This window comes from Vibrio sp. ED002 (genome assembly GCF_023277445.1).
Taxonomy (GTDB): domain Bacteria; phylum Pseudomonadota; class Gammaproteobacteria; order Enterobacterales; family Vibrionaceae; genus Vibrio; species Vibrio jasicida.
Map to the genome: position 1 here is coordinate 115,344 of NZ_CP080238.1, position 461,373 is coordinate 576,716.

The window sequence follows — 461,373 nt, forward strand, 5'->3', positions numbered from 1 at the left end:
CACCGCCACAACATTAAGCACAAGTTGGATCTGCACTCGACAGCGGAATTGGCCAAATACGCGTTTGAGACTGGTTTGACAGAGTGATTTCTGGGTAGGAGAAAGCGCTCATCACTGGACGAATGAGCGCTAACAAAGCATGTTATTCAGGTTTGGTGATGCTACCGATCTCTAGCATTGGTGCAACATCGATATCTTCCGCATTCATCATGGTAGAAATGCGCTGAACAGACGAAAGCAGCAAGCTTTGCTCCCATTCTTCCAGTTTTTGGAAGCGGCTGATGAAGTGCTCTTGAAGTGGCGTTGGCGCTTGTTTTAACGCTTCTTGTCCTTTTTCTGTTAGCACTGCATGCACTTTACGCTTGTCTTCCACACTACGGCGGCGTTCAACAAGCTGATTACGCTCTAAACGGTCTAAAATAGTGGTAGCGGTTGCCTGACTCATATTGGTGTGGCTAGACAGTTGCTTAATCGTGACATTGTCTAATTCACTAATGGCACGCATAAGAATCAGCTGTGGAGCCGTCAAACCAGACTCTTTGCTCAACTTTTTAGAATGTAAATCAATGGCGCGGATGATCTGACGAATCGAGACCAAGACTTCTTCGTACTTTTCCAATTTAGTAATCCAGTCATTAAGGGATCATGTAACGACGCGACACTAACTCAAAAGCGTTGCTAATAAAAGGGGTTAGTCAGGGATCGCGACACCATTTTTCAATTATTTGCCTTGGCTCTCCTTATTAAATTTATGGTTTTTTGCGGGTAAAAAAGGATGACCTAGAATTATTATAGTAAGAAATGTTTGTGGTCTAATTATTGCTGTGGTTGTTTTCGCTTTTTTTGGTGGATTTTTCTGATTGAAAAGTAAGTTATTGGATTTTTTATCAGCAAAAGATAGACAAAAACGCCTCAAATGGTAGGATCTTCCACTTTCATGGAAAATAAAATGTATCGTGTTCGAAAGGTTTTTTGGCGCTGCGTCGAAAAACTAGAATGCAAAAGAGAGGAACAATGACAAAAGGTATAGATAAGTACAGTATCGACAGTACCGACTATACGGTTGGTCAAGACAACGTGCAAAAATGGGGTTTTGACGTACATAATCCTGTTTTTGGTATCAGTGCGGGTTTCATTGCACTATTTCTTATTGCTGCATTAGTTCTTGATGCACATACCGCAAAAACAGCGTTAGATGGCATTAAGCTGAAAATCATCAGCTCATTTGACTGGCTGTTCATCCTTTCCGGTAACATCTTCGTTATCTTCTGTTTGGTATTGATTGTTTCACCAATGGGTAAGATTCGCCTTGGTGGTAAAGATGCCGTTGCCGATTACTCTTTCATATCATGGCTTTCTATGCTGTTCGCTGCAGGTATGGGTATCGGCTTGATGTTCTGGAGTGTTGCTGAGCCAGTGGCTTACTTCACCGGTTGGTATGAGACACCGTTGGGTGTTGAAGCGAATACACCAGAGGCGGCTAAGTTAGCACTAGGTGCGACCATGTTCCACTGGGGTCTACACCCTTGGGCAATTTACGGTGTGGTTGCGCTTTCACTCGCCTTCTTTACCTATAACAAAGGTTTGCCGCTATCAATGCGTTCGATCTTCTACCCGTTATTGGGTGATCGCGCTTGGGGTTGGGCTGGCCATATTGTTGATATCCTAGCGGTACTAGCAACTCTATTTGGTCTTGCGACGTCTTTGGGTTTAGGTGCACAACAAGCAGCAAGTGGTATTCACCACGTGTTCGGTGTTGAGCCTGGGCTTGGCTTGCAGATTGTTGTCATTACTGTTGTGACTTTACTCGCTGTTGTATCCGTTATTCGCGGTATTGACGGTGGTGTGAAAGTCATTAGTAACATCAACATGGTTATTGCCTTTTTACTTCTTATCCTTGTTGGTTTAATTGGTTGGGCTGTGAGCCTTGGTTCTATTCCGACGACATTTATGTCGTATGTAGAGAACCTAATTCCGCTGAGTAATCCGTTTGGTCGTACTGATGAAGCATGGTTCCAAGGCTGGACTGTATTCTACTGGGCTTGGTGGATTTCATGGTCACCATTTGTTGGTATGTTCATCGCGCGAGTTTCTCGCGGCCGTACAGTTCGTGAGTTCATCACGGCGGTACTGATTGTCCCTACAGCTGTGACGTTGATTTGGATGTCAGTATTCGGTGGTTTGGCTATCGACCAAGTGATCAACAATGTGGGTGAGCTAGGTGCAAACGGTCTAACTGACGTTTCATTAGCGATGTTCCAAATGTTTGATGTTCTGCCATTTGGTAACATCCTATCTATCATTGCGGTTGTTCTGGTATTGGTATTCTTTATTACCTCTTCAGACTCTGGTTCTTTGGTTATCGACAGCATTACCGCTGGTGGTAAAGTGGATGCGCCAGTTCTACAACGTGTATTCTGGGCATTTATGGAAGGTGCAATTGCGGTTGCACTACTGTGGATCGGTGGCTCAGAAGCGGTTCAAGCACTGCAAGCTGGTGCTATCTCAACTGCGCTTCCATTCACATTCGTATTGCTTGCCATGTGTGTCAGTTTATTGATGGGCATGAGAACAGAACGACAATAATTGATAAGATTTATAAATATCTCTTAGATATTAATGAGTTAAAAAGCCAGCGTAATGCTGGCTTTTTTTGTGCGATTTTTCTGACGCTTGCCAAAAAAATGGCGAATCAAATTCTTTATTTTACAACAGGTTATCGTATTAAATTTGTGAACAATCTTCGTGATTACTTTGTCAGAAATGTGTAAGATTCAGCCTCCTTAACTGTTCTCCCAACTTCTTATAATAATTATGAAATTATCATTAAAACAAAAGCTAATTGGCGCAAGCCTCTCTGCTGTTGTAGTGATGGCAACAGCATTAACTTGGTTGTCGGCTGGTCAATTGTTTGATCAGACGCGTTCAGGTGTCTATTCACGAGCACAAAGCCTAAGCAACGCAGCATCAGAAGGTATTTCTGACTGGGTTGCGATTCGCAAAGACATTGCGACGGCTTTCAACGATTACTCAACTGAGCAAGACGTTGTGCCTTTCCTACAACAAGCACGCAAAGCGGGGGGCTTTGACGATATCTTCCTAGGTACTCCGGAAGGTGGTATGTACCGTTCTCATCCAGAACGCAACCGTGCCGATTACGATCCTCGCACTCGCCCTTGGTACACTGAAGCGAAATCAGCGGGTAAGCAGATCATCACTGAAGCGTATCAAGATGCGATCACTAACGCGCTACTGGTGACCATTGCCGAACCGGTAATGAAGAACGGTAAGTTCATTGGTGTAGTGGGTGCTGACGTTCTGATTGATCAGTTGATCAATGACGTGATCAGCTTGGACGCGGGTGAAAATGCGCATGCAATGTTGATCGACATGAACGACGGTACTTTCCTTGCGCACCCGAACAAGAGCTTGACACTTAAGCCAATTACGGACCTTTCTAACCAATTTTCAAAAGATTCGATTGAGCGTGCAGCCAATACAGGCTCGATTGAGACAACAACGATCAAAGGTCAAGAGAAGCTTTACTACTTCAGCAAAGTGCCAGGTACAAACTGGATGTTCGCGATTGAAATGGATCGTGCAACTGAAGAGGCGAGCCACGCACAATTACTACGCGAAATGCTGATTACAGCTGTTCTCATCACCATCGTAGTGATTGCAGCGGTGTCTTGGTTAGTTGGCTTCTTGTTCCGCGATCTTGGTCGTGTATCGCAGGCGCTTGAAGAGATTGCTTCTGGTGAAGGTGACTTAACACAACGTCTTGAGCCACGTAGCGATGATGAAGTTGGTAAACTTGCCGAAAACTTTAACCGTTTTGTGGGCAACATGCATACTATGGTGACCAAGCTTAGTCACGTTTCTGCATCGTTGTCAGAGCAAGCTCGTACGACCGCTCAGCAGGCTGAGGAGCGTAGCCAACGTATTTCTTACCAGCAAGACGAAATCAACATGGTTGCGACTGCGGTAAATGAAATGGCTGCGGCGACACAAGAGATTGCAGGCAATGCTGACAATACTGCATCAAGCTCAGAAGAAGCGGTGCAAGCGTGTGTTCATGGTTCAGGTCAAGTGACTCAAACTCAAGGCTCTATCCAGAACCTTGCACAAGAAGTCCAAGTGGCGACGAACGTGATTCAAGAGCTTGAGGCGCACGGTAATGCAATCAATACGATTCTTTCCACGATCCAAGGTATTGCAGAGCAAACTAACCTACTAGCACTAAACGCAGCTATCGAAGCGGCGCGCGCGGGTGAGCAAGGTCGTGGTTTTGCGGTGGTTGCTGATGAGGTTCGTGTTCTGAGTCAACGTACTCATGCGTCTACTCAAGAGATTCAAGAAACGATTGAGATGTTGCAAGGTACGACAGCAAAAGCTGTAGGTATTATGGATGACAGCCGTCGTCTTGCTGACACCAGCGTGGATGATGCGAACTCAGCAGCGGTGAGCCTCACTCAGATTCACACTGCAGTAGAACGCATTAGCGACATGGCAACACAAATTGCGTCTGCTGCTGAAGAGCAAGCGTCCGTAACAACAGAAATTACGCGCAACACAGAAGGCATCCGCGATGTCTCCAACGAGTTGTCAGTTGAAGCGCATCAGGCCGCAGAGCAAGCTGCGCACCTATCTGAACTTTCTCATGAGCTAGAACAAGAGATCAATCGCTTTAAACTGTAAGTGATTTGAGCATTAAAAAGGAGCCGATTGGCTCCTTTTTTGTTTATCAGCGGAAAGTATTCTCGATTCGCTATGACCTACAACCAAAGACTACTGATAGGTTGCTCTTCGCTGTAGTGATGGGCAATTTGGGCTTGAAGTAGTTCTGCTGTGGCGATTGCATCCGTTAACGCATGATGAGGTGTATAATCCGGCAGACCATAACGGCGACGAGATTGAGCTAAGCGCAATGACTTCGGCTTATTCCCTTTTAACTTGTTCCAAAGGCCGCCAGAGAGGCGCTGTTGAATGTCCTCTTCAATTTGCAGCGTATCCAATACAGGGAACTCGATGCCTTCCTTAATGCGCGCTCGCAGCGCTTGGTCGAGGAATTCGCGCTCAATACGACGATAGTGAACGACAACAATTTTGCCCGCTAAGCTTTCCAATAATGGTCCGAGGATCTCTCCTAAGTCGGGTGCGTCTATCAGCTCACTGTGTGTAATGCCGTGAATGATGACTGATTCTTCATCGAGCTTTTCTTGCGGTCTTACTTTCCAGTGCTTTGCTTGGCGAAGGAAAATACGATTAAGATTAAACGGCACCAAACCAATGGTGATAATTCCGTTCTTTTGCGGATTCAACCCAGTAGTCTCAAAGTCCAAGGCGACAAACTCTACCTCCGATAATGGTGTTTCTGGCGCAGGCAGTGCGGTGCTGTAGAAAGCGACCAGACGTTCATCCTTCGCGTTTTCTAATTTGCTTTGAAACTTGGTTGGCCATTGGACAAAAGGTTTTTGAAACAGCTTCTTGATCATTCCGTGTCTCACTTAAACTTACTGCTGGCCTGATAACGGAACTTGAGGAAGTTCTGACCATTACTCAAGATTTGGAAAGCATCCTTAAGATTACGTCGCTCAAAATCCGATAAGTTCTCTGGTTCGATGTTGTTATCCGGCTCAATACCGAGTTCAACATCGATGGCTTGGTGACGGATGCGAACCATAGAGATGAACTCCATTGCGTCCTTCAAGTCCTGCGCACGTCCTTTTGGTAAGATGCCCGCGTCAATGATGTCATCCAAACGCTCAAAAGAGTTTTGAGCTCGAGAACCTACCGCCAAAGAGTGAACACGAATCAAATCTACCAATGGTGCAGTACCACGACGTTTTAAGTTGATCGAGTTTTTGTGTTGACCATCTTTTTCCATCACGAAGTCTTTGAAGAATCCAAGTGGAGGCGTTCGATTTAAGGCGTTGCGAGCCAAGCAAGCGAGGAAGCGGTTATTCTTACGCGCGCGACGAACGATAAAGCTGGTCAGTTGTTCTGCCCATTTTAAGCGGCCATAAACGCCATCTAAGTCAAAGAAAATAGACGCATTCAGTAGCGCTTTCGGGTTAGGGTCATCAATCCAGTCTGCAAAGCACTCTTCCCATTGTGAGCGAGTCATACGCCATTCAGGGTTGGTTGCCATAATGTCGCCGGTACAATACTTGTAACCACATACGTTCAAACCGTCACTGACATATTGCGCCAGCGCTTCAAAATACTTGCCGTGCTTGTCTTCTTTGTATGTATCATCAAGGATGATGGCATTGTCTTGGTCTGTGACCAACAATTGCTCATCTCGACCCATTGAGCCCAGTGCTAGGAAGCAATAGGGAATGGGTGGTGGGCCTAATTCTTCTTCTGCCATCTCAAGCAAGCGCTGTTTGAAGCTGCGCCCGATCACTGACATCGCACTGCCAACCATGTGAGAGTTTGCGTCTTCATTTACTAAACGTACAAAGCTGCTTTTCACTTCATCGGCAACGATCGCTAAATCTTCGATGGTTTGTTGCTGGAAAATACTGCTCACCAACAACAGAGAGTTTTGAGATTCATAACGAACGATATCGGTGGCTTCAATAATGCCAATTGGCATCTGGTCTTTCACGACAGGTAAATGATGCACGTTATAGCGCAGCATGGTTAGCATGGCTTCATACACATAGGCGTTGTGATCGAGGGAAATAACTTCTGTCGTCATCACCGTTGAAACGTCATCTTGAGGCGACAAACCTTCGGCCAAAACACGGGTACACAAATCGCGGTCAGTAATAATACCAACGACAGGCGATTGCGGGTCATCTTCATCAAGAACAAATTCAGGGTCGACAATCAACAACGAAGAGACATTGTCTTGCGCCATAAGCTGTGCGGCTTCTTGAATGGTTTGGCCTCGCTCAATGGTCGGCGCATCGCGCGTCAGCAGTGTTTTTACTTTCGATGTCGTCAGATCATTCGCGTCATTATTTTCAGACACGGCTTGGCGTAGTCTTGCACTGTTTTCAACTTCGACAAAGTCGGCAAACGAGTCAAAGTTATCGTAAAGCTCTTGGAAAATGTCTTGCGGAATGCAGTAGAGCAGGGAGTCTTCGATTGCCTTTACTGGAAAGCGAACTTTGTTGTTAGTAAGAAGGCCCATTTGACCGAAAAGATCACCTTCATCGAGGCGGTTGTAGAGCTCACCTTTGCGTCGATAGACTTCAACTACGCCACTTCTTACCATATATAGGTCGTCAATTTGATCTCCTAAATGGATGATAGGGGTGTCCTGACGGTAGTAAGAGATCTCGATGTTCTCTGTCACTTTGATGAGCGTTTCTTCCGGAAGCTCGTTGAATGGGGGATACTTGGCGAGAAAGTTATATATCTCGAGAAGTTCTGCTTCCATTAAGGTGCCTTTTGGTTTGCAAGTGATAGAGTAATCTTAACTTAGTTTTAAAGCAGAATCTTATCGGATCACTGTTTTTCGTGCGCAATGATAAGATTCAGACAAGTCGCACGGCAAATCGCCATCAATTCGGCTACGCTGTCATCAAGATGCCGAATTAAATCAATAAACTGTAGTCGAACTAGAGAGCATAAGTACTTTTGGATGACACTCATGGAAGGAAGTAAAATGGTAAGATTGTTATTAGCTGCACCTCTTGTAGCATTACCTATAATGAGCGTTGCCTCAGAGGCAGAACAAGCTGCAAAATTTGGGTATGAACACATTAACCTCGACCTCGGCGCGGGTACGACCAACGAAGAATGGTTAGATAACTCGAATGCCACCACCGTAGGATTGGGTGGTAACTATCTGCTGACCGATAACTGGTTGTTTAATGTGGATTACTCCGCACAGTTTTTCCACCCAGACGACTTCACTTTGCGCATTGACCGTTTAATGTTTGGTGGTGGATACCGTTATGGTATTAACGAAAAACTGGATGTGTATGGCGTTTATGGGCTCGGAGCCATAAAAGCTAAGGCAACCGATGATAAGAGTGACAATACGATTTCATCAGAAAGCGAGTTTATCCAGGGCGTGACGATTGGTGCTAACTACCTGTTCAGTGAAAAATTAATGGGTACGGCTGAAGTGCATTTAAATCGAAGTGATATCGTTGATGAGAACAACTACAAGATTGCTTTCAATTATCAGTGGCATGATGTGATTGGTACAGGTTTGTACTATCAGTTCCGAGATACGGATTATCAAAATCAGAGCTCTGATCATATTAACGAAGTGGGCATCAGCTTTAAGTTCGTTTATTAGAGCAATGGTTTAATTACATCATCGGCTTGTGACGGTGCTGTTTGAAATGAAACACACAAAAACAAAAAGGTCAGCATGTGCTGACCTTTTCTGATTGTGCTTTCTATTAGCTAAAGCGGAGTTATAGAACTGCCGCAATGCCTTTACATAGAGGACCCATGTTTGACTTCGTCATGCCTGCTACGCTGATACGACCAGAGCCAACAATGTAGATTGCAAACTCTTCCTTCAGGCGGTTTACCTGTTCTTTAGATAGACCAGAGAATGAGAACATACCGTTTTGGCGCTCGATGAAGCTGAAGTCAGCGTCTACACCTTCAGCTTTCAGAGTTGCAACGAATAGCTCACGCATCTCTTGGATACGGTCACGCATTTCTGCTACTTCAGCTTCCCATTCCGCACGCAATTCTGCATCGCCAAGGATATGCGTAACGACAGCACTGCCGTGCGCAGGTGGGTTAGAGTAGATAGAACGGATGATCGCTTTCACTTGCGAGAATGCGGTTGTTGCTACTTCTTCTGATTCAGCAACTAGAGTGAATGCACCTACACGCTCGTTGTATAGGCCGAAGTTCTTAGAGAAAGAGCTCGCTACTAGGATTTCTTTGTTGTACTTCGCGAAAATACGAAGACCTTCGGCATCTTCTTCGACACCTTTCGCAAAACCTTGGTATGCAAAGTCAAATAGAGGCAGTAGTTTCTTGTCTGCCACTAGCTTCGCCAGAGCTTCCCACTCTTCAGCCGTTGGATCGATACCAGTAGGGTTGTGGCAGCAGCCATGCAGAAGCACAACATCGCCTTCCGATGCAGCTTGAAGATCTGTCAGCATCGCATCAAAGTCTTTGTCTTTCGTTTCTGCGTTGTAGTAGCTGTATTGTGCCGTTTCGATACCAGCAGCTGTGAACACGCCGTTGTGGTTTGCCCAAGTTGGGTTGCTGATCCAGATCTTCACTTCGCCAAGCTGACGTTTAATAAACTCGCCGGCAACGCGCAGAGCGCCCGTACCACCAGGTGCTTGAGCTGTTTTAGCTCGCTTGCTCGCAACGATTTCTGCGTCTGCACCAAATAGCAGTTTTTGTACTGCCAGACCATATTCTGCTGTACCTTCGATTGTTAGGTAAGATTTGGTTTTTTCAGTTTCAATCAGTGCTGCTTCGGCTTTCTTTACGGTAGCAAGAACAGGGGTTTCACCTTGTTCGTTCTTGTAAATACCAACGCCTAGGTTGATTTTTTCAGCGCGAGTATCTTTTTTAAACTCTTCAGTAAGTCCAAGAATAGGGTCGGCCGGAGCGGCAACTACTTTTTCAAACATAATCTTCATCCATGTTAATCGAAGGGGTCTGCTGACATTTATACCTTTCAGCAATATTCGTTACAACAGTTAGTGAAAAGAAAACTTAAAAAAGTTTTGATTTGAAACAGAATTCTAACATAAGCAAAGATTTTGCTATGAAAACCCCTCTTAACTGTGGAGTTAAGAGGGGGATAATTCGCTAAGCGGCGAGATCTTGAGCATCTTGATATTGATGTGCGATATGCTGAAACTGTGTTTCTACAGCAAGGAAAGCGTCGACAACTTGCGGGTCAAAATGTTTTCCATTTCCTTTAAGAATGATTGATTTTGCCTTGTCATGACTGAACGCTGGCTTGTATACACGCTTTGAAATAAGTGCATCATAAACATCTGCGAGTGCCATCAATCGGCCAGAGAGGGGAATGCTTTCACCCGAGAGTTGATTTGGATAACCACTTCCATCCCACTTTTCATGGTGTGTCAGCGCGATCTCTTTCGCAACTCGCAAAAATGAGCTACTTCCTAGCTGTTTTTCTGCGATTGACAACGCTTCGGCACCAATTTCAGCATGACCCTTCATGATCTCAAATTCTTCGTCGGTCAATTTACCCGGTTTGAGTAACACATTATCAGGCACGCCGACTTTACCCACATCGTGAAGCGGGGCAGATTTATACAACAGTTCAATGTAATTGGGAGTCAGCAACATGCGATGTTGTTCAAACTGACTTAAGTGTTCTGCCAGCACTTTGACGTATTCCTGCGTTCGCATGATATGCGCACCAGTTTCGTTATCGCGAGACTCTGCCAAGGCGGACAGGCTGACAATGGCAACATCACGCGTCGTTTTCACCTCGTCTTGCGAAACTTGCAAGCTGTCTAGCATTTGGTTGGTGAGGCAGGCCATTGAGCCTAGCTCATCATGTTGGAAGACCGGGAGGCGTTGAGCCACCTTACCTTGAGTGACTTCCAATAATGCTTGTTCTTGGCTAAACAAAATCTTCTGCATCAAGCGAGTCCATAACACCATGATGGCAATAACGTATCCCCCTACAACCAACGCGATATACACCAGTTCCTTGATAAAACTGATCTTGCCTAAACCATTGCTGATTTGTTCGGGGTTTTGCTCTAACCAATAAATGTCTTTTACTGCGACCATGGTTAAGATTGCGGTGAGAGTGATCAGTAACGCAATCATCATCCCGATCATCTGTTTGACCATAGATTGGCGTTGCCCTGAGAGGACAAAATCGAATTGGTTTTGCTGGCGCAAGTCATTAAATTGAGCCAATTTGCTTTGTAGTTGAAGGATAGAGCCTGTCAGGAAGCCAAACAATCCCATGCCAAATAGGACCTTTACATTGCTATCGAAAGTAAAGTCATACTGGAGGTTGTAATAAGCCGCGAAAGGGATGCTAACCGCAGTAAATAAAATCGTATCCAGCTTCGTTTGGCGGTTTTGTGCAATTAACGGGTGTGTTGCGAGAATAAAGTGACGCACTAAATAGATGAAGGTAAACACCACGGCGCAGTGCAAAATGACTTCGTAAACGCTGAGCGTACTGAGCATGGGGCAGACGCGTCCGCCATAGGTGCCAAAAAAGAATGCAGCGGCCAAATAAAGTTGCAATGTTAGCGGTGCGTTGTAGTTAGTATTCGCCATGATTAACCTTTCTAAGATCATCCTCAACATCATTGTCTTCGCTCTTGGTTGCGCTTCTAGAGAGGAATTTGGTTATGTTATCGATGCTGTTGATTGATCTGTCACTTGTAAAATCAAAGACCTGCGATTCTAGCGATAGATTTCATTAAGCGCTATAAGGACAGAGAAAGGGAAACGGGGTGCATCTTTAACTTGAAAGTAAAACCGCAATTAGACGCTGCCTAAAAGGGACTTCATTGATCTGAACAGGCCAGCGGAGAGATGATTGCATGAACATCGATATTTCTAGGTTTTATAAGGTCTGATGATGTATTTACATAATTTATTTAAAGTTGCGTTCTAATTATCTTTCTCTATGTATTTGTTCTTCCTGTGTTGCGTTTACCTCGAAAAATCCGAAAGGTTAAAAGTGCCTTTAGGAGACATTTCTTTCCTCAAAAGCTCTTTGTTGATGACGAAGTTTCGGTAGAAAACAAAAATCGGAGCCAGTGCTCCGATTTTTATGTGCGCAATCTAAGTCGACTTAAGGCATGTACATGTCATTGAGCTTTGACACTTCTTTGTGCTTTCTACGTTTGATGAAGTAGTTAGAAACCACACCGAAGATCAAGACCAGACCACAGAAGCCGTACACTTGCATGATAGTCGGATCGCTTGAGACAAAACCGAAGTCTGAAAACATCACGTAAGCGCCCAATACCATGTAGATGATGACCGCTGATGCTTCAAATCGGAATGACCATGGCGTCACATCGATATTCTCATTCACTGGCATTACGTAGTTTGTATCACGCGGCATGAAGTGACCAATCGCAAACATCAGAGCAGTACACACGACGAATAGAATCGCTAATTGGTGTAGGAAGTGGATTGGTGTACCAAAGACCAACTGCATTGCAGCGTAAGAGCTAACAAACACGACCAAAGCAACTTTAGCGGCAATAGCAGGAACGCGTTTTGAAATGTAGCCCACAAACACGATAGTGAAGATAGGCACACTAAAGAAGCCCGCAACCATTTGTAGGTATTGGAACAAGCCTTCCGGTGCGTACATGATGAAAGGGGCAATACAGACCGAAATGATCGCAATGATAACGCCGAAGATACGACCTTTACCGACCAACTCTTCATCCGATTTGTCTTTGCCAAATAGTGGTTTGTAAACGTTCAACGCAAACAAGGTGGTTGAGCTGTTCAATACGCCGTTAAAGGTACTTAGGATAGCGCCGAACATGACCGCAACGAAGAAACCAACAAGCGGCTTAGGTAATACTTCGTTCACCAAGCGTGTGTACATCGTATCTGGGTTGCCCGCATCTGCGCCAAACATATGGAACGCAATGATGCCCGGAATGATTAGGAAAAGTGGAGAGATAACTTTAATTGCACCCGCCAGAATCACGCCTTTCTGACCTTCTTTGAGGTTTTTCGCGCCAAGTGCACGTTGGATAATAGATTGGTCAGTACCCCAGTAGTACAAGTTCACCAACAATAGACCTGTGAATAGGGTAGAGAACGGCAGTGGATCGGTCTCTTTACCGACGGATTGCAGCTTTTCCGGTGCGGCGGTCAGCAATACGTCTAAACCTTCCGTAAAGTTACCGCCGCCTAATGCCATCAGACCAAATACAGGGATCATCAAACCGCCGGTGATCAAGCCAACGCCGTTGATCGTGTCTGCAATTACCACGGCTTTTAGACCGCCGTAAATCGCGTAGAAGAAACCCAACAAACCAATAGTGGCGGAAATCAGGGCGATAGAGCTGAACTCTGAAATGCCCAGCAAAGCTTGCACATCAAAGATTTCGCCCAGTACCACAGCGCCAGCGTAAAGAGTGGTAGGTAGAATGTTGATGACGTATTGGCACAAGAACAACAGGGTAACGAACTTCTTCACCGACATGTCGTAACGGCTTTCTAAGAAGTCTGGAATAGTGGTGATGCCTTGCTTGAGGTAGCGAGGAACAAGCAGCAGCGCAATGATAACCAGTGTAACGCCAGAGGCCACTTCCCAGCCCATCACACTCATGTTGTGGGTGTAGGATTGTGCACTCATGCCAACAAAGCTGGTGGCACTCAGGTTGGTCAGAATCAAGGAGCTGGCAATCAGACCGCCTGTTAAGCTTCGTCCACCAAGGAAGAAGCCGTCTTGAGAGGTGTTTTTATCGTTTTTAACTTTGCTGTAAGTAAACACCACAACAAAGCCTGTAAACAGCAAGAACGAAAGTAATACTGTAATAGACATTTTGTTTCCTTAACAAGTTAAGCAATTAAGTTTTGCTTGTTAGTTGTAGGGTGTCCCTCTAGCGCGTATAGGAGTGTTTTATCAGGAACAACGCGAAGTTGAAACCCGGTCGCTAGAGGGCACAGGTAGAGGTTTAAATTTTCTTAAGATGAACAATGAGCGCCGATTCTGGATCGAGAATCGGAAGCGTCACCCCAATTTCCTTTAAGTTATCGCCACTTAGTGTCAGGGTTTTGTCTAGCCATTGCGGACGTTGTTTCATCAACTGGAAACTGGTTTTTGGCATTTCAACAATCTTGACTTCGTAACGGGCGTTTTCATCCACACCGCTAACGCGAAGTGGAGATGGCAGCGCATGATTTGGCATTGCCAACTGACACACCGTAATCAGCATTTCTTGTCCGTTCTCAACGCCATAGATGTTCTGGTTTTGATCGGCAGGATCGATGCGGAAAGTACGTCCAGAATGAAGCAAATCGCGATACTGTTTGTGCAGTTGAATGTAATGAGCAAACGCTTGTTTTTCTTCCGCGCTTTCTTTTACTGGATCGAGCTCCACACCCATGTGACCACTTAACGCCGTCACGCCACGCATGTTGATCGCATGGCGACGATTGGTTGAGTGACACTCTGCAGGACCAATGTGAGCGCCCATGACTTCAGGTGGGAAGAAGTAGCTCATACCACGTTGAATCGCTTGACGTTCCAGCGCATCGTTACAATCAGAAGCCCAGAAACGGTGAGTGCGTTTAAGGATTTCAACATCAATACGACCACCACCCGATGAACAAGACTCAATTTCAACCGCAGGGTGTGCTGCTTGAAGCTCGTCTAGCAAGCGGTAAAGCGCTTTCGTTTGACCATGCACAGCAGGTTTACCTTGATGCCCAGGTTGAACCAATTCACGGTTCATGTCCCATTTCAGGTAGCCGATGTTGTAACGAGTCAGTAAGTCATTCAAACGCTCAAACAGGTAGTTGAAGCAATCTTGGTTTTGCAAATCCAACACGTATTGCCAGCGGCCTGAAGGTTGGTGGTAGCCTTGCAGACTTAATACCCAATCTGGGTGCTGGCGATAGAGATTTGAGTCTTGGCTGAGCATCTCTGGCTCTACCCAAAGACCAAACTCCATGCCTTTGTTGTTTACGTGCTCGATGACAGGCTCAAGACCATTCGGGTACTTCGTTTCATCCAAGTACCAGTCACCAAGCGCTGCGCGTTCGCCATCACGACCAATGAACCAACCATCGTCAATGATGAAGCGCTCGACACCCATCTCAGCAGCTTCGGTTGCCATCTGCATGATGTATTCAGGTTTGTGCTCGAAGTAGATGCCTTCCCATGTGTTTAAGTGAACAGGGCGAGGTTTGTTGTTTGGAAATTGAATAATATTGGCACGAACAAATTCGTGGAATCGCTCTGATATTCCATTCAAACCCGAGTTACTGTATGTCGCATAAAGCCATGGTGATTGGTAGGCTTCACCGCTTTGTAGACGCTTTTCACCAGACAGTAGCAGTTCACCAGCTTGAACAAAGCGACGACCGTCACTGCGAACATCGGCACGAAGTTGGTGGTTACCACTCCAACCAAGATGGAAGCCCCAAACTTGCCCCAATTGCTCACTAAAGCCATTAGTGCCCGCGAACAAACCTGGGAAGTTTTCGTGAGAGGTGCGACCGCGACGGTTTTCTTGCATAAAGCCACCATGCTCAAAGCTCAAACGCTGAGTTTGAAACTCATGACACCAACGCCCGTGGAACGTCATCAGCTCGTTTGCATGGTTAGGAAGTGGCAGGGTAGAGGAGAGCTTACCCAAGCAATACTCACCGGCTGTCGTGTTTTTTACTGTGATGCGTTTTTGTACCACGTCACTGTTAAAGTCCAGTTGTAGCTCAATCAATAATTCAAGACCCGCAATGTCATCTTGCAGAGTAAATGTCGCGCTGTTGTCATAGTGCTCTATCGATGTGGTTGTGAACACGGGAGCCCAGTCTTCGCCATTGCGATGCCCTTCAATCCCAGGCGCATTAAAGTGACCGCTGCCCAACTCAGGACAAAGTGATAAGGGTACGTCAACATCAAGGCGAGCCTGCGAGATAGGACGCTCGGTTGAGAGCATTAAATCGGGATCGATCTGAGCGATCTTTGCGCCCCAATGAAGGATTTCAGGAACACGATCCACTTTAATGATCATGCTGTGATTCTTGGATTTTAAGTGAACAATTTTTTGCATTCTGTTTCTCTGTTTTCGCAAACATTTAATCTGCAAATAATCATGCGCTTGTTTGGTTTTATTTCGATTGAATAGCCGTTTAAATGTGACTTTGAACAGGTTTTAGAACGTGGTTTTGTGTGCTAGATCTGCTGTTTTCGGGAACATTTTTTCATGTTTTTTACGACATTGTTCACGAGAACATTCGAATGAATTTGGTAGAGTGAACAGTAAATCAGAATAGGAGAACGCAGTGGCAGTTACGTTTAAAGATGTTGCACGGTTAGCTGGAGTATCGACGCAAACCGTGTCGCGCGTAACCAACGGCGCGGATAACGTCGCAGAAGAAACACGAAAGCGAGTCAACGACGCAATCAAAAAGCTTGGCTATGTGCCGAACAAAGGGGCACAAATGTTGAGCCGAGCGAAGTCGCGGATCATCGGTATTGTTTCTTTGGATATCTCACTGCACGGTGTGGCTCTTATTGCTAATGGTGTTCGCAACCAAGCGCATGAGATGGATTATGCGACGGCGCTGGCAGTGTTAGGTGACAACTCCATTGAAGAGTTCCGTAGTGCAATCCGAGAACTCATTGCCCAGCAAGTTGATGCCATTATCATCAACGCCCCGGTGACCAGAGAGATGGCAGAGAACCTAGTGGAGCAGTTCAGTCAGCTCACGCTGGTTTTTATTGATGTTCCCGAGGGGACGCCCGTCAATTCTCTCAGTTGTGACCATAAAGCTGGGGCAAATTTAGCGATCTCTCATTTGATCGAACATAAGCGCGAATCCTTCTTGTGTATTTCTGGCCCCAAGGCATCTACGGCTTCTCAGATTCGTTACCAAGAATGGCAATCACAGATTCAGCAACATGAATTGGTGCAAGCGGCATACTATGAGGGAGATTGGCAAGCAGCCAGTGGCTACAACGCTATTAAAGACGCCGTGTTAAAAGGTGTGCCTTTTGATGCTGTATTGGTGGCGAATGATCAGATGGCGCTTGGCGTGTTATGCGCGCTTTCGGAGGCGGGTATTAATGTACCTAAAACCGTCTCTGTGGTTGGGTTCGATGGCATTCAAGACAGCCAGTTTTTCTCACCCCCTCTGACAACGATTAAGCAAGATTTCAATGAACTTGGACGTAGGGCGGTCAAGTTAGTACTTAGTCAGATGGAAAAAGGGCAAGGCGTTGTGTCAGAAGTATTGCCAATCAGCTTGGTTGAACGACAAAGCACATCAGCAAAGGCGGACACGCTTTATGACAAGCAAGAAATACTGACGCACTTAGAGAACATACGTCGTCTATTACCTTAGTTGAACTGTTAATGAATTTTGCCGTGGTTACAAAAATGTATGGTCCGCCCCGTTATTGCAACTACAATTTAGTAATAACGGAGTTGGTTTGCGCTAATGTATTCGGAGTCCACGTTGGGAACATTAACTTCCCGCTCCACGATGATATCCGCGCCAGATTATCCTTAAAAGCCCCAAAGCAACTAGGTGCTATTTTTTGTATCAGGTTACTAATCTGGCCGTTCGACCGTTTTTGTCATCACGTTCATTGGCGTTGCAAACTTGGTTATGGCTATACAGCCTTAAAAGCTTGGCGGTGGTACAACACCGCCCAAGCTATTCTTGCTAGCTTATTGGCAAGTGCGACTACCACTACATTAAACGGCTTTGTTGCTCGTAAATTGACTAACCAACCTCCAAACACTTTTCCTGTTGTTTCTATCCTAGATAGCACTGGATCTCGCTCCATGTATAAATAGAGCGCGAAGGTGTTTGTTCCCTCGTTTACTCATGCCTAATAACTTTGATTTGCCACCCGTTGAATACTGCCTTGGAACGAGTCCTAGCCATGCAGCCATCTCGCGACCTCCACCAAAGTTTGAAGGAGAACTGATATTGGCCACACACAACGTTGCTGTTAAATCACCAATACCAGGAATACTCTTCAAAAGTTCAGCATTTTCATTATTTTCAGTAATCGCTTTCAGTTTTCTATCTTGAGTAGATACTTGCTCATTTAGGTATTTATAGTGCTCATGAATCGAGAGCAACTCAGCGACCAGGCTCGGTGGTAACTTTATATCTTGCTCGGCCAACCACTGAAATAGCGCTTTCATCTTGGCATGGCCTTTAGGAAAACTCAGCCCAAACTCAAGTAGTATTGCTCCAATTCGGCTCATACAAGCCGTTCGTTCTTTGATATAACCATCCCTCACTCGATGGATAGCTGCGATTACCTGAGCTTCCTCTGACTTGGCAGAGACAAATCTCATGCTTGGTCGACTCGCTGCTTCTGCTATCGCAGCCGCATCAATAAAGTCGTTCTTATTACCTTTGACGTAAGGTTTTACATATTGAGGCGGGATAAGTCGAACTCGATGCCCATAGGCTTCACACTTTCTCGCAAGCCAGTGAGCACCACCACAGGCTTCAAAAGCGATGATGGTAGGTTCAAGTACAGATAAGAAACGGAGTAGTTGGCTTCGACTAAACTTACGGCGAATAACGTCTTTGCCAGTGTGATTGTTGCCAACCGCATGAAAGCAGTGCTTGCCTAAATCGATACCTAAGATGTGAATGGTAGACATATGGTTCACCTCGTTCTGAGAGCCTACTCTAAGCGTAGGGCTTGAGAGTGAGGCGGACCATATAATTAGCCCCGTCCATGCGGGGCTCTATCAGGAATCGCTAAGTTTACTTCTTCAGATTCATTTCTGATTCTACAGCGTTGGTTTCGATGTCTGGGTTAGAAGACAGTTTGCCTGTTGCCCAGTCATTCATGTGTTTTAGAATAGCTTTTAACGCATGTTTTTCAGTCGGCGCTTCTGATGTTTCAACTTCAATTTTTTGCTTAGGGTGAGAACCCGTTGCGTCTTCAGCCACGTGCAACCAATCTGGGTGCCAGTAATAAGGTTGACCTGATGGTGTGCTCCATGCATGAACACCGTTGGTTTCGCCTTTGTATTGGATGTCGTTTTCGTTGTACTTAGTCATTATTATCGTCTCTCATAGTCATGAGTTGAGGTGTGCATCACCATTACTCTATAAATGTAACAGATGTCATCGAAAATAATGTGACAACTATCTATTAATCTTGTTGATAAATAATCGATTCCGCTGCACAGCTCTCATTCAGGTCAGTTAACGTACTTTTTCTGATAGTAACCCTATTTAAATTAGGTGCTTAGCTCGGTTTACTGACCATTCAAATGCTTGATGATAGCCGCTTTAGCGTGTTCTTCAGTCGCCGTTTCACCAATCGGAACGTCTAAGTCTGCTTTTGGGTGGACTCCGAGTGCATCTTCTGCAATATGTAGCCAATCTGGATGCCAATAATATGGGTTACTTCCTTCTGGATGATCCCGGCTATGAACGCCTTGGTGTACACCTCGGTATGAGAGGTCATCCATCGTAAACATTTTCATCATTTCCTCCCGTGTTGATTTTCATGCCTTTGAAAGTATGGAACATAAATTCTCATTTCGTATAGCGAATTGGTATCACTAAGATTGATTAATTACGTTACGACTTTGATAGTGGTGATATCGGATTGCGGGCGTGAAGTATGCTAAGGTGCCTCGGTAGTGATGAATGAGGGAAACATGAACCGATACCGCCAACTCGCTGAATTGTTCAAAATTCAAATTCAGCAAAATACATGGAGAGCAGGGGAGAAGCTCCCTTCAGTGCGTGTCACCAGCCGTAATCACAATGTTAGTGCAGGGACGGTCTTACAGGCGTATCAACTGCTAGAGGCGCAAGGTTGGGTGAGCGCTAAACCTCAGTCTGGCTATTTTGTTACGGCGGAACTGGAACGTTTAGAACCGAATGACCTAGATAAGAGTCTCTATCGCACTTCGGTAAACGATGAGTTGTATGAGTTCCTTAAACACCAGTCTGCGCCAGAGAGTATTAAGCTTGGATCGGCATTTCCTGATCCGACGTTGTTTCCTCTGGATGCGCTTAACCGCAACCTAGCCAGTTCAGGCCGCAAAATGGGGCCAGAGACACTACTTGATAATCTTCCTCCAGGCAGTGAATCGTTACGCCGTTTAATTGCACAGCGTTATATTCAGCAGGGACTTGTGTTGAGTCATGACGATATTGTCATTACCTCTGGCGCGATGGAAGCGCTAAATTTGAGCCTTCAAGCAGTGACTCGACCTGGTGATACGGTTGTAATTGAAACTCCGACTTTCTATGGGGCTCTTCAAGCGATCGAGCGATTGGGCTTAAACGCGATAACAGTCCGTGTGGATGCTAAGGATGGTCATTCGCTTGAGCAAATAGAGGCTGTGTTTGCCAATCATGATGTGCGTGCTTGTTGGCTAATGACCAATTTCCATAATCCGACCGGAACTTCCCTTAATGACTTGCAAAAGCAAGGAATCGTTGAGTTGGCAAATCGTTACGATGTGTATGTAGTAGAGGATGATGTTTATTCAGAGTTGTATTTTTCAGAGACGAAACCTGCGCCTTTAAAATCGTTTGATACTCAGGAGCGAGTGCTGCATTGCGGTTCATTTTCGAAAAGCTTATGCCCTGGTTATCGGTTAGGTTGGGTAGTAAATAAACGCTTTAACGAGCCGATTCAAAAACTTCAACTCATGTCGACCTTGTCGGGCAGTGCTCCTATTCAACAAGGCGTGGCGCACTATCTGCAAAATGACAGCTATGACAATCATCTTAGAAAGCTGCGCAAAGAATTACAGTTACGCCAAACAAGGTTTGTGGCTTTAATAGATAAATACTTACCTAAATCCGTTGACTATTGTCTTCCTCAAGGCGGGTACTTCATGTGGCTTAAATTACCTCCAAGTTTGAATGGTAAGGCCATTTACCAAGCTCTCATCTCTGATAACGTGACGGTGGCGTATGGCAAGCTTTTCTCTGTTGATGACCAGTATCAAGACTATCTAAGGCTGAACACCTCGCTGCCTGTTGATGAAAACCTAAAACAGGCTATATGCAAATTGGGTGACTTACTTCACTAAAGGAACTGTTTAACGTTTTTTTGGCCTAACTGTACTAAAGCGGTTTACCGGTCATGTGCTTCAATCGATTGTAGAGTAATTGCAATATTGGAGTGACAATGAAAAAACAGTTGGTAAAACATGAAGTAAGATTGGTAGCTGTTGCTATTTTTAGCGCATTTCTGTTGGTATTTGCGCACCTTATTTTGGCGAAGTCTTTCTCGCATATGGCTTGGACAGAGTACACCGCGGCCGTGATCCCTTTCATTATGTTTGGCTTATGTGTGTTGGGCGTTAAGTACGCAGAACATGCAGATAGAGAAGGGGATGGAGAGCAGTAAAATCATGAAAAATTTAGGAAGAGAGAATGAAGAGTGCATGGTTGCTTGCGTTATCTATGATCGCCTTTGGGTGCTCAGCGAAACAAGATGTAGAACCTAAGTCGGTTACCCTAGTCTATGATCACTCAAAATTGACTGCGGAGATACAAGCCGATAATCATTTCGAGGCTCATGTCGATAATGATAAAGAGCGTATCGATTTATCTGGCTTGGTACGGAAACTTCACCCTGACTACCAGTTAGATGTCTTGGTGATTAAGTCTAGTAAGACTCAGCATGCAACAAATCAAATTAGTACGTCATTGTTGATCAAACAAAAAGAGATTGAAAAACCTATTTTGATTGGTGGTGTTTATCAGCATACGGTGGTCAATGACGAGAACAACAACCCGACAGTGACAGAATCAGCCAGTGTGATGAGCGTTAAGTTGAATTTATAGTAGTTGGCAACGGAACCTATCTGTGAGATCCGCGACAAAATAAAAGACCTCCACATGGGAGGTCTTTTTAATTCTGTATCACTCGGTGGTGATTAGAAGTTCGCAGAGCGAGGTGTACGTGGGAACGGGATAACGTCACGTACGTTGCCCATACCAGTCACGTAAGAGACTAAACGCTCAAAGCCTAGACCAAAGCCAGCGTGTGGCACTGTGCCGTATTTACGTAGGTCACGGTACCAGCTCATGTGTTCTGGGTCGATACCCACTTCACGCATGCGCTCGTCTAGGATGTCTAAACGTTCTTCACGCTGAGAACCACCGATGATTTCACCGATGCCCGGTGCTAGTACGTCCATTGCAGCTACCGTCTTACCGTCATCGTTAGCACGCATGTAGAATGCTTTGATGTCTTTCGGGTAGTTCTTCACGATTACTGGCGCTTTGAAGTGCTCTTCCGCAAGGAAACGCTCGTGCTCAGAAGACATGTCGATACCCCATTCAACTGGGAATTCGAATTCACGACCTGAATCAAGAAGGATCTGGATTGCGTCAGTGTAGTCTACTTGTGCAAAGTCAGAAGATACGAATTGCTCTAGACGAGTGATTGCTTCTTTGTCGATGCGTTGAGCAAAGAACTCAAGGTCATCACGACACTCAGCAAGAACCGCTTTGAACACGAATTTCAGCATGTCTTCAGCCAGTTTCGCTACGTCATCCAGTTCTGCGAACGCAACTTCAGGTTCAACCATCCAGAATTCCGCTAGGTGGCGGCTGGTGTTTGAGTTTTCAGCGCGGAAAGTTGGACCGAACGTGTAAACTTTACTTAGTGCACAAGCGTAAGCTTCTGCGTTTAGCTGGCCAGATACGGTTAGGAACGTCTCTTTACCGAAGAAGTCTTCGTTGTAGTCCACTTTACCAGCGTCAGTACGAGGTAGGTTTTCCATGTCTAGCGTAGATACGCGGAACATTTCACCAGCACCTTCTGCATCTGAAGCTGTGATCAACGGCGCAGATACCCAAAAGTAACCTTGCTCATGGTAGAAGCGGTGGATTGCTTGAGATAGGCAGTTACGTACACGTGCTACCGCACCGATTACGTTTGTGCGCGGACGTAGGTGCGCCACTTCACGTAGGTACTCGATAGAGTGACGAGTTTTTGCCATTGGGTAAGTGTCAGCATCTTCAACCCAACCAACTACTTTAACGTCAGTCGCGGCTAGTTCGAAGTCTTGGCCTTTCGCAGGAGAGGCAACAATCTTACCAGTTACTTCAACAGAGCAGCCAGTGGTTAGCTTAAGTACTTCGTCGTCGTAATTATTAAGATTATTAGGGACCACGGCCTGAATCGGGTCGAAACAAGAGCCGTCATAAATGGCAAGGAAAGAGATTCCAGCTTTGGAATCACGACGTGAACGGATCCAGCCACGAACAGTTACTTCACTGTCTACTGCTAGCTGACCTTTCAAAACGTCTGATACAGGCGCGTAAGTCATGTTTGAAATATTCTCCATTGAGGTAAAAATTCAACTCAACACTTACTACATTGCTTGCTTTAAACGGCTTTGTTTAAAAAACGAGCGAAGCGTTGAATTGGATAGAATTTTACAGATTCATCGGGACATATTACCTGTCAATTCGTCAGCTTCAACCTTTATATTCAATTTGGAGGGGAGAAATTTCTTATTTACTTGCCCTTTGTTCCTCAGACAGCGTAAATTGGTTAAGTAATAGCTCTAGACGTTCCGAAAGCTGCTCCAAATCAACGCTGATGTCACGTGTGTGAGATGCAGATTGCGAAGTTTCATTCGCGTGTCTTGTGATGGTGTCGACTTTCAACTGAATGTGTTTGCTCACCTCTGACGTCGTTTGTGTTTGATGTTGAATGTTTTCTGCATGTCTCAAAACTTGATGCATTTCGTCTACTACATCGCGCATGGTTTCGGAGAGCGCTTCGACATCGACGGAACGCTGATGAGCAAACTGGCACACATTATCGACCGAAGTGAGCGACTCTTCACTGCCTTGTTGAAATTGCACGATGATGCTTTCTATATTGCTGGTCGCTTGCGCTGTCCGAGATGCAAGGTTACGGACTTCATCTGCGACAACGGCAAATCCACGGCCTTGGTCACCTGCACGAGCTGCTTCAATTGCGGCATTGAGAGCCAGTAGGTTGGTTTGTTCCGCAATACCTTTGATGACACCCAGGATGGATGATACTTCTGCGGTTTGTTGATTCAATGTTGTGATCTTCTCGCGCACCTTGTCGATATCGGTCACTAGGTTCTTGATGTCTTCACTTACATGGTGCGCTTGACCAGCACTGGCGGTTGCGACATCAACTGTATGGTTGACCAACGTTGTTGCATCAACGGTCGCTTGTTCTACGACACTTTGTTGTTGCAGCATGTCAGTGATATTGGTTTGCACTTCATTGGTTTCTACTTGCTGGTTGTCCGCCGCTTCATCGGTAGATTGAGCAACGTCGGTTAAGCGTCCGGCTGACCCCGCCAGTGAATGCGATGTTTCCTGAACTTTGTCCAAGCTTTGTGAAACCGTATCCATAAAGGAATTGATAGAATCCGATAACTGTCCAACTTCGTCTTTTTGCTTATGCTCTAAACGTATGGATAGATCCTTGCTCGCACTGACATTCGACATAAAACGCGACGTCATTTGTATTGGTCTAACGATGATTCTACGAATCAATCCCATGGTAATTAAAAAGCCCACAAACGCGATAACTGACATGATGCCCATTGCAAACATGGCTTGTTTATTGATAAGAGAATTCACATGGCTCATGTTGTATTCCAAGCGGATTGCACCTAACACTTCGCCTTCTGGGGCAATATGGCAAGACACACAATTCGTACCACGATAGTTTTCGCTTGATTTCATCGGCAGTGCAACCACCAAGCCTTTCCCCCAATCCGCACTGAAAGGCTCAATCACCAACTCACCGTTTAATGCTCTCTGGTCAATGTCATCTATCGGTTTTTGATTCGCATCGCCAGCGCCGTAAAATTTAGAGACTGCATCAGCACGAAGTACGCGCACTTGCTCTATGCCTTCTTGAGCGAGCGCTTTTTGTCGTAGGGTTTCTTTTTGCGACATCGTACCGGTGAGCATCATCATATTTAGGCTATCGAAGTAGTTGCTTGCTTTATCGTGTAGTTGTTCACTCAGCACGTCATTAATAAGTGTCTTTTGTTGAAAGTATTGATAGCCAGTCGATGCAGCTAACACGCAAGTGAAGACAACTATCAATGCCAGTAACAGTTTGAAGGTAATCGTTGAGCGCATATTTTTATAAGTGTAATTGGAACGAATTCCACAATATTAAGGGCTTAGCGTGGTATGAGCGATGGATAGGGCGAATGAATGTGACCCTAGACAACGTAGGGTTATGTAAATGTGATGTAAGTAGGGTGTAATCAATGGATTGGCGCTGCGCCAATTTTTAGACGAAGGGGGGCCTAAATTTCAATTATTCTTTCTTGTTTAACCGGTTGTTAACCCGAGGTCGTGTAATCTCTTTTTGTACTCTTAGAGTCGTCAAAGTAGGGAAGTTTGGGGTATGTATGACCCTACTTCATTTTCCTAACCATTTTTCTGGAATCTCCAGATTTGGCAATCTTCAAGATGTTTGGAGGTTGCCGTTTTTTATCAGTTAATCATTCTGAATCAGTGAATCGTTTTCCTCTTTCTCATGTTATTGATAAAGGTTGTCATTAAAGGGTGAATTCCTTAGTATTGCGTGTCTTTTTAAAGCCTGAGAATCAAGATGAAAACAGAATTATACAAAGAGTTTATGTTCGAAGCAGCACATCACCTGCCGCACGTACCGGAAGGTCACAAGTGTGGTCGTTTGCACGGACACTCTTTCTTAGTTCGTCTTTATGTAGAGGGTGAAGTTGACCCGCATACAGGTTGGGTGATTGATTTTTCAGAAATCAAAGCGGCATTCAAACCAACTTACGATCGTTTGGATCATTACTACTTGAATGATATCGAAGGTCTAGAAAACCCAACAAGTGAAGTACTCGCGAAGTGGATTTGGCAAGAGCTTAAGCCAAGTTTGCCGCTACTGAGTAAAGTTGAGATCAAAGAAACTTGTACCGCAGGTTGTATCTACAAAGGCGAATAATTTCGTTCTGTACACAGACAATAAAGGCAAGCCAATCGGCTTGCCTTTTTCGTTTGTTAGCCTGAGATCAGAGACAAAAGAGGTCAGTACCCAATTCCGTTTCGTAGGGCGAATTGGACTAACTCAGAATGAGTTTCTAATTCCAGCATGTCCATCAACCGGTATTTGTGAGACTCAATCGTTCGTGGACTCAAATTAAGCGCTATCGCGATTTGTTTTGCAGACAAGCCGTTGGCTATGTGCCCGAGGACATCACATTGACGACGACTTAGTCTTAACATTTTGTTGTTCTCATTACTCGTCTTCATGTCTGGCTTGTGTAAGCTGCGATGCAACTTAGAGTGCTGCCAATAAGAAAGCCAAACTTGCGAAAGAAATGTGACTTGATTCAATTGGGCTTCATTCAAACCACAACGATTTTCGCCAAAAATAGTAAATGAAACGCCACCCCAGCGTTGACCAAACTGACTCAGTGGGATGGTGTAATGGCAACATGCGCCTTGTGCTGCCAGCATTCTTAGTAATGCCACATCACTACTTTCAAGCGAAGCTCGGTTGAAAATCTGAGTTTGTTCCGAGTTACCGATAAGACGAAGGTACCTCTCGGCGTCTTCTATGCCGACTTGCTCTGCTGTGACGACTTTATGTGGTGGACGTGCGACAGCAAGCGTTTTCCCTTGGTTGAAAAACAGCATTGAGTTGGGAAACATGGTCATTCGATCGATTTCGAACCAGTTCATGGCTTCCGTCATGAATTCGCGAAGTTTGACTTCGCACTTGTCTGCTTCAGAGGAGGTAAGTGATGTTGCTTGCCTCATCATAAGCGCTTCAAAAGTTTCAGCTTCTATTGTCTTACCTATCTCACTGTCCATTAAAACGACTCGTACGGAATGAATTTTATAAATGCAGTAATTTTACTCTACATTCTGACTATCAGATTTTGCAAAATGTCGGTGCTTTATTTCGAACTTCTTGGAATAACGCACATGCTTCCTATTTGGTGAATGGGTGGGGGAAGATCTATTCTAAACCTAAATATTACACCTTTATAGGCAGATACACAGACTTTAAGTATAGGTTTTTGGCGAGCAGCTGTTTCAAATTTGGCTAATTTTATCGCCATCCGGAGGGGTAACAATGAAAATGATGAAGCTTCGCTACCGTGCAGGGGCGTATGGTAAATGGGTTGAAGTAGTGGTGTCTGCGTTTGTTGCAGAAGAGTTAGCAAAGGAGTACACCGGTTACGGCTGGCAAGCGGAAGTCGTAACGGTATGATTTTGGGAGGAAGGCAGGTGTGCTAATTACCCTGCCTTTACAACATAAATAACATCGATGCCTAATCTATCAGTTCAGAGAATGACGCAAGATCAGCGCTTTTCCACTCTCTTCATAAATTGTCTTTTGGGTGTTATCGAACCCTGCCGATTCAAACAATCTAATTCCAATGTCATTACTACTAGATACTGTCGCACACACAGAGCTGCTTTCAGTGTCAATCGCGTAGCCATAGATCATCAGTTTTTGTAGCGTTGCTTTTCCAATTCCTTGCTGTTGAAAGCGCTTATCGACCATAAGATAGCTTAAACCCAATTCATGGCGTTTGGCAAAGGGAGCGTGTTGGGCGAAGGCTTTGTCTATCACTAAATATCCGACAATAAGATAGTCATGAAAGATGGTATAAAACACTTCTGACTTACTACGTTGCTGGTAAGCCTGTTCAAATGGCTTAAAAAATCCTTTTTGATCTTCTTGCACTTCCAGTTGCATCAAGCTGGCAAAATCTTTCAGCTTGGCAGGTTTAATGGCGATCATGGTCTGAATCTGTTCAGAGGCGGTAAACACAATACCGCCATTATAGTTGTGGACATTAAAAGGACGCAATCTGGTTCCGTGTGGATTTTGCTATTAAATAGAGGTCGCTAGCGACAAAGCGGATAATAAAAGCCTTGATGAATGTGCGCACCAAGTGTGGTTAGTAAATGGGCACATTCTGCGGTCTCCACACCTTCTACGATGACTGCACAGTGGTATGTGTGTCCCATCGCAATAAGCTGACGTAACGTCTCTACTTTTTTGTCGTCTTGCTTCAGGTTGATAACAAACAAACGGTCAATCTTGAGATAACTTGGCGTAATTTGACTGATGAGCTCGACATTGTTGTTACCAGTCCCGAAATCATCAATGCTGATTTTGCACCCGATGGCTTTGAGCTTGTTGATGTTATTGAAGATCTCCTGCGTATAGTACATCGACGCATTTTCTGTGATTTCAATCGTCAGAAGTGAACAGTCCAATTGAGCCAATAAGCGATACAAGCGTGTGAAATTACGCTTTTCCAGTAGAGAAGGGCACACGTTGATACTCAGAGGAGCGAGTAAGGATTTTGATTTGCCATACACGAGCCTGATGACCAATAAGGTATGATTGATTAGAAATCCATTGGCGATTAATGACTCAATAAACTTTTGAGTGTTTTTAACCTTAAAGCGCGATAGGACTTCATAGTGGATATTCTGTCGATTTGATGTGTTGTGGATAGGTTCAAGTTTGAGATTGAACTGACGGATAGCCCAAAGGTAAGTGGCTAATGAGCGAAGTTTGTTATGTCTAAAGGCAAGCATTAGAATAAAGCTCAAAACAAGGATGCTACTAATAGGCCCTTTTACGTAATACACCTCTTTGTAACCGTTTTCGTTGACGTTATACAAGAACGATTGCCCGTTGGTATCGCCAATTTCTAGCGCTGTGCCAGTATTGGTACACACTTTCATGCCAGACAAAAACATGCGAGACATATGGCTCTCAAAGCTATTCGATACATTCACGTTTTTTACTCTGACGAGGACTTGTGCACCGTTAAATATAAACGAATGGGTTGTGTAGCTTTCGTTGTTTAACCAGCTTTCTCTGTCTTTTTTGTTCACTGGGACCACTGCTTCTGGCGTGACTAGACAACGAATGTTGTGCTTGTCGATCATCAATGCTGACTCGACTAATTGAACATTATCAAATAAGCCTTTTAATTGGTCTTCATGCCCAAAACAACTCTGTTGCGCGAGATCTTGTGCGAAGTTCATTGCATCATCAAAATAGTTTTGCTTAACAATCGTCCCGATGCTGTAAAAACAAATGGCAATATACAGCGCGATGGTAAAGCCAATAAAGCACAACAAATTCAGGTATAGCGCTCTACTACGTAAGCAAATAGCAGCGGCCATTCTTACGCTATGAACGGCTTGCTGGTGGATTCTCGCTTGTTGAAGAAGCCCATCTTTTTGTGCGTGTTGGCTATCGTATGGCACAAAATATCCCTTTCGGTGAATGTTTTCGATGAGAGACTTTTGGGTCTCTATATGATTCTTTGTTAGTTGCCTGAACTTTTTCCTTATGGACGCAACAGCGTTCTTAAATCCATTTTCCGGCAACATCAAGTGATGTTGCGCTGACAACTTCTTTTCGATTTTCCTCTGGCTAATAGGCGCGTTTAGGCTCCCAAAAGCGGCAATGGTACTAAGGATTAAGTATTCGATTCTGCTTACGGGAATAGAAGAGTGGATGGAGTTATTGAGCTGTAATGAAAGTTCTTTTTCGGACAAGCAAACGCAGATTTGGTTTCCAAGTTCAAACCTAATCATGTGTTAAAGCGCTCCAGGATTAATTTTTGAATACGTTATCAATATTGAGATAGCAGGTATGTGACCTTCTACGGGCATATCCTAAACTTCTGGATATAGTGACAATTTTAGATTTTTTTATAAAGCTCAATCCAGAGAGATTTTACATGGGGAAAGATCTTTAGGCGAAAAAAAGCCCGAGCGAGTTGCTCGGGCTTCTGATGGGAGAGGTTGGGAGATTAGCAGATAACTTTTACTGCTAGGCCGCCTTGAGATGTCTCACGGTACTTTGCGTTCATGTCTTTACCTGTCTCTAGCATAGTTTCGATAACCTTATCTAGAGAAACTGTCGGTGCAGATGAGCGACGCAGTGCCATACGAGTTGAGTTGATCGCTTTTACTGCCGCGATACCGTTACGCTCGATACACGGAACCTGTACCTGACCTGCAACAGGGTCACACGTTAGGCCTAGGTTGTGCTCCATTGCGATCTCTGCTGCCATACATACTTGCTCTGGGCTACCACCCATAAGCTCAGCAAGACCAGCTGCAGCCATAGAACATGCCACACCAACTTCACCTTGACAGCCAACTTCTGCGCCAGAGATAGACGCGTTGCGTTTGTAAAGACCACCGATCGCGCCAGAAGCGGCGAAGTAACGGATGTAATCTTTTTCAGTCACGGTTTGGATGAACTTGTCGTAGTAAGCCAGTACCGCAGGGATGATGCCACATGCGCCGTTTGTTGGTGCTGTCACAACACGACCACCTGCTGCGTTCTCTTCGTTTACTGCGAAAGCGAACATGTTTACCCAGTCAACAACCGACATTGGATCGTTTGTTGTTTTTTCAGAAGTAAGCAGTTGCTGACGAAGTGCTGCTGCACGACGAGGTACGCGTAGTGGACCAGGCAGAATACCTTCTTCGTTCATACCACGATCCATACATTCGCGCATGGTGCGCCAGATGTTCGCGAAGTAAGTACGAGTCTCTTCATCAGAGTGCAGAGAGTGTTCGTTTTTCATCACAAGTGCACTAATAGAAAGACCACTTTCTTTACACTGGTTAACGAGCTCTTCTGCTGTTGTGTATTCGTAAGGAACCTTGATTGGGTTCTCAATCTCTTTACCGAAGTTTTCTTCATCAACGATGAAGCCGCCACCGATAGAGTAGTACGTCTTTGAGTACACTTTTTCGTCTTCGATCCACGCGTGGATCTGCATGCCGTTTTCATGTAGCTCAAGGTTAGTAGTATGGAAGTTCATACCACCGTCTTTCGGGAACGATACTGTGTGACAGTGCATGCCAACAGGAAGGCGTTCAGTTTCTTCTACTCGAGCGATGAAGCCCGGAATAGAGTCGATATCAACTTTCTCAGGGGAGTTGCCTGCAAGACCCATGATGATGGCGATATCCGTGTGGTGACCTTTCCCTGTCAGTGATAGTGAACCATAAACGTCAACGGTGATTTTAGTGATGTCGCGCAGTTTTCCCATAGCACGAAGGTCATCAATAAACTCTTTACCCGCTTTCATTGGACCTACAGTATGTGAGCTTGAAGGACCAACACCGATCTTATAGATATCAAAAACACTAATCATATCGATTACCTCAGAACAAAGCCTCCCAAGGGGAGTTGGGAGGCTTTTTATTATCGTTATATTCTTGGATTAATCATGCTTTATAAAAGAGCAGTGATTAAAGAGCGCCGTAGATTACAGAACTAATTGCCGCAAGACCACAGATTGCTGTGAAAATCTGTACAGGTGCTGAAGTTTTGTACTTTGCCATTGCTGGCACTTTCTGCATCGCGAATACAGGCATCAAGAATAGGATAGCTGCAATCATTGGTGCACCCATCGTTTCAATCATGCCTAGGATGCTTGGGTTAACGATAGCAACAATCCAAGTCGTCACAACGATGAAGATAAGAGACGCTTTTTCAATCTTGCTCTTAGGAGATTCAGAGCGAGACTTGATTAGACCTACTAGACCTTCGTGAGCACCTAGGAAGTGACCGAAGTAGCTAGAAGTGATTGCTGCGAATGCAACCAATGGGCCCATGTAAGAGATCAGTGGTGATTCGTGAACGTTCGCAAGGTAAGAAAGAACTGAGATGTTTTGCTCTTGCGCAGTTGCTAGTTGCTCTGGAGATAGAGAAAGCACTACAGAGAATACGAAGAACATTACAAAGCCCATCAGCATCATCGCTGCGCCGCCAGTGATAGAGTCAGTCTTCTTAACTGCGTCATCACCGTACACACGACGTTGTTCTTTAGAGAACTGAGAGATGATTGGGCTGTGGTTGAATGAGAATACGATGATTGGAATTGCTAGCCAAACGATTGAAGGCATTTCGCCCCAGTTTGGAGACACTTCCATCATTGATGTATTCCAATCAGGAATTAGGTAGAAAGACAGTGCTAGTAGGACAAATACTAGAGGGTAAACCATTGCTGATGTTGCTTTCAGCATTAGCTCTTTACCGAATACTACACCCGCAGTCATCGCAGCGATTAACGCGCCAGAAAGTAGCCAGCGAGGAATAGATTCCATACCCATTTGGTTAACTAGGAAAGAGTCAACCGTGTTTGTGATACCAACACCGTAGATAAGTACGATAGGGTAGATAGCGAAGAAGTATGCAAAAGTAATAAGGTTTGCGCCTGTCTTACCGAAGTGCTCTTCTACTGTGTCAGTGATATCAGCTTCAGGGTTTTTCGCAGAAAGTACGAAACGAGCGAGAGATTTGTGTGCGAACCAAGTCATTGGTGCCGCGATTAGAGCAAGGATAACTAATGGCCAGAAACCGCCAGCACCTGCTTTAATTGGAAGGAAAAGTACACCTGCACCTACTGCTGTACCAAATAGGGACAAACACCAGGTGAAGTCTTTGTAAGAAAACTTACTAGACGATTGTGCGGTTGAAGCCGCAGTAGTAGTTGTATTCATTTTTGAGTTACTCATTTTGGGAACAGGAAATAAGTCGGGAGCAATTTTGCAAGATTTTGCACTAGGAAAATTAGATCTAAATCATGTATTGCTCGAGCTTATTGAATGATATGTCAAAAACCTGCTTTTTATCACGAAAATGGCGTGCTACACGTGATAATTGCTAATGAGTGAAATTAGAAAAACTTATCTGAAGCGGTTGTTGTATAAATTTTTCTCACCGCAAGCGTTTGCCTTATAAAAATCAAATTAAACTAATGTGAATTGATGTTTGAAAAATAACTTTTTATTAATATAGATGCACATGATGTTTGGTTTTAAAGTCAACTTAATATTGATAAAGCAGTTACTTAGAAATGATGTGTTTTTGCATGGATTCGATGATCTGTGCGGTCATTCCCCAAATAAAATGCTGTTGATATGGGATGGCAAAGACGCGATGACTAGTGTTTCTTAGGTTGAATTTTGAACTGTACAGCTTTTCAGGGTTTAAAATATGATTGGCTGGGACTTCAAAAACTGAGGCAACTTCGTTGGGGTCAATTTGCGTTGTGTAGTCTGGAGAAATGAAGGCCAAAAACGGTGTCACATTAAATTGGCTAATCGTTGGCAGCTTTGGCAGCTGACCAAATACCTTTATATGCTTTTCATGAATACCAATTTCTTCTTCGGCTTCTCGCAGTGCCGTATTCACAAGAGTGTGATCCTCAGTCTCATATTTTCCCCCTGGGAAGCTAATTTGGCCAGGATGGTGTCGTAAATGTTCGGCTCGCTTGGTCAAAATCACTTGCATTCCTTCTTTTCTCTCAACAAAGCCAATTAACACCGCGGCATCACGAAGTGAGGTGTCTTTCAAATGTGCTAATCGGCCCAAAGACTCTTGGTGATAGCCTGTCGGTAAATGGAATTGGAAGTTTTGCAACAATGTCGTTTTATCAATGACCAAATCGGAGTCCTTAAGAAGTCAGCTGACGAATGGATTCGTATTATATTAATTTGAAACTTATAGCGTTATACACCATTCTTTATTTTAAGACGTCACTATAAGGTTAGCTGAATACGATGAAAGGAATCATTTTCACGGAGTTCATGGAGTTAGTGGAAGAGAAGTTTGGTCTTGAGGTTCTCGATCAGGTTTTGGACTTATCTAACGACGAAGGTATTTACACCTCGGTAGGCAGTTATGACCATCGAGACCTTGTTAAGTTGATCGTTAATCTCAGTAAAGTGTCTGATATTCCCCCTGAAACGCTTCAAGAAGTGTTTGGTGAGTGTGTCTTCCAGAATCTACTCAAATCGATTCCGAATCACGCCAGCCTGCAGCAGTGCAGCACGACGTTCCAATTCGTGCGCCATGTAGAGGACTTCATTCACGTGGAAGTGAAGAAACTCTATCCCGATGCAAATCCTCCGCAGTTTGACTTTATCAGTGAGACAGAATCGGAAATGGTGTTTGACTATCGAAGTGCGCGCTGTATGGCTCATGTTTGCTTCGGTTTAATACAAGGGTGCGCTCAGCACTTTAATGAAACGATAAAAATTAAACATCAGAATCAATCGGAAGATGGAAGCCAAGTGCGTTTTTGGCTGGAGGCTCAATAACCAAATATGACGGGAAATTCCTCATTAGAAAGGAAACTCAAGCGAGAAGTCGCGTCGCGTAAAGCCGCTGAATCACTGTTAGAGCAAAAGAGTTTAGAACTGTATGAATCTAACCAACAGTTAAGTGTGGCGCTAAAAAAGCTCGAGATGAAGTCAGAGAAAGACCTGCGCAAATTCGAGTTCGAAGAGCAAATCGATGCCACCTTGATTAGGTTTGGACGTACTTTCCTTTCTAGCACCTTCGATGAAACCATGATTGCCAGTTTCTTGGAACAGCTGACATCAAACTCTGTTGTGTCGGGGGCTTACCTGTATTTAGAAGCTGAGCGTTTAAGCTCATTACGTCGGCATCAATTTGGACACTTGGCGTTAGCGCATGATGCGCCTATCGCCAATAAACCACGTTGGAACGGGAATGCTCTCTATCTCCCAATAACAATAGACGCCAACATTCTTGGTGAGTTGATCTTTTCTGTTGCGCTTGATCAAGTCGAACAGGAGTTTATTTCTAAGCAAATGGTGTTGGTTTCAGACTTGGTTCATGGCGTTATTAGCCGTCACTTGAGCTTAGAACGTGAGGTTGAACTGCGTAAGCGTGCCGAGGCCTCCGAGAAGGCGACCAAAGAGTTCGTTGCCATGATCAACCATGAGCTGAGAACGCCGCTAAATGGTGTGCTCGGCAGTGCCGATCTGCTGAGTAAGACCGCTCTTGGGGATGAGCAACAACAGTATCTGAGTAATCTTACGCATTCTGGGGACCTACTTAGAGTCATCATCAACGACTTGCTCGACTTCAGTAAGATGAACGCTGGGATGATGGAAATCATCGATAAAGTTTTTGCTTGGAAAGCGCTAGAGGATGCATTAACTGGCGTATTTGCGGCTAAAGCTGCCGAGAAGCGCATTCATTTCTCTATTGATAAGAAACTCGGGATACCTGAGTTTTTGGTCGGAGATTTTGAGCGGATTACCCAGATCTTGGTTAACCTAATCGGTAATGCGATTAAGTTTACTCAACTAGGAGGTGTGGTGCTGCGTGTCGAATGGAACAATGGCTTTGCACATTTTGAAATAGAAGACACCGGCATTGGTATTCCGCTAGAAGCACAACAAGCGTTGTTTGATCCTTTTGTTCAAGCAGACCGCTCTACAAAGCGCAGTTTTGAAGGGTCAGGTTTAGGTTTGGCGATTTGTAAGAACCTTGTCGATCTGATGAAAGGACAGATCAGCTATGTCAGCGAGCCACGCAAAGGGACAACGTTCCAAGTCGTGGTACCGCTTAAACGAGGAGAAGCGCCCGCAAATTTAGCCGGGTCGGAGGCAACCGGTCGACAAATTGAGTTGGCAGGAAGAAACATTTTAGTTGTAGATGATATTCGGATGAATCAGGTCATCGTCACTCAAATGCTTAAAAAACTCGATATCACACCCGATCTAAAAAATAACGGCTTGGAGGCATTGGAGGCTGTTAAAAACAAAGACTACGAATTGATATTCATGGATTGTCGAATGCCAGAGATGGATGGGTATGAAGCCACGGTTCACCTAAGAGAGGATGGCTTTAACAATCCCATTATTGCACTCACAGCGGGGACGACGTTAGAAGAAAGGAAAAAGTGCATCGAATCTGGTATGGATGACATCCTCACCAAGCCCTACACCGCGGCAGATATCGAACAAGTGATGTGTAAGTGGCTCAAAGAATAGCGCTAGTAGAATAAAAACAAACGGCTCTGTAAGAACAACAGAGCCGTTTTTGGCTTAGTTTCTTCCACGTTAACTTTTACTTTAGCGCTGGTAGAATTTTCGAAAGCTTGTCTAAGGTTTCTTGATATTCCGAGGCACAATCACTGTCAGCCACCACACCGCCGCCAGCCCATGCATACAGTTTGTTGTTTTCTGCAACGAGAGTTCGAATAGTGATGCTGGTATCCATACGACCATGGCGCGAGATATAACCGATACTGCCACAATATGCGCTGCGGCGATGCGGTTCTAACTCTTCAATGATTTGCATTGCACGTACTTTTGGTGCTCCGGTGATTGAACCGCCTGGGAAGCAAGCTCGAAGCAAATCCGCCGCGGAATATTGCGGATCTAGATTGGCTCGAATGGTACTTACCAAATGGTGAACGGCAGGGAAGCTCTCAATATCAAACAACTTTGGCACATGGACACTACCTGGAGAAGCAACACGTCCAATGTCATTACGCAGCAAGTCCACAATCATCAAGTTTTCTGCCTGATCTTTCTCTGCGGTTTGTAGATCGTGCGCATTGGCTTGGTCTTGAAGGGTATCCGCACCGCGTGGTCGAGTGCCTTTGATTGGTTTGGTCTCGATAACGTTGTCTTTCAGTTCCAAGAATCGTTCTGGAGAAATACTCAACAGCGTAGATTTTGGCATACGAATAAATGCTGAGAAGGGTGCTTGGTTTGCCGCTTCCAGCTTTAAATACGCTTGCCATTCACTGCCCTGATAAGGTGCATTAAAACGCTGCGCCAAGTTGATTTGGTAACAATCACCGCTTAACAGATATTCTTGTACGCTATCAAAGCGTGAAGCGTAAGACGCTTGAGTCATGTTGGATTGCCAATCACCAATCAGCTTGAAGTGTTCAACATCAACTGGAGATTGTGAATTAAGCCATTGCCATGCGGCTTGCGTGTTTTGGCCAACAAGGATCGCGGTCTTCAACTTATGATCGACAACCAAAGCCCATTCATACAGACCAACTGCCATATCTGGTGTTTGTAGATCTTTAGCTGCTAACTCCGGCATAGATTCGACTCTACGGCCTAAATCGTAGCTGAAGTAGCCAAGTGCACCGCCGACAAACGGCAGATCCCACTCTGCGCCCAACTCAAGGTTTGGCAAAAGCTGTTGTTGAAGCTCGTCTAACAGCGAAAACGGGTCATCTTGAGAGGCGTACTCTTGCGTGTCTGTTTTGATTTGCGTATCGCCAGCGACTGTCTCTAGCGTTGCGATTGGGTTGGCCACCAACACATCAAATCGGCTGTCGATATGGGTCTCAGAAGCGGAGCGTAAAAGCATCGCCCAAGGTTGGTGTTCGATACGAGAAAATAGGGAAATGGTGAGGTCGTCGGCGTAATCCAATGCCTTAAAATCAAGCAATTGCGTATCCATGTTGTTCATTTGTTTAAATTGTGACAAAGAGTTCGTTCACTGCATGGCATGTCATGGGCTGCAAGAGTATCATAAACGCCACTATACCCAAATAATCTCTAGATACATGATTCAGCGAGAATGATTTGGTTCGCATACGCGACGACGATTCGCATGTTTTAGTGGGTCTAAATCAAGAATCGTCAACACTGTATGCGAGTCAAAGCAACTCGCCTTTCGGGAGCAAGCCACTGCTTTAAGAGAGCTTTGCGTTTGAACTTTCGTAAGTGTTTTACAACGATTCACTTACTGAGTTCTCTAAGTGGCGCCGCTATGAACTTGTATACGGGGGTTATTTGGGTATAGCGCCAAACTACCTCTATACAAGGGTTTGAGGTGGTTTTACTATATGGAAGGCGACTTCATTTAATCGTGTGTCGATATCAGCCGTTCGACAATTTGTTCACATAAAACGAAGCTCATTTAGAGCAATAAGCTCAACAAACACGAAAGAAGCCAGCCAATAATGGAAGCAAAGCATAACAATAATGAGGCATGCAATGACGGTAATACGCACGCAGGATGTCATCAGCAGTGTTGCTGATGCGCTACAGTATATTTCTTACTACCACCCGCTAGACTTTGTTCAAGCCCTTGAAAAAGCCTACCATCGAGAAGAGAGCCAAGCCGCGAAAGACGCGATTGCGCAAATCTTAATTAACTCCCGTATGTCTGCTGAAGGTCACCGACCGATCTGTCAAGACACCGGCATCGTCACCTGTTTTGTGAACATCGGTATGGGCGTCCAATGGGACTCAACCGACATGACAGTACAGCAAATGGTGGATGAGGGCGTTCGACAGGGGTACACAAATCCGGATAACCCATTGCGTGCTTCGGTTCTGATGGACCCAGCAGGTAAGCGAATCAATACCAAAGACAACACGCCAGCAGTTGTGCACATCAACATGGTGCCAGGCGATAAAGTTGAAATTCAAATCGCGGCGAAAGGCGGCGGCTCTGAAAACAAAACCAAGATGGTGATGCTAAACCCATCTGACGACATTGCAGAATGGGTAGAGAAAACCCTACCAGCAATGGGCGCAGGTTGGTGTCCACCGGGCATGCTTGGCATTGGTATCGGCGGTACCGCTGAAAAAGCTGCGGTATTAGCAAAAGAATCTCTGATGGGGCACGTCGATATTCAAGACTTGATTGATCGTGGCCCTCAAAACGCAGAAGAAGAGCTTCGCCTCGATATCTTCAATCGCGTAAACAAATTGGGTATTGGTGCACAAGGCCTTGGTGGTCTGACTACTGTTGTTGATGTAAAAATCAAAACGGCGCCAACGCACGCGGCTTCAAAACCAGTGTGTTTGATCCCGAACTGTGCAGCAACACGCCACGTTCACTTCACGCTTGATGGCAATGGCCCAGCAGAGCTAACGCCACCGAAGCTAGAAGATTGGCCAGACATTACTTGGGAAGCGGGCGCAAATACACGTCGTGTTAACCTAGATACAGTAACCAAAGAAGAGGTCCAAGAGTGGAAGACTGGTGAAACGGTTCTTCTGTCAGGCAAGATCTTGACCGGTCGTGATGCTGCGCATAAACGTATTCAAGGCATGCTAGAAAGTGGCGAAGGTCTACCTGCTGGTGTTGATTTCAAAGGCAAGTTCATTTACTACGTTGGTCCGGTCGATGCCGTCGGTGATGAGGCAGTAGGTCCTGCAGGCCCAACAACCTCAACGCGTATGGATAAGTTCACCGACATGATGTTAGAAGAAACCGGCATCATGGGGATGATTGGTAAAGCGGAACGTGGCCCTGCGACGGTTGAGTCGATCAAGAACCACAAAGCGGTTTACCTCATGGCCGTTGGCGGCGCAGCATACCTTGTCGCGAAAGCAATCAAGAAAGCTCGCGTGGTAGCATTCGAAGACCTAGGTATGGAAGCGATTTACGAGTTTGAAGTCGAAGATATGCCTGTAACGGTTGCCGTCGATTCTAATGGTACGAACGCTCACCAGATCGGTCCTGACACTTGGAAAGTGAAAATCCAAGAGATGGAAGCGTAAGAGACTTGGTCATCATTCGAACGTCTCAATTGGGAGAATGTGACAAAGTGCTGATTTACCTAGCAAACATTTGACAAAAGTGCAGCGAAAGCTGCACTTTTTGTCTATATAATCAAATATAAACTTATAGGCATAGCAAATCTCACTGTTATGCTGACCATGATTAGGAGACGGCATGCCTCGTTTTATTCAAATTCTACAAATAGTTCTTGCTGTTGTGATCGGTAGCTTTGTTGGCTACGACTTGATTCTTCACGGCATCAGTATCTTCGATGAAAAATACGTCACCATCACTTGTGTGTTGTGGCTGATTCTAGAAGTCTGCCTATTCGTTATCTACAAGTTGATAGAAGACGATTAGATTGCCCTAGTGCAGATAGAATCACTAAGCCTCTGATATTCTCAGAGGCTTTTGTGTTTTTGATGTAGGTAAATTTTGTCGTGAATACTTTGTTCATCTTTGATTAAGGTTGATAAAATTACACTGCGTAGCAAGAATTGATGAGATAAATAAAAAGTATGAAAAGAATAACGCAAGAAGTGAATGACTTTATCAGCCGAGGAATGGATTCTAACGTGCGAATCGCAGTGACTGGCTTGTCTCGTGCGGGTAAAACCGCCTTTATTACTTCTCTGGTTAATCAATTACTGCATACAGCAACACACGACAACTTGCCGCTGCTGACAGCGGCGCGTGATAAGCGCTTGATTGGCGCGAAGCGTGAGCCTCAAGCCAATATGATGGTACCGCGTTTTGCTTACGATGATGCGATGAACCAAGTTCACGCAACGCCGCCTCAATGGCCAGTACCGACTCGTGACGTCAGTGAGATTCGCCTGGCTCTAAAATACAAGCCAAATAAAACCACCAAAAAACTGCTGAGTAAAACGGCGGTACTGAACGTTGACATCATCGACTATCCGGGCGAGTGGTTATTGGACTTACCACTACTTGATATGGATTTTGCGACATGGTCGCAGACGCAATTTGAAGCGTTAAAAGGGCAACGTAGCGAGCTTGCTCAAGCTTGGCTAGAAGAGCTAGACCAAGTCGACCTCAATGCGGACGTCAATGAGAAAAAGCTAGAGAGAGTCTCACAGGCTTACACCGATTATTTGCATGCGTGTAAAGCGTCTGGCTTGCACTGGGTTCAGCCGGGACGATTTGTTTTGCCTGGAGAGCTTGCAGGCGCACCTGTTCTGCAATTTTTCCCCTGTCGATTAGAGGCCGAAGGAAAAACGGTAAAAGGCAGCAATTTAGCGATGCTAGAAGCGCGTTTTCACGAATATCAACAAAAGGTCGTGAAAGCATTCTATAAACACCACTTTGCGACATTTGACCGCCAAATCGTGCTGGTGGATTGCCTGCAACCATTAAATGCGGGTGATGAAGCTTTTTATGATATGCGCCAAGCACTTGAGCAGATCATGCACAGTTTTCGTTATGGTCGGAGTAGCTTCTTACGCCGCTTATTCTCGCCAAAAATCGATAAAGTACTGTTCGCTGCGACGAAGGCTGACCATGTGACCCCAGATCAGCATCCTCAACTTGTCTCTTTGCTGCAACAGATGGTGCATCCTGCATGGCAGACCGCAGCGTACGAGAACATAGAAATGAGCTGTATGAGTATCGCGTCGATTCAAGCGACGACTTCAGGTTTCATTGCTTCGGGAGATAAGACCGTGCCAGCTTTGCAAGGTACAACGCTTGATGGGGAGGCGATAACGATGTTCCCTGGGGAAGTACCAAAGAAACTTCCGAATGCTGTTTATTGGCAAAACAGTGGCTTTGATTTTACGTCTTTCCGACCTATGTCATCAGAAAGTGACGAGCCGATGAAGCATATTCGTCTAGACAAAGCACTTGAATACCTACTGGGAGACAAATTGAAATGAGCGAGCTAAAACAAAAACAAGTCTTCTCTGAAAAGGTCATGCACAGTGAAAAAAAGGATGTCTCGCCAGAGTTTACGGCGCAAAAGACATTCTCGGAAAACGAGACTTTCGTTGCTGTTGAAATAGAAGAGCAATCGGAAGACACCGAGCAAGAATTACAGCTTGAACATGTGATTCGTCCAAAACCTGGGCGTAAATGGCTTACAACAGGGGTATTTGCCACCTTTGCTGGTCTGGTTGGGTGGCAGGCGGTGGATTCGATTGTCACGGCTGTGCAAACTGCAGATTGGCTTGCATTGGGCTGGGCCGGTTTTATCTCCACTATTGCCTCTTTTGGTTTAGGAGCGTTAGGCAAAGAACTATGGAAGCTACGCAAACTTCGCAACCACTTTAGCGTGCAGGAAGAAAGTGAGGCACTTATCGACAGTCAAAGTGTTGGCAAAGGCAAAGTATTTTGTGAAAAAGTGGCTGAGCAAAGTGGTGTACTTGCTGAAAATCCGGGCTTCGATCGTTGGAAGAATAGCGTGAATCCAGCACACAGCGATGCCGAAATCCTAGAAATGTACGACTCAATGGTTGTCAGTCAGCAAGATAAACTCGCGACCAAAATTGTTTCACAGCACGCGACAGAGTCAGCCGCGTTAGTTGCCGTTAGTCCACTAGCTGCGGCTGACATGCTGTTAGTGGCGTGGCGTAATTTCAAAATGATCGATAATCTCTCGAAAGTCTATGGCGTTGAGCTTGGGTACGCATCTCGAATCAAGCTACTTCGTGCGGTTTTTGTGAATATGGCGGCGGCTGGTGCAAGTGAACTGGCGATCGATGCGAGCATGGATTTGATGTCGATGGATCTCGCAGGAAAGGTGTCTGCTCGAGCAGGGCAAGGCTTGGGAGTGGGTATTCTCACCGCACGCTTAGGTTTGAAATCCATGTCATTGCTTCGCCCACTGCCTTGGTACCCTGAGAGACAGGTGAAACTCGGCGCTATTCGTAAAGAAGTGGTGGCGAAAGTTGCATCAATCACGATGAAACCGTAATCAATATCACCTTTGACGGTGAGGATTGCTTGACGCCATTCCAAGCTTGGTAGAAACTACTGTCAACTTTTCCTGACAGTTGTGAATTGGGATATTTTAAGTGCGTCTTGAAGTCTTTTGTGAAGATAGACTCGGTTTAACCCGAGAATTGCTCGATATTTTAGCGTCTAAAAGCATCGACTTACGTGGTATCGAAATTGATATCAGTGGCATCATCTACCTGAACTGCCCAGATATCGATTTTGATACTTTCAGTGAGTTGATGGCCGAAATCCGCCGTATTCCGGGGGTTAAAGACGTACGTAAAATCCAATTTATGCCAATGGAGCGCCACAATACGGAGCTGCTTTCATTGGTGGATAACTTACCTGATCCGGTTTTTGCCATCGATCTGAAAGGCGCGGTAGACATGGCAAACATGTCTGCACTTTCTCTGCTCGGGCAACATAAGCAAGATGTGATTGGCACACAAATTGGTATGCTACTGCCAAGTGTGCGCTTTAATCGTTGGACAGAAGGAGTGAATGCCCGTACCAGAGAAAGTCTTGTCATCGATGGTTTGGATTATATCCTTGAGTTGATGCCGGTTTATATCAAAGATGAAGCTCAAAACTCCACGCTCGCCAGTACACTAATGACCATTCGTTCAAGCCAGCATGGCGTGCAAATCGAAGAGACATTGCCGTTACAAAACCAATTGGGTTTCGAGCATTTTGTCGGTTTATCCAATCGCCACAAAGCATTGATCAATCAAGCAAAGAAACTTTCTGTGCTTGACCAACCGTTGTTAATTGAAGGTGAGACTGGTACTGGTAAGGAAATGCTAGCAAAAGCGTGCCATAGCCGCTCTGGTCGTGCGAACAAACCATTCCTAGTACTTAGCTGTGCTTCTATGCCTGATGATGTAGCAGAGACGGAACTGTTTGGTCATGCCCCAGGTTCATTCAATCATGAACTTGGCCACAAAGGCATATTCGAACAAGCAAACGGTGGTACGGTGTTCCTCGATGAAATCGGTGAAATGAGTTCGCATCTGCAAATTAAACTGTTGCGCTTCTTACAAGATGGTAATTTCCGTCGTGTTGGTGCTGAAGATGAAATGCATGTCGATGTTCGTATTATCGCATCAACAAAACATAACCTTGCCGAGTTAGCCGAGGCCGGGCAGTTCCGCGAAGATTTATACTATCGTCTTAATGTACTCACCTTGAATATTCCTCCTCTGCGCAAGCGTTCAAACGACGTCGCTCCGTTGCTGGATTTATTCGTCACGAAACACGCGCAACAATTGGGCATTGATAAGCCAGAATTTGATGATGAATTGGTTGATGCGTTAGCGAACTATCAATGGCCTGGTAATATGCGTCAGCTAGATAACATGGTGCTTCGTGCGTTGACGGAAATGGAGGGTAGCTTGTTGAAAGCGGATAACTTCAATCTACCGCAACCTCAAGCAATGGGCGGTGGCTCAGCAACGTTGAACTTAGATGGTTCGTTGGACGAAATTATGCGAGATTACGAATCGCAAATCTTAGAGCGTTTGTATCAGTCTTTCCCTTCAAGTCGTAAGCTTGCGAAGCGATTGAATGTTTCGCATACCTCGATTGCGAACAAACTGCGAGATTATGGTATTCGAAAAGCCTAAGGCGATCGCAAAATTGTGGCTTCAGCAAAAGCTGGAGTACCAGCAAGAACTTATCTGGAATCAAATGGAAGTTGTCAATAACAATGGAAGATAAAAGCTCCTCAATCGCCGTTCACAAGTTGGACGGCGACTTGCTTCTACGCACTGCAGATATTGGTGATGCCGATATGATCGCCGCGTATTTTCAAGCGAACAGAGAATATTTAAAACCCTATGAACCTAAACGCGAGGACGCTTTCTATTCGGTTAATGGCTGGCTGCAAAAGCTGATCAAGTTGAAAGAGCTTCACCGTATGGGCTTAGGCTACTATTGTCTGCTTGTTCATGTCGATTCTGGTAAAATGCTCGGAACACTTTCTTTCAGCAACCTGACTCGCTTTCCTTTTCATGCATGTAACGTGGGTTACTCGCTCGCAGAAGAGGCTCAAGGAAACGGCTATATGCGCCGCGCGTTGAAAATGGCATGCGATTATATGTTTGATGTGCAAAAAATGCATCGCATTCAAGCGGGTTACATGCCACACAACACACGCAGCGAAGCGGTGCTACAGCATGTTGGCTTTGAGAAAGAAGGCTATGCAAAGGAATATTTGTTGATCAATGGTGAGTGGCAAGATCACGTGCTGACGTCCTTGACCAACCCGAATTGGAAGGCAGAGGCTTGATAAATGGAAAGACTGGAAAAGCAATTAGCGTTATTGATTGAACTCGATCAACTGAAAAGCGTGCTGCGTAGAACCCGTGTTAAAAGTGCTGAGGGTCGCTTAGAAAATAGTGGTGAACATAGTTGGCATGTTGCTTTAATGGCTGTGTTGATGCAAGAGCACGCGAATGCACCTGTCGATATTGGTCGAGTGATGAAAATGCTGCTTATCCATGATGTGGTAGAGATCGACGCGGGCGACACCTTTGTTTATGATGTTGCAGCCTCGAAAGAGCAAGAAGAAAAAGAATTGAAAGCCGCAGAGCGGTTGTTTGGCATGCTGCCAAGTGACCAAAGTAGCGAATTACTTGCTTTGTGGAATGAGTTTGAAGCCGCACAAACTGACGATGCCAAATATGCTAAAGCGCTGGATCGCCTTATTCCTATGCTACTGAACTATCATAATGATGGTCAAAGCTGGATAGAAAATGGGGTAACGCGAGAACAAGCGTTAACCGTTAACAAAAGAATTAAACTTGGCTCTGTCACGTTATGGGACAAAGCCAAAGAACTGATTGAAGGTGCCACCGAGAAAGGTTGGCTGAAGTCGTAAAAAAGGAGACTGAATGTCTTATTTGCCTTTGGACGAATACCAAAGAAAATGGATTTTTACTCACCAGTCGATGCCTGTGCCAGAAGAAGACCTCGCTTTTATCAAGCCGATGAGTCAGGCACGTGCAGCGCAGTTTTGGAAAGAGAACGTCAGTGCACAAAGTCCTGATATGGACCGCTTGAGCTCGTCTGATTGGCCAATGAAAGAGCAGAACTGGTCACAAGAGGTTGATTGGATGGCTGCATGGGAAGACGACGAAGAAGGGCTTCCTGAAGAAGTGATTACTTTTATCGATTGGCAAGACGACGTCACGGTTTATTTTTGCTACGAGAAGTACAACGTGATTGAAACCAAATGGTCGATTTTTAAAAAGTACTGGAAGAACTTTTTGTTCTACGATGATGGCCCAATGTTACTTGGACGGCGTCGTTCTGAAGCGTTGTGGTTTGACTCGAAAGGTAATGTCAAACTGGGTGAGCGCAGCTAAACACAAATCTAATTATGAAGCCACTAGTACGGTGGCTTTCGTCTTTCTATAAGTTTGATAACGGGCTCAACACTCCACCTGCGCCGCGCTCAATGACGTGTGTGTAGATCTGGGTTGTTTTCACATCTGTGTGTCCGAGTTGTTCTTGAACCGTTCGAATATCAGCGCCTGACTCTAACAAATGAGTCGCAAAACTATGGCGTAAAGTATGGCAAGTAACGGTCTTCTCGATACTTGCATCTTTGGCTGAACGCTTTACTGCTCGTTGGATAGCACTTTCATTGATGTGATGACGCCTTAATTCCCCAGTATCTTTGTCTGGGCTTAATTTTGTTGATGGAAATAGAAAGTGCCAGTTGAAATCTAGCTCCGCATCAGGGTACTTTCTTCTAAGCCCATCTGAAATATACACACCAGCATAGCCCGCAACATGACGATCTTTTTGATAGTAGTCGCGAGCTAAGTTCATTTGTGCTTTTAAGGGGGCGTGGAGCTCCTTTGCGAGTGTGACGGTTCGGTTTTTACCCCCTTTCCCTTGCCAAACACGAATTGCTCCGTAGTCGTAATCGATATCCTGTATTCTTAGCCGTAGACATTCCATGACTCTTAGACCTGACCCATAGAGTAACTGTATATGTAGTTTGTATTTTGGATCGATATGCTGAACGAAGCGCCTTACTTCAGCTTTCGTTAACACTACTGGCAGTTTCTTTTCTGTCAGAGACTTTTGAAAACGCATATCAAGCGAAAGTGGCGTTCTAAAATACTCACGGTACAAGAAAGAGATGGCATTCAGGGCAAGCGCCTGTGTTTTTACGGCAACTTTTTCATCTATCGCTAAATAGCTGAGAAAGCGTTCAACATCGTTTTCAGCTAATTTAGACGGATGAGCGAGCTGGTGGAATACGATGAATCGTTTGATCCAAAAGATGTAACTTTCAATGGTTTTCTTCGCATAGTGACGAGCGATCATATGTTCTTTTATGCTAAGTAAAAACTGACTTTTCATAACTAAATTTACATGGGTATTTACACAGTTCGATAAACTTAGCGTCTCACATCTAATTAGGCTTCACCATGCCGTCTAATTGCGTGGTTGAGCACACAGATTCATACTGATTTTCTATTTGTTTCATAAAGATAAGTGCTAGCATGCAGTTATCTTTTGGAATGAAAGAAGGCGGTAGCGTGCCTGAAAGGCAGCATAGAGCCGTATAGAAAGCGTTATGTTGCTTTCAGTTTAAGTTGACCTGAATATGCCGGACGGGCATAATTTGGAAAGTTGTTTTTCGGCTGCGCTGAAATGCAATAGGAGTGCACAAACGCTGTTTTTATTACCCTGCGGGTAATTTCGTCTGTCTTGCGATAAAGATACAGTTTTTGTGGTTGCACACTCCGATGTTACCAATGCAACTGGTGACAACTAATCGTTGTGATAGAGCTGCAAACTCTGTTGGAGCGCGTGGTGGCCAGCCACGTAAAGCATCAGGATTAATTCTTGAGCCGGCTCGGGATTTTATTGGGCAAATGATATGTTTACCTTTAAATGCCGAACAATGATGGTTTCGATTGATGTAGCTGCAATTATCAGGGCTGTAGCTTTGTTTCAGTTACTAATGTTGTAACCTTTGACGAGGGTGTTTATCACCCTCAGTCATTAACACGTCACCTGTAAACTCCTCCCAAATAAAATCAACATAACAAATTGTTCAAGAGTGATTCGGCACGCGTGGCATTTTTACTATGCGTTAGTTTTAGTGGTTAAGGTGTTATGCGGGAGCTTCGGCATTGCGTGCCTCACACCTTAACAAGGCGTTATGCTCAAAGAGAAAGCGATGAAATTGTTTGAAAAGGTCATTATTAAAAGTGCGCTCGATTCTCTTTCGATTGACTGGGAAACTATTTTTAATAGTGTAGATCTTAATCAGCAGATTTATTTTACCGGTGCTGGGTACTTTTTGACGCTAAAGTCCCGTTCAATACCCATAAACAGACATGTTGTTTCAGAACCTGTATTTATAGGAAAATTAGGCAATGTTGATGTCGGGTTTATCGTAATAATTGAAAACAACGAACTGACACTTGAATGCTATACCTATGGTGAAACGATTACCGCTAAAGATAGCGATAACAAGTTTCGGTGCACTCTTGAAGAATGAGCATAACAAACTGTTTAAGAGTGATTCGCAACGCGTGGCATTTTTACTATGCGTTGCTTTTAGTGTTTAAGGTGGTATGCGGCGGCATCGGTATTGCGTTGCTCACACCTTAACAGGGCGTTAGTTTGCAAGAGGAAAAACGCAGCTATATCGCAAGGTCTAGTGGTAAAAGCTCAAGGTTTAAGTTGTCGTATTGGCTTTCAATTTTAGTGTTAACTAGAGTGGTGAAAATCCAAAATTGGCATCGTTTCAACGTTTGGTTTGTTCTTTGGTACGGTGACTTTGGGGTTAACTGAGTCGAACTTTTTTGCTGAAACTCTGCTCGTTGAGTTTGTTGGTACAAAAGCTGATTTACTCGCTGAGATGGCGTTTTCTCTGGTGTGGTATGTTCATGTGGTTTCGGTGGCTTTGTTGAAAGTCCGCATTGTGAGATTGGTTTTCCAAAAGTGCTTTTTGGTGTTGTCAGTTCGTTTTCTGCGGCGTTGTTTGTTCCACGTGGTTTCATTGAGTAGCCGCTTTGAAACTACGCCTGACTTGAGTGCATCAAAACACATAGAGTTTATTGTTTTCAAAATTTAAAATAACGTAAAATCAACGCTTTGGGTTTGCAAACTAACAAACTGCTCAAGAGGGATTCGCAACGCGTGGCATTTTAACTATGCGTTGAATTTAGTGGTTAAGGTGGTATGCGGCGGCTTCGGTATTGCGTTGCTCACCCCTTAGCAGGGCGTTAGTTTGCAAGAGGAAAAACGCAGCTATATCGCAAGATCTAGTGGTAAAAGCTCAAAGTTGAAATTGTCGTATCGGCGTTCAATTTCAGTGTTAACTAGCGTGGTGAAAATTCAAAATTGGCATCGTTTCAACGGTTGATTTGTTTTTTGGTGCGGCGACTTTTGGGTTACCTGAGTCGAACTTTTTTGCTGAAACTCTGCTCGTTGAGTTTGTTGGAACAAAAGCCGATCTACTCGCTGAAATAGCGTTTTCTCTGGTGTGGTAAGTTCATGTGGTTTCAGTGGCTTTGTTGAAAGTCCGCATTGTGAGATTGGTTTTCCAAAAGCGCTTTTTGGTGTTGTGAGTTCGTTTTCTGCGGCGTTGTTTGTTCCAAGTGGTTTCATTGAGTAGCCGCTTTGAGACTACGCCTGATTTAAGTGCATCAAAGCACATAAAGTTTGTTGTTTGCAAAGTTTAAAATAACGTAAAATCAACGCTTTGGGTTTGCAAACTAACAAACTGCTCAAGAGGGATTCGCAACGCGTGGCATTTTTACTATGCGTTGATTTTAGTGATTAAGGTGGGATGCGGCGGCTTCGGTATTGCGTTGCTCACCCCTTAGCAGGGCGTTATGTGTTCCGAACGGAGATAGGAAATAATGACAAAGAGAACACTGGTTTTACTCTATCCGGGGGCTATTTCCTATGAAGTAATGTACGCGATAGAGTGTTTAGGGGCGTATGGGAAAGTTGATATCACCACCCCGGAGAATCATAATCATACCGATTCCTCAGGTCTAAGAATTTGCCCCACCGTTAACTTTGAGGACGTATGTATTACGGACTATCAAGCTCTTCTGATCCCTGGAGGAAATCCCGATTCAATAATGGGAAGCGACCAAATTGCTAGTTTCATCCAGAAAGCCCATGAATCATCACTAGTTATTGGTGGCATATGTGCGGGAGTATTAGTCTTAGCAAGAGCTGGCATTCTAAAGGGTGTCAAAATTACCCATAATTATACGGAAAAATACGCCCCAGAATCTTCGGTACAGCTCACTCGACCATATTGGGAGGGAGCTATCTATGAAGAGTCTTTAGTTCAAGTCGACAAGCGCATAGTGACAGCGATGCCCAATGGGGACGTTGATTTTGGGCTAACGGTGGCTGAAGCACTAGAGTTGCTAGATCGTAAGCAAAAACAGCTTATTCTGAGCTATCACAAGCAAGGTGCTCATTAAACACATAACAAATTGTTCAAGAGTGATTCGGCACGCGTGGCATTTTTACTATGCGTTAGTCATAGTGGTTAAGGTGGTATGCGGCAGCTTCGGTATTGCGTGCCTCACACCTTAACAAGGCGTTAGTACGGGTTTGGCATCAAAGGTCATAAGTTTTGGTGTTTATTTGTTTCTGTGCTCGTCTTTACACCTTTCAGTTTGTACCTTTCACGTTCTTTCCGGTGGCACTATATGCGGAGTGTTTGCTTTGATTTCACCGTTTACGGTGTCTAACTCTTACCCTATTTCTTTGGTGCTTCTTCTCTTTCGTGGTTTTTACGAAGTCAGAGTTGTCTTTCTTTGGTATTGCCGTCGAAGTGCGAGGATCGAATCCTTTTCTAATTTGAAGCCAGTGAAAGTAGGGCAGTTCAGTGCGTTTTTCTTCTAGCCAACTTTCGTCTTTCAATCGGGGTAAAGTTTTGTAGCTGCCCGTCTCACTTCAGTGTTCAAAGCCTTTCATATTATGCCAGTTTTCAATATCTTGGAGCGCATAAATAGAAGTAGCGCATGTACTAACAAATTGCTTAAGAGTGATTCGTAACGCGTGGCATTTTTACTTTGCGGTGGCTTAGGGTGATTAAGGCGCCGTGCGGTAGCTTTTGTATTGCGTTACTCACACCTTAGCAAGGCGTTATATGGCTAGAGGAAACTTGATGACCAAAGAGTCAAAAACAAAAGTAAAACTTAAAAGTGAGCTAATTAAAAAACTCCCTTTCTTTCCAGATGATAGAGATACATTGAACGAGCTCAATGGACAAACTTTATCAGAGGTATTTCTGCATTATCTTCATTGGCAAACGAGGCAAGTGCCTAGAAGGTGCAGAAAAGTTACTATTAGCCCTGAATTGACATCGGATAAGCGCTATAAAGATTTTAAAATTGAAATATCTGCACTTTTAAAAAAGGTGCGCGAAGGAGATGATTTATCTCCTTTCCTATCTTTAAGGGCGCACAAAAAAGGTTATACACCAGTTAAGCGCATTACTTCTGGAGAAGTGGACTCTTGGGAGGATAAAGATCAAATCTTAAATACAAAGGGATTCCATCACTTCCACTTAAATATGAAGGTCCAGAAGTCAGGTATTTCACAGCGGACCGACGTCGTTTTGTTCGCAAAGGTAGAACGAAATAAATTTCATGCAGTTGCGCTATTTGATCATTCAGTCTTTGACAGCTCAAATGAGCTTGGAAAAATGCCCATTGAAAGAGAGCGTATGTGGAATATTCACACAAAATATGAAAGTTATGGTTTAGAGCCTGGTGCTGTTTTTTATAGTCATCCCATTATGAGTTCTGGTCATCCAATGTACATAGTTCGAATGGCTGATTATTACACTCAGGTTATAGAAGTCATTGACCCTCAATTATCGGAACGATCTTTGGCTAACGATTATTACGGGCAGGGCAAAATGAAATATCCAGAAAAATTTAAGTTTGTATGGCATTTTGATGGTTTAGATTTAACCGTCCATGACACGAAAAATAACGTGAATTTTCTGTTGGTCAAAGGTCCTATTTAAGACCGCCATATAACAAATTGTTCAAGAGGGATTCGCAACGCGTAGCATTTTTACTATGCGTTGATTTTAGTGTTTAAGGTGGTATGCGGTGGCTTCGGTATTGCGTTGCTCACCCCTTAACAAGGCGTTAGTACGGGTTTGACATCAAAGGTCATAAGTTTTGGTGTTTATCTGTTTTGGCGCTCGTATTTACACCTTTCAGTAAGTGCCTTTCACGTTCTATCCGGTGGCACTATATGCGGAGTTTTCGCTTTGATTTCACCGTTTACGGCTTCTAACTCTTAGCCTATTTCTTTGGCGCGTCTTCATTTTCGTGGTGGCTTTTGAGAGAACCTTGATTACTTTTGTTGTGGTTGTTGAAGTACGAGGACCGAATCCTTTTCTAATTTGAAGCAAGTGAGAGTAGGGTTGTTCAGTGCGTTTTTCTTCTAGCCAACTTTCGTCTTTCAATGGGGTAAAGTTTTGTAGCTGCCCGTCTCACTTCAGTGTTCAAAGCCTTTCATATCACCTCAATTTTCAATATCTTGGAGCGCATAAATAGAAGTAGCGCATGTACTAACAAATTGCTTAAGAGTGATTCGTAACGCGTGGCATTTTCACTATGCGGTGGCTTATGGTGATTAAGGCGCTGTGCGGTAGCTTTTGTATTGCGTTACTCACACCTTAGCAAGGCGTTAGCTGTTCTCCCAACCAATAAGCTCTTTATGTCTCACATCAATGTTATGGGTCGCTGTTCTATATATTATCGAGTTTTACTATCTTTAGGGCTTAGTATGAAAATACAATTAATTACAACGTTGCTAGGTATTTTAATTTCTTTTCCAACAGTCGCTTCGACACCAGTATTTGATCACAATAGCAAGATTGGTATGTGTGCGGGTTTATCAAGAATTGCATCGATTGAAGTAGATCAAACTAAAATGGCAGCAGCTCTTGATAGAAGTGAGGGACCGGAGAAAACGATGGGTGCAATGACTTATGGTGGCGGGTACGCTATGGGAAACGTGGATATGTTTCAGTTGCTAAAACCGAACACCAAATCAAAAGCGGAAGTGGCAAAGCTAATATTTCAGCAAACTGGCTGTGATGTCTATTTGTAGGTACCAATATGAATAAATCTATCTTGTCTCTTTTAATTGTTTGTTTAGGTGGTATGTCGATGCCAAGCGGAGCTAACCAAATGCTCTCAACGCCTTTGCTGCTAAAAGCATGTAATGCGCCTAAAGAGTCACGTGATTTTGGTGTTTGCTTAGGCTTTTTCTCTGGAGTTGTGCAAGCAGCAATTCCTGCAACAATAGCCGCTGTCGAAATCAAAGGAGTTTACTCAGAGCAAGCTTATCAGGAAGCTTCAATAGCAGCCGGAAAAGTGTTTGGCTGTGGTGAAAATGACACTATTTTAAATTCTATTGAAAAATACAAGCGGTTTATGAAGAGCAATGTGTCTTTTTCAGATTTACCTGCATCGGTTACAGTCGCAAAGATGCTTTCAAGCACATATCCGTGTAAATAGAACACAGCTAACAAAGCATTTAAGAGTGATTCGCAACGCTTGGCAGTTTCGCTTCGCTCAAGTATAGCCAAGCGTCGCTCACACCTTAATGCGGCGTTATACCGCAATCAGTCGTTGAGCCTTGTCATCGCTTTTCTGTACACATCGCTACGTTCGCGCTTGCCTACGGCTAAAACGGTAACAATAACTATATCGTCTTGCACTTTGTATACTAAGCGATAGCCAGATTGGCGTAATTTGATCTTATACATGTTGTCTGCGCCGGATAATTTGGAAGCCGGAACGTGTGGATTAGCTAAGCGCTCAATCAGTTTCTTCTTAAATTGCTGTTGCAAAGTAGCGCCGAGTTTTTTCCACTCTTTAAGTGCGCTACTTTTAAATTCAAGATTATAAGTCATCGATACTCACCGAAATGCTTGCTTCAGATTCTCGCTCTTTAGCTAAAGCAAGTAGCTCAATATCTTCAAGTTTGTCCATCATCATTTCGTATGCAGCAGCAGGTACACAGTAAAATGCAGGTTCATTTCGGTTTAGTACGGCGACTGGATCACCATAAGCGCTTGAAGCAACCTTCATTGGGTTCGCTTTAAACTCAGTGATACTTGCAGCAACATCAGCTAATATTCTAGCGGTCATTTAAAAGCTCCTTAAAGCGGTCTTTAACATGGTCATTTTAGTTGCAAACAAGCGGTATAACAAGGTGTTTAAGACGGATTCGCAACGCTCGGCGGTTTCAGTTCAAAGTTTTGCATATGTGTTTATGGCACAATGTCGTGAGTTTTGGTGGTAGCGCTGCTCACCACTTAACACGGCGTTATGTTTTACTAGGATTTCAATGGCTTAAATGCCTTTGAGTCGTTCTTTGTCCCTTTGGCTATTCGTTGGGAGTAGACTCAGCAAATCACCATTGTCGCCCAGTTCTTAAATCACTCAGACCGTAAAATATGCCAAGGTTCGCGGGTTGCTTCATTCTAGTTTTCGGGTGGTCTGGTCGCCTTGTTTCTCTGGCTCAAAGTCGCTTTGGGCATATTTCCCAATCAGCCAATAACCTTGGCAGTTGAGTCGGCAAATCGGCATTGCTCTGCGCTTTTGCTGCTAAGAAAGGGCGCTTGTTGAAAGTGTATCGAGTTGCCTCATTATCAGGGAAGTGTACTTACTCGCTTTGTGTTCCGTGCATCTGCCGGTTAAGTGAGTTCGAGCTTGTGACTTGGTTCAGAAAACTAGGTCTACACTTCAGTTCTTTGCCAAGTAAATCAGCGTTTTGTGCTAAAACATAACAAAGCATTTAAGACGGATTCTCAACGCTTGGCGGTTTCAGTCTAGGTCGGCTTCAGTGCTATATGTGGCAAGGTTTAGGCTTGGGTGGTCGCGTTGTTCACCACTTAATGCGGCGTTATGTGCCACATCATTTATCAACATTGGGCTATATGAAGAATCAAATAATTTTAATCGTATTAACACTTGTAACTCTTCTGTCAGCAGCAGTAATGATCGTATTTGTCGATATAGATAACTTGTCGGCTTACGGTAGCATTCTTGCTGCTAGTGGGAGCTTTATTGCCGTCATTTGGTTTACTGGAAGCTTAAGGTATCAGGCACAACAACTGAAAGAGCAAAGAGAACAATTCCAAAAGGAGTTTGATAGGTCTAATGAGGAAAGTAGACGCAATGCTTTGCTGTTAGCTAAAGAAATCCTTATTACCGCTGAAAACCGAGCTTTGGCTGTAAATAGTGAACTGTCTTCAGTTGAGCAAATTTTTCCCAACTATATCAATTTTATTGAATTTAAAGACATTTTTGAGTCTAACGATCCCAAGGTGGTTCAAGAAAGTGTTAATAGTTGGTATAAAAAAGAAACTCCAGCAGTCGAGTTAATGAAAGGCATTAAAAGTGCAGCTCAAGTATATTTTATAGCGATTGATAAATTGGATGTTGATTATACAAAGTCGCCTGAAGATTTTGTCTATATTTATGGGTGTCATCTTTGGAGCCTCCCATTTTTCTCTACGTATCAAAGTAGTGCTATGTCACTTTCTGAATATATGATGCGCCTGCAACCTGGAAGAAGAGCTGTTCATTTTGCTGCATTGGGAGCTATGGCGACTTTAACAACAAGTGAAATCCTAAAAATGGATGAGATTCGAGCGGACATAGCTGAATACGAAGTTAATGGGCGTAAAATTCCACCAATTGCAGAAATACTGCGTGGGTCAGGCACATAACAAACTGTTCAAGAGGGATTCGCAACGCGTGGCATTTTCACTATGCGTTGGTTTTAGTGTTTAGGGTGGTATGCGGCAGCTTCTGTATTGCGTTGCTCACCCCTTAACAGGGCGTTAGGCAAAGGGCAGGAAAGTTCTTTGTTCTAATTTTCTTGCTCCCTTAAACCATCTGTTTTTCTAAGTCGGCAATTCAGCATTGTCGGCTCAAATCCTTGAATCTCTTCAACCGTAAAACATGCCCAAGTTCGTGGGTTGCCTCATTGGGTTTCAGTGTTGGTTGGTGTTGATCTTCACTGGCTTAAAGTGTGGAAAGGGCAAGTTAGTCGAAGCTTTCGTTATTGCTGTCATTTTGCAGCTTTGAGTTTCTCAGGTTCAAAAGCTACTTTGTCGTTGAAAGGCTGTGTTTCGTGAATGTTGAAAGTGAGGCTGTAACATAGTTGCTTTAGTAGTTCTTGAATCACAAAAAGTCAGTGGGTGATTGGTTGCTTATCGCGTTTAAGGTATTCTGTTTTCAAACTAAGTTAGTGAGTAAGCCGAAAATTTGCCTAACAAGCAATTCAAGCTGATTCGCAACGCTCGGCACTTTCGGTTTCAACTTGTTTGGTGATTACGGTGCAGTGTTTTAGTGTGGTGGCAGCGTTGCTCACAACTTAATTGGGCGTTATATGCCAAGGAGGATATATGACAAAGGAAGTCGTCAATAAGTGTTACATGGCATTAGGGATTGCCGCTGGAGATTGCATCTATCGGTACCTCTTCCGTTCTGAGGAGCCATTCGATTTCTACAAGCCAGTATTTATGTTCATAGTAGCTTTTCTTATTCTCAACATGCTAAGTTTTGGCTTGAAGCTATTCAAACGACTAATTTCAAGGTGAGTATTATTTAATTTAAAACAACGATTAGCATCGACTCATTGTGTGATAAATGAGCAGGATGGTTGTGGTTTTGTGTTTGGCTCGGTGTCATTGGTGGGTAAGGCATATAACAAATTGTTCAAGAGGGATTCGCAACGCGTAGCATTTTTACTATGCGTTGATTTTAGTGTTTAGGGTGATATGCGGCGGCTTTGGTATTGCGTTGCTCACCCCTTAACAAGGCGTTAGCTTAATAAGAGGTTAAATTTGAAATTAGTAGATATCTTAAATGATGAAAACCTAAAGCCAGCGCTTGTAATCGGTAATGGAATCAATCGTTATAACAGCACTAAAGCTGATGGGAATAATTCTTGGGACAAAATGCTTTTAGAGCTTTGGGAAAAGCACAGTCTGTCTTCAGAGCAGATGTCTGCTCCTGAGGGAATTTCGCTTACAGAGTTTTATGATGCTCTTGATTTGACCAAGAGGTCTGACGAAATCAACTTACAAAAAGAGTTTTGTGAACTAATGAGTAGCTGGGCTCCTAGAGAGCATCATGTCTCGATCTCCAAATGGGCTCAGATCAAGGGTGTACCAATACTTACAACAAACTTTGAAGAAACATTGTCCTCAAATATCACAAGTGATATTACGCATTTTGATTCAAAGTCTTTTACTGACTTTTATCCTTGGCAAAGCTACTTCTCTGATCATGAAATACATGATCCCGCTAATGAGTTTGCGATCTGGCATATTAATGGGGTACAGAGGTATAGTCGAAGTATACGATTGGGTTTGTCTCACTATATGGGCTCAGTTGAGAGGGCTAGACGATTAATCCATAAAGGGAACGAAGCAAGGTTGTTCTCCGGAAAAAATGTTGATGAGTGGTCTGGTTACCAAAGTTGGTTGCACGTTGTTTTTAATAACGACCTAGTTTTTGTTGGACTCGGCTTAGATACAACAGAAGTGTTTTTACGATGGTTGTTAATCGAACGAGCAAAGTACTTCAATCAATTCCCTCAGCGTAGAAAAAGAGCATATTTTGTCCATGCCAATGAAAAATCATTATCAACAGGGCAAGAGTTGTTCTTAAATAGTGTTGGTGTTCAGGTAGTACATGAGGCGTCTTATGATGAACTTTACAGCACTCCTTGGGCATTAAGCTAACAAAGCATTTAAGAGTGATTCTCAACGCTTGGCATTTTTTATTCTATCGTTGAGTTCAGCGTTTACGGTGGTAAGGTTAAGTTTCGTGGTAGCGTTGCTCACACCTTAATGCGGCGTTATGTTTACTTGTAATTCAAAGACTTAAAGTTCTTAGGCTCTAGTTCTTTGTCCCTCTGGCAATTCGTCCCTAGTAGACTCAGCAAATCCGCATTGTCGGTCTAAGTTCTTGAATCTCTCAGCCCGTAAAACATGCCAATGTTCGCGGGTTGCTTCATTGTCAGGTCGTGGCGGTTGGCTTCTTGTTTAACTGGCTCAAAGTCGTTTCTAAGTTCTAAGCCAATTAGCATTTTAGCTTGGCAGTAGCCTCGTCAATTCACCATTGTTTTGCGCTTTGGTTGGAAAGACAGGGCACTTGTTGGAGCTTAGTCAGGTTGCCTCATTGGGCAGGGAAGTGGCATTACTCGTTTCTGGTTGGTCGCCTTTGGTGGTCAAGTTGGTTTCAGCCTTGTGCTTTGCTTCAGAAAACTAGTTAGAAATAGTAGTTCTTTCTCAATTAAATCATGTGTTTGTGGTAAAACATAACAAACAATTCAACAGTGATTCGCAACGCTTGGCGCTCTCACTTCGGGTTGAGTTAAGTGTTTACGGCGCAGTGTTCAAGTTCAGTGCTTGCGCTGCTCACACGTTAATTGGGCGTTATTTCCGCAACGGATCTCTCAGGCTGTATGTACGTGGTTGTAGCCTAAGAGTGAAAGTGGCGGGGTAATAGGGTGGAAAAGCGGTGAAAAGGGCGAATATTGGTCATTTCCATGCTAGCCTTAAAGCGCTTTAAGCGCACCTTAATATGGCGCAGCAATTAAAGAGTGACGCTAAAGCGATTTAAGGTAGTGAGCTGCCAAATACTTCGGCTTCGATTTTTGCCTGCATACCGAAAATTTCTCGTCATATCAAAAGATTAGGCGTAAACATAGCCGACTTTAGTTGCGGAATAACAAGACGTTCAAGGCGATTCGAAACGCATTGGGGTTTTAGTGCCCAAATAGGCACGGATTTATCAGAGTTTATTTTAGGTTAGGGTGGATCTGCGTCTCTCACACCTTAACTGCGCGTTAGCAGTTCAAAGGATACAATATGATCGAAAGGAAGCGTGGGATTTATAAGGGACGAAATAAGTCGTCTGCATACAAAGATTTAGTCTGGACTGTTGCCACATCGGTAGACACAAGCTTGGATATTTGTGGTCAAACTCAATTGGCGCTACAAACAATCGATAGTAATTTAGCTGAGTTAGGATCAGACAAAACTCAGATTGTTAGTGCTCAGGTCTACATTGCGAATATGGCTGATAAACCCAAGATGGATAGAATTTGGTGTGAGTGGGCTGGTGACAACCCTGATAATTGGTCCCAGCGAGCTTGTTTAGGTGTAACTCTTGAAGGTGATGTACTTATTGAGGTGACAGTTACAGCTGTACGCAATTAGAACACAGCTAACAAAGCGTTTAAGACGGACTCCCAACGCTTGGCACTTTCGTGTTACATCAGGTTTAGTGTTTATGTCACAATGGTTTAGGTAAGGTGGTTAGCGTTACTCGCCACTTAACGCGGCGTTATGTTTTTCGAGGAAATGGTAAGTGAAATATTTGAACAAAGGTTTGCTAGTCCTTAGCTTTCTTTGTCTCTACTTAGTGCTGAAAAGTAGCGAAGAAAGGCTCCTTTTTGAAAGTGCTGGATTCATTTTTCAGCAATTTAAGCTGGGGAATGAGATTGTTTTTAACTTGTCATGTGGGATGCTCATCAGCATTTGGTTCTATTTTTTGGTTGTTTGGCTGCCGGAGAAAAAGAACAAGAAGCGGGTAAAAAGTCACTTTATATCGCAATATACAGAGTTTAAACGTCATTTAATTATGCATATCGTAGGTGCATGTCGAGAACCTTACAAGGGTGACTTGCTCAGCAACTTGATGGAGCCTCAGGCATTTAAAGACTATTTCAAAGAAAAAGTAACAGTAGACCAAGAACGTTGGCACGTTTTTCTAAATAATCTCGATAAAGATCTCTTGGCTGACATTCTCAATGAAATTGAGGCGTTTAAAGAAGCTACGTCTTATTTGCTCGGTAACGTGCAGGTTGATGACGATGAGGTGTTCTCATTTCTGCATAGGATAAACACTATATCTATTACACTAAAAGGCGTCAGTATTGAAGATGATAGTTTGAAGCAACTCTCTCGGTTGCTTTGGGAGATATTGGCTGGCTTTAGTTGGGTGGATGGTTATCGAGATTATGACTATTTCGACAGTATGTTCCATAAAATTTAGAACAAACATAACAAAGCGTTTAAGACGGATTCCCAACGCTTGGCATTTTCGGTTTGATTCGGCTTTTGTGTTTACGGCACAATGGTTTAGGTTAGGTGGTAGCGTTGCTCACCACTTAACGCGGCGTTATGTTTTTTGTGGAAATAATAGCTTTAGCGGAGTCTAGATTGTTGCTATAAGAATGTCGTGTCCAATATAAGGAGAGTGGCATGAGTAGCAATGATTCTTACTTTTTAGCTCTAGAAAATCGCGGTTTGGAGAAAGTTAAAGTTCAATGGTTAAATCACAAACATGGCAGACCAGAGTCAAAAAATTGGTATTTAGTTCGACACTGGATTGAGGAACAAGAGCAGAAGCAACGTAATATCAACTCCAGCGTTAAAGAGGTGTTGACGTTAAAAGGTTTCGAGTATTCGGCAGAGTCCAATAAAATACAGCGCAACATGTTGTGTGTACTTGCTTTAACTTTGATTGTTGATTTAATCACAATACTGCAAGCACAAACATAACAAACTGTTCAAGAGGGATTCGCAACGCGTGGCATTTTCACTATGCGTTGGTTTAAGTAATTAAGGTGGTGTGCGGTGACTTTGGTATTGCGTTGCTCACCCCTTAACAGGGCGTTAGTTTTATGGAGGAAATATTGTGGAAATCTGGAAGTTATTGTTCTTTATACCTGCGTGTTTTGCGCTCAATATGACTCCTGGTCCAAACAATCTATTGTCCATGAACAATGCTCGTTGTTACGGCTTCAAGTCCGCTTTTATTGCTGGACTTGGTCGTATCGCCGCATTCGCTGTAATGATTGCCTTGGCTGCTTCTGGTTTAGCAGTGGTTCTCTATGCTTCTGAGACTCTATTTCTAACGATTAAAATTGTGGGTGCGGCTTATTTGTTGTGGATTGCCTTTAATCTTTGGCGTTCGGAAGCAAGTCCTGTTTCTGAGCTAGAAAACACTCGCAACCGACTAGGCTTAGCCAAACAAGAATTCTTGTTAGCTGCTGGTAATCCAAAGGCGATCTTAATCTTTACTGCTTTTCTACCACAGTTCGTCGATGTTTCAGCTAGTGTAAATGAACAGTTCTTCGCTTTAGGGGCTACGTTCCTAATTTTAGAAATGGGTGCAATATCGATTTATGCGATATTTGGAATATACCTAAGGCAGTGGTTTACGAAGCCGAAAATGGCAAAGCGCTTCAATAGAGGTTGTGCAACTTTTTTGGCTATGTCTGGAGCAAGCTTGTTACTGAGTCGCCAGCAATAAAACTAACAAACTGTTTAAGAGTGATTCGCAACGCGTGGCATTTTTACTATGCGTTGAATTTAGTGTTTAAGGTGGTATGCGGGAGCTTCGGTATTGCGTTGCTCACACCTTAACAGGGCGTTATGTTTACTTGTATTTCAAAGGCTTAAAGGTCTTAGGCTCTAGTTCTTTGTCCCTTTGGCAATTCGTCCCTAGTAGACTCAGCAAATCCGCATTGTCGGTCTAAGTTCTTGAATCTCTTCACCCGTAAAACATGCCAATGTTCGTGGGTTGCTTCATTGTCACGTCGTGGCGGTTGGCTTCTTGTTTAACTGGCTTAAAGTCGCTTTTGGATTCTTAGCCAATCAGCATGTCGGCTTGGCAGTTGCCTCGGCAATTTGCCATTGTCTTGCGCTTTGGTTGGAAAGAAAGGGTGCTTGTTGTTCCTTAATTGGGTTGCCTCATTGGGCAGGGAAGTGGGCTTACTTGTTTTAGTTTGGTCGCCTTTGGTGGTCAAGTTGGTTCTGGTCTTGTGGTTTGGTTCAGAAAACTAGCCAGAAATAGCAGTTCTTTCTCAAGAAAATCATGTGTTTGTGGTAAAACATAACAAACAATTCAACAGTGATTCGCAACGCTTGGCGCTTTCACTTCAGGTTGAGTTTAGTGTTTACGGCGCAGTGCTTTAGCACAGTGACAGCGTTGCTCACACGTTAATTGGGCGTTATGTGCTTTGGGAGAAAATGGAAATGGATATTCCCGACAGATTCAAAAATGTAAGATACGTTTCATCCCGCATTCCGGGTTGCAAAGATGATTCAGACTTAACGTCTGGAGCTAACTGTCAGGTCTTTGCTTATAACTTGCTCAGAGACTTCGGTCTAAATCCACCTAACTACCGTTCTAGTGAACTGTGGGATGACTCAGAGTTTAGTGAGGTGGTCACTGAGTTTAAGCCGCTAGATATCATGATGTACAACGACTCTACTGACTCATACGGAGCACACGTGGGAGTGTACGTCGGTAATGGACTCGTCTACCATCTGTCTTTGTCTAATGGCTTACCCAAGTTTGAGCGCCATTTAGACTTACTTCAACAAAGTAAGTATCGGTTTTTTATTGGTGCCAAGCGTATTAAGCAGTTTGGTGCATAATGCAAGCGCGCACATAACAAACTGTTCAAGAGGGATTCGCAACGCGTGGCATTTTCATCATGCGTTGGTTTTAGTGTTTAAGGCGGTATGCGGCGACTTCGGTATTGCGTTGCTCACCCCTTAACAGGGCGTTAGTACGGGTTTGACATCAAAGGTCATCAGTTTTGGTGTTTATCTGTTTTGGCGCTCGTATTTACACCTTTCAGTTAGTGCCTTTCACGTTCTTTCCGGTGGCACTATATGCGGAGTGTTTGCTTTGATTTCATCTTTTACGGTTTCTAACTCTTAGCCTATTTCTTTGGTACTTCTTCGTTTTTGCTGTACTTCCTAAGTTAATCTTGGCATTCGTTGGGTGCTGTTATCAAAGTACGAGGATCGAATCCTTTTCTAATTTGAATTCAATAAAAGTAGGGGAGTTCAGTACGTTTTTCTTCTAACCAACTCTCGTCTCTCAGCCGAGTTTAAGTTTTGTAGCTGCCCGTCTCACTTCAGTGTTCAAATCCTTTCATATCATTCCAATTTTCAATATCTTGGAGCGCATAAATAGAAGTAGTGCATGTACTAACAAATTGCTTAAGAGTGATTCGTAACGCGTGGCATTTTTACTTTGCGGTGGCTTATGTGATTAAGGCGCCGTGCGGTAGCCTTTGTATTGCGTTACTCACACCTTAGCAAGGCGTTAGTTGGAAAGAGGTATTCATTGGATTCAATAAAAGAGATATTACTTTCATTTGGTGGAGCTACTGTCGTAATTGGCTTGTTGTCGAGTTTTCTTGCAAAGTTAATTTCAACTAGAGTTGCGCAGGAACAGAATGCAGTAATTTTGAGCGAGTTGGAAAACTTGAAACATAAGCTATCTACAGCTCAAACAAGCTATGGTCAACAAATTGAACACATAGTCAGTTACTATGATGTTTATTATAAACACTATCGCCGTTGCCAAGAAGTTGCCGGACAAGATGTAATTTCCCATCCTGAAAATGGGGTCCTCGATACTAAAGAAGCGTATGAAAAGAAGCTTGATAAATTTGCCGAGGAGTGGGAGAAACTTGAGCCAAGAATCCGTCTTGTATTACCAGAAGATGCATTTTTGCTCCATATAGAGTCAATTCATGCATTCAATGATTTTACACGAATATTGAAATCACTACCTTCGAATCACTCTGAGTTGAAAGGACCTTTAATAGAGCAGTTTGTGGTTGTGGATCAAGTTAAAGAAAAATTGGAAAGGTCTCTTAGGCACTATTTAAGAACAGACGTTTTGCAATCCAACTAACAAATTGTTTAAGAGTGATTCGGCACGCGTGGCATTTTTAGTATGCGTTAGTTTTAGTGATTAAGGTGGTATGCGGATGCTACGGCATTGCGTGCCTCACACCTTAACAAGGCGTTAGAAAAATGAGGGCCTATGGAGAAAAGTTATTCGGATTACTTGGTTGAAATAGAAGAATTAACTGAGGGTAATGATCTAATGAGATCACTGTTACTTGATAACTTCTACAAAAATCTTCCAGATGATATTAACAAAAACAATAAGAAGCTGCTAAATCAGCTATATTTTCCTTTAAAACGGAAAGAAATGTGGCAATGTGGGCACGAAAATTGTGAGATTGAATCATGTTATTCCCATGAAATATCAGAGAATTTATTTCTTAAGCACCTCGCTGATCTTGATTCAAACGTAGTAATCATTGAGAAGAATATATCAGGAAATGCGTTCTTTTATTATGAGAAAGAAGTGCATAAGAGAAATGCCAGTAATTTTCCAGGATATTGTTCTGAGCATGATTCAAAATTATTTTCGGATATAGAAAATTGCTCCCCCTCATTGAATGTACATTTTGTAAACAAGCAGTGTTTGCGCTCAATACGTAGAAAGAAATTTGATCTTCTCCTTCAAGTTCGCGGGGCAGAAAAATTTTTAGATGGTATTGAGGATGAGTTGTTAGATTCTCCATTAGTAAAACAGGTTGTACAGCACTTTGAGCGTAAGAAACAAATTCTCTTAGAAAGGGTTTCAGTACTTTCGGAAGTCTACGACAAGGTTTATGCAGGGATTAATAACCAAGATTACTGCATTAAGCATAGTGAGTTAGGTCAACCAAAACTAGGGTACTGTTTTTCCGAAGTATTTGATTGCACGATGGAAGAAGACACTGAAGAATGTATATTATTTTGGTTTAAAATCGATTTTTTTGAGGACTCGAAAGCTTTTGTTTGTTGGCTTGATAATGAGACATCTAAACAAGTCGCCACTCAGATGGCTGTTGATTACAAACGTAAACTCATAGATTTAATGTATGTTAAAAAAGAGAAACTGGTATTTTCGTCAGAATTTTTAAGTCAGATGAATAGGGATGCCAAAGATATCTTTTTGCAAAATGACGAACTATATAACCTTGGCCCAATAGAAAATATGCTTCTAATCCAAGAATTTTTCTAACAAACAATTTAAGAGTGATTCAGCACGCTTGGCATTTTTAGTTTGAGTCAAGTTTAGTGTTTAAGGTGGTCAAATTAGGTGCCGTGGTCGCGTGCTTCACACCTTAATTGGGCGTTATACGAACAAGGAGGTCAATTGAAAGATTTACAACAACAAATATCGTCAATGGAATATTTCAAACGAGTAGAACAAGATTCCGAGTTAGTTTCCCGATATCCATCTGATGAATATTTTGTTATCCGAATGGACGGTATCGGCTTGAGTAAAAAGTATCTGAGTAACGTTACTCGTGACAAAAAATTTGAGGGACTCATGTGGGAATCGTTAGAAGAAACATTTAAGGTCCTTCATCGAAAATGTCCCCATGACTCACAAAACTTCATTTTAGCTGCAAGTATTTGTTCAGATGAAGTTTCGATAGTACTAAGTAAGGTTCCGACATATTACGATAATAGAGTTATCAAGTTATTAACAACGTTTTCGTCAACATTTACTTCTTTTTTCACAGGTAAAGGTATAACAAGAGCTAAGAAAAAGTCACAGCCGATTTGTGGTGCATTTGATGGCAGAGCTCTCATATTGAAGAACCAAAGTGAGGTTGTTGAATACTTAGCAACAAGATACGCTGTGAATGTCAGGAACTCGTATACTAAGTTATTACGATTAGACGGAGTAAGCTCTGAAGAGATATATAGTAAAGAAAACTACAACAACATTAAATATATCCAAGCAAAAATTGATGAACGCGGATTAACTGACAAAGCTAGTGGTATGTATTTAATCCCAAAATTTTTCGTCTCTAACAAACGAGCATTGCAAAACTATAGTTTTAGTTCAGTGGATGAGATGAAGAGTTCGATTACTACAAGCATAGTAGAGCATGAGTCTTGGTTGGAGCAGTTCGTATAACAATCTGTTTAAGAGTGATTCGCAACGCGTGGCATTTTTACTATGCGTTGGTTTTTAGTGATTAAGGTGGTATGCGGAAGCATCGGTATTGCGTTGCTCACACCTTAACAGGGCGTTATACGTCCGAGCGCTTTTGCTTATCAAAGTGAAAGGGAGTTTTGCAACTCCCTTTGGAAGACCTAGAGAATCCCTAGCCGGATTTGAGACTTTTTGGCTTCATCCCATTTTTTTGTGTAATTTTCGCGTAAAGCTATATTAGGTTGGCAGTTGATCGTTTCTAACAAACTTTCTAAAGAAACCACTTTATCTAGCCATCCCTGTTTATGAGCTGCTCTCATAGCGGCAGAATCTGGACTAGAGATTAACCAACAATCACCTTCAAAACTAGCTGCATAGATTAAAAGGTCCCTTTCTCCTGCGTCCAAATTGAAAATCTCCGGAGAAATCATCATTGTAGCAGCGATTTCTTCTTCACTAACTGCGTAAACCTTAGCAAAAGATTCAGTTAACTCTTTCTGATCTATGAGCTCCTCCGTTGAACGTTTTTGATACCCAGTCTGTGTTTCTTCTATCACCTTTTCAACAGTATGCACATTGAAGTTAGAGCTTAAATGATGCCACCTCGCTATACGATGAGCCTCTAAAATTACGTTAGTATCAATGAGTACAATATCACCAGCTTTCATGCACTGAACCTCACTTACAGATCATAAGGAACAGTCAAGTTATATGATACTAACAGCTCATTTAACTCTTCCATTGTCATATCTAAAATCGATAGTATTTTTCTTACAGACAATGTTCCGCTATCAATAGACTTATGTATGTATTGTACGAACTGTTTATTGAATAACTTTGGAGGAAGGTCCTCTCCATCTTTCTGACCGTTCTTTGCCATAAGATCTTTATCTAATCTATCAGCATGAGAGCGAGAAATTTTGTCCAGACTAACTAAACGCCACATCAGAGCGATTGAAGAAACACCATATTTGTTCGCAAGATTGTTGATAACATCTTCTGTAATGTCGCTTTCTTTTAAAGTGATATATTTTTCGATACTTTCACTCGGCATTAATAATGCGCTTGCAAATGCATCTGCTAACTTTTCTGTATATGGCTTTTTCTTTTGGTTTGAGTATGCTTTTTCTACGTGTTTTGGTGGAATAGCATCCCACGTTAAGCAATGAAATGCTTCATGTGCAGTATCAAAATTTCTTCGTCCAGCTATCTCATTTCTATTTATTAATATAACACTTATCGTGTTTAGTTTTATCGCTGCACCCGAGATGCTATTAGGCATATCTACATATAATTTAGATACGTTAAATTTTCTAAAGAATAGCTCTTCAAGGTTGTCAGCAGGGAAATCTCCTAAATTAAACTCTTTTACCAATTGCTCCGCACATTTGGTAACGTCATGAAAGGTGCTGTTCTTAGTAATAGGCAGTTTCGGCAGAATAACACTATGACTTGTAGTTGAGAATTTTTCGTCTAAGTCCTTTAGTAAAGCAACAATTCTACTTGTTTTATCTTCATAATTGCTAAGTTCTTCTTCGGTTGCCTCACATTGACGCCAAGAATAGTTAGCCTCGCCTAGAAGAGAGTATGGATCAGAAAACTGCTCAAGAGATATGTCTAAAACCTTTAGGGCTTGTAATAGCTCAGTTGGTTTCAACTCTCTGGTACCTGTTTCAATTGCAGAAAGTGTCTGCCTGTCTTTGAACCCCATTGCTTTAGATAGCTGCTCTTGGTTTAGTTTTTTTAACTCTCTATATGCAACTAGTCTTTTAATGAAGAAACTCTTATCAATCATATCTTAACCCCTCTCAATTGGAGTTATTGTAATCTTGCAAATTAAAATATGCAAGATTGTCAGTACTAAAACGTATAACAATCAATTTAAGAGGGATTCACAACGCTTGGCACTTTTGCTTCTACTTCAAATTTAGTGTTTACGGTACAATGCGTTAAGTTGTGTGGAGGCGTTGTTCACCCCTTAATTGGGCGTTAGTACGGGGTTGACATCAAAGGTCATAAGTTTTGGTGTTTATTTGTTTCTGTGCTCGTCTGTACACCTTTCAGTTTGTACCTTTCACGTTCTTTCCGGTGGCACTATATGCGGAGTGTTTGCTTTGATTTCACCGTTTACGGTGTCTAACTCTTACCCTATTTCTTTGGCGCTTCTTCTCTTTCGTGGTTTTTACGAAGTCAGAGTTGTCTTTCTTTGGTATTGCCGTCGAAGTGCGAGGATCGAATTCTTTTCTAATTTGAAGCCAGTGAAAGTAGGGCAGTTCAGTGCGTTTTTCTTCTAGCCAACTTTCGTCTTTAAATCGGGGTAAAGTTTTGTAGCTGCCCGTCTCACTTCAGTGTTCAAAGCCTTTCATATTATGCCAGTTTTCAATATCTTGGAGCGCATAAATAGAAGTAGCGCATGTACTAACAAATTGCTTAAGAGTGATTCGTAACGCGTGGCATTTTTACGAGCTATTGTCAAATGTGGTGTATGGAAGATCATGCAGTAGCTTGTTGATGAGTCTCCATTTCTTTCACTCCATTGATGAAGCGAACATCTTTCACAACATCCGCTAGGAGTGCAAAACCTCGTAGACGACGCCACTTCGTCTCTGCACTGCGCATTAACTTGTAGGCCATCATCAACGTAGTCTTTCTGTTTCCACAGTTCTTCGTCTTGTTCGTGCGTAAACGTACTGTGGCGAACATCGATTCTATTGGGTTGGTTGTCCTGATATGAACCCAGTGCTCTGCTGGGTAATCGTAGAACGCCAGCATTTCAGCTTTATCTTTCACCAAGCAGTCGGTTGCCTTTGGATACTTGGCTTCGAAGCGCTTCTGGAAGGTTGAGAAGGCGTGATAAGCATCATCTCTAGTCTCTGCCATCCAGATATCTTGCAGTGCTTCCTTCATTCGTGGTTGTACGCTTTTGGGCACCTTGTTAAGCACATTCGCCGTCTTATGTACCCAGCATCGTTGCTGAGTCGTTTGAGGCCAGCACTTAGCAACCGCTTTCCAGAAGCCAAGCGCGCCATCTCCGATGGCGAGCTTCGGTGCTAACTGTAATCCCTGCGCTCGTAGCTGCTCAATGAGTTCCGTCCAACTTGCTTCTGACTCTCTATGACCATCCAGAACGCCAAGGACTTCTTTGCGTCCAGTGTCATCGACACCAATGATGACGAGTAAGCAGAGCTTATCGTCCATCCTAACGTGACAGTAAACACCGTCAGCCCAAATGTAAACATAGCGGCGCCTACCGAGGTCACGCTTACGCCACTGTTCGTACTCCGCATACCAGCGCTCTTTGAGGCGACAGATGCTGTTGGCTGACAGGCCTTTCGCATCCTTACCAAGCAGAGACTCCAGAGCAGGCAGCATATCGCCCGTAGATATTCCCTTGAGATAGAGTAACGGGAGCAGTGTTGCAACGCTCTTTGTTCGCTTGAGATACGGTGGTATCAAGTTGCTATTAAATTTGACGCCATGCCCTGAGCGATCTCTTACCTTAGGAATTTGCACTTCGACATCACCGACACCGGTTTGCAAGGTTCGCTCAGGTAAGAAACCGTTGCGAACGATAGCTTGCTTGCCGTCAACCATAACATTCTGGTGTTGTGCAAGTAACTGTTGAAGCTCAGCTTCAACAGCTTGTGCAATCAAATCTCTAGCCCCTTGACGTATCAGTTCAGTAAGTGGGTCTTGTGGTGTATTCAGTGAAACAACAGTATTATCAGTCATGCGGTGTACCTTTCTGTTAATCGTTCTGGGGAGAACTGCATCAACAGATTACACCGCAACTTCCTTTCTCTTCCATACACCAGAAATCAGCATAGCTCCATTTTTACTTTGCGGTGGCTTATGTGATTAGGGCGCTGTGCGGTAGCTTTTGTATTGCGTTACTCACACCTTAGCAAGGCGTTAGGCAATTAGGAGGTAATATTGGAGTTTTTTAGAGAAAATTACATTAAGTTTCCCATTGTGTTGTACGTATTGGGGTTTGCTGTTCACAACGCATACTTGTCTCTTTACGGAAGCTATGAATTTGAGTTGATTCAAGCTCGATACATACTCTCTGGCATTGGATTTTTAGGTTTTGTTAGTCTTTGTGTTGTATACATGTCTTTCCATTTGAACCTTTCATATTTGCCCGCCAATTATAAGATTCGCATTGTTCTCCCTTGGCTACTAAGGGTTTTTTCGCTACCTGCAATCATTTATGTGTTTCTATACGGTCAACCTGAATTTTCTGATGTTAGTTCAGCAAAAGAGGAGTTGTGGTTGCGGTTATATTTGTCCTTTGGACAGTTAGTAGTTTTCTCCTCACTTACAAACATCGTTTTCTCACTGACTTTAGGTAACGACATTTATGCTAAAACTGTTAAAGCCTTAAGTTTGTGGTGCGCTGTCCCTTTCCTTATTCTGTGTTTTTACGCTTCAAGCCAAAGCTCTGAGCTTAAATCTTTAATGATGTTTATCTTGTATTTTTTAGCTGGTTTTGTAGGTTTGAGCCTTAGACATGCGGATAGAAACTACGATGTTGAGCCTGACTACCTTAGCCCTGAAGCCAAAGAAGAACATGAGAATTCCTTTCAAATCGTAGTCGGTATTTTAGCCCTATGTTTCGTTTGTTGGTCTGCAATAAGCAAATATTCCGAAAATATTTATCCGTATATACCAACGGCTATTGGGGGCTCTAAAATTGAAGCTGCGACTTTGTATAGTGGTACCGGAGTTACCTCAGTTGAAGTTATACAAGAAACAAGTAAGTGGTTTTTAGTTCGTAATTCAGACACTAAGCAAATAGAGAAAATCAAAGCATCAAGTATTGATAGAGTAGTATATACCGGACAATAATTGCCTAACAAAGCGTTTAAGACGGATTCCCAACGCTCGGCATTTTTGGTTTGCTTCAGCTTTAGTGTTTACGGCACAATGGTTTAGGTTAGGTGGGCTGCGTTGCTCACCACTTAACGCGGCGTTATGTGTCTTGGATCGAATATGTCGGAGCCCTGAGATCATAGTTATGTAAAGAATGCATCAAGTTTGGTATAATTTTGTTGTTTAAAGAACTTATTTTCTATAAAGGATTCTAGTGAAAGATAGATTTAGGACAGATTTGGCACAGAAGTCTGAAAAGCAACTTTTTCAAGAGTACTTCCTGTCTTCAAGTTGCTGGTTTTTTGAAACTAATTTAGGAATGGATAACCACATTGAAATGTACGATAAGTTTAAGCTATTGATTGCTAATGGTTTAGATGTACATCCAATGAATATTGTTCTTGTAGGAAGCGCAAAGGTTGGTTTTAGTGTAGCGCCACACAAAGCATTTAGAGACTTCTCCGAAGGCTCTGATTTAGATATTGTTGTCGTTTCAGAAAGTATTTATAAAAAATCGTGGCGAGCGTACTATGAATTGTCAAAGATGAAAAAAATAGATAACTACCATTCAATTACGTCAGATATTTTTCGTCATTTTGTTTCTTTGAAAGATGTAGATACTGATGTCGAATACTTTAAGGAATGGGAAAAAAAAGTAAGTAACTTTAAAAAGAACCTTCAAGTAGTTTTTGGCTTTGATAATAAAATAAACTATAGAATTTATGAAAGCTGGGAGTGGGTTGATATGTATCACCTAGATGGCCTTTCAAAACTTATCGAAAAAGAGTGTAATTAATATGAAACCTTCAGATTTTCTTGATTTTGAAAAAAAATCGCCTAAATTTTTCGCCGATGGGTTTAAAAAAGGTACTTTGATCATCGATAACTCATTCCAGCGAAGAGGTGTTTGGGTAGAAAAAGATAAAATATCCCTAATTGAAAGTATCCTTCTAGGCTATCCTATTCCAGAGTTATACTTGTGGGAAACTGGTATTAGCGATGATCCTGATAATGTAGGAGACTTGACTTACAGTATTGTTGATGGTCAACAGCGAATCACTGCTATTTGGGATTTCATCAACGACAAATTTGCTTTGAAGCCAAATTGTTTAGAGTTCAGTGACGCTGCTTATGCTGGCAAAAAGTTTTCAGAACTGTTGAGACTAGAAGAACACGACTTTAAAAGTGATTTTTGGCTTTATAAGTTCCACGTTAGAACTATTGCACAAGATTTAGGTATTGATGAAATCAAGAAGATGTTCTTGAGACTTAATAAAACTAACTCATCTTTGAACCCTCAAGAGTTAAGAAATGCAGAGTTTAATGGTAAGTTCATTAAATTAGCAGATGAAATATCTACTCTGCCTTTTTGGAGTGAAAATAATATTTTCACAAAGACTGATTTACGCAGAATGAATGACATCCAAATAATTAGTACAATGCTAATTTTTCTTCGAAATGGAATAAGTGATACTGGGCAAGCTGCCATCAACAAAATGTATGATACTTATAATGATATTTATGACGAAGCTAGTGAAGATTTAGGTACTTTTACCGAAATATTACGGATCTTAGAGGGCTTTTTAAGTTTTCAAAGTGACTTAGGAAAGGTATATAGAACAAAAGTTCATTTTTATACATTATTTATTTTAGCTTATTATATGATTCAAACGAATCAAACTGGTGATTTACAGAGAGTTTCTGAAAAACTGGCAATGTGGTTTTCTGCTTACGACAGAAAAGAGTATACAGAATTACCTAATTTGGAAGAATTTTCTGTATTAAGCCAAGAAGGTAGTGGCAAGAAGTATAACAGGACTAGACGGTTCGAAATATTGAAGGCGTTTATATTTAGCTAACAGTTTAGAAGAGAGCACATAACAATCTGTTTAAGAGTGATTCGCAACACGTGGCATTTTTGCTATGCGTTGCGTTTTGTGTTTCCGGTGGTATGCGGGAGCTTTGGTATTGCGTTGCTCACACCTTAACAGGGCGTTAGGCATCAGAGGTTTTATGTTATTTAAATTTTTACCGGAAGAAAGAGTTGATGTTATAAGAGACTTGAGGATTCGTTTCTCCCCTCTTAGTTCGCTAAATGATCCATTTGAACAAATGCCTCATGTTGATATGAGTACAGCCCAACTAAAGGCGGTAGAAGATATTAAAACTCGTATGAGTGAGTTGTGGCTACGAACTGACGCTGATGAAAAAACTCAAGAAAATAAGAATTTTTTTGACATGGGGACTGACGAATTAATTGAAGAAGTCATGTGGATGTTGTCCAGTGACAACGTTGCAAAAGAGATTAACCGATTGTTTTCAGATACGTTTGGGATACTGTCTCTAACTCGCAGCAACAGAAATTTGTTAATGTGGTCTCATTACGCGTCTTCAATGACCGGTTATGTAATTGAGTTTGACGAAAGTAATGACTTTTTCCATCGTCCTAATATTCTTGGGCAGTCAACTAATCTTCAGTCGATCAAGTATTCAGAAATCCGACAAATTCCAAATATTGTTAAGTGTGGAGGTTTAGACCTTCTTTGTCACAAGCCGATAGATTGGGCATATGAGCAAGAGGAGAGAATGTTTATTTCGAATATGCACTCAGATTTTAAGGTGGGTAACTTGGACACATTTGGAAATGATATCTACTTGTACCCGATACCAAGAGATGCAATTAAAGCGATCTATTTTGGTTGCCGAATGAAAGAAACATTAAAAAGAGAAATTTCTGGCTTCGTAAAAAGCAATAATATTCAATGCAAATTGTATAACAGCAGTATTACGTCTAGTGAGTATAAGATTGCATTTGAGCCGTATGATACAAATGCCTAACAAACAATTTAAGAGTGATTCGGCACGCGTGGCATTTTTATTATGCGTTGGCTTAAGTGGTTAGGGTGGTATGCGGTAGCATTAGCATTGCGTGCCTCACACCTTAATTGGGCGTTATAAGGCTAGGTATAAATGAATATTGATAACGAAGAAAAAGAACGAAGAGCAAAGATAGTTGTTGATGACTGTGGAGGTATTCAATTTGCTCAAGAGGCTTTCTATATACACTCAATTTTGTATTCAGCGGGCCGGTGTGTAGAAGCCTTCGAGCGCTATGAGCAATTGAAACGCGAAGATATTTCACCTACTTACTTAGTGGCAATAGTGCAAGAGGCAGTTGGACACGCCGCTGCTCTATCGAGATACTTCTGGCCAACTGAAAAACACAAGAAATCTATTGTAAACCAATTGGATCTGCGTTCTAAGCGTGGGGAAAAACTTAGAACAGCTTTCTCGCTTGATGAATCGTCTGTTCTTTTCAATCGGGATCTACGAAATGCTTGGGAACACTTCGATGAGCGATTAGACCAATATCTATTAACTCATATGGCAGGTATGTTCTTTCCTGGTGCGGTGATCGCTGATCATACCGAGGCTGATAATCCGATAAATCATGTGTTTAAATTACTAGATGTTGAAAATGAATGTCTGGTCTTAATGAATCAAAAGTACTTCTTTGCACCTATATTTTCTGAGGTCACAAGAGTTTTCGAGCTTGCTATGACATTTGATCAAAATGGTTCGAGGTTGCCTTAGGTTCGCCTTATAACAAACTGTTTAAGAGTGATTTGCAACGCGTGGCATTTTTACTATGCGTTGCGTTTAGTGTTTAAGGTGGTTTGCGGTGGCATTGGTATTGCGTTGCTCACACCTTAACAGGGCGTTAGCACTAAAAGGTATATGTACGAGGATCAACATGAATAAAAAAGGAATCGTCGTTTCTCCTCCATTTGAGCCTATATACACTGGAGGGATCAGATGCGGTGGAGATCCAGACCCACTTGAACTTAGAAAATATCTTCTATATTGGGATGAAATTGACTACCCACTAATACACTGATTCGTGTTTCGTCTTACGACATAGATTATTTGGAAAGCACGGGTTTTCTAAAAAGGACACATGTTAGGTTTGAGGGGGCGATAAGCTCGGGGAGAGGTGAGTTTTTTATTGCTGCCCAAGAAGCCGCTCTTAGAAAAAATCGACAAGAAGAACCTGGCTGTTGGACTATGGCTCAACTATCCAATGTTCCTTATTACACTCAGCAAGCGTTAGGAACTGGCGTTGAATTCGAGCTTTACGATATGTTACCTGTTCCCGATCAGGGCACACCGTTAGCTGAAATTCTTGAGTTTAAATCTAAGCGTAATGACGAACTAACCGCTTTTAGGTGCTATCTAGATGAAATGAATGAAGAAATTATATCTTCTAAAGATATACCAAGAGCAAAAAAACACGCTTAGCTCGGTTAGAAATGTCACTAAAGGATATAGATAAAACTATTAATGAAACAGGTATTAAGCGTGTAACAACCAACCTTAAAAACGTAATACACTCTGATTTTTCTGGTATCGTTGGTGCAGGGTTAGGTGCTGCCGGTATAGCTTCTCTTATTCAAATGTCGCCTTTAATTGCCGGTGTTGCTGGTGCTGGTTTGGTTGTCGGTGTAAAGAGTGTAGTTATGCCTTCGTCACAATGCCCTTCTGACTTTAATTACATAAAGAGCATAAGAAAGAACTTTCGATAATTTTAGTGCTAACAAACTGTTTAAGAGTGATTCGCAACGCGTGGCATTTTTAGTATGCGTTGCGTTTAGTGTTTAAGGTGGTATGCGGAGGCATCGGTATTGCGTTGCTCACACCTTAACAGGGCGTTAGTCGCCAGAAAAAGCTAGCAGTCAAAATCACGTTTCTAAGCTTAAAATTTGGCTGATGATCGTTTGATACGCAGGCGCGTCGGCGATGCTCAAAACTCAGTTTCTGCTGTTTTAAGCCTAAAGTTCTGCAAGTGTCCTAGCGGTTGTTTTGTCCATTGGTCCTGACAGAGCAGGGCAATCGAGAGTCTGTTTTCGGTTGCAGCTCCGCTCGGTGAGTTTGTTGGGTACAAAAGCAGATTTACTCGCTGAAATGACGTTTTCTCTGGTGTTGTAAGTTCCACGTGGTTTCAGTGACTTTGTTGAACGTCCGCACTGTGAGATTGGCTTTCCAAAATCGCATTTTGGTGTTGTCAGTTCGTTTTCTGCGGCGTTGTTTGTTCCAAGTGGTTTCATTGAGTAGCCGCTTTGAGACTACGCCTGACTTAAATGCATCAAAGCACATAAAGTTTGTTGTTCGCAAAGTTTAGTTCGGCTTAAAATTGTCGCTCGGTGCCTCGCGACTAACAAACTGCTCAAGAGGGATTCGCAACGCGTGGCATTTTTACTATGCGTTGAATTTAGTGATTAAGGTGGTTTGCGGCGGCTTCGGTATTGCGTTGCTCACCCCTTAGCAGGGCGTTATACCTATTGAGGCTAATCAGTCACTCACCATATTGAATTAAAGAGATACGAATTGAGACCAAAAACAAAAGATTATGTCAGCAGGCTAAAAAGGCAAAGCTCTGATAAGTTAAAAAAACACTATATTGGAGGGCTTGCTCCAGAAATAAATGCTATCAGACGAAATATACTCTTTATGGCGACCGCACTGTTGTTCATGCTGTTTGTATTTATATCTGAAAACATGAGTTTTAATGACACTGTTGAAATCGTTCTGTTAATCAAGCAGCCAATCAAAGCTTATGGCTTAGTAGTTGGAACAATATTAATTGTGGTCTATATGCTTTTAAGGTTGTGGAGCTATCAAAATGTGCACCTTGTAAACAGAGACGAGTTTTTGGAAAGAGAGATCATCAGTGCGATTGTTGGTGATGAGCTTTCCTTCCTTCTCAAGGACAACGAACCAAAACCAGATTGGCACGAGGGAGTAATAAGAAGCTTTGTCTCATCTGATGTTACAAGAAAAGAGGCTCTAGCTAACGGAGTTTATAACGTTCACTACAGGATTCCTGAGGCTGATTTTAAGAAATTGCGTATAAATAGAGAGCAGTTTGAGTCTGACCTGACATCAATAGGGATAAGCGCTCAATCAAACGGAGAGACGTTTCATTTTAGTCATGAAATACGTCTTGATGCTGAAACCTTGCTTGCATACTTAACCGTTAGAGACAATATAATTAAAGTTAATTGGCATCTTTTCTGGGAGTTCCGTTTCCCTAGCATATATGCCGTTTTTGTTGTGATAAGTGCGGTTATTTGGTTACTAGTTCCTTTTCTTAAAGGTTTATCGGTGACTTAAATTCAATAGGTATAACAAAGCATTTAAGAGTGATTCGCAACGCTTGGCAGTTTCGCTTCGCTCAAGTATAGCCAAGCGTCGCTCACACCTTAATGCGGCGTTAGCTGTTTAAGGAAAAAATGAGAAAATACGATAAGCCGCTATTCTGGCTGTATATAAAAACAAGAGACTCGTTGTTGTCATCTTTTAAGGGCTTTCTGGGAATGCTTTTAGTGTTGTTCGGGGCAGCAGTAGTTTTAGGTAATGAATCCCCCGAGAATGTCTGGATTTCGGTGGGAATCATTTTACTAGTATCTAGTCTTCCAGTCTCAATGGGCCTGATGATGGTAAAGCTCAAATTTAAGAGTTTTGCTGGGTCAATACCTACAGCAGCACTAGCGTATTTTTTACAGCACGATGAAGGTGCAAACTTAGATAAAGCTGTGAGAGGTTTATTTTCGTTATGCCTATCTTTTATGATTTACCTTTGGTTTACGATGGTAACTATCGCAGTACTCGGTATGTTGGGAGCAAAGCTCGTGTTGTAAAACACAGCTAACAAACTGTTTAAGAGGGATTCGCAACGCGTGGCATTTTCACTATGCGTTAGTTTTAGTGTTTAAGGCGGTATGCGGCGGCTCTTGTATTGCGTTGCTCACCCCTTAACAGGGCGTTAGGGGTTTTAGTTCAAATTCGGAGAATTACGTGGTAGAAAAAATTGGGCATATAAAAAACCCGTTAACAGTAATTGCAATATTTGCAGCAATCGCAGAGATTAGTGGGACTACAGTTTTGCCGTTTATTGACCCTAAAAACCAAGAAGTCTATATTTGGTTTTTAATGTTATTTCCAACTTTATTGGTCTGTATCTTCTTTTTGACTCTGAACTTCAATCATAAAGTACTATATGCGCCTTCTGATTATAAAGATGAAAACCACTTTGTTAATTTATTTCCTAAGGCATCTGTTGAGCAACAAGAAGCGAAGTTAAGAGAGGAAGTGGAGGAAGTTCAAGCTGAGTCTGAAATTGACAAACCCAAGGATAAAACATCTAAACTGAACCCCAATTCTAATAAAGTTGTTCAGAACAATTCTCGACGAACTTTAATGGGTGAGGTAACACTAGCTGAAAAGCTTGCTGTTAACAGCTTAAGCCGAAACTTAGGCTTGAGACTCAAGACTGATGTGACATTTAATGGTCAGCCCTTTGATGCTATTGGTGTTTCAAATGATACAATTCATGCAGTTGAGGTTAAGTTGTTTAGGGCAAAAATGGTCGATTTCTCTCGTTTAACAAAAGTTTTAGAAAGAGCTGAAATTGCAGCTAGTCACTCAACTAATAGTTTTGACTCAAAGAATTTTGTATTACATGTAGTTGCTGTTATGGATACACCTCATCTTGAGAGAGGTATGTTTGAACATGGTTTTAAGCAATTTTCAGAACGTTTTAAGGTCAAGGTTAAATTGCATGTCACTAGTTTAGAAGAGCTGCAAAATCAGTATTCGTACACATAAACCCCTAACAAACTGTTTAAGAGTGATTCGCAACGCGTGGCATTTTTACTATGCGTTGCGTTTAATGTTTAAGGTGGTATGCGGGAGCTTCGGTATTGCGTTGCTCACACCTTAACAGGGCGTTAGTACGGGTTTGGCATCAAAGGTCATAAGTTTTGGTGTTTATCTGTTTTGGCGCTCGTATTTACACCTTTCAGTTAGTGCCTTTCACGTTCTTTCCGGTGGCACTATATGCGGAGTGTTTGCTTTGATTTCACCGTTTACGGTTTCTAACTCTTAGCCTATTTCTTTGGTACTTCTTCGTTTTCGCTGTACTTCCTAAGTTAATCTTGGCATTCGTTGGGTGCTGCTATCAAAGTGCGAGGATCGAATCCTTTTCTAATTTGAATCCAATAAAAGTAGGGGAGTTCAGTACGTTTTTCTTCTAACCAACTCTCGTCTCCCAACCGAGTTTAAGTTTTGTAGCTGCCCGTCTCACTTCAGTGTTCAAAGCCTTTCATATCATGCCAGTTTTCAATATCTTGGAGCGCATAAATAGAAGTAGCGCATGTACTAACAAATTGCTTAAGAGTGATTCGTAACGCGTGGCATTTTTACTTTGCGGTGGCTTATGTGATTAAGGCGCTGTGCGGTAGCTTTTGTATTGCGTTACTCACACCTTAGCAAGGCGTTATGTAAAGCGGGTAAAATCGGTATTATTCTATTTATTCGATCTCTCTACCCATCGGTTTTCATCCTCGTCAAAATCAGCTCTTTCTGCCCTGATTCTTTGCCAAATTAGCCGTAAAACATGCCAAAGTTCGTGAGTTTCCTCATTCAGTTTCAGAGTTGGTTCGTGGTTAGTCTTGTTGGTTCAAAGTGTGGAAAGGGCAAGGTTAACGAAAGTCCCCATTTTCTGATGGTTTCTTTCGTTCGGTTTCCCAGATTCAAAAGCATTTTTGGTCGCTGCTCATCACCATTTTTCGCTTGTTGAAGCTTGGTCTGTAACATTGCAGGCTCTGCAAATTCGTGAACACTGTTGGGTTCTTTGGTTTTGACTATTTCTTTGGTCGTACAGGCTTGGTTTTTCGTGGTAACTTTGGCTTATGTGGCTGAATTTACATAACAAAGCATTTAAGACGGATTCTCAACGCTTGGCAATTTCAGTCTAGGTCAGCTTTAGTGCTGAATGTAGCAAGGTTTAAGGTGGGTGGTCGCGTTGTTCACCACTTAATGCGGCGTTATAACCCACCATGAATCGGAGGATATAGTATGGAAAAATTTGAATTCAGAAGTGTCTATTTTTGGCTACATACTTCGTTTTCCGCGGTATCAATTGCGTTTTTTCTAAGTTTGTTGAGTGCGCAGCCTGCTACGACTGATACGTTTTCGATAAAATGTGCCTCTGTGTTGTTTTGTATCAGCGTTATTCTAAATGCGGGTTTATCAATCTTTTTGGCTTTGTTTGGCAACATCAAAGGCTATGTTAATCGTATTTACCACACGCTTTATCCGTGGAATGAACTGAGCAGCTTGCCTGCCATAGCTATATATAGCTTTATCTTGGGCATTATCTTTTTGTTTAGTTACTACTCGTGGTTTTATGCTTTAACAGGTGTAATTGCGATTTTATATGCGGGTAACTACATTCAGTCCCAAGTGAATAAAGCGAATGAAATCGTCTCTGAAAAGATTCAGGATGTCGAATAGAATGGGTTATAACAAAGCGTTTAAGACGGATTCCCAACGCATGGCGTTTTCAGCTTACTTTAAGTTAAGTGTTTATGTCACAATGGTTTAGGTAAGGTGGTAGCGTTGCTCACCACTTAACGCGGCGTTAGTCGCCAGAAAAAGCTTATAGTCAAAATCATGTTTCTAAGCTCAAAACTTGGCTACTGATTGCTTGGTCCATTGTTCGATCTTCGACGGTCAAAGCTCAGTTTCATCGGTCCTAAATCAATGTGTTGTTATTTCCCAAGCTGTTGTTTCGTTCTCTGATGCTGACAGAGCAGGGCAATCGAGAGTCTGTTCTCGTTTGCAGCTCCGCTCGGTGAGTTTGTTGGGTACAAAAGCAGGTTTGCTCGCTGAAATGACTTTTTCTCTGGTTTTGTAAGTTCCACGTGGTTTCAGTGACTTTGTTGAAAGTCCGCACTGGGAGATTTGCTTTCCAAAAGCGCTTTTTGGTGTTGTCAGTCCGTTTTCTGCGGCGTTGTTTGTTCCAAGTGGTTTCATTGAATAGCCGCTTTGAGACTACGCCTGACTTAAATGCATCAAAGCACATAAAGTTTGTTGTTCGCAAAGTTTAGTTTGGCTTAAAATTGTCGCTCGGTGCCTCGCGACTAACAAACTGCTCAAGAGGGATTCGCAACGCGTGGCATTTTTACTATGCGTTGATTTTAGTGATTAAGGTGGTTTGCGGCGGCTTCGGTATTGCGTTGCTCACCCCTTAGCAGGGCGTTATATGCAATCAAATCTACAACGTATGTTATAGTTCGTCGTACTCTTTATTTGAACCAATCCGAGCTGATGTTAAATCCAATTAATACAATTACAGAACCTACGTTTACAAACTCAACCAAAGGGTTACTGACACTTTTTTGCATTGGTCTTTTTCATGTAATTATTGGTGTCGACCTTACAGATGCGAAAATTACGATTCCTTGGCTGCCAACTGTTAACTTTGAAAATGTAGACCGGTTGGTCTATCTGTATTGGGCATTAGTTGCATATACAGCATACAGATTTGTGCTCCACAATTTACCTCTAATGAGAGTTTACTACTTTCAATCATTAGGGCATTTTTTTTCATCGACAAAGTCAGGTAAAAACTTCATTCAGCAGCACATATATTCGCCCGAGCTTAGCTATCAGGTTGTCATATCTGACGAAGATTCATCTATTCCGAGCGTAAAGCTAGAACACTATGATAATCCAGAATCAGAGTGGGAACAGATGGTTAGCTTTGAGTTTTTATACACCAAAGAATACGAACTTTTAAGAATTACTGTGCATGAAAATCCAGCATACACAATCGATGAGGCAGCATTTAATAATAAAGAACAAAAGGACAGTTGGGGATTAAAAGGTTTCTTTGAAGAGGGGGGCGATTCGTATTACCAGTCAAACCGCATCCAAAGCTGGTGGTTAAGAAATAAACTTAGCTTTGGTGTTCTTCGTGTATATTCAAAAGTACTGTTAACTAGCAAAGATGCTTTTGACCTTTTGATGCCATTACTACTTAATTTAATTCTATTTGTTACTTGGTTAGTAGGTCAAAACTTACCACAATAAGCATATAACAAACTGTTTAAGAGTGATTCGCAACGCGTGGCATTTTTACTATGCGTTGCGTTTAGTGTTTAAGATGGTATACGGCGGCATCGGTATTGCGTTGCTCACACCTTAACAGGGCGTTATGTGTAAATTTCCCAAGAGTTTCTGTATAGGTAACAGTCATTTATCTCAGCTTAAGTTGCTTTCGTGCATATACAGTTGTACTTTCAAGTGATCAGAACTGGAGAGCAATCACTTAGCTATGAAAAGGAAAAAACTCAAAACAGTAGATGTCTTGATTGACGAATATTTAACTTGTGCTAAGTCAGTCAACGAGGCTAATTTTCGACTCATTCAATCTAAAAGCGGTTTCAGAAATAGGAAGATTAAGCTAAGTATCGAAAAGGCTCTCATAGAGTATGAAAACTTTATCGTGGTGCTTGAGGAGTTAGAACCGTCCTTTATCGGTGACTTAGAGACCTATTACCATACTGACATTGCTCTTTTGGGGATAAAACAAGTTAATCAAGACGCAGCGGCACGAGCGAGAACCGTTTTTCTTGATAGTCTACAGCGTTTTAACAGTACCATATGCACAAAAGAAGAGAGTATTAACTTCAACCAAACGACTAATTTGGCAAGGCTAAGTATCCTGATTGCTGCTCTTTCATTTGTGATTAGTTTTGGTTACTCAATACTAGTGACTTAAAATTTACACATAACAATCTGTTTAAGAGTGATTCGCAACGCGTGGCATTTTTACTATGCGTTGGTTTTAGTGTTTAAGGTGGTATGCGGCGGCATTGGTATTGCGTTGCTCACACCTTAACAGGGCGTTATAAGTTTTTTTATTAGAGTAAGAGTAATAGATGAGTGATTTAAATTCAGGCGTATCAACTGATACAGATGAAAAACTAGTTTGGACTAAAGCTAAAGCGTTCTGCCTATGTGTTGCTGTAATAGCATTATCAGTAAAGCTCTATAGCATCAATATTGAACTAAAAATGGATGTGCCAACTTTTCTATCAATTGTGCTTGCGCTCTTTTCTGTTGGCTTGTCCGCGATTTTTTACTTCAAAGCAACGGATACGAGTAATAAGTTCTATGACAATAGCTATAAGTATACAAAAGACGTAGCACAGTTGCTTGTGAAGATTGAGTCAGGCTTTGGAGAACGTTTGAAAAAGCTTGATGAAGGATACCTATCTATGAAAGAAGAAATTCAAAAAATTCCTTCATACTCCCTTCATGATAGAGAACACCGTGAGGCAGAAATCGAGAATACAAAACGTGACTTAGTCGCTGAAAAAGAAGAGTTGGAAAAAATCAACAAAGAGCGAGAAGAGATAATTAGTTCATTGTTAGAAAAATCTGAATTACAAGAAGACCAGAAAACTGAAATTCTTAAGAAATTAGCACAAACAGAAAATGAAGCAAAGGATGCTCAAATGCAGGTCATGAAACTCAACAAACGTCTGTTTGCTGAGAGAATGAAACATAAAGAGATTACCTCGCAGAATGAAGAGTTGGTAGAACGAGTCACTGATTTTACGCTTAATGCGCTTCTTGGACAGCTTTCGGCAAGTGAAGTTGTAGCATGGAGCTTCTCTGAAATGAGAGAGGCATTTTCCGATTGTTCTGTTGGCTATCCAGAAGAGTACTTTCATGATTTAAGTCAACTCGGCTATTTCTCAAAAGATTATGGGTTAACAAAGAAAGGTGCATTGTTCATTAGGCGCCTAGCGAAACAAAACTTATAACAATCTGTTCAAGAGTGATTCGCAACGCGTGGCATTTTTACCATGCGTTGCGTTTTGTGTTTAAGGTGGCATGCGGAAGCATTGGCATTGCGTTGCTCACACCTTAACAGGGCGTTATATTTAAGGAATAATTGTGCAACTAAATGAGCTAGAAAAGTCTATTTCAAGAAGTAGATGGTTCGTGTCCATCATTTTCGGGTTAACGATAGGTATTTATGCGTTATGGTTCTGGGTCATTAAAGATCAACCGCTTAGCGGTGATGCGACGTATTGGGGAACCTTTGGAGACTTTGTTGGTGGGATTTTGAACCCACTGATAGCGTTCTCAGCTTTTTACTGGTTGACTATTTCTGTACTCATTCAAAAAACAGAGTTGGAAGAAACTAAAAATGCGCTAGTAGAATCAAGCTATTCTCAACATAAGCAAGCATCATTGAGTGAAATTCAAACCAAAATAAATGTACTTCAATCTAAGCTAGTTGCTACGAATATAGATTTAGAAGCAGAATATGCGTACAGAAATACCATCCTAGACAAAGGTGTTGGTGAAGTTCGAGGCACTCCAGGTTATATATTGAACGTAATGACGAAAGAGGGAAGTCTTGTCGTTTCTCAAGATGCTTTGCCAATTATAAATCAAGAAATTGAAAACCTATTGAACAAGCAGCGTACTCTGCTGAGGGAAATTGAAGAACTGAGTGCAAAAATATAACAAGCTGTTCAAGAGGGATTCGCAACGCGTGGCATCTTTACTATGCGTTGGTTTTGGTGTTTAAGGTGGTATGCGGTGGCATCGGTATTGCGTTGCTCACCCCTTAACAGGGCGTTAGGTGTTCTTTGAGTTATGAGTACCAAATGCCAAAAACACGCCTAAACCAAGAGATGGGTTGTTTTTCTTCATCGTCTAATTTGTGAACCTTCACTAATTCATTATGGCATTTTTCACTGATTGAGAATTTAATCGGTGGTTCTTCTACTTCTATTGCCGCTTTAATATTCTTATACTTTGCTGCTTCTGAAACAGTAAAGTGCTCGTACTGTGAAAGTTCAGACTCTAAGTTAATGTATCTCTGCCTTAATGATGTGTGTAATGAAGTCTTGGATTTAGAGTCCATTACTAACTCGATAATTTGTAGTATAGCTGCGGAAAATGCAGCGACTTTTGCCGCCTCTGGGGTCGTTGCTATTATCGCTGCACCAGCGCTTGTACTAAGGATTAAAGTGAAAGCTGTTACAAACTTCCCAAACTTGCTGTAAAAGTTCTGCATGTGCATATGGTAACGAATACCAAGTTGAGTGTTCCATAGCAAGTCCCAATGCCTTTGGTAGTCTTCTTCTGCTATTTCGTCAGCTTGCATACATATATCCAATTTGTGGTTTACTTTTTGGTTGGACGTAACCCTGGACGCTTTGGGGTAGCACAAGATTGTGTAATCATCTGCTCAGACGACCCCTTCACGTTGTTGTAGCTATCTCTAACTATAATTGACTCGTTTGAAACTTGTTCTCGATTGTGAGTAGTTGTTTTTGGCTTTTGGTTCTGTGAAGTTTTGTTACTCATGGGTATCCCTCGGTATATCAATGACATTAAAGAGGGTAATATACCATTTATAATGAAACTAAACACCTAACAAAGCGTTTAAGACGGATTCCCAACGCTTGGCATTTTCGGTTTGATTCGGCTTTAGTGTTTACGGCACAATAGTTTAGGCAAGGTGGTAGCGTTGCTCACCACTTAACGCGGCGTTATGTGAATTTTTGAATTAATGAGGACGAAATTGGAATTTTTAAAAGAAATTAGTGGCTTACTTGGTGGCGGTGCAACTCTACTCGCTCTTTTTACTTTAGTTTGGCAATCAAAATCGGCTAAAAGCTTACAAATCCTTAAAGAGGATGGTCAAAAACGACTTAAAAAAGTAGAGAACAAATTAGACCAGGAGAGAGTTCAGCGCGAATATCAACATCAAATCTCTAAGTCTACTTATGAAATGATTTTTGAACGAAGAATTTCAGTATATGAGGAGCTTCAAAGTCTAAAAAATAAGCATTATAAATATATCAACGAAAGTCCATTGGCTAAAACGGAAGACGTCATCGAGACGTCCTACACTCATTTCATTGAATGTCGCAGAATTATTGAAAATAATAAATTGCTGATCAGCGAAGACCTTTCAGTGTTATATGAAGAATGGTATGAGTTGGCATTACCATACTTTGTGAAGATGGGAGAGGATGGGTTTGAAGCACACTATTCTTCACACGATGATGCTAGACGGGCGCAAGATGTCTATGATGCTCAATTTTCTTCGCGTAACGCTATAGTTGATAATACTGCGGACAAAATGGATTTAGTTTTTGTACAAGTAGAAAACGACATAAGGAATATACGTAGGGCAATTGTTCATTCATTCCCTGTATAATTCACATAACAAAGCGTTTAAGACGGATTCCCAACGCTTGGCATTTTCGACTTACTTTGGTTTTAGTGTTTATGTCACAATGGTTTAGGTAGGGTGGTAGCGTTGCTCACCACTTAACGCGGCGTTAGGCAAAGGGCAAAAAAGTTCTTAGTTCTAATATTCTTGTTCCCTCTGGCAGTTCGTTTTTCGTAGTCGGCAATTCAGCATTGTCGGCTCAAGTCCTTGAACCTCTCCAACCGTAAAACATGTCAAAATTCGTTGGTTGCCTCATTAGTTTTCAGTGTTGATCGGAGGTGAGTTTCACTGGCTTAAGGTGTGGAAAGGGCTAGTTCAAAGAAGCTTTCGTATTCGCTGTCATTTCGCAGCTTTTGGTTTCTCAGGTTCAAAAGCTACTTTCTCGCTGAAAGGCTGTATTTCGTGAGCGTAAAAAGTGAGGCTGTAACATAGTGGCTTTAGTAGTTATTGAATCACAAAAAGTCAGTGGGTGATTGGTTGCTTATCGTGTTTAAGGTATTCTGTTTTCAAACTAAGTTAGTGAGTACGCAGAAAATTTGCCTAACAAACAATTCAAGTTGATTCGCAACGCTCGGCGCTTTCGGTTTCAGTTAGTTTGGTGATTAAGGTGAAGTGTTTTAGTTGGGTGGCAGCGTTGCTCACAACTTAATTGGGCGTTAGTTTTTGGGAGGAATAAATGAGTTTTGAAGAATCTATTAACTGGATAAAAGATGTTAACTGGGCGATTTCACTATTAGCTGCAATCCCCTTATCGGTGCTGGCTAATCTACTTACTCCAAATATTCAAAATTGGCTTGGTCGACGTTCAGAAAAACGCTCAAAGAAGAGGCTTAAGCAATTAGAAGAACAAAGAGAAACGCTTATTAAGTACAACGAAAATCGAACATTATTCTTAATAGAGTCAACGTCTGTTGTTTTAAAAGTGATAGTGTTAATCGGATTGGGGAATGCTCTAAATTCAATTCCAATATTTTGGGAAGTATCTAACGTGGCAGCTGCGTTAGCATACTTGATGAGTGTTAACATTGCATTGCCACATCTAAATTTGATTAACAGATTAAAAAATTTCGATTTGTATAATGAAAAAATTGAGTCTGAGATGCAGACCCTCAGTGAGACGGCAGGAAAAAACTAACAAACTGTTTAAGAGTGATTCGCAACGCGTGGCATTTTTACTATGCGTCGCATTGAGTGTTTAAGGTGGTATGCGGAAGCATCGGTATTGCGTTGCTCACACCTTAACAGGGCGTTATACCACTCTCACTCCGACCTAACTCAATTTGTTAAAGTCATGAGCCTAATGTGATTTGTGCTTTGAAATAAGTTGCTTAGCATTGAGATGCATATTTCGATCAAATACACTCTTCGACCGTGATACAGACACAGAACTTAACCAACTACATGTATCCATTCGTACCAGCTTTACTGCCTGGAGTGTAATTATCCACAATTAGAGGCTTACTTCTTTACAGATAACCACGACTTGTACTGAGTGGCTCTGCCAGTCCTCGGAACAAGGACAAGCTATGTTAGAGATTCTACTTGCTGTGGTTGCTAACCCATTGGCACTGCAAGTAATCGTAGTCGTAACTGCATTGGTTGCGCTAGTAGGCTCGGTTGCTAAAACCTACTACTGGATCAAAAAAGCACGTAAGGAAGCGTAATTTTTTGATAATGATTACATAAATATAACCCCTTGGGGTCACCGAAATGTTGTTTTCGGTAAATCTAAAAAATAAATATCAAATTAGTAGCGTCTTGACCTCACGTGATAGATGAGTTTGGCGCTCTCCAAAAACTAAATTAGTTTCCAAGGATTCTTATTCATTCCACAAGTGGTATAACAAACTGTTTAAGAGTGATTCGCAACGCGTGGCATTTTTACTATGCGTTGGTTTTAGTGTTTAAGGTGGTATGCGGTGGCTTCGGTATTGCGTTGCTCACACCTTAACAGGGCGTTATACGCTTTTGAGGAAATAATCCAATATGAACAAGGTAGTATTCAGAAATTGCGATGAAAATAGTGAGTATTGGGTTGCTTTAGAGAAGCTGCTTCAAACGGAATGGTCTGACTTTCTATTCGTAGATACCTATACATCAGAATCTAAACTTCCACCGGTAATTGTCGCTCTCAGAGACAATCAAGTTATCGGTGGTCTTGCTTACTCGCGCTTTAAAGAACCTCATGGTGACTCAGAAGTTATTTGGTTTAATGCTGTTTATGTTTCACCAGATTGGCGCGGGCAAGGTATTGCTAGTGAACTGATTAACCGAGGTGTTAGCCAAGTATCAGCAGCAACTCAAAGTAACCTGTATGCTTACACAAATGTACCATCGTTGTACGAGTCATTAGGTTGGTTAGCGGTTGATATTAGAAGTGACCCAAATCATAAGGTTATGACAGTTTCGTTGTAGTGTCAGCACGCGTATAACAAAGCATTTAAGAGTGATTCGCAACGCTTGGCGGTTTCGCTTCGCTCAAGTATAGCCAAGCGGAGCTATGCTGATTTCTGGTGTATGGAAGAGAAAGGAAGTTGCGGTGTAATCTGTTGATGCAGTTCTCCCCAGAACGATTAACAGAAAGGTACACCGCATGACTGATAATACTGTTGTTTCACTGAATACACCACAAGACCCACTTACTGAACTGATACGTCAAGGGGCTAGAGATTTGATTGCACAAGCTGTTGAAGCTGAGCTTCAACAGTTACTTGCACAACACCAGAATGTTATGGTTGACGGCAAGCAAGCTATCGTTCGCAACGGTTTCTTACCTGAGCGAACCTTGCAAACCGGTGTCGGTGATGTCGAAGTGCAAATTCCTAAGGTAAGAGATCGCTCAGGGCATGGCGTCAAATTTAATAGCAACTTGATACCACCGTATCTCAAGCGAACAAAGAGCGTTGCAACACTGCTCCCGTTACTCTATCTCAAGGGAATATCTACGGGCGATATGCTGCCTGCTCTGGAGTCTCTGCTTGGTAAGGATGCGAAAGGCCTGTCAGCCAACAGCATCTGTCGCCTCAAAGAGCGCTGGTATGCGGAGTACGAACAGTGGCGTAAGCGTGACCTCGGTAGGCGCCGCTATGTTTACATTTGGGCTGACGGTGTTTACTGTCACGTTAGGATGGACGATAAGCTCTGCTTACTCGTCATCATTGGTGTCGATGACACTGGACGCAAAGAAGTCCTTGGCGTTCTGGATGGTCATAGAGAGTCAGAAGCAAGTTGGACGGAACTCATTGAGCAGCTACGAGCGCAGGGATTACAGTTAGCACCGAAGCTCGCCATCGGAGATGGCGCGCTTGGCTTCTGGAAAGCGGTTGCTAAGTGCTGGCCTCAAACGACTCAGCAACGATGCTGGGTACATAAGACGGCGAATGTGCTTAACAAGGTGCCCAAAAGCGTACAACCACGAATGAAGGAAGCACTGCAAGATATCTGGATGGCAGAGACTAGAGATGATGCTTATCACGCCTTCTCAACCTTCCAGAAGCGCTTCGAAGCCAAGTATCCAAAGGCAACCGACTGCTTGGTGAAAGATAAAGCTGAAATGCTGGCGTTCTACGATTACCCAGCAGAGCACTGGGTTCATATCAGGACAACCAACCCAATAGAATCGATGTTCGCCACAGTACGTTTACGCACGAACAAGACGAAGAACTGTGGAAACAGAAAGACTACGTTGATGATGGCCTACAAGTTAATGCGCAGTGCAGAGACGAAGTGGCGTCGTCTACGAGGTTTTGCACTCCTAGCGGATGTTGTGAAAGATGTTCGCTTCATCAATGGAGTGAAAGAAATGGAGACTCATCAACAAGCTACTGCATGATCTTCCATACACCACATTTGACAATAGCTCAGCCAAGCGTCGCTCACACCTTAATGCGGCGTTATAAGGCAATATCAAATTTCGTGGAAGTATATGAAGTATAAAGGTATTGAGCTTGAGTCGATCCAGCTGAAAGCAGTTGTCGATTCACTCGATGATATGGTTAATCATGCGCTTATGGATTTCTCTCATTACGAGGGTCATACATCTGTATCTGCCAAAACTTTTACTCACAAAGAATATTTCAACATTATGCTGGTCGATTTTTTGTCCAACTTAGATGGTGGGGTATTTGGAGAGTCAATATCATGCTTACGTGTCCTACGTAATGTGTGTGAATCACCTTGTTTTAATATCAACGGTTCAATAAAGCATTTAAAGCTTCCGGTTGATCAACTAAAAGGTTGGTTGGAAGAAATTGTTACAGTGGATGTATGGTTTCCATCTGTAGATATTGATGCTTGCTTTAAGGTTCGTCGTTTAGATTTTATTAAAATTTGCGGAAATATCTGTAAACATGGGTTAGGCCGGCTAACCAAGACTGCGCGAGATTTACAAAAAATATTTAAAGACAACGGTTTTCACATCGATGATGAGCAATCTCTATTAGCCTTAGGTGATTTCCATGAAAAGTTTCATGATGACATCCTAAGTTATCATTTGAGCCACATAGCCGAAATGCTCAATAACATTCGATGGGGTGTTCAAATGTACTTACTGCCAGAGTATGAGTCGAGTCATCATTGGGTTAACCAAGCAGACGGACGGTATGCTTATAATGTCCCGAAAGAGATCACTAGTCAGTTCTCAATAAATTCATATTGGGGGCTAATGAACTTAGTTCTTAGACAACCAAACGTTAAGCCGTTTAAGACGCATCAGTTTGCAAGGAGTCACTACTAAATTGCCTTATAACAAAGCATTTAAGAGTGATTCGCAACGCTTGGCAGTTTCGCTTCGCTCAAGTATAGCCAAGCGTCGCTCACACCTTAATGCGGCGTTAACTGGCAGGAGAAAATATGAGCAGAAATAGCAAACAAAAAAGAACGCAAAAGCAAGCTAAAGCCAAGAAAGTGGCTAACCAAAAAGCTGAGGCAATACGCAAAAAGAAGAGTGTGATACCTTCGATTTTCTTCGATGAATCAGGAAATACGGGTTCAAATTTATTAGACAAAAATCAACCGGTGTTCACCCTAGCTAGTTGCGATCTTTCTACTAAAGAGGCTGAGCGCCTTTTAGGTTTAGTTGGCTCTCGCGCAGAAAATGAACTTCATTTTAAGAGGTTAAAACGAAACAAAGCTGGGCAAGACGGAATCATCCGTTTATTGAGTGACTCAGCGATTAATACTGAAAGTATTAAAATGAACGTGTTCTCGAAACGCTTCATGGTTACATCGAAAATCGTAGACTTGCTCATTGAGCATATGCTTCATCTAAAAGGTGTTGATCTTTATGTTAATGGGCAAAATATTGCTCTATCAAATATGCTGTTCTACTGCTTCCAAGCTTTCTGCAATGAAGAGTTAGTGGATAACATGTATAAACTGTTTGTCGATATGGTAAAAGAACAGACCGAAGAGTCTATTGAGGCTTTTTATGCCTGTGTTGAATCTGTACAAGCATCATCGTCAAGTGATGGCTTTAAGTCAGACATAGACCAAATCTTAGACACAAAAGCATACATTGATAGTGCACTAGACGGTATTGATAAAACAACTTTAGATCCATCGATCCCTGCTTTGTTTGCACAATGTATCCAATGGGGGAACCAATACCCTAAAGGTTTCCACTTAGTTCACGATGACACTCATAGCATCGAAAAGCAACGTGAGATGTTTGCTCAATTCATGGACTGGACTCAAGAGGAAGTTGAGCTAGGGTATGATCGTCGCAAGTTTGGACTGCCTCTAAAAGGTAAATCAATGAAGTTTGCAGATTCACAGAAACATAAGCAGATTCAAGTTGCTGATATTGTAGCAAGTTCCTTTGCTTATTGGGCTGCGGGTGTTGCTGTTGGGGAATCAAAAGATTACTTCTTCCTAGAATTAAACAAGTTAGACTTGGATCGTTTCATTGGACACAATAAGATTTGGCCAACACCTGATGTAGACCCTAAAGATCTTGGGACCGTACATGACGGAGGTTTAAATGCAGCCAATAATATCCCTTCATTTTTATCCAAAGCAAAAGCAAACCCAAGGGTAGCGGAAACAGCCAGTTAACAAAGCATTTAAGAGTGATTCCCAACGCTTGGCGTTTTTCATTCCATCGTTGGGTTTCGTGTTTAGGGTGGTATGGTTGAGTTTCGTGGCAGCGTTGCTCACACCTTAATGCGGCGTTAAGCTGCTTGGAGATAATATGTTGAGATTTGATCAAGGGAATGCTCGTTTTAACTTCCGAAGCGTTGCCGTAATAATTCATGATGAACATGTGTTGCTTCATCGAAATATTAATGACTCTTTTTGGGCGCTACCGGGTGGGCGAGTGGAGTTTTTTGAAAACTCTGATATGACTCTGAATAGAGAGCTGTTCGAAGAGTTAGGGGCAACCTCAGTTGTAAAGCGTCATATTTGGTATGTTGAGAACTTCTTTGAATACGCAGGAAAAAAGTATCACGAGGTCTCGAATTACTTTTTCGTCGAGCTGGATAAACCCGAGCAGTTTCCAATGGACGAGGTTTTCCGTGGTATCGAGTCTGAAGTCGATCTTGAGTTCAAATGGTACCCACTGAGTAAATTGCCGGAAGTCGTATTGAAACCGGACTTTTTACAAACCGGTCTGCTAGATATACCGTCAGAGACAAAGTACATCAAAGTCAACAACGCAGCTTAACAAATTGTTCAAGAGTGATTCGGCACGCGTGGCATTTTTACTATGCGTTAGTTTTAGTGGTTTAGGTGGTATGCGAAGGATTGGGTATGCGTGCCTCACACCTTAACAAGGCGTTATGCCTATAAGAGGAAATATGGATAGTAAATGGGAGTGCTTTGGGTGCGGGCATAGCAATGAACACTCATCATTGAAATGTGAAAAGTGCGGGTCTTTAGGCAAAGAGCTTGCAAACAAACAGATGGCAAACCACCTGTTAGGGAATGACAAAGTGAAATCGAAGTTTGAATATTGCTGTGATAAATGTGGATCAGAGTCATATGAGGTTGGTGAGTTGAGAGCCAGTGGTGGATTTTGGAGTACATTTTTCAATTACAACAAACACCGTTTTTATTTCTTATCATGCAGTAGCTGCGGTCACACTGAGTTTTACAAACGAGGTCTAGGTACTGGACAAAAAATACTAGATTTTCTAGGTGGTTAGCATAGGCATAACAAACTGTTTAAGAGTGATTCGCAACGCGTGGCATTTTTATTATGCGTTGGTTTTAGTGTTTAAGGTGGTATGCGGGAGCTTCGGTATAGCGTTGCTCACACCTTAACAGGGCGTTAGTACGGGTTTGACATCAAAGGTCATCAGTTTTGGTGTTTACCTGTTTTGGCGTTCGTCTTTACATCTTTCAGTTAGTGCCTTTCACGTTCTTTCCGGTGGCACTATATGTGGAGTGTTTGCTTTGATTTCACCGTTTACGGTTTCTAACTCTTAGCCTATTTCTTTGGCGCTTCTTCTCTTTCGTGGTTCTCACTAAGTCAGAATTGCCCTTCTTTGGTGTTGCCGTCGAAGTGCGAGGATCGAATCCTTTTCTAATTTGAAGCCAGTGAAAGTAGGGCAGCTCAGTATGTTTTTCTTCTAGCTCACTTTTGTCTCTCAATGGCGGTAAAGTTTTGTAGCTGCCCGTCTCACTTCAGTGTTCAAAGCCTTTCATATCATGCCAGTTTTCAATATCTTGGAGCGCACAAATAGAAGTAGCGCATGTACTAACAAATTGCTTAAGAGTGATTCGTAACGCGTGGCATTTTTACTTTGCGGTGGCTTATGGTGATTAAGGCGCTGTGCGGTAGCTTTTGTATTGCGTTACTCACACCTTAGCAAGGCGTTAGTACGGGTTTGACATCAAAGGTCATAAGTTTTGGTGTTTATTTGTTTCTGTGCTCGTCTTTACACCTTTCAGTTTGTACCTTTCACGTTCTTTCCGGTGGCACTATATGCGGAGTGTTTGCTTTGATTTCACCGTTTACGGTGTCTAACTCTTACCCTATTTCTTTGGCGCTTCTTCTCTTTCGTGGTTTTTACGAAGTCAGAGTTGTCTTTCTTTGGTATTGCCGTCGAAGTGCGAGGATCGAATCCTTTTCTAATTTGAAGCCAGTGAAAGTAGGGCAGTTCATTGCGTTTTTCTTCTAGCCAACTTTCGTCTTTCAATCGGGGTAAAGTTTTGTAGCTGCCCATCTCACTTCAGTGTTCAAAGCCTTTCATATTATGCCAGTTTTCAATATCTTGGAGCGTATAAATAGAAGTAGCGCATGTACTAACAAATTGCTTAAGAGTGATTCGTAACGCGTGGCATTTTTACTATGCGGTGACTTATGGTGATTAAGGCGCTGTGCGGTAGCTTTTGTATTGCGTTACTCACACCTTAGCAAGGCGTTATTTCCGCAACGGATCTCTCAGGCTGTATGTACGTGGTTGTAGCCTAAGAGTGAAAGTGGCGGGGTAATAGGGTGGAAAAGCGGTGAAAAGGGCGAATATTGGTCATTTCCATGCTAGCCTTAAAGCGCTTTAAGCGCACCTTAATATGGCGCAGCAATTAAAGAGTGACGCTAAAGCGATTTAAGGTAGTGAGCTGCCAAATACTTCGGCTTCGATTTTTGCCTGCATACCGAAAATTTCTCGTCATATCAAAAGATTAGGCGTAAACATAGCCGACTTTAGTTGCGGAATAACAAGACGTTCAAGGCGATTCGAAACGCATTGGGGTTTTAGTGCCCAAATAGGCACGGATTTATCAGAGTTTATTTTAGGTTAGGGTGGATCTGCGTCTCTCACACCTTAACTGCGCGTTATAAGCTAATTGGAAAATAAAGGAGTATTCGTGAGCGTATTTATATCTCCAAGGCTCAAGGTCGAAAGAGCTTGCAAGCATATTCAGGAGCTTGAAAGTATTACTTTCCCATTATCAAAAGAGTTATACGAAATTAAAGTTGAAGCTGAGTTCGCGTTTCCGCGCCCTGATGCAATAGGAATGAGCTTGGTTTACCGACCTACACAGCCAATAGCAGAAACTCTTGGATTAATTATCGGAGATGTGATCAGTAACTTTAGAGCCGCATTAGATCACCTTGCTTCTGGTATTGTCAGAGAGGTTGATAGTACTAAGCGTCCGTATTTTCCAATGAGTGATTCAAGAGAAGAATTATCTAAGAACCGGTTTCTACCCATATTGGATGCTGCATTGCCAGGTGCGTCTGAGCTTCTTTTAGGTAAACTTCGCCCGGAGGGAGGTGGCGATGAGCTGTATTGGCTTTTTCATTCCATGGATAATGACAGTAAGCACAATATCATTCTTCCTACGGTATCTGCTGTAAATATTGAAAATATAAATTTAACCTCTGGTGGTATGACAATGACAAATTGCGGTGTAGGTGGGGATGCGACTAAGCAACTAAACTTACTTCGCACGGGGGGTGAGCCGATACGGATCCAAAACACATTCGACGTATCTGTCGAACTTAGTTTTCCAAGTGAAAGTATTTTCCCTAACCTCCCTGTGATTCGTACTTTGCAGAAAATAGGTGAAATTGTGACGCTGACGATTAATGAGTTTGAAAAGCTCTATACGACAAATAAAGCTGACAAGGTTAAAGAATTGGCTTAAGTACTCGGTGCAGGGCGCTTATAACAAATTGTTCAAGAGGGATTCGCAACGCGTGGCATTTTCACTATGCGTTGGTATAAGTGATTACGGTGGTATGCGGTCGCTTCGGTATTGCGTTGCTCACCCCTTAACAAGGCGTTATACATTTGGAGCAATATGAAACTTATACAACTAGAAAGTATGCTCTACAAGGCGACCAAATCAATAATAGTAAGGTTGTCGTCTGAGTTTCCGCAGCATCACTTCTATTACGTAGCTTTGGTCACAACTGGAGAGGGGCATCGACCTATATTTTCGGCTTGGTCTGACGAACTGTTGCAAACCGAAGCTTCATCCTCTGAAGACCAAGAAGAAATAAAATGGTCATATGCAGACTCACCGTTGTTTGGTTTCTGCGATGAATACTTCTCAGATGTTGAACTACTTTTGGACAATGTGAGCGCTGAATGTGGTTTTAGTGAAGAGACTACGGCAGTTCTTTTATCTGCGATGGAGTCGACTCTTAAGCGCTTGGATATTGAAGGTTACTTAGATAGCTTAAATTGTCGAAATAAACTTTATATCAACGCAGAAATCATGCCGCCAGACGCGACAAACGTTGAACGAGCATATAGGTTAAATCCGCGTGAGTCCTTAGATAGCTGGCTTCGAGAGGCGGCGGAATAAATGTATAACAAATTGTTCAAGAGTGATTCGGCACGCGTGGCATTTTTACTATGCGTTGGTTTTAGTGGTTAAGGTGTTATGCGGGAGCTTCGGTATTGCGCGCCTCACACCTTAACAAGGCGTTATATGCTTGGAAAAACCTGTAAGGAAGTAGGTGTAAGTTTTTGGATAAAATCACATTTTTCACAAAATTAGAGCGTCAAATCCTATCAGGTAAAAAGACCGCAACGATTCGAGATGAATCAGAAAGCCATTATGTCCCAGGGCAGGTCGTAGAAGCTTTTACTCTCGAAGACGACCGGAAAATCTGTAAGCTAGAAATAATTGGTGTTGAGCGCGTGGAGTTTGAGCAGCTCAACAGAAAGCATGCAAAAGCAGAAAATCTACCATTTGTATTTATGCTCAAATGGATTTTGCGGAAAATATATCCAACAGAAAATAGCTTGTTTTTTATCAGCTTCAAAGTTGTTGGTTAATCATCCTGTTAGTCCCGAAGCCCCTCGAACTACGCATATAACAAGCAATTTAAGAGGGATTCTCAACGCTTGGCACTTTTGCTTCTACTTCAGTTTTAGTGTTTATGGCACAATACTTTAGGTTTGGTTGGAGGCGTTGTTCACCCCTTAATTGGGCGTTATAACGCAATTTGTGTCGTATGTCATATTCGATGGTTTTCATATAAATTATTATGTTAAGGTGAGTTTTTATTTACTCAGAGAAACCTTAATATGAGAAAAGTATTACTAGCGTTAACTTTTGGCTTGTCGATTGCTTCATTTAATTCATCAGCAGCGTTTGGTTTAAGCGATTTAAAGCAAGATAAAATCTGTCATTTTGCCAATGGTGATGAAGCTAATGTTAAGTGTAAAGATGGTGATGTGGCTATGTGGACACCAAACTCATTTGGTAATGAGCAACTACCAATCTTATACATTTCATTATTCTGTGATTTTGAGGCTCCTATTACCCACACTGTCGGGGGTGTTTCTTGCATTTTTACTACCAAACGTAAGGCTCAATGGAGTGACTTTGGTATTACAGTGAAGTAATTAACAAGCGTTATAACAAAGCGTTTAAGACAGATTCCCAACGCATGGCATTTTTCCTTCCATCGTTGGGTTTTGTGTTTAAGGTGGCATGGTTAAGTTTCGTGGTGGCGTTGCTCACTACTTAACGCGGCGTTATATTTTTATTTAACTAAGGAGTATGTAAATGGCCCAAGGTAATAATAAAAAGATACTCAATAAGCGAGTTAGAAAAGGTGACAAAGGTTTCCCTATAGCTACAGTCGCCTTTTATGGACCAGATGATAAAACAGCAACGAAACTTGTTTGTGCAATAATACCTTACGAAGGTGCAGAGCCCGATCCCATGAAAAAATGGTTTTCCTCATCCGATATACGAAAATCTGAAATGGTATTGAAAGAGGTCTTAGAGTATATCGACGAAAATGGCGTCAAAACGGTAGGTATGTTAGAAGTGATCATCGGCTGTCCTCATGAGGAAGGTATTGACTACCCCGAAGGAGAATATTGCTCTAAATGTACATTCTGGAGGGGAAGAGATCGTTTTACTGGTGAACTGTTGCACTAAAAAATATAACAAACTGTTCAAGAGGGATTCGCAACGCGTGGCATTTTCACTATGCGTTGGTTTCAGTGTTTAAGGTGGTTTGCGGCGGCTTCAGTATTGCGTTGCTCACCCCTTAACAGGGCGTTATGTGAACAAAACTGAGATTGATGTCGAGTTTATGAAAATATGATGCTCGACAGTTTCTGAACTGGAACAAATACTATTTCAAATCATAAACTTGGAGCGTCAGCATTGTGAGGTTTGTTCTAGTTGCACTAACACTGAACCATTTCATTTACTTATATTTTGAGCACTTTATCGACGGTGTAATGAGTAACCCTAGCGAAGCAGGCCAAGCTCCTGGGTATGGGATGGTTTACTCATTGTTGGTCTTTCCTGTCCAGCTTTTTCTAGAACTAGTATTAATTGTCGCTTTGTTGTACCAAACTTTAGTCGTTCGTCGATGGAAAGGGAACATATGGTACTGGTCTCCTTTTTTATTAACGTTGCTTCTGATCCTAGATATTGGATACTGAGTTTGCATGTTCACATAACAAATTGTTCAAGAGGGATTCGCAACGCGTGGCATTTTTACTATGCGTTGGTTTTGGTGATTAAGGTGGTATGCGGCGGCTTTGGTATTGCGTTGCTCACCCCTTAACAAGGCGTTATATTTTATTTGAAATCAGCGTCTTAAAACTAGTTTGAAGTTGGTTGTTTGTCGACTGTTCAGGCTGTCATGTTTAGCCCTCTTTAAGCATGAAATATGCTAAATATCATTGTATTATAGTAATAAGCAGTATACGAAATGGTAAACTACTGCTAGTTTTCGTTGATGATTAAATGAACACCATTTACCTCTTATTGAAGCTTTACTAAGGAAAAATTTTGCCAGAACCAATCGCAACATTAGGTGGTGCAGCTGTAGTAGCATACCTTTCAAAGGATGGGGTTTCAAAACTGTTAGGTCCGACTGCTGAGTACCTCGGTGGTGAAATGAAGACTCTCGTTGAGAAAAGCCAAAGAAATATAGTCTCAGTATTTAAAAAGGCTGAAAAAAAATGTGGAACAAAAATTGATCAAGAAGGTACTGTAAACGCTAGGGTGATGAAGCATGTTTACGATGAAGCGAGGTTTAGTGATGATGAACTTCTTGCTGAGTATTTTGGTGGTGTATTAGCATCAGCTAGAACCGAAGATGGTATTGATGATAGAGGCGTTTATTATTCTCAAATTGTAAAGTCGATGTCTAGTTATCAATTAAGGTGCCATTATTTTTTACTACCTGATGTGGTACAACTCAAAGGGTATGCATCTGAATTTAAACTCCAATATTGATAGAGATAAATTAACTATAGTGGCACCAATCAAATGTTATGAAGAAACATTTAAATCAAATTCTAAGCAAAATGAAATGCCTTTCATTGCTCACTCATTATCTGGTTTAGCTAAAGCAGATTTAATCAGTGAAAGTTTTGCTTTGCAAAACCCAGAAGATTTAAAAAGAAAAACATCGAAGTTGATCAGTTTGCTTTTGTTATACAACCAACAATTACAGGTTTGGAGCTCTTTATTTGGGTTCATGGTCAAGGTGAAATTGGTTTGCCTGCATTTATGTATCAAGATTTAGTTGAAGTACCAGATATAGACATGAAAAATGTAGAATTAACTAAATTAAAGAATATTTGATAAGCAGCTAAAACGCGCAGCTAATTTATTATTGTTCGTTTTAGCTAACTAGCTATTTAATTGCGAACTTGTACTTTTTCATCTAAGAGGTGTGTTTTTTCTGGCGATATTTTAATTGGAGCGTCTTAGTTGGGTTAGGAACCCAAGTTAACATCGTAACTCTTTATCAATAAAATCAGTCGATTGTTGTAAAATATAACAAATTGTTTAAGAGTGATTCGGCACGCGTGGCATTTTTACTATGCGTTAGGTTGAGTGGTTAAAGTGGTCTGCGGAAGCTTCGGTATTGCGTGCCTCACACCTTAACAAAGCGTTATGTTTACTTGTATTTCAAAGGCTTAAAGGTCTTAGGCTCTAGTTCTTTGTCCCTTTGGCAATTCGTCCCTAGTAGACTCAGCAAATCCGCATTGTCGGTCTAAGTTCTTGAATCTCTTCACCCGTAAAACATGCCAATGTTCGTGGGTTGCTTCATTGTCACGTCGTGGCGGTTGGCTTCTTGTTTAACTGGCTTAAAGTCGCTTTTGGATTCTTAGCCAATCAGCATGTCGGCTTGGCAGTTGCCTCGGCAATTTGCCATTGTCTTGCGCTTTGGTTGGAAAGAAAGGGTGCTTGTTGTTCCTTAATTGGGTTGCCTCATTGGGCAGGGAAGTGGGCTTACTTGTTTTAGTTTGGTCGCCTTTGGTGGTCAAGTTGGTTCTGGTCTTGTGGTTTGGTTCAGAAAACTAGCCAGAAATAGCAGTTCTTTCTCAAGAAAATCATGTGTTTGTGGTAAAACATAACAAACAATTCAACAGTGATTCGCAACGCTTGGCGCTTTCACTTCAGGTTGAGTTTAGTGTTTACGGCGCAGTGCTTTAGCACAGTGACAGCGTTGCTCACACGTTAATTGGGCGTTATGTTTACTTGTAATTCAAAGGCTTAAAGGTCTTAGGCTTTAGTTCTTTGCCCCTCTGGCAATTCGTCCCTAGTAGACTCAGCAAATCCGCATTGTCGGGCTAAGTTCTTGAATCACTTAGCCCGTAAAACATGCCAATGTTCGCGGGTTGCTTCATTGTCAGGTCGTGGTGGTTGGCTTTTCATTTTACTGGCTCAAAGTCGCTTTTAGGGTTTTAACTAAGCAGCATTTCAGCTTGGCAGTAGCCTCGGCAATTCAGTATTGTTTTACGCTTTGGTTGGAAAGAAAGGGTGCTTGTTGGTGCTTTGTCGGGTTGCCTCATTGGGCAGGGAAGTGGAATTATTGGTTTTGGGGTAGTCGCTTTTGGCGGCCAAGTTGGTTCTTACCTTGTGGTTTGCTTCAGAAAACTGGCTTGAAATAGTGGTTCTTTCTCAATCAAGTCAGTAACTTGTGGTAAAACATAACAAACAATTCAACAGTGATTCGCAACGCTTGGCGCTTTCACTTCAGGTTGAGTTTGGTGTTTACGGTGCAGTGCTTCAGCTCAGTGGCAGCGTTGCTCACACGTTAATTGGGCGTTAGGTTTTAGGAGATAAAATTGAGCAGTTATGCATTGATTCAAGAGCAGTTGATTAAGCTGGGAGTCAAACCTCAACTAGCACATAAGATGGCTAAAGAACTAGTTGAAAAATCGAAACATAACCCCTCCCTTACTGATGAGGAACTGAGTGTTCTATTGGCAGAAATAGCAGATACAATCGAGAGATTAGGCGGTAAAACGCCTATTAAAGACTCCAGGAGCAAACAGTATTTTCATGCAGTCATTCAAGGACTGATTGGTACAGGGATATTTGAGTTATTCATACAATCTAAAGCTTGGCTTAGTACGATAATCAATGCGGTACCGGACGATGAAGTAAAGGAACACATTCGAATAGTATCCTTGGTCGGCGCAGTGCATCGTCAAGGTTTTAGTAAGGATGTATCTGGTGAAACAGCCAAAGTTTCAATTCAAATCGAAAAAAACAGAGGGCAATTAATTAAAGCTGCATTAATGTCTATTGGAATCAATGGATCAGAGGAGCTAGTTAATCAAGTCGATAACTTAGTTTATCTGTATGTTTCGACAGCAAATCGCAAGGTTAGAAATCAAATTGATGACGGTGAAGTAAAAACCTAACAAACTGTTTAAGAGTGATTCGCAACGCGTGGCATTTTTACTATGCGTTGCGTTTAGTGTTTATGGTGGTATGCGGCGACATCGGTATTGCGTTGCTCACACCTTAACAGGGCGTTATATTTCTTGGAGAATTTATGCGGAAGTGGTTACTTATCTTAGTTGGCGTGACAGTATTCACATCAGTAACTCTATTATCCTTGAGCCTTCTAAAGTCTCAACATATATCTGGTGGGGAGTTTTCTGCAATATTTATATCATTTGCAGTGTTATCCCTATTAATCTGCTTACTTCCTGAAGTTCAAAACTTTTCAATTGCCGGTAACTCAGTGACTTTCAAAGAAGTGAAACAAGAAGCACAAAAGGCAATTCAGGAGTTACAGGAAGCTCAGATAGAAACTATGCGTCTGCTCTTCGTAGCAATTGGCCAGACTTCGGGAATCAAAAGCCTAGATGCTATACCTATTGAGTGTGAAAAATTCTGGGGCTTACACGCAAAGGTTGTTGACCTCGGTTTTGAACTCAACTTGTCCGAAGAAATTACCCATTCGTCTGAAGAATTATTGCAAGCCTGTATCTTCCTATTTGATACTTCAAGCGCAAAGGTAAAGTCAGAACTTCAGCGTCAAGACACTCAGTATGTAGAACCCCAAATACTCATGGCTCTATTGTTAGAAGAACCGGATCTCAAGCACAAGGATTTAGTGACTGAAACTTTAGTCCACTACCAAAAACTATGGGTTCTAAGTCGTAGTCAGAGCAGGGAAATATAACAAAGCATTTAAGAGTGATTCGCAACGCTTGGCGCTTTCGCTTCGCTCAAGTATAGCCAAGCGCTGCTCACACCTTAATGCGGCGTTATGCCTTATGGAGAAATTAGTGAATTTTCAGATAAAGTCTTTTTTCGATGACAGTGAAAGTATACGTGATTTAGTTCTTCAGCCTTTGGAGCATATTCGTTCAAATTGGGATTTATACTGGAATGACTCTGAACTTCGATATGTAGAAGAAGAGCACTCATTTGGCTCAGAACTGAATCAGCTCATATTAGAAATTGCTACAATTCAAGCTCCAGAAAACTACCATCAACATGAAGACAAAGTAGCTCATATATATCAAGAAAGTTCAGATATACATATTCAAAAAAATGGTCGTTTTTGGGGTGGCGAAGACTATAGATCTATTTTGGAGCAGGGTGGGTTTGATGACGTTGAAGAAAAAGACTTGGTATTGTCTGCTGCTGGTCGAATTAAAGCTGCACTTGGGAGAGAACAGTATCATATTGATAATATGGAGAAAGGGCATCAAATAGTGCTTTGTATGATCCTTTCAAACATCTTATATCATCGTATGTATTCAGCACAGGCATAACAAGCAATTTAAGAGGGATTCACAACGCTTGGCATTTTTGTTTCTACTTCAAATTTAGTGGTTATGACACAATGCTTTAGGTTGGGTGGAGGCGTTGTTCACCCCTTAATTGGGCGTTATACCAATTCATCAAGAGGTGTATGAATGAATCAAAAAGTCCAAATATTCAACCGATATACAGATTTAACAGCACTGATAGATATTCTCTCTAAAAAACGTATGGTGTTGTTAGACCCAAGCAGTTGGGACGATAAAAATGATGTGTACTTCATGAAGTCGTACCAAGAGAAGAAGAAGATCAATACGTTATTGGCTCTTTGCTTTACTACTAAATACGAGACTTATCACCATTGGAGTGTTTTTGCGCCGAATAATTCGGGTGTTTGCATTAGGTACAAACGAGATGCTCTTCAAAAATGTTTTGCTGCGGTCGAAGGTGTTAAGTTTCAACCCGTAAAATACAAAGAGATTAGTAGCCTACAACAGAGTGACTTGGAACTGTCAGATGTTCCCTTCCTTAAGCGTTACCCTTACAAGGATGAAGAGGAATATAGGGCTATATATGAATCGGATGAGACTCTGTGTATAAAAGAAATACCGTTCGAATTATCCATAATTGATCGTATTATTTTAAGTCCTTGGTTACCCGAGCCATTGGTGGAAACAATCAAGAAAACTATAAAGAACATTGATGGCTGTGGGGGGCTTAAAGTTTATCAGACCACTTTATTATCAAATGCCAATTGGAAAAATACATTAGAAAAATTGGTATAACAAAGCATTTAAGAGTGATTCGCAACGCTTGGCGCTTTCGCTTCGCTCAAGTATAGCCAAGCGCCGCTCACACCTTAATGCGGCGTTAAGCCTCTCTATATTTGGATGACAGTATGAGTAAAATGATTTCTTTAATAAAAGTACTTGGTTCGATGACACCTATTAGTGCCCCTTTAGTTCAGGTGTTATCCGAAATTGAAAGCCATCGTCTTGAAAAGAGGTTGGTAGCTTTGGAAGATCCCATCGCTCAAATTCATGAAGATGTAACGCCATTGAGCCGATTTTTATTTGAGCACCTTGAGAAGAGTGAAACTCAGAGTTTAAGGTTGAGCGATAGTGACTTTAAAAAGTACAGAAAAGCAATAGTGCGATTAAGTAGTCAGGGGTTTGTTAAGGTTCCTAATGTATATCCAAGAACAAACGAACTTCGTGTTGAAGACTCGATGCTTATCTATATGCTAGCTCAATATCGACCGTTGCAACTAGAAAGTTTGGTCCAAGAAATTGATGATTTAGACATTGGGGAGACGATAAGTGTCAGCGACTATTGCAGTAAACTTGGTCTTAACCAGTTATTTGTTATCGCGGTACTCAAGGCTTACGAATTAGCTGGACAAGGTAATTGTAGTGGTGGTCTTCAAGTAAAACACTATAAGTCAAAGGCTTAACAAATTGTTCAAGAGTGATTCGGCACGCGTGGCATTTTTACTATGCGTTGGTTTTAGTGGTTAAGGTGTTATGCGGGAGCTTCGGTATTGCGTGCCTCACACCTTAACAAGGCGTTAGTACGGGTTTGACATCAAAGGTCATCAGTTTTGGTGTTTATCTGTTTTGGCGCTCGTATTTACACCTTTCAGTTAGTGCCTTTCACGTTCTTTCCGGTGGCACTATATGCGGAGTGTTTGCTTTGATTTCATCTTTTACGGTTTCTAACTCTTAGCCTATTTCTTTGGTACTTCTTCGTTTTTGCTGTACTTCCTAAGTTAATCTTGGCATTCGTTGGGTGCTGTTATCAAAGTACGAGGATCGAATCCTTTTCTAATTTGAATTCAATAAAAGTAGGGGAGTTCAGTACGTTTTTCTTCTAACCAACTCTCGTCTCTCAGCCGAGTTTAAGTTTTGTAGCTGCCCGTCTCACTTCAGTGTTCAAATCCTTTCATATCATTCCAATTTTCAATATCTTGGAGCGCATAAATAGAAGTAGTGCATGTACTAACAAATTGCTTAAGAGTGATTCGTAACGCGTGGCATTTTTACTTTGCGGTGGCTTATGTGATTAAGGCGCCGTGCGGTAGCCTTTGTATTGCGTTACTCACACCTTAGCAAGGCGTTAGAGCGCTTAATTGATAATATGTGCTTAGTTGTGTATTTTGTTCGTATTAAAACCTGATATATAACAAGGATAAGACATGAAGATGGTATTCGTTGATGCCGAAAACGTAGGTTTAAAAGAGCTAGAAAAACTCAGAGCATCGGCAATCGATAAAGTCTTTGTTTTCTCTAAGTCTGAAGCGATCAAACAATGCTGCGAAAAGAATCTCTTTTTATATCTGTCAGATTATCCAAATGGTCAAAACCAAGCTGATTTTTACATTGTTGCTTATCTATCTAGAATTCTAACTATGCTAGACAAAAAGCAGTTGGGAACAGTGAGCTTTGAACTATATAGCAACGATGAAAGTTTGATATCTGCCTACGAGTTTCAATGTTCCCAGATGGGGGCGTTTTTCCGAGTTGTTAGAACTAAAGAAGAAACTGTTGTGCCTATTAAGCAACAGAAAAAGCAGCTGTCACAAAGTCCCGAAGAAAAAATCTATCAAGCACTTAAGGTTCCAACAGCTTTAGACCCAAGCTTTCAAGAGACATTGGGGCTCTCGAGACAAGTCTTTACTCGGGCTGTCAACGTATTGTCTACAACTAACAAAATTCAACGGTCCACTGAAAACAAGAAAAAATGGGTTCGGTGCTAACATCGCTCTAACAAACTGTTTAAGAGTGATTCGCAACGCGTGGCATTTTTACTATGCGTTGGTTTTAGTGATTAAGGTGGTATGCGGGAGCATCGGTATTGTGTTGCTCACACCTTAACAGGGCGTTAGGCATATAAGCGGCAATTAACTGAATGGGAGTTCCTTCTCCCAATCTTTTAGAGTTTAACCTTTAGAGCTTTTTGGGTCGTTTCCGTAACTATGTTTATCTCGGATTTTGTTGTTGTCACCTCTATGTATAGATACTTCAGATTGCGCTTTTTTCGCTAGCTCACGAGTTTTCTCAAATACTTCTTTTTGAGTTTTGCCTGTAATGCTTGCTCGACTTGCATCCTGACGCTTGCCACGCCAAGTTCCATCTGAACCTTGATAAACGTTGTAGTCATTCTTTGCCATAAAATTTACCTCAAATGAATAAGTTGTAGGATCACCAGTGTGTGCAACCACACAAATGATACATGGGTATTTGTACAGGTTAATTCAAGTGGTATATTCAAGAATATGCCTAACAAATTGTTCAAGAGGGATTCGCAACGCGTGGCATTTTCACTATGCGTTGGTTTAAGTGATTAAGGTGGTATGCGGCGGCTTAGGTATTGCGTTGCTCACCCCTTAACAAGGCGTTATGTGTTTCAATAAAAAGGCAGAATAAGTGGAATATCTACAGAAATTTTGGGAATGGCTATCTGCTGATGGTGTCGCTGCTTTTATTACTGCAGCGGGTCTAATCTATACGATAAGAAGTTTCAATAAACAGCAAAAACTGGTTGTTTTCATGGATTATACTAAAAGGTATCAAGAGATTTGCTTGAATCTTCCTGAAAACATCAATGACGTAGATTTTTGCTTTAACGACTTAGGCCCTGAAGATAGAGAGAAAACTTTACGTTACATGAGGGCTTATTTTGATCTGTGTAGCGAGGAGTATCATCTTTACCTTCAAAAACATATCGATAAGTCTACTTGGGTTGAATGGGAATCCGGAATCAGGTATTCATTTTCAAAGAAGTCTTTTAGAGACGCTTGGGTAAGACTAGGTCTTGATACTGTGTACTATGCGGATTTTTCAGAATTAGTCCGGCGCACACTTGAAAAACACACATAACAATCTGTTCAAGAGTGATTCGCAACGCGTGGCATTTTTACCATGCGTTGAGTTTAGTGTTTAAGGCGGTATGCAGAGGCCTCAGTATTGCGTTGCTCACACCTTAACAGGGCGTTATGTGCTTTGGGAGAAAATGGAAATGGATATTCCCGACAGATTCAAAAATGTAAGATACGTTTCATCCCGCATTCCGGGTTGCAAAGATGATTCAGACTTAACGTCTGGAGCTAACTGTCAGGTCTTTGCTTATAACTTGCTCAGAGACTTCGGTCTAAATCCACCTAACTACCGTTCTAGTGAACTGTGGGATGACTCAGAGTTTAGTGAGGTGGTCACTGAGTTTAAGCCGCTAGATATCATGATGTACAACGACTCTACTGACTCATACGGAGCACACGTGGGAGTGTACGTCGGTAATGGACTCGTCTACCATCTGTCTTTGTCTAATGGCTTACCCAAGTTTGAGCGCCATTTAGACTTACTTCAACAAAGTAAGTATCGGTTTTTTATTGGTGCCAAGCGTATTAAGCAGTTTGGTGCATAATGCAAGCGCGCACATAACAAACTGTTCAAGAGGGATTCGCAACGCGTGGCATTTTCATCATGCGTTGGTTTTAGTGTTTAAGGCGGTATGCGGCGACTTCGGTATTGCGTTGCTCACCCCTTAACAGGGCGTTAGCATGCTGCGCATTCAAAAATTTATGGGCTTTGATTAATACTATGATAAAAAATCAGAATTGTGTTTATTGCGGTATCGCCGTTAAGAAGTCCGTAAATTCGGATGCCGGACGCTCTGTTGAGCATTTGATACCACAAATTGCTGTTAGCAAAAAAAGAACAAATGCTAAAGGTGACTTTCACGTATGCAGAAAATGCAACACTGAAAAAAGCAAAATTGATGAGTTGTTCGGGTTGATATCTAGGATAAATACACCCGGTGAAGGTGGTTTGGAAGCCATATCAAAACTTGCGAAAATGTACGGTAAACGAAATAAGGCTATCACACGGATGATTGATAGCGCCCGTAACCATCCCGACGGTATGGAACTGAAACTACCTTTCAAAGGTGAGGACATATACAAATATGGCGTTTTCCTTACTAAAGGGGAATATTTTAAAAAGCATTTGTCGCTACTCGATCTAAATGAAAAAGTTGTGTTGGTTACATGGGGAAGCCCTAGTTTGGTCAAGGAGTTGCTTTCAAGGTACCAATCGACTCACGGAAGCAATCCCTATGATGATCTTGCTAAGAATAGCAGTGTGGAAAACATATATGAAGAATGCTTTATTGTCGCAAACTCCGAAGGAGATGGTTTTTCATTCTTATTCAATCGAGAGTATTTACTCTTGACTAAGATTGTTGATAGAAATGAAGATACAGTTCGAGAGAAGCGCATCAATAAGCTTGATTTAATCGCGGGCTTTGCTCAGGGGAAAGCGAGCAAGTACTGTACGTAATAATCATGCTAACAAACTGTTTAAGAGTGATTCGCAACGCTTGGCATTTTTGCTATGCGTTGCGTTTAGTGTTTAAGGTGGTATGCGGAAGCATCGGTATTGCGTTGCTCACACCTTAACAGGGCGTTATGGCGCAGGGCGAAAATGGACAAAATCGTAGAATTAATAAAACGTGACCCAATAAGGACTGAAGCACTAAATTATGTGTCTCAGCTGAATCTACCTCAGTGCTATATAGCAGCGGGCTTCGTTCGAAATTTAGTTTGGGACTCGTTACATGAGTTTGAATCTACGACTCCTTTGAATGACGTTGATGTTATATACTTCGATCCTAATGAATCCAACCCTGATGCTTACTTGGGTTATGAAGCAGCCTTGAAAGGCTGTATGCCAGAACTGAACTGGCAAGTTCGAAATCAAGCTCAAATGCATGAACGTAATAGTGATGAACCTTATCAAAGTTCATTGGATGCCATGAGCTACTGGCCTGAGAAAGAAACAGCCGTTGGCGTTCGTCAAATAGGCGTGAATCAATATGAAGTAGTATCAGCATTTGGGTTTGAATCTTTATTTGGTTACTACGTCACGCATAATCCCAAAAGGTCACTAGCAACTTTTGAAAATCGTGTAAATTCGAAAGGGTGGTTAGTTAGGTGGCCATCTTTGAGAATTGCGCCATAACAAACTGTTCAAGAGGGATTCGCAACGCGTGGCATTTTCACTATGCGTTGGTTTAAGTGATTAAGGTGGTATGCGGCGGCTTTGGTATTGCGTTGCTCACCCCTTAACAGGGCGTTAGTTTTTAGGAGAGATAATGAGCATTGGTCAGCTAAAAGGGTATAGTGTTCCTGCGTTAGGTGGGCTGGTTTCTAGCCTAAGTCACACCTATGTGAAAGGAAGCAATGGAAAGGAATGGGGGTGCTTTGGTACAACGTCGGGCGGTAAGTGTATTGCATCTGGCAATGGTGATTTAGCAGTCGCTGAACGCCTAGCTGGTTTCCGTTCTTGGGCAGGTATCTGCTACGGCATCACAGGCGTATGCCACCAAGCATCTAATAGAATCCTTTCACCAAGCGAACAAACAGTTAACCGGGCTGATGGATATTTTCTATCTGTAGCTACTTTTGGTGAATATGGTGTAGGTGATGTCAGTTGGGCTAACCGTCAAGCTAGCAAGGGGCAACCATTCAGCCGCGCTTTCAATTCAGGAAAATCGATCCTTTTAGATTCTCTAGAAAAACACCGAAAAGATGTTTCAAATGGTTCTATTAATCCAATAGCCTCTCTGGATGCGGTAGGTCACCCTCCACAACGAAGCTCACAGAAGAGATTAATGAGTAGTTTGGGAAGCAAATGGCAATTAGTTGCTGTTGAAACTGCTATTGATTACCTTAAAGGAAATATGGGTTTAATTGAGTATGCTCAGTCAATAAATGATGATGCGACAAACTTCGTTTTTGATGTGGCTAATATCTTTGGTCAATCAAAGACAGAGTCCATAATGGGTATGGAGTTTACGGAGCAAACTAAATTTGAGTTAGTAGAAGCGCGTAAAATGGAAGACCAAAACTAACAAAGCATTTAAGAGTGATTCCCAACGCTTGGCATTTTTGGTGTCATCGTTGGGTTTTGTGTTTACGGTGGTATGGTTTAGTTTCGTGGAAGCGTTGCTCACACCTTAATGCGGCGTTATGTGCCAGTTCCGAAAGCTCAATTTGAAGTGCCTCGAAACTATCCCGTGTTAACTCCTTAGAGCTGAATACTTGCTCTAATATGCACTGAGTTTTCTACTAACTCAATGGGTGGCGGAAGTGACTGGTGAAATGACGGAAATGGCAATTTCTAGCTATCTTGGCTGGTTGTTGCTTCTAATGGGTACATATCCTTTCTTGCTTGTTGGTGTCAGTATGTTTTTCTATGATATTGAACGTAAGCATGCCTTACGGTGGCTAAACGGAATAAGCTTTCTACTAGCAGCGTTTCTTCTATATATGCACATGCAGACAGAAGTTATCTATGGTCAAGAGTTACTGGAAGCTTGGTATCGAGACAACCCAGAAGACAGACCTCAATAAAAAGCACATAACAATAAATTTAAGCAGATTCGCAACGCTTGGCATTTTCGGTTTGAATCAGCTTTAGTGTTTACGGCACAATGGGTTAGATAGGGTGGTAGCGTTGCTCACTACTTAATTTGGCGTTAGGCTTCTAGGAGGAGTACTAGATGATAAGACAGGCGGCTTGGGTATTTCTACGTCTTGTAGTTGTTTTATTTCTATACCTGCCCGTAGCGTATACGTTTTTGATCATTATTCAAACATCTCGTCCTCGATTCCTCGAAATGAACTGGGATGCTTATATTTGGTTTACGGTCTTGCTATTGGTCGTAGGCTATTGCTTGCTTCGTTTTTCACGTACAAAAGAATTTGGGAAGCTGTTTCTAATTAGTGTACTCGGGGTCTCAGTGTTAATGATGTATGAAGGTCAGTCTTATACATTCAGTACCCAGAACATATCAGCGAATGCCTTGTACGTGGCTTTTCTGTTCTTGATTACTGCAATTCACTTTATATTGCCTTCAGTATGGACGAGACCGTTTTTGTTTTTGCTTCCTGTAAGTGCTTTGAGTTGGTTTTTACGAATGTCGATATATCAGCCAGTTTGTTTTTCTTATGAGATATACGTAAGTAAGTCAACGTTGAGTCCAGAGCAGTACGATAAGGTTTTTGAATTAGTGCTACAAAGCTTCCCAACCACGTTTATCGGTGGGTCAATGGCATTTGGGCTATTAATCCCATATTGGTTCGCATTGTATGGTCCTAACCCTGCCTCAACGTACAGAAGCCTAACAATAAATTTAAGAGTGATTCACAACGCTTGGCGCCGTCGCTTTAAGTCAGTTTAGTGTCTATGGCACAATGGTTTAGCTTAGGTGGTAGCGTTGTTCACACCTTAATTTGGCGTTATGCCAACAGGGAAAAGGAGATGCGTATCGTGAAGAGTTTTTATGTCTACGTTCATATTGATCCTCGTAACTATGAGGAGTTTTACTATGGAAAAGGTAAAGGCTCGCGTAAATACGCTCATTTAAATGAGGACTCTGATACTGAGAAATCAAAACGCATAAAAGCAATTCGCAATGAGGGGCTTGAGCCAATTATCAGAGTCATTGCTAGAAACCTTTCAGAGCATGACGCCTTATTGGTTGAAAAAACCTTGTTATGGAAATTGGGTAAGCAGCTTACGAACATCTCATCTGGCCATTACTCTGATAATTTCCGTCCTCACGATGCCCTGCATAAGAAGCTTTCAGGCTTTGATTTTCAGAACGGGCTTTATTATTACAATGTTGGTGAAGGTGGGCATAGGAATTGGGACGACTATGTAAAATACGGTTTCATTTCAGCAGGCCAAGCTCCAAGGTTTAAAGATGCCATGTTAGGCTTTGAAGTTGGGGACGTTTTCGCAGCTTATCTTAAAGGGAATGGCTTTGTTGGTATCGGTCGTATAACTGGCAAAGCTAAACCTGTACGCGATGTTTTGATCAATAATGTTCCATTGCTGCAACATCAACTTACTGAGCCAAACATATCTGAAAATTCTAACGATCCTGACAATTCTGAGTATGTCGCTTCAGTCGACTGGATCGCAACAGTTGAACGCAATGCGGCTAAATGGCTTCCTAAAAGCGGGCTTTTTACCTCGCAGTTAGTAAGGGCGTCTCTTGATGGGCAGCCAGAAACAGTTCAGTTTTTAGCAAAAGAGTTTTCGGTAGACTTCGAGCAGCTGTTGGCATAACAAAGCATTTAAGAGTGATTCGCAACGCTTGGCAGTTTCGCTTCGCTCAAGTATAGCCAAGCTTTGCTCACACCTTAATGCGGCGTTAGGCGCCATGGATGCGATACAAGGAAAGTATATGAATCTAAATCAAGTAACTTTGGCTGTTGATGATATCAATCTGGCAGTAGCTTTTTACAAAGCATTGGGGCTTATTCAAATTGTTAGCGATGAGCATTATGCTCGTTTCTCTTTTCCCGATGGAGACTCTACATTTTCAATTTACTTAGACCCAGAGAAGCGTGGGTTAGAGTGTAGAGGTGTTGTTTACTTTGAACATGCAGAACTCGATCAGCTGGTAGAAAACCTGAAAGGTAAAGGTATCGAGTTCGAACAGGAACCCATCGATCAACCGTTCCTTTGGAAAGAAGCGGTACTAAGCGACCCATCAGGAAACAAAATTAAGTTATATTGGGCTGGTGAAAATCGACTAAACCCACCGTGGAAAATTGAAGAAAGCGCCTAACAAAGCGTTTAAGACAGATTCGCAACGCTCGGCATTTTCGGTTTGATTCAGCTTTAGTGTTTACGGCACAATGGTTTAGGCAGGGTGGTAGCGTTGCTCACTACTTAACGCGGCGTTATGGCGCAACGGGTAGTCGAAATTTCGAGATAATGTATGTTGTTTATGCTTTACAAAAGAGTGCTAAGTTACTTCTTCAAACGAAATGAAGATCGTAATAATTACTACCAGATTCGGTGGGAGAATGAAGATACTGGAGATGAGTATCTGATAACTTCATTATTAAAGAAAGGTGTTGAAGTTCAGGTTAAGAACAGAAGTAAAGGAACTCGAGATCGAAAGTACTTCGCATATCAGCGGCTAACTGCGTTAAAAACTGAAATATATGTCTTAAATTACTACCATTTTTTAACAATTTGCACTCATGGTTTATTTTACGGGTTTGTAAGTGATTTATTTGGTTATAAAAAACTATTGTGTCGTTGGAAACATCGTAAACAATTCGACTTCAATGCAAAGCCGCTGCTTAAAAAAGACCGCCATATGATTTTAAAAGCGATTGTTGAAAAACAGTTAGTAGAGCCTAGGGCTCGTTTTCATCGTCTTAATGTAATGCCATTGTTGGAAGGAGGGATGTGGCTACATCACCCAAATAAAGATCGAGATATAGCATTCATTAAACTGTGTCTGGAATCATGGGCTGATACTGGTGAGTTGACCTTAGAAAAGGATAATTGCTGGTTTAAAGTCGGACCTAAAGCTGTTGAAACAATCGAAAGAATGGAGCGAGAAGAGTTAGTTCATAATGACAACGTTAAGCAAGCGAACCATATTAAGTACCTGACAGTGTGTTTGGTTTTAGTTGGTATCGTCCAAGCAATTGCAACCGCATACCAGGCATACAATACGCCATAACAAAGCGTTTAAGACGGATTCCCAACGCTTGGAATTTTCGGTTTGCTTTGAATTTAGTGTATACGGCACAATGGTTTAGGTAAGGTGGTAGCGTTGCTCACCACTTAACGCGGCGTTAGCTTAATAAGAGGTTAAATTTGAAATTAGTAGATATCTTAAATGATGAAAACCTAAAGCCAGCGCTTGTAATCGGTAATGGAATCAATCGTTATAACAGCACTAAAGCTGATGGGAATAATTCTTGGGACAAAATGCTTTTAGAGCTTTGGGAAAAGCACAGTCTGTCTTCAGAGCAGATGTCTGCTCCTGAGGGAATTTCGCTTACAGAGTTTTATGATGCTCTTGATTTGACCAAGAGGTCTGACGAAATCAACTTACAAAAAGAGTTTTGTGAACTAATGAGTAGCTGGGCTCCTAGAGAGCATCATGTCTCGATCTCCAAATGGGCTCAGATCAAGGGTGTACCAATACTTACAACAAACTTTGAAGAAACATTGTCCTCAAATATCACAAGTGATATTACGCATTTTGATTCAAAGTCTTTTACTGACTTTTATCCTTGGCAAAGCTACTTCTCTGATCATGAAATACATGATCCCGCTAATGAGTTTGCGATCTGGCATATTAATGGGGTACAGAGGTATAGTCGAAGTATACGATTGGGTTTGTCTCACTATATGGGCTCAGTTGAGAGGGCTAGACGATTAATCCATAAAGGAACGAAGCAAGGTTGTTCTCCGGAAAAAATGTTGATGAGTGGTCTGGTTACCAAAGTTGGTTGCACGTTGTTTTTAATAACGACCTAGTTTTTGTTGGACTCGGCTTAGATACAACAGAAGTGTTTTTACGATGGTTGTTAATCGAACGAGCAAAGTACTTCAATCAATTCCCTCAGCGTAGAAAAAGAGCATATTTTGTCCATGCCAATGAAAAATCATTATCAACAGGGCAAGAGTTGTTCTTAAATAGTGTTGGTGTTCAGGTAGTACATGAGGCGTCTTATGATGAACTTTACAGCACTCCTTGGGCATTAAGCTAACAAAGCATTTAAGAGTGATTCTCAACGCTTGGCATTTTTTATTCTATCGTTGAGTTCAGCGTTTACGGTGGTAAGGTTAAGTTTCGTGGTAGCGTTGCTCACACCTTAATGCGGCGTTAAGTTACCGCTTGGACTTGGAGATTTGGAGATAGAATGAAGCGTGAAAAGCTAAATTGTCGATTTCATGAATATTTAATGTCATGCGACCATGTTGAAGATGTGGATGAGTTAGATGAATTATTTGCAAAAAGTGATGGGACGCAAAGTAAGAAGCCAGACTACTTTCTTGCGAATCGCGCTATCATTTTAGAGAAAAAAATTTTGCTAGCTGATCCTTACGATAAAGTTGTGGATTATATTCGTGAGCTTTTAGATTCTGATCTAGAGTTCTTGAAAGTAGCATCAGTCTCTCATTCGATTGAAGAGGTATTCCAAAGACACCCACAAGGCATGAGTCTTAAATCAAAGTTTTTGGATAAAATGTACAAAGGCTTTAGAAATAATGTAATGAAGCCGGCGAATAAGCAGCTAAAAAATTCATCAGAGCATCTAGGGTTAAACGACGCGATGAAAGGAGTTTTGCTACTTAATGAGGACGTTGACACATTTCAGCATGAGCACCTCGTAGAGGAAATTCAAGTGCAACTGACTCGGAAGAGTGAGTCTGAAGCTATTGATTTTGTAATACTAATTTCTGAAACAGAAAGAGAAAAATCTAATGGTGGGTCATCATACAGTGTTATTTACAGTGAAAGTTGCGATAACATCCAGTATTTAAAAGTTAGAATCGAGAACAGCTTAATGTTAGGTTGGGCTGCTTTTTCGGGTAGCTTGGTACAACGGTAACTTAACAAACTGCTCAAGAGGGATTCGCAACGCGTGGCATTTTTACTATGCGTTGAATTTAGTGATTAAGGTGGTATGCGGCGGCTTTGGTATTGCGTTGCTCACCCCTTAGCAGGGCGTTAGTTGCACGAGGAGGTTTCGTGGAAGAATTATCAGGTGGAAGAGAATCAGCAATATATCGAGATGGTGAAGTTGTCTATCGTCCTCTTCAGCCGTGGAGTCCTACAATTCACCTTATTTTGAAACACCTCGAGCGAGAAAATGTAGCTGAATCTCCAAGATTTCTTGGTGTTAACCAAGAACAGGAAGTCCTAAGTTTTGTTGTTGGTAATACTTATAACTACCCTCTAGTCGGTGCAATTGCGACTGTGGATGCACTCACATCAGCAGGTAAGCTATTGCGTAAAATACATGACTCAACTGTGCCACTTTTGGAACAAGTAGATGTCAATGTGCACAAGTGGATGCTAGAGCCAAGAGAGCCTTTTGAAGTTATCTGTCATGGTGACTTTACCCCTTATAATGTTGCTCTATCCGAGAACACAGTTGTAGGTGTATTTGACTTTGATACTGCACACCCTGCGCCAAGAATATGGGATTTAGCATATTCAGCTTATTGTTGGTCGCCTTTCAAAACTGACAGCAATGATAAGTTAGGCACAATCTCTGAGCAGGTAACTAGAGCTAAGTTGTTCTGTGATAGTTACGGTGCAACTACGTTAGAAAGAAATCAACTAGCTGACGCAATGATTGAGCGATTACAGGCTTTAGTTTTGTTCATGCGCAGTGAAGCTGAAAATGGTAATGAAACCTTTGCTGAAAACATAGCGCAAGGTCATCTTCAAGCCTATCTAAATGACATAGAATATATCACTGAAAATAAACAAAAAATTCAGTGCGCATTGTGCAACTAACAAAGCATTTAAGAGTGATTCGCAACGCTTGGCAGTTTCGCTTCGCTCAAGTATAGCCAAGCGCCGCTCACACCTTAATGCGGCGTTAGTTTAAGGTAGTCGTTTTGAAGAAATTGATGTTCTTATTGCTAGGCTTGATTCTTGGTGCTGTTATTAGCTATTTGGCAGTGACCAAGGTTATTGCTTTACGAGGCGGTGCAGGAATGCATGGTTTTGTCGATATAGCAGCAGAAGCTATCAATAATGATGATGCAGTGGATTTGATTACATGCATGAAACTAGCGAAGTTCCAAGATGTGCCTGTTGATCATCTCAAGTTAAATTTAGCCCTGAACAATGAGTTACAAGGTTATGATAACGGGACAAATCGAGCCTTTAATGTCTTAGTTTATGTAAAAGGCTACGGAGTTGGTATTGCTGATAGCGCGCCTGATAAAAAGGTATTATTCAACCAATTATCGTGTGTTGAACGTTTCTCTGGGATCATCGGTAGCAATTAAACTAACAAACTGTTTAAGAGTGACTCCAAACGCGTGCCGGTTTCGCTTCGCTCACAGTATGGCACGCTATGTTTGTCGCACCTTAACAGGGCGTTATACCCTTATGAGGAAATATTGATTGGAACGTAAGATATATAGGGCTCTATTTAACCCTGAAAAACAACATAATTGGCGATGCCCAACTTGTGAACAAGGTTTGTTACGCATTAAAAAGGATACATTTTCGTTCTTCGAGACAGCAGAGTCATTAAGAGATCGTAGAAATCCTGAATGGCAAGCTGAGTGGGTTGAATATGTGTATTCATGTATATTTGAATGTCAAAATGATCAATGCGGTGAACCCGTATCAAGTAGTGGTATTGGTTTCTTAGATTGGGATATCGTTGAAAATGAATATGGTGAAGATAAGCAAGAATACTCACCACATTTTAAAGCGAAGAGTTTTTATCCACCTTTAAAAATCATAAAAATACCTGAAGGTACACCCGAAGATGTTAGTGGCTCATTGGAGCAATCTTTTGAGTTGTATTTTACTAATGCTGGCGCATGTGCAAATCAAGTAAGGTCAGCTGTAGAAGCATTGTTGACTGCTGTAAAGGTCAAACGCTTTAAAATTGGTAAGAGTAAAAAGAGAACTCGATTAAATTTACATCAAAGAATAGAGCTTCTTCCAAAAAAATATGATGCTTACAAAGATATGTTGTTTGCCGTAAAGTGGCTCGGAAATGCAGGTAGTCACGAAGGGACGGAGTTAAGTGCTAATGATGTGCTGGATGCTTATGAAATAATGGAACACTTATTGGAAGAGATATACTCACAGCGAAGTACTCGACTTCAAGCAATTGCGAAAAGGGTAAATCGAAATAAGGGTCCGAAGTAATAATTACCACGGGTATAACAAACAATTTAAGAGTGATTCCCCACGCTTGGCATTTTTGGTTTGGGTTTAGTTTAGTGTTTACGGTGTTCATGTTAAGTGCCGTGGTAGCGTGGCTCACACCTTAATTGGGCGTTATGTTCACAAGCAGGAAATACGGATGGCAATATTAGATTTTAAAGAGATCCCCATGCCACATAAGGGTGGCGGTGAACAAGACAAATTCGAGCTTTTTGCACGGGATTTCTTCCACAACTTAGGCTATAAAATTGAATCAGCTCCCGGAAGAGGTGCCGATGGTGGCAAAGATCTACTTCTGATTGAAACCCGAAAAGGTATAGCAAATGATACCGAAGTGCGTTGGCTAGTTAGTTGTAAGCATAAAGCTCATTCAGGTTCATCTGTGTCTAAAACTGACGAGCCAGAAATACTAGACTCGCTACGTGCTCACGGTTGCGACGGGTTCATCGGTTTTTATTCAACATTACCCTCATCTGGTTTAGTAGCTAAAGTTGAAAGTATTACTGAAATTGAGCATCAGTTTTTCGATTCGTCAAAGATTGAGCAAACACTACTCAAAAATAGTAGTTGCCTCGAATTAGCAAAACGATACTTCCCAATTTCATATAAGTCTTGGGCTGATGAGAATCCGAAACCAGCTCAAATCTTCTCAGACTTTGAACCTTTTAAGTGTCATAGTTGCGGAGAAGAGCTTGGCTATGAAAGTATTGGTAGGGTCGTTTCTTGGAGTAAATATGAAACCGTTAATGACGTAGCAATCAAGAAAATCAGAAATCAGTACGTTTGTTGTGGTGGCGATTGCGACTATAAGCTCTCTCATTCTGCTCGATACTTCACTGATGGTTATGTAGATGCATGGGCAGATCTAAAAGATTATTTCACGCCAACTCTTTACTTGAGAGCTGTAATGGGTTTTTGCAACGAATTGAATGACCCTACTATTGAGTACAGTGACGAAGCATTTGACCAAGAGAAAGAAATCTTGTTAAAGGCATTTCCATATGTCTGCCGTAACTTGACCAAATCTGAAGTCGATCAAATCCGAGATCTAGCAATGTTACCTAAGTTTCTCGGTGGTTTAGGGTAAGTGAACATAACAAGGCATTTAAGAGTGATTCGCAACGCTTGGCATTTTCGCTTCGCTCAAGTATAGCCAAGCGTCGCTCACACCTTAATGCGGCGTTAGTACGGGTTTGACACCAAAGGTCAATAAGTTTTGGTGTTTATCTGTTTTGGCGCTCATCTTTACACCTTTCAGCTTGTACCTTTCACGTTCTTTCCGGTGGCACTATATGCGGAGTGTTTGCTTTGATTTCACCGTTTACGGCTTCTAACTCTTAGCCTATTTCTTTGGCGCGTCTTCATATTCGTGGTGGCTTTTGAGAGAACCTTGATTATTTTTGGTGTGGTTGTTGAAGTACGAGGACCGAATCCTTTTCAAATTTGAAGCAAGTGAAAGCAGGGTTGTTCAGTGCGTTTTTCTTCTAGCCAACTTTCGTCTTTCAATGGGGTAAAGTTTTGTAGCTACCCGTCTCACTTCAGTGTTCAAAGTCTTTCATATCATGCCACTTTTCAATATCTTGGAGCGCATAAATAGAAGTAGCGCATGTACTAACAAATTGCTTAAGAGTGATTCGTAACGCGTGGCATTTTTACTATGCGGTGGCTTATGTGATTAAGGTGCTGTGCGGTAGCTTTTGTATTGCGTTACTCACACCTTAGCAAGGCGTTAGTTTGCAAGAGGAAAAACGCAGCTATATCGCAAGATCTAGTGGTAAAAGCTCAAAGTTGAAATTGTCATCTCGGCGTTCAATTTCAGTGTTAACTAGTGTGGTGAAAATTCAAAATTGGTATCGTTTCAACGGTTGATTTGTTCTTTGGTACAGTGACTTTGGGGTTAACTGAATCGAATTTTTTTGCTGAAACTCTGCTCGTTGAGTTTGTTGGTACAAAAGCCGATTTACTCGCTGAAATGGCGTTTTCTCTGGTGTGGAAAGTTCACGTGGTTTCAGCGGCTTTGTTGAAAGTCCGCACTGTGAGATTGGTTTTCCAAAAGCGTTTTTTGGTGTTGTGAGTTCGGTTTCTGCCACGTTGTTTGTTCCAAGTGGTTTCATTGAGTTGCCGCTTTGAGACTAAGCCTGACTTAAATGCATCAAAGCACATAAAGCTTATTGTTTTCAAAATTTAAAATAACGTAAAATCAACTCCTTGGGTTTGCAAACTAACAAACTGCTCAAGAGGGATTCGCAACGCGTGGCATTTTTACTATGCGTTAAATTTGGTGATTAAGGTGGTATGCGGCGGCTTTGGTATTGCGTTGCTCACCCCTTAGCAGGGCGTTAGCCGTACAAGATAATTTCCAAGACTTAGTTGCACTGATATAATGCGCGTATACTAAATATAATAAGGTTATCAGTGTGTTAGACGAATTTTTCAAACTTTGTATTGTTAAGCCATTTCGCTGGTTGTTTTCTATGCAACCGTTAGAGACTCCGGATCGAGAACCGGAGAAAAAGCTGTTAAAGAGCATGCGAGTAACGAGTAAATGTCGTTTCAATGCTGCAGACAGATTGAAAAGTGTCAGTAGTTATTCTTTTTTAACCACCACGTTTTTATCTCTTGGCTTGATTTTTATACCTCTTTATCAGAGTTCAGGACTACCGCTTCCTTATAGCAATTCTGTACTAAGTATTATTCAGATATTTTTGGCTGTTGCAGTGCTCGTTTACTCTGTAGTAAATGGTACTGCTAAGTATGATTTGCGCGCTGAATCTTTAGATGAGTGTGGGGTTCAGTTAAAAGAACTGATTCGAAAGCTAAGACGGGATATAAATGAGCTGGAAACTGGTGGGATAAGCGTAGATTTAGAAAAATATCATGCTGAGTATCATGTAATTTCAACTGAACCAGAAAATCATCGACGTGCGGATTACCTTTTTACTATTTTAGAATCACGCTCTGATTTCGACTTGACGGGAATTGTAAGGGTTTTTACTTTAATCAAAGCGTATGTACTTTATTCTTTGCCTTACATCATTCCGACATCAATGATTATGTTTGAAATTGCATTTATAACAGATATTTTGGGAGTAACAGAAATATTCACAAGTGTACTCTCTAGAGAAGCTAGTGAGGTCGTGGAGAGTGTAGCGGCTAACAAAGCGTTTAAGAGTGATTCGTAACGCTTGGCATTTTTGCTATGCGTTAACTTTTACATTTAAGGCGCAATGCTGAGACCTCGGTATTGCGTTACTCACACCTTAACGCGGCGTTAGTACGGGTTTGACATCAAAGGTCATAAGTTTTGGTGTTTATCTGTTTTTGCGCTCGTCTTTACACCTTTTAGTTTGTACCTTTCACGTTCTTTCCGGTGGCACTATATGCGGAGGGTTTGCTTTGATTTCACCGTTTACGGTTTCTAACTCTTAACCTATTTCTTTGGTGCTTCTTCTTTTTCGTGGCTTTTACTAAGTCAGCATTGTCTTTCTTTGGTGTTGCTGTTGAAGTGCGAGGGTCGAATCCTTTTCTAATTTGAAGTCAGTAAAAGTAGGGGAGTTCAGTACGTTTTTCTTCTAGCCAACTTTCGTTTCTTAACCGAGTTTAAGTTTTGTAGCTGCCTGTCTCACTTCAGTGCTCAAAGCCTTTCATATTATGCCACTTTTCAATATTTTTGAGCGCATAAATAGAAGTAGCGCATGTACTAACAAATTGCTTAAGAGTGATTCGTAACGCGTGGCATTTTTACTTTGCGGTGGCTTATGTGATTAAGGCTCTGTGCGGTAGCTTTTGTATTGCGTTACTCACACCTTAGCAAGGCGTTATGAGCCACCATTAAAAATGCAGAATAGAGTGGAATAGATGGAACGGAAAAAACAGGTTCAGTGGCTAAAGATTCGAAAGGGAGGCTTTCTCAGGCACTGTCTTACTCATGGATTAGCTTTCTGTGTACCATTTGTATTTGGTACTGCATTTGTTCAAAACGACTTTTACTTAAACTTGTCGCCTTTTATTTCGTACCAGCTTTACTTAGTTACTGTCATTGGCGCGGTGTTTCTCGCAGGCAGTGATTGGATTTTTAAAAGTAGGCAGTATCAAAAACACAGAAAGAATCTATTGCGAAAAAATGTCTCATAACAAATTGTTCAAGAGTGATTCGGCACGCGTGGCATTTTTGCTATGCGTTAGTTTTAGTGGTTAAGGTGGTATGCGGAGGCTTCGGCATTGCGTGCCTCACACCTTAACAAGGCGTTAGTCGCCAGAAAAAGCTAGCAGTCAAAATCATGTTTCTAAGCTCAAAACTTGGCTACTGGTTGTTTGATTCATAGTTCCATCTTCGACGTTCAAAGCTCAGTTTCATCGGTTCTAAGTCAATGTATTGCTATTTTCCAAGCGGTTGTTTCGTTCTTTGGTGGTGATAGGGCGGGGCAATCGAAAATCTGTTTTTGGTTGCAAATCTGCTCGGTGAGTTTGTTGGTTTAAAAGCATATTTACTTGCTGAAAGGACGTTTTCTCTGGTGTTGTAAGTTCCACGTGGTTTCAGTGACTTTGTTGAAAGTCCGCACTGTGAGGTTGGCTTTCCAAAAGCGCTTTTTGGTGTTGTCAGTCCGTTTTCTGCGGCGTTGTTTGTTCCAAGTGGTTTCATTGACTAGCCGCTTTGAGACTACACCTGGCTTAAGTGCATCAAAGCACATAAAGTTTGTTGTTCGCAAAGCTTGGTTCGGCTTAAAATTGTCGCTCGGTACCTCGCGACTAACAAACTGCTCAAGAGGGATTCGCAACGCGTGGCATTTTCACTATGCGTTGATTTTAGTGATTAAGGTGGTTTGCAGCGGCTTTTGTATTGCGTTGCTCACCCCTTAGCAGGGCGTTATGCTCTATGCTGAAAATGGAACTTTATGGAGGCTGAAATGAATATCAAAGAGTCCGATTGGAAAGTCTTTTGCGAAATCAAAAAGGAAGCTATTCAGTTGTATTGCACAAGGCAACTGACGGAAGTTATTGATACTATTACTGACGAGTCAGAGTTAGCAGGGGAAAGATTTCATTTCATGTGCCAGTATTCCAAAGCATCTGAAAAGCAAATGAAGCTTATCTTTGATGGTCACTCTAGAAGTAAGGCATTTATGCAACTGATGCTTATGTATGAAGAAAACTTGGTAACACAAGAACAATTTGAACGCCTTTCGGATGAAATCAAACAAGACATTTCGGAGCTAGTTGGAAGACGAGCATAACAAAGCGTTTAAGACAGATTCCCAACGCTTGGCATTTTTCATTCTATCGTTGGGTTTTGTGTTTACGGTGGTATGGTTAAGTTCAGTGGCGGCGTTGCTCACTACTTAACGCGGCGTTAGCGATATGGAGAAGTTATGATTTATCACTACTGTAGTGTTCCTGTAATGGAAAAAATTTTTTGTACTAAAGAAATTTGGCTATCAGATATCACAAAAATGAATGAAATGTCTAATGAGAATTTAAACGAGACGTTTAAAATTCTTATTGGATGCTTCTCTAAAAATGGGGATTTAAAGAGTCAATGGTCAGAATATGCAGACCAAGCACAAGGTGTATCGATAGGCTTTAATGAGGAAAAAATTAAACAATTCAATTTGTTTAATCGGTTTACTGAAAATGGATTTGAGCCGATCAGTAATAAGGTTCAGTTTATAAAAGTCAACTATAACGAATCAATTTTGCGTGAATATGCAAAGGCAATAGTTGAACATTATATTCAGTCAGATTCAATTATAAAGTGGCAGTTATTGGCTCGCAATTTAATGCATTTATCAATTAGTTATAAAGATAGTTTTTTTATTGAAGAAGATGAAATTAGAGCTGTAATCACTACAGAAGAAAGGCATGATGATAAATACCTTATTGAGAAAAGAAGTACTAATTATGGGAACGCTGACTACCACAGATTGAACACTTCATATCAAAATTTTAGTTCTATCGAAGAAGTAATTATTGGACCTAAGAGTGTTTTGAGTATTACTGACGTTGAACAAAAACTAAAAAAAGCAGGTATAACTGAGGTGAAGGTAAAGCAATCGGTTGCAACTGGAAAATATCGCTAACAAAGCGTTTAAGACGGATTCCCAACGCTTGGTATTTTCGGCTTACTTTGGGTTAAGTGTTTATGTCACAATGCTTTAGGTAGAGTGGTTGGCGTTGCTCACCACTTAACGCGGCGTTATGTTTCAGGAGTAGTATGCGAGAACTGTCAAAATTTATAGAAGATTGTGGTCAAGAACAATTTTTTCCAATGTATAGAGGACAATCAGATATTGATTGGGCTTTAACTCCTTCAATTGGGCGCTTGCACGATGTGATGAATAATAAAGTTATACACTCTAGTTGGGAGAGTTTTGAATATAGTATTCTGACTCAGTTCAAAAGGTTATCGGAGCCATATATAGATACAAAACCTTCAACTAGGCTTGAATGGCTTGTTGAGGCTCAACACTATGGTCTTTCAACACCTCTTTTAGATTGGAGTACTAGTCCCCTAAAAGCTTTGTATTTTGCTGTCGAAAATCCCGCATACGATGAAAAAGATGCTGCCGTATACGTGATACAGCCTGATAGTGTTCGATGGGAGAGTGAGTCAATTGAGGAATTCCGATATTTGGAGTTCTATTTCCCAAAACACACAAACGAGCGGATTATTGCTCAAGATGCATGCTTTACAGTTTTTCCATACCCTCAAACGATCGCCCCTCTCGACGATTTGAAAGATACTAAAAGCTTTAGTGCTAACAGCTTGAGGTCTCTCAGGACAATAAGAGTCCCAGCTGAGCACAAGCGAAAATTGAGGGAGCAGTTAGCTGATATGGGGATTCATAGAATGTCTATATATCCAGGGCTAGAAAGCGTCAGCAAGCATATTATGAACAGTGTGATTTAAAAACATAACAAAGCATTTAAGAGTGATTCCCAACGCTTGGCATTTTTCACTCTGTCGTTGGGTTTTGTGTTTACGGTGGTTACGTTAAGTTTCGTGGTAGCGTTGCTCACACCTTAATGCGGCGTTAGGCGATTAGGAGAATGTAACATTGTCTACGGAAAGTTTTATTCATGTGGAATCTTGTCGAGATGTACTCTTTGTATTTGGTGCTGGAGCATCGATTGCTGAGGGTGCTCCATTGCAACGGGATATCCTTAAGCTAATCTTTGAATCTGAAGATCAGACATTAATTAACTCTGGAGCGGCGTGCGAAGTAAGAGAGTTTGTCTCGCAATTTTGACTTATCGAGTGCTGAATATCCAAGTTTGGAGTCAGTATTTGGGTATCTAGACTATTTCATAGGGAAAAACGAAAGCCTAGGAGGTATGTATAATACTTCGAAGATATCCTCAATTAAGGAATCCTTATTAAAGTTAATTCATCATGTTATCGCCCAACCTACATCATCGATGAATGGGTCATATCGTAAATTTTGGTCTACCATCGCAGAGCATAACAAAAATATTTCTGTAGTTACGATGAACTACGACACACTGCTTGATGAATCTTTCGAATTCTTATATTCCAGAGGGGGTTACATTGATTACTGCTTAGAGTTTATGAATTATCACCACTATGAAAGTATTGATGCGTTTCATTGGTGGGATAACCCGCGTAAACCTGTGACTGTTTGGAAAGAAGAAACCCCATTCTCTATTAAATTAATTAAAGCCCATGGCTCTTTAAACTGGAAGTATTGTAATTGTTGTAATCAGGTGTTGTTGACAGCGTGGGATACGAAAATAGACTTGGAATCCATGGGTTTTAAAGGAGTTATAGGTGCTTGCTGTGGTCAACCAGAAACAATTGAATATGACTTAAAATGTCCTTTAGACCAAAGTGCGTTTCAAACTTTTATTGTCCCTCCTTCTCATATTAAAGACCTTTCGCATCCAGCAATAAATAAGTTATTAGATGAGGCTGAAATTGAAGTTAGAAAAGCAAAGAAAATAGTCTTTGTTGGCAATTCTTTCCCTGAAGCGGATGTTCATATAAAAGCCTTGTTTAAGAAAAACCTGCGTCCAGAAACTGAAATTCATGTCGTAGATCCGTTCATGAACGATGCAATCCGATCCAACTATAAAAGCATATGTCAGTCAGTTAAGTTTTATGAGGTAGGTTTCGATGAGTATGTTTCGGGTGAACTAGTTTCTTTGCTAACGAAAGCAATCGCCTAACAAACTGTTCAAGAGGGATTCGCAACGCTTGGCATTTTCACTATGCGTTGGTTTTAGTGTTTAAGGTGGTATGCCGCGGCATCGGTATTGCGTTGCTCACCCCTTAACAGGGCGTTACGTTTTCGGAGGTGATTTTGTACAACGTCATAGAGATGAAGCAAAAAATATTAGATGCTGTAAAAGTCGCAAATAATGAAGTTCGAGGAGAGTTTGAGTCTGTATTTTCTAATATCTATAAAGAGAATAAAGTTCCAAATGACCTCCCTAAAGAGCTAAAAATATCAATTAATAAGCTAGAGACTCCAAAGGATCTAGATAAGATTCATGCTACAGAGGGTTTTTATATAATTTTTACTGACCTGAATGTTGGTGATAATAACTGTGCTCTGAAACATTTAGATTCAATTTTTGCCATATACCGTGGTGAGTGCGGCAAGGTTAAGAGGCGTATTCAAAGTCATTTGTTTAATAAACATTACAAGTCAGATTATGAAAAAAGAAAGTCAGTTTATCTTGAAAAACCAGAAAATTCAGGAAAGGATTTTCATGAACAATATTGGCCCGCTTGTTTGAAAATTGGAAATGGTGAAAGTGGCCTAAATATTCATGAGGATTACCATGAAAATAATTGGTATGTTCTTGTTCATAATATGCGAGAAAGTTCGCAAGAAGTTCGTGTTCAAGCAGAGCTAGCTTTTGACAATGTTTTTGGAAAACCGATAGCGAGTAGAGAAAAAACATAACAAAGCGTTTAAGACGGATTCCCAACGCTTGGCATTTTCGGTTTGCTTTGAATTTAGTGTTTACGGCACAATGGTTTAGGTAAGGTGGTAGCGTTGCTCACCACTTAACGCGGCGTTAACCCTATATTAGAGATTTATGTAACAGTGGATAGTAGGAAAAATAACGGTAGATTAATGAACGATAGCGTCACTCAAGTGGTTAATGGAACCATAAATACCAATCGATCTTCTGTACTCAAAGAGATACATCGTCACAAAAGCAATGTTGAATATTTTATAAATATAGAAATAAACTGTATTAGTATTGATTTTTTAACATATGATAGTTGGGATATGGCTAATGCCAATCGGATATTCGAATATAAATATGAAGGTACTAACTTAGAGGATGAATTCCTCCTAGGTGTATTTGATCAAGCTAATAGTGTTATGTTGGAAAAAGGTTACGTACTAAGTCAATATTATTTACATGTCGATTTTTCTGCTCTTACTGTTGACATATTAGACATATTCAAACCTAATATATTTCTTGACATGCTAAGGTGTGCTACTGAAATTTTCATCTATACCTATGACAAAAATCGCTTGAATAGCAATGATACATTTCGTGTTCTTCAAGGACAGGTAAATTGTGCTGTTAGTTGTAGTAGCGGTTTTTATCATACGTCTAAAATGAATTTTGACTGTAAATTACCCTTAGGAAAACAAAATGTATCTCGATTCAATGGTGAAATTATGACTAGAAAGCTAATCATTTTTGGCAATGGTTTGGGTATGGCGTTAGACGCGCAGCACTTTTCGTTGAAAGCTGCTCTTAAAGATATTTGGGACAAGCCTGATTTTTTAACATTGGAGCAGCAACAATTAATAGAACGCTGTCTTGGGCGGGCAGGAGCTCCAGAAGGTGAAGATGAACTTGACTTACTTCATCAAGCAGTCACGCATTGCAAATCTCTAAACCGAATCGGTGATGGTGATATTCATTGGCTCACGGAAGATGGACAATCATTTCCTGAAATTACTGCAACATATATACATAAGGTGGCAACGAAGCTTCACAATTTTGATGGCTCCTTACCTCATGCTTTTGAGACTGCTTTAGTTGATTTCATTCAACAAACTAAATCGCATGTCGCAACATTGAATTACGATAAACTTCTATATAATTCGTTTATCGATAATGATCTCGTAGATGGTTATTACGGTAGCCTTATCGACGGAATGCTTAATCGTGGTTTTTCTGCTGATGCTTTAGAGCGAAAGTATGATAATAACTTTGGTTACTACCTACATCTTCATGGTTCGCCTTTATTTATGGATTATGAGGGAAGCATTGTTAAGTTATCTCGAGACAGCCTTAACTTACAACTAAATATTCCAAGTAGACATATAGTATTGACACACGTAAAACATAAGCCGTCAGTGATCGCTGCTTCTCATGCGCTTTCTACATATTGGGACTATTTGCAGTTTGCGTTATCTGAAGCAGAAGAGATTATTCTATTTGGTTATTCAGGATTTGATACACATTTGAATATGCTATTGAAGCCATACCTAAAAGTTACACCTTTGCGGGTTGTGGAGTGGTCAGGAGCTGGTGAGCAGGTTCAACGTGAAACTTATTGGGCTAATTGCTTAGGTCGGTCAGTAGTGGTTGAGCGCATGGATAATATTTCTGACTTTGTCGCTTGGTAGTAAATATAGGGTTAACAAACAATTTAAGAGTGATTCGGCACGCGTGGCATTTTTACTATGCGTCGGTTTTAGTGTTTAAGGTGGTATGCAGAGGCTCAGGTATTGCGTGCCTCACACCTTAATTGGGCGTTAGTTTTATGGAGGAAATATTGTGGAAATCTGGAAGTTATTGTTCTTTATACCTGCGTGTTTTGCGCTCAATATGACTCCTGGTCCAAACAATCTATTGTCCATGAACAATGCTCGCTGTTACGGTTTCAAGTCCGCTTTTATTGCTGGGCTTGGTCGTATTGCTGCATTCGCTGTAATGATTGCCTTGGCTGCTTCTGGCTTAGCAGTCGTGCTCTATGCTTCTGAGACTCTATTTCTAACGATTAAAATTGTGGGCGTGGCTTACTTGTTGTGGATTGCCTTTAATCTTTGGCGTTCGGAAGCAAGTCCTGTTTCTGAACTAGAAAATACTCGCAACCGATTAGGTTTGGCTAAACAAGAATTTTTGCTAGCCGCCGGTAATCCAAAGGCGATCTTAATCTTTACCGCCTTTCTACCACAGTTCGTCGATGTTTCAGCGAGTGTAAATGAACAGTTCTTTGCTTTAGGGGCTACGTTCCTCATTTTAGAAATGGGTGCAATATCGATTTATGCGATATTTGGAATTTACTTAAGGCAATGGTTTACGAAGCCGAAAATGGCAAAGCGCTTCAATAGAGGTTGTGCAACTTTTTTGGCTATGTCTGGAGCAAGCTTGTTACTGAGCCGCCAGCAATAAAACTAACAAACTGTTTAAGAGTGATTCGCAACGCGTGGCATTTTTACTATGCGTTGCTTTTAGTGTTTAAGGTGGTATGCGGAAGCATCGGTATTGCGTTGCTCACACCTTAACAGGGCGTTAAGTTTATTTTTTTGGGAGATAGCGGTGCCTGATACTTTATATATTATTGGAAATGGCTTTGACCTCCATCATGGAATGCAAACGAGCTACGAAAGCTTTAAGTTGTACTTGCAGAGAAAGCATGGACTTGTTTTTGATACTGTTGAAAAATTTTTAAGTATCGATGAAAAGTGGTCAGATTTTGAAGAAGCATTAGGTAACTTGGATGTTGACCTCTTAGAAGATGATGCATCGAATTATTTACCATCATATGGTGATGATGACTGGAGTGAGTCAGGACATCATGACTACCAATATGAACTTACCAAAAATGTAGAAGCATTGTCATCTGAGCTATATGAATGTTTTTGCGAGTGGATAAATACGGTTGATGTACCTAATAACCCAACGCTTCTAAATTTGAAATTACATGCTCGTTTTCTAACGTTTAACTATACACAAACGTTGACGGAATTGTATAACATTCCCAAATCAAATGTGTTACACATACATGGTTCAATTGATGAGCCAGCCAACGAGATTGTCCTTGGGCATGGATGGGCTCCCGAAGATAGAACACAGCTAACAACTTACATAGATGAAAATACAGACACTCGAATTGCTTCTGGCTATCAAGTCGTAGATGAATACTTTAGCCATACTTATAAATCCACAAACAGTGTTCTAAGAAAAAATGAGCGATTTTTCGCTAGTCTATCGGGTTTAAGAAATATTTATATACTTGGACACTCAATGTCATCTGTGGACCTTGAGTATTTCAGAGTAATTGCTAGTCAGGTTAAATTTGATACAAACTGGTATATTAGTTTTTATAAGCTAGAAGACAAAATTAGCTTATCTCAAGCTGCAATGGAGTTGGGGCTTTCCGAGAGCAATGTACACTTTATTAAAATGGAAGAAATCAAATAAACTTAACAAACTGTTTAAGAGTGATTCGCAACGCGTGGCATTTTTACTATGCGTTGGTTTAAGTGATTAAGGTGGCATGCGGGAGCTTTGGCATTGCGTTGCTCACACCTTAACAGGGCGTTAGTTCCCCAGAGGAAGCGCTCAATCCATAGGGAATTTTTGTTTCTGGTGGAGTACACGCATAACTCTGATGATATCACCCTCGACCCAATAAGAGACAATCATCGAAATCTCAGGAATAATGAGCAATCGTCCGCGGATGCCATCTCGTTGTACACCCATTAAAGGTTGTTCAAGCAAGTTTTCTACTTTTGCTTCAATGAGGTTGTCAGTTTTTTCTGCCGCATCAGGGTTGAAGTCATAGAGAAACTCGAAGATCTTTTCACGATCATTAAGTGACTCTTCTTCCCATAAAATCATTGCTTACCTCGATTACGGATTCTGGCTTTGCGCTCTTCCATTCGAGACTTAGCAGTTTGGTGCTCAACGAAAACGGATTTTCCTGAGTCAAACTTCTCAAATGCTAGGTTTACTTGTTCAGTTAGCCATGCATCGTGAGATAATGTTTTTCTTTGTTGTTCCGCGAGTTGCTCAGTAAGTTCACGGCAAGCATCACTTAAAGTTCGACCTTGGCTCTCAGCCATTTGTTGAGCTAGGCGTTTTGTTTCTTCATCAACACGAAATTGAATTCTAGTGTCCATGATGTATTCCTTTGTTGGTGTGTGTACAAATGTTAGCACTAGGCTTTGAGATGGGCAACTAACAAACAATTTAAGAGTGATTCGGCACGCGTGGCATTTTTACTATGCGTTGGTTTTAGTGATTAAGGTGGTATGCGGGAGCATCGTATTGCGTGCCTCACACCTTAATTGGGCGTTAGCTTTATAGGGAGTATTATGACATTTCCAATTGATGAAAAGTTCATCGTTGAGTTCGAGTCGGAGTTAGGATTGCAGCTCCCTGCGAATTATAAAAATGGGTTGTTATGTTCAAATGGTGGTGAAGTTGTTACCAGTTCAGACGTATGGCAACTTTTTCCTGTTTTTGACAAATCAAATAGAAAACGGGTTACTCGGACTGCAAATAATATATTAGTTGAAACTAAATCTGCTAACGAATGGGTTGGTTTCCCATGTACAGCAGTCGCTATTGCCTCTAATGGGGTAGGTGATTTAGCCATTCTAGTTCCTGAGCAAGAGAATGCTTGTCAGTTAAAGGATATTGTTTATAGATGGCACCATGAAACTGGTGATGTGACGATATTATGCCCAACAAGTGAGATTTGGTTTAACTCGTTGGCATAAAGCTAACAATAAATTTAAGAGTGATTCACAACGCTTGGCGCCCTTACTTCAAGTAAGTTTTGTGTTTATGGCACAATGGTTTAGCTAAGGTGATAGCGTTGTTCACACCTTAATTTGGCGTTATGTGCTTTGGTGTTGATGACTTATAGATGTGCATGAAAGTCATTTTAAATTAGTAAAAGGAATTACTATGTCCAAAAAGGAATCGAATAAAAGTACTGCAATAAAGTTGGGTTTGTTCATGGCTGGCTCGGTATTTGGTGCAGTCTTGTATATCTTTTTTGCATTTCCAGCATCTTGATTGTTCGGGTTACTAAATGTTGTCGGTTAGGCTCAAGCTACATGCAGGGATAGAATGTTAGTTGCCATCGTATACATCATTGTCACACTTCTTATGGTTAAAGTGCTTTTAAAGAAGAAAGTCTCTAAAAGTGTACTTTTTTACTTCGCTCTTGAACTCTATTTTGGTGCAGTTGCGGTCGCCTCTTATATCGATTAGCTGTTCTGAGAGTACAGTTGTTCAGGTTAAGCACGCACATAACAAACTGTTCAAGAGGGATTCGCAACGCGTGGCATTTTCACTATGCGTTGGTTTTAGTGTTTAAGGTGGTATGCCGCGACTTCGGCATTGCGTTGCTCACCCCTTAACAGGGCGTTATAAATCAGAGGGACTATGGAGCAATATTTTAAGAAAATCTGCCTTTGGATAAAAAAGTACACTCATCCATTGAAAGTGTTTGGGGGAGTGTTTTTTACATTGGCTTTAATATTTGGATTGATCTGGATCAGTGGTCAGGAAGTTGAGCCTATTGCATTTTTCTTGGGATTACTAAGTTCGTTATTTTTTGCGCTTCCCTCAATCGCCGAATATTTCTATCCTGACCGTAAGCCCGTTCGGGATATGTCATTTGAAGAAATACTCACTTTTATTCCCACAACGGATTATAAAAATGATTGGCATGGAATAAGTCTTGATTGGGCAAGTGAGAGATTCCTAAAAGAAGATCCAAGATTGAGGGTGCGTGCAAAATACACTGAAGATGGTATTCAAAATGACGATTTTAGAGAGACATGGGCAAATTGCCACCCTAATTCCAAAGCTGTAGGGTACTGGTATGAACTCTATTATGACGGAGCATTTATCGATAGGATATTGTTAGTTTCTGTCGATGGAGCAAGGGCAATCATACCTCCTCCATGTATTGATACAGGTAAGATTCAGCGCTATGAATATAGCATTGCAAAAATTCATGATGTAACTGGTACTGTTGATGAGTACATTGAGCGTTCAGGTCTTAAGCTAGCTGATTTATAACAAAGCATTTAAGAGTGATTCGCAACGCTTGGCAGTTTCGCTTCGCTCAAGTATAGCCAAGCGTCGTTCACACCTTAATGCGGCGTTATGTTGAAGGAGGAAAATTTGAATCAAACTAAATATCGGATAGGCTCGCTTTCATCTAGCGAACCTAAGGCTACAAGTTTCATGATAGAGCACAAGCTTTTATCAAGCTCTTGGTATAAAGAGATGCGAGACAAAACTAGTATTATCTGGCTCTTACAAGATTTAGATCTTGCGTGGAGATGTTGTCACGAAAACTTTGCATCATTGAATAAGTATGTAGAAAGTCATAAGAAACAACTCTCTGTATCGACTGAATTACACCTTCTAACAGATGAAGTACAAGATTCATTCGTAAAATTGTCCCAGTTAATCACTAATTGCGTTGTATCGTATACGGCTTGCGTAAATATGTGTGAGCAACATATGAAGAGAGTCCACTCTAAAAATAGTGAATCTTTTAAACAATGGAACACATCACGCCAACAACTTCATGAAGATACGTTTGAATATAGGTTCGGGTATGATCTCAGAAACTATACACAGCACTACGGTCTTCCTTTGTCTGAAGTTGTTCTTTCTATGGACTCCGAATCACTGAAGGGCTTAAATGTTTTTGTAAACAAGTCTAGCCTACTCAAAGGTAGTTTTGAATGGCGTAGTGAAATGCGCGCAGAACTGAAGTCCTTAACGGTAGAGAACATTGATGTTATAGAAGTATCGGTAAAATATCTGAAATGTGTAGATGACGTTTATAAAGGTGTATTAGATAGTCATATAGAAGAGCTATCACGTTGCGATTCATATCTAGACGATCTATTTGAAATATTTAAGATTGAACAACATGAAAACCCTGTTGTTTTTAAAGGTGATATTCCGACTGGTTCACAGGTTCCAAGGGAAAAAGAGTTCATCCCTGTCTACCTTTTAAAACGAATGAAAATGGTTTGGGGGGAAAGGTTAAGTTTCAACATAACAAAGCATTAAAGAGTGATTCCCAACGCATGGCATTTTTCATTCCATCGTTGAGTCTTGTGTTTACGGTGGTATGGTTGAGTTTCTTGGTTGCGTTGCTCACACCTTAATGCGGCGTTAAGCGATAAAGAGGATTTATATGAAACTTATAGTTCCAGAGCTAGAAATTAATGAGGACTCTCCGTTCTCTAGTGATCTTTTTGAAAGAGAGAGATTTGCGGAAAAATTAACCAATCTTATTCGAAATGTTGAAGATAACTTAGTTATATCGCTAGATGCTAATTGGGGAGAAGGAAAAAGTACTTTTATAAGAATGTGGCGTCTCCATCTAAAAAATCAAGGCATAAAAACAGTTTGCTTTGACGCATTTAAAAATGACTATAGCAACGATCCTTTCCTAGATATTGCTGGAGAAGTATTTTCATTTACGGATACAGAGTTTTCGGAAAATGATGAGATAATCAGCTCAAAGGGGCAACTAAAAAGTAAAGCGGTTAATGTAGGTAAAAGACTTGTGGGTTGGACGGCAAAAGTCGCAGTAAAGACTGCAACTTTGGGCGCTATAAAGGACTCTGATATTGAGGAGTTACAAGATGTAGCAAAGGACATCTCAAAAGATAGTGGTGATCTAGTTTCTAATGTTATTTTAGACCGTTTGAATAATCATGAAGTCGATAAAAACTCAATTGAGGTATTCAACAAAAATATCGAAGAACTGGGTACGAAAATTAGAAATGCTCAGGGATTCCCTTTGCTAATTATTGTTGATGAATTAGATCGTTGTCGTCCTAGTTATGCCGTAGAGACCATCGAAAAAATTAAACATTTGTTTTCAGCTAAAAATGTAGTTTTCGTGTTAACAATTAATAAAAAACAGCTTCAAGAGTCAATTCGTAGCGTTTACGGAGAAATAGATGCTGCCACTTACCTGAAAAAATTCATACATTTAGAGGCTAGTTTACCGAGACGTCATGGCTATAATCAAACTAATGATTATCTCCAGTACTCATCTTACTTGTATCGCGCTTTAGACTTTCCTGATTGGTTAACTAAAAATGAAGATGATATATGTCGAATTTTCGCATGCTATGCTGAGTACTATAATCTAACACTGCGTGATATGGAAAGGGCGTATACTAACTTAGCTATATATTATGCATCAGTAAGTGAGAATACCATCAATTACTTGCCTGTAATTTGTTTTCTTTCAATTATAAAGGTTAAGTCAACAATGTCTTTCAAAATGTTGAAAGATGGTAAATATACTTATAATGAGTTTGAAGAGGAATTCTCTATTCAAAACATATCGAAAGATTACTACCGTGATGTTTACCCTGAGTATTTTACTACTTGCTTTAAGTTCTTCCTCTATAATGATGAAGAATACCAAAAAGAAAAACAAAGTACGGACTTGCAATACATGAATTTGGGGGGAGCTTCTATTTCTCGTAAAAAAGTAATTCCATGGTATTGTGACCAAATTGATGCGTTCAACGTAAATATCGCTTAACAAAGCATTTAAGAGTGATTCGCAATGCTTGGCATTTTCGCTTCGCTCAAGTATAGCCAAGCGTCGCTCACACCTTAATGCGGCGTTAGTACGGGTTTGACATCAAAGGTCATAAGTTTTGGTGTTTATCTGTTTTGGCGCTCGTATTTACACCTTTCAGTAAGTGCCTTTCACGTTCTATCCGGTGGCACTATATGCGGAGTTTTCGCTTTGATTTCACCGTTTACGGCTTCTAACTCTTAGCCTATTTCTTTGGCGCGTCTTCATTTTCGTGGTGGCTTTTGAGAGAACCTTGATTACTTTTGTTGTGGTTGTTGAAGTACGAGGACCGAATCCTTTTCTAATTTGAAGCAAGTGAAAGTAGGGTTGTTCAGTGCGTTTTTCTTCTAGCCAACTTTCGTCTTTCAATGGGGTAAAGTTTTGTAGCTGCCCGTCTCACTTCAGTGTTCAAAGCCTTTCATATCACCTCAATTTTCAATATCTTGGAGCGCATAAATAGAAGTAGCGCATGTACTAACAAATTGCTTAAGAGTGATTCGTAACGCGTGGCATTTTCACTATGCGGTGGCTTATGGTGATTAAGGCGCTGTGCGGTAGCTTTTGTATTGCGTTACTCACACCTTAGCAAGGCGTTATATTTTATTTGAAATCAGCGTCTTAAAACTAGTTTGAAGTTGGTTGTTTGTCGACTGTTCAGGCTGTCATGTTTAGCCCTCTTTAAGCATGAAATATGCTAAATATCATTGTATTATAGTAATAAGCAGTATACGAAATGGTAAACTACTGCTAGTTTTCGTTGATGATTAAATGAACACCATTTACCTCTTATTGAAGCTTTACTAAGGAAAAATTTTGCCAGAACCAATCGCAACATTAGGTGGTGCAGCTGTAGTAGCATACCTTTCAAAGGATGGGGTTTCAAAACTGTTATATCTGACTGCTGAGTACCTCGGTGGTGAAATGAAGACTCTCGTTGAGAAAAGCCAAAGAAATATAGTCTCAGTATTTAAAAAGGCTGAAAAAAAATGTGGAACAAAAATTGATCAAGAAGGTACTGTAAACGCTAGGGTGATGAAGCATGTTTACGATGAAGCGAGGTTTAGTGATGATGAACTTCTTGCTGAGTATTTTGGTGGTGTATTAGCATCAGCTAGAACCGAAGATGGTATTGATGATAGAGGCGTTTATTATTCTCAAATTGTAAAGTCGATGTCTAGTTATCAATTAAGGTGCCATTATTTTTTTTACTACCTGATGTGGTACAACTCAAAGGGTATGGACCTGAATTTAAACTCCAATATTGATAGAGATAAATTAACTATAGTGGCACCAATCAAATGTTATGAAGAAACATTTAAATCAAATTCTAAGCAAAATGAAATGCCTTTCATTGCTCACTCATTATCTGGTTTAGCTAAAGCAGATTTAATCGGTGAAAGTTTTGCTTTGCAAAACCCAGAAGATTTAAAAAAGAAAAACATCGAAGTTGATCAGTTTGCTTTTGTTATACAACCAACAATTACAGGTTTGGAGCTCTTTATTTGGGTTCATGGTCAAGGTGAAATTGGTTTGCCTGCATTTATGTATCAAGATTTAGTTGAAGTACCAGATATAGACATGAAAAATGTAGAATTAACTAAATTAAAGAATATTTGATAAGCAGCTAAAACGCGCAGCTAATTTATTATTGTTCGTTTTAGCTAACTAGCTATTTAATTGCGAACTTGTACTTTTTCATCTAAGAGGTGTGTTTTTTCTGGCGATATTTTAATTGAGCGTCTTAGTTGGGTTAGGAACCCAAGTTAACATCGTAACTCTTTATCAATAAAATCAGTCGATTGTTGTAAAATATAACAAATTGTTTAAGAGTGATTCGGCACGCGTGGCATTTTTACTATGCGTTAGGTTGAGTGGTTAAAGTGGTCTGCGGAAGCTTCGGTATTGCGTGCCTCACACCTTAACAAAGCGTTAGGCGACATGAGATAAACGATAGAGTAGTGATAGTATCTTGGCGTGAATCTAGCTTCAGTTAGTTGAAAAGGAGTGGATAAATGAATGGTAAAGCATTTGATAATTGGCAAAAATCGCGAAAGAAAGGATGTTTAAATTGGCTTTTCAGAACCACTTTCGTCACAGCCATTTTGTACATGATTTTTAATGTTCTTTTCCTTTATCCATCTTCTGATGCGGCAAGCATTATGATTTTCTTATCGGATAATGCTCTTAATTACTCAATTTACACGATCGGGATGTTTTTCGCATTTTGGGCTATTTGGCTATACAACGAATCTTCGTATGAGAAAGAAGTTAAACGTAGAAATGTCGCCTAACAAACTGTTCAAGAGGGATTCGCAACGCGTGGCATTTTCACTATGCGTTGGTTTTAGTGTTTAAGGTGGTATGCGGCAGCTTTGGTATTGCGTTGCTCACCCCTTAACAGGGCGTTAGTACGGGTTTGGCATCAAAGGTCATAAGTTTAGGTGTTTATCTGTTTTGGTGCTCGTATTTACACCTTACAGTTTGTACCTTTCACGTTCTTTCCGGTGGCACTATATGCGTAGTGTTCGTTTTAATTTCACCGTTTACGGTTTCCAACTCTTAGCCTATTTCTTTGGTGCTTCTTCTCTTCGTGGCTTTTACTAAGTCAGAATTGTCTTTCTTTGGTGTTGCCGTCGAAGTCCGAGGATCGAATCCTTTCCTAATTTGAAGCAAGTGAAAGTAGGGCAGTTCAGTGCATTTTTCTTCTAGCCAACTCTCGTCTCTTAATCGAGTTTAAGTTTTGTAGCTGCCCGTCTCACTTCAGTGTTCAAAGCCTTTCATATCATGCTACTTTTCAATATCTTGGAGTACATAAATAGAAGTGGTGCATGTACTAACAAATTGCTTAAGAGTGATTCGTAACGCGTGGCATTTTTACTTTACGGTGGCTTATGTGATTAAGGCGCTGTGCGGTAGCTTTTGTATTGCGTTACTCACACCTTAGCAAGGCGTTATACCGCGATCAATCATCTAACCTTTTCATGGCTTTACGGTAAACATCGCTACGTTCGCGTTTTCCGACGGCTAAGACGGTTACAATGATGACATCGTCTTCAACTTTGTAGACGAGACGGTAGCCCGATTGACGCAACTTAATTTTATACATGTTGTCAGCTCCAGAAAGTTTTGAAGCCGGAACATGTGGGTTATCTAAGCGCTCGATTAGCTTTTTCTTAAATTGTTGTTGCAGAGTAGAGCCAAGCTTTTTCCACTCTTTGAGTGCGCTCTTTTTAAAGTCGAGTTTATAGATCATCAATATTTACCGAAATGCTCTCTTCAGATTCACGCTCTTTAGCGATAGCTAGTAGTTCAAGATCTTCGAGTCTATCCATCATCATTTCGTACGCTTCGGCAGGTACGCAATAAAATGCTGGCTCATTTCGGTTTAATACAGCAACAGGTTCTCCGTAAGCACTAGTTGCAACTTTCATAGGGTTAGCTTTCAACTCGGTAATGCTTGCAGCAACATCGGCTAAAATTCTAGTGGTCATATAATCGGTCTCTTAATTGGTCTTTATGTTGGTCATTTTAGCCTCAACCAAGCGGTATAACAAACAATTTAAGAGTGATTCAGCACGCTTGGCATTTTTGGTTTAGATTAAGCTCAGTGTTTACGGTGGTCAAATCAGGTGTCGTGGTCGCGTGCCTCACACCTTAATTGGGCGTTATATGTAACTACTTTAATCTCGATAACTATTATTTAAGAGGTATTATGAAATTCAGTAAAAGAGAGTGGGTTTTATTCATCATTATTATAAGCCTTGTACAAGGCTTTGTTTGGTATTCAGCTTTTGTGAATGCTGGAAATGGAAGTGCACTTAACTTCATCTCTTTTGCCGGTACACTAGTTTCGATTATCTTAGCGGTATTAGCAATTGGCTACACTTATGGAGAGTCGATTACTCAAAAGAACCACAGTGATACTGTCGTAAATCAAATTGCAAAGCTTAATGATGCTATTGATACAATTAACAATCAGACAGAGAGCTTCAATCAAATCAAGGAGATTTCGGAAAATCTTACTCAGTATAATGAGAAGGTTGAATCTAAATTCGACATAACACATCAAGAAGTTAGGTCAATTAGCAGTATTGTCAGAGGACTTACAGGGGCAATAAAGCAACCTGTAGAGCAAACGAAGTTACTTAATGGGCGGGTTGATGAAGCACAACAACGTAATTTTGTTGAGCAAATATTGAGTGTGAGGCTTCCAGTAACAGAAATCGCAATACTTAGTATAATCCTATCTGAAGGCAGCACACGGGAGGAAGCTCTGTCATCGGATATAAAAGAAAGAATGAAACAAGTAAGAGACAATTTTGAATTTGGTGAAAGGTTTTTAGATGTAGAGCAGATCTTACTAGGCTCCACATTTGTAGCAAATAATATGCTATTAGCTCAAGGGCTGATTTCTTACGATGAAGATCAAACTCTATCAGTATCAAGTTTGTTGAAAAAAGAATTTGTTAACGCAGTTATAAGTGACCCCATTGACACTATCTCATTTCATAAAGCAGTGAGAGACGACTTATTAGCTTCGTTTAGAACTAAGTAAACGTTAAATATAACAAAGCATTTAAGAGTGATTCCCAACGCTTGGCATTTTTCATTCCATCGTTGGGTTTCGTGTTTACGGTGGTATGGTTAGGTTTCGTGATAGCGTTGCTCACACCTTAATGCGGCGTTAGTACGGGTTTAGCATCAAAGGTCATCAGTTTTGGTGTTTATCTGTTTTGGCGTTCGTCTTTACACCTTTCAGTTTGTACCTTTCACGTTCTTTCCGGTGGCACTATATGCGGAGTGTTTGCTTTGGTTTCACCGTTTACGGTTTCTAACTCTTAGCCTATTTGTTTGGCGCTTCTTCTTTTTCGTGGTTTTTACTAAGTCAGAATTGCCTTTCTTTGGCGTTGCCGTCGAAGTGCGAGGATCGAATCCTTTTCTAATTTGAAGCCAGTAAAAGTGGGGGGAGTTCAGTGCGCTTTTCTTCTAGCCAACTTTCGTCTCTCAATGACGGTAAAGTTTTGTAGCTGCCCGTCTCACTTCAGTGTTCAAAGCCTTTCATATCATGCTACTTTTCAATATCTTGGAGTCCATAAATAGAAGTAGCGCATGTACTAACAAATTGCTTAAGAGTGATTCGTAACGCGTGGCATTTTTACTTTGCGGTGGCTTATGTGATTAAGGCGCTGTGCGGTAGCTTTTGTATTGCGTTACTCACACCTTAGCAAGGCGTTAGTACGGGTTTGACATCAAAGGTCATAAGTTTTGGTGTTTATTTGTTTCTGTGCTCGTCTTTACACCTTTCAGTTTGTACCTTTCACGTTCTTTCCGGTGGCACTATATGCGGAGTGTTTGCTTTGATTTCACCGTTTACGGTGTCTAACTCTTACCCTATTTCTTTGGCGCTTCTTCTCTTTCGTGGTTTTTACGAAGTCAGAGTTGTCTTTCTTTGGTATTGCCGTCGAAGTGCGAGGATCGAATCCTTTTCTAATTTGAAGCCAGTGAAAGTAGGGCAGTTCATTGCGTTTTTCTTCTAGCCAACTTTCGTCTTTCAATCGGGGTAAAGTTTTGTAGCTGCCCATCTCACTTCAGTGTTCAAAGCCTTTCATATTATGCCAGTTTTCAATATCTTGAGCGTATAAATAGAAGTAGCGCATGTACTAACAAATTGCTTAAGAGTGATTCGTAACGCGTGGCATTTTTACTATGCGGTGACTTATGGTGATTAAGGCGCTGTGCGGTAGCTTTTGTATTGCGTTACTCACACCTTAGCAAGGCGTTATGCCTTTTGGGAGAAAATATGCAGTTTTACAAAGCAGATGAATATCAGGCATCTTGCGAAAACCTGTATCGTAAGTACGAACTTGAGATAGCTGCTTTACTTCCAGATGCATCTATTGAGCATATTGGAGCTTCCTCTATCCCTAATGCTGTATCTAAAGGTGACCTAGACATACTTGTTGGTGTTAACGGCAAGGAACTAGAGAATGCAGTAAAGTTACTTTCTACTCTAGGTTTCAACGAAAAATCCGATACGTTAAGAACTCCGGAGCTTTGCATGCTGGAAAATAGCTCAGGTGAGGATGTCGCTTTTCAAGTTGTAGCCAATGGTTCGGAATTTGAGTTTTTTGTGGGGTTTAGAGACAAACTCCGTAAAAGTCCTGAGTTAGTTCAACGATACAATGAGCTGAAAATGTCTTGTACAGGTTGGTCTCAAGAAGAGTATCGTCGGAAAAAATCAGCTTTTATTGAGCGCGTGTTAGGACAGGCATAACAAACTGTTTAAGAGTGATTCGCAACGCGTGGCATTTTTACTATGCGTTGTTTTTAGTGTTTAAGGTGGTATGCGGAAGCATCGGGATTGCGTTGCTCACACCTTAACAGGGCGTTAGTACGGGTTTGGCATCAAAGGTCATAAGTTTAGGTGTTTATCTGTTTTGGTGCTCGTATTTACACCTTACAGTTTGTACCTTTCACGTTCTTTCCGGTGGCACTATATGCGTAGTGTTCGTTTTAATTTCACCGTTTACGGTTTCCAACTCTTAGCCTATTTCTTTGGTGCTTCTTCTCTTTCGTGGCTTTTACTAAGTCAGAATTGTCTTTCTTTGGTGTTGCCGTCGAAGTCCGAGGATCGAATCCTTTCCTAATTTGAAGCAAGTGAAAGTAGGGCAGTTCAGTGCATTTTTCTTCTAGCCAACTCTCGTCTCTTAATCGAGTTTAAGTTTTGTAGCTGCCCGTCTCACTTCAGTGTTCAAAGCCTTTCATATCATGCTACTTTTCAATATCTTGGAGTACATAAATAGAAGTGGCGCATGTACTAACAAATTGCTTAAGAGTGATTCGTAACGCGTGGCATTTTTACTTTACGGTGGCTTATGTGATTAAGGCGCTGTGCGGTAGCTTTTGTATTGCGTTACTCACACCTTAGCAAGGCGTTAGTTTGCAAGAGGAAAAACGCAGCTATATCGCAAGATCTAGTGGTAAAAGCTCAAAGTTGAAATTGTCATCTCGGCGTTCAATTTCAGTGTTAACTAGTGTGGTGAAAATTCAAAATTGGTATCGTTTCAACGGTTGATTTGTTCTTTGGTACAGTGACTTTGGGGTTAACTGAATCGAATTTTTTTGCTGAAACTCTGCTCGTTGAGTTTGTTGGTACAAAAGCCGATTTACTCGCTGAAATGGCGTTTTCTCTGGTGTGGAAAGTTCACGTGGTTTCAGCGGCTTTGTTGAAAGTCCGCACTGTGAGATTGGTTTTCCAAAAGCGTTTTTTGGTGTTGTGAGTTCGGTTTCTGCCACGTTGTTTGTTCCAAGTGGTTTCATTGAGTTGCCGCTTTGAGACTAAGCCTGACTTAAATGCATCAAAGCACATAAAGCTTATTGTTTTCAAAATTTAAAATAACGTAAAATCAACTCCTTGGGTTTGCAAACTAACAAACTGCTCAAGAGGGATTCGCAACGCGTGGCATTTTTACTATGCGTTAAATTTGGTGATTAAGGTGGTATGCGGCGGCTTTGGTATTGCGTTGCTCACCCCTTAGCAGGGCGTTAGCACTAAAAGGTATATGTACGAGGATCAACATGAATAAAAAAGGAATCGTCGTTTCTCCTCCATTTGAGCCTATATACACTGGAGGGATCAGATGCGGTGGAGATCCAGACCCACTTGAACTTAGAAAATATCTTCTATATTGGGATGAAATTGACTACCCACTAATACACTGATTCGTGTTTCGTCTTACGACATAGATTATTTGGAAAGCACGGGTTTTCTAAAAGGACACATGTTAGGTTTGAGGGGGCGATAAGCTCGGGGAGAGGTGAGTTTTTATTGCTGCCCAAGAAGCCGCTCTTAGAAAAATCGACAAGAAGAACCTGGCTGTTGGACTATGGCTCAACTATCCAATGTTCCTTATTACACTCAGCAAGCGTTAGGAACTGGCGTTGAATTCGAGCTTTACGATATGTTACCTGTTCCCGATCAGGGCACACCGTTAGCTGAAATTCTTGAGTTTAAATCTAAGCGTAATGACGAACTAACCGCTTTTAGGTGCTATCTAGATGAAATGAATGAAGAAATTATATCTTCTAAAGATATACCAAGAGCAAAAAAAAACACGCTTAGCTCGGTTAGAAATGTCACTAAAGGATATAGATAAAACTATTAATGAAACAGGTATTAAGCGTGTAACAACCAACCTTAAAAACGTAATACACTCTGATTTTTCTGGTATCGTTGGTGCAGGGTTAGGTGCTGCCGGTATAGCTTCTCTTATTCAAATGTCGCCTTTAATTGCCGGTGTTGCTGGTGCTGGTTTGGTTGTCGGTGTAAAGAGTGTAGTTATGCCTTCGTCACAATGCCCTTCTGACTTTAATTACATAAAGAGCATAAGAAAGAACTTTCGATAATTTTAGTGCTAACAAACTGTTTAAGAGTGATTCGCAACGCGTGGCATTTTTAGTATGCGTTGCGTTTAGTGTTTAAGGTGGTATGCGGAGGCATCGGTATTGCGTTGCTCACACCTTAACAGGGCGTTATGCGTCAGAGGGAAATTATGAATCCAGGTATTTATTTAGACGATTTTGAAATTACAGAAAATACGGAAGAACTACAGGCAATACTTGGACGTTGCTTGATAGTTGCAACTCGTTTTGATCACTTGTGCGATCATACATCCAAATATCTTGAACTGAAAAACTCGTTTGTAATGGTCGTTGATCGACAGAAATTCGAGGATTATGCGACAGAGTTGATAGGTAAATTCCGAGCCCTATATAAAAATATAGAATCACTTCCAATCGCTGATGACGTAAAAGACATCCTTCATGCTGCGAGAGAGGCGAGAAATGAAATAGCTCATAGTTTAGCTATTGGTTTAACTGGATGCTTGGATACAAAAATTGATGAAAACTACTTTAAATCTCATATAACTCGACTAATTCGAGAGGTTGCTGCTGGTGATTATGCTATTTCTGTAATTTTGTCACTGCTCAGTAAAGAGCCTTTGCTTCAACAGTCAAGCGAGGATTACCAAGACAACGTAGTAAATTGGGTGCTTGGGAAGTGAACGCATAACAATCTGTTTAAGAGTGATTCGCAACGCGTGGCATTTTTACTATGCGTTGCGTTTAGTGTTTAAGGTGGTATGCGGTAGCTTCGGTATTGCGTTGCTCACACCTTAACAGGGCGTTATGTGTTTTTGGTACATCATTGACTTACCGCATAGTAAATAATGCAACAGCATGTATATTCCGTTCTAGTGATTAACAGATGTATCTATATCTAGCTTTACTAATAAGGAATAATAAATGGCTGATGGCAACCAGATTAAATTCGCGCTTTACCATAAAGAATGGGACTACGAGCGTGGAAATCATAAGACACTAAAAAAAGAAGCAAAAGAAGTAACAACAACAGAATATACGCCAGATATGGAAGGACAGATATTTTGTCCCGAGTGTTGTGTCAATCTATTTAAATCACCAAAAAATAAACCATTTGATACGAACGGGCGTAAAGCTTTCTTTGTCCACTCTAGTAAATTTAAACCTGAATGTGGATTGAGGGTTAAAAAGGCTGAAGGTAAGAAATTTGCTACAGAAGAGCTCGCTCGCAAAGCGATTGAAGATGAAAAGCTTGTTGTTGTAAAAGAGTTCATGAAAGTTAAGCCTCAGGCTCCGTCAGGGGCTAAATCTAAGGAGTATCAAGGACAACCTGTTGAAGATATCAACGGTGAATTAACTGAAGTAGCTATTAGTCGTCATAATGGTGAAAACTTCAAATTACCGAGTCGAATTACAACAATTCGAGGTCTATGTCGTAACTTTAGCCAAAACATACATAAATACTTCCACTTCCCTAACAAAGCAAATGCCGTGTTATTACAAGATCTATTAGTAGATATTAGAAGTATCAAAGAAGTAGATGAGTCACCGAAATTGTACTTTGGGAAAGTTAAGTCATCATGGAACTGTGGCTCGACTCCTCAAAACATCAGACAAACAATGTTTGAATACCCAAAAAACTCTGATTGCGTAGACTTTTGTCTTAAAGCGACTGATGAAAGCTCGCAAGAGCACGGTATTGATGACGATTCTAAAGGAAAAGTAGTCTTGATGTATGGCAAGGTTACTGAAAGTGGCATTGGGTTGTGTATCGAAGATATCGGTTGGGGAGAGTTTGCCGTATTACCTGAAAAGTATGAGCACTTGTTAAGCAACACATAACAAACTGTTTAAGAGTGATTCGCAACGCGCGGCATTTTTGCTATGCGTTGCGTTTAGTGTTTAAGGTGGTATGCGGAAGCATCGGTATAGCGTTGCTCACACCTTAACAGGGCGTTATGTTTTAATGTGATTTCAATGGCTTAAATGCCTTTGACTCGTTCTTTGCCCCTTTAGCTACTCGTTGGGAGTAGACTCAGCAAATCACGATTATCTGCCCCAATTCCTGAATTACTTAACCCGTAAAACATGCCAAGGTTCGCGGGTTGCTTCATTTAAGTTATCGGGTGGTTTGGTCGTCTTGTTTCTCTGGCTCAAAGTCGCTTTGGGCGTATTTCCCAATTAGCCAATAACCTTGGCAGTTGCCTCGGCAAATATCCATTGTTCTGCGCTGCTCGTGCTAAGAAAGGGCGCTTGTTGAGCCTTGATCTAGTTGCCTCATTAGCAGGGAAGTGGATTTACTCGTTGTTGGTTTGGCGCATCTGCCGGTCAAGTGGGTTCTAGCTTGTGACTTGGTTCAGAAATCTAGGTCTACATCTCAGTTCTTTGCCAAGTAAATCAACGGATTGTGCTAAAACATAACAAAGCATTTAAGACGGATTCTCAACGCTTGGCAATTTCAGTCTAGGTCGGCTTCAGTGCTAAATGTGGCAAGGTTTGAAGTTGGGTGGTCGCGTTGTTCACCACTTAATGCGGCGTTATACGAATCTGGATATAAATGGAGATTTTATGTCAGCAAAACAAAAGCTAAAGCGAGCACTGAGTGCAATTGATGATGCGCAAAGAGCGTTGAAGCGTGCAAGAAACACTTCACCTGAAAGCTCGGATATTCGTCGTGCACTGAGAGAATTAGATGATGCAGAATCAAATATTAAAAGATCAATTAGAGAATTAGATTAAGGTATTATAAAAAATGACACAGTTGTTAGGTATTAATATATTTCGCACAATTTCAGTTCCTTTCAATGGACAAACGTACACAATTCGTTTTGCTTCATCGAGTGATTATCAAGATAATTTTATGTTTGTCAGTAATGATGATACTGGTAATCAAATGAGAATCGCATTCGATTCAGATACAGCTCATTCATACAAAGCTTCAAATGATGAAACCCTTTCCCGAGTTGTTTTAAAGATTATTGGCGAAGAAATTAAAGCTGGTCGTATATAAATTCGTATAACAAACTGTTTAAGAGTGATTCGTAACGCGTGGCATTTTTACCATGCGTTGCGTTTAGTGTTTAAGGTGGTATGCGGGAGCTTCGGTATTGCGTTGCTCACACCTTAACAGGGCGTTAGGTGCTAAAGGTAATTTAGAAAGGAATACAGTGAAAAGAAATCAAAGATGTTTTGGTCGAAATGCCAATCGCTCTCGATGCGGGAGGCATGGCGAGTGGCGATTCTTTTGTTCGGAGCACAAAAATCAGTGGTTAGGATGGTTAGCTTTTTTGATCTTTACTGTTTTGGCTGGGACTGCCTCAATTGTTGGTTGGTTAGCTCCTCATTTTCCATCGGATGAAAAAACAAGCGCGTTGTATATAAAAGGCGCTCGTTTTGAGCCTGTACATAATTTTTTCATCTCTAATTACCAAGGCTTCCCCAATGACTTGTATGAAACATCGTTTTTATACTTAACAGTTTTGAACGTTAGTGATGCAGACATTTATATTACTTCACTTGAGGTGATTGATGTAAATAAAAGAGGGATATTGTCAAATTCATACTCGAGTGCGGGTCTTAGTGATGACATAAGTAAGAACACGGTAGTAAATATACCTGCAGGTAAGGAGGTTGAAATTGGTTACTCTGGTGGCTTTAAGTTTTCTGGATTAGTGAAAGAATTAGATTTGAAAAGCTTTTCAAAAGAATACTATTTTTCAGATACGTATCCTAAATTCTCTTCAAGAACTAACCTAGTTCAAGAATTTAATAATAGATTAGAAAATGTATTAGGCGGGGAAGCGAAAATTAAGGTTAGGTTGTATGCAGGCAATCGAGTTCTTATTCACGAGCATGTTTTTGATATTACCAATGGTACCGATATCTTTGAAAAAAGTGGGAAATTACAACATTCATTCATGTTAGGAGACTTAATTCACCACCTTAATTCGCCATACTCGAAAGAAGCACTTGATGGGGCGTTAAAGCCGTCAAGTGATAATAGCCCCCCAAACACTTAGGAAGGGGAGTAACGCACCTAACAAGCAATTTAAGAGGGATTCACAACGCTTCGCATTTTTGCTTTTACTTCAAATTTAGTGTTTATGGCACAATGCTTTAGGTTTGGGTGGAGGCGTTGTTCACCCCTTAATTGGGCGTTATGCGCCAGAAAGGTGAGTTGGTAAAATGAATGAATTAGAAAAATCTATTATCCAATTTATTTTTAGCTCTTATCCAGATGACTTCAAAAACACCTGTATTTCTGAGCTAATTGTATCAGAGCGTGAATATACGGGAGCTGGTGTTATCGTATGCTTCGAAAAACGAGGTAATGTCGTAACTAACTCTAAGGCAGTAAACTTTATTGGTCCTCTAGTTGAATCCTCAGCTTTGGAACTGGGTGCAGAGACTGTTTTAAGTGTTAATAATGGTCGCCTTGACTGCCTAGATATTCTAGTTAGAGGCTGTGGCGACATTAAAGCTGTTACAAGTTATCGGTTAATCGATGAAGACGTTAATTTCGTGTGTGATTCAAGCGCATAACAAATTGTTCAAGAGTGATTCGGTACGCGTGGCATTTTTACTATGCGTTGGTTTTAGTGGTTAAGGTGGTATGCGGAAGCTTCGGTATTGCGTGCCTCACACCTTAACAAGGCGTTATGAATCACTTTGGTTAAGAGGTAAAAAGTGGCATACATAGAATATAATTGGGTAAAGAACGAACACCCTATAAGGTTTAGTGAGTATGCTTCTGACATGGGAATTAATCTTCGCACATTATCCTACGATAACGTAAAAGCGGATGTCTGGGATTGGATTGACTCTAAAATCCGAAGCAAGATTATGTCTGAGTTAGATTATGTGTGGGAAGATGAATTTGAAACGAGTTTATCTTCGGTTAATCAGGGAATCTACGTAATTACTATCGCGGAAAATTTAAGTATTGATTATGAAGGGGAACCATCAAAAGTACTTTATATTGGTCGTGGTCAACTGCGTGCGCGAATTGGTAATCACTTAAAGTTTTGGCTCAGAAATTTATCAGATTCTCTGCAAGATATAGCTATACACGTTTGGATGACTGAAGTGAAAGTTCGAGGAAACAGTGATGCCTATAAAGATGTAGAATCAGACTTAATCTCACATTTTTATGAAAAATTTGGTATGTATCCGTTGAGAAATGCCAAGTTTGGTGACTGGCATGAGCGAATCCATGATTATCACAAGGATTGGAATCTACCACTTAGAAACCCAACCAGTATTAAATTGGGATGGTCTATACGTCCCTTGTAAAGTAATCCTTGGTATAAAAATTTGGTGTTGGACGACTGATTCATAACAAACTGTTTAAGAGTGATTCGCAACGCGTGGCATTTTTACTATGCGTTGTGTTTAGTGGTTAAGGTGGTATGCGGAAGCATCAGTAGTGCGTTGCTCACACCTTAACAGGGCATTAGTTCCCCAGAGGAAGCAATCAATCCGTAGGGAATTTTTGTTTCTGGTGGAGTACACGCATAACTCGAATGATATCGCCCTCGACCCAGTAAGAGATAATCATCGAAATCTCAGGAATAATGAGTAATCGTCCGCGGATGCCATCTCGTTGTACACCCATTAAAGGTTGTTCAAGCAAGTTTTCTACTTTTGCTTCAATGAGGTTGTCAGTTTTTTCTGCCGCCTCAGGGTTGAAGTCATAGAGAAACTCGAAGATCTTTTCACGATCATTAAGTGACTCTTCTTCCCATAAAATCATTGCTTACCTCGATTACGGATTCTGGCTTTGCGCTCTTCCATTCGAGACTTAGCCGTTTGGTGTTCAACGAAAACGGATTTTCCTGAGTCAAACTTCTCAAATGCTAGGTTTACTTGTTCAGTTAGCCATGCATCGTGAGATAATGTTTTTCTTTGTTGTTCAGCGAGTTGCTCAGTAAGTTCACGGCAAGCATCACTTAGAGTTCGACCTTGGCTCTCAGCCATTTGTTGAGCTAGGCGTTTTGTTTCTTCATCAACACGAAATTGAATTCTAGTGTCCATGATGTATTCCTTTGTTGGTGTGTGTACAAATGTTAGCACTAGGCTTTGAGATGGGCAACTAACAAACAATTTAAGAGTGATTCGGCACGCGTGGCATTTTTACTATGCGTTGGTTTTAGTGATTAAGGTGGTATGCGGGAGCATCGTATTGCGTGCCTCACACCTTAATTGGGCGTTAGGTTTCTCCGCGGGAAACATCGAATTCGAGGAATTTGGATCATGGATTATGAAACGAAGCTACAACTTGCGCACAAAGAGTTAAGTGACAAAGGTGTTTGGAAGTCGAACTACAATCCTCCACTTGTAAGGTTGTTAAGTAAACTCGGACTATGTTTTCCGCCGCCTTATTATCAGAGTTTTTTTGCAAACGTTATGCTTTGTGTGGCTTTCTTTGCTCCTGTTTGGGGAATCTTCCAATGGTTTCTTGTGTGGGACGAGCTAGGCAAACCAGTTTTAGAAGCGGTTTATATCTCGTTACTTACTGGCGCATTGTTTGGTTTAGTTATGGCAACCTTCTACTACATTAGGCGCAAGCAATTAAATCTAACAGATTGGGGTTCATTGGGAGAATAAGCCCAAAACCTAACAAACTGTTCAAGAGGGATTCGCAACGCGTGGCATTTTTACTATGCGTTGGTTTTAGTGATTAAGGTGGTATGCGGCGGCATCGGTATTGCGTTGCTCACCCCTTAACAGGGCGTTAGGTGCTTGAAGGAAAAGGTAAGTATGGAAATTTCTTTTCAGCAGATAAACATTGATGATTTCGAATTGTGCGTTGCTGCGAGAAAAGATGCATACTTTTGTAGTTTTGGGCATTACGATGGTTTCGACGATTTCATCAATGGTTATCGTGAACGAGTATTAGACCGGTTAGCTACATCAGGATGGTTCTATATCCATATATTTGTAGATGGTCAGTTTGCAGGGCAGTTAGAGTTTCGTAGCTTTTCACCCGAGCCGGAGACTGGCTATGTGCATCTCATTTACTTAAAGCCGAATTTTCGTGGTTCAGGACTCGCTGCAAAATTGCAGGATTATATTGTAAGCACTTTGAGTAAAGCGGGTTGTTTGCGTGCAGTACTCTCAGTAAGCCGAACTAACCATCGAGCTCTCACATTCTATAAGCGCCATGGTTGGGAGTTCGTGCGCAAGAATCCCAAGCACGATGAAACAGACTTTTACCAACTTTGGCTACGCACCTAACAAACTGTTTAAGAGGGATTCGCAACGCGTGGCATTTTCACTATGCGTTGATTTTAGTGATTAAGGTGGTTTGCGGCGGGTTCGGTATTGCGTTGCTCACCCCTTAACAGGGCGTTAGTTTGCAAAAGTAGAAAAGCGTTTTTGGTCAAAGAGAGCTATGCTGATTTCTGGTGTATGGAAGAGAAAGGAAGTTGCGGTGTAATCTGTTGATGCAGTTCTCCCCAGAACGATTAACAGAAAGGTACACCGCATGACTGATAATACTGTTGTTTCACTGAATACACCACAAGACCCACTTACTGAACTGATACGTCAAGGGGCTAGAGATTTGATTGCACAAGCTGTTGAAGCTGAGCTTCAACAGTTACTTGCACAACACCAGAATGTTATGGTTGACGGCAAGCAAGCTATCGTTCGCAACGGTTTCTTACCTGAGCGAACCTTGCAAACCGGTGTCGGTGATGTCGAAGTGCAAATTCCTAAGGTAAGAGATCGCTCAGGGCATGGCGTCAAATTTAATAGCAACTTGATACCACCGTATCTCAAGCGAACAAAGAGCGTTGCAACACTGCTCCCGTTACTCTATCTCAAGGGAATATCTACGGGCGATATGCTGCCTGCTCTGGAGTCTCTGCTTGGTAAGGATGCGAAAGGCCTGTCAGCCAACAGCATCTGTCGCCTCAAAGAGCGCTGGTATGCGGAGTACGAACAGTGGCGTAAGCGTGACCTCGGTAGGCGCCGCTATGTTTACATTTGGGCTGACGGTGTTTACTGTCACGTTAGGATGGACGATAAGCTCTGCTTACTCGTCATCATTGGTGTCGATGACACTGGACGCAAAGAAGTCCTTGGCGTTCTGGATGGTCATAGAGAGTCAGAAGCAAGTTGGACGGAACTCATTGAGCAGCTACGAGCGCAGGGATTACAGTTAGCACCGAAGCTCGCCATCGGAGATGGCGCGCTTAGCTTCTGGAAAGCGGTTGCTAAGTGCTGGCCTCAAACGACTCAGCAACGATGCTGGGTACATAAGACGGCGAATGTGCTTAACAAGGTGCCCAAAAGCGTACAACCACGAATGAAGGAAGCACTGCAAGATATCTGGATGGCAGAGACTAGAGATGATGCTTATCACGCCTTCTCAACCTTCCAGAAGCGCTTCGAAGCCAAGTATCCAAAGGCAACCGACTGCTTGGTGAAAGATAAAGCTGAAATGCTGGCGTTCTACGATTACCCAGCAGAGCACTGGGTTCATATCAGGACAACCAACCCAATAGAATCGATGTTCGCCACAGTACGTTTACGCACGAACAAGACGAAGAACTGTGGAAACAGAAAGACTACGTTGATGATGGCCTACAAGTTAATGCGCAGTGCAGAGACGAAGTGGCGTCGTCTACGAGGTTTTGCACTCCTAGCGGATGTTGTGAAAGATGTTCGCTTCATCAATGGAGTGAAAGAAATGGAGACTCATCAACAAGCTACTGCATGATCTTCCATACACCACATTTGACAATAGCTCGGTCAAAGAGCCTAGTCCTGTTTTTGTGCTCTACACCTGCTCGTTTTTCGAAAGTTGTGCAACCAAATCTCATCACGCGTAGGGTGTTTTTCGGCTCTTTGGGTTCAAAGTTATTCATTTCTCCGCATCAGTAACTTTGGTCGCTTAGTGCATCTCGCGCGGCTTCTTTTTTTTGTGGCTAACTCACTAACGAATGGCTTTGTCGCACTTGGTTGTTAGGTTTGTCGAATGAATCCTTTGTCAGCGAAGGTGCTTCAAACTGTGGTTGTTTATCGCATGTCGCTTCTTAGCCAAGTGCGTTTTGTTGTTTGGGTTTGAGTTCCGTAGTTTTCAGTTTTACATTGGCGCTCAAAGCCAGTAGTTTTGTAACCAATTCAGCACCTTGTCGCTAAACTTTGGCTGAATCATGTAGGCAAACTAACAAAGCGTTTAAGACAGATTCCCAACGCTCGGCATTTTCAGTTTGGGTCAGCTTTAGTGTTTAAGGTGGCAATGTTTTAGGTAGGGTGGTGGCGTTGCTCACACCTTAACAGGGCGTTAGTCGCCAGAAAAAGCTAGCAGTCAAAATCATGTTTCTAAGCTCAAAACTTGGCTACTGGTTGTTTGATTCATAGTTCCATCTTCGACGGTCAAAGCTCAGTTTCATCGGTTCTAAGTCAATGCATTGCTATTTTCCAAGCGGTTGTTTCGTTCTTTGGTGGTGATAGGGCGGGGCAATCGAAAATCTGTTTTTGGTTGCAACTCCGCTCGGTGAGTTTGTTGGTACAAAAGCCAATTTACTCGCTGAAATGACGTTTTCTCTGGTGTTGTAAGTTCCACGTGGTTTCAGTGACTTTGTTGAAAGTCCGCACTGTGAGATTAGCTTTCCAAAGGCGCTATTTGGTGTTGTCCGTCCGTTTTCTGCGGTGTTGTTTGTTCCAAGTGGTTTCATTGAATAGCTGCTTTGCGACTACGCCTGACTTAAATGCATCAAAGCACATAAAATTTGTTGTTTGCAAAATTTAGTTCGGCTTAAAATTGTCGCTCGGTGCCTCGCGACTAACAAACTGCTCAAGAGGGATTCGCAACGCGTGGCATTTTTACTATGCGTTGAATTTAGTGATTAAGGTGGTTTGCGGCGGCTTCGGTATTGCGTTGCTCACCCCTTAGCAGGGCGTTAGTGCGGGTTTGACATCAAAGGTCATAAGTTTTGGTGTTTATCTGTTTGGCGCTCGTTTTTACACCTTTCAGTTAGTGCCTTTCACGTTCTTTCCGGTGGCACTATATGCGGAGTGTTCGCTTTGATTTCACCGTTTACGGCTTCTAACTCTCAGCCTATTTCTTTGGCGCTTCTTCATTTTCGTGTTGGCTTTTGAGAGAGCCTTGATTGCTTGTGGTGTGGCTGTTGAAGTACGAGGATAGAATCCTTTTCTAATTTGAAGTCAGTAAAAGTAGGGGAGTTCAGTACGTTTTTCTTCTAGCCAACTTTTGTCTTTCAATCGGAGTAAAGTTTTGTAGCTGCCCGTCTCACTTCAGTGTTCAAAGCCTTTCATATCATGCCACTTTTCAATATCTTGGAGCGCATAAATAGAAGTAGCGCATGTACTAACAAATTGCTTAAGAGTGATTCGTAACGCGTGGCATTTTTACTTTGCGGTGGCTTATGTGATTAAGGCGCTGTGCGGTAGCTTTTGTATTGCGTTACTCACACCTTAGCAAGGCGTTAGTTTGCAAGAGGAAAAACGCGCCTATATCGCAAGATCTAGTGGTAAAAGCTTAAAGTCGAAATTGTCATATCGGCACTTAATTTCAGTGTTAACTTGCGTGGTGTAAACTTAAAATTGGTATCGTTTCAACGGTTGATTTGTTCTTTGGTGCGGCGATTTTTGGGTTAACTGAGTTGAACTTTTTTGCTGAGACTCTGCTCGTTGAGTTTGTTGGAATAAAAGCCGATCTACTCGCTGAAGTGACGCTTTCTTTGGTGTGGCAAGTTCCACGTGGTTTCAGTGACTTTGTTGAAAGTCCGCATTGTGAGATTAACTTTCCAAAAGCGCTTTTTGGTGTTGTGAGTTCGTTTTCTGCGGCGTTGTTTGTTCCAAGTGGTTTCATCAAGTAGCCGCTTTGAGACTACGCCTGACTTAAGTGCATCAAAACACATAAAGCTTATTGTTTGCAAAGTTTAAAATAACGTAAAATAAACGCGTTGGGTTTGCAAACTAACAAACTGCTCAAGAGGGATTCGCAACGCGTGGCATTTTTACTATGCGTTGAATTTAGTGATTAAGGTGGTTTGCGGCGGCTTTTGTATTGCGTTGCTCACCCCTTAGCAGGGCGTTATGTGACCGAGTACCCCACGTTTAGTAGACACTTTACTAAGTTAGATCTAGGGTCTAATTGAGAGGTGATTTATGGCTAAACATCGTAATCCAGCGTACACCGAAGAGTTCCGCAAAGAAGCAGTGCGCTTGGCCAGTCTTCCTGGCCGAACGGCTGTCTCCGTTGCCAAGGAGCTGGGCATCAGTGCCCAGCAGATCCGGAACTGGAAGCGCCAGTTCACACGTCTATCTGATAAACAGTTTAACACCTTTTCCGGAGAAGTTTCTCCCTTATTGTTGGTTGCGCTAAAAGTTGAGCCTCAGAATACTTTACTTTTACTATCTGAAAGCCCAGAGTCTTTTGACAAATGGTTAAATGAGCTAGATGGTATGGTGTTCACAGACCATACCTGCAATGAGGCGAATCGGTTAGAAAAGCTAAGAGTTGATTTATTAGCAGCAATGAAATCTTACTCTAGAAAACAGCCGGATAAGCTAAAATCAATGGCTGACGCACTTATTGAAAGGTTGGAGGTTATAAACGTGAGCGTGATAGATTAAGCCAATGCTAGCAGCCAGCTAACAAAGCATTTAAGATTGATTCGCAACGCGTGGCATTTTTACTATGCGTTAGTTTTAGTGACTAAGGTGGTATGCGGCGGCTTCGGTATTGCGTTGCTCACCCCTTAACAAGGCGTTATGTAGCCGAGTAAGTTCGAAGATGTAATTGATAATCATGTAACTGTGCTTTCCTTCTCAAGGTCTTATTTTTAATCAGTTTTTAGTAATGTAGATTTGCTTTAAAAGTGTAGGCTAGTTTGTGTTTAAATGCGGAGGTCTCATGGTTAAACATATTTATCAACAATACAATTCTCTTAAAGAAGGTGAAAAAGAGTATCTTACATTAAACCCTCACCATGCTATAGCAATAAAAGAAGCGAAAGATGTTGCTTTTTTCGAAACAGAATCTCGCTTTGGCATTAATGGACACAATGATAAAGCGATGCATTTCGTCATTGTTTTTGGTCTGCGATGCTAGCTCGTGACATTGGATACAAAAATGCTCTCGAATTTACGACAGCACATGAAGACTTTCCGGAAAACCCAGAAAATGAAAAGGTCATGGATTTACACAATAATAAAGTTGGTATTCGGTTAGGGTTATCAATGGCGAGTAATGATAAACTTGCACATTATTGTTACACTTCATTGCTAGCAGGTCGTCTTAAGGTAATAAAGAAAGAGAAGAAAAAATGAAAAAATTGGTTATGATTTTCTTTATTTTACTTCAAGTATCCTGTTCAGATACAAATGATATACAACTAAGATTAAATGACAGTAGTGTCGATTTTTCTGAAGTTGTCGAAGGTGATTGGAATCGAGTCTGTTTTTTAGGTCCGTACTCCAATAATACTGCTGCTCGTTCTTTGCTGGGATTCGACTGGGATGCTGAGAATCTAAGTAGAATATCAGATTTAGATAGTATTACACTTTTATTATTTGCTAATGATGACGAAGTTATTAAATATAGTGAATTATCAAGGGAAATTGATTTTTCACTTTTTAGTAATACATGTATAAAACGTACTGAGGCAAAATTTAGCATTGGTGTGAATGATGTAGTCAATGTAGGAAGGTAAAAATAAAAGTCACCTTGGTTGTAACACATAACAAATTGCTTAAGATTGATTCGCAACGCGTGGCATTTTCACTATGCGTTGGTTTTAGTAGTTAAGGAGGTATGCGGCAACTTCGGTATTGCGTTGCTCACCCCTTAATAGGGCGTTATGTGACTCTTCTGTTCATTTCATTGATTTGATAACTAGAATAAGATAGGTGAAAGAACTAGATGAAGTTAAATTAAATCTAAAGCGATCAAGGTAGATGCTTATAAATTATTTTCTTATAGATCACCGAAGTGCCCTAATATATATGGCTACAAAATATTCTCGGTAGAATGTTTATTCTAAGCCATGCCGGAAATTATCACAAAGATGCTCTTGGGTGTTTGATATCAGGTAAAATTTGGGTGGGGGGATGGCCAAATCTCATTACTATGTAGGTAATAGTAAATCGGTTCTTAAAGAAATTTATGTTGAAATCGTGAGCTATGAAAAATTACCATAAATATATCTGATCAACTGGAGCAGTAATAATGATAAGGAATATGGTAATTCTTATACTGTCCGCTTTTTGTTCAGGGCTGCTGCATGCTAAAACCCCAGAGGTAAGTCTTTTGCATAACTGGATGATAGAAAACTACAAATCTATTGAACCGAACCTTGAAAAAAAGAAGCTTTGGAAACAATTCCTACACTTTTTTCTTTGGTAGAAATTTGGAAATGTAGAGACGGGGCTATTTCTGGAGAAGTTTCGCCTTTATTGATGGTTGCACTAAAAGTTGAGCCTAAGAATACGTTACTTTTATTATCCGAAAGCCCAGAGTCCTTTAACGATTGGCTAAATGAGTTAGAAGGGATGGTGTTTACAGACCTTACTGGTAATGAGGTAGCTCGGTTAGAAAAGTTAAGAATTGATGTATTGGCAACAATGAAATCTTACTCTAAAGAGCAACCGGATAAGTTCAAACCGATGGCTGACGCTCTTATTGAAAAGTTGAAGGCTATAAGAGTGAGCGTAATAGATTAAATCAGTGCTAGCAGCCTGCTAACAAAGCATTTGAGAGTGGCTCGCAGCGCGTAGCATTTTTTCATGCGTTTACTTTTTTCTCAACGTGGTTTGTAGAGGTTGTTGTATTATGGCGATCTCACTTTAACAAATCGTATGGCTACTCAAGGGCGTATATATGTCGTTTTGGATTTTAGTTCCACTTTTATTTATTCACCTTGGTTTGGGGGGATTGATTGCTTTTGGTTTGGTTTTTTTGGTTTGCGCAGAGCGCCGAGTTTCAATTTCTAAGTTTAATAATGATGTTTGTGTGGCTTTGTGGTTTGCATATAGCATATCAATATTCGCTAGTGTTGTTTTAGTTTCTTATTACCACTTAACAAATGGTCAGGCTTCTTATTATTTTTGGCTCGCAATGCCTTGGGCTGTATTGGTTGTTCTGATTACGTATTGGAACGCAACAGCCGTCAAAGTTGAAGAGTAAACGATTCAAAATTTATTTATCTAACCACATACGTACCATCCAATAATCTAAGTGATTCCTGCTTCAATGGTGCCCATGTTACATCATTAACGCTTCACAATGTGTCTTCTGGACTAAATTCAAAATTGCATTGACGATATGATTAACTGTAGGATTGTACTCAGCCTTTGTTCTTTAAGTTTACAAGGAGTGTTAATGAAAAAGGTCGAACAGTTTGAGTCCAGATTAAAGAAAATAGATGTCTTCCTGACGGTTGTTGTAGCGTTATTTGCTGCTTTTGGTGTATTTTCATCTATAGCATCTGGGATCCAGTTTGGTTTAGGGCTGATTATTTCCGCTTTGATGTTATGGGTGACTAAATTTTTTGTATGCGGTATTTCATATACCTTCATACAAATAGCTAAGAATACGAATCCTAACACTATTGATGAAGACGCCTAATTGATAAGGCTCTTACCATTCATTATGGTATAAACGTTTGCCATAGAGAGCCCACTTCTAAGGAACAACTTATGGAACGAGTTTACAATTGACTTGTACTAATGCAGTACAAATTAGGTACTAAATCATGAGTAATCCGGCTTATAGTGAAAGTATCGCTCATAATTTTAGAATTAACCTCTCGCGGTACCAACTAGGATGAAACATGGATATTTTGATTTTTTGTCTAATCGTAGCGGCTTTCTTACCTTATGTAGCCAAAATACCTGTGGCAATTGCTATGCATAAAGCGGGCGGCTATAACAATAATTACCCTCGCGAGCAGCAAGCTGGCTTGAAAGGATTTGGCGCTAGAGCATTAGCGGCACATCAGAACGCTTTTGAATCTTTGATAGTTTTTGCCTCTGCTGTTCTACTTGCAATATCGACAGGTGCAGTAAATGAGAAGATTCAGCTCTTAGCGTTAGCGCATATCGTTTTTAGAATCGCTTACCATGTTCTTTATTTATTGAACTTCGGTGTTTTACGGTCAATTTCTTGGGCAATCGCGATGGGGAGTGCGTTTGGGATTATGGGGCAGTGTATCTCTGGTTGAGGACAGAGGAGAGTTTATTTCCTTGAAGAAAAACGGCCCGCCAGGGGAGTAGGGCCGTTAAAAGTGCAAAGTTGATTAACGTTCAGGAGTCGCTAATAGTCTAACTGCACTATCTACCGCATTGTCGATACCTTGACGACTTTCCAGTTTACCAGAGCTTGCAGGACCGAGTGCACATGCATACAGAGCAAGCTGCTTATCAAAGGGCAGATCTAACTGCTCATAAAGGTTCTGGCGTATTTTCGCGTGGTGTTCCGGTTCTTGGTTAGCAAGGTTGACAAGCGTGTCATAAATAAGCGTTTTCATATAATTCCTTTTCTATTGCACGGGGTGCATATGTATTGTATTCGATTACAATTCGAAATTCAGAAGCCCCAATCACAGAAAAGTGGTCTGATATAAATTCGTGGTGCGAAGTAACCAAGTCGTTGGTGGGAGTTAAATAACTTGTAAATCATAGTGATAGGAATTCACTCTTCGTAGCTTCGTTGCTTGTTTACAACCGGGAAAGTTGTTCATGTGGTCGAAAAGCGTAAAGCTAATCTCGGGGTAGCTTTTTGATTCTGGTCGTACAAATTATATGAAATCAACTTGAAGCGTGTCCTACATTAGATAAAAAGCCCGTCGGTGAATTTGACTCTACCGAGAAGTTTACGCAGTTTAAAAGCAATTCTTATTGGTCTTATCGAACAACCTAAAGTCAATCTCTCTGCAACCGATAAAATAGTGTTGAAGTATTGGGTGGCTTTGATGAAAAGGACTTTAACTTGTTATGGGAAAATTCATTGTCATGTGGGCGGTTCTTGTTAGCTTGCCAGCTATAGCAGAACAACCTATTTCGCTTGCTGAGGCAGCAAAAGAACGAACACAGTACGACATTACTTATGATGGAAGTTATTACCAAATTGGCTACCCGAATGGCGATGTTGCTTCTGATATCGGGGTGTGTACCGATGTTATTATTCGTAGCTATAGAAAACTAGGTGTCGATCTCCAAGTCCTTGTTCATGAAGACATGAGAGATAACTTTTCTGCATATCCATCCAAACGAATCTGGGGCTTAACTCGTACTGATAGAAATATTGATCATCGCAGAGTTCCAAATTTACAAATGTTCTTTCAACGTCATGGGGTAGAAATACCTATCTCGAATGATGGTCATAATTTCAAGTCTGGTGACGTTGTCACGTGGATGCTCCCTGGGAACCTCCCTCATATTGGTATCGTTGCCGATGACTTATCGACAGACAAACGACGACCTTTGATTGTTCACAATATAGGAGGAGGTGTCGTACTGGAGGATATGTTGTTTGATTACCTTATAATCGGTCATTATCGGTTTGAGCCAAAATAGAAGGAACTCATCTTTTGCAAAAACATTGCGTCGTTCTTGGCGGAGGCGGTTGGATGATGGGAGAGATCCCAAGCCAACTCGATCAATACATCTTGTCTTTAACGGGCAAGAAGAACCCGAAAATCTGTTATCTCTCTACCGCAACCGGAGATTCGGAAGAAGTCATCACCCGTTTCCACAATGCTAAGCTGAGCGAACACCTTACACACTTTCCTCTGTTCAAGTTAGAGAAAGGCTGGCGAACCAAGTTGCTAGAGCAAGATGTGATTTACGTTGGCGGTGGCAATACCCGTTCTATGCTGGCTCTATGGAAAGAATGGGGTATCGACGACATTCTCAAAGAGTGTTACAACCGCGGCATCATACTTTGTGGGATGAGTGCAGGCGCCATTTGTTGGTTTGATTATGGGATTACAGACAGCGATCCAGAGGCTTACTCCATCATCAAAGGCATCGGTCTTTTACGAGGTTTAGCATCTGCTCACTTTATTGAGAACGACGAGAAACACGACCTATTCGAGCGCTTTGCTCATAGTCATCTTGATGCGACCTGCTACGGCCTCAGTGATTATGCCGCGCTGCATTTTGTTGATGGTAAGCCAAGCAAAGTCATTTATAGCAGTGAGGACGCACAAATCACAATCCGAAATGGCAATGATGAAATTTCAAAGAGATAGGCCCAGCTTAGGTGCGGTTACTCGATTGTGTAAAAGCGGGAGTAAATGTCTTCTCTTTTGGTTTCGAAGGCACTCAGAGGCGTTACAGTGGCAACAAATTTTGTTGTCTGACAGCTTACGAGTGCTAGGCAACTACCGAGCATCAATAACTATTGGGGAGCGTGTCGCGAAAAGTGCTTTGGACCATAAGCATCAATTTTGGGCTTTGCACGTTGTCGCAACATCAAAACAGTATATAGGGGACTATGATGAGGCGACGAGCGTGTTTATACAAAGCCAAGCGTTTGCCACTGAGCTGTATTTGAGCTTTAGTTATCAGCATTTGGGCAAGTTGTATGTAGAGCAGGGGCGATTGAAAGAGGCAGAATCGCTGTTTAATGCGGCTCTCAACATCAGAAAAAAATACGACAAGCCCCTTCTGAAGGCATCAACGTTAAAGGCGCTGGAAGGATTAAATGCGCTAAGAGAGCACGGAACAAGGAGTGTAGATGAACCGTAAGATTTGGCTTTTTCTAGCCATTGTATTGCTAAGTGGACCTTCCGTGTTACCTATTAGCCTAGAAGTATTCTTTCTCGTTGAGTTAGTTGGTTTTCTAGGAATATGGTCAATCTGTTCCAGCTATTTGCACGCTATCTTTGCTCACCCTTTTACCCGGCGATTTTGGGCATGTTTTTCAAGCCCAGAGCAGCATTTACTTACTCACCTTCAAATAATGGAACTGATACGTTATCCGTCTCTCCTCGTTCATATGTTGCCTTATCGAAGCGTCATCGCGTGGTCCGTCCCTTTATTCGCTGTTGCTCAGTTTCTGACTGGCCTTCGTTTTTAATGTAGAAACTCATCAATAGGCTCTGCTGATACTATTGGGGTGGACAATAAGCGGTGATGATGTCGGGTTAAACGTTTTTACGGCAAACAAAAAGCGCCATATCGTCATGGCGCTTTCTCTTTTCTATCTCTCGATACTTTTCCTAAAACTAGGCGATAGCTGGCGTCAAACTTGGTTTGTTTCGCTCAACCACGCTGATTGAAATCGCTAAGAACAGAATATCTTTTACAAGGAAAAAGTTCGCGATCAAAACACCGTCGGAAACTTTCCATGTATTTGGTGTCGTAACTAGGAAGCTCAGTGTCGCGAGGAAGATAACGCTTGCAGCGATACCGGACCAGTAGGCTACGGTTGGTTTTTTCAATCCAACCAATAGGCCGAGTGCGACGATGATTTCGGTTAAGCCAATGATATTAGACACGGCTTGAACGGAAATGATGCCATATAGCCAAGACATGGCAGGGTGATTTACCACCAAAGGTTCAATGAGTTTGGCTTCGGTTGGAGTGAATTTATAAATACCTAACCAAATAAGAACAAGGGCAACGCCAAATACGCCAAGGTAATAACCAAATTGTGTCGGTTTTTGGGAAACAGATGATGCATGCATAATAACTTCTCCTATAAAAGCATGTTTTTAAATGACCGACGGTTGAAATATAAAATTCTTGAATTTATGGTTATATAAAATAACGAATATCTATATAGCGAATGATTAAGCAATAAAAGGGTTAGCTTAAATGGAATTTCTCCCTGTCGATTTATCTCTTCACTTGGATTTATGCATCGCGTTTCGCAGAGATGCGTATGAGGTGAGTTTTGGACATCAAAATGGGTTTGATACCCAAGAAATTACCTTTTGGTTTGCGTCTATTGCAGAAGATCCTGAAGCGGGGTTCTTTCATGTGAGCAAAGATGGTGAAATTATTGGTCAACTGGAATGCCGGCATCCAATTCTTGATGATGAAGGGTTAAGATTTGGCTACATTAATCTGCTTTATTTACTACCCAAGTTTCGAAATCAAGGGTTAGGCAAGCATTTACAAGACTTCTTGCTAAAACGTTTTGCTGATGGTGGTTGTACGTACGCGAGATTACGCTACATACCCGGTAATGATGCAGGTGAACGTTTTTATTACAAAAATGGCTGGCGTCCGGTGGGGGAACCAAGTGAACGTGGCCAATTAATGCAGATCGATTTATTGGAGGACGTATGATCATAATTCGTGACTTTCAAGAAGAAGATGCCCCGAAACTTTGGGCACTTTTCTTTAACACGGTCCGAAACGTCAATCGCAGAGATTATACCGAGCAACAAGTGAAGGCTTGGGCGCAAGAGGGATTTGACTCCCAACTGTGGTTAAAGAAGATGATATCTATCCAGCCGTTTGTCGCTGTGCTAGATGGTGTCATCGTTGGTTATAGCGATGTGCAGCCTAGTGGATTAGTCGACCACTTTTTTTGCCATCATGAATATCAAGGGCAAGGCGTAGGGCGTGCATTGATGACCCATGTAATCAAGCAAGCAGACGCAAAAGGGCTGGATAGGATCTATTCAGAAGTGAGTATTACCGCTCGTCCTTTCTATGAGCGCATGGGTTTTACTGTCGTGAACGAGCAGCAAATCGAAGTCCGCGGTGCTACGTTAACCAACTATGTAATGGAAAGGCACTTAGACAAAAAGGATGTGTGATCAATAAATAATCCTCGCTCAATTAGTGAGCTTGAACACAGATACCGCATGTTTTCTGCGGTGAATAAGAGTTCATTGATCTAACACCAGAATTTCTCCTCAAAAGCGCGCGCATAATTTCTCTTCGGAGTGGCGAAAAAGGAAGCCAGTTAAAACAGCTCCTTACGTCAGTTATCTCACGGCAAACCATCTCAGGAAGAGAAGTAGTACTATGCGCCCTTATCTCAAATACATCATCCCAACGGTGATCCCTTTGCTCATTTTGTTGATGCCACTGTCAGTGTTTCCATTCGAAGGTATGACCATCATTCAGCAGCGCGTTATCGCGATATTTTTGCTTGCTGCACTCTGTTGGGTATTTGAACCGATCCCAATTTACGCCACCTCTGTGGTGATCATCGTGCTTGAGTTGTTGCTCGTTTCCAACAAGGGCCTGATTTTCTTTCGGCTTGATGAAGGGGAGCCTCATTTTGGTGAGTTACTGCAATACAGTGACATCATGGCGACGTTTGCTAGCCCAATCATCATGCTGTTCTTAGGGGGATTCTTCCTCGCGATGGCGGCCACCAAGTATCGATTGGACGTCAACTTAGCGCGCGTGCTGCTTAAGCCGTTTGGACAAAACCCGAAATACGTCATGCTGGGTTTAATGCTGATTACTGCAATCTTCTCGATGTTCATGTCGAACACAGCAACGACAGCAATGATGTTGTCCATCTTGACGCCGGTTATCGCGGTGTTTGGCCCGAAAGATCCAGGGCGCATTGCGTTTGCGTTGTGTATCCCAGTCGCAGCAAACATCGGCGGTATTGGTACTCCAATAGGTACACCACCGAACGCGATTGCATTGAAATACCTAGTGGGTGATAACCTCATTACCTTCGGTGAATGGATGGTATTTGGCGTCCCGTTTGTCATTGTGATGATGGCACTAGCATGGTTCCTGATCGATTTTCTCTACAAAGCTGAGACGACCAAAATTGACCTCAACATCAAGAGTAAATTCTTGAAAACACCGAAAGCCATCATTGTGTACATCACGTTTGCAGGCACGATTCTGCTCTGGTTGATGGGCTCGGCGCACGGTATGAACTCTTACACGGTGGCTTTGATTCCAGTCGCGGTATTTTCACTGACGGGCATCATCAACAAAGAAGATCTGAAGAAGATTTCTTGGGACGTGCTTTGGTTGGTATCTGGCGGTATTGCGTTGGGTCTTGCACTAGACAAGACAGGTTTGGCGAGGCTGGTGGTTCACAGCATTCCATTTGATGAATTCTCGCCTTATGTAGTGCTGTTCGGTGCGGCGTTCTTATGTTTGCTGATGGCGAACTTTATGTCTCACACGGCGACGGCCAACTTACTGATGCCAATCATGGCGGCGCTTGGTACCTCAATGGCATCGTTAACACCACTCGGTGGTGAAGTGACGTTGATTCTCGTAGTGACCTTTGCAGCTTCGCTTGGTATGTCTCTGCCAATCAGTACGCCACCAAACGCATTGGCTCATGCGACAGGGCATGTGCAAACTAATCAAATGGCGCGTGTTGGTGTCGTGTTAGGTGTAGTAGGTGTATTGCTCAGTTTCTTGATGGTGTGGATCCTTCACACCGTTGGACACATTGGTTAAGTCATGTACGAAAGTAAATTAGATACGCTGGTGGAGCGTTATTTCAATCATATCGAGCGTCGCATTACGGTATCGGCAGGCTCGGTATTGATTGAGCAAGACGGCTACAACGAGCGACTCTACTACGTGCTGTCTGGAGAGCTTGCCGGTTATTTCTCTGAGGATGGCAAAAAGCAGACTCAAGTATTTGCGGCATCTAAGGGCGCGTTTATTGGCGTGCACAGTTTCTTCTCTGGAACGTGGACTGCCTCTTCGACGGTGATTGCTCAAACGGACGTTGAGTTAGCGTGGATTGAGCGCAATACGCCAGCGGTCGAAGCAGGTAAGTATGGTCCTTTAACTGCACAGTTTATGCCGGTGATGGTCAACGAGCTTTCTCGCCGTCAACGCCGAGCGATGCAAGAAGCGCTGGGTAAAGAGAAGGCATTGCAAAAGCTGCATACCGCAGAGCAAATGACAACACTTGGCCAACTTGCAGCAGGCATTGCCCATGAGCTCAACAATGCTATTGGTGTGGTGAGCAGCAAATCAGAGCGTTTGGAGTCGGTGATCATGGGATTGCTCGAAGAGGTCCATCCTGAGGCAAGCCAGTTCTTCGATTTCGGTTTGATGCAAGGGCAGAAAATCTCATCGAGTGAAGCAAGAACGCGAGGGCGCCATTTTGAGAAGTTCTATGGTTTGCCAAAAGATCTGGCCCGAGAATTAGCTCGCGCTGTGCCAACCGATTATCTCAATGAGCATTGGTTAAAGCGTCCAGAAGAAGCGATTCGTTACTGGCAGATGGGCCGAGACTTGCACGACTTACGCATTGCCTCAAAGCACACCGTTGGCATTGTGAAGTCAGTGAAGCAATTAGGTCGTACCGACATAGACAAAGAAGAAGGGCTCAGAGTTAATGACTCGATAAACCAAGCACTTGCATTGCTACAAAGCGATTTAAGACGTGTAAGTGTGCGTTTTAGTCCGGCTGATTTACCTCTGTTCGTAGGCTCGCAAACCGAACTGGTGCAAATCTGGGTCAACATTTTGAAGAACGCTTGTGACGCGCTAAGAGAGACTGAGTCACCAGCGATTGAGATACAAACGCGGGTAAGCAAGAACAAGATTCTAGTGACTATCACCAACAATGGTCCTGAGATTGACGAAGTTACACGTAGAAAGATTTTCCGACCAAACTTCACCACTAAGAAAGGTGGTCTGTCGTTTGGATTGGGGTTAGGGCTGTCGATAGTGAAACGCATCGTGGCGGGTTATAACGGCTCAATCGCGGTGAAAAGTGACAGTGAAAAAACCATATTTAGAATTAAACTACCGGTAGAGGATGAACATGGACAAGCTTAATTTAATTTGCGTTGATGACCAGCGAGAGGTGTTAAGCGCGGTTCTGCAAGACTTACAGTCGTTAGGCCAATGGCTCAACATTGAAGATTGCGAGTCTGCCGATGAAGTACTTGAATTAATGGATGAGTTAGATGCAGACGGAGAGATGATTGCGCTTATTATTTCTGACCATGTGATGCCAGGTAAAACTGGTGTGGAATTGTTAACAGAAATTTCTAAAGACAGTCGTTTTCTACGCACTCGAAAAGTATTGCTAACCGGGCAGGCGACGCACACGGACACCATCAATGCGATTAACTCTGCGGGTATCGACCGTTACTTCGAAAAACCTTGGCAGGCAGAGCAATTGGTGGAGTGTGTGAGAAACTTGGTGACAAAGTACATCTTCGATATGGGCTTAGACTACACCGAATACCACGAGCACTTAGATCAGAATGTCGTGTTTGACCGCTTGAGATAATCGAATGCTCCTGAGCTGAGTAGGATGTTTAGCTCAGGATGCATTCTCGCGATTTTTAACTGGAGTGATTATTGACTCAAGGTGTATCGACTCGCACTTGCGACAGATAAAGGTTTAGAAAACCAGAAGCCTTGCAGGTAATCGACACCCATCTCAGCAAAAAAATCGCGCATTTTAGCATCTTCAATTCCTTCGATGACCACCTCAATGTTCTGCTCAAAACACATGCTGATCAAGAATTTCAAGTACTCTCGAGACGAACGGTTTGTTAGAGTCTTCCATGCCATTAACTTATCTATCTTGATTTGCGTCATCGGTAAATCGAAGAAGCAATTCAAAGAACTGTAGCCTGCACCAAAATCATCGAGTGAGAGCGCAAATCCGAGTTCACTTAATGTGTTGAGGGGGGCGATAGCCGCTTGGTTATTATCCAGAATAAAGGTTTCTGTTAGTTCGAGAACGATCGCTTTGGGTTCGACGCCTGCCTTATCCGCCATTGCTTTTATCTTGCTCGGAAACTCACTATTGAGAAGCTGTAATACCGACACGTTCACGTTCACACGCACTTGGTTCTGATAACGTTCACGATAGCTTTTAATGAACTTGCAAGCTTTTTCAAAGACTTGGTACCCCAGCTCGACTATCAAGCCTTTATTTTCTGCGACAGGAATAAATTCATCAGGATAGATTTCACCAAACTCTTTACTGCGCCAACGTACCAGAGACTCGAAGCTGACCACTTGTAAATCGGATGCTCGGACAATCGGCTGAAATTTCACGCTCAGTGTTTTCTCTTCAAGTGCATTTTTCAAGCCTTGCTCAATAAAGAAGTAACGGTCCACCGCATGTTGCGTTTTTTGGCTGTATACCGCGATGCGATCTTTGTTTTTCTCGCTGGCATATTGACAGGTGCGTGCGGCCTTGCGGACAATTTCTTCAGCTGAGTGCTCAGGATCGATAGAAGGGTAGAGTCCGATACTGATATTACTGCCCAAATATTGGCCTTCTTCGACTACCGCATCATGATAATTCTGTTTGATGGTTTGTGCATAAGTGTGCAAATCTTCGAGTGGTATTTCATCGAGCACCAAAATAGCGAAATCATCATCATGAACACGGTAAACGGTGCAGTTGGGCGAAGGCAAATGGCTGAGTGTCTGCAATAGTTTCTCGACTAAGCCATCGACCAGCTCACTACCATACTGGTTGAGGTAAGATTTGATTTCTTCTATCTGGATATAAAAAATCGATGCTTGGCTACGGTTTGATTTCACGAGTTCATCGATATTGAGAAGCAGATGTGCACGGTTTGCCATACCGGAAGCGTTGTCATGAAAGGCCACTTGATGAATGTAGCTTTCCATTAGTTTTCGCTCAGAGATATCGCGATGGCTGCCGACCATATAGTGGCCGTGCTCGGTTTCTTTGGTCATCGCAACACCTTCAATCCATACGTATTGTCCGTTGGGTTTACGCAATCGATAGGTAGTGGTGACACGCGTGTTGTCGGTGTTGATATGGGCATCGACACGCTTAGACAGACGCTCTCTGTCTAAAGGGTGCACTAAGTCCAACCATCTATCTAGATTGATACGGCCCGCATTGATGCCAAATTGCTCATAGAATCGCTGGTTATAGAAAGCCATAGTGCCGAACTCATCCATGTAAAAGAGTCCTTCACTAAACACATCGAAGATGTGGATGAAGCGTTGCTCTACGATCTGAAGAAACTCACGATCGTGTTCGGAAATGGTTTGATCAACCTTGTTGGTGGTCAAGATGCTTCCTCCGCAATCCTAGCAGCGTTGAAGATAAATAGATAAGTCGAGCTACACGCTGATGACATTTTGGGCGGTTATCCTTTCACACTGCATACGAAACAAGTCGATTCAGGTTGGTTAGCTGTGATGTTAATGAGCTGACTTCGCTTATGTGGAATAGAAATTATATTAGAGTAATGCGACTAATAATCGGCATTTATAAAACTTAGTCAACAGTAAATACCATTTGTACGAAAGAGTTATTGATTCAACACCCAAATTATCAAAAATCAGACAAGAGATGATGATAAATTGGACTAAGTCCATAAATTAAAAGTGGTTTTTAGGGAGGCGAATGTCTCATATATTGACTTAATACTCATTAATTTTAATTGATAGTGAATTCTTATAACGATGAATGGTCAGATCCCTTATAATGCGTTTGCTAAATAATAGATGTTAACAAGTTTCGCGATATGCAGTACAAACCAGAAGACTCAATAAAAATTTCGATTGCAGATATCGGTATCGGTATGTTCGTTACTGCAATCGAACAAAATAAACGTGTGAACTTGGCCAATGCCGGACGCGTTTCTACTTCGCAAGGTATTAAAAAGCTGCAAGCCAGTGGGGTGAAGTTTGTGTGGGTTGATCAGAAACTTTCTGCTCAGGAGTGCGTGTTCAACCCTGTTGAAGAGGAACATGATGTCACGTTAGCGGCATCTGACGTTATTACCACACCGAAAATTCAGCGCGCGTTTCGTTCCCGAGAAGCCCAGCACAAGCGAGCCAAAAAACTGATTGCAGAAGCGAAAGGTTTAGCTCAAAAACTGCTGAACCAAACCTTTGAAGGCAAGATCATTGAAGTCGACGAAATTGAATCGTGGGCGGATGACATGATCGAAAGCGTATTTATTGATTCTGATGCGCTTCAATGTGTGTCTGCGCTGCGCCAAAAAGATTCATATTTGCTTGAGCATTCCGTTAACGTCGCATGTTTGTTGGTATCTTTTGGTAAGCATTTAGGTTTGGATAAAGAAACGCTCAAACAGCTTGCTATCGGCGGGATTATTCATGACGTGGGTAAAATCAAAGTTGATGATGAGGTTTTACATAAGCCAGCACGACTCACACCTGAAGAATTTGAGCATATGAAGTTGCATCAGGTGTTTGCGGGTGAAATTATCGTGGGTGTGAAAGGGCTTGCCGATGTGAGCCGCGATGTATGCTTAATGCATCATGAAAAACTTGATGGTACCGGTTATCCACTAGGTTTATCTGGTGAACAGATCCCAATGCATGGCCGCATGAGCTGTATCGTCGATATTTATGATGCATTGACCGCAGACCGTGTTTACAAAAAGGGCATGAGTTCGGCAGAGGCGTTCAAAATCCTATTGAGTTTGACGCCATTCCACCTTGATCCTGAACTGGTGTATAAATTTATTAACTGCATCGGCGTTTACCCAGTCGGTTCTATTGTTCAGTTAAGTGATGGGCGTGTCGGTATTGTCTGGACATCGAATGAATCTCAAGCTCTGAAACCGATAGTGAAGTGTTTCTACTCTCGCAAATACAAACGCTATATTGATGTGGCAATGGTCGATTTGAAAAACAGCGCCCACACTATCGAAAAAGCAGTGGCGCCTTCGACGTTAGAAGTCGATCCGAAGCCATTCTACGATTAATGTGCAGTCAGTTTGCTTGTTTGTGATGCTTGTCCAATAAGTAATCACTTTACACGATTGCATATTATCAGTATGTTTATTGCATAACTAAACGACTCAACGTGAACGAGAAGATAGATAAATGGAGGCATGTTTGTTGCTCTGGCTTCTCGCTCTGGTTCCTTACTCGGAACGCTTATTGAGGAGTACGATTGGTTTTGGGTTAGTTCAGTTATGAGCAGAATGATGTGGAGCCCTCTACGTGATGTTTCATGGATAGAAACGTTGAGTAAGGCTGTTATCCCACGTGATTCACTCATTTATCCGTACATTGGAAAGGAGCGCCAATGCCACTCGATACTTGGATTTATTACACCCTCGCAATACTTGTCCTGACTGCCTCTCCTGGGCCTAGTTCGCTACTTTGTTTAAGCAAAGGTGTTAGCAGCGGATTTCGCCACGCCTTTATGACGGCACTTGGTAGCTTAGCCGCGATCACCATCATTCTTACTTTGTCTTTTACTGGCCTTGGCGTCGTGATTGCTTCTTCGGAGTTGGTCTTTAACATCATCAAATGGTGTGGTGCGGGGTATCTGGTTTGGCTAGGTATCCAAGCTCTACGATCCAGACAGACGGATTTTTCTCAAGCAAAGTTAGAACAGTCTTCTTCTAGTTATCTCAGCGCGTTTGTAAGTGGCTTTATCGTTGGTGCAAGCAACCCGAAAGCCATTGTATTCTTTACCGCGCTATTTCCTCAATTCATTGACCCTTCTGCATCGCTATTCACTCAATACATGATCTTTGCTAGTACGTTTGTGGTGTTCGAGCTGAGTTGGTTAACCTTCTATGGATTACTCGGTGTGAGGACATCAAACTGGTTATTTGCAAAGGGAAGAGCTAAATTGTTCAACCGTCTTACAGGTGGTGTCTTCATCAGCGCTGGTGTGGCTTTGTCGACCGCGCATCGAAGCTAAATAACAGCGGATTAATCTAAGCTATTAAACCTTAGACTAAATTAGAAAAACCTTATTTCCAAAATGGAAATCGGCGTTTTGGTTTTTTTCATTAGTGGCAAAGACTCTTGGAGCGTAAAATTCAACGTGTCCCCTCAAACGATGATTTGAAATCAACAAATGATTCGAAAGGGCGTATTCGTTGTATTTTCTCCAGGAACATCATAGATGACTCAAAGCCTTTCTGATCTTCAGCAGCGTTTCCTTGCTATCGCGACCGATAGCAACTTGTCTCCAAAACAGAAATCAAACTTTCTTGCTTTGGAAGCCGAAGCCACAATTCCATATATGACCGTCTCTGACGAGGTAAGCCAAGCGATGCAGCAAGGCGTCATATGTGACATGTTTGAAGGTCACGCGCCGTTTAAGCCGCGCTATGTTTTGCCAGACTACGCAAAATTTCTTTCTCAAGGTTCTGAATACTTGGAGTTAGCTCCAGCAGAAGATTTTGATGATGCGATCAACATGTTGACCATCCTTTACCATCACGTGCCTTCGGTAACCAGCATTCCGGTTTACCTAGGTCAACTTGATGATGTGTTGATGCCTTACGTCGGTGATCTTACTGACGAGCAAATTTACAAAAAACTGAAACACTTCTGGATTATGCTGGATCGCACGTTGCCAGACGCGTTTATGCACGTGAACATTGGTCCGACGGACAACATCATTTGCCGCACGATTTTGAAAGTTGACGCCGAGCTAAAACAGATCGCGCCAAACCTAACGTTCATGTACGACGAAGTAGTCACACCAGACGCTTTGTTAAAACAAGCAACACAAAACATTTGTGAGTGCAGCAAGCCACACATCGCGAATTACCCAATGCACGCGAATGCCTACGAAGGTGCTCGCTTTGGTATTGTGAGCTGCTACAACTCTTTGCCATTGGCTGGCGGTTCAAACACGTTAGTGCGTATGAACCTAAAAGAAGCGGCGAATCGTGCAGACAGCCGTGAAGGTTTCTTTAATAACGTGCTGCCAGAATATCACGGCTTGATGGTTGAGCTGATGGACGCACGCGCTTCACATTTGCATGAAAAATCTGAGTTCTTCAAAGGCTTTCTAACGCAAGAAGGCTTGATCGAAGAATCTCGCTTTGCGCCAATGTATGGCATCTACGGTATGGCAGAAGCAGTGAATGTGTTACTAGAAAAAGAGGGCAGTGCAAGCCGTTACGGCCAAGATGCAACGGCAAACGAGCTCGGTCACGCGATCTCGGCAAAATTGTCTGAATTGGTCGAAAGCACACCAGTGAAGTTTGGTCTAGAGGGCAAAGCACTGCTGCACGCACAAGGCGGTATCAGCCTAGATTTGGATGTAACACCGGGCGTTCGTATTCCTTACGGAAACGAACCAGATCCAGTGTCTTACGTGCAAGCAACGGCAGGTCATCACCAATACTACCGTTCTGGCATCAGTGACATTCTGACTATCGACGAAACAGTGAAATCAAACCCAGAAGCGATGTTCAACCTGTGTAAAGGCGCATTGAATGCTGGATACCGTGAGTTCACGGCAAACGTTGCGTCAAACGACTTGGTTCGCGTAACGGGTTACATGGTCAAACTGTCAGATATCGCAAAGTTCGATGCAGAAGGATCACGTACTAATACGACGTTCCTAGGCGCAGAAGCGGCGAAGAACACCGGTATTTTAGAGCGTTCACCACGTGTGGTGAGCCACGAAATGTCACCGACTTACGCTAAGTAATGGGTGACGGATAAGAATAAGATGACTAGACGTTCGGAAAACCTCTTGGCTAAGGTAACTCGTATCCTTCCGTTCTCTTGTGTTGATGGACCGGGAAACCGTCTAGTCATCTTTCTACAGGGTTGTAACTATCAGTGCATCAATTGCCACAATCCACACACTATCAATCACTGCAATCATTGTGGTGATTGTGTGAGTGAGTGTCCCGCTGGCGCACTGAAGTTCGACGAAAGCAACAACGTTGTTTGGCTTAAAGAGGAGTGCACCCACTGCGACCATTGTATAGAGATATGTCAGCACCAATCTAATCCTAAAATTTCTGACTACTCTGTGGAGGCAATGCTCGATTTGATACGCAAACAGCGCTTTTTCATTAGCGGTGTTACTGTATCCGGTGGGGAATCTACCTTACAACTCCCTTTCATTATGGCGCTGTTTAAAGGGATCAAACACGATCCTGAATTGCAGCATCTCACTTGCTTCATCGATAGCAATGGTTCTTTATCCACCGTAGGTTGGGAAAGAGTCTTGCCGTACATGGATGGTGCGATGATTGACCTTAAATCGTGGCAAAGTGAAACGCACCACTGGTTAGTCGGGCGAGATAACCACCGAGTATTCCAAACCATTCAGTATTTAGCGCAAGTAGGCAAGTTGTACGAAGTGCGTTTGCTTCATATTCCGGGTAAAAGCGATTTAGATACGGAAGTTGCAACGGTGGGGCATTATCTGCAATCGTTGCCAGAATCGGTCAACATTCGTTTGAATGCCTTTCAGCATCATGGTGTCACGGGTGAAGCTCTGGAATGGGAAAAATGTTCCCAAGATGAAATGGAACGCTTCCACGCTCAATTAAGTCAATTTGTCAGCAGACCAATGACCATGCCATCGATCTACGTGTAGCGCAGTAAAGGTGAACCAGTTTAGAGTTTATTCACTCTCGGTTTGCGGCATCCACCGAGGGTTTCACAAGCCTTAAGCACTTGTTGTTGTAGCCATCTTAAAGCGGGATCGTTCAGGCTCGCTTTATTCCACACCAAACTATACGCCACTTGTCCGTACTCAAACGGCAAAGGTCTCTCTATCAATCCCTTCGCTTGCAGCGCCATTCGTGCCCAAAGTTTCGAGCAAGTAAACAGATAATCTGAGTGGTGGCACATTACCGCAGCCGATCCAAAATCGGCCACGTGCATGGCGACGCTGCGTTTGGCGTAACGTTGAGTCAAGTTCTGCTCAAAGTAAGGTTGGGACAAATCTTTATCGTGAATACCAATGTGTCTCGCACACAAGTAGTTCTCTACCGACAATTCTTCTTTCGCTAATGGGTTATTGCTGCCCATCAAACAGATCATTTCGTCTTCTAGAATCGTCTGCCAAACCAAGTCTTTGTTGTGCGTTGGTGGTTGGCTGATGTCGTGCGGTAAAATCATAAAGTCCACTTGCCCACGGATCAGAGAATCAAAACTCATTTGTTCTTTTGCATACACATTGAGTTGCGCGCGACTTCCCATCTGTTGTGACAAGTTTTGCAGCATAGGTGCGAAGATCTCGAAGGTACTTTCACGCATTGCCAAAGAAAAGCGACCTTCGTAATACGCCGGATTAAACGAGCCTTGGTAAAGCAAACCGTTCATGCTGGAAAGAATGCCATGAACAGAAGGGCCGATGTTCAACGCAAAGGGTGTCGGGACTAAACGAGTGCCATCGCGGTAGAAAAGGTCGTCTTTAAGAATGTCGCGCAATTGGCTGAGCGTTTTACTCACGCTGGAAGGGGTCACACAGAGCTGTTCCGCCGCTTGAGTCACGCTGTGTGTCGTGAGCAGCATGTGCAATACAGTAAGGTGTTTAAGGCTAATGCGTGAGAGTGTTATGTAATCCATTCGCAAGGCTAGGGTCTGTTTATCTTTCGTGGTTAAATTTTGTTCGAGATAAAAGCGTTTTAATCGCAGCGAGTCGATTGAAGCCTAGTGGCTCTAAGTAAAATTGACTCAACAAAGAATAAAACGCTTTTAGCCGAACCCTTTGGGCAGCGTTTGTAGGTGCTTTCTACTGCGTTATCGGCTTATCAGGTAGAATAGCTACATATCAAAGCCTCTGCCTTGTATAAAACACCTACAAACTGCTGCAAAAATCATCACGAAAGGTCAACAGACCCTAACTCGTGTGATTTGTCTCAGTATATCAAAATATTATTATGAAACATTTTTTTACGATTGTTGAAGCACGCAAAAAGAGGCGTTTCTGTTCGTGTTCGATGTAATAGTTTGGCTCAACTCGGCACTTGATGGAGTGAGTATGGCTTATATCCCTTAGAGGACGAAAGATGCTTTACACAAGCCTGACAAAATAAGGAGTTGCGTACAACTGGAGGAGGTGATTTACTCGCGTTTCCTAAGTAACAGAGGTTTTAAAAACTTAATGGACGACCCCTTTAGTCGACTGAACAATTCACTGTATGGCTTCCAATCACCGGAGGCGTACTCATGTTAGAACTTTTCATGCAACCAGAAGCGTGGGCTATCTTCGCTACTTTGTTTGCTCTTGAAGTAGTCTTAGGCGTTGATAACGTCGTATTCATCTCCGTTCTGTGTGAACGATTACCACAACACCAGCGTAAACTTGCCCGAAACCTAGGTATTGGCCTAGCGGTGATGGCGCGTATTGTTTTGGTGTTCTCGATCTCTTGGATCATGCAGCTTACTCAGCCGTTAATCAGCTTCAGCGACTATGCGTTTACTGGTCGTGATTTGATTATGATTGCGGGTGGTGCATTCCTACTGGCGAAAAGCTTGAAAGAGTTGTGGAGTTGGTTAACGCATACTGAGCACGGTCACTCGACTCATGTTCGTACTGGTCTGGCTGTGGTTCTGCTTCAGATTGTCGCGGTTGATGCTGTGTTCTCGATGGACTCGGTGATTACTGCGGTTGGTCTAACGAGCGAAGTACCAATCATGGTGGCAGCGATCATTTCGTCAGCGATTGTGATGGTGTTAACGGCGGATAAAATCAACAATCTAGTGACGCGTTACCCCGGCTTTAAGACCCTTGCTCTACTGTTCCTAGTTTTGCTAGGTGGTCTGTTGATGGCAGAAGGTTTTGCTATTCACATCAACAAAGGCTACGTGTATTTCGCGATGGCGTTTGGTTTAGTGTTGGAAATGTGTCATATCCAACTTAAGAAAAAACAACGCCCAGTGATTCAACGAATTCGTCCAATTCGACCTCGTTCAATTGCATTGCAAGTGCGATAATCGAACTCAAAACTGGCCGCTCTCCTGAGCGGCTTTTTTACGTCTGGACATAAGGAAAAGCAAGGGTTTGTCGTGTCGATTAAAAATGGAATTTGTTGTTGTAGCACGAATTTCTTATATAGACCGCCCTAACTCTTACAAGTGAACGAAATAGAATGAACAAACTGATCGATGCGTTATCGACGGACGGATACTACATCTGGGATGATTTCCTTTCTCAAGAAGAAGTGGCTGAGCTGCGTGACTGTATTCCAGACAATTGGAAGAAAGCACGTATTGGTCGTAACGACGATGTGACACGTGTTGAATCGATTCGTAGTGATAAGATTCAATGGTTGAAGCGTGACATGGGCTCGGCAGTAACCTCATTTTTAGACAAGATGGAAGCGATTCGCTTAGAAGCAAACCGTTACTTCTATCTCGGTTTGTTTGAGTACGAAGCGCATTTTGCGAAATATGAGAAAGGTGATTTTTACCAAAAACACCTCGACTGCTTTAAAGGCAATGAAAATCGCCGTCTAACCACCGTGTTCTACATGAATGAATCATGGAGCGAAGAAGATGCTGGCGAGTTGGTGGTTTATGATTTGAATGACAACGTGATTGCGACGATCCCACCACGTTCTGGTCGCTTGTTTGTATTCTTATCAGAGCAATTTCCTCACGAAGTGTTACCGACAAATGCAGAGCGTTTTAGCATTGCAGGTTGGTTCCGCATTAATGGTGTGAAAGACAACCAGCTTGATATCGCTCACTAAGCGGTTTCATTGATTTCAAGAAGACAAAGGGACACCCACTTGGTGTCCCTTTGTTGTTTGGTTTGTCTAGAACGCTCGGCGTTACATACCTACTGAGAGCTCATAACACGCTTGCCTGTTTGACCATAACACCTGATAAACGTCGGCACAGAGTTTTCCCGAATCTACTTGTTCACCCATGATGATTGCGATTTCTTGTAATGTCATACGGCCTCGATATGGGCGGTCTTGAGAAAGCGCTTGAAAGACATCGACAACGGCAATGATACGAGAAGGCACATCCAAAGCTTCCGCCGTTTTATGATAAGGGTAACCTGAACCATCTAACCGCTCATGATGGTTGGAAGCCCACTCGGCGATCTTGGCATTCGGGAACACTTTGTGCAGGGCTAGTTCAGTATCAATCGTATGGCGCTTGATGCGTGTGTATTCTTGCTTGTCTAGTGGGCCTTCTTTGTGAAGGATCTCATCAGGGGTTTTGAGTTTGCCAATGTCATGTACCAACCCTGCAATGTAGATCATTTCTTGGTCGTGTTCATCCAATCCCATTTTCTTCGCTAAGTAACGAGACAGTTCCGCCACTTTTTGTGAGTGTTGATAGGTGAAAGAACTTTTTGCGTCGACAATTCTTGCAAGGAAAAGTCCTAAACTGGTGAGATCTTCGATACTTAATTGCTTTTGCAGCCAATCGATGTTTTCGAACTGCATACCAATAGTTTCGATGTGTTCGGATTCCATGGCGAACCAAAACGCGTCTGTCATGATAAGTTTGACCATGGCACGGCACATTTCGGGATGAAACAAGGTACCGGCATTAACCAAGACACATTCCGCGATCAGCTCTTCATGTAAAGTGACAAGATCACTATGGCAGTTAGTGACGTAGTGGGCGCGCATAAAATCTAAACGGTCCGCGAGATAGAGTAATGCGGCGACGTTTTTTTCGAAAGGGGGAATATCAATCTGTTCCAACTCATCCCAGTGCGTGTGATGGTAAAGAATCGGAGTAGCGAATTGTGCCAGCAAGCGACACTGCTTAAGTGTGTGGTAACCACGAATGCAATGGGCTTTGGCGTCTTGAGGGACGAGCTGTTCGAGCAACATCATGTGCTCGCGGGTTTCTGAGACGCCACAGTCGTGAACCATTCCTGCGAAGTAACAGAACTCGGCTTGGTGATTATCCCAACCTAAAGCGAGAGCGCATTGGTATGCGATGTAAGCCACCCGATGGCTGTGGTGAGAATCGTCGACGCCTACGTAATCTAACGCACGCGCCACCCAGATAAGGGCTTGTTTTAGATCGACTTCAAATTCGTGATTACTCGACGAATCATAAGCCTGATTCTTTGTTAAAACCGACATGGTAAATACCGACGTTTTTGTTTTTCCTATGCCCATTTTTCTAGTTTTAAGGGACTGCAGCAGCGAACTGATAGCAAATATGACGAGCATAGGATGTGTTTATAGTTATGGCGGGAATAATACTGGTTGTCGCACGTAAATTTCATCACTAGGGGAAAAGTATCGTTCAGTTCTTTGAACTACGTATTGATTTAGAAAGAATTTTAGGTGTTCGATTGACTTCCTTTGAAAAGCCACCAATTAGTGATGTAAAGTATTCTCATTATCATTGTTGTGTGGAAGGTAAGTTATGAAAAGAGTGGTGGTTTGGGGTGCAAGTAGTGGTCTTGGTTTGGCAATTGCACAGTATTTTGCAGAGAAAGGTGCTGAAGTTGTCAGTGTGGCGAGAAATCCAGACAAAAGCCCAGAATTAAAGGCGATTTGTCAGTCAACGTTTGCATGTGATGCCACTGTTGCGGAAGAGGTTAACGCGGTGGTTGCACAGCTCAATCAAGATGACATTATCATCAGCACCATGGGTAGCTTCCGTGCTGATATCCCAGTGGACTATCTTGGGCATCGACATTTGGTTGACGCCGCGTGTCAGGCTTCTCTAAAGCGTTTTGTTCTAGTGACGTCACTTGGTTGTGGTGATAGCTGGAAATACCTTTCTGACCGTTCTAAAGCGGGTTTTGGTGGTGTTGTGCGTGAGAAGTCATTAGCGGAAGCATGGCTACAAACCAGCGACTTGGATTACACCATCATTCGTCCAGGCGGCTTGAAAGATGGTGAAGTGACGGGCAATGGTGTGTTGGTTGAACCTAAAGAAGTGCATGGTTTGGTATACCGCCAAGAAGTGGCTCGTTTACTTTTTGAGATGCTGGAAAAAGGTCAGGGTAGTGGTGAGATCTTCCACTGTGTCGATCCAGAGCTGACTTACTAGGTTGGCCTTTTAAGCGAATGATTTTGAGGGGCTGGGTTTAGGCGCTGTCCCTGCTTTCGTTTGAATAGAGCACGACTTGGTCGCGGCCTAGATCTTTTGCGGCATACAAAGCTTCGTCTGATTCATCTAACAGGCGGTTTGGGTCTATGATGTCGGCTTGCGTGCGCTCTGAAAGGCTAATACCAATGGAGATGGTTAGATACTTGATGATCGGCTCATCATGATGAATGATTTCCAGTTGTTTAACCCGTCCGCGCAGTTGGTTGCCTCGCGCTAACGCCTCTCTAGTATCGTGAACAGGGGCAAGCACAACAAATTCTTCGCCTCCTAAGCGCAAAGCATAGCCGTGAGTTTGCACGGCGAAAGATTCCAAGGTCTTCGCAACTTTTTGCAAGGCTTTATCACCCTGCAAGTGACCTCTATGATCATTAAACTCCTTAAAGTGATCGATATCGATAAAGAAACACGCGATGAACATTTTGTTCGATTGATAACACAATGAGCGAAATGATGCTTCAAGAGAACGGCGATTATACAGACCGGTTAAGGGGTCGTGCTTCACCATGTCATCGAGTTCTCTGTTTTTGCGGACAACTTTGTCGACAAGATGGCTAAAGGCGCGCGCTAAATCTCCGATTTCATCTTTTCTTTTGGTATTAGGGACTTGAAACAAACTAATGGTTTCAAAATTTTGACGCATAAAAGTAGATAAGTTGTTGATTGGCGAAGAGATGTGATAAGAAAGCAGCAATAAAAGAGGATAAGAAATCGCCATTCCTAACACGATTTCGCGGATAGAATCGACAACAAATTCCTCTCGAATATCCCTTACGAGCTGTATGTCGTAAAGCAATTCAATGTTGCCTTGAATGTCCCCGTTTAATGGTAATGTGATATAGAGAATGTCTTTCTCAAAGCTTATGTGACTTTTTCCGATTACCCGACAAGGGTAGAGATCCAACGTGTGGTCTTCTTCCAACTCTTTACTTAAATAGTACTGCTCACGGGCGTCGTTGAGTCGGGCGAGCAGGTATTGCACTTTTACACTCGATTGTGAGCCTGTTTTTTTCACGGATGTCAGTCTGGCTATGCGTTGATCTAAGTCCTGCTCAAAAGTTGGGGGATAATCGGATCGCCAAATCTCTTGGGCATTTCGATTGTAAGTGACGGAGACTGGGGTTTTCGACACTGAGGAATAGCCGTTGACGTAGAGGTAACGCAAATCCGTATGCATTTCCAATTCATCTTTAAAGCTTGGCAACATTAAGTTTGCATAGTTGCCGCCATGAACCGCATCGCTGATGTGATGAATTAGCGCGCTCGCACTCTGCTCACGAGAGACGATCGTCGTTTTAATGATGGTGTCCATTGAGTTATGAAAGTTGTAGTAACCCAAAGCACCAATCATGAGAATGACGAGAACAAAATGCGAGAGGAAGATCTTTATTCTTATTGATGTTCCCACAATATGAATTACTCATTAAACACATCAATGATGGGCACCGCACAAGTACCATTGACGCAGATGTCTTTGTATCCGTTATGACAGCGATAGCAAGCTTCAATTCTCAGAGAGGGGTGACTATCGGATATGTCGTTTCCCTGCCGATCATAACTCCCGTAAAGCGCTTCACCAGCAAGATGCTCGGTGACAAAAATAATGTTTTCTTCTTCGTATATCGCAACTGCCGTTAAGCCATCGGTATATGGGCCGTGCTTTTTATAAGCTTCTACTTTGTGTTTTGGGACATATATGCTCAGGTTTGTGCCTCTTCCTTGATTCGTCCAGTTGTACATCTTCACTGTTTCTTGCACAAAAGTGGGTGTGTTTGGTGGCAACACTACATCTCTGGCCGGAATAACGCTCTGTTTTACAAGCACAAGTCTGTCGAGGTTTTCTGGAAAGCTCGCTAATGAACTCGCGAAAACTGAGCCAGAAAAGGCCATCAAAGCAAACAGCTTGTATCCCATGGCATGTCCTCAAGCGTTGGTACATAAGTAATAGAATAGTCGATAATCATTGGTTTGGTCGGGTTGGGCTGTGAGAGAAACAAATACAAGATTCTGTGAGCTCTCGATCTCGAAGTGATTGAAAAAACATCTAGAATGACTAAGTCATACGCTCAGCCAAAACACAAAAGGAATTTGTATGCTGAAACATTTTCTCTATCGCGGTTATACCAATGGACTCAAAGTGGCCGCTCACGTTCTTCCTTTGCCAAAGCCAACGCTATTTTCGGGTTCTGGCTCCGTTAATGAACTGTGTGAGGCGGTCAGCGATCTGGGCTTTCAGCGATTGTTGTTGGTGACAGATGAGGGGCTTGTCCTGATCGGAATGGCAGAGCAAGTTGCAGAGCGCGCTAGCTCTAAAGGATTAGAGGTTGTTGTATTCTCAGAGGTGAAGCCTGACCCAACTTATGACCATGTTGAACGTGGCTTAGATGTTTATCTGGAATCCGGATGCGATGCGATTTTAGCGCTGGGTGGTGGCTCGGCAATGGATTGTGCCAAGGTGATTGCCGCTAAAGTGACGAATAAGCGTCCCATCAAAAAACTCGCGGGGTTGTTTCGTGTCTGGAGAACACCAGCACCTTTATTTGTTATCCCAACCACATCGGGTACTGGATCTGAGGTGACCATTGCCGCTGTAGTTTCCGACCCCTTTACTCACCTTAAAACGCCGTTAATGGACCCTAAACTCGTGCCATTGATGGCGGCATTGGATGCAGATCTGTTGTTGGGCTTACCAGCAAAGATTACGGCGGATACGGGGATTGATGCATTGACGCACGCTGTTGAAGCGTATGTATCCCGCAATGCATCACAAGAAACAAAAGCCTACTCCGTTGCAGCCATTAAACTCATCTTTAAGTATTTGCCTAAAGTGGTAGAACAGGGGGAAGACGTAGAAGCAAGGCATAAAATGGCGATGGCATCTTATTATGCTGGGTTAGCGTTCACCAAAGCGAGCTTAGGTTACGTTCATGCCTTTGCCCATAACTTAGGAGCAAAATATGGATTGCCTCATGGAATGGCGAATGGTCTTGCTTTGTTACCGGTTCTTAAGTTTTCGCTGCCAGAGATAGAGCCACAACTGATTGCTTTGAGTGACGCCTTGTTAGGAAGTCGCGCCGATTCTGCCAGTGCACAAGATTTTCTCGATCGTATCGAACAGTTGTATAAAGCGATTGGCATCGAAAAACACACACCAGTGCTTAACAGTTCGGACACAGAAGAGTTAGTGGCGTTGATCTTGAAAGAAGCGCATTGGAACTACCCAGTACCCAAATTCATGAATGAGCAAGAATGTGCTCAGTTACTTTCTGAAATTCGCACTTAAGATATGATTGTAAATTAAAATGTACAGTAGTGGTTTTTTATCCTTACACTTTGCTTGATATTATTCTAAAGATCCTACAGAATCAGCTTCATTACGAACATGGTGTTAGGTTTATGGTGCCGTTGCCCGATCTGATGCTAATAAATCTTATTAAGCTGTAAAGATAAATATACAATGAGTCGATCTAAAGTGTTTGGTAGTACCCTGATTATTGCAGGGACTACAATTGGTGCCGGTATGCTGGCACTTCCTCTTGCCTCTGCGGGTATTGGTTTCACGACTTCCTTGCTGATCATGCTGGGTCTGTGGGCATTAATGGCGTTTACCGCGCTATTGATGTTGGAGCTTCATCAGTATGCCGATAGCAGTGCAACTCTTCATACTCTCGCGAAACAAATTCTTGGTCAGAAGGGCAAGTGGGTTGCAAGCTTTGCCATGCTTTTCTTGTTTTACTCATTGTGTGCTGCTTATATCGCTGGTGGTGGTGCTCAGTTTGGTGACAGACTCACCGAATGGTTTGGTCTAGATATTTCAGGTTCGACTTCAACCATCATTTTTACTCTTATTGTGACCATGGTTGTGACAGTAGGTACTGGCACTGTAGACAAAGTAAACCGCGTGCTGTTTGGTCTTAAAATGGTGACCATGATTGCAGTGTTGTCATTTCTTGCGCCAAATGTGACCGAATCTTACCTATTAAGCATGCCTGTAGAGCAAGGACTGATTGTTGCTGCCATCCCAGTTATTTTTACTTCGTTTGGCTTCCACGGCAGTATTCCGGCGATTGTGAACTACCTAGACGGCGACACATCATCGCTACGTAAAGCGATCATTGTGGGTTCGACCATTCCATTAGTGATTTACATTTTCTGGCAGATCGTCACTTTAGGCGTCGTAAGCCAAGAAACACTGGTTGAAAATGGTGGTTTGAGTGCACTGATTGGACAGCTTTCTCAAACGGTTCATCAGTCCAACCTTGGCAGTGTTGTTGGTGTATTTGCCGACTTAGCTCTTCTGACCTCTTTCTTGGGAGTGAGTTTAGGCCTGTTTGAATTCTTGGGTGACACCATCAAAGGCGATAGCGAAAAACCAAACCGTTTGGTGGCGGCTGTCATAACTTTTACGCCGCCGCTTGGCTTTGCACTGTTTTACCCACAAGGCTTTATTATGGCATTAGGTTACGCTGCAATTGCGTTGGCAATCCTTGCGATTTTCTTACCTCTGGTGATGGTGGTGAAAGTACGTCGATCTGAAGAGTTTACTGGTGAATACCGCGTTGCAGGAGGCCAAGGTGCGTTGGCGGTAACGGGGATTGTAGGAACAGGCATTGTTTTGGCACAAGTATTGATTACTCTGGGAGTGCTACCTGCGCTTGGTTAATAGAAACGGTGAATAAAACGAAAGCCAGTGTGTTACAGCGCACTGGTTTTTTTTGATCTGGATTAAATTACCGTAGAATATTCGGTGAAAATATTGGCGGAAAACTGTTTTTATTTCGTACACTTAGACTGTGGTATGTCGATAATTTAGGTGGAGAAAAGCCGCTCTAATCACATCAAATACGCTGACTTTAATGAGCCTTTTCTTCGGTATTTCTCTACTTGGGTGTGGAGGTGAAGTATGGCGCACCGGAGTTTTTACCCGTTTGCAAAGCCGCTTAATGAGCAAATGCAAACATTGAAAAATAGGATGCAGGTCCATTTGCCATGCATTGATAGGGTGTCGTTTGCCAAATATCACCCTAAGCAAGGTGTGCTAAAATCTTTTGCTGAAAGTGAGTTTGATACTTGGTGTCTAGCGCATCATGAAGCGCCATTGCGCAAGCTTCACAATCTTAGTCTCGCGGCTGATAACGCCGTCCCTCGTGTGGTTAACGATCTCTACGACATCAACCATTGCTCACGTGTTCAGACATTACTTAAACACGGTTATCACTCCTCTGTTGCTGTCCCTTGCTATGATCAGCAAACCTTTACTGGTTTTGTGTTCCTCAACTCCATCCAACCAAATGCCTTTAGTTTAGAAGCGCTGAATGGCCTCAAACCGTATTTCGAAATGGTACAGTTTGCTGTGGAGTCGGAGGACCATGTGGTTAATGCAATCGAAATACTTGCAGAACGGATGCACTGCTTGATGCCAGGCTATTCGCCCGAAGTGTTTTCTCATAGCAAGAGGATGGGACTTTACAGTCAAGTGATCGCCACTCACATTGCCGACCGTCACCAACTCAGTGATGAAGTGGTGGAGCAGATTGGGATGTTTGCGAGGTACCACTCTTTGAGTGAGACCGCTTTACCAGCCGACATTGTTTGCCGTCGCCATCATTTATCTCGCGAGCAAGAATCGCGACTACAAGAGCACATCGAACAATGCATAGAAGCCGCAGATAACATTGTTGCGAGAATTGGTAACCCAGTGCATCCAAGCATTACCTTGTTCCACCAAATCATGACATATCAACACGAGAACTTAAATGGGTCGGGTTATCCGTATGGATTGGAGGACATCGATATTCCTATTGCGGCCAAAATTGTCGCTGTCGCTAATGTGTTCGATGTGATGACTACCCACCATCCATATCGTCAGGCGTGGTCGATCCCATATGCGTTATTAGAGTTAGAAAAGCTTGTGTATCAGGGATTGTTATCAAGAGAATGCGTCAACGCTTTACGTGATCATCAAGATTACTTAAAGCAAATCATCCATAAATACCCAGAGCATTATGCAGGCATGGGATTAATGTGAAAGTAGAGGAGTAAACCGTGAAGGGAATCAAATGTTGACTAGGAGGTCATTATAAACAATACTGTATATGTATACAGTAACTCGTTTGGAGGTGAAGTATGTTGTGGGAAACCCTTGAAAGAGTAAACCGCTTACGCCAACAAGCACTTGCGAATGATGAATTCGTAGAGTCTGCAAAAGAACACGAAGAAGCTTTGCATGACCAAGAGCATTATTACCAACCTAAGAAGCGTTCAGCCAAAGACAGACAAGGTAAGAAGTCGCTGGCCGATATCTATAAAGAAGTAGAATTTGGCGCTGACGCTCGTCACTAATGTCATCAAACGGCTGCGGACCTCATCCACTTTTTCTCACCGCCGCAGCGTAATTCATCTTATGGGCAAGTGCCTATCACTTAGCCGCTTGCCCAATCGTCTCGAAACGTAAATTCCCTCTTTGTTTTGAATCCTGCTTCTTGAAGTCACTTGGTTATTTTCCTTATCGATAAGCAAGGAGCACACTCGATCTGAATTACCGAGCCCTACCATCTTTTAAATTTATAAAATAATCAACTAATGATAATAATAATGGTTTGCATTTGTATCTACCCTGTTATATAAAGCCAAGCTTATTAATCGTTTTGTTGAATAAAATAATGAAACGTAACGGATAGGTGAATGGGTTAATCACGTATTACCGATGCCGATAGTTAAATGGATTAGGTGAAGTAGGGATGTTAGAAGCCAAAGCTCTTCAGTTCAATATTAACGGAAAGTCTCTGTTGAAAGCATTTGATTTGACGTTTGAAACTGGAAAAACGTACGCGCTCGTTGGCCACAATGGTTCAGGAAAATCCACGCTTCTCAAGTTGTTAGCCCAGCAGCAGGCATACAGTGACGGTGATGTTTTGTTGCACGGCGACAATATTAATCATTTTTCCGCAAAAAAATTCGCACAACATATCGCATATCTACCCCAACACTTACCGATGACGGACAGTATTCTTAGCCGTGATTTGGTCAGTTTTGGTCGTTATCCATGGCATGGTTTGTTAGGGCGTTTAAGTGCAAAAGACAAAACCATAGTCGAAGAAGCGATGGAGATGACTGGAACGTTGAAATATGCTGATCGTTTAGTCGACACGCTTTCTGGTGGTGAGCGACAACGTGTGTGGCTGGCCATGCTACTTGCTCAAAAGACGGAATACTTGCTACTTGATGAGCCACTGTCGGCGCTCGATATTAGCCATCAGGTCGATATGCTTTCTTTGATCGCTAAGTTAAGTAGAGAGCTTGGATTAGGGGTCATCATTGTTCTGCATGACATCAATTTAGCCGCTCGCTTCTGTGACCACATCGTAGCCCTACATCAAGGTGATTTGATTGCACAAGGTGATGTTCAACAAGTGTTCACTGAGCCCAAGCTGAAAGAAATATATGGCATTGAAATGCGTATTTCAGATCACCCCGCTGGATATCCAGTAGCAATGCCAAGCTAAGCGGAGTCGACAATGAACTGCATACTTCGTTTTTCTTGGTTAAAGCACGTAGCCTCCCTTACGGCTCTCTTTTTAACCTTCCCAGTTGATGCAACCTCGCAACGAGTTATGTCTGTCGATTGGACCCAAACTGAAACCATGTTGGCACTTGGTGTTGTGCCTGTAGGGGTTGCGCAAGGGCAAGATTACGATGCTTGGGTAAAAGCGCCATTGTTGCCAGTGCAAACCAAAGATGTGGGTTTGAGGACGCAACCTAATATCGAACGTATTTATGAACTCAAGCCGGATCGTATTTTTATTGCGCCTTATTTCTCTGCTATGAAAGAGCGCCTTGCCGATATCGCGCCTGTGACTACCATCGATCTCTATGGTAAAGGCATTACGGATTGGTCGGTACTCACTCAATTTACCCGTACTTTTGGAAAGGAGTTGGGAAAAGAAGCGCAGGCGGAAACTCTAATAGCACAGTCTGAGGTGCAACTTTCCAAACTCAAGCAAACAATAGATGCAGATTCTGCTCCTTTATTGATGATTCAATTTATGGATACCAAGCACGTACGCGTTTTTGGTGAAAACAGTCTTTATTCTCAGGCGATTGCCAAGCTCGGTCTCTCTAATGCATGGAAAGAAGAAACCAACAGTTGGGGATTTAACATGGTTGGGATTGATAAATTGGCAGGAATCTCAGCACAGATCGTCATTGTAGAGCCACTTCCTCATGGAGGGGAGCAGCAACTCGCGAGTGATAAATTCTGGCAATACATTGTCGAGCAATCAGGCCACCCCGTTATGCGAGTCGCTCCCGTTTGGAGCTTTGGTTCGATGCCTTCTGCTGTTCGATTTGCGCACTTAGTGGCTGGAGAAAAAGAAAAGGAGCAACGTGAATGAAAACCGTTCCTTTGACGCTGGTGGTGTTACTTTCGGCACTTACTCTGTTTGTTGGTGTGGTTCATCTGCACAACACAGCGGCATTTCCGGTTGCGCTGAAAAGCCTTTGGCAACCAAATTTTCAATCGATAGATTCGGTTTTACTGCATTTTAGCTGGTGGCCGCGGGTTTTCACGACCATTATTTCGGGCGCAGGATTGGCGGTCGCTGGCGTATTGATGCAACAAGTCTTGCGTAATCCACTGGCTTCACCAACTACACTTGGTGTCGCAAGTGGTGCGAATTTTACCTTAATGTTGGCGACGTTATTCGCCCCTTGGTTGCTGGATTTTTCAGCCAACCTTGTTGCGTTGATTGGCGGTGTTACGTCTATGGCGCTGGTGATGTTGTTATCTTGGCGACGCGCTTTGTCTCCAACCGTTGTTGTGGTTTCCGGTCTGGTAATTAACTTGTATTTTGCTTCGCTAAGTACGGTCATTTTGATGATGAATACCGAGAAGCTTAATGGATTGATGATTTGGGGAGCAGGTTCTTTAGTTCAAAGTGGGTGGGATTACTTTCGCTATTTGGCCCCACGTGTCGCGATTGCCGGCCTGGTCGCATTTCTGTTTGCTAAGCCATTAACTTTATTGGAGTTATCGGAACAGGGAGCAAAAAGCTTAGGTGTATCTCTAGCAAAGCTAAGATTTGTATGCCTGGGTTTAGCGGTTTTGATTACCTCTTGGGTGGTGGCGACGGTTGGTATCATCGGTTTTATCGGTCTAGCTGCTCCGGCAATCACGCGTTTAATTGGTGTTCATCAGATCAAGCACAAGCTTTGGATATCGATGTTGATCGGCGCAATGTTATTGACATTGACCGATTTGGTTATTCAGCAGTTACCCGGTCTAATGGCTAGCTTTATTCCTACGGGAGCTGCAACGGCTGCGCTTGGTGCTCCGCTCCTACTTTGGTTACTGCCGCGGTTGTCGCAAAAGACACAAGGGCATACCCAAACAGTGCTTACTCGACACTCCGAACGAGTCAATAAGCTGAATAAACACGCCATCGCTTTTACCTTTCTGATTATTCTGGCGGGCGTGGTTCTTTTCAGTACGGTTTCTGTACAGAATCAAGGTTGGACGTCGCTTTTCTCGACTAAAGAATGGCTATTTTTAGAATGGCGAACGCCAAGACTCCTAGCCGCGGCGATTGCAGGTGCTATGTTGGCGATAGCAGGAACCATTATTCAACGCTTAAGTGGCAATCCAATGGCCAGCCCTGAAGTTATCGGTATCAGTTCTGGTACGGCAATGGGCTTAATTATAGCCATGTTTACTGGCGTTGGCGCGTCTGTGGTTACTTTGTCGATAGGCAGTTTGATCGGCGCTTTACTTACGATATTCGTAATCGTTTTACTGAATAGAAAATCTGGCTTCCAACCAGAGCGCATTTTGCTGACAGGTATTGCGATTACTGCGCTGATGAATGCGATACAAAGTTTTATTTTGGCTACCGGTGATCCACGTAGTTATCAGGCGTTAGCTTGGCTCTCTGGCTCTACTTATTACGTTTCTTTGGATACCTTACTGCCTTTGGCCGTGTCGGCGTTGACCTTCATCGGCTTGAGCTTTGTGTGTGTAAGATTGTTGGATATTTTGCCAATTGGCGCTTCTTCTTCAAAGGCATTAGGGCTAAATGTAGATCGCTCCCGTGCCATTCTGTTACTCCTTGTCGCTTGTCTGACTGTGAGTGCAACGTTGGTCGTCGGTCCTATCAGCTTCGTCGGTTTACTTGCGCCACATTTGGCACGTCTATTTGGATTTAATAAAGCATCTCAACATATGTTGTGCGCGGCTTTAATTGGCGCTGGCGTAATGCTGTTGGCAGATTGGCTAGGCAGGCAAGTACTTTACCCTCAAGAGGTACCCGCAGGTCTCATGGCCTCAATCATAGGGGGTCTATACCTAATGTGGGGTTTACGTCGTTTGTAAGAGTTTGAATCCACTAGGCAAGACGACGAACCCAAACAAAGACAACTGATAAGAATTCTATGACTGGGTGATCGCTCTCATCACCCACTAAGTAGTGCTCGCAAAACACATTCTGTGCTTTTGCATTTATGGAAAACAGTGGTTATGCCGGAACCAACCTCATCGTATTCGTGCGTTGATATTGCTTATAAAGGTTGGAAAGGTTGCCGACTAAAGGAGAAAATAATGAATCGGCAGTTTATGCTGACACCAGCGTCAATGGCTATTGCAATGGTGTTAGCTACCCCTCAAGTGCTTGCTCAAGAAGATGAAAACCTGGTTGTTATTGGCCTGCAAGAAGACAGTGCCGTTGGTCCCGACTTTAGCTATCTTGGCGCTAAGAGTCGCACTGCAACCAAAATGGATTTAGCGATCAATGAAACGCCTCGCGCGGTTTCTGTAGTGACTCGCGAACAAATGGATGATCGCGCATCCATCAGTGTTTCAGATGCGCTGCAATATACGCCAAGCATTCAAACCAACTACTTTGGTGAAGATAACAAGCAAGACTGGTTTATCATCCGAGGTTTCAAACAGGCAAACAGCGGCTTGTACCAAGATGGCACTCGTCTTTACTCATCAGGTTTTTACAGTTGGCAGATAGACCCATTTGCACTAGAGCGAGTAGAAGTGTTGCGCGGTGCTGCTTCTGTTCTTTATGGCCAAAACCCACCGGGTGGGGTGATCAACCTAGTAAGCAAACGCCCACAATTTGATGGTGATTCTGGACAGGTGTCTCTGGAATATGGCTCTGAAGATCGTAAGCAAATTTCGTTAGACGTGAACTCCGAAGTGAATGAAAAGCTCGCGGTCCGTGTTCAAGGTCTGGCGAGAAAAAATGGCACGCGTGTTGATGGCGTCGAGGCTGAGCGGTTCTTAATTGCTCCGTCACTTACGTACAAATTTACAGATATGTCGGAAATTACCTTGCTGACTAGCTACCAGAAAGATGACTCCGATCCTTATCTGCAATTCTTACCTGTTGAGGGGACATTAAAGCCAAACAAAAATGGAAAGATCAGTGATAGCCTTGCAATAGGAAACACGGATTGGGAAACATTCGAGCGTGAACAGCTTTCTTTAGGCTACGAGTTCTCACACAGGTTTAACGACACTACGTCTTTTGTGCAGTCGACGCGTTACAGCCAAATGGAGGTGAACCTGAGGCAGATGTACTCCTATGTGTATGCAGCAGACGTTCCAGGGCTAGGTCCATTGCTTGACCCGCTTAACGAGCGTAAGAGTATTTTACGTGCAGCGACCACAGAAGAGGGGTCATCAGACGCGTTTAATATTGATAACCGTCTGATACACAATATGAAATGGGGAAGTGTGGAACACAACCTCATGGTGGGAATTGATTACCAAATGGTGAGCATTGATGGCAAAGACTTTGCCAGTGATCCATTGGTTGCGGACGGTGACTCTATCTTAACAACGCCAATTGGTATGCTGCCTGACCCACGTTTTGATGTGTTTAACCCAAGTTATTCAGACAACGTTTGGTTACTTGACTCAACCACACTTCAACCGCTAACGGACGCAGATAAACAACGTACTAAGGTGGATAATGAACAGCTCGGTATCTATCTTCAAGATCACATGTTGATCAACGATAAATGGGCTGTGTTATTGGGGGCGCGTTATGACAATACGAGTAATGAAGTACATAACGTAACCACAGGCTCACGCACCAAAGTGGATAATGAAGAGTGGACGTTAAGCTTAGGTACTGCGTACATCACGGATTCTGGATTTACGCCTTACTTTAGTTACTCACAATACTTCGACCCAATCATTCAACAGGACAGTGCTGGTAAACCCGCTAAACCGGAAAGCGGTGATCAGTTTGAAGTTGGTGTGAAATACCAACCTCGTTCGTTTGATGGTTACTTTAACGTTGCTGCATATCAAGCAACTAAAGAGAACCTCGCTCGTATTTACCTCAACGAGCTGACTCAGATTGGTAAGGTAGAGAACAAAGGGCTCGAATTAGAAGTGGTTGCTAACGTGACGCCGTCACTAACTCTGCTTGGTAACATCGCTTATGTGGATTCGGAAATCAAAGAGGATGTAAATACATCTTGGGTTGGCAATACGCCGTCTCAAGTAGCAAACACGGTATCTTCTGCATGGGCACATTACCGTTTCCTTGAAGGAACTTTTGATGGTTTAGCTTTCGGGCTGGGTGCTCGATATACGGGTGAATCCTACGGTGACAACACTGAAACGTTGAAGGTCCTAGGCTATTTCTTGATGGACGCGACGGTAAGCTATCGTATTGGTGATTACAAACTTCAGGTGGCGGCGAAAAACCTAGCTGATAAAGAGTATGTCGCGACGTGTGACGGCTTCTGTTGGTATGGTGATCGCAGAAATGTGATTGCGAATCTTACCTACGATTGGTAAATCATCGAGAGCGAAACGAAAAGTCCCCCGAGCAGTCGGGGGATTTTTTTAGAAATCAGCTTTACGGACGTAGTGGGGGTTTTTGTATTTCTTCTCTGGTCCAAAACTAGAAACCACCAACTTGTTCCAAAGCGTTTTATCGAACTCTCCTTTAGGAATGGACGGGTATAGTGTTTCTTCTTCTTCCCTTGCAAAGTTCATGTACTGCTTTTTCTTTATTTGGTTGTATTTCTTCGCGATTTGGTTGTGTTTTCTCACCCATTCGAGCTTATATTCACGCAACACGTTTTCGCCTTTTTCGGCGTCCATACGTGATAAGAAAAGGCGTTTGTACGACACTTTTCTGTCGAGCATAGTCCGCATTACCGTCTGGATATACTTACCATGATGAGTGATGGTGATATCTTTCTCGTCAATAGGCGTGATAAACCAGCTCTTCGGTAAAAAGCTCGGCTTCTTAAATTGCTTATTACGTTCCACTAGCACCTGATGAAGAACTAAATCAGATGTGCCGCGAAAGGTCTTTTGCCACTTAGCGATTCGTATCTGTAACGAACCTGGTAAGCGATAGATGTTAGTAAACTTATCTTGGTCCATGGACTTCTGTCATGAAATTAATATGCAATGTGAAAATTCGCAAACACAAACCCACAAACGTCATAAACAGGTATTGTTTGAATAGGTTGAGTCGGTAGTTAGCGCGATTTTACAACGACCTTGCTGATAATAGCGAGGGGTTATGTCAATAATAGGTAAGAAATAAAGAAATTGTTTAGATTATGAATGAAAGTTTGCATCTAAGAAAAAGCCCGTTTCGATAAAACGGGCTTGACGTAAGTGCTCATGTGCGCTCTGAGCTGTTTAAACAGCTTCCTCGAACTGCTTATCGTCCTCTTCTTCAATTTGCTGAATATGGCGGTTTGCTTGTTGAAGTTGGTACATTTGCGCGTAACGACCATTTTGCTTCAATAGTGCTTTATGGGTTCCACTTTCTACCAAATCACCATGGTGTAAGACGATGATCTTATCGGCATCCAAAATGGTCGATAAACGGTGGGCAATCACCACAAGTGTCATGTCTTGGCGAAGTACTTCTAGACTCTTCTGAATCAACGCTTCGGTCCCCGAGTCGATGTTCGCAGTCGCTTCATCCAAAATAAGAATCTTTGGCTTCGCCACTAATACGCGCGCGAGTGCAAGCAATTGTTTTTGGCCTGCCGAAAGATTGGTTTCACCTTGGCCAAGTTGCGTATCCAAGCCATTCGGATAACGACGAATCTGCTCAGCTAATCCGACTTTTTCAAGAGCATCCCAAATCTGAGCGTCTTCCATTGGTCTACCCAGAGATATATTTTCTCGCACGCTTGCTGGGAGAATGTGCGGATCTTGTTGAACCATAGCCACATCTTTACGAAGGACATCTTTACCTAACGACTTTAATGGACGCCCATCAATGAGCAGTTCATCGATCTCTGCTGGGTAGAAACCCATTAGCAGGGACGCTAGGGTACTTTTGCCGCTTCCGGTATGACCGACAAGCGCAATAAAGTCTTGGTGGTTGGCCGTTAAAGAAATGTCCTTCAATACATCTTGTTTTCCGTCGTAACTGAAAGTCAGGTGGTTAAGCTCAATTGATCCAGTTCTTAATGGCTGATGGTCATCACCGTAAGTTTGCTCTTTCGCATCGATCAATTCGAACACACGTTCACTTGATACGAGCGCTTGCTGAAGCAATGCCAATTGTTGAGTCATCTCAATTAAAGGTTCGGTAACGCGAGCAAGATAACTGATGAACGCATAAAGCACACCCACACCAATCAGTTCGATACCGTTGAAACCAAAGATAGCCACCAAAGAGAGTAGGGCGAGGCCCGCTAACAAGTCCATTAACGGGCGCAATAAGTAGCCATTCAAACGAATCACCTTTTTAGAAGCAACCAAGTGCTGCTCGGTTAGGTCATTAAACTGTTTGTTAAAACGCGCTTCTTGTTGCATGAGCTGAACAACACTCATCCCTTGGATTGATTCGCTTAAATTCGCATTGATATCGGTGAGCAAATCGCGCATGTTGCGGTAGTTCTCGGTACTCAGCTGTTTGAATAGGTACATAAAGCCAACGACAATAGGCAGTAGTACCAACACAACCAGTGTTAACTTCCAACTCATGTAAGTCATTACGCCAAGCATGACTAAGATCATGACAACATTTTTCACCACCGTCGCGATAAGCAGTTCATAAAACTGCTGAAGCGATTCCGTATCGTTAGTGATGCGAGAAACCAGCTTCCCTGCAGGTGTGTAATCGAATGCCGATAGCGGTTGTTTGATGACACCAGAGAAAACTTGTTTACGAATGGTTTTTATCGTATCGGTTGCAACAATACTGAATTGTAGCGACTGAAAGTATTGGAAGGTCGCGGAGATGATTTGCAAAGCGATGTAACCAGCCGCGAGCGAAATCAAAATATCGCGCGAGTAGTCGCCTTTGGCAATATGTTCATCGATAAAGTATTGGATCAACCAAGGCCCACCGGCACTGGCTAACGCTGCAATAAACAGCAGAGAAAGCCCTTTAATCATTGGCTTTGGCTGAGACAATGGGTAAGACATTAACCGCTTAAATGTTGTTGATTGCTTCATGATTAGTCCTCCATTGCCTGTTCAAGTTTTTGGTACTGATACATTTCAGCGTACCAGCCTTGACGTTCAAGCAACGCTTTGTGCTGTCCGCGCTCTCCAATGTGACCGTGGTTTAGTACGATGATTTCTTCAGCCGCCTCTAGAGCCGTTAGACGGTGGGCAATGACAATCAGCGACTGGTCACGATAATAAGTTTCTAAGTTCTTAAGTATTTGATGTTCTGTCCGGCCATCTACGGCAGACAGTGCGTCATCCAACACGAGAACCTGAGCATTTAATAACATCGCACGAGCGATCGCGATACGTTGCTTTTGACCGCCAGAAAGGGTAATGCCTTTTTCGCCCACTTCGGTTTGGTAACCTTCAGGAAACTTTTCGATATCGTCATGGATGCACGCCAATTTTGCCGCGCGGTAGACTTCGTCTTTCGACGCATCTGGATTACCTAAAGCGATGTTGTCGAAGATCGATTTAGAGAATAGGAAAGGACTTTGGTTAACGACGGCAAAACGATTTCGCCACTCAGGTAATACGGCATCTTTAATGTTGATGTCACCGAACTGAATCGTGCCATTATCCATATCATGTTGGCGGAGCAAGAGAGTCAGCAGCGTTGATTTGCCACTACCAACCGGTCCCGCAATACCCAACATCTTTCCAGGTTCTAATGTGACGTATAAATCGGTTAGTGCGGCGGGTAAATTCTTAGACCAATAGAATTCATCAATTTTGATGTTCAATGGTAATGGCTGTTTACCTAACGATTTCTCACCACTGATGATTTCAGGTTGTTCATCGAAGATTTCTTGTAGACGATTCCAAGCGGCAGAGCCACGCTCAAGAATATTAAACAAAAATGCAAAGGCCAGCATTGGCCAAATCATTAAGCCGAGATACATGGTAAATGCAGTTAAATCACCCAAAGTGATGTCGCCTTTATCTACCAAGTAAGCGCCAGAAGCCACACTTAGGAAGAATGACATACCAATGGTAATCTGGATGGCAGGATCAAAACGAGCATCCACTCTTGCAACTGCAATGTTCTTTGCGCCTGTATCATCAACGACGTCTTCGAAGCGTTGTTGCTCTTGGTTTTCTAATCCAAAAGCACGCAACATGCGAACGCCATTGAGAGATTCTTGCGTCATATCTGACATTGAAGAGAAGGCTTCTTGGGCAATTTTAAAGCGTTTATGAAGAATACGAACAATGAAGAAGATAATTACCGCCAAGAATGGCATTGGTAACAACGCCATGACAGTGAGCTTCCAACTGACTTGAGTGACCATCACAATCAGTACTGCAATGCCAGTAATCAGTGAGTCAGCTGCCGTTAGTACACCTTCTCCAGCGGTCATCACGATATTACGCACGTCATTAGTGCCTCGGGCCATGAGGTCACCAGTTTTAAAACGCTCAAAGAAACGAGGAGGTTGAGTCGACAAGTGACGATACAGGCGATTACGCAAAATGGTCCCTAATTCCCAACTCGCGCCAAATAGCCATATACGCCAGAGTATTCGACAGGCATATATCGCAAAAAACAACACGATAAGGCCCAATAACCACATGACTAAGGTACGGGTTTCTAGCGTGTTATCGACGACACCGTCAACGATAATACCAACCGCTTTGGGAGGAATTAATTGCAGGGCGGAAATAACAGCAAATAATAGGATTGAACCTACATAATGTTTCCACTTTTGTCGAAAATACCAACGCAATTGCCAGAATATTCGCATTTCGCCTCCTGCTTAAATGATTGAATTTATTATGGAACCATTATTGAGCGAAATGATGAGTTTACAAGCATAATTTTTGAGCGAAATAAAAAACAATACAATGTGTCGATTTTGTCATGGTGCATTGATTTAGAGCTTTATCTATCTCTGTAAGGACCGGATGTAACAAAATATTGTGAAATTTATGTTAATGCTTGGTTTTGCGGGTTTCTGTCGTGTAAAAGAGGGAAGGCTTCAAAAGTAAGTCTCTTGAAGCCCATTTTAAGGCGTTTTAGCAGTCGTCAGTTTTAATTTCGTACTTTATTTGACCACCGGCTGTATGTGGGTAGTATACCTCAACATAGCAAAGGTGAAAGATGTCTACAGGCTTGTTAGCAAAACCGATGAGGAAATAGGGTTCATTTTCGTCTTCAACCCCATACCATCGATTGATCGTTAATTGCGGATCAAATCCTGCTAAATCATGAGCGGGAATCACATTCTTGATATAACCGTAATAACCAATCAAATCGTTCACACCATCATTGTCCAAGTCGATGTTTTTAAGATCACCTGAATCAACTTGCTCTTGAGATTGAATAACGGCTTTAGCGTACACCTGATTATTTGCTGTCATTAAAGCTTCACGTGCCCCATAAAGCACGGCGACTCTCGCATCCTTTTGAATGTCCAGAAACTTGGGAAATGCGACGACACTCAATACGCCAAGAATGACGATGCAAATCACTAATTCTATCAGTGTAAAACCTTTTGTATTACGCACAGCCAACCTCCAAATTTGCATTTTTATCGTCTGCTATTCTGGAGCAAAATTATGGCTGGGAGAGGATTGAAAAAGAATGAAGTTTTTGGATGAATAACATGGTTCTTGTTTATTAAACAAGTTGCTTAAAATTACAGAAGAAATTCATTCATTCTCACACAAAAAGTAAGTCTTCTCTCAACAAGAAGAGGTGAAACACACGTTGGAATAAGGTGTTGAAGATGATGTCCTCAATCGTGCACACCCTCTGATGAATTTGACATTTTTATCACTGATGTACCAGCGAAGTTTGTCATGGTAAATGAAATCGGCTTTTGGCGACGAGAGGTGGATTAGTTAGTGTCAGAAAGAACAAAATCGACAAACGTGCGATTTTTAAGGGAAAGCTGTTTTGAACGGTAAAGCAGGTGGATCGGTTTTGGCTTGGGAGCATGTTGATGGAGAATTTCAATCAATGCGCCAGATTGTATTTCTTGTTCAACTAAGATCTTTGGTTGCAGAAGAACACCAGAGCCTTTTAACGCGGCAAACTTAAGTACATCGCCATTATTAGACGTTAATCGGGTGTTGCTGTTTCCAAAGGTATTAGATGGCATATTCACTACTTGTTGGCTTTCCCCTTGATGATACTGAAAACCCAAACAATGATGCTGCGCTAAGTCATCAAGCGATTGGATAGGGGCATGTTGCTCAAGGTAAGAGGGTGAGGCGCAGTAAGTCATGTGGTATTCACCCAATTTTCTCGCGACTAACGACGAATCGACCAATTCACCGATTCGAATAATCACGTCAGCTTCGCTTCGATATGGGTCAATCAAGTTGTTATCCAACATCAGCTCAACGTTCAAATCGGGAAATTCAGCTAAGAAGTCAGCCACGATGGGGGCGATGACCTTTTTACCATAAGTGACAGGGCAGTTAACTTTTACTGTTCCGGTTGGACGGTTAATCAGCGTCTGGATTAGGTTCTCTGCGTTGGTGATGTCTTCAATAATACGGTGGCACTCTTGATAGTAGAGTCTGCCAGCTTCGGTTAAGGACTGTTTACGCGTGGTGCGATGAATTAGCTGTGTACCTAAGCTTTGCTCAAGAAAGCTCACGTGTTTGCCAACCATGGTCGGTGAAATATCAAAGTGGTGTGCAGCATTACGAAAGCTACCATGTTCGACCACGTAAGCGAAAACTTTCATGCTTGTTAATTTGTCCATTGCACACCCAGAGTTGATAAAGAAATAACTAAAGCAGAGTTTATCAATCAAATGAGGTTAATTACAGTGGGCGTATGATTAAGAATGGAGAAAGAGATCCATCATGAGCGAGACGATTTTTGTTACCGCCGAACTGAAAATGAATGCCGATAAGCCAAGACAACAAGTGGTTGAAGCCATTGAACAATTTTGCCTTGATATGCAAAGCGAAGCGGGGTGCTTGCAAGCGAATGCGACCTACGATTTTAAAGATCCACAACGTGTGATTCTTTGGGAGCGATATGAAAACCGCGCCGCGATTGAAGCGCATTTTGCTATGCCGCATACACAAGCGTTTATTGCGGCTGAAATGGCGGAGTTATTTCAAGCATTCGAAACCCAAGCTCAATAGGAGAGGCGAACATGAAATGGGGTATTTTAGGCACAAGCTTTATCTCAGGTGTCATGGCTGAGGCAATCCAAAGCGATGACAAGAGTGAACTGTACGCGGTTGCTGGGCGTTCGGAACAGAACTTAAAGGCATTCGCTGAGCAATATGGCATCGAGAACACGTTCAACGATTACGATGCATTGATTGCCGATGAGCAAGTCGACATTATTTACATCGCATTGCCAAATCACCTTCATCATGACTTTATCGTCAAAGCGGCAGAGCAAGGAAAAGCGATTCTGTGTGAAAAGTCACTTTCGGTAGATATGGAAAAAACCGAGCTGGCACTTCAAGCCGTAGAAGCGCACAAGGTGTTCTTTGCTGAAGGTTTGATGTATTTGCATCACCCGTTGATCAGTGAGTTGGTTTCGGTGCTTAAATCGGGAGAGGTTGGTGAACTTCGCTCCATCCATACGTCTTATATTGCATCGATTGCACAGTTTGTGAATCCAGACAGTAAAGGTGCTTTGTATAATTTAGGTTGTTACCCAATGTCATTGGTGCATTTGGTGGTGAAAACCATGTTGGGTGAACAAGCCTTTGGAAACCGCTCTATGACGGCGATTGGCCGACGAGGTAACGATGGGAACATCTGCGAGTCGAACTTGATGATGCAATTCGGTGAGCAACAAACGGCGAGCGTACACACTGCCGAAGATCACGGATTGAAACACCAATTCACCATTCTGGGTAGCAAAGGTTGTATTACGTTAGATTCAAACCCATGGCTACCAACGCAAGAAAATCAGTTTAGTGTGGAAATTTACGAGACGTCGAAGCGGGAAGTGTCTGTACTGGCAGCTGGGGACGCTTTCTTCTATCAAGTGCGCAATATTCGCCAAGCGGTTGAAGCCGGGCGTACATCGTTAGAGAACCCATGTGCAACATGGGAAGACTCTCACCGTATTATGCAGCTACTGACTGAGTGGGAATCACTGGCTTCAAAGTAAATGTGTACTTGAACCAATGAACATAAAACGGCGCACTAAATACAATATTTGGTGCGCCGCTTCTATTTTGTGTTCAGTCTGGATTAAACACGGTTATCGCCGGTGCTGAACGCAATGATTTGACTGATCTCAGACAGGCTTCTACCACTTTCTTGCTGCCATTGAACAAACGCTTTGTTGGTGGCATCGAGCGATTTCTTCGTATCTTTGCCACCTTCAATGATCTTGCAATTGCGCAGGTAAGCCTCGACGTCGCTAGACAAGATGAAGGTATCAACGCCCATTTGACGAAGTGTGTAAGGGCCGGTATTTCCACCTAGGCGATTACCGCGTTTCTTCAAATATGCCCATAGGTCGGTGATTTTCTCTTGTGGCCAATCGGCAACCATTTTACCAAACGAGCCGTATTCGATTTTTGCTTCATGGATCATTCGAGCGTTGGCAGGGATCGACATGACTTTAGTGAGGTGGCGAATGATGCGTTTGTCGGTTGCTTTGGTTTCCCATTGCTCGTCTGAAAGCATCAACAACGGCTCAATCTTAAATCCGAAGAACACTTCTTCGAAGTTCGGCCACTTGTTGCGAACCACGCTCCACGAAATCCCACTTTGGAATACCTTCATCGAAAAAGCGGCCAGCCAACGGTCGTCGGGAATCGCCGCCAATTCTTCTTTGCTTAGTGGATGAGATAAAAGCGCTTCAAGTTGATCTTCACCACCTTTACGCTCGGCAGCGCGCTGATAAATCGCGTCAAATTTTTCGATACTCATAAAAGAAGTTAGTCCTAGTTTATGTCGATATTTGCGAAACATACTACGCTTAAGTGGCTGAATCGTAAATTGATGGAGTGTCACAAATGAAGAAGGTCACATTAACGTTTGTCGGGGAAGGTTCGGATCGTATTGCGGAAAAATTCTATGCGTGGATGACGGACGGTGGGTTAGAAGACAGCATGATTGAGAATTTATCTGACCGTGAAATCTCAGTGGTCGGCATCAGTGATATGGATAATGAAACGCGTGATGTGGTGATCAATACGGAAATGAATTAGGGTCTGTTGACCTTTTGAGCTGATTTTTGCAGCAGTTTGTGGGTTCTTTATACAAGGCAGAGGCTTTGAAATGTAGTTGCCCTACCTGATAAGCCGATAACGCAGTAGAAAGGAGCCACAAACGCTGCCCGACGGGTTCGGCTAAAAGCGTTTTACTCTTTGTTGAGAGGATTTTGCTTAGAATAACTAGGCTACAAACCTCTCGCCGCGATTAAAACGCTTTTATCTCGAACAAAATTTAACCGCAAAAGATCAACAGACCCTTATGAGTCGTCTTTCGTCAGCAAGCAGAATCAGATAAAACAAAGCCCTTCACGAGAAGGGCTTTGTTGCGGTTATAAGCATGGGAGCCTAGTTATTTACCAGCGTCAGACCGCTTGGGAGTGCATCACCGAAGATACGCTTCGATTCGCTCTCAGATAGCTCTTTGACTTCTTCAACCAATGATACCCAAGATTCAGGTACCTTGCTTTGCTTCAACTTAGCCAGTACCTGTTCACGGTAGTCGTCTGAGATATCGAATAGGCGGTCGCCCGTCTTACGACAAATCATTACGGCTGCGAAAGCGATCATTGGCTCTTTCTGCCAGTTCTGCTCTAACAGCTTAGGCAACCATTGTTCCGCTTGTTCACGAGGAATGACGTTATGCTGGCTGCCATACAAAGGCGTACGCGATGCCAAGCGACCCATTGCCCACCAGTGTGCTTGTTCGAACTGGTTATGGTTGATGGCTTTGCTCAAGAACCACGTTGCCAATAGAACTTTGTCTTCGACTTCTAGGTGTTCAAGCGATGCCGCTAATCGAACCATGGATTCATAACCCATGTCTTGTGCCGTTTTGGCGGATTGTGGGTTTTTCATCGCGCCAGGGTGTAGGTATTTCGCGATGTCCGCCAAGATGGTCTCTTGTTGCTCTTGGCTTAAACCACCTGCAATACGACGCCAGAATACCCACCAGTCAGTCCAACCTTGATGGTTCTTAAACTGAATGTTTTGTTGGTAGAGACCCCAAACTTGCTCAATGCGCCATGAGTCGGTTGGATCGCCAAAGCCCGGACGCAACGCAAAGCCTGCCAAACGAAGCCAGTTTTTCTCGTGTTGTTCAGAGCGGCGACGACGCTTACGACCTTGTGCAAAGGTATCGAACAGTTGACGTAGGGTAGTGAAATCCCACTCGTCCCGTTTGCCCAGTTTCTTCTCAAGATCTTTGGCTAAGGTTTTGATCTCTTTGCTTTCCGCGCTTTTCTTATTACCGCTGTAAAGGCGAGCGATCAGCTCCTTACATTCGTTCAGTTTAGGGTGAAGCTTAACTTGTTCGCTGTCATCGGTTTGCTTGTTGCGAACTTCGAATTCCAGTTCCCAACGTTTGCTGTCGTCTTCTGCGCTGACACATTCCATCTTAAGTGTGCCGACTTCAGTCAACTGACACGCCAGTTGTACTTCTACGCGCTCTTTCTGGTTGGCTTGCAGTTCGGCGCCTTCACCCTCGAGAGTGGTGACATAAGGTGGAAGAGGAGCAAACAAGTCGGGGTCAACATCAACCATCACACCGTTTTGAATAGCGGTGTTATTGGTTAAGGTGTCGTGGGTAGAAGTTAGCAGGTTAAAGCGAACAGGTTCACCTAGGGTAAGCGAGAAGCGACGACCACTTAAGCGTATCTCGTGTCCTTCTTCTGTACCTTTTGCAAGCAAACAGAGCGCTTTGCCCATCTTGTTCTTCTCTTGAAGATGCAAGAAATAAGAACGCGCTGCGCCACCACCAATTTTAAGTTGTGCGCCACGACGTGCTTTACCAAATGCAACGGCACCTAGCGCAACAGACCAATCTGGATGTGGGTTGTCTAGTACCGTAACGGGTGCGCCGCGCCAATCGGAAAGGAGGGTAGTGACACGCTCGGTCACAAGTTCACTGTTGAACACACCACCGTTGAGTAGTAAACCGACTGGAATGGCATTTTGTTTGTCGTCTTCAATGCCAAGAGCGGCACGAGCAACTTGTTGGTGCTGAGTTAAGAACTCGGCAACGTGCTTGCTTACCGCTGGGTCAGCAACGTATGGAAGACCAAACTCGACAACCGCGCTGCGGCGTTTATCTGGTACTTCGTTGAAATCAGAAAGCGGGAAGAAGCCATCCAAAGCGATTTGGTGCACTTCTTGTTTGCTCAACCCAATACTCTTTGTTCCGCCAAGAAGTTTTGAGCCGCTGCCTAGCATGGTGATTTTTACTTCTTCAGGTGCACTCGCTGAAAGTAGGTTTTCTTTCGCCTTGCGAGTTTGCTGAATCAGCTTAGTCAGGCTTGCTGCAGTGAGCTTCTTACTTTGTTCCCCTTTATCTTGAGAAAGGCGGCTTTCCGCAAGGTGCGCTAATGCTAAGTCGAGGTTATCACCACCAAGCATCAAGTGCTCGCCAACACCAATACGATCAAGGGCTAGCTCATCTTGAGAAGAGAAACTGGCTTCAATCAAGCTCAAGTCGGTAGTACCACCGCCCACATCACACACCAGAATCAGCGGTAACTCTTTGAGCTCATCAGCTGCGGTTTGCTGGTGGCGTGCGTACCAGTCGTAACATACGGCTTGTGGTTCTTCGAGCAGGACGATTTTTTTCAAACCTGCCAACTCAGCGGCTTCAAGCGTGAGCTTACGAGCGGTTTCATCGAACGACGCTGGAACGGTCACAACCACATCTTGGTCTTCTAGCTTATTGCTAGGGTGACGGTAGTTCCATGCTTGACGAATGTGGTTGAGGTAGCTTGCGCTGGCAATAACGGGTGAGACTTTATCTACGTCTTGCGCGCCCGCCCAAGGAAGAATGTCTGAACTACGATCCACTGCTTGGTGCGATAGCCAGCTTTTAGCACTGGATACCTGACGTCCTTCCACCTTCGCGCCTAATTCACGAGCCCATTCACCCACGATCACATTACTAATGTCGCCAGAGACAGGTTCGTTTTCCCAAGGGAGTGTTAGGTCGGAAGGGGAGATTTGACCAACCGCAGGGTGATAGCGGAAAGAGGGCAGCAATGGTTTACGAACCACTTCACCCGGACCAATCAATTGGTCGATGTCGAATAGGGATACTTTGGATTGTTCAAGGTTGTCGGTGATTTCACAATACGCCACCACAGTGTTTGTGGTGCCAAGGTCAATACCAACAAGAAAACGAGGAGATGCCATACAAACCTTCGTGTATTTAAAAACGGCACCCGATTGGATGCCGTTTGATTTCTATTTATTCTTCTTCGTTTGAGTTGCTTTTTGCGTCTTCGCGCACATCGAACTCAACATGCCATTTCTGACCGTTATCAGCGGCAATGGCTTCTAAGTAAAGCGTACCAAGCTCTGTGACGCGAGAGGCTAGGGTTACCGGAACCACTTCACCTTCACGACGACCTTCAGATACAGGCAGCGTTACTTGGATTTCTGGAAGCTCTTCAAGCTCTTCTGGTGCCCAGTAGTCTAGGTGAGTACCTGCTAGGTCATCACGACGAACGGTTGAGCCGAAGAATTGGAAGTTAACCGGCTGACCGATGATCAAACCAAACTCTTGGCTTGGTACGTCAACGCTTGAACCTTCTTCCATACCAAATGGTGCAACACAAAGTGCTTCCATTGGAGGCGCCATGCCCGGAATCGCTGGCATCGCACTTTCGATACCCACGTAGTACGCCGAAGCAATACCACCACGGATACGAACGCCTTGACCACGACGTACAGAGCCGTAGTAAGCCGCACCGCTAGCAACCGCAAGGTCTAGATCTACACCTGTTAGGCGTTTTGCCATTTCAGCATCTGCTTCAATTAGCCATTCGTTGATCGTGTCTTCTAGACGAGTTGCTAGAAGTTTCGATTTCAGAACACCACCGTTGAATAGGATTGCGGTTGGCTTGATGAAGTCAGCCGATTGCGCTACATCCGCACCTGGCATACCAGGCATGTTCGCGAATGGGTTGAAATCTTGAGCTGCTGCTTCTGCGCCATTTCCTGAAGTAGAAAGAGCATTGGCTTGTTTAGACAAGAACGCAGCAATGTGACGAGTAATGCCTGCATCTTGTGCGTAAGGCAGACCCATTTGCGTTAGTGCACCACGGTTACGTTGAACAGGGTGGTCCGTAATCGCAACTTGAGGGAAGAAGCCGTCAACCAGTGTTTGTTGTACTTCTTCTTGAGTCAGTTCTGTTTTCAGCGTTGCGCCAAGCAGTTTGGAACCACGGCTTGGTACTACAATTGGCACTGACTGAAGCTCGCTGTCGTTCAATAACGCTTCTTTAGCATCACGACAAGCGTGCGTCATTGCCTGAACTTGCCATGGCTGTAGCTCTTTGCCTTCTTGCGCTAGCTTCATCTTCAAGCGGTACGCAAGCGCAAGGTCCATGTTGTCACCGCCAAGTAGGATGTGTTCACCTACCGCGATACGGTTCAAAGTTAGGTTACCGTCTTCCTCGGTTACTTCCACCAAAGAAAGGTCGGTTGTACCACCACCGATATCGACCACAAGCACGATGTCGCCAACTTCAACTTCGTCGCGCCATTTGTCGTTGCTGTTATCGATCCAGTTGTAAAGCGCAGCTTGTGGCTCTTCTAACAGTGTTAGGTGCACAAAACCAACATTGCGTGCTGCTTCTGCAGTTAGATCGCGGGCAGCAGGGTCAAAAGAAGCTGGTACCGTGATAGTCACGTCTTGATCGGCAAGGTTGTGATTTGGATTCGTGTGATTCCAAGCGTCTTTTAGGTGCTCTAGGTAAAGCTCTGTCGCGCGAAGAGGGGATACTTTTTCCACTTCTTCTGGGCTACCTGCTGGCAGGAAAGCATCACGACGGTTCACACCTGCGTGGCAAAGCCAAGATTTCGCACTTGCAACAAGGCGAATTGGCGTTTTCGAGCCTAGGTTACGTGCAACTGCACCAACCAGAGCTTTTGGCTCACTCGACCACGGAAGAACGCGTGATTGCGGGTTCATTTCGTGCTCGTGTGGTTGGTAAAGGAAAGAGCCTAATTGGCTACGAGTCTCTACCGTGCCCGGCGCAGTAAGTTGCGGGATAGGCATCACTTCAACGCGAGCGTCTTCGTTGTGTGTATCAACAAAAGACATGACACAGTGTGTTGTACCTAAGTCGATACCAACACTGAATTTAGGCGTCTGTTGAGTTTCAACAGACGCTTCTTGAGAATGGTTTTCTTGGTTCATGTGTTCCATTACAGCTCAACCTCAGCTGGAGCGATCACAGATGCATCGTAGTTCTCAGCCAGTTTAGGCAACGTCATTGATGTTGCTTTCCAACCTTTGTGAACTAGCGTGCCGTTGAATGGCGCGCTGCCTGTTACGTTGCCAGTTAGGCGGATTTCTTGTGGGTTGAAGCCTTCTTCAACAGTAATGCGAGTTTCTTCGTCTTCGTTACGAACGTGTGCTAGCGTCACGTAGTCGCTTAATACTTTTTGACCACCAGTGTGGATTACGCGAGCGGCTGCGCCAACTTCCTCATCAGAGAATGACGTTAGGTCTTCTTTTAGGAAGTCAATTAGACGAGCTTCTTGCTGCATGATAGAAAGCAGCTGCATTGCAGAGTCTGTAGATGCAGTAGCAAGCTTAGATTCAACTTCTACAACACGCTCGACGACTTTCTCTACCTCCACGACTTTCTCTACTTCTACGATCTTCTCGACTGGCTTCTCAACCTCGACGATTTTCTCGACTGGTTTTTCTACCACTTTCTCGATCACTTTAGATTTGCGAGATACCGCGATTAGAAGAAGTAAAACACTCGAAGCCGCAAGGCCTGCGTGCAACATATCGAACGTTTGAGGAATTAGGTTCAAATCAATGTTCATGACATTTTTCTCTTTCTATTGATTTACTGGTGCTCAGTATTGGCTCATGTGTGTTTACTAAAAGGATCGGCTTTGCGACCTGCACCAAGTTTAGACATTAAAATGATGGTGGATGGTAGCATATTCAAGGCTTAAGACTGTAATAATTCGTGAATATACCGCATGATTAGCATGAAAAATCAACGATTAGATAGGGATGCAAACGTTGTTGCTTGATGTTTATCCACATGTGGCGCAGTATTTCCATCATTATCGAAGCTTTGCACGTAATTAACGTGGAACACTAAATGACATACAGCACGGCTCAACAGAGCATTCTCAAACGGTATTCTGCTTCTATTGTCGCTTTCATTGCGGTGCTTATCGTGACAGCGGCTATGGTTGGTGTTGCTTATAAAATCCAGCAGCGCTATACGATGACCATCTTCGATACCTTGGCGGATCGCCAAGCTGAATCTTTAAAATCTGCAGTAGAAAATGACCTTGAGTTTATCGGGGCAGGAGCGAATTTTTTTCACTCTGTCGATGACTCATACTGGTCACAATTTCCCTTGTATGCCAAACAAGTCGTTAATGGTTCCAAAAGCCTAGTTGGTCTGCAATGGATGGAGCGTGTTGACCCACAAGATCTCGATCTCTTCTTGGAAAAAACGCGTAAAACGTTCCCTGATTTTCATATCTTTACCGTGCCAAAAGATGGGCCTAAAACCAATGGCTATATCTTAAAAGATGACGCTCCGGCGTTTATTGCAACCGACATTTACCCAAGAACGCCGCAGAACCTTTCTCTGCTTGGCTTCTATTCTTCGCGTTTGCGTTTTGAACTGATTCTAGATGACATTCTTACTCAGGGTAGAGCCAACATTTCCGATAAAGTGCGCTTGCTTCAAGATGGATACGATCAATCCCTCGATAAAACTGGATTGTTGGTCTATCACCCAGTGTTTAGCTACGACAACCACGAGCTTCTGGGCGTTGTCGTCGGTGTTGTTCGCAGCACTGTCTACTTCGACGAGTTGATCACCAAGACAGCGACAGAGCTCGATATGTCGATTAAGGTGGAAGATTTAGGCTTTGATGCATACGACGACCCATTGCTGTTTCAGAGCGATAATTGGAGTGACCTGAAAGGGAAAACTATTAGCCGCAAGATTCAACTACCCAATAGAGAATGGAAGGTAGAATTCAAGCTAACGGAATCCGTTTCTGCTTGGGAGCGCTCCGTGCTTTACGGGACGGGGATTGCGGGCTTGGTTATTGCACTTTTGATCAGTTATATAGTGAATCTACAGTCACGGGAAAAAGAGCGTTTAGCGGTCATGCTGGATAATAAAACGGTAGAACTAAAACGCATGGCAGAGTTAGACCCGTTGACTCAGTTACTCAATCGCCGCGTATTTAACGACAACTTACTGCATTATATTAATACTGGCGTTGCCTTTAGTTTGGTTGGCTTTGATATCGACCACTTTAAACGCATCAATGATAAGCACGGTCACTTAGCTGGTGATGAAGCTTTGCTCCATGTTACTCGATTGGTCAATGCGAATTTGCTTGAAGGCGATCGCTTCTACCGAGCTGGCGGTGATGAATTCTGCATACTCTCTCGTTTAACCAATAAAGAAGAGTTGGCTGCTCATTTAGAGAAACTGCGTGGTATTGTCGCCAGCTCTCCTTTTGAATACGGGGCAACTCCTATTATCTGTTCTTTGAGCATTGGTGCAGCAGTGCATAAAGATGAAGATCCTGAGAGTTTGTTCCACAAAATGGACGTGCAGCTCTACCAAAGTAAGGAAAATGGCCGAAACTCAGTATCGATCGGTGATTAATTCAGCGAGCAAATTCGAGTTTTGAGATTGGTTACGGTAGAATCTCACGCTTTCAAATTTACGTTAGGAATCAAGACAAACTATGAACCATAACCGTATCGTCTGCTTCGATTTAGAAATGTGCTGCTGGAGTGAAAACGGCGTAGGTCGCACGGGTGAAATCATTGAAGTTGGTTTGGCTGAAATAGATTTGTCGAAAGGTGAAATCGTTAAGCGCGCTCAATACTACGTAAAGCCTGAACATGATGAAGTCTCATTGTTTTGCGCAGAATTAACTGGTATCACACCACGTAAAATTGAAAAGCAGGGCAGACCATTAGAGGAAGTGCTGAAGTCGATGCTGAAGAACTTTGGCGGTCGTAATAAGATCTATGCCTCTTGGGGACGTGATGACCTCATCTTGCTTGAAGAGTGCCAACAAAAAGGCATTGATGCCCCGTTTAGTGAGTTCATTAATCTAGCGACCTTGTATCGCATACAAAACCGCTTGAAAGAAAAACGCATTGGTCACAAAGCCGCACAAGAGGCCAAAGGCATCGAATGGGAAGGTCGCCAGCATTCCGGTTATGTGGATGCATACAACTTGGCGAAACTTGCACTGACCATGCTATAAGCTTCTGTTTTCATAAATCTTTCATCGGATTTCAGTCTTCTCGTCATAAGCCGGCTTTACTTTGGTTGTTAGTAAATAACAACAATGTTGGCTAGCCTCTTGCGGAGATGACGATGTTTGATTCGGCTTAATCCAGACTAGAGACACAAAAAACGCGCTCATGTAGCGCGTTTTTTATTGGTTCTTACTGTTTATGGAGACTGTGCTTCACTGAGACTGCAATTTCGCTCGAATAAAATCGCTGTGGTCTACATAGAGCAGCTCCGCTGTTTTTCGAATGACGGCATCTTCCAATGGGTCAATTTCACCGTCAGCGTACGCTACCTCCCACATACTCTTGATCAGTTCATAGCGGGTTTCTTGTGAAAGCTCACGCAGTTGAGAAGTAAAGTCATAAAGGGAAGTCGACTCACTCGATCGGTTCTGAGCCTGATTCAGTAGGGTGCCGGTCTCTTCTTCTGTTAGAGAAAGCAATTTCATGATCAAAGAGCGTTTGGTCGCTTGCTCCCTTTCATCGATTTGATGGTCCGCACCAGCTACTTCACAAAGCAAACATGCTATCGCCATATTGGGTGACAGTGTGTTGGATTGGCTAAGGTCCGAGCCTTCTATAAGTTGTTTAAATAATGAAGTAAGCGAATTAAACATGTTGAGCACCAAGCTGTTATCTATTTATTTAAGATGGTAATGGTTTGAGCAAATCTCAAGGTCTTGATTGAATTTGATCAAGATCTCATACGATTGAGATGACATTTTTGCTCAATACAGTATTTGACCGCCAAAAAGCAGATTTATTCCTCAACCTTTGTCGGCGGGAAATCGATTGAATCGCCTTCACTCGTTAAGATGCTGATATTATTTGGCTTTCCGTCTTCATCCAACCTCAGCTCGCCAATCGCACTTTGGTTCACGAGTCGATAAAAATTGTGGTTGCTTGGGGCGCGTTTAAAAATCTTCAAACGCTTACGTTTGGTAAACAAGTTCAATGGCGAGCGAGGACTATAAAGCAGGCGATCCATTGCATCACATGCGCTCAGTAGTTGCGCAGGAAATTGGTTCTTAATCCCACTACAAGTGATCTGATAGATGTTTGGACTATTACGGCGAAAACGCAACTTGATGTCATAGGCGAAGGAGTAGTGTACATCGCCAGAGAGAATCACGAAGTTAGTTGGGGTTTTGGTGTGAGTGAAAATACTGATCAAGGTATTCGCACTGCCCGGATGCGCCATCCAGTTTTCTGCGTCAATCAGTAATGGCTGACCCAAGCCCGTCATGATGCGTTGCAGCGTTTCAATAAACTTCACACCAAACATGGGCGCGGCAGAGACAATGATCACTTTGTCTTGGTGCATCAACTCTTGGTGGAATTCAATCAAGGCTTCCCAATCCATCAAGCCTGATGGTTTGTTCATACGAGACTCTGAACGCCAACGACGAGTACGTGTATCCAGTACCACCACTTTTGGTGAGGTGTGAATCGTGTAGTGCCAATCTTCAAAACGATAGAGGTACTTTATGAACTCGTCTTGAGACTCTGAAGTCAGCTCTTCAAAGTAACGGCGCGCATGCTCCACAAACGAGGCGTTGAATTTTTCTGGCGCGTTTCCCCAACCTTGGCATAACCAGTAAGCAATCAGGCTGTTACCGATGATGCGATGTGAGAAGAGGTTCTCATTGGCTGCTTTTTCCCATCCAACCGTTAGGTTCCAATCGTCGGTCACGTCATGATCATCAAAGATCATGTAAGTAGGAACGTGAGCAAGCAAACGTTGGACTTTATTCAAGCCTTCAACAAAAGCATCGATGTGGACTTTCTCATCACGCCAATGCTGCTGCCATTTCGGCTCTAACGCTTTTCCGCCCGTTGTAAATTCTCTTTCCAATAAACGTTCACGATTGACTAGCGTCCATGGTACTGGAGACCAAACGAGCAGGTACATCGCAAACAGTTCGGCAAAACTGATGAGATGGTTTTCGCATTCACGTGAACTGAAAATAGGGATACCACGATGGGGGAAGAACTTGCTCAGTAAGCTTCCGTCGTCCACGTAGTGAGGCAGAATGTTATCTCGGCCATAAAAGCAATCTGGGCTTTGATACAGCTCTTGCGTGTTTTTAATCGGCGCTTGTTCGAACTCTTCGTCAGGTAAGCCCAATAACTCGACCAACTGTTCGATGGCGTCCAGCATTGGACCCGCCACATGATCGGCATAGATTTGATCGCCGCTCATGATCAGCATATCTGGGCGGTCTTCTATCTGCTGGCTAGCGACTTTTACGTCTGCTTGGACGAGTGTGTCCTTACTAAAATGATGTGGGTTACGACAAGAACCGTGCAATACATAATCAGCTTTCTCGCTGATCAAGAATTCTACACCTTGCTCTGTTTGCTTATCTTCGCCATAGATAAGATGGGGCATCAACTCGGTTAACAAACCGGATTGAGTATGGAGCTGATAACGCAGTGCACGGTGGGTAGGAAATTCGCCTTGCAGCGTCAGCATGCAAACCCAAGCACGTTTACCGACTTGTAATAGATGCTCTTTTGAAACAGGCTGAGAATAGTATTGTTCACCCGTGCCAGCATCGCTGATTTCAACCAAGCCTTCGAGAGGTTGCGTGGTCACCAACCAAATATTCACTTCCTTCGCGGTGACCTTTCTTAAAATCGGGCCGGCAACAATCAGGGGAAGAGAGGAAAGTTCATTGGTGTTGAGCGATGTTGGCAAAGTGGTTCCTTAGTATTTTGAATCAGTGTTCTGAATCTTCTTCGAGTATTTCGATAACTTGTGAGCTGCTAAGTTCATGTCCCATCAGAAACAAACCTAACATGGCGTCGGCTTTTGACGCACTGTCGCTATCTTCATCAAGGATTTGTTGTAGGCGAGTACGAATCAAGTCAATTTCATGCTCAACAAAACCACGGCCTTCTTCTTCGCCTTGGCCATCTTCTGGTGCATTATCGAAATGCATAAACAGCATATCACCATCAAGCGTGGTGCTCTCTAAACGCTCTGGTAGCCATTCTTCACCCATTACGATATCGGGATCGCTACCATCAGGCAAATTGTTGATAAGGGAGATGAGTTCAGATGCTTTCACGATAAACTGCGGATTTGGTCATTGGTTTTCTATTGTATCGACCAAACCGGAAAAAACTAAGCCCTTTCATCATCGAAACGTTTTAATTGCTTGCATTGTCATCATTTTGTTGTTGTGAGTAGACCGCCAAATATCGATAACTTTCACTTTAAATAAATTAGGAGATATAACTAATCAATCTTCAAAGGTGAAATCACGAATTCAATTATTGGTCCGATGAGTCGATTGATTTCATCAACAAATCTCAGCACTCTACGTCATTAATCGATAATGAGAATAATTATCGATAATTAATTTAACTGACGTATAAATAGAGTTCTGAAATGAAACGAATAATGACCTTACTTTGCTTAGCGCCTGTATTTGGTGTGAGTGCTGCTGATAACAAGATTGAATCTTTCATGAATGCTTTTCATGAGAATCCTTCAAAAGTAATGAACGAGTTACCTCAGAAAGAAGGCGACTCGTCTCCCATCATTGTTGAAGAATCGGAATCCATTCGAGCATCCGTGCGTGATGTCATTATGGAGAGAGCGACATCAGAATCTCATCACTCATTTTCTGCAAATCTTAATAATGACAACCCCGCACGTTTGGTGGATTTAGGCAATGGCCTGATTCGAAATCTCGATGAGTTACACCGTCAGACACCAAACTTCAAACGACTTGATGTACAACCTTGGTCCGACACCTACTGGCCTCTGTATTCTGGCGCTGCTGCTTGGCGTTATGGCGACAGGGAACTCAGTGCGAGCAATTGGCAAGAGTATTTTGACTTTTCGCACATTCAAAAACCGGTAGTCTCGGTTCAAGGACAGGATCGAGAGGATTTATCTCCGGCAGAAAAATACGATTTGCTGGTGGGGGATACTCAATTTACGCTATCAAAACGTTCGTGGGATTCTGGCAAAGGGTACTACGAATCGAATGGCAGTGTAGAACGCTGGATGGGACTGTGCCATGGCTGGGCTGCGGCTGCGTATATGCTTCCTAGGCCGACGCAATCCGTCACTGTGCCAGATGCCAATGGGGAGCCTTTAAAGTTTTACCCTTCTGATATCAAAGCACTTGGAACTTTATTGTGGGCAGAAGCGCCGTTTGAAACTCGTTTTATTGGTGGGCGATGTAACATAAAGAACCCAGCAAAAGATGAAAATGGGCGAGTGATTGAACCGGTTTGTAATGACACCAACCCAGCCAGTTGGCACTTAGCGGTGTTAAACCAGTTGGGGTTATCTGGCCGTAGCTTGATCATGGATGCTACTTACGATTATCAAGTTTGGAACCAGCCTGTTTTAGGCTACAACTTGCAATATTTTAATCCACAAACGTACCGCTCGGCCTCTGACCCTGCAGATGTCATGATCAGCTTGGAATCTTACGACAAAGATCGTTTCTCTGCATATCGCTCACGTCGCGCAGCTTCCATTGTTGGTGTTCAAATGCAAGTCGAATACATGGTTGAAACGAATCCTACGCATCGCTCGACTGACATGCCCCGTTATGATGGCGTATCACGAGTGACGTATTACTACGACCTTGAAATCGATGCAAATGGACAAGTAATTGGAGGGGAGTGGTATCAAAATCGTCACCCAGATTTTCTTTGGACGCCAACACCAGCAGCGATGGCGAAATCCTATTATGACGGAAATGGCGAATGGGATATGTCTTTACCGATTCCGCAGAGTTGGCAGTACCAAGCACCACGTGCTTCTCGCTACACACAACCAATGACGGCAGTCGTCGAAGCTTTGTTTACCGCTTCGTCAGGTAAGCAGGATGACCAAGATGGATGGAAAAAAATAAAAACCAACACGGAGAGTGGCTCGCAGTGTCTTGATGTGGAGTACCGCGCATCGAGTGAGGGCTCAAGAGTATTTGGTTGGCGTTGTCATAATGGGGATAACCAAGAGTGGAAGTTAACTTCTGTAGGGAAGCTCATGAGTCGAAGCAACTCAGAATTGTGCCTCGATCAGCAAGGTATCGAGATTACTCTTGAGGAGTGTGGGGATGTTCCTACCCAACAATGGCGATGGGAAAACGGGCAGATAAAGAACCGCCTTGATAATTCGTTGAAGTGGAATGACCGCACTTGGCTAGTTGAAGCCGATGTACAAGGCAGTGAGTGGTACTTGGAATAGTTGAGATAAATACAGAGCCCGCTATCGTAGCAGGCTCTCTTTATCATTGCTTAATAGTCGTTACAGCTGCCTTCAAATGTCCAGAACCAGTAGTTCTGATAAGGGTCTGCTCCCCAGTTATCTTGTGTCGCAACAAAGCGGTTGCCCCAATACTTCACTGAAGAACCGGCAGGGTAGTAATTGTAAGGTGACCACTCTTGCAGAGATGCGCACTGGTCTTGTGGTTCTGGGTTTGGCTGTGGCGTTCCGTATGCCTCACTGACGGCAAGGTAGGCGTCAGAAGCGCTCTGCGTATTTGTTACAGTGACATAAATGTCTGAACCTTGAATACCACCAAAACCACACGCTTCTTCATTACCCATATTGGTCGATGAGCAGTCGTAATCTGAAGGTGTTGCTGGGCGATCAATCGCTACATAAAGTTCCACATTACCAAAGCCATTGTAAGTTTGTACCCAAACATCATCGCTAGAGGCTCGACGCAGAACGAACTGTTGCTCGTCTGCCGTGTTTCTTTGGATCGCGACAGGCATGTTGAGCGAAAGCTCGGTCATGCCAGTATCCGGTCCAGGGTTTGGATTAGGTTGACCGCTTTCACAGTTCATCACCTGAACACCCACTTGAGAGAACGCAGACGTGACAGCGGAGCTTTCATATCCCAGCTTTTGCGCTGCCTTACATACGCCTTCTGCACCTTGCTGGAAGGTTGAGTTTGGCGTCCAGTACAACTGGTTCGCCGTTGCGTAAGCCATGAATGCTGTTTTGATGCTCCAGCCTGAGCTTGTCGCTAGGTGGTAAAAGGCTTTGTTGAAAATGCCTGAGCTGTGGTGCACATCGATGCCATTGTAGTATTGGTTTATATGGTCGATCGAGGAACCGTCATGGCTTGGGTTGATGAAGTAACGCATAGCGGGTGAGTACTTCATCACGTGTTCACCCATCTTCCAGTTGAAGCTACCATGCACGTATTGGCTAAGTGCAGCAGCAGCGACGTCAGAAAATGATTCGTTCATTCCGCCAGACATGCCGCGATATTCCAACCCTGAGTTTTGCTCGGTGAAACCGTGGCTGACTTCATGTGCGATAACATCCCAAGTCGCAAGAGGGTACATAGAGCTGTTGCCATCACCAAAGGTCATCTGACGACCATCCCAAAACGCGTTGCCATAGTTTGAGCCGTAGTGAACGCGCATGGTGAGTTTTTGTTGAATAGGACGTGCGCCAAGCCACTCACGGTACATGTCAAATACACGTTGGCCGAAGTAGTGTGCGTCGTTCATTGGCGCGTACGCTCCATTGATTTCTCGGTAGTTATTCACGTTGCAGTTGAAGCGATGAACTTGACCACCCCATTGTTGGTTGTTCATGTTGATCGTTTCGACATTATCACTGTTCATCTGACAGTATTGGTCAACTTGGAATCCACCAAACTTTGTATTTGGGCCAAAGTAATAACGGCCACTTTTTTGGTTGCCGCCTGGGCCTTCTGCTTCAAGAAATGCAAGACCTTCCCATTGGTCCATGAACTCTCCTGATTTTGCATCGACCAGCGTGATAGGACGAGAGGGACGTAGATTGACAATTTTCACCGCATCGACTTTGTAGATAAGGTGCGCGGTATTTTGTTCGTCTAGCCAAACCATTAGTTCCGCACGAGCATCATTCTCTGGAAACTCGTTAGATGCAAAACCTTGCTGAGTGCCCGTTGCGATTTCAATCGCTTGGTTTGCGCTGATCATTGGCAGCGTCGAGTCTAAGTCGTTGTCGATTCCAACCACCACATTACCGTCAATCGATTGAGCAAAGCCTTTTGCGGAAAGATCTGCGACGACAGAGTGACCATATACAGGTACGCCGTAATGCAATTGTTGCTTACGAACTAACGTTTGTTGACCTATTTCTACTCGGTTGATGTTCTGATAACTCAGTTCGGTACTTGCTGGCATATAGGATGATTCACCAGCAATATTGAGTGCTTCAGAGAGGTCAGTTTGAGAGTGTTCCACAATTTGTGCTGCCTGCGAGGCAAACGCGAAAGGGACAAGCGATAATAAAGTGACGTTTCGCATAATTAACCTTTGATTATGATTGTGTATTTTCTTATGTGTATGTATTCATAGCAAAAATGCGATTGCAGATTAAAGATAAAATCCAGAAACGCGTAAGTGCAATTGGTTGAATATTTGAGGTTAATTCAAAACAAATTTATAAATCGCCTAAAATATGGGCGGTTATAACGAGGTTAAGTAGTCCTGTAGGAATTTTTAACCGATAGACGAATAAAGTCAGATATACTCTTTGTGATTGAATACTGTCTCTAATTACAGCGACATAGGAGAGTTATGAAACACCTACTAGGAACATCGCTAGCCTGCTCAGGCTTATTGCTAAACGGAGCCGCATTTGCTGAGTCGAAGCATGCTGAACAAGAGTGGGGCATTGCTGCGATGTACCGGACTGCTGCGATTCCTTTTTATACTGCTGACGATGACTCGACGGTAAGCACGTTTGTGCCAATGATGTTCTTTGAGAATGAGCACCTTTACATTGATGGCCTTGAAGGTGGTGTGTTCTTATATGATGAGGACGACTCAGATTGGCGTGCAAGTGCGATCATGCGCTTGCGCTTTGTTGACATACCTAAATCGGTTCAAAACGCTTTTGAGGGCGATCGTGTCGACTTCGGTGGCCAAATTCGTTACAACTTTGACGAGAACTGGCGCGCCGAATTCGAAGTGATGACGGATGACGAATTCCAATTTCATTCCAACTACCGTATCGCGGCTAACTATGAGTTAGGCGACTGGGAGTTGGAACCTTCTTTTACCATTCGTTATAAAGATGCCGATTTCAACAGTACTTATTACTCGTTTGATGAAGTAACGGGCGAGAAAATTGGTGCAGGTATTGATGCGAACTTAGGCATTAAAGCCCGATACCACGTCATTTCTAATTTGTACCTACTCGGCGAAACGAGCATTACTCGTCTCGACAGTGAAGCGTACAACAGCCAAATTGTTGAAGACCGCTATCAGGGTGAAGTATTCGTTGGCTTTGGTTTTTTCAATGACAAAGGGAAGGCTCGTAAATCAGAGTTGAGCAACCGTCCGTATCTGCGTGTTGCACACGGCTGGGCAACGCCTTCCAATATTGGCGATATTTTCAAATTTAATGCCGAGAAGGACGAGTACAACAACCAGCTCACCTCATTATTCTACGGACACCCATTGACGGATGAAATCTTCGGTTTCCCAATTGATATCTATCTAACACCAGGTTTGGTTCATCATTGGTCATCTGAAGTTCAATCGTCCAGTACTGAGTATGTAATGGCGATTAAGGCTTACTACACCTTTGATTGGCCGACCAAATGGCGTTTCGGTGTCGCAGAGGGTATGTCTTACATCGATAACATCACCTACATCGAAGGTACTGAGATGGAAGAGAAAGGTTACACCGCAAGTAATTTGCTGAACTATCTCGACTTCTCATTTGATGTGAATGTAGGTGATCTGTTTAACCAGAAAGATTGGGAAAACATGTGGGTAGGTTACTCATTACATCACCGTAGTGCTATCTTCGAGAGTGCTTCTCAGTTTGGCCGCATCAAAGGCGGCAGTAACTATAATACGATCTACTTACAGTACGATTTTTAAGCTCAGCTGAAAACAAATACGAATAAGCCTCATCTTGACATGAGGCTTATTTATTTTCTTTTAATTGGTAATTATTATTATTTTTATTCTTCTGTATTCTTATTTGTTATCCATTCAATTTAAAAACCATTCTGATATTTAATTGAATTGACACACCTCTGACCTATTAATATTTCATTCATATAAAACGTTGAAATGAAATATAAGATTGCATTTTGTATTTTTTAATAATTGACTGTGGTCAAGATTATCACCCCTTAAATCTACAAGGATATTAATAGTGGCGGGTGGCCATGCCTTAGTTGCTCAAGGCTTGTGCTATCTAGCTTAATTGATGGTTTTGTAGAAATGTTGCTTTGATTTGCCTTGTGTATTAATTAAAGCGAAATTAGATATTTTCAATGAATGCCTATTTTGAAAATACAATCTCTATGTCTTTTATTTCTAACGAGTGTTCTTTCCCCACTTAAAGCCATTAATTAAGCGCCACGACCAAATTCAAAAACGTAATTTAGGAAAAAACCATGAGTCAAAATGGTAAGTTTAATATTACTCGGCGTGATGCTTTAAAGGGTGGTTCTGCACTTGGTGCTCTAGCGCTAGCAGGAAACGCGCTTTCTCTCCCGTTTGCAACTAAAGCGGTTGCCAAAGAAACACCAGCAAAACCAAACGAAAAAATTGTCTGGTCGGCATGTACCGTAAACTGTGGTTCTCGTTGTCCGCTTCGTATGCACGTGGTCGACGGTGAAATCAAATGGGTAGAAACCGATAACACGGGTGATGATGTTTACAACCACAATCACCAAGTTCGTGCTTGTTTGCGTGGTCGCTCTATGCGTCGCCGTGTTTACTCGCCAGACCGTTTGAAATACCCACTTCTTCGCGTTGGTAAGCGTGGTGAAGGTAAGTTCAAACGCATCACTTGGGATGAAGCCTTTGACCTCATTGGTGATAACCTAAAACGCATCATTAAAGACCACGGTAATGATGCGGTGTACCTAAACTACGGTACAGGTACGCTTGGTGGTACAGTAACTAAGAGTTGGGATCCAAGCGCGACATTGGTTGCTCGTATGATGAACCTTTGTGGTGGTTACCTAAATCACTACGGTGACTACTCTGCAGCAAACATCGAATGTATGTCGGAGTACTTCTACGGTTCGTTCGTTGATAACAACTCGATTGACGATGTTCAAAATGCAGACCTATGTCTGATGTTTGGTAACAACCCAGCGGAAACCCGTATGTCGGGTGGTGGTCAGGTTCACAACTATGTGGATGCGAAAAACATCAGTCACACTCGCACGATTTGTATCGACCCTCGTTACACTGACACTGCTGCAGGCCGTGAAGACCAATGGATTCCTATCAAGCACGGTACAGATGCAGCTTTAATTGCAGCCATCGCCCATGTATTGATTACGGAAGATAAAGTCGATCAAGACTTCCTTGACCGTTACTGTGTGGGTTACGACCGTAAAACGCTTCCTGCATCAGCGCCAGAAAACGGCAGCTACAAAGATTATATTATGGGCACTGGCCCAGATGGCATCGAGAAAACCCCAGAGTGGGCACAGCCAATCACCGGTATTCCTGCTGATGTGATTTTGAAACTTGCACGCGAAGTTGGCGATGCTAAACGCATTTACATTACCCAAGGTTGGGGCTTACAACGCTCAGCAAATGGTGAGCAAGCGTGTAAAGCGGTAATGATGTTGTCATTGCTACGTGGTCAAGTTGGCTTGCAAGGTGGTGGTACTGGTGCTCGTGAAGGTAACCACTCATACCCATTCCAACGCTTCCCGAAAGTGCCAAACCCGATCAGCGCTTCTATCCCAATGTTCCTTTGGACAGACGCGATTTACCGCGGTACGGAAATGACAGATCTGACCGACGGCATTAAAGGCGTTCAGAAGCTACAAAACAACATCAAGTTTATCTGGAACTACGCAGGTAACTGTCTGATTAACCAACACTCAGACATCAACCGCACACACGAAATTCTTCAAGATGAAAAAGCGTGTGAAATGATTGTGGTGATCGACAACCACATGACGTCTTCGGCGAAGTATGCCGATATCGTATTGCCAGACTGCACAACGTCAGAGCAATCGGATTTCTGTATGGATGGTGCAGCTGCATCAATGCCTTACTTCATCTTTGCAAGCCAAGCGATTAAACCTCGTTTCGAATGCAAACCTATCTACGACATTATGTCTGGTGTGGCGAAGCGCATGGGCGTGTTTGATGAGTTTACTGAAGGTCGCACTCAAGAAGAGTGGCTGCAATGGATGTACGCTCAGACCGTTAAACAAAACAACGATCCAAACTTGCCGTCTTACGATGAGATGAGAAAGCAGGGCATCTATAAGAAGCAATTCGACCGTCCACACGTGGCATACGAAGACTTCCGTCGTGACCCAGAAGCGAACCCACTACCATCGCCATCGGGCAAGATTGAAATCTACTCGGAGACGTTAGCGAAGATCAACGAAGAATGGGAATTGGACGAAGATGAATCAATCAAGCCATTACCAGAATACGTTTCGACGTTTAATGGCTGGGATTCTCCTGATCGTAAAGAGTACCCACTTCAGTTAACGGGTTTCCACTACAAAGCTCGTGCGCACTCTACGTACGGTAACGTCGACATCCTAAAAGCAGCGGCACCACAGGAACTTTGGATCAACCCGATTGATGCAGCGTCACGCAACATCGACAACGGTGACTTGGTTAGCGTGCGCAGTAAGTTCGGTGAAATGAACGTTCGCGTAAAAGTAACCCCACGCATCATGCCACACATCGTTGGCTTAGGTGAGGGCGCATGGTACTCACCAAATGGTAAAGGTGTTGACCAAGCGGGTTCAATCAACGTGCTGACGACACAACGTCCAAGCCCGTTGGCAAAATCAAACCCGAGCCATACCAACCTCGTTGAAGTGACGCTAATTAAGAAAATGGGGGCTAAATAATGAGCACAGCGAAGCAGTATGGCTTTTACATTGATTCAAGCAAATGTACTGGCTGCAAGACATGTCAGCTCTCTTGTAAAGATAACAAAGATCTGGGTATCGACCGCAACTTCCGTCGTGTTTACGAATACGTAGGCGGCAACTGGACAGAAGAAAACGGCGCGTTCCGTCAAAACGTGTTCGCGTACTACCTATCGATCTCTTGTAACCACTGTACTAACCCTGCGTGTACCAAGGTTTGTCCATCAGGTGCAATGCACAAGCGTGAAGAAGATGGCTTTGTTGTTGTCGATGAAAGCGTGTGTATCGGCTGTAAATCTTGTCACATGGCCTGCCCATACGGCGCACCTCAATACAGCGAAGAAAAAGGTCACATGACTAAGTGTGATGGTTGTTACGAACGTGTCGCAGAAGGCTTAATGCCAGTGTGTGTTGATAGCTGTCCATTGCGTGCGATTGAGTTTGGTCCAATTGATGAGCTACGCGCGAAATATGGTTCAAACGCGGATGTGGCACCACTGCCAGATTCTCGCATTACGAGCCCGAACTTGATCGTGAAGCTAAATCCAAATGGTCGTCCAACCAATGACCGCACTGGTTTCCTACAGAATCCAAGAGAGGTGAAATAATGTTATACGAAGCACCATTAGTTGCCTTTACGGTTCTTGCTCAAACAGCGGTTGGCGCGCACCTAACGGTTAATGCATTCGAGAAATTCGGTAAGCCACCACGCGTGACAGAGCCTCGTATGAACATCGCTCGTTTCGCAATTTTGGTTGTAATGGGATTGGGTTTCTTGTTTTCAACCACTCACTTGGGTAGCCCTCTTCGTGCCTTCAACGCATTAAACCGTGTTGGTAGTGCGGCGCTATCTAACGAGATCTTAACGGGTGCAAGCTTTCTGTCTCTAGCCGGTTTGTACTGGTTGCTAACGATTCTAAAAATCGGCAGCGAAGGCGTGCGTAAAATTGTGAACTGGTTGTCTATCGCGGTTAGCGTGATTTTCATGTTCGCGATGGCAAATGTTTACCAAATAGAAACGGTACCAGCATGGTACTCACCAATGACCACGGTTGCGTTTTGGTTCACGGTCGTGACTTCGGGTCTGATGTTCGGTTACACGCTTATCAACGTATTGGACGTGACGGCTGAGAAAACCAATCGTCGCCTAATGTGGGCTGGTGCAAGCCTGATTGCGCTGAACCTAGCGTTCTCAGTAATGCAGACGATTTATTTCGCAGGTATCTCAACGGCGATTCACAGTGGCTTGGATCAAATCACAATGCTATCTGGCTATGTTGCTGGTCATGTGTTGTTGCTTGTGGTTGCTGCTGCTCTTTGGGTATTCGCTGAGTTGTTTACCGCAGAAGGTCGTCAGAAGAACTTGCTAGTTATCGTGGCATTCGTTGCCTTGTTCGTTGCAGAGATTCTAGGTCGCAATGTGTTCTACGGCATGCACTTTACATCTGGTTTGTACTAATAACCGTTATTTGTGCTGATAACCATTATTTGTACTGATAACAATTAGCAGAGTGGGGCGAGTGTTCGTCCCATCTCTTTTCCGTTTTACTTAATCGAAGAATAAAAACACCAGTCATCAAAGGTACTTCATGCAAATTTCTCAACTTGAACCACAAGATACCAGCATCGTTCTTAAGCTGTGTGGTGCACTGTTTTACTACCAGCCAAAAGATTACCCGGCGGCAAATCTCGATACGTTGCTGAGCAATACTGATACACCAATTGAAGCGCTTAATGACATGCTGCGCAGCTTTCAAAACGAGAGCGAAGAGGCACTGCAAATGGAGCACGATCGCATGTTTGCTGGTATTGGCGAGATGCCAGCGCCACCTTGGGGTTCGGCTTATCTAGATAAAGAAGCGGTGTTGTTTGGTGAATCAACCATTGAATATCGTTACTTCTTGCAGCGTTGTGGCTTTGCTTTGGAATCTGACCAACGTGAGCCAGAAGACCAGATCGGCTTGATGCTGATGGTGCTAGGTATGTTGATTGAAACTGATCAACAAAAACTGGCGGCTGAAATGTTGCGCGAGCACTTGATGACGTGGTTTGGCTTTTTCAACAAGCGCTTCAAAAAAGCGGTGACTCTTGCGCCTTACTCAAAACTGTCGAATCTTACTGAAGAATTACTTCAATCCCTGAGTGAGCAATACCAAGTCGTTGTGCCTGCAAAGAGAGATTACTCGGATGCGCCAGTCTGAATCGGTTGATCTAAGCAAGCGACGTCTGTTTTCGTTTCGTCGCGCACCAGTGGAACAAGCTCAAGAGCCTCGTGTTAAAGCGAGACCGCCTTATGCGGTGGAAGAGTCGATGTTCACTCGGCTTTGTGATGGATGCGGAAAGTGCGCTTCTGCATGTCCGAGCCAAATCATAGAAATGGTTGATGGCGTTGCCGCGTTAGACATCAGCTACTCGGCATGTGATTTATGCGGCGCGTGTAAGTCGGCGTGCCCTACATTGGCGCTTTCAAACCAAACAGAGTCTACAGGCTTGATAGCAACTATCTCGAACAGCTGCGAAAACTTATACGGTTATTGCGGCAGTTGCGAGGACAGTTGCCCATATGATGCTTTGCAATGGCAAGATGATGTCAAACCTAAAATTGACGCTAACAAATGCAAAGGTTGCGGACAATGCGCACAAAGCTGCTACAACAGCATCATTAGCTTTGACTTAAAACGATAAAAAAGGGATTGGCGCGAACCAATCCCTTTTTTGTATTCAATTCTATTCAATCTTACGCCAAGGTTGCCAATTGGCTTTGCGCGTCTGAAATGCCTTTCGCTGCTGCGTCATCACCCATGTTTAGCGCTTCTGCGTAAACAAACTCCACATCCGTGATACCAACAAAGCCCAATACTGTGCGTAGGTATGGTGTCATGCTGTCGGTTGGTGAGTCTTTATGAAGACCGCCACGTGTGGTGACTACGATTGCTTTCTTACCTTCAATCAGACCTTGAACGCCATTTTCTGTGTATTTGAATGTCACGTCTGCACGAGCAATCAAATCAATCCAGTTTTTTAGCTGAGTTGGAATCGTAAAGTTGTACATTGGTGCTGCGATAACCAAAGTATTTGCTGCTTTGATTTCTTCAATTAAGGTATCAGATAGGTCAACCACCGCTTGTTGCTCTTGTGAAAGATCTTCTGTTGCACGAAGTGCTGTCGCAACGGAAAAGTCTAAAACTGGCAGTGGATTTGCAGCTAAGTCACGAACAGTTAGCTTATCTTGGTCTACATTTTTGATGAAGTCTTCAACCAGTTTGTTTGATTGAGAGTAATCGCCAAGGATGCTTGATTTAAGAGCTAGTACACGAGACATATGAGTTTCCTTTAATAAGTGCTTTCGGCTATGTGATGCATTATAGGCAATGCTCAGCGACTCAAAACCCGATGGATTTGCTTAAGTTGTTCGAAAAAATTGAATGATTGCTTGAAGCTGCTTTCCGTTATCTTGTTCTAGCCCTTATGTGCTACAATCCGCGCAGTTTTATGTAATGAAAAGAATAGGAAACGCTTTGACTTCGTCACAGCCCCCAAAAAAGAATCCCGCTGAAGAGCAAGCGGCACCGTCAAATGGTGCGCAAAATGCCAAAGCGAAGCAGGCTAATGCATCTCAAGCACAAGCTTCTCAGAATGCTGCGCCTCAGGCTCAAGTAAATAACGCGGCGTCACTGCGCAAGGCACTTAACCAGTGCATGATGCGTGACCGCTTCCGCTTGAGTAAACGAATCTCTGGTGCAAGCAAAATCAAAAAAGACGCAGCACGTAACGCTGTGTTTGATGAAATCGCATTAGACATCGCCAAATCCATGATGGTTGTGGAGCAACGTAGTAGCTACAAACCAACGATTGAATACCCTGAGATTCTGCCAGTCAGCCAAAAACGCGACGACATTGCGAAAGCGATCGAAGAAAACCAAGTGGTTATCGTTGCGGGTGAGACCGGTTCAGGTAAAACCACTCAGCTACCAAAAATCTGTGCTGAGCTTGGTCGCGGTAAATTCGGTCTGATTGGTCATACTCAGCCTCGTCGTCTTGCGGCGCGTTCGGTTGCGAACCGTATCGCCGAAGAGATGGAAACCAAGCTTGGTGAGTTTGTTGGTTACAAGGTTCGATTTAACGATCAGATCTCTGAAAATACCCAAATCAAATTGATGACGGACGGTATCTTGCTGGCTGAAATTCAGCATGACCGTTTCTTGAATCAATATGACACCATCATTATCGATGAAGCGCACGAGCGCAGTCTTAACATCGATTTCATCTTGGGTTACTTGAAAGAGTTGCTGCCACGTCGTCCTGATCTGAAAGTGATCATCACGTCGGCAACCATCGACCCTGAGCGTTTTTCAAAACACTTCAACAATGCACCAATCATTGAAGTGTCAGGTCGTACTTACCCGGTAGAGACGCGTTACCGTCCACTAAGTGGTGATGACGATAATGATCGTGACCAACTTGAAGGTATCTTCGAAGCGGTAGACGAACTGTGCGATGAAGGCTTAGGTGACATCCTGATCTTCATGAACGGTGAGCGTGAAATCCGTGATACCGCTGACGCACTGTCTAAACGTAATCTGAAGAGCACGGAAATTGTGCCGCTTTACGCGCGTTTGTCGGCGGGTGAACAGAACAAGATTTTCCAACCTCATGCTGGTCGCCGCATTGTACTGGCAACCAACGTAGCGGAAACGTCGTTGACGGTTCCGGGCATCAAGTACGTTATCGACCCAGGTACGGCGCGTATTAGCCGATACAGTTACCGTACTAAGGTTCAGCGCCTTCCAATCGAGCCAGTTTCTCAGGCGAGTGCGAACCAGCGTAAAGGTCGTTGTGGTCGTGTGGAAGAGGGTATCTGTATCCGTCTGTACTCAGAGGAAGATTTTGAGTCACGCCCGGAGTTTACCGATCCTGAGATCCTGCGTACTAACCTAGCGTCGGTTATCTTGCAGATGACCGCACTTGGTTTGGGCGATATTCAAGCCTTCCCGTTTGTGGAAGCGCCAGACAAACGTAATATCCAAGACGGTGTTCGTTTGCTGGAAGAGCTTGGTGCGATTAACGCAGAAGCGAAACCGTCCGATTCTCAAGGTAATAAGAAACGCCTGACCAGTATTGGCCGTCAACTTGCCCGCCTTCCAATCGATCCACGTTTAGCGCGTATGGTATTGGAAGCTCCAAAACAAGGCGCGCTGAAAGAAGTCATGGTTATCGCAGCGGCATTGTCGATTCAGGACCCGCGTGAGCGTCCAAGTGACAAGCAGCAATCATCAGATGACAAACACAAACGCTTCTTCCATGAAGAATCAGACTTCCTGACGTTGGTGAACTTGTGGGACTACATCCAGAAGCAACAAAAAGCGCTGACGGGCAACCAATTCCGCAAACAGTGTAAGCAAGATTACTTGAACTACTTGCGCGTTCGTGAGTGGCAAGATGTGTACTTCCAAATTCACCAATCCATGCGTGAAATGGAGTTCAAACTCAACGATGAGCCTGCGTCTTACCATGGCGTTCATAGTTCTATTCTTGTGGGTTTGTTGTCGCACATCGGTATGAAAGACCAAGAGAAGAATGTATATCAAGGTGCGCGTAACGCTCGTTTCCATATCTTCCCTGCATCAGGTCTATTCAAGAAACAACCTAAGTGGATCATGTCTGCTGAATTGGTGGAAACCTCTAAACTTTGGGGCCGTATCATCGCCAAGATTCAACCAGAGTGGATTGAACCGTTAGCGAAGCACCTAATTAAGCGCAGCTACAGCGAGCCGCATTGGTCGAAGAAACGCGCAGCAGTCTTGGCACACGAAAAAGTGATGCTTTACGGGGTACCGATTGTTCCTAACCGTTTGGTAAACTACGGAAGTATCGATCCAACGGTGAGCCGTGAGATCTTTATCCGTAGCGCGTTGGTAGAAGGCGAGTGGGACACTAAACACGCATTCTTTAAGCAAAACCGCAAACTTCTGCAAGAGGTGGAAGAGCTTGAGCATAAATCTCGTCGCCGCGATATTTTGGTGGACGATGATGAGTTGTTTGATTTCTACGACCAACGTGTGGGTACGGAAGTCGTTTCTGGTAAGCACTTCGATACATGGTGGAAGAAGGCATCGAAAGACAACAAAGAGCTGCTGAACTTCGAAAAAGAGATGCTGTTCAAAGGCGATGCTAGCCACGTAACCGATTTGGATTACCCGAACTTCTGGCACCAAAACAACCTAAAACTTAAGCTGAGCTACCAGTTTGAACCGGGCGAAGACAGCGATGGTGTGACGGTACACTTACCGCTGCCGATCCTTAACCAAGTTGAGCCAGCGGGCTTTGACTGGCAGATCCCTGGTCTGCGCCATGAGCTTGTGGTGAGCTTGATTAAATCGCTGCCGAAGACGATTCGTAAAAACTTTGTTCCTGCACCAAACTATGCTGATGCTTTCTTAGCTCGCTCGACGCCAATGGAAGCACCTTTATTAGATTCGCTTGAAAAAGAGCTTCGTCGAATGACTGGTGTGGAAGTTCTGCGCGAAGATTGGAATATGGATCAAATTCCTGAGCACTTGAAGGTGACTTTCCGCGCGGTTGACCATAGAAATCGCAAGTTGAAGGAAAATAGCGACCTTCATGCGTTGAAAGAAAGCCTGAAAGACAAAGTTCAAGAAACGCTGTCTAAAGTCGCCGATGATGACATTGAGCAGCAAGGCTTACATACTTGGAGCTTTGGTGAGCTGCCTAAGGTATATCAACAAAAACGCGGTGGTTACGACGTTAAAGCGTACCCGGCGATTGTGGATTCCAAAGACAGTGTAGAAATCAAACTGTACGAAACTGAATACGAACAGGTGACGGCTATGCAAGCGGGTCAGCGTCGTCTGATCTTGTTAAACGTGCCGTCGCCAATCAAATATCTGCACTCCAACTTACCGAACAAATCGAAGTTGGGTCTGTACTTTAACCCTTACGGTAAAGTGTTGGATCTGATTGATGACTGTATCGCGTGTGGTGTCGATAAGCTTATCGAAGAGCAGGGCGGTTTGGTTTGGGAGCCTGAGAAGTTTGATGCGCTGAAAGAACACGTTCGTGCAGAGCTGGGTGACACAGTTGTGGATATTGCACAACAAGTCGAAACCATTCTGACGACGGCTTTCAATATCAACAAAAAGTTGAAAGGCAAAGTGGATTTCACCATGGCATTTGCGTTATCTGACATTAAAGCGCAAGTGGAAGGTTTGATTTTCAAAGGCTTCGCAACAGAGTGTGGTTGGAAGCGTCTTCCGGACATTCTGCGTTACATGCGTGCCATTGAACGTCGTATGGAGAAGCTACCGATCGATCCAAACAAAGACCGTTTACACATGTTGAGAGTCGAGTCAGTGGCGAGTGATTACAAAGAACTACTTAATAAGATTCCGAAAGGCATGGTGATTCCAGAAAACGTGAAAGAAGTGCGTTGGATGATCGAAGAGCTTCGAGTAAGCCTTTTTGCTCAACAATTAGGCACTCCGTATCCGGTTTCTGATAAACGAGTCAAAAATGCGATTGATGCTTGCTAAACGCTAAGTACAATAGCGGCAGTTTTTCTTGTGAGGTTCATCGACTTATCAATGGTTTGTCCAGTTTAGGTCGCTGTTGGTATAGTATTTGCTAAGAATTGTTCACAAGTTATTTTAAGTCACAAGGGAGGCAATGATTCGCCTCCCTTGTGTTTGCAGTACCAACCTCTGCGACGGTGCAGGAGTGGGTAATTATAAAGAGTAAAGGTTGATGATGAAGAAAACTCTATTGGCAGTGGCACTTCTAAGTGCTTCTTCTGCAGCAATGGCAGATTCATGGATTTATGGTGGTGCTTCTGTAGGTCAGTCTGACTTCAAAGGCGAGACTGACACTTCATACTCTGTACACGTAGGTACAGGTATTCTGCCTATCATCGGTATCGAAGCGGGTGTTACTCAGCACGGTGAATTCAAGATCGCAGGTCACGAAACTAAGCTGACTTCTTACTACGCAGCGCTTAAGCCAAGCATCGACTTCGGTCCACTGCACGTTTACGCGAAAGGTGGTATCCACCAGTGGGATAAGAAAGTGTCTGGCGGTAAAGACGACGATGATCTGGATCTAATGTACGGTGTAGGCGCTGAATACTTCATTTTCGGTCCAATGTCTGTTGGCGCAAGCTACATGAACTACACAGCGGGTAAAGACGACATCGGTACGTTCTCTCTAAACGCGACGTTGCACTTCCTATAATCGTCGAACATTTCGAAGATTTATTTGATAAACACCGGCAACGCGCCGGTGTTTTTTTGTCTGTAAATCACACAAATCAATATTGAGCATAAATTATTCATTTCTCGGTCTTAAAACCATCAAACTTTCGCATATAGTATTTAGCTAGCTACATAAGGAACGCGATGCAGTTCGCGTGATGTTCCGTTCAGGAATCGAACAGGAAAGGTATAACTATGAAAACAAAACTCTCGTTATTGGCTTTGGCGCTATGCTCAACATCAGCACTTGCTGACTCTTGGCTATATGCTGGTGGTCAAATTGGTCAATCAGACATAGACAGTGAAAACGACACGACCTACGGCATTCATGTAGGGACGGGGATCTTGCCACTGATCGGCATTGAAGTAGGTTATTTTAATCACGGCCAAGTTGACTTGAATTTAGGCGGTAATCGAGGCGATGTGGACTTCTCGTCATTTTATCTAGCAGCTAAACCAAGTATCGATTTTGGTCCTCTGCACGTTTACGCGAAGGGTGGTATCAACGCATTTAACGTCGAATACAATGGTAACCTTAGCAACTTGGACAAAGACGATGGTGTCTCTTACATGTATGGTGTTGGCGCGGAATACTTCTTGTTAGACAACATTTCTGTCGGTGCCAGTTATCAAGCCTTTGGGGTGGATATTGATGGAGACAGTGATACAGTAAGCAGCATCACGGGTAACTTGACGTTCCACTTCTTATAGAAAGAAATCGAGCAATTAATAGATAATAAAAGAAGCGCGCCGTTCTTTTAGATAAAGTAACGGCGCGCTTTTTCATTAATCCTGAATTGGATTCGGTCTACATTGAATATTCGTAAGAGGGACAAATTTATCGTCCTTCTCGTAGTAAACCCCGCAATCTTCTCCGCGTAACTGTAGGGTATATTGATCGGGCAACTCAGTTTCTGCTCCGTTTAATGGCATGTTGTGCTTTTCCATTAATTGCCCCGACACGATCAATAAGTGTGAGTTCGTCTCAAAGGTATTCGATGCGATCTTCGTCGGTGCTTGTGTTCCTTGAATCGTGTTAATTGCACTTTGGATTTCGCTCACGGTATCTGCGGAGGTTTTAATACTTAACGCATTAACTGCATCACTGTTGCTTGATGTTGAACACCCCATCAGTACAAGGCTAAGTCCAGCTCCAGTGAGTAAGGTCATTGTTTTAGTTAATTTTGACATGAATCGCCTCTTGTCGAAGTGGGTCAATTTCTTGAGTAAGTGGAGTGCCACCTAGTCTCGGCATTGCTTGATATGAGCGAGCCATTACAGGTGCTGGAGGACAAGTTCCCCCCGTTGTCATGTAGTTTAGCGCTGCAGACAGCATACCTTCGGATGGATCACCCAATGGTTTGGTTAAGTCATCTGCCACTACACAACCTTCCACTTTGTCATCTATACCAATGTTAGACGATACAAGATTTTTTGCCGTAGGGGTAAATCCATCTGCAAAGTCACCAAAGCCTTTGTCATTCGAAGATTTAAATTGAATGGTGTAATACACGTTACCGCAGTTCTGCTGAGGTGAGAAGCCGTAAGGTTTGCCTGTTGTCGTTGTGCCAATTTGAATAACGTCAACGTCGATACCACGCAAGCCGTTGATTAGCAGTTCGCTTGAAGACGCAGTGTTATCCGTCGTTAAGACATATACGCGCTTTGCACTAAGCGTCGGTAGAGGGTTGTTAGTGAGCGTTCCTGTTGCCCAGTTGATTTCTTTATCGACGAAATTGTAAACGTTATCTCGTACTTGGCCAGAGTTCATGATCTTGTCGTTATAGATTAACTCGCCAAACGTCGCGTTTGGATGAGAACCCGCCAGCATGTAACCGACTTGCGCTGATTGCCAAATCAAGCCACCGCCGTTGTAGCGCAAGTCCATGACGATTTCGTCCACATTTTGGGCTGAAAGCTGGTTGAATGCATTGATAAGCGGTTGCTGTGCCGTGACTTCAAATGCGTTGTATTGCATGTAGCCGACTTTTGTTCCGTTGTTGTCGATAACTTTTACATTACGTACAGGGCTTGTTGCCACATCAGAAGAGGTGAGTGTAATGATCTTCATACCGCCATTAACCGCTTCAAAGGTAAACGTGTAATTACGTCCTAACTCTGGGTTGAACAATGCTTGGTTAATGAGATCCACTTCTGCTTGGGAAGAGGTATTAACGACATCCACGCTGTTAATTTTTAATAGCTTGTCTCCACGCTCAACGCCATTGAGTGATGCTGGTGAACCATCCTCTGTGTAAGAAACAAGCACCTCTCGAGGCGCGTAACTATTAACGAATTTCCAGTTGAAACCGAAACCGGCAACAAGGCCAGCTTGTTGAGATTTCATCACCTCATCGTATGAACGTGTGAAATGAAAACGATCTTTCTTTTGGCCGCTTGCTGTGGTCGATGATGTGACGAGTGAATCAAAGTAGTTGACGACTGACGGATAATTGTTTGGATTATTGTCTGGGATTTCGTCATACCAAAGGTAGGTATCGTTACTAAATGCTCGAAGGAACATCTTTTCATACAGGTTTGAGCCTGCTTTATCTGGGTAATTTTTTCCGGTATACGGATCGGTGCCCGTTCTTGCTACGCTGCATTTATTGGCTAAGTTGGCTGCTGTCTGCGAGAAATCACCTGCAGACCAAGAAAGACCATTGCTCGTCGCGGAACTTGTGCTGTCACCTCCGCCGCCACCGCAACCTAGCAGTGCAATAGGGAGGGCGGTTAATAACGCTGCTTGTTTATACTTCAACATAACGTGTCCTTACATCTGTGATATATACCCGAGTCAATCTCGCTGAGCCAAGCATCTTGAGGTTACTAGGGTATATGGTTCTATTTGTTTTTATTAATCCTTATATAAGCTACTTGAATGTATAAATTTTGAGTCTGATTGTGCAACAAATATGCAATCAAGTGTGATTGGCATCATATAAAACGTCAGATATAGGGGTGTGCTAAATTAGCTTTAACTAAAAAGCTGTTTTTAAATAATAGCTTACAGTACCTACATTACCCTGAGCAGAAATAAACGAAGAATAAAACGGAGTAAGGAACACTTGGTATTCTTTGTTTCTGAATACCAAGTGGCGTGCTGAAGTTCAACAGTTAAGACATTCGATTGAGCTGTGTTTGGTATTTCTTTTTAAGTGCTTCATTACCTGCTGCGCCTTCAAGTTCAACCATTAAACGAAGCGAAGGTTTTTTGACCCCATACATTTGATTAAAGCGCATAAGACGAATGCGTGCATCTGTGTAGTTGCCGCTTTCTATTTCTAACTTTGCTAACTGGAGAATGGATTTTGGACGGTGAGGGTCATGATCAATAGCGCGCGTGAAATAGTATTTTGCTCTTTCTGTATTGTCGGATTTGAGTGCGCAAAAGCCAGCATTCTCATAACTAGCAGGGATAAGGAAGTAATAAGGCTGTTCAATGGCGCGGTTGAACATTTTATCCGCTTTCTCAAAACTTCCTTGCTTGCATAAGAATGTGCCGTAGTTATTAAGTACGTTACCGTTTTTTGAATGTTGTCGCAGAGAACGTTTGTACATCTCTTCTGCTTTTTTGTCTTCACCAACCGTTTCGTAATAATGAGCCATAGAAAGCTGAGCACGGTAGTAGCTTGGAGCGTGGGTGAGGGCTTGTTGGAAGTTATCATGTGCTCGGATCATGTTGCCACCGTCTAGGTATCCCAAACCAAGTGCGATACGAGACTCAGCCATGGCGACCGGGTCGGCTTTTACAACTGGACTATTACCATCTTCATTCACGGTCACACAACCGAGCAGGCCAAACTGAGTCGCCAGTATAAGAGCGCTGAGTTTTATGATCTTCATTTGTCTTTCCCACATCCCTAATTCTTTCAGCATGATATGAATTACAGTGCAAAAGCCTAATGAGGAAAAAACACAATGCGATCAGGTTTGCAAACTCGTATGAAAAAGCCGCCAGTTGGCGGCTTGGTTCACAATCTCTACGAGTGAATTAATCGTCTTTGGTAAAGGCGGCTTCGCTGAAATGGTCCAGGTCGTAAGGCGTTTGTTGATAAACGCAGTAGTTTAGCCAGTTTGAGAAAAGCAGGTGACCATGGCTACGCCAACTTGCGACAGGGCCGTTATCCGGATTGTTGTTCGGGTAATAATTAACAGGAATAGCGGGCTCCATGCCTTCACCTAAATCACGAATGTACTCATTATGTAACGTATGAGAGTCGTATTCAGGATGACCAGTGACAAAGACGTTACGTTTGTCTTTGGTTGTTGCAAGGTAAACACCCGCAACATCAGACGTGGCGAGAATATCGAGATCGGTATGTTCTTCTAAGAACTCTCGTGAGAAATCTGCATAACGAGAATGTGGCGCCAAGAAAGTATCGTCAAAACCACGCAGAACTGGGTGGTAAGGGTTGTGAATTTTATGATGATAAACCCCAGATAATTTTTCTTTGCGGGTTTTTTTGGGTAAATCGTAAAGCAGTTTTAAACCTGCTTGTGCTGCCCAACACACATACAGTGTGGAGGTCACGTGGTCTTTTGCCCATTCCATGATGGTTTTTAAGTGGTCCCAATAAATGACATCTTCAAATTGGACCAAACCGAGTGGCGCCCCAGTAATGATCATGCCATCGAAATTTTTACCTTTTACCATTTCAAATTGACGGTAGAAGGTATCAAGATGCTCAGTTGGTGTGTTCTTACTTGGACGATTATCGATACGCAGTAGCTCGACATTTACTTGCAGAGGGCTGTTTGAAAGTAGGCGAAGAAACTGAGTTTCGGTCTCAATTTTTTTTGGCATTAAATTGAGGATAAGCACTCGCAATGGACGGATTTCCTGACTTGCCGCTCGACTCTCGCTCATCACAAAGATGTTCTCTGTCCTTAATACATCGCTAGCGGGTAACTGATCTGGAATTCTAATTGGCACGGCTTTCTCTCCCTAAGCTTCACTTTTTAGACGTCTATACATCTAAAGCTAACGCAATTGCTTACGGATGTCGATACGAAATGTGACTTTGCACAAGATTTCTTTTGCCCAATAAAACAAAATGCCCAGTGGTTAACTGGGCGTAATAGCTAAGCAAGTTGGTCATTACCTTCAATTAGACAATGATTACTGACCGAGCCTTCGGTACGAGCTTTAAGATGCGGAACATAATCTGGGTCATTCATAAAATTGAGCGCAGCCTGCCGAGATGGCCATTCGATAATGATTCGAAGGGCTGGTGAGTCTCCCGTTCCTTCCAACCGTTCATGAACATTCGTTCGTGCAATGTAGTTGCCACCGTGTTTCTCAACTAAATCGTTTGAAACGCGTACATAAGCGGGTACCCAGTCTTGGCTGGTAGGGGTTACATCTAGTACAGAATAATAGGTCACGGTTTGCTCCTTGCTTGTGCTCTGACCAATGAATTTTAGTGTAATGAGATAAAGCGATTGTGATAAGCAAGAAGGATTGCAAAACACTTTTTAGATTCTATTGATAATTGGAATCGGATGACGATAACGCTTAACGAAAGCGTATTGAATATCCGATTAAGTGAACGACCAATTGTGATTGCGGCAAGGTTTCTGATTACATCTTATTGCAACGTGTCGGCTAGCATTTGTAGGTTATTATGATATCAAGTTAGTATGATTCTTGAGCTGTGATACTAATAAATACCTTAATCAGCTAACCGACGCGTGCTTTAAGTGCGTTGTTTGGGTCATCATCGTCAGTGGAGGACATCATGTTCGGTATGTTTAAAAAGAAAGAGACGATTCAGAGTATTGCGCATCAGGTACCAACTCTCTTGCTGAAAGAGTTTGGCGATAAGGAAGCTTACTCGCCAGAAGAAATTGACCAAGCGTTAAATCAACTCGGTCATGAAAAGCATGCGGATGCTACGAGGTATCAATACGCTTATGGCATGTTTGCGAACTTAGTCAGTTATGAACGACTGGGTTTAACGGAAGAGCTTGGTAATTATGGTCATTTTCAGCGAGAAGTCGGCAAGATGCTGCTCAACACACCCGAGCCTATCGATATGCACATATACTTTGAACTTGCTCAGCAACCTGAGTTTAATACAAACCAAGTTGATGTCGGCAATGAAGCAAAGGTTGTCGAGAGCAGTGTGGATGGCAGCCACTAGTGTTAGGGCCGAATTTTAACATCCATTTTCTTGCTGATTTCCCCCATGAAACTAGCATTATTGCTCAGTGGTATTTTGATGAGTGGGCGTACACAGTTCCGGGTGTTACGCCTTCACAAGTTCAAGAAAAGGTTTTACTCAAAGCCAACAGTCGACGTGAATTTCCTTTGGCCTTTGTTCTTCATGATGAGTACAACAAGCTTGCTGCTGTGGCGGAGTTAAAAATTCGTGAAAATGTTCATTTTCCAGAGTATGAACATTGGTTAGGTGGCGTGTATGTAGAGTTCTCATCAAGAGGAAAAGGTTATGCAGCAGCACTTGTCACTCACGCTCAAAATCATGTCCTTCAACTTGGTATCGCAAAGCTTTTCTTACAATGTGAAGCACATAACCAAGCCTTATATGTTAGGCATGGTTTTCGTCCTTTACACAAAGCGAATCATAACGGAGTCGAGACGACAATAATGGTTTGGGAATCTGCTGGGACCCTCCGCTAAGTGTCATCCGTCCACGCACCTCAATCACTCTATTTCTTCATCGTTAAGATTGAAATTAATAAGCGCTAGTGTGCATATGTTGACATCGGTCAAAATTATGCCACTTTTTACGATCTACATATGCAATGTGTCTAATACTCATTTCTAGTTGATTAACCAATTTTTGGAACTAGGATCATGGAGGATGCATGAATAAGTGTCTAGCAGCGGGGTTGGTCGTGAGCTTGTTTGGGTGCAGTTTGTCTGAAGAGGTACATATCGAAGGTCGAACCTTGTATTTTAACGGTGAAATCACTGCAGAAAAAGTCGCTCAAGTGATTGATCTTGCCAATGTTCAGCCAAATGGTGTTGTTGCATTAATGATTGACAGTGACTCCGGTGAGTATCGTCCGGCCATGGAGCTTGGACGTTGGTTGTATAACAATCAGATACACCTTATCGTCAATGGTGTTTGTGCGTCGGCTTGTGCAAACTACGTTTTGACCGCTGCACCAAGTACACTTGTCATGAAGGGTTCCGAGATTTTGTGGTTTGGCGGAGCGATGAGCGATGAGTGGTTGCAAGACGGGTTTGATAAGCAAGAACTTGAGCAGTGGCACGAATCGCTCAGTCTATGGCGTCAACAAGAAGACGCATTTTTTGCTTTGGTCGATGTTAACCCTAAAATCACAATGTATGGCCATATAAACAAGCGTGAAAAGTTGCAAAAAGCCGGCTGTGATACTGACGATGCTGCGTGGACGTACCATATCGATGATATGCAAAAGTTGGGGCTGAACAACATTGTTTACGCGGACCCAGAATCTTTACTTGTTGCTCGTAGTGGCTCTAGCTGTGTCATCAATTTAGAAGATAATGACTTTTAGGTTTGATTATTACGTCCACGTAAATGTGATTTGTATCACTTTTTATAGCTAATCAAAGGATTTTGATTATAATGCGCCGCTCAGAGACTCGATATGTCATCGAGTTCAGGTTTTATTGAGCGTTGATTGCCTTATGTTCAAAATGCTTGTTTCTATGCCTCCACTGGTTGCTTTGTCTATCGCTATCGTATGTGAGGTGATTGCTACTTCTTCAATCCCTAAAACTGAACAGTTCACCAAAATGATGCCGAGCACCATTGTCATTATTGGTTACGGGATTGCTTTCTTCCTACTGTCTGTAACAGTGAAAAGCATGCCTGTTGGTATCGTATATGCGATTTGGAGTGGAGCAGGTATTGTTTTGGTTGCTGCTGTAGGTTATTTCCTTTACGGGCAAAAACTCGACCTAGCGGCGATCGTTGGGATCAGCTTTATTCTCACCGGTGTGATGATTGTTAACTTACTTTCTAAAACTGCCGGGCATTAAACGGCAGAATGAAACAGCAAAAAGCCGCAACACGTTATGTGCTGCGGCTTTTTTGTTACTTACTTCTGATTGATTGAGGCGGTTAATTCACATTAATTTGCCATTGCCTCAATGAGCTCTACTTGTCGACGGTGTTTACGATTTCGGTACATCACAGCAGCCAAGGCAGGTAAGCTGAATGCTATAAAGCCTAGGATAAGCGCGTAGGCTCCAGTCTTCTCACTGATGCCAGCAGGCACGTCGAAAGAAACAAAAATAGTTACCATGCAACTAATCAAACCTAAAGTGGCGACTAACATCATCCCTAATTTCCCACCAGGCACTCGGAATGGGCGTTCAATGTCGGCGTGCTTACGACGAGAAACCAAAAAGCTGACGAAAATACAAATGTACATCACCATGTAAAGTTGTGTCATCAGAATATTCAGCAACCACATGCCTTGATTGACGTTTGGCACCAAGATGAACACCAGTGAAAGAACACTGACAATCGCACCTTGCAGCAGTAGCAGAGGAACGGGCGCTTGGTTTTTGTTTTCCTTAGATAACGCCATCGGCATGAAGTGATCTTTTGCCGCCACATGCAAACTTTTTGTCGGCGCGATGATCCAGTTGTTCAAGCTTGCTAGGCTACCGAAGACAATGGCGAGTGCGATAACTGGCAGCATGAAGGACAGGTTCAAGTCATCAAAGAAAGCCTTAAAGGCCAGAATGACACCTTCACTCAAGCTTGAATGATCACTCGATACAACGGAAGAGATAGACAGTGAGCATGCTGTTAAGGACACCAAGATGAGAGCAGTAGAGAAAATCAATGCTTTTGGATAGGTCTTTTGCGGATTGTCGACTTCACTGGCGTATGATGTGGTGATCTCCAAGCCGGTTAATGACAATACCACGGCAGTAAAGCCAGCCCCAATGCCATCTTGTGAAAAATCGGGTAACCAATCTGATGCGTGACGCAGTGAAATATGCGACTCACTAGGGTTTGTGTAGGCCCAATAGCCCCCAAGACCGATGATCAGAAGAATAGGGAAGATAAGTCCTAAAGTACCGAAAACATTGGTGATGATTGATGATAAACGTAACCCAAAGATGTTCACCAAGGTTAGTGCCCAGAAAATCACGTTAATCATCACCAGCATAAAAATGTTGTTTTGTGCTAGTTCAGGGAAGAATGGATATGCCCCTGTGGCGACAATGAACGAAATCAGTGGCGGGTAATAAACAATATTTTCCGCATATTGATACCACACGGTAGCAAACCCGAAGTTTGGCCCAATGGTCTCCTTACCCCATAAATATACGCCACCTTGCTGCGGATAAGTGGTGCTCAATTCTGCGCATACTAAAGCTGTCGGGACGAAAAAGCACAATCCAGCCAACAAGAAGAAAGAAATTGCGTGACTACCAAATAAGGCGGCACCCGGAATGTTCCTTATGCTGTCGACGGACGTAACCGTAATCATGATGACAGAAAAGACACTGAGTTTGACGGCGGATTTGGCGATATTGCTCATTCGATACCTTTAGTGATTGAGCCACGCGTTTGGGTTGTAGAACCCGCGTGCTACAAGTAAGACGAGCGTATTGTAGGTCTGTGAGAATCAGCGGGTATATAGCCAAAAATGGTATGTATTTACTCAAAAATGAACCGAAATCTCAGTGGTTTATTCGTAATCAATATAATCGATTGCGTTGTTTAAAAAACGCAAGATTGAATCAAAAAATGCATATAAGTAAAGGTATTTATAGCGATTTAATTATTACCAGAAACCTAGAAATTTGATGAAAATACACCATTGTTTGACTCTGCCCTTAGGGGAAGGTCTAGATTGAGTGCGACTCGAATGAAACAGAAGTAGGAGAATATGATGGGATGTTGCAATCAAACACCGAAAGGTGGCACGGGAAAACTGTCCTATTTATTAGGGTTAATGGCTTTGTTGTTTGTGGTTATCTTGCTGTTAGCGGCGTTCTTCGGTTAGAAGCGAGCAAACACAAACACGCCCTAAAGCGAGTGTTGCGTTTGATTAGATTACCTAGAAGCGGGTATTGGCCAAACCAATTCCGAAGAAAATAAACAAACCGCCGCTGACGTAATTAAGCCATTTACTGGTTTTAGGAGAGGTCAGTGTCGCCTTTACTTTTGTCGCGAAGAAAATCACAAACAAGAACCAGCTTGCCACAATGCTTGCCTGTAACGCACCTAGCATCATGCTCTGCTCTAGAATATGTTCTGGTTTGACAAATTGCGGAAAGATAGACAAGTAAAAAAGGACGATTTTCGGGTTGAGTAAATTTGTCAGAAGGCCTTTAACGAATGCTTGCTTCAAGGTGTGCTTTTCAATCTTACGGTCGAATTTCAATTTTTTGTCTGCGAGCTTAAAGCCACTTTTGAGGTTATTGATACCAAGCCAAATCAAATACGCTACGCCCATCCATTTTAGAATGTTGAATGCAAGTGCAGACTGAGAGAGCAGCAAGCTCAATCCTTTTGCGGAAACAAACGCATGGATTAAAAAACCAAGCGCAACACCGAGGATATTGGCGATCGCGAAACGGCGGCTTTGCGTGAGTGCAGTAAATAAAATCAGCAAAGCATTGGGACCGGGAATGACAGCAAGGAAGAAAACAATACCGCCAAAAGCGAGCAAGGTGTCGAGATTCATTATTATTCCAATTAAAGCAAAAGATTGGCATCACCTAAGATAGGCGAGACTGTACACTTGCGTGCAGGGAAAAACAAATGGCGCTTATTACGAAAGCCAGTGTTTTTCACAGATTTGAAGAACGATCGTGATTGTGTGCTGGCTGGCGTAAATTTATATGGTTTTATTTTTCCTCTTTCCTTCCTGTTCGGATGCAGCATAATAACCTAGCTCAAACCGCATAATTTTTCGAAGATTATCAAATAGGATTAGATAATATGTTGCTTGAAGATCTTCAAGTCGTGCTCAAAGTTGCAGAGTTTCGTAGCATCACAGGAGCTGCGACGGCGTTAGACATGAGAACGGCAACTGCCAGCGCGGCGGTGAAGAGAGTTGAAGCCTCCTTAGGGGCAGAATTATTTGTTCGAACTACACGTCATTTGCGTTTATCCAGTGCGGGTGAGCGTTACCTTCCTCAGTGTGAAAAAGCGCTAGAAATGTTAGAACACGCGAAACAGAATATGCGTGAAGATCTGGATATTATCGATGGAGAAGTTCGAATCGCGCTCTCTTCCGATTTAGGGCGAAATTTAGTCACACCTTGGCTCGATGAATTTATGGATAGCTATCCAAAGGTCACGTTGAGAAGCAACATCAGCGACAGTAACGTGGACTTTTACCGAGACTCGGTAGACATGGCGCTGCGCTATGGAGCACCAACAGACTCCAACATGTACGGCTTTAAAATTTGCAATGTGCCTAGGCTATTGTGCGCAACCCCTGAATACCTTGTAGAGCACGGCGCACCAAAGACTCCGCGAGACTTAATCGAACACAATGGTTTGCTGTACCAACTGCACGATACATTGCAGGACGTGTGGGGATTTAATGATGGTTATAACGAGCACAAAATTAAACTCAAAGGTAATCGCGCTTCCAATGATGGCGATCTCGTTAGGCGTTGGTGTGTTTCTGGAAAGGGCTTAGCGATAAAGTCTTGTTTGGATATGTCGCAAGATTTGCTTACAGGAAATGTCGTCAATGTCATGAGTGCATATAAACCCACTCCGACAGAACTGTGGTTGATTTGCCCGAGCCGTCAATCAATTACGCCAACAGTGAGATTGCTACGCGATCTGTTCAGAGAAAAAACTAAAGTCATCCTTACAGATTTGGTTGAGAAGGGGATATTGGATGCTTCGGTATTAAAAGTCAGTTAGCCATATGCCGCACGTTGTAAGCATTATGTGTGGTGTTTTTGTTGCGATTCGAGCGAAATCACCTCTTTTTTGTCTAACTTGCTACGGACAACCGCAAGATCAGAAAGTTCTTATTGTGTCCTGTGTCGAACAACCATAAAATCCGCGCGCTTTAGTTTCTATAATAAGCACACTCAATGATAAAAGTTACTTTCATTTATCGTTGTTTTTAAGGATTTTATAGGCGAGTTTCGTCTGATGACACATTCATGAATAAGCAAAATACACCAAAATTCAAGGCAGAATTTCTGGCTCCTCGCTATTGGGGTACATTGATCATCATAGGGATCATGTATCTTCTTAGCCTTCTTCCCTTTCGTGTACAGCTATCGCTAGGAAGCGGAATTGGTCGTATTGCTATGCGACTGATGAAAAAGCGTCAAGTCACGATCAAACGTAATTTAGAGCTGTGTTTTCCCGATATGAGTGCTCAAGAGCGTGAAGCAATTTTAAAAGACAATATCGACAACGCGGGTATTGCACTATTTGAAACCGCAATGGCTTGGTTTTGGTCTGATAATCGTGTCAACAAACACGTGACGATCAAGGGGATGGAACACATCGAAGCTCTAGAAAAACAGGGCAAAGGTGCTTTAATGCTTGCCGTTCATTCTATGAACCTAGAGTTAGGCGCAAGAGCGTTTGGTATTAAAAAATCAGGTATGGGCGTTTACCGTCCAAATAACAATCCCTGTTTTGACTATTTTCAATATCAAGGCCGTTCGCGTTCCAACCGAACGTTGATTGATCGCAAAAATGTGAAAGCTATGCTGAATGCGCTGAATACTGGCGAACGTGTTTGGTATGCGCCGGATCATGACTACGGGACGCGTCGTTCAACGTTTGCGCCTTTGTTTGCGGTTAAGCGTGCTTGTACCACAACGGGTACAAGTTTGTTGGTTGACGCAACAGACTGTGCCATTGTGCCATTTACTATGGTGCGAGGTGACAACGGGCACTACACGTTAACCATTAGTGCTCCGGTTGAAGGATTCCCGAAAAACGATCCAGACCAAGCTGCCGCTTTTGTAAACAAGATTGTAGAGAAATCTATTTTAGCGAGTCCAAGCCAATATATGTGGTTGCACAGACGCTTTAAAACCAGACCGAGCGGCGAGTGCTGTTTGTATAAGCCTCAGTTAGCTCCTGCAATGTAGTTCAATAGCCCAGACGTTCGCTCTGGGCTTTCTTTTATCTGTCGATTCATTTCTGCTTGGTTGTTTGCCACAATAATGACACACAAGAGTGAAGGGGATTCGTTGTATCTTCTCGATCCTGATGGGCACAAATTAGAAATCCACAGTGGTGATTTGTACTCGCGATTAGAGAGCATAAAGCATCAGTCTTATGAAGGTTTAGAGTGGTTGTAGGAGCGTTTAAATGAGATTATTTTTCGCCCTCACGTTTGATAAAGGCAGTAAATCACAGCTCAAGCAGATCCAAGATAGGCTTCAACAGCATGAGATAGAAGGGCGCTATACTTGCGTCGATAATTTTCATATTACGTTGGCTTTTATCGGTGAATCGACAGAAGAAGAAACGCAGCGTCTTATTGATATTTTTCATCAACTTCGCAGTCGTTGTGAGCAGATTACCGTCGATCATCTAGGTTCATTTCGCCAAAGTGGCAGACAACTGGCGTGGTTGGGGATTAAAGATAATTTAGCGGTTACAACATTGCAAAACGAACTCATAGAGGCAATAGAACTGCATGGCTTTGTGACGGAGTCGCGTGACTATGTTCCTCACATCACACTTGCTCGCCATGTCGATCAACAAGCGTCACTTGATGCTGTCGAGATATCACCTTTACTACTTCCCATTTATTCTATCGCTCTAATGGAAAGCAAAACAGTTAATGGAAAACTCGTTTATCACGCGCTAGAAGAGGTGGTTTGCTAGTGCTTTCTATACCTCAGTTCAGCCAATAATCCATAATAGCTGAACTGATTTCTAAATGATTACCATTTTTTAGCTTGGCTTTTTCGACAGGTTTTCAGCCAGTTTCCCAGCGACAAGTTGGAACGCTTCTAGCTCTTCCTCAGACACATTTAACGTCATCTTTTGAAAGATCTCAGCATCGACGGCTTTGATATTCGATAACACTTCATTGCCTTTCTCGGTGGTCAACAAACACTGGCTACGTTTATCTTCTGGATTCGGTCTCTTCTCAATAAAGCCTTCTTCAATCAATGTCTTAATTAAGCGTGTGACTTGTGCTTTATCTCGGTTTAAGAAGTTCACCACATCCATTGCAGTACATGGTGACTGTTTGCTAATGATTTTTATCACCCGCACATGCATAGGCGCGATAGGGAGTTCTAGTTGCTCAATTTGCTCGTGCAGTTGACGCTTTAAGACGTGCACAAGATGGAACAGATTATCCAGCGATTTTGGATTCGACATGTAACACTCCAAACAAAAGTGGTTGACATTGTCAACCAAATAACTATAGTTGACATTATCAACTTAATTGAGGGTAACTTCAAGAGCGAGAATTGAATGACAGAATCCTTGACCATGTCGAATGAACTGACACAACCGGCGAAGACGCCACTGATTCATAAAATTGCTGTTGTATTAGGGATGATGACACTAATGGGAGGGACACTGACAGGCGTAATGACTTACATGAACGTAGGCTATTCCGATTCTTTCTTCAGCGATTGGCTGCACTCATTCTTAATGGCGATTGTCGTCCTTGTGCCAACGGGCATGGTGATGATGACGCTAATGACCAAACTGGTTGGCAAGTTATTTAGCCGAGCCAGTGAAAAGCAGAAAAACCTTGTCGTTGGTGTCTTTATGGCGCTGATTATGGAATCCGTTATGGCGTTTATCACCGCTGCTAACAACATAGGGTTTGAGGACGTATCCGTATTTGGATCTGCTTGGTTAAAAGGACTTTTCGCTGCGTTACCTGTAGCAATGGTGTTGATGACCATTACATCCATGACCATCAAACCAAAGATTGAACGCTTTCTAAAAAGCGAGTGAATATTGATTGGAGAAATGAGATGAGAAAAGATAACCACTACCGCATTACTATTGAAGAAGTAAACGTAGAAGAAGGCCGTGAAGCAAAAAGCTTGAGCTTTGAAGTCCAAGATCGCGAAGACATGCTCAATATCGTAGATAAGATCGGTCAAGGCAGCGGATTAGAACCTGCAGATGCGACACGCGTTGGTGTTGCCCTTCGTCTGCTTGGTCCTGTGATGATGAAAGATCGCAAGCATCCGTTATTCGCTGATTTCATGCCGCACTTCAGAAACTTCATGCAAAATATGAAGAGTACGGTGAAACGTAATCTAGCTTAATGATAAGCTTCTGGGCGCTTTGAGTAGACTCTAGCGCAAATAAATAGGCTGGTATTAAACCAGCCTTTTTTCGTGCGATGACTTGGCGAAAGTTATTTACCCAAGTATCGGCTTTTTAGATGTGCTTTGAAGTGCTTCGCATTTAACACTTCACCTGTTGCTTGCGTCACCAAATCATCGGTCGAGAACAGGCTACCTTTGCTCCAGATGTTGTCTGATAACCAAGTAAAGATTGGCGACAGATCGCCAGAGCGAATCGCGCCATCCACGTCCACGGTTTGCTGCATCGCTGCCATAAACTGTGCTGCGTACATCGCACCTAATGTGTATGACGGGAAGTAACCGAAGGCACCATCTGTCCAGTGGATGTCTTGCATACAACCATTCTTGAAGTTACCTTCAGTCGATAAACCCAAGTACTCTTTCATCTTCTCGTTCCACAGTTCTGGAACGTCTGTATGCTTGATCACGCCGTTCATTAGGTCGCGTTCAATCTCGTAACGTAAGATAACGTGAGCAGGGTATGTCAGTTCATCAGCATCGACACGGATGAAACCTTTTTCTACATGCGTGTAGATTTTTGACAAGTTATCTTGTGCAAACTCAGGGCCTTCAAAGTGATTAGAGGCCAGACGTGCTAAGTGTTCTACGAACGCTTGACTGCGACCCACTTGCATCTCGAAGAACAGCGATTGAGATTCATGAATACCCATTGAACGAGCTTCACCAGCCGTGGTGCCTGCTAGCGATTTAGGTAAACCTTGTTCGTAACGCGCGTGACCTGTTTCATGCACAATACCCATCAAAGATTGCACGAACTCTGTTTCATCGTAGCGGGTGGTAATGCGAACATCTGTTGGCACACCGCCGCAGAACGGGTGAACACTCTCATCAAGGCGGCCATGTTCGAAGTCGAATTGAAGCAGCTTCATGACTTCCAGACCCAAGGCTTTTTGTTTCTCTGCTGGGTAGTGACCGTTTGGAAGCAGAATGTTGCTCGCTTTTTGCTTTTCGATGGCTTCATCAATCATTGATGGCAACCACGTTTTTACGTCTGCAAATAGCACGTCTAAAGATGCTGATGTTGTGCCTGGCTCGTACAATTCCAACATCGCATCGTAAGGTGATGTACCAGTCGCTTCTGCGCGAATTTGTGCTTCTTCTTGCGACAGCTTAACCACTTCAGCCCAGTTCTTTTCGAAGCCAGCCCAGTCGTCATTGCCACGTTGGGTACGCCAAGCGTGCTCACATTTTGAGCCAGCTAGCGATTGTGCTTGAACCAAAGATTCAGGTAGCAGGTTCGCTTGCTGCCAATCGCGTTTCATTTCGCGAAGTACCGACTGGTCTTGTGCTGATAATGACTCTTCTTCTGCTTGAGCAAACAGATCACCTAGATGAGGTTGAGTCAAAAGAGAGTGAATATGAACCTCTAGTTCAGCCATCGCATTAGAGCGAGCTTCCGCACCGCCTGATGGCATTACGGCTGCCTGATCCCATCCTACGATTGCAGATAAATGGCCAAAGTTAGAGACTTTTTTTGAATGTTCGACGAGTTTTTGAAATGCGCTCATGTGACTACTCTTTGTTATGTTCTTTCCTTAAACGCCCCAAATGGGGTCCTTGAACGTGATGTTCGTATCTCTCGACACCGATGCAGAGCAAAATGCAGCATCAAGGTAATGTCGATAGAGAAGTGTGTCTAATTTACTATTTATTAACAAATAATGCAGGTCTATTGTGCACAAATTCAGGTACTTGTATAGATAACCGAGAGAAGGTTAACGATGTGAATTGTTGGCAATGATACGCAATGCATTTTAATGGACCTTGATATCGACACTCTGTGACTTTCAACGACTTAGATCACAAAAGTTGCTTGCGCATTAAACAGTTTGACGGTATTGATGTGTGATACTTAATCACTTATTAAAAAATATGGATATTTTGAATTTTGAGGCATTCCTGATTGCCATCACGATTTTGACGCTGACACCCGGATTGGATACTGCTTTGGTGATCCGCAATACCACTCGAGCAGGGCTTAAAGACGGTTGCACGACAAGTTTGGGGATTTGTTTTGGTTTGTTTGTGCATGCGTTTTTCTCTGCGGTCGGTATTTCTGCCGTTTTGGCACAGTCGGCAGAGCTGTTTCAGATGGTTAAAATGGTGGGCGCTGCTTATCTAATATGGCTGGGGTTGAGCAGTTTACGTGCATTGATGAAATCGAATGAGGGAATCTCGGTTTCTGAGCAAGCACACCAAGATTACAGTGGTAAACGTTCTTTTCGTGAAGGTTTTCTTTCTAACGTGTTAAACCCGAAAACCGCCGTATTCTATCTTGCGTTTCTTCCTCAATTTGTAAATCCAGAAGGATCGCCATTACTACAATCTATGATCATGGCTTCTATTCACTTTATGATCGCGATGGTTTGGCAATGTGGTTTGGCAGGTGCGCTCAATTCTGCGAAAAGTTTATTAAAAAATGCCAGCTTTATGAAATGGATGGAAGGAGCAACGGGTGCTGTATTAGTTGCCCTTGGGATTAAGCTACTTGTAGAAAAACCAGCATAATGCGCGTATTGATTCGACTGATTATTAGTTTTGTTGCTTTCCTATTTGCTGTCGGAGCGTTCGTGGCGTGGAAAACTATTCCCCAATTGCACTTTGTTGAGAAAGGAATGGAGTGGGATTGGCATTGGGAGTATTTCTTACCATTTTCCAATGGAATTCAAACCACACGCACACAAGACACAAAGCAGTTATTGCTTAGGCGAGTTTACTTGCAAGACGCGACCGCTGTTTTTGTAGGGACGACGTTAGACAACAAATTTGAAATCGATGTTGTGAATGAAGACGCTTGCGACCCTGAATCCAGCAAATGGGCGTCTGTTTCGGTTAATGGTCAACCGATGTCTCATGTGCCTATGCTGTGTGAAGCGTCGGGTGAAGGTTATATTTATCGATTTGTCGGTCCGAAGTTGAAATCTCTAGAATTTGGGATTGATGACCATTTCATCCGAGAAGACTTCCGCCTATGGCCGATTTCAGAGATAAAAGCCGACCAGTTCAAGCAACAGCATTCTACTTTTTTCAATAAACAGGGCGATAGTCAGGAACATCAATGGCTTCGTGATTAATTCATTTAGAGTTGACGTTTGATACTAAAAGAGACAAGTCATCCGCTTGTCTCTTTTTTTAGTTGTAGGTCAGTTTATGGGTTGAACCAACAAGCGAGCGGCGCAAAAGCCGAGTCGGTCTAAGACGCTTGAATCAAAATCTGTTACAACGCTGATATCACCAATTTGAAGGTGCTGAACGTGTGCGTTTTTATCCCAATTTAAAGGTGTATCTACGGCCAACTCACGACCTACATCTATCATTCCTATCTGCTGTGATTCGGCGTCAAAGAGCCCGGAAACATGAGAATAGTATGGCTGAAGTGTTGCGCCAGCCGCATACTGCATCAGGGGTAAGCCGTGATTGTGAATCGCCCAACTCCAGTCCCACCATTTCGTTTCTCCCGGAATGTAGCGATGATCCCATTGATAGCGGATGTTTTCTTTGAGCTCACTGGCGCGACCAAGCGTGAAAGTATGCGAGATTGTCGGTCTATCTTTTGGATGAGCATGCCAAGCATTACCACTGTAACGTAAGAACCCATCGAAATTGACTCGATAGCTGATGTCAGCTCGAAAACGAAACGGATAAGAGATTCTAGAATGTGAGAGCTCAATACGAATGGGGAGAATTGAGCGTGCAGGCACAGTGAGGTTTGCCTCTCTGGTCGCAGGGAGAGTACTGGTGCCAGAGGTTAAGTCGGAGAATGCCTGATTCCCTTTGACAATAAACCAAGGTGATGTGGTTCCAATGGTAGGCCATTGAAAAGAGGAGCTGATATGAACAGATTGTGCAAAAGCGGAGTTATCGGTTTTAGACCAAGTTGCGGTTTGCTCTACATCAAACTGAATGTGGATTTGTTTGGCTTGATCGAGAGTGTTGATCGCATAGGCTGTAATTGTGTGTGTTGAATCTTCCGTAGATTCAGTGATGTTGCCATGTGAAAAGTAATGAGGGTTGAGCTGGTAAGCAAAGTCGTTGGCGGTGATTTTAGTTTTTTCTGAGCATCGTTCACCGTTGCATGAGCCCGCGTTGTTTCCTTGTATTTCCCAGCCATCATGTACTTGATTGACAACCATGTCTTCGCCAACAAAATTGCCCCCGTTACCACTTAACCATGCGTAGCCAAGCGTATGCGCCAAATAACTCACTGGTCGAATAAAAAGCTCTTGATTGGAGACGAGTTCATACTCAATTTCAGCCTTACTCCCTTCCGCAATAGATATACCAAGGTGCTTTGGCAGTTCTGTATTTGGGTGAATAGGGTAACACCAAGTTTTATGGCTCGATTGTTCTGGTTTGATCTGGCCATGGTAGCCTGAGCCCATGATCGCCCAGCCGCTTTCGAGGCCCACAATGTCCCAGGTTTGCATGCGCGATAGAATGGCTGTTTTATGCTCTTGTGCTTCTTGGTAGGTAAGCTGACGATAGTCGGATCTACATTGATGATTTTCCAATTCGTCGATAACAAGCTGATCTGAATAGATTTTGGCTTGAGCAAAAGTGGATAAGAAGGAAAGCGCAAGCGTAATCGATAGTGGCGTACTGACGTGCAGCATAAATACAGTGTCCTTTATTTTAATGATTGAGTTCTAGTTAGCTTTTAGGCTCGTATTGCCCAAAAGCGGGCGTACTCTTTCATATAAAACAAGTCAAAAAACACTGAAAATAGTTGAAAAATAATTCTGTTATTTATCAATCTCTTGAGGTGATGAAAGTATTATTCTTATGAGGTTTTGAGTGCTTTAAAAGAAAAGCTTAAAGGTGTGAGGTTAAGTTAGTGTTGAACAATCCGTTATGATTACTCAACGTTAGTTTCATTTGCGCTTGGAGGTTCGAATCACTAGTTCAACCACTTAATGACGTTGTCCCACAGTTTTGGGTCAATGCATTTGGCATCCACGAGTTGTTTGTCCATGAAAGGTTGCTGATAGACGTGGGATTCACTCATGATACCGAGCGTTTTAAACTGACGGAAAAAGCGTAATAGCCGCATCACACGATCGAGCCGCTCATCTTGATGGACACAACGATTGATGACAAAGCCAATCTTAATCTGACGAGACTTAAAGATGTGTTTCTCGATAAGTGTATTGATGAACGGCAATGACGCATGCAAATCGATAGGCGATGGTTGCATGGGAATCACGATGTAGTCCACGTAACGCAAATAGCGCACTAAGTCGCTTTCTGAAAAGTTTGCAGGGGAATCTATCACAACGTAATCAGTGTTGGTGCTGACTTTCAACGTCACTGCGATGTTAGACAGGCTGCGCAGAGAAGGGTTATAGCTTTGATTTGGTAGTGCCTCAATGCTATTCGCCCAACTGTTAGTCGATTGTTGTTTGTCAAAATCGACCAGCTCTACCGTATGTCCGTTATGGATGAGTTTGCTTGCCAAGCTGGCAGAAAAGGTTGATTTACCAACACCACCCTTTAAATTTAAGACAATGATTTTTTTAGCTTTTGAATAAGCAATACTGGTTTGGCGTGGTTTTACTTGCGACAGCAAACGGTTATCCCCAATTTGAAAAACTTAGGCATTATGTCTGAATGGTTAGTTAAATTGGTTGGCATTCTATAAATCGATACTCTGCCGATGCTTATTCTCGTGCTCGTTTGATTAAAAAAGCCCGCGATGGGGAGTCGCGGGCAAAGTGTTAGCGATCTTTATTGTTGTTTTTGTGTGTTATTCTGCCGCGTGGATCGTCATCTCGGCGCTGCTGAACCCAAGAGCACTTAGCTCATCAGAATCAAAGTTGCTCGTGACTTCAATATCTCCAACACGTTGGGTGTTATTTTGAGATACATCATTTGCTGAACGCGCTTGAAGGCCAAGCGGTGTTGCTTTACCGATTTCGATTGTTCCTGCGTATTGTGACTCTGCGTAAAAATCACCAGACACGTAAGAATAGAACGGACGTAAACTTGCTCCAGTTGCATACTGCATGCTACTCAGTCCGGCTTCACGAATGGCCCAACTCCAATCCCACCATTTCACTTCACCTGGGATGTAACGATGATCCCATTGGTAGCGGATATCCGCAGATTTGTCGCTGCCGCGTCCCATCGTAAAGGTATGGCTACGATAAGGGCGGTTGTCTGGATGAGAGTGCCATGCATTACCACTCCAGCGTAAAAAGCCGTTAAAGTTTACGTCGTAGCTGATGTCTGCATTGAATCGGTAAGGGTAGGAGATAGTGGAACGATAAAGCTCGACACGCACAGGCAATTCGGAATTCGCGGGTACCATTGGGCGAGCTTGTAATGTGACTTGCTCGCTGGTGGATGCGCCATTGGAATTTGAGAAGCTTTGATTCGCTTCAAAAGTAATACTCAGTTTGGTATTGCCAACCAGTGGCCACTTAAATTCATTTTCTGTTTTAACCTGTTGAGCGAACCCATAGCTATTGGTTTTCGACCAGTTAGTTGATTCATCTAATTTAAGGTCGACAACGATCTGCTGTGGCGTGTTGCTGTAGTTTCGAGCTGTTGCAGAAATCGTTTTCACCAATTCTCGTTCGGATTCAATGACCTCTCCATGCCAAAAGTCTTTGTCATTCAGTGTGTAAGTAAAGTTATTGACCGTGATTCTGGACTTCTCTCCACAGCGGTAGCCACTACAAGACCCATTGTTATTACCTTGGATGACCCAGCTATCACCAACGCGGTCGACTTTCATGTCTTCACCCACGAACTGACTGTTATTGCCACCAACCCATGCATAGCCGAGGTAATGAGCGAGGTAACTTAAGGGACGAACGAAGTTGCTACGGTCGGTCACTAAATCGTATTGGACGTCGATTTCACCGCCTTCAGGTACGGCGTGTGCCGCGTATTTGGGGATTTCAGATTGCGCTTCATCTGGGTAACAGAAGGTTTTGCCATTCGGTAAATCTTGTTTGATTCTTCCGCTGTAACCCGGGCCCATGATCACCCAATCCCCTTTAAGTCCGGTAATTTGCCATTGACCCATACGTGATAGCAAGGCACTTTTTTGCTCTTCTGCCTCATATCGGTCGAGTGGACGATAACCGCTGCGACATACGTCCTCACCCAGCTGGTCTAGTACGATTTGGTCGGGGTAGATCTTTGCATATGCACCACTTGCGAAGGTAGAAAGGATAGCGGCGGACAATAAGCTAATGTTGATGTTTCGCATGAACGTTCCCTTATAACTGTATTTTTATTTGTGTTATGAGCCGCGATTTAGCGGACAGGCTTACTGTTCCATGCTGATAAGATTGATAGTACTGAAAATAGTTGAAATATTATTACCCATACAATCAGCTGGTTATGTTGTTTCATTTGTCATTTCTTAGTCGATGACATCGATTGCGTTTATATTTTCATGAAATGGAAAATGGATTGCACCAACCATTTTGAAATTAGAATAATTACTCATGATTAAGTGAAATAAACGAAAGGATAACTAAATTTGGATTTATACGTTTTTAACGTAATTGAGTTTATGATTTATATCAGATAAGACTAATTAAAGCGTTGGGGTTAAATAATGAAATCAGTAGAAAGTTCAATTAGAGTATTAGTAAATGGTAATTTCAGAAAAACTGTATTAGGAAAAATGAATTTAAAAGGCCAATAGTTGAGTGCTTTGTATCGAAATATTATCAATGAAGTGTACTTATTAAATTATCTATTACCGCTTAGCGAGAAGCTTTGTTCGTCCAGTCTGTTTATCTCTAATAAGAGAGAACACCTCATTTTGTAATAGAACTTCTATATCAAAATAGATAGGATCATCGTTTAATACTAGATAGGGTGAAAGAAATGAATCGTTCAAAGCAGGGCGGATTTCTTGTACGGAGAGTAGATTCATTTTACCAGAGACAGAAAGACTCGAATCGGAATAGGGTCTTGATTTGCCTTTAAAGCTAAGAATGATTGGGTTCGACATCGATTCATCTTGCAGCGATACAATATGAGTGATGATACGATGATTTACCCGCGTTAAGCCATCAATCCGCACGGTATGCTCATGAGGGAGAATATCAACCACGCTATGGTGATAGCGTCTATCTTCCATATCGTGATAGCAAGGTAGACTCCAAGCGCCAAGAAAGACCAAACATGAAAGGGCAATAGCGATAAACGGTTTCATCGGTTTTCCTCTGCAATGAATTGAGCGATTGTCTCTGAAGCTTGCTCAAACTGCGTTTGGGTATAGAACACATTGATCGATTTTCGTGTTTGTTTGTTTAACCAAGACATCTCAGAGAACTGGTCATTTTCTTCAATGTAAACGACACAAACGCACTGATGTTTCGTCAGCAATTTTCCAAGGCGAACCGATAACTGCGTATTAGGATCGGTGTAGACCTCGAGCATCCCGACAGAATGCTCCTTCAGCGCGTTGTTACGCTGTGGATGATTGTACTTACTGTGAAACTTACTCGCCCCAACCAAGCTCGCAGCAAACAAAATGCCAAGAGACAAGATGTAACACGCTAGGCTTTTGTAGTTCGATTCATGTTTGATAGTGGGAGTGAACGTTGGCGTGTCTTCCCGTATAGCTTCAGTTGTTTTAACGGAGGGAGTGACTGCGATTAAGCATTCGTTGAGCAGTACACCTTTGACTAATCGATACCCAATTTTCGGGACAGTAACAATTGGTGATTCTCTCACTCCCACTTTAACAAAGCCTTGTCTGAGAACACTGATACTTTTTGCTAATGACGTTTCACCGATATATTCGTTTCCCCACGCATATTGTACGATATCCTGTTTCTTAACGACTTCGGGGGATTGGTCGAGCAATAACGTGAGAATCTGTGACTCGCGATACCCAATTTTTATCGTAATATCACCATTAGAAAGCGTGTTTTTTATAGGGTTATATAAAATCATACGGTTATTTTTTTATTATAATGTTCAAGAGGTGAGAAGAATCTTCACATCTCATAGTATATGAATAAAGGTTACCAATTGGTGACTAAAATTTATTATCGCAATAACTGTCTATTGATAGAAGAAAACATAATCATAGTAAAACATCAACTCTATGCCATATTAATATTCTATTTAGTGATGTAGCTTCAGTGATGATGGATATAATTACACACAATTAATATGGTTTAGAGTTTGCTAAATAATGAGTCTTGATGGTTTTTAATAAAATATTGTCGTATATATCATTATATATTTAATTATTTGATAACTTGAAAGCGATTATTAGCCAGTTGGAGAGTAAAATAGATGATGGTAAATAAACCGTAAAGAGGATCGTCGGAGAGGTTAAATATAAAACTTGAGGATAAAAAAGCCCGCTGTGAACAGCGGGCTTAAAGTTTCTAACTCGTTTTTAGGCTTTTACAGCATCAAAATCATCTGTTTGAGAAGATGGCTTGAAGAACAGCTTCGTCTCTTCCAACACCACGTGGCGTAGAGCAATCAAACCAATCAGGTTAGGAATTGCCATCAGGCCGTTTACGATATCAGCCAGTAGCCAAATCATATCAAGGTGAAGGAACGCACCAGATGCCACCAAACCAACGAAAATCAGTTTGTATGGAAGCACAGCTTTGGTACCGAATAGGAACACAACGCAACGCTCACCGTAGTAGTTCCAACCAAGAATGGTGGTAAATGCGAAGAACATAAGACCGATAGACACCAGCATTGGGCCTAATGTTTCGGCGTTCAAACCAACGGCAAATGCGTGTGTTGTCATCGCTGCACCTGCAAGGTCACTTTGCCATGCACCCGTAAGGATCAAAGTAAGACCTGTCATGGTACAAATGATGATGGTATCGAAGAAGGTACCCGTCATTGAAATCAGACCTTGTTTAACACAAGAGTCCGTTTTCGCTGCTGCGGCTGCCATTGGCGCACTACCCAAACCTGATTCGTTTGAGAATACACCACGTGCGATACCAGATTGGATTGCCAGCATAATGCTTGCACCCAAGAAACCACCCGTTGCTGCGGTTGAAGTGAATGCAGACACCAACACTAACTCAACTGCGTTTAGCAATTGGTCTGCGTTCATGATGATCACACTCAAACACGCTAGCACATAAAATAGCGCCATTGCAGGAACCACTTTACCTGCTACGCTTGCAATCGACTTGATACCACCTAATGTAACGAAAGCCACCAGTAGTGTCAGGATGAAAGCTGACAGCCCGCGGTCTACACCGAGAGAAATCTCACTTGCATCAAGAATGGCATTCACTTGTGGGAAGGTGCCGATACCAAAACAGGCAACGCCCAATGCAAATACCGCGAACATGATAGCTAGCGCTTTCGAGCCAACACCATATTGCAGGTAGTACATAGGACCACCAATCATTTGGCCTTTGTCGTCAACACGACGGTATTTCACCGCAAGAAGACACTCAGCGTATTTGGTAGCCATTCCGAATAAAGCGGCAAGCCACATCCAGAATAGGGCACCAGGACCGCCGAGTTTGATTGCGGTTGCAACTCCAACGATGTTACCTGTACCGATTGTTGCAGATAGCGCTGTACATAACGCTGCAAAGCTAGAAACGTCACCCTGTTTATCAGATGACTTATCTTTACTGAATACCATCGCTAACGCAGTTGGTAGGTGCTTAAATTGGATCAAGCCTAAGCTAAAAGTGAAGTAAACACCGGTACCCACGAGCAATAGTAGCAGTGGTGGACCCCAGACAAAGTTATCAATGGTTTGAAGTAAAGATTGTAGGTCGTTCATGATTTCCCCTTAATAAAACAACTAATAAGGAGAAGAGGGAAAGGACGAGATCAAGGATCTCTAATAGAGCCAAGCTATTTAAAGTAGGCGGGAACGCCAAATAGTCAGGTTGTTACTTTCCACTCCTCTGTCCTTTTGCCTGAGAGTTTCACCCTACACAAATGTGTAAGACTTGCTCCTTCGGCGACCGATTTAACGGTTCTCTCCAGAGGTTCCTCCAACTACAGTCCCCGCTACCTAAGTAGCACCTGAAATAGTTAATTCTTCGGCGAGTTACGCTAACTAAATGTTAATATTTAGTTAATAACCACTCTCCTGCAGTCTTCATCGGAACATTTACTCAATAAAATGAGTAAAGGTTAGTTAATGATGCTGGTCATCATTAACGTGTGAACTCTATCATGTTTTTTTACCATTTCAACACCCAATTGCAGATTTATTTTCAACACATTATGCGGGTTGGAATAGCATCAAAGTCATAGTCGGACGATTCTTGAACGAAATGTTTTCCTAGCGAGGGCATTTAAGTGGCCAATGGCCGGCCAAGCCCCTATCAGTTTGTTCAATGTGGTATTGGTGAGGTGATGATAAGTTGTTCAAGATAGGAGATTAATTTGATCAAAACGGGAGCAATCACTTTAAAATCTACGCTATGTTGACCGTATGCCTCGTAGAAATAGGTTACAATGAATTTTTGCGAGACTGTCTATGGAATCAGATAGGTTCTCATTATTGGACAAGGAGGCAGTATGACCAGATTATTAGCCATTGCGGTATTGGTCGCGTTAGCATTCGTGTTATTTCGTTACCGTACCAATGAAAAAGTCCAAAAAGCGACCGTTATTACATTGATCGGTGCATTCTTAATTTATACCGCATCAATCATGATAGCGGAACTCACTCGCTAGCGAATCAAGTAGAGTCCTCGGAGTAAGATACAGTGACTTCTCAAAACAACATTGAAGATCAAGACGAAGTAGTCGTCATTGAGGAGCGCGATAAGCGTACTCATTTTTACATCGGTATTGCCGCTGTGCTAGGCCTCGCTTTTGGTGGTTTAGCCGGTTCTGTTCTAACGGCAAATAAATGGGAATCGACTTATCAAGTATTAGAAGCGAAATACCAAGCACTTGTGAATGACAAGTCTGACTTGGTGTCTCAAGTAAAAACACGTGAAGCAGGTTTAGATAAAGAAATCGACGCTAAAGTCGCTACTCTGCTAGCTGAGAAAGAAGAAACACACAAGGCTGAACTAAATGCGCTGCAAGAACAACTGACAGAAGTTGAAAAAGTGAACCTGTCTCTTGAAGCACAAGTGAAGCAGCAGATGGATAAGCTAAGCTCGACCAAAACGGAGAATGATAAGCTGAACCGTCAGGCTGACATGCAAGCTACGATGTTCGAGCGTTCGCGCGAAGTATTCAAAAAAGAAATGCAGATTTCACAAGATCTGGATGCCCTTGAGAAAGAGCGTAAATCGTTACTCCCTAAGATTGAAACGCTCAAGAAAGAGTGTGATGTTTTCTTAGAAGGTAAGTCGTGGGATGTAAAATCTGATGCTTGTGATAAGCACGACGAAGCAAATTCTCGCTTAAGCCAAATTGACCAGCTGATCGAGGTCCATAAAATGGATCTGAAACAAATTAAAGAGATTACCGAAGATATGGGGTTGTAAGACCGTATCGAGAATCTTGAAATTAAAAAAGGAGCTTAATGAGCTCCTTTTTTAATGCGCAGCTACCAAGGTAGCGATCAGATGCGAGACGCGTCGTAACCCGACGCCAGTAATAATTCACGCTCGTGCTTAATGAGCTTCGCACGATCTTCAATCAATTCATTCAGTGCTTGAGAAGGTTCGCCCGCGAGCGCTTTAAACGAATCAAAGGATTCAGCGGTCTCCACCTTATCAATCATCGCGCTGATCACGTTGCGTGCTTCACAAGGGTTACTCTCCGTTGTGAAGTATTCAACTTGTTTTGCCGCGGTTTTCATCTCTGTGAGCAGTTCAAGTGGGCTGCTTTCTTTTGCTACGGCCATGTAGTTATCAAGCACACGCTTCGCATACAACAATTCTTTCAGTGGAATATCTCGACCACTTACAATTAGCGACTCATTAAGGATCATACTTGAGCTCATTGGCATTCCTTTTTTATCAATAATTCAAACTTCTTGGGCATTGGCTTGAGTCTAATTTATTGAAGTCTGAATGGGAATGCCTAAAAAGCACATTATTAAACGTTTTTCTGATTATTTACGCCTTGTTAGTGAGTAAGTACGCAAATTGCGTGTTGGGTAGAATCTTCAGAAGATAGGTCAGTCAGGAGCTCTGAGTGTTCGATTGTTTTCTGAGTGCATCAAATGTGGGTGTTATCTGTTCTCAATATTCAACACTAATTCATGAAGAAGCGACCCGGCGTCACCCCAAAGCTATGTTTGAATAGATGATTAAAAGCACTCACGCTGGTAAAGCCACACTCCGGTGCCACGGTGGTGACCGGGAGGTTTTGCGCCAACAACGTCAGAGAGAGGAACAACCTTGCTTGTTGACGATACTCGATGAAAGACATGCTAACTTCATTGCGAAACAAACGGCTCAAAGTGCGGCTGCTGACGTTAATTTCCTCTGCCCATTGTTTTAATGAACGATTATCCGCAGGCTCATCCAACAGTGAGTTACAAACCTGCCCAAGTTTGGCATTGTTGGGAAGAGGGATTTGAATGGACGCTTGCGGCGCGACTTTCAACTGATCCAACAAAACCAGAACAATACGCCAATACGGCTCTGTGCTGGCTTGGTCGGCCGGTTGCTCAGAAAGGTGAATGATCATCTCACGCAGCATTGGTGACACGTTGAGAACATCACTCTGGTTTGGCAGCTCAGTATCGATACTTGGTAACAAGTAGACGTTTTTCATTGCCGCATCGCCATACATATACACCTTGTGGCTCTCATGCGCCGGGATCCACACCGCTCTTTGAGGCGGAACCACCCATAGCTGAGATTCTGTCTCGACCGCCATCACACCACTGCTGGCGTAAACCAATTGGTTGTGTTGATGGCAATGCCAATCAATGACGTGCCCATCGGGGTAGTGCTTGGGAGTGACCACCGCTTCTTAGAGATTGATGCTGGCGTCCAGACTGATGGCTTTGATGTTCTGGCTCATTTGAGCAATAACCTGTCTTGATAGAATCTATACGCCAAATGCTAGCCAGATAAACTGAGCTTGTCATTAGTTAGCTTTCCTTTATTTGGTTTGGAGTCGAGATGAACCGTTCCTTTCACGCAGGTGTCCTCAATGTGGGGCATGCGCTCAATCATTACTTCTTGCTCATCTTTCCTTCTATTGTACTAACGCTGCATAAAGAATGGGACATGAGTTACGCAGCGCTGCTCCAAGTGGGGAGCGTAGCCATGTTGGTTTATGGCGTTATGTCCCTGCCAGCTGGTTGGCTGGCGGATCGTTGGAGCCGAAAAGGCATGATGACCGTTTTCTACTTTGGGATGGGCACCTCTGCATTATTTACTGCTCTTGCGCAAACGCCATGGCAAATGGGGCTGGGGCTTTGTGCCATAGCCTTGTTTGCGGCGATTTATCATCCCGTCGGTATTGCACTTATCTTTAGCTCTGCAAACAAAACAGGCAGGGCTATCGCAGTAAATGGACTAGCAGGTAACTTGGGTTTGGCGTTTGCTTCAATGGGAACCGCTTTGTTGTGCCAACGGTTCTCTTGGCAAGCCGCATTTTATGTTCCAGGCCTTGTGTGTTTATTAACTGGTATTGTGTACTGGTATGCATCGAAAGGTGTTACTGATATCGAACATGCGAAAAGTAGACGTGACGACGTAACGATGCCTTTGCGACAACTCAAAGTGCTGTTCGCTTGTGCTGCGGTGGTTGTCTTCTTTGGTGGTTTGGTCTTTCAATCTACGACGACCTCGTTACCTAAAATTATGGATGCACAATTTAGCCAATCATTGAGCCTTTCAAGCACGTTAACCACATCGATTTTTGTTTGTGCTGCGTTTATTCAGCTTGTTGTGGGTGAGTTGCTCGATCGCGTTGATATCAAGAGGCTGCTCGCCTGTATTGCTGGTGGGCAACTGTTATTCCTCCTATTAGCGACGGTTACTCATGAATGGTCATTGGTTCTTGTGTTTGTTGGTTTGATGCTGTGTACATACGCGCAAATACCAGTGAATGATTGGCTTATTGGCCGTTATTCCGATGTGAAATGGCGCTCCAGAATCTACGCCGTTAAGTACACATTAAGCTTTAGTACTGGACCTATCGCGTATTGGCTTATCACAGCGACTTATGCTCATACACAAGAGTTTGTATTGATGTATTTCATCCTCGCTGGTGGGATGGGGATAGCACTGTTGAGCGCAACGTTAATGCCTTCGTCAAGCAAAAGAAAAACGGCTAGCACCACACTAGTGAAACAGTGAAGCAAAAAGGAGCGCATGTTGCGCTCCTTATCTTTATCTAGTTAGTTACTTTAGAAGAGTACCAGTCGTTTTGATAAGCCTTAGAGGCAAACAAAGCGTTGGCCTTAGCGCGTTCAACGATAGCTGGGTCCACTTCGATAGGCTTCATGGTTTGGTTATCGAAGTTGTACTGCATGGTCGATACCTTTTCGCCCGGCGAGAACACAACGAGGTTATCTCGGGTTAAGTAACCAAAGTTCTTGTCGTATTGCATCATGGCACGTTCGTCTTTGCGTGCCAGAGGCTTAGTAAGATCACGGCCAATCATCGGTGTTTTCGCATCCACACCAATCAAAGAAAGCAGCGTAGGTGGCATATCTAGGTTATTAGCAATACGGTCGTCTTTACGTGGCTTAATGTCTTTACCAAGAATCAATGCAGGGATGTGGAAGTGTTTTACAGGCACTAAGTTAGCACCGGATACACGGGCATCGTGGTCTGCAATGATGATGAAGATCGTGTCATCCCAGTAAGACGATTTCTTGGCTTTATCAAAGAAAGTACCAATTGCGTAATCCGAATACTTCACCGCGTTATTGCGTGTCATGTATTCAGAGTCGTAAGGCTCGATTTTTCCTTCTGGATATTCGTATGGGCTGTGGTTACTTGAACTGAATACTAAGCTGAAAAAGGGCTTATCGGTCTTAGACAGGCGTTCAAATTCTTGGTCTGCTTTGGTGTACAGGTCTTCATCGCTCACCCCCCAAGATCCAACAAACTCTGGATTTTTGTAATCTTTCTCTTCAATGATTTGATCAAAACCATTGCCGAAAAAGAAGGTCTTCATGTTGTCAAAGTTTGCTTCGCCACCATAAATAAACTCGGTGTGGTAGCCGTTGGCTTTCAAAAGGTCTGCGATAGTAAAGAAGTTCGTTTGGCTTTTGCTTAGTTTTACAACTGCACGTGATGGTGATGGTGGGAAGCCTGTCGTTACTGCTTCAATACCACGAACAGAGCGAGTTCCTGTTGCGTATAGCTGTGTAAAGTTCCAACCTTCAGCCATAAGCTTGTCTACATTGGGCGTGAGTGGTAATCCTCCTAGTTCTCCGACAAACTGAGCACCTAGGCTTTCTTGTAGCAAGATGACTAAGTTCTTTGGTTTACCTTGATAGGTCGCTTCATTGCTGTTCATTGTAGGAAGAACTGAAGGATCAAAGTTTGATTTCGCGGAAGAGGAGCGCACAAGTTCTAGCATCTTCTGGTTATCCATTTTTCCATAGAACTGCTCTGCGCTTCTCTCTGACTTCATGTTGTTGACAGCAAACAAGAGAGAGTAAGAAGAATTTAGTGTGAGATCGTTCATCAACGGGTCGTTAGAAAACGCTACCATTGCGGGGTTTAGAGGGCGATGACCCAAAGAAGAACGCGCACCCGCGATACCAACCAAAACGACAAGAATGGCAAGGATAGGTCGCCATTTCCAGCTTACTTGCTTCGCGTTGTCGGTTAGTTTCTTGCTCCATTTCCAACCAAGGAAAAGGGTAATTGCCGTGCCTACAGCACCAATGAACAGCTCTAATTTGTAGCCAGTCCAAAGCATGCTGAACACTTCTTTTGGATAAATTAGGTATTCAACAAATAATCGATTTGGGCGTAGGTCGTACTCTTGAATAAAGGGTGCGGTTGCCAATTCCATGTAAACAATGATCCATAAACCTGCGACCATCCAGCAACGTAATACCCATTTCCAGCATTCGCCGACCTTTCCTTGTACAGGTAATAGCGAAGAAAGTAAGCCCGGAAGGATGAATAACCAACAGATGGTGGCAAAGTCTACGCGTAGGCCCTGACCAAGAATATAAATAAGGTCGTTAAAAGATTCGATTCGGTCAGAAAGCCAAATGGCAAGTAAAATCCGCGAAACGGAAAGAAAAGCAAGCGAAAATAGCGCAAATACAGCGATGGGCTGCAAAGGCCCAAACGTGGGCTTCTTCATAAATATTCCCTAATTTACTGATGTAACTGATTTTTATGGTGTGTCTTTTATCAAATAAAACGTGAAGTAAGCGTGAAATATAAGGTTTATTTATAAATTTAATTGTAATGATTGGTACGGCTTTGTAAGAGAGGGTAATGCCAGACGGCGTACGTAGTTCAGTCTGTTGTCGTAAAGTGCGTGATAATTACAAGCTTGATTTCTATGGATTTCTTATTTAGGGTATCTGTATGAACTATTTAGCGATTTCTATCTCAACGAACTGTTGTTGTTGCACTTCTAAAAATGTGCGGCGGCTTTCGTGTAGCTATTAGTTAGCAAAAGATCATACAGACATATTAAAGGCCGCCGATGTTTTCATCCGCGGCCTTTTTGCATTTAAAGGAATAACAATATGAGTCAGTCAAAATTACAATTATTCAATACATTGGGGCGCACCCTTGAGCCGTTCAACACCATTAAATCAGGTAAAGTCGGTTTGTATGCATGTGGTCCAACGGTGTATGACTACGCGCATGCAGGGAACTTGAGAACCTACCTTTTTGTTGATGTGTTAAGGCGCACGCTTGAGCTCAACGGTTACGACGTAAACCACGTTATGAACATCACGGATGTTGGGCACTTGGTGTCAGACGCGGATACCGGTGAAGATAAAATGGAGAAGGGTGCGAGAAAACAGAATAAGTCTGCTTGGGAGATCGCAAAGTATTTTGAAGATGCGTTTTTAGATGATCTTACTAGCCTCAACATCACTCAGCCTTCCATCATTTGTCGCGCTACCGAGCACATACAAGAGCAGATAGAGTTCGTCCGAGAGCTTGAACAAAAGGGCTTTACCTATCAAACCTCCGATGGCGTTTATTTTGATTCGGCGAAGCTTCCGGATTATGGAAAACTTGCCAAACTGGACCGCGAGGGGTTAGAAGCGGGCATTCGCGTCGAAATGGCAGAGAAAAAGAGTCCAACCGATTTCGCACTCTGGAAGTTTAGCGGTGACACACCAAGACAAATGGAATGGGAAAGCTCTTGGGGAGTTGGCTTTCCGGGATGGCACATTGAATGTTCTGCGATGGCAGAGAAATACCTTGGGGAAGTGTTCGATATTCATGTTGGTGGGGAAGACCATATCCCAGTTCACCACACCAACGAAATTGCCCAATGCCAAGCAAAGAATGGCCACGTTCAAGCAAATTACTGGCTGCATGGCTTCTTCCTCCAATTGAATAAAGAGAAGATCTCTAAGTCCGGCACGTCACTTCGTCTTGATGCGTTAATCGAGAAAGGCTATGACCCGCTGGCTTACCGTTACTTGGTGCTGACCAGCCATTATCGCAGTCATTTGAACTTTACGTGGGAGAGCTTGGATGCCGCACAAACAGCTTTAAAGCGCCTGAAAACGAAAATGTCGGCATTACCAGAAGGTGGCAAAGTCGACCAAACATATATTGAGCGTTTTATGTCACTCATCAACAACGACTTAGCCATGCCACAAGCGATGGCATTAATGTGGGAGTTGCTTGGAAGTGCATTAAATGACGCGGATAAAAAAGCAACGGCACGCTACTTTGATCGTGTGTTTGGTTTGGATCTTGATAAGGTAGACGAAGAAGAAATTCCTCGTGAGATCTTGGAATTAGTAGAGTTGCGTTTGCAAATGAAAAAGCAGAAGGAATACCAACAAGCTGACGAAATCCGCCAGAAAGTCACCGAACTCGGCTATAGAATCAACGATGCTGGTGATAGCTCAACGGTAAGTAAACAAGGCTAGTAAGCCAGAAAACAAAAAGGCTCACTGCGATAATGAGCCTTTCTAATTGAAACGATAAACGTTCTCGTCGCTATTGAATCGCTAACTCAGGTTGCGACGCCGTATTCACTTCTGCGGTTTGATTGTACTTCTTAATCACTAGCGTCAATCGAATCAGCATTGCAATTGCTGCGGTGGTTAAGCCGGTTACGATACCAATCCAGAAGCCTTCTTCGCCCATTGCAGGAACGATTTCATCCGTGATACCCAATAACATACCCAGTGGAAGCGCTAAGCCCCAGTAGGCAAGAATCGCCAGAATCATAGGGATTTTAGTATCTTTGTAGCCACGCAGTGCACCGTTTGCAGAGGTCTGTAGCGCGTCACTGAACTGGTACATCGCAGTAAACATCAACAGAGTAGCAGCGGTCGCTGAAACTACAGGATCTGTGGTGTACAAACGAATGATCCACTCTGGGAAAAGCAGGAAGAAGCTGACTGAAATCAGAGACAGTAGCGCAGCAGTAATAATACCCACCAAACTACGGTGAGAGGCCGTTTCAAGCTTTTGTTCACCCAATGCATGGCCAACGCGAATCGTGATACCAAAGGAAAGACTCATTGGAATCATGTACGTCATGCTAGAGATGTTCAGTGCAATTTGTGCCGCGGCAACGTTCTCTGCACCGATACGACCAATCAATAGCGCAATCACCGCGAAGATACTGCCACAAACCGCAATGTTCAAACCAATCGGCATGCCGAGTTTGAACAGCTGTTTGATTTCTTGCCATACTGGTTTTAGCTCAGCGAAGTGCAGAATGTTTTTGTAGTGGTGATGGCTCTTAATATAGCTAAACAGAAGGGCAGACATCAGCCAGTAAACCAAGCTTGTTGCCCAGCCACAACCAACCGCGCCCAATGCAGGCATGCCGAACTTGCCATAAATCAGGATGTAGTTAACAGGGATGTTCACCAACAAGCCGATGACAGAAATCAGCATCGGAGCGCGGGTGTTATTCATCCCTTCACAGAAACCATTCAGCGTATAGAAGAGCGCAATACCCGGAACACCAAACGCTAATGCGACAACATAATCACTGGCAATAGGAATGATCTCAGGAGCAACGCCTAAGCCAACGAGAATGGTTTCACCAAGTAGCAAGTAAACAATCAAGATGGCACTAACAAACGCGGATAGCCACAGCATCTGAATGAAAGAGATACGGATGTTATCTAAACTTTGTGCGCCGCGGTGGTAAGCAACGACAGGCGTTAATGCCATGATGATGCCGCGAAGCAATAGCGAAACGGGTAGCCATAAACTGGTGCCAAGCGCGATCGCAGCAAGGTCGGCTGCACTTACTTGGCCTGCCATTGTGGTATCGATAAAGCCCATCGACTGAGTTGCGAGTTGCATCAAAATGATTGGGATCGACAGGTGTAACAATGCGCCCGATTCTTTAAAAAAACGAGAAAAAGAGGAAGGTGTGTTTTGCATGGATGTAGTTAAACACCAATATCAATGCACCAGTGGAAGCAGGATGGCGTTGTGCATTGTAGGGTGTGCCGCGTAGGCAGGCGCAATATACGGACTTTTGTTCTGCCATTCAATATGTAATTTAGATCACAGAGAAACGATTGCGAAAGGAATTTTGGATAAAAAAGCGCCAGCAGGTTTGGCTGCTGGCGCTTGGTCTTATTTAGGAAGGAATTCGATTGTTAATTACATTGACGCTTTTTTAGCTTCGGCAACCCAAGAATCAAACAGTTGTTGGTTGGCTTTGATCCAGCCATTAACGTGAGACTCGATGTCCGCCGCACTATTTTTACCTTGGCTCATCATCATGTTTTGTGCGCTGACATCATTGATATTCAGCTTAACGATTTCGAACAGTTTTGCGGCAGAAGGGTTTTTTCCAGTGAAATCTTTGTTCGCCACGATTCGCATTGAGTTCATTTCAAACCCATAGTTTTTACCATTCTTAAGTGTGGTATCCACATCTTTACGTTCTCCGGGTAGAGCAGAGAATGGGACTTCTAGCCAAACCACATCTTCGCCTGGAACGAGTACGCCACTTACCCAATAAGGTGTCCACGTGTAGTACAAGATCGGGTCGCCTTTCTTATAACGAGAAATAGTATCCGCAATGATTGCTGCGTAGTTACCTTGGTTGTGTGTGACCGTGTCACGAAGTTGGTAAGCGTTAAGCTGCTCTTCAATTACCATTTCGCAGCCCCAACCAGGGTTACAACCAGTGAGGTCTGCTTTGCCATCGCCATTGGCGTCAAATAGTTTTGCTAGCTCAGGATCTTTAAGTTGACCAATGTTAGTGATGTTGTATTTTTCTGCGGTTTTTTTATCGATTAAGTAGCCTTGAGCCGCACCACTAACGTACTGGCCTTGGCGGTAGAATTTATCATCACCACCTGACATCGTGTATTTGTCTGCGTGCAAAGGGAACCAACCCACAGCTAAGAACGTAGCATCGCCTTTTGCGATCGAAGTGTAGCCAACGTTGTAATCGACTTCCTTAGTTGGTTGAACATCGTAGCCCAACGCTTCAAGCGCGCGGTTAACAATAAGAGTTTGAAACGTTTCTTCCGCAACCGTTGATTGAACTGGTTGAACTGAAACGCCTTTACCCGGTAAGTCATTCGCTAAAGCTTGAGTCGAAAACGCCATCGTTGCTAACGTTCCAGCTGTTAGCGCTTTCTTCCATGAATTAGTCATTTATGTTTCTCCTAAGTTTGAGATCAGGTTGGTTCGATTTGTTGGTCAGTTTTAAAAGGTAAGAAACTGGACCGGTGTGGTACCAACGTAACTTCGTGTTACCCGCGTTAGCGCCTAAAACTTGTGTGATACGGTCGAGTAGAATGGCAAGGATTACGATACCTAAACCGCCCACCGCTGCTAGTCCCATATCCAAACGTCCGATTCCACGTAATACCATTTGTCCCAACCCACCAACTGCGATCATAGAGGCAATAACAACCATAGAAAGGGAGAGCATCAGGGTTTGGTTTACGCCTGCCATAATAGTCGGTAGGGCAAGGGGAAGTTGAATGCGGTACAGCATTTGCTTTTTGCTGGCTCCAAATGAGTGTCCGGCTTCAATCAGCTCTTCTGGGACTTGTTGAATACCAAGAATGGTCAAGCGAACCACGGGAGGCAATGCAAAAATAATGGTGACCACCACGCCTGGTACGTTCCCGATGCCAAACAACATGACGATAGGTACCAAGTAGACAAAAGCAGGGGTGGTTTGCATTGCATCGAGTATGGGCCGTATGAACTTAGCGGCGGTGTTGTTTCTTGCCAGCCAGATACCAAGTGGTAATCCAATGATCAGACAGAAGAATACGGATGTCAGTACTAATGCCAAGGTCGTCATTGCTTGGGACCAAGCACCTATCAGCCCAATGAAGACTAATGAAGCGAATGTCGACATCCCCAAACGCAAATTAGAAAATTGCCATGCTAATAAAAATAGAATGATGAGCATGAATGGGGCAGGTGTAGAGACGAGCGCCGTTTCAAATGAGGAGAGAATGAAATCAATGGGAACGCGAATTGCTTGAAAGACCGGACGTCCATGTTCGACAAGCCAATCTAACCCAGATTCTACCCAAGTATCCAAAGGAAGGACCGCATCTTGAAATGGGTTCATTATATCAAAAGGGGCTTCTTCAACGGTTTCAGAATTCAACCAGTCTATACTTGACGTCGCTTCACTGCCTTGTGACCAAGGGTCACTTTGTTCTGTTGTGGCTGTTGACCACGGGTCGGTTTGTTCCGCTTCTGTCGTTGACCACGGATCGTTAGTGGTTTGTTCTGTTGACATGATGACTAATCCTTATCCAACGTTTGCAGAAGACGTGATTTTGTCACGACACCATAATAGTGGCCTTGCTCGTCGACAACTGGGACGGCATAAGGGACACCAGCGACGACACCAAGAATGTCGTTGATTGCTTGGTCTGGCTGGAGGGTGATTTCGTCGATCAATTGTGCACTGGCTAGTGAGCGATTTTCTTTGTGGGCAACGCGTAACGAATCAAGAGAAACAATGCCAGAATAGTGGCTGGATTTATCAATGACTATGCCGTAATCGCGGTCGTGATCCATCAATATCTGCATTGCAGACCCAGGACCATCATGTTCGGACTTCTTGAAAACAGCGGCTGGCTTTTTTCGAGCGATGTCTTTCACGGTCAGTACGTTTGCAACGTTAACACCTCGGAAAAAGGCTTCCACATAATCATTGGCAGGGTTATGAAGAATCTCATCTGGTGTACCGACTTGAACCACGTCGCCATTCTGCATGATGGCAATACGATCGCCGATTCGCATGGCTTCATCTAAATCGTGAGAGATGAAAACAATCGTACGTTTATCGTCATTTTGCAGTCGAATAAGTTCATCCTGCATTTCGGTTCGGATAAGTGGATCGAGCGCTGAAAAGGCTTCATCCATTAGGAGGATATCAGGGTCACACGCGAGAGCTCGAGCGAGGCCAACTCGTTGCTTCATTCCGCCAGACAACTCATCCGGATAGGATTCTGAGTAGGCATCAAGGCCAACTCGTTGTAAGGCTGACAACGCACTTTCTTGCCTGTCTTTGAGGTTCACACCGGCGAGTTCAAGGCCAAAAGCAGCGTTTTCAATCACCGTCATGTGAGGCATGAGCGCGAAGTTTTGAAAAACCATGGAAATGTTATTGCGGCGAACTTCTCTAAGTTCATCTTCAGAAATGTGGGCAATGTCTTTACCTTTTAGGTAAACGCTGCCTTTGGTTGGCTCAATTAAGCGATTGAGAAGACGAACGAGTGTGGATTTTCCTGAGCCAGATAGGCCCATAATGACAAAAATCTCACCTTCATTGATGGAAAGAGAGACATCGTTAACGCCAACCGTTAAACCTGTTTGTTCAAAAATACGATCTTTATCGATGCCTTTCTCAATCAGTGAGAATGCGCGGTCAGGATCGTCACCAAACACCTTATACAGTCCCTTAACTTCCAGTATGGGATCCATGTAAATCATCCTTAATTTTGAATGTTTTGTAGTAAAACGTTTCGTACTCTAAGTAATGTTTGGGAGAATTTCAATGTTCGATAAAAGGTTTGTGTGGTGGCGTTACACAAATTAGACATAAACAGCTTAGCCAATGATTTGGCTTTAAATGACGTAAAAACAGTGAGTTATGTTTATTTGTAGTGCGTCGCAAAAGTGGGTGAAATGGCCTGTGAAATATTTTTGAATTTATTGTGGTTGGTGAGTGACATTTTGATCCTAACGAAATCTTTCGTAAATAGGCCGTTTTAGAATGTTTTAAGTTAGAGTTCGAATTAATGTGTTGGTGACATGTTCTGCTATTTGAGTCGATTCATACCATCACTGGATTTATTTATTGCCTGATTGAATGCTTGGTGATATTTATCGCTGAAGTTTAGGCAATGCATGGAATAAAGAATGGAAGCCGAGCAATTAGAAGTACTCAATTTCATTAGCCAATACCCTCCCTTTGATGACTTACCAGAGACGCACCTGAAAAATATCGCAATGAACGCTGAAGTGGCTTACTACCGCGCAGGCTCAGATATTTTAAAGAAAGGTGACGATATTCGTGATCTGTATATGGTTCGCAGTGGCGTCGTCGAAATTTTCCGCCGCAAGGGGGAGCTGTATAACCGTATTGATGCTGGTGGTTTGTTTGGACAAATGGGGTTGTTGATGAATAACCGTGTCCGTATGCCAGCGAAAGCAATTGAAGATACATTGGTGTATTGCATCCCAGAGGGCATCTTCAACGAATTGTGTGATGAGTTTGAGAATTTCGCTGATTTCATGGAATTGGAAGACAGTGCAAGACTAAGAACCGTGGTTTCGAACCAGTCTGATGGCAACGATTTTACCACCGCAAAAGCGAGAAAGATTCTTAGCCGAGAGCCAGTAACCTTAGCTGCTACCGCGACCATTCAGGAAGCGGCAATACTGATGGCAGAAGAGGGCGTCACGGCATTGTTGATCGTGCGTCCAGAAGAAGAAATTACCGAAGATGATGACGACCAACTCTTAGGCATCCTGACCGACCGTGATTTGTGTATACGCGTTTTAGCTGAGGGTAGGGAGACCAACATACCCGTAAGTGAGGTGATGAGTTACGACGTCGTATCTCTTGATAACAGTGCGTATGTCTTCGAAGCCATGCTGACCATGCTGCGCTATAACGTGCACCACCTGCCAATCCTCAAAGACAAAAAACCGATTGGTGTACTCAGTATGACGGATATCGTCAGATACGAGTCGCAAAACAGTTTATTGCTTGTGAGTTCGATATTCCAACAGAACACGATCGAAGATCTTAAAGCGGTATCGAAACAAGTGAAAGACTGTTTTGTCCGTATGGTGAGTGAAGATGCGAACGCCCACATGGTCGGCCGAGCGATGTCGGTTATTGGCAGTAGCTTCAAGCAGCGTCTTGCTGAGTTAGCAGAACAAGAGCTTGGTCCAGCACCTATTCCGTATTGTTTGCTCGCAATGGGGTCCATGGCGCGTGATGAGCAATTGATCGTCACGGACCAAGATAACGCATTGATTCTCGATAACAGCTACGAACCGAGTGAGCATGGTCAGTACTTTGAGCAATTTGCTAAGTTTATTTGCGATGGGTTAGCAGAATGTGGTTACACCTACTGTTCTGGCGACATCATGGCAACTAATCCAGAATGGCGCAAAACGCGCTCAGAATGGGAAGCGTGTTTTGCTAACTGGATTGATGACCCAACACCGGAACGTCTGCTCAATAGCAGCATTTTCTTTGATCTATTAGGTGTGCATGGCCGAGTGAAGTGGGCAGAGCAATTAAGCGGATTCATTGTTCGCCGCGCGAAGAAGAACAACCGATTCCTCGCTTGTATGGCCTACAACGCAATTCGTCGAACACCACCTCTGGGTTTCTTTAAAGATTTTGTAATGGAGAAGGACGGCCGTCATCGAAACTCCATTAACTTGAAACGTCGCGGCACTGCACCGATGGCGGACTTGATTCGTGTCCATTCTCTTGCCATTGGCTCTCGCTCACAAAATTCATTCGAGCGTCTGGATGACATCAATAACGCTGGGATCTTGCCGAAAGGGCGAGGGATGGACTTGAAAGATGCCATGGAACTTATTTACATGGTACGTATTCGTCATCAGGCATTGGATATTGAAAATGGCGAAGAGCCGGACAACAACATCGAGCCTGAACATATGTCTGAGTTTGAGCGCCGTAATTTAAAAGCCGCCTTCCAGATTCTAAGTAACGCGCAAAACTTCATTAAGTTCCGCTATCAGAGAAGCAGTAAATGATGTGGTTTTTTAAACAACAGCAAGATGCACGTGATTTATTAGATACCAGCCAGACACCTGATTGGCCCGTTTTCTTTGAGCAACTTGCCGCGCAAGCGAAAGATGATCGATTAAAACGTTATTACTCTGCGCCTATTGTGAATGGAGATACGCCATTAAAAGAGGTACCTTTTGTCTCCGTCGATTTTGAGACCACGGGCTTAAATGCAGAAGAAGACGCCATTCTTACTATTGGTTTAGTTCCGTTTACTCTGGAACGAGTGCAATGCAGTGGCTCGCGTCATTGGGTGGTGAATCCAAATCGAGAATTGAATGAAGAATCGGTTGTGATTCATGGTATTACCGATTCAGAAGTGAAGAGTGCGCCGCAACTTAATCAAATCTTAGAGGTTATATTGGCAGAACTCTCAGGCAAGATTGTGGTGGTGCATTACAAAAATATTGAGCGTCAATTCTTTAACAATGCCTTGTTGAATAGCATAGGTGAGGGGATTCAATTCCCTGTTGTAGATACCTTGGATATTGAATACGCGATTCAGCGTCGTCAATGTGAAGGTTGGTTAAATAAGCTCAAAGGTAAAAAGCCGGGCTCGGTGCGTTTAGGGCACGCTCGTGAAAGATATCATCTGCCAGTATATCAACCTCATCATGCACTTACGGATGCGCTTGCGACAGCGGAACTGCTACAAGCGCAACTGCAATACCATTTTGACGAGGACATGCGATTGTCTACGATTTGGCAATAACCACGCTGCAATTTAGCCATAAAAATAATTAGTCGTCCCGATAACGAAATGCAATGCGATATCGGGGCGTTTAACGTTAAAATTACACAGTAGAGTAACAATTCTAATAGCGGCGCAACGATCGCAATAAGCTTTGCAGCAAGTGGCGCGAAAAAGCCATCCCTTCGATTCCTACAACGATTTTTTTAATTTGGCCACGTATTTTAAGGAGATAAATCGTGAGCACTGACAACAATGGCGGTATACAGCGCCCCGACGGTAAGGTGAACCCGATCGATACTGATTACCAGATTGGTCAGGATAACGTCGCGTTAAAAGTCGGTCCTTTTGGACTTGATATTCACAACCGTGTATTTGCTATTTCAGGCATGTCGATCATCCTGTTCGTAGTGTTAACACTGACATTCAGACAACAAGTAGAACCGTTCTTTGCGGGTTTGCGTGGTTGGCTGGTATCAAATCTTGATTGGTTCTTCCTATCTGCGGGCAACGTGTTTGTCGTGGTGTGCTTGATCCTGATCGTCACGCCACTTGGTCGTGTTCGTATCGGTGGTACAGAAGCAACGCCAGATTATACTTATGCCGGTTGGCTTGCGATGCTATTCGCAGCTGGTATGGGTATCGGTTTGGTGTTCTTTGGTGTATCTGAGCCAATGTCTCACTTTAGTGCGGCACTAGGTGGTGTAAACGTTGAGAACGGCGTTCGTACTGACTGGGCTCCACTGGGTGCTGCGGAAGGGGACACCTCGGCTGCGTCTGCACTTGGTATGGCTGCAACGATTTACCACTGGGCTCTGCATCCATGGTCTATCTATGCACTGTTGGCTCTTGGTTTGGCGATTTTCTCGTTTAACAAAGGCTTGCCTCTAACGATGCGTTCCATTTTCTACCCTCTTTTTGGTGAGCGCGTTTGGGGCTGGACTGGTCACGTGATCGATATTCTTGCCGTAGTTGCAACGGTATTTGGTCTAGCGACTTCTCTTGGTTACGGTGCATCGCAAGCGGCAACAGGTCTTAACTTCCTGTTCGGTATCCCAATGACAGACACCACGCAAGTTGTGTTGATCATTATCATCACGGCACTTGCATTGATCTCTGTGGTTGCGGGCCTAGATAGTGGTGTTAAGCGTCTGTCTGAAATCAATATGGGTTTAGCGGCGCTATTGCTATTATTCGTGATCATTGTTGGTCCAACTATGGCAATTATGACGGGCTTCTTTGACAACATTGGTGCTTACCTAGCGAATATTCCTGCATTGTCGATGCCGTTTGGTCGTGAAGACGTGAACTACTCGCAAGGTTGGACTGCGTTCTACTGGGCATGGTGGATTTCATGGTCACCATTCGTAGGTATGTTTATTGCGCGCGTATCTCGTGGTCGTTCTGTTCGTGAGTTTATCGTGTGTGTAATTTTGATCCCATCTACAGTGTGTGTGTTATGGATGACCGCATTCGGCGGAACGGCGATCAGCCAATACGTGAACGATGGCTACCAAGCAGTATTTGATGCAGAACTGCCTCTTAAACTGTTCGCTATGTTAGACGTGATGCCACTTTCTCAGATCACTTCTATCGTGGGTATCATTCTAGTAGTCGTATTCTTCATTACGTCAGCTGACTCTGGCTCTTTGGTTATCGATACGATTGCCGCGGGCGGTAAAGTGGACGCGCCAACACCACAACGTGTGTTCTGGTGCACATTCGAAGGCTTGGTAGCAATTGCACTGATGCTTGGTGGCGGTCTAGCAGCGGCACAGGCGATGGCGGTAACAACGGGCTTGCCATTCACAATCGTACTTCTTGTGGCGACAGTGTCTTTGGTGAAAGGCCTAATGGATGAGCCTCGTCCAAAATCTAAATCAGCGAAAAAAGCGAAAGCGTAACGCGAATCTTTTCTCTGATAAATTTCAATAAAAAACGGCATGCTTAGGCGTGCCGTTTTCTTTTCTTATGCTTTATTTCTTTTTCTCACCCAATCTGTTGCATTAATACCGAATGGAAGGATTTCTTACGGTTGTAATCATTTCTTTGGGTGGGCTACTGACGAATAGTGACGCTGTATCGTCTAATTTCTTACGTTGCCCTATAAATACATTAGAGCTCAAACTAATTTTCATTTCACCCTCAACCACTAATGATGTGATATTGATCGACTTAATGACGATTAATCTCTTGTTTATTTGATTTTTAGCTACGAGAGATGCCCATAATAAAAAGGAAATTTAATTAGAACACGAAGGATATGTATCTACACATGATCACATCAGCTCCTTGGGTGATGTATCCAGAAATTGGAGAAGACCCAAGCAAAAAATGGATTTTTCGTGAGCCAGAAGTGTCGGATGGTGACAACGTCTACAGCTTGATAGCAGATTGTCCACCACTCGATATGAACTCTTCATATTGCAATTTCCTTCAGTCTACGCACTTCAGCAAAACCTGTATTTTGGTTGAGCATAAAGGCGAGCTCGCAGGGTTTATCTCTGGTTATCAAAAGCCAGATGAACCTAATGTGTTGTTCGTCTGGCAGGTCGCCGTCGCTCCTCGTTTTAGAGGCAAGGGTTTGGCTTTTCAAATGCTCGACAATTTATTAAAGCGAGAAGGGCTTGAAGGCATCGACACCGTCGAAACCACAATTACTAAATCTAATGAGGCATCTTGGGCACTATTTAAAAAACTCGATGCTCAAAATAGTAATGCTGGTGAGGTGACCACTTTCTTGGACGAAAAAGATCATTTCAAGGGCAAACACGATACGGAATACCTGTATCGCATTCCCCTCAATTAACTCCCACCCAATAGGAATCAAATAACGGTCTCATCATGGATATTTTCAAAAAGCAGGAATCCAACGTACGTTCATACTCAAACAGTTTCCCGGTTGTCTTTCGCAAAGCAAAAGGTTCCTGGCTAGAAACAGAACAAGGCGAACGTTACCTCGATTTCCTTGCTGGAGCGGGATCTCTAAATTACGGTCATAACAATCCAGTACTCAAGCAAGCGCTTCTTGAGTACATTGAAATGGATGGCATTACACACGGCTTAGACATGCACTCAGAAGCAAAAGCCGCTTTTCTTGAAGCCTTGAATAAGTACATTCTTGAACCAAGAGCGCTTGATTACAAAGTTCAATTCACTGGCCCTACGGGAACCAACGCCGTTGAAGCCGCCATTAAATTGGCAAAGAAAGTGAAAGGGCGCAGTAGTATCGTAGCTTTCACCAACGGTTTTCACGGTTGTACGGCGGGTGCGTTAGCGGCAACGGGTAACCAACATCATCGCCAAGGCGCGGGCTCTAGTCTTAACAACGTCACTCGTATTCCTTTCGAAGGTTATGCTGATATTGATGGTCTCAAACTGTTTGAAACCATGTTGACCGATAACTCGGCGGGTATGGATAAGCCAGCGGCAGTACTGCTAGAAACCGTGCAAGGTGAAGGTGGTCTAAATGTGGCATCCAACGCGTGGCTGCAGCGGTTAAGTAAGTTGTGTAAAGCACACGATATCTTATTGATTGTTGACGATATCCAAGCAGGGTGCGGCAGAACAGGTACATTCTTCAGCTTTGAGCCATCGGGTATCAAGCCAGATATGGTGACTCTGTCTAAATCCATTGGTGGTTATGGTCTACCAATGGCTATTGTGCTCTTAAAGCCAGAACTTGATCAGTGGAAACCAGGCGAGCATAACGGCACATTCCGAGGAAATAACCACGCGTTTGTGACTGCCACGAAAGCACTCGAGGCTTACTGGTCAAACGATAACTTCGAAACGCACATTAAGCGTTGCTCAAGCATGGTTAATGAAGTTATTCAACGTTCGGTTCAACGATTCCCTGAGTTGTTTGTACAGCGCAAAGGCCGCGGCATGATGATCGGAATTGAATGTAAGAACGGTCAAATCTCAGGCGATATTGCTAAAACCTGTTTCGACAATGGCATGGTGATTGAAACTGCAGGACCAAATGATGAAGTCGTGAAGTTCTTCTGTCCATTGACCATTTCAGAATCCGAACTTACGCAAGGGCTGAATATCTTCGAGGGTTCAGTCGAAGCCATCGCAAGCAAACATTTCAAACAAGCATCATAGCAAGGAAAGAATTATGATCGTTAGAACACTCGATGAGTGTCGCAATAGCGAAAGACGTGTTGTGTCGGACAACTGGGAAAGCGTACGTATGTTATTGAAAGATGACAACATGGGCTTCTCATTCCATATCACGACGATATACGAAGGAACAGAAACGCACATCCATTATCAGAACCATCTCGAGTCGGTATTTTGCATGAGTGGAGAAGGGGAAATAGAAGTCGTAGGTGGCGAAACCTATCCAATTAAACCCGGCACACTGTACATCCTTGATAAGCATGACGAACATTATCTTCGTGCATACAAAAACAAAGAAATGGTGATGGCATGCGTGTTTAACCCACCAATTACAGGTGCGGAAGTGCACGATGAGAACGGTGTTTACCCTCTGGTTGACTAGCCTAACTCTATAAACATTTGAAATGGGGTGAAGCTTCACCCCATTTTCTTTTCCTTTCTTTCAAATTACCAATCATTAAGGCCCTCTCATGACATTTACCGTAGAAAAGATCGGCGGTACTTCGATGACAGCATTCGATGCTGTGCTTGATAACATTCTCCTTCGTCCACAAAACCCTTATAACCGGATTTTTGTCGTTTCTGCCTACGGTGGTATGACGGATGCACTACTGGAATGCAAAAAAACCAGCAAGCCAGGCGTCTATCAATTGATTGCCAAGCGAGATGAAGCATGGGAGGAGGCGTTAGATTATGTTGAAAGTCGAATGCTACTGACCAATGAACATATCTTTGCTGACCCAATGAATAGAATGCGTGCGGATAAATTCATCCGTTCTCGCATCGCAGAAGCTAAAAACTGTGTCACCAACATTCTTGAAACTTGTCAGTATGGTCAATTTTCTCTACGTCATTATTTGCCTCAAATTCGTGAATTTCTCTCCTCGATAGGTGAAGTACACAGTGCCTATAACACGGCTTTGAAATTGAAAAATATCGGCATTAATGCAAAGTTTGTCGATCTTTCTGGTTGGGATAACCAAACACCCAAAACACTGGATGAATCTATCTCTGATGCCTTTGCTGAGATTGATGTTACTCAAGAATTGCCAATTGTCACAGGGTATGCCTACTGCAAAGAAGGTTTAATGCACACCTATGATCGCGGTTACAGTGAGATGACGTTCAGTCGCATCGCTGCCATGACTAAAGCTGATCTGGCGATTATCCATAAGGAATACCATTTAAGTTCTGCCGATCCGCGAGTGGTTGGTGTCAATAACGTTAACCCTATAGGCTCGACCAACTATGATGTGGCTGATCAACTGGCAAACTTAGGGATGGAAGCCATCCATCCCAATGCTGCTGCGGGTCTACGTGAGAGCGGTATTGAGTTACAAATAAAGAACACGTTTGAGCCTGAGCACCAAGGAACGTTAATCTCAGCAGATTATCGCCCAGAGAATGATCGTATTGAGATTATTGCAGGTAAACAAAAGGTGTTTGCACTTCATTTGTTTGACCAAGCGATGGTAGGCAAAGTAGATAATGTCAGTTACGAACTGATGGAAATCATTGCGGACGCTCGCGTTAATCTGATTGGGAAGGAGATGAACGCAAACTCAATCACTTATTACCTAGGCGGCAGCATTGATAGTTTAAACAAAGTGCTCTACAAGGCTGAAAAGCGCCACCCTAAAGCATCAATTACAGGAAAAATGGTCGCGTTGATCTCAGCGATTGGTTCTCAGATTGACACTAATAAAACTTTAGCGAAAGGCGTACTAGCGCTGATGAACAGTGGGGTAACACCGATCGCGCTCCATTCATCAATGAGAAACGTGAATGTACAGTTTGTGGTCAGTGATGGCGAGTATAAACAAGCGATTTGTGCACTGCACGAAGAGTTCTTTGAGCAAGGCAGTACAATGAAAAAATCAGTGAGCGTTGCTTAAAGCGTTTAGTTGGTAATGGAAATAGTAAAGGAGCCAATTGTGGCTCCTTTGTGTTTCTTATCGAACAATTTAGATATTCGGGCGAGCAGTCTCGTTAGTGGATGGCGGTAAGTGAGGCAACGTCACTTCCGGTTGATCACCCGTTAGAGAACGTAAGAACTCAGTGATTTTTCCAGACTCTTCCTTCGTCAGCTTTTGGCCAAGTTGTAAATCAGCCATCATCGACACCGCTTCTTCTAACTCCCAAACTGAGCCATCATGGAAGTAAGGGTAGGTCAGTTCAACATTTCTTAGTGTCGGTACTTTGAAGACAAACTTATCGAAATCATTACCCGTGATCGCTTTACGTCCCACATCTGGGTTATCCGTTGCGAACGGCTTCACTAAGCCCATTTTTTGGTACATTTGACCACCAGCGAGAGGGCCGCTGTGACACGCTGTACAACCTTTCGCTTTGAATAAGTTGTAACCCTCGACCTGTGCGGTAGTGAGGGCATTATCGTCGCCTTTTAACCAAAGATCGAATGGCGCGTTTGGTGTACGCAAGGTTTGTTCGAACGTTGCAATCGCATCGGTGACGTTATCAATATCTATGGTCTCAGTACCATACGCCTCTTTAAACCACTCGCGATATTGTGGAATCGACTTGAGCGTGTCGATCGCAAGCTGGTGGCTAAAGGCCATTTCGAGTGGGTTTTCTATAGGGCCAGCCGCTTGTTCTTGCAAATCTTTTGCGCGCCCGTTCCAGAACTGAACAAAGTTCAAATCTGAGTTAAACACCGTCGGTGAGTTGATAGGACCAATGGCCCATTTATGACCAATGGAGCTTGGTAGGTTATCGACGCCACCTTTTGCGATGTTATGGCAAGAGTTACAAGAAATGGTGTTGGAGGCGGATAAACGAGGTTCAAACCACAACGTTTTACCCAGTTCTACTTTCTTAGCATCAAGGCCAGAAATAGGCTCAATGACCTTGATTGGCTCTGCAGATTGGCGCTCTGCATAGGCACCGAAAGATAGGACTGACAAGACGCTCACTGCTATAAGAGTTTTCATAATAACTTCCTTTTTAAGTGATTTTTCACTCTCACTAGGGCGGCGTACTTCTTATTGGTACGCTCTGGAAGTCACGGTATAGCAATCGTTTTATTCGATAAAATGCAAAAAATCGATGGTTTTTATGGCAAAAAACGATGTTAAAAACGCACAAACTTTGCACGATTTGATTTTGCTAGCTTCCCAAGCAGTTGGTCACCTTTCATTTACAAATATGCAAAGAATATAAACGACAGGTTCGTTGATTTAGGTCAATTATGCAATCAAATGAACCTTAGTAGGTGAAAAACCTAGAATGAAAGAAAAGTGAAGTCTTTATTGCGTAAATTATCGGTAGTAGGAGGGTATGTAACAGGTAATATGTCAGGTGTGTAGAATTATTCTATTTTAGGGATTTTGCTCTAAGTCTAAATGAATCTTTGTATTTCAATTTCAATAAAGCTTGGTTATTGATCATGTTTCTGAGTGTGTGAATTATTATCAATTACGCATCCGGTTGCGCATTGTTCTAGGTTGAATCGTGTAACGTCACTGCAGCACGTATTGAGCGTATTACGCTGATTGTCTGTGTTTTCGTGTTGACAGTTTGGTACTAGGTAAAAATCAACAACACTATGATTTCAAGGAACATTTTATGTCAAAGAAACTACTTACTTGTTGTATAACCTCGGCACTCTGTTTTCATTCTGCTTCCGTTTACTCTAAATCAACGGATCTGCCAGGTGCTTCTGATTTACAACAAGCCCCTGCAGCGTTGATGCTCGCTCCGGACGATGTTGCCATCGCTGATCGTTACATTGTGGTCTTTAAACAGCCACAAATGATACCGAACGATTCTCCTGATTTTCAGCAGTCCACACAGCAATCCGTGGACAGTATGTCCGGCTTATATTCAATACAGGTAGAATCCGTATTTGATCGCTCAATTAGCGGCTTTGTTGCCACGTTGAATACAAATCAGCTGGACGAACTGCGTGCTGATCCGAGAGTAGACTATATCGAACAAGATAAAATGCTAACGCTTGAACCGATAGTCTCGGTAGAAGCGAACCAAAGCAATGCTATTTGGGGACTTGATCGAATTGATCAGCGCAGCCTACCGCTTGATAGCAATTACAACGCCAACTTTGATGGCACTGGGGTAACGGCTTATGTCATCGATACAGGTGTGAACAATTCACACGCCGAGTTTGGTGGGCGTTCTGTTTCTGGCTACGACTTTGTCGATAATGATTCAGACTCAAGTGACTGTAATGGACACGGCACACACGTTGCGGGCACCATTGGCGGCAGCCAGTACGGTGTGGCAAAGAACGTGAATATTGTTGGTGTAAGAGTGCTTAGCTGTTCTGGCTCAGGTTCGACATCCGGTGTCATTGCCGGGGTGGACTGGGTGGCGGCTAACGCTTCAGGGTCTTCTGTTGCCAACATGAGTTTGGGAGGCGGCCAATCTGTCGCTCTCGATAGCGCGGTGCAAAGTGCAGTTCAGTCTGGCGTGAGCTTTATGCTGGCTGCTGGCAATTCTAATGCGGATGCTTGTAACTATTCACCTGCTCGTGTTGCTTCTGGTGTGACCGTTGGCTCCACAACGAGCTCAGATTCACGCTCGAGCTTTTCAAACTGGGGTAGCTGTGTCGATGTATTTGCACCAGGCTCGCAAATCAAATCTGCTTGGTATGATGGTGGCTACAAAACCATCAGTGGCACCTCAATGGCAACGCCACATGTAGCCGGTGTTGCAGCGCTATATCTTCAAGAAAACAGTGCATTATCACCAAGCCAGCTAGAGGCTCTGATTGCTGAACGAGCATCCAATGGAAAAGTCTCAGACACTCGCGGAAGCGTAAACAAGCTGCTCTATAGCTTGTCAGATTCTGACTGTGGTCAAGATTGTGGTGGTCCAAATCCAACACCGGATCCTGAGGGCAAGCTAACCTCTGGTTTACCAGTGAATGGCTTGAGCGGCGCAACAGGTGCGATGGACTATTTCTATGCTGACCTAGAGGCAGGCCAACGTCTAACTGTTCAAACCATTGGTGGAAGTGGGGATGCTGACCTCTACGTACGCTTTGGCTCGAAACCAACACGCAATAACTGGGATTGCAGACCATACAAATACGGTAACAACGAGACATGCACAGTGACCGCACCGCAGAGCGGTCGGTACTACATCATGATTTACGCATATTCTAGCTACAGCGGTATGACCATTCAGGCGAACTACTAACTTACAACACCAAGCCCACTTTACGGTGGGCTTAGTTTTTGAAAGCTCTATGTTTGAGCCTATTCAAATACATTTGTTTGTCGTTCTAAAGGGGTAACTAGATGGGAGTAGCTGTCGCTCTAAATAATATTGAATTTGAATTATGGATAGAGATGTAAACGTCTGTCGTTGTATTCACCAAAAATTTTCCGTTGTTTAAAACTCGTGAATAAATAGCGTTCAAATTCATTTTTTCTGTGAATTAATTAAACTAACAGTTATCTTAAAAGAAAGGGAATAATAGCCCTCTGAGATTTCATGATGAGCTTTTGAGTAGTAAAAATATCTATTTTAATGGTTAATTTGTCGCCACTATTTATCTAATTGTTAGAACTATCATATTGTAACAAATTCTTACATTTGGTATTTAGGGGCAGTTTAATGCGATATCAATCTTCACCAAGTAACCATACAGAACAGCTACAACAGTCAACTCAAGAACGCGCTGAACAACAACGTCTGGCTCGAAAAGAAGAGCTTAAAGTGACACAAGAAGATAATAAGCGTTGGGCTGCAAATCGAGAAAGAGTCATGGCTGAACGCAACAGTGAAAATACTGAAGTCACCTTAACTCAATTAAAAGAAAATAAGAAAAAGGGTGGGCTTAGTTCTTTGTTGTGCGCGAAACCGAGTTTTTCCAAGCTCCCAACCAAGACCGTTGCTTATTGTTGGGTTAATACAAAAGCGGAAAGTGGTGAAGACAATATTATTCCAAGCGTTGAAAAGGAGCATGGTCTATTGAACGTCATTAGTAATGCAAAAATCACCCCGAAGGTAAAGCACATTATATATGTTGATAGACGCACTAAGGGGCGAACCTGTTATGACTCACGCGTTGAGCTTCCTGATAATGTTAAGTTTGTTTCAGTTGATGAATTGCTGAGCAAGAAAAACATCGCGACGCCAGTCATTGCCAAGAAGGTGACTGAATTGTATGAGGCAAGTATCAACCATGGCAGCCCAGCTTTTGCGAAGAATATGGTCTCTTTACTTGCCCTAAATGCTGGAGATTACTTCTTCGATATTGGTGTCAGCATCAAGCCAGACGGGAATTTAGTTAAGCATCTTAATGGCGAGAGCAAATTTTCCGGCGGTGCAGTAGGTAACGGGAGTTATTTGATGGGTGGACACGATAAAGAAGATATTGAGACAGTTGTTGAGTACCTCTACGAAATGTATACCTGTGAAAGAGCACCAACGGTGCATCCTAAAAAAGCAGTGGAGGTATTAGAAAACCTCGATAAATCGTTGAAGCCAGCAGATGTGATAAGTGAAGTGACAAGCAACTCGAAACTCAACGAAAAAATCACACCTGCAGACTTCGTTACTTACTCTCGTAGGATGGAGAAGGGATTCGCTGAGCGTGGTGTTAAGACTACGATGTGTGAATATGCCCGTTACACGGACGTCGTCTTTGGTAACAACATTGCCGTGCTCACGACTAAAGTGAAAACGGGCTTTAGGAGCGGAACAGATTTCGTTAATACCCATAAGATGAGCCACATTCACAAAACTAAAGTGGAAGCGCATCACGTGCCAGTTTTATAAGGTAAGCAGCTCAAAAACACAAAAGGGACTCATTTGAGTCCCCTTATATTGAAATTAGATTGTTTTTTCTTTTAGCTTTAGAATCGGGGACTCTATGATTCAGGCTAACTTGGTTTTGCCCCGTTTTGAGTTAGACCTTTTACTCATTAATATCCTATTTACATGAATTTAGATTAGCTTCATTTACTGTTTATTAATGCATCATTTAAATGTTGACGAAGGCATACCAAAAAGGTATATATTTTCTATGATAATTTTTAATTTAGTCTCATCTCATAGCAACCATCAGTCATCCCATATTTGGCTGGGGGTAGCTATTGCTGAGTGAATTTAGGTAAGCCTGCTCACTGAGAAAGTACCTTCAGCATAAACTCTAGGGCTTCGTAACAAATCAGTGTTCAAGGAATACCAAATGAATGATTGTTTATTAATTACACCTTTACAACATAATAAAAAATATAAGCTGGCCATTTGCAATAATATAATTGGTAACTTTTCAATATGGTTTTTTAATACTTCAATAATGCTATTACTTGTTGAGTATTCAAACTCCGCTTCAATTGGCGTGATGGCATTTATATCTATTAACGCTCCAATCGCCTTATTTAGCATTGCTTCAGGGATAATTAGCGATAAATATGATAAAGAAAATATAATTCTCATATCAAATCTCTCTATCGTTTCTTTTGTTTTTTTAATGCTATTTTTTCAATCGATACAATATATTTTAATAATAACTTTTTTCATTTCTTCGATAGCAGCAGTAAGAGTAATTGCAATGCAATCATATATCGCCAGCGTTATCGATGTTAGTCAGCTTAACACCTCAGCAAGTATAAATAGCATTTCTCTTGCTTTTGTAAGAATATTAGGAACCTTAACATCGGGTTACTTATATTCTCTTTTAGGCTTTTTGAGTCATTGTTAATAATTGCTATTTTAATGGTGATAACCATACCAATATCAATTAAATCAGTTAACTACAAAGTAGAAAGAGTAAGAAAAAAAGAGCCAAAGCAAAGTTTTTACAATAGTATTTCCATGAACCAAGAATATAAGAAATGTTTATTTGATTCTGTTATTCTCTTTTTGAGTGGCAGTTCATTATGGTCATTAATGCCTTATATCTCATCACATGAATTAGGTTTAAATCAATCATTCCAATCACTACTAATGTCTCTAATGATTCTTGGGGCAGTACCCGCATTCCTGATCAGGGAGAGAATATCATCGATTAAAATTAATAGTTTTACATATAAATCAGTCACGATAACCCTATCATTAACGCTCTTAATAACTAACTTTTCTATCAGCTATTCAACTATAATCGCATCCTTTTTTATTGCTATCTTTGGCTTTTTATGGTCAATAAAGGTGACTATTATAAACCGAGAAATTCAACGTATGGGTAGAGAAAGAAACAACATAGGGTTAACTATATCAATATCATACACTTTTATGTACTTAGCGATGACAATAGGATCTTTCTTTTTTGGTCAGATAACAGATATATTTAACGTACAGTATTCACTTTATATCTCTGCATTGATTATGGCTATTCCAATTTTTAGTGAAAGGCTGATATTAATAGGCAAAATATTATAGGAAGATGTTGAATTTGGTTGTTTAATGCTGTTGGTCTTTCTCAAATAACATTTATCCAATGTGTTGAATTAGATCACGCTAATATTACATATCTGATATAAGAAAACATTGCCAATATCATAAGGGGGATGGTTTAAAAATCAAACATCGCCCTAATTTTTCTAATATCAACTAACCTAAGCTGTACAAACTTCCTAAGAAGCTTCTGTCCAATACTTTCCTAGAAGCTGTTCAAACTCTAATGTCTACCGACACGGAGTTGTGCCTAAAATTCACTCCGCATAAAGAGAATCATAACTTGAGAAATTTCGATATGCGCCGTGTTTTATTTTAGTGGATGTAACCATCAAATCCTCAATCCTGATGAAGATTATTTCGGTAGGCAAAGATACGCAGCATAAGCTGGACCAACTACTTAAGGTAACTCACTTATGTTTGTAACCATTGGGAGCCATTTCTCTACTTATCAAGGACAGTGAATATGTGTACTAATTTTTCCATTACAGGGATGACATTGGATCCAAACAAGAACATACCCGTAGTCGGTCGTTCAATGGAGTTAGGACCAAGTCTTAAATCAGAGTTATTTTTCCGCAGCAAAGGGCATGAGTACACACAAGGTGCAGCGAAGGAGTTGACGCCATACAGTTTTGAGAGTGATGAATTTGTTATACGACCAGACATCTCCCTAGTGAATACCAAGTTATACACATGGAAAGGCAAGTACGATTTTGTTGCTTTGAATGGGTTTTCTACCTCAATCAAAAAAAGCGTTGGTGTAACACAGATGTTGGCCGATATTGCAAGCAATGGGATGAATAAAGAAGGATTGACGTCTGGAACTATGGTTTTGGTACAATCTGAATATCAAGAACCATTGAAGCAAGATGGAGAGTTCAAAAACTGCAAAGGGGTGATTTATTATCCGAGTATCACTACATGGATCCTGTCTAACTGCGCTACGTGCCAAGATGTTATTGATGGTCTCCAATACGATAAATTGGTAGTCAATGAGAATGACTCTGACTTAAAAGAAAGCGATATCCCAGATGAAGATAAAATCTTAGTTGCCAATCCTTTCTCTAAAGTACCAAGTGCAATGTATTTTCATTTTCATGTTCAAGATGCTTTGGGCAATGGTATTGTATTGGAATACGTGGACGGCAAACTCACGATTACAGACCTTAACCCAATCGGAGTGCTAACGAACGACCCGTTGATTGCTTGGCAGCAAGAGAATGTCCGATACAACTATGTTGATGTGGTGCCATTTAACTTTCCAAGATAATGACAGTCACGCTGCGACTCCTAATGTTGAAACCTATGATAATGCAGCAAGCCGATTTAAGTGCAACTCTAATGCTCAAGGTACAGGCTTTTCTAAAGTTCCTGGTAGTTCGACTCCTTTAGATCGTTTTGTGAGAGCGTCGATGATGGCCAATTTCTCTTTCCCTGTGTATCAGTTAACGGATGATGAGGATATTTTGGCTGCCAACTTGGATTCTATGCAATATAGAAAAGAGGCACTGAGCAGAGATATTCGTGTAGGCAAAGAAGACGCGACAACATTAGCTTTTCACATTTTAAATACCGTGGATATTCCGCAGGGAACGAGCAGAGACTCCACTGGCAATCTGGTTCACGACTATACACAGTGGGCAACCGTATCTGATTTGGTCAATAAAAAGTACTCTGTGAGAATGTATGAATCACCACAGATATTCAGCTTAGACCTAAATAAATTGGACTTTAAAAAACTAGAAAAAGAGGCACCTTACAAGTTAGATATTGGCGATAAACCTATTGATATTACTAATAAAGTAAACGGACGATAGGCTTATGTCCAAAACACCTTATAAAGGAAAGTGACACACACTCTAACGCCTGGAACAAAAACGCCCACACTTATTCAGCAGAGTGGGCGTTTATCTTTTCAATCCAAAACCCGCTGCTACTTCACTGCTTCCACTTCCAACATCGACGTTTGAGTCGCAGACAAGTTTTGTTTTACATAGCTAGTAAGTTGTAACCATGCAAGCAAACCTGCGAGAACGTTAGCAATTGTCGCCGCGATGACGATTGTAAAAATGTCACCCTGTAATGAACCAATAGCAATCGCTGGGATGTACAGAACTACCAATCTCACAAAGCAAACGAACAGGGCAGTTTTTGGTTTACCCAATGCGTTGAAGATAGAAGTGACAACCATACACAAACCTAAAGGGCCGTAGCTAAACGGAATCACCCAAAGCGCTAGCTTTAACCACTCTTGCATTGTGTTGTCCGCCGATAGTAGAGGAACAACAATTGGTAAACTCACCACCAACAAAGTTGCGATGACCAAGTGGAACAAAATCACAAAGCGAGAAGCCGATTGGACGAGTGCTTGGATTGAATCAAAACGCTCGGCACCGAGTTCACGGCCAATAATTGGTGGCAATGACATGGTGAGTGCCAGCGTGAAGATCAGCAAGAAGCTTTCCACTCGGTTTAACAAACTCCAAAATGCGATTTCATTAGTACCAAGATGAGCGATGAACATAACTGTCACGAAAGCACTGACTGACGGTAATATCTGATTCATCATGGTTGGAATCGTGGTTTTGATCAGCAGAGCAGCATCGTCTTTGCTAGCTAAAGCCGAAGAGAAAGGCGCGAACCATTGACGACCTTTGGCTTTTTTCATCATGTAAAGCGCGCTGATGGCAAAGCCAAGCATCGATGCTAATGCAGCACCCGCAATTCCCATGTTTAGAACGAACATAAAGATCGGATCGAGCACGAGGTTGATAAGGCTTGCGATAACAAAGACAGAGCCCGTGACTTTAGTATCACCATTCGCACGGTAAACACAGGTCATTAAATACAGCACGGCACTGGATAGTGCGCTCAACAACCATAGGCCCCAGAACTGACCAAATAACGTTTCGAGCTGCTGATATTGTGCGCCGCTGTCTTTCAGAGAGACAAATGCAGAAAACACACTTTGCTCCATCAACCACAACGCAAATCCAATGAGAGCGATAAAAGCGCTACCGACCAGTAACGCAAGTGAAGCGGTATTTGTCGCGCGTTGCGTATTATTCGCGCCAAAAGCATGTGAGATGATCGACGTTGCCGCGACACCAATGCCGACTTGAATGCCAATAAAGCCAGCTTGGAACGGCATGGTGATACCTTGCACGGTAAGCTCATTCACGCCGAGCATGCCGATAAACACTGCGTCGATAAGTTGTACTGACATGATCGCAAAAAGACCGACAGTCAGCGGCAGTGTTTTTTCGAGAACGGATTTTAAGGTCGAGGAAATCGCTATCATCACAAGGCTCTTGATTCGAAAGTTCGGGAACAATGCCAGTATAGAGTTGCGATTGTTAATGATAAGAGGGCTATTCCCTAAATCAGTTTTTAGATTTGGTTAATAATGAACTAAAAAGAGGCAGTATGAGTGCAACTCTGCTGGGCAAAAAGCTTAACTTGAATGCGTGTCTCTTTTTGTTTTTTATGAAATAAATTTGTTTTTGCTACGGTCTGTTTAAATCAACGTATTACCAGTTCGCTATTTACTAAAGTATGAACACATTCGGGGAAGATTATGTGGATTAAGAAGAATCATCGCTGGGCTTTATCTGAAAACGAAGCGACGCCAGAGTCCGTCTATAAAGAGCGTCGAGAGATATTGAAAAAGCTTGGCATTGCGGTTGTCGGTATGCCGCTCGCTGCGAATGCACAAGCTGGTATTTTGGACATCTTCTCGTCAAAGGAAAAGCCAGTCTCAGACAATCGAATTGACCTTAGCGCGGCGAAGCCACAACAGTACCAAGCGGATCTTTCTCTTACTCCTGAAAGTAAGATTCTGAAATACAATAACTTCTATGAGTTTGGTACCGATAAGTCTGATCCCGCGAGAAACTCTTCTGAGTTTGTGTCTGACCCATGGACGGTTGAGATCGATGGTTTGGTGAATAACCCAATTAAGCTCGACTACGATGACATCTTTAAAAAGTTCACACTTGAAGAGCGAATCTACCGCTTACGTTGTGTGGAAGCGTGGTCAATGAACATTCCGTGGATTGGTTTTCCTTTAGCGGACATAATCAAAATGGCGGACCCAAAAAGTAGCGCGAAATATGTGGCTTTTGAAACCCTCTACGATCCTAAACAGTTCCCAGCTCAAGGCTCGTTCAGCAGTATTGAATATCCTTACGTCGAAGGGCTTCGCCTTGATGAAGCAATGAACCCGCTCGCACTGATTTCTGTGGGTTTATACGGTAAGACGCTTGCGCCACAAAACGGTGCGCCACTTCGCTTAGTTGTGCCGTGGAAGTACGGCTTCAAAAGCATCAAGTCTATTGTTCGAATTCGTCTAACCGACCGGGAGCCGCCAACAACGTGGAATCGTTTAGCACCGAATGAATACGGTTTTTACGCTAATGTGAACCCGAATGTCGACCATCCACGCTGGAGCCAAGCAAGCGAGCGTTTTATCGGAGAGGGCAGTGTGCTCAGCACTCGCAGGCAGCCAACATTGATGTTCAACGGCTACGAAGAAGAGGTGGCACATCTCTATAAGAATATGGATCTGAGGAAGTTCTATTGAGAAAGCTGACGCCAAAACACATCATTGCGCTTAAAGTCCTGATCCACCTTGTCTCTCTCGGTTTCTTAGGTCTGCTGGTTATTGCGATTAATACCGACAACTTAGGTGGTGACCCTGTTCAAGGCATTATCCATTACACGGGTATCAGCGCGCTGAATACGCTGTTTATTACTTTGTTAGTTTCTCCGCTTGCGCGTTGGACCAAGCAGGGTTTGTTAGTTCGAGTTAGGAGACTACTCGGGCTATACAGCTTTTTCTGGGCAGTGCTTCATTTGGTTGCGTTTGCCGTGCTTGATTTAGGGTTAGATTGGAGTTTGCTTGCCTCTGAAATCGTCAAACGCCCTTATTTGACCGTTGGTGCAGCAGTGTGGGTAATCTTGTTACTTCTGGCGGTAACTTCGATTCAATCCATTCAACGTAAAATGGGTCCTAAATGGCAAAAGCTGCATAACTGGGTTTACTTAGCTGCGATATTGGCACCGATTCATTTCTATTGGTCGGTGAAGTCAGAGGTAGCAGAGCCAACCATCTATATCCTAATCGCCATTGGTTTGTTGCTGGTGCGCTGGAAGACATTGAAGCAGCGAGTGTTTCGAAAAATGTTATCCAGTTGATGCGCTGTTAGACCAATTGCGATAAATGAATCAACAGACAAAAAGGGGCTACATGAGCCCCTTTCTTAATTGGATAAAAAGCCGTTAACCCAAGCTTTCTGTTGCTGTTGGCTTACCACGCTTCCACACCTTTCGTTCGCTCTCGCCAATGACCTTAGGCTAGTTCTATCAAATCCCACCACAACGCTCATACCGTTAGCCCGAACCCTACGACTAATGTCTAACTACCTGAGACTATTTGTATTTTTTCGTTTGGTATAAGGTACTAGCAACTGAATTTTAAGAGTTCATAAAGATCAGTCATCGAGTTCTTGTAATACCAATCACAGTAAATAAGTGATCAGAAATAGCGTAGGGAAAATGCTTGAGAACAAGGCGCAATTTTTCGATAAGTAGTTATTCTACAATCAAAAATTGCAACGCAGTTATCGAGTATTTTAACAAGCTAGAATGACCAGTTATTTACTACGATTGGTATAACAGAGAATTTATAGACAACGACTCGCTTAATCTTCGTTTAGTGAGTAAACAACGTTGGTTGGAAAAACACACCTTAGAGTGTGAACGAAAGGAATCATAATGAGCAGCACTTTAGAGTCCGTACATATTGGAACAGATAAGCCTAAAGCCAGTGAGGATGAACTCACTTATGAACAACAACATAAACCAAGCTCGGAGTTTGAGTCCCGAGAACAATATTTAGAGCACGAGTTGCAAATCATGGCGCCTAAACGTTGGCGTCCCAATTTGCCGTTTAAAGATTATCGATTCGAGGTAGAAGACACCATTCCAGCGATGGCCGCGACCATTGGTAAAGTCGTTATGGTGGGCGCCATCGCAGCAACCTTTGCCGGAGCGCTAGGGCTGAATGAAGGCTTTATTTTAGAAAATGTTCGTTATGAACTACTCATCGCCTCTGTTTTCATTATTCTTTTCTCAGGCTTTCTATTACCGACCGCAAACCTCGCGGGTACACACGGCCCACTCATTCCATTAATTCCTATCGTCGTTGCAGCAGGCGGGCACCCTATGGCCTTTGGTCTGCTGATTGGCGCCTTTGGCATACTGTTAGCCATCAGTAAAGGTGGCAGCATGCTGGCAAACCTCACCAGTAAAGGCGTGTGTGGCGGTTTATTGCTCTACCTTGGTTTTGTTGGAACCGTCTCTCAAGTGAAAAAACTGTTCGCTTGGGCAGAGGGAATAGGGATGAGTCACATCGCTTTTGTCGTGATCTTTTGCACCATTATTTTATATGCACTACTTGAACATTTTCGTAAGCGTTGGCTAGCCGTCCCTCTTAGTTGCTTGCTAGGTGGTACTTTAGCTTTTGCCATGGGGGCCCCGTTTTCTTTTCAAACTGAGCCGGGCTTACCCAATATGAACCCTATGTATTGGTGGGGGGAAGATACGGGATGGATGCTAGGTTTACCGACGATTGAACATTTCATGGTGGTACTGCCTTTTGCTATTTTGGCCGTAGCCATGTGGTCGCCAGATTTTTTAGGGCACCAAGTGTTCCAAAAAATCAGCTATCCAGAGCGTACAGAAAAAGTACATATGAACATCGACGATACCATGACCACCGCTTCAATTCGTCAGACGTTCGGCTCTCTGCTCGGTGGTACTAACTTTACGTCTTCGTGGGGGACTTACATCGTTCCGGCGGCTATCGCTAAACGTCCTATTCCTGCTGGTGCTTTGCTAACGGCACTGTTCTGTATCATCGCTGCGGTTTGGGGCTACCCAATGGACTTAGCGATCTGGCAACCAGTACTTTGTGTTGCGCTCATTGTTGGGGTATTTGTCCCTTTGCTAGAAGCAGGAATGGAAATGACGCGTGAGGGTAAAACCACGCAATCGGCGGCGATTGTTGTATTTTCTTCGGCACTCGTGAACCCTGCATTTGGCTGGTCTCTCACAATGCTGCTAGATAACTTAGGCTTAGTCGGCTGTAAAGAACGTAGTGGGGAACTCAGTAAAATGAGCCGTTGGGTGTTGCCTGGCATTATGTTTGTTGTGCTAACAAGCGTAATGGCGTTGGTTGGTCTATTACCGGGAATTCCAGCGATTATCCCAAGTTTTCGTTAGATAGGCTCATCGTACGATTTATGGTTTGAAGACCCTTTTTCAAACCTGATAGAAACGGTTTAGTTCTGTTGATCTAAACCGTTTTTGGTTCCGAATTGCTCCGGTGATAAAAATGGTTTTCATTGTTTAGTACCTAAATTCATTCAAACTAAGAATGAACTGGTCAATACAGAGCATCGACCAGCTTCTAATGGACATTACAAGACTTATTTCACAAGTACGCTTTTTTCTGACAAATGAATTGTTGTACGTCTATCAAGACTACCACTGACTTGAGTCAGAGCCAGCGCAACGAGAACTATCACGGCACCAATCCAAGGGGTATGCATTAGCCCCATTTCAGACACGATCATACCCCCTCCCCAAGAACCAAGAGCAATACCAACGTTAAACGCCGCAATGTTTAGACCAGATGCGACGTCTACCGCATCAGGAGTGTATTTTTCAGCTAGTTTCACTACATAAACTTGTAGACCAGGTACATTACCGAATGCAAAAGCCCCCCAAATTAAAATGGTCGCTACCGCTGTGATAGGGTTAACTGCAGTAAAGTTAAATATAACTAGGATAGTGGCGAGCCCAGAAAAAATAATTGTCAGCGCTTTAATTGGTCCCATCTTATCGGCCATTTTACCGCCCCAAATGTTACCAATCGCCACGGATACACCGTATACCAGCATAATAAGGCTGATAGCATTGGCGTTGAATCCTGTTTTCTGTTGCAAAATTGGAGCAAGGAAAGTGAAAGCAGTAAATGTACCACCGTAACCTAGCGCTGTAATCGCATAAACGAGTAGGAGTCTTGGTTGAGTTAACACTTTTAACTGTGATGACAGTTTAGCCGCAGGAGGCTGTTTTAGGTTGCGCGGAACTAAGAAAGCACTACCAACCAACGCAATTAGCCCCAATAACGCAACAATCAGAAAAGTTGATTGCCAACCAAAGGTTTGACCGATGTAAGTCCCAAGTGGTACGCCTGTCACTAGCGCAACAGTTAATCCTGTAAACATAATCGCAATCGCACTTGCTGCTTTTTCTTTAGTCACAAGACCTGTAGCGATTGTAGAACCGATAGAGAAAAATACACCATGGGCTAAACCAGTCAAAATGCGAGCAAAGATAAGAGTGTTATAACCAGGTGCTTGCCAGGCTAATAGATTGCCGATCACAAATAGTGACATAACCGCAAGTAACACGTGTTTACGGTTCATCTTACCTGTTAAGGCTGTCAATACAGGTGCGCCTACTGCAACACCCAGTGCATAAAGGCTCACCAACAGTCCTGCGGATGGTAGTGAGACATTTAAGTCAGAAGCCATCGTTGGGATCAACCCAACGATCACAAATTCTGTTGTTCCAATGGCAAAGGCGCTAAGCGTCAATGCGAGTAGTGCTAATGGCATTTCATTTACTCTCTTGTTTGTTAGGTGCAAGTACATAGCAACGAATGTGTTTATCAAGATGTTGCTGAGTCCTGGTTTGGTGGAGAGATTCTGCGTTGAAATTCCATTGCAAAAAATAGGTTATTTAACAAATGATATTTGTTATAAATGCAATAATTAAAATTAAACCGTTCAGAAAATAGTAGGCAAAAATGCGCACAAAATCGGATGATTTAGAAATTCTACTTTCTGTGATCGATACTGGCGGATTTACAGCGGCAGCAGATAGTTTAAATATACAGGTGGCACGGGCATCGCGAGCGGTAAGTAAGGTGGAAAGCCAACTTGGTGTGACGATATTAAACAGAACGACAAGGCGGATTGAATTAACGGATGAGGGGCGACAATTTGTTGATTCGGTACGAATAGGATTGATGCAGTTGCAGTTGGCAGAAGATGAGATCATATCCCGTGGCGAATTACCCAAAGGTAAGTTGCGCGTCGATGCCGCCAGTCCATTTGTCTTTCATCAGTTAGTGCCTTTAGTACAGTCATTTAATCAAGCTTACCCTGATATTGATTTGGAGCTGACCTCCAACGAAGGGTTCGTAGATTTGCTAGAGAAGAAAACCGATGTCGCTATTCGAATCGGTGCATTAAGTGACTCAACGTTACATGCGAAGCCTTTGGGTAGAAGTTTACTTTACATTGTGGCTTCACCTGATTATTTAGCAAAACGTGGCTTTCCGAGCCAAAGTAGTGATTTAGAGCATCATAGTACGATAGGGTTTTCAACGCCGAAAACGCTCAATGAATGGCCTTTGAAAGGTTTTTCTGGGCTAATACCAACGCTAACTTCAAGTAACGGTGAAACAGTAAGGCAACTTGCTTTGATGGGAAATGGAATCGCCTGTCTGTCAGGGTTTATGGTTAAGAAAGACATTGCTGAGGGAAGACTAATTTCTTTATTAGAGGGAGATAAAATTAGTCATTCCGACCGAGAACAAATCAATGCGGTTTATTATAAATCTTCTTCCGTCGCCAAGAGGATTTCTGCGTTCATTGATTTTATTCAGCCGAAGTTGGATTTGTAGCTCGTTCAAAGCGAGACCATCACTGAACTCATCATTAATGTATCGGTTGAGGTTGGAGTCGTTGTATGAGTTTGATGCCTCTGATGAAATATATTGCTCCACCGTATTCCTCTAGTGAGACAGATTAGACTCTTCCAATTTCTACGTTCTTCATGAATTGCTAATGTTCAATTCTTAGTAACGCATTTTTGTCCAAAGGCGTGCTGATGAGGCATGTAACACGAAATTGCCCCAAACCGTGTTTGCTGCCTATCTTCGTTAGTGATAAAACGAGATCGAAGATAAGAAGAACGCCCTCTCACTAGCTTCTCGAAACCACATTTCCATAAATTTTGCGTCTTTTCTGCGGTGAAAGCGTCTTATTGATATAACCAATTAATAGGAAGCTTCTATGAGCATAACGTTCATTGTTTTGAGCGCACTTTTCTTCGGATTCTATGCGCTTCTAGTGACATTTAAAAAACAGAAAAAAACATTCAACTTCAGAGTGTTAAGCGCACTGGCTGCTGGATTGCTATTTGGTGGTGCTATTCAAGTGGTATTCGGGATAGAAAATACTGCAACGGTGGGTTTTGCTGAGCTTATTTCATTGTTCGGTAAAGGGTACATTAAGCTGCTGCAAATGATTGTTATTCCATTGGTATTTGTCGCCATGATTTCATCCATTATGAATGTGGATGGAAATGGTGCCTTATCTAAGATTGCTCCTAAGATCATTGGCGTATTAATAGTGACCGTAGCCATTTCAGCGGCCGTAGGTATTGCAAGTGTTTACCTATTTGGTATTGATGCGAATGCACTCGTAAGTGTAGTGGGTACTAACAGTGCTATTGAAGCTCGAGGTGATTCACTGCTTGCCACACAAGATGCAATGGCAAATACGGGTCTTTCGGGGTTAGCGCTGTCGATTATCCCTACCAACATATTTGAAATGCTGACTGGGTCTGAGCGTACGTCAACATTATCGACCGTACTGTTTGGCATGTTACTAGGATACAGCGTTCTACAAGTGAAGAAACGTAAGCCAGAAAAAGTAGAAAACTTTGTCGCTTTCATTAACTCGGCAAAAGAAGTTGTGCTGTCCATGGTACGCGAAATTCTTAAGCTGACCCCTTATGGTGTGTTTGCGTTAATGACCTCATTTATGATGACTAACGACTTGTTTGCATTGGCTGAAATGGGCCGATTCTTATTGGCTAGTTACGTAGCGATTGGCGCAATGTTTGTGATTCACTTTATCTTAGTGTCGGTATTTGGTTTATCTCCAATCACGTTCATGAAAAAAACATGGCCGGTGCTCGTTTTTGGCTTCGGCTCTCGTTCAAGTATGGCTGCGATACCACTAAACGTTGAAACTCAAACTCAACGTCTTGGTGTTGATGAAGAAACCGCAAATATGTCCGCTACGTTTGGTACCAGTATTGGCCAAAATGGTTGTGCCGGTATTTACCCAGCCATGCTCGCCATCATGGCTGCACAAGTCATGGGTGTACCTGTTGACATCAGTTTCATTATGCAACTGATCTTGGTGATTGCGATTGCGTCATTTGGTATTGCTGGTGTCGGAGGCGGAGCGACGTTTGCTGCTGTCGCTGTACTCACCATTATGGGGTTAGACATTACCGTGGTTGCCATTCTAGTTTCAATCGAGGCATTAATTGATATGGCACGTACTGCACTGAATATTTCAGGGTCAATGCTCTCTGGTGTGCTCACCTCTAAGACAAATGGTTCACTGGATATTGAGCAATACGCCGCTGACAGTGCAACGGCAACAAGCAATGAAATCGCAGCGTAGAGCAGATTGAAGCCTATCAGCATTTAGAACAGCTTAAGAGAAGTACGTCTCTATTCGTCGTATTTCTCTTACTTACCTTGTTCAACTTTGGAAATATGAGATGAAAGTAGTCGTTATTGGCGGAAACGCCGCAGGAATGAGTTTCGCTGCAAAATACAAAAGAAACCAACCATCAGATGATGTTGTTGTGATAGAAAAACGGGATTACCTCTCTTTTGGAGCGTGCGGATTGCCTTATTTCGTGGGGGGGATGTTTGATGATACCGAGCGAATGATTTCACGAACCCCAGAGCAGGCGATAGCCTCAGGGCTAGAGGTTCGAATGAACACCGAAATGTTGTCAGTCAATCGAGTTGAAAAGCAGGTATTGGTGCGTCATCAAGGTGTTGAGAGTGTACTCGATTACGATCGTTTGATCATCGCCACAGGTGCTCGCCCAGTAGTGCCAAATTTTGGCGAATACAATGATGAATATGTGTATACGTTAACCAGTCAAGAAGATGGCTTGGCGGTCAAAAATGCATTAAAAGACAGCCAGAAACAGCGTGTAGCAGTGATTGGAGCAGGTTTCATCGGGTTAGAAGTGTTCGATGCGGCGCATGAGCTTGGTAAACAGGTCACGATTATTGAGCGTGAATCACAGATCATGAGTCAGCAATTTAGCCCTGAAATGATTGATGTGGTTGAAGAGGCGATTCGTGATTCAGGGGCTGATTTAAAAACAGGCACCAGTGTATCGGCTATACGAGATTCAGAGCAAGGTGGCTACATTATTCACACAAGTAACGGTGATGTTGAAGCGGATATCGTTGTGCTGTCACTTGGGTTTAAGCCGAATACCGAAATGTTCTCACTCCCTAAAGCGGCCAACGGTGCCTTGCTGGTCGATGAGTTCGGTGCGACTGAAGATGCTCACATCTATGCGGTGGGTGACTGCGCAGTAGTGCATCACTTAACACTTGGCGAAACTACCTATTTACCGCTAGCGACCACGGCGAATAAACAAGCTCGTATGATGGCAGATAAATTGGCAGGCAAAGACGCGCACATGGCGGGGTTCTTGGGTTCGTCATCGCTCAAAGTTCTTGATTATGAATTGGCGCGTACTGGCATTTCAGAACGGATGGCGCAGGCTCACAACGTGAATGTCAGTGTTTCGGCCATAGCCGACAAAAATCAAACCGATTACTACCCAGGTCAAGAGGATATTAAGGTCAAATTGATCTATCAGCCAGACACGAAAGTGCTTCTTGGCGGCGAGATCATTGGTAAAAAAGGTGCGGTAAGTCGCATCAATGCACTAGCGGTAGCTATTACCGCCAAGTTTACCACCGAGCAGTTGGGCTATTTAGATTTTGCCTATGCGCCGCCATTTTCGCGCACATGGGATGCCTTAAATGTGGCAGGCAACGTCGCAAAATAACGATGTTGCTATTTATGAATGGTTAATTAATTTATATGAGAGAAAACGTGATGGTGCAAAAAATTACCAAAGGCATTAAAGAGCTGACCGAAGAAGCGCGTAAGACAGTACAAGACATGTCGATTGAGCAAGCAAAAGCTCTGTATGCTGATGAGCGGTATGTATTTGTCGACGTTCGTGAAGCACAGGAGAGAGAGAAACAGGGTTTGATTCCTGGTGCGTTCACATGCCCTAGAGGTATGTTGGAATTTCTTATTGACCCAGAATGCCCGGCTCATAACAAAGTATTTGCCCAGGATAAAACCTATGTCTTTTATTGTGCTCATGGGCTGCGCTCACTCTACGCCGCTAAGATCGCCAGTGAAATGGGGATACATTCTGTGAAGAACCTTGCGGGTGGTTTTGCTGCATGGCAAGAAGCTTCAGGGAAGATACAACAGAGTGGTTGATTAAATTGCTTGGTCTTTGCGCTTTACATTTTTTATATTTCTACTATTATCGAAATATTGTGCGTATATATCGATAATTGAGGAAAAGCTATGTTAGCGGAGTGGATGACACACAAAGACCAACTAAGAAGTTACATAGTGAAAAAGACGGGTGATCTTGATTTGGCTGATGACATCTTGCAGGAGGTCTACATCAAGGCCAGTCAAAAGATTGAACAGCTAGAAACAAGAGATAAGCTTCAGAATTGGCTGTATCGCATAACTCATAATACGATTATGGACTTCTATCGGACCCACCAACCTCACGAAGAATTGGTCGACAACCAAGTAGAAGAAGAAACCTCTTCTGAGTTAACGAACCTACAAGAGATGGGGCAGTGTTTACGCCCTATGTTTGATTGCCTGCCTGAGAAATACCGTCAAGCGATGATTCTTGCTGAGCTTGACGGACTATCGCAGCAGGCGGTTGCTGATCAACTAGGTTTGTCGCTCTCAGCAGCGAAAAGTCGAATTCAGCGTGGACGTACAAAACTAAAAGATGTTTTAACTGATTGCTGCAACATCGAGGCTGGCAGTGAAGGAATCGTAGACTTTCACCCTAAGCCGGAATGTGCAAACTTCGCCAAAAACAACAAGTGCAGTGAATGAACTTGATCGTGAGTCGGTGCGGGTGGTCACTACAGTGATTTCTTAAAGATGGGGCGTCCGATTGCGTGATATTTACTATGACGCAGTTGTGACAATCTCCACCAGCTTATTCAATGGCACATTCTCTTTTCCCCTTACCATCAAAATTAATATCAAATAGAACGACATTTTTTGCGTCTTTTAACAGCTAGCTGCGTCTATAAGTAACGAAAGAAAATATGATGCGGAGATAATCAATGTTTAACGTAGAACCAAAAAACAAAGATATTAAAAACAACTTTATTAAGAAAGATAACCAGATGCTCAACCAAATGTGGGGGAGTGATGATGTTGTACCGTACTGGGTCGCGGATATGGATTTTCCAATTGCGCCGTCTATCACACAAGAGCTGCAACGTTTGGTGACACGTGAAACCTTCTCTTATGAGTTCGATTCCGAGTCGGTTTTTGCCTCTATATCTAAGTGGAACAGCAAGCGACATGGCTTAGATCTCAACCCCAAAAACTTTGTACAAGTACCAGGCGTATTGAGCGCTATAGGGTTGTTGATCCGCGAATTTTCTGCTGAAGGTGAAGGCGTTCTTATTCAGACTCCGGTTTATCATCAATTTCGTCGTTTGATCGAATCAGCAGGTAGAGTTGCAGTCGATAACACTTTGAATCTGGTTGATGACCATTATCAAATCGACTTTGATGATTTTGAAGCAAAACTTCAGCACTCTAACGTTAAGATTGTGCTGTTGTGCAATCCTCACAACCCTGTGGGAAGAGTTTGGAAGAGAGGTGAGCTAGAGAAGTTAGTTGCCATCGCCAAGAAATACCAAACCTTGATCATCAGTGACGAGATCCATGCTGATATTGTTTTTGAGGGCTCTGAATTCACAAGTATTGTGTCACTGGGTTACGGCAACACGATTTCTATTATTGGCTCTCCGGCTAAAAATTTCGGACTCAGCAGTATCTCAAATGGCTACATCTATAGCGATAATGCTGAGTTGCACACAAAAGTGAAAGCGATGTCAGCATCAATGTCGTTGGACCATGGTAATGCGCTGACAACTTATGCAACGATAGCGGCTTATCAGCATGGTGAAGAGTGGTTTAATGAGTTTCTAAACTACACGCAAACCAATATGAACTGGATTACATAGTTCTTAGAAACGAATCTCCCTCAGATTAAGGTATACAAGCCTGAAGGAACCAACCAAATCTGGTTAGATTTCACAGGGCTTGGCTTAAAGCCAGAACAACTTAAAGAACTGCTAGTGATGAGAGCAAAAATGGCGCTGACACCTGGCAGCTGGTTTGGAGAGCCGGATAGCAACTATTACAGAATGAACTTTGCCTCACCGTTACCTCAAATTAAAGCGTCTCTGAATCTACTGCTCAGTGAGATTCAGAAGCTTTCATGATAAGAAAACGCCTTCGCGATAATTGATCTTTTGATTAACATGCTGCTTAAAAGTCGCTCTGCTGTTCAGGTCGACTTTTTCTTTTGTTAGACAGATCTGTTCGCTCAGGAACTTATATATCTTCTTTTTAAAAAAACGAAAAAATGTGCGTCTTTTTCTGTTTTGTTGCGTCTTAACTGAGTGAATAACATTTTTATCGAATAAGACGAATGAAAAAAGAAGCCTTCCCCAATGAAATGCACACTCTGACTAATGAGTCGTTGTTAGCCTTTATCACAAGTGATGATGTAAAAAAGACTCTGCAAGGTGTTCGCCGTGGAGTTGAGCGCGAAATGGTTCGAGTGTCACAAAGTGGTGCGCTTTCTCAGCGCCCTCACCCTGAATCCCTAGGTTCAGCACTGACTCACCCATACATCACCACTGATTTCTCGGAAGCCCAGCTGGAGCTGGTGACACCTGCGGTGACGGATAGAACAGAGACCTTTAGAACCTTGTCTTCATTACACCACTTTGTTGCATCACATCTAAATGACGGTGAATCTATGTGGCCGGCGAGCATGCCTCCACTCCTGCCCGTTGATAATGATATCGCGATAGCAAATTACGGAACATCAAATGCTGGTATTGCGAAGATGCGTTATCGAGAGGGGTTAGCGAACCGTTATGGAAAGAGAATGCAGCTGATTTCAGGCATTCATTACAACTATTCGTTACCAGACTCTTTCTGGAAGGCGCTTCATACTCATACTGAAAGTCAGTTGCCGTTAGAAACCTTTATTTCTGAGCGATACTTTCATCTGATTCGCAATGTTCTACGCCATGGTTGGATTATTCCGTATTTGTTTGGCGCTTCACCGGCGGCGGATAAGAGCTACCTGCAAGATCGACCTCACGCATTAAACCAGTGGGATAGCACGACAGATTACTTACCATGGGCTACATCGCTACGATTGAGTAACTTGGGCTATGGGAGTAGTGAACAGTCTCGTTTTCCGATGAGCTTTAATAATATACAAGACTATCTAACCGGCCTATGCCACGCATTAACTCAGCCAAGTGATCTGTACGCTCACCTCACTGAACATCAGCAGTTGAATAGTTCAGTTCTTCAACTCGAGAATGAATTGTACGGTTCTGTTCGACCTAAAATTGTTAATGCACAAATGCGTCCTTTGGTTGCCATGTGTCATTACGGAGTGGAATACATAGAGTTGCGCAGCTTGGACAACAACCCTTTGTTGCCATTTGGTATTGATGAACTTCAAAGTCAGTTCATCGACCTATTTTTGCTGTATAGCGCACTCACACCAAGCCCTGAAATGAGTGAGCAGGAAAGCCAACTGATCATGCAAAGACAAGAACTGGTGGCAATGCAGGGCAGGAAGCCGAGTTTGATGCTTCCTACCGTAAATGGCGACATGTTACTGACAGATTTAGCTAAGCCACTAATGGGTATGTTAGCTGAAATGGCAAAAAGCCTGGATGACGCGCAGGAAACCAATAGCTATGTAACGGCAGTAATGCGTGAACAAGCAAAGTTTGACGACAGCCAATTAACGCCTTCTGCACAGATCCTAGCGGTTATGGAACAAGAAAACATCAGCTTCACAACGTTAATGAGAAGGTATTCAGGCGAGCACAAGCAAGGTTATTTGAACAATACGCTCTCTGTCGATGACATGACGCAACTGCAATCGATGGTGGACAACTCGCTAGTTGAGCAAAAACGCCTAGAGTCTGAAAACGAAACCAACTTTGATGATTATTTAGCTCAAAAAAATCAAATTGATTGTGGAGTCCCTTCTCGAGGTGATGCCTCACAGTCAATGTCAGAACATTTAAACTCATCTCAAGGTAATAAAGAGCACGTAAACCCATTATGAATATTCTTTGGAAGCTAAAAGACTACTTAACAATGTTTGGCCGACACTATCTGATTGCCCTTGTGGCTCTGCAGTTGGTGGCTTTGGTCAACTTGGTTCCTTCATGGTTGATTGGTCGAATAGTCGATGGCATTAGCGAAGGAACATTAGATACACAAACCCTAGTTATCCACGTAGGTGGGATCATTGTTTCGGGCGCGGCAATGTATGGTCTGCGTTTTGTATGGCAAAGCAAGTTATATGGGGCGTCTATTGCGATTACTCGTGTGATGCGCGGTGAGCTATTTCAAAAGTTCTCACAGCTCCCTCCAGCCTTTTATGCCCGCCGCAGTACCGGTGATTTAATGGCGCATGCCACCAATGATCTGAATGCTGTCGAAGAAACCATGGGCATGGGTATTATGACATTGGTGGATTCGTTCATCGCAGGCATGACCGTCATTTTAGGGATGATATTTGTTGTCAGCGGGCAGCTCACGACCATTGCATTGCTTCCCTTCCCGTTGTTGGTGCTGATCACTCGTCGTTATGGTGTGCAGCTACATAAAGCCTTTGGCAAGGCGCAGGCTGCATTTTCTGATTTGACAGAAGAGACACGAGAAACAGTAGCGGGTATTCGTGCGGTTCGTTCACATGGTATTTCTGGTCGTCAAGAACAACGTTTTGGACAAACCTTAGATCAAACGGTTGATGCCAATCTAACTGTAGCGAAAGTGGATGCAGCGTTCGCTCCAACAATCCAATTGGTTTATGGCTTGTCGTTTGTGATCGCTCTTGGGTACGGCGCATGGCTAATCGAACAAGGTAGCATCACCGTCGGACTCTTTACGACTTTTACTTTGTACCTTGGTCAATTGCTGGGGCCATTCATGCAGTTTGGTTGGCAATTTAATGTCTTTCAACGCGGCAAAACATCTTGGCAGCGACTAGAGCAATTGTTTGCTGAAAACCTAGAAGTCGTCGAAGGTGACAAAACGCTAGCTGCCGATTCGGATTCAAGTATGTCATTTGATATCTGTGAATTTACCTATGAGCAAGCAAATCGAAGAGCTTTGGACAACGTAAAGTTTGAACTGCCGTCAGGTGGGTTAGTGGGCATTACTGGACCAACAGGCGGTGGCAAAAGCACACTCCTGCATCTGGCGTTGCGTCAATTTAAACTTGAGAAGCCATCTAGCATCCACATTTCAGGTATGCCAAGTGACAGTCTCACCTTTGATGCCTTGCGCAGCAAGTTGGCATGGGTTCCTCAAAAGCCGTATTTATTTTCCGGCACTATCGCAGAGAACATTGCGTTATCGAAACCGAATGCGTCACTGTCAGAAATAAAACATGTGGCGGACATGGCGGACATTCTAGCAGAGATTGAAGCGATGCCCGATGGTTTTGATACCCCGCTTAGAGAGGGAGGAACAAATCTATCAGGGGGCCAAAAACAGCGATTAACGCTTGCCAGAGCACTCCTGTCAGATGCAGATATCCTGTTGTTAGATGACCCTTTCAGTGCGTTAGACATGAAAACAGAGGTGCAAGTACGCCGAAATTTAAAAGCGCATTATTCTCATAAAACGATGCTGCTTGTTACCCAGCGTTTGACCAACCTTATCGAAGCTGACCATATCTTAGTCTTAAATGATGGTCAGATAGAAGAGCGTGGCTCTCACTATGAATTAATGGCAAATCAAGGTTGGTATTCGATGGTTTATCAGCGCCAAAGTCAGTTAGGAGGCAAACAATGAAAAATACTACCATTTATCGTCGGTTGTTGGCGTTTTCCTTGCCTCACAAAGCCCGTTTTGGCTTTGCATTCCTCATGTTGGGGCTAGCGGTTACTGCTGAAATGACGATCCCTTGGTTGGCGAAAATCGTCCTTGATGAGGTGATTGTGCCTCAGCAATTTGAATGGCAACAGCTTATCACTTTGATTGGACTGGTTATGGTTTTCTACGTATTAGCTGCGGTGTTCGGGTATTTGCAAGCTATCGCGTTTAAACACGGTGCATTGCTGGTGGTCAAAAATGTGCGAGAGCAGTTATTTCGCCATGTGTTGAACTTTCCGATAGCGACCTTCGACAAGTTGCCGACAGGGAAACTGGTTTCTTACATTACTAACGACACCGAGTCGCTGCGAAATATGTTCGTGTCGACGCTCCCAACTGTTGTTCAAGGCGCCTTACGTATCTTAGCGATCTTCATCGCCATGGCGTTATTGGACTGGCGTTTGATGTTATTGAGTTTGGTGTTGATCCCCGTGTTACTTATGACCATGCATCTGTATCGCAAGATTTCAACACCAGTATTTGATGGAATTCGAGTTCAAGTCAGCAACATTAATGGCCAAATCAATGAGTCATTACAGGGAATGGCGTTGATTCAAGCGTTTCGCCAGCAAAAAAACTTTCAAACCAAGTTTGAGAAAGAAAATCAAAGCTGGTTTAACTTCAGAACCAAGTCAGTAGCCATTGATAGCTTAATGTTGTTACCACTGACGCGTTTAATTGCGACGCTGACTGCAGCGGGTATTGTCGCCTGGTTTGCTGGGGCTTCAATGTCGACCGTTGTTGAGGTCGGCACCTTATACGCCTTTTTGAATTATGTTGAGCGATTCTTTGACCCGTTCCGACAGTTATCGATGGAACTGCATAAATTTCAGGTTGCCACGGTATCGTCAAAACGTATTTTTGAGTTACTAGACGATGAGTCTGAGGTTCATAACCAAGTGATGCCTGAAGTAACGTTCAACAATCGTCACGATATTGAGTTCCGCAATGTCACTATGGGGTACGAAGAAGATAAACCCGTGCTTAAAGACGTTAGCTTTACAGCAAAAAGCGGTGAGTTCACCGCTATTGTAGGGCATACCGGTAGCGGGAAAAGCTCTGTGATCAATCTGTTAATGCGTTTTTATCAACAGCAGCAGGGTGACATTTTCATTGGCGGGCAATCGCTTCAAACTCTGCCAGAAGCACAATTGCGTAAGTTGTTTGGCTTGGTATCGCAAGACCCAACCATCTTTAGTGGCTCAATCGAGGAAAACATTAACTTATCTCACGGTTTAGTTAGCACAGGTGACACAAATGAAAACGCAGCAGCGAAAAGCCGAGAGAAAGCGGTCAGTGCAGCCGAAATGGTGCAAGCAGATCGTTTCATTCATCGTCTGCCTGATGGCTTTGGACATAAACCGGGCAATGGCGGTGCCTCACTTTCAGTTGGGGAAAGGCAGTTATTAGCGTTAGCTCGGGTAATTTCCCACGATCCGAAAATATTTCTGCTAGATGAAGCCACGGCGAATATCGATAGTGAATCAGAGGAAGCGGTAAAACAGGCGTTAGAGAATATCCAGGATGGTAGGACTGTCATTACCGTTGCACACCGTTTATCAACGATTCAAAACGCTGATCAAATCTTGGTGATGAACAGTGGCAAGGTCGTACAAAGAGGCACACACCGAGAGCTGATTGCTCAAGATGGCGACTATCGAGATTTGTACCTAAGTCAAAAAGCACAAGAAGAACATGACACTCAGAACAGCACGCTTGGCTTAACCACCGTCAGTGCAGCATAAGTGATTAATTATGAAGAGAAAGAACATTATGAACAACCAAACAATATACATCGAATCTAATGATACTGCTCAAACACAATTTGTATCTGAGCAAGTGATTGAAGATATCCTTGAGTGGGAAATCATGCACGGTGTAGCCTTTCGTCAGACCGACAATACCGCAAGGCATGTACCATTTAGTATTGCCCCGATGACAATGGAACGTTCAGCCTATGACCACCTACGTAAGGTCACACCATTGATTGCTAAGTTGGTGAGCAACGTTTCTGAAGATCATCGTTTTCTGCAAAACTCATTGAGTGAGATGGCGAAAGCCGACCCGTTCTTCGGTCGCTTAATGGAGCTGCACCAGCAAGCTCATGGTGATGCAACCTCCCCCAAGCAACCTGAACGTCAGCCACTGTTATTAATGAGAACAGACTTTATGGACGATCGCCAATACGGAGCAAAAGTCATTGAATTTAATGGCATAGCCGCAGGAATGGGACCTTTCGGTCAACGTGCTTACGAGCTGCATAGCTTTGTGAAAAATCAATGGAACGAGGTTTACCGAGAGTGGCTAGAAGATGATTCGGCGACTCCTGCAGATAATCAAGGGTTGGAACAATTAGCCTTAGGCATCGCGACAGCTGCAAAAAAGGTTCAAGCTCATTTTGCAGATTCAAGTGCTAATAGTGACAGCAAAAATCCTGCTCAAAAGCCGACATTCTTAATGATCGTTCAAAAGGGTGAGGATAATGTGTATGACCAGCACCTTTTGGAGGTGGCCTTACATAAATTGGGGGTTCGTACCTTTAGGAGAACCTTCGAACAATTGAGCACTCAGCTCTCAAGTGGTGACAACCAACGTCTTATCCTTAATGGGGTTGGCGGAATTGATACAGTGTACTTGCGTGCTGGCTACCAATATTCAGATTATTGGGCGCCAGAGCTGAACGAAGACATTTGTTGCCAGACCCTGAGCCAAACTCGACTGTTTATTGAGAAACATTACGTGGCGATGAATGCCACTATCAGTCAACAATTGGCGACTAGCAAATCAATGCAAATGCTACTCACACAGATGCCTGCCGAAACCTATGCTGAGTGGGGACTATCACTTGATGAAGCTAATCTGGTTAAAAGCGTGTTGGCGGATATGAAAGCCATCACGACAGAGAGCATTAAATGGTTTAATGAAAGTGCAGACAAAAAAGAGTGGGTATTAAAAAACCAAGGGGAAGGCGGTGGCCACTGCGTATTTGGCGAGGATATTAGTGCTACTTTAGAAACGCTAAAGCCAGAAGAGTACAGTGCGTGGGCATTAATGCAGCGCCTGTACCCACACGAACGTGAAACCCCAACCATTGCTGTAAGAGATGGCCAGCAAACACTAGTTAACGATCTTGTTAGTGAAGTGGGTCTCTTCACTGCGCATTATCAAGGAGAGCCCGTAACTGAAAATAATGGTTATGCCGGATACTTAATACGCAGTAAGCCTGCCAGTGAAAATGAAGGTGGAATCCATAGCGGGCAAGGTATTTTGGACTCGTTAGTTTTGATTGACCAATAATTGGCTTTGATTTTGGTGATGTACAGCCTGAATGCAGGTTGTACATCAGCGTTTAGTACAAATGGGTAACAGAATTGTGGGGAATTTGATACCAATGCTTGGATTGAGATGTATCTGTTTGATGGACCGATATCGACCCATCTTACTAAATCAACCCCTACCGCACGATTTTCCAGTACCTAGAGTTATTCGTATATTACTAAATTAGCAAAGCCGCTAACTCAGAAATGTCCAGAAACAAGCCAGTGACTCTTCAGGTCAACTCAGTCACTAGAACATCGACACAAACAAAAAGGGGCTACGTGAGCCCCTTTCTTAATTGGATGTAAAGCGATTAACCTAAGCTTTCTGTTACTACTGGTTTGGTATTGCGTTTGGCAATCCAGTAAGCAACGCCGCCCCATAATACCGTCAGAACCCAAAGAGCAGTCCAGTGTTTAGCTACTTGTTGCCACGTTGCGCCCATTTGGTTGAGTGCTAAAAAGCCTTTGATTGCCCAAGTGCTTGGGCTTAAATCTGCAAACCAAAGCAGCGGGGTAGGAATTGATTCAACCGGCCAAATAAACCCAGCTAGAAAGATCAACGGCATTGAGCTCACTAATACGACGAATGTCACGAGCTCGCGTCTTGGCAATAAATAGCCTAGCCATAAGCCTAAGCCACAGCAGCTAAGTAAGAAAGGCAGCAGCAAGGTGAGTAGCTCACCTGCGTTGGCAACATGGTTAACGTTCAAACGTTCGAAGCTATAGCCAAAGTAATATGCGCTCAGTAGGTAGTAAATCGCGACAAAAACTACGGTTCTTGCTAATAACAATGCACCGGTTGAAACCTGCGACCAATAACCGCGACCATGGCGTTGCGTACCCGTTTGTAAACCGACCGCCATCAACAATGTTTGCTGAAGGATCAACACAAACACCGCTGGCACAACGTACTCAATGTAGCCCATAGTCGGGTTAAAGGTTGGCTTCATGTTCAGCTTAATGGCAGAGTAATCATGGCTCGCCATACTCAGTGGCACGCCATCAATCACCATCTTACTGACTTTAACTTGAGCACCAAGCGTACCGCCTGCTGTTGCCAGGCCTTCTACCACGGTGCCGTAGACCAAGAAGTAGGAAGCATCAGCCGCATAAGCAAGAGTAGGACTGCTGCCAAGCATCAAGTCTTTATAGAAGTGTTCTGGAATCACCAAGAAACCCGTGATCTCTCGGTCTAAGAACGCTTGTTTCGCGTCAGCAATGGTGTGTAGGCGTGTCACAACTTTAACTTGTGGCGTCGCATCGACCATACGCTCAAGCTTCAAGCTGGTTTGGCTTCCATCGAGATTCACGATCGCTATCGGCTGTTCTCTTGGCGTTTGTTGCGCGTACGGAAGTGGGTATAAGAACGAGTAAAACACTACGCCACCAAAGACAGTCAGTACCACGACAGGATTGGTCAGCACTGAGCGTAACTCGGTTTTAATCAATTGCCATAAGTTCATATTGCCCCCTGCTTACCATCAGCACCAGTTGCGCTATTGAGTAAGGCGGTATTACGATGTTTTGCCATCAAAGCCGCCGTCATCAATAACGGAATAACGTACCCAGCCATCGGCCATAGGGAGCCGATAGATTGCGCCACACTAGCGCCGTAATTTGCTTGATCCACTTGTACTTCAATGTAATGAGTGATCGGTAGTAGACTTCGCCATGCTTGCGCCAATGTGTTCATGTCTGAAACTGGGAAGGTGATGCCCATGAATGCAAAGCTCGGTGCGGTAAATGCGCCAGCAAAGCTCATCGCGCGTGCTGGGTCCATGGATAGGAAGAAGAACAATGCCCCCATGATGATGCATGCAATGGTCGTTACGAATTGCGCGAATAACATTGTCAGATAACTCCCTTCCATCGGCCAATCTAGCACCACATAGAACCAAACTAAGAACAGTGCGCCTTGTGCCATAAATACAGGAATGTACTGGCTCAGAACTTTGCTTAGTCGAGTGAAAGGACGTTCGCCTAAGAACGCGAAGCTGTTATGGCCATTACCATATAAACGGAAATGCGCCGCGAGGATCAAAATGGTGCTGACCACGACGCAGATTTGCCAGATAGCTGGAACAATCGCGGTTACCAAGAACTGAGCGTAGTTAGTGTTACGGTTAAACAGAGCAGTAATCTGGGTGGAAATCGGCACGGCTTGCCCAATGGCGGCTAACGTTGTGGTATTGCCTTTCGCTAGATTACCCATGGCTTCAAGCTGAGCATCAAAATACCCTTGAGATTGCGCGACCGCGGAGTTAATCAACTTCGCAACCAAAATGTATTGGCTGTTGAAGAAGACCGATAGCTGCGGTTGGCGATGCAAAAGAATGTCTTGGTCAAATTGAGGGGGAATCACAGCATAAGCGTAGATATCACCCTCGATCATTGCGTTCTTCGCTTCTGTTGAACTGACGTAGTGGTAATCAACAGAAAGGGTGGATGAGGCGTCAAGAGATTGAATCATCTTGCGTGACAACTGTGAGTGCTGTAAATCGACCACGCCAATAGGAAGATCTCTGGCAATGCCTGCAGAGAATACCCCCCAAATACTGATTGCCAATAAGATCGGCACCCAAGTAAGGCAAGACAGCAACCACTTATCGCGCCTTAGGACCTGTCGTTGTGAGATTTGAATCGTCATAGTACTAAACCAACGCGATTACAGGTCAACCACGACGCTCATGCCCATTCGAAGCTCAGGCTCTGGCTGGGTAGGGCGAGCTTCGACTTCAAATGTACGAAGATCAAAACCTTTTGATGCATCTGTGGCGCGCCATGTCGCGAAATCACCCATAACGGCAACGTGCGTTACTTTAAACTCAACGTCTTTATCAAGGGCAGGCAGATAAGCTTCGAACGTAGTACCTTTGGTAAAGTGTTTGAGCAAATCTTCACGTACGTTAAGGGTTGCCCATGAGTCTTGCGTATCGATAACCGTCACAACCGGGAAGCCTTGAGGAGACAGCTCACCACTTTGCAGTAGTACTTGAGAGACTTCACCATCAAACCAACTAAAGATTTGCGTGTCTTTTGCATACGCTTCTACTTCCGCTACAGCGCCAGCCGCCATACGCGCTTTCTCTGCTGCAGCGACTTTGGTTTCGCTACGCGCACCTTCTTTTGCCATGTTGTACATTTGGAACGCTGCGCTCTCGGTGTACTTAGAAGCTTGCCACTGAGTCAGCGCCTCATCGCGTTTTTGTTCTGCGACAACGCCATCTTTGTAGAGGTTATTTACGCGCTGGTAAGTTTTTTCCATCAAATTAGCAGCCGCTTGTGCTTTCAACCACTGGTCTTTTGCTGCTTGAATTTGTTGCTCACGCGCGCCTTTTTCTGCTTCTAACGCCAACGCGCCAGCGGCTTTTTCACCCGCTTTTGCTTGTTCTAGCTTTGCTTCGATTTCTGGGCTGTGAAGGGTAAAGATCAACTGACCTTTTTCGACATCATCGCCTTTGCGCACCATGACTTCATCAATACGACCTGGGACTTTTGAAGAGATGCTGTATTGCTGCGCTTCAATCAATCCTTGTAAACGAGCTGGTTCCGGTTGATACGCTTGGTAGAACTGGTAACCAACCCAAGAAGCGACACCCAAAGCGCAAATTGATAGTAGAGCGGGTTTTAGAGATTTTGCTGCCATGACTTATTTTGCCTCTTTGGATGTTGATGCTGGAACGTAAGCAGTATGTTGGTATTGAGCGAAGCTGTTCATTTCGCTACTTAGTGCTAATAGTTTGGTCAAAGAAATTAGATAGCGGAAACGCGCCGCAGATTGCTGTGTTTCTACGCTGGCGACATACAGTTGCGCGTCGACCACATCCAAAGATGACGATAAGCCCTGAGTGAAGGCTTTTTCGCGTAAGCGTAGGTTCTCGTCTGCAAGGGCGATACTGGATTCTAAACCTTGGACCTCATCAATGGCTTGCTGCGCCTCTAGGTAGGTTTTCTGTACCAGAAGCGACAAATCTTGCTTGGCTTGTGACTTTAGTGCATCCACTTGCGTGACCATACTTTGCGCTGCTTTTACTTTTTCACTGCGACCGGTGGATTCAATCAGCGGAATATTCACTCCGACACCAACTAACCAATCGGGCTTAATTTGGCTGGCAAGTGAGTCGTCTTCATACAGGTTGTAATCACCGTACAAATAGACTTCTGGATAGTATTTGCCTTTCTCGGCTTTTATCAGGCTCGATGCTTGTTTGTGTTTTGCATTTAATAAATCCAAGCCAGGGTAGGTCAATAGAGTTTGATCGACAAAAGCATTCAATGGAGGAAGGTTGTCATTGATGAAGAGGGATTCTGATGGCTCTACTGAATCATTCTGCGCCAAGATTTTGCCAAGAGCAGCTTGGGCAATACTTAAATCGCTGGCCGCTTTACGAGTTTCTACTTTCGCTTTGTCTAGTGATGCTTCTGCTTGAAGGCGTTCAACTCTTGCAATCTGGCCTTGCTCTTCCATCTTAATTGCAAAATCACGGTGTTTGGTTAAGCCTTTTTCGACGGCTTGGCGAGTCGCCAGCACTTCTTTCGCTAATACAACCGAGAAGTAGTATTTAGAGAGGTCTTCAAAACGCGCCTGTTGCTCCATTGCGAGCTGGCTTTTTGCTTCGTCTGTTTTACCTTCTGCTGCTGATTGAGCAGCATTAATGCGACCCCCGGTAAAGATTGGCCAGATAGCACGAATCGAAGAGGAGAAGATGTCACGCTCAGTGATCGTTGAAGTAGTATTCGCAAGTGCACTAAAGATAGGTTGAAAGACTGGTGGCACACTGATTTGTTGCCCAGTACTGTCGAATAACTGCTGACCCGAGACCGTTACGTCAGTGTCTAAGCGCGTGTAATTCGCTCCGATGCTGACTTGTGGAAGATTAAGGTTGTCTGTCGCACTTTGTTGGTATTCGTAACTTTCAACGTTCGCACGCTGTGCTTTTAGTGAATAGTTGTTTTCTAACAACAATTTCCATGCGTCATCAAATGTGATGGGAGCCGATTGACAGGCAAGAGAAATTGAGCTGCTGAGAAGGCCCAAGATCCAGAACTTTCCGGTTTGTTTCATAGTGGCTGCTTTGCTTTAGAGTATTAGCTCTAATATAAAGTATTCATTCGAAAGTGTTAAGTGATTGGCGAAAAGAATTGTTGAAGAAATGTTGCGCTCAATTGAGTGTAGACCACTTGAGCGCAGCTGTGTTGTTTTTTATTTCATGGAAGGGCAGTGAAACTCTGCTCTCCACTCAAGTTGGCGAGAACCTCGCATTGTATTCAGCAGGTCTTTACCACTCATCTGTGGGAACGATAGCAGCACCTTAAGATCTGGGGAGCTGGCATCACTCTTTTCGTAAGCTCTGACGTGAGTAAACGTTGAATACATATTCTCTGACAGCATAGCCTTATTCAGGCAAATTCCAAATGTATCGCGTTCCATGTTTAGGTGTTCCTTCTAACTATAAAAGCGCCTCTGTTTATAGTTATTGCAGTGGCAGATGGTGTCTAAGTGATTGTCTTAACGTCAGTATTTGTATTTTTATCAATGTGTCTTCAAATTTTCTGACGCAAGTGTTGAGCGTTAAATAGACTTCCAGTTGGCTGCTTTCTTTTGCCGAAGCTCTCTCAGGCTTCTTGACTAAAAATTATACGATGGAAAGTCTCAAAACGCCTCAAAAACCGATAAATTTGATGTGATCGTGTTCAAGATTTAGATGGCAATTTATGTATGGTGTTGAATAAATAACAACATTATTTGGCTGGCGATTTGATTGCTTTTTTATATTTCGTTTCGCTTATCAATGATGGATCGCGTACGTGACATAAGCATGAACCTGATGATTTTAAAGCGTCAAATGTTGTCACTGTTGCAGCGTTGTTAATTCGTACTCCCTTTTGTCTTTATCTCTACTTATTTCGACTTAACTCTTTGCGAGAAAGGCATTCTGATTTTTATTAATGCAATAAAATCATGTTAAAAATGCAAACGATTCATTTTACTCATGCGCATAAATCAATAATATTTTTGAGGTTATTAGAGGATCTGACTGGTTCTCATATCAAAAATGCTTGTGATGAGTAAATCCTTTTTGCAGGTGCGTTTCATATGAGAATTAATCTGTTAAAGGAAACTATTTATGGCTCAGTTAGTCGATGAAATCGTATTTCAGTCAGGGGTCAAACTCAGCAATCGCATCGTGATGGCACCGATGACGATTCAGTCCGCTTTTTTTGATGGCGGGGTGACTCAAGAGATGATCAATTACTACGCCGCTCGCTCAGGTGATGCTGGCGCAATTATTGTTGAAAGTGCTTTCGTTGAGAATTACGGTCGTGCTTTCCCTGGTGCTCTGGGGATTGATACTGATAGCAAAATAGCAGGTTTGAAAAAGCTCGCCACCGCGATTAAAGCGAAAGGTTCCAAAGCCATTCTTCAAATCTACCATGCCGGTCGTATGGCTAACTCTGAATACAACGGTGGTCATCATCCTATTTCGGCAAGTCCTGTCGCTGCACTTCGCGAGAATGCGGAAACACCTTTAGAAATGACAAAAGAGCAAGTCGAAGCCATGATTGAAAGCTTCGGTAATGCAGTCAATCGTGCCATCCTCGCTGGTTTTGACGGTGTTGAAATTCACGGCGCAAATACTTACCTGATCCAACAATTCTTCTCACCGCATTCAAATCGTCGACGCGACAAATGGGGTGGTAACATTGAGAAGCGCACCAGATTCCCTCTTGCGATTTTAGATAAAACGAAACAAGTCGCGTCATCTCATAATAAGTCGGATTTTATTATCGGTTACAGATTCTCGCCAGAAGAGATCGAGCAACCGGGCATTCGCTTTGAAGACACGATGTTCCTATTGGATAAGTTGGCGAGTTCAGGCTTAGATTACTTCCATTTCTCGATGGGCAGTTGGGCACGTAATTCAATTGTTACTCCAGAAGATCAAGAGTTACTTATCGACAAGTATCGTCAACTTCAATCTGATGCCGTAGCAAAAGTGCCTGTCATTGGTGTTGGTGGTATCGCTCAACGTGCAGATGCGGACAGTGCATTGGCACAAGGTTATGACATGGTCAGTGTTGGTAAAGGCTATTTGGTCGAACCAACATGGGCAGGTAAGGTGCTGGATAATGAAACTTGCGCTGAGTTTGCTGATATTGCTCAGCAAGAAGCATTGCAGATCCCAACACCGCTTTGGGAAATCATGGATTACATGATTGTTGATAGTGCAGCCGAAGCGCTAAAACACCAACGTATTAAAGAGCTCCAAAACATTCCGATTAAATTCAATTCGGGCGAGTACACGGCATATGGGCGCGGTCACAATGGTGACTTACCAGTAACGGTTACCTTCTCTGAGGATAAAATATTAGAGATTTTTGTCGATTCATCTAAAGAGTCTGATGGTATTGCAAACCCTGCTTTTGAGCGTATTCCGCAGCAGATCCTTGACGGACAAACACTGAATATTGATGTTATTTCAGGTGCGACAGTCAGCAGCCAAGCGGTTCTTGATGGCGTGTCAAATGCGGTTGATTTGGCTGGTGGCAACTCAGAAGCATTGCGTTGTAAAGCGAAGGAAGCAGTTGAATGGTCATCAAAAACCATCGAAGAAACCGTTGATATTGTGGTTGTTGGCGGCGGTGGTGCTGGTTTGAGTGCAACGCTGACAGCGCTTGATAAGGGTAAGTCAGTTATTTTGCTTGAGAAGTTCCCTGCGATTGGTGGTAACACTGTTCGAACGGGTGGTTGGGTTAATGCTGCAGAACCTGAATGGCAAAATGACTTTGCTGCGCTTCCGGGTGAGAAAGAGACGCTAATGTTGCTGGCGAAAACGCCAGAGTCAGAATTTGTGGATGAGTACCTTGCTGATTTCAAAGTGCTGAAATCACAACTCGATAACTACTTCACTGACCTAGAAAGTGGCAAACAGTACTTGTTTGATTCGGTAGAGTTACATCGTATCCAAACTTACCTTGGTGGTAAACGCACTGATTTAAATGGTGAGTCTATCCATGGTCAGTATGACTTGGTTGAAACGCTGACTTCTCGTTCTATGGAATCCATCGATTGGTTGAGTGAAAAGGGCATCGACTTTGACCGCAGTGTCGTGGAAATTCCAGTCGGGGCGTTGTGGCGTCGAGCACACAAACCAAAGCGTCCAAAGGGCGTTGAGTTTGTCGATAAACTGTCAAAACGTATTCAAGACCAAAACGGGCGCATTATTACTGATACGCGAGCTACCGATCTGATTGTAGAGGATGGCAAAGTCGTTGGTATCAAAGCGGTTCAAGCGAACGGCACTAAGCTTGTACTGCGCGTAAATCATGGTGTTGTTCTGGCCTCAGGTGGTTTTGGTGCAAACACTCAAATGATCAAAAAGTACAACTCCTACTGGAAAGAAATCGCGGACGATATCAAAACCACCAACTCACCAGCGCTTGTCGGTGATGGTATTGAAATCGGTGAAAAGGCCGGTGCAGAACTTGTAGGCATGGGATTTGTGCAGTTAATGCCGATCGGTGACCCTAAGTCGGGTGCTTTGCTTACGGGGCTGATTGTTCCGCCAGAGAACTTTGTGTTTGTTAACCAACAAGGTAAGCGCTTTGTTGACGAGTGCGGAAGTCGCGACGTGCTTTCGGATGCCTTTTTCGACAATGGTGGCCTTATCTACATGATTGCCGACGAAAATATTCGTCAAACCGCGGCGAACACATCGGATGAAACCATTGAGCGAGAAATTAAAGAAGGCATTATTGTTCAAGCCGATACGCTAGAAGAGCTGGCTGAGAAGATTAATGTGCCAGTTGCTGATTTGACCAATACGATTGCACAGTACAATGCCTGTGTAGAGCAGGGGCATGATCCTGAATTTCATAAGAGTGCGTTTGGTTTGAAAGTGGCGCAAGCCCCGTTTTATGCCACACCTCGCCAACCATCGGTTCACCATACGATGGGCGGCTTGAAAATCGATACTAAAGCGCGCGTTATCGGTAAAGATGGCAACATCATCGAAGGCTTGTACGCTGCGGGAGAAGTTACGGGTGGCATCCATGCGGGTAACCGTCTGGGCGGGAATGCCTTGATCGACATCTTCACCTACGGCCGAATCGCAGGTGAAAGTGCATCTGACCTTGTTTAATCGTCATTAAGTTAAGAAGTACCAGTTAAGAGGGGAGCGATGCTTCCCTCTTTTTCACATTGGACATTCAGGATCTTCAGATGAGCATAAAGAAATACAGCGCACGATTTCCGATGATGGGCACATTCATCGACCTTGTCGTTTACCACGCCAATGGTGAAAAGCTGATAAAAGAAGCTTATTTTCAGCTAGAGCAATACGCTCAACGTTTTACGGTGAATCAACCAGATTCGGAACTGATGCGCGTTAATCAAAACGCAGGTATTGCTCCCGTTTGTGTTCAACCGGACCTTTTTGCCCTGATTAAACTGGCAAAATTGGTCAGTGAAGACCGAAACCATCCTTTCAATATTGCGATTGGTCCTCTTGTGAAAGCGTGGCGAATTGGATTTAAAGATGCCAAGGTTCCGAGCCGTGAAGAGATTGAAACAAAGCTTAAATTGGTTGACCCTAGCCAAGTCATCCTTGATGAGCACCAATGCTCTGTTTATTTAAACCACGTCGGTATGGAGATAGATTTGGGTGCCATTGCTAAAGGATATTTCGCCGATCAGGTTAAACGAGAGTTAGTCTCTGCTGGCGTAGAAAATGGTTTTATTAGTTTGGGGGGGAACGTATTAACGATTGGTCAATCACCAACTAATACGAATCAAGCATGGAATGTTGGCATTCAGAATCCGTTAGGAGAACGTGGTGATGTGATTCGCGTTGTTCCACTTAAAGGGATGTCGATGGTCACTTCCGGGATCAACGAGCGCTTTTTTCAGAACAATGGGCAACGTTACCATCATTTGTTGGACGCAAAAACGGGAATGCCGATTGAGACTGATATCGCTGGGCTTACGATTCTATCGGAGCATTCGGTCGATGGTGAAATATGGAGCACAGCAGGGTTTTTACCATCAATGCAAGAATCTATGTCTTATTTGAATCAGCAAGCTGGCATTGAAGCAGTGGCGGTTTCAAAGCTAGGTGAGGTTGTTGTTACCGAGGGATTAATCGATCGAAATGGCGGGATTTACCTACGCTGAGGCTTATCGACGCGAGACACGAAACAGAGGCAGAAAGTATACATTCTCCCCCTTGTTATCTCATGATTTTATTGAAGTCAGGTGATTAGTCATCGGCTCCACACTTCACGCATTCTTCATAAGTGCGTTCTTCTTCACTGATCACCACATAGCCACTGACACACTTGTCACACAGCGCGAGTTTTGGGTAAGCCAGTTTTTGCTTTTTGGCGCTCGTGTCGCCTTCAACAATGTAATATTTTCTCATGTTATTTTTTCATTTTAGAGCGAACCGTGTACTTTAACATGCCGCTAGTTAAGGGGAGCAAACGCAAAATAAAGCCGCTGATTCTGCTTTATAAGAACTTAACTCGTTCATCAAGGCATTCATCCGATCCCATTTCGAACTCGCGACATATCCAAGGCCGATTTTCATAAATAGTGCACATTAAACTGTCTCTATCTAACGCTGCGCACCAACCATCATCCAGTCGCATCATTGTCTCACCGCCATATTGATCACGTTCGATAAATTCTTCTGGAACGCCAGTATCTGAGATAATCATAACTTCAAGACGACAGCAGCATGCTTGGCAGTTTGAGCAAGAAACATTGGAGGATAACGGGTTTTTAGTGGGTATGTTCATGGATAGCTACAACTAGATCAATTGTGCATGATACCGTAAATGCTAGTTCAAATGACCTTTATTTTTTAGCTGGGGGCGCCTAACTGAACCCTTTGGGCAGCATTTGTTGGTCATTTCTACTACGTTATCGATTTCTCATGTAGGCAAGCTACTCCGCAAAGTCTCTGTCTTGTATAAATACCCAACAATTCGCTGCAAAAATCAGCTCAAAGGTCAACAGACCCTAACTTTGTCAGCCAGAAAGTAACTTAAGTAGGAGAGTGGACGATCATATTCTCTTCCCTAGCGCCTAAAAACTGAGCACCAGCCAGCGAGATTATTTCCCTCGTTCACATATTTGTCATTTAGCGGGTACGGCTTTGTTAACTCAGTGTTAACGTAGGAGCGTCGTCACAGTGATGTGGTAGTTTGAAAGTCGATAAAGGATATATCAATGAGTTGGAGAACGATCAGCTTTCGCAAGCGCATGCTCATTATTATGACGCTGTCGGGTTTGATCGAACTTCTTATCCTTGTGGCTGCGGGCTTTACTTACCTTAAGTTCGATCAAGAACAAGAGATGGGTGAGAAAGCACTGGGTGTGGCGCGTTTCTTATCGACATCCCACATCGTCATCGAGATGATCGAATCTCAAAACCCTGAGCCATACCAACAGCGATTTCGTGAAATGACCGATGCGTTAGGTGCTGCGTTTATTGTTATCGGCGATAAAGATGGCGTGCGTCTGATTCACCCTGTCGATGAACGTATTGGCAAGCCGATGAAAGGCGGTGATAACCAAAGAGCGTTGGTGGAGGGGAAGTCCTATATCTCAACGGCTCAAGGTTCTCTAGGCTATTCCGTTCGTGGTAAAGCGGCGATTTTTGACCAGCAAGGCAACATCATTGGGGTGGTTTCTGTCGGTTATCTCTTGGAGCGCCTACAAGATCGAATCGAGCCGTTTCTTGCTTTTCTAATTGTAATGGCATTGGTTGTGGTTGCAGCCAATGCCGTGGTCTCTAACTATGCGTCACGTAAATTCCAACGAGCGATCATGGGCTTTGAGCCGGAAGAGATTGGTCGCTTATACGGTGAATTGGATGTGACTATGAGCACCATTAAAGAAGGGGTGCTCAGTGTTGATGCGCAAGGTGTATTACGCTCAATCAACCGTAGCGCATGCCAAATTCTAGGTATTAACCGAGAGGCTGCGCTCAACAAACCGTTGACCGATACGCTCCGAGATAGCGATTTGTATACGGTGTTAGAAACAGGACAAGAAGATCACGACATCGAGATCTTCCTCAATCACAAACGCTTAATCGCAAACCGTTCACCGATCTTTGTAGATGGCAAAATCGTCGGTGCCGTATCGAGTTTTCGTTTGCGTGATGAAATCAATGAACTCACCGAGCAACTTTCGCAAACCAAAGAGTATGCGGATTTGCTTCGCTCACAAACGCATGAACACCGAAACAAACTCAACACCATTAGCGGCTTGGTTCAAATGGGTGAACTAGATGCGGTGCAGCAGCTTATTGGACAAGAGACGGCGCATTACCAAGCGATGATTGAGTTCTTACGGGACACCATTAAAGATCCTCTTATCGCTGGCATGCTTTTAGGCAAGACAGAACGTGCACGGGAGCTTGGTTTGCAACTGGTGGTCGAAGAAGGCAGTCGCCTAGAACCGCTACCTGAATGGCTCAATGCCGAAGATTTGGTGACCATTCTTGGCAACCTAGTCGATAACGCATTTGACGCAACTTTGTCTGCTATTCGTGTTGAATCTGCGTTTGCCTTAGAGCGTCGCAGTATTGATGTGTCGATCAGTGATTACGGAAACGAAGTGATATTAGAGGTGGTCGACCAAGGTTGTGGGCTACCGGAAAACATTGAGCCACAAGAGCTCTTGAAAAAGGGCATTTCAACCAAGTCTCGCCAGAATCGAGGGGTAGGATTACACCTTGTGAATCAACTGGCGACGCGTTATCACGGTTATGTTGAGATGCTACCAAATACAGAACATGGAACGAGAATTACCGTGTATTTGCCTAAGGAAGAACAAGTATGAATACGGCAACGCGAGTCATGATCATCGAGGATGATATTGCCATTGCAGAGCTTCACCATAAATATCTTAGCCAACTCTCCGGCTTGGAAGTAGTGGGCATTGCAACGACACGGATGGAAGCAGAAATGCAGCTAGAGATCCTTAAACCAGATTTGTTACTGATGGATGTTTATTTGCCAGACGGAACGGGTTTGGAGATTCTCAATACGCTGCGCTCAAACAATCAAACTTGTGACGTGATTTTAATTACTGCGGCGAGAGATGTGGATACGCTTCAACAAGCGATGCGTGGCGGGGTCGTTGATTATCTACTCAAACCTGTCATGTTCCCTAGATTAGAAGCGGCATTGCAAAAGTACATTTCTCAACGCCAACAACTGAACGTTGCAGAAAGCTTGGATCAGAACCTAGTCGATAAGATGCTTCAATCGAGTACGAGCGCAGATAGCACGCCACAACGATTACCAAAAGGGATTGATGGCGTAACTTTAGACAAGATTCGTACTTTGTTTGTTGGAGAAGGCATGTTTACGGCGGACGAAGCAGGCGAACAGATCGGCGCCAGTCGCACGACGGCCAGACGTTATTTGGAATACTTGATTAGCTCAGGGGAGCTAGAAGCGGATTTGAACTACGGAACCGTAGGGCGACCAGAACGCAGTTATAAAAAAGTGATTCGATAGCTCGTACTGTTTACACGCAAGAACGGCGGCACGATTTCCCGCCGCTTTCATTTTCCTAAGAATTTGCCACTCCAGATCGGGGAGGTTTCTGATAGAACACTCGAGTGTTGTTCCGTCAAAATCAAACGCAACAAAAAACGCGCAACATGACAAATGTAGCCTATTGCACATTACTTATGTAATGGATTGCAAATCTGAACAATTATTCCTCAATTTAGAGTTTTTGCTTGAATTTTACCCAGTCAAAATGAGTTGGCTTTATTCCATTATATTCAATTGCTTATGTCGTATTGTGTAAATTATTTAAACGTTTGCACTACCAAGTGTTGATGTAAATCAAATAGTCGTAGACAATACGCCCCCGTGTCGGAAATCTCCTCCGTAGAGTGCAAGGTTGTACTCGAGAGACATAAGTGTCCTAAAAGACCGTCAGTTGTTGAATTTCAAACTATGGTTAAGGAGTTCAACCGTTGAGGTGGGTTTTAGGGCTATAGGCTTTACCTATCAACGTAATAGGTAAGACCAATTTTCTATTTTGGGGTGCCATTGATAGGGTTGGCTCAATCCTTTTAGCCGTATCCGGGCACACAATAAGTACCTCGTTTTTAAGGGAAAGATGATGGTAATACCAGAAAACAGCAGCATCGTTATTTTTGGTGCTTCAGGTGACCTTACATACCGTAAGTTAATTCCTGCTCTATACCACCTTTATGCGAACAAGCAGCTTCCAGAGAATTTTGCCATTCTAGGTGTAAGTCGTACTGAATACAGTGACGAGTCTTACCGCGAGAAGTTGAAAAAATCGCTTCAGGAAATGGAAAAGACAGAGCCAGAAACGCTTGATGCATTTATCAACCACCTGCATTACCAAGCAATCAATACTTCTGACACACAAGATTACAGCAAGTTGGTGGTTCGACTAGACCAACTCGCAGACGAATATCAATTCGAACAACGTAATACGCTTTTCTACCTTGCTACACCACCAAGCCTTTACAGCGTGATCCCTGCAAGCCTTGCAGCGCACGGTCTGAATAACGAGGATGATGGTTGGAAACGTCTGATCATTGAGAAACCTTTTGGTTACGATCTTGAATCAGCGCGCATCTTGGATAAAGAAATTCACGAGCACTTTCAAGAGCACCAAATCTACCGTATCGACCACTACCTAGGTAAAGAAACGGTTCAAAACCTTCTTGTACTTCGTTTCTCTAACGCTATGTTTGAGCCGTTGTGGAACCGTAACTTCATTGATTACGTTGAAATCACAGGCGCAGAATTCTTAGGCGTAGAAGAGCGTGGCGGTTACTACGATGGTTCTGGTGCAGTACGCGACATGTTCCAAAACCACTTGCTACAAGTACTGGCAATGGTTGGTATGGAACCACCTGCACAAATCAATGCTGACGCGATGCGTGATGAAGTCGTGAAAGTGCTTCAGTGTCTTAAACCACTGGATGAAGACGCACTTCGCAACGACCTTGTATTGGGTCAGTACACGGCGTCTGAAGTTCGTGGTCAACAACTTCCTGGTTACCGTGAAGAGAACGGCGTAGCAGACGATTCTCGTACTGAGACTTACATCGGCCTGAAAGCTTACATCAACAACTGGCGTTGGAATGGCGTGCCTTTCTACGTACGTACAGGTAAGCGTCTACCGACTCGCGTTACTGAGGTGGTTATCCACTTTAAACAGACACCACACCCAGTGTTTGGTCAAAACGCACCAGAGAACAAGCTGATTATTCGTATTCAGCCAGACGAAGGCATTCAAATGAGCTTTGGTCTGAAAGAGCCGGGCGCAGGCTTTAAAGCGAAGGAAGTGAAAATGAACTTCCATTACGCTGATCTGCAAGAAACCCAAATGCTAACTGCTTATGAGCGTCTACTACTTGATGCCCTAAACGGTGATGCAACGCTATTTGCTCGTAGCGATGCGGTTGAAGCGTGTTGGAAATACGTACAACCAATTCTAGATTTCAAGCAAGACCCACAAGCGCTATTCGGATACGCATGTGGTACATGGGGACCAAAAGAGGCGGACGACTTGCTACAGCGAGCTAACCGCGCATGGCGCTTCCCTTGTAAAAACCTAACAGATACGGACTACTGCGAACTATGATCAACCATAAGATCTACCAAACAGCAGAGCAGGTAGTAGAAAGCCTTGCTAACGACATGAAAGCGTTTAGCGAAATGGGCCGACCTGTTCACATCTCTCTTTCTGGCGGCAGCACACCTAAAATGCTGTTTAAGCTATTGGCAACAGAAGCTTACGCGACGTCAATTCAGTGGCAAAACCTACACTTCTGGTGGGGTGATGAGCGTTGCGTTGCTCCTGATGATGCAGAAAGCAACTACGGTGAAGCAAATACGCTACTATTTAGCCAAGTAAGCATTCCTGCTGAGAACATCCACCGCATTCGTGGTGAAGACGAGCCAGAAGTTGAAGCACAGCGCTTTGCGAAAGAGATGGCAGAAGTGATTCCAACTGAAAATGGCACTCCTGTGTTTGATTGGATCTTACTTGGTGTTGGCGCAGACGGTCATACCGCATCGCTGTTCCCAGGTCAGACAAACTACGATGATGAGAACCTATCAGTATTGGCGTCTCATCCTGAGTCTGGTCAGATTCGTGTATCGAAAACGGCACGCGTACTAGAAGCAGCGAAGCGCATCAGTTACTTGGTACTTGGCGCTGGTAAAGCAGACATTATCGAAGAGATTAATAGCTCACCAGCACGCGTACTTCCATATCCGGCAGCGAAGATCCAAGCGAAAGCGGGTCTGACGGAATGGTATTTAGATTTAGACGCAGCGGCAAAAATCGCTTAATGCGGCCGCTGGTCGAATAAAAGACAATTGGAGAGAAACAATGAAAGGTGATATCGGTGTAATCGGCCTTGCTGTAATGGGGCAAAACCTTATCCTAAACATGAACGACCACGGCTTTAAAGTTGTGGCTCACAACCGTACTGCTGCTAAAGTAGACGAGTTCCTGGAAGGTCCAGCGAAAGGCACAAACATCATCGGTGCATACTCTCTAGAAGAACTAGTAGAGAAGCTAGAAACACCACGTAAAGTGATGCTTATGGTTCGTGCAGGTGACGTTGTTGACACGTTCATTGACAACCTAATTCCGCTTCTAGACGAAGGCGACATCATCATCGACGGTGGTAACACTAACTACCCAGATACAAACCGTCGCGTAGCACATTGCCGTGAGAAAGGCATTCACTTCATCGGTACTGGTGTATCTGGTGGTGAAGAAGGTGCACGTTTTGGTCCTTCAATCATGCCTGGCGGCGCGGCTGAAGCTTGGGAAGCGGTTAAGCCAATCTTCCAAGGTATCTCTGCAAAAACTGACGCTGGCGAGCCATGTTGTGACTGGGTTGGTAACGATGGTGCTGGTCACTTCGTTAAAATGGTACACAACGGCATCGAATACGGTGACATGCAGCTTATCACTGAAGCTTACCAGTTCATGAAAGACGGTCTTGGTATGTCTGCAGACGAGATGCAAGCAGTATTCGCTGATTGGAACAAGACTGAGCTAGACAGCTACCTTGTTGAAATCACTGCTGACATCCTTGGCTACAAAGATGAAGACGGTGAGCCTCTAGTTGAGAAGATCCTAGACACTGCGGGTCAAAAAGGTACTGGTAAATGGACTGGTATCAACGCACTAGACCTAGGCATTCCACTAACGCTTATCTCTGAGTCTGTATTCTCTCGTTGTCTATCTGCACTGAAAGACCAACGTGTGGAAGCTGAGTCTCTATTCGGTAAGACAATCACTACAGTTGAAGGCGACAAGCAAGAGTGGGTTGATGCACTACGTCAAGCGCTACTAGCTTCTAAGATCATCTCTTACGCTCAAGGCTTTATGCTAATGCGCGAAGCGTCTAACGAGAATGGTTGGGATCTAAACTACGGTAACGTAGCTCTAATGTGGCGTGGTGGTTGTATCATCCGTTCTGCGTTCTTGGGCAACATCCGTGATGCGTACGAAGCGAACCCAGACATTGCTTTCCTAGGTTCTGATGAGTACTTCAAAAACATCCTACAAGGCAGCCTAGCAGCATGGCGTAAAGTAGCAGCGAAATCTCTAGAGTCTGGTATCCCAATGCCATGTACGATTTCAGCGCTATCTTTCCTAGACGGTTACACAACAGCTCGTCTACCAGCGAACCTACTTCAAGCTCAACGTGACTACTTCGGTGCTCACACTTACGAGCGTATCGACCGTCCACGTGGTGAATTCTTCCACACAAACTGGACTGGTACTGGCGGCGACACAGCGTCTACAACATACGACGTTTAATCCGCAGTCAGTAAACTGATCAAAGCAAAAGGATGCCCAAGTGGCATCCTTTTTTATTACCTGCAATTCGTGAGAGAGATACTACTAAAACTAACAGTTTCACAATGATTTGAAGTCAAACACAGTTCTCACAAATGGAGAAGAACCTTTCAGCACTCTCCTTAAAATACTTCTCAACATCAGGTTTGGGAATAAGTGTATGGCAAGCGATAGATTTCAGTGTTTGAGCAAGAGAAACAAAAGTCAAAGAGATCAATGTCTAAAGTCTTTAGACATGCATGAAGTAGATATTTATGTACTAGACCAAAAGGGACTCGTCGATCTTTGGTTATTTGAAAAGAAAATGAAAGGGTTAAATGAACAGCAAATAACCGACTTAATAACGGGAATGGAGTTAGTAGAGGTTATCAGTGCAAAGGGAAGTTTAATACATGACTTATCTGCGTTTTATCTCTTAGCTGAGGACCTTAAGAAAGGTGGTTCAATACTAGGGAAGTATGAAATCACAAAGAAGGGAGCACAAAGTTATATTAGTTTTTCTGGCAACCATAAATTACGTAGTATTATCAAACAGTCAAGGTATTTATCCTCGAATGCACAGATGCTGGCTTTGGGGATAGGAAAACTTGGCTTAAAGGCTGCTGCAAAAGGTGGTGTGATCTTAACGGTTATTTATTCTGTGCCTTTCAGAACACTAGAACTTGCTCTCAAAAAAGACTACTTACTGTCTAACTGGGTTGTAAATGTTTCAACTGATATTGTAATAGCCGCTATTTCTGGAGTACTGGGCTATGTCGCTGGTGTAATGATTTCTGCTGTGACAACTACGGTATTAGTGCCAATAGGATTCGGTATCGCTGTCGCAGCAATCTTCGGATTATTTTTAGAGTATTTGGAGGGCGAATACCTAGTTAAAAAGAGACTGATCGCTCAGTTAAACAGTTTTGTTGAGGCTCAAGTAAAACATGAAAGCGAGATGAAGATTCAAAGATATAAATCAGCTCGAGCTATGAATCAGTTTCTAAGGTTTAACAATGGATGATACGCCAAGCATAAAAAAAGTTAGCCTGGTCGCTCTTGTTATCAGCTTGATTACATGTGGCATTGCTTTTACGTTGCTCAGTGATCATTTCGAATCTCTAAGCTTACAGGTTCAATTAGCTAAGCAATATCAAATAATCTACATTAATACGCGCTATGTAATCGTTATTGGCGCTAGTATCACTATTCTTGTAAGTTGTGTTTATGCCATATACAAAGCAAAGATAGGCAAAGCCGTGTCGACGGCATTAAGTCGTTCGCTTGAAGTTATGTTGTTGTCAGCAATAGCTCTAGCGTGGCCCGCTTCTCTTATAGAGCAAGAAAGATTAATTTCACTCGCGACAGGTCAAGGCTACTATGAATGCCCGTTATTTTCTTTAGCATCGAGTAAGCCGAGCATTGAGGTAATGGTCAGAGAGCCTGAGTTATGTCGAGATGAGACGATGTTGACTATGACCGAAGACGGCAACTTATATCAACTTGATGAAATAAATGCTTATCTGAAGTCTAGGAGCATTGTTCATTAGTACTCAAAGAGCGCCTAAGCGCTCTTTTCTTTTACATTGCCTTTTGGGTGATGGCCGAATTTGTCATTCAAGTAGAGAAGTGCACTGACGAAGAGAGCCACAACGGAAACCGTAAAGAGGGCATACATACTTAATACCCAAGCGAATGTGGCTGTCAGAAAGGCAATGAAGGAAAACATTCTGCTGAATGACATCACATGACCTAATTTTTTACTTTTCATAACGCCTCCCAGAGCTGAGTGGGTAGAGCCAGAGTGCTTTCACTCCGCATTTGTATTGTCTCTTTTTTGCTCAGAAGATACCCAAAAAGTAGGCTAAATATTTCTCAAAAAAGATTAAATATTGACCTAGTAGACAGTTTTTAATCGCCAATTGTTGTGAGTTTCATTGCATAATGCTTAGGACAGCATTTTTGATTCTGTTGAGCGTCAAAAATGATTTTTATCTTTGACTAAAGTAAATGCATCCCAACTGAAAACGCAGGAAACTCTTATGTTAAAGACTCAACTTAAACGTGTCGCATTGATTACCAGCCTATTGGTTTCATCATCAGTGATGGCAAGCACAGGCGCTTACAACACTGACATTCCATCAAGCATCATGACACCTGATAAGGTTGAAACCAGCATTGGTACTCTGAATTTCAAGGATGGCGTGCCAAGCCAACAAACCATGGATACGCTGTACAACAATCTCGATACCATGCGTGCGACAGAAGTGTTTATGAACGCGATTCCTATGGCCTCTATGGAAGCGTTGAGAGTCGGGCATGAGAAGATGGGGCTAACCAATTCAAATCAGGTGATGCTGTTTGATGATCTGATGGATTCAAACCCGCTATTTTTAACGGGTAACACGGATACGGTTTACGCATCGGCGTTTCTTGATCTAGAACGTGATGGTCCAACGGTTGTGGAAATCCCGCCGGGCATGGGGCCAACTACAGTCAACGATGCCTTCTTCCGTTTTGTGACTGATATGGGCGTTGTAGGTCCAGATAAAGGTCAGGGTGGTAAATACCTTATCTTGCCGCCAAATTACGATGGTCCAGTCCCTGAGGGTTACCATGTCTCCCAATCGACAAGTTATACCAACTGGTTTATTGCGCGTGGCTTCCTGAAAGACGGTAAAACCGATGCAGCGGTTAACTCATACCACACAGGTTTGAAGATTTACCCACTGGCGAAGAAAGGCGAACAACCGAAGATGGAATTCATCTCAGGTAGTGGCAAGTCTTTCAATACTATCCATGCGAACGACGACCATTTCTATGATGAAATCAAAACGGTGATCGACAAAGAGCCGATTGAATTCATCGACCCAGAAATGCGTGGTTTGATTGCGACTATCGGTATTCAGAAGGGCAAACCATTTGCACCAGATGCTCGCATGCAAAAGATCCTTGAAGATGGTGCCGCGATTGGTAATGCAACGGCACGTGCACTGATGTTCAACCCACGCACCGAGAATGCATATATTTGGAACGACCGTAACTGGAAAACCGCATTCATTGGCAACGATTATCAGTGGTTAATTGAAGAAGGTAACGGTGGACGAAATCTAGATGCACGTACCTATTTCTTCTACATGGCAACGGTTAACACGCCTGCAATGGCATTGAAAATGGTTGGTAAAGGATCGAAATACGCGATTGTCGATAAGTCTGCACAAGGCGAGTACTTTGATGGCGGCAAGAATTACAAGCTGACGATTCCTGCCAATGTGCCTGCGAAGAACTTCTGGTCTGTGGTGGCTTACGATACGCAAACACGTTCGGAGTTACAAACGAGCCAACTGTTCCCAAGCAAGAACGACAAACGTGATGAGATGATTGAGAACTCAGATGGCTCGATTGATTTGTACTTTGGTCCGAAAGCTCCAAAAGGCAAAGAAGCAAACTGGATTCAAACCGTACCTAACAAAGGCTGGTTCACCATCTTGCGAGTATATGGTCCACTAGAACCTTGGTACGACGGCACTTGGAAGCCAAGTGATATCACTGAGGTTAAATAAGATAAGAGCTTAAGTCCTAGAAGCTGAAGAAGTAAGCCGACCTGTTTATTGGTCGGCTTTTTTGTATTCGTTGACGATGTGGTAATTGAATTAAGTGGATTAGCTAAGCGCTCGTTTAATAAAGGCTTCTACTTGCGCAATGATTGGATGTTGGTAGAAGGCACGATGGTACTGAATACCTACGTCAAACATCATGGGTTTACCTTCCAACTTCAAAGGTAATCGACGAATGCCTGCGGGTAGCTCTTGGTCATCGATATACATACCGACAAATACATACGGGCTGAATTTGACGCAATCTAGCGCAGCACTCATGGAGGAGACAGTCAGCTTTTGTTCTAGATTCACGCCAGTCAACTTACGCATTCGCTCGTAATAAGCGCTCACATCGAGCGATCCCATTGAGACGCGCACAGTATCTAGGTTCTCCATATCACTCAGCTCTATTTCTTGCTGTTGACTGAGTGGGTGTTGATCATTGACGTAAGCGAAAATCGGCACTGAGCTGACTTTGCGTTCTACCATCCTTTCATTGAGTTCATTCGGAAAACCACCAATACCAATCGCGACAGCACCACGTTTGGGGTTTTCTATGCTTTCAATCGACCAATCAATAAAGGCGATCTTAGGCTTTTGCTCTTCTGTTGTGAGGGCGGTGACCAAAGGAATCGTCAACATGGCAGAAAGAGGATTGATAATGCTGAATAGGTATTCGTTCGCATGCTGATTCGCATTGTAGCTTTGTGCCAGTTGCGGTATCTGCTCAAGCTGTTCTAACGGCTCGCTTATGGCTTCACATAGCTGCTGGCAAAGGAGAGTGGGGGTGTAGAAGCCTTTCTCTGCATTGAACAGTTCGTTATCAAATCGCTGGCGACATTCGGCGAGCTGTCGAGTAAAAGTCGCTTTGCTGATGTCGAGGGTGTGACACACTTTCGCCTGCGTTTTTTGCTGGCTGAGTAGATAAAGAAAGCGATACAAATTTAAATCAATGGTATTTTTCACGAAGTAAGCGCCTCAAAACATTGAGCTTTAAGTATCAACGCCTCTCATCCTCTGTTCCAATAAAATCTGCATCATTTTTTTCTTTTGTGACATAGAGTTAGCTCGTAAGGGTATGGTGTATCAATACTGATATCGAAACTAAGATTACGTAAAAGATGAAAAACAGTGTTAGGTAAGCCCTTGATCTCCTCCTATAATTAGCATGCATATGGAGGATGTTTAGTAGACAAACATCCTCTATTTTTTGAAACCTACAACAAGGAACCGGCATAAGTCGTTTTTGCTGGTGTTGTTTACATTTACCAAGAAGGTGATTTAACACTATTAATTGAGGTTCTTACGATGACTCTTAACAAGTACTTTGTTTTCATTCCGGCAGATATGGATCAGGAAACGCACAAGGAACAGAAAGTGAATTCTGAAACGGAAACTCAACGTCAGGCATTAGTAAAACAGGCGCAGCAAGAAGGCGGACTGTAAGGCTAGGTTTCAAAATAAGAAGAGCACCCCAAGAGGTGCTCTTTTTTTATTTCTCACACTTCATCATTTCAGCATACCAAGGCTTTTGAGCTTGCGATAAATGGTATTGCGGCTCAGACCCAACATGCGTGAGGTTTTACTGATGTTGCCTTGGTTTGCTTGGTAGGTTTTCACCAGCTTATCTTCCACAGTCGTACGCATGTCTCTGGTTTTTGACGTATCCACTTGTTCGATAGCGTTTGTTTGGCTTAGCTTTTTGGCAAGGTGGTTCGGTACGTGGCTGAGCTCGAGTTGCGTTTCTCCTTGCGCCATCAAGGCTGACACTTTGATTAAGCTGTCGAGCTCACGCAGATTCCCCGGCCAACCATAGCCCAACATTAATGACAGTAGGTGAGGGCAAATGCTTTGTTCAGACTCGGCGTGACGACGATGAATGTTCTCAATCAGCGCTTGTTTGTCGCTACGCTCTTGGAAACGAGGCAATTCGACGATGAGTCCGTTCAGGCGGTAATAAAGATCCTGACGAAATTCACCTTGTTCGACTAATCGCTCTAAGTCTTTGTGTGTTGCAGCGATGATTTGTGTATCCACTTGAATGGTTTGGTTTGAGCCGACAGGCAACACGGTTTTGTCTTGGAGAACATGCAGCAGTCGGCTTTGCGCTTCTAATGGTAAGTCTGCGATTTCATCTAAGAACAAGATGCCTTTGTGCGCTTGACGGATCTTACCTTGGTAGCCTTTGTTGTTTGCTCCGGTGAAGGCACCTGCGACATAACCAAACAGTTCGGATTCGACCAAGTCTTTCGGTAGCGCACCACAGTTCACGGAAACCAAGGGGCCGTTTTTTCTCTGGCTGTTTTTATGCAGAGCTTTAACGAACTCATTTTTACCTACGCCCGTCTCGCCAAGGATCAACAAGCTAATGTCTTTATCGATAACGCGATTGGCTTGCTGCCAACAGTGCTCGACGGTGGTGTCGCCGTAATGCAGGTCATTCGAGGCAGAAATGGCACGGGATGATGCTTTTCGCTCCGATAGTGGCTGAGTTTTAAAGACTAAAGATTGATTATTAGAAGAACTGTCGAGTATTGAGGCGAGTTGCTGTCCAACAACGTTAGTTTGATCCAGCAGTTGTGAGGCAACTTGGTTATGAGCCAGAATCTGACCCTCTTCATTGGCAATGATGATGCCTTGCCAACCGCTATTGAGCAGACCTTTCTCACAAGCTAAATCAACTCGAATATGCCCTTGAGGAATTTGGTTGAGCAGTTGATTCTCCACTTGTTGAACCATGTTTTGCACTAAGACCTGCGTTGAAAAGTCATGCTTCTTTTGTTCACTGGTGATGTCCAGAACCCCAATCAAGTGACCCAAATGATCAAAGATAGGGCTTGCTGAACAACTGATGAAACGGTGATGTTGTATGAAGTGCTGGTCACCAATCACAGAGACCGGTTTTGCTTCCACTAATGCTGTACCAATGGCATTCGTACCTTTTAGGTTTTCTTGCCAGCATGCACCAGAACTGAGTGCAATCTCGGTCAACTTTTCGCGGAATTTGGGTTGTCCCCAGCTACCGATGATCACGCCATCTGCATCGGTCAATATTAGGCGACTGTCGCTGTGCGCAAACAACTGGTTAAACAAGGGAAGAGCGAATTGTTTGACCGCATCGATCAAGAAATTGAGCTGGTGGCGTCTGTCTTCAAGAAACGCGGAAGTTACGCGAATATCGTCTGGCCGACGTCGCTGTTTTAAACCGGCTTGCTCACTTCTATCCCATGAAGTGGAAAGCCAATTGCTGTTGGTAATGTGTTGAAGTTCCATGACTGTACCATTTTGTCACAGTGAGGGTGTGCCATTTTGGAACACTTGAACACTGGTGTTCACACCATACATCCGCTCAAACGTCACTCACTTGGTTTGTTATCGCTTGGTAATCATAGTTTTACATTTAATTAACAACAAGACGCACGTTGTTGGCATGTGACTTGAGTAATGAAGTGAACAACACAACAGAGTTGAACACTCGGTTGTTTAAAACAAAAAACTGAACGAGAACAAAAGGAAGAGTTATGATTTATGCACAGCCAGGTAGTGAAAATGCCATCGTTAATTTCAAATCGCATTACGACAACTACATCGGTGGCGAATGGGTAAAACCAACGGGTGGTGAATACTTTGACAATACATCGCCAATCAATGGCCAAGCGTATTGTAAGGTGGCTCGTTCTGGAGAAGCAGACATCAATCTTGCACTGGATGCTGCACATGGCGTAAGAGCGCAATGGGCGAAAACCAGTGTGACTGAACGTTCGAACATCCTACTTAAGATTGCAGATCGCGTTGAGCAACACCTTGAAGAGTTGGCTGTGGCAGAAACATGGGAAAACGGCAAACCCGTCCGTGAAACGCTAGCCGCAGACTTACCTTTGGTCGTCGACCATTTCCGCTACTTCGCAGGTTGTATCCGCGCTCAAGAAGGCAGTGCGGCCGAGTTAGATGAGCATACCGCAAGTTATCACTTCCCTGAGCCGATTGGGGTAGTTGGGCAGATTATCCCTTGGAATTTCCCAATGTTGATGGCGGCTTGGAAGTTGGCTCCAGCGTTGGCTGCGGGCTGTTGTGTTGTGCTAAAACCTGCCGAACAAACGCCGACTTCGATTCTCGTTCTCATGGAGAAAATCGGTGATCTTCTGCCCGCTGGCGTAGTGAACGTAGTCAATGGCTTTGGCTCAGAAGCAGGGCAAGCACTAGCGACCAGTAACCGAATCGCTAAGTTGGCATTTACGGGTTCAACAGAAGTCGGTAACCATATTCTGAAATGTGCCGCAGAGAACCTTATTCCATCGACGGTTGAGCTTGGTGGTAAGTCTCCGAACATCTACTTCCCAGATGTGTTTGATCATGAAGACGAATATCTAGATAAGTGTATTGAAGGCACTTTGCTTGCGTTCTTCAACCAAGGCGAGGTGTGTACCTGTCCATCACGTGTGTTAGTGCATGAGTCTGTGTACGACAAGTTTATCGCTAAAGTTGCGGAGCGCGCGCAGACAATCAAGCAAGGTAACCCACTCGATACCGATACTCAGGTTGGCGCTCAAGCCTCGCAAGAGCAGTTCGATAAGATCCTAAGTTACCTAGAAATCGGTCGTCAAGAAGGTGCGAAAGTCGTGTTTGGTGGCGATGTAGCGAAACAAGAAAACGACTTGGAGCAGGGCTACTACATTCAACCGACTTTATTACAAGGTCACAACAAAATGCGCGTATTCCAAGAAGAGATCTTTGGCCCGGTCATCGCAGTGACCACCTTTAAAGATGAAGCGGAAGCACTAGCGATTGCCAATGACACAGAATATGGCTTGGGTGCGGGTGTGTGGACGCGCGACCAAAACCTCGCTTATCGCATGGGGCGAAATATCGAAGCAGGGCGTATTTGGATTAACTGTTACCACGCATACCCAGCACATGCTGCGTTTGGTGGTTACAAGAAATCGGGTATCGGTCGTGAAACCCATAAGATGATGCTCGATCACTACCAGAATACGAAAAATCTGCTCATTAGCTACGACGTCAATCCGCTAGGCTTCTTCTAGAGTAAAGATAGAAAACACTTTAATTAGAAAGCCCTGAATCATTCAGGGCTTTGCTCATCTCTGAAAACCCAGTCATAACGACTCACTTTTTTTCCACACCGTCACTGATAATTTATATATCAAGCATCAATGAATAAATGCGTTAACTGTTGGCTTTGCTTTTGGTTAATGCCTTATTAAACATCAATGGCTTGTATGTTCAACTCAGTGGTTCCTTTCGGACAGAACAATTACACAAGTCATTTGGTTCATCGGAAATGAGATAACTAAATGAAAAAAAGATTCGTACTAATACCCTTGTTTCTCCTATCAGGTGCAGCTCATGCGGCGAGCGAGTATGTCGTTGGTCAATTGATTCCTGAAAAAAGCGTCGTGGTAAAAAGTGAAGTCGTCGGCGTGGTGGATTCTTATCGCTACGATAACGGTGATGTTGTGACTCAAGGGCAGGAGCTTTTATCTTTATCCTCAGAAGATTATGCATTGAGTTTGGACTTAGCCCGTAACGAGTTAGAGGTGAGTCGTGCTGAGTTGGATATTCAAGAGAAACAACTAAAACGTTATCAATCTTTGCTGACCAGCAATGGCGTCTCGGCAAGTGACGTGGACAACCAAATTCGTGTGACTAACATTGGTCGAGCTCAATTCAACGTAAGCAATACTCACTACAAAATTGCCGCACGAACATTGGATAAAGCCTCTCCAGATGCGCCTTTTGATGGAGTGATCATCAATCGCTCTGTTGAGTTAGGCCAGTTCATTTCGGTGGGCGATGCGCTCTTTACCATTGCAGATATGGAACGATTGAAAGTGCGTTTTCACCTGTTAGAAATTGATTTCAACAAGTTCAGTAAAGGCGAGAAGGTTAAGGTCGAAGTGCCTTCCGTTGAGCAAACACTAGATGGCACCATCACCTTGCTTTCTCCTGCTTTCCAAAACAGTGAACCGGGCTTCCTTGTCGAAGTGACGGTCGATAACGCCAACGGCGAGCTTAATCCGGGCATGGAATCGTACGTGTATTTCAATGATCAGGAGGCACTGTGAATTTCTTCTTAGATTTGCTCTCTCATCGAAAGTTTGCGTCTAAAATCCTGACCATTTTGATCATCAGCATTGGTGCCCTCACTGCCTACAATCTTCCCCTTGCTGAGAAGCCTCGATTTGACTTAGGAAAAGGCGATATCGTCACGGTTTATCCTGGTGCCAGTACGAAAGACATTGAAAGCAACATCACCAGTAAAATTGAGAAAGAACTGCTGTCTATTTCAGGTTTGAAAGAGTTTACCTCTACGTCGGAAACGGGCGTCTCAAACATCAGCGTGGTGTTGGACAGCAATGTTTCTGATCCGAATGCGGTTTACCAAGACATTCGAGATGCTCTGGCAAGGGTTACGGATTTACCTGCTGGTGTGACCGAAGCACCAGCGTTGTCGATCAAAAAGTCGTACAGCTTGGATTTCATGGTGGTCGGTATCTCTGGCGATGTTGGTTATAAGGCACTGCGAGATAAAGCCAAAGACCTAGAGTTGGCTCTGCGACGCGTCGAGGGGATTGGTGAAGTTTACACTGTCGATTTGCGTGCACCAGAATTCTTAATCCAACTCGAACCAATTTCTTTAAGACGCTACGGCTTAACATTGGATCAAGTGGCGGCATTGATTGCAGAGCGTAATACGCTGATCAGCGGTGGTCGTCTGGAAACCTTAAAGAACAACCCTGAACTGATGACCTCTGCCGAGCTGGATAGCATTGAAGAACTGCGTGAAATGTTCATCTCATTCAGCCCGAATATTCAGCTCAAAGACGTCGCAGGTCTTATTGAGGATGGGTTTGAAAAAGGTGAGGTTTATGGCTCAATCAACGGTAGCAAGAGCATTCTTTTTGACTTAAGAACTAATGAAAGCGCGGACGTTATTAGCACCTCTAACGCGGTGAAAGCTCTGATTGCAAATCAGCAAAATCTACTCGGTGACAAATACACTATCGCCATCGGTTCTGATTTGTCTGAGGACATCCAAGAGAAAGCGCGCATCGTGCAAGACAACGGCTTGGTTGGACTTGGTTTGGTGCTGATTACGTTGGCACTTTTCCTAGATAGACGCATTGCATTTTGGGTCGCAGTTTCTATTCCAGTATGTATCTTTGGCACGTTGGCTTTGCTGCCTCCTTTCGGCCAGATACTCGACGTGTTCACGATGTCCGCCTTAATTCTGATTGTCGGAATAATTGTCGATGATGCCGTGGTGGTGAGCGATAAAATTGTGGCATTAGTTGAAGAGGGTTATCCGGTTGATAAGGCCGTCACACAAGGGGTGAAGAGTGTATTCCCAGCGGTGTTGGCAAGCATTTTATCGACCATGATTGCCTTTATACCTTTGCTTTTCTTGCCGGGAAACAGCGGCAAATTGGTGTATGTGATTCCGCTTACGGTCATCATTGCGTTGTGCTTTTCGTTTATCGACGCGCTGTTCTTTATTCCTGCTCATTTAAAAGGCATTTTGAGTAAGAAGAGTCAGGTAAAGAAAAAGCCATTTTTAGATTTAAGCGCACTGAATCGTTTAATTGAATTTGTCATTCGAAACAGCGAGGTCGCGTTGCCATGCATTACAGTCGTGATTCTGACTTTAGGAGCCATTTCATATAAGAGCTTAAGCTTCTTATTCTTCCCAACAGACGGCGCGTATTTGATAGAAATCAGTGCTGAGTCGAATCCAGAGTTAGATTTGGATGACGTCTGGAAAGAAACACAACAGCTCGAAGCGCTGATCAAAAGCACTGAAGAGGTGAACTATTGGTATGGCGAAGTGAGCTCACCAAATAGCTATTGGGTGATTTCATTGACGCCACCAAACAGCCGAACAAGAACCGCAGAACAAATCGTCGAAGAGTGGGAAGAGAAAGCCACGCAAATTACTGGGTTGGCTCAAATTGAGTTCGATATTGATGGCGGCGGCCCTCCGGTAGGGCGTCCGGTGGATTTGCGTGTTGTTGGCGGTACGGATGAAGGGCGCGAAAAGCTTGCTAATGACCTGACAGCGTACATTGAATCATTAGAAGGGACGAGCCGAGTACGACGTGATTTAAATGCACCAGCACCACAGATTCAAGCTGAGCTGCAGCATCATTGGCTCAAGTACTACGGCATCAGTGCCAACAAGGTCGGGGATATCATAAAGTTTGCGATTGACGGTCAACGCGTGACGCGGATCTTTAATGGTGAAGAAGAAGTGTACTTCCGAGTCGCGCTAGAAGAAGACGACAAATCCTTAAAAGAACTGGATAACATTCTAGTTCGTGCCAGCAATAACAAGCTGGTGCCATTAAGTGAGTTGGTTCGCTGGAAAAATGCCGATGCAGAAGCGCAAATCAAACACTTCAATGGTGAGCGAGTGATTCGTGTGTCGTCCGGTGTCGATTCGACTGTGACCGATCCTGTTGCCGTTTTTTCTGCGGTTCAAGAAGCCTTTGCCAATAAAGAATACGGCGGCGCTTCTATCATCGCGACAGGGCAGATCTTAGAAACACAAGAAGCGCAACAAGGCTTTATGATCGCGATTAGCGTGGCGTTTATTGGTATTGCGTTGCTTCTGATTCTTCTGTTTGACCGAATGCGCGAAACCTTGATTGTATTGACGGTGATTCCATTTGGCATCGCAGGCGCGCTGTTCATTCTTTGTTTACATAATCAGGTGCTGAGCTTTTTCTCGATAATCGGGATGATTGCCTTGATTGGTATTATGGTGAACAACAGCTTGGTGCTGATTTGGCATTTCAAAGAACACGAAGCGGAATGTAACGACACTAACTTGTTGGAGTTTGTCATTCGTGGAACGCAAAGCCGCGTAAGGCCAATCACCTTAACTACAATCACAACCGTTGCAGGGCTTATCCCACTTGCGTATGGCTTGGGTGGTTACGATAATTACATGTCACCGATGGCGCTGGTGGTTGGTTGGGGCTGCGTGATCTCGATGATCGTCACGCTTACCGTGATTCCATCCATTTATCTATGGACACACAGGAAAGGGAATCAAAGTGCATCCGCAGTCAATGACAACAGCAAGGAGAGAACCTTAGCGACCGACTAAGTACGCTTGAAACACCGAACAGCCCGCAGGCAAACTCTGCGGGCTTTTTACTTTGGACTAAAACTAAAGTCGTACGCGGTTCATAATTGCTTACCGATCAATGCCTTTTACGACGTGGTGATAATTCTCAGGATGTGATCTCGAACGTTATCAACTTGTTAACGGTTGCTATACTTATCTGGCCATAAACAAAGGAAAAAATAAGGACGTTCAATGTTAAAGCTCAAGCAAATTGCTGTCGCGGCTTCTCTGGCTGCACTAAGTGCAAGTTTTTCAGTTTCTGCTAAAGATACGTTCGTAACCATTGGTACGGGCGGTGTAACTGGCGTGTACTACCCAACAGGTGGTGCTATTTGTCGTTTGGTGAACAAATCACGTGCTGACCATGGCATCCGTTGTTCAGTAGAAAGTACCGGTGGTTCTATCTACAACATCAATACCATTCGTGCAGGTGAGTTGGATTTAGGTATCGCTCAGTCAGACTGGCAGTACCATGCTTATAACGGTACGAGCAAGTTTGAAGATAAAGGACCTTTCAAAGAGCTTCGTGCTGTGTTCTCTGTACACCCAGAACCGTTCACCGTTGTGGCTCGTAAAGACGCGAACATTCAATCGTTTGATGATTTGAAAGGTAAACGCGTTAACATCGGTAACCCTGGCTCTGGTCAGCGCGGCACGATGGAAGTGCTGATGAAAGAGTACGGCTGGACGAATGACGATTTCAAACTGGTGTCTGAGTTAAAAGCATCAGAGCAGTCTAAAGCACTGTGTGACAACAAGATCGACGCGATGATCTACACAGTAGGTCACCCAAGTGGTGCGATTAAAGAGGCGACTACCTCGTGTGACAGTAACATCGTAACGGTAGCTGGCCCACAAGTTGAGAAGTTGGTTTCTGATAACAGCTTCTACCGTATCGCAAACGTACCGGGTGGTATGTACCGCGGTTCAGAAAGCGATGTACAAACCTTTGGTGTAGGTGCGACGTTTGTTTCTTCAACGGCAGTGCCAGACGAAGTGGTTTACAACGTAGTGAAAGCGGTATTCGAGAACTTTGATGATTTCCGCCGTCTACACCCAGCATTCGCCAACTTGAAGAAAGAAGAAATGGTGAAAGATGGTCTATCTGCGCCGCTTCATCCAGGTGCTGAGAAGTACTACAAAGAAGTGGGTTTGATTAAGTAATTTCACTTAGAACTAATAAAAACGCCATCGTAATTTGCGATGGCGTTTTTGTTTGTGTGCTATCTGAACTTGTTGTTATTGAAGTATAAAGTAGAGGCTAATATTCAATACCTTTAGAGGTGGGTTCTCGAACGCTATTTAGAATGCGTAAATGATCGTCATTCCGCTAAGCGTGTCGTCTCTTTTTCCTGCTCCTAATCCATCTTCTTCTGTTGCTCTTACTTCCCCTGAAATGATGAATTGTGGTGTCGCGTGGTAGCTGATGCCGAATGAGTAGACATTGCGATTGCCGTTTACCTGTAGCGTTGAGTCATCGAAATCTACGTTAGATAGGTAAATGTAAGGACGAATACCCATTGCGAAGTAGTAGTGTACGTATACGTCATAGGCATTTGCATCAGCGTAAAGGTTGGGTTTACCTGTTGGCGCTGTACCATCAAATCCGTAACCAAACAAATCGGTTTCGTGTGCATTTTCCCCGATCGTATAGGCTGCCGATATTTGGAAGCCTTGGTTTACGTACTTTGCGGCAAGAGTCGTTAGTTCTTGCGAATCACCATCATTTAAACCACCAGAGCTACCTTCCACTTTGTTGCGCATATAGGTAGTACCAAGGCTCAGGCCGGAATCAAAATCGTAACTTAGCGCGAGTGCTAGGTTGTTATCCCTAGTCAGCCCACCCATTTGATTGCTCACGTTATTGAAGCCGTATTGAGCTGATAGGTTCAATGCATCAAAGCTATTACGATAAACGACAAGGTTATCACCGCGTGCCGTCGCTAAAAAACCACCGTCTTTTCCATCGCTGAATAGTGGTGTTGCGTCCGGATCAAAAACAATGAGGTTGTCCATGTATCCCGCTATGTCGTAATAAGCAGAATATTGCTTACCAATTCGTAAGCTACCCAACTCAGTGTGGTTGACGGATATGTAACCCAAACGACTACGGAATTTATCTCCATTTTTATTTCCAAATTCATTCGATGGTGGATTCAGAATCGTGTCCCATTCGAACTTAACGTCCGTAGACCACTTGTCATTGAGGGTACGTGCTACACCAATGTTCAATGTACTGCGACTTGTGTTAAAGAAGTGGTCAAGAAAATGAACAGGTTGGAAGTAGTCCATGAGAAATGCACCACCAATATCGACTTTGTTTACTTCGTCTTCATAAACAGTTACCGAATAAGCATTGTTAGAAAGTAGAACCGTAGAAGCGACAATAAGTAACTTAGTTTTCATCTTAAACTCCATTTCAAAATCTCTGTTTATTGGTTAATAAGGGTGGGTAGGAGATCCATCATCGACATGAAGTGGAAGGTGGCAGTAAGCAGACCAAACAGAAGCACCATGACGATCATTGTGTTGCCAAACGGGGTTTTAAATCCTTCTTGTCCACCTTCGAGTTGACGAGTTTTATAAACAAGTAAGGCCGGGATAAAACAAGTCCATATGGTTGCGGCAGCGCCTGCGTATCCAATTGCTATGACGAATCCAAATGGGAATAGTAGGGATAAGATGAGTGGTGGAAGAAAGGTTACGAGACACGTTTTGGTTCGGTCTTGCCGCGTATCTGAAAACTTGAAAAAGTCAGCAAGGTAATCAAATAGCCCTAGTCCCACACCGATAAAAGAAGAAAGAATCGCAGCCATTGAAAAGGCGTTAATCGCGTTGGACACCTTATCTGAGTCAATGACGGAATCTAACGCGGCAAGTAGTGTTTCGACGTTTCCGCCTTGCTCGATTACGGGAATAAACTCAGAACGAGGTAAGTTGCCATTAATACTCACTAGCCAAAGCACGTAGAGTGTAAACGCGATGCTTGTACCGCCGAGAATCGCCAACTTGGCGTGGTACTCACATTTGTAATAAGCACGCATAGTCGCTACCGAATGATGGTAACCGAAGGAGGTTAACGCTACGGGTAGCATCGCTAAAGCAAAAGGCGCGTAATTTGTTTCTTTACTGATATGGTCAAACAATATGTTGGTATCAATATTTATCGCTAAACCTGATACACCAAATATAAAACTCAATATCATGAAGATAATCAGAATGACTGAAATTCTGTCTACCGCTCGTGTTGAATGCCAAACAAATAAAGAAAATATAGCGACAAATAAAACAGAGGAAACTTTACTGTTAATACCAAGGATACCTTCAATGATCAGACCTGATGATGTTATATAAGCATAAAGTAATATGCCTCCAACAAAATAAACTGCGATATTATTTAAAATATTTAATCTATTGCCAAGAACGTCTTGCGTGACAGTATTAAAAGATACTTTTAAATCATATCGCTTAAAAGATTCTAAAAGCATCCATCCTGATATTGTCATCATGATCATGGTTACTAAAATGGCAATAATACTCCAGGTTGTCCAAGCGCCGGCTCCAGCACTTGGTAATCCGAGCATTCCTGCACCTACGCAAACACTTGCAATTATACAAGCGCCGCCAAATAAGGACGGTTTCTTTTCCATGTTTATATTCCTGTAAATGAAATGAATAAACTCAAACCAAATAACGTGTAAGAAAGGAATCTCGCGCATCTAATTATCGATGCGCGAGTGTCTTTTAGACCTCTTTTAAGCGAGCAGTAAAGTGACGTAGTACTTTTGGTTCATAAGTGAAATTCAAGCCTTTTACGTTTTGAGCGTTCTCTTTCACTTTTTGGAAAGCTTCTATGACAAAGTCCATATGGGTTTGCGTGTAAGTAGCGCGAGGAATGGTAAGACGTAACAGTTCTGCGGGACACGGATGTTGTATGCCGGTAGCGGGATCTCTGCCAAGCAACAAAGAACCGATTTCAACCGCACGGATGCCCGCTACTTTATACAGTTCACAGGCGAGCGCATGAGCGGGAAACTGCTCTGAAGGAATGTGTGGGAGTAATTTTCCGGCGTCAACAAATGCTGCATGGCCGCCCGCTTGTTGGCAGACTACGCCAATGGCTTCTAAGCCATCCACCAAGTATTGGACTTGTCCAATGCGGTATTCCAACCACTCAGTGCGCATGCCATCATACAATCCCACGGCAAGGCGTTCCATGGCACCGCCTTCTAAGCCGCCGTAAGTAGGAAATCCTTCTTGCACGACACACAAAGTTCGGCTCTCGGTATACACATCCATCATTGAGTCATCTTTGAAACACAACAGACCTCCCATTTGTACCATTGCATCTTTTTTCGCAGACATCGCAAGGGCATCAGCGTATTTGTAAGTTTCTTTGGTGATCTCTGCGATGGTCCAGTCTTTATATTCAGGCTCACGCTGTTGTACAAAGTACGCGTTCTCGGCGTAACGTGCAGAATCCATGATGACAGGGATGTCGTAGCGTTGAGCTATCTCATAAACGGCTTTTAGGTTGGCGATAGAAACAGGCTGACCACCGGCTGAGTTACATGTAATAGTGCTGACAATTTAAGGGACGTTTTCTGCTCCCGCCTCTAATATTGCGTGTTCTAATTTCTCTAGATCAAAGTTACCTTTGAAGTCAGCAGTGACGGACGTATCGAACGCCTCTTCGGTATAAACGTTTTTGGCAACGCAGCAATTCACTTGCGTATGGCCTTGCGTTGTATCGAAGAAGTAATTGGATAGGGCCACCATTTTTGAGCGATCTAAGCCTTTTTCCTGCTCACGCTTTTTGATGAGTATTGGGATGTAAATCTGCTCTGCACCGCGGCCCTGGTGGGTCGGGATGGTCAGTTCATAGCCGAAAATGTCTTTAACCGCGTTGGCTAGGGCATAGTAACTACGACTTCCGCTATACGCCTCATCACCCATCAACATTGCAGCTTGCATTTGTTGGGTAATAGCACCAGTACCACTGTCGGTGAGTAGGTCGATAAACACATCTTCACTATCGAGCAGGAATGGGTTCATGCCTGCTTTTTGAATGGCTTGTTCTCGGTATTCACGTGTGGTGGTTTTTACTGGTTCTACGACGCGAATGCGGAATGGTTCTGGCAAATGTTTAAAGTTTTCCATAATTAAGTCTCTTATTTTATATAGACGTGCGAAGCTAGCCTTTAATATTTTTATATTTAATAAAGGAAGTGCTAAGAAAATAAATGTAATAAGGATCGACTAACCTTCTTACCGATGGTTAGTAAGATGAGACTAGAGAATAGAAAAAAGAGGTAGGACAGATAGTTTAAAGTCGTTGGTGTACCAAGCTATTGAGCTTGACCATAACTTTTCTTGGATCTGAATATACTTCATATTTAATCCTGTGAGTTATAGTGGTTAGACACATTATTATGCTTACATAACTAATATAAATTAAAAATGTAAACGTGCAATAATTGTGAGGTTGTTAATGTATATACTGAGAAAATGTTATATACGTTCACATAATAAATCCGTGATTATGCAAGGAGTTTCTATCCAGATTTTTTAACTTATAATGCTTTAGTTGGTGTTTTTTAGTATGAACAACTTTAATTTAATGAGTAGTTAAGGTTTACATAATTAACTTGTTTCTAATGTTTTCTAAAGAAATAGCAATTGATTGCGTATTAAAATGTTAGCAATAGCCATGTTCTTTTTACATATATACATCGATAAAAAAGTAGATAGTGATGGCGATAGAAGAAAGGGCAACAAAGCCTTTTACGTGGCTGGGATTCAACTGGCGAGACACACGTGCTGCCAAGTAGCCGCCCACTAATGTGCCAACCATAACAACGCTGCCTTTGGTCCAATCGATTGAACCGTTGGCCACAAAAATCACGATGGCAATCAGGGAAACACAGGTCGAAACCAGCAGCTTAAGCCCGTTCATTAAGTTGATGTCTTGGTGTCCTGCAACCACTAAATAACTCAACACGATCACGCCTAGTCCCGCGTTAAAGAAACCACCGTAGGCCGAAACTCCAACTAAAAGCAGGCTCAAAGCTATTACGCCTAAAATGCCAGCGTGTTTGGTCTCCTTGGTCAGAGATTTAATCAACGCAGTCATGCGTGAGCCAGTTAAAAAGAGTACGGTTGCAAATAACAGTAGCCATGGAATTGCTTCAAGAAAAACAGATTCTGGCGTATTCAGCAGAAGATACGCACCGACAGCGCCACCAATCAAACTGAAAGAGATAGTGAAAGCCAGTTCTTGCTTGTTCTTCATGATTTCTTCGCGAAAGCCGATTGCACCACTGATGTAACCTGCGCAAGAAGCATAAGTATTCGTCGCGTTCGCCATGATGGGAGGCACACCAACCGCCATCAATGCAGGGAAGGTAATGAAGCTACCACCACCGGCGACGGAGTTCATGATCCCACCAACGACGCCAGCAGCAAACAAGAGAGCAAATTCCAGCAGCATAAAAGGTCCTTTTTGTTTTTATAATTTTTGTTTCTTAACGGTTAACACTACGCAACTCACCCAAAGAAATAAAGTAGCGATTAGTCCAAGAAAAAAGCCACCGCAGAGGGTGGCTTGGTTTCAAAGGTCTATCTTGAGGGAGAGATAGAATGCTTATTGCTCAACTTTCACTGGCTGTGCTTTAAGCTTTTGAAAGAGTTTTACAAGCAGTGGACTGCCAAGTACCAATACCGCAAGCACTGTGAATGTGAGTGTGATTGGGCGTTCCCATAAGAAGCTCAGTTCACCGTCGGAAATCATCAATGCACGGCGCAGGTTCTCTTCCATTAATCCACCAAGGATAAAGCCAAGCAACAGCGGTGCGAGAGGGAAGTTTGCCAGCCTTAGTGCGATGGCAGCCATTGCCACAAGCAACATCACAAACACGTCCATGGTGTTGAAAGAAACCAGATACACACCGGTGATAGAGAAGAACAGAATCATCGGCAGCAACACGGTTCTTGGTACGGCCAACAGCTTTGAGATGTATGGGATCAGCGGTAGGTTAAGAATCACCAACACAATGTTGCCGAAGTACATGGAGATAATTACCGACCAGAACACATCTGGGTGCTCAACAAACAGACGAGGGCCCGGCTGAATACCGTAAGCGATTAACGCTCCTAGCATGATTGCGGTTGTACCAGAGCCCGGGATACCAAGGGTTAAAAGAGGAACGAAAGAACCACTAGATGCTGCGTTGTTCGCTGACTCCGGAGCAACCAAACCTCGGATGCTGCCTTTACCAAACTGTTCTTTTTTATCCTTTGGAGCAAGGTTACGTTCCATGCCGTAACTTAAGAAGGCGGCAATGGTTGCACCTGCGCCCGGAAGCACACCAGTAAAGAAGCCAAGGATCGAAGAGCGAATAGAAACCGGTGCCACTTCTTTGATTTCTTCCTTGGTGACTTTCATCGAACCAATGTTGCTCAGCTTATCTTGTTCCTCATCACGAGTGTCCTCAGAAGGCTTCAAAATGCCCATCAACGTTTCACCCAGCGCAAAGGTCGCCATTGCTAACAATAGGAAGCTGAAGCCGTCCATTAAATCCGTTAGACCAAAGGTGAAGCGTTCAACACCGACGCCTTTATCAATACCGACAGTAGACAACATCAAACCTAGAATTGTCATCATCCATGCTTTGATCACTTGTCCTTTGCCAGCGAAGGCAGCCACTGCGGATAAGCCAAGAAGCATTAGCGCAAAGTAGTCTGAAGATTGGAAGCTTAGCGAGACGTTAGCCAATGCTGGTGCAGCCACAAGCAGCATGATTGCTGAAAGCGTGCCACCAGTGAAAGAAGAGTAAGCCGCCAGCGCAAGTGCTTTACCTGCTTGTCCTTTCTGTGCCATTGGGTAGCCATCAAACGCGGTGACTACGGTTGAAGAACAACCCGGCGCGTTGATAAGAATAGAGGAAGTTGAGCCACCAAATACCGCACCATAGTAAACACCTGCCATCAGAATCAAACCCGAAGACGGATCCAAACCATAGGTGATAGGGATCATCAGAGCGATGGCAGAAATAGGACCAAGCCCCGGTAGCATGCCGATAAACGTACCGACAAAACAGCCAACAACCACCATCATGATGTTCATTGGCATCACGGCGGTGGATAAACCTTGTAGAATTCCATCTAACATAATTCAGTCCTTTCTTTTGACTACCAGATGGTGAAAATCAGACCAGGCTCAAGGTAGATATCCAGACCTTGAGTGAGCAACAAATAAAACGCGATAACGAACGGGAATGAGGCTCCAAACAACACAGATTTACGTCGTTCGCCAAGAAGGTAAAAGCCCGCAAGCAGGAAGAATCCTGTCGCTAATACAAAGCCGATGTAAGTCAAACCTACGCCATAAAGCGCCATCAAAACTAAAAAGGCGATGAGCAGCTTCCAGTTGAATGACATCACAGCGCCGCTTTGTTTATCGGGCTGACCAGTGACCAATAGCATTAGCGCTAAACCAATCCCGACGTAGGTCAGAATGGTCGGTAAGGTGCGAGCCGTGAAGGGTTCGTATTCATCCCCGGGAAAGAGAGGGATTTGCGTAGTTTGGTAGCCATAGCATAGGCAAAACAACAAAAAGATCATCGCGCCGACACGATCGCGGCACAACAAATTCTCTTTGGTAAAAATATTGGTTGAATGAGACATATCCAACTCCTAGAACAACAGGAAAAGACCGTATATGGGCGTTAATGAAGAAGGACTAAGTCATTAACAATTAAGCGCATCGCTGCTAGTCGAGTTACTTAGTGTTTACCAATCAATAAACAAAGGAGTTTTTACTTGTCGATTATCGACAATGCCCATATACGGTGAAATTAGAGTGCAAATACAACTGGGGCTAGGGATAGCTAACCCCATAAACTCGGATGGGAGTTATTGCTTCTTCAGGAAACCTAACTCGCGCATTAGATCGCCCATTTGCTGCTCTTGTTCTTCTAGGAACGCGAAGAACTCTTTATCCGCTTTGTAGTTGTCAATCCAACCATTGCGGTCACGAACAACTTGCCATTCGTCCGTTTTGTACATCTTGCTCAGAGCTGCGTTCCATTCGTCGAGCTTGGCTTGGCTTGTGCCAGGAGCTGCAAAGAAACCACGCCAGTTCGCGAATACAGTCTCATTGCCATATTCTTTCAGGGTAGGGATGTTTGGTGCTGCGTCTAGACGTTTTGGTGCCGTAATCGCCAGTACTTTTACCTGACCAGATTTCGACATCTCTAGCACTTCGCCAAGACCGGTTGAAAGCAATTGTGTTTCGCCAGATAGAAGTGCAGCCATTGCTTTGCCGCCGGCATCGTACGCGATGTAGCGAACTTTACGCGCGTCAAAGCCTTCACCTTTAAATGCGGCCGCGACGACTAGGTGATCCATCGAGCCACGAGCAGAACCGCCAGCGATTTTTACTTTACGTGGGTTAGATTCGAAATCTTTGACCACATCTTCCCATGTGTTGTATTTCGATTCCGCGGAAGTCACGATAGCGCCGTAGTCAGCAATCGTTGCGGCTACTGGCGTTAGATCTCGGAAAGATTGCGGGAAGATCCCCGTCAGTGAGCGAACAACGATTGGGGTGGAGTTGACCATTAGCGTGTCAGGTTGGCGCTCAGCGGTTTCGATGAGGTGCGCAATGGCTTTACCACCACCGCCACCAGAGAGGTTTTGGAAAGAGACATTCTCAACGATGTCGGATTTAACCAGAACATCACCTGTGCCACGAGCTGTCATATCCCAACCGCCACCAGCACCACCAGGGATTAGGAAATGGAGTTTTTCAACATCAGCAGCAAAAGCGTGGAAAGAAAATGAGGCTGCAATGATGGATGCGGCGAGCGTTGGTTTGAGTACCTTTAACATGTTTCACGTTCCTTATGTTGGTGACTCTCTTGTTTTGAAGAGTCTTATTATTTGTTCTCCTAACGAGGTAGGGAGACTCGCTAGTGATGAGCTAAAGGTTAATAAGGTGTTAACGTGATGTCTCTAATGCGTAGATAAAGAGAATATTGAGCATAAGCGACATTTTGTTCATAAAGTTCACGCAAACATGCGGCCAGAGAATGTGGTGAAAGACTAGGTTGGTCACATCAATTAAGAGTCTAAAACCGCCATAATGATGGAGATTGAATAGGGAGGAACAGCGATGAAAGGAACATGTTTATGTGGCGCTATTGAAGTGACCGCACCTCAACACAATGAAGTGAGCTTTTGTCATTGCGATATGTGTCGAAAGTGGTCAAGTGGGCCTCTGCATGCGGTGCATTGCGGCCCCGGTGTGACATTTAGTGGTGCTGAGCCTAAACGTTATCAATCATCCCAATGGGCAGTACGAGGTTTTTGTGCTGAATGCGGCACGAACATCTATTACCATTTATTGGCAACGGATGAATACATTCTTTCCGCCGGGTTATTTAATGAGCCAGATTTCAAATTGAGTTTAGAAATATTCACCGATGAGAAGCCCGCGTACTATGATCTGCAGCCACACAGCAAGAAAATGACAGCTCAAGAAGTGTTTGACCAATATGCGCCAGAAGAGTAGGTAATCATGAAGTTTCTTTGGTTAAAGATATTACTGACGGTAGCGGTATTTGCTGGTTTGTTTTTGATTGTCTATCAGCAAGTACAAAGTGGCGTAAGTTGAACATAAAAAGCCGAGTGAACTCGGCTTTTCGCTTTTTGCTCACGTGTACGTTTGATTACTTAAGCATGTGAACATAGTTATAAAACTCGACATCGCGTACGTAACCGTGTTTCTCATACACAGATTGAGCGGCTTTGTTGTCTATGCCTGTGCTTAACATAACAAAGGCAGAGTTAGTCTCTTTTGCCAGTTGGTCTGCTTGTTCCAATAAGCGTTCACCAATCCCTCGCTTTCTCTGGGATGAATCCACGTACAAATCGTAGAGAAGCCAAATCTTTTTCATTTCTAACGAACAGAAGAGTGGATAAAGCTGCGCAAAACCAAGCGTTTGCCCACTTTCATCAGTCGCGTAGTACACGACTGATTCTTCATTCTCAATACGAGCTTTGATAAAAGCCTCGGGATCTTTACCTGAAACATCGACTTGGTAGAACTCAAGATACTTCATGTAAAGAGAGGCAATTTTCGCAACGTCAGAGGCGTCTGCTTTTTTTACAACGATCATAATAAAACCTCAAAGGCATACAGGACGTTAGCAAGCATACGCCTAATGTGCAGTAAGGCTTTCCGGTAATCTAATCTCTCTAAAATGATGAGCTAACAATAGTCGTAGAATTTACTCACTTTCAGCTCATCCATGGCCACGATGCCTTCTACATCGAAAGCCGTGAAAGGACGATGAATATTGATAAAACAGCCTGCATCTCGGATTTGTTGCAGGGATTTCTCCTTACCTAAATAGACCAGCAATGAGGGTGTTTCCGTCGAGCCCATATTGGCAAGATTAAACCCATCGATTTGCATTGCATTCGCCACGTTAAAATCATCCAATGCGAGTGAACCCATTCGAATATAAATGTCATGATCTGACAGTTTTGCCAAAGATTCCTTTTCAACGCCTTGTATTTTGGCCTTGGTCATCACGACCTCATTGGTGGCATGAAAAGCACCAACGAAAGCTTCTAGGGTATTGATTCGAGCCTCGCGTTGCATTTGCATCATCTTAGGTGCAGAAAACAGTCCAATGATCGCCAGTACCACAACCGCAACCACCACTTCCGTTAGGGAGAATCCTTTTTGTTTCATAGAGATTTCTTATAAATGGGGAGTAACACAAAAGAGGCGTCATAGTACCGAGCGAGGTGCTCGGGATAAATTTGAGATGAACGATTGTTTCAACAGATAAAACCTATCAGGGCTTCTTTTCACCCAAATACAAGCGATGCTTTTTTCTTATTTTCACGACAAGCAGTGTGTCTTTATTCCCACTAGTATAAATATTGAGCTTATTAGAAAGGTGGTGTCGATGTAGGTGTTGTCTGGTTTTGTGAATGCCTTTTGAAGAATGGATTTGCTTGTGATATGCATCAAAAAATAATCGCTGTTAACCATCAATTTGAGTCAATTAACAAGTAATAAATTTGGTTCTGTGAAGGACAATCTTATTTATTGGATCGTTTTAAACATAGGTTTTGCAAAATTGATAGCAAATATTACGTTGTATAAGTCTACGCTTATGTATGGGGTTATTTAGTATTTTGATAGTAAATGGTGATGTAAAGCCGACAGTTTTGGCACTTTATAGTGATGCTGGGGTGCAAGAATGAAACGCAGTGCTGAGCTAAAAAGTAAATATTCAATCAAGTTCATCGTAAGTAGTATGTTCATGTTAGTGGCGGCACTTACGGCGATCTTCGCTTTGGGTATGCAGTATTACTTTGGGCAGAAAATGTCGCAGGAGCACGTCATCTCAAGGTTGAGTACGGCGGCGGCAGATGTAAGTGAATACATTCACCAAGTCGATAGCAATGCGATCAGCAGTACAAGAATGCTCAAGAGCTTTCTTTCTATGTCTGACCACAACTTTTCTGAAAAAGAAATCCTCACCTTGTTTGCTCAGGTTTTGGATGAAAACCCGTTCATTCAAAGCTTGTATGTGGGTAGCGAGAATGAAGATTTCTTTCAAATCATCAACCTAAAAACCTCGGTAACGATTCGCGATAAGATGAGCGCCGATGCGGTAGATCGCTGGGCCATCGCTAAAGCCACTGGGATTGGTCCGGATAGACAAATGATCGTGTCTTACGTGGATAGCAACTTTAATGTGAATCGAACCGTTGCGAGCAAAACGTCATTTTATCCTACCCGCAGACCATGGTTTATCGGGGCGACAGAAACAAACGTCTATAAGACCGAACCTTACCTGTTTAAAAATATGAAGGTTACGGGGCAGAGCTATGCGATCCGCAGTGGTAAAGATGTTATCGGTATCGATATTGAACTGTCGACACTGAACTCAAAAATCGCTTCAACCGCGCTGGGTATGAGTTTAGAAAGTGGGGCAGAGTCTTTTATCTTCAACCACAAGGGTGAAGTGATCGCATCGAACATCGATCTAGAACGCGATATCGAAGTGCCACCGTCCGAACCATTGACGCTGACTGAGCCTCAGCGTGCGCTTGTGATGAACTCTCCCGCATTATTGGTCTCGAACCAAAACGACTGGGGACCTTATGACTTTTCTCAAGCTGGTGAACCTCAGGGTTATGCCGTCGATTTGTTGAGAATACTCTCTCAGCAAACCGGCTTAGAGTTCGATTTTATCAATGGTTTTGAATCGAACACGCTGTCGAAAAAGTACTTGAGAGGCACCATTGATGTCCTGCATTCCGTGTCTGGAGAAGTGCCTGAGTACGGCGAGCAAAGCGCTACCATGTACACCGCAGACTTGGCGATAGCAGGGAAAAGCCAACGTTTCATTCCTATTTCACTTGAAAATTTTACTGATGAAGTGGGCGTGGTTTGCGGGTTTGGCATGAAGGAGTGGTTACAAGAAAACTACCCTAAGTTGAACATCGTTGAATTTGAAAGTCTAAGTGATGCAAAAGAAGCGCTGGAGAAAGGCGAGATACCTTATTTGGTTGACACCTATTTGACGTTGGATGAGCTGAATGGCTTGGAGAAAACATCGACCGTCACAGTAAGAAAACTGGATGCGAAGCCAGTGCCTTATCACATTTACATAAACCAAAAGCACGCGGGTTTGTTAGAGGTACTCAACCTTGCTATTGAGTCGATTACACCGGAGCAAAGAGAAGCATTAACGCAAAAATGGCTGGAATCAAACCATTGGCGCGGAACGTTTGTGCCATACCCTGAAGTATTTCAACTTTCGAAAGACACGTCTAATTACAACACCATGGTAAGACGAAGCATTGAAGGGCAAAACTACTTTGTTTATGTCACGCCAATCTCAAGCTCCAGCGGCGGTGATGACTACTTTTCGGTGGTGATTCCGAAAGAAATCGTTACCGATGCAGTAACAAAGCGTCTGTTTAACTCGCTGTTGTTTACAGCATTGGTCATGTTAGGTCTTTTCCCTCTTGCTTGGCGACTTGGCACACCAATGACGCGCTCAATTTACGCGTTGAAAGCAAGAACGCGAAAGATCCGTGCTCGTCGCTTCGATAAAGTGTGGCCGATGACGACGCGAGTAAAAGAGATTGATGAACTCTCAGATGCAATGATGGAAATGGTGGCCGAGATTCAGTCACACGAGAAGCAGCAAGAAGAGTTTGTTGAAGCCTTTATTCGCCTTATCGCACAAGCGATCGATGACAAGTCACCATACACCGCCGGGCATTGTAACCGAGTGCCAGAAATCGGCATGATGCTGGCGGAAGCGGCTGAAAAATGTCAAAGCGGTAAATTCAAAAACTTCGCCTTCCAAAATGACGCAGAACGAAGAGAGTTCCGTATCGCGGCTTGGTTGCACGACTGTGGCAAGATCACCACACCTGAGCACATCGTTGATAAAGGCACCAAGCTAGAGGCGAACTACAACCGAATCAATGAAATTCGCACTCGATTTGAAGTGTTACGCAGAGACCTAGAGATCGAATACCTAAACGCCTTGTTGCGTGGCGAGATAGACAAAGACGCAGCAAAAGCCGAGTTTGAAGAAAAAGTACGTCAGCTCAACGATGACTTTGAGTTTATCGCCAATGCAAACATTGGTGGTGAGTTCATGAGTGAAGATAAGATCGAGCGCGTGAAGAAAATCGCTGAGAAAACGTGGTTACGATACTTTGATGACCGCTTAGGTTTGTCACCATTTGAAGAAATGAACAAGCCAACTTCCGACACGCAACTGCCGGTTAGGGAAAAGCTGTTGGAAGACAAGCCAGAACATATCATCAAGCGTATTCGCCCTGTTGAGTTTGCGCCGGAACATGGCATTCAAATGCAAGTGCCAGAGCATCAGTACAACATGGGTGAAGTCTATAACCTGACGATTTCTCGCGGTACGTTGACACCAGAAGATCGCTTCAAAATCAATGAACATATGATCAGTGGCATTAAGATGCTAGAGGCCTTGCCGTTCCCACCAGAGCTAAGCAATGTTCCGCGTTATGCCTCTACTCACCACGAAACGCTGAAAGGGACGGGATACCCTCGTAAGTTGAGTGCGAATGACTTGTCGATTCCAGAGCGGATCCTAGTGATTGCCGATATTTTTGAGGCATTAACGGCGGGAGATCGACCTTACAAGAAAGCGAAGCCAGTGAGTGTAGCTATCGACATTATGTATAAGATGGCGTTGGACGAGCACTTGGATATGGACCTGTTCTTGTTGTTCTTAGAGAGTGGCGTTTACCTCGAATACGCGAAGAAGTTTATGCCAGAAACGCAAGTGGATGAGGTTGATATTCAAAAGTATCTCTCTCACTGAATCACAATGGTTTAACCCTCCCAAAAACATCAGCTAAGAGCGGTACTTCGGTATCGCTCTTTTTTATTGCGTAAAAGTGATCTCTGGCTTGTATGCGACGCAAGTCTCTGAAAAATATCTACTAGACTTGAGAAGTATATGCTTCAGGTTGCTTTGATAAAGCGAGTTGCTGAGCTTGTTGTTGAAGCCATCGGAGGGCTTTATCGCGTGAAGACTAAATCTGGTACCTCTCGTAAATTTTCGATTAAGTTCACCGTCGGGAGTTTGTTTGTAATTGCGACAGCGGTGACGGCGCTGCTTGGACTCGGAATGCAGTATTACTTCGGCAAACAGATGTCGGAAGAACATATCCTGACGCATTTAACCATGACAGCCAAAGACGTCAGCAATCATATCCATCAAATAGATGCCAGTGCGACCAGCAGCGCGGGTATCTTGCGCAGTGTCGCGGACTTCAGTGATACGCAATTCAGCGTGGATGAAATCCAACGAGTGTTCGTTCAAGCGCTCATCGACAATCCCGTTTTTTACAGCATCTATTTTGCCAATAACAATGAGTATTTCTTTCAAGTCATTAATTTAGAATCATCTTCGGAAGTGCGAAGGAGGATTGGGGCAACATCTAACGAACGTTGGGTCATCATTACCATCAAAGGTGATGGCGAAGAACGAATGCGACAAACCATGTATTACTCCGAGTCGCTTGAGGTTGTCCGCCAAACAGAACAGAAAAGTAACTTTTATCCAACTCGCCGACCTTGGTTTGCTAGCGCATCAAGAGACAGCGTTTACAAAACCGATCCTTACCTTTTTCAGCATCTAAAGATCACCGGACAGTCTTATTCTGTGCGTAGTAAAGGCGCTGTTATTGGTGTAGATACAGTCCTCTCGTCGTTGAGCGAAAAGATCAGTGCCACCGAACTTGGAATGAAAAAGGACGACAGCGTTGAAGCGTTTATTTTTAATAACCGCGGTGAAGTTGTTGCATCTAACATCAATGTTTTTCATGAAGTGGATATTCCTGATTCATCGCTTTTGGTGTTAAGCGAACCGCAAAAAGCCTTGCTAGACGACCGAGAGTTTGTGGTTTCGAATCAAAACGACTGGGGACCTTACGACTACACCCAAAGTGGCGAACCTAGTGGTTATGTTGTTGATGTACTCAACTTGATTTCGCAGAAAACGGGCATGAGGTTAGAGTTCGTTAATGGTTTCAGCTCAAGAGAGTTGGAAAAGAAATATCGCAGGGGAGAGATTGATATCCTCCAGCCAGTGCTTGGTACTCCGGCAGAGTTAGTTATCAAAAGTGACACTCTTTTCATCGGGCAGCTCGCAATTGCAACTAAAACAACCAATCCAATGCCTACATCATTAAGGGAATTAGGTGATGAAAGCGTTGGTGTGGTGGCGGGTTTTGGTATGAAAGAGTGGCTGCTTAAACGCTATCCGTCACTGAATATTGTCGAGCAGCCGAATCTCGATTTAGCGAAGCGAGCGCTGCATATGGGGGATATTCAGTACCTTGTAGACAGTTACTTAACCATGGTTGAGATGAAGCGGTTAGTGAAACTGACCAATGTTCATGTCGGGTTGCTCAACGCGCCACCTTTGGAGTTTTCTCTGTTTATGAAGGAGAAAGATAAAGATGTGGTCGAGCTGATTAATCAAGCGATCACAGCTATTTCACCCGAGCAAAAAGTGGCGTTGCAAGAAAAATGGCTCAAGCCACATCAATGGAGGGGGAGTTTTGTCCCTTATCCAGAGGTCTATGAGGCAGTGATTCAGAAAGACAAACATGACACGATGAACAAAGTGACCATTGATGGTGAAAGTCGATTCCTCTACATCACCAAGTTGTATTCGACTCGTGGCACGATCGATTACTTTGCTGTGATCGTTTCTGGCCAAGTAGTGACGGATGCGGTGACAAGTAGATTGTCTAAAGCGATTGCTATTACGGCGTTCGCAATGATGATTCTCTTCCCATTGGCGTGGAGGGTGGGTTCGCCAATTGTGCGCCCAATTGTTGCGCTGAGAAAAGAGACCATCAAAATCAAAGACCGTCAGTTTGATAAACTCGTCCCGGTAGAAACGCGTATCAAAGAAGTCTCTGACTTGTCCGATTCGGTCACCGAAATGACGCAAGAGATTCAGCATCACGAGCAACAGCAAGAAGAGTTTGTTGAAGCTTTTATTCGCCTTATTGCGCAAGCGATCGATGACAAGTCTCCTTATACTGCGGGGCACTGTAATCGTGTTCCAGAAATTGGCTTGATGTTGGCAGAGGCAGTAGAGAAGTGCGACACAGGCAAGTTTAAAGACTTTAAGTTCAACAATGACGATGAACGACGAGAATTCCGTATCGCGGCTTGGTTACATGATTGCGGTAAGATCACCACGCCAGAGCACATCGTTGATAAAGGTACTAAGTTGGAAGCCAACTACAACCGCATCAATGAAATTCGCACTCGTTTCGAGGTATTAAGACGAGATGCTGAAGTGGAAATGTGGAAGTCGATATCTACTGGTGAACTGTCAAAAGAAGAGGCGCAAGCCAAGTTCGCCCAACGAGTTGCGCAGTTGGACGAAGACTTCCGATTTGTTGCCAACGCCAATGTGGGTGGCGAGTTCATGAGCGACGATAAGATTGAGCGCATTAAACATATCGCGCAGCAAACTTGGTTACGTCACTACGATGATCATCTTGGTCTTTCTCCGTTTGAAGAAATGATTAAGTCAAAATCTGACGTGACGCTGCCCGTGGTTGAAAACCTTTTAGCAGATAAGCCTGACCATATTATTGAGCGCGTTCGCCCAATGGAATTTGCACCTGAGCATGGCATTAAGGTGCAAGTGCCAGAGCATCAATATAACTTGGGTGAAGTGTACAACCTGACCATTTCTCGCGGTACGTTAACACCAGAAGACCGCTTCAAAATTAACGAGCACATGATCAGCGGCATCAAAATGCTCGGTGCACTGCCATTCCCTCCGGAGTTAAGTAACGTGCCGCGTTACGCTTCGACTCACCATGAGACGTTGAAAGGCACTGGCTATCCGCGTCGGTTGAGTGCAGAAGATTTATCAACCCCAGAACGCATCTTGGTGATTGCGGATATTTTCGAAGCATTAACTGCAGGAGATCGACCTTACAAGAAAGCCAAGCCAGTAAGTGTTGCGGTCGACATCATGTACAAGATGGCGTTGGATGAGCATTTGGATATGGACTTGTTCTTGTTGTTCTTAGAAAGCGGTGTTTACCGTGACTATGCCAACAAGTTTATGCCAGCCGAACAGGTTGATGAGGTGGATATTGAGAAATATCTGAAGGCCAAATCATCAGACGCGTAAGCCAGCGAGCTTAGAGCCTTGAATCCCTACAGCTTCAAAGAGTGGCGCATTTGTTGCCACTCTTTTTGTATCAGAACTTGGTAGCGTGTTGGTAAATCAATGTTGCTTGGGGTAGGCAGCAGTTCTGCCGCTACTTGTAACGAGAGACCAGCAAAGGGATGTTGATCGTGGCAGCTGAGCAAAGTCATTGCCAAGGCATAGAAATCATCGTTCTTACTTGCCTGACCGATTCGCAGACAAGGGCGGGTCGCACTATAGGCTCGGCTAACGGTTGTATGTGTATGCTCTCGGTATTTAGCATCAATTTGAATCACACTGCCAAAGTCGATAAGCCGAACTTGGTTCTTTGACGTCACGATGACGTTATGTGGCTTGATATCGCCATGCAGATAACCGGTTTTATGCAGGTTTAGTAAAGCGAATTCAAGCTTGGTTATTAAGTCTTGCGGTAATAAATCAGGTTCTATTGCGTTAAGTGTTTTGCCTTCCAGATATTGGCTCATTAACCAGTCGGCGTGGTTTTGCGAGCCATAACCGTGAAAGTTTGCCCAGTAATCCGACGCGTATTTAGATAGAAAGTCCGCTTCAGCCATCAAGGCCCGTTTCTCAGCCAAGCTGCGCGCTACCTTGATGACCACAGAACCATAAAGTTTGTGCTCGCACTGAAACACGTTTTCGCTCAAAGGCGCTACATAAGTAACGCCACAGGCTCTAAACAGGGTTTGGTTGGCGAACGTGTTCATCACTAAATGCTCGCAGGTAACACAAAGCCCGCAAAGAAGTTCGGCACGAACGGATTGTTCTGACCTTGAGTTTTAATCGTTAAACGAACCTTATCGCCATTGTAATCAAACTCAAGTTGGGTGCTTTGCGAAGAGGTTGAAGTGACGCGCGGCTCAATCAAGCGGAACCATGCCCAACTGCCTTTAAACTGCTCATTGGCAATCGGCGTTGCTTGTTTTTGTAGACGCACCGTTAGTGCATCTTGCGCGACAGAATCACCTTTCCAGCTTTGCTGTGTCCACAGCATCGGACCGTGTTGATAGGTGAAAATCGGTTTTTCAGCACGAATGGAAAACTCAGTTAGCGCCGAGCTCATTTCTGTTGGTTTCATCTGGAATTGAATCGCAACGTTTTTCGGGTCAGTTAAAAACAGGGCAGAGCGAATGTCTTTGGCTTTATCAAACATCAGCCAAATCGCAGGATCTAACGCAAAGCCAGTATTTGGCAATAAGCCGGACATAAACGGCGCTCGTTGCTCTGTTGAGAAACCTTTCAACATGGTTTGATAGAAGGTGTCCAATGTGCCATCGGTTTTAAAGAAGGCAGCAACATCCGCCGTGCTTGCATCGCTGTTGGCACTTTTCTTAAACGGGTAGAAAGCCGCGATGGTGTTTTCATAAGGCTGGTAGACTTCGCTGTTCCACATACTATTAAGATATTGATGAGCTAAGTTCATCACCAACTCATTGGTTTGCACTGTCACATAGCCAATCACTTCACCGGATAGCGGTGGCTGGGAATCGGTCAATGACGCCAACTGTGCGACCGGATTTTGCGCTTTTAAACCTGCAGATAACGTTTCGTAAGCCACTTTGTCTGGCGTGTTGGATTTGTAAAACTGATCGAGCCATTTTGCCGTGTTAGCGAAACCTTCCAGAACGGTATCTATTGGTCTCTTACCCTGATCGTCTGGCGTCACTTGTTTGTGGAAATCATTAAACGTCAGTGTGATTTGTCGGGCGGATTCTTTCTTCTCGTTGTCTTGCGCAGCATCGGCAATCTCTTCATCGGTTTTCTTCTTCGCATCTTTTGGCTCAGGTAGAAGAACCGAAGTATAGTTTCTGATGGTGGTGAACAGCTTAGACATTGGATTGTTTGAGGCATTGTTTAGCACGTTCAAGCTTGCATTTAACTGCTCAGAACCGGAAATGGTTTTCACCTCGATGCTGTTAATAAAATCTCGCCAGTAATTGATGTAATCGTTCTGATACATACGCTTCAAATCGTGGCTGATTCTATGCATCTCTAGCGCGCTTGGTGCTTGCCCTGCGATGCCCTCATAAGCGGATAACGCTTCGATAAGAAGAGGGGATTCCACCGAAAGATCCAACTCGTTAAAGCCAGTCGGTGTGTACAAGAAAGGCACGAAGTAACCCACGTAACCAGGTTTGAATTGGTATATTTGGTTGAAGTTGGAGCCAAGTTCTTTACGCACATCGATACGTTTCTCGTACGCATGATCGTTCAAAATGTGTTGGTAGAGTAGCGTCTCTATGTTGGACTGATTGATGACTTGCTTCGCCAGCCCTTCAAGTTCTTGATTGGCAGTTGTCGCCACCAAGTGCTGGTTAAACACATCGTCGAGCAACACTTTAAGCTGAGCGACGTTAGTTTTGTCTGCTTCGCCTTGGTGCTCTAAGTTTGCTAGGAAGTAGCTTTTGAGCTCTTCAATGTTGGTGCGATTTTTATCAAACAACAGTCGATAGTCGTTCAGCAATTCGAGCGTTCTGGCTTGATCTTCCAAGTTCACATACACATACAAATCGCTCTCAATGGTGTGTGCCATGGAAGGGATCAGTACTTGTTGCAGCTCTTTGGTGTAAGCCGCTTCAACTTCTGGCTTGATGGTCGCAGTCGGTAGGAATGGCAATGTATACCAAGGTTCAGGCTCCTGATATAGCGCGTAAATGCGATGCATGGTGTAAAGGTTCGGAATGTTGCCCACCAAATCTTCTTTGCTGTATGGCTGTGCTGCGATCGCTTCTTTGTAACGCTCTAACATACCATCGGCTTTGGCTTCACGATTGGTTTGATAATCGAAGTCGAGCTTGAGGATCGTCAGTGTACCAATCAATAAACTGAGCCAAATTAGGGTGTATGAGGTTTGGCTGAACCACAACCAATTCTCTTTATGGCGGTTAACCCCGACTAAAGTGTTTTCATTTAGCACGACATGAGACATCAAATGCTGGGCAAACAAGGTTTGTTGAACGGGCATTTGTTGGTGTTGCTGATATTGCTCATTGCCGAGGGACTGATTGACCACGTTCGCCAGTAAATCATGCTGTGCGAAATCACTGCCACTGTGGGTAAAGTAGAAGCCGCGGAAGTTGAGCCCATCTGTGTATTGGTCACCTCGATGCAAGCGTTGTAAGAAATGCCACAAATTCTGTTTAAGCAAACCAAATTGGTAAGGAGCCCCACAAATGGCATTGCGGAAATCTTGGTTAAGCTGCGCTCCCAACGCGTTACTCATGTTCGAAATCAGCTGACCAATGAGGTGGTCGTATTCGTCATTGAACCAATCGGCATCAATGCCACCATGTTTTTGCACTGGGCTGGTGGCGCCGAACACTTCATTGCGTCTCGCTTCATCAAACGCAGAAAAGAACTGACAGAAATCGCTCACTTGACCCATGTTGGTTAGGACATTGTAGACAGGTAGGTTCAAACCAAATGAACGATTGAATGCTTTGATTTGCGATTTCAATTGGTCGGCTTTTTGTGAAAGGGTTTCACTATTGCCAACTAACTGTTCAATTTCTGTGGTGAGCAACAAGCCGTTAATCGCTTGTCTCGGACGCCATTTATTTAGGCACTGGCACAGTGTTTTTAAGTAAAGCGGTTGTTGATCTTCGCCCATGCTGACGGAAATCAGAACTGAGTGTTCACTGAGCCAAAATAGAATTGGAAACTCAATGTCGTTACCAAAGTCATCCACCTTATAAGCTTCGTAACCCATCTGCGTGATGATACTTTTGTCTTTGCTTGGGTTATCACTGAGTAACAGATAAATCGGCTGATCGTAACGGCTGGTTAAGCGCTTTTTACGCTTTTGTACGCCGAGCATTTTCTTGAAGTGGAAAGCGAGTAACTTGGAGCGTTTGATGATTAGTGCACGTTCTTGGTCTTGCTCAAGACTCTTTTTCACCTTGCGATTGATTAACCAAAAGCAAAGCCCAGCAGACAGAAGTGCCACAATGGTTGTCGTGATGACGCCTGTCCATAAGAAATCAGGATATGCGACAAACCAAGTCAGTAAGCTGCCTAAGATTGCCAGAAGCAGAAGGGTAACAAGGCCCCAAATGATTGCCTTTTTTCTTGTTGGTGTGTTTGGGTTGTCTTGCGTCATCGTGACTCAACCTCGCTTTGTTTGTTTTTGTTATGCACCACTAAGCCGTTGACGTTGGCATTCTCTCGATACCAGTTATTGATGGATTTCGCTTGTTCTGAGTTGTCACATCGAACGATGACGCGAACGTAGGAGTTGATGTTATCCGCGACAGGTTGATAGTTGGATGTCGGCAGTTGGGCGATAAATTTCTCGGCGTTTTTAAGGTTAGAGAAGGTCGCAAGTTGCACCAGCCAATCAGTGTCCGCTGCAGAGCTCGTGACTAGAGCACTCGTCGTCTCTGGCGTTGAAGTTTTCGCTTGTGGCGTCACGGCTTTTGGTTGGCTCGGGATTGGACGAGGTGGTTGGGTGGTATTTACCGCGACTTTATTGCCTTTTAAATCGTCGTCAGTGCTGACATAAACGATGTCTTCCGCACGACCAGATTCAATATAGCGTTGGCTGTACTCACCAAGCTGGACAAAATCTCGTGCCCGCTGTGGTTTGGTTTTGTTGTACCAGAAATAGGTCAGAGCAACGCTCAAACCAATGATAGTTAGGAAAAATAATGTGGTGACAAGGTAACGTTTCTTGCGCGTTGGTTTACGTGTTTTAGGCACCGAAACCTTAGTATGACAATAGATTCCACCGGCTTGTCGGTACTGACTTAAAATCTGCTCTAAGCGGTAGGTAAAACTCTTTAGCTGTTCGCTGCCCGTTTCGCGGTACTGACCTTTAAACCCGATATTGAGAAACAGATAAACCACTTCTAATAAGTCGATCAGCTTGTGCGGTTGGCGCGCTGCTTTCTCTGCCACAGTAAAGAAAAGCTCACCACCGTTGCGCATACCAAACAGTTCACTGAGTAAGGTTTTGTTCTCCCATCCGCGTTTTTCACCCCAGTCGGTGTAGACAATCAACTCATCCAAAACCACGGCATACAGGAAGCACAGCTTGTCGATCACGGCGACTGGGTAGGTCAGCTCTGCGCCTTTGGTTTTGATTTCATTGATGGAAGCCACCAGTTGATGCCTGAGCGTGGTGATGTCTTCGGGCTCCGGCAAGGTGTTGATCTTGAGCGTGACAACCAGTAACTCAGAACTGATGTTGATCAGCTGATTCTCGGCTTTATCGAAATGATGTAAGAACCCAATGTTGGCTTGCGCAGCGTTGACCGAATGCCATTTTACGTCCGGCATGTCGGTATCTTTACTCACGAAGTCGTTTTCGCTGCTGTCCCAAACTAAGGTATCTTCATCCAAATAGTTCATAACTTACTACCTCAGTGCGTACAGCATCACTTCTAGGTCGCCAACACGTGTATCGACGTGCAGCGCCAGTGCATCGCGGTTTTCAATCATTTCTAACCAATTGCGGTCTGACGTATCCACTTCAAAATACGCTGTGCCTTGCATCGGTTTTAGTTCGCTTGGTGCAACAGGAAGCGGTGTCAGTTGCACGCCAGAAAGGGCATTACGCACTATCTCGACAATCTTGTTATTGCTGCTGAGTTTGGCTGCTGCAGGGAACAACTCGTTGAGCTCGGTGCTACTGATATTAGAGCGGACACTGAGAACGAATCGGCGATCGGATAGGTTGTGACCATCTTTTACCAAGGTGCGAAGCAAGCGGCGTCGTTCAAACAACGAAGTGTCGAACGCAAACTCAATCACCGAGTCTTGTTGAACCAGCGTGAGCATATTGCGCAGATTCGAAAAAAGCGGATTAAAGCAATCGTACAGACGATGGAAATCCAACGGTTGACACGGTTCTGGAATTGCAGGTGTAGATGCCATTACTTGCGCTTCAAACTTGCGTAGCTCCAAATAAAGCTGATGGGTTTGAAACTTTGGATTCGACAAAGATAAATCAAACCACGGAAGCCAAGTGTTGAGTGTTTGCAGCCACAGGTAATCCTGCATCATCGACTGTGGACTCTTTTGCCCTTGTCCGGCTTGAATACGTTTGAGCAAGCTGGTGGCGCGGTTGGAGGTGAGGGCATGAATCTCTTTCAAACGTTCAACCAATAGCTGTGATGCACCATAGTGCAAACAAGCAGGAATAAAGGAACGGTCTAGCATCACTTCCCCCGTTTCGCTGCATTCCAATACTTTGGCGAAAGGAATCAGGGTAAAGCCCGAAGTGTCTTCGCCTTCGAGTTTAATCGCTATATTGAGCTGCGCGACGTCCACTTCAACACTGGCATTTTCAGAGGTTGAAGTATCAAACACATTGATGGTGCGTGTGAGATAGCGGCTTTGTTCCGATTCATCATTGGCGTAATCATTATTGCCTTGCAGAGAAACAGGCAGCGCTAAGTAAGCCATTTTCTCAATCGTACCGTGCGGCACATCTCTGGCAACTTCGCGTTTCAGTTCGAAATGCGTGCCATCTGGGAACAAACCCGCACTAGAAGAGACGGAAAGCTTGCCAATTTTAAGCAGATCGTGATTGATCACCAAGTCGGTCACACCAAAGTAAGGGGCATAACCAGCAAGCGTTTCGACGTTTTGTCTGACGTAGTTTTGTGTGTATCTGTCTTGTTGTTGAAAGTGTTGTGGGGCAATGAACATGCCTTCTTGCCAAACGACTTTTTTATATGCGTCCACGAGATTTCCCTATCTACTGAATCGAGTTAAAAGACATCCCACCAAGGTGAATCTGGTGTCACGGTTTGCAATGCTGCTTTGTTACCGCTGATCTTTAACTGGATATATTGTTCTTCTTCCTGAGGCGTGGTTGTCACTACCGTTGCCGTGCTTGCATCATATTCGGCAAATTCCACCAATACGCCGATGTATTGAGTGGTCTTGTTGATGTCTAAGGTTTGTTTGCTATTGCTGTCTGGCATCACCACGGGCAGAACTTGTTTCGACACCAAGTTTGCGCCTAATAGGCTCACGTCATCGTTATACAAATCGATAAACGGCAATTGCTTAAACAGCTGGGCATCGGTCAGTTGATACAAGCGCACCACCACGGGATTGGTATGGTTGTTAACGCTGGGGTTAATCGTTTTCTCGGCGCTTACCGCTAGTTGATATTGCGTTACAACCGGTGTTGGGTCGGATGAACACCCCACCAAAGCGAAAGCGAGTAAACTTAGCCAAATCTTCATCAGCTTTCCTCGCTTTGCTTTTGCATGTTTTCCATAAACATCGCTTTGAACTGGCGACGAAAATCACCGTTGTCTTGTCGATGTTGGAAGTGTTTGCGGTAGATTTTCCAATACTTCTTGTCTTTGCTGCTGAACAGTCCACCAGACACAAATTCGCTAAATTGATTCTCTAGTTGGTTTGGCGCGAATTCATTGAGGAACTGTTCGAGTGTTTTGTCCAATGCATCAAACAAAGCATCATGTGCAAGCGGTGGGTTGCGAAGATATTGCTGATTCTTCTCGGTAATCGTAATCAGCTTTTCGATGGAGGCTTCCAGCTCTGATGTTGGAAGGTGGTCTCCCGGAAGGTACTCAATCTCCGTAGAACGCTCCATGGCTTGCTGCTGTTTCGACACTTCATCCACTTCAAAGTGATCCGCCAGTTCGTCATCGTCGATGTCTTCAAACGGGTCGGAGGAGAAGGGGTCATCGCTCATTACATTCTGATGGGAGTAATGAACTTCCGATTTCACGGGTTCGACGATATCTCCTTCATCGAGAAAATCGACATTGTCTTCCAGTTGCAGGTCGAACTTGGTCGCAAAGAGGTCATCGGATTGCTCTTCGACAGGCGCTTTGCTCGACGTGAGTGTTGATACCAACATCGAATAGCTTTCGATCTTTAAAATGTCGCCATCGTTGAGTGGGTAATCTTTGTCTCTCACCATGGCTTTATCGTTGAGGCGAGCCGGGTTCTTGCCGGTACTCTTCACCAAATAACCTGTTTCAGTGAGACGAATTTGTCCGTGAATACGCGAGATGCGCTTTGATTGATCGGGCAATGCCACCTCACAAGAAGCAGAACGCCCAAACTGCCCGCCAGACTCGGGCAAATAGATGACTCTTGAAGTCACCACCTCTTCAGAGGGTACAGAAATCAAATGTATGCTGATCGCCACTTGTTATCCCTCGCATTTAGCCAACGCTGTGTTGAAAGCGATTAAGAAACCAGAATATTTGTCCAAAAAGCGGTTAGAGAAATACACGCCCATTGGCTTGGTTTCGAATACTTGAGAATAGAAGTAATCGCTTGGAAGAGAAGCTTGGCTGATTTCCGTGTGGAACACTCTTTCATCTTCCAGTGCGACGTCAATTTCTCTTTGTTTTAAAAGCCTTAGTAAAACCTTAGCATCTCGTGGCTGCTTAACGACGTTGTATCCATTACGTTTCAGCCAAAACCATGTGCTTGAGCCAAATTCTGCCGAGAACTTAAGGTTCAACTTTGACAAATCATCAAGCTTAGGCTCTACACCGGGACCAAAATACCAACGCAGTTTTTGCTCGGTAATGGGAGCAGACAACGTTGCGTAGCTGTCATGTTCTCTGGTTTTCGGCGAGACGAAAAAGCCATGTTGTTGACCACTGTGCACGTGGAGCTGTGCGTCAGACCATTCCGTCATGGTCAGTTGGTAAGGTTGTCCCATTTCGCCCAGCGCGCATTTGACGCGATTGAGCGCAAACCCATCCATGTTTTGATTCTGGTGAGTTTGGTACGGTGCCCATTTGTGGGTCGCAAGCAGTAATCGGTCGGGACCAATCCAAACTTGCGCCCATGCTTCGAACGAGAATAGGGCACCAAGCAAAATAAACAGCGATGAAACCAGCTTGGTTATTTTGCGGAAAAAGCTCACCCCACAGCTGACCGCCGCCTCTTGAACAAGAATCGAGGTGGTGACGAGATGGGGTGAATGTACGCTTCTAAACATCATGATTCGTTACTACTGAATATCCAGTTCAAAGCCCTGTGGCGTCGACGCAGCGGTGACCGTCACTTGGCTAATCGGTTGTTGTGCGCTCAGGCGCGCGATGCATTCTTCTGCCAATTTCGGCATCAAAGAGCGGTTAATGATTTGCTCAACCGCACGACCACCTGTCGTAGGGTCGGTGTTTTTGCTGACAACCAAATCCACAAAACCAGCATCCCACGTAAAGCTCGCTTGATACTGTTCTGCCAGTTTTTTGCGAATGCGGTTTAGTGCGATTTCGGTGATCTTCGCTAGTTCATCATCGTTGAGTGGGTAATAAGGCACGATGGTGGTACGCCCTAAGAACGCTGGTTTGAAGTAGCGTTGGAGATCGGGACGAATTGCTTCGAGTAGCTCATCGTTGCTGATGCGTTCGGCGTTTTCATCACACACATCGCAAATTGCTTGATCTGCAGCGTTAGAAGTCATGATGATTAAGGTGTTTTTGAAATCCACCGTGCGACCTTCACTGTCTTTGATGTGTCCTTTATCGAAGATTTGATAGAAGAGGTCATGAACGCCCGGATGCGCTTTTTCCATCTCATCCAAAAGCAAGACAGAGTAGGGATTGCGGCGAATCGCCTCGGTTAACACGCCACCTTCACCAAAGCCAACATAGCCGGCAGGCGAGCCAAGTAGCATTGAGATTTTGTGTTCTTCTTTAAACTCGGTCATGTTGATAACCGTGAGATCGTTGCTGCCTCCGTAAAGCTGCTCAGCGAGCGCCATAGCGGTTTCCGTTTTACCGACACCACTTGGACCACACATCAAGAACACACCGATTGGCTTGCGATTATCTGTTAAGCCAGCGCGTGAGATTCGAATCGCTTTTGCCAGTTCTTGCTTCGCCACGTTTTGACCGATAACGCGTTTATCCAGCTCGGATTCTAGTGACAATAGGCGAGCGATTTCGTCACTCATCATGTTGCCGACGGGAATGCCTGTCCAACCGGAAATGACTTGAGCAATGGTCGCGTCATCCACCATCGCATTAACTAACGGTTCTTCGCCTTGAAGCTCACGTAATTGGTCGAGAAGGGCATTTAACTGGCTTTGCTGAGTGTCGTCCGGCGTTTCACTTTCTGTGATGCTTTGTTGAAGCGCTTTAATCTCATCAACCAAGGTAATCTCTTGCTCCCAACGAGTTTGGTAGTCAGCTAATTGAGATTGGTTGGTGGTGATTTCTTGCTTCAATTCGGTGATCTCTTCTGCGCCTGTGCCAAACAAATCAAACTCTTTCTCCAAAGCAGACTGCTCGTTTTGTTGATAACGAATGGTTTGCTCTAACGCTTCAATCACTTCTGGTTTCGCACCTTGAGTTAATGCAATACGCGCACTAGCCGTGTCTAGCAGGCTGATCGCTTTATCTGGCAATTGGCGAGAAGGTAAGTAACGAATAGAAAGGTTGACCGCGGCATCGATCGCGGATTCAGTGATAAACGCGCCGTGGTGCTTTTGCAATGAAGCCGCAATGCCTCGCAGCATTTGTTTGGCATCTTCTGCATTTGGCTCTTCTACAGTCACGACTTGGAAACGGCGAGTCAGAGCTGGATCTTTCTCAAAGTACTTTTTGTACTCTGCCCATGTTGTTGCGGCAATGGTTTTGAACTCACCACGTGCAAGGGCGGGTTTCAATAAGTTGGCAGCATCATTTTGTCCTGCTGCACCGCCAGCGCCGATCAGCGTATGTGCTTCATCAATAAATACAATGATTGGCACATCGCTGTTTTTAACTTCATTGATGACGTCTTTAAGGCGGTTTTCAAATTCGCCTTTGACGCTTGCGCCTGCTTGTAAAAGCCCCAAATCAAGCGAATGGAGTTGAACGCCTTGCAACGCACTTGGCACTTCATCTGCTGCGATTCTCAGCGCCAAGCCTTCAACGACAGCGGTTTTACCCACGCCCGGCTCACCAACAAAAATAGGGTTGTTCTGGCGTTTACGACAAAGAATGTCGATGGCTTTTCTCACTTCAGAATTACGCCCAGAAATCGGGTCGATATTGCCTTCAATCGCTTGTTGAGTCAGGTTGATGGTGTACTTGCTTAATGCGTCGTTCGCGCTTGCTGTATTTGCGGCTGAAGTTGCTTCACCTGTGCTTTGTTGTGTTGCTCGCTTAACCGGCGTTTTGTTGATTAAACCTTGCAGGGACTCGGTCGACACGTTCTGTAGTGATTCGAGATTGTTGCTCGATACGCCCATGACGTTCTGCTGCAACAGTGCTTGAACGAGATGCAGGCTGATGATTTCACCATGCCCATAGTTAACGGAGGCAATCATCCAAGCGTCTTTGAGAAGTTCAGTCAGTGCATGGCTGAGCGTTGGTTGGCTGTCTTGCACTTTTGGTAAGCGCTCGATGCGATTTGCTAGTTCACTGGCAAGTTGATCTTGGTTGATCTTCTGACTTTCAATCAAAGTTTTTAAGTGCGCGTCTTGCTGATTCAATAGCGTGAGCAACCAATGTTCTGGCTCAATGGCAGCAACGCCTTGGTTCATAGCTGCACCCGCAGAAGCTTCCAATGCGCGTTTTAATTCTGGCGATAACTTGGCGACTAAATTTGTCAGCGTTACTTGTGTCATAACCTTATCCTTGTCTTTTGCGCGATAACCTTCTTTGTCGTCGCGGTGTCTACCTAGCTATTTCAGAAGAATCCGAATCCGCTCTGTAGGTTTACGTTCTGGGGCGAGGCAATCCACTTCACCCAATTTCGCGGCTTGATCTGGTTGAGCAGACAGCCTTGGTTTTTCGAGATACGCACGCTTAACGTTGAGATAAATAGAAATCGGCGTGGCGTCTCGTAAATAATGTTGAATGAGCTGGCGCATGTGGCTCGCCAACTGAGTATCTCGATGAATTTGATGCAGTTCTTTGCGGTTGGCAGGCTGGATACTCACTACAAGATGTTGGTTGTAAGTCATGCACGTTTTGCCAATGAGGAAACCCTGTCCGATTCCGCTGTTATAGTCGTCTTTCTGTCCTAAACGGGTAAGAGAACTAGCGGGTAACTGGCGACGTTCATGGCTCTTAGTCGACACATCGATTTGGTAAGGGAAGTAGTCGTTAAGGATCTGCTCTAACGTTTCTAAGTTACGATGTCCTTGAGCGAACAACAGCGAATACTGGAACAGCGTGCCGTGTTCGTGTTTTAGGTTCGCCAGTTGTTTGAGTAGATCGGTTTTTTCTTTTGCCAGCTCTTTCTGCACCAAGAGATGAGGAGCGAGTTCTAGCTGCGCGGCAAGTTCGAAATGGCGTTGGTTAAATACGTCTAAAAAGTCTTTCAGTGCGTGATCGTCGTTATGCAGTGCAAACAACAATTCCTCATAGATGTAGTTTGGGATAACCCCTTGTGCGCCAGATAGTGCTTGCTGCGCAATACGAACTTTGGCGCTATGGTCACTGAACGAAAAGTATTGAATATCGTCGGCATCACCATGGGGCATGGCCTCTGCTTTGAGTTCTAACTTCAGCTTGTGCCCGGAGCGTTTTGCCATTTGCATCAGCAATCGCATTGCTTGAGCAAAGTCGTACTCATGTGGGTTCGCTTTTAAATCGTTAATCAGTGACATCGACATCATCTATCTTCCACGCTACATCGAGCGCTGGCTCCCGTGGATTTTTGGATAACGCCTCGCAATGCCATCTTTGCCATAAAGACGAATTGTGAGCTGAATGTAGCGATCAAAACTACAGAACTGTTGGAAGAAGCGATTCAACACATCGGTGAAAGTCAGATAGTTGCCAGACGTATCGAGAGTGATTTCAATCTCTGTGCCCGGAGAGAAGACGTTCTTGCCTAGAATACGCATTGATGAAACCTGTGAGCGCACTTTTACTGACTGAATCATCTGAATTTCATCGCTTACTAACTGATTGCGGCTACACAATTGCAGCATTTGCTTAAGTTGTTGAGTAGGATCTTCTGAGTGCAGCAGAGACGAGAAATTACTGTTCAGAAGCCCGATAAATTGCCAGTGCATATTGGCGTCAGATTCACGTTCTATCGGAGCCGACGGCGGGTAGAGCGAATGAAAATCGCCGGGTAAATCGATTGGCTCTAAACATGTCATCTCACCATTGATGGTGCATGCTTGTTTGCCATTGGTACAAAGAAGGCGAGTGCCATAGAGTTTGTTGAATTCGAGCTCTTGGTTGGCGTTCAGGCTGATCGCCAATCGCAGTTCACCTGTGGAATCTTTTCGGCTTTGCCAGTAATCACAATGTGGGTCGCTTTGATAACTGTCTTTAAACAGTGGTGTCAGCAGTTTTTGACCGCTCGACGTAATCTCAAACACATCCAAAATGTCGACCACTTGAATTTCATTATCGGTATGAGCATCGGCATTAACGGGAATGGTCAGGCTACGTTGGTCATAACTCGTTGGTTCGCCCGTTTGCTCGAAGAGGTTCACCGCAGGCACGACATTGAGCTTAAACACTTGGTTGTCGAAAAGACGGATAAACTCCATCGGTAAAGAGTGCATAAACAGGTTTAACACCACAGTGGAGCAATCATGTTGCTGACACGCTTCACCAAAGCCTTTAAGACGGAAGAACTGACGTTTCTCTTTGAAGAAGAAAAATTCGTTCATCAAATGGTAGCCAGAAAATTGATTGCCTTTTTGTGGCAGAAATTGAAACTGCTTATCGCTGATTCGGCTCTTGAGCTGATTGGCAGCCAAGACAGCGTGATTCTCACCATTGATGTCGGAAATCGATATTGCACGCGCTTCACTGAGCAGCAGTTCAACCAAGGAATCCGCATTGTTCTCGAAACCTTGAACGAAAAAGTCGAGATCTTCTAACGCTAATTGACTGAAGTGCACATCATCATCGCCAGTAGACAGAGTGAGCTGAATAACGGCGGTAGTTTGTTCACTGCCTTGTGGGCGATTGAAGTCAAAGGGCGCGCTGCTTGCCTTGGTGTCAATCAGTGCAAATGGTGTCGTTTTGAGTTCATCCGTTGTGGTGAACAAACATGTTTTGCCTTGTGACTCGGAAGAAAAGCGTGTGCCTTTTGGAAGCGTCGTGCTGTCGGTGGAAGGGGCATCTGTGTTCATTTCTAGATACGCTACACTCGGTACCGTTTGAATGTAACTTGGGTAGAGTACGCCAAGTAATCCTTCGACAACTTCAGGGACTTGCTCAGATAGACGTTTTTCGACGTTGGCATTCAACAGTGCCACGCCATCCAATAAGCGAGCCAAACTTGGATCTTCGATTTGTCCCTGATGGATGTTTAGGCGTTGTGCGTGTTCTGGATGTTCAGAACCAAATTGACCGAGAGCACGGCGAACAAAAGTCAGTTCTTGCTCGTAATAACGCAGTAGAGGATCACTCATACAAATCCTCCTTCATATCGGTGGTCATGTCGCTCAATGAAATCTTGGAATCAAAAATCAGCTCTTTTTCGCCCTGTGCCGTTTTGGCTTTGGCGACGATATTGAAAGCGATGGTGTTTTCTCCCGCTTTACGCTCAACAAGTTCAACCATGACTTGGCTAAGACGAGGCTCGAAATGTCGAATGTAGTTTTCTAGTTTGAGGGCTAATTGCTGGTGGTCGAGACTGGCACTCAACAGGTGCACATCCTCGATGCCAAAACGATAGTTAGAGCGCTGCACTTCGGTTAACCGATCATCAATGCTCATCAGTGACGCTTCCGAATCAAACAGGCGAGTCAGGTGATACTTGATGTCCTCGATATCATCTCGACGAGTCGTAGGGGCAGTTTGCACAAAGGTACGCCAAAAACTCATTACGCCACCTCATCCAGTTCTGTTGTCAGCACGACTTCGCCACTGAAATGGTCGTATTGATACTGCGGGACGATACGCAATGTACAGACGAAATTGCCCGGATGATGGTCAGAGTCGCGCACGCTGATCTTTGCAAAACTCAAAGGGTATTTTGATAGGGTTTCTTCGTTGGCGTACGCAACGTTACTAGAGAATTTTTCAACCCATTGGGAGAGGAATAACTCACACTCAGCAGCTGTTTTGAAGCTACCGATCATTTCGCGTACTTGTACTTTGAGATAATGTGCAATACGACAAGACATCAACGAGGTTTGGATTTGAGTGAGGACTTTCTCGTTATCAGACTCGCTGTTGTGCCAAATCGAATTGTTACCATTGAAGTAAAACTTATCGCTCAAAGGGCTCTTAGTAAGAGGGATAAAACCACTTCGACTGTAGAAGGTCGACAGTTGCCCAAACAAGGTCACTTTGGTTTGTGGTTGAATCAGAAAATGGCTATCGCTTTGGCTTTGATTGACCACGGCACCTTGGTTGTTGTCGTTCCAGCGAGATTTCAAGAAGCCAAACCAACTCACACGTTGATGTTCTCGCATAATGGTGGATACAAACGCAAAGCCCGCATTGCCCCAAAGTCCGTTTTGTTTCTCGTTGTAGATGAATCCCACTTTGGCGTTTTGATAACGTGTACGCATACACATTTCTGGCATCACTAAACCGACAAAACGCGCAGAGGACTTACTGCGTAAAGACTGCCACGATTGGTAATCAGGACTAGCAAGGATCTTCTCGATTCGGTTGATATCAGACAGCCAGTCTGCGCCGGATTCGACAAAGAAATCGCGATTAGGAGCAAATAGCATTGGGCATAACGTTGCTTCACCTAAGCGGCTCAATAGTTCTACGGTGAACAAATCATCGTAGTCGGATTCGAAATTCATATCTGCCGCGATAGGTTGTGTGAACAGCAAGCAACCGAATGGATGTCCGCCTAAGGTGTTTAACTCTTGGTTGCCGATCTTGTTGTACAGCTCAGACATTTTGGTGCTGTAGGCTTGATTGACGTCGGAAGACACTTCTTCCCAACTCATATTGAGTAGCTTGAGTTGAGTACGTTGGTAATTAACGGGCAGGGTGGCTAAGCCTTGAAGCCCAAGCCAATTGGTTTGTAATGCCTCAAATTCAGGATGATGCAGTAATGTATCCATCTGTTTCGAGAGCTTATTGTCAATCTCTGCAATCAAGCGCGAAACATGAGTAATAAGCGCATCGGGATTGTCTAGCGCGGAGCGAGACACTTGAGACAGTAAAGAGAGCGCCTCTTGTAAAAAGTCGCTGTCTTTATCGTCTAGCTGTGTAAATTGGGTCTGCCAACCTGAGTGATAAATCTTACTCATACTATCCTTGTGACCTAAATCGAATTGGCTTGGTCGAAGCATCCTACTTCGACCAAGCTTTATCGTGCGTATACCAATCGTAGTAAATAACTGGTCATTCTAGCTGGTTATAACGCTCGATAACTTCGTTTAAAATTTTGGCTGTAGAATAACTACTTACCGAAAATTTTAGCCTTGCTCTCAAGCGTTATTCCTGCGCTAACTCTGACCACTTACTTACTGTGATCGGTATTAACCTGGGATCTTCGCTACCATACGAACCGACGTAGTCAGTTCTTCAAGTTGTAGCCAAGGTCTTAGGTGAGCAACGGCTGAGTACGCGCCCGGTTTACCCGGTTGTTCAACCACTTCAATGCGAGACTCTGCCAATGGTGTTTTCGCTCGTTGATCGTTACCAATTGCACCTGCGTTGGTGTATTGATCGATCCACAGTTGAAGTTCACGTTGAATGTCTGGCGCTTCAAGGTTTGAACCCAGCTTGTCGCGGCCCATGACTTTCAAGTAGTGAGCGATGCGACCACTTGCCATGATGTAAGGAAGACGCGCTGAAATGGCTGCGTTTGCTGTTGCATCTGGATCTGTGTAGGTCTTCGGTTGCTGCGTTGTTTGACCGCCAATGAACACGCCGTAGTTTGAGTTCTTGTAGTGAACCAGTGGCAAGAAGCCTAGGTCACTTAACTCTTTTTCGCGTTCGTCGGTTAGGTTCACTTCTGTTGGACATTGCTGAACCAAGTCGCCAGCTTCGGTCTTGTAAGTTAGGTTTGGTAGGTTTTCTACTTTACCGCCGTTATCCAGACCGCGAATTGCTGTACACCAACCGTATGCAGTGAACGCTTGCGTCATTTTTAGACCTAACTCGTAAGCGGCATTTGACCAAACTAACTCATCATTGCTTGACGGATTAGGGTTGCCATCTTGGTCAGTGTTTAACTCTTCATAGCTAAACAGTTTGGTGCCAAGACCTTTCTCACCGTAAGGAAGACGAGCGAGTGTACGAGGTAGTGTTAGAGTTACGTAGCGCGCGTCGTCACTTTCACGGAACGAGTTCCATGCTGCATAAGCTGGAGAATCAAAACCAGCCGCGACAGGTTTGCCTTCTTCGAAGGTAGTGAAGTCATTGAACTCAAACATTTCTGCGTTTGCTGCGGCAATGAACGGAGCGTGACACGCAGCCGCTACTTCACCCATGTAGCGTAGTAGGGCGACATCTTCATCTTTTGCGCTGAACTCGTAGTCACCGATGAAGGTGCCGTATGGTTCACCACCTGCTGTGCCGTATTCGCCTTGGTATACCGCGTTAAACAATGGGCTACGGTCGATGGCTGGGGCATCTTCAAACTGATCAAGCAGTTCGTCTTTGGTGTAGTCGACCATTTTGATTTTCAGTGAGCGTCCTAGGTCGCTCTCTTTAACCAGTTTTTGCAGACCACGCCATGAACCTTCTAGCTTTTGGAAGTCATTTTCTTGCATGACTTTCGATAACTGTTTAGAAAGCTTTTTGTCGATCTCTACGATGGCATTTTCAATCGTTTTGGTGACGTTCTTGTCCCATGTTACTGTGCCGCTTAGCGCTTGCTCTGCCAACACTGAGAACAGTTCTTTTGTCGTGTCCGCTGGCGTTTGTGTGGTCGCTTCGATTGCACGATCCAGAAAGCTCAGCGAAGCTTCAGCCGCTTCTGCTTGTGGTTGGTTTTCAACTTCCGTCGTCATTATTCTGCTCCTTCTTTCTGGATGCCTAGCTCATCGGAAAGGGCGTTGATAGTGTCTGCGCTTTGCAGCACTTCCTTGAGTAGCTTCTCTAGATCACGAGAACGGTCCGCTTTTGAAAGCAGTACTTTGAGTTGGTTACGAGTCTCAACAAGCTTCTTGAGCGGTTCAACTTGCTCAACGATGGCTTCAGGCTCGAAATCTTTCATTGATGAGAATTTCAGACTCGCTTCGATTTGGCTATCGTCATCAACCAAAACGTTGTCCACTTTGAGTGATAACTCAGGGCCAACGCGCTTCATGACAGTATCGAAGTTGTCTTTATCGACGTTATAGAAGGTGCGATCTTCCACGTCTTCTTTGTCTTGCTTGTGACCCGAATAATCACCGACGACTCCCACCACAAAAGGGAGTTCTTTGGTTTCTACTGCGCCATTCGTCTCGACATCGTAAGTAATACTTACACGGTTTTTGCTAACTCGCTTGTGTTGGGAGTTCAGTGCCATAATGATATCTCCTTATTCCATTAAGAAGCTGTCGAAGTAACTTTCGCTGTCGTTGCGTCAAAGCCCACTTCAGGACCTTTCTCGATTTTGCCGCCTTCGCCTTCGATGTAGTACGCTTTCGAAATCTCGGTGTATGTCAGGCTGAATGATTCATTTGGCAGGTGACCATCCGACGCGCCCATGTTGTAGCTCGACATACGTGCTGCGCTTAGTGTCAGGATTAGGTATGGATCCGCACCAGAACCTTCACGGTTTGGCTTAGTCATCACGATCTCGATAGTTTTACCTTCACCACCTGGTGCGTAAAGGAAAGTCGTTAAGTATGGCGTTGCACCATCACAGCCACGAGTGATGTTCACTTCACCTAGCGCTACCATGCCTTGGTCTGCGTTGTTCGCATTACCGACGTCGATGCCAACGCCACGAACGGCACTCCAGTTCACTGTATCAATAGCAAAAAATCCATCCTTGCCACCGATCTTATCTACCGTTGCAGCACCTTTTGGTGTAGTGCCATCAATTCTCATGTAAATAGAAGCCATTTGGTTCTCCTTTGCTTATTAGCATTTTTTGCTTCACCACTCGAAATCGGTAATACCGCTCGACGATTGAGTAGTTTTTACTTCTGGTTGGTTGATTGTATTAGGAGTGTCGCTTTGCTCTGACGTTGTAGGTTCAATTGACGTTGCACTTTGAGACTCCTCATTAGAGGTGTTTTGAACCTCAGGCACAGAAACGGTTGGAATCGGCTCTGGCACTGATTGTGGTTCAGGAATTGTCTTCAGAATGGTTTGTTCTAAGTTGTCCATCCCGGTGAGTTGATTGATATGACTCAGAACTTGGCTGTTGCCGCCTGTCATTTCTTGGAGTAGTTCTGGCAAGCTTAGATAACCCCATCGAATCGCGCGCTCTAATAAGAACGGAACAGGGCTGTGTGGTTCGGTTTGTTTGAAGTAATCGGCGAGCTTTCTAAGTTCATGAAAAGCGTGGTCGCGATTTTGGATCTGACCAGCGATATTCATCGTAGTTGGTGCCGCTGGCTGGTGTGTTTCATTTGAAGGAATCGAATCTAGCAACGGTGTCGTCGTAATGTGTTCTGCTTCTGGCTCTGATGAGGTTGGTGCTACTTCTGCATTTTCAGTTGCCTGATAGGTTGTTTCAGGAGAGTTTGATACGATGGGGGGAGTATGAGCTTCTTCGGCAATCAATCTAAATTGATCATCTAGCGGCCATTTAGAAAACTTGTCTTCAGTGAGATAACGGATCGCGTTAATCAGCTCCGCGATGTTTTCTTTGATGAATTTGAAACTTACAGGAGTTGCATTAACGGGTTGGCACTGTTGAGCGATAGCTTGTTCTATAGCATCAAGACTTTGATAGGTTTGCGCCAAATCCATTAAGTTGTCTTGCGTGTCAGCGTTGAATAGGTTTTGCGCTTTAGTTTTGATTTCGCCAAGCAAACCGTTGCGCTCTGCGCGTAGGTAATCGCCAAAGGTGACATCGTCAATCAAGCGGATTAACTGCAAAGGCATATACAGGGCAGTGGTATCGTGAGTTTCGCCGACAAGTTGTAGCAGAGGTTTCATCCGGAACTCGGCCCGTTCTCTAGCGATGCCAGACTCTTCTGCGCTTTTTAATTTGTCTTCAGGAAGGAACGGATTGAGCGAGTCCCAAAACTGCTCCACGGTGCTTAGAAGCACTTGCGTCGCGTCGGCAAGGTTTCGATAGGGAGCGTCGGTGAACAACTGACTGGTGATATACCAACCGAGCAGCTCCAAGTCTTTGCTCGACTGGGTGAGGGCGTGGTATGTCGCGGTACGCAACTGTGCCCAGTTGTCATCATTGCTTTCAAGCAGTGCTTGATCACTGGATGCATCAGGAGTTTCGACCAATTGGCGAAACGATGATTGCGCGGCATTGTAACTGTTTCTAAGTGCTCGATAGGCACTTCTATCAAGCTTCAGATAGACACCACTTGGCGAGCCATCTGTGATCGGAGCCAAAAGACTATCAATATTAACCATATTCAATCCATGAATTATTGTTTTATTAAGCCAGAGATAATTCCGTTCCTCTGGTTTCATAGTTGGTAAATTTGAGTCTAGGAGAGATTTCTAAATTAGTTGAAGTAAATTAAACATTTAATAAAAACTAAGAGGTTGATCCAAAAAATTGGTAGGACGAATAAAACTGTTAATACAAAGCCATGAATATTATAAGGGTTTATCCTCCAATCAATACGGTTGGCATGCCGGCAACAATACTGCCACCATGAGACGTCGCGTCTCCCATTCGGGCTGCAGGCTTATTGCTTAATAGCACGGTCGTGCTTCCCATCGCGATAGAATCCGGGGTTCCAACGCATACACAAACATCACTCACTGTGGCAGCAGGTAAGCTACCGATCAGTACGGTTGGAGCTCCAGGACCGGTGACCGGACCACCCACATGAGGAATTGGTGGGGTTGCTGGTGTCTGCATTGGGCATACATGCATGTCAGTGATACGAGCGGCAGGTAACGTCATCGCACTTCTCCTTGTACTGCAGTTTGTTATTGGTTATCTGAAGTGCCTTGACCGCCTGCAGCGATATCAAGCGCCATTGCGATTGCGGCTTGATAGTAAGGTTTCGTTTTGTCCCATTCGGGAAGGGCAGCTGAGTGATTGATCGCTCCCGCAGTCGCTTTTGCGTACAGAAATGGATCAGGCATAACGGGTGGAATATCTGGTGCAACGATGCTGCCAGAACCATTCCAAAATACCGCTTGAGCAAGCCAAGATGGGCCACAATTCAGTTCCAATCGATGAGAAAGATGTTCGGCTTTGCGGCGCAATTCTTCGGAGGGTGACCGCACCCAAGCCATACAAGTTTCGACACTCTGTTTTTGAAGGGGTGACCATTCCTGATTGCGTTGATTTAAACACAATGCTCCCCACCAGATTGCCTCCCGTACTGGCAGAGCGTGCGTCAAAAACTGAACGAGATCGTTGTAGAGCTCTTTGTCTGTGAGTGATTGAATTGCATCGTTGATGCTGGTTTCTTCGTTGAGTAGCGCTTTAGCCTCGTCACTGGCTTGGAATCTCGGTAGTATTTGCTCTGCCGTTTGGTATGGAATCTTCTTATATTTCATTAGTTAACCTTTACAATTGCGCCTTTTACTTCACCCATTACACCGCCATCAAATGTCGCTTTGAGACCCGATTTAAACTCCGCACTCAAAGAGCCTTCAGCAGAGAGCGTGGTGTCCGCTTTGATGGAAATACTCAGGCCAGAAATGCTGTTTGAACTGGTTGCTTCAAGCGCCGTCGTGGTGCCTGAAACCTTGTTGGCTGAAGTGGCTTTGCTGGTGACGTTGGTCCCTTCCAAATTCAGCGCGCTGCTGGCTTTGACGTCGATATTGGTTGCTTCAATGGCAATGGATGATGAGGACAGGGTTATTTTGCTTGAGCCAACTTTGAGCTCGATAGAATCGTCAGCTTCAATCGAAATCGACTTGGCTTTTTCGCTTAATGCTTTGGTTACGCTCAGCGAGTAGTTGTCTTCTGTCGACACTGATACCGCTTTGGTGACTGTTTGGCTCAATTCACCCTTGATGGTTTCGGTTTGGTTGTTTTCAACTTCTTGTGTCAGGTCTTTGGCTGCGTGAAGGTAAAGTAATTCATTGTCTTTTTTGTCATCGAAGTAGAGCTCATTGCTTTCACCGGAAAGCTGGGTTTTGATGCCAGACTTTGTTGTATTGGCTTCTGCGTATGGCGGTGCATTTTTGCTGTTGTAAACGCTGCCTGTGATGATTGGCCTATCTGGATCGCCGTCGATGAAAGAGACCAGAACTTCTTGCCCGGCACGCGGCACAAACTGAGCACCGTAACCACTTCCCGCAAGCATTTGTGCGACACGAACATAGCAACTGGTTTTGTCACCACTTGCGTCTGTATCCCATTGGAACTGAATACGCACACGACCTTGTTCATCCTGATTAATATCACCCGCGGTTGAGCCAGCAACGACTGCGCTCTGCAAGCCCTGCACTACTTGTTTTGAGCGAGGTTGAGGGTAGTGAGGGGTATCTTTTGGGATCAATTTCAGTCTGGTGCTGCTCTGTGCACTTTCAGTGTATTCCACTTCCATACTGATGACCGAAAAGTAACCAAGTTGATCTTTATCTAGATGGCTTGAAAGCGAGAAGTAAGTACCGAGCTCGAAGAGATCATGTTTTGCGCTGGCAATGACACTTTGGTAATCCTGCTCAACATACTCGATTCGACGTTTGGCAAGATTGCTTGAGAGATCCGTCATGTCACCACTGATACCCAAAGTCGGGTAACGCGTGTTGGCAAGTTTAGTGTTGTTGGCAATGGTATTGCTGGAGGTTTTACTGCCGCTGGTGATGAGTTTCGTCTGCGAATAATCGTAGCTTGATAGCTCAACACTCGCGCCATGAAAGGCAACGGTAGGGCACCAATCTTCAAGCAAAGGAAGTGAGCCTGTCGGCGTTTCCTTCATATCAAATTTCGCTGTGCTGGCTTTATCAAATGGGGTTTGAGCATCTTGCAAAATCATGGTGTGTGAACCACTCGCATGCTCAAAATAATAATGAACGCCTTCTTCAGCGAGCAGACGAGAAACGAAGTCAAAATCCGATTCGTTATATTGCAAACAATATTCACGCTTGGTCGAAGGCATGCTGGATATTTTATAGTTACCTTTGAAACCTGCGTTATCGAAAATATCACTGACAATTTCTTGTGTGGATTGATTTTGATAAACCCGGAAAGAATGTGTGTGTTTTAATAACCAAAACCAAGGTTTAAGCGTTATTTCGTATTGGTGATTCTGCAAATTAGAATCCATTCCTAAATGTTGGATCAATGTCACAACTCCATTGTAGGAACGATTGAGTGTATTGCTGCCAGATTCGTTGAAATAACGATTTATGGTAAGGAACTGACCTAGTTGATCTTGCATGTCAAAGCCGCTGGATACCAGCATTGCTTTGATTTCAAAAGGCTCTGACAAGGTTTGCTTTATTGTTGCATTACTTATGATATGTTCTTGATTACTTGAGTCTTTTGCAGACATCAAACTAGCCGAACTGCTGTATTTATCAGCCATTGCATATCCTTATGCTTGAACTTTTCAATAATAAAAATTTGAAATATAAATACTATTATTAATCAAATTACTCAAAAAATAGCAGTATTAGATCTTATTCGCTATTCGATTTATTAAAAGAAAAGGAGTTCTTTATGGCGAGTCAAAATGCAAAAAAGATGGCGAAAGAATTTTTGCAAAATGTAGAAAAGGACAGTAAGTCATATCACAAAAGTTGGGCGAGGAAATTCGGTAATAAATACCAATCTGCAAAGAACTGGGTAAAACGTGACAAGAAAATGGTCGCGATGGATATTGCGCAAAAAGGGGTAAGGACTGGTATCGGGATGATTCCATTTCCCGGCTCGAAAGAGGGGGCTGCCCTTTTTGAAGTTGCAGGTGGTGCCGCGTTAAAAGCCGCTTCTCGCAAAGCTTGGGAAGAAGGCTCAAAGAAAGGGGTTAAATCTCTTCTTAACAAAAAAATTGAATCTGCTCGCAAGCAACTTAAAACTAACTCGGTAGGAAAAGTCGATCACGAGTTCTTGGCGCTTTCTGCGCGTAAGCGTGATGAACACATTCATGCAATTCGTAAGCTGGTGAAGTACGAGGTGAAGTTGTTGCCAAAGCGCTCTGATGAACTCAGTTTACGTTTGTTCAAGCTTAAAGAGGCGATCAATGAGTCCCGTGTGAAACTCAACAAAACCACCATGTCTTCCACATCGGCTATCGATAACATGCAAGCTTGGACGGAGTTCTTTTCTACTATCAAAGAGGTGGAGCACTACCAAGCGAAATTGCGTGAAAGCCTGATTCAAGTGCAAGAAATCACCAAGGATGTGGAGTGGTTCTTGGCGGCTTCTGAAGCAACGACTGATCAGATGAATGCACAAAACTTACCGCAACTGGAAGAAGCGTTTGACCAGCTCCGCCGTAGTTACGGCAACATCAATTCGCTGAAACAACTGCAAGATATGATGTTGGAGAGAAACCTAGTTGAATCCGGTTTGTTGGATGAAAAAGACTTAACCTACAAGCTGGTCAACTAGGCAAATCCGACCGTTCGTTAGCAAATTAAACCCAAGTAGGGAGCTGTTGTGCTCTCTAATTCTTTTTACTTGCTGAATTTATTGGGTTTTTATTGTCGACAATTTCAGCTTGCCCTTATCGAACTGAATGTTTTTTCACTCATAAATCACTCAATAACACTATACCTTAGTCTAAATTGTCGACAATTTGCTTGATTGTCGACAATCTGATCGTCTATTTTATATTCAAGTTGACAAGTTGTTGACACTTTGATTTCTAAATACGAGTGCCTTGAATATGAATACAGAATTGAAAACTCGTCATAAAGTGATTGTCTCTGAAAAAGAGCACACTAAATCTGAATCGCTGACCGAATCGTTAGTGGAAGCGATTGTGAGTGGTGAAATTGAACCGGGCAGTAAAATCTCAGAGCCTGAATTAGCCAAGAAATATCAAGTGAGTAGAGGTCCTTTACGTGAAGCCATGATGCGTCTTGAAGGGCTTGGCTTGATTGAGCGCATTCCGCATGTTGGCGCTCGTGTTATCACTTTCTCTCCAGAAAAACTCATCGAACTGTATTCAGTCCGCGAGGCATTAGAAGGCATGGCAGCGAGGCTCGCGGCTCGCTATATCACTCAAGAAGAGTTACTGAGTTTGGAAATGCTATTGTCGACACATTCCAAACATATTGACGAAGTCGAAGGATCGTCTTACTTCCACCAGCATGGTGACTTCGACTTCCATTATCGAATCATTCAAGCGAGCCGAAACAGCAAGCTTATCTCTTTGCTTTGCGACGAGCTGTATCACTTATTGCGCATGTACCGTTACCAATCGCCACGTGCGCAATCTCGTCCTAATGAAGCACTCAACGAACACAAATTCATTCTGCAAGCGATTCGCAACCGTGATGAAGAGCTGGCAGAAATGCTGATGAGAAGGCACATCTCAGGCAGCCGAAAACTTATCGAATTACAGATTTCAGATTCGAAACTTTACCCAAAATAATTGTAGTTGCGGCGCGGCAACAAGACAATTCAGCCCTATGAGCATAGGTGCACTATGTAATTAGGGTGAATTGGCGCAGTTAACAAAGCTGCAGCTTCAAGTATGAAGGGTAAAACCAGACTAGAAGGAAATTGTCATGAGCTTATCTCCGGGGGCGAAGTTCAGACTCGCCATTGAGCAAAACAACCCGCTGCAGATCGTCGGCACCATTAACCCATACTGCGCCATGATGGCGAAAAACTTGGGTCACCAAGCTATCTATTTGTCGGGTGGCGGCATCGCCAACGCATCTTACGGTTTGCCAGATCTTGGCATCACAACATTGAACGATGTTTTGGTGGATGTAGATCGCATCACCAACGCGTGTGATTTGCCTTTATTGGTTGATATCGATACGGGCTTTGGTGGTGCTTTTAACATTGCACGCACTATCAAAGCGATGGAAAAAGCGGGTGCGGCGGCAGTGCACATGGAAGACCAAGTGGCGCAGAAGCGTTGTGGCCATCGCCCAAACAAAGCGATTGTTAGCCAACAAGAAATGGTCGATCGAGTGAAAGCGGCCGTGGATGCGCGTAATGACGAGAGCTTTGTCATTATGGCTCGTACTGATGCGTTAGCGGTTGAAGGTATGGACAGTGCGATTGAACGTGCGATTGCATGTGTGGAAGCGGGCGCAGACATGATCTTCCCAGAAGCCATGAATCAGCTCGACCAATATCAACAGTTCTCAACAGCGCTCGAAGACGCAACAGGGAAGCACGTGCCGATTCTTGCCAACATTACTGAGTTTGGACAAACACCTCTGTACGGCTGTGAAGAATTGGCGCAATCCAAAGTGGACATGGTTTTGTACCCATTGAGTGCATTCCGTGCAATGAACAAAGCTGCCGAGATGGTTTACAAACACTTATTAGAAGTTGGCAACCAAGAAGCGCTACTTGATTCGATGCAGACACGAAAAGAGCTGTATGAGCACCTTAATTACCACGACTACGAGAATAAGTTAGACAAGCTGTTCTCGGAGGGTAAATAAGGTCAACAAAGAAACAACGGAAGCCCAAGAAAAGAATCTCTAATCCAATAACGTGAAAATTGTCTGATTCAACAGAGCCCATTAAGAGAGCCAAATCAGACAGAAAAGGAGTTCAACAATGCCTCATTCTGTAGAAAAGAAAGCTGAGATAGGTGGCGCAGGTCTACGCGGTCAAAGCGCTGGAAGCACAGCTTTATGCACTGTCGGTAAAACGGGGACAGGTCTAACGTATCGTGGTTACGATATTACAGACTTGGCAAATCATGCTCAATTTGAAGAAGTAGCGCATTTGCTGTTACGCGGTCACTTACCTAATCAACAAGAGCTAGACGCCTACAAGACACATCTATTGAGCTTGCGTGGCTTACCAGCGGAGCTTAAACAGGCGTTAGAACTGATTCCGGCTGATGCTCACCCGATGGATGTCATGCGCACAGGTTGTTCTATGCTGGGTAACTTAGAGCAGGAAATGGACTTTGAGCAACAGCTTCATGCTACTGAGCGAATGCTGGCGCTTTTCCCTGCCATTATCTGTTACTGGTATCGCTTCAGCCACGATGGCGTACGAATCAAAACTCACGATAACAGCGAAGACTGCATTGGCGGCTACTTCCTAAAACTGCTTACTGATAAAGCACCAAGTGAAACGCACAAAAATGTGATGCACTGTTCTTTGATTCTTTATGCAGAGCATGAGTTTAATGCCTCAACATTTGCGGCGCGTGTGTGTGCTTCTACGCTTTCTGATCTTCATTCTTGCATCACAGCTGCTATCGGCACACTGCGTGGTCCACTTCATGGCGGTGCAAACGAAGCAGCGATGGAAATGATTCAAGATTGGCAAACGCCAGATGAAGCAGAAGCCAATATTCTGCAGATGCTAGAGAACAAAGACAAAATCATGGGCTTTGGTCATGCTATTTATCGCGAAAGTGACCCTCGTAATGCACTGATCAAGCGTTGGTCTGAAGCGTTATCGAAAGAGGTGGGTGACACACACCTTTACGCTGTTTCTGAGCGTGTGGAATCTGTCATGAAGCGTGAGAAAGGTCTGTTCTGTAATGCCGATTTCTTCCATGCTTCGGCTTACCACTTCATGGATATTCCGACCAAATTGTTTACGCCAATCTTTGTGATGAGCCGACTGACAGGTTGGGCGGCGCACGTGTATGAACAACGTGCGAACAACCGAATCATTCGCCCAAGTGCGGATTATACCGGACCGGATCATCAAGACTGGGTGCCAATCGAACAACGCTAGCGCGTGATGCCTCTTTGTGAGTTTTGTCTTGATGGCATTCACAAGGGGCGTCTTTTTCACCGCGAATCCATTTCAAAAACAGTATCGCGGTGCGTTCAGGCACAAGATGTACACTAAAGCGGAAGCAAGCCCATGAGCATCACCACAAATATAAATACTCAATATCGTAAGCCGCTCCCGGGAACCCAACTCGATTATTTTGATACCCGAGAAGCTGTAAACGATATTTCTCCAGGAGCCTATGAAAAGCTCCCATACACCTCACGCGTTTTAGCCGAGCAGTTGGTTCGTCGCTGTGACCCAAATACGCTCACTGATAGCTTAAAACAGTTGATTGAACGCAAGCGTGACCTCGATTTTCCTTGGTATCCGGCGCGTGTGGTTTGTCATGACATCCTTGGACAAACTGCATTAGTCGACCTCGCTGGTTTGCGTGATGCGATTGCCGAACAAGGCGGTGACCCAGCGAAAGTAAACCCTGTGGTTGAAACGCAGTTGATCGTTGACCATTCACTGGCAGTTGAACACGCAGGCTTTGACCCAGAGGCGTTTGAGAAAAACCGTGCGATAGAAGAGCGCAGAAACGAAGACCGATTCCACTTTATCGAGTGGTGTAAGACGGCGTTTGAGAACGTCAGTGTTATTCCTGCAGGTAACGGCATCATGCACCAAATCAACTTGGAGAAGATGTCCCCAGTGGTGCAAGCCAAGCAAGGAATTGCTTACCCAGATACCTGTGTCGGCACAGACAGTCATACACCTCACGTTGATTCACTTGGCGTTATTGCGATTGGTGTCGGCGGTTTAGAGGCGGAGACGGTTATGCTTGGTCGCCCGTCGATGATGCGTTTGCCAGACATTGTTGGTGTGAAGTTGACTGGTAAGCGTCAACCGGGTATTACCGCCACCGATATCGTACTAGCGATTACTGAGTTTTTGCGAAATGAACGCGTGGTTTCATCCTATCTCGAATTCTTTGGTGAAGGGGCTCGAGATCTAACTATTGGCGACCGCGCGACCATCTCAAACATGACGCCAGAATACGGCGCAACCGCTGGGGTGTTCTACATTGATGAGCAGACCATTAATTACCTCAAACTGACGGGGCGTGATGAACAGCAGGTCGACTTGGTCGAGAAGTACGCCAAGCAAACCGGTCTATGGGCAGATGATTTAGACACGGCAGTTTACGAGCGCGTACTTGAGTTTGATTTGTCCCAAGTCGGCCGTAATCTGGCTGGCCCATCGAATCCTCATCGTCGTTTACCTACTTCAGAGCTTGCTGAACGCGGTGTTTCTGGTGAATGGCAAGAGAAAGAAGGCGAACTTCCAGATGGCGCGGTGATCATTGCGGCGATTACTTCTTGTACCAACACCAGTAACCCAAGAAACGTTGTGGCAGCAGGTCTGGTCGCTAAGAAAGCGAATGAGCTTGGATTGGTGCGCAAACCTTGGGTGAAGTCTTCATTTGCTCCGGGTTCTAAAGTTGCTCGACTCTACCTTGAAGAGTCTGGCTTACTCCCCGAATTGGAGAAGCTTGGTTTTGGTATCGTGGCTTATGCGTGTACGACCTGTAACGGTATGAGTGGTGCACTTGACCCGAAAATCCAACAAGAGATCATCGACCGAGATCTGTATTCAACGGCAGTACTTTCTGGGAATCGCAACTTTGATGGTCGAATTCATCCTTACGCAAAACAAGCATTCTTAGCATCACCACCTTTGGTCGTTGCTTACGCGTTAGCCGGTACGATTCGTTTTGATATCGAACGTGATTCTTTAGGCACAGACAAAGACGGCAAGCCGGTTTACCTCAATGACTTGTGGCCAACGGATGAAGAAATTGATGCTGTGGTGGGTGAGTACGTTAAGCCTGAGCAATTTAATCAAGTCTACATTCAAATGTTCAAACTGAATGATGAGGCTCGTAACCCAAATCCGCTCTACGATTGGCGCCCGATGAGTACGTATATCCGAAGACCTCCCTACTGGCAAAAAGAGGGGGAGGGAGCACTGGCTGGTGAGCGAACTCTGTCTTCAATGCGTCCTCTTGCCGTTTTAGGCGATAACATTACGACCGACCATTTGTCGCCATCGAACGCGATTTTGGCAAGCAGCGCCGCAGGTGAGTACCTTGCGAAGATGGGCGTGCCAGAAGAAGACTTTAACTCATACGCGACTCACCGAGGCGATCACTTAACCGCGCAGCGCGCCACTTTCGCTAACCCGAAGTTGTTCAACGAAATGGTCAAGGAAAATGGCGAAGTCGTGCAAGGATCGCTGGCAAGAGTCGAACCTGAAGGCAAAGTGACACGCATGTGGGAAGCGATTGAAACTTACATGAATCGTAAGCAGGCGCTTATCGTGGTCGCAGGTGCGGATTATGGTCAAGGATCGTCGCGAGATTGGGCGGCGAAAGGCGTTCGCTTGGCGGGTGTAGAAGCCATTGTCGCGGAAGGTTTTGAGCGTATCCACCGTACCAATTTAGTTGGCATGGGCGTACTTCCTCTGCAATTTAAAGATGGCGTGAACCGAAAGACGCTCGAATTAGATGGCACTGAACTTTATGACGTGATCGGCGATATCATTCCTGGTGCTGATTTGGCGTTGGTGATTACCCGTGCTAATGGCGACAAGGTTGATGTGCCAGTGACTTGTCGACTCGACACCGAAGATGAAGTTCACGTTTACAAAGCGGGCGGTGTGTTACAGCGTTTTGCTCAAGACTTCCTCTCGCAATAGATAGCGCAATAACGGAGCAAGATATGGATAGCAAGAAAAGCCAAATCAAAGTCCCGGCGACTTACATGCGCGGCGGTACGAGCAAAGGTGTGTTCTTCAACCTTGAAGATTTGCCACAGCCAGCGCAAGTCGCAGGCGAGGCAAGAGACAAACTGCTACTTCGTGTGATTGGTAGCCCTGACCCGTATGCCAAACAGGTTGATGGCATGGGCGGCGCGACTTCCAGCACCAGTAAAACTGTGATTGTGTCGCGCAGTGAGCGAGCCGATCACGACGTTGATTACCTGTTCGGACAAGTATCGATAGATAAGCCGTTTGTCGATTGGAGTGGTAACTGCGGCAACCTTTCTGCCGCAGTCGGGCCTTTCGCAATTCATTCAGGGTTGATCGATGAAGATCGTATTCCCGAAAACGGCATCGTTACTGTTCGCGTATGGCAGGTAAATATTGGAAAAACCATTTTGATTCATGTACCAATCGTAAATGGTTTCGTTCAAGAAACAGGGGAGTTTGAGCTTGATGGAGTGACGTTCCCCGCTGCTGAAATCCAAGTTGATTTCGTCGACCCTGCTGATGGTGAAGGCAGCATGTTTCCAACCGGCAATCTAGTAGATGACTTAGTCGTGCCAGATGTTGGGACGTTCAACGCCACCTTCATTAACGCAGGCATACCGACAATCTTCGTAGACGCAGAAGCGCTCGGCTACCAAGGGACCGAGCTTCAAGATGACATCAATAACGATGAATTTGCGCTCGCGAGGTTTGAGTCCATTCGTGCTCATGGCGCGCTAAAAATGGGGCTTATTGATTCGCTGGAAGAGGCTCATACGCGTCAACACACGCCTAAGATTGCGTTTGTTTCCCAGCCTAAATCCTACTTATCGTCGAGTGGTAAAACCGTAGAAGCAGGTGAGGTCGATATTCTCGTCCGAGCGTTATCTATGGGCAAACTTCACCACGCCATGATGGGTACCGCAGCGGTCGCCATTGCCTCGGCAGCATGCGTTTCGGGTACTTTGGTCAATTTAGCGGCTGGTGGCGGAGAGAAAGAATCTGTGACGTTTGGGCATCCATCAGGAACACTTAAGGTGGGGGCAAAAGCCAAACAAACAGAACAAGGTTGGGTGGTTGAGAAAGCCATCATGAGCCGAAGCGCGAGAATACTGATGGAGGGCTTTGTGCGTGTTCCCTCCAATGTCTTTGAATAGCACAATTGCATGGTAGTGATACTTAAGAAAAGCAATGTCAGGACATACTGGAGGAAGCAATATGTCTGCATATCAAAAAGAATACCTTTGGGCACAAAATGAACCGGAAAAATTTTGGCGTGCTCAAGCTGAAAACATCGATTGGTTTGAAGCGCCAAACACCATCTTACGAGCTGACGAACATGGGGTTGAACGTTGGTTTCCTGATGGGGTATTGAACACGTCGTGGCTCGCGTTGGATTATCATTGCGAGCAAGGAAAAGGCGATAAAACCGCCCTGATTTATGATTCGCCAGTGACGGGTCAAAAACAAACTTACAGCTATCAAGCTCTGCGTGACCAAGTGGCGAAAATCGCGGGCATGCTTTCTAATCAAGGTGTAACCAAAGGCGATCGTGTGGTCATCTACATGCCGATGATCCCAGAAGCAGCAATGGCGATGTTAGCGTGTGCTCGATTGGGTGCGATTCACTCGGTGGTGTTTGGCGGTTTTGCTCCGAACGAGCTTGCTGTTCGAATTGAAGATGCGGAACCCAAAGTCATCATGACGGCGTCTTGTGGCATCGAAATCAATAAGATAATTCCATACAAACCCATGGTTGATAAAGCCATTATGGACAGCCGTTGGAAGCCAGAGAAAGTCTTTGTTCTTCAACGCCCACAGTGCGAAGCCGAACTTAATCTTGAGCGTGATTTAGATTGGCAGCAAGAATACGCGCAAGCTTTGCCTCATGCATGTGTCCCTGTGCTTGCGACAGATCCTCTTTATATTTTGTATACCTCTGGCACAACAGGTAAACCAAAAGGCGTGGTGCGTGATAATGGTGGTCATGCCGTGGCGATGAAATATTCGATGACGTCGATTTATAACATCCCCCAAGATGGCGTGTTCTGGGCTGCATCGGATGTAGGATGGGTCGTTGGTCATTCTTATATTGTGTACGCACCGTTGATTCATGGCTGTACAACAATTCTATTCGAAGGCAAACCGGTAAGAACACCAGATCCGGGTGCATTCTGGCGTGTTTGTGATGAATACAAAGTGGATGTGCTTTTCTCCGCGCCAACCGCTTTCCGTGCAATTAAGAAAGAAGACCCAGAAGGCGAGTTCATTAAGCAATACGACTTGTCGAATCTTGATTCTATTTTCATGGCAGGTGAACGTCTTGACCCACCAACGCTAGAATGGGTCGAAAGCAAAGCAGATAAGCCGGTCATTGACCACTGGTGGCAAACCGAGACTGGATGGGCTATCGCGGGCAATCCGACCGGTATCGAGATGATGCCGGTAAAAGCAGGCTCTGCTACCAAGCCGATACCTGGATATCAGGTCGAAATTCTCAACGAAATGGGCATGCCAGTAGGTGCAAACCAACAAGGTTTTGTGGCTCTGAAGCGCCCATTACCACCAAGCTGCCTACCGACTGTCTGGCGCAACCATGATCGTTTTGAAACAGGTTATCTAAGTCAATTCCCGGGTTACTACGTATCGGGAGATGGCGGTTACCTAGATGAAGATGGTTATCTGTTTATCATGGGGCGTATTGATGACGTAATTAACGTCGCAGGTCACCGTCTGTCTACTGGCGAGATGGAAGAAATCGTTGGTGGTCACCCTGCGATTGCGGAATGTGCGGTAGTCGGTATCCATGATGAGTTAAAAGGACAGCTACCACTTGGGTTCGTGGTTCTAAAAGATGGCGTGAAGATTGATGATCTAACGCTAGAAGGTGAGTTGGTGGGTAAAGTACGCAACGAGATTGGCGCTGTGGCTTGCTTTAAACATGCGCTGGTTGTTGACCGTTTACCAAAGACTCGCTCAGGTAAAATTTTGCGAAGAACCATTCGTCAAATAGCCGATGGTGAGCAATACGTGGTGCCATCAACCATTGATGATCCATCCAGTCTAGGCGAAATCGAACGAGTGCTTAAACGTGGCTAGTTAAGTACGATCTTAATTAAGTACGCTCTTAGGTTACCTAGGAGCAAGCATAAACATCGAGGCCTCTTGCTTTGTCAGCAAGAGGCTTTTGCATTCCTGCTTGCCTAAATGCATGTTTAAACACACACTATATGGATTCCTGTTATTGGCTTCTTTTCCTATGTCTACTTTTGTAATCAAACCAGCGCTTTTTGACGATCTTGAACAACTCAATGATTTGATGTTCGAGCTGCATGATGAGCACCATATTCAATCCCCAGAGCTGTTTAAAACCGCAGAAGAAATCGAACAAGAAAAGAGCATTGCTCGCTATCTCGATAATCCTGAATGTTTGGTGTATATCGCTATAGTAGAAGATGAGCTCATCGGCTTTGTGTCCGGGCATTTCTGCGAGCTTATTTCTACGGTTAGCAAACCTGTGATGATGGGAAGCGTTGACGAGCTCTACGTGTTACCTGAATTCCGTAAACAAGGTGTGGCAAAAGCTTTGATTGAAAAAATTGAAGCGACGTTCGTCGACTATGGCGTAAAACAAATGTTCGTTGAGGTGTGGGATTTCAATCAAACCGCAATTTCTCTTTATGAAAACCAAGGGTTTGATCATCATATTCATTGGTTAAGAAAGTCGTTATCTGAACGTTAATTAATGCGTAGCTAAGACGGTAACTTAGTGACTTATGTAATCTGACGGTGCAAAAGTTGAGTCTACTAGTCAGTATTTGCTATTAGTTGCGTCGCAATGTGCGGCGACTCATTCTCATCCAAATTGGTGATGTTGTTTTTGTTTGCTTGTTTTGTAAGTGGCACATGAATAGTGCCTCATAAAACAAGAGGAAAATAACATTGAACCTATCAAAAACCTTACTTGCAACGGCGTTATTGCCAATGTCGGTAAGCGCAGATCAAGTCACGGATACACAAAACATTGAAATTCAGCCTGATATCGTGGGTGGTATCACGGCTAACCCCAATGACTGGGAATTTTATACGCAGATAGTCAGCCGCAACGGTAATCGTTCTTTCTGCGGGGCGAGTTATATTGGGGATGGTTTCGTACTCACTGCTGCTCACTGTGTTGACGGTGACACACCAAATCAAATAGCAGTAAAAATTGGTGGTGTGATTTATAACGGTACTGATGGTGTACGTTCCAACGTCAGCCAGATCTATATTCATCCTTCTTATAATGCTTCTACGCTTTCTAACGACATCGCATTGCTTAAGCTCAGTTCAATTCCCTCTGGTGTTGCGAAAGTGGATATAGCCACAGGCAGTGTCTCGCAATATGCAGGTGTCGGTGATTGGTTAACCGTCGCTGGCCTAGGCCGAACTTCGGAGGGGGGCAGTTCACCAACCGCGCTGCAAGAAGTGGATGTTCCTCTGGTCTCTGATGCGACTTGTCGACAAGCTGGCGGTAATTACACCACGGTTGGCTCCGTATCATTCTGTGCGGGTGTTCCACAAGGTGGCATTGATTCTTGTCAGGGAGACAGCGGCGGTCCCATCGTCATTAAGAACAACGGTCTCGTCACTCAGCTAGGTATCGTCAGTTGGGGTATAGGTTGTGCCCGACCGGGTAAGTACGGCGTGTATAGCGACATTGCGGCGTTACGCAGTTTTGTTGATGGCGTAGTAGGTACGACAACGCCTCCGACAGATAATGTTTCTGTTGGTTACACGGCAAATCAGACTTTGAGTTCTTTTAAAGTGGGCGAGCTGAAGCAACACAGTTTCAGTATTCAAAATATCGGTAATGTCGCGTTTACTGTAGAAAATGTGGGACTGCAAAGTTCTGGTGTCACAAAATCTGCGATGATCACCAGAGACCAATGTGCACAATCGACACTCAATGCAGGCGGCTCGTGTCGTGTCGATGTGGAGTTTGGCGCTTCTCAAGTAGGTGAGGCGAGCGTCGCTTTGGCTTTTGGTATCGATAAAACGAGTACTACATACCAAGCAGTGGCTACAGCTTCCGCTACTAATACAACGACACCGCCTCCTGGTAGTTGTGACAATGAATGGAAAGCGAGTGGCGTATACAACACGGGTGAAACCGTTATTTGGGCTGGTCAATTATGGCAAGCGCAATGGTGGACACAAGGTGATAACCCATCAGAATCTGGTCCATGGGGAGTATGGCAGTCAATTGGTAGCTCAGATTGTTCTGGGACTAATCCTCCTGTAGAGCCTCCAACAGAGCCAACACCACCAACGCCGCCATCTTCGGGTGGTGCATATCAAGCTGGTGCTAACTACTCTGCGGGAGATGTGGTAACAAATAATGGTTCAAGTTATCAATGTAAGCCTTGGCCAAACAGTTTATGGTGTGGTTCGACTCCAAGTGCTTATGAGCCGGGCGTGGGCTCAGCTTGGACAGATGCATGGTTAAAGCTGTAAAAGTATAAATGAATCATAAAGAGAGTTTATTTGTTGTCGACAATAAGCTCTCTTTCTTGTTTCAATTCTGAGAAGGCGTAAAATCCACGTAAATTCCTCTGACGTTAACTTAATATAACTGGCAAAATCGCAGCCAATATTTCGAGTTATGTCTGATTTTTGTCAGAACTATTTTGAAGAGTGTCGCAAAGCGTTTTTTGACATGTGTGCTAAATGTACAACTGGTTACTTAATTTATGTCGAAAAATATTGGTAATCCTGCCATCATTGCGCGTGATTCTCTTCTTCATTAAAGGTTGTATTTTGTGCTGAGACAGTTGTTTTTTCTCATCCTGTATTCCATTTCATTGTTTGTTTCCCCTATATCTGCTGCGAATCCCCTTCCTGAAGACGTAAAAGGGGCGCTATGTGTTGTCCGAGCAGATAACAAACTTGTACTTATCCATGAAATATTGACGAATAAAATTTCGCTTCCAGGTGGCACCATTATAGAAGGTGAATCTCCTAAACTGGCCGCGCAAAGAGAAACGTGGGAAGAGACGGGGTTAGTTGTTACGGTTGGAGAGGAGCTCGGCAAAACAGATACGGCGATTTTTTACGATTGCGTCTCTGATTCTGAAGTTATCGCTTTTTCGATGGCTAATGCTATGGATGGGAACGAACTGCCTATATGGTTTGCTCCGCATTATGGCGTCGAAGTGGCGTCTGCAATGTTATTGAACCCAAGCGATATGGCGTCTTCTTTGTATCGCTATCCATCACAGTGGAAAGATGTGGCTGGCTTTTATTCAAAAGCGACCGATCAACCCGTTGTTTATGTAAACCAATTAATTGAGTCAGCACCTAAATTTCGCCAGTTAGAACTCTCTTGGATGGTAGATCTTCAAAGTTGGGTCAGCTCGTTTTCAATGACAAGTCGCGATACGGCATGTGAAATTGCGAAGCTCGTGACCAGTTTAAGTAATCCAACATTTTTGCTGTTTTTGTTCCCGTTCGTCATGATGAAGTTTGACAGTCGATTTGTATATCGATTGTTTTTTGCAATCACTGCGACGTCTTTGATGACGTTAGTTGCTCAACAAGGGTTCTCTTTACCTAGGCCACACGTCTATATGCCAATGGCGGAATTAACGCACAGTTTTGGCTTTAGCTTCCCAAGCTTGCCGATCGCTATTTGGTTTTGTGTCATGACATTTATGTTCCAAAGAACAAAAAGCTTTGGATTGAATCGCATCACTTTCTTAGTTGCAATGGTAACTTTGGCGGTTATGGTATGTAAGTTCTTCTTGGGTACTGCATTCATTCTCGACATGCTAATTGGTGCGTTAATGGGGGCACTTGTGGCGTGGCACATTTTGCGTTTGGAAAGCAACCCAGAAGTTAACGTGGACCACCTATTAAGCTCGAAGGGTATTTGGTTTGTAATGACAGCAATCACCGCAGCTATCGCGGTAATTTGGCCCCTCCCTGTATTTACAAGTTGGTTGGCTATTCTGATTACTGCTTCTGCTTTAGTACTGACGTTTAAAGAGTCTGAAATTCGATTTGAGCGCCAACAGATGCTGTTTGTGATTTTGGCATTACTTCTTGTGGACCAGTTGTATTTGTATTCTGAAACGGTTGTGTCATTCAGCGGCTTTTGGTCGTTAGTATTTAAAACCTTCCACTATCCGTTGTTGATGTTGATTTTTATAGTACTTGCGAGAAAGCTCACGACTCGAAGCAAAAACGCTTAAGCAACATTTAATAAAACAAAGCCTCGCTAAGTGCGAGGCTTTGTTGTTTGGGCAGCGTTATGTGTTAAGTACAAATTTCTCGATCGATTTTGCTACACCGTGGTCATCGTTGCTTACTGTGATGTAGTCTGCGATTTGTTTGGTTTCTTCCATTGCGTTCGCCATTGCGATACCAAGACCTGCGTATTCAAGCATGTGGTGGTCGTTCTCGGCATCGCCCATACAAATCACTTCTTCAGCTTTGATGCCTAAGTATTCTGCGATTGCCGAAACACCGACGCCTTTGTTGCTTGATGGATTCAAAAACTCCAAGAAGAAAGGCGCACTTTGCACAACTGTAAACTCTTGTTTTAGCTCTGCTGGTAGGGCTGAGATAACTTCAGTTAGTTTGCTTGGCTCTGCAACCATCATTGCTTTAATGATCGCGTGATCATCTTCTAGCGCGTCGAAGTTCATTTCGGTAATTTCAAGACCGTTAATTCTCGCTTCGATGTCTGTGTAAGGGTTGCTTTCTTCTGTGATTAGGCCGTGCTCTTGGCTAAATGCGTGAACATAAGCGCCAAGCTCTCGTGCTTTACGTGCGATCTTCTTTGCTGCTTTGCCATCGATGATCTGCTGGTGGATGATTTCTTCTGTACCAATGTTTTTTACCATTGAGCCATTGTAGTAAAGCACGAAGTCTTTATCGGAATTGATGTTCAATTCGTCAAGTTTGTCTTGCATACCCTCAAGAGGGCGACCAGATGCCAATACGACAGTCACACCGGCTTCGCGAGCTTTGGCTATTGCCTGTTTGTTCTCATCTGAAATTACTTTGTCGCTGTTTAACAACGTACCGTCCATGTCGAGGGCGATCAGCTTGTACATCTTTACTTACCTTAAAATTGGGGAACCCGTGTATGAAACTACAAAAAGACCTATTTTAACAATTTATTTTTGGTTTAAATTGACCTGAGTGCGCCTCTCCATTAAGGTCTTCGCCTCGAAGTATTGTGAGTTGAGTGAGTTCTACGTTGTATAAGCTAAATGAGATGTTTGAAACCATCCAAGGGGAAGGGGTTTTCACCGGTGTGCCAGCGGTTTTCGTGCGTTTGCAAGTATGTCCGGTTGGGTGTTCTTGGTGCGATACGAAACAGACTTGGTACGCAGAAGAAGAAGACCAGCGCCAGATCGGTGATATCTTGGTGAAAACAGAAGATTCTCCAACGTGGTGTTTCGCATCTGCGGAAGACATCGTAGCTGAATACAAAAAGCAGAGCTTTAATGCGAAGCATATTGTGATCACTGGTGGCGAACCATGCATTTATGATTTACGTGCTTTGACGGCTGTATTTGAAGAAATGGGTTGCCAATGCCAAATCGAAACCAGCGGCACTTCAGAGGTCGTGACTTCAGAAAGTACATGGGTGACGGTGTCACCTAAAATTGCGATGAAGGGTAAGTTGCCAGTATTAAAGAGTGCTTTGGAGCGAGCGAATGAAATTAAGCATCCGGTTGGCACTCAAAAAGACATTGATCAGCTTGATGCATTGTTGGCGTCAGCAGAAATTGCAGAGAAGACTGTAATCGCACTTCAGCCTATCAGTCAGAAGCCTCGCGCTACACAACTGTGTATTGATACCTGTGTTGCTCGCAACTGGCGTTTGTCGGTTCAAACTCATAAATACCTTAGTATTGCTTAAGCTCGGAGAGAAAGATGAAAAAAGCAGTCGTTGTTTTCAGTGGTGGGCAGGACTCTACAACATGTCTGGTTCAAGCATTAAAAGAGTTTGACGAAGTACATGCCATCACATTTGATTACGGTCAGCGTCATAAGCTGGAGATTGAAGTGGCTGAAAAAGTTGCAAAAGATCTTGGCGTTGCTGCACACAAAGTGATGGATGTTGGCCTGCTGAATGAGCTGGCGATAAGCTCTCTGACACGTGATGACATTCCAGTTTCTCATGAACTGCAAGAAAACGGTTTGCCGAACTCATTCGTTCCTGGCCGCAATATTTTGTTCCTAACGCTTGCTGGCATCTACGCTTATCAAATTGGCGCAGAAACCGTCATCACGGGCGTTTGTGAAACAGATTTTAGTGGCTATCCAGATTGTCGTGATGACTTCGTAAAGGCGATGAACAGTGCTCTTGTAAAGGGCATGGATCGCCAGTTTGAAATCAAAACACCGCTAATGTGGCTGAACAAAGCAGAGACATGGGCGCTGGCAGATCAATATGATGCGTTGCAACTAGTCCGTGAAAACACGCTAACGTGTTACAACGGCATCATCGGTGATGGTTGTGGTGATTGCCCGTCATGCGACCTGCGCAAAGCGGGCTTAGATGACTATCTGAACAACAAAGACGCAGTTACGCAGTCGTTGATTCAAAAGCAGAAGACGGAAGGTCAATAGGCTCGTTGTAAGCATCAATCATAACGTTGTGCCCACTTTGCTTCGTTTGATATAAAGCTTGGTCTAGTATCGAATACAGTTCATCAAAGTTCGTTAATGGTTTTGATGTAGACAAATAGGCCAAGCTTGCTGTTACACTCAGTACCGTAGCATTTTCAGTTTTGATCTGCTTATCAGATATCGTTTTGTGTAGGCTTTGAACACGAAATGGCACGTCGATCTCATCGACATTCTTCAGAAGTAAAATAAACTCTTCACCGCCTAACCGCCCAAGATATTCCCCTCTATTCAACTTAGCTCTAATCGCTTTGCATACGTGCTTTAATACGATGTCGCCAGTAGGGTGGCCATATTGATCATTGATAGACTTGAAGTTATCGAGATCGATAAGCGCTAAAACATAACGCATGTCTTCGGGCGCGTTGATTGTTTGTGCTCTAATTTTCTCAATAATTGTACTTCGATTAAGTGAACCGGTAAGACGATCTAATTTCGATTTTATGTTCGTTTTTCGTTGAATAAATAGGGCGACGAATAGCAAAGTCAGTAAGCAGAAAATGACGAAGTTATATGCTCTTTTTTGTTCTGCAAGCTTTTCGACTTCGAGTAACTTTAAGTTGCGCTCATTATTTATTTTTGTTAGCTGCAACTCGTATTCATATTCATTCTTGGTTAAATCGAGTGCCTCTATTGCTTTGACATTGTTTGCATCACGGTTCGCAAGTTCTAGCGTGGCGTAATCTTGATAATGAGATAGGGCGGCAAGATGGTTGCCCTGTTCTCGATAGGTTTGCGAAAGCAAAAGTTGGGCCTTAGCTTGCAATGCTGAATTTGAGTTTTCTGTCGCAAGTTCAAGTGCGGCAATACCATGTTCTAGCGCTTTTGCGAGCATTGTGTTTTTTAAGTATGCAAACCCTGCCGCCAAATGACTTTCTGTCTCTAAGCGTTTGTTTTCATATCGTTTACCGAGCTCTAGTGCGTTCCTGATGTAAGGTACAGCACTTTGTAAGTTTCCTGATTCAACGTACGCAGAACCAAGACCAAGATAGGTCAAGCCCTTACCGTATGGGTAGTCCATGTTTTCTAAGATAGTTAGTGCATTTTTGTAGTGACTAATGGCCTTATCATAGTCTTTAGATTTGTTATACATAGCCGCAAGACTGTGTTCGACCTGAGCAACTTCAAGCGGGGAGGCTTCAAGCTGTCGAGCGAGGAGCGCTTGAATAAGGTACTGTTCTGCTTGTTCGTACTGCCCAAGTACACTCAACAAATTGCCTACATCATTGTAAACTCCTGAAGGATCGCTTTGCGTTGGCATTTTGGTTAACAAGCGACGATAAAGCTCTAGAGCTACATCGTATTCGCCGCGGTAATCGAAGTTATTAGCAATAACGCGCAGAGCTAGATCACTTGGGAAACTTTCTGGGTGGTCGATTGCTAAATGATTGTTCAAAGAAGAGCAGAAGAAATTGGCTTTGTGGTACTGACCTTGTTGATTCAAGGTGTAGCACAATTGATAGTTCATTAAGGCTTTGCTTTCTACATCCTGATGCTGCTTGGTGCTTTGTAGCAACGCGGTGAAAAGGTTGACAGAATCATCATAGTTGCCTTGTTTACGTTCTTTTAGCGCTAAAATGTATCGAGATTCTAGCTTCGCGAAACGGTTGTCTAAAATTTGGCTGCTGCCAAAGTAGGGCTGATCGATGTTGCCCATGTATTCATAGATGAGCCCGCTCACGTACAGCTTTTCACTGTCGGTATTTGCCGTGTGATAGCGATCTTGGAGCATACTCAAAGCCGATTCGACATTCGTCTTCAAAGTCGATTGATAGACAGCATGCCATTGGGTGATGCTTTGAGTGTCACTTGCGTTTGCTTGACTACCTAAAAATAGTGACGCAAGCAAAGAGAGCAGCGTACGCATAGTGATGTAACCTTATGTTCTTTCTAATATAGTTTGTTCGGTATGATATACCAATTGAGGTTGAGTCATTGTGACAAAACACGAAGGGTATAGATAATGAAATGAAGAAAACTATGCGCTCGGTCGAGCTTTATATCGAAAAGGTAAGTGAAAAGAGGAAGACCCCAGCTTGGTGCTGAGGTCTTAAAGAATTAGCTTAGGTATAGTTTAGCTAGGTCTTGAGGTTCAAGCTCTTTACCTTCTAGCTGTGCGTTCCAGTTAGCACCAACAAGAACACCATCTTCAGCAAGAGTTAAAAGCCAATCTTCAACAAAGATATCCAGAGGAATCTCTAGTACTTCAAAATCTGCCCATTCTTCAACGTTGTGTGCTTCTGCATCTTCTTTAGCAGACCAAAAAGGCATGACTTCGCTGTTTTCGAATTCAGTTGAATCGCAAGATAACCAACCTTCTTCATTGCGTAGACCCCAAACTAGCTGGTTTTCTTTTGTTTCAGCAACAAAAAGATCAAGGTTTGCTTGGATATCTGTTGTAAGTTTGCTCATTTCAAAACTCTCATTGTTATGACGCGGCTAGATTACCATTAAAGTGTCGATTCCTAAAGCATAATACGGTTTTCGTACGCTTGAAAAAACAAAAGGAGCCGAAGCTCCTTTTATTAGGTTTTTGGAAGAGTAGTGAATATGGTCCACTCTTTCTTTATCTCACCTTTATAGCCGACAACGTAAGCCGTTACTCTTCTGTTCAGTGCGTGACTCACTTCGTCGGTACCCTCTGTCGCTAAATGGGTATCACCAAAACCGACGATGCGAACTCGATTAGTATCAATACCATAACGCAATAGCGCTTCGCGAACATTATTTGCGCGTCGTTTTGAAAGGCCTAAGTTGTGGGAAGAACCCCCCACTTTACTGGCGTAACCTTGCAGTTCAATTGAGGTAGAAGGGTACTCTTTCAGAAATTCTGAGAGTTCTCGAATTTGACGACGAAATACAGGGTTTATTTCGTCTGAATCATTGGCAAATAAAACGCGGACTTGCATCTTCTCGGATGCTTTAATGTATTCACCACACCCATCATTATCGATCTCTGACGTTACCGGAGTGCCAGGACACAAGTCACGAGCATTGATCACGCCATCATTGTCATCATCTTGCAGATCGGCAATTTGCTGAGCATCTGGGGTTGGCATGTAATCATATTCATCATTCGTTGCTGCGAAGCTGGCAGAAGCAAAAATACTTAGAGTGAATAGAACCTTTGTTACTTTCATGGTTTAGTACTCCACCTTCTGATTCCACTCGGTCGGGACGTCAACACGTAATGCATTTAATAGCTGGCCAGTGGCGTTCATGACTCGATACTTTGCGTACTGTTCAGCGTATTTAGCATCTAAATAATCTTTTCGCGCTTCAAACAATTCATTTTCTGTATTAAGTAAGTCCAGCAAGGTACGTTTACCGATACGGTACTGTTTCTCATACGCGATGACGGTTTGTGAAGCAGAGTCAACGTGATCTGATAAGAATTCTTTTTGTTGTAACGTCAGATCGAGAGCACTCCATGAGAGTCTCAAGCCTTCTTCAACGTTTCTATAAGCGCGTTCACGTAAGTCTTTTGCTTTGTTTAGTTGGTAGGCAAAACTCTCTGCATTTGCTGCGTCACTGCCCCCATTGTAAAGGTTGTAGCGCATTCTCAACATCGCAGTTGTTTCGTCACCACGCCCTTCAATGCCACCAGCATCGTCACGCCATGTCTGAGCTGCTTCAACCGAAAGGGTTGGGTAATAGTTACCTTTTGACTGCTTATATTGAAACTTAGCTGAATCAACATCTGCAGTAGAAATCTTAATGACCGGATGGGAATCAAATGCCAACTCTACAGCATCATCTACCGTATATGGGATAAAGTTTTGATCGGCACGCGGAAAGGTAAGCCCTTGTGGAGATTGGCCGACAATGCGAGTAAACATGGTATGGCTATCAAACAGGTTATTTTGCGCTGCCGCTAAATTGCCGTGGGCTTTTGCCAGTCTGGCCTCAACTTGAGTCAAGTCAGCTGTTGAACCAATACCAGAGTCGACGCGCTTTTTAATGTCTTGATAAATTTTCTTGTGAACTTTCAAATTATTTTCGGAGAGTGTCAGGATTTCATAAGCCTTCACTGCATCCAAATAAACTTTAGTCACTTCTAGCGCTGTATCTTGAGCATCAGCAAGTAATTGATAGCGTACTGATTCTGCATCAGCTGCGGTTCTATCAATATCATTCAATGTTGCCGAACCATCCCAAATAAGCTGGGTAAGCGTGACAGTTGCTTCTTTACGCGTTAAATCCGTTGATTCGCGGCCCGCTTCCGCAGGATCGATACCTTCGTATCCAATACCCGCGTCAAGGTCGACAGAGGGAAGGTAAGCACCACTCGAGGCTTCATTCACATACTGCTTACTTACGAATTCATTAAACGCACTTTTTATGTCTGGGTTTGTTTTAAGCGTATTTTCAACCGCTTGCTCTAATGTTTGCCCTAAAGCAGGGCTAGCGGCGAGCACACCCAAGCAAAAGGCGTTGGCACGAGTCCACTTCACTGTGATTCTCCTAGATTGTGAATTGTCTGGGGTGAGAAATCGTTCTTATAGATAGCGACACCTCTATAGGCGTCAATAATTTAACGTACAAAGCTATTAACAATCAACTATGGAACTAGTTGCTATACTTATCGATGTGTAAGTAAATCTTCAGTTACCGCACGGAAGGCACTTTATATTCTGAATAAAGATCATATTTTCAATGCCTTATTCAGCATGGGTGTCTATATATTAGTGACGGTAGTCTCTTTTTATCACATGACACATCCTTCTGAGTAATATGTGACTTAGAAGTTGTAATTTAGTGTTAATGCACTGTCATTGCGTTATATATTCGGGCAATATATAACGAATAAGTATCAATGGTCAAAATGTTGACAGTAATTTTAGGTCAGAGGTTTATATGGATCGTACAGCCTTAGTTTCACTTGGTGGGCAATTAGTCGTAATAGGTTTGGATGGGCAGTTAAGAGCGCTTGCCGAAAACGAACAACCGTCACCTGGTGAGTTGATTGTTTCTAAAACTGGAGCTGAACCAGCCAAGCTTCAGGTTTTAGTTGCAAAACAAGAAGGGGTGCAAGACGTTTCTGACGATGTTGCTCAAATTATTGACGCTCTTCGAGAAGGGCAAGATCCAACGTTGCTAAACGAAGATTTTGCACCAGCTGCAGGTCAAAGTAACGGTTCTAGTTTGCAAACTAGCGGCACTGTTGAACGCACTGCTGCAGAATTATTAGCCGACACGGATTTTGAAACGACCGGGTTGGCAGCGCTAGGTTTTTCTGAAACTCAGAATTTGTCATTAGCTGAGCTCTACTTAAGTAATATCCGCTCTGACGAAACATCTCCGACAGTTACCCCTGTGGCGCCTGTTGCGGAAGATGACAATATTCAAACCGACGAAGATATACCTGTCACAATTGATGTTCTAGCTAATGATACCGATCAAGACAGTGAAAACTTATCTATCGAATCTGCTACCGTGCCTGATGAGCAAGGAACAGTAGAAATTGTTGATGGTGAGTTGATCTTTACTCCTGCTGAGGATTTCAATGGTGACGCAACGGTTACTTATGTAGTGACTGATGGAGAAATGACAGACGAAGCATCTGTGACAATCAGTGTGAATCCTGTTAACGATGCGCCAGTAGCAGTAGACGATATCGCTACCACCGATGAAGATACTCCGGTTACGATTGATGTTTTGCCAAATGATACTGATCTAGATAACGATACGTTAACCATCGTGAGTGCATCTGTTCCTATTGAACAAGGTATTGTTGAGATCGTAGATGGCAAACTTGTTTTCACTCCAGCGGAGAATTTCAACGGCGAAGCAACTATCACTTATGTTGTTAGCGATGGTGAACTAACAGATGAAGCAACGGTTTCGGTTACTGTTAACCCTGTAAATGATGCACCAATAGCAAATGATGACAGCGCTACGACGGACGAAGATACGCCAGTCACCATTGATGTGCTACCAAACGACACCGATGTTGACGGTGACACACTGACCATAGTGAATGCGTCTGTTCCTGCAGAGCAAGGCACCGTTGAAATCGTAGACGGTAAGCTTGTTTTTACTCCTGCAGAAAACTTCAACGGTGAAGCAACCATTAGCTACACAGTTTCTGATGGTGCATTAGAAGATGAAGCAGAAGTTTCGGTAACAGTTAATCCACTTAATGATGCTCCGACAACCGAAAATGCTATCCCATCCCAAGTTCTACCTGAGGACTTTGCTGAATACACCATTAACTTGAATGACGCATTTAGCGATGTTGACGACGCAGATAGCGAATTGACGTTTGCCGTTTCTGGTAACAGCAACATTCAAGTATCGATTTTTGATGGCATCGCGACGATTACACCAACAGCAGACTGGAATGGTTCAGAAGAGTTAACGTTTACTGCGACAGATCCTGATGGTGAAAGCGTTAGCCTGACCGTTGATTTCACAGTCAACGCCGTTGCCGACATTGTCGCTGACAGCGCGAATATCGTTGAAGACACACCAACAATTTTGAACGTGTTGGACAACGATAGCTTCGAAGGCCAATCGCCAGTTGTTAAGGTTGAATCTGGAGATGGTCCGACGAACGGCAGTGTGGTTGTGAACAACGACGGCACCATTACCTACACACCAGACCAAGATTATAACGGTGCGGATGAATTCACTTACACAGTCACTTCTGGCGGTGTAACCGAGACTACGACGGTCTCTCTAAACGTAACATCAGTAAACGACAAGCCAGTGGTTGAGAATACCATTGCAGACCAAGTTCTACCGGAAGATTTTGCTGAATATACCATCGATTTAAATGACGCGTTTAGTGATGTTGATAACTCAGATAGCGAGCTGACATTCAGCGTTTCTGGTAACAGCAATATTCAAGTCTCGATTGTCGATGGTGTTGCGACGATTACACCAACAGCAGACTGGAATGGTTCTGAAGAGTTAACGTTTACCGCGACAGATCCAAGTGGTTTGGAAGTGAGTCAGACGGTTGATTTCACAGTCAACGCCGTTGCCGATATCGTTTCGGACAGCGCGAATATCGTTGAAGACACACCAACCATTTTGGATGTGTTAGACAACGATAGTTTCGAAGGCCAATCACCAGTTGTATCCGTAGAAGCGGGCAATGGCCCATTAAATGGCAATGTGGTTGTGAACGATGATGGCACCATTACCTACACACCAGACCAAGATTACAACGGCGCTGATGAGTTCATTTATACAGTCACCTCCGGTGGTGTCACCGAAACCAAAACGGTTACGCTAAACGTTACTCCTGTTAACGACAAGCCAGTGGTTGAGAATACCATTGCTGACCAAGTTCTACCGGAAGATTTTGCTGAGTACACGATTAACTTAAATGACGCGTTTAGCGATGTTGACGATGCAGACAGCGATCTGACGTTCAGCGTTTCTGGTAACAGCAATATCCAAGTATCGATTGTTGATGGTATCGCAACTATCACCCCAACAGCAGACTGGAATGGCTCAGAAGAGTTAACGTTTACTGCGACAGATCCAAGCGGTTTGGAAGTGAGTCAGACGGTTGATTTTGCGGTTAATGCCGTTGCCGATATCGTCTCAGATAGTGCAGATATCGTTGAAGACACACCAACAATTTTGGATGTGTTAGACAACGATAGCTTCGAAGGTCAGTCGCCAATTGTGTCAGTAGAGGCAGGCAATGGCCCTGCAAATGGCAGTGTGGTTGTGAACAACGACGGCACGATCACCTACACACCAGACCAAGATTACAACGGCGCTGACGAGTTTACTTACACAGTCACCTCTGGCGGTGTCATTGAAACCACAACAGTTACGCTGAACGTTACTCCTGTAAACGATAAGCCGGTGGTTGAGAATACCATTGCAGACCAAGTTCTACCTGAGGACTTTACGCCTTATACCATCGATTTAAATGACGCGTTCAGTGACGTTGATAATACAGATAGCGAACTGACGTTTAGTGTTTCTGGTAACAGCAATATTCAAGTATCGATTGTCGATGGTATTGCGACGATCACACCAACTGCAGACTGGAACGGTTCAGAAGAGTTGACGTTTACCGCGACAGATCAAAGTGGTTTGGCTGTGAGTCAGACGGTTGGTTTCACAGTCAACGCCGTTGCCGACATTGTCGCTGACAGCGCAGATATCGTTGAAGACACCCCAACCATTTTGGATGTGTTAGACAACGATAGCTTCGAAGGTCAGTCGCCAGTCGTGTCAGTAGAGGCTGGCAATGGCCCTGCGAATGGCAGTGTGGTTGTGAACAACGACGGCACGATCACTTACACACCAAACCAAGATTACAACGGTGCGGATGAGTTTACTTATACAGTCACGTCTGGTGGTGTCACTGAAACCACAACAGTTACGCTGAACGTTACTCCTGTAAACGACAAGCCAGTGGTTGAGAATACCATTGCTGACCAAGTTCTACCGGAAGATTTTGCTGAGTACACGATTAACTTAAATGACGCGTTTAGCGATGTTGACGATGCAGACAGCGATCTGACGTTCAGCGTTTCTGGTAACAGCAATATCCAAGTATCGATTGTTGATGGTATCGCAACTATCACCCCAACAGCAGACTGGAATGGCTCAGAAGAGTTAACGTTTACTGCGACAGATCCAAGCGGTTTGGAAGTGAGTCAGACGGTTGATTTTGCGGTTAATGCCGTTGCCGATATCGTCTCAGATAGTGCAGATATCGTTGAAGATACGCCAACCGTTTTGAACGTGTTGGGTAACGATACTTTCGAAGGCCAATCACCAGTTGTTACAGTGGAATCTGGAGATGGTCCAACTAACGGCAGTGTGGTTGTGAACGACGACGGAACAATCACTTACACACCGAACCAAGATTACAACGGTGCTGACGAGTTCACTTACACAGTCACGTCTGGTGGTGTAACTGAGACTACGACGGTCTCTCTAAACGTTACTCCTGTCAATGACAAGCCAGTAGTGGAAAACACCATTGCAGACCAAGTTCTACCAGAGGACTTTACGCCTTATACCATCGATTTAAATGACGCGTTTAGTGATGTTGACGACGCAGACAGCGAATTGACGTTTAGTGTTTCTGGTAACAGCAATATCCAAGTTTCGATTGTTAATGGTATTGCGACGATTACACCAACTGCAGACTGGAATGGTTCTGAAGAGCTGACGTTTACCGCGACAGACCCAAGTGGTTTGGAAGTGAGCCAGACAGTTGATTTCACGGTTAATGCCGTCGCCGATATTGTCGCTGATAGTGCAGATATCGTTGAAGACACACCAACAATTTTGGATGTGTTAGACAATGATAGTTTCGAAGGGCAATCACCAGTTGTATCCGTAGAAGCGGGCAATGGCCCAGCAAATGGCAGTGCGGTTGTGAACAACGACGGCACCATTACTTACACGCCTAATCAAGATTACAACGGCGCAGATGAATTCACTTATACAGTCACCTCCGGCGGTGTAACCGAAACCACAACAGTTACGCTGAACGTCACACCAGTTAACGACAAGCCACTTAACGAAGACTTTGACCATAGCGCTGACGAACTTATTACTAACGTAATTTTTGATACTGATGATAAGCCTTTGGACCAAGGTTCAGAAAGCGATCATATTTCTGACGTTGAGGATGACTTAAATGGTGATGATCTTCAGATCCGAATAACAGAGCTACCTACATCTGGCACCTTGTATTTCAAAGATGAAAATGGCGATCTTCAAGAAATTACATCGGCCGATGGCTCGTTGTACAACAAAGACAGCATCTACTACGAAGCGGATAATGTTGGGTTCTTGCTTGGTATCAAAGACAGACCTAATTCTCCAAATGGAGAAGAGTCAACGACGGATTTCTACAACTGGGGTTTAAGTGCAGACGGTGGTGAGTCACACAGTCGAACCGAATATCTAGTAAATGGAGCGTCTATTGATATCTCCTCCGATAGTGGTGTGCTAGCTCAATACAACCGAGAAGTCTCACATATTGGTCATGGTATTGCTGATAACGATGGCCAAGGCATTCAGCGCGGCGAAACCATCAGCATTGATTTGTCTGAGAACCCTGTTGGCAGCGTGAATCTTGGTCTGGATGGCCTAGGAGGCTTGTTTGAGCACGGCGACAACAATGCTGCTCTTATCACGGTGACATACCTTGATGCTAACGGCACAGAGCAAACTCAAGTTATTGAGTTCTTGAAGCCAGAAGGCAACAACATGCTATTCCAGGAGACTAGTATTGGCTTCGGTAAGGATTACCCTCTACCTGAAGGGGCGGTAATTACTCAATTAGACCTCTCGACCAAAACATCTGGGAATTGGGAGTTGCGTTATGTAGAGGGCTTCCCACCTGAAGATAGTTTTGTCTACGTTGTAGTTGATTCTGGTAACGCTGAAAGTGACCCTGCAACGGTTACTATTGCTAATCAGGTTCTAGACGGCAACGTGTCGGAGAACGGTCCGGATCTATCTTTAACAGGGAACACTGTTACAGAAGGAGAAGACGTTACGTTTTCTGTGGTACTGGATGAGGCGACAGAAACGGCGGTTAAGTATCCAATAACTACATTGGCTCCAGGCTCATCGGCAAATGATTCAGACGTCAACCTATCTAATGCAACGTACACGAATGGTGTTGTTTTTGCCGGGGGCTACCTGATTGTTCCTGCCGGTGTTAGTAGCTTCGAAATCATTGTGCCAACGATTGATGATCTTGTTGTTGAAAATGACGAGACGATGGAAGTTGAAATCGGTAGCGAGTCGGGCTCATCAACAATCTTAGACAATGATAGTACATCACTTTCAGTGAGTAATGCTGGCGACGTGAGTGAAGGTTCTGACGCAGTATTCACAGTGTCGCTGTCTAACGAAGTTCAAAGTCCTGTTGTCGTCAATCTAAGTCCAAAGACAGATGGCAACTACACTGCTGAAGATGAAGATCTTGGTAACATGACGGTGACTTATATTGACGGAGAAGGGCAAGAGCAGACTCTGGATGTTAGTCCAAGTGGAGACGTTACTATTCCTGCCGGAGTTACTGATATCACGGTAACAATAACAACGAAACAAGACGATGTTTACGAAGGTGCAGAGTCTTTTGGCTTGGTGGTGACCGAATCTGGCGGTATTACATCGAACGGCGTGGCGAGTGGTGAGGCAGTGATAAAGGATGATGGCTCAGCTGTCGGTCCAACAACGCCTGATAACGATAAGCCGCTGCTATCTATCAGCGGTGGTGGTGATATTAATGAAGGGGAAGAAGCAATATTTGTTGTTTCTCTGTCTAATCAAATAGAATCACCAGTCGTTATCAATTTGGCCACGAACACGAGTGGCGCATATACAGCAGAAAACTCTGACATTAAAGATTTTGTCGTAACCTACAAAGACAGTGAAGGCGAAACGAAATCACTAACCGTTTCAGACAATGGTGATGTCACTATTCCTGCTGGTATTACTGCAATCGAAGTATCTGTTCCTACGACTCAGGATGATGTCTACGAAGGCTCTGAGAGCTTTGGTTTAGTCGCGACGGAGTCTGCTGGCATCACTTCAAATGGTTCTGCCGTTGGTCAAGCGAACATAAAAGATGACGGCTCTGTTGTGGGGCCGACAACACCAGACAACGACAAGCCTACGCTAATCGTAGATGGTGGCGGGACTGTCGATGAAGGTGAAAATGCAGTCTTTACGGTTTCGTTATCAAATCAAACTGAAAGTGCTGTTGTTGTTAACCTATCGGTAGAGACGGACGGAAACTATTCAGCAGGGGATAATGACCTTGGCGATTTAGTTGTGACTTATGTAGACACTAATGGCCAAACACAATCATTGAATGTTGATGGAAATGGGGATGTAACAATACCTGCGGGAATCCAGGATATCACGGTTACTGTGCCGACTAACGAAGATCATATCTACGAGGGAAATGAAACGTTTGGCCTCACTGTGATAGAAAGTAATGGGGTGACGACTAATGGTCAAGCAACTGGCCAGGCAACAATTTTAGACGCAGAAAGTGCACCAAAAGTCAGCATTGTCGCCGACCAAGACAGCGTCAACGAAGGTCAAACCGCAGGCTTTACTGTGAGCTTGGACCAAGTTGCTGATGAGAAAGTAACGGTTGAGTTCGAGTACTCAGGTGTTGCTCAAGATGGTACTGACTTTACTGGCGTAGCAAGTATTGAAGTACCGGCAGGCCAGTCTTCTGTCGATCTAGACATCACTACGCTTACTGACGGCACTTACGAAGGTGCAGAGTCATTTACTGTCACGATTAAAGATGTGGAAGGTGCAGACGCAACCGCTTCTACAAATAACAGTGCGAGCGTGACTATCAATGACGCCCAGCAAGCTCCGAAAGTCAGCATTGTTGCTGACACAGGCTCTACCGCTGAAGGTGGTGATGCAAACTTTACTGTAAGCATCGACCAGAAAGCGGATGAAGATGTCGTGGTGACATTCACAATTGGTGGTGATGTTGACAGCGATGATTACTCCGCGCCAAACACTTACACCGTGACTATTCCTGCGGGCCAAACTTCAGTAGACCTTGATATTGAGACGTTAGATGACGGTATCTATGAAGGCGCTGAAGATCTGACAGTGACGCTTACTGGAACGAGTGGTGCAGACTCTTCGCTGAATACGGCTTCTAAAGAGGCATCGGTTTCAGTAACAGATGCACAGGCGGCACCGAAAGTGAGTATTGTCGCCGACCAAGACAGCGTCAATGAAGGTCAAACCGCTGGCTTTACTGTGAGCTTGGACCAAGTCGCTGATGAGAAAGTAACGGTTGAGTTCGAATACTCTGGTGTTGCTCAAGATGGCTCTGACTTTACTGGCGTAGCAAGCATTGAAGTACCGGCAGGCCAGTCTTCAGTTGACCTCGACATCACTACGCTTACTGATGGAACTTACGAAGGTGAAGAGTCATTTACTGTCACCATTAAAGACGTGGAAGGTGCGGACGCAACTGCCTCTACAAACAACAGTGCGAGCGTGACTATCAATGACGCTCAGCAAGCACCGAAAGTCAGCATTGTCGCTGACACTGGCTCTACCGCAGAAGGTAATGATGCGAACTTTACTGTAAGCATCGACCAGAAAGCGGATGAAGATGTCGTGGTGACATTCACGATTGGTGGTGACGTTGACGGCGATGATTACACCGCGCCAAACACTTACACCGTGACTATTCCTGCCGGTCAAACTTCAGTCGACCTTGATATTGAGACGCTAGATGACGGTATCTATGAAGGTGCTGAAGATCTGACAGTGACGCTTATTGGAACGAGTGGTGCAGATTCTTCGTTGAATGCGGCTTCGAAAGAGGCATCGGTTTCTATCGCAGACGCTCAGCACGCACCGGAGTTTATTTCTGACGGTGATCTTCCTGGCGATGCAGCAAACAATGATGTTTATGACTTTGGCACCGTAAATGAAAACAGTGTTAGTGGCACTGTTGTGGGTACGCTTGTTGCTGAAGATCTAGATAACGATGAACTTACTTACAGTTTTGCTGATGGAACAACAACGAACGGCCTATTTGATATCGACCCATCGACGGGTGAGGTTTCACTCAACAAGACTATTGATGATGTTGATTTAGGCGAATATACATTGCAGGGGAAGGTTGCCGATGGTACGGGTGGCGTAGACACTGCAGAGGTTAATGTTTCACTTGTAAACGTGAATGATGCACCAGAAGCTTCGCCTTCGTCAGTTACCACTCTAGAAGATTCCCAAGTCACTCTGGATTGGGCATCATTTGGCGTCACGGATGCCGACTCAGAAACATCGACGCTGTCTGTCCAAATTACGTCGCTTCCTAGCGACGGTGTACTTGAGTACAAAGATGAGCAAGGAAATTGGCAGACGGTTCAAACAGACCAAGTATTGAGTAAATCGCAGTTTGATGCCGATAGTGTACGTTTCACTCCAGAGGTAAACGAATCTGGTGATGACAGCTTCACTGGAAATGGAGTTGGTAATCAAGAAGGGAGCTATGCGCAAATTGGTTTTAAACCAACGGATGGGGAAGATACGGGGCAAGAATCTGTATTGACGATTGATGTTACCCCAGATGCAGATGCGCCGAATTTGGTTACAGTGACTCCAGGGTTATCTCTTCCTCAACAAGATTTCAACGTGACTTCTTGGACAAATGTCATTATTGGTTCTGATAACGGTCAAGGTGTTGCGGGACAAGTTTTGGTTGATGCTATTGAAGCTTTAGATTTAGAAGATGGCAGCCAATCGACCACCACCAATGTTCAGGATACCGCGTCAGGTGCAACAGCAGCGGATGAAGCCGTATTAGTGACAGCATTAGTCTACCTAGAAGCTGGTACAAGCTACGACTTCGTAGGTACCGCTGATGATAGTTTAGCAATTAAAATTGGTGGAACACTTGTTGATGAGGCTCGCTGGGGTAATGGGAGTGGCGACATTAAAGGTGGTGAATTTGTACCTTCTGTTTCCGGCTTTTACGCAATAGAGATTTATCATCACAACCAGAGTGGGCCTGGCAATTTTAATGTAGATGTCTCTATCAATGGCCAAACGCCAGTTAATTTAAGTAACAGCAACTTGTATGTGGTGAGTGACTCAGTTGCTTTGGATGCAATCGATGCAAGAACTTCTGAGTTAAAAGAAGTGGACGGCGTTCAGTTCTATGAGACGTATGAAGTCAATGAAGGGTTGCAAGATACCGCTATTCCAATTTCAGAAATTCGAGCAAGTCTGACTGATACTGATGGCTCTGAATCACTTGCAGTGACATTAAAAGGTTTGCCAATTGGTGCGGTGCTCTCTGATGGAGTGAATTCTATTACGGTAGCGACAGTGAACGAAGCACTGGATGTTACAGGATGGTCACTTGACTCTTTGACGGTGACACCACCAACGGGATCGCACGATGACTTTACCATTACGGTAACGGCGACAAGTACAGAAAGCTCGAATGGTGATACTGAAAACTCACATGCCACGATTAATGTCGTCGTGCATGAAAATCTAGCGACAAACACAACTAGTGATGTTGGCATCACGAATGAAGATGTGTCGCTACAGGGTAACGTTTTATTGAATGATACTGATGGCGATAATGTCCTATTGGTCGACCATATTACCGTTAACAATACAGACTACGCTGTTGGTGAAACGGTCTCGCTAGATAGTGGTTCATTGGTGGTAAACCAAGACGGTAGCTACAAGTTCGAACCGGTTGAACATTGGTCTGGTGATGTTCCATCGATTACATACACCACGAATACTGGCGCAACAGAGACATTGGATATTGAGGTCGTTGCTGTCGCAGACGCGCCAAAAGTTACGATTTCAGTTGGCGATATTTCAAAGAACGATGCGGTTGATTCAAACCACAGCCTAGTTACATCAGCGATTGATAGTACCAAACCTCAGAATGCATCAGTTGCTGCTGGGCTGGGGCTAGACAGTGTTTATCAAGAAGACAATCCACCAGCAAACGTAATGCTCGGCAATAATAACGACATTTCAGATACAGATAGTCTGTTTGTTGGTACCGATTACAACGATACCTTCTATGGTGGTGGCGGTGACGATGTCTTTGTTGGAGGTGGGCAGAATGACTCATTCTATGGTGATGATGCTTCAACCATCACGGAACACGATGGGACAGATACGGTTTACTTAACAGGTAACTTTAGTGACTACGAGTTTACCTTCAAGAATAACCACGGTGGTGATGTTCCATACTGGATCTTCTTGGATAACCGCTCCATCGATTCGGTTAATGACAATACAGGGCAAGAAGACCGTGGAGATCACTTATATGAGATCGAGCGTGTCGTCTTTGCCGACAAAGTAGTAGAACTTAACCCTGACGGGACTTATCAGATACTGCAAGATCGTTGGATTCCTATCGATATTAATGTCGATTTAGTCGACGCTGATAGCAGCGAGAGCTTGAACCAAACTGTTCTCATCGACGGCTTACCGTCGGGCGTAGAGCTATACGTAAATGACCTGATAGTTACTCCAGAGCTCAATGGCAGTTACCTTGTCAATATCGATAGTCAAGGCCACGCATCGTTGGAGATTAAAGTACCATTCGATTATGAAGGCAGCTTTGATTTTCCTATGAGTGTTACCGCAACGTCTGTAGAAGCATCAAATAATGATGCCGCAACGACAACGGAATCGGTTGACATTACTGCTCGTGAGTTTGAGCTTAAGTCAGGTTCGCACGGCGATGACACGATCAAAGGTAATGCCGACAATGACCTCATTGTTGGTGATGTCCAAGGTTTAGAAATCATCGCAGGACAGGATTACAACATTGCGTTTGTGCTTGATACGTCTGGCAGCATGGGCAGCTGGGTTGGTAGTGCAAAAGATGAAGTTCTGGACGTTTTTGATGAGCTACTTGCATCCGTTAACCAAGGTGTTGAGCCTGGTACGGTAAACATATTGCTTTCTGAGTTTGCTACTGGGGCGACGAAGGTGATTGAAGTGGATCTGAGTTCTGCAACTGCAAGAACTGATTTTGTCGAGAAACTCAATAAGATCGGTGATTACGGTAGTGGTAATACGAACTATGAATCTGGTTTGCAATCGGCAGTCGATTGGTTTGGTACTCAGCCAAACGTCAATGGAGAAAATATCACATACTTTATTACCGACGGTCAGCCAAATACATACGATAACCTCGACAATATAAAGCGTCCTGAATTCTCTAAAGTCATACTTGATGTGGGTGACGATGGGCAGCTTGTTACGTTGCAAGATGTGGTTAATGATAACAGCTATAGCTTTGGTCAAACCGTTAGTTACAAAGGTAACGTCTTAATCAACAGTGATGGGCATCTTTTCTCTCCTCAAACGGGGCAGAAAATCGGTGATATAGACCGTAAGAATGGAATCCTTGAATACGATGACAGAGGTGGAAGTTCCGTTCAGGCTCAGCATATGTATCAAGTTCTAGCTCTCCTTTCGAGTGTGGAGGCAATCGGTCTGGGAAGCGGCGTATCGGAAAGCATACTGCAACAATACGACACCGATGGCGTTGTCGAATCAGAAATTGATGTTACGAAACTTGCAGAAACGATACTTGGTCAAGATGTTCCATTGAAACAAGGTTCGGATATCATCCGCGGTGGAGAGGGTGATGACATCCTTCTTGGTGACTTGATCGAGTTTGGTGGCAATGAACAGGGAATCAGTGCAATTCAATCCCATGTCGCACAAGAAACTGGTCAAGATATTTCTAAAGTTGATGCCGAAGCTATTCATACTTATGTGAAAGATCATATCGATGAATTTAATCAAAACCACCAAGGAGATAAAGCAGATTCACTCTATGGAGAACAAGGTGACGACATCTTATTTGGTCACGGCGGGAACGATATCTTGGTCGGTGGCGAAGGGGACGACATCCTTATAGGTGGTTCTGGTGATGATATCTTTAAACTTGTCGATGACGGTTCCGGAATTCGAGATGGTGAGATTGATACGATCACAGACTTCACTAAAGGCGAAGATAAGATTGATATTTCTGATTTGCTTCATACTGATAATTCAGACTCTATTGATTCACTACTTGCGAACAATGAGATTGGGTTGGAAGCCGATGGAGAGAACCTGATCCTAACGATTTCAGAATCGGATGGTTCATCTAGCCAGAAACTCGTGATTGAGGGAGGCTCAAGTCAGTACGGTGAATACCTTAACGATGGCGTATTATCCCCAATAGATGGCAGTGCAATCTTGAATGATCTGCTTAAGATCAACGATTTATCTAGTAACTAGGTAAACCGTAAGGCAGTACTATCAATCAAAAAGGTCTAGTAAACACTAGACCTTTTTAGTTTATGTGAGCGTATGGGCTTAGCTAGCTTTTAGGAAGAGTGGTGAAAATGGTCCATTCTTTCTTCACTTCTCCTTTGTATCCGACGACGGTAGCGGTGACTCGTCGGTTAAGCGCATGACTTGTTTCATCCGTGCCAGTAGACGCCAGAATCGTATCTCCGTAGCCGACAATGGTTACTCGGTTCGGTGATATGCCATTTTGAAGCAAGATTCTTCTTACATTTTCAGCTCGGCGTTTGGATAAGTCTAAGTTATGTTGCGAAGTCCCTGTTCGGCTCGCATATCCTTGAAGTTCAATAGAAGTGCTTGGGTATTCTTTTAAGAACTCAGATAACTCACGGAGCTGTTGTGAAAAGATAGGATTGATTTCGTCTGAATCGTTCGCAAACAAGACTCGAATTTGCATTTCTTGGGACGTTTTTAAGAATTCCCCACATCCATCATTATCGATTTCTGAACCAATCGGTGTACCAGGACACAAATCTCGAGCATTGATGACACCATCTCGATCATCATCGATCAGGTCGGCAATTTGATTGGCGGTGGGTGTTTCAATGTACTCGTATTCATCGCCCGTTTCGGTATTAGAATTAGAACTGCACGCTGAAATCAAACACGCCATGAAAAAAATAGGTATTACTCTCATATTAATACTCCACTTTCTCTAGCCACTCTTGCGGAATATCGACGCGCAAAGAGTTGAGCAGTTGTCCTGTAGCATTCATTACGCGGTATTTTGCGTATTGCTCGGCGTATTTTGAATCCAGATAATCCTTACGTGCTTCGAAAAGTTCATTCTCAGTGTTGAGCAAATCCAAGAGAGTTCGTTTGCCAATGCGGTATTGCTTTTCGTAGGCAATTACGGTCTCTGCTGCGGAGTCTACGTGATCAGATAAGAATTCTTTTTGCTGCAAGGTTAAATCTAAAGCACTCCAAGAAAGTCGTAACCCTTCTTCTATATTCTTGTATGCGGACGCGCGTAAATCTTTCGCCTTGTTTAATTGGTAGGCGAAATTTTCTGAGTTTGCCGCATCGCTGCCTCCGTTATAAAGGTTGTATCTCAAACGCAACATTGCGAGTGTTTCGTCACTTCGACCTTCAATACCATCTGCATCATCTCGCCAAGTCTGTGAAGCTTCGATAGAGACAGTAGGGAGGTTAACCCCTTTGGATTGCTTGTACTGGAACTTAGCTGAGTCGACATCAGCAACCGCTACTTTTACCACTGGGTGTTCCTCAAAAGCGATTCCTACAGCTTCATCGACAGTATATGGAATGAAGTTCTCATCAGCTCTAGGGAAAATTAAGCCTTGTGGGGATTGACCCACTAACCGAGTAAACATGGTATGTGTGTCATAGAGGTTGTTTTGTGCAGCAGCAAGATTGCCGTGTGCTTTTGCTAAACGTGCTTCTACCTGCGTCAAATCCGCGGTGGAACCGATACCGGAGTTCACACGCTTTTTAATATCTGAGTAAATGCGTTTGTGCACCGCTAGATTGTTTTCAGACAAGGTCAAAATTTCATAGGCTTTCACCGCATCTAAATAAACTTTTGTCACCTCTAGCGCTTTGTCTGATGCATCAGCAAGGAGTTGATAACGCAGTGACTCTGCGTCTGCCGCAGTTCGATCGATGTCATTCAGAGTCGCAGACCCATCCCAGATAAGTTGAGTTAAGGTCACGGCCGCTTCTTTACGGGTTAAGTCGGTTTGTCCACGTCCGACACTCTCGGCTGGATCAATTCCCTCGTAACCAATACCAGCGTCTAAATCAATTTGTGGTAAATATGCGCCTGATGAAGCGTCGTTAACGTAACGACTACTTGTGAATTCGTTAAATGCAGCTTTCAAATCAGGGTTTGTTTTCAGCGTTAAGGCTACAGCCTGTTCTAACGTTTGACCGAAAATAGGAAATGACACTATTAGGCAACTGCAGCACGCTATGCTTAGTCGGCTCCACTTCACGGCGACTCTCCCAGAAAAATCCATACAATTTGCCGCTCTCACAAATGAGATTCAACGACATTAAACAGCGGTTGAATGCATTATTTATCAACTCACTGTTATCCCTAGGCTTTTGAGGTTAATTCTCAGCCTGACCCCTTATAACACCGTAGCACATATGACTAAGTTTGCTTATTTTTTAAGCGAAATTCCTCAAAAAAAATCCTGATATTTTAAGGTCATAGCGCTTTTGAACCGTTTGGCTTTATCGATCTTCACTTGTCCCGCCCCTAGGAAAGTAAAGCTCTGAGAACCGTGTAGGTAAGCAAAATTTGCGATTATTTTGACTAAACTATAGTCGTAAATGATGAGGTGACAAACTTTTGACGCAGCACGATGCGAGTCGAGGTAACTATGAATAATGCAACCTTACGCTCATTATTGGGCCAGACAGTGGTTATCGGTTTAGACGGTAATTTAAGAGAGTTGGAACAGGGCGAAGCTCCGGCTCAAGGTGAAGTGCTAGTCTCTGATTTATCGAATGAATCTACGCCTAACGTGCGGATTGTGACTCAGGAAAGTCAGGAGCCTATAGAAATTACAGACGACGTTGCGAGAGTTGTAGAGGCGATAGCACAAGGTGATGACCCAACACTGTTAGGAACAGAATTTGAACCAGCAGCGGGTGAGAGTGAGGGTTCGAGTCCCCAGGCGAGTGGCGTAATCGATCGGACTGGTGCTGAAAGTCTTGCTGCGACTGATTTCGAAACAGTAGGGTTGGCCTCTCTTGGCCTTTCAGAAACACAGATCTTAACCTTGTTAGAGTTGTATTTTAGTGGTTTTGTCTCACAACCGAGTCAAATTGCTGACGTCATCATACAGGACATATCAAGTCCAACGGTAAGCGAAGGTGAAGATGTAAACTTTGATGTCACTCTTGATGGGCCAACAAGCGACGAGACCGAGTTAGTGTTTTCTTTGGATGATGGCAGTGCGTCAGGTGGACAAGAAGACAGTGGCGTTGACTTCCTCAATAACATCGTGACGATTACTTTTGAAGATGGCACAGAGCAGCAAGTGAGCGTCGATGAAAATGGTGATTTCATTATTGTTGTACCAAGCGAGACGACCACTTTTACTGTCACTGTACGAACGTTTAATGATGAACTTTTAGAAGGTGATGAAACTTTCACTCTCAGTGGTTCAACGCCAAATCAACAAGCCCCCGTCACTGGCACAGCAACCATCAGCGATGATGGGGATGGTCCGGGAGAGAATCCTGATGATGATCGTCCTACTGTGCTTTCTATCTCAGATGTCACCGTTAATGAGGGAGAGCCTGCGGTTTTTGAGGTCGTCTTAAGCAATCAAAGTGAATCTGAAACGTCTGTCACTCTTACACTTGCCGACGGCAGTGCAACAGGAGGGAGTGACTTCGATAACACATCTGTTTTGGTTACCTTCTCAGACGGTACATCGCAATCTGTAAGCGTTGCAGAGGACGGTTCTTTCACAGTGATGGTTCCTGCAAATGATACTGACTTTTCTATCACGGTCGTAACGAACAATGATGAAATACTTGAAGGGGATGAAACGTTTACGCTCACTGCAAGTACACCTACTCAAGAAGAGCCCGCAGAAGGAACAGCAACCATAAGCGATGATGGTGATGGTCCTGGGCAAAATCCAGACGATGATCGACCTAATGTTGCATCTATTACGGATGCAACGGTAAATGAGGGCGAGGCGGCTACGCTTGTCGTAAATCTCAGTAACCCGAGTACAACAAACACCGTAGTCACCATGCAACTTGCAGGTGATACTGCGACAAGTGGTGTGGATTTTTCGGACACAACCGTCACGATCACGTTTTCAGATAATACCAGCGAAGTCGTGTTACTGAATCCAGACGGTACGTTTGAGGTAAATGTACCCGAAAACACAACGACTTTCAGTGTTACGGTCGATACCTTCGATGACGATATTTTGGAAGGTGCGGAGACTTTCACGCTGACTGGTACAACATCGACACAAAGCACACCAGCACAAGGCACGGGTACCATTGTTGATGATGGCAGTGGCCCGGGGCCTGATCCAGATGATGACCGTCCAGTTGTTGCTTCAATTAGCAACGCAACAGTCAATGAAGGTGATCCTGCCACATTAGATGTCACCTTGAGCAATCCAAGCACGACCGATACAGTTGTGAGCATGACACTTGCTGATGGTACTGCTGACGGTAGAGTGGACTACACCGATACGTCAGTCACCATCACTTATGCAGATAACTCAACGCAAGTGGTGGCCGTGAATCCAGATGGTACGTTCGATGTGACTGTGTCTGCGAATGATACAACCTACAGCGTTACGGTGAATACTATCGATGACGATGTCTTCGAAGGTCCTGAGACTTTCACGTTGTCAGGTTCCACTTCAACTCAAAATACCCCAGCGCAAGGCACGGGTACCATTGTTGATGATGGTAGTGGACCAGGCCCAGAACCGGATGATGACCGTCCAGTGGTTGCTGCAATTAGCAGCGCGACAGTCAATGAAGGTGACCCAGCGACATTAGACGTTACCCTGAGCAATCCGAGCACGACAGAAACTGTTGTGAGTATGACGCTTGCTGATGGCACAGCAGATGGTGGCGTAGATTACACCGATACCTCAGTCACCATTACTTATGCAGACAACTCAACGCAAGTTGTAGCAGTAAATCCGGATGGCACATTCGATGTAACTGTGCCAGCTAATGACACCTCTTACAGCGTTACCGTAAACACCACCAGTGACGATGTCTTCGAAGGTCCTGAAACTTTCACGTTATCAGGTTCCACTTCAACTCAAAATACTCCCGCGCAGGGCACAGGCACCATTGTTGATGATGGCACTGGTCCGGGTCCAGATCCGGATGACGACCGTCCAGTCGTAGCTTCAATTAGTAACACGACAGTCAATGAAGGTGATCCTGCCACATTAGATGTCACGTTAAGCAACCCAAGTACGACCGATACGGTTGTGATTATGACTCTTGCTGACGGTACAGCTGATGGAGGTGTGGATTACACTGATACGTCAGTGATCATCACCTACGCGGACAACTCAACCCAAGTCGTGGCTGTGAATCCAGATGGTACATTTGATGTGACTGTGCCAGCTAATGACACCTCTTACAGCGTTACCGTAAACACCACCAGTGACAATGTGTTCGAGGGGCCTGAAACCTTTACATTGTCAGGTTCTACGTCAACCCAAAGTACCCCAGCACAAGGTACGGGTACCATTGTCGATGACGGTAGCGGCCCGGGACCTGATCCAGATGATGACCGTCCAGTTGTTGCTTCAATTAGTAACGCGACAGTCAATGAAGGTGATCCTGCCACATTAGATGTCACCATGAGCAATCCGAGTACGACGGACACAGTTGTGAGCATGACACTCGCTGATGGTACAGCAGATGGTGGCGTTGATTACACTGATACATCAGTCACTATCACTTACGCGGATAACTCAACGCAAGTGGTGGCTGTGAATCCAGATGGTACTTTTGACGTTACCGTACCGGCGAACGATACAACTTACAGCGTTACTGTAAATACTACCAATGACGATGTCTTTGAAGGCCCTGAAACCTTCACATTGTCAGGTTCCACTTCAACTCAAAATACTCCAGCACAAGGCACGGGTACCATTGTTGATGACGGTAGCGGCCCGGGACCTGAGCCAGATGACGACCGTCCAGTTGTTGCTTCAATTAGCAACGCGACAGTCAATGAAGGTGACCCTGCCACATTAGATGTCACGTTAAGCAATCCGAGTACGACAGATACTGTTGTGAGTATGACACTCGCTGATGGTACAGCAGATGGTGGCGTTGATTACACTGAGACCTCAGTAACTATTACTTATGCGGACAATTCAACGCAAGTGGTGGCTGTGAATCCAGATGGTACTTTTGATGTTACCGTACCGGCGAACGATACAACTTACAGCGTTACTGTAAATACTACCAATGACGATGTCTTTGAAGGCCCTGAAACCTTCACATTGTCAGGTTCCACTTCAACTCAAAATACTCCAGCACAAGGCACGGGTACGATTGTTGATGATGGTAGTGGCCCGGGACCTGAGCCAGATGACGACCGTCCAGTTGTCGCGTCAATTAGCAACGCAACAGTCAATGAAGGTGATCCTGCCACATTAGATGTCACGTTAAGTAACCTAAGTACGACCGACACAGTTGTGAGCATGACACTTGCTGATGGCACTGCCGATGGTGGCGTGGACTACACAGACACCTCGGTCACTATCACTTATGCAGACAACTCAACCCAAGTGGTGGCTGTAAACCCGGATGGTACATTCGATGTGACTGTTCCAGCTAATAACACCACTTACAGTGTTATCGTTAATACGACCGATGATGATGTCTTTGAAGGACCCGAAACCTTCACACTGTCAGGCGCTACCTTAACTCAAAATACCCCAGCGCAAGGCACAGGTACGATTGTCGATGATGGCAGCGGCCCGGGGCCTGACCCAGATGACGACCGTCCAGTGATTGCTTCAATTAGCAGCGCGACAGTCAATGAAGGTGATCCAGCCACATTAGATGTCACGTTAAGTAACCCAAGTACGACCGATACAGTTGTGAGCATGACACTCGCTGATGGCACAGCAGATGGTGGTGTGGACTACACCGACAGCTCTGTGACTATCACTTATGCAGATAACTCAACCCAAGTCGTAGCTGTGAATCCGGATGGTACATTTGATGTAACTGTGCCAGCCAATGACACGACCTACAGCGTTACTGTAAACACCATCAATGACACTGATTTTGAGAGTTCCGAAACCTTCACGCTTGATGGTGCAACCTTTACCCAAAATACGCCAGTGCAAGGTACTGGTACGATTTTAGATAACGACGCGCCTCCGGCCATCGGTAATGTGGTTGATGCGATTGTTTCTGAAGAAGGGTTACCTGATGGTATCGCCGATACTATGGGAACTCCTTCAGACTCCACGAACTCGGCGAGTTTTGTTGGTTCATTCACCGTCAGTGATCCTGATACGACGAACGTCAGTGTTGTACTTTCCGGCCCCAATGGACTGGCATCTGGAGGTGAACCTGTTACTTGGTCTTGGAACGCCAATACTCAAACACTCACCGCATCGACGGCAAGTATTGCGAGTATAGCAACAGTCGTGTTGACAGAACCAAATGCGGCAGGGCAAGGAACATGGGGTTACACCATCACACTCTTAGAGCCACTCGATCACCCAGTTAATGACGTCGAAGATTTGATCGACTTTGATTTGCAGATCTCAGTGAGTGATGGTCAAACCACGAGCTCCCAAAGTATGAGCGTGGTTGTCGAGGATGATTGTCCACATGTTCCAACGTCTTCTCAAGCCGTAGATGTGTCGCTGGCAGATATCCCGGAAATTCTCACCGGCAATATTAGTTTTGTTGGTAATGAATCCGATGCATTAAGCCGAACTTTCGGAGATGTCGAAGTGACTGCCTTGGGATTTTTGTCTAATGAGTCTACCGATCTTGGCGCCGCAGAGATTAATCAAACTTCATCAGGTATTGGTGTGAAAAGTGTCGGTAATAACGGCTATCCACTTGCTAATGAAGTGGACTATCGTTTTGCCAATGATACTGGTGTCTCAGAGCAATTGGTCATCGACTTGGGCGACAAGATTGCATTTGGGGCTGAGATCGAATTCGAGAAGATGTTTGGTGGGGAGCTAGAAGAAGGTCTTGCGTCTTTCTATCGAGATGGTGTTTTGATCGCACAGCAAGCGTTTAACTCTGATGCGGCAAGTGGTGACTATGCGGCTAACTTTAGTGTTCAACAGGGTGGTTTTGACAAGGTTATTCTTGAAGCAACTGGCAACGGGAACGGGCCAAATACCGCAGACAACAGTGACTTTACCGTCAAATCTATCACCTTTACTGGGGCTGACTCCTCCATTCCAATTGCAACAGCAGAGGGGAATTTAGGCGCACTCTATGGTGCTGATGGCCCAGGAAGTATCGTTCTTAATGGTGCAGAGAGTGGTCTAGAAACGCTTGATGGCATGGCTATTAGTGTTGCGATTGATCCTCAAAACCCAAACAGGTTAGTCGGTGAAGCGAACGGCGAGTTGGCATTTGAAGTTCAATTAACGCCAAGTACCGGGAAGTGGGAATTCTTCCAGTACGTACCTTTGACCGCTCCAAGTGGTGATGGTGATATCGACTTCAGTTACACGATTACCGATAACGATGGTGACAGTAAAGCGGGGAATTTTGCGGTTAATCCATATGCGCCTCAGATTGTTGAAGGCGTCACGCTTAATGTTTCTGAAGAGGGTTTGGGTAATGCTATTGCCGATGACTTCGCGTTGAATGGATTTATGGACACCACAGATTCAACGTTAGATATGGATCAGTTAACACTTGGTCAAACCGTTGACTCTGTCGCACTGAATGTCCCAACTGCGAACCTAACCAGTAACGGTGAGGCAATCACATGGACCTTGGCCAACAACGACCAATTGCTTGTTGGTTCAGCGGATGGAGAAGAGGTTATTAAGATCTCGGTTAGTGATACGGGGGCAATCTCTACTGAACTCCTTGGTCCAATAGATCACCCAGATACTTCTGGCGAGGACTCTTTAAACATTGAGGTTCCTGTCGTTGTTTCGAATGCACTTGGCTTGACGAACTCTGCGGTAGCAAATGTTGTTATTGAAGATGATTCACCTGATTCGACATCCATTGTTCATGATGTGGTCGCGGAAACAAAAGAGAGCGCTAACGTTCAATTGATTATGGATGTTTCAGGCTCGATGCGTACGGGTAATCGCCTTCAAATAATGAAGGACTCGGCAACTCAGTTATTAAATCAGTACGAATCGATTGGCCAGACTCGGGTTCAAATCATCAAATACAGCGGTTCGGCAACAACGTACGCTATTGCTGGGGCAACATGGTTAAGCGTAGATGAAGCGAAAGCGTACATTGATACACTCACTGCTGGCGGTGCAACTAACTACAATCGCGCAATTAATGAAGCGAAGGACTCTTGGGATGATGCGGGTAAATTACCTAGTGCATCAAACGTGAGCTACTTCTTATCTGATGGTCAACCAAATCCAGCCTCATCATTCATCAACGATGCTCGTGAGAACAGCTGGATAGATCACTTGACCGATTCTGATAATCAGATCACAGCGCTGGCTTATGGCATGGGCGTGAACCTGATGCCTGATCAGTTAGACCGTGTTGCTTACGATGGTTTCTTGAACCAAGACCTTGATGGTGTAGTCGTGCCTGACGTAACTCAGCTGCCTCCAGTAATGTTGCAGTCTGTGATTCAACCTGTTGGTGGTAACCTCATGTACACCACATCACCGGATACAGGTATTGGTGCAGATGGCGGTTACATCAGCGAAATAGAACATGACGGTGTCACTTATTCATTTGACGGTACAGACTTGACGGTTGTAGACAACAACAACGACATCTCACATGCGTTTGACGATATCACGAAGTTGCTCACTATCTACATCGATAGTAAGCACTCGTTGGAAGTCGATTTGAATGATGGCGCATATGCCTTCTATGGAGCGGTAGGCGACACAATAGAACCGTTAGACTTCGATTACGTACTGACCGATAACGATGGTGACCAATCTGAAAATACACTTCAGTTTGTGATTGACGAAAATGGTGGCGTAAACGCGGCGAGCGGTGGTACTGCGAACATCATCGAAGCGGAAGTGGATGTAAGCCATGACATTTTAATTGGTAATGACAACGAAGCGGACATATTTAGATGGGTTAATGACTCACTAGATTCCGGCACGGACTTGGTGCGTGGCTTTGAACGAGACCTCGATACTCTAGATCTAAACCAAGTTGTCGAAGATGCAGGGCATAACACCATTGAAGAGCTGCTCAATAGTATCGACCTAAATGTGGACGGCGAAGATCTATCGCTTGAAATCACCCACAAAGAGGGTAATTCCATCCAAACGATCGTCATTGAAAAAGGAGCTTCCGAGTTTAGCGACTTGATCATCGGAAATATGGACTTTGAAAGAGATGTCTTATCGGCTCTCACGAAAGTTAATTTAGATTCATAATAAAAAAGGGCCAACAGGCCCTTTTTCTATGTTTCAATTCTTTATCGTTGGCTATGACTAAGCCCGATTATAGGACCTTACACGCAAAACCTTTTAGGTAGAAACCTTCTGGGTAAGCCGTATCCGTTGGGTGATCGGCAGCTTGCTCAAAACGCTCTACGAACTTAACTTGGCGGTTTGCATCTACTGCGGCGTCAGCAATGATTTTTTGGAACAGAACTTGGTCCATTAAGCCTGAGCAAGAGTAGGTCAGTAGTGTGCCACCTGGGTTTAGAATTTGCATCGCCAACATGTTGATGTCTTTGTAGCCACGACATGCACCGTTTAGCTGTGCTTTACTTTCTGCAAACTTCGGTGGGTCCATGATCACAACATCGAACTTCGTACCTTGGTCACGGTATTCGCGTAGTAGTTTGAACACGTCAGCGTTTAGGAACACAGCGCGTTTTTTAGAGATATCAAACTCGTTCAGTTCTGCGTTGAACTTAGCAGTGTCTAGAGCTGGTTGTGATACGTCCGCATTGATAACGCGTTTTGCGCCGCCTTTTAGTGCGTACAGACCAAAACCGCCAGTGTAAGAGAAACAGTTCAGAACTTCTTTATCTTTCACGTACTTCATCGCTTGTTGGCGGCTGTCGCGTTGGTCTAGGTAGAAACCCGTTTTATGACCACCAACGATGTCTACGCTGATTTTCACGCCGTTTTCTTCAATCACCACTGATTTTGGTGGCTCTTCACCGTGCAGTACGCCAGTGGTTTCTTTCAAACCTTCTTTCTTACGTACCGCGACGTCTGAACGCTCGTAAACGTTGCAATCAGGGAAACACTCAACCAAAGCATCAACAATCACTTGCTTGTTGTATTCTGCGCCCGCACTTAGAAGCTGACACACAAAGAAGTTTTGGTAACGGTCGATGGTAACCCCAGGCATACCATCAGATTCTGCCGCGATAAGACGGTAGCCAGTTAGGCCATCGCGTTCGATAATGTCTTCACGAAGAAGTTGAGCGTTGTTGAAGCGCTTAACGAAGAAGGCTTTGTTGATTTCTTCTTTTTCAAAACTCCAGATGCGAGCACGAATTTGAGACTCTGGTGAGTACGCTGCTTTAGCTAGCCATTTTCCGTCGTGAGTGAATACATCAACGGTTTCGCCGAGCGCTGGTTCGCCCTCAACTTTACTGATGCCTCGAGAGAAGATCCAAGGGTGCTTGCGCTTAACCGATTTCTCACGACCTTTTACCAAATAGATAGCAGCTGTCATTTCTTTAGCTCTTGTTGAATTTTGAAAGGGGCGTATTGTCCGGGATGTTGCCCGCAAAAGCAATATCCATCGACAATCCAATCATTTGTAGAGGCTTTAATTATAAACTGATGAGTGGAGTAACGGATGGGTTTTCCAGACACAAAAAAGGGCCACCGAAGTGACCCTAGTTATTCGTTTTAGCGATTACGCTTTTAAGCCAGTCAGTAGCGACTCCATGGTGTCACTTTGAGCTCGAAGCTGCTCAACGTTTTGCGACGTTGTGCTGATCATCGTACATACATTGTTTGCTTGTATGCGAATCTCTTCAACGCTTGATGCGATATTGTCTGCCACGACACCTTGCTCCTCAGCTGCTGTCGCAATTTGAATGCTGCTGTCTGAGATAGTTTGGTTCTTGTCTGCTAGTGAGCCGATTTCGTGGTTCACTTCAGCCATCAGAGTTTGGCCTTCGTTCGCATTGTGAACCGTTACTTCCATCAGTTTAGTCAGTGATTGGCTGTTACGTTGTAGCGCTTCAATCATTGCTTGAATCTCTACTGTCGCTTGTTGAGTGCGGCCTGCAAGAGCACGAACTTCATCAGCAACAACCGCAAAGCCACGACCTTGTTCGCCTGCACGCGCCGCTTCAATTGCAGCGTTCAAGGCGAGTAGGTTAGTTTGCCCAGAGATACCGTTGATGGTTGTAACCACTTCATCAATCTGCGCTGCGTTTGCATCTAGCTCTTCAACCGCTTGAGATGCCGATTGGATCTCAGTAGAAAGGTTCGAAATAGAGTGAAGGGTATTTTCCACTTTCACCTGACCTGATTGCGCGACGCTGCGAGCATCATCAGTTTGTGTACTTGAGTCATGAGCCAGTGTTGCTACTTCACGAATCGTGGAAGCCATCTGCTCTGTTGCACTTGCTAGTGAGTTAAGGTGCTCTTGTTGGGTATTAGAGATCTCAGAGCTGTTGTGAATCGAAAGGTTAAGGTCAGAGCTGATTTGCTGCATCAGCGCTACGGATTCTTGAATCGACTGAACCATCTTTTGTTCGCGATCCGCTACTTTGTCGATAGTAATCGCGATTTCGCTGAACTCATCACGAACACGGAAGAAATTCATACGCGCGGTTAGATCACCATCTGCCAGCGTGTTGAGCGCTTTGTTCATCGTAAACATCGCACCACCGATGAAAGTCATGATGTAGTAAACACCCATCGCGATGATGAATAGAGTCACAAGAATAATACTGACTTGCGTTGTAGAAAGTGCGGTCCATAAAGACTGCTCATGGTTTGCTACAAGGCTAAATGCGCCATTCAGCACGGACACGGAATCTGGACCAGTACCAAAGGTAATGGTGTCTGAGCCAGCAATAAGGTTTGCAACTTGAGATTGCGAAAGGTTACCAGCCTCGATTAGCCCTTTCATCAGCATTAATTCTTCCTGATACAAACCAGAAATCATGGAGTCAGCAGCACTGTTTAAGACTAAAGTGAGAATGACCAATGCAAGAAGAGGAAGAAAGAAGAGTAAATAGAACTTTTCTTGAATTTTTAGATGGATGAGATACTTATCAATCCAACGGAAGGGAATTTCTTTCATAATTATTATAACCATATAAAAACCCACTATCCTTAGTGGGGTAAATAGACGCAAATAATATATCACTCAAATATAGGGAGCGGTATACGGATGGTACTAAAGTGTGAGAAGTTTCTGATAGTAGGGCATGTTCAAGGGGTAGGATTTCGATACCACACGTCACATCAAGGTTTGAAGTTAGGTTTAACAGGGTATGCAAAGAATTTGAACAATGGTGATGTTGAGGTAATCGCTTGTGGTACAGAGGCGCAAATCGCAGCGTTTTCGGCGTGGTTGGAGGATGGACCGCGGACGGCAACAGTAGATAGCGTTACCCAAGAGAGTGTATCTTACAAACCTTTCCGCGGATTTAAGATCTTATAGTTTTATAAGCAGTGATCTTTTTAGTCGTGTTTTTGCAAACTAGAGTACTACAAGCATTTCGCTGGTTTTGGCAATCCTGCCAATTTTGTCGCTTGTTTTGCAGGGCCTTTTTTAAATAATTTGAATAGGTACTTACTGTTACCTTTTTCTGGGCCGTGCGCTTTTTCCATTGCCTTCACAAGCATTCGAACTGCTGGTGATGTATTGAATTCTTCATAAAAATTACGCACGAAGTGAACTACTTCTAAGTGAGCTTCGGTAAGTTCGATTTCTTCATCTTTTGCTAGAAGCGCAATCATACCTTCTTCCCACTGGGTGTGATCAAGTAAGTAACCTTGAGAATCGGTTTCTATTTCTTTGCCGTTGTATACGAACATCGCTTTGTATCCGCTAAGTAAACACTGGTGTGTATAGGGTAGCGTAGAGCGAAGCTTAGACTCAACAAAAGAATCTATGAAAGCTTCTGAGCGAAGTAAATTTACACAATCGAGAGCTCACGTAAAGGTAAAGGCGTTGAGCCTAACTACTTTTTCATTATTCACAAAAATGTAAGTTTATTCACGTTGTTGGAAAATTATCGGGGTGAGTATTTTGGTATCTGCATTTTTATGCTGAATTTGGAATAATGTCTCTGTTTTATTAGTGGGAATAGAGCAGAGTTATCGTTATTTCACTGCCTTTTGTTTTATTCAGCTATTGCTGGCGATGTGTATCGCACTTTATCGTTACTGAACGTGAACTTTTTCATTGTTCGTTTACCTTTTTGATAGCACTACTCAACAATGAAGGAAATCGAATGACAAGCCGTGTCTATGTTTTAGCTCAATTTAAACCAAAAGAAGGAAAAGAAGCCGAGTTATTTGAAGTACTCAAAGCACTAGAGCCAGACTCCTATCGAGAAGAGGGATGCATCCAATATATGCTCACTCGGCAAATTGATCACCCCAGTGCGATGAAAAATGACTATCCGATTGTGTTTAATGAAATTTGGGAAGATGCAGAATCTTGGGCAGCGCATGGGCGAAGAAAGCAGATTCAACATTTCTTTGAAACTCAAGTGAAAGCCGAGACAGGATTAGTTGAAGACGCGATGGTTACGGCATACAGCGATGAAGGGTATGACTACGATGCGCCCATCTATGAACCAGAATAGACACTGCTAAAAAGTGAAAAGAAAAAGCCCGAAGTATAACTTCGGGCTTTTGAGTCTTGGATTCAATCTAACGAATTAGTCGTCGTTCATGATGCCTAGAATGCTTAGTAGGCTGATGAAGATATTGTAGATTGAAACGTATAGCGTAATCGTTGCAGAGATGTAGTTTGTTTCACCGCCACGGATGATGCCTTGCGTAGTCATCAAAATAGCCATGGTAGAGAAAACAATAAACAAGCTGCTCATTGCTAGGTGCAGGATAGTTGATTGGATGAAGATGCTCGCAATCATGCCCACTACTAGAACAACGAATAGAGACAACATCAGGCCACCCATCATAGATAGGTCGCGTTTGGTCGTTAGAGCGTAAGCAGAAGCTGCCATGAATGACAGTGCGGTACCGCCAAGTGCAGTAAGAACCACATCGCCCATACCAGCACCGATGTACATGTTTAGAATTGGACCGATGGTGTAACCCAAGAAACCAGTAAATAGGAATGTGAATACCAAACCCATGCTGTTGTTACGGTTCTTTTCAGTCAAGAATAGTAAGCCGTAGAAACCAACCAACATCAGGATAATGCCCGGACGTGGCAAGTTAAACGCCATTGAAACGCCAGCAACCAGTGCTGACCATAGTAAAGTCATTGAAAGTAGTGCATATGTATTACGCAATACTTTGTTGGTTTGTAGAGCACTCTCTTGAGTAGTAGTGCGTGAAAACATAGGACTGTTCATAATCTTCCTCTATAAGGGACCGTCTTATCTTTGATATATAGACATATATGGGCCCGAAAGTTCAAAAAATCAAGCCCGACACGTCTATCTCTAGAACAAAATAATAATAGAAATAGTGTGTTATGTATGTGGCAACTTGTAACACAATATTACTGCCTTGCATAGTTAGGAAGGGCTTGGCAATCAAAGGGATGAAGGTTACCTCACGAACTTTTTTGTAAAATCGAACAAATTTACAACGTATTGAATCAACTGGATTTTAGTAACATCGACCTGAGGCAAACAAAAAGCGCCGATTTTTTCGAATCGACGCTTCACTTTTTTAGCGTTTTTTGCGACTAATTAATGATGAAGAATTTGCGCGAGGAAGTTCTGGGTTCGATCCGATTGCGGATTCTCGAAGAAGTCGACAGGGTTATTCTCTTCGATAATTTCACCTGCATCCATGAAGATAACTCGATCCGCAACTTCTTTCGCGAAGCCCATTTCGTGTGTTACACAAAGCATGGTCATGCCTTCTTCAGCCAGTTCAACCATTACATCAAGAACCTCGCGTACCATTTCTGGATCGAGCGCTGATGTCGGTTCATCAAACAACATTACCTTTGGGCTCATGCAAAGAGAGCGTGCAATCGCTACACGTTGTTGTTGACCTCCTGAAAGCTGACCTGGATACTTATCTGCTTGATCTGGGATCTTAACACGCTCTAGGTACTGCATCGCGATGGCTTCCGCTTCTTCCTTTGGCATCTTCTTCACCCAAATTGGGGCAAGTGTACAGTTCTCGAGGACCGTTAGGTGAGGGAAAAGATTAAAGTGTTGGAAACACATGCCGACTTCGCGACGAACGGCTTCGATGTTCTTTAGGTCTTCGGTTAATTCGGTGCCTGACACATAGATGTTGCCTGCTTGATGTTCTTCCAAGCGGTTGATACAACGAATCATGGTCGATTTGCCAGAGCCAGAAGGACCACAGATAACAATCTTTTCGCCTTTCTTTACATCGAGGTTGATGTTCTTTAGTACGTGAAACTCACCATACCACTTATTCATGTCCTTCAGCTGGATCATATAGTCTTGTTGTTGCGTCATAATACGTCCTTGATCTTGATGAGTTATCGTTTGTGACCGGTATGAAGTCTATTTTCGAGCCATATCGAGTAGCGTGACATGCCAAAACAGAATACCCAAAACACTAACGCGACAAATACATAACTTTCTGTAGCGAAGCCTAACCATTCAGGGTCAGTGTTCGCTGCTTGTCCTATACCCAGTACATCAAACATACCGATAATAAGCACAAGGCTGGTGTCTTTGAACAAACCAATAAAGGTGTTCACGATAGAAGGGATAGTAATTTTAAGAGCTTGAGGCAAGATGATCAGCCCCATCTTTTTCCAATAGCTTAAACCCAACGCATCGGCGGCTTCGTACTGGCCCTTTGGAATGGCTTGTAAGCCACCACGAACCACTTCTGCCATATAAGCGGCACTAAACATCACAACACCAATTAGGGCGCGGATGAGCTTGTCTGTTTCTGAGCCTTGGGCAAGAAAGAGCGGGAGCATGACGGACGCCATGAAGAGTACTGTAATTAAAGGTACCCCACGCCATACCTCAATATAGATAGTACAAATACTGCGGATGATCGGCATATCGGAACGACGGCCTAACGCTAACGCCACACCAATAGGTAAGGAGACAACGATACCGACTAAGGCGATGATCAGAGTAACCAGCAAGCCACCCCATTTGTGTGTTTCAACCACTTCTAAGCCAAATACCCCGCCATACAACAATGCTGCGATAATGAACGGATAAATGTTCACAAAGAACAACCAAATCCAAATACGTTTTGGAGTCTTTTCGTAAGCAAGGAGTACTGTGAATATCGCCAAGGTAATGTAGAACAGACGTGGCCGCCACAGTTCAGCTTCTGGATAGAAACCGTACATAAACTGTTCCCAGCGTACACTGATAAATACCCAACATGCGCCTTCACGGGAACAGTCATCTCTCGTTGTGCCAACCCAATCGGCATTAATGAATGCCCAATCCGCAATGTTCCAAAGTGCAGAAAACACGATGTAGGCAAGGATGATGGTAACAACCGAGTTAACTGGACCATTGAATAGGTTTTTGCGCAGCCATCCCACAATACCGACGGTATTGGACGGAGGTGGGAGATCAGGCTGAAATTGATGTGTGCTCATATTATCTCTCCACCAGCGCTACTTTTCGGTTGTACAAGTTCATCAACGCCGACGTTATCAAGCTCAATGTTAGGTATACACCCATCGTCATTGCGATGATTTCGATCGCTTGTCCAGTCTGGTTCAGCGTTGTACCGGCAAAGACCGAAACAAGGTCTGGGTAGCCGATTGCCATTGCCAACGAAGAGTTCTTCGTCAAGTTCAAGTATTGGCTTGTTAGAGGAGGGATAATGATTCGCAATGCTTGCGGAATCACCACCAGTTTCAATGTTTTTGCTCTTGGTAAGCCCAGCGACATAGCGGCTTCGGTCTGACCATGATTCACTGCATTAATACCAGATCGAACAATCTCAGCAATAAACGATGCAGTGTAAACACTTAGCGCTAACAGAAGGGCTGCGAGCTCCGGAATAATGCTGATACCACCGCGGAAGTTGAAGCCTTTTAATTCTGGGTACTCCAAAGAGATCGGCATGCCTGTTACAAAGTAAACCACCAAAGGCAGACCAATCACTAGACCGAACACAATTCGTCCCATTGGTGTTTGTTGGCCTGTTAATCGCTGTTTGTTTTTAGCCCAACGATTGATTAAGAAACTTGCAATGACACCTATGATGAGTGCTGCAACCACAAGACCACCGCCAGCTTCAATTACCGGTGAGGGGAAGTAAAGACCGCGCACATTCAGGAAAACGGATTCGCCAAGACTTAAGCTTTGTCTTGGAGATGGAAGGGCTTGTAGAACCGCGAAATACCAAAAAAAGATCTGTAAAAGTAGAGGGATATTTCGGAACGTTTCAATGTAAACAGCCGCCAAACGACTGACCAGCCAGTTAGAAGAAAGGCGTGCAATCCCCATAACGAAACCTATGACGGTTGCGAGGATAATACCCAACACAGACACGAGTGCAGTATTAAGTAAGCCAATGACAAACGTACGCCCATAAGAGAACGTTTCGTCATATTCGATGAGTGTGAGTCCAATACCAAAGCCCGCTTCTTGATTAAGGAAACCAAAGCCGGTGGCGATACCACGAGCGTCGAGATTGGTTAGTGCATTGTTGATGATTGTGTAAAAGAAAAATACCAGTGCGGCGATGGCAATGATCTGGAAAATAGCAGAGCGAAAAGCTGGGTTATAAATCAGACTCTTGCTTCCGCTTGGTTTGGACATCGTACTTTGCGATGCATTATTCGTCGGTTTCATACAGCGATAACCTCAAACCCTTATATAGAATAGATTCAGCCAAGAAAAAGGGCGGCATGCACCGCCCTTATTTAACTCGTTTCTATCGGATAGGTGGTGCGTACATAAAGCCGCCTGCATTCCACAGCGCATTTACGCCGCGAGAAATCTTAAGAGGCGAACCAGTACCTACCGTACGCTCAAAGCTCTCACCATAGTTACCGACTTGCTTGATAACTTGGTAACCCCAATCGTCACGGATACCTAGACCTTTACCTTTAGGGCCGTCAACACCAAGAATGCGTTTGATGTTTGGATCTTTAGATTTCAACATTTCATCGGCGTTCTTAGAACTGATGCCATATTCTTCCGCATTCACCATTGCAAATAGCGTCCATTTAGCGATGTTGAACCATTGATCATCACCTTGACGAACAACAGGACCTAGTGGTTCTTTTGAAATGATTTCTGGAAGTACGGTTGCTGAAGAAGGGTCTTTAAGGTTTAAGCGAAGGGCATAAAGGCCAGATTGGTCAGTAGTAAGAACATCACATCGACCAGCATCAAAACCTTTAGAGGTTTGCGCGGCGGTATCAAATACCACTGGCTTGTAAGCCATACCTTGGTTACGGAAGTAATCAGCTAGGTTAAGCTCTGTGGTTGTACCTGATTGCACACATACAGAAGCGCCATCAAGTTCTTTTGCACTAGAGATACCTAGATCTTTCTTCACCATAAAGCCTTGACCATCGTAGTAGTTAACGCCTACGAAGTTCAAACCAAGAGCAGTGTCGCGATGAAGTGTCCAGGTGGTGTTACGTGAAAGCACATCGATTTCACCCGATTGTAAAGCTGTGAAACGTTCTTTCGCGGTTAGGGGTACATATTTAACTTTCGTTTTATCCCCAAGAACGGCTGCGGCCAGTGCTTGGCAATATTCTACGTCGATACCTTCCCATTCACCTTTAGAGTTAGGGTTTGAGAAACCAGGTAGACCGGTACTTACGCCACAAGTGATAAAACCTTGTTTTGTGACTTTGTCCAGAGTCGTGTCTGCTGCTTGCGCTGATGTCGTCATCATGGCAGTAGAAGCCGCTACGACGGAAGCAAGAACTGTGAGTTTATTTGCCATTTGTATCCTTCCTGTATGATCCATGTTTAATCAGGAGCGACCTGATACAACGTGTCCAATTTATTTGTGTTATCGTCCTATCTGGTTGATTTTCAATGAAACGGTAATCGACAAATCAACCAGTTATAAGCGTAGGTAAGGATCTGCTAATTCTCAAATATATAATTTAAAAAGAGTTTTGGAGAGAACTTACAAAGAACCTTGCGATTTAGAATGGCGAAATGTTAAATGTTTGTAAATAGTGCAACTGGTTGTCAAATTAGTGCATCAGAACAATCACTAAAAGAGTGTCAAAAACAAAAGGATAATAATTTGTTATTAAAAGTATCATTAGTAGAGGCGGGCTGAGTAAGCCGAAAATTTGAACAAAAATTATTTGTGACATCGAAACTAGGTGAACAGGTTGCCCTGTTTTTGGTAGCATGAATTTCGACAGTTATTTGAAGTAATCATGGATTGAAATGCGATATTTTCCTCTGTTCTTAGATTTAGTAGATAAACCCGTGCTGGTTGTAGGCGGTGGTGAAGTAGCAAGCCGTAAAGTAGAAGCCCTACTTAAAGCTGGCGCGGACGTTACGATTGTCTCCCCAAGCCTTGTCTACTTTCTTGATAAGCTTGCGCAAGAGCAACAAGTGCGATGGATTCAACGTTTTTATTCTAGTGACATTGTCACGAAATCGTTCATTCAAGTTTGGGCAACCACGGATAATCCAGAGTTAAACCATCAGGTTTACAAAGACGCTAAAGAGCTTGGCATATTAGTTAACGTTGTTGATGACAAGCCGTACTGTGATTTTATTACGCCTTCAATGATTAATCGTGGCCGCATTCAAATTGCCATTTCAAGTGGTGGCGCGTCTCCTGTTTTGATTCGAAATATTCGTGAAAAGCTTGAAGCTATTCTTCCGCAAAATATGGGATTGATGGCGGAGTTCGCTAACTCCAAACGCAATTCGATTAAAGAGGCACTACCGAGCGTCGACTTACGCAGGAAATTTTGGGAAAGTTATTTCTCTCATCCAGAAGTAGAGAACGCTCGCGATAATCGCGAATTGGAAATCATTTATCAACAAACCATGGCAAAACCTTTGGACGAGGAGGGAAGCTGTACCTGGATTCAAGTTGGGCAAGATGTCGAAATGCTGCCTATCAAAGCAGTCCGTTACATGCAGCAAGCCGAACTTGCCTTGTATTCGACGATGTGCGAAGTGGACGTCATGGAGTTGGTAAGAAGGGATGCTGAACGTGAACCTTTTAGAAGTGCCACCGAACTTTCTGATATGTTGACTAAAGCGAGAAAAGAAAACTTACGTGTGTGCGTGTTTGTACCTTCAGGGACGAGTGAATTCTCTTTATTGCAAGGGCAAGACCTAGTTATCTGATTATTTTGCATATAGTTTACGGACATAAAAAACGCCGACGAATAACTCGTCGGCGTTTTCAATTCTCGGTTTCCTCAATCGACAGGTGTTAATTGAGGAACCGAATTAATCACGGAAGTTGTTGTACTGAAATGGGATACCCATATCTGCTTCACGGATCGCTGCAATCGTCGCTTGGAGATCATCGCGCTTCTTACCTGTTACGCGAACTTTGTCGCCTTGGATAGAAGCTTGAACTTTAAGCTTTGCGTCTTTGATTAGCTTAACCACTTTCTTTGCGGTTGGTGTATCAATGCCTTGGCGGAAAGCAACGTTTTGGTGCCAGTTTTTACCTGTTGCTTCTGGATTTTTTGCGTCCATAGCATTTGCATCAATGTTGCGTTTAGCCAAGTGGCTACGCAGAATGTCACGCATTTGCTTAAGCTGAAACTCGCCTTCTGCTGACACTTTTACATTTTCTTCTACTAGCTCAAAGCTCGCATTCACATTGCGGAAATCGAAACGAGTAGACAGTTCACGGTTAGCGTTATCAACCGCGTTACGTAGTTCGACGGTATCGATTTCTGAAACAATATCAAACGATGGCATGAAGATTCCTTGATTATCTTGTTATAGGGAAATTACTTACTGGATTTAACTGCGGCTGCCAGCATATCTAGCATGGTTACAGTATCATCCCAACCTAGACATGGGTCAGTGATCGATTGACCGTAAGTTAGGTTGTTAATATCAGTCATTGGTTGATTGCCTTCAATAATGAAGCTCTCTGCCATAATACCAGCAATACGTGTGCTGCCTGACTTAATTTGGTCGCAAATGTCTTGAGCAACATCGATTTGTTTACGGTGTTGTTTTTGGCAGTTTGCGTGACTGAAATCGACGATCAAACGCTGCGGCAAATCGAACTCTGCTAGCGCGTCACAAGCTTGCTTAACAGAAGCTTCGTCAAAGTTAGGGCCTTTCTCACCACCACGAAGAATAATGTGACCGTAAGGGTTGCCGCTAGTGCGGTACACCGTCATACGCCCATTCTTGTCTGGGGAGTAGAAGTAATGTGATGCTTTAGACGCACGAATCGCATCGATGGCAATTTTCACGTTGCCGTTAGTACCGTTCTTGAAGCCAACTGGGCAAGATAGGGCAGACGCCATTTCACGGTGAATTTGCGATTCAGTCGTACGAGCACCAATTGCGCCCCATGTGATCAAATCAGCAATGTACTGGCCTGTAATCATATCAAGAAACTCAGTAGCAGTCGCAAGACCAAGCTTGTTGATATCCAGTAGCAGTTTACGCGCTTTGTGAAGACCGGCTTCAAGCGCATAAGAACCATCTAGGTTAGGGTCAGTAATCAAACCTTTCCAACCAACTACTGTACGCGGCTTTTCAAAGTATGTACGCATAACGATGAACAGTTCGTCTTTGTACTGATCTTGAATTTCGCTAAGACGCGTCGCGTAGTCAATTGCCGCTTCAGTGTCATGCACTGAACATGGGCCAACGATAGCAAGGATACGGTCATCCTCACCAGTTAAAATCTTTTCAATTTGTCGACGAGATTGAGCGATACGGTCAGCTACATCATCAGTGATTGGATGTACACTACCTAGCTCTGCGGGTGTCGGCATTGGACCCAAAGGTTGGGTTCTCAATTCATCTGTTTTTATAGGCATGTTATAGCTTTATTCTCTATTGCGAAGCGGTAAAGATAACGGAATTATAGTTAGGAATAAACCGTTTCACGGGATTCTTATCTAGTAAATACCGAATTGTATGTACTGCTGTTGGTATTCATTGGTGTTGCTTATATATAAATGACAAAACATGCTCTGGATATCAATACATAGTTGTTTGAATTTATAACCGTTTTTTCTATTTGCTAACAGAATAATTGTGCCAAATCGTAAGCAAAGCGTTGTAGGTTGGGAGTTTCATATATTGTGACCATGTCACGCGAAAATGCGCAAACGATTTGTTTTTTAACCAAGATCGATTTCTCGTTAACATTTCTTTGACATCTTTGAAGTTTGTTGATTGACTGGTCAGACTAGTTTAAAGGGAGTTTAAAAATGTTTTCAGCGGTTCGTCGTGCAAACCTTTACCTCAATCTGTTTGGCTTTTCAAAAGTGCCTTTAATTTGGCTATGTCGACCGAAGATCCTTGCGATTGATGATCAGCATGTCGAAGTAAGAATCCCGCTCAAGAGAAGAACCAAGAATCATCTTAATAGTATGTATTTTGGCGCATTGGCTGTTGGGGCAGATGTTGCTGGTGGCTTTCTTGCTATGAGTAAAGCACAAGAGCAAGGAGAGAAGATTTCACTCGCGTTTAAAGGAGTAAGTGCTGAATTCTTAAAACGTCCTGAGGGTGACGTACACTTTGTCTGTCATGATGGCCCTGTGATTGATGAAATGCTCAAAATCACGCTAGAAACCGGTGAACGCGTTAATCGAGATGTGAAGATCACCGCATTGTGTCCAAAGATTAATGGTGATGAACCAATGGCCGAGTTCTCTTTAACGCTCTCCATCAAAAAAGCAGCCCAAAAGCAGGCTGCTTAACTTAAGAATGGTGACTGACGTTAGTTTAATTCAATTCTATTTTCTCAATAGACACGATTTTCGAACGGTTTAACACGACTTTCCAACGATAGAAGACAGGCTCGTCAGTGTGGTTGTCTTCTTTCACAATCACGTTGACCAAGTGTCGCTTCTCTACAGACTCTTTACTCACTTGCCCTTCGTTCAGGCGATATACGCGGTTAGAGCTTTTGTCCATCAAACGGATAATTGGGCGTAAACTGATGTTTAGCGTTTCACGAGTTTGTTCATAGCCACTCAAAAATAACGACGTCGCCATCTCAGTTTTTGCATGGTAATGAAGAATTTGTTCTTCACGCTGCACGACGCGTTTCTTACGAATTTTCTGAATGCGATCAGGCAAGCTCGAAAGGGAACGATAGTCCAACCATTCCAATTTTCGACCCACCACTTTCTTTGTTGTCGGGTCCATGTACTTCTTACGCCACTTCGGTTTGCCTTTGCGGATCCAACGCCACATCGCGTCGCGTAGGTCATCTTTAAAGATTTCACGTAGAGCATAGATAAACGACATCGCAATGATAAAAGATGCAGAAATCTCTCCTAAGTAATCTCGGGCAAGAATAACGGTACTTGTGACCACGACCATCACCAAGCCCGTGGCTATGCCTTTAATCGCACGCTTGATGTTGTTTCCCATCGACATCGTTTTTTCGCTTAAAACGATAGGGTGCTCAATCAAACGTCTCAGCAAACGCATTTTATTCGACAAACGAGTTACATCTTCAACGACACTCGGCGAGTTATAGTTGTTGAGTTTACGGTGGGCTTGCTCTTTCTCACATAAAGTAATCAGACGATCTTTAATTGTGCTGTAATCGCCTTCGCGAGGAAGGTGCGCGACAAGAGACAAAAATTTTTGCTCAGTGTACCAAGACAAGTAGTTATCAATGTTCACGTAATAACGCTTGAGATTTTCTTCATAAGGAATGGAACGTCTCAAACGCTTAAGAATGTCGATAGTCAATTCGATGACTTCATCCACTTCTTCTGCGGTAACACTGTCGTTGTCATGCTTATTCAATGCTGCAACGGCCTTATCCAGAGCTGTGACGTATTGATACGCAAACAAACTCAAACTTACGCGATACTGTCGATTAGATAGGCGCCCTCGTTTGGCCAAGCGGCTATGCACGAGAGGGAGTAGCACTTCTGTACTGTAGTAAGAACGTTTTTGCGTGATGGAAGTGTAATAGAACTCAGACTCGCTGATGATGTCGGAGTTTAAACCTAATTCACCAGGCACAAAAATATAGATATCAAGATCAAGCGTTTTGCTCTTTGCCAATGCGTGGCTAATTTTTAAGGTTATCGAATCCTGTTTGTCGACGGTGACCAAGGAAGGCTCCTGATTTTGCTAAAGCATCCTATACCCATAAGCGTCCATTAAGCACAATAACTTAAGGTCGACTAGGATAAGTAGTTGAACGACGACAGCATAGCAGAGAGGATGGTATTTCTCTCTGATTTTCTTGTCAGTTTGGGTATAATTCCCAGTAAATTTAAAAAGAGACAAATTCAATGATTAAAATTGGTCAAATTAACAGCTTAGAAGTCACTAAAACGGCTGATTTTGGCGTATTTTTGGATGGTGATGATTACGGTTCAGTCATGCTGCCTAATAAATATGTACCAGAAGGTACGAATGTAGGCGATCATATTGACGTATTTCTTTACTTTGATTCAGAAAGTCAGCTAGCTGCGACCATTGATAAACCCATTGCTCAGGTTGGCGAGTGGGGCCTAATGCAAGTCGAAGGTGTCAGTAGCACTGGTGCTTTCGTAAATTGGGGCATCAAAGAAAAAGATCTTCTTATCCCGTTTAGTGAGCAACGTGCGCGCTTTACCGCTGGTCAAAACATTCTGGTTTACGTGTACACAGATAAAGCATCTGGTCGTATTGTCGGTACAACTAAGTTCAATAAGTGGCTGGATAAAACGCCAGCAAACTATGAAGTGAACGAAGAAGTTAACCTAATCATCGCAGAACGTAGCCAACTTGGTTATAAAGCGATTGTGAACGGCGAGCATTGGGGAATGATCTTCCCATCGGATGTGTTCGGTAAGCTGTTTATTGGTAAAAAGTTGAAAGGCTACATTAAGCAAATTCGCGAAGACGGCAAAATCGACCTTGCGCTACAAAAAGTAGGCGTGGCGAAAATGGATGATCTTTCGAGTAAAATCCTAGAGCTTTTAGAGAAGAAGGGTGGTTTCCTACCTCTAAACGATAAATCTACGCCAGAAGCGATTTTTGCAGCTTTCCGTACAAGTAAAGGCACGTTCAAAAAAACCATCGGCGGTTTGTACAAGCAAGGTAAGCTCGTGATTGAAAAAGACGGTATTCGTCTCGCTGAATAGAGCTTTAAGTTGCTGGTGGCGGAGGTTCATCAAGTTCAAACTCGATTTGGACGAAAATAGCAGTCAAAAAAATGGCCCAAACTCGTCCTTATTTTGGGCCTAGGGGAAACGGCTCCTTTCATAGAGCCTGCGCTAAACTTTTGACCAACACATCTTGTTGGTGAACATAGAGAGAAATGCCGTTTCAAAGCGATGCTTTGATATCTTCAGTTTAGTACAGGGGACTCGAATCGCTAGTGAACCCAGTTCCAATCATGCCTTAGAACCAAAAAGCCATCGTAAATACGATGGCTTTTCATTTGTTTATAGCATTTCACTTTGCTACTAAAATAAGTTCTTATCTCGCACTAATTCTCGTGGAAGGCCGTTTTTAATGCGGTTACTTACCCATTTACCAAGGCCAATGATCGCGCCTTCGTACTTCACTAATACTTCGCCTTTGCCGGTTTTCATCTCAGCTGGAATGTTTTGAGGGCGAACGTCTCGGCCCATATACCATTCACGAGCTTCGTCGATCGTAAGCTCAATCGCATTTTTCTCTAAACCTGTCGCCAGCGCCGTTGCTACTTGATGTTGCCAACGGTAGCCATTCTTATGCGCTTCGGCAATCTTGATACCCATGCGAGAGAAACGCAGTTCGCCAATCATCGGCTCTAGTGCGTCTGGGAAAAGCCACACATCTTTATCACGAATCCAAACCGTACTGTCTTCAGGTAACTTGATTTCCATTGCGCTTTGAAGCTGGTTAGCGATATCAGTGGATTCTTTGTTAGACGCTTTAACAAATGGGAATTTACCCATGCGTTTTTTGACTTTTGGTGCTTCTACGGCAGCAAGCTTACGTATACGTGCAACAAAGAAACCCTCACAGTCATACACTTGAGGGAAGATGTGTAAGAAGCCTTCTTCAGTCAACGCCGCCTCGGCATTATTAAACAGATCTTTTAAGCTCTCGAATTCAACCGCGTCACCAAATGTTTCTTTAAGATGATGGCAAACTTGTTGGTTTTCTTCCGTGCTCAACGTGCAGGTTGAATAAACCATCACGCCGCCGGGTTTAAGAGCGTGGAACGCACTTTCGATCAAATCTTTTTGAGTGTCTGCAATTTCAATGACTGATGTTTGCGTCCAGTTCTTCATTGCGTCTTCATCTTTACGCACTGTACCTTCACCGGAACATGGTGCGTCTAACAGAACGGCATCAAATTGTTCTGGTAGCCAGCCACCAAACACACGACCGTCGAAGTTACTTAATGCTGCGTTACGCACACCACAACGTTCGATGTTTGCGTGTAGCACTTTTACACGACTTGCCGCGTATTCATTCGCGACCAAAACGCCTTCATTGTTCATTAAGGCAGCTATTTGAGTTGTTTTAGAGCCCGGAGCCGCAGCGGTATCGAGCACTGCGTCATACGATTCGTCATTCATGAATAAGGCGGATACCGGCATCATTGAGCTGGCTTCTTGAATATAAAACAACCCAGACATGTGTTCTGCGGTATTGCCTAATGGTACGAGCGATTCATCTGCTTCGATCCAAAAACCAGTCTCACACCAGGGTACAGGAGATAACTTCCAACCTTTTGCCTTTGCTCGCTCTAAAAACGCCTCTACGCTGACTTTCAACGTATTAACGCGAATACTCTTGCGCAACGGCTTTTGGCACGACGCTACGAAGTCATCCATGTTGAGGTGAGCAGGAAGAATAGTTTTGATTTTTTCCAGAAATGCTTCTGGGATGTAAACATTAGGATGCAAAGTGGAATCTCGATTGCAGAATTTGCTGCAAATGATATACGAAACTGGGTTAGAAACGAATAGCCACAAAGGCTACGGTAATAAAAAGAGCAGCGATTGCTGCTCTTTAGTCTATCTTGGTTATCTATGAATCATGGTTTGGGGATCGCTGTGCGCCATTCCAACCAACTCTCTTCAGCTTGAGGGTACAAGTAGAAAGAGTGACCTTTTTTTGCTGCTGGTGGAATTTGAGATTGCTCTGGTGTTGAGAAAGCGATACCACCACGTACAAGGCTATCAATTGTACCTGCTTTAATGTTTGCTCCACCTAAACCAATCGAAACATCAACGCCAGACACGTTCCAGAATACACTGTTCTGACGAACTAGGTAGGCATATTCTGGCTGAATTTCAATCTGGGTAATCACACGATCAGCGAATTCTCCTAAATGCACATCCGTTACCTGACCAACTTCCATTTGACGGTATAGGATAGGGGTGCCAATCTGTACTGAGCCACGCTGTTCACTTTGTAAGGTAAAACGTATCCCTTGTGAGCGCGCATTACCTTTCTCTAGATCAAATTTGAATGCTGCTGCACCTTGGCCCGGTTCCACGCTAATGGATTTAGACACTAATGCGCCTAGGTTTTTAACACCGCCTAAGCCAATTTCTGGTTCAGTTAGCCAAAAGTGTGACCCGGTAACGGCAATATCTTTCACATATTCAGGCAAAATACGGGCAGTCACTTCAACCATTTCTCGGCGGAAGTTAGGGACCACTAAAGTGACTTCACCGACTTTGACACCTTGGTATTTTATTGGCATCCCTTTGCTTACTTCCTGAGAACCGTCTGTTTCCAAAGCGATGACACGTCCAAACTTACGCGCTTGCTTTTGATCTTGATAGAGCTTCCAGCGTTGGCCAATTTTGTTCTCAATACCTGGAATTGAATCGAACGCGATACCGCCTTTAATTAAGGATTTAAGCGGGTGTGCCTTAACGGTGATTCCAGCAAGTGAAGCGTCGACCTCAACGCCTGAGCGATTCCAAAATACGGTTTGAGCCGTAATCAGATGTGCGTAGCGGTTTTCAATCGTGGCTTTTACGATGACGCCACCATCGACTAAATTGAAATCAGACACGCTGCCCACGGGCAGATTTCGGTAGAGCAGAGGACTGCCTTTCGAAATCGGAGGCAACTCAGAAGCAAATAAGTTAAGCGTTTTCGAACCACTCTGGTTGTATTGCGCTAATTCAGCTAAAGATTCACTTTGGAATAGTTGGTACTCTTTTTGAATCTTTTCCGCGCCTTGGCTAACAAAGCTGATTGAACCTGCTAACAGTTGTTTGGCCGGTGGGACCGTCACACTGAGGCCCGATTCGGTGAGCTCGGCCGATGCACTGCCTGTTACATAGAAGCGGTTGTTGGATTTGATGAGGTGTTTGTATTCTTGATCAATCAACACATCCATGAAAACTTCATGATTCGCTTGCTGAGCTTTCTCTTCATCGAGTAGCCCTACTTTAATGATTGAACCCACAACAATGCCTTTGTAGAGGACGTTTGCACCGCTATCTAAGCCGAATGAGTTATCCGAAACAAGGCGAATCGCGATCGATTTCTCCTGCTGCTGATTAAAGACGTTTTTACGAATAGCAGTAAACTGACGTGCACGTTCACCTTCACCTGGAACGATGGTTAAGAAATTGCCACGAACAAGGTTAGCGATATTTTCGACACCAGAAAGTGATACTTTTGCTTCTTCAAGAACAAAACGTGTACCAGAGGTAAGCATGTCACTGAATGCGGGTTGGATTGCAGCAGAAGCAAGAATGACCTCACGACCTTCAGATAGGTTTAAATCCGTGACTTGGCCGACTTCAATCCCACGATACATGATCGGAGCACCTTCAGCGCTGATTTTGTTGTCATCTGGAAGGGCAATTTTGATTGCGATACCACGGCCTGCGGTTTTAAGGTCTTTATATAAACGAAATTCTTTATAATCTTCGACTGGCTCACCATCGTCTGGTGAGTCGACCGCGATCGCACCACCAAGTAGGGCGCTCATGCTTTCTAGGCGGACATCAACGCCTTCAAAACCGATGCTTGCACCAATACCACTCACATTCCAAAAACGACTGCGGTTGTTGATGATGTGTCGGTATTGATCCTGAATGTTGGCTTGGATCGTAATGGATTTCGCATCTTCGTTTAATTGGTAGCTGTAAACTTCACCAATAGGGATTTTTTTATAAACAATCTGAGAACCAATGGAAACGCCGCCTAAGTCACGACTTTTTAGTTTGATATTGAGCCCTTGAGTGACACGAAGATCAGTCGGTGCGGAATCAAGTGCGTGGAACGACGTTTCAAACTCTTTACTGTCACCCGGTTGGATAGAAATATAGTTACCGGAGACAAGAGCATCTAACCCAGATACACCAGTTAAACTTGCGGTCGGTTTAACGAGCCAAAAGCGTGTTTTCTCATTAAGCAATTTGGTTGCTTCTGGGTAAATGTCTGCATCGACATAAATGCTGCCTAAATCCTCAGACAAGTTGATGTCGCGTACCATACCCACTTCCAAGCCTTGATAGCGAATCGTCGTACGGCCAGCAATTAAACCGGCTGCATCAGAGAAGTGGATTTGTACCCGCTGTCCAGCGTCATGAATGGACTTAACGACGAGCCAACCGGCTAAAATCATCGTCAAGATCGGCAGGAGCCAAAGGGGAGAAATGCCTTTACTCCTCTTTATCTCTGGCTCGTATGACGTTTGAGAACTGTTCTGATCACTCATTAATTGACTCTTTTTCTGATTGTTTTGGGGCTTGGTCCCAGATAAGCCTTGGATCAATGCTCTCCGCGGCGAGCATTGTAAGAACGACAACTACACCAAACGCTACCGCACCGTAGCCTGGTGTGAAATCGAGAATTTGTCCACGATCGACCAATGTCATCATGATAGAGATAACAAACAAATCCATCACGGACCATTTACCGATCCACTTTACTGCAAAGTAAACCATCATTCGCTGTCTTCGAAACACCGAACGTTTAAATTTTATACATAGCAAGATGTAGGTGAGACCAAGGATTTTTGCCACAGGTACGACAATACTGGCAACAAAAATGATCACTGCGATACCGTACATCCCATTTTTGACTAAACCAGCAACGCCCGAAAATATCGTATCTTCTAAACGTTTGCCGTTCGTAAGCAAGATAGAGATAGGGATTAGGTTCGCCGGAAAAATAGCAATGGTTGCTGCGATTAGGTAAGCCCAAGTTTTTTGGATTGAATTTGGCTTACGATGGTAAAGCGCATGATTACAACGGCGGCATTTATCACTTTCTGGTTGAGAAAGGTGACACTCGTGACAATGTACGTCCTTGTGTTTAAAGTCATAGCTCGTCTCAGACTGCCATGACTCCCAGTAGCGACGGACGCTAATACGAGAAATCAACAAAACAGTGAAGATTTGCAGTAGTACGAGGCCGATTAATCCTGGTCCGACGAAAATGTCAGAGTAGTCCTGAAGCTTGAAACAGGAGATTGCGATACTGACCAAAAATACATCCAGCATGACCCAATGTTTAAGGTGTTGGATTAGCCACAGTGAAACCCTAAGTCCTTTAAACCAACGCTTGTGTAATGACCAATGTGCGGTTACGACAGAGCTGCATACGATCAGTGGGGCGAGGGAGCTGCAAAACAGAATTAAGATAGAAAGAAGGACAAAGCCTTCTTGAAACAGCGTAATCATCCCAGATGGCAGTGTTGCCGGTATCATTACACCGAACAGACGAATGCTGATGAAATTAAAAAAATGTGAAGGGATGAACAGGAGAATGCAGGTAACCGCGATAGCAAGATTACCAGACAAGCTTGGACTGCCACCTCGATACAACTCAGTACCGCAGCGTGGGCAGTGCGCATTTCTTCGATTAGGTAAATCGACAATATCGACAGGTAACTCGCAACCTTGGCATAAGCGAACATTATTGGGTTGCGACGCATGTTTAGACAGAGAGGTCACAACGACCTCTCCACTAAGAATGGTTTAAGCGTGGGACTGAATGCCCCCGTATAGGGTTTGATATAAGCCTTCTTGCTCAACAAGCTCACCATGGGTTCCTGTTTGCGTCACTCTTCCGTCCTCAAGCACATAAATCAAATCAGCTTGCTTAACGGCAGATAAGCGGTGCGCGACGATTAGTGTCGTTCTACCACGTAAGAATTCAGTTAACGCCTTATGAAGAGCCGCTTCAGTTGCGGTATCCAATGCAGACGTTGCTTCATCTAGGATAACAAATTGTGGATTACTCAACACCATTCGTGCAATAGCTAAACGTTGACGTTGGCCCCCAGATAGGCGAATACCATTGCGTCCGATTTGCGTATCCAAACCGTGGTTTAGTTGAGAAATTACATCTTGCAACTGCGCAACTTCTAGAGCGCGCCACAATGATATTTCGTCAAAATCCCCACCGAGGGTCAGATTATGCCTCAACGAGTCATTAAATAGTATAGGTTGTTGTAAAACCACGGCAATTCTGTCGCGTATCACTTCAAAGCTAATGTCGTCTGTCAGTTCATCATTAAAACGGATTGAACCTGCGTTTTGTCTGTATACGCCAATCAACAGCTGAATCAGCGTCGATTTACCACCACCACTTGCACCGACCAAGGCTACTTTCTTACCAGCTGGGATGTGTAACGAGAGATCGTCCAACACTTTGTTTTCATTATTGTATGAAAAATCAACATGTTCGATTTTTACATCAACTTCTTTATTTTCTTTGAAAGGATTTACCTTAGAGACAGGTCTATGTTCTTCTTCCAATTCTAATAGGTCGTTAATGCGTTTTAGTGCGGCTTTTGCGCTATACCAAGAGAATTGGATGCCCAGTAGTTCTTGGACTGGAGAGAGCATAAACCAAAGGTAACCGAATACTGCGAAGATTTGACCAATGGTGAGGTCACTGAACATCACCATTAACATCGCAACAGCACGGAACAGCTCAAAGCCAATTAAAAATAAGAGGAAAGAAACTCGACCCGCGGCTTCGGATTGCCATGCATACTTGTCCGCATCAATACGAACTTGGTCAGCGTTGTTCTTCAATTGCTGTAGAAATTCTCGTTCTTTGTTTGCTGCGCGTAATTGATAGATACCATCTAGCGTTTCGACTAATCGATTCTGGAAGATTTCGAATGAATGGTTTTCCTTACGTTTTAGGTGTTTAACCATGCTCCCCAGTTTGCGAGAGAAGTAGATAACGATAGGGTTAACCAAAAGAATAAAGAGGCCGAGACGCCAGTCGAGCCATAGAAGGACAATGGCGGTACCAATCACCGTTAGAAAACTGATAACAAATTTAGCTAACGTAGAACCAATGAATTTATCAATAGTCTCAATGTCGGTGATAAGGTGAGCATTGATGCCACCGCTGCCTTTTGTCTCGTATTGTCGAATACTGATGCGACCGAGTTTGTCGATCATTTTACTTCGCATTTCAAACGTGATGGTTTTGGAGACTAAAGTAAATTGTCGGCTCTGAAGAATATTGAACGCTTGGCTGCCTGCCCGCATGAGCACAACCAAAAAGAGAGTAAAGAAAATATATCCCGTAGGTGTATGCCACGTTTCAGGTAAGACTGCATTCATTGCCGCAAGGCCTGATGCCGGTTTGTCCAATAAGACTTCATCCACCATTAAAGGCATAAGAAGAGGGATTGGAACACTAATCAAGGTTGCAAGAACAGCAATCAAGTTCGCCACAATCAACTTGGACTTGTGCTTTTTGACTTGTGTTATCAACCAAGAACGGCTAATAGTGTCGTTTTTCGGATTCATTGTAATTGAGAATAAGTCCTATTAAAAAGTAGGGCTGCATTGTAGCGCCATACTGTAAGAATGGAAGCCTAAATAAAAAGTAGGAAGTTAATATGAACATAGAACAATACCAAAGACTTACCAAACAAGCCGTAGCGCTGATCGAGTCAGAAAAAGACTACGTCGCGAACCTTGCCAACATCAGCTCACTACTATTTATGGAGCTTGACGAGCTCAACTGGGCGGGTTTTTACCTTAAAAAAGGAAATGAACTGGTACTTGGGCCATTTCAAGGCAAACCTGCTTGCGTTCGTATCCCAATGGGGCGTGGTGTTTGTGGTACAGCTGCTCAAACTAATACCGTACAAAGAGTATACGACGTTCATGAGTTTGAAGGTCACATTGCCTGTGATGCTGCGAGTAATTCGGAAATTGTTATTCCTTTTACTATCAATGGAGAAGTGGCTGGCGTATTGGATATTGATAGCCCAAATATCGGCCGATTCGATGAAACAGACGAAGAAGGACTCACTCATTTTATGTCAGAAGTAGAAAAGCTGCTTAATTCGCACGCTAACGACGCATAAATTCGTCCTCTAGTGTGGTTTTTCCTTGGCATGTCACTATAATACGAGAATATTTTTTCTTAATGCTTCGCGGAAATCCGCTCAAACCAGGAACCCTCATGACTGAAAAGTTAAAAAACAGCAAAGAAGTTATCGCATACATTGCTGAATGTTTCCCTAAGTGCTTTACTTTAGAAGGTGAAGCAAAGCCTCTGAAAATTGGTATTTTTCAAGATCTTGCGGAACGTCTAAATGAAGACGAAAAAGTAAGCAAAACTCAGCTTCGTGCAGCGTTAAGACAGTACACTTCATCATGGCGTTACCTACACGGTGTAAAACCAGGTGCAGTACGTGTTGATCTAGATGGCAACCCATGTGGTGAGCTAGAGGAAGAACACGTAGAACACGCAAAAGCAACACTAGCTGAAAGCAAAGCGAAAGTTCAGGCTCGTCGTAAAGAACAAGCACAAAAAGCTCGTGAAGAGGGTAAGGCGAAAGCGAAACCTGCGGCTAAAAAGCCACAACAGCCTCGTCGTACTAACAAACCAAAAGTACAAAAAGAAAGTAAGCCTGTTGAAACACGCGCGCTAAACGCTGATGAAATCACAATCGGCAACGCAGTAAACGTGAACATGGGTAAAGGAAACATGGCAGCGACCATTGTTGAAGTCAATAAGGAAGATGTACGTGTTCAACTTGCTAACGGCCTGCAAATGGTTGTGAAAGCGGAGCACTTGCGCGCATAAGGGAGATACTCCTACGCATGAATTGCCGTTCAAAAGTGACACTGATTGCTGCTAGCTTCTGGCTAGCAGCATCAGCTCAGGCTCTCGAAGCCAAACTAAACAAAGATGACTTGCCGGTTCTTGCTCCTGAAGTTCAGCATGAAACAGCCAGCAAACGAGTAACTTCTCGATTTACCCGCTCTCATTATAAGCACTTCAATCTGAATGATGATTTCTCTAAAGCGATCTTTGAACGCTACGTAGAAATGCTTGATTACAATAGAAATATTTTTACTCAAGCGGACATTGATTCTTTTAAAGATTGGTCGATCAGTCTTGATGATCAGCTAAAAGCTGGTAACAACAAGATTGCATTTGATGTTTATAACCTTTCGATGCAAAAACGTTTCGAACGTTTTGCCTATGCGTTAACTCTGCTTGATAAAGAAATCAAATTCGATACTGAAGACTTTATTGAACTGGATCGTTCTGAAGCGACTTGGCCTAAAGACGAAGCAGAGTTAAATGAGCTTTGGCGTAAACGCGTTAAGTACGACGCTCTAAACCTAAAACTGACTGGTAAAGACTGGCCAGAAATTAAAGAGGTTTTAGAGAAGCGTTACAATAACGCAATGAAGCGAATCACTCAGACTCGTAACGAAGATGCCTTCCAGCTGTACATGAATGCATTCGCTCGAGAAGTAGACCCGCATACTAGCTACTTATCACCTCGCAACGCTGAACAATTTCAATCTGAGATGAACCTCTCTCTTGAAGGTATTGGTGCGGTGCTCCAAATGACGGATGACTACACAGTGATTCGTTCACTTGTTGCAGGTGGTCCGGCATCTAAAAGTAAGCAGTTAGGTGAGGGTGACCGCATCATCGGTGTTGGGCAAGATGGTGAAGATGTTGTTGACGTAATTGGTTGGCGTTTAGATGACGTTGTTCAGTTAATTAAAGGCCCTAAGGGGACTAAAGTTAACCTAGAAATCTTGCCGGATGGTAAAGAAGCTAAGAGTTACGTTGTCACTATTGTGCGTGACAAAGTTCGTTTAGAAGACAGGGCAGTCAAATCTGAAATAATAGAGAAAGACGGTAAGAAAATTGGTGTACTAGAGGTACCAAGTTTCTATGTTGGTCTCTCGAAAGACACAGATAAACTGATTTCTGAACTCAAAACGAAAAACGTTGATGGCATTATCGTCGATTTGCGTAACAACGGCGGCGGTGCTCTAACCGAAGCAACGGCACTGACTGGTCTATTCATCAAAGAAGGCCCTGTTGTTCAAGTTCGTGATAGTTATGGTCGCATCAAAGTTAACGCGGATACTGATGGTCAAGTCAGCTATGATGGACCACTGACGGTATTGATTAACCGTTATAGTGCCTCTGCTTCTGAGATCTTTGCCGCAGCACTGCAAGATTACGATCGTGCCGTGATTTTGGGTGAAAACTCATTCGGTAAAGGGACGGTTCAGCAACATCGTTCATTGAATCATATTTATGATCTTTTCGATAAAGAACTCGGGTATGTTCAGTACACGATTCAAAAGTTCTACCGTATTGATGGCGGAAGTACTCAGAACCGTGGTGTCGCTCCAGATATTGCTTATCCAACGCCTGTGGAACCAAGTGAAACTGGAGAGAGTGTTGAGGACAATGCACTACCATGGGACAGCATTGATAAAGCGAAATATCAGATGTTCCCAAGTAATGACGCTTTGGTTACCAAACTAACAGAACTTCACAACAAACGTATCGCTGATGAAATGGAGTTCCGTTTTATCAATGAAGATATCGAAAAGTATCGTAAAGAGAAGGATGATAACTTATTGTCTCTTAACGAAAAAGTTCGTGAAGAAGAATCTGATGAAGCAGAAGCATTACGTTTGAAGCGCATCAACGAACGCCAAGTTGCAATGGGCAAAAAACCATTTAAGACTTTGGATGACGTGCCGAAAGACTACGAAGCACCAGACGTATACCTGGACGAATCAGTAGCGGTCATGGTTGATATGTTGAAAGGCTAAAAATTTAGTCATAACAACTAGCAATTCTGTTGTTTAAGAGCGAGTCATAGTGATTCGCTCTTTTTTTATGCGCTTTTCGCTAGGGGTATTCACTGCAAATAAGTTAATTCTGCGCTTAATTTTCTTTAACAATTTACGTGATGTAGATCAAATATTTCGCGAAAGTGAGATCTAAAGCCTAAGCTAAAAGAAAACGATAAGGATACCGTTATGAAATGGTTCATTATTTTACTTAGCTTTTGCTGCTTTAGCGTTTCTAGTGCGGAAACCAACAAAGAAGACGAACTCAGTCACTTTGATACTCCTTTTCTCATAGGGGATTGGTACTTAATGAACCCAAACCCTGAGGATTCAGCGGAGAATTTTCGCGCAATCAAACTGACACTTGGTTCTAATTATACTTTCTCAATAGATATCCAAAAGAAAGACTATTCTATCGATCATTGGGAAGGACTATACAACGCTAATGAGGACACCATTGTTCTTGGGTTAAACACAGATGAACCGCAAATCTACGCCTATCAAAACAACCACAACACGCTTGACCTAAACGGTGTGACTTTTACCAAAGGACTCTCCAACGCACTAGCTGGTATTTGGTCAAGTTCTCATGTTGCAGGAGATGGTATGTTGGCGAACAACATCAACCAAATGGACCTTATCCTCCAGCCTGATTTTGTCTTTATGTTCCGTGTCGCTAATGAATCTGGAGAAGAATCAGTGAAACAGGGTGTCTTTTATACCGAGGGTGAACACCTAGTCCTTTTGTACGAAAACGGTGAGCATGGCACGCGCTATAAGCTGAACCAAAACGAGCTTACTATTGAGGATTCTAGTGGAGAGATGTACGCGGTACTCAATCGAGTCACACCCTAAATGATTCATTTCCATTATTTCACGCTGGTTTATTAATAGTGAAATATTCTGATGTTGATTAAATGTTAAACAGAAAGCGGAGCTAAGCCACTAAAAGCTCCGTTTTTTTATAGAAAGACTTGTATTCTGATACCACAACCCCTACAAATAGCTTATATCGTGATACCAGTGTGAGGTGTTTGAGCCTCCGGTCCTGGTATTTTTGTGGTTCTATATACAAGGATTTATGGACATGTCTCAAGCTCCCCAAGCAAAATATCGCAAAGACTATCAAGCGCCTTCGCATGCGATTATTGATATCGATTTAACGTTTGATCTTTACGACAACGACACTATCGTGACCGCAGTATCAAAAGTAGTTCAAAAGGGTGAATCAACAACTTTAGAATTAGACGGTGAAGGGCTAGAGCTTCGCTCCGTAAAAGTAAATGGTGAAGATTGGGCTCATCATGAAGTAAAAGAAGCCTCTTTAGTGCTTAGTGATTTGCCTGCGGAATTTGATTTAGAAATCGTTACTAAGATCGACCCGGAAGCAAACTCGGCACTTGAAGGTCTTTACAAATCAGGTGGTGCGTTTTGTACGCAGTGTGAAGCAGAAGGCTTCCGTCGTATTACTTACTACCTAGACCGTCCAGATGTTCTTGCGAAATACACAACAAAAGTGATTGCAGACAAAGCTGTTTATCCGTTCCTACTTAGCAACGGTAACCGCGTTGCAGAAGGCGAAGCAGAAAACGGTCGTCATTGGGTTCAATGGCAAGACCCACACCCAAAACCAGCTTACTTGTTTGCGTTGGTAGCCGGTGATTTTGATGTACTACGTGACAAATACACAACCACATCAGGTCGTGAAGTAGACCTAGAAATCTTTGTCGACAAAGGCAACCTAGATCGCGCTGGTCATGCGATGACTTCACTTATCAACTCAATGAAGTGGGATGAAGACCGCTTTGGTCTTGAATACGACCTAGATATTTACATGATCGTGGCCGTTGATTTCTTCAACATGGGCGCGATGGAGAACAAAGGTCTAAACATCTTCAACTCGAAGTTTGTCCTTGCGAATGAAAAAACCGCGACTGACCGTGAATACCTTGGTATTGAGGCTGTAATCGGTCACGAATACTTCCATAACTGGACGGGTAACCGCGTTACTTGTCGTGACTGGTTCCAACTGAGTTTGAAAGAAGGCCTAACGGTGTTCCGCGATCAAGAGTTCTCATCTGATCTTGGTTCACGTGCAGTAAACCGCATCGACAACGTTCGCATTATCCGCGGTCCTCAATTCGCGGAAGATTCAAGCCCAATGTCGCATCCAATTCGTCCGGATAAAGTTATTGAAATGAATAACTTCTACACGCTAACCGTGTACGAAAAGGGTAGCGAAGTGATCCGCATGTATCATACGCTACTTGGCGAAGAAGGTTTCCAAAAAGGCATGAAACTGTACTTCGACCGTCATGATGGTACTGCAGCAACGTGTGAAGATTTCGTTTCTGCAATGGAAGACGCAACGGGCGTTGACCTTAAGCAATTCCGTTTATGGTACAGCCAGTCTGGCACGCCAACACTTCGTGTAAACAGTGAATTCAATGCGGAAGCAAAAACTTACGCACTAACGGTTGAGCAATTTACTGAAGCAACGCACGACCAATCAGAAAAACAATCGCTACATATTCCATTCGATATTGAGCTATACGCGCAAAACGGTGACGTGATTCCACTGGTTATCAACGGTGAATCAGTACACAACGTGCTGGACGTGAAGCAAGACAAACAGACTTTCGTATTCGAAAACGTCGCAGAACAACCAGTGCCATCATTGCTTCGTGAGTTCTCTGCACCGGTTAAATTGGAATACGATTACAGCGATGATGAACTGTTCTTCTTGATGAAGCACGCAACAAACGATTTTGCTCGTTGGGATGCAAGTCAAATGCTGCTAGCGAAGTACATTCGTCAAAACGTAACTAACGTTCACGCGGGTGGTGAGGTTAAGCTATCAGAAGACTTAATCGATGCATTCCGTGGCGTGTTACTTGATGCGAATCTTGAGCCAGCGTTTATCGCACAAGTTCTGTCTTTACCTTCAATTAACGAAATCACTGGCTGGTACAAGCAGATTGATATTGATGCGGTAGATACGGTACTGAATAGCATTACAGTGTCACTTTCTGAAGAACTAGAAGATGAACTTAGTGCCACTTACCACGCATTGAACCAAGCGGAGTACAGCATTGACCATGCAGCGATTGGCAAACGCGCTCTACGCAACCAGTGCTTGCAGTTCTTGGCTTACACTGAAAAGGGTAACGAGCTAGCAAAAGCGCAGTATGAATCATCAAACAACATGACCGATACGATCGCGGCAATGAGTGCTGCGAACAATGCGCAACTTGAATGTCGTGAAGCGCTAATGGCGGATTACAGCGACAAGTGGAAACACGATGGTCTGGTTATGGACAAATGGTTTGTTCTTCAGGGCAGCAACCCAGTTGAAAACGCACTTGAGAAAGTGAAAGAAACCATGAGCCACGAAGCATTTAGCTTGAAGAACCCGAACCGTACGCGTAGCTTAATTGGTTCTTTCTTAAACGCAAACCCAGTGCGCTTCCATGATAAATCAGGCTCTGGCTACCAGTTTGCTGGTGAGATCCTTCGTCAGTTGAACGATACCAACCCACAAGTGGCGTCTCGTATGATCGATCCTCTATTGAAGTTCCGTAAATACGATGAAGGCCGTCAAGCGCTTATCCGTGCAGAGCTTGAAAAGCTTAAAGCGATGGACAATTTAGCGAAAGACCTATTCGAAAAAGTGACTAAAGCACTAGACGAATAATCGACAAAAGAATAGGGTGGTCGTTAAGATCACCCTAGTTTTTTGTTCTGACAATAATCCATTCTCATGAACCAGTATTACTTCTCTCTCAACATCTCTTATCAAACATTTCTTTCACACTATGCCGGTGCCGCTAGTTCGGTACAAGTCATTACTGACAATGGTTTAAGAGTGCAACTAGATGCATCAAAATTTAGACCATTTCTTAGTCAATTAGGCGTTAGAGGTCGTTTTAGACTCACAACTGACCAAAATAATAAGTTTCTAAAGTTAGAAACTCTGTGATGCCTGATATTCCTAGTGAGTTAAACAGGAATCTTAGTCACATAATCAGACATTTCACCTCTTACCACTGCGAATTTTTGTTAAACATTTGTAATTATGCTTTTACAATAAGTGCATGCATTACCTATGCTTAGTTTCGAGGCTAAAACCCGAAGTTAAGTCCCCCTACAAAACAACAATTCTAATGTGGAGTGTGAATATGACCGCGCGTGAAAATGTAGTGCCGGTTCTGCTTGAAAAGGTATACCAACTAATTCAAGACAAACTCGAGCTTTCTCACCAACCGCTTGTAACTAAACTTGCTCAACACTTATTTAGCAACATTGCTGATGATGACTTGATTCAGCGAAATGAATCCGACCTTTATGGTGCCGTTGTTAGCCTGTGGCATCATATCAATGAAAAGAAACCAGAAGATATTTCTGTCAGGGTATTCAACCCAACTGTCAGCCGCCAAGGTTGGCAATCGACTCACACTATTGTTGAAATTGTTGTACCGGATAGCCCGTTTTTGGTGGATTCCATCAAGATGGCGCTAACGCGACTCGACCTTGTCTCTCACTTGATGCTCAACAACCCAACGCAACTAGAACGTGATAAGAAAGGGCAAGTGACGGACGTAAATGGCGAGGGCGGCGTTCTTCAATCTCTATTCCACATCGAAGTAGACCGTTTAACCAGTAAAGATGAAATGCAAGCGCTGAAAAATGAGCTGCTAACCATTTTATCAGACACGCGCTTAGTCGTTGATGATTGGAAGCAAATGGTTGAAAAACTTAAGATCGTTACCAACGACCTTGAGAAGAATAAAGATCGTGTTTCAATGAAAACGGATCGTTTAGATGAAACGATCGAATACCTACGCTGGTTAGGGGATCATAACTTCACCTTCATGGGGTATAAGGAATATGATCTTGTTAGTATCAACGGTGACACTGAACTCCAGCCGGTGAAAGAGAAAGGCCTTGGCATGTTTGCTGATGACAGTCGCGTTCGCAGCATCAAGCTTTCTGAACTGTCAGACTCTGCGCGCCTTGAAGCGAAAAAACCTTACGCGCTGATCATCACTAAGGGCAATCAAGCCTCTCGTATTCACCGCCCAGCTTACACTGACTATATTGGTGTTAAGAAATTCGACAAGAATGGCAAAGTGGTTGGTGAGCACCGTTTCACTGGTCTTTACACTTCTGCTGTATACAACCAAGCGGTACAAAGTATTCCTCTGATCCGCGAGAAAGTGGATCGTATTCTAGAAGCGAGTGGCTACCGTAACGGATCGTACTCGTATAAAGCCCTGCACAACATCCTAGAAAACTACCCACGTGATGAACTGCTTCAAGCTCGTGAAGAAGAGCTATTAGAAGTGGGGATGGGCGTCGTGCAAATGCAAGATCGTGACTTGTTACGTCTGTTTGTTCGTAAAGACCCGTTTGGCCGATTCTTCAGCTGCATGGTTTATGTGACAAAAGATCGTTACAACACCGAGCTTCGCCGTCAAACACAACGTATTCTTAAGCAGTATTTTGGCTGTGAGCAAGAAGTTGAATTCACAACCTTCTTCTCAGAGAGTCCGCTGGCGAGAACCCATTACATTGTTCGTGTAGACAATAACAACATTGATGTAGACGTGAAAAAGATTGAGCAGAACTTAATGGAAGTATCGACTTCATGGGATGATCGCCTAAAAGAATCTATTATTGCTAACTTCGGTGAAAGCAAAGGTCTTCCGCTTTCGAAAGAGTATATGAGCGCATTCCCACGTTCATATAAAGAAGACATGATGCCAGGTTCTGCGGTTGCAGACATCGAACGTCTAGAAGCGTTAAGCGATGACAACAAACTCGGCATGCTGTTCTATCGTCCGCAAGAAGAGGCGGCTGAATCGAAAGCAGTTCGCTTGAAGCTATACCACCGCGACGAGCCAATTCACCTGTCCGACGTGATGCCAATGTTGGAAAACCTAGGCTTACGTGTGATCGGCGAATCTCCATATGAGATCGAAACCAACAATGGTCAAACGTTCTGGATCCTTGATTTCTCAATGCTACATAAGAGCGACAAGACCGTTGATCTTCGTGAAGCTCGAGATCGTTTCCAGCAAGCATTCGCGGCGATTTGGGCAGGTAATTTAGAGAGTGATGGTTTCAACCGTTTGTTGCTAGGCGCTTCACTGTCTGGTCGTGAAATTTCTATTCTTCGTGCATACGCTCGCTACATGCGCCAAGTTGGCTTCCCATTCAGTCAACAATATATTGAAGATACCCTGAGCCATTACCCTGATTTAGCAACAGGTCTGGTGAATCTATTTGCTAAGCGATTCGATCCAAAACACAAGGGTAGTGAGAAAGGTCAGAACGATCTTATCAAGAAAATAACCGAGCAATTGGATCGCGTTGAAAGCCTAGATGATGATCGTATTATCCGTCGTTATATGGAAATGATCACAGCAACGCTACGTACGAACTATTACCAGTTAGACGAAGATAAGCAGCCAAAACCTTGGTTATCATTGAAGATGAAGCCAAGCGAAATCCCTGACATTCCTCAGCCAGTGCCTGCGTTTGAAATCTTCGTGTACGCACCGGATATCGAGGGTGTTCACCTACGTGGCGGTAAAGTCGCGCGTGGTGGTCTACGTTGGTCAGACCGTCAAGAAGACTTCCGTACGGAGATTCTTGGCCTAGTTAAAGCGCAGCAAGTTAAGAACACGGTGATTGTTCCTGTGGGTGCTAAAGGTGGCTTCGTATGTAAACGTCAGCACACTCTAACTAACCGTGATGAAATTTTTGCCGAAGGTCAGCGTTGTTATAAACGCTTCATCCGCGCACTATTGGATGTTTCCGATAACATCATCGAAGGTGAAGTCATTCCGCCGAAGAGTGTCGTGCGTCATGATGAGGACGACCCATACTTGGTTGTTGCAGCCGATAAAGGCACTGCAACTTTCTCTGACTTGGCAAACTCTGTATCTGACGAGTATAACTTCTGGCTAGGTGATGCGTTTGCATCAGGTGGCTCTAATGGTTACGACCACAAAGCAATGGGTATCACTGCGAAAGGTGGTTGGGAGTCGGTAAAACGTCACTTCCGTGAAATGGGTATCAACTGTCAAACCACTGATTTCACGGCTATTGGTGTCGGTGATATGGCTGGGGACGTATTTGGTAACGGCATGTTGCTTTCTGAGCACATTCGCTTACAAGCTGCGTTTAACCACATGCACATTTTCATTGACCCGAATCCTGACTCTGCTACCAGTTGGGTAGAGCGTGATCGCTTATTCAACCTACCTCGATCAAGCTGGGAAGACTACAACGCGGATTTGATCTCGAAGGGCGGTGGTATTTTCTCTCGTCGCTCTAAATCGATCCAATTAACACCAGAAATCCAAAAGATGTTGGGCACCAAGAAAGCATCTTTGCCGCCAAACGATCTGATTAAGATGATCCTACAAATGGAAGTGGATCTACTTTGGAATGGTGGTATCGGTACTTACGTTAAAGCATCTAGCGAAACGCATACCGATGTTGGCGACCGTGCAAACGACGTGCTCCGTATCGACGGACGTGATTTAAAAGCGAAAGTCGTTGGTGAAGGCGGTAACTTAGGTATGACTCAGCTTGGTCGTATCGAGTACGCAACCACAGGTGGACGTGTAAATACCGACTTTGTGGATAACGTTGGTGGTGTAGATTGTTCAGACAACGAAGTGAACATTAAGATCTTCTTGAACGGCCTTGTATCAAATGGCGATCTAACGGTTAAACAACGCAACCTGATTCTTGAATCAATGGAAGACGAAGTCGGCGAAATTGTTTTGGACGATGCTTACCGTCAATCTGAATCGATTTCAGTGACCGAACAGCAAGGTGTTGGCATTGTTAAAGAGCAAATCCGCTTTATCCATACGATGGAGAAAGCTGGGTACTTGGATCGTGCGCTTGAATACATTCCTGACGACGAAACACTGATTGAACGCGAAAAACAAGGTCTTGGTCTGACGCGTCCCGAGCTTTCAGTGTTGGTTGCTTACGGCAAGATGGTTCTAAAAGAGCAACTCGTTGCTGACGAGATTGCAAATGATGAATTCCATGGAAAACAACTAGTTGCTTACTTTCCAAGTGAGTTACGCCGTAACTACAAAGATCAAATGGTAAACCACCCGCTGCGTGCAGAAATCATCGCGACGGCGTTAGCTAACCAAATGGTTAATGAAATGGGCTGTAATTTCGTGACTCGTCTTCAAGAAGAAACGGGCGCGAGTGTGGTTGATATCGCAAATGCTTACAGTGCAACCCGTGAAATCTTCGAATTGGAAGATATACTCAAGCAAACCCGTGCTCTAGATAACGTTGCAACAGCGGAAGCACAGTACGAAATCATGTTCTACGTACGCCGTGCACTGCGTCGTATCTCTCGCTGGTTACTACGTAATCGTAGCAGTAAGAGCACAGTGACTGAGCTGGTTGCTTTGTATAAAGACGATGTTCACACTATCACTGAAACACTAGACACCATGCTAGTTGAGTCTGAAGTAGAAGAGCACAACGAACTTGCGAAGAAGTGGGTTGAACGCGGAGTAGAAGAGAAGCTAGCACATCATGTTGCTCGTCTATCAAGCTTACAATCAGCACTGGATATTTCAACAGTAGCAAGCGAAACAGGTAAAACAGTAGAGCAAGCTTCGAAGTTGTACTTCAACTTGGGTGACCGTTTATCACTTCACTGGTTCTTGAAGCAAATCAATAGCCAAGCCGTTGATAATAATTGGCAGGCATTGGCGCGAGCGGCATTCCGTGAAGATCTAGACTGGCAACAACGTCAGTTGACGGCTCAAGTGTTGACTTGTGGTTGTTCAAGCGAAGATCTTGATGTGATTCAAGCGTTAGAGGATTGGATGTCAACGAATGAGCTGTCTTTACATCGTTGGGAGAGTATTCTAAACGAATTTAAAGTCGGTTCAGTTCATGAGTTTGCGAAGTTCTCAGTAGCACTTCGAGAGTTGGTTTTGCTTAACCTAAATTGTTCCTCGAACGAATAGGGTAAGTTGACTCAGATAAAGGCCTCGCAAATGCGAGGCTTTTTAATGCTTAAAGCAATCGAAACCACAAACCCTAGTGACAATGTAACTTAGAATTTAAGTTTTCATGGCGTGAAATCGTTTGCTTTTAACGAAAAAGCCATCAGTTTTGTATAGGTAATAGCGCTATAATAGACTGTTTTTATAAGAAAAATTAAAATAAGAAGTACAATTTTGCTGAATTCATTCATTTTCATTGAATTGAGACGAAAAACAGTAAATAATATTGTCCCGTTTACACGGGGCTTTTTTCTTTCGGAGGCACAATGCTTTACCGTCTAGCCAGAACTGGCTTTTTTCAACTTGATGCCGAAAAGGCACATGATCTTGCAATCAAAAACTTCCAACGTTTCAACGGCACTCCTCTCGATCTTTTCTATCGTCAACAATTACCGAACCGTCCAGTAGAATGCATGGGACTTACATTCCGCAACCCAGTTGGTCTTGCTGCTGGCTTGGATAAAAACGGCGAATGTATAGAAGCATTTGACGCTATGGGCTTTGGTTTTGTCGAAGTTGGTACTGTTACTCCTCGTCCGCAACCAGGTAATGACAAGCCACGCTTGTTCCGCCTAGTTGAAGCGGAAGGTATCATCAACCGTATGGGCTTTAACAACCTAGGTGTGGATCATCTAGTTGAGAATGTGAGAAAGGCAAAATACAACTGCGTTCTTGGTATTAACATTGGTAAGAATAAAGACACACCAATTGAGAACGGGGCAGAGGACTACCTGATTTGTATGGAAAAAGTGTACGAGTACGCAGGTTACATCGCTGTGAATATCTCGTCACCAAATACACCAGGACTTCGTTCACTTCAGTACGGTGAAGCGTTAGACGAATTACTGTCTGAACTTAAAGAAAAACAGTCAGAACTTGCAGAAAAGCATGCCAAGTACGTACCACTTGCTCTGAAAATTGCACCAGATTTGAGCGATGACGAAATCAGCCAGATTTGTGAGTCTCTGATCAAGAACAACATTGACGGCGTTATAGCAACAAACACAACGCTGGATCGTACTGTTGTTGAAGGCATGAAACATGCAAACGAAGCGGGTGGTCTAAGCGGACGTCCGGTTCAATCACGTTCAACAGAAGTTGTGCGTAAACTTCATGAAGAGCTTGGCGACAAACTTCCGATCATCGGTGTGGGCGGTGTTGACTCATACGTTGCCGCAAAAGAGAAAATGATGGCAGGTGCGCAACTTGTTCAAGTTTACACAGGCTTTATCTACCACGGACCTGGTCTCGTACGCGATATTGTTAAAAATCTATAAGATCAATCGCTAAATCGTTGAGAAATCGACGCTTGTAACTAAAAAAGAGGAATTCGTTTCCTCTTTTTTTTTGTCCGTTCGTTTGTAAAATTTAAAAATCATGAGTAGGTAATTAAGCGTCTTACCTCTTATTGCTGTTTAATTAGTCACAAGAGAACGGAATAATGCTTAAACCCAGCGACAAATGGAATTGGTATTTTGACGAGCACAAAGCTTGCTTAATGCTGGATTTAGGGGAGGAAATGATTTTCCAAACCAATCTATGCCGTAAGCTGTTGGTCAATTGCGCCTTCTCAGAAAATGAATTCACAGTTGATGATGCAAGCGCGTTTCAAACATACAACGAACGAATTCGCTGTCTCGACATAAACGAATACCGCCAAGCAGAGTTAACACTTTATTGTGTGGCCGCCAAACGCTTCCACAAACCTGTACAGCCTAAGAGCTGGTTCTTCGATGCTCAAGCATGCGATCACGAACCGGAAGAAGGGGATATGGTTTTCTTAACGAATCAACACTCCGAAGGTGTGTTTATTGTCCTTGAGGCAGGTGATACTTCTAGCCTTTGTGCTTATGTAGGGCAAGAAGAGTTCTTGCTCAATGGAAGTAAAGCACTTGGTTTCGGCCAGCCTATCAAAGTCATGCATGACAGAATGTCATGTGCTAATCACTTATTTATAATGACACCAATGGCAATGGTAGGGTAGTTTCCTTTTTGATTTTCTTTGTATTTCGTTCCTTTATTTGCATTAATCGACCGTACTAGGTCGATTTTTTTTGCCTAGAATTTTCCAAATCTCTCCTAGTACATGCTCCAAACTCACCCCTAGGTGAGGGGGATTTCGTATCTCATATATGAAGCAGCTCACTTTTATTTCACTTTTTTCACATTAGCGCTTCCTTAAATTAGACAACTTGGAGCCTAATATTTAACCTTTTATTCCCCTATATGCCCACTTTGTAAGTAAATTACGCGCTCAACTCGCAGTTGGTATAGACCAAATTTAAGGTAAATAAGTATTCACTCCTTCTGGAGAGCTTGTTTTTATT

Annotated in this window: 385 protein-coding genes, 10 pseudogenes and 1 riboswitch (1 of these 396 cut by a window edge); of the genes and pseudogenes, 253 read left to right on the forward strand and 142 right to left on the reverse strand. The window is 43.7% G+C overall.

Translation table 11 applies throughout. From position 1 onward, the window contains the following. On the forward strand, positions 1 to 87 hold the 3' end of the coding sequence (locus ITG12_RS00500) for a response regulator transcription factor (protein ID WP_038871772.1). Its footprint begins 552 nt before the window's first position; only the last 87 of its 639 coding nucleotides appear in the window; the start codon falls outside the window, past its left edge; it ends in the stop codon at positions 85 to 87. Positions 88 to 142: 55 nt separating this feature from the next. Here the strand turns inward: ITG12_RS00500 and cosR are convergent, their stop codons facing one another. Then, complete coding sequence (gene cosR, locus ITG12_RS00505) at positions 143 to 619, reverse strand: MarR family transcriptional regulator CosR (RefSeq protein WP_038871769.1); 477 nt, start codon at positions 617 to 619, stop codon at positions 143 to 145. A gap of 395 nt (positions 620 to 1,014) precedes the next feature. Between cosR and ITG12_RS00510 the strand changes: the two genes are divergently transcribed. Continuing rightward, a complete protein-coding gene (locus tag ITG12_RS00510; protein ID WP_038871767.1) occupies positions 1,015 to 2,586 on the forward strand; it encodes a BCCT family transporter in 1,572 nt (523 codons plus the stop codon). A 228-nt stretch (positions 2,587 to 2,814) separates the two neighbouring features. Beyond that, positions 2,815 to 4,698 carry a methyl-accepting chemotaxis protein gene (locus ITG12_RS00515; protein ID WP_038871766.1) on the forward strand — a complete coding sequence of 628 codons (1,884 nt, stop codon included), beginning with the start codon at positions 2,815 to 2,817 and terminating at the stop codon, positions 4,696 to 4,698. Positions 4,699 to 4,775: 77 nt separating this feature from the next. On the opposite strand, the gene ITG12_RS00520 is transcribed toward ITG12_RS00515, so the two are convergent. Together ITG12_RS00520 and ITG12_RS00525 are read right to left on the reverse strand one after the other, a co-directional pair. After that, complete coding sequence (locus ITG12_RS00520) at positions 4,776 to 5,495, reverse strand: 3'-5' exonuclease (protein ID WP_081634911.1); 720 nt, start codon at positions 5,493 to 5,495, stop codon at positions 4,776 to 4,778. A gap of 8 nt (positions 5,496 to 5,503) precedes the next feature. Then, the gene (locus ITG12_RS00525) at positions 5,504 to 7,393 is read right to left on the reverse strand and encodes a DUF294 nucleotidyltransferase-like domain-containing protein (RefSeq protein WP_038876094.1); all 1,890 of its coding nucleotides are present in this window, start codon (positions 7,391 to 7,393) and stop codon (positions 5,504 to 5,506) included. Between the two features lie 228 nt (positions 7,394 to 7,621). Between ITG12_RS00525 and ITG12_RS00530 the strand changes: the two genes are divergently transcribed. Next, positions 7,622 to 8,263, forward strand: a complete 642-nt coding sequence (locus ITG12_RS00530) for an outer membrane beta-barrel protein (protein WP_038871763.1) — start codon at positions 7,622 to 7,624, stop codon at positions 8,261 to 8,263. Positions 8,264 to 8,384: 121 nt separating this feature from the next. Here ITG12_RS00530 and ITG12_RS00535 read toward each other — a convergent pair whose 3' ends face one another. From ITG12_RS00535 to ITG12_RS00550, 4 genes are all read right to left on the reverse strand, one after another. Further along, positions 8,385 to 9,575 (reverse strand): amino acid aminotransferase, encoded by a 1,191-nt coding sequence (locus ITG12_RS00535; RefSeq protein ID WP_038871761.1) that lies wholly within the window; start codon positions 9,573 to 9,575, stop codon positions 8,385 to 8,387. Between the two features lie 181 nt (positions 9,576 to 9,756). Next, entirely contained in the window at positions 9,757 to 11,223 is a 1,467-nt protein-coding gene (locus tag ITG12_RS00540) for an HD domain-containing phosphohydrolase (RefSeq protein WP_038876104.1), read from the reverse strand. Between the two features lie 523 nt (positions 11,224 to 11,746). Further along, positions 11,747 to 13,468, reverse strand: a complete 1,722-nt coding sequence (locus ITG12_RS00545; RefSeq protein ID WP_038876096.1) for a solute:sodium symporter family transporter — start codon at positions 13,466 to 13,468, stop codon at positions 11,747 to 11,749. A gap of 133 nt (positions 13,469 to 13,601) precedes the next feature. Continuing rightward, a complete protein-coding gene (locus ITG12_RS00550; RefSeq protein WP_038876098.1) occupies positions 13,602 to 15,704 on the reverse strand; it encodes an alpha-galactosidase in 2,103 nt (700 codons plus the stop codon). A gap of 232 nt (positions 15,705 to 15,936) precedes the next feature. Here ITG12_RS00550 and ITG12_RS00555 point away from each other — a divergent pair, with 232 nt between their 5' ends. Further along, complete coding sequence (locus ITG12_RS00555; protein ID WP_038876100.1) at positions 15,937 to 16,998, forward strand: LacI family DNA-binding transcriptional regulator; 1,062 nt, start codon at positions 15,937 to 15,939, stop codon at positions 16,996 to 16,998. 271 nt (positions 16,999 to 17,269) lie between these two features. On the opposite strand, the pseudogene ITG12_RS00560 reads toward ITG12_RS00555, so the two are convergent. The 3 genes and pseudogenes from ITG12_RS00560 to ITG12_RS00570 form a co-directional block, all read right to left on the reverse strand. Next, positions 17,270 to 18,284, reverse strand: a pseudogene (locus ITG12_RS00560) (IS110 family transposase). A 106-nt stretch (positions 18,285 to 18,390) separates the two neighbouring features. Next, a complete protein-coding gene (locus tag ITG12_RS00565; protein WP_038873539.1) occupies positions 18,391 to 18,690 on the reverse strand; it encodes a hypothetical protein in 300 nt (99 codons plus the stop codon). Between the two features lie 200 nt (positions 18,691 to 18,890). Then, positions 18,891 to 19,121, reverse strand: coding sequence for a hypothetical protein (locus ITG12_RS00570; RefSeq protein ID WP_038882458.1), 231 nt, complete (start codon positions 19,119 to 19,121; stop codon positions 18,891 to 18,893). 177 nt (positions 19,122 to 19,298) lie between these two features. On the opposite strand from ITG12_RS00570, the gene ITG12_RS00575 reads away from it, so the two are divergent. The 3 genes from ITG12_RS00575 (at position 19,299) to ITG12_RS00585 (ending at position 21,450) form a co-directional block, all read left to right on the forward strand. Beyond that, the gene (locus ITG12_RS00575) at positions 19,299 to 20,690 is read left to right on the forward strand and encodes a PLP-dependent aminotransferase family protein (RefSeq protein ID WP_038882457.1); all 1,392 of its coding nucleotides are present in this window, start codon (positions 19,299 to 19,301) and stop codon (positions 20,688 to 20,690) included. A 98-nt stretch (positions 20,691 to 20,788) separates the two neighbouring features. After that, positions 20,789 to 21,010: a hypothetical protein gene (locus ITG12_RS00580; protein ID WP_038882456.1), complete on the forward strand. Its 222-nt coding sequence runs from the start codon at positions 20,789 to 20,791 to the stop codon at positions 21,008 to 21,010. A 26-nt stretch (positions 21,011 to 21,036) separates the two neighbouring features. Then, positions 21,037 to 21,450 carry a hypothetical protein gene (locus ITG12_RS00585; protein ID WP_038873527.1) on the forward strand — a complete coding sequence of 138 codons (414 nt, stop codon included), beginning with the start codon at positions 21,037 to 21,039 and terminating at the stop codon, positions 21,448 to 21,450. A 92-nt stretch (positions 21,451 to 21,542) separates the two neighbouring features. Here the strand turns inward: ITG12_RS00585 and asnS are convergent, their stop codons facing one another. Beyond that, positions 21,543 to 22,943, reverse strand: coding sequence for an asparagine--tRNA ligase (gene asnS, locus ITG12_RS00590; protein ID WP_038882455.1), 1,401 nt, complete (start codon positions 22,941 to 22,943; stop codon positions 21,543 to 21,545). A 187-nt stretch (positions 22,944 to 23,130) separates the two neighbouring features. After that, positions 23,131 to 24,756 (reverse strand): methyl-accepting chemotaxis protein, encoded by a 1,626-nt coding sequence (locus ITG12_RS00595; RefSeq protein WP_038882454.1) that lies wholly within the window; start codon positions 24,754 to 24,756, stop codon positions 23,131 to 23,133. Between the two features lie 481 nt (positions 24,757 to 25,237). Between ITG12_RS00595 and queD the strand changes: the two genes are divergently transcribed. Continuing rightward, positions 25,238 to 25,600: a 6-carboxytetrahydropterin synthase QueD gene (gene queD, locus ITG12_RS00600; RefSeq protein WP_038873519.1), complete on the forward strand. Its 363-nt coding sequence runs from the start codon at positions 25,238 to 25,240 to the stop codon at positions 25,598 to 25,600. A gap of 83 nt (positions 25,601 to 25,683) precedes the next feature. Here the strand turns inward: queD and ITG12_RS00605 are convergent, their stop codons facing one another. Continuing rightward, the gene (locus ITG12_RS00605) at positions 25,684 to 26,472 is read right to left on the reverse strand and encodes a LuxR C-terminal-related transcriptional regulator (protein ID WP_038882453.1); all 789 of its coding nucleotides are present in this window, start codon (positions 26,470 to 26,472) and stop codon (positions 25,684 to 25,686) included. Positions 26,473 to 26,737: 265 nt separating this feature from the next. On the opposite strand from ITG12_RS00605, the gene ITG12_RS00610 reads away from it, so the two are divergent. Further along, complete coding sequence (locus tag ITG12_RS00610; RefSeq protein ID WP_164492046.1) at positions 26,738 to 26,875, forward strand: hypothetical protein; 138 nt, start codon at positions 26,738 to 26,740, stop codon at positions 26,873 to 26,875. A 69-nt stretch (positions 26,876 to 26,944) separates the two neighbouring features. On the opposite strand, the gene ITG12_RS00615 is transcribed toward ITG12_RS00610, so the two are convergent. The 5 genes from ITG12_RS00615 to ITG12_RS00635 all read right to left on the reverse strand — a co-directional run bounded on the left by ITG12_RS00615 (position 26,945) and on the right by ITG12_RS00635 (position 33,112). Continuing rightward, positions 26,945 to 27,412, reverse strand: a complete 468-nt coding sequence (locus ITG12_RS00615; protein ID WP_038873543.1) for a GNAT family N-acetyltransferase — start codon at positions 27,410 to 27,412, stop codon at positions 26,945 to 26,947. Between the two features lie 107 nt (positions 27,413 to 27,519). Beyond that, on the reverse strand, positions 27,520 to 29,235 hold the full coding sequence (locus tag ITG12_RS00620; protein WP_038881949.1) for an EAL domain-containing protein: 1,716 nt from the start codon (positions 29,233 to 29,235) through the stop codon (positions 27,520 to 27,522). 218 nt (positions 29,236 to 29,453) lie between these two features. Then, a complete protein-coding gene (locus ITG12_RS00625; protein WP_038866452.1) occupies positions 29,454 to 30,815 on the reverse strand; it encodes an L-serine ammonia-lyase in 1,362 nt (453 codons plus the stop codon). A gap of 97 nt (positions 30,816 to 30,912) precedes the next feature. Beyond that, on the reverse strand, positions 30,913 to 32,166 hold the full coding sequence (locus ITG12_RS00630; protein WP_038866453.1) for an aromatic amino acid transport family protein: 1,254 nt from the start codon (positions 32,164 to 32,166) through the stop codon (positions 30,913 to 30,915). A gap of 346 nt (positions 32,167 to 32,512) precedes the next feature. Further along, positions 32,513 to 33,112, reverse strand: a complete 600-nt coding sequence (locus ITG12_RS00635) for a CoA pyrophosphatase (protein ID WP_038866455.1) — start codon at positions 33,110 to 33,112, stop codon at positions 32,513 to 32,515. Between the two features lie 116 nt (positions 33,113 to 33,228). Here ITG12_RS00635 and ITG12_RS00640 point away from each other — a divergent pair, with 116 nt between their 5' ends. Beyond that, complete coding sequence (locus ITG12_RS00640; protein WP_038866457.1) at positions 33,229 to 33,768, forward strand: heme NO-binding domain-containing protein; 540 nt, start codon at positions 33,229 to 33,231, stop codon at positions 33,766 to 33,768. A gap of 6 nt (positions 33,769 to 33,774) precedes the next feature. Further along, positions 33,775 to 35,475, forward strand: coding sequence for an ATP-binding protein (locus ITG12_RS00645; protein WP_038881946.1), 1,701 nt, complete (start codon positions 33,775 to 33,777; stop codon positions 35,473 to 35,475). Positions 35,476 to 35,551: 76 nt separating this feature from the next. Here the strand turns inward: ITG12_RS00645 and pabB are convergent, their stop codons facing one another. Then, positions 35,552 to 36,922, reverse strand: a complete 1,371-nt coding sequence (gene pabB, locus ITG12_RS00650; RefSeq protein ID WP_104027258.1) for an aminodeoxychorismate synthase component I — start codon at positions 36,920 to 36,922, stop codon at positions 35,552 to 35,554. 530 nt (positions 36,923 to 37,452) lie between these two features. On the opposite strand from pabB, the gene ITG12_RS00655 reads away from it, so the two are divergent. The 8 genes from ITG12_RS00655 (at position 37,453) to ITG12_RS00690 (ending at position 45,291) form a co-directional block, all read left to right on the forward strand. After that, positions 37,453 to 38,970, forward strand: coding sequence for a fumarate hydratase (locus tag ITG12_RS00655; RefSeq protein WP_038881943.1), 1,518 nt, complete (start codon positions 37,453 to 37,455; stop codon positions 38,968 to 38,970). A gap of 175 nt (positions 38,971 to 39,145) precedes the next feature. Next, complete coding sequence (locus ITG12_RS00660; RefSeq protein WP_009706856.1) at positions 39,146 to 39,331, forward strand: hypothetical protein; 186 nt, start codon at positions 39,146 to 39,148, stop codon at positions 39,329 to 39,331. A gap of 158 nt (positions 39,332 to 39,489) precedes the next feature. Next, the gene (locus tag ITG12_RS00665) at positions 39,490 to 40,866 is read left to right on the forward strand and encodes a YcjX family protein (protein WP_038881941.1); all 1,377 of its coding nucleotides are present in this window, start codon (positions 39,490 to 39,492) and stop codon (positions 40,864 to 40,866) included. Next, entirely contained in the window at positions 40,863 to 41,903 is a 1,041-nt protein-coding gene (locus ITG12_RS00670) for a TIGR01620 family protein (RefSeq protein ID WP_038881940.1), read from the forward strand. The genes ITG12_RS00665 and ITG12_RS00670 overlap by 4 nt, the downstream gene beginning before the upstream one ends. Positions 41,904 to 42,003: 100 nt before the next feature. Next, positions 42,004 to 43,548 (forward strand): transcriptional regulator TyrR, encoded by a 1,545-nt coding sequence (gene tyrR, locus ITG12_RS00675; RefSeq protein WP_038866464.1) that lies wholly within the window; start codon positions 42,004 to 42,006, stop codon positions 43,546 to 43,548. Between the two features lie 83 nt (positions 43,549 to 43,631). Further along, on the forward strand, positions 43,632 to 44,213 hold the full coding sequence (rimJ, locus tag ITG12_RS00680) for a ribosomal protein S5-alanine N-acetyltransferase (RefSeq protein ID WP_038881938.1): 582 nt from the start codon (positions 43,632 to 43,634) through the stop codon (positions 44,211 to 44,213). 3 nt (positions 44,214 to 44,216) lie between these two features. Continuing rightward, a complete protein-coding gene (locus ITG12_RS00685; RefSeq protein WP_038881937.1) occupies positions 44,217 to 44,804 on the forward strand; it encodes an HD domain-containing protein in 588 nt (195 codons plus the stop codon). A 13-nt stretch (positions 44,805 to 44,817) separates the two neighbouring features. Further along, complete coding sequence (locus tag ITG12_RS00690; protein ID WP_038881936.1) at positions 44,818 to 45,291, forward strand: DUF2947 domain-containing protein; 474 nt, start codon at positions 44,818 to 44,820, stop codon at positions 45,289 to 45,291. A gap of 46 nt (positions 45,292 to 45,337) precedes the next feature. On the opposite strand, the gene ITG12_RS00695 is transcribed toward ITG12_RS00690, so the two are convergent. After that, the gene (locus ITG12_RS00695) at positions 45,338 to 46,300 is read right to left on the reverse strand and encodes an integron integrase (RefSeq protein ID WP_038881934.1); all 963 of its coding nucleotides are present in this window, start codon (positions 46,298 to 46,300) and stop codon (positions 45,338 to 45,340) included. Between the two features lie 826 nt (positions 46,301 to 47,126). Between ITG12_RS00695 and ITG12_RS00705 the strand changes: the two genes are divergently transcribed. Then, positions 47,127 to 47,450: a hypothetical protein gene (locus ITG12_RS00705; protein WP_248873341.1), complete on the forward strand. Its 324-nt coding sequence runs from the start codon at positions 47,127 to 47,129 to the stop codon at positions 47,448 to 47,450. A 145-nt stretch (positions 47,451 to 47,595) separates the two neighbouring features. On the opposite strand, the gene ITG12_RS00715 is transcribed toward ITG12_RS00705, so the two are convergent. Continuing rightward, on the reverse strand, positions 47,596 to 47,955 hold the full coding sequence (locus ITG12_RS00715) for a hypothetical protein (RefSeq protein WP_172840928.1): 360 nt from the start codon (positions 47,953 to 47,955) through the stop codon (positions 47,596 to 47,598). Between the two features lie 864 nt (positions 47,956 to 48,819). Here ITG12_RS00715 and ITG12_RS00730 point away from each other — a divergent pair. The 5 genes and pseudogenes from ITG12_RS00730 (at position 48,820) to ITG12_RS00765 (ending at position 52,470) form a co-directional block, all read left to right on the forward strand. Beyond that, positions 48,820 to 49,401 carry a DJ-1/PfpI family protein gene (locus tag ITG12_RS00730; RefSeq protein WP_248873343.1) on the forward strand — a complete coding sequence of 194 codons (582 nt, stop codon included), beginning with the start codon at positions 48,820 to 48,822 and terminating at the stop codon, positions 49,399 to 49,401. A gap of 692 nt (positions 49,402 to 50,093) precedes the next feature. Then, complete coding sequence (locus tag ITG12_RS00745) at positions 50,094 to 50,960, forward strand: hypothetical protein (RefSeq protein ID WP_248873346.1); 867 nt, start codon at positions 50,094 to 50,096, stop codon at positions 50,958 to 50,960. A 17-nt stretch (positions 50,961 to 50,977) separates the two neighbouring features. Next, positions 50,978 to 51,080: pseudogene (locus tag ITG12_RS00750) on the forward strand (DUF3265 domain-containing protein). A gap of 653 nt (positions 51,081 to 51,733) precedes the next feature. Continuing rightward, on the forward strand, positions 51,734 to 52,060 hold the full coding sequence (locus tag ITG12_RS00760) for a hypothetical protein (RefSeq protein ID WP_248873348.1): 327 nt from the start codon (positions 51,734 to 51,736) through the stop codon (positions 52,058 to 52,060). 8 nt (positions 52,061 to 52,068) lie between these two features. Then, positions 52,069 to 52,470 (forward strand): Rap1a/Tai family immunity protein, encoded by a 402-nt coding sequence (locus ITG12_RS00765; RefSeq protein WP_248873350.1) that lies wholly within the window; start codon positions 52,069 to 52,071, stop codon positions 52,468 to 52,470. Positions 52,471 to 52,577: 107 nt separating this feature from the next. On the opposite strand, the gene ITG12_RS00770 is transcribed toward ITG12_RS00765, so the two are convergent. Then, entirely contained in the window at positions 52,578 to 52,868 is a 291-nt protein-coding gene (locus ITG12_RS00770) for a type II toxin-antitoxin system RelE/ParE family toxin (protein WP_017051697.1), read from the reverse strand. Beyond that, positions 52,858 to 53,106, reverse strand: coding sequence for a type II toxin-antitoxin system Phd/YefM family antitoxin (locus ITG12_RS00775; RefSeq protein ID WP_009387502.1), 249 nt, complete (start codon positions 53,104 to 53,106; stop codon positions 52,858 to 52,860). Before ITG12_RS00775 ends, ITG12_RS00770 begins: the two co-directional genes overlap by 11 nt. 704 nt (positions 53,107 to 53,810) lie before the next feature. On the opposite strand from ITG12_RS00775, the gene ITG12_RS00780 reads away from it, so the two are divergent. From ITG12_RS00780 to ITG12_RS00860, 10 genes are all read left to right on the forward strand, one after another. Further along, complete coding sequence (locus ITG12_RS00780; protein WP_248873352.1) at positions 53,811 to 54,692, forward strand: hypothetical protein; 882 nt, start codon at positions 53,811 to 53,813, stop codon at positions 54,690 to 54,692. 1,122 nt (positions 54,693 to 55,814) lie between these two features. Further along, positions 55,815 to 56,717 carry a hypothetical protein gene (locus ITG12_RS00795; protein WP_248873354.1) on the forward strand — a complete coding sequence of 301 codons (903 nt, stop codon included), beginning with the start codon at positions 55,815 to 55,817 and terminating at the stop codon, positions 56,715 to 56,717. 1,131 nt (positions 56,718 to 57,848) lie between these two features. Next, entirely contained in the window at positions 57,849 to 58,199 is a 351-nt protein-coding gene (locus tag ITG12_RS00800) for a RidA family protein (protein ID WP_186171500.1), read from the forward strand. Between the two features lie 151 nt (positions 58,200 to 58,350). Next, positions 58,351 to 59,037, forward strand: a complete 687-nt coding sequence (locus tag ITG12_RS00805; RefSeq protein ID WP_203475661.1) for a hypothetical protein — start codon at positions 58,351 to 58,353, stop codon at positions 59,035 to 59,037. 209 nt (positions 59,038 to 59,246) lie between these two features. Continuing rightward, the gene (locus ITG12_RS00810) at positions 59,247 to 59,546 is read left to right on the forward strand and encodes a hypothetical protein (RefSeq protein ID WP_248873356.1); all 300 of its coding nucleotides are present in this window, start codon (positions 59,247 to 59,249) and stop codon (positions 59,544 to 59,546) included. Positions 59,547 to 59,682: 136 nt separating this feature from the next. After that, positions 59,683 to 60,300 carry a LysE family translocator gene (locus ITG12_RS00815; RefSeq protein WP_063344807.1) on the forward strand — a complete coding sequence of 206 codons (618 nt, stop codon included), beginning with the start codon at positions 59,683 to 59,685 and terminating at the stop codon, positions 60,298 to 60,300. 725 nt (positions 60,301 to 61,025) lie between these two features. Beyond that, entirely contained in the window at positions 61,026 to 61,430 is a 405-nt protein-coding gene (locus tag ITG12_RS00830) for a hydrolase (protein ID WP_248873358.1), read from the forward strand. Positions 61,431 to 62,130: 700 nt separating this feature from the next. Further along, on the forward strand, positions 62,131 to 62,706 hold the full coding sequence (locus ITG12_RS00845) for a hypothetical protein (RefSeq protein ID WP_017058480.1): 576 nt from the start codon (positions 62,131 to 62,133) through the stop codon (positions 62,704 to 62,706). Between the two features lie 132 nt (positions 62,707 to 62,838). Next, on the forward strand, positions 62,839 to 63,873 hold the full coding sequence (locus tag ITG12_RS00855) for a hypothetical protein (protein ID WP_248873360.1): 1,035 nt from the start codon (positions 62,839 to 62,841) through the stop codon (positions 63,871 to 63,873). A gap of 135 nt (positions 63,874 to 64,008) precedes the next feature. Beyond that, positions 64,009 to 64,782, forward strand: coding sequence for a tRNA(His) guanylyltransferase Thg1 family protein (locus ITG12_RS00860; RefSeq protein ID WP_248873362.1), 774 nt, complete (start codon positions 64,009 to 64,011; stop codon positions 64,780 to 64,782). 179 nt (positions 64,783 to 64,961) lie between these two features. On the opposite strand, the gene ITG12_RS00870 is transcribed toward ITG12_RS00860, so the two are convergent. The 3 genes from ITG12_RS00870 to ITG12_RS00880 form a co-directional block, all read right to left on the reverse strand. Continuing rightward, on the reverse strand, positions 64,962 to 65,468 hold the full coding sequence (locus ITG12_RS00870; protein ID WP_008216665.1) for a hypothetical protein: 507 nt from the start codon (positions 65,466 to 65,468) through the stop codon (positions 64,962 to 64,964). Positions 65,469 to 65,482: 14 nt separating this feature from the next. Next, positions 65,483 to 66,595, reverse strand: coding sequence for an XRE family transcriptional regulator (locus tag ITG12_RS00875; RefSeq protein ID WP_248873364.1), 1,113 nt, complete (start codon positions 66,593 to 66,595; stop codon positions 65,483 to 65,485). Between the two features lie 698 nt (positions 66,596 to 67,293). Continuing rightward, positions 67,294 to 68,532, reverse strand: a complete 1,239-nt coding sequence (locus tag ITG12_RS00880) for an IS256-like element ISVa19 family transposase (RefSeq protein ID WP_038874549.1) — start codon at positions 68,530 to 68,532, stop codon at positions 67,294 to 67,296. A 201-nt stretch (positions 68,533 to 68,733) separates the two neighbouring features. Here ITG12_RS00880 and ITG12_RS00885 point away from each other — a divergent pair, with 201 nt between their 5' ends. The 6 genes and pseudogenes from ITG12_RS00885 (at position 68,734) to ITG12_RS00925 (ending at position 74,255) form a co-directional block, all read left to right on the forward strand. Next, entirely contained in the window at positions 68,734 to 69,648 is a 915-nt protein-coding gene (locus ITG12_RS00885) for a hypothetical protein (RefSeq protein ID WP_248873366.1), read from the forward strand. 238 nt (positions 69,649 to 69,886) lie between these two features. Beyond that, complete coding sequence (locus ITG12_RS00890; protein ID WP_248873368.1) at positions 69,887 to 70,468, forward strand: hypothetical protein; 582 nt, start codon at positions 69,887 to 69,889, stop codon at positions 70,466 to 70,468. 1 nt (position 70,469) lies between these two features. Continuing rightward, positions 70,470 to 71,531, forward strand: a complete 1,062-nt coding sequence (locus tag ITG12_RS00895) for a DUF262 domain-containing protein (RefSeq protein ID WP_248873370.1) — start codon at positions 70,470 to 70,472, stop codon at positions 71,529 to 71,531. Positions 71,532 to 71,685: 154 nt separating this feature from the next. Then, positions 71,686 to 72,510, forward strand: coding sequence for a DUF2971 domain-containing protein (locus tag ITG12_RS27765; RefSeq protein WP_349292926.1), 825 nt, complete (start codon positions 71,686 to 71,688; stop codon positions 72,508 to 72,510). Between the two features lie 132 nt (positions 72,511 to 72,642). Further along, the gene (locus ITG12_RS00915) at positions 72,643 to 73,266 is read left to right on the forward strand and encodes a hypothetical protein (protein WP_072611666.1); all 624 of its coding nucleotides are present in this window, start codon (positions 72,643 to 72,645) and stop codon (positions 73,264 to 73,266) included. 333 nt (positions 73,267 to 73,599) lie between these two features. Then, positions 73,600 to 74,255, forward strand: a pseudogene (locus tag ITG12_RS00925) (DUF6236 family protein). Between the two features lie 218 nt (positions 74,256 to 74,473). Here ITG12_RS00925 and ITG12_RS27770 read toward each other — a convergent pair. After that, positions 74,474 to 74,777 (reverse strand): annotated as a pseudogene (locus ITG12_RS27770) (hypothetical protein). Between the two features lie 280 nt (positions 74,778 to 75,057). On the opposite strand from ITG12_RS27770, the gene ITG12_RS00940 reads away from it, so the two are divergent. The 9 genes and pseudogenes from ITG12_RS00940 to ITG12_RS01015 all read left to right on the forward strand — a co-directional run bounded on the left by ITG12_RS00940 (position 75,058) and on the right by ITG12_RS01015 (position 83,168). Beyond that, positions 75,058 to 75,843, forward strand: a complete 786-nt coding sequence (locus ITG12_RS00940) for a hypothetical protein (protein WP_248873375.1) — start codon at positions 75,058 to 75,060, stop codon at positions 75,841 to 75,843. Between the two features lie 119 nt (positions 75,844 to 75,962). Beyond that, entirely contained in the window at positions 75,963 to 76,370 is a 408-nt protein-coding gene (locus ITG12_RS00945; RefSeq protein ID WP_248873376.1) for a hypothetical protein, read from the forward strand. 157 nt (positions 76,371 to 76,527) lie between these two features. After that, on the forward strand, positions 76,528 to 77,337 hold the full coding sequence (locus ITG12_RS00955; RefSeq protein WP_238969953.1) for a hypothetical protein: 810 nt from the start codon (positions 76,528 to 76,530) through the stop codon (positions 77,335 to 77,337). Between the two features lie 1,251 nt (positions 77,338 to 78,588). Further along, positions 78,589 to 79,026 carry a hypothetical protein gene (locus ITG12_RS00970; protein ID WP_248873378.1) on the forward strand — a complete coding sequence of 146 codons (438 nt, stop codon included), beginning with the start codon at positions 78,589 to 78,591 and terminating at the stop codon, positions 79,024 to 79,026. Between the two features lie 816 nt (positions 79,027 to 79,842). Next, the gene (locus ITG12_RS00980; RefSeq protein WP_248873379.1) at positions 79,843 to 80,607 is read left to right on the forward strand and encodes a hypothetical protein; all 765 of its coding nucleotides are present in this window, start codon (positions 79,843 to 79,845) and stop codon (positions 80,605 to 80,607) included. A 244-nt stretch (positions 80,608 to 80,851) separates the two neighbouring features. Then, positions 80,852 to 81,298: a hypothetical protein gene (locus tag ITG12_RS00990; protein WP_248873383.1), complete on the forward strand. Its 447-nt coding sequence runs from the start codon at positions 80,852 to 80,854 to the stop codon at positions 81,296 to 81,298. A gap of 160 nt (positions 81,299 to 81,458) precedes the next feature. Continuing rightward, positions 81,459 to 82,349 carry a hypothetical protein gene (locus ITG12_RS01000; protein ID WP_248873385.1) on the forward strand — a complete coding sequence of 297 codons (891 nt, stop codon included), beginning with the start codon at positions 81,459 to 81,461 and terminating at the stop codon, positions 82,347 to 82,349. 133 nt (positions 82,350 to 82,482) lie between these two features. Further along, the gene (locus ITG12_RS01010) at positions 82,483 to 83,061 is read left to right on the forward strand and encodes a hypothetical protein (protein WP_248873388.1); all 579 of its coding nucleotides are present in this window, start codon (positions 82,483 to 82,485) and stop codon (positions 83,059 to 83,061) included. Continuing rightward, positions 83,048 to 83,168: pseudogene (locus ITG12_RS01015) on the forward strand (DUF3265 domain-containing protein). Before ITG12_RS01010 ends, ITG12_RS01015 begins: the two are co-directional and overlap by 14 nt. A gap of 23 nt (positions 83,169 to 83,191) precedes the next feature. Here ITG12_RS01015 and ITG12_RS01020 read toward each other — a convergent pair. Then, positions 83,192 to 83,707 (reverse strand): hypothetical protein, encoded by a 516-nt coding sequence (locus ITG12_RS01020; RefSeq protein WP_248873390.1) that lies wholly within the window; start codon positions 83,705 to 83,707, stop codon positions 83,192 to 83,194. Between the two features lie 420 nt (positions 83,708 to 84,127). Here ITG12_RS01020 and ITG12_RS01025 point away from each other — a divergent pair, with 420 nt between their 5' ends. From ITG12_RS01025 to ITG12_RS01200, 22 genes are all read left to right on the forward strand, one after another. After that, positions 84,128 to 84,769 (forward strand): hypothetical protein, encoded by a 642-nt coding sequence (locus ITG12_RS01025; RefSeq protein ID WP_248873392.1) that lies wholly within the window; start codon positions 84,128 to 84,130, stop codon positions 84,767 to 84,769. Positions 84,770 to 85,460: 691 nt separating this feature from the next. Continuing rightward, the gene (locus ITG12_RS01030) at positions 85,461 to 85,919 is read left to right on the forward strand and encodes a hypothetical protein (protein ID WP_010644707.1); all 459 of its coding nucleotides are present in this window, start codon (positions 85,461 to 85,463) and stop codon (positions 85,917 to 85,919) included. A 391-nt stretch (positions 85,920 to 86,310) separates the two neighbouring features. After that, positions 86,311 to 86,448 carry a hypothetical protein gene (locus ITG12_RS01040; RefSeq protein WP_248873396.1) on the forward strand — a complete coding sequence of 46 codons (138 nt, stop codon included), beginning with the start codon at positions 86,311 to 86,313 and terminating at the stop codon, positions 86,446 to 86,448. A gap of 322 nt (positions 86,449 to 86,770) precedes the next feature. Beyond that, positions 86,771 to 87,199, forward strand: coding sequence for a GNAT family N-acetyltransferase (locus ITG12_RS01050; RefSeq protein WP_248873398.1), 429 nt, complete (start codon positions 86,771 to 86,773; stop codon positions 87,197 to 87,199). 178 nt (positions 87,200 to 87,377) lie between these two features. Further along, positions 87,378 to 88,616 carry an IS256-like element ISVa19 family transposase gene (locus ITG12_RS01055; protein ID WP_038874549.1) on the forward strand — a complete coding sequence of 413 codons (1,239 nt, stop codon included), beginning with the start codon at positions 87,378 to 87,380 and terminating at the stop codon, positions 88,614 to 88,616. Positions 88,617 to 88,709: 93 nt separating this feature from the next. Further along, entirely contained in the window at positions 88,710 to 89,519 is an 810-nt protein-coding gene (locus tag ITG12_RS01060; protein ID WP_248873400.1) for a hypothetical protein, read from the forward strand. A 116-nt stretch (positions 89,520 to 89,635) separates the two neighbouring features. Then, positions 89,636 to 90,838 (forward strand): DUF3800 domain-containing protein, encoded by a 1,203-nt coding sequence (locus ITG12_RS01065; RefSeq protein WP_248873402.1) that lies wholly within the window; start codon positions 89,636 to 89,638, stop codon positions 90,836 to 90,838. A gap of 136 nt (positions 90,839 to 90,974) precedes the next feature. Next, positions 90,975 to 91,448 (forward strand): NUDIX hydrolase, encoded by a 474-nt coding sequence (locus tag ITG12_RS01070; RefSeq protein WP_050905221.1) that lies wholly within the window; start codon positions 90,975 to 90,977, stop codon positions 91,446 to 91,448. 238 nt (positions 91,449 to 91,686) lie between these two features. After that, on the forward strand, positions 91,687 to 91,929 hold the full coding sequence (locus ITG12_RS01075; protein ID WP_080765108.1) for a zinc ribbon domain-containing protein: 243 nt from the start codon (positions 91,687 to 91,689) through the stop codon (positions 91,927 to 91,929). A gap of 1,666 nt (positions 91,930 to 93,595) precedes the next feature. Beyond that, a complete protein-coding gene (locus ITG12_RS01095) occupies positions 93,596 to 94,378 on the forward strand; it encodes a hypothetical protein (RefSeq protein WP_248873403.1) in 783 nt (260 codons plus the stop codon). A 156-nt stretch (positions 94,379 to 94,534) separates the two neighbouring features. After that, entirely contained in the window at positions 94,535 to 95,044 is a 510-nt protein-coding gene (locus tag ITG12_RS01100; protein WP_248873405.1) for a DUF4303 domain-containing protein, read from the forward strand. A gap of 173 nt (positions 95,045 to 95,217) precedes the next feature. Next, positions 95,218 to 95,520: a N(4)-acetylcytidine aminohydrolase gene (gene yqfB, locus ITG12_RS01110; protein ID WP_248873973.1), complete on the forward strand. Its 303-nt coding sequence runs from the start codon at positions 95,218 to 95,220 to the stop codon at positions 95,518 to 95,520. 252 nt (positions 95,521 to 95,772) lie between these two features. Further along, on the forward strand, positions 95,773 to 96,093 hold the full coding sequence (locus tag ITG12_RS01115) for a hypothetical protein (protein ID WP_147389555.1): 321 nt from the start codon (positions 95,773 to 95,775) through the stop codon (positions 96,091 to 96,093). A gap of 163 nt (positions 96,094 to 96,256) precedes the next feature. Further along, entirely contained in the window at positions 96,257 to 96,637 is a 381-nt protein-coding gene (locus ITG12_RS01120; RefSeq protein ID WP_248873407.1) for a hypothetical protein, read from the forward strand. Positions 96,638 to 97,504: 867 nt separating this feature from the next. Then, complete coding sequence (locus ITG12_RS01135) at positions 97,505 to 97,954, forward strand: hypothetical protein (protein ID WP_248873409.1); 450 nt, start codon at positions 97,505 to 97,507, stop codon at positions 97,952 to 97,954. 19 nt (positions 97,955 to 97,973) lie between these two features. Beyond that, on the forward strand, positions 97,974 to 98,246 hold the full coding sequence (locus ITG12_RS01140; protein ID WP_248873411.1) for a hypothetical protein: 273 nt from the start codon (positions 97,974 to 97,976) through the stop codon (positions 98,244 to 98,246). Between the two features lie 1,552 nt (positions 98,247 to 99,798). After that, complete coding sequence (locus tag ITG12_RS01160) at positions 99,799 to 100,380, forward strand: hypothetical protein (protein ID WP_248873413.1); 582 nt, start codon at positions 99,799 to 99,801, stop codon at positions 100,378 to 100,380. A 134-nt stretch (positions 100,381 to 100,514) separates the two neighbouring features. Continuing rightward, complete coding sequence (locus tag ITG12_RS01170) at positions 100,515 to 101,150, forward strand: hypothetical protein (RefSeq protein WP_248873417.1); 636 nt, start codon at positions 100,515 to 100,517, stop codon at positions 101,148 to 101,150. 106 nt (positions 101,151 to 101,256) lie between these two features. Beyond that, positions 101,257 to 101,748 (forward strand): hypothetical protein, encoded by a 492-nt coding sequence (locus ITG12_RS01175; protein WP_248873419.1) that lies wholly within the window; start codon positions 101,257 to 101,259, stop codon positions 101,746 to 101,748. Between the two features lie 144 nt (positions 101,749 to 101,892). Then, positions 101,893 to 102,522, forward strand: a complete 630-nt coding sequence (locus ITG12_RS01180) for a DUF2971 domain-containing protein (RefSeq protein WP_248873422.1) — start codon at positions 101,893 to 101,895, stop codon at positions 102,520 to 102,522. A gap of 113 nt (positions 102,523 to 102,635) precedes the next feature. After that, entirely contained in the window at positions 102,636 to 103,190 is a 555-nt protein-coding gene (locus ITG12_RS01185; protein ID WP_248873424.1) for a hypothetical protein, read from the forward strand. A 741-nt stretch (positions 103,191 to 103,931) separates the two neighbouring features. Further along, positions 103,932 to 104,492: a hypothetical protein gene (locus ITG12_RS01200; RefSeq protein ID WP_058666954.1), complete on the forward strand. Its 561-nt coding sequence runs from the start codon at positions 103,932 to 103,934 to the stop codon at positions 104,490 to 104,492. Between the two features lie 183 nt (positions 104,493 to 104,675). Here the strand turns inward: ITG12_RS01200 and ITG12_RS01210 are convergent, their stop codons facing one another. Continuing rightward, entirely contained in the window at positions 104,676 to 104,906 is a 231-nt protein-coding gene (locus ITG12_RS01210; RefSeq protein WP_015296894.1) for a DUF2188 domain-containing protein, read from the reverse strand. 256 nt (positions 104,907 to 105,162) lie between these two features. Between ITG12_RS01210 and ITG12_RS01225 the strand changes: the two genes are divergently transcribed. The 16 genes from ITG12_RS01225 (at position 105,163) to ITG12_RS01340 (ending at position 119,667) form a co-directional block, all read left to right on the forward strand. Beyond that, on the forward strand, positions 105,163 to 105,615 hold the full coding sequence (locus tag ITG12_RS01225) for a hypothetical protein (RefSeq protein ID WP_248873427.1): 453 nt from the start codon (positions 105,163 to 105,165) through the stop codon (positions 105,613 to 105,615). Positions 105,616 to 105,754: 139 nt separating this feature from the next. Continuing rightward, the gene (locus ITG12_RS01235; protein WP_248873358.1) at positions 105,755 to 106,159 is read left to right on the forward strand and encodes a hydrolase; all 405 of its coding nucleotides are present in this window, start codon (positions 105,755 to 105,757) and stop codon (positions 106,157 to 106,159) included. Between the two features lie 176 nt (positions 106,160 to 106,335). Continuing rightward, entirely contained in the window at positions 106,336 to 107,073 is a 738-nt protein-coding gene (locus ITG12_RS01245; RefSeq protein WP_248873428.1) for an HNH endonuclease, read from the forward strand. A gap of 144 nt (positions 107,074 to 107,217) precedes the next feature. Continuing rightward, a complete protein-coding gene (locus ITG12_RS01255; protein ID WP_248873430.1) occupies positions 107,218 to 107,754 on the forward strand; it encodes a nucleotidyltransferase family protein in 537 nt (178 codons plus the stop codon). Positions 107,755 to 107,887: 133 nt separating this feature from the next. Beyond that, complete coding sequence (locus ITG12_RS01265; RefSeq protein ID WP_248873432.1) at positions 107,888 to 108,646, forward strand: hypothetical protein; 759 nt, start codon at positions 107,888 to 107,890, stop codon at positions 108,644 to 108,646. A 250-nt stretch (positions 108,647 to 108,896) separates the two neighbouring features. After that, entirely contained in the window at positions 108,897 to 109,148 is a 252-nt protein-coding gene (locus ITG12_RS01270; RefSeq protein ID WP_130349921.1) for a hypothetical protein, read from the forward strand. 835 nt (positions 109,149 to 109,983) lie between these two features. Then, positions 109,984 to 110,871, forward strand: a complete 888-nt coding sequence (locus ITG12_RS01275) for a GIY-YIG nuclease family protein (protein ID WP_248873975.1) — start codon at positions 109,984 to 109,986, stop codon at positions 110,869 to 110,871. Between the two features lie 118 nt (positions 110,872 to 110,989). Beyond that, on the forward strand, positions 110,990 to 111,376 hold the full coding sequence (locus ITG12_RS01280; RefSeq protein ID WP_038882376.1) for a VOC family protein: 387 nt from the start codon (positions 110,990 to 110,992) through the stop codon (positions 111,374 to 111,376). A 153-nt stretch (positions 111,377 to 111,529) separates the two neighbouring features. After that, positions 111,530 to 112,288 (forward strand): hypothetical protein, encoded by a 759-nt coding sequence (locus tag ITG12_RS01285; protein ID WP_248873434.1) that lies wholly within the window; start codon positions 111,530 to 111,532, stop codon positions 112,286 to 112,288. Positions 112,289 to 112,425: 137 nt separating this feature from the next. Continuing rightward, complete coding sequence (locus ITG12_RS01290; RefSeq protein WP_248873436.1) at positions 112,426 to 113,094, forward strand: hypothetical protein; 669 nt, start codon at positions 112,426 to 112,428, stop codon at positions 113,092 to 113,094. A gap of 386 nt (positions 113,095 to 113,480) precedes the next feature. Continuing rightward, positions 113,481 to 114,173, forward strand: a complete 693-nt coding sequence (locus tag ITG12_RS01295) for a hypothetical protein (RefSeq protein ID WP_248873437.1) — start codon at positions 113,481 to 113,483, stop codon at positions 114,171 to 114,173. A 140-nt stretch (positions 114,174 to 114,313) separates the two neighbouring features. After that, positions 114,314 to 115,087: an aminoglycoside phosphotransferase family protein gene (locus ITG12_RS01305; protein ID WP_248873439.1), complete on the forward strand. Its 774-nt coding sequence runs from the start codon at positions 114,314 to 114,316 to the stop codon at positions 115,085 to 115,087. 104 nt (positions 115,088 to 115,191) lie between these two features. Next, positions 115,192 to 115,587: a hypothetical protein gene (locus ITG12_RS01310; RefSeq protein WP_248873441.1), complete on the forward strand. Its 396-nt coding sequence runs from the start codon at positions 115,192 to 115,194 to the stop codon at positions 115,585 to 115,587. A gap of 118 nt (positions 115,588 to 115,705) precedes the next feature. Continuing rightward, complete coding sequence (locus ITG12_RS01315) at positions 115,706 to 116,467, forward strand: DUF4145 domain-containing protein (RefSeq protein ID WP_248873442.1); 762 nt, start codon at positions 115,706 to 115,708, stop codon at positions 116,465 to 116,467. 157 nt (positions 116,468 to 116,624) lie between these two features. After that, entirely contained in the window at positions 116,625 to 117,572 is a 948-nt protein-coding gene (locus ITG12_RS01325; protein ID WP_248873444.1) for a restriction endonuclease, read from the forward strand. Positions 117,573 to 118,902: 1,330 nt separating this feature from the next. Next, positions 118,903 to 119,667, forward strand: a complete 765-nt coding sequence (locus ITG12_RS01340; protein WP_248873446.1) for an SLATT domain-containing protein — start codon at positions 118,903 to 118,905, stop codon at positions 119,665 to 119,667. Between the two features lie 1,196 nt (positions 119,668 to 120,863). Here the strand turns inward: ITG12_RS01340 and ITG12_RS01355 are convergent. Continuing rightward, positions 120,864 to 121,127 (reverse strand): hypothetical protein, encoded by a 264-nt coding sequence (locus tag ITG12_RS01355; RefSeq protein WP_248873448.1) that lies wholly within the window; start codon positions 121,125 to 121,127, stop codon positions 120,864 to 120,866. A gap of 265 nt (positions 121,128 to 121,392) precedes the next feature. On the opposite strand from ITG12_RS01355, the gene ITG12_RS01365 reads away from it, so the two are divergent. The 9 genes and pseudogenes from ITG12_RS01365 (at position 121,393) to ITG12_RS01415 (ending at position 128,908) form a co-directional block, all read left to right on the forward strand. Then, positions 121,393 to 121,719 carry a hypothetical protein gene (locus ITG12_RS01365; protein WP_104027280.1) on the forward strand — a complete coding sequence of 109 codons (327 nt, stop codon included), beginning with the start codon at positions 121,393 to 121,395 and terminating at the stop codon, positions 121,717 to 121,719. Positions 121,720 to 121,854: 135 nt separating this feature from the next. After that, entirely contained in the window at positions 121,855 to 122,562 is a 708-nt protein-coding gene (locus ITG12_RS01370) for a DUF2971 domain-containing protein (protein WP_248873450.1), read from the forward strand. A gap of 134 nt (positions 122,563 to 122,696) precedes the next feature. Next, positions 122,697 to 123,392 (forward strand): FRG domain-containing protein, encoded by a 696-nt coding sequence (locus ITG12_RS01375; RefSeq protein WP_122067397.1) that lies wholly within the window; start codon positions 122,697 to 122,699, stop codon positions 123,390 to 123,392. 323 nt (positions 123,393 to 123,715) lie between these two features. Next, positions 123,716 to 124,669, forward strand: a complete 954-nt coding sequence (locus tag ITG12_RS01380) for a hypothetical protein (protein ID WP_248873451.1) — start codon at positions 123,716 to 123,718, stop codon at positions 124,667 to 124,669. Between the two features lie 4 nt (positions 124,670 to 124,673). After that, positions 124,674 to 124,776, forward strand: a pseudogene (locus ITG12_RS01385) (DUF3265 domain-containing protein). A gap of 27 nt (positions 124,777 to 124,803) precedes the next feature. Then, entirely contained in the window at positions 124,804 to 125,412 is a 609-nt protein-coding gene (locus ITG12_RS01390; protein WP_248873453.1) for a hypothetical protein, read from the forward strand. A gap of 174 nt (positions 125,413 to 125,586) precedes the next feature. After that, entirely contained in the window at positions 125,587 to 127,107 is a 1,521-nt protein-coding gene (locus ITG12_RS01395; RefSeq protein ID WP_248873455.1) for a hypothetical protein, read from the forward strand. A gap of 151 nt (positions 127,108 to 127,258) precedes the next feature. Continuing rightward, positions 127,259 to 127,876 carry a LysE family translocator gene (locus ITG12_RS01405; protein WP_053051972.1) on the forward strand — a complete coding sequence of 206 codons (618 nt, stop codon included), beginning with the start codon at positions 127,259 to 127,261 and terminating at the stop codon, positions 127,874 to 127,876. 147 nt (positions 127,877 to 128,023) lie between these two features. Further along, the gene (locus tag ITG12_RS01415) at positions 128,024 to 128,908 is read left to right on the forward strand and encodes a bacteriophage abortive infection AbiH family protein (RefSeq protein WP_248873457.1); all 885 of its coding nucleotides are present in this window, start codon (positions 128,024 to 128,026) and stop codon (positions 128,906 to 128,908) included. Between the two features lie 141 nt (positions 128,909 to 129,049). Here ITG12_RS01415 and ITG12_RS01425 read toward each other — a convergent pair whose 3' ends face one another. Next, the gene (locus ITG12_RS01425) at positions 129,050 to 129,328 is read right to left on the reverse strand and encodes a type II toxin-antitoxin system mRNA interferase toxin, RelE/StbE family (protein WP_031849398.1); all 279 of its coding nucleotides are present in this window, start codon (positions 129,326 to 129,328) and stop codon (positions 129,050 to 129,052) included. Continuing rightward, complete coding sequence (locus ITG12_RS01430; protein WP_005398409.1) at positions 129,325 to 129,609, reverse strand: type II toxin-antitoxin system RelB/DinJ family antitoxin; 285 nt, start codon at positions 129,607 to 129,609, stop codon at positions 129,325 to 129,327. The genes ITG12_RS01425 and ITG12_RS01430 overlap by 4 nt, the downstream gene beginning before the upstream one ends. Positions 129,610 to 129,804: 195 nt before the next feature. Here ITG12_RS01430 and ITG12_RS01440 point away from each other — a divergent pair, with 195 nt between their 5' ends. From ITG12_RS01440 to ITG12_RS01480, 7 genes and pseudogenes are all read left to right on the forward strand, one after another. After that, on the forward strand, positions 129,805 to 130,212 hold the full coding sequence (locus ITG12_RS01440) for an SMI1/KNR4 family protein (RefSeq protein WP_248873458.1): 408 nt from the start codon (positions 129,805 to 129,807) through the stop codon (positions 130,210 to 130,212). Between the two features lie 494 nt (positions 130,213 to 130,706). Further along, positions 130,707 to 130,860 (forward strand): annotated as a pseudogene (locus ITG12_RS27775) (DUF3265 domain-containing protein). A 25-nt stretch (positions 130,861 to 130,885) separates the two neighbouring features. Continuing rightward, positions 130,886 to 131,527, forward strand: a complete 642-nt coding sequence (locus ITG12_RS01450) for a hypothetical protein (RefSeq protein WP_038882470.1) — start codon at positions 130,886 to 130,888, stop codon at positions 131,525 to 131,527. A 105-nt stretch (positions 131,528 to 131,632) separates the two neighbouring features. Continuing rightward, on the forward strand, positions 131,633 to 132,538 hold the full coding sequence (locus ITG12_RS01455; RefSeq protein ID WP_248873460.1) for a hypothetical protein: 906 nt from the start codon (positions 131,633 to 131,635) through the stop codon (positions 132,536 to 132,538). A gap of 127 nt (positions 132,539 to 132,665) precedes the next feature. Continuing rightward, positions 132,666 to 134,036: a P-loop NTPase fold protein gene (locus ITG12_RS01460; protein ID WP_248873462.1), complete on the forward strand. Its 1,371-nt coding sequence runs from the start codon at positions 132,666 to 132,668 to the stop codon at positions 134,034 to 134,036. An 852-nt stretch (positions 134,037 to 134,888) separates the two neighbouring features. Then, complete coding sequence (locus tag ITG12_RS01470) at positions 134,889 to 135,692, forward strand: hypothetical protein (RefSeq protein WP_248873464.1); 804 nt, start codon at positions 134,889 to 134,891, stop codon at positions 135,690 to 135,692. A gap of 395 nt (positions 135,693 to 136,087) precedes the next feature. Beyond that, the gene (locus ITG12_RS01480) at positions 136,088 to 136,366 is read left to right on the forward strand and encodes a hypothetical protein (RefSeq protein ID WP_038880373.1); all 279 of its coding nucleotides are present in this window, start codon (positions 136,088 to 136,090) and stop codon (positions 136,364 to 136,366) included. A 671-nt stretch (positions 136,367 to 137,037) separates the two neighbouring features. Here ITG12_RS01480 and ITG12_RS01495 read toward each other — a convergent pair. Both ITG12_RS01495 and ITG12_RS01500 read right to left on the reverse strand, forming a co-directional pair. Beyond that, positions 137,038 to 137,328: a type II toxin-antitoxin system RelE/ParE family toxin gene (locus ITG12_RS01495; protein WP_045382929.1), complete on the reverse strand. Its 291-nt coding sequence runs from the start codon at positions 137,326 to 137,328 to the stop codon at positions 137,038 to 137,040. Then, complete coding sequence (locus tag ITG12_RS01500) at positions 137,318 to 137,566, reverse strand: type II toxin-antitoxin system Phd/YefM family antitoxin (RefSeq protein ID WP_005377003.1); 249 nt, start codon at positions 137,564 to 137,566, stop codon at positions 137,318 to 137,320. The genes ITG12_RS01495 and ITG12_RS01500 overlap by 11 nt, the downstream gene beginning before the upstream one ends. A 221-nt stretch (positions 137,567 to 137,787) precedes the next feature. Here ITG12_RS01500 and ITG12_RS01510 point away from each other — a divergent pair, with 221 nt between their 5' ends. The 11 genes and pseudogenes from ITG12_RS01510 to ITG12_RS01605 all read left to right on the forward strand — a co-directional run bounded on the left by ITG12_RS01510 (position 137,788) and on the right by ITG12_RS01605 (position 147,749). After that, positions 137,788 to 138,630, forward strand: a complete 843-nt coding sequence (locus ITG12_RS01510; RefSeq protein WP_248873467.1) for a hypothetical protein — start codon at positions 137,788 to 137,790, stop codon at positions 138,628 to 138,630. Between the two features lie 1,245 nt (positions 138,631 to 139,875). Further along, the gene (locus ITG12_RS01525; RefSeq protein WP_025638270.1) at positions 139,876 to 140,349 is read left to right on the forward strand and encodes a GrpB family protein; all 474 of its coding nucleotides are present in this window, start codon (positions 139,876 to 139,878) and stop codon (positions 140,347 to 140,349) included. 1,603 nt (positions 140,350 to 141,952) lie between these two features. Next, positions 141,953 to 142,231: pseudogene (locus tag ITG12_RS27690) on the forward strand (DUF6236 family protein); the annotation flags it as partial. After that, positions 142,209 to 142,481 carry a DUF6236 family protein gene (locus ITG12_RS27695; protein ID WP_038882065.1) on the forward strand — a complete coding sequence of 91 codons (273 nt, stop codon included), beginning with the start codon at positions 142,209 to 142,211 and terminating at the stop codon, positions 142,479 to 142,481. The pseudogene ITG12_RS27690 and the gene ITG12_RS27695, both read left to right, overlap by 23 nt. A 146-nt stretch (positions 142,482 to 142,627) precedes the next feature. Beyond that, the gene (locus tag ITG12_RS01555; RefSeq protein ID WP_104027200.1) at positions 142,628 to 143,140 is read left to right on the forward strand and encodes a hypothetical protein; all 513 of its coding nucleotides are present in this window, start codon (positions 142,628 to 142,630) and stop codon (positions 143,138 to 143,140) included. A 241-nt stretch (positions 143,141 to 143,381) separates the two neighbouring features. Continuing rightward, entirely contained in the window at positions 143,382 to 144,299 is a 918-nt protein-coding gene (locus tag ITG12_RS01565; protein WP_038882244.1) for a hypothetical protein, read from the forward strand. A gap of 726 nt (positions 144,300 to 145,025) precedes the next feature. Next, the gene (locus tag ITG12_RS01575; RefSeq protein WP_173400293.1) at positions 145,026 to 145,196 is read left to right on the forward strand and encodes a hypothetical protein; all 171 of its coding nucleotides are present in this window, start codon (positions 145,026 to 145,028) and stop codon (positions 145,194 to 145,196) included. Between the two features lie 13 nt (positions 145,197 to 145,209). Next, positions 145,210 to 145,467 carry a hypothetical protein gene (locus ITG12_RS01580; RefSeq protein ID WP_029857974.1) on the forward strand — a complete coding sequence of 86 codons (258 nt, stop codon included), beginning with the start codon at positions 145,210 to 145,212 and terminating at the stop codon, positions 145,465 to 145,467. A gap of 157 nt (positions 145,468 to 145,624) precedes the next feature. Beyond that, on the forward strand, positions 145,625 to 146,476 hold the full coding sequence (locus ITG12_RS01590) for a hypothetical protein (protein WP_038882245.1): 852 nt from the start codon (positions 145,625 to 145,627) through the stop codon (positions 146,474 to 146,476). A gap of 166 nt (positions 146,477 to 146,642) precedes the next feature. Beyond that, on the forward strand, positions 146,643 to 146,999 hold the full coding sequence (locus tag ITG12_RS01595) for a hypothetical protein (protein ID WP_038882247.1): 357 nt from the start codon (positions 146,643 to 146,645) through the stop codon (positions 146,997 to 146,999). A 144-nt stretch (positions 147,000 to 147,143) separates the two neighbouring features. Next, positions 147,144 to 147,749, forward strand: a complete 606-nt coding sequence (locus ITG12_RS01605) for a hypothetical protein (RefSeq protein ID WP_038882248.1) — start codon at positions 147,144 to 147,146, stop codon at positions 147,747 to 147,749. Between the two features lie 181 nt (positions 147,750 to 147,930). On the opposite strand, the gene ITG12_RS01615 is transcribed toward ITG12_RS01605, so the two are convergent. After that, positions 147,931 to 148,209 (reverse strand): type II toxin-antitoxin system RelE/ParE family toxin, encoded by a 279-nt coding sequence (locus tag ITG12_RS01615; protein ID WP_203343951.1) that lies wholly within the window; start codon positions 148,207 to 148,209, stop codon positions 147,931 to 147,933. Beyond that, on the reverse strand, positions 148,206 to 148,490 hold the full coding sequence (locus tag ITG12_RS01620; RefSeq protein WP_005398409.1) for a type II toxin-antitoxin system RelB/DinJ family antitoxin: 285 nt from the start codon (positions 148,488 to 148,490) through the stop codon (positions 148,206 to 148,208). Before ITG12_RS01620 ends, ITG12_RS01615 begins: the two co-directional genes overlap by 4 nt. A 219-nt stretch (positions 148,491 to 148,709) precedes the next feature. Between ITG12_RS01620 and ITG12_RS01630 the strand changes: the two genes are divergently transcribed. From ITG12_RS01630 to ITG12_RS01720, 12 genes are all read left to right on the forward strand, one after another. Continuing rightward, positions 148,710 to 149,063, forward strand: a complete 354-nt coding sequence (locus ITG12_RS01630; protein ID WP_248873470.1) for a DUF6404 family protein — start codon at positions 148,710 to 148,712, stop codon at positions 149,061 to 149,063. Between the two features lie 153 nt (positions 149,064 to 149,216). Then, a complete protein-coding gene (locus ITG12_RS01640) occupies positions 149,217 to 149,693 on the forward strand; it encodes a GNAT family N-acetyltransferase (RefSeq protein ID WP_038882495.1) in 477 nt (158 codons plus the stop codon). Between the two features lie 250 nt (positions 149,694 to 149,943). Next, entirely contained in the window at positions 149,944 to 151,182 is a 1,239-nt protein-coding gene (locus tag ITG12_RS01650) for an IS256-like element ISVa19 family transposase (RefSeq protein WP_248873140.1), read from the forward strand. Between the two features lie 1,909 nt (positions 151,183 to 153,091). Further along, positions 153,092 to 153,307, forward strand: coding sequence for a hypothetical protein (locus tag ITG12_RS01665; RefSeq protein ID WP_227741164.1), 216 nt, complete (start codon positions 153,092 to 153,094; stop codon positions 153,305 to 153,307). Between the two features lie 292 nt (positions 153,308 to 153,599). Then, positions 153,600 to 154,067, forward strand: coding sequence for a transposase (locus ITG12_RS01675; RefSeq protein ID WP_227741165.1), 468 nt, complete (start codon positions 153,600 to 153,602; stop codon positions 154,065 to 154,067). 280 nt (positions 154,068 to 154,347) lie between these two features. Continuing rightward, complete coding sequence (locus ITG12_RS01685) at positions 154,348 to 154,545, forward strand: hypothetical protein (protein ID WP_227741166.1); 198 nt, start codon at positions 154,348 to 154,350, stop codon at positions 154,543 to 154,545. Next, a complete protein-coding gene (locus ITG12_RS01690) occupies positions 154,539 to 154,763 on the forward strand; it encodes a hypothetical protein (protein ID WP_227741167.1) in 225 nt (74 codons plus the stop codon). The genes ITG12_RS01685 and ITG12_RS01690 overlap by 7 nt, the downstream gene beginning before the upstream one ends. Next, on the forward strand, positions 154,760 to 155,146 hold the full coding sequence (locus tag ITG12_RS01695; protein ID WP_038881829.1) for a hypothetical protein: 387 nt from the start codon (positions 154,760 to 154,762) through the stop codon (positions 155,144 to 155,146). The genes ITG12_RS01690 and ITG12_RS01695 overlap by 4 nt, the downstream gene beginning before the upstream one ends. A 658-nt stretch (positions 155,147 to 155,804) precedes the next feature. Continuing rightward, entirely contained in the window at positions 155,805 to 156,155 is a 351-nt protein-coding gene (locus ITG12_RS01705; RefSeq protein WP_248873471.1) for a hypothetical protein, read from the forward strand. A 157-nt stretch (positions 156,156 to 156,312) separates the two neighbouring features. Then, entirely contained in the window at positions 156,313 to 156,618 is a 306-nt protein-coding gene (locus ITG12_RS01710; protein WP_038881831.1) for a hypothetical protein, read from the forward strand. Positions 156,619 to 156,813: 195 nt separating this feature from the next. After that, positions 156,814 to 157,059 carry a hypothetical protein gene (locus ITG12_RS01715; RefSeq protein ID WP_038872154.1) on the forward strand — a complete coding sequence of 82 codons (246 nt, stop codon included), beginning with the start codon at positions 156,814 to 156,816 and terminating at the stop codon, positions 157,057 to 157,059. Positions 157,060 to 157,264: 205 nt separating this feature from the next. Beyond that, the gene (locus ITG12_RS01720; RefSeq protein ID WP_038881832.1) at positions 157,265 to 157,654 is read left to right on the forward strand and encodes an MAPEG family protein; all 390 of its coding nucleotides are present in this window, start codon (positions 157,265 to 157,267) and stop codon (positions 157,652 to 157,654) included. A gap of 75 nt (positions 157,655 to 157,729) precedes the next feature. On the opposite strand, the gene ITG12_RS01725 is transcribed toward ITG12_RS01720, so the two are convergent. After that, the gene (locus ITG12_RS01725; protein WP_038872158.1) at positions 157,730 to 157,960 is read right to left on the reverse strand and encodes a PAS factor family protein; all 231 of its coding nucleotides are present in this window, start codon (positions 157,958 to 157,960) and stop codon (positions 157,730 to 157,732) included. Between the two features lie 466 nt (positions 157,961 to 158,426). Between ITG12_RS01725 and ITG12_RS01730 the strand changes: the two genes are divergently transcribed. From ITG12_RS01730 to ITG12_RS01740, 3 genes are read left to right on the forward strand one after another with little or no spacing between them, the layout of a single operon-like run. Beyond that, complete coding sequence (locus ITG12_RS01730) at positions 158,427 to 159,008, forward strand: DUF1287 domain-containing protein (RefSeq protein ID WP_248873473.1); 582 nt, start codon at positions 158,427 to 158,429, stop codon at positions 159,006 to 159,008. A gap of 14 nt (positions 159,009 to 159,022) precedes the next feature. Beyond that, entirely contained in the window at positions 159,023 to 159,685 is a 663-nt protein-coding gene (locus tag ITG12_RS01735) for a peptidase E (protein ID WP_248873475.1), read from the forward strand. Beyond that, positions 159,663 to 160,184 (forward strand): tetratricopeptide repeat protein, encoded by a 522-nt coding sequence (locus ITG12_RS01740; protein WP_248873476.1) that lies wholly within the window; start codon positions 159,663 to 159,665, stop codon positions 160,182 to 160,184. Before ITG12_RS01735 ends, ITG12_RS01740 begins: the two co-directional genes overlap by 23 nt. Before the next feature lie 479 nt (positions 160,185 to 160,663). Here ITG12_RS01740 and ITG12_RS01745 read toward each other — a convergent pair whose 3' ends face one another. Further along, a complete protein-coding gene (locus ITG12_RS01745) occupies positions 160,664 to 161,125 on the reverse strand; it encodes a DUF417 family protein (protein WP_042601289.1) in 462 nt (153 codons plus the stop codon). A gap of 130 nt (positions 161,126 to 161,255) precedes the next feature. Between ITG12_RS01745 and ITG12_RS01750 the strand changes: the two genes are divergently transcribed. The 5 genes from ITG12_RS01750 to ITG12_RS01770 all read left to right on the forward strand — a co-directional run bounded on the left by ITG12_RS01750 (position 161,256) and on the right by ITG12_RS01770 (position 165,639). After that, positions 161,256 to 161,732 (forward strand): GNAT family N-acetyltransferase, encoded by a 477-nt coding sequence (locus tag ITG12_RS01750; RefSeq protein ID WP_042601290.1) that lies wholly within the window; start codon positions 161,256 to 161,258, stop codon positions 161,730 to 161,732. Then, the gene (locus ITG12_RS01755; protein ID WP_042601291.1) at positions 161,729 to 162,208 is read left to right on the forward strand and encodes a GNAT family N-acetyltransferase; all 480 of its coding nucleotides are present in this window, start codon (positions 161,729 to 161,731) and stop codon (positions 162,206 to 162,208) included. Before ITG12_RS01750 ends, ITG12_RS01755 begins: the two co-directional genes overlap by 4 nt. Before the next feature lie 211 nt (positions 162,209 to 162,419). Further along, a complete protein-coding gene (locus ITG12_RS01760; protein WP_248873477.1) occupies positions 162,420 to 163,838 on the forward strand; it encodes an SLC13 family permease in 1,419 nt (472 codons plus the stop codon). A gap of 3 nt (positions 163,839 to 163,841) precedes the next feature. After that, positions 163,842 to 165,179, forward strand: coding sequence for an ATP-binding protein (locus ITG12_RS01765; RefSeq protein ID WP_038872180.1), 1,338 nt, complete (start codon positions 163,842 to 163,844; stop codon positions 165,177 to 165,179). Next, positions 165,166 to 165,639: a response regulator gene (locus ITG12_RS01770; protein ID WP_038872181.1), complete on the forward strand. Its 474-nt coding sequence runs from the start codon at positions 165,166 to 165,168 to the stop codon at positions 165,637 to 165,639. The genes ITG12_RS01765 and ITG12_RS01770 overlap by 14 nt, the downstream gene beginning before the upstream one ends. A gap of 68 nt (positions 165,640 to 165,707) precedes the next feature. On the opposite strand, the gene ITG12_RS01775 is transcribed toward ITG12_RS01770, so the two are convergent. Beyond that, on the reverse strand, positions 165,708 to 167,417 hold the full coding sequence (locus tag ITG12_RS01775; RefSeq protein WP_038872184.1) for an EAL domain-containing protein: 1,710 nt from the start codon (positions 167,415 to 167,417) through the stop codon (positions 165,708 to 165,710). A gap of 458 nt (positions 167,418 to 167,875) precedes the next feature. On the opposite strand from ITG12_RS01775, the gene ITG12_RS01780 reads away from it, so the two are divergent. The 4 genes from ITG12_RS01780 (at position 167,876) to ITG12_RS01795 (ending at position 172,695) form a co-directional block, all read left to right on the forward strand. Then, the gene (locus ITG12_RS01780; RefSeq protein WP_038881843.1) at positions 167,876 to 169,087 is read left to right on the forward strand and encodes an HD-GYP domain-containing protein; all 1,212 of its coding nucleotides are present in this window, start codon (positions 167,876 to 167,878) and stop codon (positions 169,085 to 169,087) included. Between the two features lie 326 nt (positions 169,088 to 169,413). After that, positions 169,414 to 170,040 carry a LysE family translocator gene (locus ITG12_RS01785; RefSeq protein ID WP_042601294.1) on the forward strand — a complete coding sequence of 209 codons (627 nt, stop codon included), beginning with the start codon at positions 169,414 to 169,416 and terminating at the stop codon, positions 170,038 to 170,040. Positions 170,041 to 170,247: 207 nt separating this feature from the next. Next, on the forward strand, positions 170,248 to 171,792 hold the full coding sequence (locus ITG12_RS01790; RefSeq protein ID WP_042601295.1) for a YjjI family glycine radical enzyme: 1,545 nt from the start codon (positions 170,248 to 170,250) through the stop codon (positions 171,790 to 171,792). A gap of 21 nt (positions 171,793 to 171,813) precedes the next feature. Then, a complete protein-coding gene (locus ITG12_RS01795) occupies positions 171,814 to 172,695 on the forward strand; it encodes a YjjW family glycine radical enzyme activase (RefSeq protein WP_248873478.1) in 882 nt (293 codons plus the stop codon). Positions 172,696 to 172,715: 20 nt separating this feature from the next. Here the strand turns inward: ITG12_RS01795 and ITG12_RS01800 are convergent, their stop codons facing one another. Next, a complete protein-coding gene (locus tag ITG12_RS01800; protein WP_045403409.1) occupies positions 172,716 to 173,672 on the reverse strand; it encodes a LysR family transcriptional regulator in 957 nt (318 codons plus the stop codon). Between the two features lie 603 nt (positions 173,673 to 174,275). Here ITG12_RS01800 and ITG12_RS01805 point away from each other — a divergent pair. Together ITG12_RS01805 and ITG12_RS01810 are read left to right on the forward strand one after the other, a co-directional pair. Further along, positions 174,276 to 175,043 carry a TerC family protein gene (locus ITG12_RS01805; protein ID WP_248873482.1) on the forward strand — a complete coding sequence of 256 codons (768 nt, stop codon included), beginning with the start codon at positions 174,276 to 174,278 and terminating at the stop codon, positions 175,041 to 175,043. Positions 175,044 to 175,198: 155 nt separating this feature from the next. Continuing rightward, positions 175,199 to 175,801 (forward strand): 2OG-Fe(II) oxygenase, encoded by a 603-nt coding sequence (locus tag ITG12_RS01810; RefSeq protein ID WP_038872201.1) that lies wholly within the window; start codon positions 175,199 to 175,201, stop codon positions 175,799 to 175,801. 81 nt (positions 175,802 to 175,882) lie between these two features. Here the strand turns inward: ITG12_RS01810 and ITG12_RS01815 are convergent, their stop codons facing one another. Then, positions 175,883 to 177,163, reverse strand: coding sequence for an HD domain-containing phosphohydrolase (locus tag ITG12_RS01815; protein WP_045421402.1), 1,281 nt, complete (start codon positions 177,161 to 177,163; stop codon positions 175,883 to 175,885). Positions 177,164 to 177,452: 289 nt separating this feature from the next. Between ITG12_RS01815 and ITG12_RS01820 the strand changes: the two genes are divergently transcribed. Beyond that, the gene (locus ITG12_RS01820) at positions 177,453 to 178,085 is read left to right on the forward strand and encodes an SDR family NAD(P)-dependent oxidoreductase (RefSeq protein ID WP_248873483.1); all 633 of its coding nucleotides are present in this window, start codon (positions 177,453 to 177,455) and stop codon (positions 178,083 to 178,085) included. Positions 178,086 to 178,122: 37 nt separating this feature from the next. On the opposite strand, the gene ITG12_RS01825 is transcribed toward ITG12_RS01820, so the two are convergent. Both ITG12_RS01825 and ITG12_RS01830 read right to left on the reverse strand, forming a co-directional pair. Further along, positions 178,123 to 179,550, reverse strand: a complete 1,428-nt coding sequence (locus ITG12_RS01825) for a GGDEF domain-containing protein (RefSeq protein ID WP_038872206.1) — start codon at positions 179,548 to 179,550, stop codon at positions 178,123 to 178,125. Between the two features lie 8 nt (positions 179,551 to 179,558). Then, on the reverse strand, positions 179,559 to 180,056 hold the full coding sequence (locus tag ITG12_RS01830; protein ID WP_038872208.1) for a hypothetical protein: 498 nt from the start codon (positions 180,054 to 180,056) through the stop codon (positions 179,559 to 179,561). A gap of 178 nt (positions 180,057 to 180,234) precedes the next feature. Here ITG12_RS01830 and ITG12_RS01835 point away from each other — a divergent pair, with 178 nt between their 5' ends. From ITG12_RS01835 to ITG12_RS01870, 8 genes are all read left to right on the forward strand, one after another. After that, a complete protein-coding gene (locus tag ITG12_RS01835) occupies positions 180,235 to 181,425 on the forward strand; it encodes an iron-containing alcohol dehydrogenase (RefSeq protein ID WP_248873484.1) in 1,191 nt (396 codons plus the stop codon). A 174-nt stretch (positions 181,426 to 181,599) separates the two neighbouring features. After that, positions 181,600 to 182,805 (forward strand): aromatic amino acid transport family protein, encoded by a 1,206-nt coding sequence (locus tag ITG12_RS01840; RefSeq protein WP_038872212.1) that lies wholly within the window; start codon positions 181,600 to 181,602, stop codon positions 182,803 to 182,805. 240 nt (positions 182,806 to 183,045) lie between these two features. Beyond that, positions 183,046 to 184,170, forward strand: coding sequence for an HD domain-containing phosphohydrolase (locus ITG12_RS01845; protein WP_248873485.1), 1,125 nt, complete (start codon positions 183,046 to 183,048; stop codon positions 184,168 to 184,170). 98 nt (positions 184,171 to 184,268) lie between these two features. Then, on the forward strand, positions 184,269 to 184,484 hold the full coding sequence (locus tag ITG12_RS01850) for a hypothetical protein (protein WP_038872220.1): 216 nt from the start codon (positions 184,269 to 184,271) through the stop codon (positions 184,482 to 184,484). 398 nt (positions 184,485 to 184,882) lie between these two features. After that, complete coding sequence (locus ITG12_RS01855) at positions 184,883 to 185,647, forward strand: ABC transporter ATP-binding protein (protein ID WP_038872222.1); 765 nt, start codon at positions 184,883 to 184,885, stop codon at positions 185,645 to 185,647. Positions 185,648 to 185,659: 12 nt separating this feature from the next. Next, positions 185,660 to 186,535 (forward strand): iron-siderophore ABC transporter substrate-binding protein, encoded by an 876-nt coding sequence (locus ITG12_RS01860; protein WP_042601305.1) that lies wholly within the window; start codon positions 185,660 to 185,662, stop codon positions 186,533 to 186,535. After that, on the forward strand, positions 186,532 to 188,508 hold the full coding sequence (fhuB, locus tag ITG12_RS01865) for a Fe(3+)-hydroxamate ABC transporter permease FhuB (protein WP_248873488.1): 1,977 nt from the start codon (positions 186,532 to 186,534) through the stop codon (positions 188,506 to 188,508). Before ITG12_RS01860 ends, fhuB begins: the two co-directional genes overlap by 4 nt. Before the next feature lie 225 nt (positions 188,509 to 188,733). Beyond that, a complete protein-coding gene (locus ITG12_RS01870; RefSeq protein ID WP_248873489.1) occupies positions 188,734 to 190,956 on the forward strand; it encodes a TonB-dependent siderophore receptor in 2,223 nt (740 codons plus the stop codon). 48 nt (positions 190,957 to 191,004) lie between these two features. Here ITG12_RS01870 and ITG12_RS01875 read toward each other — a convergent pair whose 3' ends face one another. The 5 genes from ITG12_RS01875 to ITG12_RS01895 form a co-directional block, all read right to left on the reverse strand. Then, the gene (locus ITG12_RS01875; protein WP_038872233.1) at positions 191,005 to 191,553 is read right to left on the reverse strand and encodes a hypothetical protein; all 549 of its coding nucleotides are present in this window, start codon (positions 191,551 to 191,553) and stop codon (positions 191,005 to 191,007) included. 264 nt (positions 191,554 to 191,817) lie between these two features. Next, the gene (locus ITG12_RS01880) at positions 191,818 to 193,596 is read right to left on the reverse strand and encodes an ABC transporter transmembrane domain-containing protein (protein ID WP_248873490.1); all 1,779 of its coding nucleotides are present in this window, start codon (positions 193,594 to 193,596) and stop codon (positions 191,818 to 191,820) included. 2 nt (positions 193,597 to 193,598) lie between these two features. After that, positions 193,599 to 195,338 carry an ABC transporter transmembrane domain-containing protein gene (locus ITG12_RS01885; protein ID WP_038878728.1) on the reverse strand — a complete coding sequence of 580 codons (1,740 nt, stop codon included), beginning with the start codon at positions 195,336 to 195,338 and terminating at the stop codon, positions 193,599 to 193,601. Positions 195,339 to 195,609: 271 nt separating this feature from the next. Further along, entirely contained in the window at positions 195,610 to 196,101 is a 492-nt protein-coding gene (locus ITG12_RS01890) for a type II secretion system protein (RefSeq protein ID WP_038872259.1), read from the reverse strand. Positions 196,102 to 196,433: 332 nt separating this feature from the next. Continuing rightward, positions 196,434 to 197,309, reverse strand: coding sequence for a LysR family transcriptional regulator (locus tag ITG12_RS01895; RefSeq protein ID WP_248873491.1), 876 nt, complete (start codon positions 197,307 to 197,309; stop codon positions 196,434 to 196,436). A 103-nt stretch (positions 197,310 to 197,412) separates the two neighbouring features. Here ITG12_RS01895 and ITG12_RS01900 point away from each other — a divergent pair, with 103 nt between their 5' ends. Continuing rightward, a complete protein-coding gene (locus ITG12_RS01900) occupies positions 197,413 to 197,700 on the forward strand; it encodes an antibiotic biosynthesis monooxygenase (protein ID WP_042605797.1) in 288 nt (95 codons plus the stop codon). An 11-nt stretch (positions 197,701 to 197,711) separates the two neighbouring features. After that, positions 197,712 to 198,689: a Gfo/Idh/MocA family oxidoreductase gene (locus ITG12_RS01905; protein ID WP_248873493.1), complete on the forward strand. Its 978-nt coding sequence runs from the start codon at positions 197,712 to 197,714 to the stop codon at positions 198,687 to 198,689. An 83-nt stretch (positions 198,690 to 198,772) separates the two neighbouring features. Here the strand turns inward: ITG12_RS01905 and ITG12_RS01910 are convergent, their stop codons facing one another. After that, positions 198,773 to 199,459 carry a DNA-3-methyladenine glycosylase I gene (locus ITG12_RS01910; protein ID WP_054823495.1) on the reverse strand — a complete coding sequence of 229 codons (687 nt, stop codon included), beginning with the start codon at positions 199,457 to 199,459 and terminating at the stop codon, positions 198,773 to 198,775. Between the two features lie 86 nt (positions 199,460 to 199,545). Here ITG12_RS01910 and ITG12_RS01915 point away from each other — a divergent pair, with 86 nt between their 5' ends. Continuing rightward, entirely contained in the window at positions 199,546 to 199,740 is a 195-nt protein-coding gene (locus ITG12_RS01915; protein ID WP_005377692.1) for a hypothetical protein, read from the forward strand. Between the two features lie 351 nt (positions 199,741 to 200,091). On the opposite strand, the gene ITG12_RS01920 is transcribed toward ITG12_RS01915, so the two are convergent. Genes ITG12_RS01920 through ITG12_RS01930 form a run of 3 tightly spaced genes read right to left on the reverse strand, consistent with a single transcriptional unit; the run spans position 200,092 to position 205,569 of the window. Continuing rightward, complete coding sequence (locus ITG12_RS01920; RefSeq protein WP_248873496.1) at positions 200,092 to 202,917, reverse strand: Hsp70 family protein; 2,826 nt, start codon at positions 202,915 to 202,917, stop codon at positions 200,092 to 200,094. Positions 202,918 to 202,972: 55 nt separating this feature from the next. Further along, positions 202,973 to 204,937, reverse strand: coding sequence for an Hsp70 family protein (locus ITG12_RS01925; protein ID WP_095760070.1), 1,965 nt, complete (start codon positions 204,935 to 204,937; stop codon positions 202,973 to 202,975). Continuing rightward, positions 204,937 to 205,569, reverse strand: a complete 633-nt coding sequence (locus ITG12_RS01930) for a DUF2760 domain-containing protein (protein WP_038872281.1) — start codon at positions 205,567 to 205,569, stop codon at positions 204,937 to 204,939. The genes ITG12_RS01925 and ITG12_RS01930 overlap by 1 nt, the downstream gene beginning before the upstream one ends. Before the next feature lie 287 nt (positions 205,570 to 205,856). Between ITG12_RS01930 and ITG12_RS01935 the strand changes: the two genes are divergently transcribed. Both ITG12_RS01935 and ITG12_RS01940 read left to right on the forward strand, forming a co-directional pair. Then, positions 205,857 to 207,398, forward strand: a complete 1,542-nt coding sequence (locus tag ITG12_RS01935) for a sensor domain-containing diguanylate cyclase (protein WP_248873497.1) — start codon at positions 205,857 to 205,859, stop codon at positions 207,396 to 207,398. Between the two features lie 82 nt (positions 207,399 to 207,480). Further along, a complete protein-coding gene (locus ITG12_RS01940) occupies positions 207,481 to 208,011 on the forward strand; it encodes a 3'-5' exonuclease (protein ID WP_038872287.1) in 531 nt (176 codons plus the stop codon). Positions 208,012 to 208,218: 207 nt separating this feature from the next. Here the strand turns inward: ITG12_RS01940 and ITG12_RS01945 are convergent, their stop codons facing one another. The 3 genes from ITG12_RS01945 to ITG12_RS01955 all read right to left on the reverse strand — a co-directional run bounded on the left by ITG12_RS01945 (position 208,219) and on the right by ITG12_RS01955 (position 211,116). Next, positions 208,219 to 208,659 carry a TerB family tellurite resistance protein gene (locus ITG12_RS01945; RefSeq protein WP_248873500.1) on the reverse strand — a complete coding sequence of 147 codons (441 nt, stop codon included), beginning with the start codon at positions 208,657 to 208,659 and terminating at the stop codon, positions 208,219 to 208,221. Positions 208,660 to 208,802: 143 nt separating this feature from the next. Beyond that, positions 208,803 to 210,743, reverse strand: a complete 1,941-nt coding sequence (locus tag ITG12_RS01950; RefSeq protein WP_248873502.1) for an alkaline phosphatase D family protein — start codon at positions 210,741 to 210,743, stop codon at positions 208,803 to 208,805. Between the two features lie 22 nt (positions 210,744 to 210,765). Continuing rightward, positions 210,766 to 211,116, reverse strand: a complete 351-nt coding sequence (locus ITG12_RS01955; RefSeq protein ID WP_038872292.1) for a hypothetical protein — start codon at positions 211,114 to 211,116, stop codon at positions 210,766 to 210,768. A 323-nt stretch (positions 211,117 to 211,439) separates the two neighbouring features. Between ITG12_RS01955 and ITG12_RS01960 the strand changes: the two genes are divergently transcribed. Continuing rightward, positions 211,440 to 213,260, forward strand: a complete 1,821-nt coding sequence (locus ITG12_RS01960; RefSeq protein ID WP_283102918.1) for a ricin-type beta-trefoil lectin domain protein — start codon at positions 211,440 to 211,442, stop codon at positions 213,258 to 213,260. A gap of 50 nt (positions 213,261 to 213,310) precedes the next feature. On the opposite strand, the gene ITG12_RS01965 is transcribed toward ITG12_RS01960, so the two are convergent. After that, positions 213,311 to 215,329, reverse strand: coding sequence for a M4 family metallopeptidase (locus tag ITG12_RS01965; RefSeq protein WP_248873504.1), 2,019 nt, complete (start codon positions 215,327 to 215,329; stop codon positions 213,311 to 213,313). 273 nt (positions 215,330 to 215,602) lie between these two features. On the opposite strand from ITG12_RS01965, the gene ITG12_RS01970 reads away from it, so the two are divergent. The 6 genes from ITG12_RS01970 (at position 215,603) to ITG12_RS01995 (ending at position 222,594) form a co-directional block, all read left to right on the forward strand. After that, on the forward strand, positions 215,603 to 216,916 hold the full coding sequence (locus tag ITG12_RS01970; RefSeq protein WP_170946224.1) for a MipA/OmpV family protein: 1,314 nt from the start codon (positions 215,603 to 215,605) through the stop codon (positions 216,914 to 216,916). A 524-nt stretch (positions 216,917 to 217,440) separates the two neighbouring features. Beyond that, a complete protein-coding gene (locus ITG12_RS01975; protein WP_005442705.1) occupies positions 217,441 to 219,888 on the forward strand; it encodes a DmsA/YnfE/YnfF family dimethyl sulfoxide reductase in 2,448 nt (815 codons plus the stop codon). After that, positions 219,888 to 220,517, forward strand: a complete 630-nt coding sequence (locus ITG12_RS01980; protein WP_005433785.1) for a DMSO/selenate family reductase complex B subunit — start codon at positions 219,888 to 219,890, stop codon at positions 220,515 to 220,517. Before ITG12_RS01975 ends, ITG12_RS01980 begins: the two co-directional genes overlap by 1 nt. Next, positions 220,517 to 221,368, forward strand: coding sequence for a DmsC/YnfH family molybdoenzyme membrane anchor subunit (locus ITG12_RS01985; protein WP_248873506.1), 852 nt, complete (start codon positions 220,517 to 220,519; stop codon positions 221,366 to 221,368). Before ITG12_RS01980 ends, ITG12_RS01985 begins: the two co-directional genes overlap by 1 nt. Positions 221,369 to 221,498: 130 nt before the next feature. Next, entirely contained in the window at positions 221,499 to 222,110 is a 612-nt protein-coding gene (locus ITG12_RS01990; protein ID WP_248873508.1) for a molecular chaperone TorD family protein, read from the forward strand. Further along, positions 222,097 to 222,594, forward strand: a complete 498-nt coding sequence (locus tag ITG12_RS01995) for a 4Fe-4S binding protein (protein ID WP_248873510.1) — start codon at positions 222,097 to 222,099, stop codon at positions 222,592 to 222,594. Before ITG12_RS01990 ends, ITG12_RS01995 begins: the two co-directional genes overlap by 14 nt. A 52-nt stretch (positions 222,595 to 222,646) precedes the next feature. Here the strand turns inward: ITG12_RS01995 and ITG12_RS02000 are convergent, their stop codons facing one another. Next, complete coding sequence (locus ITG12_RS02000) at positions 222,647 to 223,231, reverse strand: FMN-dependent NADH-azoreductase (RefSeq protein WP_248873511.1); 585 nt, start codon at positions 223,229 to 223,231, stop codon at positions 222,647 to 222,649. 196 nt (positions 223,232 to 223,427) lie between these two features. On the opposite strand from ITG12_RS02000, the gene hrpA reads away from it, so the two are divergent. From hrpA to ITG12_RS02015, 3 genes are all read left to right on the forward strand, one after another. Further along, a complete protein-coding gene (gene hrpA, locus ITG12_RS02005) occupies positions 223,428 to 227,459 on the forward strand; it encodes an ATP-dependent RNA helicase HrpA (protein WP_283102919.1) in 4,032 nt (1,343 codons plus the stop codon). A gap of 214 nt (positions 227,460 to 227,673) precedes the next feature. After that, complete coding sequence (locus tag ITG12_RS02010) at positions 227,674 to 228,153, forward strand: outer membrane beta-barrel protein (RefSeq protein WP_248873981.1); 480 nt, start codon at positions 227,674 to 227,676, stop codon at positions 228,151 to 228,153. A 215-nt stretch (positions 228,154 to 228,368) separates the two neighbouring features. Then, positions 228,369 to 228,884 (forward strand): outer membrane beta-barrel protein, encoded by a 516-nt coding sequence (locus ITG12_RS02015; RefSeq protein ID WP_038872315.1) that lies wholly within the window; start codon positions 228,369 to 228,371, stop codon positions 228,882 to 228,884. A 75-nt stretch (positions 228,885 to 228,959) separates the two neighbouring features. Here ITG12_RS02015 and ITG12_RS02020 read toward each other — a convergent pair whose 3' ends face one another. The 5 genes from ITG12_RS02020 to ITG12_RS02040 all read right to left on the reverse strand — a co-directional run bounded on the left by ITG12_RS02020 (position 228,960) and on the right by ITG12_RS02040 (position 233,561). Next, positions 228,960 to 229,364: a hypothetical protein gene (locus tag ITG12_RS02020; protein ID WP_045421356.1), complete on the reverse strand. Its 405-nt coding sequence runs from the start codon at positions 229,362 to 229,364 to the stop codon at positions 228,960 to 228,962. Continuing rightward, complete coding sequence (locus tag ITG12_RS02025; protein ID WP_248873513.1) at positions 229,348 to 230,937, reverse strand: S41 family peptidase; 1,590 nt, start codon at positions 230,935 to 230,937, stop codon at positions 229,348 to 229,350. The genes ITG12_RS02020 and ITG12_RS02025 overlap by 17 nt, the downstream gene beginning before the upstream one ends. A gap of 353 nt (positions 230,938 to 231,290) precedes the next feature. After that, positions 231,291 to 232,019: a type IV pilus biogenesis/stability protein PilW gene (gene pilW / locus ITG12_RS02030; protein WP_038872471.1), complete on the reverse strand. Its 729-nt coding sequence runs from the start codon at positions 232,017 to 232,019 to the stop codon at positions 231,291 to 231,293. 148 nt (positions 232,020 to 232,167) lie between these two features. After that, positions 232,168 to 233,109: a homoserine O-succinyltransferase gene (gene metA / locus ITG12_RS02035; protein WP_038872321.1), complete on the reverse strand. Its 942-nt coding sequence runs from the start codon at positions 233,107 to 233,109 to the stop codon at positions 232,168 to 232,170. Positions 233,110 to 233,258: 149 nt separating this feature from the next. After that, positions 233,259 to 233,561: a DUF1330 domain-containing protein gene (locus ITG12_RS02040; RefSeq protein WP_248873514.1), complete on the reverse strand. Its 303-nt coding sequence runs from the start codon at positions 233,559 to 233,561 to the stop codon at positions 233,259 to 233,261. A gap of 353 nt (positions 233,562 to 233,914) precedes the next feature. Between ITG12_RS02040 and ITG12_RS02045 the strand changes: the two genes are divergently transcribed. The 4 genes from ITG12_RS02045 to ITG12_RS02060 all read left to right on the forward strand — a co-directional run bounded on the left by ITG12_RS02045 (position 233,915) and on the right by ITG12_RS02060 (position 236,169). Beyond that, complete coding sequence (locus ITG12_RS02045; protein WP_039976652.1) at positions 233,915 to 234,319, forward strand: hypothetical protein; 405 nt, start codon at positions 233,915 to 233,917, stop codon at positions 234,317 to 234,319. Beyond that, positions 234,319 to 234,816 (forward strand): GNAT family N-acetyltransferase, encoded by a 498-nt coding sequence (locus ITG12_RS02050; protein ID WP_248873516.1) that lies wholly within the window; start codon positions 234,319 to 234,321, stop codon positions 234,814 to 234,816. The genes ITG12_RS02045 and ITG12_RS02050 overlap by 1 nt, the downstream gene beginning before the upstream one ends. 188 nt (positions 234,817 to 235,004) lie before the next feature. Then, a complete protein-coding gene (locus ITG12_RS02055; protein WP_038878670.1) occupies positions 235,005 to 235,682 on the forward strand; it encodes a hypothetical protein in 678 nt (225 codons plus the stop codon). A 133-nt stretch (positions 235,683 to 235,815) separates the two neighbouring features. Then, entirely contained in the window at positions 235,816 to 236,169 is a 354-nt protein-coding gene (locus ITG12_RS02060; RefSeq protein WP_038872335.1) for an SMR family transporter, read from the forward strand. A gap of 92 nt (positions 236,170 to 236,261) precedes the next feature. On the opposite strand, the gene ITG12_RS02065 is transcribed toward ITG12_RS02060, so the two are convergent. Together ITG12_RS02065 and ITG12_RS02070 are read right to left on the reverse strand one after the other, a co-directional pair. After that, entirely contained in the window at positions 236,262 to 237,689 is a 1,428-nt protein-coding gene (locus ITG12_RS02065) for an APC family permease (protein WP_038878667.1), read from the reverse strand. A gap of 522 nt (positions 237,690 to 238,211) precedes the next feature. After that, complete coding sequence (locus ITG12_RS02070; protein ID WP_039976648.1) at positions 238,212 to 238,841, reverse strand: LysE family translocator; 630 nt, start codon at positions 238,839 to 238,841, stop codon at positions 238,212 to 238,214. 257 nt (positions 238,842 to 239,098) lie between these two features. Here ITG12_RS02070 and ITG12_RS02075 point away from each other — a divergent pair, with 257 nt between their 5' ends. The 4 genes and pseudogenes from ITG12_RS02075 (at position 239,099) to thpR (ending at position 241,981) form a co-directional block, all read left to right on the forward strand. Then, on the forward strand, positions 239,099 to 240,040 hold the full coding sequence (locus ITG12_RS02075) for a LysR family transcriptional regulator (RefSeq protein WP_038878658.1): 942 nt from the start codon (positions 239,099 to 239,101) through the stop codon (positions 240,038 to 240,040). 248 nt (positions 240,041 to 240,288) lie between these two features. Continuing rightward, complete coding sequence (locus ITG12_RS02080) at positions 240,289 to 241,236, forward strand: LpxL/LpxP family Kdo(2)-lipid IV(A) lauroyl/palmitoleoyl acyltransferase (RefSeq protein ID WP_038878656.1); 948 nt, start codon at positions 240,289 to 240,291, stop codon at positions 241,234 to 241,236. A gap of 81 nt (positions 241,237 to 241,317) precedes the next feature. Continuing rightward, a pseudogene (locus tag ITG12_RS02085) lies at positions 241,318 to 241,449 on the forward strand (glutathione transferase); the annotation flags it as partial. A gap of 10 nt (positions 241,450 to 241,459) precedes the next feature. Further along, positions 241,460 to 241,981 carry an RNA 2',3'-cyclic phosphodiesterase gene (thpR, locus tag ITG12_RS02090; protein WP_038878653.1) on the forward strand — a complete coding sequence of 174 codons (522 nt, stop codon included), beginning with the start codon at positions 241,460 to 241,462 and terminating at the stop codon, positions 241,979 to 241,981. 69 nt (positions 241,982 to 242,050) lie between these two features. Here the strand turns inward: thpR and ITG12_RS02095 are convergent, their stop codons facing one another. Continuing rightward, positions 242,051 to 242,485 (reverse strand): MarR family transcriptional regulator, encoded by a 435-nt coding sequence (locus ITG12_RS02095; protein WP_038878650.1) that lies wholly within the window; start codon positions 242,483 to 242,485, stop codon positions 242,051 to 242,053. Positions 242,486 to 242,581: 96 nt separating this feature from the next. On the opposite strand from ITG12_RS02095, the gene ITG12_RS02100 reads away from it, so the two are divergent. Together ITG12_RS02100 and ITG12_RS02105 are read left to right on the forward strand one after the other, a co-directional pair. Beyond that, positions 242,582 to 243,076, forward strand: coding sequence for a DUF2798 domain-containing protein (locus ITG12_RS02100; RefSeq protein WP_038872358.1), 495 nt, complete (start codon positions 242,582 to 242,584; stop codon positions 243,074 to 243,076). 20 nt (positions 243,077 to 243,096) lie between these two features. Then, positions 243,097 to 243,396 carry a DUF3861 domain-containing protein gene (locus tag ITG12_RS02105; protein WP_020197642.1) on the forward strand — a complete coding sequence of 100 codons (300 nt, stop codon included), beginning with the start codon at positions 243,097 to 243,099 and terminating at the stop codon, positions 243,394 to 243,396. Positions 243,397 to 243,488: 92 nt separating this feature from the next. Here ITG12_RS02105 and ITG12_RS02110 read toward each other — a convergent pair whose 3' ends face one another. After that, positions 243,489 to 244,967, reverse strand: coding sequence for a carboxypeptidase M32 (locus ITG12_RS02110; RefSeq protein WP_038878647.1), 1,479 nt, complete (start codon positions 244,965 to 244,967; stop codon positions 243,489 to 243,491). 364 nt (positions 244,968 to 245,331) lie between these two features. Between ITG12_RS02110 and ITG12_RS02115 the strand changes: the two genes are divergently transcribed. Next, the gene (locus tag ITG12_RS02115; RefSeq protein WP_038878644.1) at positions 245,332 to 245,967 is read left to right on the forward strand and encodes a LysE family translocator; all 636 of its coding nucleotides are present in this window, start codon (positions 245,332 to 245,334) and stop codon (positions 245,965 to 245,967) included. Continuing rightward, positions 245,967 to 246,533: a hypothetical protein gene (locus ITG12_RS02120; protein ID WP_038878640.1), complete on the forward strand. Its 567-nt coding sequence runs from the start codon at positions 245,967 to 245,969 to the stop codon at positions 246,531 to 246,533. Before ITG12_RS02115 ends, ITG12_RS02120 begins: the two co-directional genes overlap by 1 nt. Before the next feature lie 69 nt (positions 246,534 to 246,602). On the opposite strand, the gene ITG12_RS02125 is transcribed toward ITG12_RS02120, so the two are convergent. The 6 genes from ITG12_RS02125 to ITG12_RS02150 form a co-directional block, all read right to left on the reverse strand. After that, entirely contained in the window at positions 246,603 to 248,072 is a 1,470-nt protein-coding gene (locus ITG12_RS02125) for an aerolysin family beta-barrel pore-forming toxin (protein WP_038878639.1), read from the reverse strand. A gap of 284 nt (positions 248,073 to 248,356) precedes the next feature. Further along, positions 248,357 to 249,025: a ParA family protein gene (locus ITG12_RS02130; protein ID WP_038878638.1), complete on the reverse strand. Its 669-nt coding sequence runs from the start codon at positions 249,023 to 249,025 to the stop codon at positions 248,357 to 248,359. A gap of 177 nt (positions 249,026 to 249,202) precedes the next feature. Continuing rightward, entirely contained in the window at positions 249,203 to 250,675 is a 1,473-nt protein-coding gene (locus tag ITG12_RS02135; protein WP_038878636.1) for an aerolysin family beta-barrel pore-forming toxin, read from the reverse strand. Positions 250,676 to 251,173: 498 nt separating this feature from the next. Continuing rightward, positions 251,174 to 251,635, reverse strand: coding sequence for a hypothetical protein (locus tag ITG12_RS02140; RefSeq protein WP_038872374.1), 462 nt, complete (start codon positions 251,633 to 251,635; stop codon positions 251,174 to 251,176). Beyond that, positions 251,632 to 252,381 (reverse strand): winged helix-turn-helix domain-containing protein, encoded by a 750-nt coding sequence (locus ITG12_RS02145; protein ID WP_038872473.1) that lies wholly within the window; start codon positions 252,379 to 252,381, stop codon positions 251,632 to 251,634. The genes ITG12_RS02140 and ITG12_RS02145 overlap by 4 nt, the downstream gene beginning before the upstream one ends. 454 nt (positions 252,382 to 252,835) lie before the next feature. After that, positions 252,836 to 254,212 (reverse strand): sodium:alanine symporter family protein, encoded by a 1,377-nt coding sequence (locus ITG12_RS02150; protein ID WP_038878634.1) that lies wholly within the window; start codon positions 254,210 to 254,212, stop codon positions 252,836 to 252,838. A 117-nt stretch (positions 254,213 to 254,329) separates the two neighbouring features. Then, positions 254,330 to 254,431, reverse strand: a riboswitch (glycine riboswitch). A gap of 530 nt (positions 254,432 to 254,961) precedes the next feature. On the opposite strand from ITG12_RS02150, the gene ITG12_RS02155 reads away from it, so the two are divergent. After that, the gene (locus ITG12_RS02155) at positions 254,962 to 255,120 is read left to right on the forward strand and encodes a hypothetical protein (RefSeq protein ID WP_010447828.1); all 159 of its coding nucleotides are present in this window, start codon (positions 254,962 to 254,964) and stop codon (positions 255,118 to 255,120) included. A 32-nt stretch (positions 255,121 to 255,152) separates the two neighbouring features. After that, positions 255,153 to 255,887 (forward strand): hypothetical protein, encoded by a 735-nt coding sequence (locus ITG12_RS02160; RefSeq protein ID WP_038878632.1) that lies wholly within the window; start codon positions 255,153 to 255,155, stop codon positions 255,885 to 255,887. A 77-nt stretch (positions 255,888 to 255,964) separates the two neighbouring features. Here ITG12_RS02160 and ITG12_RS02165 read toward each other — a convergent pair whose 3' ends face one another. Then, positions 255,965 to 256,348: a hypothetical protein gene (locus ITG12_RS02165; RefSeq protein ID WP_038872381.1), complete on the reverse strand. Its 384-nt coding sequence runs from the start codon at positions 256,346 to 256,348 to the stop codon at positions 255,965 to 255,967. A gap of 254 nt (positions 256,349 to 256,602) precedes the next feature. Continuing rightward, positions 256,603 to 257,322 carry a helix-turn-helix transcriptional regulator gene (locus ITG12_RS02170; RefSeq protein WP_227741136.1) on the reverse strand — a complete coding sequence of 240 codons (720 nt, stop codon included), beginning with the start codon at positions 257,320 to 257,322 and terminating at the stop codon, positions 256,603 to 256,605. Positions 257,323 to 257,480: 158 nt separating this feature from the next. Here ITG12_RS02170 and ITG12_RS02175 point away from each other — a divergent pair, with 158 nt between their 5' ends. Beyond that, a complete protein-coding gene (locus tag ITG12_RS02175; RefSeq protein ID WP_248873518.1) occupies positions 257,481 to 258,665 on the forward strand; it encodes an MFS transporter in 1,185 nt (394 codons plus the stop codon). 37 nt (positions 258,666 to 258,702) lie between these two features. Here ITG12_RS02175 and ITG12_RS02180 read toward each other — a convergent pair whose 3' ends face one another. Next, on the reverse strand, positions 258,703 to 260,640 hold the full coding sequence (locus ITG12_RS02180; RefSeq protein ID WP_038878629.1) for an LTA synthase family protein: 1,938 nt from the start codon (positions 260,638 to 260,640) through the stop codon (positions 258,703 to 258,705). Positions 260,641 to 261,034: 394 nt separating this feature from the next. Here ITG12_RS02180 and cysS point away from each other — a divergent pair, with 394 nt between their 5' ends. Continuing rightward, positions 261,035 to 262,408: a cysteine--tRNA ligase gene (cysS, locus tag ITG12_RS02185; RefSeq protein WP_038878627.1), complete on the forward strand. Its 1,374-nt coding sequence runs from the start codon at positions 261,035 to 261,037 to the stop codon at positions 262,406 to 262,408. A 70-nt stretch (positions 262,409 to 262,478) separates the two neighbouring features. Here cysS and ITG12_RS02190 read toward each other — a convergent pair whose 3' ends face one another. The 4 genes from ITG12_RS02190 to proV all read right to left on the reverse strand — a co-directional run bounded on the left by ITG12_RS02190 (position 262,479) and on the right by proV (position 267,425). Further along, positions 262,479 to 263,888 (reverse strand): MATE family efflux transporter, encoded by a 1,410-nt coding sequence (locus ITG12_RS02190; RefSeq protein WP_038878625.1) that lies wholly within the window; start codon positions 263,886 to 263,888, stop codon positions 262,479 to 262,481. A 225-nt stretch (positions 263,889 to 264,113) separates the two neighbouring features. Continuing rightward, a complete protein-coding gene (gene proX / locus ITG12_RS02195) occupies positions 264,114 to 265,121 on the reverse strand; it encodes a glycine betaine/L-proline ABC transporter substrate-binding protein ProX (protein WP_038878623.1) in 1,008 nt (335 codons plus the stop codon). After that, positions 265,114 to 266,232: a glycine betaine/L-proline ABC transporter permease ProW gene (gene proW, locus ITG12_RS02200; protein WP_038878621.1), complete on the reverse strand. Its 1,119-nt coding sequence runs from the start codon at positions 266,230 to 266,232 to the stop codon at positions 265,114 to 265,116. Before proW ends, proX begins: the two co-directional genes overlap by 8 nt. Positions 266,233 to 266,237: 5 nt before the next feature. Next, positions 266,238 to 267,425: a glycine betaine/L-proline ABC transporter ATP-binding protein ProV gene (proV, locus tag ITG12_RS02205; protein ID WP_038872399.1), complete on the reverse strand. Its 1,188-nt coding sequence runs from the start codon at positions 267,423 to 267,425 to the stop codon at positions 266,238 to 266,240. Positions 267,426 to 267,863: 438 nt separating this feature from the next. On the opposite strand from proV, the gene ITG12_RS02210 reads away from it, so the two are divergent. The 7 genes from ITG12_RS02210 to ITG12_RS02240 all read left to right on the forward strand — a co-directional run bounded on the left by ITG12_RS02210 (position 267,864) and on the right by ITG12_RS02240 (position 276,492). Next, entirely contained in the window at positions 267,864 to 269,744 is a 1,881-nt protein-coding gene (locus ITG12_RS02210) for a DUF294 nucleotidyltransferase-like domain-containing protein (protein ID WP_038878619.1), read from the forward strand. Then, positions 269,741 to 270,490, forward strand: coding sequence for a 3'-5' exonuclease (locus ITG12_RS02215; protein WP_038878618.1), 750 nt, complete (start codon positions 269,741 to 269,743; stop codon positions 270,488 to 270,490). The genes ITG12_RS02210 and ITG12_RS02215 overlap by 4 nt, the downstream gene beginning before the upstream one ends. Positions 270,491 to 270,708: 218 nt before the next feature. Beyond that, positions 270,709 to 272,373, forward strand: coding sequence for a BCCT family transporter (locus ITG12_RS02220; protein WP_038878616.1), 1,665 nt, complete (start codon positions 270,709 to 270,711; stop codon positions 272,371 to 272,373). A gap of 371 nt (positions 272,374 to 272,744) precedes the next feature. Beyond that, complete coding sequence (gene ectA, locus ITG12_RS02225) at positions 272,745 to 273,278, forward strand: diaminobutyrate acetyltransferase (RefSeq protein WP_038872407.1); 534 nt, start codon at positions 272,745 to 272,747, stop codon at positions 273,276 to 273,278. 35 nt (positions 273,279 to 273,313) lie between these two features. Next, a complete protein-coding gene (gene ectB / locus ITG12_RS02230; protein WP_038878614.1) occupies positions 273,314 to 274,579 on the forward strand; it encodes a diaminobutyrate--2-oxoglutarate transaminase in 1,266 nt (421 codons plus the stop codon). A 13-nt stretch (positions 274,580 to 274,592) separates the two neighbouring features. Beyond that, entirely contained in the window at positions 274,593 to 274,979 is a 387-nt protein-coding gene (locus tag ITG12_RS02235; protein ID WP_005393369.1) for an ectoine synthase, read from the forward strand. Between the two features lie 88 nt (positions 274,980 to 275,067). Continuing rightward, a complete protein-coding gene (locus tag ITG12_RS02240) occupies positions 275,068 to 276,492 on the forward strand; it encodes an aspartate kinase (protein ID WP_038878612.1) in 1,425 nt (474 codons plus the stop codon). A 69-nt stretch (positions 276,493 to 276,561) separates the two neighbouring features. On the opposite strand, the gene ITG12_RS02245 is transcribed toward ITG12_RS02240, so the two are convergent. Further along, complete coding sequence (locus tag ITG12_RS02245; protein WP_038872414.1) at positions 276,562 to 277,548, reverse strand: cytochrome-c peroxidase; 987 nt, start codon at positions 277,546 to 277,548, stop codon at positions 276,562 to 276,564. Positions 277,549 to 278,182: 634 nt separating this feature from the next. On the opposite strand from ITG12_RS02245, the gene ITG12_RS02250 reads away from it, so the two are divergent. The 5 genes from ITG12_RS02250 (at position 278,183) to ITG12_RS02270 (ending at position 284,802) form a co-directional block, all read left to right on the forward strand. Next, positions 278,183 to 279,775 (forward strand): S8 family peptidase, encoded by a 1,593-nt coding sequence (locus ITG12_RS02250; protein ID WP_038878610.1) that lies wholly within the window; start codon positions 278,183 to 278,185, stop codon positions 279,773 to 279,775. 522 nt (positions 279,776 to 280,297) lie between these two features. Then, positions 280,298 to 281,362, forward strand: coding sequence for a hypothetical protein (locus ITG12_RS02255; RefSeq protein WP_227741135.1), 1,065 nt, complete (start codon positions 280,298 to 280,300; stop codon positions 281,360 to 281,362). A 412-nt stretch (positions 281,363 to 281,774) separates the two neighbouring features. Next, positions 281,775 to 282,290 (forward strand): MFS transporter, encoded by a 516-nt coding sequence (locus ITG12_RS27700; protein WP_283102920.1) that lies wholly within the window; start codon positions 281,775 to 281,777, stop codon positions 282,288 to 282,290. Between the two features lie 1,158 nt (positions 282,291 to 283,448). Further along, positions 283,449 to 284,255 (forward strand): linear amide C-N hydrolase, encoded by an 807-nt coding sequence (locus ITG12_RS02265; RefSeq protein ID WP_227741134.1) that lies wholly within the window; start codon positions 283,449 to 283,451, stop codon positions 284,253 to 284,255. Beyond that, positions 284,206 to 284,802, forward strand: coding sequence for a linear amide C-N hydrolase (locus tag ITG12_RS02270; RefSeq protein ID WP_227741133.1), 597 nt, complete (start codon positions 284,206 to 284,208; stop codon positions 284,800 to 284,802). Before ITG12_RS02265 ends, ITG12_RS02270 begins: the two co-directional genes overlap by 50 nt. 116 nt (positions 284,803 to 284,918) lie before the next feature. Here ITG12_RS02270 and ITG12_RS02275 read toward each other — a convergent pair whose 3' ends face one another. After that, on the reverse strand, positions 284,919 to 286,286 hold the full coding sequence (locus ITG12_RS02275; protein ID WP_038878606.1) for an MATE family efflux transporter: 1,368 nt from the start codon (positions 286,284 to 286,286) through the stop codon (positions 284,919 to 284,921). A 276-nt stretch (positions 286,287 to 286,562) separates the two neighbouring features. Here ITG12_RS02275 and msrP point away from each other — a divergent pair, with 276 nt between their 5' ends. The 3 genes from msrP (at position 286,563) to ITG12_RS02290 (ending at position 290,269) form a co-directional block, all read left to right on the forward strand. Then, positions 286,563 to 287,567: a protein-methionine-sulfoxide reductase catalytic subunit MsrP gene (gene msrP, locus ITG12_RS02280; RefSeq protein ID WP_038878604.1), complete on the forward strand. Its 1,005-nt coding sequence runs from the start codon at positions 286,563 to 286,565 to the stop codon at positions 287,565 to 287,567. Next, the gene (gene msrQ, locus ITG12_RS02285; protein ID WP_038878602.1) at positions 287,564 to 288,181 is read left to right on the forward strand and encodes a protein-methionine-sulfoxide reductase heme-binding subunit MsrQ; all 618 of its coding nucleotides are present in this window, start codon (positions 287,564 to 287,566) and stop codon (positions 288,179 to 288,181) included. Before msrP ends, msrQ begins: the two co-directional genes overlap by 4 nt. A gap of 579 nt (positions 288,182 to 288,760) precedes the next feature. Beyond that, positions 288,761 to 290,269, forward strand: a complete 1,509-nt coding sequence (locus ITG12_RS02290) for a DUF3360 domain-containing protein (RefSeq protein ID WP_009704349.1) — start codon at positions 288,761 to 288,763, stop codon at positions 290,267 to 290,269. 206 nt (positions 290,270 to 290,475) lie between these two features. On the opposite strand, the gene ITG12_RS02295 is transcribed toward ITG12_RS02290, so the two are convergent. Next, on the reverse strand, positions 290,476 to 291,672 hold the full coding sequence (locus tag ITG12_RS02295) for an MFS transporter (protein ID WP_038881736.1): 1,197 nt from the start codon (positions 291,670 to 291,672) through the stop codon (positions 290,476 to 290,478). 191 nt (positions 291,673 to 291,863) lie between these two features. Between ITG12_RS02295 and ITG12_RS02300 the strand changes: the two genes are divergently transcribed. From ITG12_RS02300 to ITG12_RS02345, 10 genes are all read left to right on the forward strand, one after another. Further along, positions 291,864 to 292,745 carry a LysR family transcriptional regulator gene (locus tag ITG12_RS02300; protein WP_038881735.1) on the forward strand — a complete coding sequence of 294 codons (882 nt, stop codon included), beginning with the start codon at positions 291,864 to 291,866 and terminating at the stop codon, positions 292,743 to 292,745. 391 nt (positions 292,746 to 293,136) lie between these two features. Continuing rightward, positions 293,137 to 294,543 (forward strand): cation:dicarboxylase symporter family transporter, encoded by a 1,407-nt coding sequence (locus ITG12_RS02305; RefSeq protein ID WP_038881734.1) that lies wholly within the window; start codon positions 293,137 to 293,139, stop codon positions 294,541 to 294,543. Positions 294,544 to 294,643: 100 nt separating this feature from the next. Next, a complete protein-coding gene (locus tag ITG12_RS02310; RefSeq protein ID WP_038881732.1) occupies positions 294,644 to 295,966 on the forward strand; it encodes a CoA-disulfide reductase in 1,323 nt (440 codons plus the stop codon). 50 nt (positions 295,967 to 296,016) lie between these two features. Then, positions 296,017 to 296,415, forward strand: a complete 399-nt coding sequence (locus tag ITG12_RS02315) for a rhodanese-like domain-containing protein (protein WP_038881731.1) — start codon at positions 296,017 to 296,019, stop codon at positions 296,413 to 296,415. Positions 296,416 to 296,505: 90 nt separating this feature from the next. Continuing rightward, entirely contained in the window at positions 296,506 to 297,063 is a 558-nt protein-coding gene (gene sigZ / locus ITG12_RS02320) for an RNA polymerase sigma factor SigZ (protein WP_038881730.1), read from the forward strand. Between the two features lie 236 nt (positions 297,064 to 297,299). Then, entirely contained in the window at positions 297,300 to 298,214 is a 915-nt protein-coding gene (locus tag ITG12_RS02325; protein ID WP_227741160.1) for an aminotransferase class I/II-fold pyridoxal phosphate-dependent enzyme, read from the forward strand. 470 nt (positions 298,215 to 298,684) lie between these two features. Beyond that, positions 298,685 to 300,358: a glutamate--cysteine ligase gene (gene gshA / locus ITG12_RS02330; protein ID WP_050568888.1), complete on the forward strand. Its 1,674-nt coding sequence runs from the start codon at positions 298,685 to 298,687 to the stop codon at positions 300,356 to 300,358. Then, positions 300,355 to 302,097 (forward strand): ABC transporter transmembrane domain-containing protein, encoded by a 1,743-nt coding sequence (locus ITG12_RS02335; protein ID WP_038881729.1) that lies wholly within the window; start codon positions 300,355 to 300,357, stop codon positions 302,095 to 302,097. The genes gshA and ITG12_RS02335 overlap by 4 nt, the downstream gene beginning before the upstream one ends. Further along, positions 302,094 to 303,923: an ABC transporter ATP-binding protein gene (locus ITG12_RS02340; RefSeq protein ID WP_038881727.1), complete on the forward strand. Its 1,830-nt coding sequence runs from the start codon at positions 302,094 to 302,096 to the stop codon at positions 303,921 to 303,923. The genes ITG12_RS02335 and ITG12_RS02340 overlap by 4 nt, the downstream gene beginning before the upstream one ends. Positions 303,924 to 303,951: 28 nt before the next feature. After that, positions 303,952 to 305,475, forward strand: coding sequence for a glutathione synthase (locus ITG12_RS02345; RefSeq protein ID WP_038881726.1), 1,524 nt, complete (start codon positions 303,952 to 303,954; stop codon positions 305,473 to 305,475). 334 nt (positions 305,476 to 305,809) lie between these two features. On the opposite strand, the gene ITG12_RS02350 is transcribed toward ITG12_RS02345, so the two are convergent. From ITG12_RS02350 to ITG12_RS02370, 5 genes are all read right to left on the reverse strand, one after another. Continuing rightward, positions 305,810 to 306,961, reverse strand: coding sequence for an ABC transporter permease (locus ITG12_RS02350; RefSeq protein WP_038881724.1), 1,152 nt, complete (start codon positions 306,959 to 306,961; stop codon positions 305,810 to 305,812). Then, positions 306,958 to 308,145, reverse strand: coding sequence for an ABC transporter permease (locus ITG12_RS02355; RefSeq protein WP_038881723.1), 1,188 nt, complete (start codon positions 308,143 to 308,145; stop codon positions 306,958 to 306,960). The genes ITG12_RS02350 and ITG12_RS02355 overlap by 4 nt, the downstream gene beginning before the upstream one ends. Positions 308,146 to 308,163: 18 nt before the next feature. Next, positions 308,164 to 309,144, reverse strand: coding sequence for a biotin/lipoyl-binding protein (locus ITG12_RS02360; RefSeq protein WP_038867507.1), 981 nt, complete (start codon positions 309,142 to 309,144; stop codon positions 308,164 to 308,166). Positions 309,145 to 309,147: 3 nt separating this feature from the next. Beyond that, positions 309,148 to 310,563, reverse strand: a complete 1,416-nt coding sequence (locus ITG12_RS02365; protein ID WP_038867508.1) for a TolC family protein — start codon at positions 310,561 to 310,563, stop codon at positions 309,148 to 309,150. A gap of 138 nt (positions 310,564 to 310,701) precedes the next feature. Next, positions 310,702 to 310,929 (reverse strand): hypothetical protein, encoded by a 228-nt coding sequence (locus tag ITG12_RS02370; RefSeq protein ID WP_038867509.1) that lies wholly within the window; start codon positions 310,927 to 310,929, stop codon positions 310,702 to 310,704. A 697-nt stretch (positions 310,930 to 311,626) separates the two neighbouring features. Between ITG12_RS02370 and ITG12_RS02375 the strand changes: the two genes are divergently transcribed. Together ITG12_RS02375 and ITG12_RS02380 are read left to right on the forward strand one after the other, a co-directional pair. Beyond that, positions 311,627 to 314,641: an NADH-dependent flavin oxidoreductase gene (locus tag ITG12_RS02375; protein WP_038881721.1), complete on the forward strand. Its 3,015-nt coding sequence runs from the start codon at positions 311,627 to 311,629 to the stop codon at positions 314,639 to 314,641. 80 nt (positions 314,642 to 314,721) lie between these two features. Further along, positions 314,722 to 315,672 carry an FAD:protein FMN transferase gene (locus ITG12_RS02380; RefSeq protein WP_038881720.1) on the forward strand — a complete coding sequence of 317 codons (951 nt, stop codon included), beginning with the start codon at positions 314,722 to 314,724 and terminating at the stop codon, positions 315,670 to 315,672. An 85-nt stretch (positions 315,673 to 315,757) separates the two neighbouring features. Here ITG12_RS02380 and ITG12_RS02385 read toward each other — a convergent pair whose 3' ends face one another. Continuing rightward, positions 315,758 to 315,919, reverse strand: coding sequence for a hypothetical protein (locus tag ITG12_RS02385; protein ID WP_038867515.1), 162 nt, complete (start codon positions 315,917 to 315,919; stop codon positions 315,758 to 315,760). An 88-nt stretch (positions 315,920 to 316,007) separates the two neighbouring features. Then, positions 316,008 to 316,298 carry a YkgJ family cysteine cluster protein gene (locus ITG12_RS02390; protein WP_039974426.1) on the reverse strand — a complete coding sequence of 97 codons (291 nt, stop codon included), beginning with the start codon at positions 316,296 to 316,298 and terminating at the stop codon, positions 316,008 to 316,010. 433 nt (positions 316,299 to 316,731) lie between these two features. Between ITG12_RS02390 and ITG12_RS02395 the strand changes: the two genes are divergently transcribed. The 7 genes from ITG12_RS02395 (at position 316,732) to ITG12_RS02425 (ending at position 324,926) form a co-directional block, all read left to right on the forward strand. After that, the gene (locus ITG12_RS02395) at positions 316,732 to 318,351 is read left to right on the forward strand and encodes a sensor histidine kinase (protein WP_038881719.1); all 1,620 of its coding nucleotides are present in this window, start codon (positions 316,732 to 316,734) and stop codon (positions 318,349 to 318,351) included. Further along, the gene (locus tag ITG12_RS02400; protein ID WP_038881718.1) at positions 318,348 to 319,034 is read left to right on the forward strand and encodes a response regulator; all 687 of its coding nucleotides are present in this window, start codon (positions 318,348 to 318,350) and stop codon (positions 319,032 to 319,034) included. Before ITG12_RS02395 ends, ITG12_RS02400 begins: the two co-directional genes overlap by 4 nt. Positions 319,035 to 319,653: 619 nt before the next feature. Beyond that, entirely contained in the window at positions 319,654 to 321,156 is a 1,503-nt protein-coding gene (zwf, locus tag ITG12_RS02405) for a glucose-6-phosphate dehydrogenase (RefSeq protein WP_038881717.1), read from the forward strand. After that, positions 321,153 to 321,869, forward strand: coding sequence for a 6-phosphogluconolactonase (pgl, locus tag ITG12_RS02410; RefSeq protein WP_020197501.1), 717 nt, complete (start codon positions 321,153 to 321,155; stop codon positions 321,867 to 321,869). The genes zwf and pgl overlap by 4 nt, the downstream gene beginning before the upstream one ends. Positions 321,870 to 321,909: 40 nt before the next feature. Then, positions 321,910 to 323,358 (forward strand): decarboxylating NADP(+)-dependent phosphogluconate dehydrogenase, encoded by a 1,449-nt coding sequence (gene gnd, locus ITG12_RS02415; RefSeq protein ID WP_038881716.1) that lies wholly within the window; start codon positions 321,910 to 321,912, stop codon positions 323,356 to 323,358. Between the two features lie 199 nt (positions 323,359 to 323,557). Continuing rightward, positions 323,558 to 324,400, forward strand: a complete 843-nt coding sequence (locus ITG12_RS02420; RefSeq protein ID WP_038881715.1) for a hypothetical protein — start codon at positions 323,558 to 323,560, stop codon at positions 324,398 to 324,400. After that, positions 324,393 to 324,926, forward strand: coding sequence for a hypothetical protein (locus ITG12_RS02425; protein WP_020197503.1), 534 nt, complete (start codon positions 324,393 to 324,395; stop codon positions 324,924 to 324,926). Before ITG12_RS02420 ends, ITG12_RS02425 begins: the two co-directional genes overlap by 8 nt. Before the next feature lie 14 nt (positions 324,927 to 324,940). Here ITG12_RS02425 and ITG12_RS02430 read toward each other — a convergent pair whose 3' ends face one another. Then, a complete protein-coding gene (locus tag ITG12_RS02430) occupies positions 324,941 to 325,147 on the reverse strand; it encodes a hypothetical protein (RefSeq protein WP_038867526.1) in 207 nt (68 codons plus the stop codon). A gap of 271 nt (positions 325,148 to 325,418) precedes the next feature. Between ITG12_RS02430 and ITG12_RS02435 the strand changes: the two genes are divergently transcribed. Beyond that, positions 325,419 to 326,939 carry a DUF1254 domain-containing protein gene (locus ITG12_RS02435; RefSeq protein WP_248873520.1) on the forward strand — a complete coding sequence of 507 codons (1,521 nt, stop codon included), beginning with the start codon at positions 325,419 to 325,421 and terminating at the stop codon, positions 326,937 to 326,939. 99 nt (positions 326,940 to 327,038) lie between these two features. Here ITG12_RS02435 and ITG12_RS02440 read toward each other — a convergent pair whose 3' ends face one another. After that, entirely contained in the window at positions 327,039 to 327,941 is a 903-nt protein-coding gene (locus ITG12_RS02440) for a LysR family transcriptional regulator (RefSeq protein WP_248873522.1), read from the reverse strand. Between the two features lie 342 nt (positions 327,942 to 328,283). On the opposite strand from ITG12_RS02440, the gene ITG12_RS02445 reads away from it, so the two are divergent. Next, positions 328,284 to 328,421: a hypothetical protein gene (locus tag ITG12_RS02445; RefSeq protein ID WP_009704374.1), complete on the forward strand. Its 138-nt coding sequence runs from the start codon at positions 328,284 to 328,286 to the stop codon at positions 328,419 to 328,421. Between the two features lie 63 nt (positions 328,422 to 328,484). On the opposite strand, the gene ITG12_RS02450 is transcribed toward ITG12_RS02445, so the two are convergent. Then, positions 328,485 to 330,248: a sigma-54-dependent Fis family transcriptional regulator gene (locus ITG12_RS02450; RefSeq protein WP_248873524.1), complete on the reverse strand. Its 1,764-nt coding sequence runs from the start codon at positions 330,246 to 330,248 to the stop codon at positions 328,485 to 328,487. A 248-nt stretch (positions 330,249 to 330,496) separates the two neighbouring features. On the opposite strand from ITG12_RS02450, the gene ITG12_RS02455 reads away from it, so the two are divergent. From ITG12_RS02455 to ITG12_RS02470, 4 genes are all read left to right on the forward strand, one after another. After that, positions 330,497 to 332,017 (forward strand): aldehyde dehydrogenase family protein, encoded by a 1,521-nt coding sequence (locus ITG12_RS02455; RefSeq protein WP_045481025.1) that lies wholly within the window; start codon positions 330,497 to 330,499, stop codon positions 332,015 to 332,017. A 270-nt stretch (positions 332,018 to 332,287) separates the two neighbouring features. After that, positions 332,288 to 333,058 (forward strand): efflux RND transporter periplasmic adaptor subunit, encoded by a 771-nt coding sequence (locus tag ITG12_RS02460; protein WP_042605586.1) that lies wholly within the window; start codon positions 332,288 to 332,290, stop codon positions 333,056 to 333,058. After that, positions 333,055 to 336,102, forward strand: a complete 3,048-nt coding sequence (locus ITG12_RS02465; RefSeq protein WP_248873527.1) for an efflux RND transporter permease subunit — start codon at positions 333,055 to 333,057, stop codon at positions 336,100 to 336,102. The genes ITG12_RS02460 and ITG12_RS02465 overlap by 4 nt, the downstream gene beginning before the upstream one ends. A 213-nt stretch (positions 336,103 to 336,315) precedes the next feature. Continuing rightward, positions 336,316 to 337,287: a TAXI family TRAP transporter solute-binding subunit gene (locus tag ITG12_RS02470; RefSeq protein ID WP_038881706.1), complete on the forward strand. Its 972-nt coding sequence runs from the start codon at positions 336,316 to 336,318 to the stop codon at positions 337,285 to 337,287. A 138-nt stretch (positions 337,288 to 337,425) separates the two neighbouring features. Here the strand turns inward: ITG12_RS02470 and ITG12_RS02475 are convergent, their stop codons facing one another. From ITG12_RS02475 to ITG12_RS02505, 7 genes and pseudogenes are all read right to left on the reverse strand, one after another. After that, positions 337,426 to 338,529 carry a porin gene (locus tag ITG12_RS02475; protein ID WP_248873529.1) on the reverse strand — a complete coding sequence of 368 codons (1,104 nt, stop codon included), beginning with the start codon at positions 338,527 to 338,529 and terminating at the stop codon, positions 337,426 to 337,428. Positions 338,530 to 338,555: 26 nt separating this feature from the next. Further along, positions 338,556 to 339,773 carry an aromatic amino acid transporter gene (locus tag ITG12_RS02480; protein ID WP_248873530.1) on the reverse strand — a complete coding sequence of 406 codons (1,218 nt, stop codon included), beginning with the start codon at positions 339,771 to 339,773 and terminating at the stop codon, positions 338,556 to 338,558. A gap of 94 nt (positions 339,774 to 339,867) precedes the next feature. Beyond that, a pseudogene (gene tnaA / locus ITG12_RS02485) lies at positions 339,868 to 341,283 on the reverse strand (tryptophanase). Between the two features lie 559 nt (positions 341,284 to 341,842). Beyond that, entirely contained in the window at positions 341,843 to 342,613 is a 771-nt protein-coding gene (locus ITG12_RS02490; protein WP_042601388.1) for a sulfite exporter TauE/SafE family protein, read from the reverse strand. Positions 342,614 to 342,766: 153 nt separating this feature from the next. Next, entirely contained in the window at positions 342,767 to 344,293 is a 1,527-nt protein-coding gene (locus ITG12_RS02495) for a tripartite tricarboxylate transporter permease (RefSeq protein WP_248873532.1), read from the reverse strand. A gap of 20 nt (positions 344,294 to 344,313) precedes the next feature. Beyond that, positions 344,314 to 344,808 (reverse strand): tripartite tricarboxylate transporter TctB family protein, encoded by a 495-nt coding sequence (locus ITG12_RS02500; protein WP_061035756.1) that lies wholly within the window; start codon positions 344,806 to 344,808, stop codon positions 344,314 to 344,316. Positions 344,809 to 345,036: 228 nt separating this feature from the next. Continuing rightward, on the reverse strand, positions 345,037 to 346,014 hold the full coding sequence (locus ITG12_RS02505; protein ID WP_248873534.1) for a tripartite tricarboxylate transporter substrate binding protein: 978 nt from the start codon (positions 346,012 to 346,014) through the stop codon (positions 345,037 to 345,039). Between the two features lie 283 nt (positions 346,015 to 346,297). Here ITG12_RS02505 and ITG12_RS02510 point away from each other — a divergent pair, with 283 nt between their 5' ends. Beyond that, positions 346,298 to 346,696: a GFA family protein gene (locus ITG12_RS02510; protein ID WP_039985485.1), complete on the forward strand. Its 399-nt coding sequence runs from the start codon at positions 346,298 to 346,300 to the stop codon at positions 346,694 to 346,696. A 157-nt stretch (positions 346,697 to 346,853) separates the two neighbouring features. Here ITG12_RS02510 and ITG12_RS02515 read toward each other — a convergent pair whose 3' ends face one another. Beyond that, on the reverse strand, positions 346,854 to 347,303 hold the full coding sequence (locus tag ITG12_RS02515; RefSeq protein WP_248873536.1) for a GNAT family N-acetyltransferase: 450 nt from the start codon (positions 347,301 to 347,303) through the stop codon (positions 346,854 to 346,856). Between the two features lie 92 nt (positions 347,304 to 347,395). Beyond that, on the reverse strand, positions 347,396 to 347,884 hold the full coding sequence (locus ITG12_RS02520) for a prepilin-type N-terminal cleavage/methylation domain-containing protein (RefSeq protein ID WP_248873538.1): 489 nt from the start codon (positions 347,882 to 347,884) through the stop codon (positions 347,396 to 347,398). A 517-nt stretch (positions 347,885 to 348,401) separates the two neighbouring features. Between ITG12_RS02520 and ITG12_RS02525 the strand changes: the two genes are divergently transcribed. After that, positions 348,402 to 351,530, forward strand: coding sequence for an HD domain-containing phosphohydrolase (locus tag ITG12_RS02525; RefSeq protein WP_248873540.1), 3,129 nt, complete (start codon positions 348,402 to 348,404; stop codon positions 351,528 to 351,530). A gap of 207 nt (positions 351,531 to 351,737) precedes the next feature. Then, positions 351,738 to 354,881 (forward strand): HD domain-containing phosphohydrolase, encoded by a 3,144-nt coding sequence (locus ITG12_RS02530; protein WP_248873942.1) that lies wholly within the window; start codon positions 351,738 to 351,740, stop codon positions 354,879 to 354,881. A gap of 26 nt (positions 354,882 to 354,907) precedes the next feature. Here ITG12_RS02530 and ITG12_RS02535 read toward each other — a convergent pair whose 3' ends face one another. The 19 genes from ITG12_RS02535 to tssI form a co-directional block, all read right to left on the reverse strand. Next, the gene (locus ITG12_RS02535; RefSeq protein WP_038867554.1) at positions 354,908 to 355,624 is read right to left on the reverse strand and encodes a protein kinase; all 717 of its coding nucleotides are present in this window, start codon (positions 355,622 to 355,624) and stop codon (positions 354,908 to 354,910) included. A gap of 2 nt (positions 355,625 to 355,626) precedes the next feature. Then, positions 355,627 to 359,016 carry a type VI secretion system membrane subunit TssM gene (tssM, locus tag ITG12_RS02540; protein ID WP_248873542.1) on the reverse strand — a complete coding sequence of 1,130 codons (3,390 nt, stop codon included), beginning with the start codon at positions 359,014 to 359,016 and terminating at the stop codon, positions 355,627 to 355,629. Then, entirely contained in the window at positions 359,013 to 360,266 is a 1,254-nt protein-coding gene (gene icmH / locus ITG12_RS02545) for a type IVB secretion system protein IcmH/DotU (RefSeq protein WP_248873544.1), read from the reverse strand. The genes tssM and icmH overlap by 4 nt, the downstream gene beginning before the upstream one ends. Positions 360,267 to 360,272: 6 nt before the next feature. Further along, a complete protein-coding gene (tssK, locus tag ITG12_RS02550) occupies positions 360,273 to 361,604 on the reverse strand; it encodes a type VI secretion system baseplate subunit TssK (RefSeq protein WP_248873545.1) in 1,332 nt (443 codons plus the stop codon). A 26-nt stretch (positions 361,605 to 361,630) separates the two neighbouring features. Next, positions 361,631 to 362,113, reverse strand: a complete 483-nt coding sequence (tssJ, locus tag ITG12_RS02555; protein ID WP_248873547.1) for a type VI secretion system lipoprotein TssJ — start codon at positions 362,111 to 362,113, stop codon at positions 361,631 to 361,633. Next, on the reverse strand, positions 362,113 to 363,051 hold the full coding sequence (locus ITG12_RS02560; RefSeq protein WP_104029260.1) for a type VI secretion system-associated FHA domain protein: 939 nt from the start codon (positions 363,049 to 363,051) through the stop codon (positions 362,113 to 362,115). The genes tssJ and ITG12_RS02560 overlap by 1 nt, the downstream gene beginning before the upstream one ends. 3 nt (positions 363,052 to 363,054) lie before the next feature. Further along, a complete protein-coding gene (locus ITG12_RS02565) occupies positions 363,055 to 363,858 on the reverse strand; it encodes an ABC transporter substrate-binding protein (RefSeq protein WP_248873943.1) in 804 nt (267 codons plus the stop codon). 12 nt (positions 363,859 to 363,870) lie between these two features. Next, positions 363,871 to 366,477: a type VI secretion system ATPase TssH gene (tssH, locus tag ITG12_RS02570; protein ID WP_248873549.1), complete on the reverse strand. Its 2,607-nt coding sequence runs from the start codon at positions 366,475 to 366,477 to the stop codon at positions 363,871 to 363,873. A gap of 57 nt (positions 366,478 to 366,534) precedes the next feature. Then, a complete protein-coding gene (locus tag ITG12_RS02575; RefSeq protein ID WP_248873551.1) occupies positions 366,535 to 367,473 on the reverse strand; it encodes a type VI secretion system baseplate subunit TssG in 939 nt (312 codons plus the stop codon). A 12-nt stretch (positions 367,474 to 367,485) separates the two neighbouring features. After that, the gene (tssF, locus tag ITG12_RS02580) at positions 367,486 to 369,237 is read right to left on the reverse strand and encodes a type VI secretion system baseplate subunit TssF (RefSeq protein WP_248873552.1); all 1,752 of its coding nucleotides are present in this window, start codon (positions 369,235 to 369,237) and stop codon (positions 367,486 to 367,488) included. After that, complete coding sequence (tssE, locus tag ITG12_RS02585; RefSeq protein ID WP_005451929.1) at positions 369,230 to 369,652, reverse strand: type VI secretion system baseplate subunit TssE; 423 nt, start codon at positions 369,650 to 369,652, stop codon at positions 369,230 to 369,232. Before tssE ends, tssF begins: the two co-directional genes overlap by 8 nt. Continuing rightward, entirely contained in the window at positions 369,652 to 371,046 is a 1,395-nt protein-coding gene (locus tag ITG12_RS02590) for a type VI secretion system contractile sheath large subunit (protein WP_248873554.1), read from the reverse strand. Before ITG12_RS02590 ends, tssE begins: the two co-directional genes overlap by 1 nt. A 231-nt stretch (positions 371,047 to 371,277) precedes the next feature. Beyond that, positions 371,278 to 372,756 carry a type VI secretion system contractile sheath large subunit gene (gene tssC / locus ITG12_RS02595; RefSeq protein ID WP_005426542.1) on the reverse strand — a complete coding sequence of 493 codons (1,479 nt, stop codon included), beginning with the start codon at positions 372,754 to 372,756 and terminating at the stop codon, positions 371,278 to 371,280. Next, entirely contained in the window at positions 372,756 to 373,259 is a 504-nt protein-coding gene (tssB, locus tag ITG12_RS02600) for a type VI secretion system contractile sheath small subunit (protein ID WP_005443648.1), read from the reverse strand. Before tssB ends, tssC begins: the two co-directional genes overlap by 1 nt. Before the next feature lie 20 nt (positions 373,260 to 373,279). Then, positions 373,280 to 373,801: a type VI secretion system tube protein Hcp gene (locus tag ITG12_RS02605; RefSeq protein WP_005443647.1), complete on the reverse strand. Its 522-nt coding sequence runs from the start codon at positions 373,799 to 373,801 to the stop codon at positions 373,280 to 373,282. Positions 373,802 to 373,834: 33 nt separating this feature from the next. Further along, a complete protein-coding gene (locus ITG12_RS02610) occupies positions 373,835 to 375,283 on the reverse strand; it encodes a type VI secretion system ImpA family N-terminal domain-containing protein (RefSeq protein ID WP_248873556.1) in 1,449 nt (482 codons plus the stop codon). A 199-nt stretch (positions 375,284 to 375,482) separates the two neighbouring features. Further along, entirely contained in the window at positions 375,483 to 375,785 is a 303-nt protein-coding gene (locus ITG12_RS02615) for a PAAR domain-containing protein (RefSeq protein ID WP_248873558.1), read from the reverse strand. A gap of 26 nt (positions 375,786 to 375,811) precedes the next feature. Next, positions 375,812 to 376,390 carry a hypothetical protein gene (locus tag ITG12_RS02620; RefSeq protein ID WP_248873559.1) on the reverse strand — a complete coding sequence of 193 codons (579 nt, stop codon included), beginning with the start codon at positions 376,388 to 376,390 and terminating at the stop codon, positions 375,812 to 375,814. Further along, positions 376,390 to 378,372: a type VI secretion system tip protein TssI/VgrG gene (gene tssI, locus ITG12_RS02625; protein ID WP_248873561.1), complete on the reverse strand. Its 1,983-nt coding sequence runs from the start codon at positions 378,370 to 378,372 to the stop codon at positions 376,390 to 376,392. The genes ITG12_RS02620 and tssI overlap by 1 nt, the downstream gene beginning before the upstream one ends. A gap of 134 nt (positions 378,373 to 378,506) precedes the next feature. On the opposite strand from tssI, the gene ITG12_RS02630 reads away from it, so the two are divergent. From ITG12_RS02630 to ITG12_RS02675, 10 genes are all read left to right on the forward strand, one after another. Continuing rightward, positions 378,507 to 379,397, forward strand: coding sequence for a hypothetical protein (locus tag ITG12_RS02630; RefSeq protein WP_248873562.1), 891 nt, complete (start codon positions 378,507 to 378,509; stop codon positions 379,395 to 379,397). Between the two features lie 277 nt (positions 379,398 to 379,674). Beyond that, positions 379,675 to 380,385, forward strand: a complete 711-nt coding sequence (locus tag ITG12_RS02635) for a GntR family transcriptional regulator (RefSeq protein ID WP_063344638.1) — start codon at positions 379,675 to 379,677, stop codon at positions 380,383 to 380,385. 136 nt (positions 380,386 to 380,521) lie between these two features. After that, entirely contained in the window at positions 380,522 to 381,418 is an 897-nt protein-coding gene (prpB, locus tag ITG12_RS02640) for a methylisocitrate lyase (protein ID WP_009696947.1), read from the forward strand. Between the two features lie 118 nt (positions 381,419 to 381,536). After that, the gene (prpC, locus tag ITG12_RS02645) at positions 381,537 to 382,679 is read left to right on the forward strand and encodes a 2-methylcitrate synthase (protein WP_045494899.1); all 1,143 of its coding nucleotides are present in this window, start codon (positions 381,537 to 381,539) and stop codon (positions 382,677 to 382,679) included. A gap of 132 nt (positions 382,680 to 382,811) precedes the next feature. Then, positions 382,812 to 385,421, forward strand: a complete 2,610-nt coding sequence (acnD, locus tag ITG12_RS02650; protein ID WP_248873564.1) for a Fe/S-dependent 2-methylisocitrate dehydratase AcnD — start codon at positions 382,812 to 382,814, stop codon at positions 385,419 to 385,421. 23 nt (positions 385,422 to 385,444) lie between these two features. Continuing rightward, positions 385,445 to 386,629, forward strand: coding sequence for a 2-methylaconitate cis-trans isomerase PrpF (gene prpF / locus ITG12_RS02655; protein WP_248873566.1), 1,185 nt, complete (start codon positions 385,445 to 385,447; stop codon positions 386,627 to 386,629). A gap of 61 nt (positions 386,630 to 386,690) precedes the next feature. Next, positions 386,691 to 388,571 carry a propionyl-CoA synthetase gene (locus ITG12_RS02660; protein ID WP_248873568.1) on the forward strand — a complete coding sequence of 627 codons (1,881 nt, stop codon included), beginning with the start codon at positions 386,691 to 386,693 and terminating at the stop codon, positions 388,569 to 388,571. Positions 388,572 to 388,731: 160 nt separating this feature from the next. Continuing rightward, positions 388,732 to 389,214, forward strand: coding sequence for a GNAT family N-acetyltransferase (locus ITG12_RS02665; protein ID WP_038880893.1), 483 nt, complete (start codon positions 388,732 to 388,734; stop codon positions 389,212 to 389,214). Positions 389,215 to 389,414: 200 nt separating this feature from the next. After that, positions 389,415 to 390,968, forward strand: a complete 1,554-nt coding sequence (locus tag ITG12_RS02670; protein ID WP_248873570.1) for a trypsin-like serine protease — start codon at positions 389,415 to 389,417, stop codon at positions 390,966 to 390,968. A 305-nt stretch (positions 390,969 to 391,273) separates the two neighbouring features. Next, complete coding sequence (locus ITG12_RS02675) at positions 391,274 to 392,704, forward strand: bifunctional NUDIX hydrolase/phosphatase PAP2 family protein (RefSeq protein ID WP_045406308.1); 1,431 nt, start codon at positions 391,274 to 391,276, stop codon at positions 392,702 to 392,704. 57 nt (positions 392,705 to 392,761) lie between these two features. Here the strand turns inward: ITG12_RS02675 and ITG12_RS02680 are convergent, their stop codons facing one another. Beyond that, a complete protein-coding gene (locus tag ITG12_RS02680) occupies positions 392,762 to 393,571 on the reverse strand; it encodes a Cof-type HAD-IIB family hydrolase (protein ID WP_038880884.1) in 810 nt (269 codons plus the stop codon). 164 nt (positions 393,572 to 393,735) lie between these two features. On the opposite strand from ITG12_RS02680, the gene queE reads away from it, so the two are divergent. Both queE and queC read left to right on the forward strand, forming a co-directional pair. After that, on the forward strand, positions 393,736 to 394,386 hold the full coding sequence (queE, locus tag ITG12_RS02685) for a 7-carboxy-7-deazaguanine synthase QueE (protein ID WP_248873572.1): 651 nt from the start codon (positions 393,736 to 393,738) through the stop codon (positions 394,384 to 394,386). A gap of 14 nt (positions 394,387 to 394,400) precedes the next feature. After that, on the forward strand, positions 394,401 to 395,099 hold the full coding sequence (gene queC, locus ITG12_RS02690; RefSeq protein ID WP_038867603.1) for a 7-cyano-7-deazaguanine synthase QueC: 699 nt from the start codon (positions 394,401 to 394,403) through the stop codon (positions 395,097 to 395,099). Here the strand turns inward: queC and ITG12_RS02695 are convergent. The 4 genes from ITG12_RS02695 to ITG12_RS02710 form a co-directional block, all read right to left on the reverse strand. Next, on the reverse strand, positions 395,056 to 397,023 hold the full coding sequence (locus tag ITG12_RS02695; protein ID WP_248873574.1) for a GGDEF domain-containing protein: 1,968 nt from the start codon (positions 397,021 to 397,023) through the stop codon (positions 395,056 to 395,058). The genes queC and ITG12_RS02695 overlap by 44 nt on opposite strands. 191 nt (positions 397,024 to 397,214) lie before the next feature. Beyond that, on the reverse strand, positions 397,215 to 397,568 hold the full coding sequence (locus tag ITG12_RS02700) for a DUF2750 domain-containing protein (protein WP_038867608.1): 354 nt from the start codon (positions 397,566 to 397,568) through the stop codon (positions 397,215 to 397,217). Between the two features lie 113 nt (positions 397,569 to 397,681). Next, complete coding sequence (locus ITG12_RS02705) at positions 397,682 to 398,296, reverse strand: OmpA family protein (RefSeq protein ID WP_061035775.1); 615 nt, start codon at positions 398,294 to 398,296, stop codon at positions 397,682 to 397,684. 3 nt (positions 398,297 to 398,299) lie between these two features. Continuing rightward, positions 398,300 to 399,610 carry a TolC family outer membrane protein gene (locus ITG12_RS02710; protein ID WP_038867610.1) on the reverse strand — a complete coding sequence of 437 codons (1,311 nt, stop codon included), beginning with the start codon at positions 399,608 to 399,610 and terminating at the stop codon, positions 398,300 to 398,302. A gap of 403 nt (positions 399,611 to 400,013) precedes the next feature. Here ITG12_RS02710 and ITG12_RS02715 point away from each other — a divergent pair, with 403 nt between their 5' ends. Next, positions 400,014 to 412,931 carry a tandem-95 repeat protein gene (locus ITG12_RS02715; protein ID WP_248873575.1) on the forward strand — a complete coding sequence of 4,306 codons (12,918 nt, stop codon included), beginning with the start codon at positions 400,014 to 400,016 and terminating at the stop codon, positions 412,929 to 412,931. Positions 412,932 to 413,013: 82 nt separating this feature from the next. Here the strand turns inward: ITG12_RS02715 and ITG12_RS02720 are convergent, their stop codons facing one another. Further along, positions 413,014 to 413,637, reverse strand: coding sequence for an OmpA family protein (locus tag ITG12_RS02720; protein ID WP_038873742.1), 624 nt, complete (start codon positions 413,635 to 413,637; stop codon positions 413,014 to 413,016). A gap of 1 nt (position 413,638) precedes the next feature. After that, positions 413,639 to 414,955, reverse strand: coding sequence for a TolC family outer membrane protein (locus ITG12_RS02725; RefSeq protein WP_039976834.1), 1,317 nt, complete (start codon positions 414,953 to 414,955; stop codon positions 413,639 to 413,641). A 393-nt stretch (positions 414,956 to 415,348) separates the two neighbouring features. On the opposite strand from ITG12_RS02725, the gene ITG12_RS02730 reads away from it, so the two are divergent. Beyond that, positions 415,349 to 423,079 carry a Calx-beta domain-containing protein gene (locus ITG12_RS02730; RefSeq protein WP_248873577.1) on the forward strand — a complete coding sequence of 2,577 codons (7,731 nt, stop codon included), beginning with the start codon at positions 415,349 to 415,351 and terminating at the stop codon, positions 423,077 to 423,079. A 67-nt stretch (positions 423,080 to 423,146) separates the two neighbouring features. Here ITG12_RS02730 and ITG12_RS02735 read toward each other — a convergent pair whose 3' ends face one another. Together ITG12_RS02735 and ITG12_RS02740 are read right to left on the reverse strand one after the other, a co-directional pair. Continuing rightward, positions 423,147 to 424,340, reverse strand: a complete 1,194-nt coding sequence (locus ITG12_RS02735) for a class I SAM-dependent methyltransferase (RefSeq protein ID WP_038881960.1) — start codon at positions 424,338 to 424,340, stop codon at positions 423,147 to 423,149. Positions 424,341 to 424,526: 186 nt separating this feature from the next. Continuing rightward, positions 424,527 to 425,930 carry a methyl-accepting chemotaxis protein gene (locus ITG12_RS02740; protein ID WP_248873579.1) on the reverse strand — a complete coding sequence of 468 codons (1,404 nt, stop codon included), beginning with the start codon at positions 425,928 to 425,930 and terminating at the stop codon, positions 424,527 to 424,529. A gap of 90 nt (positions 425,931 to 426,020) precedes the next feature. Between ITG12_RS02740 and yccX the strand changes: the two genes are divergently transcribed. Beyond that, positions 426,021 to 426,293, forward strand: coding sequence for an acylphosphatase (gene yccX / locus ITG12_RS02745; protein WP_038881962.1), 273 nt, complete (start codon positions 426,021 to 426,023; stop codon positions 426,291 to 426,293). Between the two features lie 47 nt (positions 426,294 to 426,340). On the opposite strand, the gene ITG12_RS02750 is transcribed toward yccX, so the two are convergent. Continuing rightward, on the reverse strand, positions 426,341 to 426,670 hold the full coding sequence (locus tag ITG12_RS02750; RefSeq protein ID WP_038873035.1) for a TusE/DsrC/DsvC family sulfur relay protein: 330 nt from the start codon (positions 426,668 to 426,670) through the stop codon (positions 426,341 to 426,343). 419 nt (positions 426,671 to 427,089) lie between these two features. Here ITG12_RS02750 and ITG12_RS02755 point away from each other — a divergent pair, with 419 nt between their 5' ends. Continuing rightward, entirely contained in the window at positions 427,090 to 427,446 is a 357-nt protein-coding gene (locus ITG12_RS02755; RefSeq protein WP_038881963.1) for an antibiotic biosynthesis monooxygenase, read from the forward strand. A gap of 75 nt (positions 427,447 to 427,521) precedes the next feature. On the opposite strand, the gene ITG12_RS02760 is transcribed toward ITG12_RS02755, so the two are convergent. The 5 genes from ITG12_RS02760 to ITG12_RS02780 all read right to left on the reverse strand — a co-directional run bounded on the left by ITG12_RS02760 (position 427,522) and on the right by ITG12_RS02780 (position 432,715). Next, positions 427,522 to 428,184 (reverse strand): Bax inhibitor-1/YccA family protein, encoded by a 663-nt coding sequence (locus ITG12_RS02760; RefSeq protein WP_005446774.1) that lies wholly within the window; start codon positions 428,182 to 428,184, stop codon positions 427,522 to 427,524. Between the two features lie 342 nt (positions 428,185 to 428,526). Continuing rightward, positions 428,527 to 429,276 (reverse strand): amino acid ABC transporter ATP-binding protein, encoded by a 750-nt coding sequence (locus ITG12_RS02765; RefSeq protein WP_038873031.1) that lies wholly within the window; start codon positions 429,274 to 429,276, stop codon positions 428,527 to 428,529. Positions 429,277 to 429,299: 23 nt separating this feature from the next. Next, a complete protein-coding gene (locus ITG12_RS02770; protein WP_038881964.1) occupies positions 429,300 to 430,397 on the reverse strand; it encodes an amino acid ABC transporter permease in 1,098 nt (365 codons plus the stop codon). Between the two features lies 1 nt (position 430,398). Continuing rightward, positions 430,399 to 431,604, reverse strand: a complete 1,206-nt coding sequence (locus ITG12_RS02775) for an amino acid ABC transporter permease (RefSeq protein ID WP_038873025.1) — start codon at positions 431,602 to 431,604, stop codon at positions 430,399 to 430,401. 82 nt (positions 431,605 to 431,686) lie between these two features. Continuing rightward, positions 431,687 to 432,715, reverse strand: coding sequence for an amino acid ABC transporter substrate-binding protein (locus ITG12_RS02780; RefSeq protein WP_038881965.1), 1,029 nt, complete (start codon positions 432,713 to 432,715; stop codon positions 431,687 to 431,689). Positions 432,716 to 433,176: 461 nt separating this feature from the next. Here ITG12_RS02780 and ITG12_RS02785 point away from each other — a divergent pair, with 461 nt between their 5' ends. Beyond that, positions 433,177 to 434,097, forward strand: coding sequence for an NAD(P)-dependent oxidoreductase (locus ITG12_RS02785; RefSeq protein WP_038881967.1), 921 nt, complete (start codon positions 433,177 to 433,179; stop codon positions 434,095 to 434,097). 105 nt (positions 434,098 to 434,202) lie between these two features. Here the strand turns inward: ITG12_RS02785 and ITG12_RS02790 are convergent, their stop codons facing one another. Continuing rightward, on the reverse strand, positions 434,203 to 434,685 hold the full coding sequence (locus ITG12_RS02790; protein ID WP_038873018.1) for a YajQ family cyclic di-GMP-binding protein: 483 nt from the start codon (positions 434,683 to 434,685) through the stop codon (positions 434,203 to 434,205). Positions 434,686 to 434,717: 32 nt separating this feature from the next. Further along, the gene (locus ITG12_RS02795; RefSeq protein WP_038873016.1) at positions 434,718 to 435,770 is read right to left on the reverse strand and encodes a 3-deoxy-7-phosphoheptulonate synthase; all 1,053 of its coding nucleotides are present in this window, start codon (positions 435,768 to 435,770) and stop codon (positions 434,718 to 434,720) included. A gap of 396 nt (positions 435,771 to 436,166) precedes the next feature. On the opposite strand from ITG12_RS02795, the gene ITG12_RS02800 reads away from it, so the two are divergent. Then, positions 436,167 to 436,658 carry a DUF4442 domain-containing protein gene (locus ITG12_RS02800; RefSeq protein WP_038873013.1) on the forward strand — a complete coding sequence of 164 codons (492 nt, stop codon included), beginning with the start codon at positions 436,167 to 436,169 and terminating at the stop codon, positions 436,656 to 436,658. 25 nt (positions 436,659 to 436,683) lie between these two features. On the opposite strand, the gene ITG12_RS02805 is transcribed toward ITG12_RS02800, so the two are convergent. Further along, positions 436,684 to 438,036: a hypothetical protein gene (locus tag ITG12_RS02805; protein WP_038881969.1), complete on the reverse strand. Its 1,353-nt coding sequence runs from the start codon at positions 438,034 to 438,036 to the stop codon at positions 436,684 to 436,686. Between the two features lie 182 nt (positions 438,037 to 438,218). On the opposite strand from ITG12_RS02805, the gene ITG12_RS02810 reads away from it, so the two are divergent. Continuing rightward, positions 438,219 to 439,055 (forward strand): S1-like domain-containing RNA-binding protein, encoded by an 837-nt coding sequence (locus tag ITG12_RS02810; protein ID WP_038873007.1) that lies wholly within the window; start codon positions 438,219 to 438,221, stop codon positions 439,053 to 439,055. Between the two features lie 324 nt (positions 439,056 to 439,379). On the opposite strand, the gene rsmF is transcribed toward ITG12_RS02810, so the two are convergent. From rsmF to ITG12_RS02830, 4 genes are all read right to left on the reverse strand, one after another. Continuing rightward, the gene (gene rsmF, locus ITG12_RS02815; protein ID WP_038873005.1) at positions 439,380 to 440,816 is read right to left on the reverse strand and encodes a 16S rRNA (cytosine(1407)-C(5))-methyltransferase RsmF; all 1,437 of its coding nucleotides are present in this window, start codon (positions 440,814 to 440,816) and stop codon (positions 439,380 to 439,382) included. 131 nt (positions 440,817 to 440,947) lie between these two features. Further along, positions 440,948 to 443,602, reverse strand: coding sequence for an MlaD family protein (locus ITG12_RS02820; RefSeq protein ID WP_038881970.1), 2,655 nt, complete (start codon positions 443,600 to 443,602; stop codon positions 440,948 to 440,950). Further along, positions 443,595 to 444,842, reverse strand: a complete 1,248-nt coding sequence (locus tag ITG12_RS02825) for a paraquat-inducible protein A (protein WP_038881973.1) — start codon at positions 444,840 to 444,842, stop codon at positions 443,595 to 443,597. Before ITG12_RS02825 ends, ITG12_RS02820 begins: the two co-directional genes overlap by 8 nt. 24 nt (positions 444,843 to 444,866) lie before the next feature. Further along, positions 444,867 to 446,663 carry an ABC transporter ATP-binding protein gene (locus tag ITG12_RS02830; RefSeq protein WP_038881974.1) on the reverse strand — a complete coding sequence of 599 codons (1,797 nt, stop codon included), beginning with the start codon at positions 446,661 to 446,663 and terminating at the stop codon, positions 444,867 to 444,869. Between the two features lie 92 nt (positions 446,664 to 446,755). On the opposite strand from ITG12_RS02830, the gene ITG12_RS02835 reads away from it, so the two are divergent. From ITG12_RS02835 to ITG12_RS02875, 9 genes are all read left to right on the forward strand, one after another. Beyond that, positions 446,756 to 447,229 carry a GAF domain-containing protein gene (locus tag ITG12_RS02835; RefSeq protein WP_038881975.1) on the forward strand — a complete coding sequence of 158 codons (474 nt, stop codon included), beginning with the start codon at positions 446,756 to 446,758 and terminating at the stop codon, positions 447,227 to 447,229. 98 nt (positions 447,230 to 447,327) lie between these two features. Further along, entirely contained in the window at positions 447,328 to 447,954 is a 627-nt protein-coding gene (gene proQ, locus ITG12_RS02840) for an RNA chaperone ProQ (protein ID WP_038872990.1), read from the forward strand. A gap of 17 nt (positions 447,955 to 447,971) precedes the next feature. Continuing rightward, on the forward strand, positions 447,972 to 449,966 hold the full coding sequence (gene prc, locus ITG12_RS02845; protein ID WP_038872987.1) for a carboxy terminal-processing peptidase: 1,995 nt from the start codon (positions 447,972 to 447,974) through the stop codon (positions 449,964 to 449,966). 210 nt (positions 449,967 to 450,176) lie between these two features. Then, positions 450,177 to 450,842, forward strand: coding sequence for a hypothetical protein (locus ITG12_RS02850; RefSeq protein ID WP_038872985.1), 666 nt, complete (start codon positions 450,177 to 450,179; stop codon positions 450,840 to 450,842). Positions 450,843 to 451,074: 232 nt separating this feature from the next. Further along, complete coding sequence (gene pepN, locus ITG12_RS02855; protein ID WP_038881977.1) at positions 451,075 to 453,681, forward strand: aminopeptidase N; 2,607 nt, start codon at positions 451,075 to 451,077, stop codon at positions 453,679 to 453,681. Positions 453,682 to 453,747: 66 nt separating this feature from the next. Beyond that, positions 453,748 to 453,966, forward strand: a complete 219-nt coding sequence (locus ITG12_RS02860) for a DUF2835 domain-containing protein (RefSeq protein WP_080774401.1) — start codon at positions 453,748 to 453,750, stop codon at positions 453,964 to 453,966. 199 nt (positions 453,967 to 454,165) lie between these two features. Then, positions 454,166 to 459,007: an NAD-glutamate dehydrogenase gene (locus ITG12_RS02865; protein ID WP_038881979.1), complete on the forward strand. Its 4,842-nt coding sequence runs from the start codon at positions 454,166 to 454,168 to the stop codon at positions 459,005 to 459,007. A gap of 305 nt (positions 459,008 to 459,312) precedes the next feature. Next, complete coding sequence (pyrD, locus tag ITG12_RS02870) at positions 459,313 to 460,323, forward strand: quinone-dependent dihydroorotate dehydrogenase (protein ID WP_038872975.1); 1,011 nt, start codon at positions 459,313 to 459,315, stop codon at positions 460,321 to 460,323. A 164-nt stretch (positions 460,324 to 460,487) separates the two neighbouring features. After that, positions 460,488 to 461,030: a cell division protein ZapC gene (locus tag ITG12_RS02875; RefSeq protein ID WP_042603386.1), complete on the forward strand. Its 543-nt coding sequence runs from the start codon at positions 460,488 to 460,490 to the stop codon at positions 461,028 to 461,030. Positions 461,031 to 461,373 lie beyond the last annotated feature (343 nt).

Coding starts and splice junctions, on each gene's coding strand:
- ITG12_RS00690 (WP_038881936.1), top strand. CDS start 44,818: ATGTCTTATTTGCCTTTGGACGAATACCAAAGAAAATGGATTTTTACT.
- ITG12_RS02355 (WP_038881723.1), bottom strand. CDS start 308,145: ATGACGATTCAAATCTCACAACGACAGGTCCTAAGGCGCGATAAGTGG.
- ITG12_RS02520 (WP_248873538.1), bottom strand. CDS start 347,884: ATGAAACAAAAAGGATTCTCCCTAACGGAAGTGGTGGTTGCGGTTGTG.
- ITG12_RS00855 (WP_248873360.1), top strand. CDS start 62,839: ATGGAGAAAAGTTATTCGGATTACTTGGTTGAAATAGAAGAATTAACT.
- ITG12_RS02105 (WP_020197642.1), top strand. CDS start 243,097: ATGAGAAAAGATAACCACTACCGCATTACTATTGAAGAAGTAAACGTA.
- ITG12_RS02835 (WP_038881975.1), top strand. CDS start 446,756: ATGAACATAGAACAATACCAAAGACTTACCAAACAAGCCGTAGCGCTG.
- ITG12_RS02360 (WP_038867507.1), bottom strand. CDS start 309,144: ATGGCAGCAAAATCTCTAAAACCCGCTCTACTATCAATTTGCGCTTTG.
- proW (WP_038878621.1), bottom strand. CDS start 266,232: ATGTCAACAGAACAAACCACTAACGATCCGTGGTCAACGACAGAAGCG.
- ITG12_RS01070 (WP_050905221.1), top strand. CDS start 90,975: ATGTTGAGATTTGATCAAGGGAATGCTCGTTTTAACTTCCGAAGCGTT.
- ITG12_RS00945 (WP_248873376.1), top strand. CDS start 75,963: ATGAGAAAATACGATAAGCCGCTATTCTGGCTGTATATAAAAACAAGA.
- ITG12_RS01020 (WP_248873390.1), bottom strand. CDS start 83,707: ATGCAAGCTGACGAAATAGCAGAAGAAGACTACCAAAGGCATTGGGAC.
- ITG12_RS01815 (WP_045421402.1), bottom strand. CDS start 177,163: ATGTCGGTTTTAACAAAGAATCAGGCTTATGATTCGTCGAGTAATCAC.
- ITG12_RS27695 (WP_038882065.1), top strand. CDS start 142,209: ATGTCACTAAAGGATATAGATAAAACTATTAATGAAACAGGTATTAAG.
- ITG12_RS02490 (WP_042601388.1), bottom strand. CDS start 342,613: ATGCTGCTGGAATTTGCTCTCTTGTTTGCTGCTGGCGTCGTTGGTGGG.
- ITG12_RS01295 (WP_248873437.1), top strand. CDS start 113,481: ATGAAGCGTGAAAAGCTAAATTGTCGATTTCATGAATATTTAATGTCA.
- ITG12_RS00775 (WP_009387502.1), bottom strand. CDS start 53,106: ATGACCGCTAGAATATTAGCTGATGTTGCTGCAAGTATCACTGAGTTT.
- ITG12_RS02155 (WP_010447828.1), top strand. CDS start 254,962: ATGACCAGATTATTAGCCATTGCGGTATTGGTCGCGTTAGCATTCGTG.
- ITG12_RS02590 (WP_248873554.1), bottom strand. CDS start 371,046: ATGAGTAAGATTTATCACTCAGGTTGGCAGACCCAATTTACACAGCTA.
- ITG12_RS00800 (WP_186171500.1), top strand. CDS start 57,849: ATGATCGAAAGGAAGCGTGGGATTTATAAGGGACGAAATAAGTCGTCT.
- ITG12_RS02270 (WP_227741133.1), top strand. CDS start 284,206: ATGTCCGATACAACTATGTTGATGTGGTGCCATTTAACTTTCCAAGAT.
- ITG12_RS00695 (WP_038881934.1), bottom strand. CDS start 46,300: ATGAAAAGTCAGTTTTTACTTAGCATAAAAGAACATATGATCGCTCGT.
- ITG12_RS02430 (WP_038867526.1), bottom strand. CDS start 325,147: ATGAAAAGTAAAAAATTAGGTCATGTGATGTCATTCAGCAGAATGTTT.
- ITG12_RS02495 (WP_248873532.1), bottom strand. CDS start 344,293: ATGTTAGATGGAATTCTACAAGGTTTATCCACCGCCGTGATGCCAATG.
- proX (WP_038878623.1), bottom strand. CDS start 265,121: ATGACTAATTCATGGAAGAAAGCGCTAACAGCTGGAACGTTAGCAACG.
- ITG12_RS01425 (WP_031849398.1), bottom strand. CDS start 129,328: ATGATTTTATGGGAAGAAGAGTCACTTAATGATCGTGAAAAGATCTTC.
- ITG12_RS01935 (WP_248873497.1), top strand. CDS start 205,857: ATGACATACAGCACGGCTCAACAGAGCATTCTCAAACGGTATTCTGCT.
- ITG12_RS01030 (WP_010644707.1), top strand. CDS start 85,461: ATGAGTTTTGAAGAATCTATTAACTGGATAAAAGATGTTAACTGGGCG.
- ITG12_RS01710 (WP_038881831.1), top strand. CDS start 156,313: ATGTCGTTTTGGATTTTAGTTCCACTTTTATTTATTCACCTTGGTTTG.
- ITG12_RS02110 (WP_038878647.1), bottom strand. CDS start 244,967: ATGAGCGCATTTCAAAAACTCGTCGAACATTCAAAAAAAGTCTCTAAC.
- ITG12_RS02705 (WP_061035775.1), bottom strand. CDS start 398,296: ATGAAAGTAACAAAGGTTCTATTCACTCTAAGTATTTTTGCTTCTGCC.
- tssH (WP_248873549.1), bottom strand. CDS start 366,477: ATGACACAAGTAACGCTGACAAATTTAGTCGCCAAGTTATCGCCAGAA.
- ITG12_RS00525 (WP_038876094.1), bottom strand. CDS start 7,393: ATGGAAGCAGAACTTCTCGAGATATATAACTTTCTCGCCAAGTATCCC.
- ITG12_RS00760 (WP_248873348.1), top strand. CDS start 51,734: ATGAAAATACAATTAATTACAACGTTGCTAGGTATTTTAATTTCTTTT.
- ITG12_RS01280 (WP_038882376.1), top strand. CDS start 110,990: ATGAATCTAAATCAAGTAACTTTGGCTGTTGATGATATCAATCTGGCA.
- ITG12_RS01075 (WP_080765108.1), top strand. CDS start 91,687: ATGGCAAACCACCTGTTAGGGAATGACAAAGTGAAATCGAAGTTTGAA.
- ITG12_RS00830 (WP_248873358.1), top strand. CDS start 61,026: ATGGATATTCCCGACAGATTCAAAAATGTAAGATACGTTTCATCCCGC.
- tssE (WP_005451929.1), bottom strand. CDS start 369,652: ATGAGTTTTTGGCGTACCTTTGTGCAAACTGCCCCTACGACTCGTCGA.
- ITG12_RS01275 (WP_248873975.1), top strand. CDS start 109,984: ATGGCACAATGGTTTAGCTTAGGTGGTAGCGTTGTTCACACCTTAATT.
- ITG12_RS01945 (WP_248873500.1), bottom strand. CDS start 208,659: ATGTTTAATTCGCTTACTTCATTATTTAAACAACTTATAGAAGGCTCG.
- ITG12_RS01695 (WP_038881829.1), top strand. CDS start 154,760: ATGAAAAAATTGGTTATGATTTTCTTTATTTTACTTCAAGTATCCTGT.
- ITG12_RS01980 (WP_005433785.1), top strand. CDS start 219,888: ATGAGCACAGCGAAGCAGTATGGCTTTTACATTGATTCAAGCAAATGT.
- ITG12_RS02290 (WP_009704349.1), top strand. CDS start 288,761: ATGAGCAGCACTTTAGAGTCCGTACATATTGGAACAGATAAGCCTAAA.
- ITG12_RS00610 (WP_164492046.1), top strand. CDS start 26,738: ATGAAAATGATGAAGCTTCGCTACCGTGCAGGGGCGTATGGTAAATGG.
- ITG12_RS02470 (WP_038881706.1), top strand. CDS start 336,316: ATGTTAAAGCTCAAGCAAATTGCTGTCGCGGCTTCTCTGGCTGCACTA.
- ITG12_RS01510 (WP_248873467.1), top strand. CDS start 137,788: ATGAAATTCAGTAAAAGAGAGTGGGTTTTATTCATCATTATTATAAGC.
- ITG12_RS01880 (WP_248873490.1), bottom strand. CDS start 193,596: ATGAAGCAATCAACAACATTTAAGCGGTTAATGTCTTACCCATTGTCT.
- ITG12_RS00655 (WP_038881943.1), top strand. CDS start 37,453: ATGACGGTAATACGCACGCAGGATGTCATCAGCAGTGTTGCTGATGCG.
- ITG12_RS27765 (WP_349292926.1), top strand. CDS start 71,686: ATGTTATTTAAATTTTTACCGGAAGAAAGAGTTGATGTTATAAGAGAC.
- ITG12_RS01760 (WP_248873477.1), top strand. CDS start 162,420: ATGCGCCCTTATCTCAAATACATCATCCCAACGGTGATCCCTTTGCTC.
- ITG12_RS01860 (WP_042601305.1), top strand. CDS start 185,660: ATGAACTGCATACTTCGTTTTTCTTGGTTAAAGCACGTAGCCTCCCTT.
- ITG12_RS01820 (WP_248873483.1), top strand. CDS start 177,453: ATGAAAAGAGTGGTGGTTTGGGGTGCAAGTAGTGGTCTTGGTTTGGCA.
- ITG12_RS01245 (WP_248873428.1), top strand. CDS start 106,336: ATGATAAAAAATCAGAATTGTGTTTATTGCGGTATCGCCGTTAAGAAG.
- ITG12_RS01960 (WP_283102918.1), top strand. CDS start 211,440: ATGAAACGAATAATGACCTTACTTTGCTTAGCGCCTGTATTTGGTGTG.
- ITG12_RS01985 (WP_248873506.1), top strand. CDS start 220,517: ATGTTATACGAAGCACCATTAGTTGCCTTTACGGTTCTTGCTCAAACA.
- ITG12_RS02765 (WP_038873031.1), bottom strand. CDS start 429,276: ATGACGCAACAACAAGACTATATGATCCAGCTGAAGGACATGAATAAG.
- ITG12_RS02310 (WP_038881732.1), top strand. CDS start 294,644: ATGAAAGTAGTCGTTATTGGCGGAAACGCCGCAGGAATGAGTTTCGCT.
- ITG12_RS00620 (WP_038881949.1), bottom strand. CDS start 29,235: ATGATTAGGTTTGAACTTGGAAACCAAATCTGCGTTTGCTTGTCCGAA.
- ITG12_RS02605 (WP_005443647.1), bottom strand. CDS start 373,801: ATGGCTTCTATTTACATGAGAATTGATGGCACTACACCAAAAGGTGCT.
- ITG12_RS02785 (WP_038881967.1), top strand. CDS start 433,177: ATGCGATATTTTCCTCTGTTCTTAGATTTAGTAGATAAACCCGTGCTG.
- pabB (WP_104027258.1), bottom strand. CDS start 36,922: ATGAACAACATGGATACGCAATTGCTTGATTTTAAGGCATTGGATTAC.
- pyrD (WP_038872975.1), top strand. CDS start 459,313: ATGCTTTACCGTCTAGCCAGAACTGGCTTTTTTCAACTTGATGCCGAA.
- ITG12_RS01940 (WP_038872287.1), top strand. CDS start 207,481: ATGAACCATAACCGTATCGTCTGCTTCGATTTAGAAATGTGCTGCTGG.
- ITG12_RS01270 (WP_130349921.1), top strand. CDS start 108,897: ATGACGGAAATGGCAATTTCTAGCTATCTTGGCTGGTTGTTGCTTCTA.
- gshA (WP_050568888.1), top strand. CDS start 298,685: ATGAAAAAAGAAGCCTTCCCCAATGAAATGCACACTCTGACTAATGAG.
- ITG12_RS01185 (WP_248873424.1), top strand. CDS start 102,636: ATGAGTAAAATGATTTCTTTAATAAAAGTACTTGGTTCGATGACACCT.
- ITG12_RS00685 (WP_038881937.1), top strand. CDS start 44,217: ATGGAAAGACTGGAAAAGCAATTAGCGTTATTGATTGAACTCGATCAA.
- ITG12_RS00875 (WP_248873364.1), bottom strand. CDS start 66,595: ATGATTGATAAGAGTTTCTTCATTAAAAGACTAGTTGCATATAGAGAG.
- ITG12_RS01885 (WP_038878728.1), bottom strand. CDS start 195,338: ATGCGAATATTCTGGCAATTGCGTTGGTATTTTCGACAAAAGTGGAAA.
- ITG12_RS02295 (WP_038881736.1), bottom strand. CDS start 291,672: ATGCCATTAGCACTACTCGCATTGACGCTTAGCGCCTTTGCCATTGGA.
- ITG12_RS02740 (WP_248873579.1), bottom strand. CDS start 425,930: ATGAAAGAAATTCCCTTCCGTTGGATTGATAAGTATCTCATCCATCTA.
- ITG12_RS02340 (WP_038881727.1), top strand. CDS start 302,094: ATGAAAAATACTACCATTTATCGTCGGTTGTTGGCGTTTTCCTTGCCT.
- ITG12_RS02345 (WP_038881726.1), top strand. CDS start 303,952: ATGAACAACCAAACAATATACATCGAATCTAATGATACTGCTCAAACA.
- ITG12_RS01565 (WP_038882244.1), top strand. CDS start 143,382: ATGGCTGATGGCAACCAGATTAAATTCGCGCTTTACCATAAAGAATGG.
- ITG12_RS01325 (WP_248873444.1), top strand. CDS start 116,625: ATGGCAATATTAGATTTTAAAGAGATCCCCATGCCACATAAGGGTGGC.
- ITG12_RS02800 (WP_038873013.1), top strand. CDS start 436,167: ATGTTTTCAGCGGTTCGTCGTGCAAACCTTTACCTCAATCTGTTTGGC.
- ITG12_RS02500 (WP_061035756.1), bottom strand. CDS start 344,808: ATGTCTCATTCAACCAATATTTTTACCAAAGAGAATTTGTTGTGCCGC.
- tssB (WP_005443648.1), bottom strand. CDS start 373,259: ATGGCACTGAACTCCCAACACAAGCGAGTTAGCAAAAACCGTGTAAGT.
- ITG12_RS01255 (WP_248873430.1), top strand. CDS start 107,218: ATGGACAAAATCGTAGAATTAATAAAACGTGACCCAATAAGGACTGAA.
- proV (WP_038872399.1), bottom strand. CDS start 267,425: ATGGATCCCATACTGGAAGTTAAGGGACTGTATAAGGTGTTTGGTGAC.
- fhuB (WP_248873488.1), top strand. CDS start 186,532: ATGAAAACCGTTCCTTTGACGCTGGTGGTGTTACTTTCGGCACTTACT.
- ITG12_RS00520 (WP_081634911.1), bottom strand. CDS start 5,495: ATGATCAAGAAGCTGTTTCAAAAACCTTTTGTCCAATGGCCAACCAAG.
- ITG12_RS02425 (WP_020197503.1), top strand. CDS start 324,393: ATGGATGATACGCCAAGCATAAAAAAAGTTAGCCTGGTCGCTCTTGTT.
- ITG12_RS01800 (WP_045403409.1), bottom strand. CDS start 173,672: ATGGATTACATAACACTCTCACGCATTAGCCTTAAACACCTTACTGTA.
- ITG12_RS02240 (WP_038878612.1), top strand. CDS start 275,068: ATGACATTTACCGTAGAAAAGATCGGCGGTACTTCGATGACAGCATTC.
- ITG12_RS01100 (WP_248873405.1), top strand. CDS start 94,535: ATGAAACTTATACAACTAGAAAGTATGCTCTACAAGGCGACCAAATCA.
- ITG12_RS02395 (WP_038881719.1), top strand. CDS start 316,732: ATGAGTTGGAGAACGATCAGCTTTCGCAAGCGCATGCTCATTATTATG.
- ITG12_RS01180 (WP_248873422.1), top strand. CDS start 101,893: ATGAATCAAAAAGTCCAAATATTCAACCGATATACAGATTTAACAGCA.
- ITG12_RS02145 (WP_038872473.1), bottom strand. CDS start 252,381: ATGATTTTATATAACCCTATAAAAAACACGCTTTCTAATGGTGATATT.
- ITG12_RS00880 (WP_038874549.1), bottom strand. CDS start 68,532: ATGACTGATAATACTGTTGTTTCACTGAATACACCACAAGACCCACTT.
- ITG12_RS02565 (WP_248873943.1), bottom strand. CDS start 363,858: ATGTTTAGAAGCGTACATTCACCCCATCTCGTCACCACCTCGATTCTT.
- ITG12_RS02635 (WP_063344638.1), top strand. CDS start 379,675: ATGAATACAGAATTGAAAACTCGTCATAAAGTGATTGTCTCTGAAAAA.
- ITG12_RS02120 (WP_038878640.1), top strand. CDS start 245,967: ATGCGCGTATTGATTCGACTGATTATTAGTTTTGTTGCTTTCCTATTT.
- ITG12_RS02620 (WP_248873559.1), bottom strand. CDS start 376,390: ATGAAATATAAGAAGATTCCATACCAAACGGCAGAGCAAATACTACCG.
- prpC (WP_045494899.1), top strand. CDS start 381,537: ATGCCTCATTCTGTAGAAAAGAAAGCTGAGATAGGTGGCGCAGGTCTA.
- ITG12_RS02400 (WP_038881718.1), top strand. CDS start 318,348: ATGAATACGGCAACGCGAGTCATGATCATCGAGGATGATATTGCCATT.
- ITG12_RS02435 (WP_248873520.1), top strand. CDS start 325,419: ATGTTAAAGACTCAACTTAAACGTGTCGCATTGATTACCAGCCTATTG.
- ITG12_RS02315 (WP_038881731.1), top strand. CDS start 296,017: ATGGTGCAAAAAATTACCAAAGGCATTAAAGAGCTGACCGAAGAAGCG.
- ITG12_RS01355 (WP_248873448.1), bottom strand. CDS start 121,127: ATGAAACCACTTGGAACAAACAACGCCGCAGAAAACGGACTGACAACA.
- tssJ (WP_248873547.1), bottom strand. CDS start 362,113: ATGAAGATTTGGCTAAGTTTACTCGCTTTCGCTTTGGTGGGGTGTTCA.
- ITG12_RS00605 (WP_038882453.1), bottom strand. CDS start 26,472: ATGGACAGTGAGATAGGTAAGACAATAGAAGCTGAAACTTTTGAAGCG.
- ITG12_RS02760 (WP_005446774.1), bottom strand. CDS start 428,184: ATGAACAGTCCTATGTTTTCACGCACTACTACTCAAGAGAGTGCTCTA.
- prc (WP_038872987.1), top strand. CDS start 447,972: ATGAATTGCCGTTCAAAAGTGACACTGATTGCTGCTAGCTTCTGGCTA.
- ITG12_RS01235 (WP_248873358.1), top strand. CDS start 105,755: ATGGATATTCCCGACAGATTCAAAAATGTAAGATACGTTTCATCCCGC.
- ITG12_RS02350 (WP_038881724.1), bottom strand. CDS start 306,961: ATGAACTTATGGCAATTGATTAAAACCGAGTTACGCTCAGTGCTGACC.
- ITG12_RS01740 (WP_248873476.1), top strand. CDS start 159,663: ATGATGAAATTTCAAAGAGATAGGCCCAGCTTAGGTGCGGTTACTCGA.
- ITG12_RS01720 (WP_038881832.1), top strand. CDS start 157,265: ATGGATATTTTGATTTTTTGTCTAATCGTAGCGGCTTTCTTACCTTAT.
- ITG12_RS01115 (WP_147389555.1), top strand. CDS start 95,773: ATGAGAAAAGTATTACTAGCGTTAACTTTTGGCTTGTCGATTGCTTCA.
- ITG12_RS01630 (WP_248873470.1), top strand. CDS start 148,710: ATGGATTATGAAACGAAGCTACAACTTGCGCACAAAGAGTTAAGTGAC.
- ITG12_RS02660 (WP_248873568.1), top strand. CDS start 386,691: ATGTCTGCATATCAAAAAGAATACCTTTGGGCACAAAATGAACCGGAA.
- ITG12_RS01925 (WP_095760070.1), bottom strand. CDS start 204,937: ATGGAACACATGAACCAAGAAAACCATTCTCAAGAAGCGTCTGTTGAA.
- ITG12_RS01430 (WP_005398409.1), bottom strand. CDS start 129,609: ATGGACACTAGAATTCAATTTCGTGTTGATGAAGAAACAAAACGCCTA.
- ITG12_RS02810 (WP_038873007.1), top strand. CDS start 438,219: ATGATTAAAATTGGTCAAATTAACAGCTTAGAAGTCACTAAAACGGCT.
- ITG12_RS00550 (WP_038876098.1), bottom strand. CDS start 15,704: ATGCAAAAAATTGTTCACTTAAAATCCAAGAATCACAGCATGATCATT.
- ITG12_RS01830 (WP_038872208.1), bottom strand. CDS start 180,056: ATGGGATACAAGCTGTTTGCTTTGATGGCCTTTTCTGGCTCAGTTTTC.
- ITG12_RS02365 (WP_038867508.1), bottom strand. CDS start 310,563: ATGAAACAAACCGGAAAGTTCTGGATCTTGGGCCTTCTCAGCAGCTCA.
- ITG12_RS01850 (WP_038872220.1), top strand. CDS start 184,269: ATGTTGTGGGAAACCCTTGAAAGAGTAAACCGCTTACGCCAACAAGCA.
- ITG12_RS02375 (WP_038881721.1), top strand. CDS start 311,627: ATGGCTCAGTTAGTCGATGAAATCGTATTTCAGTCAGGGGTCAAACTC.
- ITG12_RS00780 (WP_248873352.1), top strand. CDS start 53,811: ATGTGGCAAGGTTTAGGCTTGGGTGGTCGCGTTGTTCACCACTTAATG.
- ITG12_RS01745 (WP_042601289.1), bottom strand. CDS start 161,125: ATGCATGCATCATCTGTTTCCCAAAAACCGACACAATTTGGTTATTAC.
- ITG12_RS00580 (WP_038882456.1), top strand. CDS start 20,789: ATGAAAAAACAGTTGGTAAAACATGAAGTAAGATTGGTAGCTGTTGCT.
- ITG12_RS01395 (WP_248873455.1), top strand. CDS start 125,587: ATGAACGATAGCGTCACTCAAGTGGTTAATGGAACCATAAATACCAAT.
- ITG12_RS01265 (WP_248873432.1), top strand. CDS start 107,888: ATGAGCATTGGTCAGCTAAAAGGGTATAGTGTTCCTGCGTTAGGTGGG.
- ITG12_RS01975 (WP_005442705.1), top strand. CDS start 217,441: ATGAGTCAAAATGGTAAGTTTAATATTACTCGGCGTGATGCTTTAAAG.
- ITG12_RS02860 (WP_080774401.1), top strand. CDS start 453,748: ATGAACCAGTATTACTTCTCTCTCAACATCTCTTATCAAACATTTCTT.
- ITG12_RS01460 (WP_248873462.1), top strand. CDS start 132,666: ATGAAACTTATAGTTCCAGAGCTAGAAATTAATGAGGACTCTCCGTTC.
- ITG12_RS00915 (WP_072611666.1), top strand. CDS start 72,643: ATGAATATTGATAACGAAGAAAAAGAACGAAGAGCAAAGATAGTTGTT.
- ITG12_RS00645 (WP_038881946.1), top strand. CDS start 33,775: ATGACGGGAAATTCCTCATTAGAAAGGAAACTCAAGCGAGAAGTCGCG.
- ITG12_RS00810 (WP_248873356.1), top strand. CDS start 59,247: ATGAGTAGCAATGATTCTTACTTTTTAGCTCTAGAAAATCGCGGTTTG.
- tssM (WP_248873542.1), bottom strand. CDS start 359,016: ATGACGCAAGACAACCCAAACACACCAACAAGAAAAAAGGCAATCATT.
- ITG12_RS01790 (WP_042601295.1), top strand. CDS start 170,248: ATGACTCAAAGCCTTTCTGATCTTCAGCAGCGTTTCCTTGCTATCGCG.
- ITG12_RS02715 (WP_248873575.1), top strand. CDS start 400,014: ATGGATCGTACAGCCTTAGTTTCACTTGGTGGGCAATTAGTCGTAATA.
- queC (WP_038867603.1), top strand. CDS start 394,401: ATGAAAAAAGCAGTCGTTGTTTTCAGTGGTGGGCAGGACTCTACAACA.
- ITG12_RS02700 (WP_038867608.1), bottom strand. CDS start 397,568: ATGAGCAAACTTACAACAGATATCCAAGCAAACCTTGATCTTTTTGTT.
- ITG12_RS02210 (WP_038878619.1), top strand. CDS start 267,864: ATGGAAGCCGAGCAATTAGAAGTACTCAATTTCATTAGCCAATACCCT.
- ITG12_RS00570 (WP_038882458.1), bottom strand. CDS start 19,121: ATGAAAATGTTTACGATGGATGACCTCTCATACCGAGGTGTACACCAA.
- ITG12_RS02175 (WP_248873518.1), top strand. CDS start 257,481: ATGAACCGTTCCTTTCACGCAGGTGTCCTCAATGTGGGGCATGCGCTC.
- ITG12_RS01365 (WP_104027280.1), top strand. CDS start 121,393: ATGAATATCAAAGAGTCCGATTGGAAAGTCTTTTGCGAAATCAAAAAG.
- ITG12_RS02610 (WP_248873556.1), bottom strand. CDS start 375,283: ATGGTTAATATTGATAGTCTTTTGGCTCCGATCACAGATGGCTCGCCA.
- msrP (WP_038878604.1), top strand. CDS start 286,563: ATGTGGATTAAGAAGAATCATCGCTGGGCTTTATCTGAAAACGAAGCG.
- ITG12_RS01285 (WP_248873434.1), top strand. CDS start 111,530: ATGTTGTTTATGCTTTACAAAAGAGTGCTAAGTTACTTCTTCAAACGA.
- ITG12_RS00765 (WP_248873350.1), top strand. CDS start 52,069: ATGAATAAATCTATCTTGTCTCTTTTAATTGTTTGTTTAGGTGGTATG.
- ITG12_RS00530 (WP_038871763.1), top strand. CDS start 7,622: ATGGTAAGATTGTTATTAGCTGCACCTCTTGTAGCATTACCTATAATG.
- ITG12_RS02750 (WP_038873035.1), bottom strand. CDS start 426,670: ATGTTCGTATACAACGGCAAAGAAATAGAAACCGATTCTCAAGGTTAC.
- ITG12_RS01060 (WP_248873400.1), top strand. CDS start 88,710: ATGAAGTATAAAGGTATTGAGCTTGAGTCGATCCAGCTGAAAGCAGTT.
- ITG12_RS01755 (WP_042601291.1), top strand. CDS start 161,729: ATGATCATAATTCGTGACTTTCAAGAAGAAGATGCCCCGAAACTTTGG.
- ITG12_RS01200 (WP_058666954.1), top strand. CDS start 103,932: ATGAAGATGGTATTCGTTGATGCCGAAAACGTAGGTTTAAAAGAGCTA.
- ITG12_RS02755 (WP_038881963.1), top strand. CDS start 427,090: ATGACAAGCCGTGTCTATGTTTTAGCTCAATTTAAACCAAAAGAAGGA.
- ITG12_RS02025 (WP_248873513.1), bottom strand. CDS start 230,937: ATGTTGAAGTATAAACAAGCAGCGTTATTAACCGCCCTCCCTATTGCA.
- ITG12_RS02020 (WP_045421356.1), bottom strand. CDS start 229,364: ATGTCAAAATTAACTAAAACAATGACCTTACTCACTGGAGCTGGACTT.
- ITG12_RS00660 (WP_009706856.1), top strand. CDS start 39,146: ATGCCTCGTTTTATTCAAATTCTACAAATAGTTCTTGCTGTTGTGATC.
- ITG12_RS00625 (WP_038866452.1), bottom strand. CDS start 30,815: ATGATTAGTGTTTTTGATATCTATAAGATCGGTGTTGGTCCTTCAAGC.
- ITG12_RS01765 (WP_038872180.1), top strand. CDS start 163,842: ATGTACGAAAGTAAATTAGATACGCTGGTGGAGCGTTATTTCAATCAT.
- ITG12_RS02445 (WP_009704374.1), top strand. CDS start 328,284: ATGACTCTTAACAAGTACTTTGTTTTCATTCCGGCAGATATGGATCAG.
- ITG12_RS01725 (WP_038872158.1), bottom strand. CDS start 157,960: ATGAAAACGCTTATTTATGACACGCTTGTCAACCTTGCTAACCAAGAA.
- ITG12_RS01575 (WP_173400293.1), top strand. CDS start 145,026: ATGTCAGCAAAACAAAAGCTAAAGCGAGCACTGAGTGCAATTGATGAT.
- ITG12_RS01500 (WP_005377003.1), bottom strand. CDS start 137,566: ATGACCACTAGAATTTTAGCCGATGTTGCTGCAAGCATTACCGAGTTG.
- ITG12_RS01930 (WP_038872281.1), bottom strand. CDS start 205,569: ATGAACATTGATTTGAACCTAATTCCTCAAACGTTCGATATGTTGCAC.
- ITG12_RS02460 (WP_042605586.1), top strand. CDS start 332,288: ATGAAAAAAAGATTCGTACTAATACCCTTGTTTCTCCTATCAGGTGCA.
- ITG12_RS00715 (WP_172840928.1), bottom strand. CDS start 47,955: ATGAAACCACGTGGAACAAACAACGCCGCAGAAAACGAACTGACAACA.
- ITG12_RS02000 (WP_248873511.1), bottom strand. CDS start 223,231: ATGTCTCGTGTACTAGCTCTTAAATCAAGCATCCTTGGCGATTACTCT.
- ITG12_RS02420 (WP_038881715.1), top strand. CDS start 323,558: ATGGCAAGCGATAGATTTCAGTGTTTGAGCAAGAGAAACAAAAGTCAA.
- ITG12_RS02455 (WP_045481025.1), top strand. CDS start 330,497: ATGATTTATGCACAGCCAGGTAGTGAAAATGCCATCGTTAATTTCAAA.
- proQ (WP_038872990.1), top strand. CDS start 447,328: ATGACTGAAAAGTTAAAAAACAGCAAAGAAGTTATCGCATACATTGCT.
- rimJ (WP_038881938.1), top strand. CDS start 43,632: ATGGAAGATAAAAGCTCCTCAATCGCCGTTCACAAGTTGGACGGCGAC.
- ITG12_RS02680 (WP_038880884.1), bottom strand. CDS start 393,571: ATGTACAAGCTGATCGCCCTCGACATGGACGGTACGTTGTTAAACAGC.
- pilW (WP_038872471.1), bottom strand. CDS start 232,019: ATGAAGATCATAAAACTCAGCGCTCTTATACTGGCGACTCAGTTTGGC.
- ITG12_RS00575 (WP_038882457.1), top strand. CDS start 19,299: ATGAACCGATACCGCCAACTCGCTGAATTGTTCAAAATTCAAATTCAG.
- ITG12_RS01750 (WP_042601290.1), top strand. CDS start 161,256: ATGGAATTTCTCCCTGTCGATTTATCTCTTCACTTGGATTTATGCATC.
- ITG12_RS02380 (WP_038881720.1), top strand. CDS start 314,722: ATGAGCATAAAGAAATACAGCGCACGATTTCCGATGATGGGCACATTC.
- ITG12_RS02820 (WP_038881970.1), bottom strand. CDS start 443,602: ATGAGTGATCAGAACAGTTCTCAAACGTCATACGAGCCAGAGATAAAG.
- ITG12_RS02450 (WP_248873524.1), bottom strand. CDS start 330,248: ATGGAACTTCAACACATTACCAACAGCAATTGGCTTTCCACTTCATGG.
- ITG12_RS02615 (WP_248873558.1), bottom strand. CDS start 375,785: ATGACGTTACCTGCCGCTCGTATCACTGACATGCATGTATGCCCAATG.
- ITG12_RS01900 (WP_042605797.1), top strand. CDS start 197,413: ATGAGCGAGACGATTTTTGTTACCGCCGAACTGAAAATGAATGCCGAT.
- tssI (WP_248873561.1), bottom strand. CDS start 378,372: ATGGCTGATAAATACAGCAGTTCGGCTAGTTTGATGTCTGCAAAAGAC.
- ITG12_RS02875 (WP_042603386.1), top strand. CDS start 460,488: ATGCTTAAACCCAGCGACAAATGGAATTGGTATTTTGACGAGCACAAA.
- tssC (WP_005426542.1), bottom strand. CDS start 372,756: ATGACGACGGAAGTTGAAAACCAACCACAAGCAGAAGCGGCTGAAGCT.
- ITG12_RS01715 (WP_038872154.1), top strand. CDS start 156,814: ATGAAAAAGGTCGAACAGTTTGAGTCCAGATTAAAGAAAATAGATGTC.
- ITG12_RS02775 (WP_038873025.1), bottom strand. CDS start 431,604: ATGAAACCGACGAATAATGCATCGCAAAGTACGATGTCCAAACCAAGC.
- ITG12_RS02535 (WP_038867554.1), bottom strand. CDS start 355,624: ATGAACACGTTCGCCAACCAAACCCTGTTTAGAGCCTGTGGCGTTACT.
- gnd (WP_038881716.1), top strand. CDS start 321,910: ATGAAAGGTGATATCGGTGTAATCGGCCTTGCTGTAATGGGGCAAAAC.
- zwf (WP_038881717.1), top strand. CDS start 319,654: ATGGTAATACCAGAAAACAGCAGCATCGTTATTTTTGGTGCTTCAGGT.
- ITG12_RS02180 (WP_038878629.1), bottom strand. CDS start 260,640: ATGAAGAAGCCCACGTTTGGGCCTTTGCAGCCCATCGCTGTATTTGCG.
- ITG12_RS02215 (WP_038878618.1), top strand. CDS start 269,741: ATGATGTGGTTTTTTAAACAACAGCAAGATGCACGTGATTTATTAGAT.
- ITG12_RS00540 (WP_038876104.1), bottom strand. CDS start 11,223: ATGGCGAATACTAACTACAACGCACCGCTAACATTGCAACTTTATTTG.
- ITG12_RS02140 (WP_038872374.1), bottom strand. CDS start 251,635: ATGAAACCGTTTATCGCTATTGCCCTTTCATGTTTGGTCTTTCTTGGC.
- prpF (WP_248873566.1), top strand. CDS start 385,445: ATGGATAGCAAGAAAAGCCAAATCAAAGTCCCGGCGACTTACATGCGC.
- ITG12_RS01170 (WP_248873417.1), top strand. CDS start 100,515: ATGCGGAAGTGGTTACTTATCTTAGTTGGCGTGACAGTATTCACATCA.
- ITG12_RS00595 (WP_038882454.1), bottom strand. CDS start 24,756: ATGCGCTCAACGATTACCTTCAAACTGTTACTGGCATTGATAGTTGTC.
- ITG12_RS00980 (WP_248873379.1), top strand. CDS start 79,843: ATGTTAAATCCAATTAATACAATTACAGAACCTACGTTTACAAACTCA.
- ITG12_RS01915 (WP_005377692.1), top strand. CDS start 199,546: ATGAAGAAGGTCACATTAACGTTTGTCGGGGAAGGTTCGGATCGTATT.
- queE (WP_248873572.1), top strand. CDS start 393,736: ATGTTTGAAACCATCCAAGGGGAAGGGGTTTTCACCGGTGTGCCAGCG.
- ITG12_RS01840 (WP_038872212.1), top strand. CDS start 181,600: ATGAGTCGATCTAAAGTGTTTGGTAGTACCCTGATTATTGCAGGGACT.
- ITG12_RS02305 (WP_038881734.1), top strand. CDS start 293,137: ATGAGCATAACGTTCATTGTTTTGAGCGCACTTTTCTTCGGATTCTAT.
- ITG12_RS02370 (WP_038867509.1), bottom strand. CDS start 310,929: ATGGAACGCGATACATTTGGAATTTGCCTGAATAAGGCTATGCTGTCA.
- ITG12_RS02190 (WP_038878625.1), bottom strand. CDS start 263,888: ATGCAAAACACACCTTCCTCTTTTTCTCGTTTTTTTAAAGAATCGGGC.
- ITG12_RS02250 (WP_038878610.1), top strand. CDS start 278,183: ATGTCAAAGAAACTACTTACTTGTTGTATAACCTCGGCACTCTGTTTT.
- ITG12_RS00970 (WP_248873378.1), top strand. CDS start 78,589: ATGGAAAAATTTGAATTCAGAAGTGTCTATTTTTGGCTACATACTTCG.
- icmH (WP_248873544.1), bottom strand. CDS start 360,266: ATGAACTATTTGGATGAAGATACCTTAGTTTGGGACAGCAGCGAAAAC.
- ITG12_RS02275 (WP_038878606.1), bottom strand. CDS start 286,286: ATGATAGCGATTTCCTCGACCTTAAAATCCGTTCTCGAAAAAACACTG.
- ITG12_RS02480 (WP_248873530.1), bottom strand. CDS start 339,773: ATGGAAAAGAAACCGTCCTTATTTGGCGGCGCTTGTATAATTGCAAGT.
- ITG12_RS01805 (WP_248873482.1), top strand. CDS start 174,276: ATGTTAGAACTTTTCATGCAACCAGAAGCGTGGGCTATCTTCGCTACT.
- ITG12_RS02060 (WP_038872335.1), top strand. CDS start 235,816: ATGTTCAAAATGCTTGTTTCTATGCCTCCACTGGTTGCTTTGTCTATC.
- ITG12_RS02770 (WP_038881964.1), bottom strand. CDS start 430,397: ATGAGCACACATCAATTTCAGCCTGATCTCCCACCTCCGTCCAATACC.
- ITG12_RS00670 (WP_038881940.1), top strand. CDS start 40,863: ATGAGCGAGCTAAAACAAAAACAAGTCTTCTCTGAAAAGGTCATGCAC.
- ITG12_RS01000 (WP_248873385.1), top strand. CDS start 81,459: ATGAGTGATTTAAATTCAGGCGTATCAACTGATACAGATGAAAAACTA.
- ITG12_RS01555 (WP_104027200.1), top strand. CDS start 142,628: ATGAATCCAGGTATTTATTTAGACGATTTTGAAATTACAGAAAATACG.
- ITG12_RS01650 (WP_248873140.1), top strand. CDS start 149,944: ATGACTGATAATACTGTTGTTTCACTGAATACACCACAAGACCCACTT.
- thpR (WP_038878653.1), top strand. CDS start 241,460: ATGAGATTATTTTTCGCCCTCACGTTTGATAAAGGCAGTAAATCACAG.
- ITG12_RS01210 (WP_015296894.1), bottom strand. CDS start 104,906: ATGGCAAAGAATGACTACAACGTTTATCAAGGTTCAGATGGAACTTGG.
- ITG12_RS01810 (WP_038872201.1), top strand. CDS start 175,199: ATGAACAAACTGATCGATGCGTTATCGACGGACGGATACTACATCTGG.
- ITG12_RS01965 (WP_248873504.1), bottom strand. CDS start 215,329: ATGCGAAACGTCACTTTATTATCGCTTGTCCCTTTCGCGTTTGCCTCG.
- pepN (WP_038881977.1), top strand. CDS start 451,075: ATGTCTCAAGCTCCCCAAGCAAAATATCGCAAAGACTATCAAGCGCCT.
- ITG12_RS00870 (WP_008216665.1), bottom strand. CDS start 65,468: ATGAAAGCTGGTGATATTGTACTCATTGATACTAACGTAATTTTAGAG.
- ITG12_RS02390 (WP_039974426.1), bottom strand. CDS start 316,298: ATGAACATACCCACTAAAAACCCGTTATCCTCCAATGTTTCTTGCTCA.
- ITG12_RS01525 (WP_025638270.1), top strand. CDS start 139,876: ATGCAGTTTTACAAAGCAGATGAATATCAGGCATCTTGCGAAAACCTG.
- ITG12_RS02125 (WP_038878639.1), bottom strand. CDS start 248,072: ATGCTGCACGTCAGTACGCCACTATCGATTACGCTTGCGCTTTCCTTC.
- ITG12_RS01905 (WP_248873493.1), top strand. CDS start 197,712: ATGAAATGGGGTATTTTAGGCACAAGCTTTATCTCAGGTGTCATGGCT.
- sigZ (WP_038881730.1), top strand. CDS start 296,506: ATGTTAGCGGAGTGGATGACACACAAAGACCAACTAAGAAGTTACATA.
- ITG12_RS02695 (WP_248873574.1), bottom strand. CDS start 397,023: ATGCGTACGCTGCTCTCTTTGCTTGCGTCACTATTTTTAGGTAGTCAA.
- ITG12_RS02235 (WP_005393369.1), top strand. CDS start 274,593: ATGATCGTTAGAACACTCGATGAGTGTCGCAATAGCGAAAGACGTGTT.
- ITG12_RS01040 (WP_248873396.1), top strand. CDS start 86,311: ATGTTAGAGATTCTACTTGCTGTGGTTGCTAACCCATTGGCACTGCAA.
- ITG12_RS02015 (WP_038872315.1), top strand. CDS start 228,369: ATGAAAACAAAACTCTCGTTATTGGCTTTGGCGCTATGCTCAACATCA.
- ITG12_RS01615 (WP_203343951.1), bottom strand. CDS start 148,209: ATGATTTTATGGGAAGAAGAGTCACTTAATGATCGTGAAAAGATCTTC.
- ITG12_RS00990 (WP_248873383.1), top strand. CDS start 80,852: ATGAAAAGGAAAAAACTCAAAACAGTAGATGTCTTGATTGACGAATAT.
- ITG12_RS01870 (WP_248873489.1), top strand. CDS start 188,734: ATGAATCGGCAGTTTATGCTGACACCAGCGTCAATGGCTATTGCAATG.
- ITG12_RS00665 (WP_038881941.1), top strand. CDS start 39,490: ATGAAAAGAATAACGCAAGAAGTGAATGACTTTATCAGCCGAGGAATG.
- ITG12_RS02735 (WP_038881960.1), bottom strand. CDS start 424,340: ATGACAGCTGCTATCTATTTGGTAAAAGGTCGTGAGAAATCGGTTAAG.
- ITG12_RS00535 (WP_038871761.1), bottom strand. CDS start 9,575: ATGTTTGAAAAAGTAGTTGCCGCTCCGGCCGACCCTATTCTTGGACTT.
- ITG12_RS01050 (WP_248873398.1), top strand. CDS start 86,771: ATGAACAAGGTAGTATTCAGAAATTGCGATGAAAATAGTGAGTATTGG.
- ITG12_RS02790 (WP_038873018.1), bottom strand. CDS start 434,685: ATGCCATCGTTTGATATTGTTTCAGAAATCGATACCGTCGAACTACGT.
- ITG12_RS02795 (WP_038873016.1), bottom strand. CDS start 435,770: ATGCCTATAAAAACAGATGAATTGAGAACCCAACCTTTGGGTCCAATG.
- ITG12_RS01580 (WP_029857974.1), top strand. CDS start 145,210: ATGACACAGTTGTTAGGTATTAATATATTTCGCACAATTTCAGTTCCT.
- ITG12_RS02055 (WP_038878670.1), top strand. CDS start 235,005: ATGAATAAGTGTCTAGCAGCGGGGTTGGTCGTGAGCTTGTTTGGGTGC.
- ITG12_RS01640 (WP_038882495.1), top strand. CDS start 149,217: ATGGAAATTTCTTTTCAGCAGATAAACATTGATGATTTCGAATTGTGC.
- ITG12_RS00640 (WP_038866457.1), top strand. CDS start 33,229: ATGAAAGGAATCATTTTCACGGAGTTCATGGAGTTAGTGGAAGAGAAG.
- ITG12_RS01480 (WP_038880373.1), top strand. CDS start 136,088: ATGAATGGTAAAGCATTTGATAATTGGCAAAAATCGCGAAAGAAAGGA.
- ITG12_RS02080 (WP_038878656.1), top strand. CDS start 240,289: ATGAATAAGCAAAATACACCAAAATTCAAGGCAGAATTTCTGGCTCCT.
- ITG12_RS00895 (WP_248873370.1), top strand. CDS start 70,470: ATGAAACCTTCAGATTTTCTTGATTTTGAAAAAAAATCGCCTAAATTT.
- ITG12_RS02115 (WP_038878644.1), top strand. CDS start 245,332: ATGGATATTTTGAATTTTGAGGCATTCCTGATTGCCATCACGATTTTG.
- ITG12_RS01690 (WP_227741167.1), top strand. CDS start 154,539: ATGCTAGCTCGTGACATTGGATACAAAAATGCTCTCGAATTTACGACA.
- ITG12_RS00545 (WP_038876096.1), bottom strand. CDS start 13,468: ATGTCTATTACAGTATTACTTTCGTTCTTGCTGTTTACAGGCTTTGTT.
- ITG12_RS02830 (WP_038881974.1), bottom strand. CDS start 446,663: ATGAATCCGAAAAACGACACTATTAGCCGTTCTTGGTTGATAACACAA.
- ITG12_RS02045 (WP_039976652.1), top strand. CDS start 233,915: ATGTTCGGTATGTTTAAAAAGAAAGAGACGATTCAGAGTATTGCGCAT.
- ITG12_RS02525 (WP_248873540.1), top strand. CDS start 348,402: ATGAAACGCAGTGCTGAGCTAAAAAGTAAATATTCAATCAAGTTCATC.
- ITG12_RS02300 (WP_038881735.1), top strand. CDS start 291,864: ATGCGCACAAAATCGGATGATTTAGAAATTCTACTTTCTGTGATCGAT.
- ITG12_RS00585 (WP_038873527.1), top strand. CDS start 21,037: ATGAAGAGTGCATGGTTGCTTGCGTTATCTATGATCGCCTTTGGGTGC.
- ITG12_RS02100 (WP_038872358.1), top strand. CDS start 242,582: ATGACAGAATCCTTGACCATGTCGAATGAACTGACACAACCGGCGAAG.
- ITG12_RS02135 (WP_038878636.1), bottom strand. CDS start 250,675: ATGCGAAACATCAACATTAGCTTATTGTCCGCCGCTATCCTTTCTACC.
- ITG12_RS01495 (WP_045382929.1), bottom strand. CDS start 137,328: ATGATCTATAAACTCGACTTTAAAAAGAGCGCACTCAAAGAGTGGAAA.
- ITG12_RS02730 (WP_248873577.1), top strand. CDS start 415,349: ATGAATAATGCAACCTTACGCTCATTATTGGGCCAGACAGTGGTTATC.
- ITG12_RS01990 (WP_248873508.1), top strand. CDS start 221,499: ATGCAAATTTCTCAACTTGAACCACAAGATACCAGCATCGTTCTTAAG.
- ITG12_RS02780 (WP_038881965.1), bottom strand. CDS start 432,715: ATGGCAAATAAACTCACAGTTCTTGCTTCCGTCGTAGCGGCTTCTACT.
- ITG12_RS01595 (WP_038882247.1), top strand. CDS start 146,643: ATGAATGAATTAGAAAAATCTATTATCCAATTTATTTTTAGCTCTTAT.
- ITG12_RS02720 (WP_038873742.1), bottom strand. CDS start 413,637: ATGAGAGTAATACCTATTTTTTTCATGGCGTGTTTGATTTCAGCGTGC.
- ITG12_RS02065 (WP_038878667.1), bottom strand. CDS start 237,689: ATGAGCAATATCGCCAAATCCGCCGTCAAACTCAGTGTCTTTTCTGTC.
- ITG12_RS02010 (WP_248873981.1), top strand. CDS start 227,674: ATGAAGAAAACTCTATTGGCAGTGGCACTTCTAAGTGCTTCTTCTGCA.
- ITG12_RS01685 (WP_227741166.1), top strand. CDS start 154,348: ATGGTTAAACATATTTATCAACAATACAATTCTCTTAAAGAAGGTGAA.
- ITG12_RS01995 (WP_248873510.1), top strand. CDS start 222,097: ATGCGCCAGTCTGAATCGGTTGATCTAAGCAAGCGACGTCTGTTTTCG.
- ITG12_RS02515 (WP_248873536.1), bottom strand. CDS start 347,303: ATGATCGTTGTAAAAAAAGCAGACGCCTCTGACGTTGCGAAAATTGCC.
- ITG12_RS02095 (WP_038878650.1), bottom strand. CDS start 242,485: ATGTCGAATCCAAAATCGCTGGATAATCTGTTCCATCTTGTGCACGTC.
- asnS (WP_038882455.1), bottom strand. CDS start 22,943: ATGACTTACGCGCCTGTATCAGACGTTTTGAAAGGTCAGCTAGCAGTA.
- ITG12_RS02510 (WP_039985485.1), top strand. CDS start 346,298: ATGAAAGGAACATGTTTATGTGGCGCTATTGAAGTGACCGCACCTCAA.
- ITG12_RS02665 (WP_038880893.1), top strand. CDS start 388,732: ATGTCTACTTTTGTAATCAAACCAGCGCTTTTTGACGATCTTGAACAA.
- ITG12_RS02165 (WP_038872381.1), bottom strand. CDS start 256,348: ATGAGCTCAAGTATGATCCTTAATGAGTCGCTAATTGTAAGTGGTCGA.
- ITG12_RS01620 (WP_005398409.1), bottom strand. CDS start 148,490: ATGGACACTAGAATTCAATTTCGTGTTGATGAAGAAACAAAACGCCTA.
- ITG12_RS02335 (WP_038881729.1), top strand. CDS start 300,355: ATGAATATTCTTTGGAAGCTAAAAGACTACTTAACAATGTTTGGCCGA.
- pgl (WP_020197501.1), top strand. CDS start 321,153: ATGATCAACCATAAGATCTACCAAACAGCAGAGCAGGTAGTAGAAAGC.
- tssF (WP_248873552.1), bottom strand. CDS start 369,237: ATGAGTGATCCTCTACTGCGTTATTACGAGCAAGAACTGACTTTTGTT.
- ITG12_RS00745 (WP_248873346.1), top strand. CDS start 50,094: ATGACCAAAGAGTCAAAAACAAAAGTAAAACTTAAAAGTGAGCTAATT.
- ITG12_RS01845 (WP_248873485.1), top strand. CDS start 183,046: ATGGCGCACCGGAGTTTTTACCCGTTTGCAAAGCCGCTTAATGAGCAA.
- ectB (WP_038878614.1), top strand. CDS start 273,314: ATGGATATTTTCAAAAAGCAGGAATCCAACGTACGTTCATACTCAAAC.
- ITG12_RS01795 (WP_248873478.1), top strand. CDS start 171,814: ATGACTAGACGTTCGGAAAACCTCTTGGCTAAGGTAACTCGTATCCTT.
- ectA (WP_038872407.1), top strand. CDS start 272,745: ATGATCACATCAGCTCCTTGGGTGATGTATCCAGAAATTGGAGAAGAC.
- ITG12_RS01730 (WP_248873473.1), top strand. CDS start 158,427: ATGGGAAAATTCATTGTCATGTGGGCGGTTCTTGTTAGCTTGCCAGCT.
- ITG12_RS00615 (WP_038873543.1), bottom strand. CDS start 27,412: ATGATCGCCATTAAACCTGCCAAGCTGAAAGATTTTGCCAGCTTGATG.
- ITG12_RS01440 (WP_248873458.1), top strand. CDS start 129,805: ATGACATTTCCAATTGATGAAAAGTTCATCGTTGAGTTCGAGTCGGAG.
- ITG12_RS01675 (WP_227741165.1), top strand. CDS start 153,600: ATGGCTAAACATCGTAATCCAGCGTACACCGAAGAGTTCCGCAAAGAA.
- queD (WP_038873519.1), top strand. CDS start 25,238: ATGAAAACAGAATTATACAAAGAGTTTATGTTCGAAGCAGCACATCAC.
- ITG12_RS01910 (WP_054823495.1), bottom strand. CDS start 199,459: ATGAGTATCGAAAAATTTGACGCGATTTATCAGCGCGCTGCCGAGCGT.
- cysS (WP_038878627.1), top strand. CDS start 261,035: ATGAGTCAGTCAAAATTACAATTATTCAATACATTGGGGCGCACCCTT.
- ITG12_RS01785 (WP_042601294.1), top strand. CDS start 169,414: ATGCCACTCGATACTTGGATTTATTACACCCTCGCAATACTTGTCCTG.
- ITG12_RS01065 (WP_248873402.1), top strand. CDS start 89,636: ATGAGCAGAAATAGCAAACAAAAAAGAACGCAAAAGCAAGCTAAAGCC.
- ITG12_RS02265 (WP_227741134.1), top strand. CDS start 283,449: ATGTGTACTAATTTTTCCATTACAGGGATGACATTGGATCCAAACAAG.
- ITG12_RS02575 (WP_248873551.1), bottom strand. CDS start 367,473: ATGATGTCGATGTCACTGATTAACGATTTAAAAGCGAACCCACATGAG.
- ITG12_RS01450 (WP_038882470.1), top strand. CDS start 130,886: ATGGAGCAATATTTTAAGAAAATCTGCCTTTGGATAAAAAAGTACACT.
- ITG12_RS00630 (WP_038866453.1), bottom strand. CDS start 32,166: ATGAATACAACTACTACTGCGGCTTCAACCGCACAATCGTCTAGTAAG.
- ITG12_RS01370 (WP_248873450.1), top strand. CDS start 121,855: ATGATTTATCACTACTGTAGTGTTCCTGTAATGGAAAAAATTTTTTGT.
- ITG12_RS02475 (WP_248873529.1), bottom strand. CDS start 338,529: ATGAAAACTAAGTTACTTATTGTCGCTTCTACGGTTCTACTTTCTAAC.
- ITG12_RS00515 (WP_038871766.1), top strand. CDS start 2,815: ATGAAATTATCATTAAAACAAAAGCTAATTGGCGCAAGCCTCTCTGCT.
- ITG12_RS01780 (WP_038881843.1), top strand. CDS start 167,876: ATGCAGTACAAACCAGAAGACTCAATAAAAATTTCGATTGCAGATATC.
- ITG12_RS01970 (WP_170946224.1), top strand. CDS start 215,603: ATGAAACACCTACTAGGAACATCGCTAGCCTGCTCAGGCTTATTGCTA.
- ITG12_RS02850 (WP_038872985.1), top strand. CDS start 450,177: ATGAAATGGTTCATTATTTTACTTAGCTTTTGCTGCTTTAGCGTTTCT.
- ITG12_RS01875 (WP_038872233.1), bottom strand. CDS start 191,553: ATGGACCAAGATAAGTTTACTAACATCTATCGCTTACCAGGTTCGTTA.
- ITG12_RS02385 (WP_038867515.1), bottom strand. CDS start 315,919: ATGAGAAAATATTACATTGTTGAAGGCGACACGAGCGCCAAAAAGCAA.
- ITG12_RS02325 (WP_227741160.1), top strand. CDS start 297,300: ATGTTTAACGTAGAACCAAAAAACAAAGATATTAAAAACAACTTTATT.
- ITG12_RS02505 (WP_248873534.1), bottom strand. CDS start 346,014: ATGTTAAAGGTACTCAAACCAACGCTCGCCGCATCCATCATTGCAGCC.
- ITG12_RS01895 (WP_248873491.1), bottom strand. CDS start 197,309: ATGGACAAATTAACAAGCATGAAAGTTTTCGCTTACGTGGTCGAACAT.
- ITG12_RS01055 (WP_038874549.1), top strand. CDS start 87,378: ATGACTGATAATACTGTTGTTTCACTGAATACACCACAAGACCCACTT.
- ITG12_RS02865 (WP_038881979.1), top strand. CDS start 454,166: ATGACCGCGCGTGAAAATGTAGTGCCGGTTCTGCTTGAAAAGGTATAC.
- ITG12_RS00510 (WP_038871767.1), top strand. CDS start 1,015: ATGACAAAAGGTATAGATAAGTACAGTATCGACAGTACCGACTATACG.
- prpB (WP_009696947.1), top strand. CDS start 380,522: ATGAGCTTATCTCCGGGGGCGAAGTTCAGACTCGCCATTGAGCAAAAC.
- ITG12_RS01920 (WP_248873496.1), bottom strand. CDS start 202,917: ATGGCATCTCCTCGTTTTCTTGTTGGTATTGACCTTGGCACCACAAAC.
- ITG12_RS01835 (WP_248873484.1), top strand. CDS start 180,235: ATGCTGAAACATTTTCTCTATCGCGGTTATACCAATGGACTCAAAGTG.
- ITG12_RS00705 (WP_248873341.1), top strand. CDS start 47,127: ATGAAATTGTTTGAAAAGGTCATTATTAAAAGTGCGCTCGATTCTCTT.
- ITG12_RS00565 (WP_038873539.1), bottom strand. CDS start 18,690: ATGACTAAGTACAACGAAAACGACATCCAATACAAAGGCGAAACCAAC.
- ITG12_RS01855 (WP_038872222.1), top strand. CDS start 184,883: ATGTTAGAAGCCAAAGCTCTTCAGTTCAATATTAACGGAAAGTCTCTG.
- yccX (WP_038881962.1), top strand. CDS start 426,021: ATGGTACTAAAGTGTGAGAAGTTTCTGATAGTAGGGCATGTTCAAGGG.
- ITG12_RS01770 (WP_038872181.1), top strand. CDS start 165,166: ATGGACAAGCTTAATTTAATTTGCGTTGATGACCAGCGAGAGGTGTTA.
- ITG12_RS27700 (WP_283102920.1), top strand. CDS start 281,775: ATGAATGATTGTTTATTAATTACACCTTTACAACATAATAAAAAATAT.
- ITG12_RS02245 (WP_038872414.1), bottom strand. CDS start 277,548: ATGAAAACTCTTATAGCAGTGAGCGTCTTGTCAGTCCTATCTTTCGGT.
- ITG12_RS02070 (WP_039976648.1), bottom strand. CDS start 238,841: ATGAATCTCGACACCTTGCTCGCTTTTGGCGGTATTGTTTTCTTCCTT.
- ITG12_RS01120 (WP_248873407.1), top strand. CDS start 96,257: ATGGCCCAAGGTAATAATAAAAAGATACTCAATAAGCGAGTTAGAAAA.
- acnD (WP_248873564.1), top strand. CDS start 382,812: ATGAGCATCACCACAAATATAAATACTCAATATCGTAAGCCGCTCCCG.
- ITG12_RS02075 (WP_038878658.1), top strand. CDS start 239,099: ATGTTGCTTGAAGATCTTCAAGTCGTGCTCAAAGTTGCAGAGTTTCGT.
- ITG12_RS02150 (WP_038878634.1), bottom strand. CDS start 254,212: ATGAACGACCTACAATCTTTACTTCAAACCATTGATAACTTTGTCTGG.
- ITG12_RS02630 (WP_248873562.1), top strand. CDS start 378,507: ATGGCGAGTCAAAATGCAAAAAAGATGGCGAAAGAATTTTTGCAAAAT.
- ITG12_RS00730 (WP_248873343.1), top strand. CDS start 48,820: ATGACAAAGAGAACACTGGTTTTACTCTATCCGGGGGCTATTTCCTAT.
- ITG12_RS00770 (WP_017051697.1), bottom strand. CDS start 52,868: ATGACTTATAATCTTGAATTTAAAAGTAGCGCACTTAAAGAGTGGAAA.
- ITG12_RS01375 (WP_122067397.1), top strand. CDS start 122,697: ATGCGAGAACTGTCAAAATTTATAGAAGATTGTGGTCAAGAACAATTT.